We start from the raw sequence: 461,373 nt of genomic DNA on the forward strand, positions 1-461,373 counted from the left end.
GGCGGCCGACCGCGCGGCTGACGGTGGGGCTCGCCGCGCTGCTGCTGACCGCCGCGCTCACCCTCGACGCCGCGGGCGGGGCGAAGGCCGGGACGGTGGGGGAGGAGGCGGCGCCACTGGAGTGGACCACCCGCTCCCACGTCTGGGCCTTCGGCTGCGGTCACCGCTACCTGGTGGACGCCGAGCCGCAGGACGTCCCGGCACCGCCGGTCGCCCAGGACGCCGAGCGCTGGTCGGCCGCCCGGCGGGCCGTGCACGCGGAGGCGGCCATCGTCGAGATCACCCTGACCGCCGAACCGGGCACCGGCGCCCCGGTCGTCGTGGAGGCGGCCCACATCCGGATCGCCGAGCGCCGCGCACCGCTGCCCTGGCCGGTGTACCGCATGGACAACGGCTGCGGTGGCTCCCTGGCCCCCGCCGCCTTCGGCGTCGACCTGGACGCCGACCGCCCGCTGGCCCACCCGGTCGCCGGCGGCGACGCCGCCACCGGCGAAGAGTTCCCCGCCCCCCGCCTCCCCTTCGCCCTCGGCGCGGACGAGCCGCTGCTGCTGCGCTTCGAGGCCAGGGCCGCCACCGGCGACGTCGACTGGTACATCGAACTCGACTGGAACAGCGGCGGGCGCTCCGGCACCACCCGCATCGACGACGACGGCCGTCCCTTCCGTACCAGCGGCACCACGGGACCCGTTCTCGTCCACGACCTCCCCACCGGCCGCTGGCTGCCGGAGTGAGGCAGGATCGGGTCATGAGCAACCTCGACCAGCGCCCCGCCCCCACCCCCTGCGGTGCCGAGCCCAGGACCGGCCCCGTGCACGAACTCCTCGCGGGCCGTGAGGTCCCGCTCGGCGAGAGCACCGTGGTACGCCGGCTGCTTCCCAGCCTCGGCCGCCGCATGGTGGGCGCCTGGGTGTTCGTCGACCACTACGGCCCCGACGACATCGCCGACGAGCCCGGCATGCAGGTGCCCCCGCACCCGCACATCGGCCTGCAGACCGTCAGCTGGCTGCACGCCGGGGAGGTACTGCACCGCGACAGTCTCGGCAGCCTGCAGACCGTCCGCCCGCGCGAACTCGGCCTGATGACCTCGGGGCGCGCCATCGCCCACTCCGAGGAGTCGCCGAGCCCGCACCGCAACGCCCCGATCCTGCACGGCGCCCAGCTGTGGGTGGCGCTGCCGGGGGAACACCGCCACACCGCGCCCTCCTTCGAGCACCACACCACCCTGCCGGTGCTGCGCGGTGGCGGCGGGCTCTCCGCCACCGTCATCCTGGGCGAACTCGACGGGGCCGCCTCGCCCGGCACCACCTTCAGCCCGCTGGTGGGGGCCGACCTCGCGCTGGCCGCCGGCACCGACACCGCGCTGCCGCTGACCGAGGACTTCGAGTACGCGGTGCTGTCGATGTCCGGCGCACCCGAGATCGACGGTGTGCCGCTGCCCCCCGGTTCCCTGCTCTACCTGGGCGAGGGCCGCCGCCACCTGCCGCTGCGCTCCGACCACGACGCGGCGGTGATGCTGCTGGGCGGTGTCCCCTTCGAGGAGGAGATCGTCATGTGGTGGAACTTCATCGGCAGGTCGGCGGAGGACATCGTCCAGGCGCGCGCCGACTGGGAGGAGGGCAGCCGTTTCGGCGAGGTGAAGGGCTACGCGGGCGACCGCCTGTCCGCCCCCGCCCTCCCCCCGGTCCCCCTCAAACCCCGGGGCCGCACGCGCTGACCCCGGTCTTTTCCCGGCCCAAGGGTCGTTCCTCCGTTCTTCCGCGGGGATGCCCGCAGGTCCTCCGGGGTCGCTTCGGATCAGCTCGGCCGCGGCTCCCGATGTCCCCGGCCGGGGCCGCCCCGGGCCGGGGACTTCAGCGGAATGGGCACGTCCGTACCGCGAAGTGTGGTTCAGCAGGTGGAGTTGGTCTGGGGGAGCAGGCCCATCCGCCGCGGCAGGAGACGTATTCACCGCCGGCGCCCGGGTCCATGCCCTGATGGAGGAACTGAAGCCGGCACGGGTTGATGGTCAGCGTCCGGGTGCTGGAGGGTCGGCTGATCCTGTGTTCACGGGAACATCCGTATCTTCACCTGTGTGATGTCGCGCGTGCCGCTCGGCCGACCCGGCCGTGCGGAGGTGCGGCATGGCGTCGTCGGCCCCGGCGGCACCAGCCACATGTGCTGGGCGGTGCGGGTGGGGCACCGGCACGCTGCCCCACCCCCACCGGCGGACCGGCGCGGGCCGCGAACGTCGTGAACCCGTCCCACGCCGGCGCCCTGTGCCCTATGTCCTGTGTCAGCCCACGCGCGCGAGTTGCCATTGCTGGTTGGTGCCGCCCCAGTCGCTGTACTGGACGATGTTGGCTCCGTCGGCGGTGGAGGCTCCCTGGACTTCGAGGGCTTTGCCGCTGTTGCGGTTGATGAGCCGGATGTTTCCGCTGCCGGAGTCGGCCGCTCGCCATTGCTGGTTGGCGGCGTTGGTGTCGCTCCACTGGACGATGGCGCCGCCGTCGGCGGTGGACCAGTTGTGGACGTCGAGGACCTTGTTCGAGTGCCGTGAGCGGATGCGGTAGTAGCCTCCGCCGGAGTCGACGAACTGCCACTGTTGCTGGGCCTGGTCGTTGCGTGACCACTGGGTGATCCGGGCACCGTCGTTCGTGGCCAGGTTGTACACGTCCAGTGCCTTGCCGCTGTTGCGGTTGACCAGCACGTACCACGCACTCGTGTCGATCTGGCCGGGAGGCTGTGTGCCGCCGTTGTTGAGAGTGTTGAGCACGGCGGTGTAGGCCGCCTTCTTGTTCCCCGCCGCATCGAACAGCAGCGGATTCTGGCCCGTGCGCCACGAGTCGCTGTCCCGCACACCCCACACGGTGATGCCCGTGCAGCGGCTCACGGCCAGGCAGGCACGCGTGACGGCGGCATAGGCGTTCGCCTGATCGGCACCCGAGATGTCCAGTTCGGTGATCTGCACCTCGACCCCGAGGTCGGCGAACCTCTGAAGGTTCGCCTGGTAGTCACCGGGTGCGGAGTTCGTCAGATGGGACTGGAACCCCACGCAGTCGATCGGCACTCCGCGGGCGACGAAGTCGCGCACCATGTTGTAGATACCGGTGCTCTTGGCGTTGATACCGTCGGTGTTGTAGTCGTTGTAGCAGAGCTTGGCCCCGGGATCCGCGGCACGTGCCGTGCGGAACGCGACCTCGATCCAGTCGTTGCCGGTGCGCTGGAGGTTGGAGTCGCGCCGTCCCCCGCTGCCGCCGTCGGCGAACGCCTCGTTCACCACGTCCCAGGAGTGAATCTGGCCCCGGTAGTGGCCGGCCACCTGGTTGATGTGGTTGATCATCGCGGAGCGGAGGGTGCTGCCTTCCAGACCCTGCGCCCACCCCGGCTGCTGCGCGTGCCACACCAGGGCGTGGCCCCTGACGGACATGCCCTGCTGGCGGGCGTGGTTGACGATGCGGTCACCGGCGGAGAAGTTGAAGGAGCCGCGGGAGGGTTCCGTGGCGTCCCACTTCATCTCGTTCTCGGCGGTGAGGCTGTTGAACTCCCTGTTCACGATCGTGGTGTAGGCGCTCTCGTTGAGCTTGTGCCCGGCGACCGCGGCGCCGAAATAGCGTCCGCGTTCGGCGGCCGATGTTCCCAGCGTGGTGCCCGCCGCAGCGGTGCCCGCCGATGCCACGACGGTGCCGCTGGCGATGAGTACGGCCGCCAGGAGCATGACGAGCAGTCTGAAGCGGCGTAACAGGGCGCTGTGTGGAGCCGGTTGTGCGGTGAGGATCATCTGGTGTCCTTCGGATCGGGTGGAGCGGGCGGAAATCTGGGGGACCGGACTCAGGAGGCCGTGACGTGGAAGGACTCCGCTGATCCGATCGTCGTGGCGGCGGCGACCAACGGCTGGGCCCCCGCCGTGACATAGCGGTCGTTGGCGTGCGCGCGCAGGCTGATGGAACCGTCGCCGTTGCTGATCCGGGTGAAGGTCTCCCACGGGCCGACGGCGGAACGGTTGGCGATGAGAGGACTGGCTCCGGCGTTCTCCGCGCACACGTACTGGCCGTTGACCAGCGCGCGCAGGGCCACCGAACCACCGCCGGCGTCGACCAGCTCAAAGCGCTCCCACGGGCCCACCGTGGGCCGGTTGGCGATGAGGGCTTCGGCTCCGGCGTTCTCCGCGCACACGTACTGGCCATTGGCCGCGGACCGCAGCGCGACCGCCGGGCCGGATTCGGCCGGGGTGAGGACGGACTCCCAGCGGGTGCGGCTCCCGGCCGCGCCGGCGGGCAGTCGGTCGCGGGCCGCCGTGTCCCCGTACAGGCTCCAGCGCATCCAGTCCACATACGTGTTCACGGTCTGGGTGTGGTTGACGCCGCTCCAGATGTACTCGTCGTGGCCGGTGCCCAGATGGGTGAGGAACGCCTTGGGCGCCGGCAGCTCGGTGTACGCCTGCCGGGCTGAGGAGTACTGGCAGATGGGGTCCTGGTCGCCGTGGACGAACAGGACCTTCGCTGCCGGGCGTCCGGAGGGGTTGCCCATGTCCACGGTGGCGAACGGTACGGCGGCCACGACGCGCTCGTCGGGCCACGCGGTGAGCAGGCCGTGCGTGGTCATCCCACCGAGGGAATGCCCCGCGATGCCGACGCCGGTGGCGGTGTCCAGGCGCCCGGCGAAAGGGGAGCCGGCGGTGGTGTTGAGGGCCAGCGTGCGGGTGATGACTTCGGAGACGTCCTGGGACTGGTTGCCGTTGTAGACATCCCCGATATTGCCCGGGGTGCCGGTCGAAGTGGTGGGGAAGACCGGGGCCGGTACCACGAAGCCGGCCTCCGCCAGCGGGCGGATCAGCGGTGCGTAGCTCTCCGGGTTGCCGCCGAGACCGTGGCTGAACTCGACCACCGGGAAGACCCCGTTGGCGATGGCGGCGTCGCGCACCGGGTTGCCGCCCGGGTTCCCGGTCGCCGGGTAGAAGATCCGGGTGACCAGGCGGCGGCCTCCGCGGTTCCAGTCGAACTCGCGTACGCCGATGGCGAAGCGCTGGGTCGGTGCGTCGAGCGGTCCGGCGGCCGCCGCCGGACCGGCGCCGAGCAGGGGCGCGCCCAATAATGCCGTGCCCATGCCAAGCGCTCGGCTCAGGACGGTGCGGCGTCGTAGTGACATCGGTGACTCCTTGATCAAGATGCGGGATTGCGGAAACCGCCGCCCCTGGTCGGAGCGGAAGGTGTGCGCGGGCACGGCCGCGCCGGACTGGCGGGCGAGCAGGGTGCTGAAAGTACGGCGTGCGCGTTCCGTCGGAGCGAGGTGCGGGCCCCGGGGCGCGAAGAGTGATCTCGTTCCCGGGAGGTGTGGCCTCCGGGGCGGGGAAAACTCTCCGGCCCGGAGGAAGCGCTGAGAAGAACGATCAAGAGTGCGGTGTGCCGGGGGAGCGGAGGTCATCCCCGCGGTAGCCGCATTCGATATACCGGACGCCGACCGGCTTGCCAAACAGCAAGGATGATGGAGCATGGCGCGAGCCGCGTCAATGACCCGGGTTCGGATTCGTTGACAGTCCCGGGCAGCGCGGCCCCGGCCGGACATCGTCCCTGGTGACGGGCCTGTCGTCCGGCGGCTCTCCGGGGCCGGCCCGGCCCCGGGGGCACCCGCGCGGTGTGTGGGTACGCACAGGGTTGACGGGGTGGCCCGGTACTTCTACCGTTCCGCATCGATGGATCCGTCGGCCTTGTCGGTCGCTCAGGAGGGGTGGCCGCCACCGCGCCGGCGTTCCTCACGCGCTTTCGTGGGAGCGCTCCCGCCCGTGCACGCCGAACGCGGGCTGCGGCGCTCTCACGCGCCAGAGCCGTTCCGGCAAGCTTCGTGACAGTGGAGAAGGGAGACGTCGGCGGCCGTGGCCGCCGCCGCTGAGGGGGCACCCGAGCGGCGCCCCCGTGCAACGGCTGGACGGAAGGCGGGTACGAGGTCGCGGTGTCCCGCGTGCGGGCCGCGCGCGCCGACCGAACGCCCGGTGTCCCGGAACGCGCGTGGGACCCGGGCCGCCCGCTCGGACGCGTCGGCCCGGGTCAGTAGGCTGTCCGAATGGGTGAAACGCTGGATCCCGGGCCGTTCTACCACGGCACGAAGGCTGATCTTCGGGCCGGAGACCTGCTGACCGCGGGCTTCCGTTCCAACTACCGGCCAGAAGTCGTCATGCGTCACATCTACTTCACGGCGCTTCGCGACGGTGCCGGCCTCGCGGCCGAGCTCGCCGCCGGGGACGGTGAGCCGCGGGTCTACCTGGTCGAGCCGACCGGTGACTTCCAGGACGACCCGAACGTGACCGACAAGAAGTTTCCCGGCAACCCGACCCGCTCCTATCGCAGCGAGGAACCGCTCCGGATCCTCGGTGAGGTGGACGACTGGACGCGACTGACCCCGGACGCGCTGCGGGACTGGCGGGATCGCCTCGCCTCGGTCCGGGGAGAGATCATCAACTGACCCTCTTCGCGTCGCACTCCATCGGGCACCACTGCTGCGGGCCGGGCGGCGGACCGGTGTCTCCGGCCACACGCGCGGGCCGCACGGCCGCCGAGTGGCGGCCGCTGCTCACGGTGCCAGGAAACCGGTGATCCGTTCGCGCAGGGTGCGCGGGTCCAGGCCGTGCCCGGTCAGGTGCTCGTCGAGTTGTCCGTAGCGGCGCAGCTCCCGGCGGCCGACGCCGAGGCCGAGCACGCGGTGGGGTACGTCGGCCAGCGCGTCGTTCACCTGCCGGGTCGAGGTTCCCTCGTGGTACGGCTCCACGACCACCACGTCCGCAGCCTCGGTGGCAGCCGCGGCCGTGCGGAGCGTGGCCGTGTCGAAGGGGCGCACGGTCGTCGCGTACAGCACCGTCACATCCAGGCCGGCGACGGCGTCGAGCACGTTCTCCAGCATCGGGCCGACCGCCACGACCACGCCGCCGCGGCCCTCTCGCAGGGTCAGGAAGCGGGCGCCGTCGACCGCGCGCGGCTCCTGGTTGGTCTGTTCGGACAGCCGCAGGTAGACCTTGTCGTCACCGGCGGCCGCGGCGTGCCGCAGCAGTGTCTCGGCCTCGTCCGGGTGGCCGGGGACATGGACGGTCCAGCCGTCCAGGCTGTCCAGCAGGGCCACGTCGCCCGGTGACATGTGCGTGAAGCCGCCGGCGGGCCAGTCGTAGGAGCCGGCCGCGCTCACCAGCACCCCGCCGACGCCCTGGTGGCCGAGGTCCAGCTTCAGCTGCTCGAAGGGGCGTTCCACCAGGAAGCTTGCGAAGGTGTGCATGATCGGGCGCAGGCCGGTGAGGGCCAGCCCGCCGCCCACGCCGACGAGCAGCTGTTCCCTGATGCCGACGTTCACCACCCGGTCCGGGTGCCGGTCCTGTGCCTGGGTGAAGCCGTCCCTGCCGATCTCGGCGAGTACGACGGCGAGGCGCGGGTCCTCGTCCAGCAGTCGGGAGGTGACAGCGGCGAAGCGCTCACGCATGGTGTCCATGGGGGAATGCCCTCTCGTGATAGATCGTGGAACGTCGTGGAGCGGGGGCGGGGACGGGGGTCCCTCACGCGGCCTTGGGTTCGCCCGTGTCCTTGGGCTCCACCTGGGCGACCACCGCGTGCGGGCGTCCCGGGTGCGGGGCGGTGAACGCCCGGTACAGCGCCTCGTGATCGCGCCCGTCCACGGTCACCGCCGACCATCCGGCGGCCTGGAACTGCGCGGCGATCCCGCCGTGCCAGCCGTGCGTGGCCGAGGAGTTGTCGATGACCAGCGTGTGCAGCCGGGCGAGCCCGGTGGCGCCGGCGTACGCGATGGCCTCGTGATTGCTGCCCTCGTCCAGTTCGGCGTCGCCGACCAGTACCCACACCGCCGGGTCGCCGAGCCCCTGGGCCCGCAGTCCCAGCGCCGTGCCGACGGCCAGCGGCAGGCCGTGCCCCAGCGACCCGCTGCCGATCTCCGCGCCCGGGACCAGCGTCCGGTCCGGGTGGTGCCCGAGAGGGGAGTCGTACGTGCCGAAGTCCGGCAGCCAGGTCCTCGGGAAGAAGCCCTTGGCGGCGAGGACCGCGTAGTAGGCCATCGGGCCGTGCCCCTTGGAGAGCAGGAACCGGTCCCGCCCCGGGTCCTTGACGGTCTCGGGGGAGACCCGCAGTACCCGGTCGTAGAGGACCCACAGCGCGTCCAGCGTGGATGTCGCGGCCGGGCCGTGCTTCTCGGCCCCGGTCATCAGCCCCATCAGGGAAGCCAACTCACCGAACCCGGCGACACCGTTCTCCGTCTGCGTCCTGATCGCGTTCGTCATGATCAGCACGTTAGAACTTCAAGTGCTGTTGAAGTCAACAGGGTCCGCACCGGCCCCGGCGTTGCGCCGAGCGGGTGAGGGACGGGGGAGTGGTCGGGGCGATTTGAGTGTGCCGCATCGGGTACCCGGCCCGTCCGCGTGTCCGCCGTGCGCCCCTGCGGCCGGACGGCGCGGGCCGGGGCCGCGCAGCTACGGGCGGGCCGCGACGTGAGCGAGGAATGGGAGCGCGCGCATGGGTGAGAAGGTGGCGGATTTCCTGCTGCGGCGGCTGCGGGAGTGGGATGTGGAACACGTCTTCGGGTACGCCGGTGACGGGATCAACGGGCTCCTCGCCGCATGGGGGAGGGCCGCGGACGACCCCATGTTCGTGCAGGCGCGGCACGAGGAGATGGCGGCCTTCGAGGCCGTCGGCTACGCCAAGTACTCCGGCCGGCTGGGCGTCTGCGTGGCGACCTCCGGGCCCGGAGCCATCCATCTGCTCAACGGCCTGTACGACGCGAAGCTCGATCATGTGCCGGTGGTGGCGGTCATCGGCCAGACCAACCGCAGCGCCATGGGCGGCTCCTACCAGCAGGAGGTGGACCTGGCGAACCTGTTCAAGGACGTCGCCTCCGACTTCCTGGAGACCGTCACCGTTCCCGAGCAGTTGCCCAACGTGCTCGACCGCGCCATCCGCACCGCGTACGGCCGGCGCACGGTCACCGCGGTGATCGTCCCCGCCGACGTGCAGGAGCTGGAGTACGAGGCGCCGTCGCACGCGTTCAAGATGGTGCCCTCCTCGCTGGGTCTTGGCCGCTCGGCCCCGGTCCCGGCCCGGGAGGACCTGGAACGGGCCGCCGCCGTGCTGAACGCCGGCGAACGGGTGGCCGTGCTGGTGGGCCAGGGCGCCGCCGGGGCCCGCGCGGAGGTGGAGCAGGCGGCCGAGGTGCTGTCCGCCGGGGTGGCCAAGGCACTGCTGGGCAAGGACGTGCTCTCCGACGAACTGCCGTACGTCACCGGGGCCATCGGACTGCTGGGCACCCGGCCCTCGTACGAGCTGATGCAGGGGTGCGACACCCTGCTGACGATCGGCTCCAGCTTTCCGTACGCCCAGTTCCTGCCGGAGTTCGGTCAGGCCAGGGCGGTGCAGATCGAGATCGACCCGCACATGGCGGGCATGCGCTACCCCTACGAGGTCAACCTCATCGGGGACGCCGCGACCGCGCTGCGGGAGCTGCTGCCGCTGCTGGAGCCGAAGAAGCACGGAAAGTGGCGCAAGGACCTGGAGCGCGACGTCGCCCGCTGGTGGGAGGTGATGGACCGGCGGGCCGCCACCGAGGCCGACCCCGTCAACCCCGAGTATGTGGCCGCAGCCCTGTCCCCGCTGCTGCCCGACGACGTCATGCTCGCGGCGGACTCCGGCTCGGCGGCCAACTGGTACGCCCGTCATCTGCGGCTGCGACCGGGGATGCGCGGCTCCCTGTCGGGCACGCTGGCCACCATGGGCCCCGGCGTTCCGTACCTCATCGGCGCCAAATTCGCCCACCCGGAACGGCCGGCGATCGCGCTCGTCGGCGACGGCGCGATGCAGATGAACGGGATGGCGGAGCTGATCACCGCCGCCCGCTACTGGCGGCGCTGGAGCGACCCGCGGCTGATCGTGGGCGTCTTCAACAACCAGGACCTCAACCAGGTCACCTGGGAGATGCGGTCGATGTCCGGCGCCCCGCAGTTCGAACCCTCCCAGCACCTGCCCGACGTCCCGTACGCGGAGTTCGCCCGCTCCATCGGTCTGCACGGCATCCGGGTCGACGAGCCAGGCGGTGTCGAGTCCGCCTGGCGGCAGGCGCTCGCGGCCGACCGGCCCTGCCTGCTGGAATTCGTCACCGATCCCGCGGTGCCGCCGATTCCCCCGCACGCCACCTGGGAGCAGGCCCAGGCCACCGCCGAAGCGCTGTTGCGCGGTGACAGCGACCGGACGAATGTGGTGAAGAGAGGCATCAAGCAGAAGGTTCAGGAGTTCCTTCCGGACCTGAAGGGCCTCAATCGCGGCTGACCGTCACCGTCGACGCATGCCACGCCCCACGGAACCGGACCCCCGGACGCACCGCCCGGTGCGGGGAGGCGACAGGAGCGCGCATGACGACCACCTCACCACCGGCCCTCGGCAGAGTCCTCACGGTTCCGGGTGTCTACCCGCCGCAGTACGACAGCCGGCTCATGGCCGGTGCGCTGGCCCGCGAGCGGACCGGCCCGGGCACCGCCGTGCTGGACCTGTGCACCGGCAGCGGGGTGCTCGCCGTGCGCGCCGCCCTCACGGGCGCCGATGTGACCGCCGTGGACATCGCCCGCCGCGCGGTACTCACGGCCCGGCTGAACGCCCTGCTGGCCCGCGTGACCATCGACGTGCGCCGGGGGGACCTGGCCGCCAGCCTGCGGGGCCTGACCTTCGACCTGGTGGTCAGCAACCCGCCGTACGTACCGGCCCCGCCCCGCCGGCCGGCCCGTCACGGGGCCTGCGTGGCCTGGGACGCGGGTACCGACGGCAGGACCCTGCTGAACCGTATCTGCGCCACCGCCCCCGGGCTGCTGCGCCCGCGCGGCGTGCTGCTCCTGGTCCACTCCACCCTGTGCGGAACGGAAGAGACCCTGCTGCGGCTGCAGCGGTCGGGACTGCACGCCACCGTCGGCGACCGCGCCCGGATACCGCTGGGCCCCGTCCTGCGGCAGCGCGCACCCTGGCTGCGCGCCCAGGGGCTGCTGGAGCACGGCCAGGACGAGGAGGAACTGGTGGTCATCCGTGCCGAAAGACTCTGAACGGCCCTGCCGGATACGGCTCGACGCGGACGGACCCATCCTGGTGGAAGGGCCCGTGGAGGTCGTCCTCCCGGACGGCACCGTCGTGTCCTCCCAGCGGTTCCAGGTCGCCCTGTGCGCGTGCCGGCGCAGCCGCAGCTATCCGTGGTGCGACACCAGCCACCGCCGCCGGTCCCGCGGGAACGACCGGCGGAACTCACCCGAACGGCGGCCCGGGCCCGGATCGCCGCCCCCCGCCGGGACGGAGGAAGCCCCGTGACCACGCTGCCGCTGCGCGTCACCGCGTCCCCGCCGCTGCCCCCGGCCAGGGGCGACCTGTCGGGTGCGGTGATCGCCGCCCTGCGCGGGTCGGCGAGTCCGCTGCCACGGGCCGCCGCGGTCTCGGGCGCCGATCCCTACGGGGCGGATCTGCAACTGGCCCTGTACCTCCTGTACGAACTGCACTACCGGGGCTTCGCCGGCATCGACGACGCATACGAGTGGGACCCCGCGCTGCTGCGGCTGCGCGCCGACGCGGAGGACCGTTTCCTGACGGCCCTGCGGCGCGACGCCGCCACCGGTGAGAACGCCGAGCAGGCCCTGGGCGAGCTGCTCGTGGAACCGGTGGGCGACAGCGGGCACAGCGTGAGCCACCACCTCGCCGGGGAAGGCACCCTGTGGCAGGTGCGGGAGTACGCGGCGCTGCGTTCCCTCTACCACCTGAAGGAGGCGGACCCGCACCTGTGGGTCGTGCCCCGGCTGCGGGGGCGGGCGAAGGCGGCGATGGTCGCCATCGAGTACGACGAGTTCGGGGCGGGGCGCGCCGACCGGGTGCACGCCGAGCTGTTCGCGGCGCTGATGAGGGATCTCGGGCTGGACCCGGCCTACGGCCGTTACCTCGACGCGGCCCCCGCGTCTGCCCTGGCCACGGTCAACCTCATGTCGCTGTTCGGCCTGCACCGGTCGCTGCGCGGGGCGCTGGTGGGCCACTTCGCCGCGGTGGAGGTGACCTCCCCGCCGGCATCCCGCCGGCTGGCCGCCGCGATGCGCGGGGTGGGCGCGGGCCCGGCCGCCGCGCGGTTCTACGACGAACACGTGGAGGCGGACGCCGTGCACGAACAAGTGGTCCGGCACGAGGTCGTGGGTGGCCTGCTGGCGGACGAGCCCGCGCTGGCGGCCGATGTGGCCTTCGGCATCGGAGCGACCGCTCATCTGGAGGACCGGCTGGCGAGGGAGGTGCTGACCGCCTGGCGCTCGGGTGAATCAGCGGTGCGCTCCCCCCTGGCAGGGCCCGGCGCCTGACGGGCGGTGCTGCCCGCGCGGCGCGGCGGGAGCGGCGTTGGCCCCGGGCGCGCCGTGCACGCCGCCGCTCGGGTAGGCGGAGGCCACATGCGCCGTCCCGGCCGCCGTGCGCAGGCCCGCCACCCGTCCGCCCCGCACCACGACTCGGTGACCCGCTCCCCGCACCGTACGGTGGCACCGCAGCGGCTCAGTCCGCGGACGGGCGCCGCCGTCAGCTCCCCGGTCACCCGGAGCCCGGCCGGTGCCCGGACGGCAGCGGCGCCCGCTCGTCCACCAGCCGTTCCAGCCGGGCGAGCATGCCGCGGTGCCGCACCTGCTGCACCGCGTCCAGGACGGCGTTGTGCACCGTGCCTCCGAAGCCGCGCAGCGGGTGCTCGTCCATGATGACCAGGGTCTCCTCGCCCCACGGGCGGATGTCCAGGGAGATGCGCGCGGTGCCGAGCCGCCCGCTGTCGACCTCCAGCTCCAGGGCGCGCGGCGGCTCGCAGCGCCGCACCCAGGTGCGGCCGCGCAGATCCTTGCGGCCGAGTCGCACGGTGTAGGCCAGCGCGGAGCCGACTTCGGGCCACTCGCCCTCCGCCGGTGCGGAATCCTTGGTGCCGACCACCCAGGCGGCGTACCGGGAGGGGTCGGCAAGCACGTCCCACACCGTCTCGGGGGGATGGGCGATCAGTCGGTGCCGTACGGCCATGGATGCCTCCAGACGCCTGGGCGAGCGGTACGGAGCCTGCCCTCACGGGTGTCGCGCTGTGCCTGTTCAGGGGGAGGTCGCCGCGTTCTTCCTGTATGGATGGAAGCACTTTCCGGACCGCGCGGCAGCTCGGAGGGGCGGTCGGACGGCCCCGCCGCGCACGTTTGCCGCCGGTTTCGCGGGGCAGCCGAGGTGGCTGTGAGGAGGCGTGTGCGGAAGGACGGAACCGGACCGGTCCACGCGGTGACGGTTCGGGTGGCGGTGCTGCGGGACCGGGCCCGGCAGGCCGTGCGCACACCCGGCTGGGAGCGGGAGGACCTGCTGCTCCAGCTGAAGACGGTGGCCGCGGCGGTGGCCGCCTGGTCCCTGGCCTCCTGGTTGCTGGCGCCCGGCGTCGCCACCTTCGCCCCGTTCACCACACTGCTGGCCATCCAGGGAACAGTGCACCGCTCGATCCAGCAGTCCTGGCGCTATCTGGCGGCCGTCACGCTCGGGGTGGTGCTGGCCGCCGTCTTCGGCTCGGCCGTGGGACGCACCGCGTGGACCCTGGCCGTGCTGCTCCTGGTGGCGTTGGCCCTCTCCCGGGCGCAGCCGTTGGGCGCGCAGCGGCTCCAGGTGCCGGTCACCGCACTGTTCGCCTTCTCCACCGGCAACGGGGAGTGGGACTACGGCGCCGGGCTGGCGGCCGCGGTGCTGATCGGGATCGGCTGCGGTCTGGTGGCCGTCGTGGTGCTGGCGCCGGCGGTGCACCACCGGGACGCCGACCGGTCCGTCGCGTATCTGGCCGGGCGGGTCGGCGATCTGGCGGCCGGGGTCGCGCGCGATCTGCGCGAGGGCGGACCGGGAGAGGCGGAGACCCGTGCCTGGTGGGACGAGGCGCAGGCACTGCGGACCATGGCCCGTCAGGCCCGGGCGACGGTGGAGCTGGGCGAGGAGAACGTCCGGCTCAATCCGCGGCGGCTGGTGAGCGGCGGCCTGCTGAGCCTGCCGGATCACCACGCCCGGGTGACCGCCCTGGAGCGGGCCGCATACCAGTTGGAGTCCGTCGTCCGGGGGCTCGACTACGCGGCCGGGCGCGACAACCGGGCGGAGCTGGCCGGCGACTTCCTCCTTCCCTTCGCCGGGTTGCTGGAGGACATCGGCCGGGCGGCGCATCAGCTGGGTGAGAGCGGTTCCGCGGCGCCCGCCGGAGAGGGTGGCCCGGAGCCGGACGGCGGTCCGGTGGCCACCGGCCGGCGCCGGGCCGCCGAACTGGCGGGCAGCAGCCGCCGGGCGGACCTGCGGGCACCGGGCGAATGGCCGCTGTACGGGGCGCTGCTCACCGATGCCCGGCGGGCCCTGGACGACCTGGCGCGCGCTCCCGGCCCGCCCTGGACCTGACGGGCGCGGCGCGCCTGACCCACCCGGTCCGCCCCGGGCCCCCGGTCCGCCCCGGACCGACGGCGGGGCCCGTCAGGCGGGCGGCGGGCCCGTCCGCACGCCGGCCCGGCTACGCGGCGCGTTCGGCTGCCGCCCCGGCCAGCTGGTCGAAGGTACGGACCAGCACCGCGCGGCGTTCTTCCTTGTACTCCCTCGAGGGTTCCAGCTCGTCGATGGTCCGCTCCCAGACGGCCATGAAATGCTTCTTCCACGTCTCCACCACCTCCGGGCGCAGCGGCGTGTCGGAGGTGTGGCCGGCCCGGACCAGGACGTGCAGCAGCTCCAGCTGACACGGCACGGTCACACCCCAGTACTCGTCGGGCTCGATGGCGACCGGATCTCCGTCCATGACCTCGGCCACCTCCGCGACGAGCCGATCCATGAAGGAGGACAGATAGTCCCTGGCCGTGTCGCTGTCGAAGTTTCCACTGCCCCAAGTGCCCACGGTCTTCCCTCCGCATGGTGGTGTCACATCACGACGGGGCCATCGAAGCAGGGAGCACTGACAACGCGGGACGGGGAGGCTCCTCGCCGGGGCCGGGCCGGAAAAGCTCGGACGGTGATGTCGAGAATCCGTGTCCGGCTCCGTCCCCGGGATGAACGCGACCACAATGGGCCGCACGCGCACCGAGGAGAACCACGATGGCCAAGTACCTGCTGCTGAAGCACTACCGCGGCGCCCCGGCCGCCGTCAACGACGTGCCGATGGACCGGTGGAGCCCCGAGGAGATCTCGGCCCACATCCAGTACATGAACGACTTCGCCGCCCGCCTGGAGAGCAGCGGCGAGTTCGTCGACGGTCAGGCACTCGCCCCCGAGGGAGCGTGGGTCCGGTACGACGGTGAAGGGCGCCCGCCGGTCACCGACGGGCCGTTCGCGGAGACCAAGGACCTCATCGCCGGCTGGATGATCATCGACGTGGACAGCTACGAGCGTGCCGTCGAGCTGGCCGGAGAACTGTCGGCCGCCCCGGGGGCCGGCGGCAGGCCGATCCACGAGTGGCTGGAGGTCCGCCCGTTCCTGACCGCGCCGCCCACCGTCACCGAATGACCTCACCGATGGACGAGGCCCTGCTCAGGAGCCTCATCCCGGGCGTCATCACCGTCCTCGTCCGCCGCGGAGCCGACTTCGCGGCGGCCGAGGACGCCGTGCAGGAGGCGCTGATCGAGGCGCTCCGGCACTGGCCGGCGGACCCCTCCCCGGGATCCGCAGGGCCGGCGGGGCCCCTCCGGGACGCCAAGGGCTGGCTGATCACGGTGGCCTGGCGCAGGTTCCTCGACGCGACCCGCGCGGACACCGCGCGACGCCGGCGCGAGGATCTCGCCGACGAGGAACCGGCCCCCGGGCCCGCGCCCGCCGTGGACGACACGCTCCAGCTCTACTTCCTGTGCGCCCACCCGTCGCTCACCCCCGCGTCGGCGGTCGCCCTCACCCTGCGCGCCGTCGGCGGCCTCACCACCCGCCAGATCGCCCGGGCCTATCTGGTGCCCGAGGCCACCATGGCGCAGCGCATCAGCCGCGCCAAGCGCACCGTCTCCGGCGTCCGGTTCGACCGGCCCGGCGATGTCTCCACCGTGCTGCGCGTCCTCTACCTCGTCTTCAACGAGGGCTACTCCGGCGACATCGACCTCGCCGCCGAGGCCATCCGCCTCACCCGGCAGCTCGCGGCCCGCGTCGACCACCCCGAGGTCGCCGGGCTGCTCGCCCTCATGCTGCTGCACCACGCCCGGCGCGCCGCCAGGACCGCGGCCGACGGCAGCCTGGTGCCGCTCGCCGAGCAGGACCGCGGCCGCTGGGACACGGCGCTGATCGCCGAGGGGGTGCGGATCCTGCAGGCGGCTCTCGCCCGCGACCGGCTCGGCGAGTTCCAGGCCCAGGCCGCCGTCGCGGCGCTCCACGCCGACGCACCCACGGCCCGGGAGACCGACTGGGCGCAGATCGTCGAGTGGTACGACGAGCTGACGCGCCTCACCGACAGCCCGGTCGTCCGGCTCAACCGCGCGGTCGCCGTCGGGGAGGCCGAAGGGCCGGACGCCGGACTTGCGGCGCTCTCGGAGCTGGACGCCGCACTGCCCCGGTACACGGCGGTGGCGGCCTACCTCCATGAGCGCCGGGGCGACCTGGCGACGGCGGCACGGCTGTACTCCGAGGCGGCCCACCTGGCCCCCCATCTCGCCGAGCGGGACCACCTCACACGCCAGGCCGCCCGGCTCAACGCCCGCCGGCAGCGCTGAGTGTCTGTCTGGCATCCCAGATCGCCGCCGTGGATCTCTTGGCAGGACGAACGAGGGCCCTGGGCGGCTGAGATGAGGTTCCGTGCAGGTCAGCGCACCGACGGGAGTTCGTGGGTGGCCCAGTGATCGGCGGCGGTGATGCCCAGGAGCACCACGTCGTGGTAGGCGCCGGCGAAGAACGCGTGCTGGCGCAGCCGCCCCTCTTCAACGAAGCCCAGACGGTGGTAGAGAGCGAGGGAAGCCTCGTTGAACGCGTGGACCTCCACTTCGCACTTGTTGTATCGCCGCTCCGCGAACATGTACGTGAGGATCAGCTCAGTGGCTTCAGCCGCGTACCCCTTGCGGCGGTGATCACGGGTGATCTCGATGCCGGTCATGAACCGTCCCGCACGGCCGTCGGTTTCACCGACGGTCACGGAGCCTGCGAACGCGCGATCGGCCAGCGTCTCGATGACCAGCCGGAAGGCTTCTCCTCCTGGTGGGCGCCCAGCACGCTCAGCAGTCCAGGCACGAAAGCTCTCTTCGGAGCGAGGAGGGTCGACCAGGTCAGCGTTGCGGACATCGACCGTGTGCCCGGCCAGATCGCGGAACCCCTCCCAGTCTTCCGGCTCGACACCTCGCAGACGTATCTTCTCGCCGGTCCACATGTCACTCATGGTGTCCACCCCTCGTCAGCAGGTGCTGTCTGCCGTACGCACCGAACGGCAGATGATATCGGCCGCGTTCACAACCGCCGGAGCCGACGCTCGTGCCTTCTTCGTCCACCCGGCCCGGGGCTTCTGCGGGTGGAGCCGCGCGTGCCCGTTTCCGTTACGCGCCCGGCTCCGCCGCGCAGGCGAGGTCCCCGGACGGGCGTTCCCCGGAGGTGAGGAACGCGGTCGCCGCGTCCTTCGCGCACGTGTTGCCGCCGAACGGGTAGACACCGTGCCCGCCCTGGTCGGCGGTCACCAGCGTGGCCCGGTCCCCGAACGCCCGCCGCAGCTCCACGGCGCCGGCCAGCGGTGTTCCGGGGTCGCGCTCGTTCTGCACGATGAGGACGTTCGAGGGCCCCCGGTCATCGATGCGCACCGGCGGCTCGACCCGCTCGGACGGCCAGAACGCGCACGGACCGATGCTCGCGGTGGACCCGCCCAGCATCGGGTACCTGATCCGGTCGGCCGCGACGTTGCGCCGGTACTCCCGCACGGTCCCGGGCCAGCGGGAATCACCGCAGATCACGTGGAGCCGGGACGCCATGAGGTTCTCCAGGTCCCCCGACGGCGGCGGCAGGCTGGGCGGCAGCGGGCTGCCCGTGTCGAGCGCCTGCCACATCCCGGCCAGCAGGGGCATCAGTGCGTCGCTGTAGAGGTATTCGAAGGTGAGGGCGCGGAACAGGGTCCCGCCGACGCCCTCGACCGGCGCCGCCTCCAGCCGTTCCGCCAGCTCGAAGAACGTCGCGCGCACCTGTTCCGGGGTGCTGCCCAGGCCGTACTCGGGGCGGGCCGCGGCGAACGCCGCGAAGTCCGGGAAGCGGTCCTCCAGCCCACGGGCGAACATCCGCATGGCGGTGACGTCGTATCCGCCGGGCCCCAGGCTGCTGTCGAGCACGATCCGGTCGCCGCGGTGCGGGAACATCGTCGCGTACACCGCGCCGAGGTAGGTGCCGTAAGAGGCGCCCAGGTACGAGATCGTCGGCTCGCCGAGCGCTGTGCGGATCGCGTCCATGTCGCGCGCGGTGTTCGCGGTGGTGGTGTGCGGCAGCATCCACGCGGTCTCCGAGGCGGCGCAGCTCTCGGCGACGGTCCGCGCGTATCGCGCCTCGCGCGTGACGTCGGCGGCGGTGTGCGCGTACGGGGCGAAGGCGCCGCGCTGCTGCTGCTCCTCCGTCAGGTCGCAGGTCACCGGGGTGCTGTGGCCGACGCCGCGGGGGTCGAAGCCGATCAGGTCGTAGGAGTCCAGCACCTCCTGCGGCAGCCCCGAGGCTGCGAGTACGGCGGGGTAGCCGAGGCCGGGGCCGCCGGGGCCGCCCGGGTTGGTCAGCAGCACGCCGCGGCGCTGTGCCGGTTCCTCGCTCGCCAGCCGGGAGAGGGAGATCTCGATCCGCCGTCCGTCCGGATCGCCGTAGTCCAGCGGGACGTCGAGTGTCGAGCACTCCAGACGGGGCGCGGCGACCTCCTCGGGGCACGGGCCCCACCGCACGGTGTCCGGTGTCGCGGCCACCGCCGCCCCGGGAAGCGCGGTCGCCACCACGAGGGCGGCGAGCGCGAGGGACAGGCTTCTGGGCATCGGATGTCCTCCTCGGAGCGCAGGGGGCGCCGGAACGGGCCCGCTCGGCACGACAGCCGCAGGCCGTCCGCCCGGGCCGGCCACGTTTTCCACGGCACGGCTCAGTGTTCTCGCCGCGCCACCGCGCCAGTAGTGACAAACGTCAGCGCCCCGGCAGCCGGGGAAACGGACGCGAGGCCCCGCCGAAGCCCGGGAGCACGAGGGCGACTTCGGATGCACCGTCGATCGCGCCGACGGCCCTCCGCCGGGAGCCGGCCGGAGGAACAGGCGGCGGCCCCGATAACCCGTTGCCCGGGGGCGGGGGTTCTCCTAGCCTCCGGGGGTGGTCGAGTCCGGATACGAGGAGTTGGTCGCCGCCGCGATGGCGGCACCCGTCGAGGGCTGGGACTTCGGCGCGCTGGCCGGACGGGTGCGGGGCTCGGATCCGACCTGGTCCTACCGGCGGGCGGCCCGCGCCAGCCTCGCAGGAGCGGAACGCCTGCTGGACATCGACACCGGCGGCGGTGAACTGCTGTCCGGGCTCGGGCCGCTGCCCCGGCACACCTGGGCCACCGAGGGATGGCCCCCCAATCTCCCCGTCGCCCGCGCGCGGCTCGAACCGCTGGGGGTCACCGTCCTCCCGGCCCCCGACCCCGGAATCCTGCCGCTGCCCGACGCGACGGTCGATGTCGTGCTCAACCGCCACGGGCGACTCGCGGCCCGGGAGATCCGGCGGGTGCTGCGCCCCGGGGGCACCCTGCTGACCCAGCAGGTGGGCAGCGAGGACTGCGCCGGGCTGAACGACCTGCTCGGCGCCCCGCCCGCACATCCCCCGGGCAGCTGGACCCTGGACACCGCGCGCGCGGCGCTCGCCGACGCGGGTCTGGAGCCGGTGCGGGCGCAGGAGGAGTACCCGGTGCTCTCCTTCCACGACATCGGCGCCGTCGTCCATCACCTGCGCCTGGTGGCGTGGCAGATCCCCGACTTGGGCCCCGCGCGCTACGACGCGGCGCTGCGCCGCCTGGATCGCAGGATCCGTGCGGAGGGACGCCTGGAGGTACGGGCCCACCGGTTCCTGATCGCCGCCGACCGGCCCCGGAGCCCGTCCGCGCCCCGGGGCACCTGACCGGCCGCACCGCACGGCGCCGTCCGTACCGCGGGCCCCGGCCCGTCTCACACCGTGTAGTCGCCCGTCAGCATCGCCGAGGCCAACTCGACGCGGGAACGGTAGCCGGCGCGCTTGAACAGTCGCGTCATGCGGCTCTCCACGCTCTTCTCGCTGCACCCGAGCGCGACCGCCATCTCCCGGTTCGTCAGGCCCTCGGTCACCAGCACCGCCAGCAGCCGCTCGTTCTCCGCCGTCGTCGCGCTGCGGCCCGGCACCGGCACCCCCTGATCCCGCATCAGATTCCGCAACTGGGCCTTGCGCAGCAGCGCGTCGAGATCGCCGTACACCGCGTACGCCTCCCGGAGCAGCCCCGGGTCGGCCTGCCCGTGACGGACCACGGTGACCAGTGTGTCCGCCAGTTCCAGCGGCTGGCCGCGGTGCCGGGCCAGGGCCACCGCCTCCGCCGCGGCCGCCGGGTTGCGGTGCGCCATGGAGGTGGCGATCAGATGGCACAGCCGGCTGTGCTCGGTGCCGGTCAGCTCCGCGACCCGGGCAACCTCCCGCGCGCAGCGCCTGGCCGCCGCCGGGTCGCCCGCGTTCAGTTCCATCTCGGTCCTGCGCAGCCACAGTTCGTCGGTGCCGACGACCAGGCCCAGCCGCTCGGCCAGGGCGAGCGCGTCGGTGATCACCCGGTGGGCGCGCTCGGTCGCCCCCAGGGACTGTTCCTGCTCCGCCTCCGGCCCGGCCAGCAGATGCAGCAGCAGGGAGTGCACGGTACGGGCGTTCTCGATCACCGACCTGGCCTGGTTGAGCCGGCCGCGCGCGCCCAGGATGACGCTCATCTCCCGGGACGCCATGGTGTGGCTGGTCAGGTCACCGACCCACCCCCCGGTGGCCAGGGCGCGCCGGGCGAGGTCCAGCGCCCGGTCCCAGTGCCCGGACTGACTGGCCGCCACCACCTGGTCGGGGACGGGCCGGTACCCCGAGGGCAGGCCGTACGTCTCCAGCAGCCGCTGCGCGGGGGCCAGTTCGCCGAAGGTCATCAGGGTCCTGGTGAGCCAGGACAGCCGCTGGAAACGGTGCCGGGGCCCCCGTTCCCACAGCGGCCACCGGGTCGGATCGGCGACGGCGCGTTCGAAGTCGCGGGGCCGGCCCAGGAAGGCGTGCGAGATCTCGTCCAGGATCTGGCCCACCCCGGCGACGAAGTCGTTGTCCGCGCTCCACTCCTGCCGGGTCGCCGCCAGATGGTCGGCGGCCTCCTGCCACCGCTCCAGGTGGCACAGGGCGTTGTACCTGCTGATGATGCGGTGCCCCGGGCCGCCGGGGAGCGTGCGCCAGCCCTCGTCCGCGAGCGCGGTGAGCGCCGCCTGGTCGGACATCCCGGCCAGCGAGACGATGTACACCATCTCCATCTCGAGCAGGTTCTCGGCGGTCACCAGGTCCGCGTACCGTGACAGCACCGCCCACGCGCTCTCCCGGGCCTCCGCGTGGCGCAGGTGGATGGTGCAGGTGGAGGCGTGCACGAGCAGGACCCTGGCGCGCTGTTCCGGGTCGGTCATCAGCTCCAGGGCGGCCCGCAGCCAGCGTGCCGCGGAGTGGCCGTCCTCCAGCATCGCGGCGCTGCCGTGCCTGAACAGTTCCTCGGCGGCCCGCGCCGGGTCCACGAACCGGCCCGCGGTGACGAGGTGTTCGGCGAAATAGCAGCCCTGGGCGGTGGCCGTCCCCGACCACACGGCGGTGACGGCCAGCTGGGAGAGCCTGCGCCGTTCGTACTGCCCCAGGCAGGCGGCCAGCGAGGACGCGTGCAGCGGCAGCCGGAACCGCCAGTGCCCGGGCTCGGGCCCGTGACACACCAGCCCTTCGGCGCGCAGTGACTCCAGCGTCGCCCGCACCTCGTCCTCGCCGGTGTCCAGCGCCTCGGCGATCAGCCCGGTGGCGGCGGAGCCCAGCGGGTGCAGCACCGCCAGGGCCTTGACCACCGGCCACACGGGCGCGCCGAGGCCGCGCAGATGCTCGACGAAGGGCAGCCCGGGCGGCATCTCGGGCGGGCGGTCCGGCGAGGCGAGATAGGCGTGCCGGTCGACCACGCGCAGCGATCCGGCGCGCCGGTACTCCGCCACGGCCCCGAGTGCGGCGGAGGGTACGCCGCGGCAGTCCCGGCGCAGCCGTTCGGAGAGCGAGGCGGACGGGGTGGCCTGCAACGCGTGGGCGACGAGGGTGTTGATCTCCCGGGTGTGCAGCGGGCGCAGCGGGACCACGTGCACGAGTCCGGCGGTCCGCAGCCGTTCCAGCGCGACCCGGTCGTGCTCGGTGACGGCGGGCAGGGTACGGAAACTGCACACGAAGGTGACCGGACTCCCCGCCAGCGAGCGGAGTTTGGGCAGCAGCACCCCGCGTGAGGCGGGATCGGCCCAGTGCAGATCGTCGATCAGCACGAACAGGGGCTCTCCGGCCGTGACGGCGGCCCGCAGCACGGCGGTCAGGTGCCGTCCGGCCTCCGGATGCGTCACCGGGGCAGCGGTGTGGGGGGCCCGGCGGGTATCGGTTCCCCGGTGCAGGGCGCCGAGTTCGGCGGACAGCCGGGCAGCCAGGGAGTAGGGACGGTCACGCTCGTTGCGTGCCACCCGCAGCGCCAGGACGTGGTGGCCGCGCTCGGCGAGTCCGTCCCCGACGGCGGCGAGCACCGCGCTGCGGCCGATGCCCAGGGGTCCCGTGACCAGGACCAGCGGCCCGTTGCCGGGCGCGGTGGCGGTGTCGATGACGCGTGTGACGGTGCTGGTGCGGCCCGGCAGCCCGTGCGGGGGCCGAACCGTGGTGACCTGATCGGGCAGGCTGTCGATCACCCGGGCAGCATGCCCACAGCTTCGCCGCGCATTCGCACATCTTCGACCTGTAAAGCCTTCTGCACAATGAGAGTTCGGCCCAGTGGCGCCCCCGGGCCGAGGCGTGACATCCCCCACAAGGAGGCGGCCGTGGCCCGAGACCGTAGCGCGCTCGTGGGAAGGGAACGGGAACTGACGCTGCTGTGCGGGCTGCTGGCGGCGGACGCCGGCTCCCTGGTCGTCCTGCGCGGTCCGTCCGGCATCGGCAGATCGGCGCTGCTGGAGGAGGTGGGCCGTGCCCTGCGCGGGCGGGGGGTTCGGGTGCTGCCGGTGCGTTTCGGCGCCGGGCGGGGGGAGCGGGGTGCCGGGGACACCTACGGGATCGGACCGCTGGTGCGCAGCGTGCGCGAGCGTTTCGAGGAGTTCGCGGACGCGCAGCTCGCCGACGCGCTGCAGCCGGTGGCCCGGCTGAGCCAGAGCCCGGGCGGGGACGCGCGGGGGTGGGCGCCCTCCATGGTGGGTGAACTGGGCGCGCTCTTCGAGCGGATCGGTCTGCGGGGGCGTACCGCGCTGCTCGCCGACGACGCGCACCTGGTGGCCGAGCCCGCGCCGTTGCTCGCCGCCGCCCGCCGCTGCGGCTGGCCGGTGCTGGTCACCTGCGAGCAGGGCACCGAACACAGCCCGGGGGCGGCCGAGTTGTTCACCGCGGCCGACCGGGTCATCACCCTCGGGCCGCTGGCCGACGCCGATGCCGAAGCGCTGGTGCGCCGGACGGTGGGCGCCCGGCTGGACGAGGCCGTGCCGGACGCGCTGCGCACGGCGCTCGGACCGCTGTTCACGCACCCGGGCACGTTGCTGAGTACCCTCGCCGACCTGCGGGAAAGGGGCCGGCTGACCGCCTTCCGCGGTCGGCTGTGCCTGCGCGCACCGGCCGAGCCCATCGCGTTGCCCGACAGCCACCCGCTCTTGCGCCGGGCCGCCTCCCACGGCCCGCTCGCGCCCTGGCTGGTGTCCTCGGTCGCCGTGTGGGACGGCATCAGCGTGGACGATCTGCCGCTGCTGGCCGAGACGATCGGCGCGGACCTCGCGGCCTGCGGCCGTACGCTCGACCGGTTGATCGAGGCCGGTGTCCTGGTCGCCGACCCGGCGGGCCGGGTGAACTGCCGCTGCCCCGCCCTGGCGGCCGCGGCCGTCCGGCGCACGAAGGTCTTCTGGGGCGCCGGGCTGCACGCCTCGATCGCCGAACGGCTGCTGGCCCGGCAGCGCGGCGGCGGCGGGGTGGATCCGGTGGCCCTGGCCGACCACATCGCGCGCGGCGGGGCGGCGGTGGACCTCGGCGAGGACATGACCGGCCGGCTGCTGGACCTGGCGGCGGCCACCGCCGGGGAGGAACCGGAGCGGGCCGCCCTGCTGTGCGCCGCCGCGCTGCACCGCCTGCCGCCCACCGCGCCCGAACACGCCACGGCGCTGACCACCTTGCTCACCCTCGTCGTGCGCACCGGGCAGTACGCCCTGCTGGGCGATGTGCTGAGCGGCTACCCCGATCCGGACGGGCCCCAGGTGCCCGACGGGCCGCAGGTGCCGGCCGCCGTACCCGCACCGCTGGCCGAACTCCGGCTGGCCGCCACCCTCGTCGCCGTGCACACCGGCGAGCCGCCCGCCGAGCCGGCCCTGCGGTCGCTGCTGGACGCGGAGTTACCCGGCGGTGGCCGGATCGGCTTCGCGCAGTGGTGGTTCGGCCGCCAACTGTCGGCCGGCGGGCCGCCGGAAGGCCGGGCGCCGATCCACTGGCCGGGCGTCCCGGGCCTCATCTCGTCCGACGAGATGGAGCTGCTGAGCGCCGCGCTGTACGGGGACGCCGAGGTCTGCGAAGGCGCCTGGCGCCGCGCGGGCCGCCCCGCCCCCTCCCCGGAACTGGACGCGCTGCACGACGCCGCGGCCGTGCTGGACATCGCGACGGTGACCCGGATCGTCCTCGGCGACCGCTACCGGGTGCCGGAGACCGGTCCGCTGGGCGTCTACCAGCGGGTGGTGCGCAGTCACCGCGACGCCGACTGGTCCCAGGCCATGTCCGCGGTCCGCGAGCTGGAACTCTCGGGCCACACCGACACCCTGGTGCACCACGCGGCCCGGCTGTTCGCCGCCGACATCTGCGCCGCCCGCGGCGAGTTCCGGCAGGCGGCGGAGTGGCTGGCCGCCGCCGCGCCCGCCCCCCGGCTCGCGGCGCTGCGCGCCTGGGCGCGGATCGGCCTGTTCAGCCGGATGGGCCAGGACCGGCGGGCGGTGCGGCAGGCCAGGAAGTTCTGCCGGCATCTGCACCGGGCCGGGCTGCGGGTGGGGATGGACCCGCTGCTCATGCGGGCGGTGGGGATCGCCGTCTACATCAAGGACCACGACAGCGCCGCGTATCTGCTGGAGCAGACCGAGCAGTTGCACCGCGTGGGCGGCCGCACCCTGATGACGGAGAGCGTCCATCTGGCGCGCGGCCTGGTACGTCCCGACATCGTCCATGCCCGGGTAGCCACCGGCCTGGCGCGTGACCGTGGCGACAAGGCGGCGCTGATGGACTCCTGCCTGGTCGTCGCCCGGTTCGCCGAGGACCCCCGGCCGTGGCTGCGGGAGGCGCACGAGGTGGCCACGCAGTGCGGCGCGTCCGTGCTGCTGGAGCGGATCCGCGCGGTCACCAGGGAGCGCGGGGTGCCCGCCCCGCGCGCCCGCGGCCGGCGCGGGCCGGCGGCCGGGACGGAGGCGGCCATCGTCGAGCTGATCGGCGCCGGGATGACGAACCGTCAGATCGCGCAGCGGCTGGGGATCAGCGAGAAGACCGTGGAGCACTATCTGACCCGGCTGTTCGCCCGCACCGGCTGCCGCTCCCGGGTCGAACTCGCCGCCGCCAGCCTGGGCGGACGGCTGCCCGCCCCCTGACCCGGGCACCGGGCCCGCACCGGCCGCCGGTGGGCCCCGCGGCACGCCGGACCAAAGATGCCAACCCGTGGTCCCTCTCGGGACCAGCTCGGCGCACCGTACGGACACTCCCCGGACCCCCTCCCTACCGTCGATGCCATGACCGACATCGATGTGCCCCAGGTCGCCGATCCCGAGGTGGCCGCCATGGTGCGAGCCGAGGTGGAGGGCCGCTGGCCGCTCGGCGTTTCGGGCCTCGACGAAGTGGTGCGGTACGGACTGGTCCCCTTCGGCAAGATGATGGGCCCCTGGCTGCTCATCCGCTCCGCCCTGGCGGTCGGGGGTGACATCGCCACCGCCCTGCCCGCCGCCGTCGCCCTGGAGTGCGTCCAGGTCGGCGCCATGATGCACGACGACATCATCGACTGCGACGCCCAGCGCCGCAGCAAGCCGGCCGCGCACACCGTCTTCGGTGAGCCGACCGCGATCGTGGGCGGCGACGGCCTGTTCTTCCACGGCTTCGCCGCCCTGTCCGAGTGCCAGGAGGCCGGCGCCCCCGCCGAGCGGGTCGCCCAGGCGTTCACCGTGCTCTCCCGGGCCGGGCTGCGGATCGGCAGCGCGGCCCTGCGGGAGATCCGGATGAGCCGCGAGATCTGCTCCGTCCAGGACTACCTCGACATGATCGCGGACAAGAGCGGCGCCCTGCTGTGGATGGCCTGCGGCGTCGGCGGCACGCTCGGCGGCGCGGACGAGGCCGCCCTGAAGGCGCTCAGCCAGTACAGCGACCAGCTGGGCATCGCCTACCAGATCCGTGACGACCTCATGGCGTACGACGGGACGCGGGCCGGCAAGCCGAACATCTCCGACGTCCGCAACGGCCGGCCCACGCTGCCCGTGCTGCTCGCCCACGAACGCGCCCCCAGGGAACAGCAGCTGCGCATCGAGCGGCTGCTCGCCGACACCGCCGCGCCGGCCGCCGAGCGCTACAGGGCCATGGCCGATCTGGTCGGCGCCTACGACGGGGCGCAGGCCGCCCGGGAGGTGTCGCACCGCCACGTACAGCTGGCCACCCGGGCGCTGCAGACCCTCCCGCCCAGCCCGCACCGCGACGCGCTGGAGGACCTCACCGTGCCGGGCCGCCTGGTGTAACGCGCACTCACCCCGAGGAGCTGGCCCCATGACCTGCCCGACCTACGCGACGTATCTGCGCCTGGACGAACTGCTCTCGCTGCAACAGCCCCTCACCCCCGTGGAACAGCGGGACGTGAGCGACAGCGAGCGGCTGTTCATCGTCGTCCACCAGGCCTCGGAGACCCTGCTCAGCCAGGTCCTCGTCGACCTGCGGCACATCGACGCCGGCCAGTGCGAACCCGCCTGCTACGCCCACCGTTCGGACCGGGCGACCCGGCTCATCGACGCGCTGGAAGGGCAGTTGACGCTGCTGCGGGGCACTCTGCGGCGGGAGGAGTTCCTGGCGTTCCGCGACCGGTTCGGCACGGCCAGCGGGCTCCAGTCCGAGCAGTTCCGCGAACTGTTCACGCTGACGCGGCGGCTGGCCGCCGACGGCACCGGCCCCTACGAACGGCTCGGCGGCGCGGTGCGGCGCTGGCGGCACACCCATCTGGAGCTGGTCGGCCACATGCTCGGCGACGCGCCGGGCAGCGGTGACACCTCGGGTGCCGCGTTCCTGGCCGCACGCCTGGAGGACACCCCGCCCCGGCCGGGAACGGCCGACGCCGACGCCGACGCCCACGGCGCCAATGCCCGCGCCCACGGCGCCGACGCCCACGCCCACGGCGCCGTGGCGGACGGCGCGGAGCAGCCGCGCCCCCAGCACGTGCGGACCGGGCGGCAGCCCTCGCTCGGCGAGGTGGTCGTGCTCGGCGGCAGCGTCGCCGGCCTGCTGACCGCGCACGTCCTCGCCCGGTACGCGGACCGGGTGACGATCCTCGAACGCGACCGGATCGGCGACACCCCGGCGCCCCGGCCCGGCGTGCCGCAGTCCCGCCACACCCATGTGCTGCTCACCAGCGGCATCAACGCCCTGGGGGCGCTGCTGCCCGACCTCGTCCCCGAACTGACGGCGGCCGGCGCCCCGCGCCTCGCGGTCCCCGGGGACCTCGGGGTGTGGCTGGGCGGGCAGTGGATCTCCCGCCGCAACCCCTCCAGGCCGATCCTCACCCCCTCCCGCCCCCTGCTGGAACACCACGTGCGGCGCCTGGTGCTGGCCCACCCCCGCGTCCACCTGCGCACCGGCGCCGAGGTCACCGGGCTGCTGGGCCGGCCCGACCGCGTCACCGGCGTGACCCTGCGCGGGCGCGGCACCGACCGGCCGGGCCCCCGGGAACTGCGGGCCGACCTCGTCGTGGACGCCACCGGCCGCTCCAGCCGTACCCCCCGCTGGCTCGCCGACCTCGGCGGCACACCGCCCGCCGAGGAGGTGGTGGAGACCGGCCGGGGGTACGCCACCTGTGTCTTCGAGGCCGACGAACCACCGGGCGATCTGCGGGGGTTCTACATCGTGCCCGACGCGGGGGCGCCGCTCGGCGCGATCATCATGCCGCTGGAGGACGGCCGCTGGTCGGTCACCCTCTCCGGCCTGCGCGACCAGGCGCCGCCCAACGACGCGGACGGCTTCGTCGAGTTCGCCCACCGGCTGCCGCACCCGGCGCCGTACAAGTGGCTCAGCACCGCGGAACCGGCCGGCCGGCCCGTGGGCTACCGGCACACCGCCAACCGGCGCCGCCGCTATGACCGGCTGGACCGCGCCCGCACCGGACTGCTCGTCGTCGGGGACGCCGCCTGCGCGCTCAACCCCGTCTACGGACAAGGGCTCTCGGTCGCCGCCCTGAGCGCGCTGGCACTGGCCGAAACGCTGGCCGGCGCCGGGCGCACCCCGTCCGTCCACACGCTCCAGCGGGCGGTCCTGCACGCCTCCCGTACGGCCTGGGAGGTCGCGACCGGCGCGGACAGCCCCATGCCGGGCGCCACCGGCAACGCGGCCCGCACCGGCCCCGCCGCCCGCGTCCTCACCCGCTACCTCGACCGGGTGCGCGACCACGTGCCGGGCGACCCGGTGGTGTGCACCGCCAACCGGGACGTCCTGTTCCTGCTGGCGCCGCCCCACACCCTGCTCACCTCGCCCCGGGTCCTGCGCCGGACCCTGCTGACCCCCGCGGTGCCGACCCCGCGCGATCTGCCCACGCCGTGACCACCACCAGCCGACAGCGAAGGTGCACCATGCCACTGCCCAGCGCGTCACCCCTCCGCCCGCCGGCGGTCCCGAACGTGCCCGTGCCCGGTGCGGGCGGAGGGCGGACCGCATGACGACGACCCCGATCAGAACGCTCTCCGCGAGCCTGGACACCGGCCGCTCCCTGCTCGAACCCGCCCTGCGGGACACCGTGGGAAGCCGGCTGAACCCCGAGATGCGGCGCATCGCCCAGTACCACCTCGGCTGGGCCGACGCCGACGGCCGGCCCACCGGCAGCTGGGGCGGCAAGCTGGTGCGCCCCACCCTGTCCCTGCTCTCGGCGCGGGCGGCGGGCGGCACCGCGGCCGACGGCATCGCGGCGGCGGTGGCCATCGAACTGGTCCACAACTTCTCGCTGCTGCACGACGACATCATGGACGGCGACGCGACCCGGCGCGGACGGGCCACCGCCTGGACGGTCTTCGGGGTGCCGCACGCCATCCTGGCCGGCGACGCCATGGTCACCGCCGCCACCAGCGCGCTGCTCGACGCCCCGCACCCGGGGGCGCGCGCGGCCACCGCCTCGCTGATGACCGCCACCCAGCGGATGATCAGCGGCCAGGCGTCCGATGTGGCCTTCGAACAGCGCGAGGACGTCCTGCTCGCCGAGTGCGTCCGGATGGCCGGGGACAAGACCGGAGCCCTGCTGGGCTGCGCCTGCTCGCTGGGCGCCGAACTCGTGGGCGCCGAACCCGTCCTGGTGGACCGGCTCGCCGCCTTCGGCGAACACATCGGGCTGGCCTTCCAGCTCATCGACGACCTGCTGGGCATCTGGGGCGACCCGGAGCGCACCGGCAAGCAGGTGGGCGCCGATCTGCGGGTGCGCAAGAAGTCCCTGCCCGTGGTGGCCGCGCTCAACGCGGACCGCACCGAGGAACTGCGCGCCCTGTACCTGCGCGCCGAGCCCCTGACCGAGGCCGAGCTCCATCGCGTCGCCGACCTCGTGGAACGCGCCGGGGGCCGGGACTGGGCGCGGCAGGAGGCGGACCGTCAGCTGGCGGCGGCCGAACGCTGCCTGGCGGAGGCCGGGCTCGCGGACGCGCCGCACGCCGAGTTCCTGGAGATCGGCGGATTCATCGTCGGCAGGCGCTTCTGACCCCGCGCCACTCCCGTACCCCCCGCACCACGGCCCCCGCGCCCGCACTCCCATCCAGAGAGGCACTTCCGCCATGCCCGATCCCAAGGTGCTCCCGTTCGCGGCCCGCGCCGCCGGCTGCCCCTTCACCCCCGCGCCCGAGCTGTACGCCATGCAGAAGGACGAGGAACTGCCCCGCATCGGCGTACCCAGCCCCATCCTCGACGAGTTCGAGGCCGTCGCCATCACCCGCTACGAGGACGCCCGCGCCCTGCTGAGCGACGAACGCCTGCGCATGGGCTTCGTCTTCGACCCGGACGCCCCGCGCAGCATGCTCAACCAGCCCGGCAACCTGCTCAACTACAACGGCGCCGACCACACCCGGCTGCGCCGCATGCTCACCGGCGCCTTCACCGTCAAGCGCGTGCGTGCCCTCCAGCCCACCATCGAGAAGATCGTCGCCTCGCGGCTGGACGCCCTGGAGGCCGCCGGCCCCGGCGCCGACCTGATCTCCACCTTCTGCACCCCCATCCCGACGCTGGTCATCTGCGAACTCCTGGGCGTCCCCTACGAGCACCGCGAGGACTTCCAGCGCCGCGCCCAGGTGGGCCTGGACGTCAACGCCACCCGTGAGGAGCACATCCGCAACCTCATGGAGATGGACGCCTACATGGGCGAGCTGGTCGCCGCCCACCGGCGCAGCCCCGGCGACAACCTGCTGGGCGCCGTGGTGCGCGAGCACGGCGACCAGCTGAACGAGGACGAACTGGTCGGCATCGGCAACATGCTGCTGGTCGCCGGGCACGAGACCACCGCCAGCATGCTCTCGGCCGGCAGCACCCTGCTGCTCCAGCACCCCGACCAGCTCGCCGTCGTGCGCGACGAACCCGAGGCCGTGGACGGCGCCATCGAGGAACTGCTGCGCTACATCTCGCCCGCCATCACCATGCCGCGCGAGGCCGCCGAGGACATCGAGGTCCGCGGGCGGACGATCAAGCGGGGCGAACGCGTCGTGCTGTCGGTGCTGGCCGCCAACCGCGACCACACCCTGGCGGACGGGGACCTGGACACCCTCGACGTCCGCCGCACTCCGCCCCCGCACGTCGTCTTCGGCTACGGCGCCCACCAGTGCCTGGGGCAGCAACTGGCCCGCGCGGAACTGCGGACGGCGCTGCCCGCCCTCTTCCGCCGGTTCCCCACGCTGCGCCTGGCCGCCCCGCAGGAGGAGATCGACTACCGCACCACCACCCTCGTCTTCAGCGTCAACGCGCTGCCGGTCACGTGGTGACGCCGTGAGAAAAACCGGAGACACCATGGTCCTGCGGGTCGAGATCGACGAGCCGCGCTGCGTCGCCGCCGGGCACTGCGTGACAGCCGCCCCCGAGGTGTTCGACCAGCGCGACTCCGACGGCGTGGTGGTGCTGCTCGACGCGGCGCCGCCGGCCGGTGAGCGCGAACGGGTCAGGGAGGCGGCGCTGCTGTGCCCGGCCGCCGCCATCCTGCTGCACGAGCGCGACGGTGCGTGATGTCCGCGCGCAGTGATGTCCTGATCGTGGGCGCCTCGGCGGCCGGTCTGGCCACCGCCGAGTCGCTGCGCCGGCGTGGCTTCACCGGCACCGTCCGCCTGGTGGGGGAGGAGCCGCACCCGCCGTACGACCGGCCGCCGCTGTCCAAGCAGGTCCTGCTGGGCACCTGGGACGCCGGCCGTACGGTGCTGCGCCCGCCCGCCGACCTGGCCGGCCAGGGCATCGAGGTGCTGACGGGCCGCCGGGCCGTGGCCGTGGACACCGGTCGGCGCGAGGTGACGCTCGCCGACGGGACCCGGCTCGGCTACGGCGACCTGGTGCTCGCCACCGGGCTGACGCCCCGCCGGCTGCCGGCGTTCGAGGGTGTGGCCGGGGTGCACACGCTGCGCACCCTGGACGATGTGCGGCGGCTGCGCGCCGACCTGGCCGCCGCCCGCCGCCTCGCCGTGATCGGCGCCGGGGTGCTCGGCTGCGAGATCGCCGCCACGGGCCGGGCGCTGGGCCTGGAGGTGACCGTGATCGACCCGGCGCCGGTGCCGATGGCCGACCGGCTCGGCACCGGCACCGGCCTGCGGCTCGCCGCCCTGCACCGTGAGCACGGCGTGCGGCTGCTGACCGGCACCAAGGCGGAGGCCCCGGTCACCGCGGGCGGGCGGGTCACCGCGGTGGTCACCTCCCAGGGGCCGGTGCCCGCGGACGCCGTGGTGATCGCGGTCGGCTCGCTGCCCGCCACCGACTGGCTGCGCGGGAGCGGACTGCCGCTGGACGACGGGATCGTGTGCGACGCCCGGTGCCGGGCGGCCGACCACGTGTACGCCGCCGGTGACGTGGCCCGCTGGTGGCACCCGGGCCAGGGCCGCACGGTGCGGCTGGAGAACCGCTCCAACGCGGCGGAACAGGCCCTCGCCGTCGCCGACAACATCCTCGGGGCCGACCGGGCCTACACCCCGGTCCCGTACTTCTGGACCGACCAGCACGGCGTACGGGTGCAGATCTTCGGCGACCCGGCCGCCGGCGACCACCTGCGGGTGACCGAAGGGGACTTGGACAGCGGCCCGTTCACCGCGGTCGCCGAGGCCGGCGGACGCCCCGTCGGCGTCATCGGCTGGAACAGCCCGCGCGGCGCGCGCCGGGCACGCCACCTGCTCACCGACGCCTGAGCGGCGCCCGCCCCACCCCGGGGCCCGCCGCGCCCCGAGAGAACAAGGACCCCGACATGTCACAGCACACGGCCCCTTCCGGAGAGCGAACGATGATCGACGAAGACGTACCGGTACTCATCGTCGGCGGTGGCGGCTGCGGGCTCACCGCCTCGCTGTTCCTGTCCGACCTGGGCATCCGCCATCTGCTCGTCGAACGGCGCGAGTCCACCTCGGTGCTGCCCAGAGCGCACTACCTCAACCAGCGCACCATGGAGATCTTCCGCCAGCACGGCGTCGCCGACGACGTCTACGCGCTCAGCGCCCCGCTGGCCAACATGAGCGAGGTGGCCTGGCGCACCTCCCTGGCGGGCGACGGCCCCCTGGACGCACGGGACCTGCACCGGATGGACTCCTTCGGCGGCGGCAGCACGGAAGTCCCGTACGCGGCCGACAGCCCCTGCCCCTCCACCAACCTGCCGCAGCACCGGCTCGAACCGCTGCTGCGCCGGCACGCCGAGGAACGGGCCCCCGGCATGGTGCGCTTCCACCACATGATGGAGGAGTTCACCCAGGACGAGGACGGGGTGACGGCCAGGATCACCGACCGCGCCACCGGCACCACCCGCACCGTACGGGCCCGCTATCTGCTGGGCGCCGACGGCGGACGGAGCATCGGCGACACCCTCGGCGTCACCATGGAGGGCCAGGGCGGCGCGTGGAACGTCATCTCCGTGCACTTCAGCGCCGACCTGTCGCGGTGGTGGAGCGGCGACAAGGTGCTCATCACCAACTTCGTCAGCCCCGACGGCGGGCTCATCTCCCGCTACGGCATGGTCGCCATGGGCCCGCGCTGGGGCCTGGCCTCCGAGGAGTGGGCGCTCCACTTCCACCTGCCGGCCGGCGTCGACCTGGACCTCGGTGAGGAAGCCACCATCGCCCGGGTGCGGGAACTGCTCAAGCTGCCCGACCTGGACGTCACCGTGCACCAGGTGAGCCGGTACACGCCGGAGGCGGTCATCGCCGACACCTTCCGGGTGGGCCGGGTCCTGCTGGCCGGGGACGCCGCGCACCGCCAGCCGCCGGCCACCGGCCTGGGGCTGAACACGGCGGTCCAGGACGCGCACAACGCCGCCTGGAAGCTGGCCGCCGTCCTGGGCGGCACCGCCGACGAGGCGTTGCTGGACACCTACGAGGCCGAACGGCTGCCGGTGGCGCGCCGCTCCATGGAGTGGGCGTTCTTCGCCTTCCGCAACCACGGCGTGCTGCACGCCGGTCTGGGCCTGATGCCCGGCGCGCCGCCCGAGGTCACCCAGGCCAACTTCCGCGCCCTGTTCGCCGACACCCCGATGGGCGACACGCTGCGCGCCAGGACGGCCGAGGTGTTCGCGACCCAGCGCGTGGAGTACCAGGCGCACGACATCGAGATCGGCTTCCACTACGAGCAGGGCGCCCTCGTCCCGGACGGCACCGAGCGCCCGCCGCTGGACCCGATGGGCAGCGTCCACCACCCCGTCACCCGGCCGGGCCACCGGCTGCCGCACGCCTGGCTCTCCCGGGGCGCCGAACGCCTCAGCACCCAGGACCTGGTGGGCCGCGCGGGCGGCTTCGTGCTGATCACCGGGCCGGCGGCGGACGGCTGGCGGCTCGCGGCCAAGCGGGTGGCGCAGGCGTACGGCGTGCCGCTGGACGTGGTGTCCATCGGCGCCGACGACGAGACGGCACGCTACCGGGACGCCGAGGGCGCCTGGTCCGCCGTGCGCGGAGTGGGCGACGACGGCGCCGTCCTGGTCCGTCCCGACCAGCACATCGCCTGGCGCGGGGCGTCGGCGAGCCCGCACGCCGAACGGGAACTGGACGAGGCCCTGGCCCGCGCCCTGGGCCGGCCGGCGGGCGCGACCACGGGGCGGCCGTGATGACGGACCTCGACGGCGAACACCTCGTCCGCGCGTTCCTGTCCGCGATGGGGCCCACCCCGGCCGCCGTCCGCTCGGCCGTGGACCGCTACCTGACCGACGACTGCGTGTGGGAGAACCCCGGTTCCCCGGTGTGCGTGGGCAAGGGGCAGATCCTCGGCCTCATGCCGGCCGACTTCGCCCAGCTGGAGTACCGCTTCCGGCACGTCGCCACCGCGGGCGACACCGTCCTGGTGGAGCGGGTGGAGAACATGCTGCGCACCGACGGCACTCCCATCGCCCGCAACCTCAAGGTGATGGCCGCCTTCGAGGTGCGCGACGGCCGCATCGCCGCGTGGCGGGACTACTTCGACATCACCCGCCTCATCTCCGACGCCGAGGAAGAGTGAGGGACGGACATGACGACCACACGAACCGACAGCAAGGGCCTGTGCGCGGAACTGGTGGAACGCGTCCACGCCATCGGGCCCGTCCTCGCGGACGGGGTCGCCGAGGGCGACCGTGAACGGCGGCTGCCCGACGCCTCGGTGCGGGCCATCGACAGCTCCCAGGTGGGCATGGTGTGGACCGCGAAGGAGTACGGCGGCCTGGAGGGCGACGTACGCACCCTGAGCGAGGTCACCAAGGCCCTGGCGCACTACTGCCCGTCCACCTCCTGGGTGGTCAACAACATCAACGGCTCGAACCTGCTCGCCACCCGCTTCCCGCGCCGGGCCCGGGAGGAGGTGTTCGGTGACCACCCGGGCGCGAAGCTGGCCTCGGTGTTCGTGGCGCCCGGCCGGGCGGAGCCGGCCGACGGCGGCCATGTGCTGACCGGGCAGTGGCCGTACGCCTCGGGGATCCTGCACGACGACTGGGCGATCCTGAGCGCGAAGGAGACGAGCCCCGACGGGGAGACCGTACGCCCCCTGTCGGTGCTGGTCCCGGTGGCCGAACTGACCGTCGAGGACACCTGGTCCACGGTGGGCATGCGCGCCACCGGCAGCCACACCGCCGTCGCCCACGAGGTCTTCGTCCCCGCACACCGCGTGCTGCCCCTGCCCACCCAGCTGGGGCGGGCGCACGTCACCGATGTCTCGCTGCCCCCGCTGCTGCGCTCCCCGGCGGTGGCGGCGATGGCCGTCATCTGCGCCTCGGTGGTGCTGGGTGCCGGCCAGGCCGCGCTCGCCTTCGTCCAACAGCGGGCACCGCGGCGCGGCGTCACCCCGACCGTCTACAAACGCCAGCCGGACTCGGGGGCGTTCGTGGCCTCGCTGGGCCGCACCGCGCTCACCGTCGACGCCGCCGAGATGCATGTGCGCCGGGCGGCGGAGAGCATCGACGCGGCCGCGGCGGCGGCGGTCGCCCTGTCCGAGAGCGAGCTGCGCCGCATCCGCGGGGACGTCTCCCAGGCGGCCCAGCTGGTGACCGGTGCCCTCGATGACCTCATGTGGGCCCACGGGGCGGCGTCCTTCGCCGAGGCCAACCCGCTCCAGCAGTACTGGCGGGACGCCAACACCGCGGCCCGGCACGCGATGCTCAACGTCCAGGTCGGCCACGAACTGTACGGCGGCTCCTTCTTCGGCCTCGACTCCATCGTCCCCAGCCTCTGACACCCCTGCCCCCCGCCCCGAAGGAACCCCATGGACTGGCTGCCCCCCTTCCTCATCCCGATGTCGCAGGTCGCACCGGTCACGGTGGGGGCGGCCGACGTTCCCGGCTGGCTGTTCTGGTCCGTGGCCGGACCCACGGCGCTGGGCTGGATCGCCACCTATGTGCTGGCGATCCGGCTCGCGCTGCGGGAGGGCTGGAGCGCCATCCCCGCCCCGCTGGTGGCGGTGAACTTCGCCTGGGAGTTCAGCCTGACGTTCGTGCTGGAACAGACGGAGACACAACGGCAGATCAATGTCCTGTGGTGCGTCTTCAACGTCGTCCTGCTGTATCTGGCGTTCCGGTACGGGCCGCGCGACTATCCGGCGCTCACCCTGCGGGCCTTCCGGTGGATGATGACCGGGGTGCTGTTGTGGGCGGCGGTGATCGTGGTGGTGGGCGCCAACGAGTTCCACGACCGGGACGGCATGTACACCGGCATGATCATTCAGGTGCCGCTGAGCGCCTCGTTCCTGCTGCTGCTCAAGCGGCGCGGTTCCAGCGCGGGTCAGTCGATGCACATCGCGGTCACCAAGTTCGCCGGCTCGCTGTTCGCGGGGATGACCGCCCTCGTCGTCTATCCCTCGCACCATCTGCTGCAGGTCCTGGTGGTGACGTATGTCGCCCTGGACATCACCTACATCGTGCTGCTGCGCCGCACGATGCTCCGCGAGGGCCGGCCGCTGTGGGCCCTGCGTGCCCCCGCGCCCGGCACCGGTCCGCTGCCGGAGCCCGGCGCCGCGCCGCCGCCGGCGTCCCTCCGGCGTACGGCTGCGGGCGCGCGGTCAGATGACGCCGCTGCGTAGCGCGTAGGCGACCGCGTGCGGCCGGTTGCGCAGGTTCAGCCGCCGGGTGACCCCGAAGATGACGCGCTTGACGGCCCGTTCGGACAGGCACATCTTGACGGCGATCTCGGCGGTGTCCAGGCCCTCCGACATGAGCCGCAGCACACCGATCTCGCGCGGGGTCAGCCCGGAGGTGTGCAGGCCGGACGGGGAGAGCACCTCGCGCTGGATCCGTTCGATCTGCCGCAGTAACTCGCCCAGCATCTTCGGCGGGAGCACCCCGCCGCCGGCCGCCGCGGTCAGCACCGCTTCCTCGATGCGGCCGGTGGTGGCCGCGGCGCGCGGCAGCACGGCCACCACGTTGCACTCCACCGCGGCGAACAGCTCGGCCCGGTCGATCTCGGACGGGATGAGCACCACCGGTACGCCCAGGGAGTCCTTGAGCCTGCGCAGCGCCGACATGACCTCCACGGTCATCCGCTCGGCGACGAAGACGGCGACGTCGACCGGGCCCCGGTATTCACCGGTGGCGACCTCGATGTTCGCCGTCGAGCCCAGATGATTGCGCACGGCCGTATAGGTGAGCGGATCGGGTGCGCGCACGATCGCTTTCACGGTGCGTGTCGTGGTGTCGGTCGTCACTGGAGGACCTCCAAGAATTCACAGGACGTTCGCCGGGGCATACAGCAAGAGCCGTGGCGGGCGCCGGTCGCCATGGTTTCAGGAAGAAAGTTCTCCCCCCGTTTCCCCTGTGTTGCGACCATGAGACCGGGAAATTTACGCGTGGAGGTCGGGCGACACCGAAGATTCGGCACGGAAGTACGGCTTGGGGCCGCATGGTCATCTTCTCGTGCATTTCCTCGTCACCACGTCAAAACTCCCCGAGAGTGGCCTCATACGGTCATTGGCAGTCGGAAAGACAACTGCAAAGACCATACTGTGGCCGACTTCGGGGAGTCGACGAGATCGGGCTGTTCTCGTTCCCGCCAGGGGAATCCCTCATTCAGCCCACGACGACGGTGGGAGAGCCTTCGTCCGCGGGCTCCATCTCCTCGGCGATGCGCAGCGCTTCCTCGATGAGGGTCTCCACGATCTTGGACTCCGGGACGGTCTTGACCACCTCACCCTTCACGAAGATCTGCCCCTTGCCGTTGCCGGAGGCCACCCCCAGGTCCGCCTCGCGCGCCTCGCCGGGGCCGTTCACCACACACCCCATCACCGCGACCCGCAGCGGCACTTCCATGCCCTCCAGGCCGGCGGTGACCTCGTCCGCCAGCTTGTAGACGTCCACCTGGGCCCGCCCGCAGGACGGGCAGGAGACGATCTCCAGCTTGCGCGGCCGCAGATTGAGCGACTGGAGGATCTGCCCGCCGACCTTGGCCTCCTCGACTGGCGGTGCCGACAGCGACACCCGGATGGTGTCGCCGATGCCCCGGCGCAGCAGCGCCCCGAACGCGACGGCCGACTTGATGGTGCCCTGGAACGCGGGCCCGGCCTCGGTGACGCCCAGGTGCAGCGGATAGTCGCAGCTCTCCGCGAGGAGCTCGTACGCCCGGATCATGATCACCGGATCGTTGTGCTTGACCGAGATCTTCAGGTCGTGGAAGCCGTGTTCGGCGAAGAGCGAGGCCTCCCACAGCGCGGACTCGGCCAGCGCCTCCGGGGTCGCCCGGCCGTACTTCGCCATCAGCCGCCGGTCCAGCGAGCCCGCGTTCACCCCGATCCGGATCGGGGTGCCGTGCTCGGTCGCCGCCTGCGCGATCTCCCCGACGCGGTCATCGAACTTCTTGATGTTGCCGGGGTTCACCCGCACCGCCGCGCAGCCCGCCTCGATGGCCGCGAACACGTACTTGGGCTGGAAGTGGATGTCGGCGATCACCGGGATCTTGGACTTCCTGGCGATCTGCGGCAGCGCCGCCGCGTCGTCGGCGCTGGGGCAGGCCACCCGCACGATGTCACAGCCGGCCGCGGTCAGCTCCGCGATCTGCTGGAGCGTGGCGTTGACGTCCGCCGTGACGGTCGTCGTCATCGACTGCACGGAGATCGGGTGTTCACTGCCCACCCCCACCGAGCCCACCCGCAACTGCCGCGTCTTGCGGCGGTCGGCGAGCGTGAGCGGCGGCGGAGCGGGCATACCGAGCGCGACCTGGGTCACCGCGGTGTCCTTTCCAAGTGGGGTACGGGAGGTGCCGGAACGGCACGGTGCAGCGACAGGACGGTCTCGGCGACGGACTCCGCGCTCAGACCGTGTTCGGCGAGGATGGCGGACCGCTCCCCGTGGGTGAGGAACGCCCGGGGCAGCCCCAGCGTGTGCACCGGCGTCCCGATCCGGGCGTCCGCGCACGCCTGGGTCAGTGCCGCGCCCACACCACCGGACCGCAGCCCGTCCTCCAGCGTGAGCACCAGCCGGTGCCGGGACACCAGATGGACGAGCGTGGGGTTGACCGGCAGCAGCCAGCGCGGATCGACGACGGTGACCCCGATGCCCCGCCGGGCCAGCGACTCCGCCGCGCGCACCGCGGGTCCCGCCAGCGCACCGGCGGAGACCAGCAGGACATCCAGCGGACGCGAGCGGGTGCGGTGCAGCACGTCGAGCCCTTCGAGCCGGGTCAGGGCGGGGATGTCGGGCCCCGGCGATCCCTTGGGGAACCGCAGCGCCGTCGGAGCGTCCCGGGTGGCCACCGCCTCGCCCAGCAGCTCACCGAGCTGACGGGCATCGCGCGGGGCCGCGACCCGCATGCCGGGCACCGCGCCCAGCAGCGCCATGTCCCACATGCCGTGGTGGCTGGCGCCGTCCGGGCCGGTGATGCCCGCCCGGTCCAGCACGAACGTCACCGGCAGCCGGTGCAGCGCCACATCCATCATGATCTGGTCCAGCGCCCGGTTCAGGAACGTGGCGTACAGACACACCACCGGGTGCAGACCGCCCATGGCCAGCCCGGCGGCGCTGGTGGCCGCGTGCTGCTCGGCGATGCCCACGTCGAAGACCCGCTCCGGGAAGCGCCGCGAGAACGCGCGCAGGCCCACCGGCTCCAGCATCGCGGCCGTCAGCGCCACGACCTCGGGCCGCTCGGCGGCCACCCGCTCCAGCTCCGTGCCGAACGTCTTCGTCCAGCTGACCGGCGAGCCGCCCGGCCGCGGCCGGCCCGTCGCCGCGTCGAGGACGCCGATCCCGTGCATCCGGTCGGCCTCGTGGTTCTCGGCCGGCGCGTAACCGCGGCCCTTCTCGGTGACGCAGTGCACCACGACCGGGCAGCCCAGCTCCACCGCCCGCCGGTACGCCTCCTCCAGCGCGGTGAGGTCATGGCCGTCCACCGGGCCGAGGTAGGCGAAGCCGAGGTTCTCGAACAGGTTCGGGCCCTCGTGCCGGCCGCGCCGCAGCACCGCCAGATGCTCGGCCAGGCCGCCGACCGTCGGATCGTAGGAGCGCCCGTTGTCGTTGAGGACGATCACCACCGGGCGGGAGGAGCGTCCCAGGTTGTTCATCGCCTCCCAGGCCAGGCCGCCGGTCAGCGCACCGTCGCCGATCACCGCGACCACCCGCCGGTGCTCCTCGCCCAGCAGCCGCTGCGCGCGGGCCAGACCGTCCGCGTAGGACAGCGCCGTGGAGGCGTGCGAGTTCTCCACGTGGTCGTGCTCCGACTCCTGGCGCATCGGGTAGCCCGACAGACCGCCGGGCGCGCGCAGCGTGCCGAAGGCGTCCCGCCGGCCGGTGAGCATCTTGTGCACATAGGCCTGGTGGCCGGTGTCGAACACGATGCGGTCGATGGGCGAGTCGAACACCCGGTGCAGCGCGATGGTCAGTTCGACCACCCCCAGGTTGGGGCCCAGATGCCCGCCGGCCGCGGTCACCCGCGCGACGAGCAGGTCCCTGATCTCCCGCGCGAGCGCGGGCAACTGGTCCCGGTGCAGCTCCTTGAGGGACCGGGGCCCCGATACACGGTCGAGCACACTTGTCGACATGTCTCACCCACTCAGCTGGAAAGGCCGTCCGCCGGCCGGGGCGCGTCGCCGCGCACGGCCGACGGAAGATCGAAGTACACGGTCTCGCGGGCGATCTCGCGTTCCTCGACGGTGACGGGACCGTAGGCGGACAGCGCGCTGACCACCCCCTCGACGAGGGCGGGCGGGGCCGAGGCGCCGCCGGTCAGCCCGATGGTGCGCACGCCCTCCAGCCACTCGGGCCGGATGTCCTCGGCGGTGTCGATCAGTTCGGCGGGGGTGCCCGCGTACCGCGACAGCTCCACCAGACGCACCGAGTTGGAAGAGTTCGCCGAGCCGACCACGAGCACCAGATCGGCCTCGGGGATGATCGCCTTGAGCGCGTTCTGCCGGTTCGTGGTGGCGTAGCAGATGTCCTCGGACGGCGGCTCGTACAGCAGCGGGAACCGCTCCCGCAGGGCGTCGACCACCTCGGCCGTCTCGTCGACGCCCAGCGTGGTCTGGGTCAGATAGGAGATCTGCGGGGCGTCCTCGGCCGACAGCTGCCGCACCTCCTCGGCCGTCTGGACCAGCACCATCGACTCCGGCGCCTCCCCGAGGGTGCCCTCCACCTCCTCGTGCCCGGCGTGCCCGATCAGCACCACCGTGTCGCCGCGCGCCGCGTACCGCCGCGCCTTGGCGTGCACCTTGGCGACCAGCGGGCAGGTCCCGTCGATGACGTCGAGCCCGCGCTTGTCCGCCTCCTCGCGCACGGCGGGGGAGACCCCGTGCGCCGAGAACACCACCGTCGAACCGTCCGGCACCTCCTCCAGCTCCTCGACGAAGACCGCCCCGCGCCCGGCGAGGTCATCCACGACGGAGACGTTGTGCACGATCTGCTTGCGGACATACACCGGTGCGCCCCGGGACTCCAGAGCCCGTTCGACGATCTCGATGGCCCTCTCGACACCCGCGCAGAAGGACCGTGGTCCGGCCAGCAGAATGCGACGGGTGACTCCGTTCTGCACATACTCGTCCGAGCTCACATCAGCCATGCCGGGCAGCGTAGGAACGCCGCGCCGGTGCGCTCAACGACGCTTTCCACTTTCCAGAACGGGCCCGCTGCGGGCCCGGGGAACGCTGTCACAAAGGGACCGGTCGCACGGTCCCACGGGCCACGGCACTCTCCCGATCTTGAGCGCGGCCTTCCGGTTCCGGTAGCCATGAGCGTGTTGGACGCGCTGCTGCGACGGGAGCATCACGGTGGACGGTGGACGCGAACCCCGGGGGGCCTGCGCTGGGCCGGCCGCCGGCGAGGCGGCGGACCCGGGCGCGGGCGGGCTCGCGGGCGGCCCGCTGCGCAAGTCGATGGCCGTACTGGAGGCCCTGGCGGAGGCCCCCGGGCCGCTGACCCTCTCCGAACTCTCCCGCCTGGTCAACCAGCCCAAGTCGACACTCCACCGCCACATGCGGGTGCTGACCGACCTCGGCCTCGCCGTCCGCATGGAGTCCAAGTCCTACGAACTGGGCACCTATCTCTTCCAGCTGGCCTCCACCAGCGGCCCGGCCCGGCTGCACAGCCTGGGCCACACGGTCACCCCGTACCTGATCGAGCTGTTCCAGCTCACCCACAAGATCGTGAGCCTCGGGATGCTCTCCGGCACCCGGATCCAGCACGTGGGCACCCTGTACGGACAGGAGCACGTCCGGCTCGCCACCGCGCTGCGCCGCCCCTTCCCGGCGCACTGGTCGGCGGCGGGCAAGCTGCTGCTGGCCAAGGCCATGCGCAATCCGGCGGACTTCAGCGACGGGGCACCGGCGGGCACCCGGCGCGGCGCGGCCGGCGCCGACTCGATGCGCCGCGAGTTCGAGCGGATCCGGCGCACCGGACTGTCGTACGCCAGAAGCCGCTGCGTTCCCGAACTGGTCGAACTGGCCGCCCCCGTCAGCCTGGGGCGTTCGGGGCAGATGGCCGCGGTGGTGGTCGGGGACACGGTCCACAACCGGGACCTGCGCAGCGTGGGCCGCGCCCTGCTCGACACCGTGGGCGCCATCGAGGAGAGCCTGTCCGCCGGAACCCGCTGACACCCCGCACGGGTTCGTTATGCTTCCGTGATAACCGGAGGCGGCGGTACGGAGTCTATGGGGCGTGGACAGGGAAGCTGAGGAGTTCTTCACCGACTTCTACCCGCGGCTCGCCGGCTGGTGCCGGGGGCTGGTGGATGACGACGGCGTCGCCCATGACATCGCGTCAGAGGCGTTCACCCGCCTGTGGGCGCGGTGGCGCACCGTGGACCGGCGCGAGTCGTACCTCTTCAGCATCGCCGCCAACCTGGTCAAGGACCACTGGCGCGCACGCGAGAACGAGCGCGGCGCCGTCCGCCGGCTGCTGGCCGGGCGACGCGAGCACGCGCCGGCCGCCGACCAGGGATTCGATCTGCGCAGCCTCGTGGAGGCGCTGCCCGCACGGCTGCGGGTGCCGGTCCTGCTGTATTACTACGCCGGCCTGCCGATCGCCGAGATCGCGGCCGTGCTGCACCGGCGCCCGGGCACTGTGAAGGGCGATCTGCACCAGGCACGCGAGCGGCTGCGCACCGCCTTGAGGGGACTTCATGAGATCAGCACGTGATTCCGAGCAGCCGCACGAGCCCTCGGAGATCGCCGAGGCGTTCACCACGGCCGAGCTGCGGCTGGACCCGCCGCCGGGCGCGTACGAGGAGCTGCGGCACCGCGCCGCCGCCCGGCGCAGACGCCGGCTGGTCGCGGTGACGGCGGCCGTCGTGCTGTCGGCCGGCGGGACGACGGTGGTGGCCGCGATGGCACGCTCCGACGGGGAGCAGGGCCAGGCACCGGTGGCCGCCGAGCCTCCGCCCCGGGACGAGCAGCGCGCCGAGCCCCCGCCCGAGCCGTCCTCCGAACCCTCCGACGAGCCGGCCGCGCCGCCCACCGGGCAGGCCGAACCGGACGCCGGCGACACACCGCCCGTGGAGGAGGGGAACGAGACGGCCGGTGGGAGCACGCCCTCGGTGTGTGCCACCGAGGCGCTCGCGCTCGGCGTGGAGAACCCGAACGCCGGGGCGGGTTCGCTCATGTACACGCTGGCCTTCACCAATACCGGTGACACCGCCTGCACGCTGACCGGCTTCCCCGGGGTGTCGCTGCTGACCGCCGAGGGCGGCGAGCAGATCGGTGCCCCGGCGGTGCGCGGGCCCGAGGGCGGCGAGGCGCTCCGGGTGGAGCTGCAGCCCGGGGGCACGGCCCGCGCCGATCTGCGGCTGGCCCGGGCGGAGAACTACCCCGCCGAGGAGTGCTCGCCCGTCCCGGCCGCCGGGCTGCTGGTCTACCCGCCGGACGAGACGGACGCGCTGTTCCTGCCGCGTGAGGGTGTCACCGGCTGCACCGACGAGGCGGTCGGCCTGCTGTCGGTGACGGTGGTGTACTGACCGTGGCCGCCGGGTCAGCCCAGGGCCGCCGCCACCTCGGTACGCAGCTGGGGCAGCATGTCGTGCAGCACCCCGGGGCACAGGGTGGCGTTGAAGTCCTTGTGCCCGTACAGCTGGGTGGGCGCGATGCCGTACCGCTGGCAGGTGTAGGCGCACAGGCTGACCAGGACCTCCCACTGGGCCTGCGGCGGGGTGGCCCCGTCGTGGTAGGCGCCCTCGGTGCAGATCCCGATGCCGTCGTAGTTCTGCCCGGAGGTGTGGGCACCGAGCACCAGGCCCTGTCCGGCGCGCAGGGTGCGCAGGCTCTCGTGGCGGCCCTCGGTGATCCAGCCGCCCCGGCTGACCACGAAGTGGTAGCCGGTGTCGGACCAGTTGTTGTCGTCCATGTGGATGTTCTGGACCCACTTGGCGTGCGCGTGGGCCTGGGCGCGGGAGTAGTCCGTGCTGTTGGGGCCGGCCGCGTGGTGGACGATGATCTTGTTCGGCCGGTTGTCCAGCACCGTGATGGTGCCGGACGCCGGCCGGGCCCCCCACACGGCCGTGCTGTCGATGTCCGGCTCCACGACGGGGGCCGACCGGGGGGCGGCGCTTGCGGTTCCGGACAGGGCGAGGGCGGTTCCACCGGCCACCAGGCCGGCCGAACCGGCCAGCAGCAGACGACGCCGCGTCAGATCGGCACCGGACATGGGATCTCCTTCGTGCTGAGCGTGCGGGGGGTGGGACACGGATGGCCCGGGGAGCCGGCCGCGCGGGCCGGCTCCCCGGAGCGGGCGCTACGGGGTGTTGTTGGCCAGCGCGAGCAGCCGGTCGCGGGAGCCGTTGAACTGGTCGCGGTCCACGTTGCCGGAGATGCCGCTCACCGAGCCGGAGTCGGTGTACTGCCACACGGTGTGCACGCTGAAGCCGCCGGGCAGGGTCGGGCTGTTGGCGGTGGTCCAGTGGGCCACCCACAGCGGGCTCTGGCTCGCCATGCCGCTCCAGCTGCCGGTGCAGGTGTTCCACCAGCTCGGGGAGGTGTAGATGACCACGTCACGGCCGGTCCTGGCCTTGTACGTGTTGTAGAAGTCCTGGATCCAGGTGCGCATCTGGGTGGTGGACAGGCCGTAGCACTGGGCGCCGTACGGGTTGGACTCGATGTCCAGCACGCCGGGCAGCGTCAGGTTGTCCGCCGACCAGGCTCCGCCGTTGGAGGCGAAGAAGTTGGCCTGGGTCGCGCCGCTGGAGGAGTTCGGCAGCGCGAAGTGGTAGGTGCCCCGGATGACGCCCGCGGCGTGGGCGGCGGGGTAGTTGGTGTTGAAGCTGGGGTCGCGGTACGAGGTCCCCTCGGTGGCCTTCATCCAGGCGAACTGGATTCCGGAGTTGCGCACCGAGGTCCAGTTGATGGAGCCCTGCCAGTGCGAGACGTCGATGCCCTGGACGCCGTCGGTCGGCGCGTACGGGGTGAACTGCGGCGCGTCGTCCGGGGTGGCGTCGCCGTGCGCCAGCTCCCCGGCGCCCATGAAGGCGGTTCCGGGGGCCAGCTCGCCCACCTCCAGGGTGGTGGGCTCGCCGGCCGGGGCGTCGCCCCCGGCGTCGGCGGCGGTCGCGGCGGTGGCGCTCAGCGGCGCGACCAGCAGGGTGAGGGAAGCGGCGAGGACACCGGCGAGGGTCAGCCGTCGCCGGCGGGATCCGGCGGTGCGGGCACGTCGGATGGACATGTACTACCTCCTGGCACAGAGATGTGGGGTGAGTGCCACAGAGCGAGTCAAACAGCCCGACGGTCATAGGACAGGGCAGGCCGGGCCGCCGCGTCGTCGTGTGGGGGGACGTGGGGGTGTACGTTCGGCGTGTCTTGAAGTGTGCGCGCCAATAGTCACGCACACCAACCGGCGCCGCGTAAAGGGAGTTCGGCGTCCCCCCGTGGACCAGTCCAGTGAAAAGGACGCTGACCTGGTGCAACGGGCGTAGACTCCGGGAACTTTCGGACTCGGAAAGTTGCTTGGTCATCGCACACACGGTCGGACGGGCCCGGGCGGACGCACGGGAAGGCCCCGGTGACATGCCGTCACCGGGGCCGGATGCGGACACTGCTGGACGGGGCGTCAGCAGCCGCCGCAGTTGTAGTAGGTCACATCCCAGTGGTTGCCCTCGCGGGCGTAGATGTTGCCCGAGCCCGACCGGTACTGGGCCGCGCCGTCCGCCCGGTTGCCGATGAAGGTGAAGTTGCCGGTGACGTAGTTGTTGATGCAGGTGTTCAGTCCGTAGTCGAGCTTGTAGCCGTTCCAGTGGCTGTAGGTGCCGCTGGCGTGCCCGGTCTCGGTGCCCCCGGTGATGTTGAGCGCGCAGCCGCTGGCCCGCTTGAGGGTCTGGGCGCCCTGGGCCGACTCCAGATTGAGCTGGTCGAAGGACGTACAGGTGGACACGTTGCGGTTGGAGCAGCCGCCGGAGGACGACCAGGTGATGCCGACCGCCTGGAACATCGAGGTGGCCTGGGCGTGGGTGATCTTGGTGGCGTACGGCGTGACGTCCGTGACCGCGGACACCGGCGCGGACACGGACGGGGACGCCGCGCCGGCGGCCGGGGCGGCGGCCAGCGCGGCACCGGTGAGGGCGAGAGCGGTGAGGACCGAACGGATTCTCATGGGTGGGGGGAACCCTCCTGCTGGGCGCCCGGATTGCGGGCGCATTTCATCAGATGACCGTGCAGGTGGTGCCCCGACATGCTGCCCCAGGTCTACGCGCGTTGGCCATGGCGTCCGGAAGACTCGGCAGGAAACTGACACGGCCGCCGGCGCCGCCCTCCGAAACCGGGGGATCTTGCCGGTTTCCGGCGCCGCGTGACAGCCTGACCGGGCACCGGCACCACTCGAACGTCCCTGCGAGAGGACCTCATGACCAGCAGGAAGGAGCAGCCGCTCAGCGATATCCGCCGCTGGCGCGCCGGGCTCTTCGTCCTTTTCGTGATCGTCGGCGTCTCCATGTCGTCCTGGATCACCCGCACCCCCGACATCCGTGACGCCATCGGCGCCTCCACCGCCGGAATGGGCCTGGTCATCTTCGGTCTCTCGGTCGGCGCCATGACCGGAGTGCTCAGTTCGGGGCAGCTCGTCGCCCGGTTCGGCGGCCGGCCCGTCACCGCTGCCGGCATCGGCGTTCTGCTGCTCGGCCCCCTGCTGGTGGGGACCGGCGCGGCCACCGGCTCCGCCTGGCTGGTGTTCGCCGCCCTGGTGATCTTCGGCGCCGGCAGCGGCCTGATGGAGATCGCCGTCAACATCGAGGGCGCCGCCGTGGAACGGGCCCTGTCCCGCTCCGTGCTGCCCGCCCTGCACGGCTGCTTCAGCGCCGGCACCGTCGTCGGCGCCGCCACCGGCATCGCGCTGACCGCCGTCGACTTCTCCGTCGCCTGGCATCTGTGGCTGGTGACCGCCCTGTGCGCCCCGGCCGCCGCCTGGGCGGTACGGCAACTGCCGGCCGGCACCGGCCGCGAGGGCGCGGCCTCCACCGACGAGCCGCGCCTGACCAGGGCGGAACGGCTCGCCGTGTGGCGCGAGCCGCGCACCCTGATGCTGGGCGCGATCGTGCTCGGCATGGCCCTGGCCGAGGGCGCCGCCAACGACTGGCTGCCGCTGATCATGGTCGACGGCTACGAGCTGAACGCCACCACCGGCTCGCTCGTCTACACCCTGTTCGCTGCCGCCATGGCGACCGGCCGGTTCGGCGGGGAGTTCGTCCTCGCCCGGCTCGGCCGGGTCACCGTGGTCCGCGGCAGCGCCGTCCTGGCCGCCATCGGCATCCTCGTCGTCGTCTTCGCCCCGCACCCCGCGCTGGCCGCCGCCGCCGTGGTGCTGTGGGGCCTGGGCGCCTCCCTCGGCTTCCCGGTCACCCTCTCCGCCGCCGGCGACAGCCCGCACCACGCCGCCGCCCGGGTGAGCGCCGTGGCCACCATCGCCTACCTGGCCTTCCTCGCCGGGCCACCGCTGCTGGGGCTGCTCGGCGAACACACCGGACTGCGCCATGCCATGCTCGCCGTCGCCGCCGTGGCGCTGCTCGTCAGCACCCTGGCCTCCGCCGCCCGCAGGCCGAAGACCCCGGCCGGCCCCGTACCGGCGGCTCCGGCTACGGCTGCGGAGCCCGCAGCCGCTCCCGTGCCGCCATCAGCGCGAAACCCAGCAGATTGAGTCCACGCCAGTGGGCCGGGTCCTGTGCGAGGGCATCGTCGGCCGCCAGCCCGATGCCCCACACCGGGTCCACCGGGCTGGCCTCCACCAGCACCCGCTCCCCGGTGCCCAGCAGATAGGCCCCCAGCGCCGGGTGCTGCCCGAATTTGTGCACGCTGCCCTCCACCACGACGGCGAACCGCTCCGCGCGCCAGCGCTCCTCGTCGAAGCCGCGCACCGTGCGGCCCGCGGCCTTGGCGTCGCGGGGATGACCCGCGGCCAGCACCTCCGCCCGCGCCTCCTCGTCCCCGAACAGCCGCGCCTTCCCCGCCATCATCCAGTGCTCGGCGGTGGCGTAGGTCTCCCCGGCCACGGTGAACGGCGCGGGCCACCACTGGCTCAGGCAGCCCGCCCCCACGCTGCCGTCCCGCTGCGGCCGGTGCCCCCAGAAGTACAGGTACTTCAGCCGTTCACCGCGCGCGGCCCCGGCCGCCAGTTCCGCCGCGAGAGTCTCGCCCGGCAGTCCCGTGTTCCTCACCATGTCCCTCACCCTACGAACGGCCACTGACACCCCGTCGGCTCCTACAGATACAACCCCGCCTCCGCGCGCGAGGGCAGCGGCGCCACCGCCGTGGGCGCGGTGCCGCGGCGCAGCGCGTACAGCTCCGCCAGCGTGGCCCCCTCGTGCGGCACCCCCTCCTCGGTGCCCAGCCACGCCACCGCCTCCGGGCGGGTCAGCGGCCCCACCTCGATCCGCGCCAGACAGCGCCCGGGCCGTACCACCGCCGGATGCAGCCGCTCCAGGTCCTCGTTGGTGGTGATGCCCACCAGCACCCGGCGGCCCTGCCCCAGCAGCCCGTCGGTGAGGTTCAGCAGCCGGGACAGCGCCTGGCCCGCCGCGTCCTTCGCGCCGCCCCTGATCAGTTCGTCGCAGTCCTCCAGGATCAGCAGCCGCCAGCGGTCCCGCCGCGTCGGCTGCCCCTCCCCGGCCGGCTCCTCCTCGTACCGCAGCGCGTCCTCGCCGCCGTCCTCGTCCTCCTCGTCGTCCCCGATGACCACGTCCATCAGATAGCCGACCTCGGAGAACAGCCGCTCGGGGTCCAGCACGCAGTCCACCTGGCACCAATCCCGCCAGGAGCGGGCCAGGGTGCGCAGCGCCGAGGTCTTGCCGGTGCCCGGCGGCCCGTGGAGCAGCAGCAGCCGGCCGGCCACATCGGCGGCCGTGACGCCCATCAGGTCGTCCATGGCCCGCGCCACCGGCGCCGAGTACCCGGGGCGCACGGTCTCCCAGCTCTCCGCGGCGATCCGCCGGGTGGTGCGCACCGCGCCGCGGCCACCGGGGGAGAAGTGCCAGAAACCCATGGTCACGTTCCCCGGATCGGGGTCCGGCGGCGCTTCGGCGCCGGTGACCGTCTGCTTGAGGACCTGCTGCGCGAGTTCATCACTTTCGGCGATCACGGTCACCTGGGCGCCGTACGTCCAGCGCCGCGAACGCAGCATCCAGCCAGGCCCGCTCGCCAGCACGGCATAGGTGTCGTCGCCGCGCACCGTGCGGTGCACCTCGGCGCCGTCGGGGACCAGCAGGTGGTGCCTGCGCACCTTTTCCAGCCGACGGCTGCGCGCGTACGGGAGCCGTCCCGAGGCGAATTCGCTGACCAGCAGCATGTCGACGATGTCGGCGGGCGCGGTGCTGTCGGTGATGGTGACGGGCAGGGCGGGCTCCTCTCCGGGGCGGGCGGGCGGGGGAACGGGAGTCATGCCCGCCATGATTGCCCGCGCCGGCCCGGTGCGCACCCGGATTTCTGACGCAAAAGCGCGCACGGGCGATGTTCGTCAACACCCTTGTGGGGAAAGGTGAAAGCTGGGACCGGGATACCCGCGCGCACTCGGGGGGCGTTAGGGTTACTCTGCCCGGACCGGGTGCCCTCGTACGGGTGGGAGAGTCATGGAGCAGATAACACGCGGCAGGCCCCGAGTGCCTGCGATCGATTGCGGGAGCGGCGCAAGCTCTACGCGCCTGGAACGCCATCTGAGCGTGCTGTCCGGACCTGCCGTGCCGGCGCGCGAGACCGAAGAGGCCACCACGCTGATGCGCGAGCTGACGACGCGGGATCGGCAGTCCACCAGGAACACCACCACGCGTGGTGCCCGGGTGCGGCTGTTCACCCCGCTGCGGAGGCTGCGGCGTACGCTCTTCGGCAGTCACGGCTGATACGGAACGTCACTTCCGTACCAGCCGCCTGGTCTCTCACGCGTCACTCGGGGGAGGAGTCCACCGATACGGCAAAGGAGAAGCGGTCGCCCCGGTAGTGGATGCGCGCGACATCCACGGTGCGTCCGTTCTCGTCGTACACCACCCCCGTGATGTGCAGGATCGGGCTCAGCAGCGGCACCGCGAGCAGCTGCGAGGTGGTCGGGTCAGCCAGCCGTGCCTGAACCGTGTTGGCGATCCGACCCACCGTCACTCCCGCGACGTCCCGCAGCACCCTGGTCATCGGCCAGCGTTCCAGATCCTCGGGCCGAATGCGCGCGGCGACCTCCGGGTGGAGCAAATTCTCCGCCCAGTTGGCGGCTTCTCCGCTCTCCCGGTCATACCGCAGCCGCCGGAAGGCGACGACTTCGGCGAGGCCGGGGAAGTGCGGCGCCACCTCCACCGGCACCGGCACCGGGCCGTGTTCGAGCAAGGTCGTGGTCTCGCCCGACTGCTGGGCCACGATGGCGTCCACCGAGCCGAGCAGCCGTACCGGTGAACCGGGCCTGGCCGCCGGTTCGATGAAGGTGCCGCGCCGCCGGTGCCGGCTGATCAGCCCTTCCAGCTCCAGCTCCTTGAGCGCCTGCCGCATGGTGAGGACGGACACCCCGTAGTGCTCGGCGAGCTGTTCCTCGGTGGGCAGCCGCAGTGGTGCCTGCGGCGGGCGGCCGAGTATGGACGCCCGCAGCGACTGCGAGACCTGGTACCACAAGGGCAGCTTGCGGTTCAGTTCGAGGGAGTCGGGGGCGAAGACGGTCACGGCGCGCTCCGGGAACTGGGGGGCTCAGGCGGTGAAGTGCCGTTGAAGACCCTCCCACACATTGTCGTATCCATGTTGCGGACGGTGCTCGCCGACCGCCGCCGCGCTCAGCGTCACCGGCCAGCGGGTCTCGAACATGAAGGCCAGGCCGTCCGCCACCTTCGCCGGTACGAGCTCGGCGGCGCTGGCCCGTTCGAAGGTCTCGCGGTCGGGACCGTGCGCCGACATCATGTTGTGCAGTGAGCCGCCGCCCGGGACGAAGCCCTCGGCCTTGGCGTCGTAGGCGCCCTCGATCAGGCCCATGTACTCGCTCATCACATTGCGGTGGAAGTACGGCGGGCGGAAGGTGTCCTCACCCACCAGCCAGCGCGGCGCGAACACCACGAAGTCGGCGTTGGCCAGGCCCGGGGTGTCCGAGGGCGAGGTCAGCACGGTGAAGATGGACGGGTCGGGGTGGTCGTAGCTGATCGAGCCGATGACGTTGAAGCGGCGCAGATCGTAGCGGTAGGGCACGTGGCTGCCGTGCCAGGCCACCACGTCCAGCGGCGAGTGGTCGTGGACGGCGGCCCACAGATGGCCGCAGAACTTGGTGATCACCTCGACCGGGCGTTCGACGTCCTCGTAGGCGGCCACCGGTGCCTCGAAGTCCCGGGCGGCGGCCAGGCCGTTGGCTCCGATGGGGCCGAGCTCCGGGAGGACGAAGGGGCGGCCGTAGTTCTCGCAGACGTACCCGCGCGCCGCGCCGTCCGGCAGCTCCACCCGGAAGCGCACCCCGCGCGGGATGAGCGCGATGTGCCCGGGGCCGGCCTCCAGCACGCCGAACTCGGTGCGCAGCAGCACGGTGCCGCGCTCCGGGACGATCAGCAGTTCGCCGTCGGCGTTGCCGAACACCCGGTCCCGCATGGAGGTGTTGGCGTGGTACAGGTGCACCGCCATTCCGGAGCGCTGCCGGATGTCCCCGTTGCCGCCCAGGGTCCACAGCCCGGCGACGAAGTCGGTGCCGGCGGGCGGCTCGGGCAGCGGGTCCCAGCGCAGCCGGTTCGGGTCGGGCACCGTCTCGTCGAACGGCGTCCCGCGCAGGGCGCCCTGGCTGATCCGGGTGTACGGGGGGTGCGCCGCCGAGGGCCTGATGCGGTACAGCCAGGAGCGGCGCGAGGTGTCGCGCGGCTCGGTGAAGGCGCTGCCGCTCAGCTGCTCGGCGTACAGGCCCAGCGGGGCGCGCTGCGGGGAGTTGCGGCCGATGGGCAGTGCGCCGGGGACGGCCTCACTGGAGTGCTCGTTGCCGAATCCCGTGGAGTAGCGGATTCCGTCGCCGGCCGCCACCGTCGTTCGCTGTCCGCTGCCCATGGCGTGCTCCCGCCCATCGGTCCCGACGATCATTCCTGTGAGAGACCGTAGGAATCGAAGGGTGGCAAGTCAACTACCCGGACCGGTTCCGGTGGTGAATCCTTTGTTCAGAATCCGCCCTCCCCGGCCGGCCGCCCGGACCGCGCCAGCAGCCTGGCCACCCGTGGCCGGCCCCGGTACGGGCGCAGCACCTGCCGCATCGCGCGCAGCGCCAGCTCCACATCGCCCGAGCGCAGCCGCTCCCGGCCGGTCACGAACGCCTCCCAGGCCGCGCACGCCTCCTCCAGATGTCCCGCGCGCAGCAGGAGCCGACCGCTTTTCGCCTGGGTGAGCGCGTGGCCGCGGACATCGGCGGCGGGCCGCTCGACCGCCCCGCGGCGCAGCGCCGCCATCGCGCCCGGCAGATCGCCGAGCGCCTCCAGGGTCAGCGCGGTCTGGTACAGCAGGCACCAGCGCGGATAACGGTCGAACGGACCCCAGCCCCCCGGCCCCTGCTCCTCCGCCCGCTGCCCCGCGTGCTCGGCCCGCACCAGCGCCCGGAGGGCGCCGCGCCGGTCCCCGCAGTGCGCCAGCACGACGCCCAGCTGCGCCTGGATGTACGACTGCTGGGCGGGCGGCGCCCAGCGGGCGGTACGGGCGGCGGCCTCGGCCAGCCGCAGCGCGGAGGGCAGCTGGCCCAGCCGCTGCGCCTGCCCGCTCATCGCCCGCAGCACCACGCTCCAGGTGGCCCGGTCCCCGGCCTCACCCGCCAGCTGGTGGGCGCTGGTGAAGTACCGCTGCGCGAGCCCGTGCCGCTGGCCGTCCTCGTACATCCGGGCCAGGATGAAGGCCAGCCGGGCGGCGCCGGTGAGCAGTTCGGCGCGGGTGGCCGGGGGCCGCCCCGGCACGACCAGCAACGGGGCGACGTCCTCGGCGAGATGCAGGGCGAGCGCGCCGCGGGCGTGCCGCCCGCCGTGGGTGCGCATGGCGGTGGCGAAGAACACCGTCGCCTCGTGCAGGGCGCGGGTGGCCTCGGCGGGCGGCCCTTCCGGCACCGGCGGCCGGGGCCCGGGCACCGGCTGCGGTACCGCGGCGTCCGCCACCCGGTAGGGACGCTGCCGCAGCAGGGAGGCACGCCGTCCGCCGTCCGCGTCCGTGCGGCACAGCTGGGTGAAGCGGGGTACGGGGCCGGTCCGCCGGTCCGCCTGCGGGCCGGTGGCGGGGGGTGTCGGCCCGCCGGGGAAGCCGGCCTCGCGCACGGTGAGCGGCCGTCCGGTGCGCCGCGACAGCGCCTCGGTGATCAGCTGGGGGACGGGGTGCCGTGGCTGGGTGCCGGAGAGCCAGTGCGCGACGGCCGTGCGGTCGTAGCGCAGCGCGGTGCCGGCTTCGGCGCCGAGGGCGTTGACCGCGCGGGCCAGGTCCGCCTGTGTCCAGCCGGCCTCCCGCAGCAGTGCTCGCAGCTGGTCATTGGGGCCGCGCCGTTCCGTCATGCCTTCTTGGTCTCACAACCCGGGGCACGGGTGGCAGGGCGCATCGGCGCACAGGCTCGCCCGATTCTGACCCAATATCACACCATTGGGTAAGAATTTCAGTGCGATGTCACCCTTGGGGAGGAGCGTGCGACCGCGCACGGACCGCGGTCGCGGCCCGGTGTCAGAGGAAGTACCGGGTGACCGTCTCCGCCACGCACACCGGCTTGTGCCCGCCCTCGCGCTCCACCGTCACCGTGAGGGTGAGCTGCACCCCGTCCCCGGGCACCTGCACCACCTCATGGATCCCCGCCGTGCCGCGCAGCCGCGAGCCGACCGGCACCGGGGCGGGGAACCGCACCCGGTTCACCCCGTAGTTGACGGCCAGCCCGGCCCCCTCCACCCGGATCAGCCGGCGCACGAACTCGGGCAGCAGGGCCAGCGTGAGATAGCCGTGCGCGACCGTCGAGCCGAACGGGCCACCGGCCGCCCGCTCCGGATCCACATGGATCCACTGGTGATCGCCCGTCGCCTCGGCGAACAGGTCGATCCGCCGCTGGTCGACCTCCAGCCAGTCGCTGGTCCCCAGGTGGGCGCCGGACGCGCCCCGCAGTTCATCGACCGACGCAAAGATCCGCGGCTCCGCCATCCGCCCAGCATGCTGACGGCCCGCACCACTGTCAACGCCCCGGAGCCGCCGGGAGCGCCCCCCCCATTGACGGTGTGCGCGGCCGATGATCTGATCGGGAGCGCCGTGGGGGCTGGTTCGAACTGCCGTACTCACCAGGGACATGGGAGATGCCATGCGCGCCCACCGGGCCAGAACAACCGTTGTCACCGCCGTCGCCGCCCTCACCGTCTCACTGCTGACCGCCGGCGGTGCCTGCGCCACCGAGACCCGGGACGAGACCCCCGACGAGACCCCCACCACCAGCGCCCCGGCCACCGGCCCCGGTCGGGCCACCCCGCCCGGCGCGTTCAGCGAGCCCGCCGGCATCGAGGAACTCTCCGCGGGCTGGTCGATGCCCTGGGGCGCCGACTGGCTGCCGGACGGCTCCGCCCTGTACACCGAACGCGACACCCACCGCGTCGTGCAGCTCGCCCCGGACGGCACCCGCACGGTCATCGGCACCGTCCCCGACGTCGTGCACGGCGGCGAGGGCGGACTGCTGGGCCTCGCCGTGTCCCCCGGCTTCGCCACCGACCGGACGCTGTACGTCTTCCACACCGCCGCGAGCGACAACCGCATCGCCCGCCTGACCTGGGACGGCGACACCCTCGGCGGCTACGAGACCATCCTCACCGGCATCGCCAAGGCCGGCATCCACAACGGCGGCCGGCTCGCCTTCGGGCCCGACGGCCACCTCTACGCCACCACCGGCGACGCCGCCGACCCGCAACTCGCCCAGGACCCCGCCGCCCTGGAGGGCAAGATCCTGCGCATCACCACCGACGGCGACCCCGCCCCCGGCAACCCCTTCGGCACCCCCGTCTACAGCCTGGGCCACCGCAACGCCCAGGGCCTGGCCTGGGACGACGAAGGGCGCCTGTGGTCCTCCGAACTGGGCCAGAACACCTGGGACGAACTCAACCTCATCGAGCCCGGCGCCAACTACGGCTGGCCCGAGTGCGAAGGCGTGTGCGGCCGGGAGGGGTTCACCGACCCCAAGGAGACCTGGTCCACCGCGGAGGCGTCCCCCAGCGGCCTCGCCTACGCGGACGGCTCCCTCTACATGGCCGCGCTGCGCGGACAGCGGCTGTGGCGCATCCCGGTGGAGGGCACCGACACCGGCACCCCCCAGGCGTACTACCAGGGCGAAGTCGGCCGGCAGCGCACCGTCCTCAGCACCCCCTCGGGCGACGCCCTGTGGCTGTCCACCTCCAACGGCCCCGGCGGCGACGCCGTGCACCGGGTCACCCTTCAGTAGCGGCACGCACCGGAGGTTGACGGCGGCCCGCCGGGCACCCAAGATCTGAAGCCAGTCCGGGGCCGAGGCGATGGGGCGGGGCAGGCATGGCGTACGACGCCGACGTGATCGTGATCGGAGCCGGCCTCGCCGGGCTGGTCGCCACCGCCGAACTGGCCTCGGCCGGCCGCACGGTGATCCTGCTCGACCAGGAACCCGAGGCGTCCCTGGGCGGCCAGGCCCACTGGTCCTTCGGCGGCCTGTTCCTTATCAACTCACCCGAGCAGCGCCGGCTGCGCATCCGCGACAGCCGCGAACTCGCCTGGCAGGACTGGCAGGGCACGGCGGGCTTCGACCGCGAGGAGGACACCTGGCCGCGCCGCTGGGCCCGCGCCTACACCGAGTTCGCCGCGGGGGAGAAGCGCGCCTGGCTGCACGGCCAGGGGGTGCGCTTCTTCCCCGTCGTCGGCTGGGCCGAGCGCGGCGGCGGCGACGCCGGCGGGCACGGCAACTCCGTACCCCGCTTCCACATCACCTGGGGCACAGGGCCCGGCCTGCTCGCCCCCTTCGAACGCCGGGTCAGGGAGGCCGCGGCCACCGGTCTGGTGGACCTGCGCTTCCGGCACCGGGTCACCGCACTGGCCACCACCGACGGCACCGTGGACACCGTCACCGGCGAGGTGCTCACCCCCGACTTGGTGCCGCGCGGAGTGGCCAGCAGCCGCGAGGTGGCCGGCGCCTTCGAACTGCGCGCCCAGGCAGTCGTCATCACCACCGGCGGCATCGGCGGCAACCCCGAACTGGTGCGCGCCCACTGGCCCCGGCGGCTGGGCACCGCCCCGCGCCGGATGCTCACCGGGGTGCCCGCGCACGTCGACGGCCTGATGCTGGGCATCGCCGAACGGGCCGGCGCGCGCCTGGTCAACCGGGACCGGATGTGGCACTACACCGAGGGCATCCACAACTGGAATCCGGTGTGGGCCCGGCACGGCATCCGCATCCTGCCCGGACCGTCCTCGCTGTGGCTGGACGCCACCGGCAAACGGCTGCCCGTGCCGCTCTTCCCCGGCTTCGACACCCTCGGCACCCTCGAACACATCATGCGCACCGGACACGAATACACCTGGTTCGTGCTCACCCGGCGCATCATCGAGAAGGAGTTCGCCCTCTCCGGCTCCGAACAGAACCCGGACCTGACCGGCAAGAGCGTGCGCCAGGTCCTGGGACGGGCACGATCGGGCGCCCCCGCCCCGGTACGCGCGTTCCTGGAGCACGGCGCGGACTTCGTCGTCGCGGGCGACCCGGCCGCGCTGGCCCGCGGCATGAACGGCGTCACCGGTGACGGACTGATCGACGAGGCCCTGCTGCGCCGCGAGATCGAGGCGCGCGACCGGGAGATCGGCAACCCGTTCTCCAAGGATCTCCAGCTGACCGCCGTGCACGGGGCCCGGCGCTACCTCGGCGACAAGCTCATCCGGGTGGCCGCCCCGCACCGGCTGCTCGACCCCAAGGCCGGCCCGCTGATCGCCGTCCGGCTGAACCTGCTCACCCGCAAGACGCTCGGCGGCCTGCTCACCGACCTCGGCGGCCGGGTCCTGGGCGAGGACGGCCAACCGCTGCCCGGCCTGTACGCGGCCGGCGAGGCGGCCGGCTTCGGCGGGGGTGGCATGCACGGATACCGTTCCCTGGAAGGGACGTTCCTGGGCGGCTGCCTGTTCTCCGGCCGTGCGGCCGGCCGTGCCGCCGCCCGCGCGCTGTAGGCACCACCGAGGGGGAGACATGCGTACACCCGCCCGTGCACCGGTCCCGGGCACGGCCCGCAGGTCGGTTCTGCTCGTCCTGCTGCTGCTGGCCACCCAACTGGTGGCCGTCGCCTGGCCCGCGTACGCGTGCGGCTGCGGCGGCATGGTCACCGGCCCCGGGCAGCGGCTCACGGTCGAGGAGGAGACCTCGGCGGTGCGCTGGGACGGCGAGACCGAACAGATCGTCATGAGCCTGACGGTGGGCGGGGACGCGGCCGAGGCCGCCTGGATCATGCCGGTGCCCAGCCGCGCCGAGGTCTCCCTCGGCGACCCCGGCCTGTTCGACGAACTGTGGTCGGCCGCCGCCCCCGAGTACCGCGACCGCTTCTACTTCTGGCCGCGCCCGGGTGACTGGCCGCGCGGCGAGGAGGGCGACGGCGCGATGGCGGGCGCGGCGCCCGACACGGGCGCGCCCCCCCGTGGGGGTGATCAGCCGGGACCGCCTGGGCCCCTTCGACGTGGCCCGGCTGACCGCCACCGACCCCACCGCGCTGGAGGAGTGGCTGCGGGACAACGGCTTCACCCTCCCCGCGGACATGGCCGCCGAACTCACTCCCTACGTCGAGCAGGAGTGGGAGTACGTGGCGCTGCGGCTGGCCCCGGACGCGGCCGGCGAGCAGGACGCGGTCCTGGGCGGCACCCTGGACCCCATCAGCCTCACCTTCGCCTCCGACGAACTCGTCTACCCCATGCGGCTGTCCCGGCTGGCCGAGACCGAGCAACTGCTGACGCTCTACGTCCTGTCCGCCCACCGCATGGAGCCCGCCTCCACCCTCGGCGGCGATCAGCCCGAGGTCACCTTCGCCGGCCGCCTCGCCCCCTCGCCCGGCCCCCTGCGCGACCTGGCGGGCGAGGACGCCTTCCTCACCGTGATCCGCCAGGAGTTCGCCCGGCCGGGACTGATCGAGGGCGACCACGTGCTGCGCCGCACGGCCGAGGACACCGAGTTCCGCAGGGTGTACTACGACGACCGGCTGCTGCACTGGTTCGGCGTCCCCGCCTGGCAGCTCACCACCGGGGCCGTGGCCGTCCTGGCCCTGGTGCCCGCGGCGTGGGCCGTGCGGCAGTGGCGGCGACGGAAGGATCCGGCGTGGAGCTGATTGTTCTCATGACCCTGCCGGGGTTGGTCATCGCGCTGACGGTGGTGGCCTTCGCCGACCAGCTGCTGCTGCGCGCCGGCCGCGCGGGGCTGCTGCCCTGGCGCAGCGGCGAACGCTCTGGCCGGGTCTCGGCCACGGGCTTCGAGATGCTGCACGTGTCCCTGCTGCCGGGCAAGGAGCACGAGCTGTCCCAGCGGCAGACCATGGCGCTGCTCCGTGACGAGGCGGGCGACGCCGCCCCGCCCGGCACCGAGATCGACCTGACGGCGGGCACCGCCCGCGTCCGTCTCCCCGGCTGACCGCACCGCCCTGCCCGGCCCGTCACCGGTCGGCGGCCCCGGGGCAGGCGGCCCGCGCTCAGGTACCGGCCGGGAGCCTGGGGGCGGAGGAGTCCCCGACCTCTTCGAGACGGGTGATCAGGCGGGCCAGCAGGGCGCTGAGCAGTTCCTCGTCCGCGCCACCGCCCGGCAGTTCGGGGCCGTCCGCGCGTACCAGGCCGTCCAGCCGCCGCCAGTGCTCGGTGCCGCGCGGGGTCAGCGCGGCCAGCACCCGCCGCCGGTCCAAGGGGTCCACCCGGCGGTGCACCAGACCGTCGTCCACCAGCTGATCCACCAGCCGGGTCAGGGTGGGCGGCGGCAGCAGCACCCGCTCGGCGATGGCCGTCATGCCGTGCCCCTCGCCGTCCGCGAGCAGCGACAGCACCCGCCAGGCGTCCACCGTGCAGCCCGTGCCCTCCAGCACGGCACGCAGCCGGCGGACCGCGAGCCGTTCGGCTCGGGTGAGCAGCGTGGCCAGATCGTCAGCGGGCATCTCGCTCCTCGGGCCGCGGGAACGACCATCCTACAAACCGCGCCATGATGGCCGGGTGACGTACCGGGAACAGCTCGCCCCCGCCGCCACCGGCACCCTCGGCGTCGCCCTGGTCGTGCCGCGGCAGGGCCCGGCCGGGATCTTCGGGCCGGGCTGCGAACTGTGCGCCCAGCTCGCCGCCGAGGAGGTCAACGCGGCCGGCGGCGTCATGGGACGCGCGCTGCGGCTGGTCACCGTGGACGGCGGCGCGCCCCCGCACCGGGTGGCCGCCGAGGTGTGCGCCCTCATCGAGGCGGGCGCCGTGCAGGGCGTCACCGGCTGGCACATCTCCTCGGTGCGCCGGGCCCTGGCCCCGCTGATCGCCCACCGGGTCCCGTACGTCTACACCGCCCTGTACGAGGGCGGCGAGAACACCACCGGCGTCTACCTCACCAGCGAGACCCCCGGCGGCCAGCTGCGGCCCGCCATGCGGCTGCTGGCCGCCGAACGCCGGGTGCGCCGCTGGTACGTGGTCGGCAACGACTACGTCTGGCCCCGGCACACCGCCCGGGCCGCCCACCGCTACGCCCGCGAGTCGGGGACGGTGATCTGCGGCGAGAGCTATCTTCCGCTGGGCACCGACGACTTCGCGGCTCCCCTGCGCGCGATCGAGCGCAGCGAGGCGGACGCCGTGCTGATGCTGCTGGTGGGCAGTGACGCGGTGCGGTTCAACCGGGCCTTCGGAGCCGCGGCCCTGGATCAGCGGGCGCTGCGGCTGTCCACCCTGATGGACGAGAACATGCTGGTCGCCTCGGGGGTGGCCGGCACCCGGAACCTGTCCGCGACGGCCGGTTTCTTCGGGGCACTGGCCACCGCCGACACCCTGGACTTCCACGGCAGGTACGCGGGGCGCTTCGGCCCGGCGGCCCCGGCGCCCAGCAGCCTGGGGGAGTCCTGCTACGAGGGTGTGCTGCTGCTGGCGGCGCTGATCGCGCGGGCCGGTTCCTGGGCGGTCCCGGCGATCGAGGGCACGGCGCAGGAGGTCAGTTACGAGGGTGCCCGGGGCGTCCTGCGGCTGACCGGCCGTCATGTACGGCAGCGCATCTATCTCGCGGAGGCGGACGGCCTGGATTTCCGGGTGACCGCCGACCTGGACGCGTGGACCGGCTGACGGCCCATTAATACTTCCGGACGGAAGTATTAATGAACGTGACATTCCCCGGAAACGGCTCCCTCCAAAGCTGTGGCATGCCCTCGCCGGGCGGCGCTGCCCGGCGGCAACTTCCGATCGTGCAGGCCCTTCCGCAAGGGCCGAGGAGGAACCGCGATGCCCACAGCCCGGGGATACCGTCTGGCCTCATGCGTTCTCGCCCTGGCCACCGCCGCCGCTCTCAGCGGCTGCGGCGCCCGTACCGGGGACGAGGACACGGCCCCCGGGGCCGCCACCATCGACACCTCGGGCGACACCATCAAGGTGGGCCTGCTCAACTCGCTCTCCGGCACCATGGCCATCAGCGAGGTGACCGTGCGCGACGCCATCCTCCTGGCCATCGAGGAGATCAACGCGGACGGCGGCGTCCTCGGCAAACAGATCGAGCCCATCGGCGAGGACGGCGCCTCCGATTGGCCCACCTTCGCCGAGAAGGCCGGCAAGCTCATCCAGCAGGACCAGGTCGCCGCCGTCTTCGGCTGCTGGACCTCGGCCAGCCGCAAGGCCGTGCTCCCCGTCTTCGAACAGCACGGCGCGCTGCTCTTCTACCCCGTGCAGTACGAGGGCCTCGAACAGTCGCCCAACATCTTCTACACCGGGGCCACCACCAACCAGCAGATCGTGCCCGCCCTGGACTACCTGCGCGAACAGGGCGTCGCCTCGCTCTACCTCGTCGGCAGCGACTACGTCTTCCCCCGCACCGCCAACAAGATCATCGAGGCGTACGCCGAGGCCCACGGCATCGAGATCCTCGGCGAGGACTACGCCCCCCTGGGCTCCACCGAGTTCGCCACCATCGCCAACAAGGTCGAGGCGTCCGGCGCCGACGCCGTCTTCAACACCCTCAACGGCGACAGCAACGTCTCCTTCTTCAAGGAGTACGACGCGGCCGGCCTCACCGCCGACACCATGCCCGTGCTGTCCGTCTCCATCGCCGAGGAAGAGGTCAAGGGGATCGGCACCCAGTACCTCACCGGCCAGCTGACCTCCTGGAACTACTACCAGACCACCGAGTCCCCGGCGAATGAGACGTTCGTCGCCGCCTACCAGGCGAAGTACGGCGCCGACCGGCCCACCTCCGACCCGATGGAGGCCGCCTACACCTCCGTCCACCTGTGGAAGGAGATGGTCGAGGAGGCCGGCTCCTTCGAGGTCGCCGATGTGCGCGCCGCCGCCGACGGGATCACCTTCGACGCCCCCGAGGGCACCGTCACCGTCGACGGCGAGACCCAGCACCTCCACAAGACCAACCGCATCGGCCGCATCGAGGCCGACGGCACCATCGCCGAGATCTGGTCCTCCGAGCAGCCCATCAAGCCCGACCCCTACCTCAAGGAGTACGACTGGGCCGAGGGCCTGGCCCGATGACCGTCATCCTCAGCCAGTCCTTCACCGGCATCAGCATCGGCGCCGTCCTGCTGCTGATCGCCCTCGGACTCTCCCTCACCTTCGGGCAGATGGGGGTCATCAACATGGCCCACGGGGAGTTCATCATGGCCGGGGCGTACACCACCTACGTCCTGCAACAGCATCTGACGGACGCCGGAACCTCGCTGCTGCTCGCCCTCCCGGCCGCCTTCGCGGTGGCCGGGGCCCTGGGCGTCCTCCTCGAATGGGCCCTCATCCGGCGGCTGTACACCCGCCCGCTGGACACCCTGCTGGTCACCTGGGGCGTCTCCCTGCTGCTCCAGCAGCTCGCCCGCGACATCTTCGGCGCCCCCAACGTGCAGACCAGGGCACCCGAATGGCTCACCGGACGCATCACCCTGTTCGGCGGCGAGCACCCGCTCACCCTCTCCCACGCCCGGCTGTTCATCCTCACCCTGGCCCTGACCGCCGTCGTCGCCCTCACCCTCACCCTGCGCCGCACCCCGCTCGGCCGCCGGATCCGCGCCGTCGTCCAGCACCGCGAACTCGCCGAGGCATCCGGCATCGCCACCGCCCGCGTCGACCGGCTCACCTTCTTCATCGGATCGGGACTGGCCGGCGTCGCGGGCGTCGCCCTCACCCTCATCGGCCCGATCGGCCCCACCATGGGCACCAACATCATCATCGACGCCTTCCTGGTGGTCGTCGTCGGCGGCATCGGCCGGCTGCGCGGCGCCGTCATCGCCGCCTTCGCCCTGGGCGTGCTGCAAGCGATCGTCGAGTACTCCACCACCGTCTCGCTCGCCAAGGTCACGGTGCTCATCGCCATCGTGGCCTTCCTCCAGTGGCGGCCCCAGGGCATCTCCACCGTACGCACCCGGAGCCTGGCATGACCGACACCCGATCCCGCGTCCTCACCCTGGCCGGCTTCGCGCTCACCGCCGCGCTGCTGTTCGCCGTCGCCCCGGCCGTCCTCTCCGACTTCCGGCTCTCCCTGCTCGCCCGCTACCTCTGCTTCGCCATCGTCGCCGTGGGCATCGCCCTCGCCTGGGGACGCGGCGGCATGCTCACCCTGGGCCAGGGCCTGTTCTTCGGCCTGGGCGGCTACGCCATGGCCATGCACCTCAAGCTCGCCGACGCCGGGCCCGGCGCCGTGCCCGACTTCATGCTGCTGTACGGCAGCGGCGGCGAACTCCCCTGGTGGTGGGAGCCGTTCCGCAACCCGCTGTTCGCGCTCGCCGCCGTGCTGGTGCTCCCGATGGCCACCGCGGCCCTCATCGGCTTCCTCGTCTTCCGACGCCGGGTGCGCGGCGCCTACTTCGCGATCCTCAGCCAGGCCCTGGCCGCCGCCTTCGCCATCCTGCTCATCGGCCAGCAGGCCACCACCGGCGGCACCAACGGACTCACCAACTTCCAGGGCTTCTTCGGCTTCGCCCTCGCCGACCCGCTCAACAAGCGGATGGTGTACTTCGTCATCGCCGGAACGCTGCTGGCCGTGCTGCTCCTCACCCGCCAGCTGTTCCGCTCCCGCTACGGAGAACTGCTGGTCGCCGTACGGGACTCCGAGGAACGCGTCCGGTTCCTCGGCTACGACCCGGCCCGGGTCAAACTCGCCGCCTACACCCTGTCCGCCGGCATGGCCGGGCTGGCCGGCGCGCTGTTCGTCCCGGCGGTCGGCATCATCTCGCCGGCGCTGATCGGCATCGTGCCCTCCATCCAGTTCGTCATCGGTGCCGCCATCGGCGGGCGCGCCTCGCTCGCCGGGGCCGCGCTCGGCGCCATCGCCGTCGCCTGGGCCCAGACCACCCTGTCCGAGGAATTCCCCGCCGCCTGGACGTACTTCCAGGCGGGCCTGTTCATCGTCGTCATCGCCTTCCTGCCCGGCGGCCTGGCCTCGCTGCGGCACCTGCTCACCCGCCGCCGCACCCGTACGGAGGGAACCCCCGCGTGAACGCACCGCTGACCATCCGCGACCTGCGGGTCACCTTCGACGGCTTCACCGCCGTCGACGGCGTCGACCTCGACATCCGCCCCGGGGACCTGCGCTTCCTCATCGGCCCCAACGGAGCCGGCAAGACCACCCTGGTGGACGCCGTCACCGGACTCGCCCCCGCCACCGGCTCGGTCCGCTTCGGCGACCACGAACTGCTCGGCCGCCCCGTCCACCGCATCGCCCGGCTCGGCATCGGCCGCACCTTCCAGACCGCCACCGTCTTCGAACAGCTCACCGTGCTGCAGAACCTGGACATCGCCGCCGGCGCCGGCCGGCCCGTCCGCACCCTGCTGCGGCAGCGCCGGAACATCCCCGACGAGGTGGCCGCCGCCCTGGAGACCACCGGGCTCACCGCCCACCGCGACCGGCCCGCCGGAGAACTCGCCCACGGCCAGAAACAGTGGCTGGAGATCGGCATGCTGCTGGTGCAGAACGTGCGGCTGCTGCTCCTGGACGAGCCGGTCGCCGGCATGAGCCACGCCGAACGCGAGGCCACCGGCGCCCTCCTGCGGCGTATCGCGGCCGACCGCACCGTCGTCGTCATCGAACACGACATGGACTTCCTGCGGGCCGTCGCCCGCAGCGTCACGGTGCTGCACGCGGGCCGGGTGCTCAGCGAGGGCACCGTGGCCGAGGTCCGGGCCGACCCCCGGGTCCAGGAGGTCTATCTCGGCGAGCCGGTGGTCACCGCACCGGCGGGAAGCGAGGCGTGATGCTGCGCATCGAGGAACTGGCGGCCGGCTACGACCGCAGCCGCGTCCTGCACGGCGTGTCTCTGGAGGTCCCCGGGGACGGGGTGGCCGCCGTCCTCGGCCACAACGGGGCCGGCAAGTCCACCCTGCTGCGCGCGGCCCTCGGGCTGCTGCGGCCCATGGCCGGGCGGGTGTGGTTCGAGGGCGAGGACATCACCCGGCTCCCCGCCCACCGGCGGGTACGGCGCGGCATGGCGTACGTCCCGCAGGGTCAGCAGAGCTTCCCGCAGCTGACCGCGATGGAGAACCTGCGGCTGGTCGCCGACGGCCGCGCCGACGGCCGGGCGGCGCTGGACGAGGCGCTGGACCTCTTCCCCGCGCTGCGGACGCTGGGCACCCGCCGCGCCGGACTGCTCTCCGGCGGCCAGCGCCAGCAACTGGCCATCGCCCGCGCCCTGATCACCCGCCCCCGGCTGCTGCTGCTGGACGAGCCGACCGAGGGCATCCAGCCCTCGGTCGTCGCCGACATCCAGCGCACCGTCATCGAGCTGAGCGGCCGCGGCGGTCTGTCCGTCCTGCTGGTGGAGCAGCACGTGGGCTTCGCCCTGCGCGCCGCCCAGCGCTACTACGTCCTGGAGGCCGGCCGGATCACGTCCTCGGGCTCCGGGGAGGACGGCGCGGAGGAGAGGGTGCGGGAGGCACTGCGGGTGTGAGGACCGCGGACCGGGGCCCCGGGCCCCGGTGGGGCGGTTCAGTCCTCGCAGACCACCTCGTCGCGCGGGACGTACGTCGTGTTGTACGTCTCGCGCCCGGCCTCCGCACCGCCGTTGACGAAGATCCGGGTCACCTCCACGTCGAAGCCCTCCAGCGGCGGCTGCGGGACGCACTCGTCGCCCTGGGCCCCCTCCCGGCTGCCCGGCTCCTTCACGTTGGTGCGCGGACCGGTCTCCGAGCGGACCTCGTCGTAGCGCTTGGTGCCGAGGAAGGTGATGGTCACCGAGGTGTCGGTGGAGGAGGCGAGGATGTAGATGGTGTTGCCCGAGTCGTTGAGGAAGCGCAGATCCAGGCTGCCCCAGGCGACGGTGGCCTCCCGGCCCTCCGGATAGCGCTCGATGTAGAACGAGTGCGCGCCGTACTCCACCGGCTTGACCCCGGCGAAGAACATCGCGTTGAACATGGTGGTGGCCACCGCCGAGACCCCGCCGCCCTGCGCGGTGGTGTACTGGTCGTCGAGGATGATGATCCCCTCGACGAAGCCGTTCTCCTCGGTGCGCTCGCCGACCGTGCGGTTGAAGCTCCACTCGTCGCCCGGCGCCACCACCGAGCCGTTGATCAGCTCGGCGGCCCGCCCGATGTTGGTGATCCGGTACGGAGCGGCGTCGAAGTTCACGGTGAAGGAGGACATCTCCTCCACGATGCCCAGGTCCTTGTAGTTCGCCGGGCTGATGGTGGGCTCCACCTCCTCGGTGGCCACCGGCGCGGTACGGGCGGCCTCACCGGTCGCGAACAGCAGCGGCTCGACGGCCGGGCCGATGGCCTCCCGGCTGACCGTGGAGCCCACGCTGCCGGGGCTCGCCGCCACCACCTCGCTGCCCTCCAGCCGCAGCGTGGCCTCCACCGGTTCGGTCTCCACCGCCGCGACCGCCGCGTCGAGACGCTCGTCGGAGCCCAGCGCCGCGCCGTCGAACTCCGGCAGCAGGGCGCCGGAGCCGTCGGCGGACAGGGTGAGGTGGTCGCCGATGAGCTCGGGGGAGATGGTCAGGGTCCGCTCGCCCGCGGTGAGCAGGACCGGGCCCGACACGGCCGGTTCGGCGAACTCCTCCAGGGCCCGCTCGATCTCCGCCGGCCCGGTGAGCGGCTCGGCGCGGGTCACCGGCAGCGGCACCGGCTGTGCGGCGTCGCCGGTGGCGGCCGGGAAGCCCTCGCGCAGCCGGCCCAGTGAGCCCTCCACGTCCAGCGCCACCCCGGCGCGGGGCTGGGTGACCTCGGGCTCCCCCTCGGCGAAGGTGATGGCGCCCTCGCGGACCGTGCTGTCGGAGTCCTCCGCCAGCTCGGTGAGCGCGGCCCGGCCCCGTTCCTCGTCCTGGTGCACCAGCAGCTCGATCTCGCCGCCGCCGCGCCCCAGGAGGCGGTCCAGCAGGGAGGGGTCGGCGGCCTGGGCGACGGTCGCCTCGAAGTCGAGCGAGAGCCCGGCCTCGGCGGGCACCAGCTCATGGACATCGGCCTCCGGGGAGTCCGCGTCGGCGCCCTCGTCCGCTCCCTCGCCGATGACGACGGTCAGCGGCGTCCCGCCCAGCGCGCCCAGCTCACGTTCCAGCTTCTCGCGCGCCTCCTGCGCGGAGAGCCCGCCGATGTCCACCCCCTGCACGGTGGTGCCCTCGGCGATGCCGTCGCCCATCAGCAGATACCCGGTGACCCCGGCGGACACCAGCGCGAGGAACGCCACGCCGCTGATCAGCACCGGCCGGGGAACGGCCGCGAGCCGACGCCCGACGCCCCGCCGGTGCACCGTGGGTGGCTGGGCCGGCGGCGGGGGTATGGAGTACGACACGGATCTCCCCGATGGCTGCTGCGGACGGGGCCCCGGGTGAGGCCACTGACGCCAGGGACACTAGCAAAACGTCCCGGCTGCGAATCAGGGGGCGATTTCCGCCCAGACCGTACATCCGGCGCCCTGGTCGGGAGAGATCACACCCCACCGGGTGGCCATCGCGTCCAGCAGCAGCAGTCCGCGCCCGCCCTCGGCGTCCGGATCCGCCGGGCAGCAGCGCGGCGCGTAGGGGTCGATGCCGGGCCCCTGGTCGGCGACCTCGATCCGCACCTGGAATCCGCGGCGCTCGATCCGGCACACGATGCGCTCGCTGTCCGTGTGCAGCAGGGCGTTGGTGACCAGCTCGGAGATCACCAGGCGCGCGGTGTCGACCAGGTCGCGCGGCACCCCCCAGCCGCTCAGCCGGTGCCGTACGACCTCCCGCGCGGCGGCGACCGAGGCCGGTCGGGACGGCAGCTCGAATCTCTCTCCCGGGGGGTCCGCCAGGGGCGTGGCGGGGAGCGGGAGGGATACCGGGAGCGGCGTCGTGCGGGGGGATGAGAACACGAGCGGGTGCGCCTTCCATGGAACCGGGGCCAGCGTGAGCCGGGTCACGTGTTCACTATGAGCGCTGATGTGCGCAGAGCGCAAGGGGAGTTCTGCGATTCGCATAACGCGAAGCGATCTCTGTCGATGCCATTACCGCTGTGGCACACTTACGCCCTGAGGGCCGGGACCGGTCGCATCGCGTACAACAACAAGGCCCGGCTGACAGGGCGCTGGAGGAGACACCGTGGCGGAAGCGCGCTCGGGGCCGACCGTGGGACAGATCGTCCTCGGTCTGCGCCTCCGGGATCTGCGTGAGCGGGCCGACTGCACCTTCGCCGACGCCGCCAAGGCACTGAGCGTCAACACCACCACCGTGCGGCGCATGGAGAAGGCCGAGGTCGGCCTCAAACCGCTGTACGTGAAGGCGCTGCTGGAGCGGTACGGGGTCGGCGGCGCGGAGGCGGACGCCTTTCTCACCCTGGTCGAGGAGGCCAACCAGCCCGGCTGGTGGCACAACTTCCGCGACGTGCTGCCCGACTGGTTCAGCCTCTACGTCTCCCTGGAGGGCGAGGCCCGCCTCATCAGGTCCTACGAACCGCACTGCGTTCCCGGACTGCTGCAGACCCCCGCCTACGCCCGCGAGCTGCTGCGGACAGGCTTCCCGCACGGCAGCGAGGAGGAACTGGACCGCCGGGTCGCGCTGCGCATGGAGCGCGCGGATCTGCTCACCCGCGCCAGGCCGCCGCTGGTGTGGGCGGTCATGGAGGAACACGTACTGCGCAGACGGCTGCCGGATCCGGCCGTCATGCGGGAGCAGATCGACCATCTGCTCAAGATCACGTCCCTGCCGAACGTGACGCTACAGATCATGCCGTTCAGTGCCGGGCCCCACCCCGGCATGTTCGGGCCCTTCCAGCTGTTCCGGTTCGAGATCCCGGAGCTGCCGGACATCATCTACACCGAGAGCCTCACCGGCGCGGTGTACCACGATGAACGCCCCGACACCATCGCCTATCTGGAGGTGCTGGACCGCATGGGCGCGCAGGCCGCGTCTGTACAGGACACCGTGGCCATCCTCGGTGAGATTCGCAAGGAGCTGTGACTCATGGGTATATCGCCCTCTCCTCCCCCCCACATCTACAACGGGATGCCCGCCAAGGAACTTGGCAACGCGGGCTGGCGCAAGCCCTGGAGCGGTACCAATGGCGGCAACTGCGTGGAAGCCATGAAACTGGCCGACGGCCGGGTGGCCCTGCGCCAGTCCACCGACCCCGAGGGCCCGGCGCTGATCTACACCCCGCACGAGATCGAGACCTTCATCCGTGGCGCCAAGCACGGCGAGGCGGACTTCCTGCTGACCTGAGCACCGGCCCGGGGGCGCGGGCTCCGGCCACGTCCCGCCGGTGCGCCCCGGTCCGGCCCTCGCGGGGCCGGACCGGACGGCGGGCGCGGTGCCGCGGCCGCGCGGCCCCGCCGTGTTCCCGCGGGCGGCACCTGTCACCGCATGACGCTGCCGCCCGCGATCACCAGCGACTCGCCGGTCACGTAGCCGCCGTGCACCAGCGCCCACACCCAGTCCGCGATCTCCTCGGGACGGGCCACCCGCCGCAGCGGGATGCCCTCCGCCACGTCCGCCATCCGTCCGGTCGCCGCGTTGCCCGGGGTGTCCACCCAGCCCGGAGCGACGGCGTTCACCGTGATGTTGTCCGGTGCCAGCTCGATGGCGAGGGACTTGGTGAGCGAGACCACCGCCGCCTTCGACGCGCTGTACAGCAACTGCCCGGGGGAGACCGCGAAGGCGTCCACCGAGGCGAAGTTCACCACCGCGCCGCCGCCGGCCGCCGCGAGCAGCGGGGTGGTCACGGCCGTCACATTCAGCGTGCCGAGCACGTTCACGTCGAAGATCCGCCGGTACAGCGCCTCGGTGAAGTCATCGAGCCGGGTGGGCGGGTAGACGCCGGCGGCGTTGACCACGGCCCGCAGCGAGGCGGTGCCCAGGGCGCCGATCAGGCCCTGCTGGAGCCCGGCCCGGTCGGTGACGTCGGCGGCCAGCGGGATGAACGACTCGCCGACCTCGCGCGCACCCTCGGCCAGCGCGGCGGCGTCCCGGTCCACGGCCAGCACCTGCCAGCCCCCGGCGGCGAACCGCCGTGCCACCGACTGCCCCATGCCGCTGGCGGCGCCGGTCACCAGTGCGGTCTTGTCCACGGTGCTCTCCCTCGTGTTCGCGTGCGTGTTCGTGGTCGTGTGGGTTGTCGCTGTCGTGCGTCTCGTGTCGTGGTTCACCGGATCCCCCGCGCGTGCGCGTCGCGCTCCAGGTCGTCCAGGAAGCGGTTGACCCGCCGCATCTGCTCGCTCCACACCGGCCGCAGGATGTCGATCCGGTCATCGGCGCCGAACCGGCGCTCCAGGACGTCCGGCAGCGGCCGGGCGAGCCGGTCCGAGAACCGGTCGGTCAGCGTGATCAGCCGGGCGACCAGCCGCGACTGCGCGGAGAACACCGGGAACTGCGGCCCGCGCGGGCTCGCGAGACCGACGAAGTACAGCCCCGGCACTCCCGTCGGCACGGTCAGTCCCGCCGTGCGCAACGGTGCTCCGCCCTGCCAGGTCAGCAGCCCGGGCGGCAGGAACGGCAGGCTCACCCGGAAGCCGGTGGCCCACAGCACCGTGTCGTACTCACGCCGGGTGCCGTCCGTGAAGCGCACCGTGCGGCCCTCGATGGCCTCGATGCCGGGCCGGACCGCGATCCGGCCGTGCTGGATCCAGTACAGCAGCAGCTCGTTGACCACCGGCAACTGCTCATTGAGGTTCTCGGTGGCCGGGGTGGGCAGCCCCGGATAGCGCTCGGCCGTGCCCACCGAGATCTTCACCAGGGTCCTGGTCACCCGCTCGGCGAGGCGGCCCGGCAGCCGGGGCACCAGCGGCAGTTCGTTGCGCGGGCGCCCGAAGAACGTCTTGGGCTGGAAGACATGGCCGTTGCGCACCGAGATGTCGGTGCGCAGGCGGGCGTTGGCGGCGTCCACCGCCAGATCGCAGCCCGAGTTGCCCGAGCCGACGACCAGGACCCGCTCGCCGTCGATGTCCCCGGTGTTGCGGTACTCGCCCGAGTGCAGCGAACGGCCCGCGAAGTCGGCGGCGGCCTTGGGCAGTTTGGGGTCCCAGTGATGGCCGTTGGCGACCACCACGGCGTCGTACGCCCGCCGCGTCCCGTCCGCCGTGCGCACCAGCCAGCCCGGGCCCTGCGTCTCGCGTTCCACCGCGGTGATCTCGGTGTCGAGGGTGATGTGCGGGCGCAGCCCTTCCCGGTCGGCGAAGTCCTCCAGGTAGTCCCGTACCTGGTCCCGGCTGGGGAAGAGCGGATAGTCGGCGGGCATCGGCGCGCCCTCGAAGCCCGAACTGCCGCGCGGTGTGATCAGGTGCAGCGCCTCGTAGTCGGTGTGCCAGTGGCCGCCCACACGCCCGGTGCGCTCGAAGCAGTCCACCTCCAGGCCCTCGGCCCGCAGCACCCGCAGCGCTTCGAGCCCGGCGGCCCCGGCGCCGATGACGCACACCCGCTGTCGGTGATTGGTTCCCATGTGCGGAGTATCACGACAGCGGCCATCTCCGGTAAATGCTTGATTTACAGCACCATCGATAGCCTCAGCCTTGGGCCAGGCCACGCTTCGCGCGCCGCTGGAGGGCCGCGATGTGCTTGTGCGCGATCTTCATGAACATCCGGGTGGCCGGGGAGAGCGCTCCGCCGGAGCGGGTGATGAAGGCGAAGTGCTCCTCCACGGGCGGGTCCAGCTGGGCCCAGTGCAGGCGCCGCGTGTACCCCTGGGAGCGGGCCACCAGATAGGACACCAGCGAGTCGCCGACCCCGTGCGCGGCCAGCTCCACCGCGTGCGTCTGGAACTCCACCTCGGCGTACGGGCGCAGCGTCACCCCGGCCCGCTGGGCGCGTTCGGTCAGCGCCCGGCGCAGCGGGTCCTCGTCCTCCCAGCGGGCCTCGGAGAGCACCAGCGGGGCGGCGGCCAGCGCCTCGATGCCCACCGGCGTCCGGGCCCGCTCCGGGTCGGCGCTGACGTACACCACGGTGTCGGTGAGGACCGGCGCTCCCACCGAGAGGCCGTGGTCCTTGATCGGCAGCTGGACCAGTCCCGCCTCCAGCTCGCCGCCGCGCACCGCGTCGGCGACCTCGGCGGAGTTCAGCCCGACCACCCGCACCAGCACCTGCGGGTACTGCTCGTGGAAGTCGCGGATGAGCGGGGTGAGCAGATACAGGTGCGCGCTGTTGAAGGCACCGAAGGAGACGGTGCCGCCGGACAGCGTGCGCACCTCGCGCACCGCCTGTCCCAGCTCGCGGACATCGGCCAGGGTGCGCTCGGCGTGCGGCAGCAGCGTGCGGCCGGCGTCGGTGAGTTGCAGGCGGCGGTTGGTGCGGGTGAACAGCACCACACCCAGCGTGTGCTCCAGGCGTCTGATCTGCTCGGACAGGCTCGGCTGGGCGATGTGCAGGGCATCGGCCGCCGCGGAGAAGGAGCCATGGCTGACCGCCGCCAGAAAGTAGCTCAACTGCATCAGGGTCGGCTGTGCCATAGGTGATCCCTTGAGGAAGCGCTGTGGATTGAGACTGTGCCGGGGGCCAGGCTGCCCGTAGCGTACCGGTCTATCAAAGACACCCCACCCGTTAATTTATTGGTAACGCGTCCCTGGGTGCGGAAAACGAAAGTGGTGCCTCTCATGAGTACGCAGACCTCCGGGGAACCGGCGACGGCGGCCACCGCGAAGGAGCCGGGATTCGCCTATGCCGCCGGTTCCGTCCTTATCGTTGTCGCCATACTTCTCGTCGGATCCCTGGGATTCGACGCGGATATCCAGCTGCTGCTGTTCATTTCCATGGTCGCGCTGGTCCCCCTGGTGATGCGTCTGGGGTACAGCTTCGAGGACGCCGAGAATTTCGCATTCCGAGCGATACGCAGCGTGCTCGGTCTCATCATGATTCTGATGGCGGTGGGCGCGCTCATCGGCTCCTGGGCGGAATCCGGCACCATCCCCGCCCTCGTGCACCTGGGCCTGTCGGTGCTCTCCCCGCAGCTTTTCCTGCCCACCACGCTGCTGCTGTGCATTCTCGCGTCGATGGCCACCGGGACCTCCTGGGGCACCATCGGCACGGTCGGCGTCGCCATGATGGGAGTGGGGGAGGGGATGGGATACCCGGTGGCGATGACCGCCGGCGCCATCGTCTGCGGCGCCTACTTCGGCGACAAGATGTCCCCGTTCTCCGACTCGACCAACCTCAACGCCGCCCTGGTGGGCACCGACCTCACCCGCCACATCCGGCATCTGACCTGGACCACCGTCCCCACCATCCTGCTGTGCGGCGCCATCTTCACGGTGCTGGGGTTCACCACCTCGCACGGCCGGGGCTCCGTGGCCGAGGCCGAAGCCATCAACGCGGCCCTGTCGGAGAACTTCTCCCTGGGCCTGCCGGCGTTCCTGCCGATCGTCGTGGTCCTGGTGCTGCTGCTGATGCGCAAACCGGCCTGGCCCTCCATCTTCGTCGGCGCACTCGCCGGGGCCCTGGTGGCGGTGCTGTACCAGGGTGCCTCCGTCAGCGACACCCTGTCGGTCCTCTACAACGGCTTCGTCCTGGAGACCGGCACCGCCACCGTCGACTCCCTGGTCTCCGGCGGCGGCGTCATGTCCATGATGGGCATGGTGGCCCTGTTCCTGTTCGCCATCGGGATGGCCGGACTGCTCACCGGCTCCGGGATGCTGCTGGCGCTGATCACCCCGACGCTGCGCTGGATCACCACACCGCGCCGGCTGATGGTGACCAGCATCTTCCTGGTGCCCGCGCTGGTGGCGCTGGGCGGCTCGTTCAGCTTCGCCGCCGTGATGTCCGGCTCGCTGCTGCTGCCGCTGTACCACAAGTTCGGCCTCGACCCGAAGAATCTCTCCCGGATCCTGGAGGACTCCGGCACCGCGAACGACCCGGTCTTCCCGTGGTCCAGCGGCGGGGTCTTCGTCGCCGGGGTGCTCGGTGTGTCCACCCTGACGTATCTGCCGTTCTACTTCTTCGTCTTCCTGTCGATGGCGTTCTCCCTGCTGTACGCGATCACCGGCTGGAAGGTGCCCCGCGCCGAGCGGTCCGGGGAGCGGGAGCCGGACGGGGAGGCGGGGGAGGGGCCGGCGTCCGCGCCCCACGCGCCCGCCGCCTCCACCCGCTGATCCAGGGGCCCGCACCCGCCACCGGACCGCCTCCTCCCGGCGCCACCACCGCTCAGGAGGAGGCGGTCCGACCGGCCTGCGGCGCCTGCTGGCTGCCGCGCAGCGCGACCTCCTTGATGAACAGCGTGATTACGAAGGCCAGCACCGCCGCCGGGGCGCCGAAGAGGAACACGTCCCCGACCCCGTGCCCGTACGCCGTCTCCAGCACCCCCCGCAGCGGATCGGGGAGCTGGCTCAGGTCCGGGATGCCACCGCCGGCGACCACCCCGTCACCGGGTTCCATGCCCAGCTGCGCCAGGCCGTCCCGGGTGTACTGACCCACCCGATTGGCGAGCACCGCGCCCAGCGCCGCGACACCCAGGGCGCCGCCGAAGGAGCGGAAGAAGTTGACCACCGAGCTGGCCGCGCCCAGGTCGGAGGCCTGCACCTGGTTCTGCGAGGCCAGCACCAGGTTCTGCATCATCATGCCGATGCCCAGACCCAGCAGCGTCATGAAGACGGCGACCTGCCAGTACGCGGTGTCGAACCGGATGGTGCCCAGCAGCAGCATCCCGGAGCTGATCAGCAGACCGCCCGCGACCAGCCAGTTCTTCCACTGCCCGGTGCGCGAGATCATCCGCCCCGAGATGGTGGAGGAGAGCGACAGGCCCAGGATCATCGGGATCGTCATGACGCCGGACATGGTCGCGGACTCGCCGCGCGCCAGCTGGAAGTACTGGCTGAAGAAGACCGTGCCGCTGAACATCGCGATACCCACGAACAGGGACGCCAGCGAGGAGAGCGTGATCGTACGGTCCCGGAACAGCCGCAGCGGCATGATCGGGTCACTGGCCCGCGACTCGGCCAGCACGAACAGCAGGCCCAGCAGTACCGAGCCGCCGGTCATCACGGCCGTCTGCCACGAGGCCCAGGCGTACGAGTCGCCGGCCAGCGTGATCCAGATCAGCAGCAGGGAGACGGCGCCGGACAGCAGCAGCGCGCCCAGCCAGTCGATGCGCACCTTGCGCCGGACCACCGGCAGCTTCAGGGTGCGCTGGAGCACCACCAGGGCGACCGCGGCTATCGGCACCCCGATGTAGAAGCACCAGCGCCAGCCGAGCCCCGGGGTGTCGGTGATGACCCCGCCGATCAGCGGCCCGGAGACGGTCGCGGCGGCGAAGGTGGCGCCGAAGTAACCGCCGTACCGGCCGCGCTCGCGCGGGGTGGTCATGGCGGCCATGATGATCTGCGCCAGCGCGGCGAGTCCGCCCACGCCGATGCCCTGCACCACCCGCACGCCGATCAGCGTCGCGGAGTTCTGCGAGAGCCCGGCGATCACCGAGCCGGTGATGTAGATGATCAGCGCCAGCTGGATCAGCAGCTTCTTGTTGAAGAGGTCGGCCAGCTTGCCCCACACCGGCATGGAGGCCGTCATGGCCAGCAGGGTCGCGGTGATGACCCAGGTGTACGCGCTCTGGCCCCCGCCGAGGTCCGCGATGATGTGCGGCAGCGCGTTGGTGACGATGGTGGAGGAGAGGATGGCGGCGAACATGCCGAGCAGCAGCCCGGACAGCGCCCGCAGGATCTCCCGGTGCGTCATCGCGGCGCCCTCCGGCGCGGCCTCGGGCGGGGCGGCGGCGGGGGCGGCGTCGTGACGCGCGGGAGCAGGACGAGGTGAGGACATACGCTTCGGGTGCTTCTTCCCTGGTTGGTTACTCCGCCGGCTTGGCGCGGCAGCTGTCGAAGCTCGTCCGCAGGCGGATCAGCAGTTCAATGAGGTGTCTGACGTCGGTGTCCGACCAGTCGGCGAGATAGCGGGAGAGCGCCTCGGCGTAGCGCTCGGACAGCTCGGCCAGCAGCTCCTCGCCGCTGTCGGTCACCCGCAGCAGCCGGGACCGTTTGTCGTCCGGGTCCGGCGTGCGCTCCACCCAGCCGCGCTCCACCGCGTGGGTCGCGTAGCGGCTGGCGACCGAGATGTCGACGCCGATCAGGTCGGCGAGCCCGCCCATGCGCAGTTCCCCCTTCCGCGCCAGGATCGAGATCAACGCCAGCGTCGCCGGGGGACAGTCGTGCGGCAGGGATCGCCCCATCTCCCGGTTGATCGCTCCCACGGCCCACAGATGGCGGCCCAGCTCCGCGTAGGAGCTCGTTGCATGCTCGGTCACGGATTCGACCGTACGACAAGTTGCTTGCTACATGTAAATGCTTTGGTGAAAGCTTGACCGGCGCTTCGTCAGCGCTTGGTACCCAGCGGGGCCCGCACCAGGGTCTCGTCGATGAAGCACCAGCGCCAGTCCTCACCCGGCTGCGCCGACTGGATGATCGGATGGCGCGCCCGGGCCGCGTGGGTGCTGGCGTGCCGGTGCGGGGAGTCGTCGCAGCACCCCACGTAACCGCAGGTCATGCACAGCCGCAGCGCCACCCAGTCGCTCCCGGTGGCCACGCACTCCGGGCACTCCTCGGCATCCGTCTCGGTGACCCGGATCTGATCCAGATGCGTGCAGGAGGTGCTGATCGTCTCCTCACGCACATACGTCCAGTCACGGCGCAGCAGCCAGTCCGGCATCACCCGCGCCAGATAGCGCGAACGCGCCGCGAACAGGGGACTGAGCACCGCCAGCACCAGGACGTACAGTGCCACGAACGGGCCGATCCGCGAGTCCAGGCCGGCCGCCAGCGCGAGCGTGGCCAGGATCAGCGAGAACTCGCCGCGCCCCAGCACCGTCAGCCCGATGTTGGCCGCGCCGCGCTGGTTGAAGCCGAACAGCCGCGCCGTGACGATGCCCGCGCTCAGATTCGCGACCACGGTCACCACGACGGCCAGCGCCACCGGCACCGCCACCGCGCCCAGGTGTCCGGTGTCGATGCTCAGCCCGAACGCCACGAAGAACACCGCCGCGAACACGTCCCGCAGCGGTGTCACCAGCCGCTCCACCCGCTCCCGCAGCCGGGTGCGGGAAACCACCAGACCCGTCAGCAGCGCCCCGACCGCGTCCGAGACCCCCGCCTCCTGCGAGGTCCCGGCCACCAGCACCACCAGACCGATGGTGACCACCGCCAGCACCTCGTCCTCCCGGGAATCCAGCACCCGCCCCACCGCCCGGGCCCCGAACCGCGCCACCAGCAGCAGCCCGGCCAGCATCCCGAAGCTGATGGCGACGTCCCGGGCGATCCGGCCCGGGGTGTCACCGGCCGACAGCACGGGGGCGAGCAGCGCCAGATAGAAGGCGAGGAACAGGTCCTCCAGCACGATGATCCCCAGGATCACCGGGGTCTCCGCGTTGGTCAGCCGGTGCAGCTCGATCAGCAGTTTCGTGACGATCGCGGACGAGGAGATGCCCAGCGCCCCGGCGATCACCAGCGCCGAGGACGCGCCCCAGCCCAGCGCGAAGCCGAAGAGCAGCCCGGCCGTCATGTTCAGCCCGATGTAGCAGCCCGCCGCCACCACCAGGCGGCGCCCGCCGCCCAGCACCTCGTCCACCGGGAACTCCACGCCCAGGTGGAACAGCAGCAGCACCAGCCCGAGCGCGGCGATCAGCGCCAGATCGTCGGGGTGGGAGATCAGTACCGGGCCCGGTGTACCGGGGCCCAGCGCGATACCCACCAGCATGTAGCAGGGCACGGACGGCAGCCCGTAGCGGCGGGCCAGCCGCGCCAGCAGCCCCGCGACCAGTACGGCGGCACCCAGGCCGAGCAGATCAGCTTCCGGCACCCGCCCGCCGCCTCCTCACGACTCGAAGAAGGTCGCCGACAGCACCGCCCCGACCTTACGGGCCTGCTCCTCCGTCAGCTCCAGCACCGCCGTCGGGTCGGCGGAGCGGGAGGTGAAGACGTACAGATCACGCATCCCGCCGGACCTGATCACCACCGAGACCCGCTCGTCCTCGCGCTCCAGATCGATGTCGTACCGCTTCCCGACCCCCGGCAGATCCGTGACGTGCACACCCTGACCCATGCCCGGCCTCCCGGAATAGCCCGTGATGATCCGTAATGTCCCCCGAGTATCACCCAGCGAATCAACCAGCAGGGGGCGGGCGGGGTCCCTCCGGGTGATCGGTTAGGTTGGTGATCCGCCCGTGGAAGGAACCCCGTGCCCATGACCCCTCCTAGGCCATGGCGGCGCGGGCGGCTGCTCGCGGGTGCCGCAGCCCTGGCCGCCGTCCTCGTCGGAGCCGGCACCTGGACCGTCGCCGCAGGGGACAGCGGGCCCCAGGTGCACCGCCAGGACCGGATGGCCCAGATGCCGGACGCGGACGGTGACTCCATAGGGATCGACACCTCCTACTTCACCTCCGGTGACCCGGGCACCCCCCGCCCCGCCGTCCTGCTGGCCCACGGCTTCGGCGGCAGCAAGCACGACCTGCGCGGCCAGGCCGAGGCACTCGCCCGCGACGGCTACGCGGTCCTCACCTGGTCCGCGCGCGGCTTCGGCGACTCCGGCGGGCAGATCGGCCTGAACGACCCCGAGGCCGAGGTCGCCGACGTCAGCCGCCTCATCGACTGGCTCGCCCAGCAGCCCGAGGTCCAGCTCGACGCCGAGGGCGACCCCCGGGTCGGCATCAGCGGCGACTCGTACGGCGGCGCCATCTCGCTGCTGGCCGCCGGGTACGACGACCGCGTCGACGCCATCGCACCCCGCATCACCTACTGGAACCTCGCCGACGCGCTCTTCCCCGACGGCGTCTTCAAGAAGCTGTGGGCCGGGATCTTCTTCGCCACCGGCGCGAGCGAGAACGGCGCCCCCGGTTGCGGGAACTTCGCCGCCGAACTGTGCGCGATGTACGAACGCGTCGCCGTCGCCGGCGCCCCCGACGACGAGGCCACCGCGCTGCTCACCGAGCGCAGCCCGTCCGCCGTCGCCGACCGCATCGACGTCCCCGCCCTCATCGTGCAGGGCCAGCACGACTCACTCTTCCCCCTGGACCACGCCGACGCCATGGCCGAGGCCATCGAGGCCAACGGCGCCCCGGTCGCCGTCGACTGGACCTGGGCGGGACACGACGGCGGCGTCTCCGAGAGCGGCCGGGTCCAGGACCGCGTCACCGCCTGGTTCGACCACTACCTCAAGGGCGAGGAGGGCACCGACACCGGACCGGCCTTCCGGGTCACCCGCATCTCCGGCATCGACACCACCAACGGCGACACCAACCTGCGCGGCGCCGAGGCCGACACCTACCCCGGCCTGCACGGCGACCCGCGCCAGGTGGAGCTGAGCGGCGAGCCCCAGACCTTCACCAACCCGGCCGGCGGCACCCCGCCCTCCATCTCCGCCGTCCCCGGCCTCGGCTCGCTCAGCGGACTGTCCACCCTCGGCCTGGGCCTGGCCCTGGACTTCCCCGGCCAGACCGCGACCTTCGACTCCGCGCCGCTGACCGACACCGTCCGGGTCACCGGCTCGCCCGGCGTCCGCCTGCACATCGCCTCGGACGCCCCCGAGGCGGTGCTCTTCCTCAAGGTGTACGACGTCTCCCCGGACGGCAGCACCCAGTCGCTGCCCGCCCAGCTCGTCACCCCCGTGCGGGTGAGCGGCACCGACGGGGAGGGCACCACCGTCGATCTGCCGCTCCCCGCCATCGACTACCCCTTCGAGGCGGGCCACCGCATGCGGCTGGTGGTCTCCACCACCGACCTCGGCTACGCCTCCCCGGCCGACCCGGCCGTCCACACCGTAGCCCTGGCCGGGGACCAGGCCCTGACCGTCCCCACCGCGCCGCAGGCCACCCTGCTGCCGGCCACCCTCACCTGGTGGACCTGGGGCCTGCCCCTGATCGCCGCGGCGATCGCCGCCGCCCTGCTGCTCACCGGCCGCCGCCGCACGACCACACCGCCCCCCGCCGGCGCGGCCCCGGCCACCGCGGCGAGCGGCACGCCGGACGGCGACGCCAGGGACGGCGACGCGACGGCGGACGCCGCGACCGGCACGCCCGCCGCACCGGTGCCCGCCCCGGCCACCGCCGCCCACGACGCCGCGACCGGTACGCCCGGCGGCAACGAACCCGCACCGCTGCGCATCACCGGCCTCACCAAGCGCTACGCGGGCGCCAGCGACCGCTACGCCGTGCGCGACCTCGGCTTCTCGGTCGAACGCGGACAGGTCCTCGGCCTGCTCGGCCCCAACGGGGCGGGCAAGACCACCACCCTGCGCATGCTGATGGGCCTGATCACTCCCGACGCCGGGGAGATCCGGGTCTTCGGACAGCGCATCACCCCCGGCGCCCCGGTCCTCTCCCGGGTCGGCGCCTTCGTCGAGGGCGCCGGCTTCCTGCCCCACCTCTCCGGCCGCGCCAACCTCGACCTGTACTGGCGCGCCACCGGCCGCCCCACCGCCGACGCCCACGTGGAAGAGGCGCTGGAGATCGCCGGCCTCGGCGATGCCCTGGAACGGGCGGTGCGCACCTACTCGCAGGGCATGCGGCAACGGCTCGCCATCGCCCAGGCCATGCTCGGGCTGCCGGACCTGCTGATCCTCGACGAGCCCACCAACGGCCTGGACCCGCCGCAGATCCGCGAGATGCGCGAGGTGATGATCCGCTACGCGGAGGCCGGCCGCACCGTGATCGTCTCCAGCCACCTGCTGGCCGAGGTGGAACAGACCTGTACCCATCTGGTCGTCATGGACCGGGGACAGCTCGTCCAGGCGGGCCCCGTCGCCGACATCACCGGCACCGGGAACACCGTGCTGGCCACCCTCGCCCGCCCGGTGCCCGACGCGCTGACCGACAAGATCGCCGACCTGCCCGGCGTGGCCGACGTCCGGCCCACCGACGACGGTCTGCTCATCCGGCTGGACGGCATGACCTCCACCGAACTCCTTCCCGAACTCGTCCGGCTGGAGGTCCCGGTGTCGGCCATCGGCCCGCACCGCCGTCTCGAGGACGCCTTCCTCACCCTGATCGGAGGCGCGGCGTGAACGCCTCGACCGACACCGTTGTCGCCCCCGGCTACAGCCCCCGCCGCACCCTCCCGCTGCGGGTCGAGGCCGCCCGGCAACTGCGCCGCCGCCGTACCCAGGTGGTGGCGGGCATCCTGATCGCGCTGCCGTTCGTGGTGGCCATCGCCTTCGCCATCGGCGGCGGCCGGGAGGACCGTTCCGCGCCCAGCATCATGGACGTGGCGACCGTCTCCGGCCCCAACTTCGCCATCACCTGCCTCTTCCTGTCCGCCGGCTTCCTGCTGGTGCTGCCGGTGGCGCTGTTCTGCGGCGACACCGTCGCCTCGGAGGCCGGCTGGTCCTCACTGCGCTATCTGCTGGCCGCGCCGGTGCCGCGTTCACGGCTGCTGGCCAGCAAGCTCACCGTGGCACTGCTGTTCAGCGCCGCCGCGATGGTGCTCCTGCCCCTGGTGGCGCTCGGCGTGGGAACGGCGGCGTACGGCTGGGGCCCGCTCCAACTGCCCACCGGCGGCAGCATCGCGGCGGGCGAATCGGTGGGCCGGATCGCGCTGATCACCGGCTATGTGTTCGTGAGCCAACTGGTCACCGCCGCTCTCGCGTTCTGGCTGTCCACGGTCACAGACGCCCCCCTGGGCGCGGTCGGCGGCGCCATCGGCCTCACCATCGTGGGCAACATCCTGGACGCCATCACGGCGCTCGGCGACTGGCGTGAATTCCTGCCCGCCCACTGGGCCTTCGCCTGGCTGGACGCCCTCCAGCCACAACTGGAGTGGACCGGCATGCTCAAGGGCGCCTCGGTGTCGGTGTCCTTCGCGCTGGTGCTGTTCGCCCTCGCCTTCCGGGGCTTCCGCACCAAGGACATCGTCTCCTGAACCGGACGTCGCCTCCGGAGCCGGCACCGGGCCGGGAGCGTGCGCGCTCCCGGCCCGGTGGCCTACTCAGCGCGCGGAACGCCCCGTGATGACCCGTTCCCACAACCGGCCGAGCGCCGTCCGCGGGCGCCGGTGCCGTCCGCGCCGGTACCGTACGGGCCCCGGCCACGGTGTCTCATCGGCCGCCAGGTACAGGGGGACCCGTATCCCCGACCCATCCACCGGCGCGTCCGTCATGGCCTCGCCGTAGTCGATGATCGTGTGGTGCAGCCGGTCCACGCACTCCTCGCAGGCGTACAGCGGGGCGTGGTGGCCGGTGGTCCTCGCCTGTCCCAGCCACAGCACCCAGGTGTGCCGGTTCCCGCACCACAGCCAGCAGCGCCCGAGCACCCACTCCGAGCGGTCCCCCAGCCGTGGTGGGACGGGCCGGGTCCCGGCCGCCGTGATCACCGGCGTCCCCGGCCGCTCGTGCGGGTCGCGTTCAGCCGCGACCGGGAGTGCAGCGTCAGCGCCTCCCCGGTGGCGAACTCCAGCCGCCGCCCGCCCCGGGTCGTCAGCACCAGATCGACCACCACCAGCGGCCGGCCGCCGACCGAGATCACATCCCCGACCAGTACGGTCTCGGCGGTGATCTCCACCGCCTCGGGCCACCCGCTCACCGCACACCCCCACCGAGCGCCCGGCCGCCGCTCTTGATGCCGAGCCCGGTCTCACTGGACGCGTTGATGTGCCGGACCTTCTCCCGCAGTTCGGCGTGGTCGTCATCCTCCGGCGGCAGCTCTTCGGCTTCGTCCGGCTCCTCGCCGTCCTGTACTCGCTCCGGATTCACGGTGTGCACCAGGGTTCACCTGCCATGGATCAGCCCGGCGCAGCCGGGCACGTGCCGGCCGACGCGGAGCAGTGCGGCACCGATGGCGCGTCAAAGTGACGCGAAGTCACGGCACTTGTACACCGAGCGACGGCATCGCCAGAGTGCCGGTGCGACCATGCACGGTGCAAGACTTCGTGACGATTCATCGCGGTAATAGTCTCGAACTGATGATTCGTCTTGTATGGCGGGTACGTGACTGCTTGCATCGTGAGTGGCGGGAATCTCTCATGGCGAGTCAGTGAAGGGGCGAAGGATGGTCGCAGGGCCCACTGGATCGACGGTGCCACGACGCCAACTCGGCCGGAATCTCAGAGAACTGCGGAGTCGGGCGCGGCTCACGGTGCGTGCGGCCGCTCGCAAGCTGGAGTGGTCCGAGGCCAAGATGTGGCGCATCGAGACCGGGCAAACCCCACTGCGCAGTCTCGATGTTCAGGCCATGTGCTTCGTCTACGGCGCTCCATCGGATCTCACCGAGGCGCTGATGGGGCTGGCGAAGGAGACCAAGGCGCGGGGATGGTGGCATGCCTACGGTGATGTGATCCCGGAGGGGTTCGACGTGTACGTCGGACTCGAAGAGGCGGCGACGCGTCTCGCTACCTACGAGAACGAGGTCGTGCCGGGGCTGCTCCAGACCGAGCGTTACGCGCGCGAGATCATCCGCGTTCACCTTCGCGGGATAAGCGAGGAGGAGCTTGAAGGCCGGGTGCGCCTGCGCGTCGAGCGACAGTCGTTGCTTACCCGGGTCACCGACCCACCGGAGCTGCGTGTCGCTCTCAGTGAGGCGGTACTCCGCCGGCCCATCGGCGGGGACGGTGTGATGGTCGAGCAACTGGCCCATCTCATCTACATGTCCGGACTCCCACACATCACGGTGCGCGTGGTCCCCTTCCTGGCGGGGGCCCATGCGGGACTCGTCACGGGACCTTTCGTGATTCTGCGCTTCCCCCTCAACGGTGACGGGAACGACTCGGAGCCGCCGACCGTGTACGCGGATGGCTATACGGGAGGCTTGTATCTGGACAAGCCGAGGGAAGTACAGCAGTACGAGCAGGCGTTCGAGGGAACGTGGGAGGCGGCGCTCGATGAGCGGGCGTCGAGAGTGCTGATCGCTGAGGTGGCAGGGAGCTATGGACAGGGTTGATGTGCGACACGCGCAGTGGAGGAAGTCCAGCTACAGCAACGGAAACGGGAACTGCTTGGAAGCGGCGTTCCTTGGTGGCCAGGTGATGGCGCGGGACAGCAAGCACGAAGGAAGCGGCCCGGTTCTGATCGTCCGTGCCGGTACCTGGTCGGCTTTCGTGTCCGGGGTCGCCGACCGCGTGGTCTGAGCGTTCTCCGGCTGCCGGTGGCGCGCGCCGTGGAGGAGCCGGGCCGATGCGTCCGGCTTCCCCACGCGTGCATTGGGGGAGGCTCAACACGCCCAGCTTGCCCGGTAATTCAATGGCGCCAGCCGTGCGGTGCCACCACGCTGGGCGCTGTGACAACACCCACGTACGAGATCCGCGCCCGGCACACCGCCACCACGGTCACCGTCTACCAAGCGTACGCACCGGCCATCGGCCTGCCCGCCGCCCGGGACGGACGATTCCCCGCGACCTGGAAACGGGACCGGATGACGTGGATCAAACCGTCCTTCCTGTGGATGATGTACCGCTGCGGCTGGGGCACCAAGAACGATCAGGAGACCGTCCTGGCCGTCGAGATCACCCGCGAGGGCTTCGAGTGGGCGCTGGAGCACGCCTGCCTGTCCCACTACGCCTCCGGGATCCACCCCGACCACGCCACCTGGAAACGGCAGTTGCGCGAGACTCCGGCCCGGGTGCAGTGGGACCCCGAACGCGACCTGTGGCTGAAACCGTTGCCCCACCGTTCTCTGCAACTCGGCCTCACCGGCGAGGCCGCGCACCGCTACGCCGACGCGTGGACGGTCTCCATCACGGACGTCACCGACCTCGCGCACACCGTCCACGCCCACGTACGGGCCGGAGAACTGGACGCGGCCCGCGCTCTGCTGCCCGAAGAACGTCCCTATCCCGTACCCGATGGTTTCCTGCGCCACCTCCGCCCCGAACTGCCTGCCTTCCCCGCCCCCACCCCGGGCCCGGCCCCGGTACCGGCACCGAGCGCCTGAACGGCTCGGACCGTCGGATCCGGAGGCCGTCAGGCCGCGACTGGTTCGTCCGCGAGGAACTCCTCCACGAACTTCCGTGCCCGAAGGTCGAAATCGGTGTACTGCGCCTCCCGCTCGGCCCCGGACACCGCTTCGCCGACCAGCAGATTGCCCTCGGCGTCGATGCGCTGCGGTCGCTCCTCCGCGCCAAGGAGCAAACCCACGGTGGAGCGGGAGAAGCCGCAGTAATAGGCGATGCTGTCGTTCAGGTTGATGTCGAGGACGGACTGCATCGACTCCGCGCTGGGGTCGTCGGCGGTGGCGCCGGCCAGGCCCAGCCACAGCACGCGCTTGCCCGCCAGGCGGGGCTTGCTGCGACCGTAGGCGAACCCGTAGTTCCATACGCGGTCGATCCACCCCTTGAGGACGGCGGGCACGCTCTGCCAGTACACCGGGAAGACGGCGACGACGACATCGGCGTCGAGGATCCGCCGCATGTGGGCGTGCGTCTCGTCCGAGTACGGCTTCTCCCGGTTGCCCCATTCCGGCTGGTCCTCCACGTTCATCCGCGGGTCGAACCCCTCGGCGTGCAGGTTGAGGAGGTCGATGCGGTACCCGGCGGCCTCCAGCTGGGCAGCCGCGCGGCGGGCGGTGTGGGCGGTGAGGGAATCGCTGCGGTGGTGCGCGACGACCACGAGGGCCGTCCTGGTGTCACTGCTGTGCTGCGGCACGGTCTCTCCTGAGGGCTCAATCTGTGCGGTGAATCCAGTACAGCCGTGGCCCCGTGGATGATCCATGGGAGAAACTCTCCAGGACATAGGAGATCGTCTATGATCACGCTGTGGATCCCCTGAGTTCACTGCTGAGCGGCATCCGGGCCGAGGGCTCGGTCGTCAGCAATGCCGTCCTGACGGAGCCCTGGAGCATCACCTTCGCCGACGCCGCTCCGCTCACCATGGTCAGCATGCTGCGCGGTGGCGGCACGCTGCTGCTGACCGACGGCACCGAGCGGGAGATCGGCGCGGGCGACACTGCCATCGTCCGGGGCCCCGCGCGGTTCCGCCTCGCGGACAAGCCTGCCACTGTCCACCACCCCCACACGGCGTACGAGGTCAACTGCTTCACCGCGGACGCCGCGTGCACCGCCCAGGAACTCGACGGCATCCACTGGGGCGCCGGACGGGAGGGAGCGACCGCGCTGATCGTGGGCGCCTACCGCGCCTCGGGGCACCGCCACGAACGGCTCCTGCGCGCCCTGCCGCCCGTCCTGGTCATCGCCGAGGACACCGAGGTCTGCGCCTGGCTGGAGAACTCCGCCGCCGACGCCGCCCGGCTCTCCGCCGGTTCGCAGGCGCTGATGGACCGGCTCCTCGACTGGGCGCTGGTCTGCACGCTGCGCACCTGGTTCGACCGTGCGGGCGCCGACGCGCCCGGCTGGTACCGCGGCCTCGCCGACCCGGTCCTCGCCCCCGCCCTGCACGCCTTCCACGGGCGGCGCGCCGAGAGCTGGACGGTCGCCTCACTGGCCGCTCAAGCCGGCGTCTCCCGGGCACTGTTCGCCCGGCGCTTCACCGAGCTGATGGGCCGTCCGCCCCTCACCTACCTCACCGAGTGCCGCATGGACGACGCCGAGGCACTCCTGGCCGACACCGACCTCAGCATCGCCCAGATCGCCAAGACGGTCGGCTACGCCGACGCCTTTGGCTTCAGCGCCGCCTTCAAACGCCACAAGGGCCTCAGCCCCAGCGCATTCCGCACCACGGCGGCATGAGTCACGGTCCGCGGCCGCAAGGACGCGGGCCGCACGCTCCGGACCGCAGCACGACACCGAGACGTCGTGCCGGAGCCCGGGCGTCGACGATCCGGTGCGGCAGGGCAGCCGACGGTCGAGGCAGGTGAGACGGCTGTCGCCAGATGGAACGGTCAACGGAGTCCGCACCCGGGGCGTCCGATGCCTTGACGGGGAGGCGGAGCACCCTGACGATGCGATGGGAGCGCTCCCATCCATGGGGGCCGCTCTCCCCACCCCCCACCGATCCGTGGAAGGACAAGAGCCGTGTCCTCAGCACCTTCCGGACGCCATCGCAGACGCCGGCTGCCGCTGGCGGCCGTCACCGTCACCGCCCTGCTGGCCGGGGCCCTCACCGCCGTCACCACCAGCGCCGGCGCCGAGGAGCCGCCCGAACTCATCGTCAACGGCGACTTCTCGAACGGCACCGCCCCCTGGTGGTGGACCCCGGGAAGCCCCGCCGCCGTCGTCGACGGTCAACTGTGCGCCGACGTGCCCGGCGGCACCCTGAACGCCTGGGACGCCATCATCGGGCAGGACGATCTTCCGCTCACCGAGGGCGAGACGTACGCCCTCACCTACACCGCGACCGCCTCCGCCCCGGTCGCCATCCGCAGCCTCGTCCAACTGGCCGAGGAGCCCTGGACCACCGAGCTGGCCGCCGTGGATCCCATCGGGTCCGAACCCGAGCCGGTCACCCACGTCTTCACGGCCAAGAGCGACAACACCGCCGCCCAGCTGGCCTTCCAACTCGGCGGTCACCAGCAGCCGTACACCTTCTGTCTGGACGACGTCTCGCTGCGCGGTGGCGCCGAACCCCCCGTGTACGAGCCGGACACCGGATCGCCGGTGCGCGTCAACCAGGTCGGCTACCTCACCGAAGGGCCCAAGCGGGGCACCCTGGTCAGTGACGCCACCTCGCCCCTGAGCTGGTCACTGCGCGACGCGGACGGCACGGAGCGGGCCACCGGCAGCACCACCCCCGTCGGCGTCGACCCCACCTCAGAGCAGCACGTCCACACCTTCGACCTGGGGGCGTTCGCCGAACCGGGGGAGGGGTACACGGTCGCGGTCGACGGGGAGGTGAGCGAGCCGTTCGCCATCGGCGACGACCTCTACTCGACGCTGCGCACCGACGCGCTGGCGTACTTCTACCACAACCGCAGTGGCATCGAGATCGAGGCGCAGTACGTCGGGGAGCAGTACGCCCGCCCCGCCGGGCACCTGAACGAGGGCGCCAACCAGGGTGACTTCGAGGTGCCCTGCCGCCCGGGCCAGTGCGACTACACCCTGGACGCGCACGGCGGCTGGTACGACGCGGGCGACCACGGCAAGTACGTCGTCAACGGCGGTATCTCGGTTGCTCAGCTGATGTCCTCCTACGAGCGCACCCTGACCGCCGAAGGCGCCGACGGCGACGCGCTGGGGGACGGCAGCCTCGCCATCCCCGAGCAGGGCAACGGTGTCCCGGACATTCTGGACGAGGCGCGCTGGCAGCTGGAGTTCCTGCTGCGGATGCAGGTCCCGGCCGGTGAGCCGCTGGCCGGCATGGCGCACCACAAGCTGCACGACCGCGAGTGGACCGGTCTTCCGCTGCGCCCGGACCAGGACCCGCAGCCGCGCGAGCTGGCCCCGCCGTCCACCGCCGCCACGCTCAACCTGGCGGCAGCGGCGGCGCAGTGTGCCCGGCTGTACGCGCCCTACGACGCGGAGTTCGCCGACCGCTGCGCGAGCACGGCCACCACGGCCTGGCAGGCGGCGCTGGCGAACCCGGAGCGGTACGCCCCCCCGACCGACGGGCAGGGCGGTGGCGCGTACGAGGACTCCGACGTCCGGGACGAGTTCTACTGGGCGGCGGCCGAACTCTTCGTCACCACGGGCGAGGACAGCTACCGCCAGGCGCTGCTCGGCTCGGAGCTGCACGGTGACGTCGACGCGGTCTTCCCGCGCAACGGGCTCTCCTGGCAGTCCACGGCCGGCCTGGGCGCGCTGAGCCTGGCCACCGTGGACAGCGAGCTGCCGGCAGCCGAACTGGCGGCCGTGCGTGCCCTGCTGATCGAGGCGGCGGACGGGTTCGCGGCCGACTCGGCGGGCTCGGCGTACGGGGTGCCCTACGACTCGCCGGACGGCGGGGGTTACTTCTGGGGCTCCAACAGCCAGGTCCTCAACAACATGGTGGTGCTCGGCACCGCTTACGATCTGGCCGGCGATCCCGCCCACCGGGACGCGCTGCTGCGCGGCTTCGACTACCTGCTGGGCGCCAACCCGCTGAACCTGTCGTACGTCACCGGGTACGGCGAGCGGTACGCGCAGAACCAGCACCACCGGTTCTGGGCGAACCAGCTGAACCCCGCGCTCCCGAACCCGCCGCCCGGCAGCGTGGCCGGCGGCCCCAACCAGGAGCTCCAGGATCCGGTCGCGGAGGAGCGGCTGGCCGGCTGCGCCCCGGCGATGTGTTACATCGACCACATCGAGTCGTACGCGACCAATGAGGTCACCATCAACTGGAATGCTCCGCTGGCCTGGGTGGCGTCCTTCGCGGACGACCTGACCGGCTGATGGGCTGACCGGCCGGCCGGCCAACCGGCCGGCCGGGGTGGGGGGCACGGAGCGGTTCGCGCCGCCGCGTGCCCCCACACGCCCGGCCCGCTTACTCCTCGTCGCCGCCGAAGTCCTCTTCGGCGGCTTCGACGTCTCCGCCGTCGTCGCCGTCCATCATCTCGCCGATGGCGTAGGCGCCGAGGGCGCCGACCGCGACACCTGCCGCCGCACCCGCGACGACCCCGCCCATCCCGGGCCCGGAGCGCTGGGGCTGCTGCCCCGGGTAACCGCCCTGCGGGTAGCCCTGCTGGTAGCCACCCTGCGGGTAACCCCCTTGCTGGAAGCCGCCCTGCTGGCCGCCGTACCCCATCGCGCCGCGCTGCTGCTGGCGGGTGGCCAGCTGCTCGATCCAGGACGCCACCTCGGCCGTCCAGTCACGCTGCTCGGCGTCCGCGTGCGAGGCGCCGAAACGCAGCAGGGTGTCGTGCCCGCCCTGTCCGAAGAAGCCGCCGCGCTTGTCGGCCTCCAGGACGACCTCGACGCCGGCCGGGGTGGTGAGGAATGTCACCTCGATCTCGCGCATCACGTGCGCGTACTGGGGCGACGGGTTGAGTTCGATCTCCTGGTAGAAGGGCAGGCTCTGACTGGTGCCGGGAATGTGTCCCAGCTCCAGGTCAGCGGTGCGGAAGCCGAAGCCGAGGGTGCCGAAGGCCTCCAGGATCTTCTCCTGGAGGGGCAGCGGGGCGACCCGCATCGGGTCGAGGTCGCCCTTGTCCTTGGCGCCGGACACGGACAGTTCGGTACGGACGCCGAGGACGACACCCAGCGGCTGCCCGTACAGCTCGGTGATGGGGGTCTCCCACGGGAGATGGACGGTGAAGGGGATGGAGCGCTGTTCTTCCTGGCCCAGACGGAATCCGCCGCCGACCGTGATCTGGTCGAAGGCGACGAAGCCCTCGGCGTCGCGGCCCCCGGCGCCCTGGCCGTCGGCCTCGACGCGGGCGACGAGGTGCAGGGTGATGTGGTTGATGTCCGTCTCGGCGGAGCCGCCGCGCAGTTCGACCCGTCCGGTCAGGGCGCCGCCCGGCAGCACGGCGAGGCCCTGCGGCCCGCCGTCCAGGACCGTGTCCACCGTGGGGCCACCCACTCCGAGGGCTCCGAGCAGCTTCTTGAACACCATGTCGGCGTTCTCTCCTTCGTGTTGTTCATGAGGGATGGGCGTCCGTCCCCGGGGGGACTGCACATCCGGGCACGAACACAACTAACCTGCACCGCGTCGCCGTTCCCGTCGCACGGGCGCGCGGAAGTTTTCGGCCATGGTGTGTGTTCCCCTGTGTACGCGGGCCTCGGGCCGCCCACATCGGGGCATCCCGTGCACATGGGGTGCGATCGCGGGGCGCGGTTCGGGCGCGCGTCTCTCCTGGTGAGCGTCCGATGACCCGTGACGCAGGTCACGGGAAGAAAACCAGACCAAAAAATGGTTTGGTAAGCTAACTATTAACGCTTTCTTGACGCTCACTTGACCGAGACGTCCGGACGCCCAGGAGGAGACATCCACTTGACGACGCCCGCCCGCATCGGCTTCCCGTTGCTCCCGACCGTCACACCCCCCAGGTGACCGCCATGGGACATGCTGACACTCTGCTCGCCATGGGTGGCGCCTTCGTCGCCGCCGCGGTCCTGGCTCGCCTTGGCAGCCGCATCGGATTGCCGACCATCCCGCTGTTCATCCTCGCCGGAATACTTCTCGGATCCAATACCCCCGGCTTCGTCCTGCTCGACGACCCGCACGACCTGGAGATGCTCTCCGCCCTCGGGCTGGTTCTCCTGCTGTTCTACCTCGGCCTTGAGTTCCACATGGACGACCTCAAGACCGGTGGCAAGAAGATGGCCATCGCGGGTGGGATGTATCTCGCCCTGAACGTGGGCGCGGGTCTCGCCTTCGGTTTCATGATGGGCTGGGGCACCTCGGAGGCGTTCGTCTTCGCCGGTGTCCTCGGAATTTCCTCATCCGCGATCGTCACCAAGATCCTGGTGGACCTCGGGCGCATCGGTAACCCCGAGACCAAGCCGATCCTGGGCATCATCGTGGTGGAGGACATCTTCCTCGCCCTCTACCTGGCCGCCCTGCAGCCGATCATCTCCGGGGCCGACGGCTTCGGTGAGACCGCCCTGCAGATCGGCAAGGCCTTCGCCTTCCTGCTGCTGCTCGCCCTGGCCGCCCGGTTCGGCACCAAGGTCATCGGCAAGCTGTTCGCGATCAAGGACAACGAGCTGCTCGTCATCTCGTTCCTCGGTGCGGCAGTCCTGGTGGCCGGCATCTCCGAGAAGTTCGGGGTGGCCGACGCCATCGGTGCCTTCATGGTCGGTCTGATTCTCGGCAGCACCGCTTCGGGCAGCCGGATCCGCGATCTGGTGCATCCGCTGCGGGACGCCTTCGCCGCGATCTTCTTCTTCGCCTTCGGTCTGTCCATCGACCCGGGCGACATGGGATCCGTCATCGTCCCGGTGCTGATCGCCGTCGTGATCACCGTCGCGATGAACCTGACCGCCGGTATCGTCGCGGCCCGGATCTACGGGTTCGGACCGCAACCCACGGCCAATGTGGGCACCACCTTGCTCGCCAGAGGAGAGTTCGCCCTCATCCTCGCCACCATGGCCGCCACGGCCGGGCTCGACCCCCGGCTGTCGCCGTTCATCGCCAGCTATGTGCTCATCCTGGCGGTGGTCGCCCCCCTGGTGGCCGGCCGCTCCCACTGGGTGGCCCGGATCCTCCCCGGCGGCCGCGCGGCCAAGGAAGAGGCCGAGCGGCAACCCGAGGAAGAGCACGCCTCAGCGGGTCGCTGATCCGCAGGCGCGACGCTCAGCGTCTCGCATGGCGCCCCCGGCCATCGGCCGGGGGCGCGGTGCTTTCCGCGCCGTCGTCATCGGCACCGGCGAGCGCGGCCCCGCCCGTACGCCTGCTCGCCCTGCGGGCCCGCCACAGCTCGATCACGATCGGCAGCACCGACAGGGCCACGATGCCGATCAGCATGAACTCGATGTTGGCCCGGACGAACTCGATCTGCCCCAGCGCCGCCCCCAGCAGCGTCACACCGGCGCCCCACAGGACGCCGCCGATGACGTTGAAGAGCACGAAGACGCGGTACTCCATGCGCGCCACCCCGGCGATGATCGGGGTAAAGGTGCGGACGATCGGCACGAAGCGGGCCAGGATGAGGGACTTGGGGCCGTGCTTGGCGAAGAACTCGCTCGCCTTGGCCACGTTCTCCTGCTTGAACAGCCGGGAGTCGGGCCGGTTGAACAGCGCGGGCCCGACCTTTCTGCCGAAGAGATAGCCGACCTGGTCGCCGGCCACGGCGGCGATCACGATCAAGGTGCACACCAGCCACAGCGGGTAGTGCAGGTACTGGCCGGTGGCGACCAGCAGTCCCGTGGTGAACAACAGGGAGTCACCGGGGAGAAAGAATCCGATGAGCAGACCCGACTCGGCGAAGACGATCACCAGGATGCCGATGAGGCCGAAGGTCGGGATGAGCCAGTCCGGGTCCAGCCACTGCGGCCCGAGAGCAAGAGAAACCATAAGAAGGAAACCCCTGAGGAGAAGCCCGGACACGACAGTCCTGGGCACTCGCCCCAGGCTACCAACGCATTTCCCGTCCGGCCCGATTAAGACCGAGCCGGAAGGGGAAGGATGGCGGGTCGGACGTTCATCCGCCGCGCCGCTTGTGGCGATCCGCATAGATCTGTACGGCCTCCCACAGGTGCCGCCGTTCGAAATCCGGCCACAGAACCTCCATGAACACCAGCTCGGCGTGCGCGAGCTGCCAGGGCAGAAAGTTGGAGGTCCGCCGCTCGCCCGAGGGCCGCAGGAACAGCTCCACGTCGCCGCTGTCACCCTGGTACAGGTGCCGCGCGACCACCGCCTCGTCGACGGCTTCCGGACGCAGCGTCCCGGCCCCGACCTGCCGCGCGATCGCCGCCACCGCGTCGACCAGCTCCGCCTGACCGCCGTAGTTCACACACAGGTCCAGGGTCAGCCGCTGATTGTCCCGGGTCAGCTCCTCGGTGGCCCGCAGTTCCCCGATGACGCCCTTCCACAGCCGCCCCGGCCGTCCCGACCAGCGCACCCGTACGCCCATGGCGTGCAGCTCGGCGCGCTGAGCCCCCAGCGCCTGCCCGGCGAGCCGCATCAATCCGGACACCTCCTGCGGAGAGCGGCGCCAGTTCTCGGTGGAGAACCCGTACACCAGCACCTGCTCCACCCCGACCTCCAGCGCCGCCCTCGCCAGCTCGGGCAGCCGCCCGGCCCCCGCCCGGTGCCCCTCGCTGCGGGAGAGGCCGCGCTCGCGGGCCCAGCGCCCGTTGCCGTCCATGGCGACCGCCACCCGGCGGGGCAGTAACCCGGCGGGGATGCGGGGCGGCGAGTCGGGGTGCGGTGCGGTGGCGTTCGTGGCCGGGAGCGTACCGCCGGCCACGCGGCCGGGGTGCGGTTCCGGCTACCCGGCGGTCCGCCGTGCGCGGTCGCGGCGCAGGGTGTCCGCCGCTTCGTGGAAGAGGGTCTCCGCCGCCGCCTCGGCCGGGGTGGGACGGCGGTCGGCCAGCCGGGCCAGCAGGATGCGGCGGGTGGGTGCCGAGGGCTCCAGGGCGATCACCTTGATCCCCGAGCGCAGGTTCGTCAGCGCCAGACCGGGCGCCAGCGCGACACCGAGCCCGATCGAGACCATCGCCTGCGCCTCCTGGTAGTCGTGGGCGAAGAACGCGATCGACGGCTGGAAACCGGCCGCGCGGCAGCTGCGCGCCAGCACATCGGCGACCGGGTGCTCGTCGGCCCGGGTGATCCACTCCTCCGCGCTCAGCTCCGCCATGGTCACCGACGCGCGGTGCGCCAGCGGGTGCCGGTCCGAGACGATCAGCGCGGTCGCGTCCTCCAGCAGTGGGGTGAGCGCCAGCGCCGGATCGTCCACCCGGCTCCAGTCGTAGTCCCACAGCAGGGCCAGCTGGATCTCGCGGCTCTCCAGCATCGCCCGCAGCCCGTCGAGGACGGCGCTGCGCACCACCAGCCGGATGCCCGGATGGGCCTGCGCGAAGCGCCGGACCACCAGCGGCAGCAGCGAGGATCCGGCGGTCGGGAAGGACCCGATGCGCAGTTCGCCTGAGCGAAGTCCGGCGATCTCGTCGAGCTCGGCCGCCGCCGCGCCCAGCTGCCGCCCGATCCGCTGGGCATGCCGCACCAGGGCTTCTCCCGCCGGGGTGAGGGCGACGCCCCTCGCATGGCGTTCGAGCAGCGGCTGACCGGCCTCCGACTCCAGCTTTGCGATTTGCTGCGACACCGCGGACGGGGTGAACGCCATGGCCTGCGCCGCCGCTGTCAGCGAGCCGTGCGCAGCGACTTCGGCGAGCAGCAGCATCCGCCGTACATCGAGTCTCATCGGGGCCAGCCTTAAGTTTTGCTGAAGGGGCATCCACTTTTCCGAGATTGTACTGAACCTCCGCGGCGTCCATGCTCGACATCGCTCGGACCAGGTACGGAAGGACGTCGGGTGTTGCGACTGCCAGGAACCCTCATGCGCGGCGGGACCAGCAAATGCTGGATCTTCGACGCCCGCGATCTGCCCCCCGGCGCCACGGAGGCCGGCGGGCGGCTGGAGGAGGTGCTCGCCTCGGCGTTCGGCGCCCGTGACCCGCGCCAGATCGACGGCGTCGGCGGCGCCACCTCCACGACCTCCAAGGCCGCGATCGTGCGCCCCTCCACCGAGGACGGCGTCGATGTCGAGTACCTGTTCGCCCAGGTCGGCATCGGCACCCCCGGTGTCGAGTGGGGCAGCAACTGCGGCAACTGCGCCACGGCGGTCGGCCTCTACGCCCTGCTCAACGGGCTCGCCCCCGCCACCGCGCCGCACAGCACCGTCGTGATGCGCAACCGCAACACCGGTGTCCGGCTCTCCGCCACCGTCCCCACCCCGCACGGCACCGTCCCCGAACTCGGCGCCGCGACCGTGCCCGGCTCGCTGGCCACCGGCGTCCCCGTCGGGCTCGGCTTCCGGCACCCCTCGGGGGCCAGCACCGGAGCCCTGCTGCCCACCGGCGCCCCCGTGGAGACCCTCGACGGTGGAATTCCGGCCACCCTGGTCGACGCCGGTGCCCCCGCCGTCCTCGCCGACGCCGCCGCGCTCGGCGCCACGGGGCTGGAGCACCCCGAGGCGTTCGCCGCCCTCGTGCCGGCCCTCGCCACCCTGCGCCGGGCGGCGGCACTGCGCATGGGCCTGGCCACCGACCGTGACCCCGTCAGCCACGCCATCCCCAAAGTGGGGGTCGTGGCGCCACCCGGCGACTACCTCACCACGCTGGGTGACCAGGTGAAGGGGTCTGATTACGATGTGGCCGTTCGCATGGTGTCCATGCACGCGCCGCACCCGGCCATCGGGCTGACCTCCGCAGTGGCCGTCGCGGCGGCGGTGCTGACGCCCGGCACGATCCCGGCGCAGCTGGCCGAAAACCGGCCGTCCGCCTCCGTCATCCGGCTGGGAACCCCGGCCGGAGTAGTGACCGCCGAAGCGGAGACCGACTCCGCCGGCACCGTCCGGCTCATCACCCTGCACCGGGCAGCCCGCCGTATCGCCACCGCTCAACTTCTCGTCCCCGCACTACTCCAGGAAAGCGTGTGAGCGGCACCGCACACGTTGTCTGGGCAGCAAAGGAGCTGTCGTGAAAGTCCAGTTGGAGAACATCACCCTCGCCTACGGCGAAGCCACCGCCATCGACGGGCTCAGCGTCACGGTCGAGGACGGCGAGTCACTGGTGCTGCTGGGGAAGTCGGGCTGCGGCAAGACCTCCACCATGCGCTGCGTGGCCGGCCTGGAGACCCCCACCCGCGGCCGGATCACCATCGGCGACACCGTCGTCTTCGACAGCGAGCGCGGCATCCGGATGGCGCCCAACAAACGCAATGTGGGCATGGTCTTCCAGTCGTACGCGGTGTGGCCGCACCGCACGATCTTCCAGAACGTCGCCTTCCCCCTCCAGCAGCAGCGGCTGCCCAGGGCCGAGATCCGCGAGCGGGTCGCCGAGGTCCTCGAACTGGTCGGTCTGACCGACTACGCCGAGCGCGGCGCCAGCCTCCTCAGCGGCGGCCAGATGCAGCGCGTCGCCCTCGCCCGCAGCCTCGTCATGCGTCCCAGCGTGCTGCTGCTCGACGAACCGCTGTCCAACCTGGACGCCCGGCTGCGCGACCGGCTGCGCGTCGAACTGCGCGACATCCAGCAGCGCCTGGGCCTCACCTGCGTCTACGTCACCCACGACCAGTCCGAGGCGCTGGCCCTGGCCGACCGCATCGCGCTGATGCAGGGCGGCCGCATCGTCCAGATCGACCGCCCCGAGCGGATCTACGACGCCCCGTCCTCGGCGGCCATCGCCGACTTCCTCGGCGTCTCCAACATCTTCCCCTGCGACCCGGGGACCGCCGCCCCGACCGGCACCACCGCGACCGGCACCACCACCTTCCGCCTCACCGGCCACGCCACCGAGGTCACCAGCACCGCCCCCACCCCCGCCGGCGACCTCACCGCCCCCCGGGCCTGCATCCGCCCCGAGGACATCCAGCTCACCCCCGAGCCCCTGACCGGCGCCAACACCTGGCCCGGCCGCGTCGACGTGGTCAGCTTCCAGGGCTCCTACGTCCGCTACCGCGTCGCCCTCAAGGACGGCCCCGACCTGGACGCCATCGTCCCGCGCCGCGGCACCTCCCTGCTGGGCGTCGGAGAGCCCGTGTGGGCCACCGCCGACCCCGCCGCCATCCAGGTGCTCCCCGCGGAGGTGACCGCATGAGCGCCCTCATCGGCAGACTCCGCCGCGGCCTGCCCACCTCCGTCCTGCTGCTGGTCCTGGGCGTGCTGGTCATCGTCCCCATGCTGTTCATCGCGCTCGCCGCGTTCAGCTCCGAGATACCCAGGCCCGGCTCCATCGGCCTCAGCGGCCTGTCCTTCGACAACTTCGCGATCTTCGGCTCCAGCCAGGCACTCGGCGCCGTCGGCAACTCCCTGCTGATCGCCGGTTCCGCCTCCGTACTGGCCCTCGCCATCGGCTGCGGCCTGGCCTTCCTCGCCGCCCGCACCGACGCCCCGGGACGCCGTTTCATCTACTTCGCCGGCATCGCCCCGATGTTCCTGCCCTCCCTGGTGGGGGCGCTGGCCTGGTCCCTGCTCGGCAGCCCCGCCACCGGGTTCCTGAACCTGCTGCTGCACGGCGCCGGACTCGACCTCACCCTCAACATCTACAGCACGCCCGGCCTGGTGATGGTCCTGGCGCTGTACTACGCCCCGTACGCCTTCCTCCTGGTGCACGGCGCGCTCTCCCTCATGAACCCCGACCTGGAGGAAGCCGCCTTCGTGCACGGCGGCACCCGCCGACGCACCCTGCGCCGGGTCACCTTCCCCCTCGCCCTCCCCGCGATCCTCGGCTCCGGCATCCTCATCTTCGCCCTCACCATGGAGAACTTCCCCGTCGCCCAGGTGATCGGCAACCCCGCCCAGATCGACACCCTGCCCAGCTTCATCTACCGGCTGATGAACGCCTCGCCCTCCCGGGGCAACGAGGCCGCCGCCGTCGCCATCGTGCTCACCGGCGTCCTGCTCATCGTCACCGCGATCCAGCAGCGCGCCGTCCTGCGCCGCAAGTTCACCACCGTCACCGGCAAGGGCGTCAAGCCCAAGAAGGTCCCGCTGGGCCGCTGGCGGCTGCCCGCCCTCGCCGCCGCCGTCGCCTACTTCGTGCTCGCCGTGGTCCTGCCGCTGGGCGCGCTGCTCATCGCCTCGCTGCAGAACTCCCCGTACGTGGCCTCGCTCGGCCAGCTCACCGAGCCCGGCGCGCTGTCCTTCTACGCGCTCGGCGAGATGATCACCTCGCCCGATTTCCTCCAGGCCGCCCGCAACAGCGTGCTCACCGCCGTGCTGGCCGGACTGATCGGCACCGCCCTCAGCTTCGCCCTCGCCTACACGGTCTACCGCACCGGCGCCGCCGGCCGCCGTGTCCTGGAGTTCGCCGCCATGGCACCGCTCGCCGTGCCCGCCATCGTGCTGGGCCTGGGTCTGCTGTGGACCTGGCTGGTCATGCCGCTGCCGGTGTACGGCACGGTCATCGTGCTGATCGTCGCCTTCCTCGCCGTCTTCCTGCCCCAGGGCTACCGGGGCGTGAGCGCCTCCATCCTCCAGGTGGACCGCGATCTGGAGGACAGCGCCGTGCTGCTCGGCGCCCACCGCGTCAAGGCCGTCACCAAGGTCACCCTGCCGCTGATGCGGGTCGGCATGGTCTCCACCCTGCTGCTCCTGCTGATGCTGTGCATGCGCGAACTGTCCGCCGCGCTCTTCCTGTTCACCTCCGACACCCGGCTGCTGTCCATCCTCATCTTCGACAACTACGACAACGGCGCCATGCAGGGCGCCGCCTCGGTGAGCCTGCTGTACTGCGGCGTCATCGGGATCATCGCCCTGCTGGCCAAAACCCTGGGAGCACGGACCGTGGACGGTGCCCGATGAGAACGACCCCCCGGTACGCCCTGGCCGCGCTCGCCCTGCCCATCGCCCTGGCCGCCGCCTCGTGCGCGGCGCCCCCGTCCGTGAACGTGGTGGACGCCGAGTCCGCCACCGTGGACACCACCGACGGCCTGGTGGTGGACGGCGAACACATCGCGGACGCCGAGCTGTTCGAGGCGGCCCGCGCCGAGGGCTCGCTCTCCCTGTACAGCGGCTACGTCGAGAACTCCGAGAAGCAGGTCATCGCGGCCTTCGAACGGGACACCGGCATCGAGGTCAACCTGGTGCGGCTGGTACCCAACCGGCTGTCCGAACGCGTCCTGAGCGAACAGGGCGCGGGCCGGCTCGGCGCCGACGTGGTGCGCACCTCCGACTACGACATCGCCATGCGCATGTACGACGCCGGGGTGTTCACCAGCCACGAGGTGCCCGGCTACGACACCCTGGACGACACCGTCAACTACCAGGACGGCGCGTTCTACCGGGTCTTCAACCCGCTGTACACCTTCGCCTACAACACCGTGCTGGTCGACCCGGAGGAGGCCCCCACCTCCTGGGACGAGCTGACCCAGGACACCTGGAAGGGCCGCCTCGGCATCACCCAGGTCGGCGCGGGCGGCTCCTCGCTCACCCTCACCCGGTTCCAGGAGGAGCGGCTGGGCCCGGACTTCCTGCCCGCCCTGGCCGACCAGCAGCCGCGCATCTTCGACTCCTCCAGCGCCGCGCTGGAATCCCTGGCCAGGGGCGAGGTCGCGGTGGCCACCGCCGTGGTGAGCAGCGTCAACATCGCCGCGGCCAAGAACGCCCCGGTCGACTTCGTGGTCCCCGAGGAAGGCATGGCCGCCTACGACTACTTCGTCGGCAAGACCTCATCGGCCCGCCACGAGGCCGCCGCCGAGCTGTTCCTCGACTGGAACCTGTCCCAGCGCGGCCAGGACGTGTTCCGCCAGATCGGCGAGTTCCCCGCGCGCACCGACGTCAGCCCCCCGGAGATCCTGGGCCACCAACTGCCCGAGGCGGACTCCGGGCTGATCGTCCGGATCCCGCCGCTGGAACTGCTCGCCGCCGCCGAGGGCGATCAGCGGCGCTGGCTCTCCCTGTTCGGCTATCTGTGACAGCGCCGGCCGGGGGCGACGGGTACGCCCCCGGCCGGCCCCGCCGGGGATCACCCCGCCGGGGCGTTCACCTCGATCGACAGGTCGTTGTCCACCGTGTAGTAGGGAAACACCCGCTGCCCGGCCACCCGGGTGTGCGGATAGACGAAGACCCGCTTGCGCTCGGCCACATCGTCCAGCAGCCGGGAGATCCGGATCCTGGGCGCGGTGGGGGAGGGGAGCCAGAACAGGTCCCAGTAGGCGGCGCGCGGCGGCTCCTCCTCCAGCAGCTCGGTGAGCTCCACCGTGAACACGACGCCGCCGTCGGCATCCGTGCGCGGCTCCACCTCATGCCGCGGTCCGCCCTTGCCGCGGCGCCGCAGCAGCACCCGCGCACCCGGCTCCGGCGCCACCCCCCACCAGCCGGGCCCGCACCGTCAGCGCCCCGTCGGCCAGCCGCAACGCGCCGGCCTCCACATGCCCCTCGCGCCGCCACACCCGCAGCATCAGCCGGCCCTCCTGGCCGGCGTACGGCACCCGTACCGCCAGCGGCCCGGCGCTCTCGGGCGGGGTGCGGTCCACCAGGGCGCGCAGATCCCGTATCCCGGCCGCCACCGGCAGTGCCGGGCCGCCACCGCCGAGACGGACCTCCCAGTGCCCCTCGGCCAGCACCGGCTCGACCGGCAGCAGGGCCCGTACCCGGCCGGGCCGTCCGGGCACCGGGGTCGTCTCCAGGGTCACGTCCGTGGCCTGTTCGCCCGCGCGGGGGCGCGACCGCAGCAGCACCCGCGCCGTGCCGTCCGCGATCCCGCCGGGCAGGTCCAGTTCCACGGTGAAGACCCCGGCCGCGTCCACCGCGCAGTCGGCCACCGGAGTGCCGGTCTCCGAAGCCCCGGCCACGGCCGCAGTGGCCTCCTCGTTCGTCCCGTTCACGCCCATCACCGACCCCTCCGCACCGTCTTCAGGGTGGCGGCGCCCGCCGCCAGTGTCAGATCCCGCACCGCGTGGCCGTGGCTGACCAGCGCCGCGCCGATGCCGCGCCGTGCGCCGCGCGCCCGGCGCGGCGCACCGCCGCGCCGGGCCGCGACCAGGTCCTCGAACATCGCCTCGGCCCGGTCCACCACCGGCACCGGATCGAACCGGGCGGCGTTATCCAGGGCCTGCCGCCCCATGTGCTGCCGCAGGGCCTCGTCCGCCATCAGCCGCTCCAGGCCCGCCGCCAGTGCGTGCGGATCGCCGACCGGTACCAGCAGGCCGTCCACCCCGTCCTCGATGATCTCGCGCGGGCCGTTGGGGCAGTCGGTGGAGACCACCGGGAGCCCGCAGCGCATGGCCTCCACGATGGTCATGCCGAACGACTCGAACTCCGAGGTCATCACGGCGATGGAGCCCTTGACCCACTCCGCCTCCAGCGGGGTGGCCGGCCCCATCAGGAACACCTGGTCATTCAGCGCCAGCTCGTCGATCCGCTGCCGCAGCCGGTCCCGCTCCGGGCCGTGCCCGTAGATCCGCAGCTGCCAGTCGGGGAACCGCTCGGCGAGCAGCGCCCAGGACTCGATCAGCCGGTCGTAGCGCTTGACCCTGTGCAGCCGCCCGGCGGCGATCACCACCCGGGCGCGGCCGTCGGCCGGCGGCAGCACCGGCCGGGGCACGGAGTTCGGCAGCGCCTCGACGCGGACCCGGGGCAGCCGCATCTTGCGGCGGTAGGAGGCGGCGTCGGCCTCGGTGACCGTGGTGATCCCGTCCAGCCGGTGGTAGACACGGCGCATGGCGGTACGCATCCGGGAGGGGTGACTGTCGAGCGTCAGATGCTCCTGGGCCACCTTCACCACCCGGTCCGGGGCCTGCCGCGCCAGGTGGACGTTGAGCCCGGCCCGGGTGCCGATGACCACATCGGCGTCGACGGTGCCGAGCGCGGCGGCGATCCGTTCGTCGGTCAGCTCGCTGTACTGCGCGCGCCGCGTGTCCCCGGAGGGGAAGACGCGGGAGGGCCGGCCGTGCCGGGGGTCCTCCTGCTCGGTGAGCAGATCGACGAGGGCGCGCATCCGCACCCGGGGGTCGAGGGTGAGGTGCGGCCGCTCCCGGTGCCGCAACACCGAGACGATCTCGACGTCGTGCCGTCCGGCCAGCGCCCCCGCGAGGTTGAACGTGGTTCTGATGGTTCCTCCGATTCCATAGCCGTTATGGAGGAGGAAAGAGATCTTCATATCTTCAAAGACAGCCCGGGAATCCGGGAGCGTTGCAGACTTGACCAAAACATGGTGCAAATGGAGCGAATGAACCGCCCGGTCAGGCGATATCGCTCACCGTGACGGACACCGCGACCCGTCCCGTCGCGGCGCCGCCGGCCCCGGCACCGCCCGGCGGCGCCAGCACCTCGGCGACCGCCCCGGTCACCGCCGCCCGTACCGCCCGCGTCACCTCCACCGCCCGGTGGCCGCGCTCCGCCGCCAGCTCGACCCGGATCTCCCAGCTCCCCGCGGTCCGGCCCGGCCGCACCCGGACCCCGGCCGGCCCGCGCCGCGCCCCCGACCCCGCGGGGCGCAGCAGATCCGCCAGGCCAGGCCGCAGGAACGCCACCCCCTCCACGCCGCGTGCCGCCGCGAAGGCCGCCCGTCGCACCCGCTCGGCGATTTCACCGTTCACCATGCGCCACGCCCCCGCTCCCCGTCCGCTTCCTGAAGATCGACGACCACCACGTCCACCGCGTGCACCCGCAGCCCCAGCCGCTCGTCCGCCGCCCGGGCCACCTCGTCCCGCACCGTCGCCGCGAGCGCCGGAATCGTCCAGGACAGGTCCGCCACCACCTCCAGCCGCACCCGCACCGGGCCGCGCGCCACCGAGCCCCGGCCGCCCGCGCCCAGCGGCGCGATCCGGCAGCTCCCGGCCGTGACCCCCGTCAGCGCGTCCACCGCCCTGCGGAACACCTTGGCGGCGGCCGCCTCCACGATCCACGCGTCCTCGTCCGGCTCGCCCAGCGGCAGCGTCCGTCCGGGCCGCAGCTCCATCCGCACGATGTCCATCACCCGGGTCACCGACAGCTCGCGGTGCGGTGCCGCCTCCTGTTCGGCGCGCGAACGCGAGACGACGCCCTCCAGCGCGCGCAGCTCCTCCAGCGCCCGGGCACAGTGCGGACAGTCGCCGGGATGCCCCGCCACCGTCGCGGACCCGCTCTCGGCGTCCTCCCACAGCTCCATCAGGGACCGCCCGCAGGGCAGCAGCTCGTCCTCGGTCTCCTCCGGGGGCCCGTCGTTCAGCGCCATGCCGCCATCGCCTCCGTCAGAGCGCGCCTGGCCCGGAATATCCGGCCGCGCACCGCCTGCTGACTGATCCCGACCGCCTTCGCGATGTCCTCGTACGACAGATCGTGGAACTCCCGCAACACCCAGCATGCCCGCTGTTCGGGGGAGAGGCCCGACAGCGCCTCGCGCAGCGCGTGCACCGCCGCCCCCGTCACGGCCGCCCGCTCGGGCGAGGCGGTGCTCTCCGGCGCGGCCGGTTCCGCCACCGCCTCCAGCGGAGTGAGGGGACGCCGGGCCCGCAGCACGTTCAGGCAGCGATTGGTGACGATGCGGTACATCCAGCTGCCGAACGCCGCCTCCCGCCGGAACTCGGGCAGCCGGCGCCAGGCGCTCACCAGCGCCTCCTGCACCGCGTCCTCCGCCTCGGCGGCACTGCCGAGCAGTTGTTCCGCGAGCCGCAGGAGGACCGGTCCGTGCCGCCGTACCAGCACCTCAAAGGCATCCTCGTCACCTTCTCCCGCCCGCACCGCGAGCAGCGCGTCGTCGTGACCGTCCGACCCGTTCCCTGACACGCACCGCCCCCTTCCGAAAAAAATCCGCCGTGACCGCGTGACGATCCGCCGTGCGCCGTGTCCAACCCGATGTCAGCACGACAACACCGCATGACGGGAAGGTACGCCATGGCAGCCAAGACAGTTTCCCCCACCGCTGTTCCGGCCCCCGCGACCGAGCAGCAGGCGGCGGAGCCCTCGGACGGCACCACCAGCCTCAGCGAGGGCCGCAGCGGGACGCAGGAACCGGCCGCCGAGCGGGGGCAGACCTCCATCGCCGGTGGCGTGGTGGAGAAGATCGCCGGCCTCGCCGCCCGTGAGGTGCCCGGGGTGGCCGCGCTGGGCGGCTCGCTCAGCCGCACGCTCGGCGCCGTACGCGATCGGGTGCCCGGCGGGCGCTCCGGGGTCACCCGCGGGGTGAAGGTGGAGGTCGGGCAGAAGCAGACCGCCGTCGACCTCGACGTGGTCGTCGAGTACGGGGTGCCGATCACCGATGTCGCGCACGAGGTGCGGGAGAACGTCATCGCGGCGGTCGAGCGGATGACCGGCCTCGAGGTCGTCGAGGTGAACCTCTCCATCGTCGATGTGCGGCTGCCCGACGAGGAGGACCCGGACGACGAGGCACGGGTGCGGTGAGCCACGCCAAAAGCCACTGGACGCAACGGACTTCACCGGCCGTGGGCGTCATCGTGGCCGGGCTCGTCGTCTGGATCCTGCACATGGTCCAGGCGGCGGCTCGCCCGGCGCTGCCGGCAGAACACTCAAGCGGAGGGGTAACCGGCAGCGGCAGTACCGCTGAGCTGGTCCTATCCTGCGTACAGTGGGCGTTCGGCGCCCTGATCGAGGCCGTACGACAGGCAGGGTGAACGCGATGCGGGGAGCACGGATCAGGCGGCTCATCCACCGGCGTCCGCCCACATACTGGCGCAAGGCGCTGCGGCGCACGCCGGTGTCGCTGTGGCGCGACGACATCGACCACTGGGCGGCGGCCCTCACGTACTACACGGTGCTCGCGCTCTTTCCCGGGCTGCTGGTCGCGCTGTCGGTGATGAGCCTCACCTGGCCCGGCGCCGCGCCCGAACTGATCGGCCACGTCACGGCGCTGGTGCCGGCCAACTCGCGGGCGGACGTGCACGACGCGCTGCGCGACCTGGCCGACCAGCGCGGCGCGGCCTCCGTACTGATCGTGGTGGCCACGGTCAGCGCCGTCGTCTCGGCGTACAACTATCTGAGCGTCTTCCGGCGGGTGCAGCACGCCATGCACGGCGTGCAGGACAACCGGCCCGCCTGGCGGCACATCCACCGCACGCTGCTCACCGCGCTCGGCCTGCTGGGACTGCTGGTGGTCTCCGCCACCGCGCTGATCCTCACCGGCGGGGCGGTGCGCACCATAGGGCGGGCGCTGGGCACCGGCGAGGCGGTCGCGGCCGGCTGGAGCGCCCTGAAGTGGCCGCTGCTGATGCTGCTGGTGGCCGGCCTCGTGATGATCCTCTTCCACACCGGGCCACCGGCCGGGCGCGCGCCGGGGCGCGGCGTGGCGGGCGGGGTGCTGGCGATGCTGCTGTGGCTGGTGGCCTCGGCCGGCTTCGCGCTGTACGCCTCGCACGTGAGCACCTACAACCGGCTGTACGGACCGCTGGCCGGGGTGATCGTCTTCCTCGTGTGGCTGTGGCTGACCAATCTGTCGCTGCTGGCGGGAGCCCAGTTCAACGCCGAACTGGCCCGGCTGCGCCTACCGCCGGACGGCGAGCCCGGGCTGCCCGCGGCGCCCGCGCGGCAGCCGGGGGACCCGGTGACGGGCTCGCCGCCGCCCACCGCGCACCGGGGCGCACAGCCGTCCTCGGAGATCACCATGGAACTGCCCAGGCCCCCGGTGAACGGCGCGGCCGGGCGCGAGGGCGACGTGCCCGCGCCGCCCCGGGGACCGGCGGCGGGCCCGCCGCCCCCGGCCGGCCACCCGGTGAGGCCCACTCCGGGGCCCCGGTCCGGCGGCACCGCGCGCAGCGACCCCCGGGACGGCACCCCGATACCCCACGGCCGGCCGCCCGCCCGCTGACCCGTGGGGGCCGCGCCGTTCGCGGTGCGGACTACAGGGCGCCCAGCAGCACCGGCAGGGCCCGGCGCAGTTCGCCCGGCCCGTAGCCGCCGGTGTGGGTGCCGGGGTGGAAGTGCGCTTCGACCTGGACGCCCACCGAGATGAGCCGGTCGGTCAGGGCGCGGGCCTCCCTGCTGATGATGGCCTCGGTCACGGACACCACGTTGTCCGGGAGGCGTTCGATCCACTCCTCGGTGCCGGGGATGAAGATCTCGTCCTCCCAGTCCGGGCCCTCCCGTTCGCCCCGGGTACCGTCGCCCGCCGACAGATACACCGGCGTCCCCAGCAGCCCCCGCACGTGGTAGTACGGGTCGCGCGCGATCCAGTTGCGGCGCTGGGCGACGGGGTCGCCCCAGATCGCGAGCGGGTCCACGCCCACCAGCCGGGCTCCCGCCAGCCACACCTCCGGGTGGGCCAGCGGATGGACGGGGCCGCTGAACGCCGCCACCGCGCCGAACATCCCGGGGTTGCGGGACGCGTACGACAGCGCGCCGTACCCGCCCTGCGACTCGCCGGCCACCGCGCGGACCGGGCCCGCCCCGTACTCCCGCTCCATCAGCGGGATCACCTCGCGCAGATGGAAGGTCTCGACGGCCGGCGGGCCGCCGGCGCCGTGGTTCCACCAGTCGGTGCAGAAGCCGAACAGCGGCATCGCGGGCATCACCACCAGCACATCGGCCAGCTCGGGGATGTCCTGGATCGCGAACTCCCCGGTCCACACGTGGTGGTCCCCGTCTCCGCCCGGCAGCAGATAGAGGGTCGGCCAGCGGTCGCCGGGGCGGCGCCGGTCCCAGCCGCGCGGGGTGAGCAGCGCGATCTCGCCCGGACCACCCAGGGCGGGGGAGTCGACGCTCACCTCCACCACCCGGCCGCCCCGGCGCCTCCCCCCGGTGGCCTCGGCGCGGGGTGCTCCGGCGGCGCCCAGCAGGGCGGGGGCGGCGGCGACCGCCGCCGTGCCGGCCAGCAGACCGCGGCGGCTCACAGCAGGGGACATGACGGGCTCCTCGGAGATCGGTGAGACGGGGCGTCCTCAGGGTTATCGGCCGTGCGTGGTGTGCGCCTGAGCGCACGCGCTCCCCGGTCCGCCACCCTTCCGCCCGACAGCGCATCAGGGGGCTTACGGCGTACGCCAGTTGCGCGGGTGAATCCTTCGGTGCCTGCGGACGCTGCCCACCTGGGCCATGCCCGCCCCGGCGATGCCCGATCGGGCAATGGTGGAGATCGGCTCCGCGCCGCACAATGGTGCGGCGATCGCACCGTGGCCGGACAAAGCGGGCGGTCGTGCCGCACAACCGGTTGCCCGAAAGGGAAAAGGCCTTTCCCGTGACATGCCGGCCGCGCCCCACGCGTCCGGCCCCACATCACACCGAGAAAGGTGTTCTCCGTGAGAAAGCGTTTCATGGCCGCTGCCGCGGCCGCCGCGATCGTCACCGGTGGCATCGGCGTTGCCTCCGCCTCCGCGACCCCGTCCCCCACCCCCCTGGTGGCCGTCGCGCAGGACGCCGCCACCGATGGTCAGGACCTGTTCACCGGCCTGTTCTTCGGGATCGGCCCGGTGGCGGACGATCTCGTGGCCGGCGGCCTGTTCGCCGGTGACGACACCGGCGAGTTCGCCCACAACGCGACCGCTGAGGGCCGTGCCGCGATCGCGGAGATCGTCGCCCTGGTCGAGGAGGCGTCCCCGGAGTTCTTCGCGGGCTTCGCCTCCGATGTCCGCAGCGGTGACCCGCGCCTGGTGGAACAGGCGGTCGCCGACGCCGCCGAGGAACTGACCGCGGTCGTCGAGGTCGAGCGGAGCGAGGACTTCGGCTCCGGCGCGCTGTGCATCGTGAACGTCGCCGCCGCCGCGAACGTCGCCGTGGCCCTGAACGTGGCCAGCGTCGCCAACGTCCTCACTCAGGTCAACTTCTGGATCGAGGCCCCGCCGGCCGACGGCGCCGGCCTCTCCCAGGAGGAGGCCGTCGCGCTGCTCACCGCGCAGCTCGCGGCCTGACCTCAGCAGACCGGGCGGGGCACCCCCGGCAGCCACCCGGGGGTGCCCCGCATCTTCCGATCCTCCCCCCACCGGCTTCCCCAGGATGAGAGTTGGCGATGCGACGCACCCCGAACGCGTGGAAGCGGCGGCTGCCTCTCGGCGTCGACGGGCCGCTGACCACCCCCGTTCCCCGGCAGCGGCTGTGGGCGGTGGCCACCGCGTGGGCGCTGGCCGTCCTGTACGTGACGCAGGCCCACCTCCCCGGCAACGTCATCACCCTGCCGGGCCAGCACACCGTGACCCCTGCCGTCCGCTCGATCGCACCCCAGGGCTGGGGTTTCTTCACCAAGTCGCCGCGCGAGATCGAGCTCCAGCCGTACGTCCTGCGCGACGGCGCGTGGGTCAACGCCTCCCTGGCCCCGCACGGCGAGCCACGCCACTGGCTCGGCTTCGACCGGCGCTCCCGCTCCCAGGGCATCGAGATGGCCCTGCTCATCAACGAGGCGCCGGGCCTGACCTGGACCGACTGCGAGCGTGGCGCCCTGGCCGCGTGCCTGGCCTCGGCGCCCCCGCCCGGCCCCGCCGTCAACCGCACCCCCGGCCCCACCCTGTGCGGCACGGTCGCCGTCATCCAGCACAAGCCCGTCCCGTTCGCCTGGCGGGATCTCCTCGCGGGGTCCCACACCCCGGACCGACTCACCGTCCTGGACGTCACATGCTGAGCCGCGTACCCGTTCCCTGGACCAATCTGTACGGTCTCGCCCGTACCCTCATCGCCGCCGGGACGGCGGGCACCCTGCTCTTCTCCGGCACCGACACCCTGTTCCGGCCGGTGGTCGGCACCGGCGACCACCCCGTGTGCCAAGGGGTCTCCGCGGCGGGGGCGTTCTGCCTGGTGCCGCGCGAGCAACTCGGCTGGATCCAGTGGGCCGCCGTGGCCGTCCTGCTGGTGGTGGCCTCCGGCTGGCGGCCCCGGTTCACCGGAGTGCCGCACGCCTACGTCGCCTTCAGCGTGTACACCGGCATCGCGATCGGCGACGGCGGGGACCAGATCGCCGCCGTCCTGGCGCTGCTGCTGGTGCTGCCCACCCTGGGCGACCGCCGCCGCTGGCACTGGCAGCCGCCGGTGGAGGGGGACACGGAGCGCACCGGCTGGGTACTGGCCGGGGCCGGCGCCCTGGTGATGGTCCGCCTCCAGATGTCCTTCCTCTACTTCCAGGCGGCGGTGGCCAAACTCCCGCACGCCGAGTGGGCCGACGGGTCCGCGATGTACTACTGGGGCCACAGCCTCAACTTCGGCGCCCCCGGCTGGCTCCAGCCGCTCGTGCACCCGCTGGTCTCCGCCCCGCTGGGAACGGCGCTGCTCACCTGGGTGCCGCTGGCGATCGAGATCACGCTCGCGGTGACGCTGCTGCTCCCGCAGCGGGTGCGCTGGGGACTGCTGGCCGCCGGCCTCGGCTTCCACGCCTCCATCGCCGTGCTGATGGGCCTGTGGAGCTTCGCCCTGGCGATGTGGGGCGGGGTGCTGCTGCTGTGCGCCCCGCTCGGGGCGCGGCTGTACCGCCGTCAGGCAGGCCCGGTGGAGGAGGAGCCGGTGGAGGAGGGCGGAGGAGGCACCGCCGGTGCCAGGCACTCGCGCACCAGCTCCAGCGTCTCCTCGTCCGACATCCCCGACTCGCGGGCCAGCGCGACCAGGTGATGCCCCGCCTCCAGCAGCCGGGCCCGGGACCGGGGGGCGGCGACGGTCACCACCGCGCCGCGTCCCGGCCGCAGATCGATCAGCCCCTCGGCCTTCAGGTCCTGGTAGCCCTTGAGCACCGTGTGCATGTTGATGCCCAGCGAGCGGGCCACGTCCCGGGCCGCCGGGAGCCGGTCGCCGGTGCGCAGTTCACCGGCGGTCAGAGCCCGCCGAACCGAGGCCGCGATCTGCGCGGACAGCGGCCGGGAGGACGCCGGATCGATGCGGATCAACATGGTCAGCCCTTGCGTCCGGCGCGTTGGGCGAGCAGATCGCCGAGCAGTGCCGCGGCGGTGTGCGCGTCGTCCACCACCACGACGAACCACTTGTCGTTGGCCTGCCGCACCCACAGCGCCTCGCCGGAGCGCACCGCGAAGCCGCGGCGGCCGGCCGAGATCCGGTAACCCCAGCCGCCCAGGTCCTTGAGCGGGCTGGTGTGCCGTACTTCCACGGACCGGATGCGCTCCAGCGGAACGCCCAGCCGGGGGACGCCGAGCAGCGCGGGCCGGATGAAGAGGCCGGCCGCGCCGGCGCTCACCCGTACCCGGGTCATCAGGGACAGGAGCACCGCGGTGGCCAGCAGGGCGCCCCACGCCCCGGGGCCGGAGCCGCTGGCCGCGGTGAACACGGCGGAGACCACCAGTGCCGCCTGCAGGCCGGTCAGCGGCCACGAGTGCACGGTGCGCTGCCACACCACGCGCTCGCCGGGACGCAGTCCCAGGGTGCTGGTACGCGGCGAGGTGTCGGAACCGGGACCGCCGGGGGCCGGCTCCCGGCTGGGGAGCACCGGTCCCAGCGCGGCGGCCAGGAGCGCGCCGCCCGCCGCGACGGCCAGGTGCCACAGCGGGAACCGTACGTCGGCGGCCCGGTCGGCTGCGGCGTTGGCCAGCAGCAGCGCGGTGAACAGATAGCCGAGCGCGACGGTGGAGGACAACGAGGCCGCGTACAGGGCACGGGCGGAGAAGGTGGCGGTGCGGGCGAGCCAGGCGCTGACCCCTGCCCAGATGGCCGGCACCGCTATGGCCACGCCGACCAGGACGGCGGGGTGGGCGAAGCCGTCCGGCTCGCCGCCGCTGAGGCGGGTCGCGACCCGTTCCGGCAGCCGGGACCACACGGCGGCGGACACGGCGGCGATCACCACGGCCGCGAGGAACGGCGGTCCGGCGGCGAGCAGCGGGTAGCCGCGTCGGCCGTGGCCGGGAGGGGCCGCGGATGTCATCGCGCTCATGGTGCCTCCAGTGCGGAACAGGGGCGAACAATTTGTTCGCATCATGCTAGAACAAGTCCGCCCGGGCGGGGAAGGGACGTGATGTGCGTCACGGGGAGAGACGGCCTGGAACAGGGGAGATGAACAGGTGTTTGGATACGGTGCACCGCACCGGCCCATGAATTCCAAGAGGAGAGCCACGTGTACCCACCATCCGCGGGGGACCTTCGGGAGAGCGGCAGCCGACAACCCGACTTCGCCTTACTGACGAAGCGTGAGGCCGAAGTCATGGCCCTGCTCGCCAGCGGTCAGCCCAACCGCGCCCTGGCCAGAGAACTCGGCATCTCGGAACGCACCGTACGGGCGCACATCACCAGCCTCACCCGGAAACTCGGCATCCCGACCCGGATCGAGGCCGCGCTGCTCGCCTTCCAGTACCAGGACACCCTGACCGCCCACTGACCCGGGCGGCCGGGACGCTTCACGCCGGCGCAGACGGCCGTCGTCCCCGGTGGCGGCCGTCTCCCGGCTCCAGCGGCGGCGAGGTGATCGCGCAGTGCATGGTGCACTCGGGGCGGCGCACCGGAGCGCCGCCGGGCAGCGCCTCAAGCGTGGCCGGCATCAGCAGCCAGGACACCACGCCACCCACCGCCATCAGCCCCGCGCAGATCCACGCCGCCCTGCCGAAGGCGCTGTTCACATCGGTGGCCGACCGGTACTCATCGGTGGACAGACCGATCGCCAGCGGCAGCGCCGCCACCGCCAGCAACTGCGCCACCCGCGCCGCCGCGTTGTTCACCCCGCTGGCGATGCCCGCCCGCCGCACCTCCAGCGAGGCCAGCACGGTCGCGGTCAGCGGCGCCACGAACAGGCTCATCCCCAGACCCTGCACCAGCACGGCCGGAAACACGGCGTGCCAGTAGCCGCTGCCCGGCTCCACCCGGTGCAGCAACAGCAGCCCCACCGCCGCCACCAGCGGCCCCACCGTCAGCGGCAGGCGCGGCCCGATCCGCTGCGCCAGCGCCCCGGCCGGCCCCGACAGCGCCGTCATCAGCAGCGTGATGGGCAAGGTGGCGATCCCCGCCGCGAACGCGTCGTAGCCGAGCCCGTTCTGCAACTGCACCGGCAACAGGAAGAACACCCCGCCGATCGCCCCGTACAGACACAGCGTCACCCCGTTGGTGCCGGTGAACAGCCGGGAGCGGAAGATCCCCAGCGGCAGCATCGGACGCGCCGCGCGCCGCTCCCGCACCACGAACGCCACCCCCACCAGCACCCCGCCGGCAGCCACCGCCAGCGCCGTGGCCGCCCCCGCCGACGGCGCGGCGATCAGCGCGTAGGTCACCGCCCCCAGCGCCACCGCGGCCAGCCCCGCGCCGAGCACGTCGAAGCGCCCCGCCGCCTCCCAGTCCCGGCTCTCCGGGACGCCCCTGGCGAGCACCAGGACCACCAGCGCGAGCGGCAGATTGATCAGGAAGATCCACCGCCACCCCGGGCCGTCCACCAGCCAGCCGCCCAGGAACGGACCGAACGCGATCGCCACCCCGCCCAGACCCGACCACAGCCCCACCGCCTTCGCCCGCTCCTCGGGCCGGAAGGAGGACTGGATCAGCGCCAGCGAACCCGGCGTCAGCAGCGCCCCGCCCACCCCCTGCAACGCCCGCGCCAGCACCAGCGAGCCACCGTTGGGCGCGATCCCGCACAGCAGCGAGGCCACCGTGAACCACACCACCCCCCACACGAACACCCGGCGCCGCCCGTAGCGGTCCCCGAGCCCGCCGCCCAGCAGGATCAGCCCGGCCAGGGTGAGCATGTACGCGTTCAGCGTCCACTGGAGCGTGGCCAGCGGGGCGCCGAGCCCTTCACCGATCCGGGGCAGCGCCACCGCGACGATGGTGCCGTCCAGCATCGCCATCCCGGACCCGAGCACAGCGGCGGCCAGCACCCGGCGCCCGCCCGGGCTCGACGTGCTCAGGCCCTCCGCAGGTGCGTTCATGGCGGAAGGCTCGCACGGCCGGCACCGGTACGGGCGCAGGCGCGGGTGGTGCGCTCAGTGTCCCCGGGCGATCCACTCCGCCAGTTGGGGGGCCTCGGCGCCGATGGTGGTCCCGTCCCCGTGACCGGTGCGCACCGCCGTCCCGGCCGGCAGGGTCAGCAGCCGGTCCCGGATCGAGTCGATGATCGTCGGGAAGTGCGAGAACGACCGTCCGGTGGCGCCGGGACCGCCCGCGAAGAGCGTGTCACCGGTGAAGACGGTGCCCAGCCCCGGCGCGTACAGACACACCGCGCCGGGCGCGTGCCCCGGCGTGTGCAGCACCGTCAGCTCCGTGCCGGCCACCGCGATCCGCTCGCCGTCCGCCAGCTCGCCGTCCGGCAGCCGGTCGGGGTGGGTCTGCTTCCACAGCGGCAGATCCTCCGGATGCAGCAGTATCGGCGCTCCGGTGGCGGCTGCCAGGGCCGGTGCCGCGTCGATGTGGTCGTTGTGCGCGTGGGTGCACACGATGGCGCGCAGCGTACGGTCGCCGAGCGCCGCCCGGATCGCGTCCGCGTCGTGGGCGGCGTCGATGACGACCGCCTCGTGGTCGTCGCCCACGATCCACACGTTGTTGTCGACGTCCCAGGTGCCGCCGTCCAGCGAGAACGTGCCCGAGGTGACGAGGTGGTCGATCCGCGCCATCACAGCACCACCACGGAACGCAGCACGTCGCCCGCGTGCATCCGGTCGAACGCCGCCTCGACCTGGTCCAGCGCGATGGTCTCGGTGACGAACGCGTCCAGCGGCAGCCGGCCCTGCAGATGCAGATCGATGAGCATCGGGAAGTCCCGCGAGGGCAGACAGTCGCCGTACCAGGAGGACTTCAGCGCGCCCCCGCGCCCGAAGACGTCCAGCAGCGGCAGCTCCAGCTTCATCTCCGGAGTGGGCACCCCGACCAGCACCACCGTGCCGGCCAGGTCGCGGGCGTAGAACGCCTGCCGGTACGTCTCGGGGCGGCCCACCGCCTCGATCACCACATCGGCGCCGTGCCCGCCGGTCAGCTCGCGGATGGCCTCCACGGGGTCGGTCTCGCGGGAGTTCACGGTGTGGGTGGCGCCCAGCGTGCGGGCGGTCTCCAGCTTGCGGTCGTCGATGTCCACCGCGATGATCTTCGCCGCGCCGGCCAGCAGGGAACCGGCGACGGCCGCGTCCCCCACCCCGCCGCAGCCGATGACGGCCACGCTGTCGCCCCGGCCCACCTGGCCGGTGTTGATGGCGGCGCCGATGCCGGCCATCACCCCGCAACCCAGCAGCCCGGCCACGGCGGGGGAGACGGCCGGATCCACCTTGGTGCACTGCCCGGCGGCCACCAGCGTCTTCTCGGCGAACGCCCCGATGCCCAGCGCCGGCGACAGCTCGGTGCCGTCGGTCAGGGTCATCTTCTGCTTGGCGTTGTGGGTGTTGAAGCAGTACCAGGGCCGGCCGCGCTCACACGCCCGGCACTGGCCGCACACCGCACGCCAGTTCAGGACGACGAAGTCACCGGGGGCGACCTCGCTCACCCCCTCGCCGACCGATTCCACGACACCCGCCGCCTCGTGCCCCAGCAGGAAGGGGAACTCGTCGTTGATGCCGCCCTGCTTGTAGTGCAGGTCGGTGTGACACACCCCGCACGCCTGCACCCGCACCACGGCCTCACCCGGGCCGGGGTCGGGGATCACGATGGTCTCGACCCGCACCGGCTGGTCCTTGCCCGGTGCGATGACACCGCGTACTTCCTGCGCCATGAATGCAGACCTCTCGTCGGCGGGCTCGTTGATGATGATGCGGGTGCAGCGTAGGCCAAACCGGGCGGCTTCGTGTCGTTGCCCGGCGCCCACCGGGGGCCGGTCCGCGCGCTCACGGCGGTGGCAGCGGCAGGGCCCCTCGTCAGCACGTCGTGGACGGCGCCGGCCCGGTGGCACGGCAGCCGTCCCGGCCCCCGGCGGGCGTCGGCCGGGACCTCGCGGTCACCCCCGCGGATCACGCCCTGTACGGGGGCGGTACTCAGGACAGCTGTTCCTCACCGTTCGCCGCCCGCAGCCGTCCGACCACGCGCGTGCCCCCGTACACCGGCGCCTCGGCGAACGGTTCCAGCACCGCGGAATCGATTCCGCAGCGCAGCAGGGCGGCGGCCGTCGCCGGCATCCTGGCCCGGTCCGTACCGGCGGCGATCTTCACGGCCACCGCGTGGCCGTCGGGCAGCGCCGCGATCTGCACGCCCTCGAACCCGTCCTTGGCCAGCAGCCCCGGGACCGCCTCCATCAGCGCCGTGACATCGCGTCCGGCCCCGGCGACCATCCCCGGATGCGCGCGCATCGCGTCCGCCACCCGCCGCCCGGGCGTGCCCGGCGCCGCGGTGACCAGCGCGGCGGCGGCCCGGGCCAGACCGCGCAGCGAGGTGGCGAACAGCGGCGCGCCGCAGCCGTCCGCCGTCACCGCCGCCACCGGCACCCCGGTGAGCCGCTCCACCTCCGCGGCCAGCGCCCGCTGCAGGGGATGCTCCGGATCCGGATAGTCATCGGTGGACCAGCCGCGCCCGCGGGCGGTCAGCAGCATGGCGGCGTGCTTGCCCGAGCAGTTCTGGGCGATCCGGGACGGCCCGTGGCCCTCGCGCAGCAGGCGCTCCCGCGCGTCCTGCCCGTACGGCAGATCGGGCACGTTGCGCAGCGCGTCCTCGCCGAACCCGCCCCGCTCCAGGATCCGGCGCGCCCCGGCCAGATGCCGCGGTTCACCGGAATGGCTGGCGGCGGCGAGCGCCAGCAACTCGCCCTCCAGCGGCAGCCCGGCCCGCACCATGCCCGCCGCCTGTACCGGCTTGAGCGCGGAGCGCGGATATATCGCCGCGTCGATGTCCCCGGCGGCGTGCACGACATCCCCGGCCGGGTCGAGTACCACCACCGAGCCGTGGTGGACACCCTCGATGATCCCGGCCCGCTCCAGCAGCACCAGCGGCACATGCGCCGGGAGCCGGACCGGGGGAGTGGTGGTGTGCCCTGTCCTCATGCCTGACCTTCCTGTCCCGCGGTGTCCGGCACCGCGCCCATCCGTACGCCGGTGACCCGGCCCCGTACCGCGTACCAGCCCGCCACCAGCGCCGCGGCGATCAGCGGCAGGCACAGCACGGTGGTCCGCCCGGGCCCCTCGCCGTCGGCGGCCATCAGCACCGGCACCGCGGCCAGGAAGGCGAGCGTGACCAGCTGGGTGAACGGGGCGCCGGGCAGCCGGTAGCCGGGCCGGGTCAGTTCGCCGCGCCGTGTCTTCCGCCAGAACAGCAGATGACAGACCATGATCAGCCCCCAGGTGGCCAGGATGCCGATGGCGGCGAAGTTCAGCACGATCTCGAAGGCGTCCTCGGGCACGACCGCGTTCAGCCCCACCCCGAGCACGCACACGCCCGAGGTCAGCAGGATGCCGCCGTAGGGCACCTGGTTGCGGTTCATCACCCCGGTGAAGCGGGGTGCCGAGGCGGACTTCGCCATCGAGCGCAGGATGCGGCCGGTGGAGTAGAGACCGGAGTTCAGCGAGGACAGGGCGGCGGTGAGCACCACGAGGTTCATCACGCCGCCCGCCGCCGGGATGCCGACGTTGGACAGCACCGTGACGAAGGGACTCTCCCCGGCCGTGTACGCGTCCCAGGGCAGCAGCATGGCCAGCAGCAGCACCGAGCCGACGTAGAACAGCGCGATCCGCCACATGATGGAGTTGATCGCGCGCGGCACGACCTTGTGCGGGTCCTTGGTCTCCCCGGCGGTGATGCCGACCATCTCCACCGAGGCGTACGCGAAGACCACGCCCTGGACGATCAGCAGCATCGGCAGCAGACCGGCCGGAAGGACCCCGCCGTTGTCCGTGATGAGCCCGGGCCCGCCGGTGTGGCCGTCCACCGCGTGCCGGGTGGTCAGCAAGAAGACGCCGATCGCCATGAAGGCGACCAGGGCACCGACCTTGACGATCGCGAACCAGAACTCCAGCTCGCCGAAGATCCGCACCGAGATGAGATTGACGGACAGCACCACCAGCAGCGCGACCAGCGCCAGCGCCCACTGCGGGACATCGGTGAACATGCCCCAGTAGTGCGTGTACAGGGCGACCGCCGTGATGTCGACGACGCCGGTGGTGGCCCAGTTCAGGAAGTACATCCAGCCCGCGACGAAGGCGCCCTTCTCGCCGAGGAACTCCCGCGCGTAGGACACGAAGGCCCCGGAGGAGGGCCGGTACAGCACCAGTTCGCCCAGCGCCCGCACCACCATGAACGCGAACATGCCGCACACCGCGTAGACGAGGGCCAGCGAGGGCCCGGCATCGGCGAGCCGGCCCCCCGCGCCCAGGAACAGGCCGGTGCCGATCGCGCCGCCGATGGCGATCATGTTCACGTGCCGGGGGGCCAGCGCCTTGCTGTACCCCTCGTCGCCCGCGTCGGTGACCTGACCGGCGGCGGGCTCCGTACGGACGCCCGCCTCGGGGTTCTCGCTCACGGCCGGCGCTCGCCTTCGGGGGGCCCGGGGCGCACGAGGGAAGCCAGGGAGGCCTCGACCCGGTCGAGATGGTGCGCCATGGCGGCGACGGCGTCGTCGTGGGAACCGTCGATCAAGGCCCGGACGATCGCCCGGTGTTCCCGGTTGGAATGCTCGCGGCGGCCGGCCGGCTCGGTGAGGAACGCGGACTGCCCGGCCAGGGCCTCCCGGATCTCCTCGATCACCTTCCGGAACACCGGATTGCGCGCGGCCCGGGCCACCCCGAGATGGAACAGGGTGTCCATCGCCACCCAGGCGGTGGTGTCCGACTCCCGCTCCATGCGCTCCAGCAGCCGGCTCAGGTGATCGAGATCCTCGGCGGTCCGCCGCTGGGCGGCGTACCCGGCCATCGGCAACTCGACGTGCCGCCGAACCTCCAGCAGATCGGCGGCCGTGCAGTCCCCGAAGGTGGCGTCCACCGGCCCCCGGGAGATCACGAAGGTCCCCTTGCCGGTACGGGAAGCGGTCAGCCCCATCACCTGGAGCGCCCGCAACGCCTCCCGCAGCACCGGCCGGCTGACCTCCAGCCGCCGGCACAGCTCGGCCTCCGAGGGCAGCTTGTCGCCGACCGCGTACGCGCCCCCCTCTATGGCGCCCCGGAGATGGGTGAGCACGGCTTCCATGGCCCCGACCCGGCGCGGCACGGCGGCGCCCGCCGGGCTGTCTGACAGGTTCACGTGAAGGATCCTGTCAGACAGCCGGACAGCACTGTCAAGCGGCAGCGCCCGGTCATATGCCCATAACCCGGCAAAGAAGCCCCCTCGCCGTCGCCCCCCGTCCCGCGCTGATCTCCCAGCGGCCCACGGTCGCCGCGTGGTCGCCGCGCTGCAGCTCACCCGCGCCGAACCGACGACCCCGGCCCAGGGCACATAATGCAGCGGTGAGGAATGACGGTCCGATACCGCTGTCGGCGGGGGACATACCCGAGGGAACGCGGGATTGGCGTACGCGGGACGCGGAACGCTGGCTCGCCGTCCGGGCCGCGCGGTGGGCATGGCCGGTGTGGGCGGTCCTGGCGCTGGTCGCCACCGCGGTGTGGGCCACCGCCTCCGTGCCGGAACCGGCCTGCACCGACGCCGTGCCCTGCGGGCCCGAGTGGTGGGGCTTCGGGCTCTTCGGGGCGGGACTGCTGACGCTCTACGCCCTGTGCCTGCATCCCGCCCTCGCCCTCGTCGCACTGGGCCCCGTGCTCGCCCTGGTCCTGCTGGAGCCGGCGGCGCTCGGCGATGCCGGGGACCTGCCGCGCCTGGCGGTGGCGGCAGCCGGTCTGTTCGGGTACGCCGGGCTGCACCACCGCCGCGACGTACGGCGGCGGCAGGGTGCGGTGGCCGCCGAGGCGTCGGCCGGGATACGGCACCGGGCGCCGCTGGGACCCGTACCGCTGGGCGGCGGCCGGATCGCCCTGGTCGTGGGCGTTCTGCTGCTCACCCTCGCCGCGGGCGCGCTGTGGCAGGCACTGCGCGGCATCGACCGGGACGCGAACCGGGCCGCCGCAGCCACCACCGTGTCGGCCGAGGTGACCGACCGGGGTGCGGACACCATCACCGTCACCCTGCCCGGCGGTGACAGCCGTACCCTGGCCGTCACCTATCCCGAGGACTACGCCGAGGGCGCCACCATCGGCGTGCTCGTCGACGGTGACTGGGCGCGCACCGTCGCCGAACCGTACGACCCCTTCGGCTGGCAACTGCTCCTGCTCGGCGCCGCCCTGCCCGGCAGCATCGCGCTGCTGCACCGCGCCGCCGCCCGCCGCCGTACCGCCGCCCTGATGAGCGGACCGCAGCCGGTGCTGCGGGTGCTCGCCGCCGAGGGCAAGGACGACAGCCGCACCTACGTCCACGCGGCCGACGACCACGCCGGTTCACAGCCGCTGTTCAGCTTCTACGGCTGGCCCGAGCCGGCCCCGGAGGACACCGACCCGCAGGTCATCGCCGAGGAGGTGAAGGGCGCCCTGCGCGGCAGCGAGGCGGGCGTGCTGCGCGAGGCCGTGCTGTACGGGACGCCGCACGCGGGCGCCGGGGTGGCCGTGGTCATGGCGGGCGAGCACAGCGTCACCGTCGAACGCTCCGTCACCGGCGCCCGCCCCGAAACAGCCCCGGCCACGGCGGGCCCGCGCTCCACCGCGCGCCGCCCCGCGCCGCGCCGCCCGGTGCGGCGCACCCCCTCGGCGGCCGAGACGGCCGCCGGCATGACCCCCGGCGGCGCACCGCTCGCCTGGCGGGCCGGCGCCGTCTCCCGCGCGGTCGGACTGTTCCTGCTGCTGTTCAACGGCGGCTGCCTGTGGCTGGTGCTGCACGACGGCATCGGGTGGAACTGGCTGCTGCTGTTCGGCCTGCCCAGCTCCGTCAACATGACGGTGTGCGCCCTCAACTGGCGCATCACCGCCGACCGCGACGGCCTGTGGGTCACTGGCCCCTGGCGCGTGCACCGGATCCCCTGGGAGCAGTTGGCGTCGGTGCGCTCCGAAGGGGACGGCCTGCGCTTCCGGGTCGGCGGCCGCCGCGAGATCTCCCTACCCGTCACCGGCCTGCGTCCCCTGGAACACCGGCTGCACGGCACCTCCCGCGCCGAGACCGCCAGGAACGAGATCAGGGCCCTGGACACCCATCCCGCCCTGCGCCCGGACCGGGAGGCCACCGCGAAAGAACAGGGCTTCCCCCTCGGCCCGGTGATCGCCGTCCTGATCGCCGCCTGGTCGGCGCTGGTCTATCTGCTCTGAACCACGACGGATTCCGCGCGTCGCGATGAGTTCCGGGTCCGGGGGTGGTCAACCCTGTGAGGGTTCACCACCGGACCGGCAAGGAAGGCGTGAGTCATGGCGGAGCAGAAGATCACCGCGTGTCTGTGGTTCGAGCGCGACGCGGAGGAGGCCGTACAGCACTACCTCGCCGTCTTCGGCGGCGACGCCCGCGTGGTGGCGGAGCAGCGGTACACCGAGGCCGGGCCGGGCGAGCCGGGGTCCATGCTGACCCAGACGTTCGAGCTGGCCGGGCAGCGGTTCATGGCGCTCAACGGCGGGCCGCACGACACCTTCAACGACGCGATCTCGCTGTCCGTGGAGTGCGCCGACCAGGCGGAGGTCGACCGGCTGTGGGCCGCGCTGTCCGAGGGCGGGGAGGAACGGGACTGCGGCTGGGTCAGGGACCGCTACGGGGTCTCCTGGCAGATCGTGCCCCGGGACCTGCCCGAGCTGATCGCCGACCCCGACCCCGTCAAGGCCGACCGGGTGATGCGGGCGATGTTCACCATGAAGAAGCTCGACATCCAGGCGCTGCGCGACGCCCACGCCGGGGCCTGAGCGGGTAGCGGCATCCTCGACCCCGGCCGGGCGATCCGCGCGTCAGCGGGACGCGAGCCGGTCGTACTCGGCCCGGGTGAGCGGCAGTACGGTTCCGTGACGCGGCGAGGCGGGCAACTGGTAGCCGGTGGACGGGACCCACTGCCCCGAGGCGAGATCGGTGGTCTCGAACGGCACATAGCCGCGGCCACCGAACTCGTCGATGAACAGGTACCACTTCTCCTCGGTGTTGGACTTGAACACGGTGGGCCCCTCGCCCCGGGCGATCGACCGGCTGCCGATGCACTCGGCGATGAACTCCCACGAGGTGGAACGCAGTTCGCGGGTGCGCTCGGCCACGATGAACTTGCCGCACGGGTTGGCGGCGCTGGTGTCCCGCTCGTCCTTCGTGAAGCGGTAGTAGTGGCCGTCGTGCGCGATGACGGTGGAGTCGATCACCGAGTGCCCCGGATCGCTCCACACCCGCGGCTCGCCGAAGGTGACGAAGTCCCGGGTCGTGGCGTACATCATGCGGTGGTGGGTGTTCCCGGTGTGGTCCGGGTCGTCCCGCGCGTACAGCTTCGACGCCCAGAACACCACGAACTCGCCGCGCTGCTCGTCCCAGTACGCCTCCGGCGCCCAGGTGTTGCCCGCGGTGTCCGGGGCCACCCGCGCCGCGCGCTGCGCCGACCAGTTCACCAGGTCGGTGGACTCCCACACCATGATGTCCAGGCTGCCGTGCCGCTGCGCGCGGTCCCAGTCGCCGTTGCCGTGGATGCGCAGGTCGGTGGCGATCAGATAGAAGCGGTCGCCCTCCGGCGCCCGGATGATGAACGGATCGCGGACCCCGCGCTCGCCGAGCGACGACGTGAGAACGGGGCGCCCGCCGTTCAGCTCCCGCCAGTGCAGCGGGTCGTTGCCCTGGCTGAGCGCCATCCGCACCTGCTCGCCGTCGGCGCTGTCCTCGCCCGTGAAGTAGACGAACAGATAGCCCGCGTACTCCAGCTGTGCCCGCTCCCGCTCGCCGTCCCGCGCCCGTTCCGTGCTTCCGGCCGGTCCCGTGAACACCCCTGCCAGCAACGCCATCACTCCGATCAGTACGCCCGCCGTCCGTCGCATGCGCCCACCTCTCCGTTGAGATGTTTACGTAAACGCCAGCCGCTGAGCAGTATGACGCCCCCGGCCGTGCGGTCAATCCCGTCCGTACGCCGCAGACCGATGACCACGTGCCGCGACCGGGCCGGGGCGACCGGGCCCGTGCGCGGGCCGCCCAGGGTCGGAAACGGGCATGGACGGTCGGGGCCCCGGACCCGTGGCGGGGCGACGGCGGGCCCCGTACGCCTGTGATGTGCCACGCGTCACACGCGAGACCCGGAACTCCGCGCCACCGGCGCCCGACTCGTTGATCGTCCGCCCCGCACCGAGGAGTCCTGGATGTCCGCAGAACCCGAGACCGTGGCCGCGCCCCCGCCGCCCGCCGGCCCCCGCCGCGGCTGGCCGGCCCTGCGCCCGCTGCTGCTGCGACTGCACTTCTACGCCGGGGTGTTCGTCGCCCCCTTCCTCTTGGTGGCCGCGTTCTCCGGGCTGTTGTACGCCGGTTCGTTCCAGGCGGAGCGGATCGTCTACGCCGAGCAGCTGCGCGTTCCGGCGGGGGAGGCCGAACTCCCCCTCACCGAGCAGATAGCCGCCGCCCGCGCCGCCCACCCGGAGGGCGAACTGAACGCGGTACGCCCCTCCCCGGAGTCCGGCGCCACCACCCGGGTGCTGCTGTCCGGGGTGGACGGCATCGCCGCCGACCACACCCTGGCGGTGTTCGTCGACCCGTACACCGGGGAGGTGCGCGGCGCGCTCGAACAGTACGGCTCCACCGGGGCGTTGCCGCTGCGCACCTGGATCGACAAGTTCCACCGCGATCTGCACCTGGGGGAGACCGGCCGGCTGTACGGCGAACTCGCCGCCAGCTGGCTGGGGGTGATCGCGGTCGCCGGCCTGGCGCTGTGGTTCACCCGCCGCCGCTCCGCGCGCACGGTGCGCGGCACCACCGGCCGGCGCCGGGTGCTGGGGGTGCACGGCACGGTCGGCGCGTGGTGCGCGGTCGGCCTGATCTTCCTGTCCGCGACCGGCCTGACCTGGTCGACCTACGCCGGACAGAACATCACCGAACTGCGCACCTCGCTGGGTCAGGAGACCCCGGTGGTCGATGCCGGGGCGGCCGGCGGCGGTGGCGAGCACGCGGAGCACGGGCAGGGGGACGGCGGACACCAGCACGACCATGGCGCGGACGGGGCGACGCCCGGCGGCGTGAACCTGGACATCGTGCTCGCCGCCGCCCGGTCCCAGGGGCTGACGAACCCGGTGGAGATCCTCCCGCCGGCCGACGCCGAATCCGCCTATGTGGTCCGGCAGATCCAGCGCAGCTGGCCGGAGAAACAGGACGCGGTCGCCGTCGACCCCTCCACCGGCGCCGTCACCGACGTGGTGCGGTTCGCCGACTTCCCGGTGCTGGCCAAGCTGTCGCGCTGGGGCATCGATCTGCACACCGGCGTCCTGTTCGGCCTGCCCAACCAGATCCTGCTGGCCGCGCTCGCCCTGTCGGTCATCGTCCTGATCGTGTGGGGCTACCGGATGTGGTGGCTGCGCGGCCGTGGCACCGCGTTCGGCCGTCCGCTGCCGCGCGGCGCCTGGCGTCAGGTGCCGCCCGCCATCGGCGTTCCGCTGATCGCGGTGACCGTCCTCGTGGGCTGGTTCGTCCCGCTGCTGGGCATCTCGCTGCTGGTGTTCCTGGTCATCGACATCGCGCTCGGTGCCCTCCGGCGCCACCGTGCCGGGCGCCGCGCGACGGTGGGCGCGGACCCCGGCTGAGGGCCGGTCGGGCCGTTACGCGGCGGCCTCCGGTAGCCACCCGCGGCGCCGCTCTGACATCGTTTCGACCGGTCGCGGCCGTCCACGGGCGGAGGCCGCGCGGAACCCGAGGAGCGATGTGCCACTCGACCCCTTCCTCGCCGCGAAGCGACGGTCTGCGCCGGTACGACCCGGCGGACCCCGAGGCCGGGCGGCAGTTCGAGGCGTTCTTCCGCGACCCGGCGCCCTGGCCGGAACCCGAGGCCGACACCGAGGAGCACACGGTGTCCGGGCCGCACGGGCCGATCCCGGTACGCGTCTACCGGCCGCGCGGCCGGCGGCCGGGCCGCGCGCTGCTGTGGCTGCACGGCGGCGGGTTCCGGGCCGGTGATCTGGACATGCCCGAGGCCCACCTGGTCTCCGCCGAACTCGCCGCCCGCGCGGGCGCGCTGGTGGTCTCCGTGGGCTACCGGCTCGCCGTGGACGGCGTCCGCTACCCGGTCCCGGTCGACGACGTCCGCGCCGCCTGGCGTTGGCTGACCGGGCCCGAAGCGCCCACGTACACGGGGCGGCCATCCCTCGGCGGCGCCAGCGCGGGCGCCGCCCTCGCGCTGTCGGCCGCGATCGGGCTGCGCGACGACGGGTCGGCACCGCCCGCCGCGCTGCTGCTCGCGTACCCCTTCGCGCACTTCCCGGTCCCCGTGCTGGACGACGACACGGCGGCGCTGATGCGCGAACTGCCCCCGATCCTGCGGTTCGGCACCGAGTCGATCGAGGACATGGTGCGGAACTACGTGGGCCGGATCACCGAACTGCCTCCGGCCGCGATGCCCGGCGCGGCCCGCCTGACCGGCCTGCCGCCCACGGGCATCGTCCTGTCCGAACTGGATGACCTGCGGCCCTCGGGCGAACTGCTCGCCCGTCAGCTGACCGAGTCCGGCGTTCCCACCCGCACCTGTCTGGCGGCCGGCATGCTGCACGGCCATCTCAACCGCACCCCGTCGCTGGACGAGGTCGACCGTTCCCTCACCTTCTTCGCGACCCTTCTGGCCGGCTGACCCGTCCGGTGTGTGCCGCGCCCGGCCCGCTTGCGTAAGCTGCCCTCCACCGGCCCGGCCGACCGGGAGCGGACGGCGCGAGGCGTACGGGGACCGGCCTTCGCGGCACGGCGGGCGCGCGGTCCCGGGCGGTGATGAGGATGGCGGGCGGAACGCGACGGGCCGAACAGGTCAGCGCGACCCGGGACGCGCTGCTGACCGCGGCGGAACGGCTGTTCGCCGAACGCGGGGTGCACGCGGTCGCGCACCGGCAGATCAGCGAGGCCGCCGGGCAGGGCAACAACGCGGCCGTCAGCTACCACTTCGGCACCAAGGACGAGCTGATCCGCGCGCTCGCGCGCCGGCACGCGGAGCGGATGGAACGCATCCGGGTCCGGCTGATGGCCGGCCTGGACGATTCCGCCGGGCTGCGGGAGTGGGTCACCTGCTTCGTGCGCACGCTCACCGACCACCTGGAGTCGATGGGCGGCGGCCCCACCTGGTACGCCCGCTTCATCGCCCAGGTCACCGCGGATCCCGCGCTGTACGCGCTGGTGGCGGAGGAGACCCTGGCCGTCTCGCCCTCGCTGACCCGCCTGCACGCGGGCATGAACGGCGCGCTGCCCGAACTGGCCGCCGGGGTGCGCGCCGAACGCGCCGCCATGACCCGCCATCTGATCGTCCAGATGGCCGTGGAGCGAGAACGCGCCCTCGCCACGAACGCCCCCACGGCGCACGCCTCCTGGCGGGACATGGCAACGGGTCTGATCGACGTGATCGTCGCGCTGTGGCAGGCGCCCGTCACCCGGATGGATGAAATTAAAGCGAACGCTTGATGAGTGGTCCTGGCGGGTGTTTCGCTGGGGGAGCGGGCACAGCGACGCACCGGCTCACAGGCTCACAGGAGAGCGATATGACCCCAGCAGGCCACGCGACCCAGCCACCGCTCATCGAGGACCACCACAGCCCCGAGGACTTTCCGATGGCCAGGGCGGCCCGCTGCCCCTTCGACCCGCCCCCGGCCCTGGCCGCCATGCAGCGGCGCGCCCGGTTCGAGCGGGTCAGGCTGTGGGACGGCAGCACCCCGTGGCTCGTCACCCGCTACGCGGACCAGCGCGCCCTGCTGCTCGACCGGCGGGTCAGCGCCAACCCGTTCACCCCCGGCTATCCGCTGCCGACACCGATGACCGGCCGGTCCTCCTTCAGCTTCATCCTGCGGGATGACCCCGAACACGCCCGGCTGCGACGGATGGTGCAGGCCCCCTTCACCATCAAACGTGTCGAGGCGATGCGGCCCGCCGTCCAGCGGATCGTCGACGACCGGATCGACGCGCTGCTCGCCGGCCCCCGCCCCGTCGATCTGGTCCGGGCCTTCGCGCTGCCGGTGCCCTCCCTGGTGATCTGCGAACTGCTCGGCGTGCCGTACACGGACCACGCGTTCTTCCAGGAGCACAGCGCCGTCCTCCTCAGGAGGGACGTGGACCCGGCGCTGCGCTCGGCCGCCCACGAGGAACTGACCCGCTACCTGGACGATCTGATGGGCCGCAAGGCGGCGGCCCCGGCCGATGACCTGCTGTCCGGCCTGGTCTCCCGGGTGGAATCGGGTGAACTGACCCGCCAGGAGGCCGCCCAGATGGGCGTGCTGCTGCTGGTGGCCGGCCACGAGACGACCGCCAACATGATCGCGCTCGGCACCGCCGCGCTGCTCGAACACCCGGAGCAGCTGGCCCTGTTGCGCGAGAGCGACGATCCGGTCCTGATCACCTCCGCGGTGGAGGAGCTGCTGCGCTATCTCAACATCACCCACACCGGGCGGCGCCGGGCGGTGCTGGAGGACATCGAGATCGCCGGCGTGACCCTGCGCGCCGGTGAGGGCATCATCTGCTCCAACGACATCGCCAACCGCGACCCGGACGCCTTCACCGACCCCGACGACCTGGACCTGGCCCGCGGCGACGCGCGCCGGCACGTCGCCTTCGGCTTCGGGGTGCACCAGTGCCTGGGCCAGCCCCTGGCCCGCCTGGAACTCCAGGTCGTCTGCGGCACGCTGTACCGCAGGATCCCCACCCTCCGGCTCGCCGGGGACGGCGGCGTCGGCGATCTCCCCTTCAAGCACGACGGTGCCGTGTACGGCGTGTACGAGCTGCCCGTGACCTGGTGACCGTCCCGGCGGCGACCGGTCAGCCGCAGCTAGCCGGCCGCCGCCGTGATGCGGGCGATCGCCTCGACGGTCAGGGCGCGGCCGTGCGGCTCCCTGGCCAGCGCCCGGTGCAGGGTCAGCCCTTCGATCAGCGCGTCGAGCTGCCGGGCCGTCGCCGGGTCGAAGTGCCTCTCCAGATGGACCCGGCTGCGCCGCATCCACTCATGGGTGAGTTCCCGGTAGGCGGGCCGGCGGGTGGCGAGGGTGTACAGCTCCTGGGTGAGGACGAGATCGCGGGGCCCGTCCTCCGACATGGTGTGCACCAGGTCGGCGATCGCCGCCCGCGCCGCGTCCCGGTCGGCGCAGCCGCCGAGATGGGCGTCGAAGAGCGCGACCATCCGGTCGGTGAACCGTCCGAACGCCTCCCGCAGCAGCTGGTCGATGCCGGTGAAGTGGTATGTCATCGACCCCAGCGGGACTCCGGCGCGGGCGGCGATCCTGCGGTGCGAGACGCCCGCGACGCCGTCCTCGGCGATGAGATCGAGCGTCGCCGCGATGATCCGCTCGCGCCGCAGCGGGTCCGTGTGTCCGGTGGCCATGGTGGTGATCGGCCGGCTCAGAGATTCCGGACCGGGCGGGCCGGGTTGCCGACCGCGACGACGTTCGCCGGCACGTCCTTCGTGACGACCGCGCCGGCGCCGATGACCGCGTTGTCCCCGATGGTCACCCCGGGCAGGACGATCGCGCCGCCGCCCAGCCACACGTTGTCGCCGATGGTGATCGGGCGGGCGGCCTCCAGCTTGTCGCGCCGGGGCTGGGGTTCCAGCGGGTGGGTGGGGGTGAGCAGTTGGACGTTCGGCCCGATCTGGCAGTCCGCCCCGATGGTGATCGCCGCGACGTCCAGGGCGGTGAGATTGAAGTTGGCGAACGTGCGCGGGCCGATGGTGATGTTGCTGCCGTAGTCGACGTACAGCGGCGGTGTCAGGTGGGCCTCCTCGCCCAGGGAGCCCAGCAGTTCCTCCAGGATCGGCCGGGCGGCGACCACGTCCTCGACGTAGGCGGCCTGGTAGCGGGCGGCCAGCCGTACGGCCCGCTGGTGCCGGCGGGCGATCTCCGGGTCGTCGGCGATGTAGAGGTCACCCGCCTCCATGCGTTCGAGGTTGCTGCGGGGGTCCTGGGCGAAGTGGTCCGTGGCCATGCGGACGATCGTACGCTCCCGAGCGTACGGCCGTACACTCCCGCCGTGTGAGAACGTGGCCCCGACGGGATACCCGCCCACCCCGGAGGACGGCTGTGTCAGGAGCGGTGCCGCGAACGGCGGCCTCCTCAGGGGGCTATGCCAAGGGCCGGGCCCGCCGCGAGCAGATCGTGGCGGCCGCCGCGCAGGCGTACACCGAGACCGGCTACCACGGCGCCTCGCTGCGCGAGATCGCCAAACGGGCCGGCATCAGCCACGCCGGACTGCTCTACCACTTCCCCCGGCGCGAGGCCCTGCTGGCGGCGGTGCTGGAACGGCGCGACGCACAGGACGCACAGCGGGTCGGAACGCCCGTGCCCTCCCCGATGGACATGGTGCGGCATCTCCTCGACCTGGCTCATCACAACGCACGCCACCCGCCGATCGTCGAGCTCTATGTCCGCCTGGCGGCCGAGGCGTTCGCCCCCGACCACCCGGCGCACGACTACTTCACGCGGCACTACGCCCAGGTACGCGCGTTCGCCAGGACCGCGCTGGAGGAACTGGACGCCGCCGGGCGGTTGCGGGAAGGCGTCGACCCCGCCACCGCGGCGGTCGGCCTGGTGGCCCTCATGGACGGCCTCCAGGTGCAGTGGCTGACCAGCCCCGGCGAGATCGACATGGCCGGCACCCTGCGCTTCTTCATCGAGCGGCTGCTGCGGGCACCCGAGGGATCGCTCGGGCCGCCGGACGCGAGCGGAGCAGCACCGCCAGCGCCGCCGCCGCGGTGATCACCTCACCGGCCGCCAGCGCGATCCACACCCCCAGGGTGCCGGTGCCCCCGAGAACCACCACCAGCGGCACCTTGACCAGCACCAGGGCGCCGACGGACAGCAGATAGGCGGGTCGTGGCCGGCCCAGCGCCTGGAAGTACCCGGCGGCCAGCGGAGCGACCCCGGCCACGGCCTGGCCGATGCCGATGACGCGCAGCCCGTCCCGCGCGACCGCCGCGGTCGCCGGATCGTTCAGGAACAGCCCCACCAGCGGTTCCGCCGCGACCACCAGCACCGTCGCGGTGACCACGCCGTACAGCAGCGAGCCGCGCAGCGCCAAAGTACGGGCCCGGGCCACCCGTTCCGCCAGGCCGCGCCCCGCGTTGTAGCCGACGATGGGCTGCAGGCCCTGGCTGATGCCGGTGTGCGGCATCATCGCGAACGTCTGGAGGCGGGCGCACACGGCGTACGCGGCCAGCGCGGTGACCGCCCCCGCCGCGGCCAGCGTGGTGTTGACCAGCACCGCCAGCAGCGTCACCCCGGCACCCGCGAGGAAGGACGGCAGCCCCAGGCCCAGCAGCCCGCGCAGGGTGCCGGCGTGCGGGCGCAGCTCCGAAACCCCCACCCGGTAGGGGCGGTCGCGGCGGCCGAAGAAGAACCACAGGCTCATCGCGGCGGACACCGCCTGGCCGCCGACGGTGCCCAGCGCCGCGCCCCGCACCCCCATGCCCAGGCCGAAGATCAGCAGCGGGTCGAGGGTGATCTGCACGGCCACCGGCACCACCCACAGCAGCGTCGAGAAGCCGATCCGGCCCTCGGCGCGCACCAGTCCGGAGAAGCCGGTGGAGACCACCGCCCCGCACAGCAGGATCACCGCGTACGCGTGGGCGTCCTCGCGCAGCGGCCCCCGCGCGCCGAGCAGGGTCAGCAGCGGGTCCAGGAAGACCAGTCCGAGGACGGTGGTGGCCAGGGCCACGGCCCAGAAGAGGGTGAAGGCGTTGCCGGCGGCCCGGGCGGCGGCCCGGGGGTCGCCCGCGCCCAGCGCGCGGGAGATGAGGGAGGCGCCGCCGGCCCCGACGGTGGTGGACACGGCGCCCAGCAGGAGCAGCAGCGGCGCGACCAGGTTCACCGCTGCCATCGCCTGATCGCCCACCCCGCGGCCCACGAACCAGGCGTTGGTCAGGGCGTAGACCCCGTAGACGCCGACCGAGGCGGTGGTCTGGGTGCAGGTGTGCCACAGCAGCCGGCCCACCGGCCGCTCGGCCAGCCGGGCCGCCGCGTCGCTCTGTCCCTTCACGGTCCGGTGCGGCCGAACAGGGCCATGGCCTCGGTCAGTCGCTCGCGCGCCCAGTCGTACTGGCGGGTGTCGGTGTGGCCGCGGTAGTCGGTCTCGATCACCATGACGAGCACCAGGTACAGGCAGTACAGCCAGCGCCGCCAGGTCTCGTTCTCCGTGAGCGGGCCGTGTCCGTAGCCGCGCAGGAAGGCCGTGGAGTCGCCGAAGGCGGGCAGTTGCGTACCGGTGAAGCCGGCCTCGATCAACGGGTCGCCCCAGAAGGCCCGTTCGTGGTCGATGACGCACACGATCCGGCCCTCGCGCACCATGACGTTGCCGCCCCACAGGTCCCACTCCACCAGGCGCGGCTCGACCACCGCGTCCAGGGCCGGGGCGTACTCGGTGAGCACCGCGCGCACGGTCGCGTACGGCCGTCCGAGGTCCACCGCCCGCCGCTCCCCGTCGGCGAGGACGTCCTCGAACATGCCGGTGAACACCCGTCGCCAGCTGGCGTCGCCGGGGCCGGCCAGCGGGCCGAAGGCGGTGCCCCGTACGGAGTTCAGCTCGCGGTTGGCGGCGCCCAGCCGCTCGTGGTAGGCGTCGCGTTCGGCGGCGGGCAGGCGGTCCTCGATGACGCCGAGGTTGTCGGCGTCGATGAACGGCATGAAGAAGTAGTCCGCGTCGCACAGTTGGTGGCCGCGGTCGGCGAAGTCCACGGCGGGGACCGGGACCCCGGTGTGCTTGCGGATGAGTTCCAGCGCGGCGAGTTCGGTGCCCATCGCGCCGCGCTCGTAGGTCAGTACCTCCACCCCGGGCGGTGGGGCGATCTTCAGGACGACCTCGGCGCCGTCCCGCAGGCGGATCCGGTAGGCGACGTTGAACCAGCCGTGTCCCAGCTCCCGGGCCCATCCCTCGCCGTGCGGGACGCGCTCGGGGCCGTAGGCGCGCTCGATCATGGCCCGCAGGACGGCGGGCGGCTGGCGGTTCTTCGTGATGCTCTCCACGGCGAGATTTCTACCAGGTGGTTGGAATTGCCACCAGGTCCCGTACGGGCGCGATCTCCCGCCCCGCTCAGCGATGTTGCGGCAGCCGGGCCGCCCCCCGGGCGCGCCGCGCGCCGACCCTTGACCCGGACCACGGCCCTCCCTACTCTCCGCCTTCATGGGTGAACAGCGTCCACGTATGGAGACAACCGTCTGATGAGCAGGCTCACCATCACCGCCGTACGGCTGACCCCGATCCTCGTGTCCGACCCCCCGCTGCTCAACACCCAGGGCGTCCACCAGCCGTACACCCCCCGCCTGGTCGTCGAGGTGGAGACCGCGGACGGGGTCACCGGCCTCGGCGAGACCTACGGGGACACCACCTACCTCCGGCTCGCCCGCCCGCTCGCCGACGCCCTGCCGGGGCACCGCGTCAGCGACCTCAACGCCCTCTTCGCCCTCGCCGACCGCGTCTGCGGCGACGCGCCGCCCGCCACCGGCGCCGCCACCCTGGACGTCGGCGGCCAGCGTGGCGTGCTGACCGCCGACAAGTTGCGGCTCTCCGTCGTCTCCGCCTTCGAAGTGGCCTGCCTGGACGCCCTCGGCCGCACCCTCGGGCTCCCCGTGCACGCCCTGCTGGGCGGCAAGGTCCGCGACAGCGTCGACTACAGCGCCTACCTCTTCCACCGCTGGGCCCGCCACCCCGACGGCGTCCCCGGCGAACCCGACGACTGGGGCGCCGCGCTCGACCCCGCGGGCATCGTCACCCAGGCCCGCCGCTTCGCCCGCGAGCACGGCTTCACCTCCTTCAAGCTCAAGGGCGGGGTCTTCGAACCCGACCGGGAGATCGCCGCCGTGCTCGCCCTCGCCGAGGCGTTCCCCGGCATGCCGCTGCGCCTGGACCCCAACGGCGCCTGGTCCGTGGAGACCTCCCTGTACGTCGCCGGCCGGCTGCGCGGCGTCCTGCAGTACCTGGAGGACCCGGCCACCGGCACCGACGCGATGGCCCGTGTCTCCGCCGGCACCGACATCCCGCTCGCCACCAACATGTGCGTCACCACCGTCCCGGAGATCCGTGAGGCGTTCACCCGGGACGCCGTCCAGATCGTGCTCTCCGACCACCACTACTGGGGCGGACTCCAGCGCACCAGAGAACTGGCCGCCGTCTGCCGTGCCTTCGGCGTCGGGGTGTCCATGCACTCCAACACCCACCTGGGCATCAGCCTCGCCGCGATGACCCAGGTCGCCGCCACCGTCCCCCACCTCGACTACGCCTGCGACAGCCACTACCCCTGGCAGCGCGAGGATGTGATCACCACCCGGACGCGCTTCCGCGACGGCCGCGTCACCGTCTCCGACACCCCGGGCCTGGGCGTCGAACTCGACCGCGAGCGGCTGGCCGCACTGCACCGCCGCTGGCTGGACGAGAGCACGTACGGCCGCTACCGGGACCGGGACGACGCCGCCGCGATGCGGGTCGCCGACCCCGGTTGGCGGCCCCCCTCCGTACCGCGCTGGTGAGCGGCCACGCCGCACACCGGCACGGCCCCCGTCAGCCGTGCGGCGCGCCGGTGACCGGCACCGCGATCCGCCGATCCTCCCCGAACCCCGACGCGCCGGCCCACTCCATCCGGCACCAGGGGAGGGCGAGTTCGGCCGCGGTGGTGACCCTCCGGGGGGCGAGGCGCTCCAGCGGGGCGGCCTCGCGGTGCCGGCCGAAGACCGTGTCGACGTACCGGTGGCCGGTGTCCGCGGCGATGAAGACCACGGTGCGTTCCGGATTGTGGCGGTGCTCCCAGCGGGCGGCCAGATACGCGGCGCCGGAGGACAGGCCGGCGAAGACCGCGTGCCGGCGCAGCAGATCGACGCTCCCGGCCAGGGCGGCGTCGAAGGCGGTCCAGTGCACGGTGTCGTAGCTGGTGTGGGAGACATTGCCCATCGGGATGGAGGAGCCGATCCCGGCGATGATGATCTCCGGGTCGGTCACCCGCTCGCTGCCGAAGGTGACACTGCCGAACGGCTGCACGCCGACCAGGCAGAGGTCGGTGCCGCGTTCCCTGAGATACCGGGCCAGCGCCCCGGTGGAGGCGCCGGACCCGACGCCGCCGACCAGGGTGAGCGCCTGCCCCGGTGTCTCCTCGGCCACCGACGCGGCGACGGCCCGGTACCCGAGGTAGTGGATGTCGTCGTGGTACTGGCGCATCCAGTGATAGGCGGGGTGTTCGGCGAGGATCTCGCGGACGCGCCGCACCCGCCGCCTCTGGTCGAGTTTGAGGTCGTCGCTGGGCGGCATCTGCTCCAGATGGGCGCCGAGGACGGCGAGTTGGGTGCGCAGCGCCTCGTCGATGGTGGTGGAGCCCACGATGTGACAGCGCAGGCCGTGGCGGTGGCAGGCGAGGGCGAGCGCGTAGGCGTAGATGCCGCTGGAGCTGTCCAGCAGGGTGTCGCCGGGCCGTACGGTGCCGCGCTCCAGCAGCTGCCGCACGGCGGCGAGGGCGGAGACGACCTTCATGGTCTCAAAGCGCAGGCAGATCAGTCCGGGTTCGAGGCGTATCAGGTCGGGTGCGCCGATCGCGTCGGCGACGTGCTCGTGCATGCGTGCTCACCTTCTCGTTCTCCGGGTCCGGCGTGCTCGCGGACGTCGTGAAGATCCGGGTGGGGGTCAGGCCCGTGCGCTCCAGCCGGTGGAGGCAGCGGCGTATCCGTGGTCGCAGGCGGGGGAGAGCGGGGTCGAAGAGCACTCCGGCGACATTGCCGCTGTGCGCGATCTGTACGCCCGCCGCGCCGGTCTCGGCCGCGATGGCCTCCAGCAGCGGGAGTTCCTCCTTGGTGAGCAGTCGCTGGTGGAGGCGGGCGCTCGCGGTGCAGACCCGGCCGAGCAGCGTGGTGTCGGCGGTGGTGACGGCGCGACGCAGCAGGCCGCGCAGTCTCTCGTACGTGGTCACGTCCTCGTGGAGGTAGGCGTCGGTGGGCAGGGCCAGGGTGTCGACCGGTGCGCCGCCGCCGGTGGCGCAGCCGACGACCACGGCCGGCGGCAGCGCCGTGCCGAGCACTTCGAGGACGCGTCCCTCGCGCTGGGCGAACAGGACGGGGGCCCGCCCGTCGTCGAGCATGAGGGGGTCGCAGGCGTGCTCGGCGGCCACCGCCAGCCGGGCCACCTCGGGCGCGGTCAGCGCGACGCGGTAGCCGGCGGCCACCGCCCGGATGGTGGCGATGATGTCGCTGGTGGACGAGCCCATCCCCAGGCCCACCGGGACGGCGCCGCGCAGCAGCAGCCGGCCGCCGCACGGGCTCCGTCCGGTCCGGCGGGCGCACTCGGCGATGGCCGAGGCCGCCGCGCGCAGCGCCTTGACCCGGTCCGGGGGGTGGACGGTGAGCCGGCCGGCGGGGTCCTCGGGGCACGGGGTGAACTCCGCGCGGCTGCCCAGCGCGTCCGTGGCGGGCAGCGAGAGGGTGACCAGGCCCAGCGAGGTCCGGCCGGTCCGGTCGCGGAAGGCGCCCTGGAGGATCTCGCCGTGGTGGCAGGGGGCCTTCCCGGTGCCGGCGGAGGGGATCACGCGGTGGCCCGGTACCGGTACAGCACCGTGGGCTCGGCGCTGAACTGGGAGAAGGGGAAGGGCTCCGCGGACAGCGCGGTCACCCCGTTGCCGAGGAAGGCGCGGGCGACGGCGCTGCCGCTCTGCGCGTAGACCACCAGCGGGACGCCGCGTTCCCGGCAGCGGCCGAGGATGGTGTCGAAGGAGCCGTTGCCCAGGGTCATCCCGGTGGCGACCACCGCGTCGGCGCAGCCCAGGACCTCGTCCATGGAGTCGGTGACGGGCTCCTGCCACTGGGTGGTGCGCAGGTTGAAGTCACAGGGCAGGCAGACTCCGCCCCGGTCGCGGATGGCGGTCACCAGCGGGTTGACGACGCCGATCAGGGCGACCTTGGCGCCCTCGGGGATGTCCAGCAGTCCGGCGATGGCCGTGTCCCGGGCGCGGGCGCGTTCCTCCGGCGTTCCCCGGGGGAGGGCGACCGGCTCGGCTGCCGGGTCCTCGCGGTGCGGTGACGCCTCGGCGAGGAGGGCGTCGAGGGCCGCCAGCCGCAACGGGCGCGGGACGTCCTCGCCGAGCAGGGCGCGGAGCGGGGCGCCGGTGTACCGACGGCACAGCGCCGGGTCGGTCTCGCCGTCCTCGACGGCGCAGGCGCCGAACGACCCGCCGCTGCGGACGAGCAGATACTGGTTGAGGTAGGTGGTGTCCCCGCCGGAGAGCCGGGTGCCGTGGTGCAGCCAGAAGACGGCGGTCGCGGTGGGGGCGGCCGGGCCGGCGCCGGTCGTGCCCGCCAGCACGGCGCGGCGCAATTCCTCGACGGTGGCGGGCGGCGCGGTGGGCCGGGTCATGCGGCGGGCTCCTGGCGGTCGGCGGCCGGGAGGGTGAGCCGGAAGAGATAGGTCAGTACCCCGTCCCGCCAGTCGTGGCGCAGGGTCACCTCCGGGCGGAAGCCGAGGGATTGGGCCTGCCCGATGATGGCGCGCAGGTCGGCGGTGTTGGAGGCGATGAGGTGGATCTCGCCCCCGGCCGCGAGCAGGTCGCCCTCGGCGAGCCGGCCGAAGAAGGCGGCCAGCAGCGGGGCGCCGACGCACACGTTGCGCACCACATCGGGGTCCTCGCTCACCCGCCTGCTGACGGCGGGCGGGTTGAAGGTGATGACATCCAGTCGGGTGCCGGGGGGCAGCGCGTCGAACAGGTCGGAGACGAGCGGGTGGAAGGTGGTCCCCGGACGGTCCCCGACGAGCCGCTCGTAGTGCCGCCGTGTGGTGGCGACCGACTCCGGGTGGATGTCGAGCGCGTAGATCTCGCGGGCGCCGCGCTGCCCGGCCGCCACGGCCTCGACGCCGAGGCCCACGCCCATGGCGGCGTAGCGGCGGCCGGCCACCTCGATACGGCCGTCCAGGATCCGCTCGTGGATCATGCGGCTGGTTTCCCCCGGCTGGAAGACGCCGGGCGGCAGGTCGAACGTCCAGCCGTTCCAGGTGTGCCGGCGGGTGGTGTGGAGGTCGGCCCTGGGCTGGTTGAGGGCGATGATCCGGTCCGCCGGCAGGGGCGGGGGAAGCTGATCGGCGAACGCCGGTCCTGGTGCCGGGTGATCCACGAGGTCTCCCTTGGTAGCGGAGTGGTCGCACTCCGATGACCGTGCGAGTATTACAAACGATTTTCATTTCTGTCTAGAGTTGCCCCTGGCCCCAACCGCCCCCCGTGGCACGGGAGTAGACCTCAGGGCGGGTGCCGGTGTCGCTGCCTGCCGACCGGCGGTCGCGGACGCACGGTGGGGCCGTACTCCCGGAGAGCGGAACCGTTCCGTCGGCCGTGGCCCGTCACCGGGCGGCGGTGGACGAACGGCTCATCCTCCGACCCGCACGACTGACCGCACATCAGGCCGCTCCGACCCTCAAGGAGGCACCACCGTGGCCGGTCCCCCCGCGTCCATCCTGGAACCCGTCACCGCCGACCGCCCGCGGTCCGTGCTGCGCGAGGTCTCCTTCCTGCGGCTGTGGGCGGGCTCGACCGCCTCCGGCCTGGCCACCTGGGCGATGCCCTTCATCCTCGGCCTCGCGGTGCTGCACAGCGCCATCACGCCCACCGCGCTCGGCCTCGTACTGGCCGTACGCACCGTCGGCTTCCTGATCGCGGTACCCGTCGGTGGTGTCCTCGCCGACCGCTGGTCGCGCCGCTCCGTCGTGCTGTGGTCCTCGCTCGCCGCCGCCGTCGCCACCCCCGTACTGGCGATGTCCCTGGGGCGTTCGGTCGCCCTGATGGCGGTGGCCGGCGCGGTGATCGGCGCCGGGCAGGGCGCCTGCCGGCCGGCCTTCCAGGCCCTGACCGCCGAAGTCGTGCGGCCCGGGCGGCGCCAGCAGGCCAACGCCGCGATGACCCTGGCCGTCCGCGTCACCACGCTGGCGGGGCCCGCGCTGGCCGCACTGCTCGCCACCGTGCTCGATGTACCCACGCTGCTGCTGGGCAGTGGCGTGCTGTGGCTGGCCGCCGCCCTCCTGCCGCCCGGGGGGAAACCCGCCCCCGCCCCCGCCCCGGAGGGGGCCGAGCGGCCCGGATTCGCCGCCGAGTTCGCCGACGGCGTGCGGGAAGCGCGCCGCCACCCCTGGTTCCTGGGCGGTCTCGTGGCGCTCGCCGCCGTCATCGCCACCGGATACTCGGCCACCGGAGTCGTTCTGCCGATGGTCAGCCGGGACCGCTACGGCACCGAGGCCGTCCTCGCCACCGCCGTCACCGCCTACACCGCCGGGGCCCTGCTCGGCGCGCTGCTCATCGCCCGCTGGCGCCCCCGCTCCCGGGGCTGGGCCGCGCTGGCGGCCCTGGCCTGCTACGGGTTCGCCCCGCTGAGCCTGTGGCTGCCGGGGCCGGTGGCCCTGGTGGTGCTCGCCTATGCGGTGGCGGGCGTCGGCATCGAACTGTTCAACGTCCCCTGGTTCACCGCCATCCAGCGCGAGGTGGAACCGCGACGGCTGGCCAGGGTCTCCTCGCTCGACTTCATGGTCTCCTACGGCCTGGCCCCCGTGGGCCTGGCCCTGATCGCCCCCGCCGTCGACGCCTTCGGGCCAGGACCGGTGCTGGGCCTGTGCACCCTGGTGTGCTTCCTGGTCCCGGCGGGCGCGGCACTGGTGCCCACCGCGCGCCACTTCTCGCGCGGCGGGGCACGGTCCACTCCGGAAGCGGCTGCCTGAGGGGGCGTGCGCCGCGCGGGCCCCCGCTCCACGGCTGCCGTGAAGGTCCCCTCGACCGCGACCGTTTGACGAAACGGGCGCAGCGCACAACACTGATACGACAATGATTTCCATTATCGACAGATTGCGTGAGCCCCAGGGGGACCTCACCGTCCGCCCGGACCCCGGGCCCACCGGCCGGCGCCTCGTCCTCCCCGTCCTCGCCCTGCTCGCCGTGCTGATCGTCTCGGTGGTCGTGGCCATCGGTCTCGGTCCCGCCGCCATCTCACCCGCGGACACGACCCGTTACCTGTGGGCCGCGCTCACCGGCGGCACCGTCCCCGCCGAGAACCTGACCGGCTACCAGATCATCTGGGAGGTCCGCACCCCCCGCGTGCTGCTGGCCGTCGTCGTCGGCGCCGGCCTCAGCGTGGTCGGCGTCGCCGTACAGGCCCTGGTACGCAACGCGCTGGCCGACCCGTTCGTCCTGGGCGTCTCCTCCGGCGCCTCGGTCGGCGCGGTCGCCGTCATCGTCCTCGGCGGTTTCGGCGCCTTCGGCGTCCACGCCCTGTCGGCCGGCGCCTTCGCGGGTGCGCTGGCCGCCTCCGCCCTCGTCTACCTGGCCTCCTACAGCCGCACCGGACTCACCCCGCTGCGCCTGGTCCTGACGGGGATCGCCCTCGCCTACGGCTTCCAGGCCGTCATGAGCGTCATGGTCTACCTCGCCCCCGACGGCGAGGCCACCCACACCGTCCTGTTCTGGACGCTGGGCGGGCTCGGCGCCGCCACCTGGGGCTCGCTGCCCACCGTCGCGGTGATCGTCCTCGCCGGGGCCTTCGTCCTGCACCGCCACTCCCGGGCCCTGGACGCCATGGCACTGGGCGACGAGACGGCCGGCAGCCTCGGCGTGGACACCACCGCCCTGCGGCGCGGCCTGTTCGTCATCACCTCCCTGATGACCGGCGCGATGGTCGCGGTCAGCGGGGCGATCGGCTTCGTCGGCCTCGTCATGCCGCACCTGGTCCGCATCCTCGTCGGCGCCCGCCACGCCCGGGTGCTCGTCCTCGCACCGCTCGTCGGCGCCGTCTTCATGGTCTGGGCCGACCTCGTCGCCCGCACCCTCGCCGCTCCGCGCGAACTTCCCCTCGGCGTCATCACGGCCCTGGTCGGCGTCCCGGTGTTCATCACCCTGATGCGCCGCAAGGGCTACGTCTTCGGAGGCCGCTGATGACGCTGCGACTCGACGCGCTGGGGGTCGACAGAGATGGCCGCGCCCTGGTCCGCGACCTGTCCCTGGATGTGGGGAGCGGCCAGATCGTGGGCCTGGTCGGACCCAACGGCAGCGGCAAGTCCACCGCCCTGCGCTGCGTCTACCGGGCGCTCGCCCCCACCACCGGCGCCGTATGGCTCCACGACCGCGAGCTGACCACCTACACCCGCCGCGAGAGCGCCCGGCACATCGCCGCGCTCACCCAGGAGAGCGGATCCGAACTCGACTTCACCGTCACGGAGATCGTCGCCCTCGGCCGCTCCCCCCATCTGCGCGGCAACCAGGCACTCGGCCCGCGCGACAGGGAGCTGTGCCACCGCGCCATGGCACAGCTCGATGTCCTCCACCTCGCCGACCGGGGCGTCCTCACCCTCTCCGGCGGCGAACGCCAACGCGTGCTCGCCGCACGCGCCCTGGTCCAGGAACCCGACGTCCTGGTGCTCGACGAACCCACCAACCACCTCGACATCCGGCACCAGATCGACCTGCTCACACTGCTGCGCCGCTCCGCCCTCACGGTCGTGATCGTGCTCCACGACCTCAACCTCGCCGCCGCCGTGTGCGACCGCGTCGGCGTGCTGGCCGACGGCGCCCTGGTCGCGGCCGGCACACCGGGCGAGGTGCTCACCCGCGCACTGGTGCGCACCGTCTTCGGCGTCGAGGCCACCGTCGTCCCCCACCCCCTGACCGGCCACCCGCAACTCCTCTACTCCCTGGGAGCCCCCGCATGACCCGACGCCTGCGCGCCGCCGCCCTCGCCGCGGCCGCCCTGCCCCTGGCCGCCTGCGGCGCCGATGTCGCGACGGACGACGGCTCCGGCGCCACGGCGGTGACCGTCCCACGCTGCGGCGAGGACGTGACGTACCAGCGCCCCGAGCGCGCCGTCGTCTACGAGGCGGGCAGCGCGGACAAGATGTTCGTCCTGGGCCTGACCGACCACGTGCGCGGCTACGTCATGCCGCCCGCCAACCCGCCCGTGGAGGAGTCCCCGTGGGCCTCCGAGTACGCGAAGGTGGAGATGCTCAGCGACGACCTGCTCAACCGGGAGCTGGTGGTGGACGCCGGAGCGGACTTCGTCGTCGCCGGCTGGCGCTCGGGCTTCAGCGACGAGCGCGGCATCACGCCCGAACTCCTGGACACCCTGGGCATCCAGAGCTTCATGCACAGCGAGACCTGCTACAACTACCCCCAGTACCCGGTGGACTTCACCCCGATCGAGGGGCTGTACCGGGACCTGGAACTGCTGGGGCGGATCTTCGGCGCCGAAGACCGCGCCGAGGAGGTCGTCGCCGGGATGCGCGAACGCGTCGCGGCCGTCGAGGAGGCGGCCCCGGCCGGCCGCGCGCCCCGCGTCTTCGTCTACGACTCCGGCACCGACCAGCCGTTCACCTCCGGCAACCAGGCCCCGCCCCACGAGATCATCGAGACGGCCGGCGGCGAGAACGTCTTCGCCGATCTGACCGACCGGTGGACCACGGTGGGCTGGGAGGCGGTCGTCGACGCCGACCCCGAGGTCATCGTCATCCTCGACTACCAGGACAGCCCGGCCGAGGAGAAGATCGACTTCCTGCGCTCCTCCCCGGTGACCCGCAACCTCCCGGCCGTGCTGGCCGGCAACTTCTACATCCTCGACTACAACGAGGCCATCAGCGGCCCCCGGATCATCGACGGGGCCGAGGGCTTCGGCGCCTACCTCCGCGACCTGTACCCGACCGGCGCCGACAGCTGACCCACCCGCACGGACCGGCCCGGGGCACCAAAGCCCCGGGCCGGTGGGCACGACGACAACACCGCCGGTCCGGCGCGTCCCTTCCGTGGCCGTCGCGACACCGCCGCGGCGCAGGCCGGGATCAGGCGCCGGCCGTGCCGCCGGTGGGTGGCAGCCCGGCCAGCAGGGCGCGGCGCGAGGCGCGGACGTGCTCACGCATGACGTGCTCCGCGCTGTCGCCGTCCTTCTCCAGGATCAGTTCGAGGACGTGGTGGTGCTCGCGGTCGGACTGGCGGGCCCGGCCCGGCCGGCTGAGGGAGGTGGTCACCAGCCGGGAGTACGCCAACTGGTTCATCAGCGTGCGGTAATGGGCCTCCAGTTTGCTGTTGTCCGCCCCGGCGATCAGCAGATCGTGGAACTCCTGGACGAGTTCGGCGTACCGTTCCCGGTTGTCCCGCTCCACCGCGTTGTCCGCCTCGCGCAGGTTGCGCTCCAGCAACTCGATCTCCGCGACCCGGCCGCGCTGGGCGAGCAGGCGGGCGGCGGCGCCCTCCAGCAGTTCCTTCATCTCGAAGAGTTCGGTGATCTCACGGCGGGACGGGGCGGTGACGAACGTGCCGACCCGGGGCCTGATCTCGACCAGGCCCTCGGTCTGAAGCTGTTTCAGGGCCTCGCGCACCGGTGTGCGGCTGACACCGAACTCCTCCGCGAGGGCCAGTTCGGCGAGCGGTGACCCGGGTCCGATGTCGCCCCTGATGATGCGATGGCGCATCTCGGCGACCACCCGGGCCTGTACCGACCCGTTCTTCGGTCCGCTCTGTCCGCGATTCACCGATCTCATCCCTGTCGTCTCCCGAGCCGGCCGCCGGTCATCGGTCCATCGGTCACCGGTCATCCCAGCGGGGCGAGCGCGCCCCCGTCGAAGAACTTACCCGCGCTGTACACCATGGGCGGCCACTCGGCGACATCGGCGTGCACCACCCGGCAGATGAAGATGGTGTGGGTACTGGCCTGGAGCCGTTCGCGGATCTCGGCCTCGACCCTGGCGCTGCTCGCGGCGAGCAGCGGGCTGCCGAACGGACCGCCCTCCCAGTTCACCTGGCGGAACTTGTCGTCGGACTTGCCGGCGAAGACACCGACGACGTCCAGCTGCTCCGTGGAGAGGATGTTGATGGCGAGATGACCGGCACGGAAAAGGCAGTCGTGGGTGGAGGAGGTCCGCTGAACGCACACCATCACGGTGGCCGGGTCGAGGGAGATGCTGGAGAACGCGTTGACCGCCAGACCCCGGGGAGTCTCGCCGTCCATGGTGGTCACGACCGTGACCCCGGTGACGAACTGCCGGTTGACCTGCTTCATCACATCGATGCCGGGGGCGGCGGCGAGTGCGGTCATGGCGGTGCTCCTTGTCGTGGTCCGTGCCGTGGTGGCTGTGGTGGTGGTCGTCGCGCGTGCGGGGGCAGAAGTCGTCATCGGGCGCGTCAGTCCTGCCCCACCGGGAAGACGCCGAGCGCCGTCAGCAGTGCGCGCGGGTCCCAGGTGACGTACTCCTCGGCGATCCGGTCGCCCTCGAAGCGGGCGAAGGTGGCGCCGGCGACACGGACGCGCCGCCCGGTGGCGGGGACGCCGAGGAAGGGGTTCTCGTGGCAGCCGGTGCTGTGCCAGCGGATCGCCGCCCGGTCCCCGTCCAGCAGGATGTCGTCGATGGTGGTGGTCAGATCGGGGAACGCGGCCCGGGTGCCGAGGATCGCCGACTTGAGGGCGTCCAGGTGCTGCGGCTGCGGGTCGCTGCCGTAACGGAGGTAGTCCGGCGCGAGGAGCGCGCCGAGGGCGTCCACTTCGCCACGGCCCCAGGCGGCGGCCCACGTCGTCTCGATCAGGTCGCGGCGGGCGTTACTGTCCGGCATCAGCCTTCTCCTTCTCTTCTTTCTTCAGGTCCGCGCTCGGCCGGGCGCCTAGGTCCCCGCTCAGTTCCTTCCAGAAGGACACCGTCAGTGCGGCGATGACCACGAGGAACGGCAGGGACGTGACGATGACGGTGTTCTGGAGGCCGTTCAGTCCGCCGGCGAGCAGCAGGGCGACGGCGGTGACCCCGGTGATGGCGCCCCACAGGATGAGGACGGAACGGCGCGGGGTGAGCGATCCGTCGGAGGTCATCATGCTCAGCACATAGGTGTTGGAGTCCGCACTGGTGACGAAGAAGATCACCACCAGCAGGATGGCCACGGCCGAGGTGAGGCCGGCCAGCGGAAAGTGGTCGAGGGTGGCGAAGAACGCCGTATTGAGGTCGGCGGCGGTCTGCCGCGCGATGTCGCCGCCCCGGTACAGGTCGACGTGGATGGCCGTGCCGCCGAAGACCGTGAACCAGGTGAAGAACGCGGCGCTCGGGACGACCAGGACACCCGAGATGAAACCCCGGATGGTGCGGCCCCGGGAGATGCGGGCGAGGAAGATCCCCACGAAGGCTCCCCAGGAGACCCACCAGGCCAGCATGAAGTAGGTCCACAGCTGCATCCACTCCAGCCCGCCGAACGCGCTTCCCTGGAGGCTCATCCGGAAGAAGTCGCTGGCCCACAGGCCCAGGGACTCGGTGTAGAGGTTGGCGATGAAGGCGGCGGGTCCCACGATCAGCATGAAGGCGACGAACGCGATCGCGAGTACCGTGCTGATCTGGCTCAGGTACTTGATGCCCTTGCTGATCCCCGTCACCGCCGAGATGGTGAACAGGGAGGTCAGGGCGGCCACGATGAGTACCTGGCTCACCGAGTTGACCGGGACGCCGAACAGGCTGCCGAGGCCGTTGTTGAGCTGGAGGGCCCCCAGACCCAGGGAGGTCGTGGTGCCGAACAGGGTGGAGAAGACCGCCAGGATGTCGATCGTCTTGCCGATCGGGCCGTTCACCCGGTCGCCGAGCAGCGGCACGAACAACTGGCTGACCAGGGCGCGGCGGCCCTTGCGGTGCGTGGCGTAGGCGATGGCGAGGCCGAAGACGGCGAAGACCGCCCAGGCGTGCAGGCCCCAGTCGAAGTAGGAGTACTGGAGGGCGCGGGCCGCCGCGGCCGGGGAGTTCGGCTCGGCGAGGCCGTGCGGCGGGTCGGCGAAGTGCGAAATGGGTTCGGCGACTCCGTAGGAGATCAGTCCGATGCCCATGACGGCGGCCAGCAGCATGGCCAGCCAGGTGGCCGTCGAGAACTCCGGGCGGTCACTGTCCTCGCCGAGCCGGATCGAGCCGGCCCGGCTGAAGGCCAGGAACACCAGGAAGATCAGGATACCGAGCGTGACCACCAGATAGGCCCAGCCGAAGGTCTCCGTGACCCAGCCCAGCGAGGTCGAGGTGACCTTGTTCAGGTTCTCGGTGAACAGTGCCGCCCAGGCGACGAACACCACCGAGATGCCGATGGAGGTCCAGAAGACGGACCCGAGCCGGGCGCGGCCACCGCGCTCCGGGCCGGCTCCGGCGTCGCTTCCCGGCGGTTCCACGGGTGTCATCTCCGCACCCGTTCGAAGGTGACTGGACATGAGGCTCCTTGAGTCCGCAGGGTCACCAGCTTCGCCGCTGGCATGCAAGCAGCAGTAATGCATGTCACCCATCACGGGTCAAGGGGTACGGCGAAATGAATCGGAAACAGTCCACCTGACCGGAGAAACCCCTGCTAAAGCCCGCAGGTGCGCTGAACGGGGAGAGCGAGCCCTTCAGTGGAATGCTCTCTTTGGCACGGCTCTTGACCGGGAGAAGACGTATGCCTATCGTCCTGTGGCATGCAAGAGCGCATCCCGGATCGCCCGGACCACTCCATCGGTCTCCGCAAGCTCGTGCTCTACCGCGACGTGGTCGTCACGGAGGCCGGCCACACCCCGGACCGGCCCGCCCGGCGGGCCAGCGTCGCCGCCGTCATCACCAACCCGTGGCTGCACGGCGGCCCCCGGACCGACCTGTCGAAGGAACAGGCCCGCATCGCCCCGGTCCTCGCCACCCTGCTCACCGACCGGCTCGTCGCCGCGCTGGGCCCGGTGGAGGAGATCGAGGCGTTCGGCAAGGCCGCCGTGGTCGGTACCGGTGGCGAGATCGAGCACGCCGGCGCGCTCATCCACACGCCCTACTTCGGCAACCTGGTACGGGAGTTCCTGGCCGGTGAATCGATCATCTGCTTCGCCGACACCCGCGCCGAGGCGGGGGAGACCCTGACCGTCCCCCTGTGGCACAAGACCCACGCGGCGACCCGCAGCCACTACCAGACCATCAGCGCCCGGGTGCCCGACGCCCCGCGCGCCGACGAGATCGTCGTCATCGCCGCCGCGTCCACCGGACCCCGGCCGCACCCCCGCATCGGGGACCGCACCACCGACCGCACCGTCACCGCCGCAAGCCTGGAGGCCACACCGTCATGAACGTCCGCAAGATCGTGACCGTCGTCGAGGAGATCCGCACCGAGGGCGGCCGGGAGGTCGCCACCCCGGCCAAGGTCGCCGTGGTCGCCGCCGTCATCGCGAACCCGTGGGCTGGCCGGGGCTTCGTCGAGGACCTGGCCCCCGGCATCGACGCCCACGCCTCCGACCTCGGGGCCCTGCTGGCCCCGGCGGTGCTCGAAGCCCTCGACGCGCCCGCCGAGGCATACGGCAAGGCCGCCATCGTCGGCCTCGACGGCGAGATCGAACACGGCTCCGCCCTCATCCACACCCTCAAGTTCGGCGACCACTTCCGCAAGGCCGCCGACGCCACCACCCTGCTGCCGGCCGTCGAGAAGCGCGGACCCGCCGGCGTCCTCTTCGACATCCCGCTCAAGCACATCACCGACGCCACGATCCGCTCCCACCACCAAAGCGTCGAGGTCCGGATCTCCGACGCCCCCCACCCCGGCGAGATCGTCGTCGCCCTCGCCGCGGCCGCCCAGGGGCGCCCGCAGCAGCGGCTGGCACCGCTGGCGACCGAACGATAGAGGCGACATGAGCAAGCCGACGCTGGTGCTGCTGCACGGCGTCGGGCTCGACCACACCATGTGGGAGCCCGCCGCCGTGCTCCTGAACGACCGCTTCACCGTCCTCGCCCCCGACCTGCCCGGCCACGGCACCCGCCCGCCGGTCCGGGACGGGATCACCCTCGCCGAACTGGCCGACGACATCGCCGCCACCGTCCCCCCGGGCGCGCACCTCGTGGGATTCTCGCTCGGCGCGCTCGTCGCCCAGCACCTGGCGCTCCACCACCCCGGCCGGGCCGCCACCCTCACCTCGGTCAGCTCGGTGTGCCGACGCACCCCGCAGGAACGGGCCGCCGTACTCGCCCGGCTGCGCACCGCCGAGACCGACGGGGCGGCGAGCGCCGCCGCCTCCCTGGAGCGCTGGTACGCGGGCACCGGCGTCGGCCCCGAAGCGGTGGCCCGCACCGAGGCCGTGCTGCGGGCCAACGACCACGGGTCCTTCCTCGCCTGCTACCGGGTCTTCGCCACCGCCGACGCCGAACTCGCCCCGCGCCTGGGCGAGATCACCGTCCCGGCGCTGGCCGTCACCGGCGAGGACGACCCGGGGTCCACCCCCGCCATGACCCACCGGCTCGCCGCCGCGCTGCCCGACTGCCGCGCGGTCATCGTCCCCCGCGCCCGGCACATGCTGCCCGTCCAGCGTCCGCGGGCGTTCGCCGACGCCCTGACCCACTTCATCGGAGAGCGCGCCCATGTCTGAACTCACCACGCTCCAGCACCTCATCGGCGGGGAACGCGTCCAACCCGCCTCGGGGGAGACCTTCGAGAGCACCAACCCGGCCACCCGCCAACCCCTGTACCGGGCGGCGCGCGGCAACGCCACGGACATCGACCGCGCCGTGGCCTCCGCGACCGCCGCCTTCGAGGACCCGCGCTGGCGCGACCTCAGCCAGACCCGGCGCGGACATCTGCTGCGACGGCTCGGCGACCTGATCGCCGAGCACGCCGAGGAACTGGCCCGGATGGAGACCCTGGACAACGGCAAGCTGCTGCGCGAGATGCGCGGCCAGCTGGCCACCCTCCCGGAGTACTACCACTACTACGCCGGACTCGCCGACAAGATCCACGGCGACGTCATCCCCACCTCGGACCGGCGGGTGCTCAACTACACCACCCGCGAACCGCTGGGCGTCGTCGGGGCCATCACCCCGTGGAACTCGCCGCTCACCCTGACCAGCAGCAAGCTGGCCCCGGCCCTGTGCGCCGGCAACACGGTGGTCATCAAGCCCTCCGAGTACACCTCCGCCACCGTCCTGCGGCTCGCCGAACTCGCCCTCGAAGCCGGATTCCCGCCGGGCGCGGTCAACGTGGTCACCGGCTTCGGCGCCGAGGCCGGAGCACCCCTGGTGGACCACCCGGGCCTGGCGAAGATCTCCTTCACGGGCAGCACCGCCACCGGATCGCGGATCGCCTCCGCAGCCGCCGGCCGGTTCATCGGCTCCACCCTCGAACTCGGCGGCAAATCCCCGAACATCGTCTTCGAGGACGCGAACATCCCCAACGCCGCCATGGGCGTGGTGGCCGGCATCTTCGCCGCCGCCGGACAGACCTGCATCGCCGGCAGCCGCGTCCTCGTCCACCGCGCGGTCCACGACGAACTGCTGGAACGCGTCACCGAACGCGCCCGGGCCATCCGCATCGGCGACCCGCTGGAGGAGACCACGGAACTGGGCCCCCTGGCCTTCGCCGAACAACGGGACAAGGTGGCCGGCTACGTGGAGCTGGGCCGCGAGGAAGGCGCCCGGGTGCTCACCGGCGGACGCGCCACCGACGGCGGCCTCGGCGGCTACTTCTACGAACCCACCATCCTCGTGGACGTCGACAACAGCATGCGGGTGGTGCGCGAGGAGATCTTCGGCCCCGTGCTCGCGGTCCTGCCCTTCGACACCGAGGAGGAGGCCGTCCGGATCGCCAACGACACCGAGTACGGGCTGGCCGCCGGAGTCTGGACCACCAGCCTCTCCCGCGCCCACCGGATGGCCGACCGCCTGGAGGCCGGCACGGTGTGGGTCAACACCTACCGGGCCATGTCGCCCATGTCCCCCCGGCAGGGCTTCAAGACCAGCGGCGTCGGTGTCGAGCACGGCACCGAGACCATCAAGGAGTACACCCGGCTCAAGAGCGTGTGGATCAACACCGGCGAAGAGCCGGTGGCCGACCCCTTCACCCTGCGGAGCTGACCGTGCCCCAGGTCACCGTCACCCTCGCCGAGGGCCGCACCCCCGAGCAACTCCGCGCCCTGATGCACGAGGTGCACGGCGCGGTCCTGCGCACCACCGGCACCCGACCCGAGTACGTCCGGGTCGTCGTGCACGAAGTCCCCCGTACGCACTGGGCCACCGGTGACGTCACCCTCACCGAGCTGGACGCCGCCGGACGGGACCCGGCCGACCCAGCGGAAAAGGAGCAGTGATGAGGTTCTCGTTGTTCGTCCACATGGAACGCCAGGACGAGGAGGTCAGCCACCGGCAGCAGTTCGAAAGCCTCGCGGAGCTGGCGCTGATGGCGGAGGCCGGCGGCTTCGGCACCGTGTGGATCGGGGAACACCACGCGATGGAGTACACCATCTCCCCGAGCCCGATGCCGCTCCTGGCCTACCTCGCGGCCAGGACCTCCACCATCCGACTGGGTGCCGGCACCCTCATCGCGCCCTTCTGGAACCCCATCCGGGCCGCCGGCGAGTGCGCGCTGCTCGATGTCATCAGCGACGGCCGCATGGAGGTCGGACTCGCCCGGGGCGCCTATCAGTTCGAGTTCGACCGGATGGCCGGCGGGCTCTCCGCCCGGGACGGGGGCAAGCACCTGCGCGAACTGGTGCCCGCCGTACGAGCCCTGTGGCGCGGCGACTACGCGCACGACGGCGAGATCTGGCAGTTCCCCACGGCGACGAGTGTGCCGAAGCCGGTGCAGCGGCCCAACCCGCCCATGTGGATCGCCGCCCGCGACCCCGACTCGCACGACTTCGCGGTGGCGCAGGGCTGCAACGTCATGGTCACCCCACTGATGAAGGGCGATGAGGAAGTCGCGGCTCTCAAGGGGAAGTTCGACACAGCCGTGGCCAACCACCCCGAAGTGCCCCGCCCCGAACTGATGGTGCTGCGGCACACCCACGTGCACGCCGCCGAGGACACGGACGGCTGGCGCCCGGCGGCCGAGGCGATCAATCGCTTCTACCGGACCTTCGACGCCTGGTTCGGCAACAGCACCACCCCCGACAACGGCTTCCTGGCACCCAGCCCCGAGGCCAAGTTCGCGGAGCGGCCCGAGTTCGCCCCCGAGGCGCTGCGCCGGACGGCGATGATCGGCACCCCGGCCGAGGTCATCGAGCGGCTGCGGAGCTACGAGGAGCTGGGGGTCGACGAGTACAGCTTCTGGATCGACACCGGGCTGTCCCACGAGGAGAAGCGCGCCTCACTGGAACTGTTCATCAAGGAGGTCGTCCCGGCCTTCCGGTGAGCCGGCACGGGACCGGGGCCGGATCCGTGGCCCCGGTCCCCGGGCGTCCCTCGCCATGGCCGGCGCCGGGCGCGCGGATGCTTGACGGCGGCGCACCGGGTCATTACCTTCACCGGCGGTTCGGTGCCGCGCACCTTGTCCTGCGCACCGAACGTCCGGTGCGGGCCGGCGCGCCCGCGCGCATCACTTCCGTCGCTCGGAACGGTGGAGCCCGCACAGTTTTGGGAGCGCTCCCAAAACTGACCGGTCCGGACGGCCGTACGCCGCACCGGTCCACGCCGACGCCGAGGAGAGAGAAACATGGCGTTACGTCCGAACGAGCCGGGAAACACAGGCCAGGGGTCACCGAGCAGGAGGGCCGTGCTGGCCGCGCTCGGGGCCTCCCTGCCGCTCGCCGCCGCCACACCAGCCGTCGCGGCGGCCAGGGACACGGGTCCGGTGTCCGCCGCCGATGCCGTGGTCTCGCCCGCGGCGGAGCGGCAGATCATCAAGGGCTTCGGCGGCATGAACCACACCGTGTGGATCAGTGATCTGACGCCCGAGCAGCGGAACACCGCCTTCGGCAACGGGGAGGGACAGCTGGGCTTCTCCGTGCTGCGCATCCCCGTGCACGAGGACCGGGCGAACTGGAGCCGCGAGGTGGCCACCGCCCGGCGCGCGATCGAACACGGGGCGACCGTCATCGCCTCCCCGTGGAATCCGCCGCTCCACATGACGGAGACGTTCGTGCGCGGCGGCCAGACCAACGCCCGGCGGCTGCGGTACGACATGTACGGCTCCTACGCCCAGCACCTGAACGACTTCCACCAGTTCATGAGAGGCAACGGCGTCGAGCTGTACGCCATCTCGGTGCAGAACGAACCCGACTACGCGCACGACTGGACGTGGTGGACCGCCGCCGAGCTGGTCCGCTTCCTGCGGGAGAACGCCGGCTCGATCGGCACACGGATCATCGCGCCGGAGTCCTTCCAGTACGTGAAGAGCATCTCGGACCCGATTCTCAACGACCCGCAGGCCCTGTCCAACCTGGACATCCTCGGGGCACACCTCTACGGCACGCAGTCCCAGAACTTCCCCTACCCCCTCTTCAAGCAGCGGGGCGCGGGCAAGGAACTGTGGATGACGGAGGTGTACCACCCCAACAGCAGTGATTCGGCGGACCTGTGGCCGCAGGCGCTGGATGTCGGCGAGCACATGCACCGGGCGCTGGTGGACGCGGAGTTCCAGGCGTACGTGTGGTGGTACATCCGGCGGGGCTACGGGCCCATGCGGGAGAACGGGACGATCAGCAAGCGCGGCGCGAGCATGGCCCACTTCTCGAAGTGGATCCGCCCCGGCCACCGGCGGATCGAGGCGACCTCCCAGCCCGCGCCGAACGTCTACGTCTCGGCCTACAAGGCGCCCGACTCCCGGATCACCGTCGTCGCCGTCAACAAGGGCGGCGCGCCGGTGAGCCAGCGGTTCGTGCTGGAGAACACCACCCGCTCCAGCGTGCTGTCCTGGGTGACGGACGCGGGTCGCACCCTCGCCGCCCAGGGTGGTACGGGCCTGTCGAACGGCTCCTTCACGGCCACGCTCCCGGCCGCGAGCATCACGACGTATGTGACCCAGTAGCGGCCCCGGCGCGAGACCCCTCCCCCTCCCGGCGTGACACCGCGGCGCCCCACGACCCTCGGCCGGGTCGTGGGGCGGTCGGAGAACACGGCCCGGGGGCCGGTCACAGCCCGCTCGCCGGCGTTCCTGGGCATCGGCATCGCCGTGGGCAGCGAACCGGGCGCTGAACGGCGGCCCGGCTTCCACCGGGCTCCGATCCCCGGGAGAATGATCGGGCTGATCATCACGGGGGAGGCGGATCGGATGGAGTCGGTGCTGGTCAACATCGCGATCGGGCTGGTCACCAGCCTGCTCGGCGGCGGTTTCGTCTGGCTGTGGGAGCGGGCCAGACGGATGCGCGCCGTGAACCGGCGGGCGGCCTTCTTCGGCGTGCGCCCCGGCCAGGAATGCCTCATCGTGCTGGGCAGCAAGTACAACGCACCCGGCACCGCCCACTTCCGGGACGTCCGGACCGCCGTAGAACTGGCCCTGTTGGCAGGCGAGTTGGACTGCCGGCTCGACGTACAGCCCGGCGATTTCCGGGGAAGCAACGGCGACCGCACCGAGTTCTGCGTCGGCGGCCCGGCAGGGGACTCCAACATCCGTACGGGGGGCCACCTCGCCGCGTACCTGCCCGGCGTGGTGATCCACCCCTACGACGAGACCCGCCCGGACTCCCTGGCCTTCGAAGTCGGCGGCGAGACCTACCTGTTCGACAAGGGACGCCAGGAATTCGCCCTGGTCGCGAAATTCACCCCGTCCGAATCCAGCCGCCCGGTGGTGGTGATATGCGGTCAGAGCCCCATGACCAACCTGGCGGCCATCCACTTCCTGCGCCGGCGATACGCCGAGCTGGCCGGAGAACTGCCCTCGACCGAGCGCTTCTGCCTGCTGATCAGGATCTCCGACATCGCCACCTATGAATTCCACCGGGCGGAACTGGAACGGGAGGTCTCGGCCACGGCCTTCGCACCCTAGATGAGCGAGTCCGAGGTCTGGGCCGGCCGTGACCACGGCGAAGGGCGTCCGCCGGCTTGGCCAAGGCGTTGTGCTCCGAATCGGGAGAACCGCCACTCGGGCCAGGCGAGGAAGGAGTGCGGAGTCCGGTTCGGCGGGACGGAAGCTCAGGCGGACCGGCCAGGCCGGTTCCGTTGCCGCAGGGCAGTCGAGAGCCCCCTTGAAATCGGAAAGACCCCAGCTCAGCTGGGGTCTTTGTGGAGGAGGGCGCGGACGACTTCGGTTCCGTGTCCACGGCCCCAGGTGTCGGGGTGGAGGGCGAATCCGATCTGCGCCGCCTGCTGGCCTTCAGCGGCGAGGCGGGCGTACCCGATCAGCTGGCCGGTGTCGGTCGTGCAGGCCGCCAGGGCGTACTCGGTGCGCGGTTGCGCGGTCGCGGACACCACGGACCGGGCGACGATCTGGCCGACCTGGGCGCGGCTGCGGGGTTCGAACGACAGATGTTCGGTCGCTCGCTCGTTGCCACAGATGGCATGGATGGCGTCCACGTCATCGATGGTGATCTCGCGCAGGTTCGTGCGCCCGGTGGTCTGGCTGATCGGGTACATGCCGGGGACGCTACGACATCAGCTCGGGAGCGCTGGCGGGCGGGCGCGGCGGTCCGGTGGTCAGGGCCCGGTGCACGCGGCGGGGGCTGATGGTGACGCCGACCGGTCGCTGGTCCACAGGGAGGTCGAGCACCGGCCCGATGGTGCCGGCCTGGGTGGCGGTCCCGATGCGTCCGGCGGTGATCAGATTCCGCATTGTGCCCCCTGTATGCGCAACGGCTCCCGTCCAATTGGACGGGAGCCGTTTTCTGTTCCCCGATTCTACTCGGGGGGTACGGTCCTAGGTGCGACCGAAGGACCGGAGAACGTCATGCCCGAGATGAAGCACGGGGAACACCTAGGCCCCATGATCAGGCGCCTCCGAGAAGGCGCTGGTCTTTCTCAGGACGAACTCGCTGAGCGCGTGGAATTTTTGAGCGGGCGCGGTGCCGGATCGTTGGGGCGGGGGGACATTTCCCGCTGGGAGCGGGAGGCACGCCTCACCGGACCTTTCTGGATCGGAGCCCTCGCTTCCGCCCTGGATGTACCCGTCTCCGAGATGCAGGCGGCGCGGGGTCGTTCACGGGCAGCGCGGGCCGCCCGAACGAAGAAGGTTGCCGAACCGGTGTCCGCTCAGGGGATACTGGAGTCGCTGGCGTTGGACGAGTCGATGGCACCGATTGTGACCACGGGCGGCTATCGAGTAGGCGCTGGTGACGCCGAGCGGATCCTCCGGCGCACCCATACGTTGAGGCTGGCCGACGATGTCATCGCGGGCGGAGACCTAGTGGGCCCGGTGACGCGGGAACTGGCCGGAGCGCGCGAGCTGTACAGGACCTCTGCGCACACGGCTGATGTTGGGCGAGCGTTGCTGGTCAGTGTCGCTGAACTGGCCCAGCTGGCGGGGTGGGTGGGGAGTGATTCCGGCGGCGCGGTGGACGCGGCCCGTCTGTACCGGCTGGGCGTCGCGGCGGCTCGGGAAGCTGGTGACGGGCCACTGACTGGTCAGCTGCTCGGTTCTCTGGCGTACTTCGAGAGCAACCGCGGTGCGTCCGAGCTGGGTCTTCAGCTGGCTCATGCTGCGGTCGCCGCTACGGGAGTTGGGGCCCCCCCCCGGGCGCGGTCGCTGGCGCTCGATCGCCTGTCGTGGTGTGCGACGGTCGCCGGGGATACGCAGGTGGCGCTTCGCGCCGTTGCCGAGTCGCAGGAGGTCTTGGCGGAGTATCAGCCCGGCGAAGACGATCACCTTCGATGGCTGTACTGGGTATCGGAGGCGGAGCGCCGGGTCATGGAGGCTCGCGTGTATACGGAGACGCGCAAGCCACTTCGGGCGGTGCCGCTCCTGCGGGAGGTGCTGGAGTCGTACCCGGTGACGCACACCCGCGAGTTGGCGCTGTATCTGTCCTGGCTGGCGGTGGCGCTCGTGGAAGCGAACGAGCCGGAGGAGGCCGCCGCTGCTGCCCGGCGGATGTTGGAGATGACGGCAACGGTGCCTTCGTCCCGAGCGGGAGGCCGGCGCACGGTTGTGCTGGCTGCGCTGCGCCCGTACGGGGACGTTCCGGAGGTTGCCGAGGTGTTGAACTGTTGGCCGGCGGCCTGATCGTCCTGGCTCACATTTTGGCCCACGCTCTGGATCTGTAACCGCAAGAACGCGGTGCGTAAATTCTGGCGTATGAGTCAGACAGCCGATCTCCCCAGCTGGATTCCGTCCGCCGGGTACGGGGTGTCGCGGGTTCCGTGCGCGGGCCGGTTCGCCGCCGTGGTGCTGCCGCGCCCGGTCGGTGAGCTGCTGCTGAAAGCCGTACCGGCGCGCGGTGTGCTCACGGATGTCGCCGCTGATGTCCTGGTGTGGCTGGTCCCGCCCGGGTCGCTCACGACCGACGCCGTTCCAGGCGCTTCGCTGTTGGGCCCCGGGGACGCAGTCCACGTGCCACCGGCGGACTGGCGGCGGTGGGAGCCGGTGCGGTGGGTGGTGCCACCTCGGGGCGACTGCCTTGCCGAACCTGGCGTGCTGTCGTCCGCCCTGCGCCGCCTGAGTGAGCGAGTCTGTGTGTGCTGCTGGGCGTTCCCGGAGCGGCCGGCGGTGATCACGGGCGCGGCGGCTGACGGACAGAGCGTGTCGCTGACCGTGTGCCAGCTGCACGCGGACGAGGTCACGGCAGCGCTGAAGTACGCGGCTGAGGTCGCGCGGGTGTTGGCATGAGCAGCGCGATGTGTGCGTTCGGCTCGGAGGCGTGCGGCTCGGTGCCCGAGCGGCTGCTGGAGACGGTGGCCGTCACCCCGGCTGGTCGGGTGGTGGCGTGCCCGCGGTGCGTGGAGCGGTTCGAGTTGATGCCTGTGGCGGAGCAGCCGCCGGGCATGGCGGACCTGATGCGGCGCGCGGCGGGCGGTGGCCGCTGATGGAGGAGCTGGACATGGTCACGGCGATGTGCCGCGCGGCCGACGACGGGGGACTGCCGGCCTGGGCGCACTGGGCGTGCCTGGACGCCCCGGCGCCCGACACACCTGACTGGCTGCGCACGGACTGCGGGTGTCACTGCCACACGGAGCTGGGCGAGGCGGTGCTGCCGCCCGTGCCGGAGGAGTACCTGGTGCAGGTGCCCCAGCACCGGCGGGGCGCCGTGGCGCGCCGGGCACGGCGATCGGCGGTGGCGTGATGGCGCTCTCCCTGCGCAAGGCACCCGTGACCCCGCCCCCGAGTCCGGACCTGCGGCGGTTGTCGGACCGGCAGTTGAAAGGGCTGGCCTGCGCGGTGTGTGGGGCTGTGCTGCGGTCCACGGACCGGCCACGCACCATCGGCGAACCGACCCGGGACCGGTACGGCTACGTCTTCACGTTGTGGGCGTGCGCGCCTGTGTGCCGCCGCCGCGCCCCGGCCACTGCCCCGCTGGCGTCGCCGGGTGGCCCTTGATCACCTGTCCTGCCTCGGTGGCTGGTCTCCCGAGGCCGGGCAGGTCCCCCGGCCCGTCCCGTCCCCCTCCCACCCCGGTACGGGACGGGCCACCCCTCACCCCCTTCACCGGAGAACCCTCTTGAACTCCCGCACCCCAACTCCCCGCCCCGCGAACCGCTGGTGGCATCTCGGGCTGTGTGGCCGGTGCCGAACGGCCGCGCGGGTCACCTGGGCCGGCGCCCCGGACCACGGCGGCCCATACGTGCCGGTGCTGCTGTGCGGTTCGTGCCTGCCGCCCGCCCGCCGGCACATCCACACGGCCGCCCGGCGCCGGGCCTGCGGCCCCACCACGCACGGCACCGCGCTGATGGCACGGTCCATCGATCCGGGCCCGCAGGGCGGGGGCTATCTGCTGCCGCTGCGTACGGCGCTCGGCAGCGGGGTCGTCGTGCTCCTGGTGCTCACCACCCTCACCACGGCCGCTGTGTGGCGCCTCGCCACATGACCATCTGACCAGGAATGCCAGCCATGACGAAGACGTCCACCACGCGCGCCCTGACCAACGCTCTGGAGACCGGAGCCGACATCGGCCGCTACCTACTGGGCATGGAACTGCTGCGGCTGCGGCACACAGCCGGTTTACGGCAGGCGGACGCCGCGCGGGCCGGGGTATCTCCCGGACGGCTCAGCCAGGCCGAGCAGGGCCTGACCGCGCTGCCGTCCGCTCGGGTCTCGGCCCTGCTGAACCAGTACCGGGCAACGCCGCCGGAGCGTGCGGACCTGTGGGCGGTGCTCGACGCGATCCCACCCGCGCCGGCCGGGGACGAGGGGCGGTCCGAGGAGTTCCAGGACTGCGCTTCGGGCCGGTGGGGGTGCCTGGCCGGCATGACCGGCCGCGCGGGGCAGTCGTCGAATTCGGCACCGGGTTTCTGCCGTCCCGGGTGCAGACCGCCGAGTGCGCGGCGGCGCTGGCGGCAGCGGGCGCAGCAGGCGGGCCCCGATGTGGTGATGGCGCCGACGGGGCGCTGCGGCCCGGTTCGGGGTGAGGTCGTCATCATGCAGCCGGTGCTGTTCAGCACCGTTGGCGGGCCGGGGGTCATGGCCGGCCAGCTGGAGTACCTCGCGCGCCTGGCGTCCGGTTCCGGGATGGTGGCGGTACGGGTGATCCCGCTGGGTGTGGTGCCCGCTATGCAGGGGGCGCTGCGGCTGCTCACGCCGACCCCCGAGCACCCCGGAGTCGTGGCGCGTCTTCACCCCGCCCACATCACCTACCAGGCCGGGGCGTTGGCCCGTACCACAGTCCGGCACCTCCTGGAGCACACCGCCGATGCGGCGTGGAGCGGCGATGATCCGCGCTGCCATGCGCCACCACGGCGGCATTCCGCAAGCGAGAACACGACAGCCCGGATACGCCAAGGGCACGGCGGGCGCGCTAAAAACGCGCCGGTTGCCGGTTCGAATCCGGCTCCGGGCACGCCGGAACACCGGCTTCACCCTTCGAGGAACAGCGCAACGAATTGACGACATCTAACCGGAAAGAGCAAGCATGAGCCTCACGTACACACCCGTGCCCGTCGATGAGGGTGCGGCACGGCTTCGCCCGTTCGGCCTGCGTACGGCGCGGCCGGTCACCCCCGAGAACGTGGCGGTCCTCCCGCACACCACGTACTGCCCCGATCGGCAGCTGGCCCTGACGGACGAAGGCGTACCGCTCATCACAGCAGCCTCCACCGGCACCACGCAGGGCACGGGCAGGGACACCCGGCACGACATGCAGTGGATGGATGACTCAGTGGACGACAACGACACCGACGCTCCGGAAGAGGACTAAGCGATGACGGTCCTGGTGCTGACCCGCCAACTGGTCGAAAGCCCGGCCGACCTTGTCGTCCACGAGCTGAACCAACGAGGGGTCCCCGTGCATCGGATCGACCCGGGGGACTTCCCACGGCAGGTGACGCTCTCGGCCCGCATCGGCCCCGGACACCACGACTGGCAAGGTGGCTGGCGGGGTCAGCATCGGGACCTGGCCCTCGATGACGTGACGGCGGTGTACTACCGCCGGCCCAGCCCGCACGAAGTAAATCCCGGCCTGTCGCAGGACGACGCAACGTGGGCTCGCTCGGAAGCTCGGGCCGCGTTCACCGGCATCGTGCAGTCCCTTCGCTGCCGGTGGGTCAACCACCCACGGCACAACATCATCGCGGACTCAAAGCCGCGGGCCCTGGCCACCGCCGCACGGTGCGGGCTCCGCGTCCCCGCCACCCTCGTCACGAACGACCCCCGAGAGGCCAGGGCCTTCGTCGCCTCACTGCCGGACAAGAAGGCCGTGTACAAGCCGATCGCTCCCCAGGGGCAGAGAGTGTTCGACGGGCAGAGGGCCGCCGTGTGGACGAGCCCGCCGCTGGGGCCGGACGATCTCACCGACGAAGTCAAAGTCACTGCCCACACCATCCAGGAATGGATCCCCAAGAAGCACGAGGTCCGGCTCACTGTCGCCGGGAAACGGCTCTTCGCTGGTGAAATCCATGCCCACTCCGATGAGGCGCGCATCGATTTCCGCCGGGACTACGACGCGCTGACGTACACGGTGGGCACCGTGCCGGACACCATCAGGGAAGGTGTTCACCGCCTGATGGACGCCTTCGATCTGCGATACGCCGCGATGGACTTCCTCGTTGACCACGACGACACCTGGCATCTGGTCGACGTGAACCCCAATGGCCAGTTCGGCTTCATACCCGAGTTGGCCCAGCCCATCGCCCACGCGATCGCCGATCTCCTGGAAGGAAGAACGTCATGACCGATACAGCCACGACCCACGACGCGTCCGAGGCCGCCCGACACAGGCTCGTGGAAGAACTCATCTCCTCCGGCGCTCTCCACAGCGCCGAGTGGATCGCCGCCTTCAAGGAGACGCCAAGGGAGGTATTCGCCTCCCGGTTCTTCCGCGACGTACAGGGGGAGCGCACGTTCTACGCCCGAGGGGACGACGATTTCCTGGACGCCGTTTACACCGATGACTCCCTCGTGACCCGCTGGGACGCAACGGGCACCGGCACCAGCTCCTCCACCATGCCCTCTCTGATGGCTCTGATGCTGGAGGCGTTCCCGGTAGGCGAGGGCGACCGCGTACTGGAGATCGGCACAGGTACCGGGTACAACGCCGCGCTGCTGTGCCACCGGCTCGGCGACGACAACGTCACCAGCGTCGACATCGACCCCGAACTCACAGCAGCGGCCCGCGAGCGCCTGGCCGGCCTCGGGTACGAGCCCACCATCGTGACGGGTGACGGCCGAGAGGCACATCCCGCTCCGGCCCGGTACAACGGGATCCTCGCCACCTGCGCGGTGCGCAGGATCCCGGCGGAATGGCTGCGCGCCGCAACCCCGGGGGCCCCGATCGTGGTGAACATCGGGACGGGCATCGCCTGCCTGCGGAAGGCAGAAGACGGTGCCGCCAGCGGGACCTTCCTGGAAGACCCGTACGGGTTCATGATGGCCAGGTCCACGCCGGACGAGCCCGCAGAAGGCACGGCGGACCACGTCAACTTGGTCAGTTCCGGGACCGGGGAGAGGTCCTTCATCGCCCTTCCCGACGTGGCGGGGGAACCGCACGACTTCATGAGGGAAGCCGTGCATTGCCGAGCACATGAGGTCGCCCTGAACGAGCCTGATGTGGTAGCCATGCGACTCACCAGCCAGGCAGGCGAGCGCACCTACTGTCTCGTCCACCCCGGCACCCGCTCGTGGGCTCGTATCTCCGTGATGGGAAGCCAGCTGGAAGTATGGCAGGGCGGACCGCTGAACAACCTCGCCACCGAACGGATTCAGCGGCTCGCGGAGTGGATCCGAGCCGGCCGCCCGAACCCCGGCGCCTACCAGCTCCATGTCGACAGCCGGGGGCAGCACACGTTGTCGCGCGGCCAAGGTGACTCCCGAACAACCTGGGCTCTCCCGCTCTGACGTGATAGCAAGACGAAAAGCCCTCCGGTGCACATCTGTGCACCGGGGAGCCGGCTGCACATCAAGCCGCACATCGGCAAGCTCAAACTGCGGAAACGGGAAGTGCGATGGCGGCTTTTTGCACCACTGCACGCGGGACGCCCCCTATGGACGTTCATAGCTGCAACCGGGGTCCGACGCAGTGAGGCCCTGGGGCTCATGTGGAAGAACATCCACTGGGACAAGGGCTATACCGAGTTGGAGTGGGTCGTCGTAGAGGTGGGCAACTCTTAGCAACTGCGACGCCTGACGAAGGACGGAGAAGCGAACGCCCGGATCTACGTGGACCAGGCGGTCATGCAGGTCCTCAAGCGCCAGTGGGAACGCCGGCAAGCCGAGAAGACCTCTGCCGGTGTTGCGTGGAACGACCACGACTTGGTCTTCGCCCGGGACTCCTTCAAACTCCAAGACCCGGCCAGGCTCGGCGGGCCACAAGACCCGGAAAAGGTGTCGGTTCGCTGGCGAACTTGTCGCACACGGCTGGGTCTGCCTGAGGGCTTCCGTATCCACGACTGGCGGGTTCCCAGGTCACCAACGATCTCGACAACGGCGAGAACCCCGTAGAGGTCTCCGCCAAGGTCTGGCACCACTCTCTGCTACACGATGTCTCGGTACGGGAAGCCGAGGGACGAGGGCGCCCGGAAGCTTGGCCGCATCCAGCGCCGGCCGGATCGGACTGGGCAAGGTCGCCAGACGACCAAGATCGTTTACGGGCTGGTCATGGCGCTGGTCACGACTTGGCCCCGACAACACAAAAACCCCAGGTGAACTGGGGTTCCTGTTGGTGTCCGAGGGGGGACTTGAACCCCCACGCCCATAAGAGGGCACTAGCACCTCAAGCTAGCGCGTCTGCCATTCCGCCACCCGGACCGGGTGTGTCGCTGTGACTGAGGGAAACCATAGCAAAGTCCCGGCCTTGGTGATCTCCGGGGGGCGGGGGAGGATGGGCACCCCATCGTGTGAGGAGCACAGCGTGAGCGCATCGGACGCCGGAGGGCAGCGGGCGGAGCAGGAGGTCGTGGACCTGTGCCGGGACCTGATCCGCATCGACACCAGCAACTACGGGGATCACTCCGGGCCCGGTGAACGGGTCGCCGCCGAATTCGTGGCCGGTCAGCTGGCCGAGGTCGGGCTCGACCCGCAGATCATCGAGTCGCACCCGGGGCGGGCCTCCGTGGTGGCGCGGATCGAGGGGGAGGACACCTCCCGGCCCGCGCTGCTCATCCACGGGCACACGGATGTGGTGCCGGCCAACGCCGAGGACTGGACGCACCATCCGTTCTCCGGGGAGATCGCCGACGGCTGCGTGTGGGGGCGCGGCGCGGTCGACATGAAGGACATGGACGCCATGACCCTCGCGGTGGTCAGGGAGCGGATGCGCAGCGGGCGCAAGCCGCCGCGGGACATCGTGCTGGCCTTCCTCGCCGACGAGGAGGCCGGTGGTGTGTACGGGGCCCGGCATCTGGTGGACAACCACCGCGACCTCTTCGACGGGGTGACCGAGGCGATCGGTGAGGTCGGCGGGTTCTCCTTCACCGTGAACGAGAAGCTGCGGCTGTATCTGGTGGAGACCGCCCAGAAGGGCATCCACTGGATGCGGCTCACCGTGGACGGCACCGCCGGGCACGGGTCGATGACCAACGACGACAACGCCATCACCGAACTGTGCGAGGCCGTGGGGCGGCTGGGCCGGCACAAGTTCCCGGTGCGGGTCACCAAGACGGTGCGTTCCTTCCTGGACGAACTGTCGGACGCGCTGGGCACCGAGCTCGACCCGGAGAACATGGACGAGACGCTGGCCAAGCTGGGGGGCATCGCCAAGATCATCGGGGCGACGCTCCAGAACACCGCCGCCCCGACCCAGTTGGGGGCCGGCTACAAGGTCAACGTGATCCCCGGGCAGGCGACCGCGCACGTCGACGGGCGTTTTCTGCCGGGCTACGAGGAGGAGTTCCTCGCCGACCTGGACCGCATCCTGGGCCCGAGGGTCAGGCGCGAGGACGTGCACGCCGACAAGGCCGTGGAAACCTCCTTCGACGGTGCGCTGGTGGACGCCATGCAGAGCGCGCTGCAGGCCCACGACCCGATCGCGCGGGCCGTGCCGTACATGCTCTCGGGCGGTACCGACGCCAAGTCCTTCGACGATCTGGGCATCCGCTGCTTCGGGTTCGCGCCGCTGAAGCTGCCGCCGGAGCTGGACTTCGCCGGGATGTTCCATGGGGTGGACGAGCGGGTTCCGGTGGAGGGACTGCAGTTCGGGGTCCGGGTGCTCGACCGTTTCCTGGACGAATGCTGATCGCTCCGGTGTGCGATGTTAGTCGGGATGGGTGAATATCCCTTAACCCTCGTAGCCTTGTTCTCTCCTCCTCGTTACTCGGGGTGCGGCCCTGCTGGGTCCGCATTGTCTACGAGGAGGAAGCATGATCAAGAAGGTCGTCGCCACCGCGGCTGCCACCGGCAGCCTGGTGCTCGCGGGTGCGGGCATGGCCGTCGCCAGCTCCGGCGCCCAGGGTGCGGCCGTGGGCTCCCCCGGTGTCATCTCCGGCAACGTTGTTCAGGTGCCGATCCACATCCCGGTCAACGTCTGCGGCAACACCGTCGACATCATCGGGCTGCTGAACCCCACCTTCGGCAACACCTGCATCGCCAAGTGACATTCGGCCCCACTCCATGAGGGCCTGACACCAGGCGGTCCCGGAGCGCGCACGCCGCGCTCCGGGACCGCTGGGGTCGTTACGCAGGGCGCGGGATGCCCTCAGCCCCCACCCCGCGCCTCCATGAAGGAACAAGGCAGGGGAAACACCATGCGACAGGTCACCAGGAAGGGCCTGCTCTCCGTAGCCGCCGCGGGCGGGATGCTGGCCATGGCGGGCGGTACGGCGCACGCCGACGCCGACGCCCATGGCGGTGCCGCCAATTCACCCGGCGTGGCTTCGGGCAACACCGTTCAGGTGCCGATCAATGTGCCGATCAACGTCTGCGGCAACACGATCAATGTGATCGGCGTACTGAACCCCGCTTTCGGGAACACCTGCCAGAGTGGCACCCCCGGCGGCGGCAAGCACGAACCCGGCCACGAGGCCGGTCAGGGCGGGGCCCAGGCGGAGGGCGGCGCCGTCGACTCTCCCGGCGTCGGCTCCGGCAACAACGTCCAGGTGCCCATCGATGTCCCCGTCAACGCCTGCGGCAACGGCATCGACGTGGTGGGCGTACTGAACCCGGTCTTCGGCAACGAGTGCTACATCGAGGCGCCCCCGGTCGAGCACCCGGAGCACCCGGGTGAGCCCGGCGAGCCCGAGCAGCCGGAGGAGCCGGGCGGTTCCGGTGGCTCCGGTGGTCCGGGTGGTCCCGGCGGTTCCGGTGGTTCGGGCGGCGGGGACTCCGAGGAGCCCGGCGGTCCCGGCGGCTCCGGTGGTTCGGGCGGCGGTGGCGACGTCGGCGGTTCCGGTGGCGGCGGCTCCGAGGCCCCCGACGAGGAGCAGCCCGGCAACGAGCCGAGTGAGCAGCTGGGCGGCGGCGAGCTGGCCGAGACCGGCAGCAGCGGCCCGGGCCTGGGCGTGATGCTTCCCCTCGGCGTCGGCCTGATGGTCGGTGGCGTGGTGCTGTACCGGCGTGGCCGGGCGGCGCGTCAGTCCTGACGAGTCGCATCCAGGTGGGCCCCGCGTTCGCGCGGGGCCCACCTGTCGTGTCGGAGGGTTACCAGGTCGGGCGCAGCTGGCGGATGATCCGTCGTCTCAGCCGTACCCTCCGGCTGCCGTCCGGATACAGCCGCAGCCGGGCCAGCTCCCACTGCCCGTACTCGGCCTGCTCGGTCAGCAGCCGCGTGGTAGCGGCACGCGAGACCGTGCGGGGGACATACACATCACGAAACTCATATTCCGGCATCGAATCCATTGTGCGTCCAGGGCCCCGATGCCGATACCGTCTGCACCATGTCTGATGCTGTGCAGCCGACGGCTGCCGAAGTCCGCGCCGCCGCCGACGCGCTCAAGAACGCGATCGACCGGCACCTGGAAGCCATTGAACGGCGGGCCACCGGACAGGCCGCCGAAGCCGACGCGGAGGCCGATGTCTACACCGCGTTCAACGAGATGGCGGCCGCCGGTGAGGTGTACGACGAGCTGCTGTACGACGTCTACGACGAGGTGACGCCCTTCGAGGTCCCCGCGACCGAGGGCCCCACCGGCTACGCGGGTCCGGAACGGCCGGAGTATCTGAGTGTCTTCATGCGGCGCGACTACGTCGTCGTCGACCCCCGGCGGCTGCGCGGCCAGGCGCAGCGCGTCACCGAACTCGACCCGGAGACCACCGGGGCGGAGGCCGCCGATGTGCGCGAGGCCGCCGGGGGCAGCCTGCACGCGGCGCTCGGGGTGATCTTCGGGGAGTTCGACCCGGACGAGATCGCCACCCGGCACAAGGAGTTCGGCCTGGAGGAGGGCGACGCGACCCTGTGGGTGGCCGCCGGGGACGAGCCGGTGGAGCCGGGGGAGTGGCTGGCGGCCCCCTTCGAGGCGGTCGACCCCGAGCGGGTGATCTGCCGCTTCGACATCAGTGACGCCTTCGACGAGGAGGACCTGGGCTCCCTGCGGTAGCAGGAGCCCGGCCCCGTGCCGCCCGCCCTCAGCCGCCCGCCACCGGCTGGGGGCGCAGCAGCGCGGCCAGCCGGGTGCCACGGCCGGCCGCCGGGGGCGCCGCGACCGCCTGGGCCAGTGCGGGTCCGATTCCCTGGACCACCGAGAGATGGCGCTCGGCCCGGCTGAAGGCGGTGTAGATCCAGGACCGGTCGAGCGCCGCCACCGCGTCGCCCGGCAGCACCACGACCACGGCCGGCCAGCGGGCCCCCGCGGCCTGGTGCCCGGTGATCGCCCAGCCGTGCCGTACGGTCCCCGCCACCCGGTCCCGGGGGACGGTGAGGGGCCCCTCCTGGGCGGTGAGGTGCAGCCCGTCCGCGTCGGCCCCGGTGACGGTGGCGGGCCGGCTCCGGCCGGGTGCGGGGGAGTAGGTGACCTGGTCGCCCGGGTCGAAGCCGCCGAACCGGCCGGGGCCCGGGTTCAGCCGCTCCTTCAGGGCCGCGTTCAGCACCCGGGTGCCCGCCGCGCCGCCGTGCCCCACTGTGATCACCCGCACCTCGGCGGCCGGGATCCCCACGGCGCGCGGGATGGAGTCGGTGACCAGCTGGACCGTACGGTGCACCGCCTCGCCGGCGTCGCCCGCCGGCACGATCACCACTTCCTTGCCGGGCGCCTCGACCTGGTACAGCTCACCGATGGCGATCCCGGAGACCAGTTCGCCCACCGGGCCCTCGTCCGGCGTCCGCGAGGTGACATGCGGTACGCCCCCGCAGGCCGCCACGTCCGCCAGGACCTGACCGGGGCCCGCGGCCCCCAACACCGCCGGATCGCCGCTGAGCACGAGCCGGGCGCCGTCCGGCAGCGACTCCACCAAGGTGGCCGCGGTCTCCACCGTGAGCTGGGGCGCGTCCAGCACGGCCAGCACGTCCAGGGCCAGCGCCCCGTCCGCGTCCCGCTCGGGGCCCTCGGTGCCGCCGAGCAGCCCGCTCACCGTGACGGCCGCGTCCGCGTCCTGCGGCGGCAGCGCCCGCGCCAGCCGCTGCCGTCCGTCCGGGCCGTGGGCTGCCGCGAAGGCCCGCAGCCCGAGCCGGCGGGCCGCCGCCACCAGCGCGGCCGGCTCCGCCCGCGCCGCCTCGCCGCCGCTGTGCGCCACCACCGGGTGTGCGGCCACGGCCTTGATCAGCTCGGCGGCCGACGGGTTCGGAGCCCCGGCGGCCGCCTCCTCCCAGCCCCGGGCGCTGTCCGTGTCCCCGGCGGGGGCCGAGCCGCGCAGCCGGGCCAGGCCGTCGGCCAGGCTCTCCTCCGCGAGCGCGTAACGGTCGAGTCCGAACAACACCCGGACGGGTGTCTCTTCGCCGGCGCCCGCCGCCACCACGGTGTCCTGGAAGACCAGCACCGCGCCCTCCTCGACGGCCGCGCGCAGGGTCTCCTCCGGGTCCGCCACCCGCTGCCCCGCCAGCGCTTCGGCCAGCGCCGCGGCCTCCAGCGCGGTGTGCCCGGCCAGTGCCGCCCGTTCCAGCAGCCACACCGTCAGCGCCACACCCCGGCGCGGGTCCTGCGGATCGCACTCGGTGCCCAGCAGCGCCCGCGCGAAGCCGTCCACCTGCCCGGGCAGCATGCCGGGCACCGCCAGCAGCCGCCAGGGGTCGCCGGCCAGCTCGGCCGCCGCGCTCTCGCCCAGCGCCGCGGCCACCCGGCCGCCCAGCTCCCCGGGCGCCCCGCCGCGCTCCAGCAGCTCCACCAGCTCCGCCGGCACGGCCACCGGCGCCCCGCCGCCGGCCGGCTCCGCCCCGGTACGGGGCACGGCCCGTGCGGCGGCCGGCCGCGGCGCCGGCTCCGGCCGGGTGAAGAAGGACGTGGCGGGCCGCTCCCCGCTCTCCACCGCCCGTACCGCGGCCCGCAGTTCGTCCGCCAGGCCCCCCGCGGGGGTGCCCTCGGCCGGCTGCGGCGACTGGTTCTCGGCGGTCACAGCGAACTCCACTCGTGGTCCGGGTACTGGTGCACCGGCGCCGAGATGTCATCCAGCGCGCGGCAGATCTCGTCAGGAAGCCTAAGGTCCTCCACTGACAACGCCTCGTGCAGTTGGTGTGCCGTGCGCGCACCGACGATGGGCGCGGCCACCCCGGGCCGGTCCCGTATCCAGGCGAGCGCGACCTGCGCCGGGGTGACGGCGAGGCCGTCCGCCGCGGTGGCCACCGCGTCCACCACGCGTCGCCCCGCCCCGTCCAGGTACGGGGCGACGAACCCCGCCAGCGTCGTGGAGGCCCCGCGCGAACCCGGCGGGGTGCCGTGCCGGTACTTGCCCGTCAGTACCCCGCGTCCCAGCGGGGAGGACGGCAGCAGCCCCACCCCCAGGTCCAGGGCGGCCGGCAGTACCTCGCGCTCCACGCCGCGCTGGAGCAGGGAGTACTCCATCTGGGTGCTCGCCAGCCGGGTGCGGGCCCCCGGCACCCCCAGCTGCCAGGTCGCCGCCTTCGCCAGCTGCCAGCCGCAGAAGTTGGAGACTCCGGCGTACCGCACCCGCCCGCTGCTCACCGCGATGTCCAGGGCCTGGAGCGTCTCCTCCAGCGGGGTCATGGGATCGAAGGCATGCACCTGCCACAGATCGACGTAATCGGTGCCCAGCCGCTCCAGCGAGGCGTCCAGCGCCGCCAGCAGATGGCCGCGCGAGGCGTCGAAGCGCCGGTCGGGATCGGGCACGCTGCCCGCCTTGGTGGCGATCACCAGCTCGGACCGCGGGACCAGGGAGTCCAGCAGCCGGCCCAGCAGGTACTCGGCCCCGCCGTCCGCGTACACGTCCGCCGTGTCGAGCAGCGTGCCGCCCGCCTCCCAGAACATCTTCAGCAGCTCCGCCGCGTCCTGCTCCTCCGTGTCCCTCGCCCACCTCAACGTGCCGAGCCCGAGCCGGGATACGCGCAGGCCGGTGTGGCCCAGATGCCGAAGATCCATGGCCGTTGAGCGTACTGGCGCCGGGAGGTAGAGTCCGTCGCAAGGGCAGGTTACCGACGAGTAGAGGCGGTCGTATGCGGCTCGGAATCAACCTCGGCTACTGGGGCGCCGGAATGGACGCCGACAACCTCGAGGTGGCCAAGGAGGCCGACCGGCTCGGCTACGCCGTCTGCTGGGCGGCGGAGGCGTACGGCTCCGACGCGCCCACGGTGCTGTCCTGGGTCGCCGCTCACACCGAGCGGATCGACGTCGGCTCCGCCATCCTCCAGATCCCCGCCCGCGCCCCGGCCATGACCGCCATGACCGCCGCCACCCTCGACTCCCTGTCCGGCGGGCGTTTCCGGCTGGGCCTCGGCGTCTCCGGGCCGCAGGTCTCCGAGGGCTGGTACGGCGTCACGTTCGACAAACCGCTGGCCCGCACCCGCGAGTACGTGCAGATCGTCCGCACCGCCATGTCCCGGCAGCGGCTGACCCACGAGGGCGAACACTGGACCCTCCCGCTGCCCGGCGGACCCGGCAAGCCCCTCAAGCTCACCGTGCACCCGGTGCGCGAGCACATCCCGCTCTACATCGCCGCCATCGGCCCCAAGAACCTCCGCCAGACGGGCGAGATCGCCGACGGCGCGCTGCTGATCTTCTTCTCGCCGGAACACGCCGAGGCCACCACACTCGGCGCCCTGCGCGAGGGCCGGGCGGCCGTCGGCGCCGATCTGACCGGCTTCGACATCGCCCCCACCGTCCCGATCGCCGTGGGCGAGGACCTGGACACCCTCGCCGACCACTTCCGCCCGTACACCGCCCTGTACGTCGGCGGCATGGGCAGCCGCGAACAGAACTTCTACAACCGGCTCGCCCGGCGCATGGGGTACGAGAAGGAGGCCGCCGAGATCCAGGACCACTACCTGGCGGGCGACAAGGCCGCCGCGGCCGCCGCCGTACCCCGCTCGCTCATCGACTCCACCACCCTCATCGGGCCGGTGGAGCGCATCGCCGACCGGATGCGCGCCTACGCCGAGGCCGGCGTCACCACCCTGTCCCTCGCCCCGGCCGGGCTCACCCTCCAGGAGCGCCTCGGCGCCCTGCGGACCGGCGCCGAGGCCCTGGAACGGGCCGGCCTGGGCTGAGACCCGCGCGAGCGGCGGGACCCGGCCCGGCCCGGGTCCCCAACAGCGGTGACCCGTACGGGATCACTCCCCGATCCGGGGCCCGCCGTCCTACGCTGGCCCCATGCCCACCATGCTGCTGCTGCGCCACGGCAGGACCACCGCCAACTCCGCCGGACTGCTCGCCGGGCGAGCCCCCGGCACCGCCCTCGACGACTTCGGCCACGAGCAGGCCGCCGCGCTCCCCGGGCGGCTGGCGGGGGTGCCGCTGGCCGCCGCCGTGCACAGCCCGCTCCAGCGCTGCGTGGAGACCCTGGCGCCGCTGCGCGCGGCCCGCCCCGGCCTGCCGGTGTACGAGGAGGAGCGGGTCATCGAGTGCGACTACGGCGAGTGGACCGGCCGCGCGCTGCGCGAACTCGCCGAGCAGCCCCTGATGGCGACCGTCCGCACCCGGCCCTCCGCCGTACGCTTCCCCGGCGGTGAGGCCCTGCGCGGGATGGCCGAGCGGGTGGTAGCCGCCGCTCAGGAGTGGGACGCCCGCCTCGCCCGCGAGCACGGCGAGGACGCGGTGTGGCTGCTGTGCACCCACGGCGACAACATCAAGGCGCTGGTCGCCGACGCCCTCGGCCTCCACCTCGACCACTTCCAGCGCATCGCCCCGCACCCGGCCTCCGTCACCGCCATCCGCTACGGCGACCACCCCCTGCTGCTGCGCTTCGGCGACACGGGCGATCTGCGCGAGTTCGTGCCGCACACCCCGGCGGGTGAACGCGACCGCACCGCCGAGACCGAGGCGCCGGTCGGGGGCGGTGCCTAGGCACCGTGATCGTGTCGCGCAGTAGGGTGCCAGTGTCGCCAGACAACAGTCCGCCATCGACCCAACGGAGCAGTACGTGTCCCGTCAGGTGTTCCTCTATGACCCTCCGGAACGATTCGTCGCCGGGACGGTCGGACTGCCTGGCCGGCGCAGCTTCTTCCTGCAGGCCACGGCCGGCCCCCGCACCACCAGCGTCGCCCTGGAGAAGGCCCAGGTCGAGGCGCTCGCCCAGCGCATCGACGAACTGCTGGACGAAGTGGTGCGCCGCTCCGGCGGGTCCACCTCCGTCCCGGCCGTCGCCCCCACCGAGATCGCCGACACCGGGCCGCTCCAGGTGCCCGTCGAGGAGGAGTTCCGGGTCGGCACCATGGCCCTGGCCTGGGACGGCGACAACGAGCGGATGATCGTGGAGGCCCAGGCCCTGGTGGAGCTGGAGGCCGACTCCGAGGAGGAGTTCGCCGAGGCCGAGGAGCGGCTGCTGCGGGACGACGAGAACGGCCCGCCCATGCTGCGGGTGCGGCTGTCCGGCACCATGGCCCGTGCCTTCGCCAAGCGCGCCCTGGAGGTGGTGGGGGCGGGCCGCCCGCCGTGCCCGCTGTGCAGCCTGCCGCTCGACCCGGAGGGACATGTATGCCCGCGCCAGAACGGGTACCGGCGCAGCCGGACATGACACCCGGCCCCCACGAGGACGCCGCCAAGATCCTCGCGCACGGCACGCTCACCGTGCTCGGCCGGATCCCGGAAGCCTCCAACGCGGTCCTGTACGCCACCGCCGAACTCGGTGGCCGGCAACTGCCCTGCGTGTGCAAGCCGGTGGCCGGCGAGCGCCCGCTGTGGGACTTCCCCGAGGGCAATCTGGCCCGCCGTGAGGTCGCCGCGTACGAGGTGTGCCGCGCGCTGGGCTGGGACCTGGTGCCGCCGACCGTGCTGCGCGAGGGGCCGCACGGCGAGACCATGTGCCAGCTGTGGGTGGGCCCCGACCCGCGCGACGCCCCGGAGCCGGAGGCGGGGGAGGAGCAGGACACGGACGGTGCCGAGCCCGGCCCGCCCTCCGAACTGCTGGCCCTGACCGAGGGCACCGAGCCAGGGCCCGGCTGGCGGGCGATCGGCCAGGTGGAGACCGGCGACGGCACCCCGGCCCTGCTGGTGCACGCGGACGACGAACGGCTGCGCCGCGTTGCCGTCCTGGACGCGGTGATCAACAACGGCGACCGCAAGGGCGGCCATCTGCTGCCCCAGCCCGACGGCCGGCTGTACGGCATCGATCACGGGGTGACCTTCCACACCGAGAACAAGCTGCGCACACTGCTGTGGGGCTGGGCGGGCGAGCCGCTGCCGGACGGCGTGCCCCAGGCGCTGCGCAGGCTGTCGGACGCGCTGGCCGATCCGGACAGCGAACCGGCCACCCGGATCGCCGAGCTGATCAGCCCCGCCGAGTACGCCGCGCTGCGCGAGCGCGTCGCGGAACTGCTGCGCACCGGCCGTCATCCGCTCCCCGGCGGCGAGTGGCCCGCCATCCCCTGGCCGCTGATCTGATCACCGGCCGGGGAACCGTGCCACGCCCCCGGCGCGCGCCCCTGACCGGGCCCGCCGTGTAAGCCGGTGCGTGGGCGGATAGGCTCGTGGCATGTATGCCTGGCCCGCCTCCGAGGTCCCCGCGCTGCCTGGTCAGGGCCGCGACCTCAGGATTCATGACACCGCCACCGGGAGCCGGGTGACCCTCACCCCCGGGCCCGTGGCCCGGCTCTACGTCTGCGGAATCACTCCCTACGACGCCACTCACCTGGGCCACGCGGCCACCTACACCGCGTTCGACCTCGTGCAGCGGGTCTGGCTGGACACGGGGCGGCAGGTGCACTACGTACAGAACGTCACCGACATCGACGACCCTTTGCTGGAGCGGGCGGTGGCCACCGGCGAGGACTGGACGGCGCTCGCGCTGCGCGAGACCGAGCTGTTCCGCGAGGACATGACCGCGCTGCGGATGCTGCCGCCCGCCCACTACGTCGGGGCGGTGGAGGCCATACCGGGCATCGTGCCGCTGGTGGAGCGGCTGCGTGAGCAGGGCGCCGCCTACGAACTCGACGGTGACATCTACTACTCGGTGGCCGCCGACGAGCACTTCGGGAAGGTCTCGGGGCTCGACGTGGCGACCATGCGCGCGCTGTCCGCCGAACGCGGCGGCGACCCGGACCGCCCCGGCAAGAAGAACCCGCTCGATCCGCTGCTGTGGCTGGCCGCCCGCCCCGGCGAGCCCTCCTGGGACGGCGGCAGCCTGGGCCCGGGGCGTCCCGGCTGGCACATCGAGTGCGTGGCGATCGCCCTGGAGCACCTGGGCATGGGCTTCGACGTGCAGGGCGGCGGCTCCGACCTGGCCTTCCCGCACCACGAGATGGGCGCCTCGCACGCCCAGACGCTCACCGGTGAGTACCCGTTCGCCGCCAGCTATGTGCACGCGGGCATGGTCGGGTACCAGGGCGAGAAGATGTCCAAGTCGCGGGGCAATCTGGTCTTCGTCTCCCAGCTGCGGCGCGACGGCGTCGACCCGGCCGCCGTCCGGCTGGCACTGCTGTCGCGGCACTACCGCGCCGACTGGGAGTGGACGCCCGCGGTGCTGGAGGAGGCCGAGCAGCGGCTGGCCCGCTGGCGGGCGGCGGTCTCCCGCCCCGACGGGCCGCCCGCGCTCGACCTGGTCGAGGAGATCAGACAGGCGCTGGCCGACGATCTGGACGCACCGGCCGCGCTCGCGGCCGTTGACCGCTGGGCCGCGGCCCAGCTGGCGGACGGCGGCGAGGACACCGGCGCCCCCGGCGTCGTCTCGCGGGCCGTGGACGCCCTGCTCGGCGTCGCCCTGTGACCGGCACGCGCACCCGCCGCGGCCGGCGCTGACGGCGGACCGGGCCCGTACGCACCGCGTACGGGCCCGGATCGATGCGCGTAAACCGGACGGACGTTACTCGCCCGGCTCGGCCGGACCCCCGCCGCCCTCCGCCGTCGGCGGCGGCCCGGCGTCGCTCTCCGGCTTGCGGCGCCGGCGCGGCCGGGCCCGCCCGCTGCTCGGATCCTTCAGGAACGGCCCGGCGCCGCCCGGCTCCCCGGGGCCCGGCTCCTGCGGCCCGCCCCGGCGCCGCAGATAGCGCTCGAACTCCTTGGCGATCGCCTCGCCCGACGCCTCCGGCAGCTCCGCCGTGTCGCGCGCCTGCTCCAGGGACTGGACGTACTCCGCCACCTCGCTGTCCTCGGCGGCCAGTTGGTCCACTCCCAGCTGCCAGGCGCGGGCGTCCTCGGGCAGATCGCCCAGCGGGATGCCCACCCCCAGCAGATCCTCCAGCGCGTTCAGCAGGGCGAGGGAAGCCTTCGGGTTGGGCGGCTGCGAGACGTAGTGCGGTACCGAGGCCCACAGGCTGACCGCGGGGAACCCGGCATGGGCGCACGCTTCCTGGAAGATGCCCACGATGCCGGTCGGCCCCTCGTACCGGGACTCCTCCAGATCCAGCGAGCGGGCCAGCTCCTCGTCCGAGGTGACACTGGTGACCGGTACCGGCCGGGTGTGCGGGGTGTCGCCCAGCAGCGCGCCGAGCACCACCACCATCTCCACGCCCAGCTCGTGGGCGAAGCCCAGCAGCTCGTTGCAGAACGACCGCCAGCGCATGCTCGGCTCGATGCCGCGTACCAGCACCAGGTCACGCCGTCTGCCGGAGCCCCCGGTCGCGCCGCCGCGGATCACGGAAAGCCGCGTGGTCGGCCAGGTGATCCGGCGCACGCCGTCGTCCAGCCAGATGAGCGGGCGGTTGACCTGGAAGTCGTAGTAGTCCTCGGCGTCCAGCGCCGCGAACACCTCGCCCTTCCACTCCCGCTCCAGATGCGCGACCGCGGCGGAGGCGGCGTCGCCGGCATCATTCCAGCCTTCGAACGCGGCCACCATGACCGGGTCGACCAGCTCGGGAACTCCCTCGAGCTCGATCACCCAGCGCCTCCTTCCGGCCGGGTCGGGGTGGTATGCCCGGCCCGGCTGCCGTTTGTCTTCCGTGCGGCCCAGCCTACGGCGTCACCGTTCCCAGGCCACGGCCTTTGTACGCATCGGATCGGCGGGCCGGGACGCGGCACGGGAGCGCGGCCCCACGCTCTCAGCCCTCCCGGCGGGCCAGCACGGCGGCCACCTTCTCCCGCACCTCCTCGGTGTCAAGGCCCCGGATGGTGACCGTGGTGCGGCGGCGCAGCACGTCGTCCACCGTCTGGGCCCACTCCTGGTCGCGGGCGTAGACGACCTGGGCCCAGATCTCCGGGCCCGCCGGGTGGATGCGCTCGCCGAGCGCCGGGTCCCGGCGCACCAGGTCCGCGATCTCCAGGGCGAGCGAGCCGTAGTGGGTGGCCAGATGGCGCGCGGTCAGCGGATCCATCCGGCCGCCCGGCTCGCTGTCCACCAGCAGCCGGTGCGCGACCGCGTTGGGGTTGGCGACCCCGGGCAGCGGGGCGCGGCGCACCAGCTCCCGTACCGGCTCCATGTCCTCGGCGATGCCGAGCCCTGGCAGCTTGGCGAGTTTGGCCAGCACCGTACGGCCGATGTGCCGGTAGGTGGTCCACTTGCCGCCGGCCACCGACAGCATCCCGCCGCGCCCCTCGGTGACGACGGTCTCGCGCTTGGCGGACTCCACCCCGCCCGGCCCGCCGGGCAGGACGCGCAGTCCGGCGAAGGCGTAGGTGAGCAGGTCGCGGTCGAGCTGGGTGTCGCGCACCGACAGCGCGGCCTCGGCCAGGATCTGCTGGATGTCGGCCTCGGTGGCGCGCACCTCGCCCGGGTCGCCCTCGTACGGCTCGTCGGTGGTGCCCAGCAGCAGCTGGTCCTCCCAGGGGAGGGCGAAGGTGATGCGGTACTTGTCGACCGGGGTGGCGAGCGCGGCGCGCCAGGGGGCGATGCGGCGCAGCACGATGTGGGCGCCCTTGGAGAGCCGGACGCTGGGGGCGGCGCCGGGGTGCTCCAGGCGGCGCAGGTGGTCCACCCAGGGGCCGGTGGCGTTGAGCACCAGGCGGGCACTGATGCCGAACTCGGTGCCGTCGACGCGGTCGCGGACCTCGGCGCCGGTGACCCGGCCGTGGGTGAAGCGCAGCCCGGTGACCTCGGCGTGGTTGAGGACGGCGGCGCCGGCGGCGACGGTGGCGCGCACCGTGAGGACGGCGACGCGGGCGTCGTTCATCTGGTGGTCGCCGTAGACCGCCACGGCCTTGAGGTTGTCGGTGCGCAGCGCCGGGTTGGCGGCGGCGGCCTTGGCGGGGGAGATGATCCGGCCGACCCCGTCGCCGAAGGCGGACAGCGCCGAGTAGGCGAACACCCCGGCGCCGAGCTTGGCGGCGCCGTGCGGGCCGTCCTTGTAGACGGGGAGGTGGAAGGTGAGCGGGTTGACCAGGTGCGGGGCCACGTCCTTGGCGAGCACCCGGCGCTCGTGGTGGTTCTCGGCCACCAGCCTGACCGCGCCGGTCTGGAGGTAGCGCAGTCCGCCGTGCACCAGCTTGGAGGAGGCGGAGGAGGTGGCGCCGGCGAAGTCGCCGGCGTCCACCATCGCCACCCGCAGCCCCGACTGCGCGGCGTGCCAGGCCACCGAGGTGCCCAGGATGCCGCCGCCGATCACCAGCAGATCGTAGGCGGAGCCGGCCAGCCGCTCCCGGGTCTCGGTGCGGCCGGCGGCCGGGGTCGCGGATATCGCGGCCCCGGAGGCGTCCGTGGTGTGCTGCGGGGTGTTCATCGGTTCTCAGTCCTCCTCTTCGAGCCAGCCCATGGTCCGCTGCACGGCCTTGAGCCAGAGCTTGTACTCACGGTCGCGGTCGGCCGCGTCCATCTCGGGGGTCCATTCGGCCGCCCGGCGCCAGTTGGCGCGCAGTTCGCTGACGTCCGACCAGAAGCCGACGGCGAGTCCGGCCGCGTAGGCGGCCCCCAGACAGGTGGTCTCGGAGACCATGGGCCGCACCACCGGCGCGTCCAGGAAGTCCGAGATGTTCTGCATCAGCAGGTTGTTGGAGGTCATGCCTCCGTCGACCCGCAGCGAGGTGAGCTCGACGCCGGAGTCCTTCCTCATGGCGTCGACGATCTCGCGGGTCTGCCAGGCGGTGGCCTCCAGCACGGCTCGGGCGATGTGCGCCTTGGTGACATAGCGGGTCAGCCCGGCGATGACGCCGCGCGCGTCCGAGCGCCAGTAGGGGGCGAACAGGCCGGAGAACGCCGGTACGAAGTACGCGCCACCGTTGTCCTCCACCGTCCTGGCCAGGGTCTCGATCTCGGCCGCCGAGTGGATGATGCCCATCTGGTCGCGCATCCACTGCACCAGGGCGCCGGTGATCGCGATGGACCCCTCCAGCGCGTACACCGTGGGCTGGTCACCGATGCGGTAGCCGACGGTGGTCAGCAGCCCGGCATACGAGTTGACGGCCTCGGTGCCGGTGTTCATCAGCAGGAACGTGCCGGTGCCGTACGTGGACTTGGCCTCGCCGACGTCGTAGCAGGTCTGCCCGAACAGCGCCGCCTGCTGGTCGCCGAGCGCGGAGGCCACCGGCACGCCGTCCAGCGGGCCGCCCTTGGCGTGGCCGTAGACCTCGGCCGAGGAGCGGATCTCGGGCAGCACGGCGGCGGGCACCTGCATCGAGGACAGGATGCGCTCGTCCCAGTCCATGGTGCGCAGGTTCATCAGCATGGTGCGCGAGGCGTTGGTGACGTCGGTGACGTGCCGCCCGCCGTCGACGCCGCCGGTGAGGTTCCAGATCACCCAGGAGTCCATGGTGCCGAACAGCAGGTCGCCGCGTTCGGCGCGCTCGCGCAGCCCTTCGACGTTGTCCAGCAGCCAGCGGATCTTGGGCCCGGCGAAGTAGGCGGACAGCGGCAGGCCGGTCTCGCGGCGGAAGCGGTCCTGGCCCACGTTGCGGCCCAGCTCGCGGCAGAGCGCGTCGGTGCGGGTGTCCTGCCAGACGATGGCGTTGTGCACCGGCTCGCCGGTGCGGCGGTCCCACAGCAGGGTGGTCTCGCGCTGGTTGGTGATGCCGATGGCCTTGACGTGGTCCTTGGTGATCTTGGCCTTCTCCAGGGCCCCGGCGACCACTTCCTGGACGTTGGCCCAGATCTCCGCGGCGTTGTGCTCCACCCAGCCGGGCTTGGGGAAGATCTGTTCGTGCTCCTTCTGGTCGACCGAGACGATGCGTCCGTCGTGGTCGAAGACGATGCACCGGGAGGAGGTGGTGCCCTGGTCGATGGCGGCGATGTACTGGCGCTGCTCGGAGGAGAAGTCGGGGTCGTGCGTCTCGCTCATGCGGTCGGCTCCTGATCTTTCGGTACGGGGGCGGGACGGGCGGCCTGCGGGTCAGAACACCAGCTGGTGGATACCGGCCGCGGCGGCTCCGCCGAGCATCGGGCCGACCACCGGGACCCAGGAGTAGGACCAGTCGGAGCCGCCCTTGTTGGGCAGCGGCAGCAGCGCGTGGACGATGCGCGGGCCCAGGTCACGGGCCGGGTTGATGGCGTATCCGGTCGGACCGCCCAGGGACAGGCCGATGCCGAGCACGGTGAGGGCCACCAGCAGGCCGCCGATGGCGGTGACCTGGAGGGCGTCGTTGACGCCGGTGGCCAGTACGACGGAGACCAGCACGAAGGTGCCCAGGATCTCGGTGGCCACGTTCTGCCAGTAGACGCGGATCTCGGGGGCGGTGGAGAAGATGCCGAGCACCGGTCCTGGCTCGCCGCGCGTCGCGGCGCGCCGCTCACGCGTCGGGCGCGGTTCGTCGTACGCCCGTACGCCGGGGGTGCGGGAGCCGCCCTCCTCCTCGCGGTCGGTCAGATGGGCGTGGAAGTGGCCGTAGTAGCCGATCCACACGCCGATGGCGCCCAGCATCGCGCCGGTGAACTGCCCCAGGATGTAGACCCAGAACTGGCTCCATCCGCCGTGCACGATCATGATCCCGAGGGTGACGGCCGGGTTCAGGTGCGCCCCGGAGATCTCGGTGGAGACGTACACGCCGGCGAGCACGGCGATGCCCCACCCGAAGGTGATCGCGACCCAGCCGGCGCCGAACGCCTTGGATTTCTTCAGCACGACACCGGCGACGACACCGGCGCCGAGCAGGATCAGTACGGCGGTGCCGAGCACCTCGCCGTAGAAGATTTCGGAGTTGGACACCCGTGACTCCTTTGTCCTTTGTCCAGCGGACCAGGTAGAGCTCCGTCCAGTGTTCGACAATGTCGACCACTGAACGCGAGTTTTCTCTTCAGTGAGGCTGCCGTCAAGGGATGTGATGCAAGAAACGACAGGGAGCTGACGAATGTCCGTATTGTTCTAGAATCGACCGGATCCGAGGTCGCGCGACACGGATCGCGCGCAGTCCCGCACCGCCGCGATCAGCCGGGGGCGCAGCTCGCCGTCCTCCTGCATGCGCTCCACGGCGCCGGTGATGCCCACCGCGCCCACCGGCATCCGCCGCCGGTCCAGGATCGGGGCCGCCACCGAGGCCACCCCGTCCCACGTCTCGCCGACATCGCCGGCCCAGCCGCGGGCCCTGACGGTGTCCAGATCCCGGTCGAAGGCCGCCTGATCCACCACGGTGCGATCCGTGATCGCGGCGAAGCCCGCCTCGACGGCCTCGTTGTGCGCCACCGGGTCGTAGGCCGCGAGCACCTTGCCCAGCGCCGTGCTGTGCAGCGGCTGCATCGCCCCGACCTCCAATACCTGCCGGGAGTCGTCGGGCCGGAAGACGTGGTGGACGATCAGCACCCCCCGCTGGTGCAGCACCCCCACATAGGCGCTCTCGCCGCTGGAGCGGGCCAGGTCGTCCGTCCACACCAGCGCCCTGGCCCGCAGCTCGTGCACGTCCAGGTAGCTGTTGCCCAGCCGCAGCAACTCGGCGCCCAGCTGGTACTTGCCCGAGGACGCGTCCTGCTCGACGAAGCCCTCCTGCTGGAGGGTGCGCAGCAGCCCGTGCGTGGTGGCCTTGGCCAGACCGATGGACGAGGCGATGTCGGACAGGCCCAGCCGCCGCTCGCCGCCGGCCAGCAGCCGCAGCACCGCGGCGGCCCGTTCCAGTGACTGAATGGTCCGCGCCATGAGACGCCTCCTGCCGTTCACGCCCTCAGCGGGCCCTGCCGCCCGCTCGCACCATTCGACAATGCCGAACATCATCCGGTGATGTCGATAGCACCGGGGATGTCATGAGTCTACGACCGTCCCACTCCCCGGAAGGCCTCCGGGAATCCGCCACCACTGCGGATACGCTGAGCGAGTGCCTCCCCCCGCGGGAGCGCATAGCCGACAGCCGTCGCACACCAGGAGCACCTTCATGGCCTCGCCCATCCTGTCCCCGCACACCCAGGCCGACCGCGCCGCCGCACTGCGCCGGGCCTTCGCCTCCCGCGTCGTCGTCGCCGACGGCGGCATGGGCACCATGCTCCAGGCCGCCGAGCCCTCCCTGGACGACTTCGAGCAGCTGGAAGGGTGCAACGAGGTCCTGAACGTCACCCGCCCGGACATCGTGCGCTCCGTCCACCAGGAGTACTTCGACGCCGGCGTGGACTGCGTGGAGACCAACACCTTCGGCGCCAACCTCGCCGCACTCGGCGAGTACGACATCCCCGAACGCATCGCCGAGCTCTCCGAGGCCGGTGCCCGCATCGCCCGCGAGACCGCCGACGACTGCGCCGCGCGCGACGGACGGCAGCGCTGGGTACTGGGCTCCATCGGCCCCGGCACCAAGCTGCCCACCCTCGGCCACATCCGCTACGCCGACCTGCGCGACGCGTACCAGCAGAACGCGGAGGGCCTGATCGCCGGCGGCGCCGACGCCCTGCTGGTGGAGACCGCCCAGGACCTGCTCCAGACCAAGGCCGCCGTGCTCGGCGCCCGCCGCGCCGCGGCCGCCACCGGCGTCGACCTGCCGCTCGTCGTCCAGGTCACCGTCGAGACCACCGGCACCATGCTGCTGGGCTCCGAGATCGGCGCCGCCCTCACCGCCCTGGAACCGCTGGGCATCGACATGATCGGCCTGAACTGCGCCACCGGGCCGGCCGAGATGAGCGAGCACCTGCGCTATCTCTCCCAGCACGCCACCATCCCCATCTCCTGCATGCCCAACGCCGGGCTGCCCGTCCTCGGCAAGGACGGCGCCCACTACCCGCTGGGCCCCGCCGAGCTCGCCGACGCCCACCAGACCTTCATCGGCGAATTCGGCCTCTCCCTGATCGGCGGCTGCTGCGGCACCACCCCCGAGCACCTGCGGCAGGTCGTGGAGCGGGTGCGCGGGCTGACCCCCGGCGCGCGCGACCCGCGCCCCGAGCCCGGCGCCGCCTCCCTCTACCAGACCGTGCCGTTCCGGCAGGACGCCTCCTACCTCGCCATCGGCGAGCGCACCAACGCGAACGGCTCCAAGAAGTTCCGCGAGGCCATGCTGGAGGGCCGCTGGGAGGACTGCGTCGAGCTGGCCCGCGAACAGATCCGCGAGGGCGCCCACCTGCTCGACCTGTGCGTGGACTACGTCGGCCGCGACGGCGCCGCCGACATGTCCGAACTGGCCGGCCGGCTCGCCACCGCCTCCACCCTGCCCATCGTGCTGGACTCCACCGAGCCCGCCGTCCTGGAGGCCGGCCTGGAGCGGCTCGGCGGCCGGGCCGTCATCAACTCCGTGAACTACGAGGACGGCGACGGCCCCGACTCGCGGTTCGCCAAGGTCACCCGGATGGCGGTGGAGCACGGCGCGGCACTGATGGCCCTCACCATCGACGAACGCGGCCAGGCCCGCACCCCCGAGGACAAGGTCGCCATCGCCGAGCGCATCATCGCCGACCTCACCGGCAACTGGGGCGTGGCCGAGAGCGACATCATCATCGACTGCCTCACCTTCACCATCTGCACCGGCCAGGAGGAGTCCCGCCGCGACGGGGTGCACACCATCGAGGCCATCAGGGAGCTGAAGCGGCGCCACCCCCAGGTGCAGACCACCCTGGGCCTGTCCAACATCTCCTTCGGCCTCAACCCGGCGGCCCGGCTCGTCCTCAACTCGGTCTTCCTCGACGAATGCGTCAAGGCCGGCCTGGACTCCGCCATCGTGCACGCCGCCAAGATCCTGCCCATCGCCCGGATCGAGGACGAACAGGTCCAGGTCGCCCTCGACCTCATCCACGACCGGCGCCGAGAGGGCTACGACCCGCTCCAGCGCTTCCTCGAACTCTTCGAGGGCGTGGACGCCAAGTCCATGCGGGCCGGCAAGACCGAGGAACTGCTCGCCCTGCCCCTGGAGGAGCGGCTGCGCCGGCGCATCGTCGACGGCGAGCGCAAGGGACTGGAGGCCGACCTCGACGAGGCGCTCACCACCCGCCCCGCCCTGGAGATCGTCAACGAGACCCTGCTGGAGGGCATGAAGACGGTCGGCGAGCTGTTCGGTTCGGGACAGATGCAGCTGCCCTTCGTGCTCCAGTCCGCCGAGGTCATGAAGACCGCCGTCGCCCACCTCGAACCGCACATGGAGAAGTCCGACGACGAGGGCAAGGGCACCATCGTGCTCGCCACCGTGCGCGGCGACGTCCACGACATCGGCAAGAACCTGGTCGACATCATCCTGTCCAACAACGGCTACAACGTCGTCAACCTCGGCATCAAGCAGCCGGTGACCGCCATCCTGGACGCCGCCGAGGAACACCGCGCCGATGTCATCGGGATGTCCGGGCTGCTGGTGAAGTCCACGGTGATCATGAAGGAGAACCTGGAGGAGCTCAACCAGCGCGGCATGGCCGCCGACTACCCGGTCATCCTCGGCGGCGCCGCCCTCACCCGCGCCTATGTCGAGCAGGACCTGCACGAGGTCTACCAGGGCGAGGTCCGCTACGCCCGCGACGCCTTCGAGGGCCTGCGGCTGATGGACGCCCTGATCGCCGTCAAGCGCGGCGTGCCCGGCGCCACCCTCCCCGAGCTGAAGAAGCGCCGGGTCGCCGCCCGCCCCGCCGCCCTGCCGCAGGAGGACACCGAGGAGCCGGTGGGCCGCTCGGCCACCGCCACCGACGTACCGCTGCCCACCGCCCCGTTCCTCGGCACCCGCGTCATCAAGGGCATCCCGCTCAAGGACTACGCCGCCTGGCTGGACGAGGACGCCCTCTTCAAGGGCCAGTGGGGGCTCAAGGGCAGCCGCAGCGGCGAGGGCCCCGACTACGAGGAACTGCTGGAGACCGAGGGACGCCCCCGGCTGCGCGGCTGGCTGGACCGGCTGCACACCGACAACCTCCTGGAGGCGGCCGTCGTCTACGGCTACTTCCCCTGCCACGCCGAGGGCCAGGACCTGGTGATCCTCGACGAGGACGGCAAGGAACGCACCCGCTTCACCTTCCCCCGCCAGCGCCGCGGCCGGCGGCTGTGCCTGGCCGACTTCTTCCGCCCGGCGGACAGCGGCGAGACGGACGTGGTCGCCCTGCAGGCCGTCACCGTCGGCTCCCGGGTCTCCGGCGCCACCGCTGAACTGTTCGCCGCCGACGCCTACCGCGACTATCTGGAGCTGCACGGGCTGTCCGTCCAGCTCGCCGAGGCGCTCGCCGAGTTCTGGCACGCCCGGGTCCGCGCCGAACTGGGCATCGGCGGCTCCGACCCGGCCGCCCTGGCCGGAATGTTCCGCACCGAGTACCAGGGCTGCCGGTACTCCCTGGGCTACCCCGCCTGCCCCGACCTGGAGGACCGCGCCAAGATCGCCGAGCTGCTCCAGCCCGAGCGGATCGGGGTCACCCTGTCCGAGGAGTTCCAGCTGCACCCCGAGCAGTCCACCGACGCGATCGTCCTGCACCACCCCGAGGCCAACTACTTCAACGCCCGCTGATCCCCGGGAACCGGCCGAACAGGTGTCTGCCCGGGCGAACCACCCCACAGCACCGTAGAATGATCTGTCCGGTAAGCGGCCGGTCGTTCCTCTCCCGATCCGGAGGGGTGACGACCGGCCGTCCTGCTCCCCGAAGGGACCACGGATGACCAGTTCCCCGTCCGTCATCGACCCCGCCGCCGTCGCGGGCCCGCTGCCGCAGGCCGTGCTGCTGGACATGGACGGCACCCTCGTGGACACCGAGGGATTCTGGTGGGACGCCGAGGTCGAGGTCTTCGCGGGCCTGGGTCACACCCTGTCCGAGGAGTACCGGGCCGTCGTGGTGGGCGGGCCGATGACCCGCAGCGCCGGCTTCCTCATCGAGGCCACCGGCGCCGACATCACCCTGGACGAGGCGCGGGACGCCCTGAACGCCGCCTTTCTGCGCCGCCTGGACCAGGGGATCGCGCTCATGCCCGGCGCCCACCGGCTGCTGACCGAGCTGGCCGCGCACCGGGTGCCCACCGCCCTGGTCTCCGCCTCGCACCGCACCGTCATCGACCGGATGCTGGGCTCCATCGGCGCCCACCACTTCGCGCTGACCGTCGCCGGCGACGAGCTGACCCGCACCAAGCCGCACCCGGACCCGTACCTCACCGCCGCCGCCGGGCTCGGTGCCGACCCGGCGCGCTGCGTGGCCGTGGAGGACACCCTCACCGGCGTCGCCTCCGCCGAGGCCGCCGGGTGCCAGGTCATCGCGGTGCCCTCGGTGGCGCCCGTACCCCCCGCCCCGGGGCGAACCGTGGTCACCTCACTGGAGGAGATCAGCGTCGCGTTCCTGCGCGCCCTGCACCACCGCGCCCCGGCCCGGGGCCCCGCCCGCGCGGCCGACCCGGTCTGACGGCGCCGGCCGCGCCCGTGCCCCGCGCGCCGTGCCCGCGGGGCGGGTGTCAGTTGCCGGGCCGCACCAGGCCGCTCTCGTAGGCGTACACCGCGGCCTGCACCCGGTCGCGCAGCTGGAGCTTGGTCAGCACATGGCCCACATGCGTCTTGACCGTGGTCTCGCTCACGAACAGATCCGCCGCGATCTCCGCGTTGGAAAGCCCGCGCGCCACCAGCTTCAGCACCTCCACCTCGCGCTCGGTCAGCGTGCCCAGCGCGTGCGGCACGGCCTCCTCCCCCGAGGGCAGCTTCCCCGCGTACTTGTCCAGCAGCCGCCGCGTCACGCTCGGCGCCAGCATCGCCTCGCCCGCCGCCACCACCCGGATCGCCTGCACCAGCTCGGCGGCCGGCGCGTCCTTGAGCAGAAAACCGGCGGCCCCCGCCCGCAGCGCCTCGATCACGTACTCGTCCAGATCGAAGGTGGTCAGTACCAGCACCCTGGCCGGGCCGTTCCGCTGCGGCCCGGTGATCCGCCGCGTGGCCTCCACCCCGTCCATCCGGGGCATCCGGATGTCCATCAGCACCACATCGGGCTGCAGGGCCCGCACCTGGTCCAGGGCCTGGAGCCCGTCGCCGGCCTCGCCGACCACGGCCACATCCCCCTCGGCCTCCAGGATCATCCGGAAACCGGTACGCAGCAGCGGCTGATCGTCGACCAGCAGAACGCGGATGGGCATGGACCAACCCCTCGATCAAACGGCAGGCGGCACCATTCTCGCCCACGCCCCCGTGGCTCAGCCCTCCGGGAGGTCACCCTCGCGCTCCTCGCCCGCCCGGGGGCCCGGCACCTCCAGCGGCAGCGACGGCTGGATGGTCAGCGGGTACGGCGGGGGAGTGCCGCCGAACTCCGGGCAGCGCGACTGGTGGTCGCACCAGCCGCACAGCCGGCCCGGCTTCGGCCGCCAGTCCCCGCTCTCGGTGGCCCGCCGGATCGCCTCCCACAGCGCCAGCAGCTTGCGCTCCACCGCCGCCAGATCGCTCTCCTGCGGATCCAGGGTCAGCACATCGCCGCTGCCCAGATACACCAGCTGGAGCCGCTTGGGCACCTCACCGCGCAGCCGCCACAGCACCAGCGCGTAGAACTTCATCTGGAACAGCGCGTCCGCCGCGTACTCCGGGCGCGGCGCCTTGCCCGTCTTGTAGTCGACGATGCGCACCTCGCCGGTCGGCGCGATGTCCACCCGGTCGATCACCCCGCGCAGCCGCAGCCCCGACTCCAGCTTCGTCTCCACCCACAGCTCACGCTCGGCCGGCTGCAACCGGGTGGGGTCCTCCAGCGAGAACCAGCGCTCCACCAGACCCTCGGCCTCCGTCAGCCAGCCCGCCAGCCGCTCCTGGTCCAGCGCCCCCGGCTCCGCGTCCTGCGACTCGTCCGCGAAGAGCTGCGCCAGCTCCGGACGCTTCTTCAGCAGCCGCTGCCACTCCCGCATCACCATCGCCTTGGCCCGGGGCACGCTGCGCTGCCCGGCCGGCGCGTCGAACACCCGCTCCAGCACGGCGTGGACAACCGTTCCCCTGGTGGCCGCCGCGCTCGGCGCCTCGGGCAGTTTGTCGATCACCCGGAAGCGGTAGAGCAGGGGGCACTGCATGAAGTCGGCGGCCCGGGAGGGCGAGAGGGACGAAGTACGTGCGGTGGCTGACGCTTCCATGTCCGGAACCCTACGGGGCGTCACTGACAGCGGGGCGCTTACCATCGACTCCACAGCCGACCCGCCTCTCCCGCGAGGTCACACCCAGCAAGGGGAATTGGTGCCAGACTCCGACAGCGACCGGACATCGGGGCCCGACAGCCCGGCCCGCCCGCAGGGCTCCGGCGAGAAGCCCGGCGGTTCCAAGGGGGCCGGCGGCGGCCTGCTGATGGGGCGCGTCTTCGGCGTGCCGATCTACGTCGCGCCCAGCTGGTTCCTCGTCGCGGCCCTGATCACCTGGTTCTTCGGCAACCAGCTGGACCGGGTGCTGCCCGACCTCGGCGCGGGCCGCTACCTCGTCTCCCTGTTCTTCGCGGTCGCCTTCTACGCCTCGGTGCTGGTGCACGAACTCGCGCACACCTACGCCGCCATCCGCTTCGACCTCCCGGTGCGCCGCATCCAGCTCCAGTTCTTCGGCGGCGTCTCCGAGATCGAGAAGGAGTCCCAGACCCCGGGCCGCGAGTTCGTGCTGGCCGGCGTCGGCCCGCTGCTCTCCCTCGTACTGGGCGGCGTCTTCTGGGCCGGCATGCTCACCGTCGAACGCGACACCGTCCCCGGCGTCCTCCTCGCCGGCCTGATGATCTCCAACGTCATCGTCGCCGCCTTCAACCTGCTGCCCGGCCTCCCGCTGGACGGCGGACGGATGCTGCGCGCCGTGGTGTGGCGGCTCAGCGGCAGCCCCATGACCGGCACCGTGGTCGCCGCCTGGACCGGCCGGGTGCTCGCCGTGGTGGTGCTGATCGGCTTCCCGCTGACCACCCACCTCACCGGCGTCACCGACCGCGACTCCTACACCGGCGTGGACTCGCTCACCGACGCCCTGCTGGCCGCCATCCTCGCCGCCATCATCTGGACCGGCGCCGGCAACAGCCTGAAGATGGCCCGGCTGCGCGAACGGCTGCCCGCCCTCAACGCCCGCGTCCTCACCCGGCGGGCCGTCCCGGTCAGCGCGCAGACCCCGCTGTCCGAGGCGCTGCGCCGCGCCAACGACGCCGGCGCCCGCGCCCTGGTGGTGGTCGACGGCCAGGGAGCCCCCGTCGCGCTGGTCCGCGAGGCCGGCATCGCCTCCGTCCCCGAACGGCGCCGCCCCTGGGTCGCGGTCTCCGCCCTCGCCCAGGACCTGGAGGACGGGATGCGGGTGCCCGCCGACCTCACCGGCGAGGCACTCCTGGACCACCTGCGGGCCACCCCGGCCACCGAGTACCTGGTGGTCGAGGAGAACGACGAGATCTACGGCGTGCTGTCCACCACCGACGTGGAACGCGCCTTCATGGACGCCATGACGGGGCCCGCCGCCCGCCGCTGACCACCGTCGTCCGCCTCCCCGCGCACGGCGGCCCTCCCGCCCTGCACTAGGCTGACCCCCATGTCCGAACCGACCGGTGCCGCCCGCCGACGCGGGCCCTTCCAGGTCGGGGACCAGGTACAGCTCACCGATCCCAAGGGCCGCCACTACACCTTCACGCTCGAAGCCGGGAAGAGCTTCCACACCCACAAGGGTGCCTTCCCGCACGACGAGCTGATCGGTGCCCCCGAAGGAACCGTTGTCCGCACCACGGGGAACGTCGCCTATCTCGCGCTGCGCCCCCTGCTCCCCGACTACGTCCTGTCCATGCCCCGCGGTGCCGCCGTGGTCTACCCCAAGGACGCGGGGCAGATCCTGGCCATGGCCGACATCTTCCCGGGCGCCCGGGTCGTCGAGGCCGGCGTGGGCTCCGGCTCGCTCAGCACCTTCTTGCTGCGGGCGATCGGCGACCAGGGCATGCTGCACTCCTACGAGCGCCGCGCCGACTTCGCCAAGATCGCCCAGGAGAACGTGGAGCGCTACTTCGGCTCCCCGCATCCCGCCTGGCAGCTGACGGTCGGTGACCTCCAGGACAACCTGTCCGACACCGAGGTGGACCGGGTCATCCTGGACATGCTCGCCCCCTGGGAGTGCGTGGACGCCGTCGCCAAGGCGCTGGTCCCCGGCGGGATCGTGTGCGCGTACGTGGCCACCACCACCCAGCTGGCACGCACCGTGGAGACGCTCCGCGAGCACGGCAACTTCAACGAGCCGACCGCCTGGGAGACCATGCTGCGCACCTGGCACGTGGAGGGCCTGGCGGTCCGCCCGGACCACCGGATGATCGGGCACACCGGCTTCCTGGTCACCGCCCGCCGGCTGGCCGACGGGGTGGAGCCGCCGCGCCGCCGCCGCCGCCCGGCCCCCGGCGCGTACGGCTCCGACTACACCGGCCCGGGTTCGGCAAGTGCCGCCGGGACGGCCGCCACCGGAACCGAGGCCGCCACCGGTGGCCCCGCGGAGGAAACGGACGCGTAAACCCCCCGCCTTATCCCGGTGATGTGAGGTGTGGCACGATGCCGGGACCTGCCAACGCGCAGGTCCCGGCATCGAGTTGTCTCCACCTCCCCGCCCCAGGAGTCTTCCGCGTGCAGTCACCGGCAGGCGCAGCACTTCCTTCCCCCAGTGGCCGACCCGTGCACTGGCTCACCACCGCCGCCGCGGTCGCCGCCCTCACCGCGACCGCCGCCTGGATCGGCCCCGGCGGTGCCGCCGCGAAAGCGCCGGCGGACGCCCGGGGAGGCCCGGATCCCGCCGCCGCCGACTACCCGGTGGACTGCGGGCCGTACGGCATCACCGTCACCGACCACGCCGTGAGCGACCTGGACGGCGACGGCGTCCCGGAGACCATCGCCGCCGTGCACTGCGACGCGGGGGCCGGCAGCCCGCCGCACGGTCTGTACGTCCTGACCGACCCCGCCCGCGGCGCGAGCGGGCCCCGGGTCGCGCTGACCCTGGTGGACCCGGCCGAGGGCATGATGCTGGAGAACCTGACGGTCAGCGGTGGCACCGTGTCGGTGCGGCTGCTCGGTTACTCCTCGGTGGATGTCCCGCGTTCCGCCCCCGACCAGCGCCGCGACGTCGCGTGGGAGTGGACGGCCGGCACCCTGGCGCTGCGCGCGGCCCCGCCGCCCGGCAGCTACTGAACGCTCCCGCCGGCCCCGCCGTCCGGCCGGGCGCGGGAGTACGCTCGGCCGTGACCGGCACCGGTGACGCGGCTACGGGGCGTTCACCGCGTCCACGACGGCGTCCGGGCCGTACACCTCGGTCCGGTCCGCCGTCCTGCGCACGTGGATGCACTCACCCGGGCATTCCCTGGCCGAGTCGATCACTTCCCGCAGCAGCGTCAGCGGCACCGGCGCGGTGGCACCGGGAGCGGTGAGCAGATCGGCCTCCTGGCCGGCCGGCGCCGGCGGCTTCACGTAGGCGAGCCCGTCGATGTCCAGCTCGAAGACCTCCGGGGCGTACTGCGCGCAGATGCCGTCGCCCGTGCACAGATCCTGGTCGATCCAGACTTCCAGGTCTCCGGATTCATTCCGCGCGGTCATGTGGCCTGCCAATCCTTGAGGGTGTGAAACAAAGAGAGCCATCCCTGCCGGGTGTTGACCGCTTACGACCATACAACCGTCCGCTTTCCACTCGCCCGGGGTGGGTATTCCCTGCCATGAGGGAGTGCGCAAGGGTGAAGATCGGATCCACCTCGACCGTCTTTGTGATCTAGGGGTTTCGAACCGCACCGGTCCAGGTAGGGTCTGGAAGCGTCCAGCTCCCTTTGGAGGAGGTGAGGACCGTGGCATCCCACGATGACGACAGCAACCGCGGCATCCGGCCCGGTCGGGCATCCGACGACCCGTCCCGGCAGCTTGCCGATCTTGAGCAGGAGATCACCGTCCTGCGCCGAAAGCTGGCCGACTCTCCGCGGCACACTCGGGTTCTCGAGGAGCGGATCGTCGAGCTGCAGACCAATCTGGCCGGCGTGTCCGCGCAGAACGAGCGGCTCGCCACTACGCTCCGCGAGGCCCGTGACCAGATCGTCGCCCTCAAGGAAGAGGTCGACCGGCTGGCACAGCCCCCGGCCGGTTTCGGCGTCTTCCTGCACGCCAACGAGGACGACACCGCGGACATCTTCACCGGGGGCCGCAAGCTCCGGGTGAATGTCAGCCCCACTATCGAACTGGACAAGCTGCGGCGCGGCCAGGAGGTCATGCTCAACGAGGCGCTCAACGTGGTCGCGGCCATGGAGTTCGAGAGCGTCGGCGAGATCGTCACCCTCAAGGAGGTCCTCGAGGACGGCGAGCGCGCCCTGGTCGTCGGGCACACCGACGAGGAACGCGTCGTACGGCTGGCCGAGCCGCTGCTGGCCTCCGGAATCGTGCTGCGCTCCGGCGACGCCCTGCTGCTGGAGCCCCGCTCCGGTTACGTGTTCGAGGTCGTGCCCAAGAGTGAGGTCGAGGAGCTCATCCTCGAAGAGGTCCCCGACATCGACTACAACAAGATCGGTGGTCTGGGCGGCCAGATCGAGCTGATCAGGGACGCGGTGGAGCTGCCGTACCTGCACCCGGACCTGTTCCGGGAGCACGAGCTGCGGCCGCCCAAGGGTGTCCTGCTGTACGGCCCGCCCGGCTGCGGCAAGACGCTGATCGCCAAGGCGGTGGCCAACTCGCTGGCCAAGAAGGTCGCCGAGGTCACCGGACAGCCCGCGGGGAAGAGCTTCTTCCTCAACATCAAGGGCCCCGAACTGCTCAACAAGTACGTCGGCGAGACCGAGCGGCACATCCGGCTGGTCTTCCAGCGGGCCCGTGAGAAGGCCAGCGAGGGAACGCCGGTCATCGTCTTCTTCGACGAGATGGACTCCCTCTTCCGCACCCGCGGCTCCGGGGTCAGCTCGGACGTGGAGAACACCATCGTCCCGCAGCTGCTCTCCGAGATCGACGGTGTGGAGGGCCTGGAGAACGTCATCGTGATCGGCGCCTCCAACCGCGAGGACATGATCGACCCGGCCATCCTGCGCCCCGGCCGGCTCGACGTGAAGATCAAGATCGAGCGTCCGGACGCCGAGGCGGCCCAGGACATCTTCTCCAAGTACCTCACCCCGCGGCTTCCGCTGCACTCCGAGGACCTGGAGGAGCACCACGGCAACGCCGAGGCCGCGGTCGCCGGAATGATCCAGACCGTGGTCGAGCAGATGTACGCGGAGACCGAGGAGAACCGCTTCCTGGAAGTCACCTACGCCAATGGTGACAAGGAAGTGCTGTACTTCAAGGACTTCAACTCCGGAGCCATGATCCAGAACATCGTGGACCGGGCCAAGAAGATGGCCATCAAGGCATTCCTGGACCAGAATCAGAAGGGCCTGCGCGTCTCCCACCTGCTCGCCGCCTGCGTGGACGAGTTCAAGGAGAACGAGGACCTGCCCAACACCACCAACCCCGACGACTGGGCCCGGATCTCCGGAAAGAAGGGCGAGCGGATCGTCTTCATCCGCACCCTGGTCACCGGAAAGAAGGGCGCCGACACCGGCCGTTCCATCGACACGGTGGCGAACACGGGTCAATACCTGTAGTAGCGAAACATCCGGCTGCGGGACATGCGACGGCATGACCCGCAGCCGGACGTTTCTCCCAAGGAGGGCCGCATGACTGTACGGCGAGTGATGGGCATCGAAACGGAGTACGGCGTCTCCGTCCCCGGCCACCCGAACGCCAACGCCATGCTCAGCTCCTCCCAGGTCGTGAACGCCTACGCGGCGGCCATGCACCGGGCCCGGCGGGCACGCTGGGACTTCGAGGAGGAGAATCCGCTGCGCGACGCCCGCGGGTTCGATCTGGCACGCGACAACGCCGACGCCAGCCAGCTCACGGACGAGGACATCGGCCTCGCCAATGTCATCCTCACCAATGGCGCCCGGCTCTACGTCGACCACGCCCATCCGGAGTACAGCGCCCCCGAGACCACCAGCCCGATGGACGCCCTGCTGTGGGACAAGGCGGGCGAACGCATCATGGCCGAGGCCGCCCGCCGCGCCGCCGAGGTGCCCGGATCCCAGCCCATCCAGCTCTACAAGAACAACACCGACAACAAGGGCGCCTCCTACGGCACCCACGAGAACTACCTGATGAAGCGGGAGACGCCGTTCTCCGACATCGTGCGCCATCTGACGCCGTTCTTCGTCTCCCGGCAGGTGATCTGCGGCGCCGGCCGGGTCGGGATCGGCCAGGACGGCAGCGAGCACGGCTTCCAGCTCTCCCAGCGCGCCGACTACTTCGAGGTCGAGGTGGGTCTGGAGACCACCCTCAAGCGGCCCATCATCAACACCCGGGACGAGCCGCACGCGGACGCCGAGAAGTACCGGCGGCTGCACGTGATCATCGGCGACGCCAATCTGGCCGAGGTCTCCACCTATCTGAAGCTGGGCACCACCGCCCTGGTGCTCTCCATGATCGAGGACGGCTTCATCGCGGTGGACCTCGCCGTGGACCAGCCGGTGCGCACCCTGCACCGGGTCAGCCACGACCCCTCACTGCGCAAACTGGTCACCCTGCGCAGCGGGCGCAAGCTCACCGCCGTACAGCTCCAGATGGAGTACTACGAGCTGGCCCGCAAATACGTGGAGGAGCGCTGGGGTGCGGACGCCGATCCGCAGACCACGGATGTGCTCAGCCGCTGGGAGGACGTGCTCGGCAAGCTGGAGACCGATCCGATGAGCCTGGCCGGGCAGCTCGACTGGGTGGCCAAGCGGGAGCTGATGGAGGGCTACCGGCGCCGCGACTCGCTGGGCTGGGACGCGGCCCGGCTGCACCTGGTGGATCTCCAGTACGCGGACGTGCGTCCCGACAAGGGCCTGTACAACCGGCTGGCCGCCCGCGGCCGGATCACCCGGCTGCTGGACGAGGAGGATGTGCTGCGGGCCCAGGGCAGCCCGCCCGAGGACACCCGCGCCTACTTCCGCGGCCGCTGTCTCGAACAGTACGCCGATGACGTGGCCGCCGCCTCCTGGGACTCGGTGATCTTCGATCTGCCGGGCCGGGATTCCTTGCAGCGCGTGCCCACCATGGACCCGTTGCGGGGTACCCGGGAACATGTGAAGGACCTGCTGGACGCCAGTGCCAGCGCACAGGACCTGCTCCGGGCGCTGTCCGGGGGCTGATTTCCTCCGGATCCGGGAATCATGCGGAGGACCCCCGGACGTTGTAGCAATGAAGGAGCCGATGTCAGCACCGGCTAGTAGGGTCTGATCTTGTTACGTCGAAGCTGAGCAGGGGTGAGGGAGATGGCGACCAAAGACACCGGCGGCGGCCAGCAGAAGGCGTCGCGCACCAGCGAGGAAACCGAGGAAACGACCGCGGAGGTCTCCGAGGAGCTCAAGGAGCGCCAGGAGGAACTGACCGACGACGTGGACTCCGTCCTGGACGAGATCGACGAGGTCCTGGAGTCCAACGCCGAGGACTTCGTGCGCTCCTTCGTCCAGAAGGGCGGCCAGTAATCCACCCCCGGGTGACGCGCGGCGGGCACGGCTGTTCGCGCGTCACCCGATGTGGATCACCACCAGGTGCCGGGTAGGGTCCCTGGCGTACTCTGCGCCGGCGCCGTGCACCGCCGGACCGTTTCCATGACCTGGAAGGACTTCTGTGGTAGGCAACTCCCATGACCAGGGGCGACTTCCGGCAGCCTTCCTGAGGCCCGGGTCGTCCTCCTTCTTCGATTTCCTCGCCGACATCGCCCCGGAGCAGCTGCCGGGCAACCGGGTGCTGCCGCCGGTGGAGGGCCCCGTCCAGATCCCGCACGGGACGACGATCGTCGCCGCCACCTTCACCGGCGGGGTGATCCTCGCCGGTGACCGGCGCGCCACCATGGGCAGCCAGATCGCTCAGCGGGACGTCGAGAAGGTCTTCCCGGCCGACGAGTTCTCGGCCGTGGGCATCGCCGGCACCATGGGCTTCGCCATCGAGATGGTGAAGCTCTTCCAGCTGGAGCTGGAGCACTTCGAGAAGGTCGAGGGCCAGGTGCTCTCCCTGGAGGGCAAGGCCAACCGGCTGTCCGCCATGATCCGCGGCAACCTGGGCATGGCCATGCAGGGCCTGGCCGTGGTGCCGCTGTTCGCCGGATACGACCTGGAGCGCGCGAAGGGCCGGATCTTCTCCTACGACGTGACCGGTGGCCGCTCGGAGGAGCTGGGCTTCGCCGCCGTCGGCTCCGGTTCGGTCTTCGCGCGGGGTTCGCTGAAGAAACTGCACCGCGAGGGACTGACGGAGCAGCAGACCGTCACCGCCGTGGTGCAGTCGCTCTACGACGCGGCCGACGACGACTCGGCCACCGGCGGTCCCGACCTGACCCGGCGGATCTACCCCATCGTCACCGTGATCACCGAGGAGGGTTTCCGCCGGCTCACCGAGGCGGAGATCTCCGAGATCGCCCGGACGGTGCACGAGGGCCGTCTTCAGCTGCCCAACGGGCCGCAGGCCCCGGTTCTGTAGATTTCCCAAGGATCAGGAAGGGACGAATAGCCGGTGTCGACGCCGTTCTATGTCTCACCCCAGCAGGTCATGGCGGACCGCGCCGAGTACGCCCGCAAGGGCGTGGCACGCGGGCGCGCCCTGGTCGTGCTGCAGTACGCCGACGGCATGGTGTTCGTCGCGGAGAACCCCTCGCGGGCGCTGCACAAGGTCAGCGAGATCTATGACCGGATCGCCTTCGCCGCCACGGGCAAGTACAACGAGTACGAGAACCTGCGCATCGGCGGTACCCGGTACGCCGATCTGCGCGGCTACACGTACGACCGCGAGGACGTGACCGCCCAGGGCCTCGCCAATCTCTACGCCCAGACGCTGGGCACGATCTTCTCCAGCCAGGGCGAGAAGCCCTACGAGGTGGAGCTGCTGGTCGCCGAGGTCGGCGAGAGCAGCGCGGAGGACGAGATCTACCGGCTGCCGCACGACGGCTCCATCATCGACGAGCACGGCTCGGTCGCGGTGGGCGGCAACTCGGAGCAGATCGGCAGCTACCTCAAGCAGCGCCACCGGGACGACATGCCCCTGGACGAGGCGCTGCGGCTGGCCGTCGCGGCGCTGGGCCGGGACGGCAACGGCGGTGAGGTGCGCGAACTGACCGCCGATCAGCTGGAGGTCGCGGTGCTGGACCGTACGCGTCCGCAACAGCGGAAGTTCAAGCGGGTGCTGGGCCGTCAGCTGGCCCGCCTGCTCGGCGAGAGCGGCGCGGCGGAGTCGGAGACGACGGACGGCTCCGGCGAGGAGAACGACTGAGCCACGCCCCGGTGGGCCCTGTGCTCCCGGCCGCCGGCCGGGAGCACAGGGCCCACCGGCGTTCACGGGGGAGCACCCGGGCGGACCGGTGCGGCGCTCGGCGGAGCGGCGCCGCCGCCAGGTGGTCACCGGCGGGCGCTACCGCCCCGCCTACGCGGCCGGGGGCGGGCCCGTGGAGGCCCGGGGGATCAGGGCGACCGGCAGGACGGCGCCCGGCGCCCTCTCGCCGCGCAGCGCGGCCAGCAGGGCGCGCATGCCCTCCTCACCCATCGCGGTCGCGGGGAGGCGGACGGTGGTCAGCTCCGGTTCGACCGCGGTGGCCAGTTCCGTGTCGTCGAAACCGGTCACCGAGACGTCCCCGGGCACCCGCAGTCCCAGGCGTCGGGCGGCCTTGCAGGCGCCCACCGCCAGCACGTCGTCGTCGCACACCAGCACCGTGGGGCGGGGGTCCGCCGTCAGGGCGCGTTCGGCCGCGGCCAGGCCGCCGCGTACCGACAGCGGCGCCCGTTCGGTGCGCACGATCGCGGCGCCCGGCACCCGGGCAGTCTCCCGGGCCAGCGCGTCCGCGCGTTCCCTGAACGTCCACGATTCCACGTCGGCCGCCAGATGCGCCAGCCGCCGGTGCCCCAGGTCCAGGACGTGGGCCGCCGTCCGCCGCATGCCGTCGGCGATGTCCGGGTTCACGGTGGCGGCCGCTCCCGGGTCCTGCGGCTCGCTGTCCAGCATCACCAGCGGCAGCCCGCCCCCGCTCAGCGCCCGCAGCGCTGGGGCCGCCATCGAAGCGGCCAGCACGCCGTCCAGGGTGGCGCTGGAGTGCGCGAACGGGTCGGGGGCCGGGCCGATGCCCTCGGGGGAGGGGTACAGCACCACACCGAAACCGTGCTCGGCGGCCACCCGGGCCGCTCCCGCGTACACCTTGGCGAAGAACTCCGAGGACAGCGCGGGCACCACCACCAGGGCCGTCCTGGTGCGCCCCAGCCGCAGGCTGCGGGCGGCGAGATTGGGGCGGTAGCCCAGCGCCCGGGCAGCCTCGCGCACCGTCTCCGCGCGGGCGGGGGAGACCCGGCCCTGCCAGCGCTCCCGCAGCACCAGGGAGACGGTGGCCTGGGAGACCCCGGCGCGTTCGGCGACGTCCCGGCTGGTGGGGCGGGCGGGGACACCCCCGGGTTGGGCGCTGCTGTTCACAGTCGGCCATGGTACGTACAATCGGGCGACGTTATACGTAACACTTCAGCCGCGGGAGCCTGCATGGCAACGGGATATCTGGATCTGATGCGCGCGCCGCACGCGATGCGGCTGCTGGGCGGCACACTGCTCGGCCGGCTGCCGAACGGCGTCGCCGCCCTCGCCGTCGTCCTCTTCGTCCGCGCCGAGGGCGGCGGCTACGGCCTGGCCGGCGCGCTGGCGGCCGGGTACGGGGTGGCCACCGCCGTCGGCCAGCCGCTGCTGGGGCGGCTGGTGGATCTGTACGGCCAGCCCCGGATCCTGCTGCCCGCCGCGCTGTGTTCGACCACCGCGATGGGCTCGCTGGCCGTCGTCGGCATCGGCAGCCCCGCCCTGGCCATCGCCCTCATGGTGGTGGCCGGGGTGACGACCCCGCCGCTGGAGGGGGCGCTGCGGGCCCTCTGGCCCAGCGTGCTGGACCACCGCCCGGAGCGGGTGCACCGCGCGTACGCCCTGGAGGCGGTGGCCCAGGAGGTGATCTTCGCGGGCGGCCCGCTGATCGTGATGCTCTGCGTCGCCCAGTGGTCCGAGGGCGCCGCCCTGGTGATCGTCAACGCGGTCGGGTTGCTGGGCGCCCTCTCGGTGGCGGTCTCCGGACCCTCCCGGCACTGGCGCAGCGCGCCGCGGCAGGCGCACTGGCTGGGCGCGCTGCGCTCGAAGGGGCTGCTGGCGCTGCTGGGCGGCTTCTTCTTCGTGGGCACCGCGCTGGGGGCGATCGCCGTCGCGGCAGTGGCGTACGCGGACACGCACGGTGATGAACTCGTCGCCACCTACCTGCACTCGGGACTCGGCGTGGGCGCGCTGCTGGGGGGTCTGGTGTACGGCGCCAGGCAGTGGCCGGGAGAGCCGGAACGGCGGCTGCGGCTGCTGGTGGCGGCGCTGGCGCTGGGGTACCTCCCGCTGGCGCTCGCCCCCTCGGACGTGGTGGTGATGACGGCGCTCTCGGTGGTGGCCGGAATCTTCCTGGCACCGGCCCTGGCCTGTGCGTTCGTCGTGATCGACCGGCACGCGCCGATCGGTACGGTGACCGAGGCGTTCTCCTGGCTGGTGACCAGCTTCGGGGTCGGCGCGGCCATGGGCAGCGGGGCGGTGGGCCCGGTCATCGAGTGGGGTTCTGAGCAGGCCGGATACGTGCTGAGCGGGATCGGCGGGCTGCTCGCCCTGCTGGTACTGACGGTTACCCGCGGTGTGCTGACCTCGCCGCTCCCGGTGACGGTGCCGGTGGCCGGGTCGGAAAATGATCGAAACGCCGCCCCCGAACCCCGTTTCAGAACTGAGGATCGGGCGTAATGTTCAGACATGGATCGCCGAATCTTCGGGCTGGAGAACGAGTACGGCGTCACCTGCACGTTCCGTGGACAGCGGCGGCTGTCTCCGGACGAAGTGGCGCGGTACCTCTTCCGCCGAGTCGTGTCCTGGGGCCGCAGCAGCAATGTCTTCCTGCGCAACGGCGCCCGGCTGTATCTGGATGTCGGTTCACACCCCGAATACGCGACGCCGGAGTGTGACAACGTCACCGAGCTCATCACCCACGACAAGGCGGGTGAGCGCATTCTGGAAGGGCTCCTCGTCGACGCCGAGCGCCGGCTGCACGAAGAGGGGATCGCCGGCGATGTCTATCTGTTCAAGAACAACACCGATTCCGCCGGAAATTCCTACGGCTGTCACGAGAACTATCTGGTGGCCCGGCATGGGGAGTTCTCCCGGCTGGCCGATGTCCTCATTCCGTTCCTGGTCACCCGGCAGCTGATCTGCGGAGCGGGAAAGGTGCTCCAGACGCCGCGCGGTGCGGTGTTCTGCGTCAGCCAGCGTGCCGAGCACATCTGGGAAGGCGTCTCCTCCGCGACCACCAGGTCCCGGCCGATCATCAACACCCGGGACGAACCGCACGCGGATGCCGAGCGCTACCGCAGGCTCCACGTCATCGTCGGCGACTCCAACATGTCCGAGACCACCATGCTGCTGAAGGTCGGTGCCACCGATCTGGTGCTGCGGATGATCGAGGCGGGGACGGTGATGCGGGATCTCACCCTGGAGAACCCGATCCGTGCCATCCGTGAGGTCAGCCACGACACCACGGGCCAGCGCAAGGTGCGGCTGGCCACCGGACGGGAGGCCTCCGCGCTGGAGGTGCAGCAGGAGTACTACGAGAAGGCACTGGACTTCTGCGAGCGCCGCGGCATGCGCACCGGCATCACCGAGCAGGTTCTGGAGCTGTGGGGCCGCACCCTGGAAGCGATCCGCGCCCAGGAGCTCGACAAGATCAACACCGAGATCGACTGGGTCATGAAGTACCAGCTGATCGAGCGGTACCGGGCCAAGCACAACCTCACCATGTCCCACCCGCGGGTGGCCCAGATAGACCTCGCCTACCACGACATCCACCGTCGCCGCGGCCTGTACTACCTATTGGAGCGCAAGGGCCAGGCCCAGCGGATCTGCAACGACCTGAAAATCTTCCAGGGCAAGTCCGTGCCGCCCCAGACCACCCGGGCCAGGCTGCGCGGCGACTTCATCCGGCGGGCCCAGGAGCAGCGCCGGGACTTCACGGTCGACTGGGTGCATCTGAAGCTGAATGACCAGGCGCAGCGCACGGTGCTGTGCAAGGACCCGTTCCGCTCGGTGGACGAGCGGGTGGAGAAGCTCATCGCCGGAATGTAAACCGGGAATAGCGGGACGGAGGTCGTAGGCTGGGCGGGACCAGCGGGTCCCCCCCCGTCCGTCCCTAGCTGAGTTGGACTGATGATCCCTACGCAACGAGTGCGCCGTGTTGTGACGGCGCTGGCAGTCCCGGCCATTCTGCTGACCGCAGCCGCGTGCGGCTCCGAAGACTCCTCGTCGTCGGGGCCGCTCGCCACGGTCTCGGGCAAGGCCGGTGAGCAGCCCACCATCGAACTCGACGAGGACGCCGGGGTGACCGAAACCTCGGTGGAAGTGCTCAGCGAGGGCGACGGCGCGCAGGTCAAGCAGGGCGACATGCTCGGCATGGACGTGATCGGCAAGACCCCGGGCGGCGAGAGCGACCTGGTCAACACCTGGATGACCCAGGACGGCCAGTCCACCACCTCGGACGACCCGGGCGCCCCGCCCCGGCCGCAGCTGGTGACCCAGGCGGGCGTGGAGTCGGCGCTCCCCGAGGCCATCACCGAGCCGCTGATCGGCACCCCGGTCGGCAGCCGCGTCAAGATCGAGGGCACCGCGGGCGACCTGCTCGGCGACACCGCGGACGCGGTCGGCCTGGACAAGAGCCAGGCCCTGGTGTGGGTCTTCGACATCAATGTCGCCATCGACCCGACCACCACCGCCGAGGGCGAGCAGGCGCCGGTCGAGGAGGGCCTGCCCGAGGTCGTGGCGGAGGGCCAGGAGCCCGCCACCATCACCATCCCCGAGGGTGACGCGCCGACCGAGCTGCGCGAGCAGACCCTCATCGAGGGCGACGGCGCCGAGGTGCTCGCCGGTCACACGCTGTTCGTGCAGTACACGGGGGTGAACTGGGACGGCGGTGAGAAGTTCGACTCGTCCTGGGACCGCGACGGCGGGGCCTCGTTCCAGATCGGCGGCGGTCAGGTCATCTCCGGCTGGGACGAGACCCTGGTGGGCAAGCACGTCGGCGACCGTGTGCTGATGGTGCTGCCGCCGGACAAGGCGTACGGCGAGGCGGGGAACGCCAGCATCCCGGGCAACTCGACCCTGGTGTTCGTCGTGGACATCATCGGTGTCGCCTGAGCCCGTAGGCTTTCGTACGCACCATCGACATGATCGTTCCTAGGAGTGAATTCGTGAGCATCGACAAGCCCGAGGTCGATTTCCCCATCGGCGACCCGCCCGCCGACCTGGAGATCAAGGACCTCTGGGAGGGTGACGGACCGGTCGCCGAGGCCGGCGCCACCGTCGCCGTGCACTATGTCGGCGTCTCCTTCAGCACCGGCGAGGAGTTCGACGCCAGCTGGAACCGCGGCACCCCGCTGAGCTTCCAGCTCGGCGCCGGCCAGGTCATCCCCGGCTGGGACCGCGGCGTGCAGGGCATGAAGGTCGGCGGCCGCCGGCAGCTGACCATCCCGCCGCACCTCGCGTACGGCGACCAGGGCGCCGGTGGCGGGCGGATCGCCCCGGGCGAGACGCTGATCTTCGTCTGCGACCTGGTCTCGGTCTGATCCCGGCAAGCGGTACCGTGGGCCCATCCCTCTGGGGGGATGGGCCCATTGCTGTGCTGTGGGGCAAGGACGAGGAAGGGGCGGCCCGTCGATGGCGATCGCCAAGGCCGAGCGGCTGATGAACCTGGCGCTGTGCCTGCTGGGCACCGGCCGCCCGCTGACCAAGCGGGAGCTGCGCACCTCCATCGAGGCCTATATCGAGGCCGGTACGGAGGACGCGTTCTCCCGCATGTTCGAGCGGGACAAGGACGATCTGCGCGAGCTGGGCATGGTCATCGACACCGTGGAGTCCCTGGACGGCGAGATCGGCTATCTCGCCCGCCGGGACCGCAACCGGCTGCCACCGCTGACCCTGGACGCCGAGGAGGCCGCCGCCCTCGGCCTGGCCGCCAAGGTGTGGCAGCAGGCCAGGCTGGCCGGCGCCGCCAGCGGCGCGCTCCAGAAGCTGCGTGCCGCCGGGATGCCGCTGGCCGGCGCCGAGCAGGAGACCTTCAGCGCCCTGGAGCCCCGCATCCCCGCGGGCGAGGCCGCCTTCGAGCCCCTGATGATCGCCTGCCGCGACCGGCGCCCGGTCACCTTCGGCTACCGCAAGTCCAACGCGGCCCATCCCGAGCAGCGGCAGGTGGAGCCCTGGGCGCTGGAGTGCTGGCGCGGACACTGGTACCTGGCCGGCTTCGACCGGGACCGCGGCGCCGAGCGTGTCTTCCGGCTGTCCCGGATCAGCGGTCGGGTGCGCTCACGCAACGGCGCGTTCACCGCCGAGGTGCCCGGCGTGGTCGCGGTACGGGAGTCGGTCGCCGAATGGGCGGGGGAGAGCGCCACCGGGCAGGCCAGAATCCGGCTGCGGGCCGGGGCCGGCTACCCGCTGCGGGCCCGCGCGACCTGGACCGGGGAGCGCACGGACGGCTGGGACGAGCTGGAGATCCCCCACGGCCACGGCCTGGGTGCCTGGCTGGTGGAATTCGGCCCCGATGTGATCGTGCTGGAACCCGCCGAACTGCGGGCCGACGTGGTGGACCGGCTGCGCGCCGTCGCCAAGGGATGAGGGGACGCGCACACCATGGCGACCAATGCCATCGACCGGACCCGGCGGATGCTGTCCCTGGTCACCTATCTGCGTGAGCGCCCCGGCGCCCGGGTGGACGAGGTGGCCCGGGCCTTCGGCATCTCACAGGACGAGCTGATCTCGGACCTGAGCGTGCTGCCGATGTGCGGCACCAGCTTCCGGGGCGGTGATCTGCTGGACATCGACACCGACGGCGAGCACATCTGGTGGTACAACGCGGAGGCCACCGGCTCCTCGGCCGGCGAGCCGCTGCGGCTGGCCGCCGACGAGGCCACCGCGCTGCTGGTCGCCGCCCGCGCGGTGGCCACCCTGCCGGGTCTGCGCGACGGCGACCGCGAGGCGCTGCTGCGGGCCACCGCCAAGCTGGAGGCGGCGGCCGGGGAGAGCGCGGGCGCCTCCTCGCGGCTGTCGGTGACCTTCGAATCCGAGGGCGAGGTCTTCGCCGTGGCCGACCGCGCGCTCACCGAGCGCCGCCGGCTGCGGATCCGCTACTACTCGCCGGGCCGCGACGAGCTGACCGACCGGGAGATCGACCCGGTACGGCTGTTCGCCGTGGGCCACACCTATCTGGAGGCGTGGTGCCGGCGCAGTGAGGCCCGGCGCACCTTCCGGCTGGACCGGGTCGCCAGCGTCGAACTCCTGGACACCCCGGCCGACCCGCCGCCGGTGGAGCCCCGGGACCTGAGCGAGGGGCTGGTGCAGCCGGCCGCCTCCGACCCCGAGGTGATCATCGAGGTGGGGCCCGGCGGGCGCTGGGTCGCCGAGTACTACCCGCACGACACCGCCGAGGAGCTGGCGGACGGCGGGCTGCGGATCACCCTGCGCACCCCCGACCCGGCCACGCTGCGGCGCCTCGCGCTGCGCCTGGGCGGCGACGGGCGGATCGTGGCCCCGGTGGAGCTGGCGGACAGCGCCCGGGAGGCCGCCCGCGCGGCACTGGAGGCGTACGACACGCTGGTCTGAGGCCGCGCCGGCGCGACCCGGGCGGGCGGCGGACCCGCCCGCGCGGGGTGCGCGGTGCGGTGGCGTAGGCTCCGCACCATGTTCTGGGCGATGCTCCATCTCACCCTGGCCGCCACCGGAGTCCTGGTGCTCGGCGTACTGGCCGTGCGGGTCGGTATCGAGGCCGCGCGATTCGGGCGGGCGGTGGGGGAGAGTACGGAGCGGATCGGCCGGGCCTCCGAGGAACTGGAGCGTTCGGCCGTACGGCTCGCCCAGGAAGTGCCCCGCCGTTAGGCCTACGCCCGGGCATTGCTTTGTGTTCACTCTTCAGCGTTACTATTACTCAGCTCGTGCGGGACGTTCACCGAAGCCCCGTCCGGCACGGCTGGCAAAATCACCCGCCTTCCCGGATGAGAGACTGGACGAAAATTATGGGCCAGATCAGTCTGTGGCAGATCCTTCTCGTCGCGGCCATCGTCGTACTTGTCTTCGGGTCGAAGCGGCTGCCGGACACCGCCCGCTCGCTCGGCAAGTCGCTGCGGATCCTCAAGAGCGAGACCGCCGCGCTGCGCAGCGACGGCAACGACACCGCGCAGAACGGCTCCGCCGGCGACAGCACCGCCCACAACACCGCCGAGCCGCAGCCGCAGCCGGCCCCCCGCACCATCCAGGCCGCTCCCGGCGACGTCAGCAGCGCCCGCCCGGTGGACGAGCCCCGGAACAACAGCCAGGGCTGACCGTCGCGCCGCACCAGCACTGACAGCCGGTGGCCGGAGCGGTTCCGGCTGCCTCGACGGATGAGGACGCAGGGGTGCCCAAGGCCGCCCAGAAGAAGGTGAAGGACCCGGAGGGGCGGATGCCCCTCACGGAGCATCTGCGTGAGCTGCGCAACCGGCTCGCGATCTCGGTGCTGGCCGTCTTGGTGATCACGATCGTGGCGCTCTTCTTCGCGAAGAGCATCATGAACTTCATCACCGAGCCCCTGCCGAAGTGCCTGGAGGCCGACACTCCGGACGCCACCGGCAGCCGCTGCGCCACCTTGATGCAGAGCGGCCTCACCTCGCCGTTCGCCACCTACATCAAGATCTCGCTGATGGTGGGCTTCGTGCTGGCGTCCCCGGTCTGGCTCTACCAGGCGTGGGGCTTCATGGCCCCGGGCCTGCACAAGAACGAGAAGAAGTACACCCGCGCCGTGGTGGCGGTGGGTGTGCCGCTGTTCCTGTTCGGCGCCTACTTCGCCTACTGGCTGCTGCCCCGCGCCATCCCGGTGCTGCTGAGCTTCTCCGCCGACGGCGCGGAGAACCTCGTCTCGGTGGACGACATCCTCGACATCACGGTACGGATGGCGGTGGCCTTCGGCTTCGCCTTCGAGCTGCCGCTGCTGCTGGTGATGCTCAATCTCGGCGGGGTGGTCAGCGGCAAGCGGATGCTCGGCTGGTGGCGCGGCATGGTGGTGGGCATCGCGATCTTCGCGGCCGCCATCACCCCCACCGACCTGATGTCGATGATCGCCCTCCAGGTGCCGGTCACCGGCCTGTACTTCCTGGCCACCGGCATCTCGCTGCTCAACGACTGGCGCCGGCGCCGCAAGGACCCCGAGGCGGAGCTGAGCGACGACGAGGCGTCCGACCTGGACCTGACGCCCTCCAGCATCGACCGCCCCGACGACATTCCGCCGCCCGGCCGCACCGGCTACGACGACGCGACCTGATCCCGCCGAGCGCGCGACGGTCTCCCCGCTGCCCCCGGCACCCACACGGTGCCGGGGGCAGCGGCACGATAAAGATCACCCCACTGTCGGCGGTGGCCGGTAGGCTCGACAGCACAATGACCGAGGACATGTCCCCCGCGCAGCGCTACTCCGCCGCCCGCAGGCGCGCCGTCGAGCAGGCCACCGCGTTCGCCCCCTTCCGTCAGATGTACGACTTCGATCTCGACGACTTCCAGATCGAGGCATGCCGGGCCCTGGAGGGCGGCAGCGGCGTCCTGGTCGCCGCGCCGACCGGTTCGGGGAAGACGATCGTCGGAGAATTCGCCGTTCATCTGGCCCTCACCCAGGGCCGTAAATGCTTTTACACCACGCCCATCAAAGCCCTCTCGAACCAGAAATTCACCGATCTGGCGAAGCGGTACGGAGCGGACCGGGTCGGCCTGCTGACGGGTGACAACAGTGTGAACGCCGACGCGCCCGTGGTCGTGATGACCACCGAGGTGCTGCGGAACATGCTGTACGCCGGATCCCAGGCGCTGGACGGCCTCGGCTACGTGGTGATGGACGAGGTGCACTACCTCTCCGACCGCTTCCGTGGCGCCGTGTGGGAGGAGGTCATCATCCACCTCCCGGAGTCGGTGACCCTGGTCTCCCTGTCGGCGACCGTCTCCAACGCGGAGGAGTTCGGCGACTGGCTGGACACCGTGCGCGGCGACACCCGCGTGATCGTCGCCGAGCACCGCCCCGTCCCGCTGTGGCAGCACGTGCTGGCCGGGCGGCGGATGTACGACCTGTTCGAGGAGTCCGGCGCCAAGCGGGAGGTCAACCCCGATCTGCTGCGGATGGCGCGCACCGAGGGCGCCAGGAGCTGGAACCGGGAGCGCGGCGCCGGCCGGGACCGGCGGCGGGCCGCCGACCGCGAGCGTGAGCGCCGGGCCCGCAACCGGGTGTGGACACCGAGCCGCGCCGAGGTCATCGACCGGCTCGACGCCGAGGGTCTGCTGCCGGCCATCACCTTCATCTTCAGCCGGGCCGGCTGCGAGGCCGCCGTGCAGCAGTGCCTGTACGCCGGGCTGCGGCTGAACGACGCGGCGGCGCGGCTGCGGGTGCGGGAGGTCGTCGAGCGGCGCACCGCCGCCATCCCGGACGAGGATCTGCGGGTCCTGGGCTACTTCGAATGGCTGGAGGGCCTGGAGCGCGGCATCGCCGCCCACCACGCGGGGATGCTGCCGGCTTTCAAGGAGATCGTCGAGGAGCTGTTCGTCCGCGGCCTGGTGAAGGCCGTCTTCGCCACCGAGACGCTGGCGCTGGGCATCAACATGCCGGCCAGGTCGGTGGTGCTGGAGAAGCTCGTCAAGTGGAACGGGGAGCAGCACGCCGACATCACGCCCGGCGAGTACACCCAGCTGACCGGCCGGGCCGGGCGGCGCGGGATCGATGTCGAGGGCCACGCGGTGGTGCTGTGGCAGCGCGGCATGGACCCGACCGCGCTGGCGGGGCTGGCCGGGGCGCGGACGTATCCGCTGCGCTCCTCCTTCAAGCCGTCCTACAACATGGCCGTCAACCTGGTGGGCCAGTTCGGCCGGCACCGTTCGCGGGAACTGCTGGAGACCTCGTTCGCCCAGTTCCAGGCGGACCGTTCGGTGGTCGGGATCTCGCGGCAGGTGCACAAGAACGAGACGGGTCTGGCCGGGTACAAGGAGGCGATGACCTGCCACCTGGGGGACTTCGAGGAGTACTCGCGGCTGCGCAGGGAGCTGAAGGACCGGGAGACGGAGCTGGCGCGCGAGGGCGTGACGCAGCGGCGGGCGGCCGCCGCCGCGGCCCTGGAGAAGCTGCGGCCGGGGGACATCATCCATGTGCCGACCGGCAAGTTCGCCGGTCTGGCGCTGGTGCTCGACCCCGGGGTGCCCGGCAGCGGGCGGGGCCCGTCCCGGCACCGGGGGATGGACGGGTACGAGGGGCCGCGGCCCCTGGTGCTGACCGTGCAGCGGCAGGTCAAGCGGCTGGCCTCGATCGACTTCCCGGTGCCGGTGGAGCCGCTGGACCGGATGCGGATCCCGAAGTCCTTCAACGCCCGCAGCCCGCAGTCACGGCGGGATCTGGCGTCGGCGCTGCGCACCAAGGCGGGGCACCACGAGCCGGGACGCAGCCGCAAGCAGCGGGCGGCGGCGGCCGACGACGCGCAGCTGGCGCAGCTGCGGCAGGCGATCCGGGCGCATCCGTGTCACGGCTGCGACGAGCGTGAGGACCACGCCCGGTGGGCGGAGCGCTATCACCGGCTCAAGCGGGACAACCGCCAGCTGGAGCGGCGCATCGAGGGCCGCACCAACACCATCGCCAGGACCTTCGACCAGGTGTACGCGCTGCTGTCGGAGCTGGAGTACCTGGACGGGGACCAGGTCACCGACGACGGGCGGCGGCTGGCGCGGCTGTACGGCGAGCTGGACCTGCTGGCGAGCGAGTGCCTGCGGGACGGGGTCTGGGAGGGCCTGGACCCGGCCGAACTGGCGGCCTGCGTCTCCGCGCTGGTCTTCGAGACCCGCTCGGCCGACGACGCGCCCGCGCCGGAGCTGCCGGGCGGGCGCGCCAGGGCGGCGCTGGGCGAGATGGTGCGGATCTGGGGGCGGCTGGACGCCCTGGAGGAGCAGCACCGCATCAACCAGGCCACCGGGGTCGGCCAGCGGGAGCCGGATCTGGGCTTCGCCTGGCCGGCCTACCGCTGGGCGCAGGGGCACTCGCTGGACGAGGTGCTGAGCGACGCCGACATGACGGCCGGTGACTTCGTGCGCTGGTGCAAGCAGATCATCGATGTGCTGGGCCAGATCGCGCAGGCCGCGCCGCCCGGTGGCACGGTGACCAGGACCGCCCACCAGGCGGTGGACAAGATACTGCGCGGGGTCGTCGCGTACAGCTCGGTCGGGTAGGCCCGCTCTCCCGGACCTTCGCCGGACCGTGCCCTGTCCTCCCCGGCCGGGGCGGCGCAGTGCCTCGGGTTGCCGTCCTCCCGGGCTCCCGGCACGGCGGCGGAGCGGCGTGACCCGGGCTCCCGGCACCGTGGACGCGGAAGGGACGGCCCGGAGCCGGCCGGCTACTCCGGCCGGTTCGCCAGGGTGGTGAGGAGCCGGTCCAGGGCGCTGCCCAGGCCCCAGCGTTCGGCGAGCGCGTCGAGCGTGCCGGGGTCGCGGGGGGTGCGGGGCAGCGTCGCGTCGTGGGCCGGCAGCCGGATGTCGGTGGCGACCCGTACCACCGTGGGGGCGACGGCCAGGTAGGGCAGGGCTCCCTCCAGCTTGGCGCGCTGGGAGCGGGTGAGCTTGGCCATCGGGTTGTCCAGCGCGGCGAGGACGCCGGTGAGGTCACCGAAGCGCTCCAGAAGGGTCGCTGCGGTCTTCTCGCCGATGCCGGGCACCCCGGGCAGCCCGTCGCTCGGGTCACCGCGCAGCACCGCCATCTCGGCGTAACCGGGGCCGTCCACGCCGTACTTCTCGCGCAGCGCGCTCTCGTCGAAGGCGGCGAGGTCGCCCATGCCCTTGACCGGGTACAGCACCCGCACCGGGCGCCGGTCGTCGATGAGCTGGAACAGGTCCCGGTCGCCGGTGACGATGTCCACCGGGACGGTGGCCCGGGTGGCGAGGGTGCCGATGACGTCGTCCGCCTCGAAGCCCGGGGCGCCGAGCCGGGTGATGCCGATGGCGTCCAGCACCTGCTCGATGACGGGAACCTGGGGGGTGAGGGTGTCCGGCACCTCCTCCACGTCCGGGTCGCCGCCCGGGGTGGTCTCGGCGACCCGGTGCGCCTTGTAGCTGGGGATCAGCTCCACCCGCCAGTGCGGCCGCCAGTCGGCGTCCATGCAGGCCACCAGGGAGTGCGGCCGGTGGTCGCGGACCAGCCGGCCGATGAAGTCCAGCAGCCCGCGTACCGCGTTGACCGGTGTCCCGTCGGGGGCCCGGACGGAGTCGGGCACCCCGTAGTAGGCGCGGAAGTAGAGCGAGGCGGTGTCCAGCAGCATGAGAGAGCGGGTCATGCTCGGATCATCCCCGATGGCACTGACAGGGCGGACCGCCACCCGCCGGTCGGGTACGGGGTCAGCCGGTGGCCGCGCGGACCAGCGCGGTCATCAGCCGGACGTCGTCGGCGGCCTCCGGGTGCCACTGCACGGCCAGTGTGAGGGCGGGCGCGGCGGGGTCCTCGACGGCCTCCACGGTGCCGTCGGCGGCGTGGGCGCCCGCGATCAGCCCGGCGCCGAGCCGCTGGACCGCCTGGTGGTGGTACGTGGGCACGGCGACGGGCCCGGGGAGGATGCCGGCCAGCAGGGTGCCGGGGACCGGGGTGACCTTGTGTTCGCCGAACGAGCCGGGCACCGGTCCGCCGTGCTCGTCCAGATGCTGGAGCAGCGTGCCGCCCCTGGCGACGTTCAGCAACTGCATGCCCCGGCAGATGCCGAGCAGCGGCACCCGGCGGGCGCCTGCCGCCTCGATCAGGGCCAGCTCCCACGCGTCCCGTTCGGCGGCCGGCGGACCGGTGCGCGGATCGCGCGCCGCCCCGTACCGCTCCGGAGCCACATCGGGGCCGCCGGAGATCACCAGGCCGTCCAGCCGGGCCACCGCCGCCCCTGCCGCCCCCGGCGCGGGGTCGGGGGGCAGCAGGACGGCCAGCCCGCCGGACCGTTGCACCTGCTGGTGGTAGCCGGCCGGGGCAAGTGCCGCGGGCTGCCGCCACTCCCGGTAGCGGGTGTCCGCCTCCAGATAGCTGCTGATGCCGATCAGCGGGGGTGTGCTCAAGGGGTGCTCCGTGCCGTGGAAGGGGGTCAGTCGCGGTCGGGGTCGCGGCGCAGTTCCGCCTCGGCCGCGGCGAGGGCCGCGAACTCCTCCTCCGGGGCCGCCGCGACCAGCCGGTGCCGAGAGTAGAAGGCGAAGTAGCCGATCGCCACTCCGTACACGCCCAGCGCGATCAGCGCCGCGTCCCGGTCCACCAGGAAGGTCGCCACCAGCGCGGCCAGTGCCAGGACGAACGCGGTGCCGGAGGTGAGCGTCCCGCCCGGGGTGCGGTAGGGCCGGGGGAGTTCCGGCTCCCGGCGGCGCAGCACGATGTGCGACAGACTCATCAGCGCGTACGAGAGGGCCGCGCCGAAGACCGCGACGTTCAGCATGGTGTCGCCGTTGCCGGTGGCGGCGGCCAGTGCGAAGCCGATCGCGCCGGGGATCAGCAGCCCCAGATACGGGGCCTTGCGGCGGCTGGTCAGGGACAGGAAGCGGGGCAGGTAGCCGGCCCGGGAGAGGGCGAAGAGCTGCCGGGAGCCCGCGTACACCAGGGAGAAGAAGGACGCCACCAGGCCGGCGAGACCCGCGTAGTTGATGAACCGGCTCAGGGCGGTCGGCTCGCCGTTGTCCTGGGCGGCCGTCACCAGCGGGTTGCCGGCGTCCGTCAGGGCGGCCGAGCCGCCGGCCCCGGCGGCGGCCAGGAACGTGAGCAGGGCGAGCACCGCGAGGATGCCGATCGCCCAGGCCATGGCGCGCGGCAGCGTACGCGCCGGGTCGCGGGCCTCCTCGGCGGCCAGCGGCACCCCCTCCACCCCCAGGAAGAACCACATGCCGAAGGGGAAGGCCGCCCAGATCCCGAGGAGTCCGAACGGCAGCCAGGAGTTGGCGCCGAAGGCATCGGGGTCGACGGGGATGTCGTTGAGGGAGCCCACCTGGAAGTCGCTGAGGGCGCCCAGGACGAAGATCAGCAGGGCGGCGACCGCGACGGCGGTGACCACCAGGGAGAACCGCAGCGCCTCGCCCACGCCCCACAGGTGGATGCCGATGAACACGACGAAGCAGCCCAGGTAGACGGGCCAGGACGAGGTGAGGCCGAAGAGGTTCAGGGATTCGACGTAGTCGCCGATGAAGATGGAGATGGCGGCCGGGGCCAGCACGAACTCGATGAGGATCGCGGTACCGGTGAGAAAGCCGCCCCAGGGGCCCAGCGCCCGGCGGGCGAACCCGTAACCGCCGCCCGCGGTCGGCAGGATGGCGGCCAGTTCGGCGGTGGCGAAGACCAGGCAGCCGTACATCAGGCCCATCAGCAGCGCGGCGATGGCCAGGCCGCCGAAGCCGCCCTCGGCGAGGCCGAAGTTCCAGCCCGCGTAGTCGCCGGAGACGACGTACGCCACGCCGAGGCCGGTCAGCAGCAGCGGCCCCGCGCTGCCGCCGCGCAGGGCGCGCTTGCGCAGATACGCCTCGCCCGTCCCGGAGCCAGGCGGTGCGGCCGGCGGTGCGGTGGGGGGTGCCTGGGCTTCGTCCGACATGGGGCCGCTCCTGCCTCGCGCACAATGGTTTGGCGGCATACCTTTGCCCCCGGAAGGCGAGCGGCGCAAGCCCCGTGCGTAAAACAGCGGTAAACAAGCGCGACGGCGGTGGCAGCGGTGGAAGCGGTGACGGCCAGGGGTCGGCGGCGGTCCGGGGGTCAGGTGAGAAAGCCGCGCAGCAGCGCGGCGGTGCCCGCGCAGTGCTCGCGGGCGATCTCCCGGGCCGCGTCCGCCTCGCCCGCCAGCACCGCCGCCACCAGCGCGGCGTGCTGCTCCTGGGAGTGCGCCAGGTTGCGCACCAGCAGCGGGATGCAGTCCAGCAGCGCGTTGAGTTCGGCCCGGACCGCCGCGTACTGGACGGCGAGCGTCGGTGAGCCGCTGAGTTCGGCCAGCGCCAGGTGGAGCGCGGTGTCGGCGCGCCGGTAGTCGGCGAGCGGTGCCTCCTGGGTGGCGGTCAGCGCGGCGCGCAGCCGCTCGGTGCGGGCCGCGTCGGGCGGATCGGCCGCGCACAGCCCGGCGGCCCCCGACTCCAGGACCTCGCGCAGCCGCAGCACGTCCTCCACGTCCACCCCGGCCAGCCGGCGGCGCAGTTCGCCGCGGGCGGCGTCCCTGGCGGGCTCGGGCCGCTCCCGCACGAAGGTCCCGCCGTACCGGCCGCGCCGGCTCACCACCAGACCCTCGTCCTGAAGGACCTTCAGCACCTCGCGCAGCGTGACCCGGCTGACGCCCAGCCGCTCGGCCAGCTCGCGTTCGGCCGGCAGCCGGCCGCCGCGCGGCACCAGGCCAAGCCGCAGCACCCGCAGTATCTGTTCGAGCGCCTCCTCGAAGCCGTTGCCGGCCCGTACGGGGCGCAGCGCGCCCGGCGGCAGGCCGTCGGGCGCCGCGGACCCGGCCCCGCTGCTGAAGTCGTCCATCGACCTACTTCCCAATCAATGGTCTGCACGGCTACCTTATGGCCTCCGGCTGTAGCGACAGGAGGCCGTCCCGTGGCAGCACCCACACCCCCGCTGACGCTCGAGGAACTGCGGGGCCTGGTCGACCTCGGAGAGCTCGACACCGTGGTCCTCGCCTTCACCGACATGCAGGGCAGACTCCAGGGCAAGCGGTTCGCCGCCCGGTTCTTCCTCGACGAAGTGCTCCACCACGGTACCGAGGGCTGCAACTACCTGCTGGCCGTGGACACCGACATGAACACCGTCGACGGCTACGCCATGTCCTCCTGGGAACGCGGCTACGGCGACTTCGCCCTGCACGGCGATCACGCCACCTTGCGCCGGCTGCCCTGGCACCCCGGCAGCGCCCTGATGATCGCCGACCTGGCCTGGCACGACGGCAGCCCCGTCACCGCCTCCCCCCGGCAGATACTGCGCCGCCAGCTGGACCGGCTCGCCGAGCGGGACTGGCACGGATACGCCGGCACCGAGCTGGAGTTCATGGTCTTCAACAACACCTACGAACAGGCCTGGGAGGCCGGCTACCGCGGCCTCACCCCCGCCAACCAGTACAACGTCGACTACTCCGTCCTCGGCACCGGCCGCGTCGAACCCCTGCTGCGCCGCATCCGCAACGAGATGGGCGCTGCCGGCCTCACCGTCGAATCCGCCAAGGGCGAGTGCAACCTCGGCCAGCACGAGATCGCCTTCCGCTACGACGACGCCCTCACCACCTGCGATCAGCACACCGTCTACAAGACCGGCGCCAAGGAGATCGCCGCCCAGCAGGGCAGCGCGCTCACCTTCATGGCCAAGTACGACGAACGCGAGGGCAACTCCTGCCACATCCACTTCTCGCTGCGCGACGGTGAGGGGCGGCCGGTCCTCGCCGACCCGGACGGCCCGTACGGCATGTCCGCCACCATGCGGCACTTCCTGGCCGGACAGCTCGCCGCCCTGCGCGAACTCACCCTGCTGTACGCGCCGAACATCAACTCCTACAAGCGGTTCCGGCCCGGCTCCTTCGCCCCCACCGCCGTCGCCTGGGGCCCCGACAACCGCACCTGCGCGCTGCGCGTCATCGGCCACGGCCCCTCCCACCGGCTGGAGAACCGGCTCCCCGGCGGCGACGTCAACCCCTACCTGGCCGTCGCCGGCATGATCGCCGCCGGCCTGTACGGGGTGGAGCACGAGCTGGAACTCCCCGACGCCTGCACCGGCAACGCCTACACCGCCGGCGCCGAGACCGTCCCCGCCACCCTGCGCGAGGCCGCCGACCTGTGGGAGAACAGCGCGCTCGCCCGTCACGCCTTCGGCGACGACGTCGTCGAGCACTACCTGCACATGGCCCGCGTCGAACAGAACGCCTACGACACGGCCGTCACCGACTGGGAGCGGTTCCGCTCCTTCGAACGCCTGTGAGGGAAGGGAGCACACCGCACGTGCAGGACGAGCACGAGGTGATCAACCCGGCGACCGAGGAAACCATCGCCACGGTCCCCGCCACCGGGCCGCGCGCGGTGGACGCCGCCGTCGCCCGCGCCGCGCGGGCCCAGGAGCGCTGGGCCGCGCTCGCCCCCGCCGACCGCGCCCGGCTGCTGCGCCGCTTCGCCGACGCCGTGGACGGCGCCGTCGCGGAACTGGCCGACATCGAGGTCCGCGAGGCCGGCCACCCCGTCACCAACGCCCGCTGGGAGGCGGGCAACGTCCGCGACGTCCTGGAGTACGCCGCCGGGGGAGTGGAACGGCTCTCCGGCCGGCAGATCCCGGTGGCCGGCGGCATCGACCTCACCTTCCACGAACCGCTCGGCGTCGTCGGCGTCATCGCCCCGTGGAACTTCCCGCTGCCCGTCGCCGGCTGGGGCGCCGCGCCCGCTCTCGCCGCGGGCAACGCCGTCCTGCTCAAGCCGGCCGAGACCACCCCGCTCACCGCCCTGCGGCTGGCCGGCCTCGCCACCGAGGCCGGGCTGCCCGAAGACCTCTTCCAGGTCCTGCCCGGGGACGGCCCCACCACCGGCGGTGCCCTGGTGGACCACCCCGGCGTCGCCAAGATCGTCTTCACCGGGTCGACCGCGGTCGGCAAACAGATCATGGCCCGCTGCGCGGCCGAGGTGAAGCCCGTCACCCTCGAACTCGGCGGCAAGAGCCCCAACATCGTCTTCGCCGACGCCGACCTGGAACGCGCCGCGGCCGCCGCCCCCGGCTCCTTCCTCGACAACACGGGTCAGGACTGCTGCGCCCGCAGCCGCATCCTGGTGCAGCGCCAGGTGTACGACCGGTTCCTGGAACTCCTGGAGCCCGCGGTGCACGCCTTCACCGCGGGGGACCCGGCCGACCCCGACACCGCGATGGGCCCGCTCATCTCGGCCGCCCAGCGCGAACGCGTACGGTCCTACGTCCCCGAGTCCGCCCCCGCCGCCATCCGCGGCACCGTCCCCGACGGCAAGGGCTACTGGTACCCCGCCACCGTCCTGGAATCCCGTACCGCGGACGAACGCGCCGCCACCGAGGAGGTCTTCGGCCCGGTCGCCGTCATCACCCCCTTCGAGGACGAGGCGGAGGCGGTACGGCTGGCCAACGCCACGCCGTACGGGCTCTCGGGATCGCTGTGGACCCGCGACACGGGGCGCGCCATCCGGATGGCCCGCGCCGTCGCGGCCGGCAACCTGTCCGTCAACTCCCACAGCAGTGTCCGGTACAGCACCCCCTTCGGCGGCTACAAGCAGTCGGGTCTGGGACGCGAGCTGGGCCCCGACGCGCTGGTGGCCTTCACCGAGACCAAGAACGTCTTCATCAGCACCGAGGAGAACTGACCATGTCCGACGAGACCGCCGTGTGCCGCCGCCTGGTCGGCCGCACCGCCGTCGTCACCGGAGCGGGCTCCGGCATCGGCCTGGCCACCGCGCGCCGGCTCGCCTCCGAGGGCGCCCACGTGGTGTGCGCCGACGTGGACGCCGCCCGGGGCGAGGCCGCCGCGCGGGAGACCGGCGGACTGTACGTGGCCACCGATGTGACGGATCCCGACCAGGTCGAGGCGCTCTTCCGGACGGCCGACGAGACGTACGGCTCCGTGGACATCGCCTTCAACAACGCCGGGATCTCACCGCCCGACGACGACTCGATCCTCACCACCGAGCTCGACGCGTGGCGCCGGGTGCAGGAGGTCAACCTCACCTCCGTGTACCTGTGCTGCAAGGCCGCGCTCCCGTACATGCGGCGGCAGGGCAAGGGCTCCATCATCAACACCGCCTCGTTCGTGGCGGTGATGGGCGCCGCGACCTCGCAGATCAGCTACACCGCCTCCAAGGGCGGCGTGCTGGCCATGTCCAGGGAACTGGGCGTCCAGTTCGCCCGGGAGGGCATCCGCGTCAACGCGCTGTGCCCGGGGCCGGTCAACACCCCGCTGCTGAAGGAACTGTTCGCCAAGGACCCGGAGCGGGCGGCGCGGCGGCTGGTGCACATCCCGGTGGGCCGGTTCGCGGAGGCCGAGGAGATCGCGGCGGCCGTGGCGTTTCTCGCCAGCGACGACGCGTCGTTCGTCAACGCCGCCGAATTCCTGGTGGACGGCGGCATCGCGGGTGCGTACGTCACCCCGCTGTAGGACGGCGGCGGTGGTGGGAGACGGCATGCTGTGAGAGGTTTCGGGCGTGAGTGCGAACTCTTCTCCCGGCTGGTACCCCGACCCGGGGCACGCCGGCAACGGACCGGCGCCCGAGCGCTGGTGGGACGGCGCCGCCTGGACCGGCCGCACCCGTGCCCCGGCGGAGCCGGGGCCCACCGCCCCCGATCCGGCGGACACCGGGCGGCGCCCGGAGCCGCGGGGCGCACCGGCGGGCAAAGGCGAACCGGGGCGGCGGCCCGTGGTGTTCATGGCCGTGGGCAGCGCGCTGATGCTGGCCGCCCTGGTGACCGGCGGGGTGCTGGTGCTCGGCGACCGGGGGGAAAGCGGGAGCGCCGGCCCCGACCCGACCGCGCCCGCCACCGATACGGACCCGGAGGGCGAGACGGATGACCGGGGCGAACCCGACGACGCCGCCACGCCCACGCCCCTGCCCCTGAGCGGGCCGGGCCCCGGCGGGCTGGCGCTGCCGGTGCTGCCCGGCTGGGAGGAGAAACCCGGCGGGGGCGGCCTGCTGGTCACCACGGGCGACTACCCCTGCCCCGCCGACCCCGCCCGCTCCTGCGTGACGGCCGGTGCCTTCCTCGGCACGGCCGACCCCGCCGCCGGTACGGACCCGAGGCTGGTGGCGGAGGCGGACATCACGGCCCACATCGAGGAGTCCTTCGGCGACGCCACGTACGCGGGGGTCACCGCCCGCGAGCGCGTGCTCGCCGCCGGCACGACCGTCGCGGGCGAGAGCGGCTACCGGATCCGGGAGTTGCTGACCACCGGCGCGGGCATCTCGGCGTACGCCGAGACCGTGGTCTTCCCGGCACCGGACGGGTCGGGTGAACTGCTGGTGCTGCGCCTGGGTTTCGACGTGGGAGCGGACGCCCCGCCGGCTGACGACATGGACCGGATCGCCGCGGGCGTCCGGCGTCCGGCCGGGGACGGATCACCGGCCTGATGGGGCAGGGCAGTTGGTACGCTCCCTCATCCGGCGCCCGTTACCACTGGATGAACCGGTGCACGTAGAGTGACCAACACCGTCGTGAGCAGCGACGGGACAGGTTTGGCGGGAGGGGCGGGAACGGATGGACACCCAGCCGGGACAACCACGGCCCGCCATGCCCCTGACACCCCCGCGCCCACCCCACCCGCCCGTGGCGACGTCCGCCGGCGACAACGGTGAGGACGACGGCGCGGGCGCCGACGGCGGGGGCGGGGGCGGGCAGAACCCGACCGGACACCGGATACCCGTCCCGGCCCCCGGAGCCGGTACGACGCGGCAGCCGACGGCGGCAGCCCGCCCCGTACCCCCGGAACGGCCGGGCCCGCCCACGCCGCCCCAGAACCTCCGGCCCGCGCCGGGGCGTTCGGCCGCCGGCCCGCACGAAGGAACCGCCCCCGGACGGCCCGGGGGGCCGGCCTCCGCCGCCGGGCGTCGTCCGGACTCCGGAGCGTCCCCGCCGGGGCTCCTGCCGCGCAGCGCCGCACCGGCGAAGCCGGCGGCGCAGGCCGCAGGGGCGATGAGCACGCCGGGGCCGCCGGGCGGCACCGGCGCGACGGCCGGACCGTCCGGAGTCCGGGCGTCCGGGCGACCGGACGCCGGGGCGCCGTCGCCGGGTGGGCCGAGGTCCGGGGCAGCGCCGGAGCGTCAGCCGTCCCCCGGTTCGGCTCCGTCCGTCGGCCCGGCGCGGGGCGGTCCGGGCATCGGGTCGTCCGCCGGCCCGGCGGCGACGGGCAGGCCGGAGCCGCCTGCGGCGCGTGCCCCATCGGCCGGCGCGCCGCGCGCTGCGGTTGGGACCGGCGGAGCGACGGGTGCGCCCGCCGGTCGGGCAGACGCGGTGGGCGGCTCGGCGCCGCCCCGCCGGGCGTCCGTTCCCCACCTGCCCGATCACGCGCCGTCCGGTGCGCGCGTCAACCCTTCCCGTCCGGCCGGTCCGGCTCCGGGGCAGCGCCCCACGGTTCCGCCCGTCCCAGCCCCGGCGTCGTCCGGTGGCGGGATGTCCGCCCGCACGCCCGCCGGCTCCACACCGCCCCCAAGGACGGGGGGTTCGGCCTCGGCGGGTCGCTCTCCGTCCGGTGCCCTGGGTGGGTCCGGGAGTTCCTCCGCTTCAGGCGGTTCCGCTGCGGGGCACCGTCCCTCGGTCCCGCCCTTGCCGGGTACATCGGGGGGTTCGGCGTCGGCGGGTCGCTCCGGGGTCCCGGCGCCCGGTCGCTCTCCGTCCGGTGTGCCGGGTGAATCTGCGGGTTCCTCCGCTGTGGCCGGTGCCGCTGCGGGCCGCCGTCCCTCGGTCCCGCCCTTGCCGGGTACGTCCGCCGGGTCCTCGGCCGCGCGCGGTTCCGCGTCGGCCGGACGTCCGCCGGCCCCGCCCGTGCGGGACGGTTCGCCCCCGGGCGGCGGTGCGGCTGGTGGCGCGCCGCCCCGGCGGCCGTCCGTGCCGCCGGTGCCCGGCCGTGCGCCGTCCGGTGCCCCCGGCACGTCCGCCGGCCCTTCCCCTTCGGGCGCGTCCGCTCCTGGCCGCCGCTCCTCCGTCGCACCGGCGCCCGGTGCGTCCGCCCCGGGCGGCTCCGCCCCGACCGGCCGTTCGCCCTCCGTCACGGGCGGCTTCGCGCCGTCCCGGCGGCCCCACGTTCCGCCCGTCCCCGGCCCGGCGTCGTCCGGTGGCGGAACCTCCGTACGCAGGCCCGCCGGCTCCACGCCGCCCCCCGGCCCGGCACGTGACCGGGGAACCGGCGGCGTTCCGCCCGGGTCCCGCCCCGCCCCGCCCGGGGACCGGACCGGCGCGGGGCCCGGTACCTCCGCCGGTTTCTCGCCCGCCCCCGCCCCCGGCGCGCGCACGGCGCCGCCCCGGCCCGCAGGCGAGCCGGCCGGGCCCGAGGACGACCCGCACCCGACCCTCCTGCTGCGCGTGGTCGCTTCCCGGCCGCACCCCTTGCGGGTGGCCGCCGTGGTCATCGCGCTCGTGCTGGGCACCGGACTGCTCGGCGGCGCCGCCGCCGGAGCCTGGCTCACCGGGGACAGCGCCGCCTCCGCAGCCCGGGCGGCCTTCGACGACAGCCGCTCGCTGTGGCGGGACCTCCCCGTCGACGAGCTGTTCCCGCCGGAGCTGACCAGCGAGGGCGCCGGACCCGGCGGGGCCGAGCGCCGCTGGCTGCGGGTCGCCGTCGCGCCCGACGAGGACTGCCTCACCGCCATCGGCCCCGCCCTCGCCGAGGTCCTGCTGCCCACGGCCGGCTGCGAGCGGGCCGTGCGGGCCAGCTACGTGGACGACACCGTGAGCAGTGTGACCACCGTCGGCATGGTGTTCACCGAGGCCGACGCACCGGCCATGGAAGCCCTGCGCGCCTCCTTCGGCACCGGGGAGGGTGCCCCGCTGCCCCTCACCCTCGCCGCCCCCGGCACCGCCGCTGAGGGCTTCGGCGCGGAACAGCGCGCCACCTGGACCGTGCGCGTCCTGACCGACGCGCCCGTCATCGTGTACACCGTCAGCGGTTTCGCCGACGCCCGGGTGGTGGACAGCCCGCAGCCCGCCACCGAGGCCGTCGCGGAGGGCCAGGACACCGCCGTCGCGCTGTCCGGCCTGGGGCACGAGGCCATGGGCCTCGCCGACCAGGTCGAGCGGAGCATCCGCCAGGCAGCCGCCCGACTCACCGAGGACCACGGATGACCCGCCGCCCCCTCACCGTCGTCCTGCTGCTCTGCGCGCTGCTCGCCGCCGGCACGCCCGGGGCCCTCGCCGACTCGATACGGGATCAGCAGCGGTGGGCTCTGGATGCCATCAACGTGTCGGGCGCCTGGGAGACCACCCGCGGGGCCGGCATCACCGTCGCGGTCCTGGACACCGGCGTGGACGCCGGCCACCCCGATCTCGCCGGCGCCGTGCGCGAGGGCAGGGACCTCATCGGCATGGGCGCCGAGCCGGGGGACGAGACCTGGGCCTCCCACGGCACCGCCATGGCCGGGATCATCGCCGGCCGCGGTCACGGCCCCGGGCGGGACAGCGGCGTCATCGGCGTCGCGCCCGAGGCCGAGATCCTGCCGGTGCGGGTGCTGCTGGAGGACGACGACCCGGAGCGCGACGCCGCCCGGGACGCCCGGCGCGGCGCGCTGGCCGAGGGCATCAGGTGGGCCGCCGACCAGGGCGCCGACGTCATCAATCTCTCGCTCGGCGACGACAGCGAGTCCGCGCACCCCGACCCGGAGGAGGACGCGGCGGTGCGCTACGCGCTCAGCATGGGCGCCGTCGTCGTCGCCTCGGCGGGCAACGGCGGCGAGAAGGGCGACCCGGTCTCCTACCCGGCCGGCTATCCGGGCGTGATCGCCGTGGCCGCGGTGGACCGCACCGGCAGCCGCGCCGAGTTCTCCACCCGCCGCTGGTACGCCACCCTCAGCGCCCCCGGCAAGGACGTCATCGTCGCCGACCCCGACGGCCTGTACTACGCGGGCTGGGGCACCTCGGCCGCCGCCGCCTTCGTCTCCGGCTCCGCCGCCCTGCTGCTGGCGGCACGGCCCGACCTGACCCCCTCCCAGGTCCGTACGCTGCTCACCGGCACCGCCCAGGATCCGCCGGACGGGGGCCGCAGCGACGCGCTGGGGGCCGGCCTCGTCGATCCCGCCGCCGCCATCGCGGCCGCCGCCGAACTGCCGCCGGACAGCCCTTCCCCGGCCGCCGAGGCGTACGCCGACGCCTACTTCGGGCCGGGGCCCCGTCCCGAGGAGAGCGGGAGCGGCGGCACGAGCTGGCTGGCGCCCGTCTCCGGGGTGCTCGGGGTCGCCCTGCTGGGGGTGTCCTGGTGGCAGTTCCGCGAGCTCAGGCGCCCTGGCCGCCCGGGCCGGCGCTGAGCGCGGTCACCGCGTCCCGGGCCGCGCTCTCCACGGCCGCGATCCCGCTCTCGTAGTCGGCGTGGCCGTCCGAGACCACCGCGATCAGATAGGACTGCCCGCCCACCGTCACCCGGCCGATGCTGTTGACGTCCCACAGCCCCGTCGAGCTGCGCGGCAGCCAGCCGTTCTTCAGCTCGGTGGCCCCCGCCCCGGTGCTGTCCGCCGCCGATATGCCCCACTGCTGGTCGGGCACCACCGAGCCCATCAGCTCCCGCAGATAGCCGCGGGAGGCCGCGTTCAGCACGGGGTCCGGGCCCGGGCTGAAGATCTGCCGCAGCAGCGTCAGCTGATCCGCGCCGGTGGTCTGGGTCAGCCCCCAGTGATTGTCGGCCCCACCGCTGGTCGCGGTGAGTCCGAGCCGCGCGTTGGCCGCGTCAAGCCCCGCCTGGCGGCCGATCACCCGCCACAGCACATCCGTGGCGTCGTTGTCGCTCTGCTGGATCATCGCCGCCGCCAGCGTCTGCTCCCGCTCGGTGAGGGAGCGCCCCGCGTCCTGGGTCTGGAGCAGCAGGGCTGCCAGCACATCGACCTTCACGATGCTGGCCGTGTCGAAGGTCCCGGTCCCGTACGCCGCGCTCGCGCCGCTGTGCAGGCCGAGGACGCACACCGATATCCGCAGCTGCGGCTGCTGGGCGAGGAGCGGCTCCAGCGAACGGGCCAGGGCCGCGTCGGCGGGGGTCGCCGGCAGCCGGCCGAGCGCCTGGAGGTCGGCCGCGCCGCCGTCCCCCGTCCCGAGCCCGCCACCGTGGTCACTGCCGGGCGCCGGCTCCACCGCCGCGGGCTGTGCGCTCACCTCGGGTCCCCCTCCGCGGGGCACGTCACCGGCCACCCCCATCGCCAGTACGGCGGTCGCCGCGACCACCGGAACCGCCCACCGCCGGGCGCGGCCCGGCAGGGGCCGGCTCGGGGATATCGGTTCGTCCATGCTGGGCACGTTAACCCGCACACCTGCCCGAGTCACCCGTCTCCTGGAGAAATCGCGGTAACAGGCGATGACAAAAGCCCCGGAATCGGCGCGCACCGCCCGCCGGGACGCCCCCCGTACAGCCCCCGCCCATCCGGCCCTATGCCCGCCCCCGATACCCTCGGCGGGTGGCGCTCAAGAACATTCCGCAGCCGGCGTTCGCCGGCGACGACGGTGCTCAGGACCCCGAGCTGGGCCGGGCCCTGGCCGACTGGGCGCGTGACCGGACCACCGAGCCCCGGCTGCTGGAGATCCTGGCCGGTGCCAGGCTGCTGGTACCGGTGGTGGCCGTCCTCGGCGAGGCCGAGACGGGCCCGGACGGGCTGCGCCGGGAGAAGAGCAGCGACATGGCCGTGCTCACCCTCACCGTGCCCGACGGCCGCCGCGCCCTGCCCGTCTTCACCTCCACCGAGGCCCTCATCCGATGGCGCCCCGACGCCCGCCCGGTGGCGGTCACCGTGCCGCAGGCGCTGAGCGCCGCGGTCCAGGAGGGAGCCGGCACGCTGGTGCTCGACCTGGGCGGCCCGGTGGTGTACGAACTGGCCGGACCCGCGCTGCGCGCGCTGGCGGCGGGCGGCGGCGAGGTGGCCCGTACCCCCGCCGTACGCGAGGCGGTGCGCGCCGTGCTCACCGCGGAACCGGCCGTACGGTCCGCGCAGTTGGTGCCCGCCGCGAACGCCGCCGCCGACAGCGACGGCACCCTGGCCCTGCTGCTCGACGAGGCGGCCGACCCGGCCCAGGTGGTGGGACGTGTCGCCCGCGCGCTCGCCGCCGATCAGATGCTCCGTGCCCACCTGGTGCGCGGCCTCCAGCTGGCGGTCCTGCCGGCCGGTACCGCGCTGCCCGGGGAACCCCTGCTGCGCCGCTGACACCCGGACGGCGCAATCGATGTGCGACGCGCCCGGCCCCTCGTTCAGACTCGCACAAAGATTCACCCAGGCACTGGAGGCGCCATGTCCGCGGAGACCGTGGAGACCGAATCCGAGCAGGCCGGGACGGAGGACGAGGCACAGCTGTTCTCGGCGGAGCTGATAGGGACCCTGATCCTGGTCTTCTTCGGCGTGGGTTCGGCGGTGCTGGCCGGCGAGTTCATCGGCTCCTTCGGCATCGCGCTGGCCTTCGGCTTCACGCTGGTGCTGCTGGCGTTCATCATCGGGCCGGTGTCCGGCAGCCATCTGAACCCGGTCGTCTCGCTCGCGATGTTCCTGTCCGGCCGGATGACCCTCAGAAGGACCGCCGTCTACTGGCTCGCCCAGTTCATCGGGGCGATCGCGGGCGCGGCGCTGCTGTTCCTGGTGGCGCGGCAGGTGCCGGGGCTGCGCACCAGCCAGGCGTTCGGCACCAACGGCTACGGCTACCGCTCGGCGGTCGGAGTATCCACCTTCGGCGCGCTGGTGGCCGAGGTGATCCTGACGTTCCTGGTGGTCTTCGTCTACCTCTCGGTGACCCACCGGATCGCCCTGTCGCCGCTGGCCGCCGTCCCGGTGGGGCTGACGCTGGCGGCCGTGCACCTGGTCGGCATCCCGCTGACCGGCACCTCGGTGAACCCGGCGCGCAGCTTCGCCCCGGCGATCTTCGCGGGCGGGCAGCCCTGGGCGCAGATGTGGCTGTTCTTCGTGGCGCCGATCGCGGGCGCGCTGCTGGCCGTGCTGGTGCGGTATCTCATCCACCCGCACGGCGAGCGGCTGTTCCCGGGGCTCGCCGCCCTCTCCGGCTCGCGCACCGCGCGGACGAAGGGAGAGGGCGACCAGGACCGGGGCCCCGGCGACTCCCCGGACAGGCCCTAGCCGAAGACGGGCCCCGTGTACTTCTCGCCGGGCCCCTGGCCCGGCTCGTCCGGCACGCTGGAGGCCTCGCGGAAGGCCAGCTGGAGCGACTTCAGCCCGTCCCGCAGCGGCCCCGCGTGGTAGGAACCGATCTCGGTGGCACCGGCGGTCACCAGGCCGGCCAGCGCGGTGATCAGCTTGCGCGCCTCGTCCAGGTCCTTGTGGTCCTCGCCGCCCTCGGCCAGGCCCAGGTTGACGGCCGCGGAACTCATCAGGTGGACGGCCACGGTGGTGATCACCTCGACCGCCGGGACATCGGCGATGTCGCGGGTGGCGCCCTCAAGCTCGGGGGAGGGGTCGGCGGAGGCGGGGGTCTGGACGGCGTCGCTCATGCCCACCAGCGTAGGCGGCGCCGTCCGGCCGGCCGCCCCCGGGATGCCCCCGGTCCCGGGTTGTGTACGATGGACAGTGACCGGCCGGACACCTGTGTGCCCGGCCCGCAAGTGGAGGCTCCGAACTCCCACCTGATCGATCCCCGGATCGGCAGGTCACCGGTCAGGCTGCGCCCCGCGGTGATCGCGGCGGTGCTCCGGTCTGTCAAGGAGCCCCGCCTGTGTGCCGTCCGGGGCGTTTTTTGCGTCCCCGTGGGGCGGTGGTCACCCGCATAATCCGTGCGCGGCTGTCCGCCAGACAACCGTGCGGCGCAACCCGAGGAGGCCCCATCAGCGCCGAGCCCCGCATCAACGACCGGATTCGCGTCCCCGAGGTGCGACTCGTCGGTCCCAGTGGTGAGCAGGTCGGCATCGTGCCGCTTGCCAAGGCACTGGAGCTTGCCCAGGAGTACGACCTGGACCTGGTCGAGGTCGCGGCGAACGCCCGACCCCCGGTCTGCAAGCTCATGGACTACGGGAAGTTCAAGTACGAGTCGGCCATGAAGGCCCGTGAGGCGCGCAAGAACCAGGCGCACACGGTGATCAAGGAGATGAAGCTCCGGCCGAAGATCGACCCGCACGACTATGACACCAAGAAGGGTCATGTCGTCCGGTTCCTCAAGCAGGGGGACAAGGTCAAGATCACGATCATGTTCCGCGGTCGTGAGCAGTCCCGCCCGGAACTGGGCTACCGGCTGCTGACGCGGCTCGCGGAGGACGTTCAGGACCTGGGCTTCGTGGAGTCCAGCCCCAAGCAGGACGGCCGGAACATGATCATGGTCCTGGGCCCGCACAAGAAGAAGACCGAGGCCATGGCCGAGGCCCGGGAGGCACAGGCCGCCCGCAAGGCCGAGCGCCTGGAACAGCAGGGACGCACCGCGTCCTAGGTACCCCGCCACCGCGCGCTGCTCGCGCGGTGCGAGGAACGGAAGCAACTGACGCCCCGGCCGGGCCCCACCGGGCTCCCGGGGGCGTCACCGACGAGGAAAGAGCGGCGACATGCCGAAGAACAAGACGCACAGCGGTGTCAGCAAGCGATTCAAGCTCACTGGCTCCGGCAAGGTGATGCGCCAGCGCGCCGGTCGCCGTCACTACCTGGAGCACAAGCCCTCGACGCTGACCCGTCGCCTCGCCGGCACGACGGAGACCGCTCCGGCCGACGCCAAGAGGATCAAGAAGCTTCTCGGCAAGTGAGCCGGCGCCGTCCGCCCCCGTGGCGGCGGCGACACGGCTCGACGACCGGGACCCATCCGTTTCCGGGTCGCGTGAGAACAGCACCGCGGCCCCCCGACAAGGAGTTCATACGTGGCACGCGTCAAGCGGGCAGTCAACGCCCACAAGAAGCGCCGGGCGATCCTCGAGCAGGCCAGCGGCTACCGCGGTCAGCGTTCCCGCCTGTACCGCAAGGCGAAGGAGCAGGTCACCCACTCCCTCGTCTACAACTACAACGACCGCAAGAAGCGCAAGGGCGACTTCCGGCAGCTGTGGATCCAGCGGATCAACGCCGCCGCCCGCGCCAACGGCATCACCTACAACCGCTTCATCCAGGGCCTGAAGGCCGCTGAGATCGAGGTGGACCGCAAGATCCTCGCGGACCTCGCGGTGAACGACCCCAACGCGTTCGCCGTTCTGGTGGAGACCGCCCAGAAGGCGCTCCCCAGCGACGTGAACGCCCCCAAGGCCGCCTGAAGCACCCCTGACGTACCGCACAGCGTACGAAGGCCGGCCGTCCCTGATGAGGGCGACAGTTGATGGACCCGCAGGCGGCACCGCCTGCGGGTCCGGTGTTTTCCGGCCACCCGCGCCGCCTCGCGCACCGTGCCCTCCCGCGTCCCGCGCCGTCCCGCGCCACGGCCCGGCCGGCCGGCGCCGTCCGCATCCGCCCCACCAGAAGTGAGCCGCCGCCCATGGCACCCGCCGCCGAGCCGATCTCCCCGCGATCCCCCCGCGTCACCGCCGCCCGCCGGCTGGCGCGCCGCAGCTTCCGGGGCAAGGAGCGCCGCTTCCTGGCCGAGGGCCCGCAGGCGGTACGCGAGGCCATCGCCCACCGCGCGGACGGCGAGAACACCCTGATCGAGCTGTTCACCACGGCCGAGGCCGCCGAGCGGCACGCGGAGGTGGTGCACGCCGCCCGGGCCGCGGGGGTACGCGTGCACCAGGCCGAGGAGGACGTGGTCGCCGCGATCTCCGACACCGTCACCCCCCAGGGCCTGGTCGGAGTGTGCCGCTTCCTGGACCGGCCGCTGCACACCGTGCTGGCCGCCCGCCCCCGCCTGGTCGCCGTGCTCGCCAACGTCCGCGACCCCGGCAACGCCGGCACCGTGCTGCGCTGCGCCGACGCCGCCGGGGCGGACGCCGTCGTCCTCACCGACGCCTCGGTGGACGTGTACAACCCCAAGGCGGTCCGCGCCTCGGTCGGCTCCCTCTTCCACCTGCCGGTGGTGGTCGGGGTGTCGGTGGAAGAGGCGGTGGGCGCGCTCGACGAGGCCGGGGTACGGGTGCTGGCCGCCGACGGCGCGGGCGAACACGACCTGGACGCCGAACTGGACGCCGGGAGGATGGGCGTTCCCACCGCCTGGATCTTCGGCAACGAGGCGTGGGGGCTGCCGCCGGAGACCAGGGCGCTGGCGCACGCCGCCGTCCGGGTACCCATCCACGGCCGGGCCGAGAGCCTCAACCTCGCCACCGCAGCCGCCGTCTGCCTGTACGCCTCGGCGCGGGCGCAGCGCGCGCCCGGCGGCTGCGTCGCCGGCTGACCTGGCCCCCGGCGACGGCGCGGCACACCCCCTTCGGCGCCCTGGCCGGCGTCCGTCGCGGGAGGCGATTATTGACGCCGGTCCTAGTAAGGTGACGCGCAGGTGGGAGAGGGGCGATTCGGGGATGGACAGCGCAGCCGGGGCCGGGGAAGAGGACGTGCGGCCCGACGATCTTCCCGATGGCCTGGTGGTCGCCGACCGGCGTGGTCTCATCAGCTGCTTCAACGCCGAGGCCGGACGGCTGACGGGCGCCGTACCCACCCGGATGCTGGGCCTGCCCATCCAGGACGCGCTGCCCCTGGAGCACACCGACGGCCGCCGCTGGTGGCGGCTGACCGACCCGTACGACGGGCCCGCCACCCGCTCGGGGGAGCCCGAGCACCATCTGCTGCTGCCCGGCGGCCGTGAGGTGCTGGTGACCACGCGCTATCTGCGTGCCGCTCCCGGCGGGCCGCTGCACCGCCTGGTGCTGAGCCTGCGGGACGCCGGGGCCCGGCACCGCGACGAGCGCTCGGACGCCGAGCTGATCGCCACCGTCGCCCACGAACTGCGCTCACCGCTGACCTCGGTCAAGGGCTTCACCGCCACCATGCTCGACAAGTGGGAGCGGTTCACCGACGACCAGAAACGGCTCATGCTGCAGACCGTCGACAGCGACGCCGACCGGGTCACCCGGCTGATCACCGAACTGCTCGACGTCTCCCGCATCGACTCCGGCCGCCTGGAGATCCGCCGGCTGCCCATCCAGCTCGCCGAGGCCGCCCGCCGCCACGTGGAGACCCTGGTCAACGGCGGCCAACCGGCCGAGCGCTTCACGGTGCGGGCCGCCGACGATCTGCCCGGGCTGTGGGCCGACCCCGACAAGATCGACCAGGTGCTGGGCAACCTGCTGGAAAACGCGGTGCGCCACGGCGCCGGAACCATCACCATTGAACTGCACCGCGTACCGCCGAGTGACCACCACCAGGAAGGCACGGCCGTGACCGTGAGCGACGAAGGGCCCGGCATCCCCGAAGAGGCGATGCACCGGGTCTTCACGCGCTTCTGGCGGGGCAGCGACCGCAGCGGCACCGGCCTTGGCCTGTACATCGTCAAGGGCATCGTGGAGGCCCACGGCGGCACCGTCACGGTGGGCCGCGGCGACCGGGGCGGCGCCCGGTTCCGATTTACCCTGCCCGCGGGCACCCCGGCCTTCATGGTCTGACGGCCCCCGCGGGCCCCTCACACGTCCAGGCGTTTCTCGCTCGCCGCACGCACACCCTTAGACTCGACCCCTGGCAGGCACTACGCCGTGGGGCATCGCAGCAGGTACCGGCGGACCGATCCGGTCCGCGCCGGCCCGGGCCCGGCGCGCAGCGCAGTGAAGCGCACAGCCATACGGAAAACATGGGAAGAGATGTCGGCACCCAATAAGTCCTACGACCCTGTCGAGGTCGAGGCACTGAAACCGGAAGAGATCGACCGGGCGCGCGAGGCCGCGCTCGGGGCGATCGCCGCCGCGGGCGACCTCGACGCGCTGCGCGAGGTCAGGACCGCCCACGCCGGGGACCGCTCGCCGCTGGCGCTGGCCAACCGCGAGATCGGTGCCCTGCCCCCGCAGGCCAAGGCCGAGGCCGGCAAGCGGGTCGGCCAGGCCAGGGGCGCCGTGAACAAGGCGCTCAAGGCCCGGCAGGAGGAACTGGAGGCCGAGCGCGACGAGCGGGTCCTGGTGGAGGAGGCGGTGGACGTCACCCTGCCCCACGACCGGGTACCGGCCGGCGCGCGCCACCCGCTGACCACGCTCTCCGAGCGCATCGAGGACATCTTCACGGCCATGGGCTACGAGGTGGCCGAGGGGCCCGAGGTCGAGGCGGAGTGGCTCAACTTCGACGCCCTCAACATCGCCCCCGACCACCCGGCGCGCACCACCCACGACACCTTCTTCGTCGCGGACCCGGCCGGGACCGGCAAGAACGCCGGAGCGGACTCCGGCGTCGTGCTGCGCACCCACACCTCCCCGGTGCAGATCCGCTCGATGCTGGACCGCGAGCCGCCCATCTATGTGATCTGCCCCGGGCGGGTCTACCGCACCGACGAGCTGGACGCCACCCACACCCCCGTCTTCACCCAGGTCGAGCTGCTGGCCATCGACGAGGGTCTGACCATGGCGGACCTCAAGGGCACCCTGGACCACATGGTGTCCTCGCTGTTCGGGGAGGGGATGCACACCCGGCTGCGGCCCAACTACTTCCCCTTCACCGAGCCGTCCGCCGAGATGGACATGGTCTGCTACGTGTGCCGCGGCGAGTCCGTGGGCAACCCGGACCGGCCGTGCCGCACCTGCTCCAGCGAGGGCTGGATCGAACTGGGCGGCTGCGGCGTGGTCAACCCCCGGGTGCTGGTGGCCGCCGGCATCGACCCGGAGAAGTACAGCGGTTTCGCGTTCGGCTTCGGCATCGAGCGGCTGCTGATGTTCCGGCACAACGTCGAGGACATGCGCGACATGATCGAGGGTGACGTGCGGTTCACCCGGGCGTTCGGGATGGAGATCTGATGCGGGCCCCGCTTTCCTGGTTGCGGGAATACGTCGACCTGCCGGCCGAGGTCACCGGGCGTGACCTCGCGACGAAGCTGATCTCGGCGGGTCTGGAGGTCGAGACCGTCGAACGGCTCGGCGCCGACCTCACCGGGCCGCTGGTCGTGGGCCAGGTGCTGGCCATCGAGGAGCTGACCGAGTTCAAGAAGCCCATCCGCTACTGCCAGGTGGATGTCGGCGACGCGAACGGCACCGGCGAGCCGCAGAACATCGTGTGCGGCGCGCGGAACTTCGCCGTCGGCGACAAGGTCGTGGTCGTCCTGCCGGGCGCCGTCCTGCCCGGCGGCTTCAAGATCTCCTCGCGCAAGACGTACGGCCGGCTCTCCGAGGGCATGATCTGCTCCGCCGCCGAACTCGGCATGGGCGAGGACCACTCCGGCATCATCGTGCTGCCGCCGGGCCACGAGCCGGGCACCGACGCGATCGAGCTGCTGGAGCTGGTCGACGAGGTGCTGGACATCGCCGTCACCACCGACCGCGGCTACTGCCTGTCGCTGCGCGGCATCGCCCGCGAGACCGCCACCGCGTACGGGCTGCCGCTGCGCGACCCGGCGCTGCTGGATGTGCCCGCGCCCAACGGCGAGGGCTACCCCGTGACGGTCGGCGACCGCGGCGCCTGCGACCACTTCGTGGCCCGCACCGTGTCCGGCGTCCAGCCGCACGCGGTCAGCCCGATCTGGATGCAGCGCCGGCTCCAGAAGGCCGGCATGCGCCCGATCTCGCTCGCCGTGGACATCACCAACTACGTGATGCTCGAGATCGGCCAGCCGCTGCACGCCTACGACCGCTCCCGGCTGCACGGCGCGATCGGCGTACGGCGGGCCGCGGCCGGCGAGAAGCTGGCCACCCTGGACGGCGCCGAGCGCACCCTGGACGCCGAGGACCTGGTCATCACCGACGAGCAGGGCCCGATCGGCCTGGCCGGGGTGATGGGCGGTGCCCACACCGAGATCGCGGACGCGCCGGAAGCCGGCACCGACCCGCTGCTCGGGGACACCGGAACCTCGGAGATCGTGGTCGAGGCCGCGCACTTCGCCCCGGTCACCGTGGCCCGTACCTCGCGGCGGCACAAGCTGTCCTCCGAGGCGTCCCGGCGCTTCGAACGCGGCGTGGACCCGCAGGCCGCGGCCGCCGCCGCGCAGCGCGCCGTCGATCTGCTGGTCCTGCTGGCCGGCGGCACCGCCGATCCCGGCGTCACCCACGTCTCGGTGCCGCTCACCCCGCGCACCATCAAGGTCGCCGCCGACCACGCCGACAAGGTGGCGGGCGTGGCCTACGGGCGCGAGACGGTGGTACGGCGGCTCCAGCAGGTCGGCTGCGACGTCTACGGCTCCGACGAGCTGACCGTCACGGTCCCCAGCTGGCGGCCCGACCTCACCGACCCCAACGACCTCGCCGAAGAGGTCATCCGCCTGGAGGGGTACGAGAACCTCCCCGCCACCCTGCCCCGCCCGCCCGCCGGGCGGGGCCTGACCCCGCGGCAGCGGCTGCACCGCCGGGTGGGCCGGGCGCTGGCCGGCGCCGGGTACGTGGAGGCGCTCAACTACCCCTTCATCGGCACCCCGGTGCTCGACGGGCTCGGTATCCCGGCGGACGACGCCCGGCGCCGCACCGTCACCCTCGTCAACCCGCTCTCCGACGAGGAGCCGGCGCTGCGCACCACGCTGCTGCCGGGTCTGCTGACGGCGCTGCGCCGCAACGACGGGCGCGGCAGCCACGATCTGGCGCTGTTCGAGACGGGCCTGGTGTTCCTGCCCACGGGCACGGAGACCACGCCGGTGCGGCTGCCGGTGACCCGCCGTCCCTCGGACGAGGAGATCGCGCAGCTGGACGCGGCGCTGCCCGATCAGCCCCGGCACGCCGCCGTGGTGCTGGCCGGGGCCCGCGAGCGGTCCGGCTGGTGGGGCGGCGGACGCCCGGCGGGCTGGGCCGACGCGATCGAGGCGGCCCGCACGGTGGCCCGTGAGGCCGGTGCCGAACCGGAGGTGGAGAGCGCGCAGTACGCGCCCTGGCACCCCGGGCGCTGCGCGGCGCTGTACGTGAGCGTCGACGGTGAGCGGGTGCTCGCCGGGCACGCCGGCGAACTGCACCCCCGGGTGATCAAGGCGCTGGGGCTGCCGGAGCGCACCAGCGCGGCCGAGGTCGATCTGGATCTGCTGCAGCGGGCGGGTGCCGAGGCGCTGAGCGCGCCGCGCATCTCCACGTTCCCGGTGGCCACCCAGGATGTCGCCCTCGTGGTCGACACCTCGGTGCCGGCCGGTGAGGTGGAGGCCGCGCTGCGCGCTGGCGCCGGAGAACTGCTGGAGTCGCTGCGGCTGTTCGACGTCTTCACGGGTGAGCAGCTGGGTGCGGGCCGCAAGTCCCTGGCGTACGCGCTGCGGTTCCGCGCCCCGGACCGCACGCTGACGGCGGAGGAGGCGACGGCCGCCCGCGAGGCGGCGGTCGCGAGCGCCGTCGAGCGCACCGGGGCGGTGCTGCGCGGGGCGTGACGCCCCGCAGCACCGGCCCGCGGCGGGCCCGGCCGTCTCCGTGACGGCCGGGCCCGCCGTGCTGTGCGGGGTCAGTGCCCCTGCGGCACCGGCTCCAGGACGAAGACCGGGATCTCCCGGTCCGTCTTCCGCTGGTAGTCGGCGTAGTCCGGATACGCCTCGACGGCCCGGGCCCACCACACGGCCTTCTCCTCGCCGGTCACCTCCCGGGCCACCATGTCCTGGCGCACCGGGCCGTCCTGGAGCTCCACCCGGGGGTCGGCCACCACGTTGTGGTACCAGACCGGGTGCTTGGGGGCGCCGCCCAGCGAGGCGACCACGGCGTAGCGCCCGTCGTGCTCCACCCGCATGAGCGGGGATTTGCGGATCCTGCCGCTTTTCGCGCCGAGGGTGGTCAGGATGATGACCGGCAGGTCCCGGCGCCGCTCGTCATCGGAACCGACCAGCTCAGCCAGGGTCGTTCCCCGGGTGCCTCCCGAACTCTCGTACAGCTCCACCTGGTCCCGTACCAGCTTCGAGGTGCTCGGCTCGTACTCGCCGGTGAGTGGCATGGTGCCCCTTCCCTTCACACGGTTGAAGAGTGTCCGTGCGGCACAACGTACGCGGCGGGCACCGTCATTCCGCAGGGGCGCGCGGCGCTCAGGCCAGCCGGACGGCCAGGGCGGGATCGGGGGCCTCGGCCGCCTCCGGGTGGAAGATCCCGGCCAGCGCCTCGACGCCGTCCACCAGCCGTGGCCCCGGGCGGGCGAAGGAGGCGTTGGCGTCCACCGCCCACAGCGGCACGCCCGGCGGGAGCCGGTCCGCGACCTGTTCGGCAAGCCGGGCCGACTCGCCCAGGCCGAAGCCGCACGGGGCGCACACCACGACCTCGGCACCGGCGGCCCGCACCGTCTCCCAGCCGGTACGGAAGGAGCGTTCCCCCGAGCGGCCCAGGACGCAGTGCCCGCCGCCCGCCGCCACCATGTCGGGCACCCAGTGGCCGGGGGCGAACGGCGGCTCGGTCCACTCCAGTACCAGCGCCGGCACCGGCCGGCGGGCCGCCACCCGCGCCCGTACCGCCGCCAGCCGCCGGTCCAGCGCGGCGATCAGGTGGCCGGCGGCCTCCCGGGTGCCGGTGGCCTCGCCGATCGTGCGCACCGAGTCCAGGACCTGCCGCAGCGTGTGCGGGTCGACGGTCAGCACCTCGGCCCGGCAGGAGAGGTAGTCGAGGGCGTCGTGCACCGTGGAGACGTCGACCGCGCAGACCGCGCACAGATCCTGGGTGACCACCAGATCGGCCGCCAGGGTGGCCAGCGCCCCGCGGTCCAGGTGGTACAGGTCCTCCCCGGCCGCCATCCGTGCGCTGACCACCCGGTCGATCTCTGCGGGCGGCAGCCCCTCGGGCAGCGCGCTGGTGGACACGATCCGGCGTTCGCGGGCCTGCGGCGGGTGGTCGCACTCGAAGGTCACGCCGACGACATCGTCGCCGGCGCCGAGCGCGAAGAGGATTTCCGTGGCCGACGGGAGAAGGGAGACGATCCGCACGACCCCACCGTAGAGCCTGCGCGGGCTCAGGGAAGGGGGCGGGCGGCACGGGGGTTGAGCAGCGGGGTCATCAGGTCGCCGTGCGCGGCCAGCCGGTGCGGGAGGTCGTGCAGGGTGAAGACGAGTTGCTCCGGCTCCGCGCACCCGGCGACCTCCTCCCAGGTGACGGGGGTGGAGACCGCAGGGATGGCCCGGGCGCGCAGCGTGTAGGGGGCGGCCGTCGTCTTGCGGGCCGCGTTCTGGCTGTGGTCGATGAACACCTTGCCCGGCCGCAGCCGCTTGGCCATGGTGGCGATCGCGAGACCCGGCAGCGCGGCGGCGGCCTCACCGGCCACCGCCTTGGCGTACTCCGAGGCACGCCGCGAGTCCACCGGCCGCAGCGGGCTCAGCAGATGCAGCCCCTTGGAGCCCGAGGTCTTCGGGTACGCGGCCAGGCCGTCCCGGGCCAGGCGCTCGCGCAGCCACAGCGCGACCTCGCAGCACTCGGCGACCGTGGCCGGCTCGCCCGGGTCCAGATCGAAGACCAGCCGGTCCGCGACGCCCGGCTCCTCGTACCGCCACTGCGGGGTGTGGAACTCCACCACCAGGTTCGCCGCCCACACCACGCTCGCCAGATCCTGGAGGACGACCTGCCGCATGGTCCCGCCGCCCGAGCGCGGCACCTCGCAGATCTTCACCCACTCGGGGGTGCCCTGGGGAACGTGTTTGGTGAAGAAGCGCTCGCCGTCCGGGCCGTCCGGGTAGCGCAGCAGACTCAGCGGCCGATCCCGCAGATGGGGCAGGATCGCGCTGCCGTGGGCGGCGTAGTAGTGCAGCACCTCGCCCTTGGTCGTCCCGTCCGGATAGATCACCTTTTCCAGCCGGGACAGCGACAGACGACGTCCCTCCACCGCGACGACAGGCATAGCCTGAGGATGGCATGAAAGCGGGCGGAAGGGGCGAACGATGCGATCGCTGTGGAAGGGCACCATCTCCTTCGGCCTGGTCAGCATCCCGGTGAAGGTCGTCAGCGCCACCGAGAACCACTCGGTGTCCTTCCGGCAGATCCACACCGCCGATGACGGCCGGATCCGCTACCGCAAGGTGTGCGAGCTGGACGGGGAGGAGGTGGGCGGCGACGAGATCGGCAAGGCGTACGAGGCGGCCGACGGCTCCATCGTCCAGCTCACCGACGACGACCTGGCCGCGCTGCCGCTGCCCACCGCCAGGACCGTCGACATCCTCGGCTTCGTCCCGGTCAGCAGCATCGACCCCTACCAGCTGGACCGCTCCTACTACCTGGCCCCGGACACCGGCGCGATCAAGCCCTACGCGCTGCTGCGGGAGGCCCTGCGGCGCAGCGGCAAGGGCGCCATCGCCAAGCTCGCCATGCGCGGGCGCGAGACACTGGCCCTGCTGCGCGCCCTGGAGGGGGACGGCGAGGCGGTCCTGGGGATGCACACCCTGCTGTGGCCCGACGAGATCCGCCCGGCCACCGGGGTGGTGCCCGGCGAGCGGGTCACCGTCCGGGACGCCGAACTGGACCTCGCCGACACCCTGATGGACACCCTCGGCTCGGTGGACATGGCCGAACTCCACGACGAGTACCGCGCGGCCGTCGAGGCGCTGGTCACCGCCAAGCTGGAGGGCCGGGTGCCGGAGGAGATCACCGAACGGCCGGCCACCGGCGGCCGGGTGATCGACTTGATGTCGGCCCTGGAGGACAGCGTGCGCAGCGCCCGCCAGGCCCGCGGCGAGGGGGAACCGCAGGAGGAGGCGACCGTCACGCCGATCAAGAAGAAGGCCGCCGCCAAGAAGTCCCCGGCGAAGAAGAAGGCCACGGCCGGCAAGAGCACCGCAAAGAAGAGCACCGCTAAGAAAAGCACGTCGAAGAAGACCGCCGCCAAGAAGACCACGACCCGCAAACGGGCCTCCTGACGTCCGGCGGCGGCCCCTTACTCACCCGTACGAGTAGAAGCCCGCGCCGCTCTTGCGGCCCAGCTGGCCTGCCGACACCATCCGGCGCAGCAGCGGCGGCGGGGCGTACAACTGCTCCTTGAACTCCTCGTACATGCTGTCCGCGATCGCGGCCACCGTGTCCAGGCCGATCAGATCGGTCAGCCGCAGCGGGCCCATCGGATGGGCGCAGCCCTGCTCCATGCCGGTGTCGATGTCCTCGCGGGTCGCCGCGCCCGACTCGAACATCCGGATGGCGGCCAGCAGATACGGCACGAGCAGCGCGTTCACCACGAAACCGGAACGGTCCTGGGCCCGGATCGCGTGCTTGCCCAGCACCTCGGCCACCAGCGCCTCGGCGCGGCGCACCGTCTCCTCCCCGGTGGTGAGCGCCGGAATCAGCTCCACCAGGGTCTGCACCTGCGGCGGATTGAAGAAGTGGATGCCGATCACCTGCTGCGGGCGGCCGGTGGCCACCGCCAGCTTCACCAGCGGGATGGAGGAGGTGTTCGAGGCCAGGATGGCGTCGGGGCGGGTCACCACCTGGTCGAGCACCTGGAAGATCTCGGTCTTGACCGGCTCGCTCTCCACCACCGCCTCGATGACCAGATCACGGTCGGCGAACTCGCCGAGATCGGTGGTGAAGGTCAGCCGCTCCAGAGTCGCCTCGTGCTCCTCCGCGCTGATCTTGCCGCGCTCGGCCGCCTTGTCCAGGGAGTTCACCAGCCGGGTGCGGCCCAGCTCCAGCGCCTCCCCGGTGGTCTCGGCGACCCGCACCGAAAGCCCTGCCCGCGCGCACACCTCCGCGATGCCCGCGCCCATCTGGCCGCAGCCCACCACTCCGACGCGTTCGATGTCCTTCACACCGTGCCCCTTCGCTGGTCCGGTCCTGTCCACGGTTCGGTCGGTCGGCCCCGACGTTACCCGGCGCGGACGGGCGCGGCGGGACCGGCCGGTGAAGGGTACGGCCGGTCCCTGTGGGGTGACGGTGCGCGGTGATGCGCAGCGCCGCCCATCCGTCACGCGCTGTCGCCGTAGATCACCCCGCGGCCGTTGGTCGAGAGGTAGACGCGGCCGTGGATCCGCGGGTCGCCGGTGATGGCGTCACCGGTCCACGCCCACTGGTGGTCGTCGTCGTTGATCCGGGTCCAGCTGGCCCCGGTGTCGGTGGAGCGGTAGACGCCGCGCACGCCGTCGACCACGCCGCTGCTGTACAGCGCCTGGTACGACTGGCCCGGGGCCGGCGCCCCGAAGCCGATGTTGTCGGCGTCGATGCCGGTGTTCCGGGTGAAGGTGGCGCCCCCGTCGGTGGAACGCCACAGCCCGCCGCCGGCCAGCCAGATGTCCCCGGTGCGCCCGGGAACGGCGCCGAACCGTACCTCGCCGGTGGCGGGCAGGCCCTGCGCGGCGGAGGCGGTGAAGGTCGCCCCGCCGTTCGTGGAGATGTAGAAGGTGCCCTGGTGGAAGCCGTAGAAGCGGTTCGGGTCCACCCGGTCCGCCTCCACCCGCGCGCCCTGCGGGATGCCCTGGGACGCGCTCCAGGAGTTGCCGAAGCCCACCGAGTGGTGCACGCCCGTGTTCTCCGGGCTCCACACGAAGCGGCTGCCGTCGGCGGCGGCCGCCACCGTACCGCCACCCGCACCGCCCGGGCTCGAGCCCGACCACCAGTGGGCGCCGTTGTCCGTGGAGAAGCCGATCAGCGGATCGGTGCCGTCGCCGACGTGGGTGCCGACCCGCACCACGATGTTCGGCGCCAGCTCGGCGTAGTCCAGGCTGCTGGTGGTGCCGAAGCTGGGCTGGCGGAACATCATCGCCGGCACCTGGTCCACATCGGTGTGCCGGAAGCCGCCGATGTCCCCCAGGCCGCTGAGCAGCGGGGCACCGGAGGGCGGGGAGATCAGGTCACGGACCGAGGTCTCCTCCAGGCCCTTGACGAACGGGCGGACGGTGAAGGTCTGGTCCCGGTCCCAGTTCGTGAGCTGGGTGGTGCCGTACACGGTGGCGCCGGTGCCGTACAGCAGCCGGTCCGGGTCGAACGGGTCGATCTCCATGCCCTCGGTCATCCACCCCAGCTTCGGGGTCTCCTCCGGGGGCTGCGGGTTCTCGCCGAAGGTGAGCCACGGCACCGCGGACACATCCATCGTGTACCGCTTGTCGCGCTGCGGATAGCTGCCCCACTGCCAGGCCGCCGTCCAGCTGTCGCCGCCGTTCGTGGAGCGGAAGATCTGGGTGTCCGGCCACCAGGAGCTGTAGCCGGTGACCATCACGGTGCCCGGGTTCTGGCGGTCCACGGTCAGCCCGGAGAAGCCGAACCACCGGTCGCCGCCGGCCGGGACGGGGGAGATGTCCGTCCACTGGCCGGTGCCCGTGCCGTACCGCCACACCTCGCCGTCCTCGGCGGCGTACGGGCCCGGGTTGTCGGCGGTGGCGACGTAGAGGTCGCCGGTCTCCTCGTCGAGTACCCCCTTGTGCGGGAGATAGCCGGTGGGCTGGCCCGGCACCGGGGACCAGGTCCGGCCGCCGTCGGTGGAGCGGTAGACGCTCTCGTCGAGGTCGGCGACGCCCGCGTACAGCGTCTGGGTGGTGGAGCCGGGGGAGCCGGTGGAGGGGTCGAAGGTCACCCACACGACGCCGATGATGTCGCTCTCGTAGCCCCCCGGATCATCCGGATTGAGGACGTAGTCACCGGGGTTGGGGAAGGCGGTGACCTTATGCCAGGTCACGCCGGCGTCCGTGCTGCGCCACAGTCCCTGGCCGCTGGGGGCGCCCAGGTAGAGGACGTTGTTGTTGTGGGGGTCCACGACGAGCCGCTCGCCCATGCCGCGCCCGGGCATGTTGCCGCCGAGCTTGAAGGGGAGCTCGGTGCGCTGCCACGTCCGGCCCCGGTCCGAGGAGCGCAGGATGGCGCCGTTCTCGGGGTCCCAGTCATTGGTGTACGTGCCCACGGCCGCGTAGACGCGGTCGGGGTCGACGGGGTCGGTGGCGAGGGAGGCCACACCCGTGTAGCCCCAGTCGTCCCAGCCGATGGAGTCCAGCAGCGGGATCCACTCCTGGCCCTGCTCGTTCCAGCGGTAGGCGCCGCCGATGTCGGTGCGGGCGTAGACCAGGTCGGGCTCGGAGCGGTTGAAGACGAAGCTCGGGACGAAGCCGCCGCCGCCGATCCGGACGTTCTTCCAGGTGTACGCCTGGGCGCCGACATCCTCGGCGGAGGCCGCGGGGGCGGCCGTGGTGAGGAGTCCCGCGGCCACTGCGAGGCCGGCCATGATCGCCGTCACCGGTTTCCATCTGCGCACGTGAGCGCTCCTTGTGTGACAAGACCGCCGGGCGGGCGGTATGGGGGGTGGAGAGACGTGATCAAGCGATGGGAGCGCTCCCAGCTGTGCGTGTCGCAGATGTTAACCGTCGAATGGTGTTCGCATAAGGGGTGTGTCACGGGCGGATCACGGCAAGGCTTTTGGACGAGGCGGGTCCGGCGGTGATACGCATAACGGCGGGCAGCTCAGTACGCAGGAACGACACCCCAGGGGGAGTCCAGTGGGACGAGTCAGCCGCAGGGTCTTCGGCACCGCGACGGTCGGGGTACTGGCCTCGGTGCTGACGTTCTCCCAGGCATCGGCGAGCGGCGGGCCCCGCGGTGCCCGCCGCGAGGACGGCGCGGCGGGCGCGGCCGGGCCGGGCAACGCGGCCGACGGGCTGCGCGGCATGTGGATCGCCACCGTCGCCAACATCGACTGGCCCCGGCAGGGCGCGCCGGCCGCCGACGCCAAGGAGCAGCTGACCGACCTGCTGGACGCGGCGCAGCGGTGGAATCTGAACACCGTCTTCTTCCAGGTCCGGCCCACCGCCGACGCGCTGTGGCCCTCGCCGTACGAGCCGTGGTCGCACTGGCTGACCGGCACCCAGGGCAAGGACCCCGGATGGGACCCGCTGGAGTTCGCGGTCGAGGAGGCACACGCGCGCGGCCTCGAACTGCACGCGTGGTTCAACCCGTACCGGGTGGCCATGCACGCCGACCCCTCCGCGCTGGCCAAGGACCACCCGGCCCGTACCCACCCGGAGTGGGTGGTGACGTACGGCGGGCGGATGTACTACAACCCCGGTCTGCCCGAGGTGCGGACCTTCGTGCAGGACGCGATGTGCCACGCGGTGGAGCACTACGCCATCGACGGCGTGCACTGGGACGACTACTTCTACCCGTACCCGGTGGCGGGCGAGACCTTCGACGACGCGGCGGCCTTCGCCGAGCACGGCGGGGACTTCACGGACCTGGGCGACTGGCGGCGGCACAACATCGACCTGCTGGTGCGGGAGATGCGCGAGCGGGTCGCGGACCTCAAGCCGGGAGTGCCGTTCGGCGTCAGCCCGTTCGGGGTGTGGCGCAACAAGTCCACCGACCCGCTCGGCTCCGACACCCGCGGCGGGGTGCAGACCTACGACGATCTGTACGCGGACGTACGGACGTGGGTCAAGGAGGGCCGCGTCGACTACGTGCTGCCGCAGCTCTACTGGAACATCGGCTACGACGCGGCGGACTACGAGACGCTGGTGCGCTGGTGGGCCGATGTCGCCGAGGGCACCGGGGTCGCGCTGTACATCGGCGAGGCCCTGTACAAGTGCGGTGACGCCGCGCAGCCCGACGCCTGGCAGGACCCCGCGGAACTCTCCCGCCACATCACGCTGTGCGAGGACTTCCCGGCGGTGGGGGGCAACGCCTTCTACTCGGCCGCGCACGTGGTGCGCAATCCCATCGGCGCGATGACCCGGGTCTTCGAGGACCACTACCGCGCCTGAGGTGCCGCGCCGGGGCGGCCACCCTCAGGTCCGGCCCGGCCACCAGTGGCGCCGGCCGCCCTTGCCCCGGCCGCCGGTCCGCCCGCGCGCCGTGTGCTCCACCACCGTGTCCGGCCCCGGCGACAGCACGGTCTCGTGGCCGTCCCCGGAGCGGACGCGGTAGGGCGGCGCGCCGTCGGCGCCCAGTACCTCCACGACCTCGCTGATCCGGTCCTCCTGGCCCACGGTTCTGCCGTGGGTCACCATCCGGTCGCCCGCTCTCGCCTGCATCGCCTTCCCTCCCGTCGCTGATCGCGTCTCGGGTGTGCTTCTCCGGTGTGATGCTTTCGCCTCTTTTCAGTCTATTACCGGGGATCTGTCCTGGCGTGTTCGGGGCGGGACGGGGCCAGCTGGGTGACCGCGATGCACGCCAGGACGGCCAGCGCGGTGACGGGGGCGGCCCAGGTCATGTGCTCGTCCAGGAGCAGCACCGCCCACGCGAGCGTGAGCAGCGGCTGGGCCAGCTGAAGCTGACTGGCGCGGGCGACCCCGGCGCGCGCCAGACCCCGGTACCACAGGACCAGGCCGAAGAACTGGGAGACCAGCGCCACCCACACCAGTCCGGCGAGGGAGCGGGCGGTCGGTTCGAACGGCTCGGCGGCCAGGGCCAGTGCGGCGGCGGGCACGGCGAACGGCAGCGAGAGCAGCAGGGCCCAGGAGATCACCTGCCAGCCGGGCAGTTCGCGGGCCAGCCGGCCGCCCTCGCCGTACGCGGCGGCGGTGATCAGCAGCGCCGCCGCGAGATAGAGGTCGCCGCGGGTGAGGGAGCCGCCCCCGGTGCCGAGGGTGAAGGTGACCACGGCGGCGGCACCGGCCAGGGCGGCCGCCCAGAAGGCGGGGGAGGGGCGGCTGCCGGTGCGCAGGGTCCCGTAGACGGCGGTGGTCAGCGGGAGGAGACCGATCACCACGGCGGAGTGGGAGGTGGAGGAGGTCTGCAGGGCGAGCGCGGTGAGCAGCGGAAAACCGATGACGGTGCCGCAGGCGACCACGGCCAGCCCCGCCCAGTGGCGGCGCTCGGGGCGCGGGGTGCGGGTGAGACGCAGGGCGACGGCGGCGATCAGGGCGGCGAGCACGATGCGCAGCGAGGTGGTGGTCCACGGGCCGAGGCCGTCCATGGCCCAGGCGGTGCCCGGCAGGGTGAAGGAGAACGCGAGGACGCCGGCGGCGGCGAGCGCGATACCGCCCCGGTCGGTGGCCGGTATCGGTGCGGGGGCCGGGGCGGCGACCGCTATCGGCGCCGCTGCGATAGCGCTACTGTTGACTCTCATGCAACACAGTAGCAGTGAGAGCGAACTGGCTCGCGTTCTGCGTGAAGAGCTGAACCGCTACTCGCCCGGTGAGAAGCTGCCGTCCAGTCGGGCCCTGGTCGAGCGGCACCGGGTCAGCCCGGTCACCGTCTCCAGGGCGCTGGCCGCGCTCGCCGCCGAGGGCCTGGTCGTCACCCGCCCCGGGGCCGGAGCCTTCCGGGCCGTCCCCCGGGCCGCCGTTCCCGCCCCGGGGGACACCTCCTGGCAGGAGGTCGCGCTCAGCGCGGACGCGCTGGCGGAGGGCGGCGGGCCGCGCGGCGCCGACGCGAGCGGTGTCTTGGCCACCCTGGCGGTGCCGCCGCCCGGCGTCATCGAGTTCAACGGTGGCTATCTGCCGCCAGGACTGCGCCCCGAGCGCGCGCTGTCGGCGGCGCTCGCCCGCGCCGGGCGGCGGCCCGGGGCCTGGGACCGGCCGCCGATGGAGGGGATCGAGGAACTGCGGGTCTGGTTCGCGCGGGAGATCGGCGGCCCCGGCGGCGGGCTCTCCCCCTCCGGCGTACTGATCACCGCGGGTGGACAGAGCGCACTCACCACCGCGCTGCGGGCGCTCGCTCCGCAGGGCTCCGCCGTCCTGCTGGAATCCCCCACCTACCCCGGTCTGCTCGCCGCCGCCCGCGCCTCCGGGCTGCGCCCCGTCCCCGTGCCGGTGGACCATGACGGGGTGCGGCCCGAACTGCTGGAGCGCGCCTTCGCGGCCAGCGGGGCCCGGGTACTGGTGTGCCAGCCGCTGTTCCAGAACCCCACCGGCGCCGTGCTCCACCCCGAGCGCCGGGCCCGGGTGCTGGCGGCGGCCCGGGCGGCCGGGGCCTTCGTCATCGAGGACGACTTCGCCCGCTGGCTGGCCCATGACGACGCCGGAGCCCTGCCGCCCGCCCTGGCCGCCGACGACCCGGACGGGGTGGTGGTGCATGTCCGTTCCCTCACCAAGATCACCTCGCCCAGCCTGCGGGTCGGCGCCCTGGCCGCCCGGGGCCCGGCCTTCGAACGCCTGCGGGCGATCCAGGTGGTCGACAGCTTCTTCGTACCGCGCCCGCTCCAGGAGACCGCGCTGGAACTCATCAGCTCCCCGGCCTGGGCCCGCCATCTGCGCACGGTCGCCGCGGAGTTGCGGCTGCGGCGGGCGGCGATGGCCACCGCGCTCGCGGCCGAGTTGCCGGGCGTCCCGCTGCCGCACATCCCGCACGGCGGCTACCACCTGTGGCTGCGGCTGCCGGAGGGCTTCGACCCAACGGCGGTGGCGGAGGCCGCGCTGCGCGCGGGGGTGGCGCTGGCCCCGGGCGGCCCGTACTTCGCGGCCGAGCCGCCGTCCCCGTATCTGCGGCTGAGTTTCGCGCCGGCGGCGGGGGTGGGAGAGATCGGCGAGGGCGTCCGGAGACTGCGCACCGCCTGGCCCGCGTAACACCTCAGGAGATTTACGTCGCCGTAGTGGTGCGGTACACAGGTGGCTCGTACCATCGCGCCATGCTGGTCACGCTGATCGCCGCTGCCCGCACCTCACCGCTCCTGGAAACCCGCTTCGGCGACGACCGCCCGCTGGACGCCGCCGGGTGGCAGGCGCTGGAACGGGCCGTGCCGGCCCTGGCGCCGCTGGCCGCCGCCGAACTGCGGTACTGCTCGCCGACCGCGGGCAGCCGGCAGACCGGCGAGGTCCTCGGATACGCTCCGCTCGCCCAGCCGGCGCTGCGGGACTGCGACATGGGCCGGTGGAGCGGGCTGACCCTCCCCGAAGTGACCGCCCGTGAACCGGCGGCGGTCGACGCGTGGCTGACCGACCCGCGTGCGGCACCGCACGGCGGGGAGGCCCTGCTGTCGTTCATCTCCCGGGTAGGCGGCTGGCTGGATACCCGCCCGCTGGGGGACGACGGCCGGATCGTGGCGGTGACCGAGGCCTCGGTGATCCGGGCGGCGATGCTGTACGCGCTGAAGGCCCCGCCGCACGCCTACTGGCGCACCGAGATCTACCCCCTGTCGGTGGTCAGCCTGCACGGCGCCCGCGGGCAGTGGAATCTGCGGCTCGGCTGACCGGGTCGCGGGACGGACGAACGGCCGGTCCACCGCGGCGCGTTCGGGCGCGGGCGGAGGTCCGGGGCCCGTCGCCGATCCGTGACGTGGTGACGCCCCCCGGCGGCGGGGTGAACGTCCCCGGCGGGACCCGGCGTTGGCTCTCGCCCCCGGGTGGGCGGGCATCACGGTCACCCGGTTGCCCGGGAGCGCGCGGGGAGTTCCGCCAGCCGGGCCCGTACCGGTCTCATGCCGCGCCGCTGGATGCCGTTGATGATCAGCGTGATCGGGACCAGCGGCTGTGTCGGGTCGAACCGGGTGAAGGTCGCCTTCCAGTCCGGGTCGAAGGTGATCACGCCCTTGAGCCCGTAGTCCCACGAGCGGCGCCCGGGATGGCGCAACGCGGGGTAATCCGGCAGGCGGGGCGGTGCGGGCCACGGTCCCGGCTCCGTACGGGCACGCCGCTCGTACTCCCCGGCCACCATGTGGCGGAACCGCTCGTACGGTTCGGGGCGATGGCACACCAGAAGCACCAGCCGCCCGGGTTCCGTCGTGCGCAGCGCCTCGGTGAACTCCCAGACGGTGCCCGGCTTCGGGCCGACGGCGAGCAGCACCACGTGGGCCCGCGCGATCAGTGCGCCGACGACCTCCTTCCACTCGCCGTCACCGAGGTAACCGCGCCGCGCGCCGGTCAACGGCAGCGGCTCACCCGGCCGGCCGACCGCGATGCTCGGCCCCAGACCGGCGAACCAGCGCATCATCTGCTCCTCGTGGGTCTTCCGCGAGAGATGGAAGTCCGAGGCCCACCACCGGCTGGGAGGTTCCGTCGGCAGCTCGGCCGTCTGCGCGTCCAGGTCGAACGGCCGCAGGTAGAGGACGTAGCGCTGCCGGGCGAGCGTCTCGAAGGAGTCGATCGTCGCCGAGCCGAGCCGGTCGCCGTGCACCCGCGCCCGGCGCCCCCGGTGGAACAGCGGGACACCGAGCGCCCCGCACACGACGGCCGACAGCAGCGCGATCCACAGGCCGGGCCGGGCCGGGTCGCCCTGCGACACGTTGCCGGCGGCGCTGCCGATGCCGACACCGGCCAGCATCAGGGTGGAACCGGCGAAGGTCTGCAGCCGGCCGCTCAGGGCCAGCCGGCCGCCCCTGCGGCGGCGCACGTTCGCGTCGTCGCTCGGGCCGTGTGCCGTGGGAGTGCGGTCCTCGGGGCTCATCCACCGATGGTGGAACGGAATCGGCACCGCCGTGGGCCATACGGCGAAATTCAGGGCCGGGCCGGCGTTCCGAGGACGGACAGCAGTCGCAGTTTCTCGTGGCTCTCGCTACCGGGGATCGCGGTGTACACGAGCAGTGAGTGGCCCTGGTCCGGGTCGACCAGCCTCTGACAGGTCAGTTCGAGGGCGCCGAGTTCGGGGTGGACGAAGTTCTTGACCTCGTGGGGACGGATGCCGACCTCGTGCGCGTTCCACACCGTCCGGAACTCCTCGCTGCGGGCGAGCAGCAGGTCGGCGAAGTGCGCCGCGCGGGAGCCGGGGCCGCGCAGGGTGGCCAGCTCGCGCAGGCCCGAGGCGAACATCCGGGTGAGGAACGGGTGCTCCCGGGGGTCGTAGAGCGCCCGTGTCGCGGGATCGGTGAACCAGCGGTAGCCGATGCTGCGGGCCGGGCCGCTGAAGCGGGTGGTGTCGCCGGTGAGCGCCACGCCGAGCGGCGACTGCCGCAGGGTCTCGCCGAGTTCGGTGACGATCTCGGCGGGCGTGTCGTCCAGCCGGTCGAGGATACGCAGCAGGCCGGGGCTGATGTGTTCACTGATGGCGCCCCTGGCGGGCGGGTTGTGCCCGGCCAGCCGGAACAGGTGGTCGCGCTCGTCGAGCGAGAGGTGGAGTCCCTGGGCGATGGAGGCGATCATCTGCTCGGACGGCTGGGGCCCGCGGGCCCGCTCCAGGCGCGCGTAGTAGTCGGTCGACATGTGGCAGAGCGCCGCCGTCTCCTCCCGCCGCAGTCCTTCGGTGCGGCGGCGCCGTCCGCGCGGCAGGCCGACGTCCTCGGGTTGCAGCGCCGCCCGGCGGCGCCGCAGGAACTCCGCCAGTCCGGTCCGGTCGATCACCATGGGCTTCCCTTCTCGGTACGGGGTCATTCCTACCGCCCGCGGGCCCGGACAGCCACGGCCCGCCGATCCCCCCTTCCGGACGCCGGGACGCGTGCGCGGCGCGCCGGGCGGCTGCGGGAGCCGCCCGCGAACCCCTCGGGACGCCGGTCCCGCCGGCCGGCCCCGCCCCGCCCCGCGAATCAGTGGATCGAGCGGTCCTGGATGACGGCGCGGTCTTTGCCCATCGTGGGAGCGAGAACCACATCCACGAGGAGCGCACCCATGTCACGCAAACCCATCGACCTCCCTCTCCCCGATCTCGCCGGGAAGCGCGCCGTGGTGACCGGCGCCAGTGACGGCATCGGTCTCGGCATCGCCACGAGGCTCGCGGCGGCCGGGGCCGAGGTACTGCTGCCCGTCCGGAACCCGCGCAAAGGGGAGGCGGCCGTCACCGCCATCGGGCAGCGGGTCCCCCACGCGAAGGTGTCCCTGCGCACCCTCGACCTGTCCTCACTCGACTCCGTCGCGGCCCTCGGCAGGACTCTGCGGGAGGAGGGGCACCCCCTCCACCTCCTCATCAACAACGCCGGGGTCATGACACCGCCCGACCGACAGACGACGGCCGACGGCTTCGAGCTGCAGTTCGGCACCAACCACCTCGGCCACTTCGCCCTGGTGGCACACCTGCTGCCGTTGCTGCGCGCCGGACGGGCCCGGGTGACCTCCCAGATCAGCGTCGCGGCCAACCGGGGCGCCATCAACTGGAAGGACCTCAACTGGGAACGCTCGTACGAGGGCATGAGCGCCTACAGCCAGTCGAAGATCGCGTTCGGCCTCTTCGGGCTCGAACTCGGCCGGCGCGGGCGCGCCCACGGCTGGGGCATCACGAGCAATCTCTGCCATCCGGGGGTCTCTCCGACCAGCCTCCTCGACGCCCGCCCCGAGGTCGGACGGGACCGGGAGACCGGGGGCCGCAGGCTCATCGGCGCCATGGCGGCCCGCGGCCTGCTCGTCGGGACCGTCGAGAGCGCCGGGCTCCCGGCCCTCCGGGCCGCGACGGTGGCCGACGGCGAGGGGGCTCCGTTCTACGGCCCGAGCGGTCTCGGACACCTGGGCGGCGGCCCGGCGGAACAGAAGCTCTACTCCCGGCTGCGCGGCACGGAGGACGCCCAGCGGATCTGGCGCGTCTCCGAGGAACTGACGGGGGCGGTGTTCCCGCCCGGCTGAGGCGGCGCGCCCCTTCGTGTGACGAAGACCGATAGGTGGCCCGGCGACCTCCGAGAGAGTTCCGGGTCGGTAGGTTGCAAGGGGAGCCGATGACCTTTCCGGTCGCCACATCCAGAGCGGCGAACAGCGTCGTGGTGCCGGCCCGGACGTAGCCGTGACTGCGGCGCTCAGGAACCCCGGGAACCATCGGCAACACCGGCTGGGACCGCTCCAGAGCCTGGATCTGTGATGTCTCGTCCACGCACAGAACCAACGCCGCCCTGTGCTGCTACCGGCCCCGACGCCACCACAAGCACCGTGGCACGGGACGCAACAGCTTCGCCCGGACCGGCTACCGCGACCTCATCGTCCGCGCCCACATCCAGCTCAAGGCCCCCATTGTCCTCATCCGGGACAATCTCAACACCCACCGGGCCGCCGGAATGCGCCAGTACGCGGCCGGCCACGACTGGCTCACCATCGTGCAACTGCCTTCCTGCGCACCGGATCTGAACCCGGTGGAAGGCGTGTGGTCACTGCTGCGGCGCGGCCCACTGGCCAGCATCGCCTTCACCGACGACGGCCACCTCGAACGCACCCTCCGCCGCGGCCTGCGGCACATCCGACACCGCCCACACCTGACCGACGGCTGCCTCACCGGCACCGGACCACAGCTGACCCAGTAATCCCTGCTTGCGAGCACTGCTGAGAGCTGACCAGCCCGAAGGCTCACGCAGTGTTCGGGCTCCCCGCGAACGCGAGTGAGCCAAGAAATCGCGTCTGTTCGTGTTCCACCGTGGCATCCAGCTCGCCCATGGCCTCCAGGGCGCGGGGATCGCTGAGCGTCAAGGCTCCGAGTGCGCGCTCCAGGTGGCCCTGTTCCTCGATCTCCCACAGGTTGAACGCTTCGTACAGCGGTCCGACCCGCGTCACCGTGCCCGCAACCAGCGAGATGCCCTGCGATTCGAAGAATTCACGGATGGTCACCATGGCGGCTTCATAGCGCGCCAGATTCGCGAAACCGTACTTCAGCTGGAGCTGCGCCAGCATGTAGTTGCTCATCTGCCTGCCTTTCCCGGGGCCCTGTCGGGGCCTTCACCAGGAAGGTAGATGTTCACACTGGCGTGAAGGGCAAGTCAGCTGCTGCCGGTCACCGCGTTCAGTACGGCTTCCAGGCCCGTCAGCTTGGAACGGAGTTCTTCCGCTTCTCGTGAGAGTTCGGCGTGCCGCGTACGCAGTAGAGCCTCGATCCGGGGCGCGGAGTCGGGGAGTTTCCACTCCTGGACCACCGTACGGATCAGGTCGCTCGGCAGGCCCGCGCCGTACAGACACTGGATGAACCCGACACAGTCGGCGTCTTTCGCCTGGTACCTGCGGTGCCCCACGGCGTTGCGCGACGGGAACAGGAGACCTTGCTCCTCGTAGTACCGCAGTGACCGCGTGCTCACTTGGCACCGGTGAGCGAGTTCACTGATCGACAGCGACACCGGGGCCGAACCGTGGCACCGCCCGGGGCCAGACGCGGAGGTCGATTCGAGACTCTGCGCCGGCCTGCCCTCGCACGGCGGGAGGGCCTTTGGAGACGCCGCGGCGTCATCAGTGGATGGGGCGGTCGAGGCATGGGAACGCATAGGGAACTCTAGCCTCCTGTGGGCCAGTTCCGTCGGGGTCATGGGCGGCAACACCAACGACAGCCCCCGGTTCACCACGGTGAAGCGATCCGGAGACCCCGGACCGGACCGGGATTCCCCCGCACCCGGCCCGGAATGGCCCTTCTGCCTGGCTTCCCGCGACTCGGTGACGGTGCGAGACACCTGGCACGCGACCGGGATGCGGGGCACCGACACCGATACCGTGGCCGCCCGAACGTACCGGTGACCGCCGACAGGACCGCACGAGCCACGTGACTTCATCGCCGTCGATGGACCCAGCAGTCGTCCATGAACGTGCCCACCCCTCGCGCAGCGCGAGTCGGGAACGTACGGGCTTGGTGATCGCGTGGGCCGTGATCATCTGCTCCAGCCTGCGCTGCTCCGAGGAGACAGTCGCACCATCATGGGGGTAGATGTCGCCAGAAAAACAGTTGCTCAGTGGTGAGGGGGATGAGCCTCGCCATGTGACTGAAAGGTGGCAGCCTCGGAGTGAGGTGAGGCCGGCAAACGATCGGAGGGGCCGGCTATCGATCGTCGTCACAGGAGGCGGGGATCCCCCATCCGTGTGATTGCATAAAACTGCTGGTCTACGTATAGTCATGCCATAGCTGATGAGGAGGCGATGGTGGCGATGCGTGCTGCGGTGGCAGGGGCGAGTGGGTATGCCGGCGGGGAGATCCTGCGGCTGCTGCTGGGGCATCCGGAGATCGAGATAGGGGCCCTGACCGGCCACTCCAACGCCGGTCAGCGGCTGGGGGCGCTCCAGCCCCAGCTGTACCCGCTGGCGGACCGGGTGCTGGAGCCGACCTCCGCCGAGGTGCTGGCCGGGCACGACGTCGTCTTTCTCGCGCTGCCGCACGGCCAGTCCGCCGCGGTCGCCGAGGAACTGGGGGAGAGCACCCTCATCGTCGACTGCGGGGCCGACTTCCGGCTCGCCGACGCCGCCGACTGGGAGCGGTACTACGGCAGCCCGCACGCCGGGACCTGGCCGTACGGGCTGCCCGAGCTGCCCGGCGCCCGGCAGGCGCTGCGCGGCGCGCGGCGGATCGCGGTGCCCGGGTGCTACCCCACGGCCGTGTCCCTGGCGCTCTTCCCGGCGTACGCGGCCCAGATCGCCGAGCCGGAGGCCGTGATCGTGGCCGCCACGGGCACCTCGGGGGCGGGCAAGGCGGCCAAGCCGCATCTGCTGGGCAGCGAGGTCATGGGCTCCATGAGCCCCTACGGCGTGGGCGGCGTGCACCGGCACACTCCCGAGATGATCCAGAACCTGTCGGCCGTGGCCGGCACCCGGATATCCGTCTCCTTCACCCCCACCCTGGCCCCCATGTCGCGCGGCATCCTCGCCACCTGCTCCGCGAAGGCCAAGCCCGGGGTGACCGCCACCGCGCTGCGCGAGGCCTACGAGAAGGCCGTGGCCGGTGAGCCCTTCCTGCGGCTGCTCCCGGAGGGCCAGTGGCCCGCCACCTCCGCCGTGTATGGGGCCAACAGCGCCCTGCTCCAGGTCGCCCTCGACGAGGACGCCGGCCGCGTCATCGCCATCAGCGCCATCGACAACCTCACCAAGGGCACCGCCGGCGGCGCGGTGCAGAGCATGAACATCGCCCTCGGCCTGCCCGAGGAGCTGGGACTTTCGACGATCGGAGTCGCGCCATGAGTGTGACGGCAGCGCAGGGATTCCAGGCGGCGGGCATCGCCGCCGGGATCAAGGAGAACGGCAACCCGGATCTGGCGCTCGTCGTCAACCAGGGGCCGCGCCGTGCGGCGGCCGGTGTCTTCACCTCCAACCGCGTCAAGGCCGCCCCTGTGCTGTGGTCCGAGCAGGTCCTCAAGGGCGGCCGGGTCTCGGCCGTCATCCTCAACTCCGGCGGCGCCAACGCCTGCACCGGGCCCCTGGGCTTCCAGGACACCCACGCCACCGCAGAGAAGACCGCCGAGGCCCTGGGCGAGGGGCACAGTGCCGGGGAGATCGCCGTCGCCTCCACCGGGCTGATCGGCACCCGGCTGCCCATGGACGCCCTGCTGCCCGGGATCGACACCGCCGTCACGGCGCTGTCCCGGCACGGCGGGGAGAAGGCCGCCATCGCCATCAAGACCACCGACAGCGTGCACAAGACCGCCGTCGCCGAGGGTGAGGGCTTCACCGTGGGCGGCATGGCCAAGGGCGCGGGCATGCTCGCGCCCGGGCTGGCCACCATGCTCGTGGTGCTCACCACCGACGCCGACGTGGAGGCGCGGGACCTGGACCGGGCGCTGCGCGCGGCGACCCGCACCACCTTCGACCGGGTGGACTCGGACGGCTGCATGTCCACCAACGACACCGTGCTGCTGCTGGCCTCCGGTGCCTCCGGCGTCACCCCGGAGTCCGGGGCGTTCGCCGAAGCCGTCCGCGAGGTCTGCGCCGATCTGGCCCGGCAGCTCATCGGGGACGCCGAAGGCGCCTCCAAGGACATCAGGATCGAGGTCGTCGGCGCCGCGAGCGAGGACGACGCCGTCGAGGTCGGCCGCTCCATCGCCCGCAACAACCTGCTCAAATGCGCCATCCACGGCGAGGACCCCAACTGGGGGCGGGTGCTGTCCGCGATCGGGACCACCTCCGCCGTCTTCGAGCCCGACCGGCTCAACGTCGCCATCAACGACGTGTGGGTCTGCAAGGACGGCTCCGTCGGCGAGGACCGCGACCTGGTGGACATGCGCTTCCGTGAGGTGCGCATCACCGCCGACCTGGCCGCCGGGGACGCCTCCGCCGTCATCTGGACCAACGACCTCACCGCCGACTACGTCCACGAGAACAGCGCGTACTCGTCGTGACCCAGCAGCCGGAGACCCCCATCGGTACCGCACGCAAGCACACCGCCCAGCCCAAGGCCCGCACACTCATCGAGGCGCTGCCCTGGCTCACCCGCCACCACGGCAAGATCGTCGTCATCAAGTTCGGCGGCAACGCCATGATCGACGAGGAGCTGAAGGCCGCCTTCGCCCAGGATGTCGTCTTCCTGCGGCATGCCGGACTGCGACCCGTCGTGGTGCACGGCGGCGGCCCCCAGATCACCGCCCAGCTCGACCGCCTCGGCCTGGAGTCCGAGTTCAGGGCCGGTTTGAGGGTCACCACCCCCGAGGCCATGGACGTGGTCCGGATGGTGCTCGCCGGGCAGGTGCAGCGCGAACTCGTCGGGCTGCTCAACCGGCACGGGCCGCTCGCCGTCGGGCTCACCGGTGAGGACGCCCACACCATGACCGCCACCAAGCGCTACGCCCATGTCGACGGCGAGCGGGTGGACATAGGCCGGGTCGGCGAGATCGCCGCCGTGGACACCGGCGCGATCGAGGCGCTGCTGGCGGACGGCCGGATCCCCGTCGTCTCCTCCATCGCCCGCAGCGCCGACGACGACCACATCTACAACGTCAACGCGGACACGGCGGCCGCGGCCCTGGCCGCCGCCCTGGGCGCCGAGACACTCATGGTCCTCACCGACGTCGAGGGCCTGTACGCGGACTGGCCCGCCAGCGACGAGGTCATCAGCCGGCTGACCGTCAGCGAACTGGAACGGCTGCTGCCCGACCTGGCCAGCGGCATGGTGCCCAAGATGGAAGGGTGCCTGCACGCCGTACGCAGCGGGGTGCGTACCGCCCGCGTCATCGACGGGCGCGTCCAGCACTCCATCCTGCTGGAGATCTTCACCGACGAGGGCATCGGCACCATGGTCGTGCCGGACCAAGGAGAGCCGACATGAGCAGCAACCAGGACCTGATCGGCCGGTGGCAGGGCGCCCTGATGGACAACTACGGCACCCCGCGTATCCCGCTCACCCACGGTGAGGGCGCCCGGCTGTTCGACGCCGACGGCAAGGAGTACCTGGACTTCGTCGGCGGCATCGCCGTGAACTCCCTGGGCACCGGGCACCCGGCCGTGGTGCGCGCGGTCTCCGACCAGATCGCGCTGTTGGGCCATGTCTCCAATCTCTTCATCGCCGAGCCGCCCGTCGCGCTCGCCGAGCGGCTGCTGGCCCTGGCGGGGCGTCCCGGCCGCGTCTACTTCTCCAACTCCGGCGCCGAGGCCGTCGAAGCCGCCTTCAAACTCGGCCGGCTCACCGGCCGCACCCACATGGTGGCCACCACCGGTGGCTTCCACGGCCGGACGATGGGTGCCCTGGCGCTGACCGGTCAGCCGGCGAAGCAGCGCGGTTTCCAGCCCGTGCCGGGCGATGTCACCCATGTGCCCTACGGGGACGCGGAGGCGCTGCGCGCCGCCGTCACCCGGGACACCGCGCTGGTCATCCTCGAGCCCGTGCAGGGCGAGAACGGGGTGATCGTGCCGCCGGCCGGCTATCTGGCGGCCGCCAGGGAGATCACGCGTGCCACCGGCACCCTGCTGGTGCTGGACGAGGTGCAGACCGGAATCGGCCGCACCGGCCAGTGGTTCGAAGGGCTGGCCCAGGGGGTGGAGGCCGACATCGTCACCCTCGCCAAGGGTCTGGGCGGCGGGCTGCCCATCGGCGCCACGCTCGCCTTCGGCCCGGCCGCCGAACTGTTCGCCCCCGGACAGCACGGCTCCACCTTCGGCGGCAACCCGGTCTCCTGCGCCGCCGCTCTCGCCGTGCTCGACACCATCGAGACCGAGGGACTGCTCGCGCACGTCCGGCGCATGGGTGAGCGACTGCGGGAAGGCATCTGGCAGTTGGGCCACCCGCTGGTCGACCGGGTCAGGGGAGCGGGGCTGCTGCTGGGTATCGTGCTCACCGAGCCGCTCGCGGCGCAGGTGCAGCAGGCAGCCCAGGCGGCGGGCATTCTGGTGAACGCCGTGGCGGCCGACGTGGTGCGGCTGGCGCCACCGCTGATCATCGATGAGGCGGAGGTGTCGGCGTTCGTCGGCGCCCTGCCCGGGGTGCTGGATGTGGCGGACGCCCGGGCGAAGGCGGCACCCGCCCGCCGCTGAACAGTGACCGACCGAACCGGAGAGGGAGCATGACCGATGACCGGCTGGGCAACGGCCCGTCCGTACCGCAGACCCGTACGGCCCGGCACCGCCGGATTGTCGACATCCTCAACCGGCAGCCGGTGCGCTCACAGAGCCAGCTGGCGAAGCTCCTCGCCGACGACGGCCTGAGCGTCACCCAGGCGACGCTCAGCCGGGACCTGGACGAGCTGGGCGCGGTGAAGATCCGCAACACCGGAGGTGAGCTGATCTACGCCGTGCCCAGCGAAGGCGGATTCCGCACGCCACGGGCCCCGCTGGGGGAGTCGGCCAAGGAAGAGCGCATGGCCCGGCTGGCGGGAGAACTGCTGATCTCCGCCGAGGCGTCGGCCAACCTCGTGGTGCTCCGTACCCCGCCGGGCGCGGCGCAGTTCCTGGCCTCCGCCATCGACCAGGCGGAGGTGCACGACATCCTGGGCACCATCGCGGGAGACGACACGCTGCTGCTCATCAGCCGCGATCCGACCGGCGGCCAGTCCCTGGCGGAGCATCTGCTGCGGGTGGCGCAGAAGCAGCAGGACTGAGGCTCGTCCGACGGATCCCGCCCGGCCCGCGAACCCGGCGGCCGTCCCTCTTCGGCGGGCTCGGGAGTCCCTACCAGCGGTGGTGGATATCCGCTCGGGCCCAGCGGTCGTAGAGCGCGCCGACGGCTTTGAGCGTCTCGTCCGGCAGGGGGTCGAGTGAGGCGGCCTGTGCGTTCAGGCGCGCCTGCTGGGGGCTGCGCGCACCCGGGATGACGGAGGTCACGCCCGGCTGCTGGATGATCCATCGCAGTGCCGTCTGGGCCGGTGTCGCTCCTTCGGCGGCCAGGGCCGAGAACTCCGCCGCGGCCTCGACACCCTTGGCGTACTCGATCCCCGAGAACGTCTCGCCCTGGTCGAACGCCTCACCGTGGCGGTTGAACGTGCGGTGGTCGTCGTCGGAGAAGACCGTGTCCCGGGTGTACTTCCCGGACAGCAGACCGCTGGCCAGCGGCACGCGCGCGATGACACCCACACCCGCCGCGGTGGCGGCGGGCAGCACGTCCTCGAGCGGCTTGAGCCGCAGCGGGTTGAAGATGATCTGCACACTCGCCGTACCCGGCCGGGCGATGGCCGTGAGCGCATCCGCGCAGGTCTCGACACTCACCCCGTACGCCGAGATCCGCCCCTCCTCGACCAGGGTGTCCAGCGCGTCGAAGACCGCGTCCGAGGAGTAGACGGGGGTGGGCGGGCAGTGCAGCTGGATCAGATCCAGCCGTTCCACTCCCAGATTCCGGCGGGAGCGGTCGGTCCAGGCCCGGAAGTTGCCCAGGGTGTAGAGATCAGGGTCCAGCGCGACCCGGCGTCCCATCTTCGTGGCGACCACCACCCCGGCGTCGGGGCGTTCGCGCAGGAACCGTCCGATCACCCGCTCGCTGCGCCCGTCCCCGTACACATCCGCCGTGTCGAAGAACGTCACCCCGGCCTCCACCGCTGCTTCCAGCACCGAGAGAGCGGCCTTCTCCTCCACCTGTCCCCAGTCGGCCCCCAGTTGCCAGGTGCCCAGCCCGACAGCCGATACCCGCTGCTCGCTTCTGCCGAGGACTCGCTGCTCCACCTGCGTCAACTCCCACTCCACCGCTTCGGTCACCTGGTCGGGCCATCGATGTCGCCCGGGACGATCCCGTACCGAGCCGCAGCGGTCCCCTGAACAGCGGAACCCCTCCTGCATCGAGTACCCCTCGGCACACTCCAGCACATCGGCGGCCACAGCGTCCAAGCCGGACCCTTCGTACGCCGGCGTCACGACCCGCCGACACCAGCCGCCGCCTGTGACCGACCGACGATGGCACCGGCTTCGGACCGGGCGGCTGATGCCCGATCACCGCGAGGCCGCGCTCCCCGGCCTCCGACCGGGCGGGCTCACAGATGAACGGAGGGTAGACCCGCAGTCGCGGCCGGACCGTTCCGGGGACGGTCCGGCCGCGTGCACCGGGGGCCGCCGTCAGCGGTCGCGTTGGGTGGCGAGTTCGGCCAGCGCGGTGAGCCGCTCGGCCGCCTCCGGCGCCGGACGCGCCGAGCGCAGCGCCGCCAGGGCCCTGGCCAGCTCCTCGCGTGCGGTGCGCTCCGCCCAGGCCCGGCCCCCCGCCTCCTCCACCAGACGGCTCAGCTCGGCGACCTCGCTCGGCTCGGCCTCCGGATCGGTGTACAGGGCGGCCAGCCGCTGTCCCGCCGGGGTGCCGGAATCGAGTGCGGCGACCACCGGCAGCGACTTCTTGCGGCTGATCAGGTCGGCGCCGGCCGGCTTGCCGGTGACGGCCGGGTCGCCCCAGATGCCCAGCAGATCGTCCGTCAGCTGGAAGGCCATCCCCAGATGAGTGCCGAACCGGTGCAGCAGGTCGGCCTGTTCGAGGCTGCCACCGCCCCACAGCGCGCCCAGCGCACAGGAGACGGCCAGCAGCGCAGCGGTCTTCTGCTCGGTCATGTCCAGGCACTCGGCGAGGGTCACGTGCGAGCGTTCCTCGAACCCGATGTCGGTCTGCTCGCCCTCGATCAGCCGGGTGGTGGCCTCGCTCAGCCAGCGGATGCCGGTCACGGTGTGCGGCTGCGGTGGCCCGTCGCACAGCACCCGGCCGGCGTGGATCAGCAGGGCGTCGCCCGCCAGCAGTGCGGCGGAGGACCCGAACACCGTCCAGGCGGTGGCCCGGTGTCTGCGCGTGGTGTCTCCGTCGAGGATGTCGTCGTGGAGCAGCGAGAAGTTGTGCACCAGCTCCACCGCGACGGCGGGCAGCAGGGCGGAGTCGGCGGTGCCGCCGACCGCTTCGGCGCAGGTCAGCACCAGGGCCGGGCGCAGTGCCTTGCCCTGGGGGGCGTTCTCCGGCCGGCCGGCGCTGTCCACCCAGCCGAAGTGATAGGACGCGACCCGGGCCACGGGTGCGGGCAGCCGCTGTGTCCAGGACCGCAGCGCCGGGTCCAGGAGTTCGCGGGTACGGATGAGGGTGTCCTTGGCGGTGTGCTGCCCTGACGCCAGATCGGGGACGGGGGTCATGGACGGAGTCTCCAATTCCTCGGCTGACGGATGACCGGGGACGGCGCCGCCGGTCGGCGGGCAGCCGTACGGCGATAACGCGTGGCGTTGTCAGCTTGACCGCTTTTCGGACAGGGCGGAACGGCGCGTTCCGGATCACCTTCACGCCGGGCGCGCTCCAGTGCGCCGGCTTGGACCATCGCCGCGCCGCTGACCTGGGTGCTCCGTGCTCGCGGTCCGGCCGTTCCGCCTGCCGTCGGTACCCTGATCTCCGGATTCTGTCGCGCGCCCCTCATTTCGAACACGCTGCGCCTGCTTCCCCCGTGGGGATTGCCGCCGCGCGGGCCTCGCAGTCCCCGCCCGGCGGGGCCCGGATTCAGTCCGTCGCGCGGTCGCCCCGGGGCGGCGTGGGCGGCAGGGGGAGGGGCAGGCCCGGGAGCCCGTCGATGCTCCGGGCGATGTGGTCCTTCTTGTGGAAGTAGGCGTCCAGGCTTTCGTCCGTCTCCCGGGCGAAGCGGGAGGCGTGCAGCGGCCGCTCGCTGTCGTAGCTCATGAACGGCACCGCGTAGCCGCAGGAGTCGCGGATGCGTTCGGCGGTCACCACGATGATCGCCCGGTGGCCGTGCGCGTCCGGGTCGATGGTGGTGAAATGGGTCATCAGCTCCGGCCAGCGCGGGTCGTCCCGGAAGACCGGCTCCCCCCGGCCGTGCACGCGGACGATGGTGGGCGGCCCCTGGAAGGCACACCACATCAGGGTGATGCGGCCGTTCTCGCGGAGGTGGGCCACCGTCTCCGCGTTGCTGCCGGCGAAGTCGAGATAGGCGAGGGTGCGCTCGTCGATGACGGCGAGGGAGCCGCGCAGACCCTTGGGCGAGAGGTTGACGGTTCCGGCGCCGGAGAGCGGGGCGCTGGCGGTGAAAAAGATCGGCTGTTCCTCGATGAAGGTCCGCAGCCGTCCGGCTATCCGGTCGTATGTCTTTCCCATGGGCTCAGTCTGCTCCACCGCCCCGGGAAGCCCGAGGGGAGTTTTTTGACGGGCCATGCGCCAGGATGCATACTTATTCGGAACAGCGTATGTATGCATCCTGGGGAGGGACCCGTGACCGAGCGCGTCGTGGTCACCGGCCGCAGGTCCACCCCATCGCTGGACGACTTCGACCTGGCCACCTGCGACACCGGCGACATGCCCCACCCGTCGATGTCCCAGGGATTCACCGAGATCTTCGGCACGTCCGGAATGATCGCCGCACGACGGGACCTGACACCGTGACCCACACCGCACCGAACGACGTCAAGCTCTGGGGCGGCCGGTTCGCCGACGGCCCCGCCGCCGCGCTGGAGAAGCTCAGCGCCTCCGTGCACTTCGACTGGCGGCTCGCGCCCTACGACATCGCCGGATCCCGCGCCCACGCCCGCGTCCTGCACCGTGCCGGGCTGCTCACCGACGACGAGCTGGAGCGCATGCTGGCCGGGCTCGACCGGCTGGCCGCCGACGTCGCCGACGGCTCCTTCACCGGGACCATCGCCGACGAGGACGTGCACACCGCCCTGGAGCGCGGCCTGCTGGAGCGGCTCGGCCCCGACCTCGGGGGCAAGCTGCGGGCCGGCCGGTCCCGCAACGACCAGGTCGCCACCCTCTTCCGGATGTACCTGCGCGACCACGCCCGGATCATCGGCGCGCTGATCGCCGACCTCCAGGAGGCTCTGGTGGGCCTCGCCGAGGCCCACCCCGGGGTCGCCATGCCCGGGCGGACCCACCTCCAGCACGCCCAGCCGGTGCTCTTCGCACACCACGTGCTCGCCCACTTCCAGGCCCTGTCGCGGGACGCGCAGCGGCTGCGCCAGTGGGACGAGCGCACCGCGGTCTCGCCGTACGGCTCGGGCGCGCTGGCGGGTTCCTCGCTGGGGCTCGACCCGCAGGCGGTGGCCGCCGACCTCGGCTTCGAGGGCGGCTCCGTCGCCAACTCGATCGACGGCACCGCCTCCCGGGACTTCGTCGCCGAGTTCGCGTTCATCACCGCGATGATCGGCGTCGACCTGTCGCGGATCGCCGAGGAGATCATCATCTGGAACACGAAGGAGTTCTCCTTCGTCACGCTCCACGACGCGTTCTCCACCGGCTCCTCGATCATGCCGCAGAAGAAGAACCCGGACATCGCCGAGCTGGCGCGCGGCAAGTCCGGCCGGCTGATCGGCAATCTCACCGGGCTGTTGGCGACGCTCAAGGCGCTGCCGCTCGCGTACAACCGGGACCTCCAGGAGGACAAGGAGCCGGTCTTCGACTCCTGCGACCAGCTGGAGATCCTGCTGCCGGCCTTCACCGGCATGCTGGCCACCCTCACCGTCCACCGCGAGCGGATGGAGGAGCTGGCCCCGGCCGGGTTCTCCCTAGCCACCGACATCGCCGAGTGGCTGGTCAAGCAGGGGGTGCCGTTCCGGGAGGCCCACGAGAGCGCGGGCGAGTGCGTCAAGGTCTGCGAGGCGGCCGGCATCGAGCTCGACGAGCTGACCGACGAACAGTTCGCGAAGATCTCACCGCGGCTGACACCGCAGGTGCGCACCGTTCTGAACGTGCCGGGCGCGCTCGCCGCGCGCGACGCGCGGGGCGGCACGGCGCCGTCCGCCGTCGCCGTACAACTGGCCGAGGCCAAGGCGGATCTGACGGTGCAGCGGGAGTGGAGCGGTCCCGCCGTCGACTGATGTTCCGGGAGCCGGCCGGCCGGGACGGGGTGCATCCCCGCCCCGGCCCGCCGTGCCCGGTCACTCGCCGGGGAAGCGCAGCCCGATGCGCTCGCGCGCCGCGTCCAGGGTCCGCATCACCGCCAGGGTGCCCTCCAGCGGCACCAGCGGGGACTCGCTCTCGCCCGCCCGCAGCGCCCGCATCACCTCGGCCGCCTGGTGCGCGTACGTCTGGTGCGGGCCCAGGTCCGTGAACTCCTGCGGCTCCGCACCCTCGCGGTGCAGCGTGAACCGGTCGGGGAAGAAGAACCCGCCGGGCAGGTCGATGCGACCGGCCGAGCCGGTGACCGACGCCCGGTTCGCGGTGCCCGCGACCAGCGAACAGGTCAGCGCCGCCACCGCCCCGCTCTCATAGCCGAGCAGCAGCCCGGTGTTCTCGTCCACTCCGCCGCTCAGGTGCGCCCACGCCGTGACATGCTCCGGCTCACCCAGCAACAGCTGGGCGAAGGACACCGGATACACCCCCAGATCCAGCAGCGCCCCGCCGCCGAGCGCCGGGTCGCGCAGCCGGTGCTCCGGCGGTATCGGCCCGGCCAGCCCGAACTCGGCGTTCACGGAACGGATCTCACCGATCGCGCCGTCCCGCACCAGCTCGGTGATCCGGCGGATCGCCGGGTTGCAGTACATCCACATGGCTTCCATCAGGAAAACCCCGCGTTCCCTGGCCAGCGCCACCAACTCGCCCGCCTCGGCCGCGTTCAGCGTGAACGGCTTCTCGCACAGCACCGGCTTCCCGGCCAGCAGGGCGGTACGCACCGCCGCGTGGTGCGCGCTGTGCGGAGTCGCCACGTACACGACATCCACCTGCGGATCCTCCGCCAGTTCCCGCCAACTGCCGTACGCGCGCGGCAGGGAGAAACGCTCCGCGAATCTTCGCGCCGACTCCTCGCTGCGCGAACCGACCGCCACCACCTCGGCGTCCGGCATCGCCATGATGTCCGCCGTGACCGCGGCGGCGATCGAACCGGTCGCCACAATCCCCCACCGGATGGGGGGCTTCGGACCCTGCGTGACCTCGTTCATCTGGCCCTCCTCCGTGCTGCCCGCCGGCCCGGCCGGCGATGTCAGTGGCTCCCCCTACAGTTCGATCATCGTAGGCACGGCGCGGCCGTGCCGGGAGATCCGGGCCCGATCCGGGCGGCCGGACGCTGCCCTCGGGCAACCACAGGGGAGATGGTGATGGGGTGGATCAGCGCGGGCGCCTATGAGGTGGCGCTCGACGACGGCGGCAAGGTCATCTGCCGCAACGCGAAGGGACGGCAGCTGAAGACCGTCCCCGCGAAGATCGCGGACGATCCGGCGGTGATCGGGCTGCGGCAGCTCACGGAGTGGCTGGAACGCCACCAGCGCGAGTGCGTGGCCACGGTCGAGCGCTGGATGATCCGCTCCCTGCCCGTGCCCACCGCCGCCCTCGTGGAGCTGTGGCCGGACACGGCCTGGCGGGCGGCGCTGCGCGACCTCGTCATCACCGACAGCGGCGGCGTGGTGGCCGGTTACCTCAGGGACGCCGACCCCGTACGCGGCCTGGGCCTGGTCGACCTGGACGGCGACAGCGTCCGCATCACCCCCGAACAGATCCGTGTCCCGCACCCGGTCCTCCTGGAGGACCTCGGCGAACTGCGGGACTTCGCCACCGAACTCGACCTGCGGCAGGGCGTGGGACAGCTGCACCGCGAAGTGTTCCGGCGGACCGTCGAGGACCCGACGGCACACTCCGTGGACACCTACGCCGGCGGCGTCTACCAGCGCTTCCGCTTCCTGGCCGGCCGCGCCGTGTCGCACGGCTACCGGGTGCGCGGCGGCCAGGCGGTCTGCCCCGTCTTCGAGGACGGGCGGACCGTCGAGGCCCGGGTGTGGCTGGGCGACGCCGGTTACGACGAGGCGGAGACCGGCCCGCTGAGCTGGACCACCGCCGAGGGGTCCGCGCTGACCCTGGGCGAGGTCGGGCCGGTCGCCTGGTCGGAAGGCATGCGCATGGCCGCGGATCTCTACGCCGGCCGGGACATCAAGAGCAGCGAGGAGCGGGCATGAGCGGCACCGGCACGACCACCACGAACGGGCCACGGCCCGCGGCCCTGCTGGAGGCGGGCGCCGTCCTGCCCCCCGGCAGCCTGAACGGCGACGACACCGACACCCTGACCGCCCGCACCTACCGGCACCCGCTGCTGCCCGGCCGTACCGTCGTCCGGCTCGTCCCCGGCACCCTCGGTGAGGCGGAGGACCTGGCGCTCGACTTCCTCGGCCTCACCCGCGAGGGGGAGCCCCGCACCATCGGCCAGGTGCGCCGGGAGACGCTGGGCTTCCCCGCCTGGGCCCTGGTCAATGACCCCGCCAACGGCCACCACGCACTGGCCCTGGTCCAGGACATCGAACGGCTCGCCGCCATGGCGGCCACCCGCGCGGGCGCCGCCAAGGAGGGCTTCGACGAACTCGGCACCCGGCTGGACCGCTCCGCGCCGCACTTCCTGCCCACTTTCTACGAGCAGGCCGCCCGGGTCTTCCTCGCCCAGGACAACACCCAGTACGCCGCCGCCTTCTTCGGCAAGGCCCGCGCCGCCGAACGGGTGCACTCCCTGGAGGTCGACGAAGCCCGGCAGCGCGCCGTCTTCCTGGAGTTCGCCTTCGCCGGCGCGCTCACCGTCAAGGCACTCAAGGAACATCTGAAGGACCTCACCGCCCGGCTGTCCCCCGAAGCCGCCTGGGCCCAGTTCCGGCAGCTCACGGTCGAGCGCTGCGCCGCGGGACTGCCCCCGTACGCCTCGCTCCCGCAGGACGCCCGCTCTCTCGTCCGCGCCGCCGGACTCGACGCGCGGCAGGAGGAACGGGCCCTGCTCACCGAGCTGCTGGCCTCCCCGGCCGTGGTCCGCGCCCCCCTGTCCTTCTGGCAGGCCTACCGGGAGGCGATCGCCTCGCTCGCCCAGGACGAGCCGGCGATCCGGCGCCGGCTGCTGGAGTTCATCCCCGCCACGGCGAACGACGAGGCCGCCGACACCCTGTGGCTGAGCCTGCTCGCCGAAGCCGGCGCCCAGGACCTGCTGACCACGGTCGACGAGGACGGCGCCGGGCCCGGCGTGGACGCCGCCGACTGGCTCTCGCGCTGGGCCACGCACCTGCACGCCGGCTGGCAGCGCACCGGGCGGTCGGCCGCCACCTACGAGCTGGTCCCGCGGATGGCGGGGCGGCTGCGCTCGGCGGGCCGGCCGGTGACGATCGCCGGGGCCGGCCGCTACGGGCGGACCGACCTGGAACTGCTGGACACCGCCCTGGAATGCGGCATCCCGGTCGCGGGCCCCGACGCCGGCTCCGGTTGGGGCCGCGACCTGGAGCAGTGGCTCGCACTCCCGGACGACATCCGCCGCGACCTGGCCGCCGTCGCCGCCGACGCGCGCTTCGCCCCGCTGCTGTCCCAGGCGGTCGGCGGCATCGGCCACGGCCGCGGGGCGGACCGGCGGCTGGCCACCGTCGCCGCCCATCCCGTCCTGCGCGGGGTGCTCCACGACTGGCTGGCCTCCCGCGCCGAGGACTTCACCCGCGCCCCGGGACTGCCCGCCGCCGAGTCGGTGCTGAGCGAGCTGCTCCCCTTCCGCCCGGTCGCCGCCGAGGTGAATCCGCGGGCGGTGGCCCGGGTCGCGGCCCACCCGCTGCCGCCCGTGCTCGCCCACACCCTGCGCGCCGGCATCATCGACGAACTCGGCTGGCCCGCCCTGGAGGAGGCGATGAGCCGCCTGGAGGCCACCGGCCGCTCCACCGGCAAGAACGGCTGGTTCGTGATGGACGAGTCCTCCTGGCCGGCGCTGATCCTGGCCAACCCCGAGCGGGCCCTGGTGGTGGGCCCCGACGAGATCCTGCTCGACCACGAACTGCGCATCCCCGACCGCCTCGACACCTGGTACAAGCCGCAATTCCGCTACGTCGACGGCGAACTGCTCGTCCAGTGGCGGCACGACGGCAGGCCCCGCGCCTACTGGTCCGCCCGCCCCGCCGAGATCTTCACCCCCACCGGCACCCCGGGCGGCGGCTGGCGGAGTGCCCCGTCCCCCACCTCACTGCCGCTGCCCGGCGGCGGCACCGCCACCGGGTCCGGCACCCTGCGCGCCGGTGACACCCGGCTGCCGGCCGAACGCTTCGTGATGAGCGACGGCACCGGCCACTGGCGCCTGTCCTTCCGCAGCCGTGCGGTGTGGACCGAGTACGACCCGGTCAGCGGTGAGGCCGGGCGCAGCTCCCTGCCCGCCTTCCTGGCGGACGCCGCCGAGGGGCCGGGCGAGCTGGACCAGCAGCACTCCACCCTGCTGCCCATGGCGCCGGGCCTGGAGAACACCCCGCTGGGCACCGACGGCACGCTGCTCGGCTGGTGGAGCCGGTACGACGCCGCCACCGGCCGGGCGCAGGCCGGCGGCACCGACGGCCGTACCGCCTCCCTGACCGGCGTCACCGGCGGCTCCGGGGAGCTGCCCGTCGGATCACTGCTGCTGCCCGGCGGCGCCCGGCCGGTCATCGCCGCCCACGGCGACACCGTCACCCTGTACGACGAAGGCGCCGACCGCAGCACCGGGGCGCTCAGCAGGGCGCAGAAGGGCCGCCGGAACGACGACTTCGCCGGAGGCACCCCGCTGCTGCCGCCCCTCGCCCACTGGCACGCGCTGCGGGCCCGCGACGAGCACGGCTCGCACGGACTGCGGAAGCTGACCGACGAACTCGCGGCACGCCTGGTCACCGACCTCTCCGCGACGCTGGAGGAGCGCGACCTGGCCGAACGCGCCGCCCGCGCGGGCACCACCACACTCACCCCCGCCCAGCAGGAAGAACTGCGCCGGGAGCGGACCGGGGCCCTCAGCTCCGTGGTCGCCCGGGCCCTGCCCCAGGTCACCGATCCCGCGCTGCGCCGCGGCATAGCCGGGCTCGTGGCCTGCGCCGTACGTCTGGGCCGGTCGGTGGAGCGCTTCATCCAGCCTCCGCAGCCCGCCGAGACCCGCCGCGATCTGGCCATGTTCGAGGACTACCGTCCGCGGCACGGGGAGGAGCACGTCCTCGTGCGGGCCGTCGCCGGACTCGGCCCCGGCTTCGGCGGCGGCTACCACCCGCAGGGATCCTGGCTGACGCTCCAGCAGGCCCGCGCCGTCCAGCAGGTCATCGCCGGCCGCCCCGCCGACGGCAAGCCGCTGCCCAAGCGGCACCGTGAGGAGTCCCTGACCGGCGGCTGGACCACCGACGCGTGCATCGTCCCCGTCGGAGCGGGCAACTGGCCCCAGCTGCTGCCCGCTCTGCCGGCCCTCGCCTACCGCGCCACCGCCGCGGCCACCGGGGATGCCGAACGCGAAGCGCTGCTGCTGCTGTTGTCCGCTTTCGCCGAGGGCCCGCTCACCGGTGGTCCCGGCACCGTGCGCACCGTCGTGCTGCGGGCGGACGAGCGTGACCAGCAGCGCGGCGGACAGGTGCTGCGCCACGGCGGGCGCACCGTCGTCGTCCTCGGCCGCCGGCCGGGCTGCCACGAGCGGGACCACGCCTGCTGGAGCGCGCTGGACCACGACCCCCGGGGCGCCTTCGAGGCCGTCCCCGGCTTCGCCCACAGCGAGGAACGGCCGCTGAACCCGGGGCTCACCTCGGAGCGGGCCGCCGAACTCGTCCGGCTGGTGCGCGAACACGGCCCCGCGCCGTGGCAGCCGGAGGCCGTCACCGCGTTCGCCGCCGACACCGGGATCGGCCCGACCCGGGCCGCGCTGCTGCTGGCCGCCCTGCCGGCCGAGCCGGACGCCGCCACCGCCGCGTCCATCGGCCTCAAGGCGGGCACCGCCAAGATCGCCGGCGAACTGCTGACCGCTCTGGGCACCCACGGCGATCTCCCCGCGGTGGTCGGCGCGCTGCTCCCCGAGCAGCTCGCGGAGCTGTGGAAGACCGGCCCCGACACGGCGGCCGCCGCACGGCGCTGGCACGGTGCCCTCGGCACCCTGCTGCTGCCCTCCGAGGACGCCATGACCCGGCTCGGCGCCGACGAGGCGCGCTCCGCCCTGGCCGTGCTCAACCCCCGGAACACCCCCTGGATCAGCAGGACGACCACCCAGCGCCTGGTCACCCACCAACGGCACCACAGCACGTACGCCGAGCTGACGGCCGAGGACCCCGCCGCCGTCCCCGCCCTGGGCGATCTCGTCCGCGCGGCCCGGACGCTGCTGCACCTCGCCTACGCCCTGCCCTACGGCGACCCGCTGCGCACCGCGCTGCCCATCGCCCTGACCGCGCTGCGGCAGCGCCTCACCGATCCGGAGCTGCTGCTCTCGGCCGGATACAGCTGGCTGCCGGACGGCAAGCAGCTGTCCGCGGCGCTGCGCCAGGCGTACGGGCTGCCCAAGGAGGGCGGCGCGGGGGCCGACGGGCTCACCCCGGTCGGCGAGGTCTTCGTCCTCGCCCCCTCCTACGGCTCCACCGAGACCGTGCTGGTGCGCCCGGCCGCGCTCAAGGGAGCGGATGACCCGGCCCTCGACCTGCTGACCGGGCTCAGTGGCTCCGCCGCGTACAGCCCGCTGTGGGCCGTGCAGACCCTCCTGGGCGACGGGGTGGCCGCGGCCGTCGCCGCCGGTCACGGGGCGGGACAGGCACCCGGGTACGCCCAGGACCCCGAGTTCAGCGTCCCCGACCTGGTCACCGAGGTGGCCGCCGCCCACGCACTGAGCCGGGACGCCGCCGCGCTCTACCTCCAGCTGCTGGCCCTGCCCGACCCCACCGACCGTCACCTCACCCGCTGGAGTGGCTGGAAGCCCGCGCGGAACAAGCGGGCTCGCACCGAACTGGCCGCCACCGCACTCGTGGTCGAGGCCAAGCGGGCGCGCGCCGGACGCACCCTGTTCCTGCCCGGCGGCTGGCAGCCGCACGACGCTCCCCAACTTCCCATGGAGATCTGGAAGCAGAGCCTGTACACGGGCTCCGCCCGGGACCTGCCGCTGCCGATGGGCCCGGTGCCCGCGCTGTTCCGCAGCGCCTGGGCCCGTGCCACCGGGGGCGACGCGCCCGCCTTCGAGGAACTCACCACCCGTGCCACCCGGAAGGGCCGCCGATGACCAGCGCCACCACCGCCACCCCCACGGGTCCCGCCGCCGAACAGCGGCAGATCGTCCCGCCGGAGGACCGGTACGCCACCGAACTCGCCTTCCTGGCCGCGCACGACACCGGCCCGCGCCCGCCCGGCTGGCGGCTCACCCCGCACGCCGCGGTCACCTTCGTGATGGGCAGCGCCGGGCAGTCGCTCACCCTGCCGGCCGACGCCGCCGATGTCCCGGAAGGGCTGCCGCGCCGGCTGGTCATCGAGCAGAAGTTCGTCGGGGAGCGCGCCCTCGTCGAACGCTGCGTCATCACCCTCGCGGGCGAACGCGGGCTGCTGCTGGTCGGCGAACCGGGTACCGCCAAGTCCCTGCTCTCCGAGCTGCTGGCCGCCGCCGTCTGCGGCACCAGCGCGCTGACCGTCCAGGGCACGGCGGGCACCACCGAGGACCAGCTCAAGTACGGCTGGAACTACGCCCTGCTGCTGGCCCAGGGCCCCAGCCGCTCCGCCCTGGTGCCCTCACCGGTCCTCAGCGCCATGACCACCGGCGCGGTGGCCCGCGTCGAAGAGATCACCCGCTGCCTGCCCGAGGTGCAGGACGCCCTGGTCTCCCTGCTGTCCGAACGGCGCGTCGCCGTACCCGAACTCGCCGGCGGACCGGACGCCCAACTCCACGCCGCCCCCGGCTTCACCCTCATCGCCACCGCCAACCTGCGCGACAAGGGCGTCTCGGAGATGTCCGCCGCCCTCAAACGGCGCTTCAACTTCGAGACCATCGGCCCCATCTCCGACCTCGACACCGAGACCGAACTGGTCCGCCGCCAGTCCCGGGCGGCCGTCGAACGCACCGGCGCCCGCTACGGCGTCGACGACGCGGTCCTCGAAGTCCTGGTCACCGCCTTCCGCGAACTGCGCGGCGGCCGCACGGCCGAGGGCTGGGAGGTGGAACGCCCGTCCACCGTGATGAGCACCGCCGAAGCCGTGTCCGTGGCCACCGCCCTGGGCCTGGCCGCCGCCTACTTCCCCGCCGACCGCGACCCGCTGCGGCTGCTCCCCGGCCATCTGCTGGGCGTCGTCCGCAAGGACGACCCCGCCGACGCCGCCCGGCTGCTCGGCTACTGGGACGGCGCGGTGCGGCGGCGCGCCGAGGCGGGCGCCACCACCTGGCGCACCCTGTGGGACCTGCGCGCCGTACTGGAGGACTGAGCATGACCCGCACGACGGACGCCGGCCCGGACGCCGCCCGGGCCCGGGACGTCCTCGCCGAGCTGACCGACCCGGCCGGTGCCCTGCTGGTCGGCGTACGGCACCACGCGCCGTCGCTGGCGACGGCGCTGCCCGCCCTGCTGGACGCGGCCGAACCCGACATCCTGCACGTCGAACTCCCGGCCGACCTCCAGGACTGGCTGCCCTGGCTCGCCGACCCGCGGACCCGCGCCCCGGTGGCCCTGGCCGCCGTGCCCCCGCACCCCGCGGACGGCACCGGCATCACCGGTCCCGCGTTCTACCCCTTCGCGGATTTCTCGCCCGAGCTGGTGGCCCTGCGCTGGGCCGCCCGCCGGGGCGTCCCCGCCGTCGCCGCCGACCTGCCGCTGAGCGACCCGGCCTGGCGGCACCCGCGCCGCACCGGCACCGGGCGCCCCGGACTCGAACACGCCATGCGGGCCTGGCTCACCGGGCGCGACAGCGACGACCTGTGGGATCGGCTGGTCGAGGTCGGCGCCCCCGGATCGAGCCCCGAAGCGGTGCGCCGCGCTGCGCTGCTGGCCGGCTGGGCGCTGCGCCGGGACGCCGAGGACGGCGCCGGGGTCGACCCGCTCGACCTGCGCAGGGAGCGGTGGATGCGGTCCGGGCTTGCCGGGGCCGCGGACGCGGGGCAGCGGGTGGCGGCCGTGATCGGCGCATTCCACGCGCCCGTCCTCACCGCCACCGCCGTACGGGCCCCCGAGCCGGAGCCCGATCCGGGCCCGTCGCCGACAGCCTCCGCCGCACCGCCGTGGACCGTCTCCCTCATCCCGTACACCTACGCCCTGCTGGACGAACGCTCCGGCTACCCCGCGGGTATCCGCGACCCCGAATGGCAGCACCAGGTGCTGGCGGCGGGCGGCGACCCGCAGGAGCTGGCCGAGGCCCTCACCCGCACCGCCGTGCGGATCTGCGCCCGGCTGCGCGCCCAGGACCATCCCAGCGGGCCGGCGGACGCCACGGAGATCATCCGGCTGGCCACCGACCTCGCCCGGCTGCGCGGACTGCCGGCGGCGGGGCGCGGCGAGCTCGTCGAGGCCGTCCAGAGCACCCTCGCCCAGGGCGAACCCCTGGGGCGCGGCCGGGCGGTCTCCCGCGCACTGGAACACGTCCTGGTCGGTGAGCGCACGGGACAGCCCACCCCGGACGCCCCACGCGGTGGCCTCGGCCCGGCCGTGGAACGCGAGCTCGCCGACCTCGGACTGCCGGGGCCCGACGGCGCCGCCGGCCGGGCCGAGCGCGAACTGCGCCTGGACCCTCGCCGCTCGGCGCGCGACCGGCGCCGCGAACTGCTGCTGCGCCGGCTCACCGTGTGCGGCATCCCGTACGCGACCGAGCGCGAGGTCAGCGGGGCGGGCGGCGCCGAGGCCGTCACCACCCGCTGGCACGTGGCCTGGACCCCGGCCACCGCGGCGATGCTGGTCGCCGCCGGGATGCGCGGGGTCACCCCCGCCCAGGCCGCCGAGGGCACCCTGCGGGCCCGGCACCGTACCGAGCGGGCGGCGGGCGGCCCGACCGCCGCCCAGGTGATCGCCGGTCTCCAGGAGGCCGCCGCGTGCGACCTGACCGCCCTGACGGCGGAACGCCTCGCCGAGACCGCCGGGATCGTCCCCGCCTCCGGCACGCTGCCCGAACTGCTGGCCGCGCTCACCCTGCTGGACCGGCTGGCCGGTCCGGAAGAGGGGACCGTGGCCACCGGAGCGACCGTGGAACTGCTGACCGGGGCGGCGGTGCGCCAACTGGACGGCCTGACCGGCTCCGAGGACCCGGCCGACGCCCGCGCCCTGCTGGAACTGGCCCACCGCGCCGACGCGTCCGGCGGACTGCGGCTCACCGACGCGCTCGCCCGGCTGGCCCGGGACGGCTCACCGCTGATGTCCGGGGCGGCGCACGCGGTGCGGGTCCTCCTGGGGCAGCAGCGGCCGGGTGACCTGGGGGAGCGGGTGGCGTCCTGGGTGGACACCGCGACGACCCCGCAGGGCCGGGCGGCCCTCACCGCACGGCTGACGGGCCTGCTGACGGCGGCGGGCCCGCTGCTGGAGACCGCGCCGCAGGCACTCACGCCGCTGCTGGAGCGGGTGGTCGAACTGCCCGACCAGCCCTTCCTGGAGCGCCTCCCGGCCCTGCGCGGCGGCTTCGACACCCTCAGCCCGGCCGCCCGGGAGCGGCTGCTGGCGGCAGTGGAGGACGAACTCGGCGGCCCGCTCGCCACACTGCCCGACACCGACCCCACCGCCCTGGCCCGCTGGACGACCGCCGACCTGGCCGCCCGTGCGGCACTGGCCGTCCTGGACCTGCTGCCACCCGCGACCGGCGCCACGCCGACCGCGCTCCCCGCCCCGCGAGCCGCCGGGCAGCGGGCCGCCACGGCCGGTGCCCGCGGCGGCACGGCGACGGGAGTCACGACCGGCACCGGTGCACCGGCGGGAGTGAGGGAGCGGGGCACCGGCCCCGACCGCCCCGCTGTCCACGGCGCGACCGTGGCCGGTGCCGCGACCACCACCGGCGACCACTCCGAGGCGTCCGCGGGCCCGTCCCCGCTCACGGGGAACGGCGACACGGCCCCCCGTGACGCCGGTGGCCCGGGTGGGGGCCCGATCGCGGTCGCCGGAAGCGGAGCATCCGAGCCCGGCGCGGGCACGGACGGGACAGCAGCCGTCCCCGACACGAGCGCCGCCGGCAGCCCTTCGGGCGAGCGGGCGATCCTTCCGCACGACCGCTGGCGCCTCGTGCTGGGGCGGGGCACCGAACGCCTGCCCGCGAGGGCACGGGCGGCGGCCACCGCACTGGACGAGCTGTACGGGGCGGGCCGCGGCGAAGGCGCGGGCGGCGATCTGGTCGGCGGTCACGGCAGCGGCGGCGGGCGCGAGGCCGCCTACCCGGGGGTGCGCGAGTGGGCCGGTGAACTCGCCGCCCTGTTCGGCCCCGGCGTCCGCGAGGAGGTCCTGGCCGCCGCCGTCGCGGCCGGGCGTACGGACGCCGTGTTCGCGCTCGACCCCGACCGGGCCCGGCCCTCCGTGGACCTGCTGCGCACCGTACTGCGGCACGCGGGCGGCCTCCCCGAGGCCCGGCTGGCCGCCTTGCGGCCCCTGGTCCGGAGGCTGGTCGAGGAGCTGACCCGGCAACTGGCCACCCGGCTGCGTCCGGCCCTCACCGGGACCGCCCTGCCCCGGCCGAGCCGGCGCCCCGGCGGCGGGCTCGACCTGGCCAGGACCGTACGTGCCAACCTCGGCACCGCGCACCGCGGCCCCGGTGGCCGGGTCCAGCTCGTGCCGGAGCGCCCGGTCTTCCGCAGCCGCGCCCGGCGCTCCGCCGACTGGCGGCTGATCCTGGTCACCGATGTCTCCGGCTCCATGGAGGCGTCCACCGTCTGGTCCGCGCTCACCGCGTCCGTCCTGGCCGGGGTACCCGCGCTGAGCACCCACTTCCTGGCGTTCTCCACCGAGGTCATCGACTTCACCGACCAGGTGCACGACCCGCTCGGCCTGCTCCTCGAAGTGCGGATCGGCGGCGGCACCCACATCGCCGCGGGACTGCGGCACGCCAGGAGTCTGGTCACCGTGCCGTCCCGCACCCTGGTCGTGGTGGTCAGCGACTTCGAGGAGGGCTACCCCCTGGGCGGGCTGCTCGCCGAGGTGCGCGCGCTGGTGGACTCCGGCTGCCATCTGCTGGGCTGCGCCAGCCTGGACGACACCGGGCGCCCCCGCTACAGCACGGGCACCGCGGGGCAGCTGGTCGCGGCCGGGATGCCCATCGCCGCCGTCAGTCCGCTGGAACTCGCCCGCTGGGTGGGGGAGAAGATCCGGTGACCCGGACCACCGCCCGCCCGGCCCCCGGCCACCCCGCCGCCGTCCCCCGCCCCCGCTCCCTTCCCGTCCTCGCCGGAGACCCGTGATGACCGATCCCGCCCCCGCCGACATCGCGCTGCCACCCGTCGCCCCCGAGGTCACCGCCCAGCTGGCGCACACCCTCAGCCCACGGCTGCGCAAGCGGCTCGATGCCGCCGCCGCGAAGCTCGCCGCCCGTCCCAGAACACGGGAGGGGGACACCGTGCGCATCGCCGTCGACGACGACACCGCACTCGAACTCCACGCCCCCACCGGCACCGTCGCCGCCACCGACGCCATCCGCTGCGGCTGTCTGCTGGCCCCCGACTGTGTGCACCGGGCCGCCGTCGCCGCCGCCGCTCCGGTGGCCGAGCCGGTCCCCCCGGGAGCCGCCCCGGAGACCCCCGCCGCTCGCGCCGCACAGCCCGACCCGGCCGGGCCGGCCCCGGGCGACGCGGAGCCGGCGGCCCCCGAACCGGACCAGCGCGCCGCCGCCACCGCCCTGTGGCGGGCCGGGGCCGCCGCGCTGGAGGCCGGGATCGAGGGGGCCGGAGCGCTCGTCCAGGCCGAACTGCTGCACGCCGCGCACACCGCCCGCCTCACCGGCCTGCACCGCCCCGCCACCCTCGCGATCGCCACCGTCAACGGCCTGCGCGCCGCCCGCGCCGCCGACCCCGGCCACCGGCTCGCCGAGCTGACCGCCACCGTCCGCGAGCTGCTGATGGTCTGTCATGCCCTGCGCCGCCCGGCCGCGCCCTCCGGCGCCTCCCTCGCCGCCCTGCGCGGTACCGCCCGCCGCCCCTACACGCCCGGCGGTTCCCTGCGGCTGTACGGCCTGTGCTGCGAGCCGGTGCTCGCCCGCAGCGGCCACGCCGGGGTGGTCACCTGGGTCCTGGGAACGGACGGGCAGCTGTTCGCCCTCACCGACGTGGCCCCCGGCGGCGCCCGCCGCGCGGCGGACGCGGCCGGCTACACCGTGCGGCTCGGTGACGCCTCCTGCACCCACCGCGAGCTGGCCCGGGGCGGACTCGTCGTCTCCGGCGCCACCGTCTCCCCGGACGGCAGGCTGGGCGCCGGCCGGGGCGTACGCGCCGTGCGGGCCGAAGGCACGCCCTGGCACGCCGAACCCGTCGCCGCCCTGTGGGAGGTGCCGCTCCCCGACCAGATCACCCGCGCCCTCGATGACCCCGACCCCGCCTCCGCCGCCGGTCTCGTCTTCACCGACCTCACCGTGCTCGGCCCGGTGCGCGAGATGGGCGCCCCCGATGTCCTGGCGGCCGACTGCGCCGGGCTGACCGTCCGCATCGCCCCCGGGGACGAACACCCCGGCCTGGCCCACCGGGACAACCTGCGGCTGCTGGCGGCCGCCCCAGGGATGCGCCTGCGCGTCATCGCCCGGCTGGTCCCCGCCGACCACCCCCGGCTGCGGCTGCTCGCGGCCGGCCCCGTCCCCGGGGCCGCCGCGGGGGCGGGCCCGCGCCAACCGGTCGATCTCGGCTACGACCGGCTGCGCCGCGCCGACCTGCCCGGTGCCGGCGCTACCCCCGCCCCGCCCGCCGACCTGCGAGAGGCGGCCCCCGCGCCCCTGCATCTGCTGCACCGCCGCGTCCAGGCCGCGCTCGCCGCCGGCCGGTCCGCCGTAGCCCTGCCCGGCAGCACCGAGACGGACCGTCAGCGCCTGCGGCACGCCGGTCTGTCCACCGCCGCCGAACTCCTCACCGCACTGCACCGGGCGGCCGCCGACCGCACCCGTGACGTCTTCGGCCGGCTGCGGCCCGCGGACGCCGAACGGTTCGCCCTCGCCTGGCTGGCCGCCGCCCACTACGGGGACCGCGCCGCGCACGCGCTGTGCGCCGCCGCCTGGGCCGCCCCGCAAGGCGCACCGGTAGCGTGAGACCCATGGCGTTCTCCCGTTTCAGCCCCGACGCGACCCCGGCCGCACGGATCGGCCTGGGCCTGGCCGCCGTCGGCCGCCCCGGCTACATCAACCTGGGGCGGGCCGGTGATCTGCCCGCCGAACGCACCGTCGGCGCGCTGCGCGAGCGCAGCCATCAACTGCTCGACGCCGCCCACGCCGCCGGGGTGCGCTACCTGGACGCGGCACGCTCCTACGGCCGGGCCGAGGAGTTCCTCGCCGGCTGGCTGGCCGACCGCCCCGGCGTGCGCGATGTCGTCGTCGGCAGCAAGTGGGGCTACACGTATACGGCCGAGTGGCGCACCGACGCCGCCACCCACGAGGTGAAGGACCACAGCGCCGCCACCTTCGACCGGCAGTACGCGGAGAGCACCGCGCTGCTCGGCGACCGGCTGGACCTGTACCAGATCCACTCCGTGACCCCGGACAGCCCGGCACTGCGCGACCCGGCCGTCCTGGAGCGGCTGGCCGCACTGCGCGCCGCCGGGCTCGATGTCGGCCTGTCCACCAGTGGCCCGGCCCAGGCGGAGGCGATCCGCGCGGCGCTGGAACTGCGGTACGCGGACGGGCCGCTGTTCCGCACCGTGCAGTCCACGTTCAATGTGCTGGAGCCCTCGGCGGGCGAGGCGCTGGCCGAGGCGCACACGGCCGGACTGACCGTCATCGTCAAGGAGGCCATGGCCAACGGCCGGCTCGCCGGTGAGGCGGCCCCGCCCGCTCTGCGGGAGCTGGCCCGCGAGCACGGCACCGGGCCGGACGCCGTGGCGATCGCCGCCGTACTGCACCGGCCGTGGGTGGGGATCGTGCTCTCCGGGGCGGCCACCGTGCCCCAGCTGACGGGGAATCTGGCCGCCGCCCGGCTGCGGCTGGACCCGCGGGAGCTGGCCCGGCTCACGGAACTGGGCGAGCCCGCCGCGCGGTACTGGGCGAAGCGCTCCGCGCTGCCCTGGAGCTGAGGGGGCAGGAGGTCAGGCGGCCCGCGCCTTGGTGGCGTACATGTCCACGTACTCCTGCCCGGACAGCCGCATGACCTCGGTCATCACCTCGTCGGTGACGGCCCGCAGCACGTAGCGGTCGCGGTCCATGCCCTCGTACCGGGAGAAGTCCAGCGGCTCACCGAACCGTACGGTGATCCGCCGCCCGCGCCCGACGCGCGGCAGGCCCTTGCCGCCCGGCTGCACCCGGTCGGTGCCGATCATCGCGAACGGCACCACGGGCGCGCCGGACATCAGCGTCAGCCGGGCGATGCCGGTGCGCCCCCGGTACAGCCGGCCGTCGGGGGAGCGGGTGCCCTCGGGGTAGATCCCGAAGACCTTGCCCTGCTCCAGCACCCGCAGGCCGGTCATCAGGGCCGCGACCCCGCCGTGACCGCCGTCCCTGGACACCGGGATCATGCCGACCCCGGTGAAGAACCACGCCATGATCCGCCCCTTGAGGGAACGGCCGGTGACGTACTCGTCCTTGCCGATGAAGTGCACCTGCCGCTTGGAGATGAGCGGCAGGATCACCGAGTCGATGAACGTCAGATGATTGCCCGCGAGCACGACCGGGCCCTCGCCGGGGATGTTCTCCAGGCCCTCGACCCTGGGTCGGAAGAAGAGCTTCAGCAGGGGGCCGAACAGCGCCCTCAGCAGAGTGAAACGGGACAAGGTTCCCTCCGGTCGGTGGTTGCCAGCGCGCGGGAAGCACACAGCTCAAGGACGATACTCGCGTGTGCGGGCTCGCGGCGCACGGGGTTCACGCAGCGGACACGCATTTTTGATGTGCCTTTGTCATGTCTGCACCCGAAGATCCCCGTCCGGGCGCTTCCCGCTCCCTACCATCGCCGTGACGCGTGGACCACGGAGGCAGCATGGCGGCAGACCAGGAAGCAGGTCCCGGGCACGACGGCAGGCGGCTGACCCGGCGCACCCTGCTGGGCGCGACGGTGGCCGGTGCCGGGGCCACCGCCCTGCTGGGCGCCGTCGGCGCCCGCGCCGCCCGGTCACCCGCGGCGGGCTCCGGAGATCCGCCCACGCCCACCGTCATCGCCCATCGCGGCGCCAGCGGCTACCGGCCGGAACACACCCTCGGCTCCTACCAGCTGGCCCTCGACCTCGGTGCCGACGTCATCGAGATCGATCTGGTGCCCACCCGCGACCACCAGCTGGTGTGCCGCCACGAGAACGAGATCTCCAGCACCACCGACGTCGCGGCCCGGCCCGAATTCGCCGACCGGGAAACCACGAGAACGGTGGACGGCGAACGGCTGACGGGCTGGTTCACCGAGGACTTCACGGCTGCCGAGCTCACCACCCTCGGCTCGGTCGAACGGCTCCCCGCCCGCCGCCCGAACAACACCCTCTACAACGGCCGCTGGAGCGTCCCCACCCTCCAGGAGGTCCTGGAGTGGGCCGCGGCCCGGGGCCGGGAGCGCGGCCGGCCCGTCTGGCTGTGCCTGGAACTGAAACACCCCACCCACTTCCGCTCCCTGGGTCTTGACCTGGAGGAGCCGCTCACCCGGCTGCTGCACCGCCACCAACTGCACCGGGCCGGATCCCCCGTCCTGCTCCAGAGCTTCGAGGCCGACAGCCTGCGCCGGATGGCCGAGCGGACCGAGACCCGCCGCACCCTGCTGCTCGCCGGACCCACCGAGCGCCCCCACGACCTCCAGCGGGCCGGCGACCCGCGCACCGTCGCCGACCTGATCACCCCGGACGGGCTGCGGGAGATCGCCGGCTACGCCCATGTCATCGGCCCCACCCTCGACCTGGTCATCCCGCGCCGTGACGACGACACGCTGGCCGCCCCCACCACCCTCATCGGCGACGCCCACGACCGGGGCCTGAGTGTGCACGGCTACACCCTGCGCAACGAGAACGTCTTCCTGCCCGCCGAGTTCCGCACCGGGGAGCGCCAGAACCGCTACGGCGACGTCTTCGGCGCCATCCGCGCCTACCTCGACCAGGGCATCGACGGTATCCACACCGACCACCCCGACACCATGCTGCTGGTCACCGCCGACCGGCGCTGACCCCGGCGCGTCCCCTTCTCCCCCCGGGCGCCGGCTCATGCGCCGGGGCCCAGTCGTACATCTCACAAGTCGGTTGTCGCGTGCACCCTCCCCAGGCGCGCCGGTTGCCCGCACAATGCAGGGGGCGCCCGGTCCGGTCAACCGGCGGGTGCCGTCAGGGCATTCACCGGCCGGCGGCGCACACCCTCCTTCACGTGCCCCGGCCTATCACCTCGTTGGGGAGACGTGAGCACATGGGCATGAGCGTCACGATCGACAAGGCGGCCGAGCAGGACGCCGAACAGATCCTCAAACTCCAGTACCTGTGCTATCAGGCGGAAGCCGAGCTGGCCGGGGACTACCAGATCGACGCGCTGACCCAGACGGCGGGCGAACTGCGCGCCGAGATGCTGGCCGGCCTGGTCCTGGTCGCCCGGCTGGGCACCGAGGTCGTCGGCTCGGTACGCGGCACCGTCGACGCGGACGGCACCGCCTCCATCGGCCGGCTGATCGTGCACCCCCGGATGCAGCGCCACGGGCTCGGCGGCCGGCTGCTCGACCGGATCGAACACCGGCTGGCCGCCGAGGCCGACGCCGCCCGCTACCGGCTGCACTCGGGCCAGCGCGGCGAGGGCAACCTGCGGCTGTACCGCCGGCTCGGCTACGCGCCGGTGGCCACCGAGCACGTCTCGCCGAAGCTGAACGTGATCACCCTGGAGAAGATCCGGGCGCAGCAGCCGCTGCCGCGGACCCTGGCCGCCAGCGCCTGATCCCGGCGGCCGTCAGCGCTCGCGCTGCCGGGACCGGCGCAGCCACAGCAGCCCGGTCACCGGCAGCACGAGCGGCAGGAAGAGATAGCCGCGGCCGTAGTCCGACCACACGGTCGCGTCCGGGAAGGCGGAGGGGTCCACCAGCGTCCAGGTGCCCACCACGAGGACCCCGGCCAGCTCGGCGGCGCAGCACACCAGGGCGAGGCGCCGGGCACCTTCCCCGCCGCGCACCAGCGCCACCGTGATGAAGGCGTAGACGAGCGCGGCGACGGCGGACAGCGTGTACGCCAGCGGGGCCTCGTCGAAGCGGGTGGACAGCTGGTAGACGGAGCGCGAGGCCGCGCCCACGGTGAAGATCCCGTACAGCGTGACCAGTAGCCGGCCCGGCCCGTGCCGCAGACCGCGCGGCGCTGCCTCCGGTGCCCGGCCGGCGTCCTGCGGTCCGTCCGGCTCCGGGGCCCGGGGCGGTACGGCGGCGGCGGGGATCTCGCGCTCAGCCAACGCTCACACCTCCCGCCCACACGTCGTCCAGGCGCAGCTGGAGTACGGCCAGCACCAGGGCGCCCGCCGCCACCGTCGCCGAGCCCCACCGGGTCCGTTCGCCCAGCGAGACCATGGCGACCACCGGCAGACACAGGGGCACCGCGACCAGGTACGAGGCGAAGACCACCGTGCTGTCGCCCGAGGGGCGTTCGCCGCCGGACAGCTGGAGGACCCCTATCGCCAGCTGCACGATCGTGAGCAGCAGCACCACGCCCATGCCCAGGTAGTGCCAGTCCTTGACGGGCTGGTCCCGCAGCGCGGCGTACCCGCACCAGGCGGCCAGCAGCAGCGCGGCCACGGCGACCGCGACCGTCAGGGGGGTGAGCATGGGCCGACTCTACTGCGCGGTCCCGACCCGCCCCGAACCACCCCTGACCCTCCCGGGCCCGGGCCCGCAGGCCGTGGCGTTGACCACAGTGGTCCCTTGTGCACGTCCTGACCCGCCCTCGGCAGGCGCCCGGTCCGGCTCGGTATTCGCGCAGGTCAAGGGGGGTTCGGGCGTGCACGGGACAGGTGCCCGCCAGCCGGACGCACTGTCCAGCATGCGGACAGGGGCGTCCAGGGGAAGGAACGCGCCACAGCCGTTCTGTTTTACTGGTCGGCATGACCGCGACGAGCATGCGTGCCGTGACGACCGAGGCAGCCCCCCTGCCCGGTGCTCGTTGTCGGGGCCGAATGTGTGACCGCTGAGGGCCCCCGCACGAGCCGTCTCGCGCCCCGAAGCGACACCTGACAGCCGCCGGCCGGCACGACCTGCCCGGCCCTCCGGCCCCGCGCTCATCCTCTCTCGTTGTCCCCGCGGACCCCGCGCGCGGACATGCCCCGTGCCCGGCGCGCCGAGCCGCGCGCCCGGACACTCGACTGTGACGGGAACCCAGTGATCACCACCACGGACCTCACGAAGGTCTACCACTCACGCGGCCGGGAGGTCACCGCGCTGGACGGCGTGAACCTCCACGTCCGGCCCGGAGAGGTCTTCGGCGTCATCGGACAGAGCGGCGCCGGGAAATCCACCCTGATCCGCTGCGTCAACCTGCTGGAGCGCCCCACCTCCGGCACGGTCACCGTCGACGGCGTCGACCTCACCGCCCTGGCCGGCCGCGGCAAGCGCGCCGGCCGCCCGCTGCGCGAGGCCCGCACCCGCATCGGCATGATCTTCCAGCACTTCAACCTGCTCTCCGCCCGCACCGTGCAGGGCAACATCGAGCTGCCGCTGGAGATTCTCGGCCTCACCCGCCGCGAACGCGCCCGCAAGGCCCTGGACCTGCTCGACCTCGTCGGCCTCGCCGACAAGGCCCGCGCCTACCCCACCCAGCTCTCCGGCGGCCAGAAGCAGCGCGTCGGCATCGCCCGCGCGCTGGCAGGTGACCCCAAGGTGCTGCTCTCGGACGAGGCGACCTCCGCGCTCGACCCCGAGACCACCCGCTCCGTACTCCAGCTGCTGCGCGACCTCAACCAGCAGCTCGGCCTCACCGTCCTGCTCATCACCCACGAGATGGACGTCGTCAAGGCCGTCTGCGACTCCGCCGCCCTGATGCGGGACGGCCGCGTCGTGGAGTCCGGCGTCGTCTCCGACCTGCTGGCCACCCCCGGTTCCACCCTCGCCCATGAGCTGTTCCCGCTCACCGGCGCGGCGGGCGAGGGCCGCACCCTGGTCGACATCACCTTCCACGGCGGCAGCGCCGGGCAGCCCGTCATCTCCCAGCTCGCCCGCGACCACGCCGTCGACGTGTCGATCCTCGGCGCCGCCATGGACACCGTCGGCGACGCCCAGGTCGGCCGGATGCGCATCGAGCTGCCCGGCGGCCCCGGCGACAACGACCGTGCCCTGGCCTTCCTGCGCGCCCAGGGCCTGACCGTCGAGATACCCGGCACGGCCGCCCCGGCCGCCGTCGCGCTCAGCAAGGAAGGTGCCTGATGGGCTGGGATCAGATGCGGCCCCTGCTGGAGCAGGGCACCATCGACACCCTCTACATGGTCGGCTGGTCCACCCTGATCGCCGCCCTCGGCGGACTGCCCATCGGCGTCCTGCTGGTGCTCACCGACCGCGGCGGCATGCTCGCCAACGCCGTGGTCAACAAGATCCTCGGCGCCATCGTCAACGTCGGCCGCTCGCTGCCGTTCATCATCATGATGGTCGCCCTGATCCCCTTCACCCGCTGGGTGGTGGGCACCGCCTTCGGCCCCACCGCCGCCATCGTGCCGCTGGCCATCGGCGCCATCCCCTTCTTCGCCCGGCTGGTGGAGACCTCCGTGCGCGAGGTCGACCACGGACTCGTCGAGGCCGCCCAGGCGATGGGCGGCGGCACCTGGACCGTCGTCCTCAAGGTGCTGCTGCCGCAGTCCCTGGCCTCCCTGGTCGCCGGACTCACCACCACCGTGATCGCCCTCATCGGCTACTCCGCGATGGCGGGCGCCGTCGGCGGCGGCGGCCTGGGCACCCTGGCCCTCACCTACGGCCACCAGCGCTTCGAGACCGATTTCATGTACGTCATCCTCGCGGTCATCGTCGTCATCGTGACCATCGTGCAGCTCCTGGGCGACGGGGTCGTCCGGCTCCTCACCCGCCGCGGGCGCACCGGATGACCTGAGCCCTTCGAGCAGGGGACACCCCCACGGCCGTACCGGCCGCCCCGCACCCCACAGACCCCCGGCACCCCCGGGACCACAGGAAACACCGCACCCGCGTAACCGAAAGGCACTTTTCGTGCGTACTCACCTCCGTACCGCCGCCGTCGCGGCGTCCGCAGCCGCTCTCACCCTGGGCCTCGCCGCCTGCGGCACCGACTCCGACCCCTCGTCGAACGACGACGCCGGGTCCTCCGCCGGGGACACCCGGAAGATCACCGTCGCCGCCAGCCCCAACCCGCACGCGCAGATCCTCGACTTCGTCCGGGACAACCTCGCCGAGGACGCCGGACTCGACCTGACCGTCCAGGAGTTCAGCGACTACGTGCTGCCCAACACCGCCGTCGACAGCGGCGAGGCGGACGCCAACTACTTCCAGCACCAGCCCTACCTGGACGACTTCAACGCCAACCACGGCACCGACATCGTCCCGGTCGTCAACGTGCACCTGGAGCCGCTCGGCCTGTACTCCAAGTCCCTGGACAGCGTCGAAGAGCTCACCGAGGGCTCCACCATCGCCATCCCGGACGACGCCAGCAACGGCGGCCGCGCCCTTCAGCTGCTCGCCCAGAACGGCGTCATCGAACTCAAGGACGGCGTCGGCGCCAACGCCGTCCTCGGCGACATCACCGACGACAAGGGCATCACGTTCACCGAGCTGGAGGCCGCCAGCCTCCCGCGCGCCCTGGACGACTTCGACGCCGCCATCGTCAACGGCAACTACGCCCTGGAGGTCGACCTCTCCCCGGCCGACGACGCCATCGCGCTGGAAGAGGCCGAGGGCAACCCCTACGCCAACTTCCTCGCCGTCAAGGCCGGCCACGAGAACGACCCCGCCGTCCAGACCCTCGCCGAGCTGCTGAACTCCGACGAGGTCGCGCAGTTCATCGAGGACACCTACCCGGGCTCCGTCATCCCGGCGTTCGGCACCCCCGGCTCCTGACCGGCACGCGGTCACCAGCCCCTCCAGCACCGGGCCCCGGCACCCCTGCCGGGGCCCGGCGCTGCGCAGAAGGGCTGGATACTGCATGCTGTCCCCTCGGACCCCAGGTATGGAGCGGCGCATGACATCCCTCTTCCCCGACATCTCCATCAGCACCGAACGCCTGGTGCTGCGCCCCTTCGAGGAAGCCGACATCCCTCCGCTCGCCGACATGATGAACGACGAGCTGACCGCCGCCTGGACCAGCGCCCCCACCCCGTACACCCGTCGCGACGCCCACGAGTGGGTCGTCAGACGAGCCCCGGCCGAACGCCGTTCCGGCCGCGGCATCGTCTTCGCCGTCACCGACCACCTCACCCAGCGGCTGGTCGGCAGCGCCCACCTGATGAACACCAACTGGCGCAACCGCAGAACCGAGATCGGCTACGTCATCGGTCCCTGGGGCCGCGGCGAGGGGTACGCCGTGGAGACCGTGCTCGCCGTCGCCCAGTGGCTCTTCCACGACCAGCACTTCGAACGCCTCGAACTGCGCACCGCCGCCGGCAACACCGCCTCCCAGCGGGTCGCCCAGAAGGCCGGCTGCGTCAGCGAGGGTGTCCTGCGCAACGCCCGGATAGTACGCTCGCGCACCGAGGACGGCGGCTGGACCGACATCCGCACCGACACCATCGTGTGGAGCCTGCTCCCCGAGGACCTCGAGGACCGCTGAGCCCCTGATCACGCGGGGTAGGCTCAGCGGGACATCCCACCCGTGACGAGTCCAGGAGCTCCCCGTACATGGCCGACCGCGTCACCGTGATCGGATGGGACGGCAGCCCGCTCACCCCGGGCGCACAGGCCGCCCTGGGCGCCGCCACGCTGGTCGCGGGCGCCCCCCGGCACCTGGTGCTGCCCGAGGTCCCCGCCCGGGCCGAACGCGTCCAGCTCGGCAGCCTCAGCCTGGCCGCCGGCCGGATCGCCGCGCACCGCGGCACAGCGGTGGTCCTCGCCGACGGTGACCCCGGCTTCTTCGGCGTCGTGCGCACCCTGCGCGACCTCGAACACGGCCTGGAGGTCGAGGTGATGCCGGCCGTCTCGGCCGTCGCGGCGGGGTTCGCCCGCGTCGGCATGCCCTGGGACGACGCCCGCGTCGTCACCGCGCAGCAGCGCACCCTGCGCCGCGCCGTCAACGTGTGCCGCGCCCACCCCAAGGTCGCCGTCCTCACCTCACCCGGCGCCGGACCCGCCGAGATCGCCCTGCTGCTGGGCGACGTGCACCGCACCTTCGTCATCTGCGAGTCGCTGGGCACCGACCGGGAACGGGTGTCCGTGCTCACCTCGGACAAGGTCGCGCGGCACCGCTGGACCGACCCCAACCTGGTCATCGTCGTCGGCGGAACCAGCGGCGCGGGGGAGAGCTGGCTGGCCGGCCAGGACCCGGCCGCGGCCGTCGAACCGCGCGGCTGGGGCCTCGAACCGGCCGAGTACCAGCAGACCGCCCTGCCCGCCCCCGGCCGCACCCCTCACCTGCGGGCGCTGGAACTGGCCGTGCTCGGCCCGCGCATGGGCGACCTGGTGTGGGACATCGGCGCAGGCAGCGGCCTGGCCGCCCTGGAGGCCGCGCGGCACGGCGCCGCCGTCATCGCGGTGGACCGGGACGCCGACGCCTGCGCCCTGGCCGGCGCCACCGCCCGGCGGTTCGGCGTGCAACTGCACGTGGTGCACGGGGTCGCACCCCAGGTGCTCCAGTCACTGCCGGAGCCCGACGTGGTACGTGTCGGGGGAGGCGGCCACCGCACCCTCGTCGCCTGCGCGGACCGCAGGCCGCAGCGGATCGTCACCCATGCCATGACCCGCGATCAGGCGGAGGCCGCGGGACGGGTGCTCAGCGGCGCCGGCTACACCGTGCGCTGCACGCTCCTGCAATCGGTGGAACTGGAGACCCAGGAGTGGTCCGAACGGGGCCGCTCCGTGGTGTTCCTGTTGGCCGGAAGCCGTCTGTGACCAGCGCGAAGACAAACCGGGAGCATCCCGGGCCACTCGTACGACCCACGACCCCGGGCGGGTACGGGCAGCGGTAGGCTGGTGGATCGTTGTGCCGACGGCCGGACTTGATGATTCATCCGCCAATGTCCGGATGAGACCGGCGCAACCCGGCAGAGCACTACCGATGGGCGAGGGGTACGCATGACGGACACCGGCCGGATCCCGGAGGGGGGAGAGCCGGAACAGGGCTTTCCCTTCCCGGTCCAGGCGGACGATGTCGTCGAGGGCGAAGAGGAAGATCTGCTGATGCCGGGGGCGCATGTCGCCTGGGGCGACGCGGCGCCCACCCCGCAGCCGATCACTCCGGCGGCCCCGAGACCGGCCCAACTGGCTCCCCTGTTCCCCGCCCCCCGTCCCGGGGGCGCCGCATCCGCGTGGCCGCAGCCGGCGACGCCGGCACCGGCGGCGGGCGCCGCGCAGGCACCCGTGAACGCCGAGCACCCGGACACACCACCGGCCTCGGCGCCCCCCGTTGGCGGCGGCGTGGCCACGGCGGTGGTGCCCGGCGTGTCGACGCCCGGTGCTGCCCCCGTGCCGCCCGCCGTTGGCCCCGTCCCGGCCCCCGGTGCCGGCACCGACAGCGGCCCGTTGGCCTCGGTGGCGGGCCCGGCCGAGGCCGACGTGACGGCACCCGCGAGCGATGACAGGGCCGCGGCTCCGGGGGCCCCCGTCCCCGACATGGCGCCCGCCCCCGTTCCAGGACAGGACACGCCCGTTCCCGGCCCGGCGGCCGATGCCGCACCCGCGGTCGGTGACGGCCCCGTGTCCGCAGGACCCGAAGCCGCGGCTTCCGCCTCCGGCGGTGCGGCCGTTCCGGGTGCCCCGCAGACCGCGACACCGGCCGAGGGCGTTCCCGGGGCCGGGGCCGTCGCACCCTCCGTTCCCGGCAGCGGGCAAGCGCCCCCGCCGGCCGACGCCGCCGCACCGGCCGTACCCGGTGAAACGCCCACCGACGCCGAGGAGCCGGGCACGGTGCCCGCCCCCGGCGCCCCCGAAGCCGGAGTGGCCGGGCAGGACCAGGCGCCCGCCGAGGAGCCGGCCGCAACCGGTGAGCCCGGCGACGTGGTCGCCACCGCTCCAGAAACGACGGACGGAACCGTGACAGCCCCCGAAGGCTCTCCCGCCGCACCGTCCGAGGCGGCAGCCGCCCCGGGCGGGCAGGCACCTGTCCCCGCCGGGGCTCCGGCCGTTCCCGCGCCGGCGCCTTCCCCTGACGGCGCCGTCGCCGCCGCTCCGGGCAGCCCGGTCGCCGCAGGAACGGCCCCCGGCGTGCCCGTCCCGGGTGGGACCGAGGGCGCTCCGGCGCCCGCCGCCGTGCCGGCGGAGCCGGTCGGCCCTCCGGCGGACGGCGGCACCACCACAGCCACGCCCGTGGGCGGCCCCGCCCCGGCGCCCGCCGCCGCGCCGGGTGCGCCCCAGGCCCCCGCCGCAGCAGGCCCGGGCGTGCCCACGCCCCCTCCCGCGCCCCCGGCCGAGGGCAACGCCCCGGCGCCCGCCGCCCCCGGCACCCACGACGGCCCCGTGACCGAAGGGGTGGCGCCCGAAGCCGCCGCTCCCACCGCTCCCGGCCCGCCCGACGGAACCGAGGCTCCCGCGCCCGCCGCCGACCCGGCGGGCAGCGACACCGACGCCGTCGCGCAACCCCCGGCCGCCGCAGGCGCCCCTGCCGAGGCCGTGGTGGCCCCGCAGGGCGACTCTCCTGCCGAGCCGGAGGCACCCGCCCCGGGTGCACCGGCCGAGCCCCCGGCCGCCACCGAGCCCCAGGGCACGGCGCCGCCCGCTTCCGCGACGGCGACCGATTCCCCGGCTGAGCCCGCCGCCGCCGCGGTCACCCCGCTGCTGGCCGGCGATGCCGAGGCCGGTCCCGGTGCCGTCACCGTGACCGCACCGGCCACCACGGCGGCCGAAGCCGGGGGAGCCCACCCGGCTCCCGCCGTCCCCGACGGAACACCGGCCCCGGGCACCGTCACCGCGCCCGCCCCGGCGGCCGACGCCGGAGCACCTCCCGCCGCCGGTGCTGCGGCGCCCGAGCCCGGCGGAGCCGCCGAGGCCGTTCCTGCCGTTCCCGACGGGACATCGCAGACGCCCGTACCGGCCGCCCCCGCTCCGGAGGCCGTCCCACCCACCGCCCCGGCCAACGGCCCCGCCGCACCCCCGGCAACCGCCGCGGCCCCGGGCGCCGTCTCCATCACGCACCACGTCGCCGCGCCGTCCGGTCGCCCGGCCACCTCCGCCGCCCCCCCGGCGGCGGACCCCGCCGCCCTGCACCGGCTCATGCGTGAGCCGCGCGACGTCCGGCACGGCTTCCTGCCCGACCCCATCCCGCACGAAGTCCTGCTGCGCGTCCTGGAGTCCGCGCACACCGCGCCCACCTCCGGGCACGCCCAGCCCTGGGACTTCGTCATCATCCGGTCCGCCGAGACCCGCACCCAGGTGCACGAGCTGGCCGTCCGCCAGCACGAGGCGTACGCCAAGTCGCTCCCCAAGGGCCGCGCCAAGCAGTTCAAAGAGCTCAAGACCGACGCGATCGTCCAGACCCCCGTCAACATCGTGGTGACCGCCGACCCCACCCGGGGCGGCCGGCACACCCCGCTGCCGCACCAGCAGCCCCAGCTCGCGCCGTACTCCTCCGCGCTCGCCGTCGAGAACCTCTGGCTCGCCGCCCGCGCCGAGGGACTCGGCGTCGGATGGGTCAGCTTCTACGACGACCGCGAGCTGGTGCGTACCCTCGAACTCCCCGAGCACCTGGAGATCGTGGCCTACCTCTGCATCGGCTACGTCGACGCCTTCGCGGACGAGACCGGGACCGCGCCCCCCGGGCCCGCCCGGCAGCGGCCCCTGTCCTGGGTCGTGCACGACGAGTCCTACGGCCGCCGCGCGCTGCCCGGGGCCGAGCCGCACGATCTGCTCAGCGAGACGCTGGAGGACATCCGTCCGCTGGACGCCCAGGCCCTGGCCGAGGCGTGGGAGCGGCAGAAGCGGATGACCAAGCCCTCCGGCGCGCTCGGCGCCCTGGAGGTCATCTCCGCCCAGCTGTGCGGTCTGTCCCGCCACTGCCCGCCGCCACTGCCCGAGCCGGCCGCCGTCGCGATCTTCGCCGGCGACCACGGGGTGCACGCCCAGGGCGTCACCCCCTGGCCGCAGGAGGTCACCGGCCAGATGGTCGCCAACTTCCTCGGCGGGGGAGCGGTGTGCAACGCCTTCGCCCAGCAGGTCGGCGCCGAGGTGTGCGTGATCGACGTCGGCGTGCGCGGCGAACTGCCCGGCCAGCCGGGGCTGATGCCCCGCAAGGTACGGCCGGGCACCGCCGACATCACCGCGGGCCCCGCCATGAGCCGCGAAGAGGCGCAGCGCGCCATCGAGGTCGGGATCGAAACGGCCCGCGATCTGGTGGCGGCCGGCAACCGCGCGCTGCTCACCGGTGAGATGGGCATCGCCAACACCACGGTCGCCGCCGTGCTGATCGCCGTGTTCACCGGCAGCGAGCCCTCCGAGGTCACCGGCCGGGGCACCGGCGTCGACGACGAGACCCACGCCCGCAAGATCGATGTCGTACGCCGCGCCCTGCACCTGCACCAGCCCGACGCCGCCGACCCCATCGGCGTGCTCGCGGCGGTCGGCGGCCTCGAACACGCCGCACTCACCGGATTCATCCTCGGCGGCGCCTCGCTGCGCGTCCCGGTGATCCTGGACGGGGTCAGCGCCGGGGCCGCCGCCCTCACCGCCCGCGCCATCGCCCCCGAGGCGGTGTCCGTGTGCGTGGCCGGCCACCGCAGCGCCGAGCCCGGCCACATGGCCGCGCTCACCGCGCTCGGCCTGCGCCCGCTGGTCGATCTCGACCTGCGGCTCGGCGAGGGCACCGGGGCGCTGCTGGCGCTGCCGGTGGTGCAGAGCGCGGCCCGCGCCATGCGGGAGGTCGCCACCTTCGACGCGGCAGGCGTCAGCGACAAGAACTGAGGACCGTACTGTGTGGGTGGCGGCCGGGGCGCTCTGCCCCGGCCGCCACCCAGCACATCGCAGCCGCTCCAGCGTCGCAGCGGCGATCCCGCTCGCTCACCAGGAGCCGCGTCACCCATGCCACAGCCACACCCCGACCACCCCGCGTACCCCGTCGGACTGCGGCTGACCGGTCGCCTGGTCCTGGTGCTCGGCGGCGGCACCGTCGCCCAGCGCCGACTGCCCGCCCTGCTGGCCGCGGGAGCCGACATCCGGCTGATCGCCCCCGCCGTCACCCCCTCCGTCCAGGCCATGGCCGAGGCCGGCGAACTGCGCTGGGAGCGGCGCGGATACCGGCCCGGTGACCTGGCCGACGCCTGGTACGCGCTGGTCGCCACCGACGACCCCGAGGTGAACGCCGCCGCCTCCGCCGAGGCCGAGCGCGCCCGGGTGTGGTGCGTCCGCAGCGACGACGCCGGCGCCGCCACCGCCTGGACCCCGGCCATCGGCCGCAGCGAGGGCGTCACCGTCGCCGTGCTCACCGGCCGTGACCCGCGCCGTTCCGCCGCCGTACGGGACGCCGTCGTCGAAGGGCTGCGCGAGGGCACCCTGGCCGCGCCCAGGCACCGGAACCGCACGCCCGGGGTGGCACTGGTCGGCGGTGGCCCAGGTGACCCCGACCTGATCACCGTGCGCGGCCGCCGCCTGCTGGCCGAGGCCGACGTGGTGGTCGCCGACCGGCTCGGGCCGCGTGACCTGCTGGACGAACTGCCCGCCCACGTCGAGGTCATCGACGCTGCCAAGATCCCCTACGGCCGGGCCATGGCCCAGGAGGCCATCAACGGGACGCTCATCGAGCACGCCAGGGCCGGGAAGTCCGTGGTGCGGCTCAAGGGCGGAGACCCGTACGTCTTCGGCCGGGGCATGGAGGAGGCCACGGCACTGGCGGAGGCCGGCATCCCGGTCACCGTGGTCCCCGGGGTCACCAGCGCCATCAGCGTGCCCGGCGCGGCCGGCATCCCGGTCACCCACCGCGGTGTCGCACACGAGTTCACGGTGGTCAGCGGCCACCTGGCACCGGACCACCCCAAGTCGCTGGTGGACTGGGCGGGCCTCGCCCGGCTGCGCGGCACCCTCGTGCTGCTGATGGCGGTCGAACGGATGCCCGCGATCGCCGCCACCCTGATCGGGCACGGCCGGGACCCGCGTACCCCGGTGGCGGTGATCCAGGACGGCACCACCACCGCCCAGCGGCGCGTCGACGCCACCCTGGAGACGGCCGCCGACCGCATCGCCGCCACCGGCGTCCGGCCGCCCGCCGTGATCGTCGTCGGCGATGTGGTGACCGTCGCGGACCACCCGGAGGAGACCCTGTGACCGTGCCGCTGATCCCCGTCACCGACCCCGCCGACCCCCGGCTCACCGACTACACGGCACTGACCGACGTCGCCCTGCGCCGCCGCCGGGAACCCGCCGAAGGGCTGTTCATGGCGGAGGGCGAGAAGGTCATCCGCCGCGCCCTGGCGGCCGGCTACCCGATGCGCTCGATGCTGCTCACCGACAAGTGGGCCGAGGCGCTCGGTGATGTCATCACCTCCTGCGGCGCCCCCGTGTACGTCGTCACGCCCGAACTGGCCGAGCAGGTCACCGGCTACCACGTCCACCGCGGCGCCCTGGCCTCCCTGCACCGGCTGCCGCTGCCGGACCCCGCGGACCTGCTGGCCCGCTCCCGCCGCGTCGCGGTGGTGGAGGCCGTCAACGACCACACCAACATCGGCGCGATCTTCCGGGGCGCGGCGGCCCTGGGCATGGACGCCGTCCTGCTGTCACCGGACAGCGCCGACCCGCTCTACCGGCGTTCGGTCAAGGTGTCGATGGGTGCGGTGTTCTCCCTGCCGTACGCGCGGCTCGCCCAGTGGCCGCACAGCCTCACCGGGGTGCGCGAGGCGGGGTTCCGGCTGCTGGCGCTCACCCCCGACGCGCGGGCGGTGGAGCTGGCCGACGCCCTCCGCCGGGAGGAGACGGCGGAGCGGGTCGCGCTCCTGCTCGGCGCGGAGGGCGACGGGCTCACCCCGCGCGCCCTGGCCGCTGCCGATACCTGGGTACGCATCCCGATGGCGCACGGGGTGGACTCGCTGAACGTGGCCGCTGCCGCCGCCGTGGCCTTCTACGCCGTCGCCACCGCGCGGCCGCCTCAGACCGGGCCCTGACAGCCCTGGGCCGCCGCGATGCCCAGCGCCACCAGCAGCGTCACCACCACGAACACGATCAGCCGCTGCCGCAGCAGCCCGCGGTCCACCCCGCGCCGTACCGGTCCCGGCGCGGGCCGCCGGGCGGCGGGCCTCGGGGCGGGGGAGGGGCGCGGCCCCGGGGCGGCCGGCTCCGGGCGGGCGGTACGGGCCTGCTGCGGCGCTGCGGCGGGCGCGGGCACCGTGGGGCGGGGCCTGGGGCGCGGGGCAAGGGCCGTGCCGCGAGCCTCGCGGGCGGCGATCTCCTTCAGCCGGCTCGCGAGCTGGAGCGTGCTGGGCCGTTCCTGCGGGGCCTTGGCCAGGCAGGCGCGCAGCAGCGGGGCCAGCGCCGAGGGGGTGCCGCGCAGGATCGGCTCCTCGTGCACCACCCGGTAGAGCATCACCTCCGAACTGCCCTGCCCGAACGGCGAGTCGCCCAGCGTGGCGTACGCCAGGGTGGCGCCCAGCGAGAACACGTCGGTCCCCGGGGTGACGGCCGCCCCCCGTACCTGCTCGGGCGCCAGGAAGCCGGGCGAGCCCACGGCGGTGCCCACATGGGTGAGGGTGGAGGCGCCGGTGGCCCAGGCGATGCCGAAGTCGATGATGCGCGGACCCTTGGGCGACAGCAGGATGTTGGACGGCTTCAGGTCCCGGTGCACCACCCCCGCCTCGTGCACGGCGACCAGACCCTCGGCGAGCGAGGCACCGATCGCGGCCGTCTCGGCGGCCGACAGCGGGCCCTGTTCGGCGACCTTGTCGTGCAGCGAGGGCCCCGGCACGTACTGGGTCGCGAACCAGGGACGCGAGGCGTCCAGATCGGCGGCCACCAGACGGGCCGTACACCCCCCTCTGATGCGGCGCACCGCCGACACCTCGCGGGCGAACCGGGCCCGGAACTCGTGGTCCTCGGCGAGATCGGGCCGGATCACCTTGAGCGCCACCCGCTGCCCGCGCCGGTCCGAGCCGAGGTACACCACCCCCATGCCCCCCGCGCCCAGCCGGCGGTGGAGCCGGAACGCCCCCATGACCCGCGGGTCCTCGCGCCGGAGCCGCATCATCGCCATCTCTACCTCGCAGCCCGGTTCTTGTGCTGTTCAACAGCCGTCGCACAGCTTACGGACTGGGCGGCCACAACGCCGAGAAGGGCGTGCGGCGCGCGGGTCCCCTGGGGGAAACCCCTGGTGAATCCCGTCTCTCGTCCACCCTGGGGAGTAGCCCTTGGGGCCTCGCGTCATCCCCTGGGAGGCCCCGGGTTCAATACGCCGGGCTGACGCCGGGACGGGGGCCGCCGCCTAGTGTTGAGGTCAAGCGGCGGGCGCAGCACTCGTCCCCCGAGGTCACCCGCCCGCCGCTTGCCAACAACTCGACGGGAGTGGACAGATGACGCAGCTGACCGGCGGTTCGCCCAGGGCGGCACGGCGTCATCCGCTGGTCGCGGTGGCCATGGTGCTGCCGCTGGCCATCACACTCGCGGTCGTGATCGGCGGCGTCGATGCCGTCGTGACACAGGCGTCGTCCGTGGCCGGACTTCTGGGGCGCTGAACAGCGCTCCGGACCCGGGAGAGCGGCCCGGGTCGGGGACACCGGCCAACACCCCGTGGGGACGGGGGTCAGGCGGACGGCATGTGTGCCCGGGCAGCTGGGGAGCTGCCCGGGCACCGCGTACGTACACAGCCCAAGGGGCACAGACGAAGGGCCGGGAAGCCGTGCGGCTTCCCGGCCCTTGCCGGTGGTGGACGATACTGGGATTGAACCAGTGACCTCTTCCGTGTCAGGGAAGCGCTCTCCCGCTGAGCTAATCGTCCGTGTGACGCTGATCTCGCGTGCGCGATACTGGGATTGAACCAGTGACCTCTTCCGTGTCAGGGAAGCGCTCTCCCGCTGAGCTAATCGCGCGGGAAGGTCCATCAAGGACCCAGTGGACGATACTGGGATTGAACCAGTGACCTCTTCCGTGTCAGGGAAGCGCTCTCCCGCTGAGCTAATCGTCCGAGGTGGAGACGGGATTTGAACCCGTGTAGACGGCTTTGCAGGCCGTTGCCTCGCCTCTCGGCCACTCCACCGGAGGGGGCCAGGCCCCCTTCGAGCGGACGACGAGACTCGAACTCGCGACATCCACCTTGGCAAGGTGGTGCTCTACCAACTGAGCTACGTCCGCAGTGTGTATGCCCCCCGGGACGCTTGCGCTCCCTGGTGACGTCATGAACTCTAGCGGATCCGCGGGCCAGCTCAAACTCGGTGGGGCCCGTATCCGCGGCCTAGACTCGCACATGTGCACGACTTCGCTCCGCTTGCCCGCCTCGGCGGGTATCTGGCCACCGACCTGCGGGACGTCACCCGCGACCCCGCCGCCCTGGACTCCACCGGCTGGTGGGCGGTGGTCGCCGACTACGAGGGCGGCCCGCTGTGCGCCCGTTTCGGACAGGTGCGCCGCGCCCCCGCCCTCCCGGTCAGGACCGGCCGCTGGCGCGGCCCGGACCCCAGGAGCTGGCACACCTCCCTGGACCGCGCCGCCTACACCGCCGCCGTCCGCCGCATCCGCGAGCACATCGCGGCCGGCGAGGTCTATCAGGCCAACCTCTGCCGGGTCCTGACCGCCCCGCTGCCCGACCCGTCCGCCGCCGACATCGACGCCCTCACCGCGCTGCTGGCCCGCGGCAACCCCGCCCCGTACGCCGGCACCGTACGGCTGCCCGGACACGGCGTGGAGATCGCCACCGCCTCCCCGGAGCTGTATCTGCGCCGCCGCGGCCACACCGTGGAATCCGGCCCGATCAAGGGCACCGGCCGCACGGCCGCCGACCTGCTGCCCAAGGACCACGCCGAGAACGTGATGATCGTGGACCTCGTCCGCAACGACCTGGGCCGGGTCTGCGCCACCGGCAGCGTCACCGTTCCCGAACTGTGTGTCACCGAGCCCCATCCCGGACTCGTCCACCTCGTCTCCACCGTCCGCGGCGAACTCGCCCCCGGCACCGGCTGGGCCCACCTGCTCGCCGCGACCTTCCCGCCCGGCTCGGTCACCGGCGCGCCCAAGCCCAGCGCCCTGAAGATCATCGAGACACTGGAACGGGCCCCCCGCGGCCCGTACTGCGGCGGCATCGGATGGGTCGACGCCGATCGCGGCACGGGCGAGCTGGCGGTGGGCATCCGCACCTTCTGGACCGACCGCACCGGCGGCCGTCCGGTGCTGCGCTTCGGCACCGGCGCGGGTATCACCTGGGGGTCGGACCCCGAGCGGGAATGGGCGGAGACCGAACTCAAGGCCGAACGACTGCTCACGGTAGCGTCGGGCACCACGCACGAGACAGGAGAACGACACCATGGCGCTGATCTGGCTGGACGGTGAGCTGCGGGACGCCGACAGCGCGAAGGTCTCCGTCTTCGACCACGGACTCACGGTCGGCGACGGAGTCTTCGAGACGCTGAAGACCGAGCACGGCCGTCCCTTCGCGATGAGCCGCCACCTGGACCGGCTCGCGGCCTCCGCCGCCGGACTCGGCCTGCCCGAGCCCGACCGTGACGAGGTGCGCCGCGCCTGCCGGGCGGTGCTGGACAACAGCGAGCCGGTGCCCTTCGGCCGGCTGCGCATCACCTACACCGGCGGCACCTCCCCGCTGGGCTCCGACCGCGGCGACGCACCGCCCACCCTGCTGATCGCGCACGCCGAGACGGCCCGCCGGCCCGCCAGCACCGCCGTCATCACCGTGCCCTGGACCCGCAACGAGCGCGGTGCGCTGGCCGGGCTCAAGTCCACCTCCTACGCCGAGAACGTCATCGCCCTGGCCCGCGCCCACCAGCAGGCCGCCTCCGAGGCGCTGTTCGCCAACACCACCGGCGCCCTGTGCGAGGGCACCGGCACCAACGTCTTCGTCGTCCTCGACGGCGAACTGCACACCCCGCCGCTGGCCTCCGGCTGTCTGGCCGGCATCACCCGGGCCCTGGTGGTCGAATGGGCCGGCGCCAAGGAGACCGAACTGCCGATGGACGTGCTCCAGCGGGCCGACGAGGTCTTCCTCACCTCCTCCACCCGCGACGTGCAGGCCGTGCGCCGCGTCGACGACCGCGAACTGCCCGGCGCCCCTGGCCCGGTGACCGCCGAGGCGCTGCGCGTCTTCCAGGCCCGCTCCGCGGCCGACATCGACCCCTGAAAGGCGAGATGACCACCACCGTGCGGCCCAACGGGCCCGAGGAGCGCTCCGCCCACGGCGGCCGGACCCGTGGCTACGACATACGCGTCAACTCCCGCCCGGTGGGCGGCCTGCGGCTGACCCGTGTCCCCGGATACGGGCCGGCCGCGGGCCGCATCGAGGAGCTGGGCATCGCGGCGCCGCAGGACCGCCGCCGGGGGCGGGCCACGGTGGCCGCCCTGGCCGCGGAGGAGATCCTGCGCGGCTGGGGCTGCGTACGGGCCGAGGTGGACATCCCGGCCGAAGCCGCCCCGGCGCTCGGGCTGTTCACGGCGCTGGGCTACACCGAACGCAACCGCTGGCTGGCCAAGAGACCGGCCGACCAGCCGCCGCTCCCGGCGGGCAGCGCGGTCCGGCCGATGGGGGAGCGGGAGTACGCGTCCTGGCATGCGGCGGAGCGGGAGCGGCTCGCCGCCGCGCGGCGCGCGCAGGGCGCCGGGCCCGAGGACGCGGCCGCGCACGCCGACACCCTGCTCGCGGCACAACTGCCACAGGGCCACCACACCGAGGGTGCCGTGCTGCGCGTGCTCAGCCACCACGGCACCGACGTGGGCACCCTGTGGCTGACGACGGGCCCCGGACGGCTGCCGTACGGGGCGGACGGCTACGTGTACGCGGTGGAGGTCGCCGAGGCGCACCGGGGGCAGGGGCATGGCCGCGCGCTGCTGCGGGAGGCCGAGCACCTCACCACCGCCGCCGGCGGCGAACTGCTGGGCCTGAGTGTCCTCACCGACAACACCCCGGCCCGCCGGCTGTACGACTCCCTCGGCTACCGCCCGGTGGCCCTGCGGCTGCACAAGCCGCTGCTCTGACCGCGCGCGGGGTGCCGGGACGGGCGCCCCGGGCGCTCAGGCCCGGTCGAGTTCCTCCTGGGCGATCCCGCCGATCCGCTCCAGCAGTCCGTCCTGGCTCGCGCCGCCGTCCAGCCGCTGCCCGGCGATCACGTAGCTGGGAGTGCCGCGCACCCCCAGCGCCTGGCCCTCGGCCTGGTCGGCGTCCACGGCCAGCAGGTGGCGGCCGTCGATCAGTGCCGTCTCTATCTCCTCGGCGTCCACCCCGGTGGCCCGCGCCACCTCGCTCAGCACCGGCTCCCCGCGTTCGCGCAGCTCGGCCGTGCGCTCCAGCAGCGCCGTCCAGTACGCGTCGCCCCGGCCCTGCGCGTACGCCTCCTCGGCGGCCTGGGCGGCGGCCTGCGCGTGCCGGTGGCCCGGCAGCGGGAAGTGCCGCCGCCTGATCTCCAGCCGGTCGCCGAACCGCTCGCGCAGGGCCCGCAGGTCGCTCTCGGCGCGGTGGCAGTCGGGGCACTGGAGGTCGCACCACACGTCGAGCACGACGGTGCGGCCGGTTGCTTCGCTCATGCCCCCAGTCTTCCAGCCGGGCCGCCGTGGCCCGCCGCTACCCCGAATTGTCCCTGATCCCCCCGCTGCGGCCATGGCCTCCGGGAGCGACGCCAGGCAGGATGGAAGGATGCTGATCGGAACATTCTGCACCCTGCTGACCGCCGCCGGCCTCGGTGTGGCCTTTCTGGTGGCCAAGCGCCGCCGCTACGCCACCGCGCTGCGGGTGGCTGCCTTCTCGCTGCTGCCCCTGGGGCTCGCCATGACGGGTGTGGTGCGGTTCGTGCTCAACATGACCTTCAACCCGGTCGCCTGGGCGGGCCTGGGCGTCATCGGTCTCGCCGTGCTGATCTTCTTCGTCGCCGGGTTCGCGGACCGCCGCGGGGGCGGCGGTGCGGGACAGGCCGCGGCCGAGCCGGCCGCGCAGGCCCCCGCGCTGCCCGCCAAGCGTGGCCGTGCCGCCGCCGCGGCGGCGCCCGCCGATGACTTCTCGGACATCGAGGCCATCCTGAAGAAGCACGGCATATGACCAGACCCTCGAAATAGCGAATCCCCGCTCATATGAGGTGTGTTGATCGCGGAGGGGGCGGCCGCTGCGTCATGATCACCGCGACATGGCGCACTTCACCGGGGAGCAGCACGCTCCCGATCCCCCGATCCGGCCCGACACGGCCGACCGTCCCGCCCCTGACCCCGGTGATCCGGAGGCCAGGGGCTGTCTGTTCGCGCTCTCGCAGCCGCCGCTGATCCTCTTCCTCACGGTGATCGGCGTGCTGCTGCTTCTCTCGGGGGTCTATGACCGGTTCTGGTTGTGACGGCGGGGGCCTCGGCCGCGCGGCGGCCCGCCCTCCGGCCGGGGGAGGGTCAGCCGCCGCTGTGCGCGGCCGAGCGCCGCTGCCGGGCCCGGTAGGCGGCCACGTGCAGCCGGTTCCCGCAGGTCCTGCTGTCGCAGTAACGGCGCGAACGGTTGCGGGACAGGTCCACGAAGGCCCGGCGGCAATCCGGCGCGTCACAGCGCCGCAGCCGCTCCCGTTCCCCGGCGACCAGGAAGAAACTCAGCGCCATGCCGCAGTCCGCGGAGAGATGGTCGGCGACCGAGGCACCCGGCGCGAAGTAGTGCACGTGCCAGTCGTGGCCGTCGTGGTCGGTCAGCTGGGGGGTGGTGCCGGCCTTCGCGACCATCGCGTTGATCAGCTCGGCGGCCTCCCGGTCCGTCCCCGCCGCGAACACCGCCGCGAACAGCTCCCGCACCCGGCGCACTCCCGCCAGGTCCGCCTCGCTCAGGGCTCCCACCTGGACGCCGCTCAGATCGTGGGACTCGACGTAGGAGCGCAGCTGCTCCACGGTGCTCAGCGCGTCCGGCGAGCCGTCGCCGAGGGCGGTGTTCAGCAGATCCACGGTATGGGTGAGCGCACACCGGGTGTCGTGGTTGATCAGCAAGGCCGTCTCCCGGTGGGGTCAGGGGCGGGGACCCGCCCTCCCTGGCGTTCCTGCCCCCGGACTTTAGCCGCTCGGTGACACGACAGCGCCGCCGCGTGGTCCGCGACGGCGCTGTGCGCTGTGTGCGACGCCGGCCCCGCGCCGTCGCCCCGAGTCGGACGGCGCGGAGAACCGGCGGGTCTCTAGCTCTCCGCGAGAATGTGCGAGAGCTCGGTGTCGAGGTCGAAGTGCCGGTGTTCGGTGCCCGGCGGGACGGCGGCGTCGGTGCGCTTGAGGAAGGATTCCAGGGCCCGGGCGGGGGCCTCCAGCAGTGCTTCGCCCTCCGGGGAGCTGAGTGCGATGCACACGACCCCCTGGCCATGACTGCGGGAGGGCCACACCCTGACGTCTCCCGTCCCGGTGGGCCGGTGCAGCCCCTCGGCCAGGAGATCGCGGGCGAAAACCCACTCGACGGTTTCTTCGGCTCCGGTGTGAAATGTGGCGTGTACGGCGTAGGGGTCCGCCGTGTCATACCGCAGCCCCGCGGGTACAGGCAGTGAGGACTCGCTCGATACAACGAGGCGCAGGTGCAGCTCGCAGCTGACCGTGGTGTTCATAAGCGCCAGGGCCTTTCGCTCAGTGTGCGCTCGGGGATTCGCACGTCGGCGAATTCGACATGCCACGTACGCGCCGGTTGTAAACCCCTCTGTCCTATTTGCGATGCTTGACATCATTCGAATGGGTGAGTGCCATTTTGTGCACAGTCGGCTACAGAGAGCGGCGCCCCTGTCAACGAGTGATGCGCCATCCGGTGACGCCCGCCGCGCTCCGCCCCGCACTCCGGCCGGCGACGAGGGGCCGGTCGCCCGCCGGGAGTTCATTTGGTTCTGGGGCGCTGAGCTGTGTATTGTTCTTCTCGTGCCGAGGGGAACAGCCCGAAAGCACCAGCCCAGGGCGATTAGCTCAGCGGGAGAGCGCTTCGTTCACACCGAAGAGGTCACTGGTTCGATCCCAGTATCGCCCACGCCCTGGGAAGGCCGGTCCGTCAAGGACCGGCCTTCTTGCGTTGGTTGGCCGGGCTGCGCGCTCGGCCCCGCAACCGTTTCGCGGCCGGGCCAGCCCGCTCGGTACCATGCGAAATCGCAGCGAGCGCTGCGCATCGAGCAGCCGCCAACGTCAGGAGAGACCGGTGTCAGACGTCCGTGTGATCATCCAACGCGATTCCGAGCGGGAAGAGCGCGTGGTGACCACGGGCACCACGGCCGCCGCCCTCTTCGAGGGGCAGCGCTCCGTCGTCGCCGCCCGCGTCGGCGGCGAGCTGCGCGACCTCACGCACCCGCTCGCCGACGGCGACGAGGTCGAGCCGGTCGAGCTGAGCTCGAACGACGGCCTGAACATCCTGCGGCACTCCACCGCCCACGTGCTGGCCCAGGCCGTGCAGGACCTCTTCCCCGAGGCCAAGCTGGGCATCGGCCCGCCCATCAAGGACGGCTTCTACTACGACTTCGACGTCGAGCAGCCCTTCCACCCCGAGGACCTGGGCCGCATCGAGAAGCGCATGCAGCAGATCCAGAAGCAGGGTCAGCGCTTCGCCCGCCGGGTCGTCACCGATGACGAGGCGCGCGCCGAACTCGCCGCCGAGCCCTACAAGATCGAGCTGATCGGTCTCAAGGGCTCCGCCGCCGACGCGGCCGAGGGCGCCTCCGCCGAGGTCGGCGCGGGCGAGCTCACCATCTACGACAACGTGGACGCCAAGACCGGCGAACTGTGCTGGAAGGACCTGTGCCGCGGTCCGCACCTGCCCAGCACCCGGCTGATCCCGGCCTTCAAGCTCATGCGGTCCGCCGCCGCCTACTGGCGCGGCAGTGAGCGCAACCCGCAGCTCCAGCGCATCTACGGCACCGCCTGGCCCACCAAGGACGAACTCAAGGCCCACCTGGAGTTCCTGGCCGAGGCCGAGAAGCGCGACCACCGCCGCCTCGGCTCCGAGCTCGACCTGTTCTCCATCCCCGAGGAGCTCGGCTCCGGCCTCGCGGTCTTCCACCCCAAGGGCGGTGTCATCCGCAAGGTGATGGAGGACTACTCGCGCCGCAGGCACGAGGAGTCGGGGTACGAATTCGTCAATACCCCCCACATCTCCAAGGCCAAGCTGTTCGAGACCTCCGGGCATCTGCCGAACTACGCCGAGTCGATGTTCCCGCCCATGGAGTTCGAGGGCCAGGACTATTTCCTCAAGGCCATGAACTGCCCGATGCACAATCTCATCTTCCGGGCGCGCGGGCGGTCCTACCGGGAACTGCCGATGCGGCTGTTCGAGTTCGGCACGGTCTACCGCTTCGAGAAGTCCGGAGTCGTCCACGGCCTCACCCGGGCCCGGGGATTCACCCAGGACGATTCCCACATCTACTGCACCACCGAGCAGATGCCGGACGAACTCGACAGCCTGCTGACCTTCGTCCTGAACCTGCTGCGCGACTACGGCCTCAACGACTTCTACCTCGAACTCTCCACCCGGGACGACTCCGACAAGTTCATCGGTGAGCCCGAGGAGTGGGAGGAGGCCACCGAGACGCTGCGCCAGGCCGCCGGCAAGCAGGGCCTCGAACTCGTCATGGACCCGGGCGGCGCCGCCTACTACGGCCCGAAGATCTCCGTCCAGGCCAAGGACGCCATCGGCCGTACCTGGCAGATGTCCACCATCCAGGTCGACTTCCAGCAGCCCAAGCGCTTCAACCTCGAATACACCGCCGCCGACGGCTCCCGGCAGCGGCCCGTCATGATCCACCGGGCCCTGTTCGGCTCCATCGAGCGGTTCTTCGCGGTCCTGCTGGAGCACTACGCGGGTGTCTTCCCGCCGTGGCTGGCCCCCGTCCAGGCGGTCGGCATCCCGGTCGGCGACTCCCACGTGCCCTACCTGGAGGAGTTCGCCGCCGAGGCCAAGGCCGCCGGGCTCCGGTTCGACGTCGATACCTCCTCGGACCGGATGCAGAAGAAGATCCGCAACGCCCAGAAGGCCAAGATCCCCTTCATGGTGATCGCCGGTGACGACGACGTGGCCAACGGCGCGGTCAGCTTCCGCTACCGCGACGGCTCCCAGAAGAACGGCATCCCGCGCGCGGAGGCGCTGCGCGAGATCGCCGAGGCCGTCGAGGCCCGCGTCCAGGTCTGATCGCCCGCCGGCCGGCGGTCCGGGATTGCCCCGGACCGCCCGGCGGAGCCTATGCTGACCGCCTTGGCCTCCTCCCCCTCGTGGAAGAACGAAGGGAATCCCAGCCCTCGCGGACCGGACCTTTCTGCTGCACAGCCCGTTGCCGCCTGGGGTTGCCGGCGAAGGGACGGTGTGCCGCCCACGGTCTTACACAAGCTCCACAGACCTGACTTCCCACCAGCCCGGCGGTAAGCTCGGCTGACACGCTTCGTGGTCGGCCAAGCTCTTTGAGTATGCAAGCCGCGTGTCCGCTTCTTCCCTCGCCCGAAAGCGGGGGAGCCCACGAAGGAACTCAGATGAACAGCGAGCTGGAGCAGCAGATCGGGGTGGGGACGCCGGACGCGTTCCAGCGACTGTGGACCCCCCACCGGATGGCCTACATCCAGGGCGAGGGCAAGCCGCGCGGGGACGGCGCCGGTGACGGCTGCCCCTTCTGCGTCATCCCCACCAAGAGCGACGAGGACGGGCTCGTCATCGCCCGCGGCCAGCAGGTGTACGCCGTGCTCAACCTCTATCCGTACAACGGCGGTCATCTGCTGGTGGTGCCCTACCGGCACGTCGCCGACTACACCGAGCTGACCGAGGACGAGACCGCCGAACTCGCGCTGCTGACCAAGCGCGCGATGACCGCGATCCGTACCGCCTCCGGCGCGCACGGCTTCAACATCGGGATGAACCAGGGCAGTGCGGCCGGCGCCGGCATCGCCCCGCATCTGCACCAGCACGTCGTACCCCGCTGGGGCGGCGACGCCAACTTCATGCCGGTGGTCGGGCACACCAAGGTGCTGCCCCAACTGCTCGCCGACACCAGACGGCTGCTCGCCGCCGCCTGGCCCGCCGGCTGACCCGGTGCGGCCCGTCACGGGCCGTACCTCACATGTTGTACTCGTCGGCCTTACGGGGCTCGGCGGCCTGCACCGCGCCGCCCAGCGCCTGCGAACGGCCCTCGAAGCGGCTGATGTCCACGCCGTTCTCCTCCAGCACCCGGAACGCCGCCGCGTGCGCCACCCGCAGCACCGGGGTGGCCGCGCGCAGCGCGTCGTCCGCCATGAAGCGGTGCCGCCACGGCTTGCCCGCCCAGGTGTGCCGCAGACCGAACGGCTCCGGCAGTGAGATGGTGCCGCCGTAGGCGTCCAGCTTGGCCGGGAACCAGGTCAGCGGGGCGCGGGCGGCCAGCCGGACCACTTCCTTGGCGTCCACCAGCGGCAGCGGCACCTTCTTCTTCTTCCAGAACTTGACCGGATCGCGGATCTCCTTGGACTTGCCGTCCGGCCCCTTGCGGAAGAACCCGTGGATCGGCCCCAGCGCGTGCCCGGTGACCTCGATTCGCAGCGTGTGGTGCAGCACCGTGACGGTGATCATCATGGTGAGCACCAGCTCGCCGTCCCACAGCACGAACTGCACACCCAGATAGTGCCGGTCCCCGCTGTCGAACTGCTGCTCGTTGCAGATCCGCTGGACCTCGAGGTTGTCGATGCCGAACGAGTCGGCGGTGTCCCCCATGGGCCGGCTGATCGCGCCGGCGCCCTCCCCTATGTGACGGACCACCCAGTGCTTGATCGACGGGGTGGGGAAGCCACCGGTGTGCAGCGGGCCGCGCTCCAGCATCCGCAACTGGTCGTGGATGGCACGGGCGACGTCCCAGGCCCGGAACGGGTCGATCTCGCGCCCCGGGTCCTTGGGCACCAGCTCCTCGGCCAGCTGCCAGCTGCCCCAGCGCACCCCCATGCCCAGAATGCCCTGCGGGCCCGCGTAGTGGACGATGTTGCTGTTCTGCTCGGCGGCCAGCTTGGCCAGGCCCACCCGCAGCCGCTCCGCCTCCTTGTCGTTGGGGTTCTGCGGAACGGCCTCGGGGATCATCGCGCCCGAGCCGCCGCCACCCGCCAGGTCCGCCCAGTGCGCGCGCAGATTCTGCGCGGTGCGCTCGGAGATCTGCTTCGCCCAGTACCAGCCGATGATGGGCGCCGGCAGCATGCTCCACACGTACAGCCGGATCGGCCCGCCCAGCGGCACCCTGATCACCAGCAGCGCGATCAGCGCGGCGATCGCCACCAGGGTGAGGGTGCCCAGGAAGCCGGCCTGCCGGCCCTGGGAGCCGGCGAACGTGCGGCGCAGCTGGAACAGCCCGAGCCAGATCAGCACGCCCGGCAGGAACAGCACCCCGAAGATGCCCATGATGAGGGTCAGCCTGCGGTCCCGCTGCTTGCGGATCCGCTTGGCGGACAGCGCGTGCTCCACCACCGTCTGCGGATCGGCGCCGAAGGACTGCACCAGCGGCTTGCGGTCGTCCGCGATCATCCGGGTCTCCACGGCGCGGGTGAACGCCTCGCCCAGATTGGGCTCCAGCAGGGTGAACTTGCCCTTCTTCACCCCGGCGGCGTCGTTCGGCTCCTTGATGTCCTCGGGAGGCACGTCCCGGTAGGCGACCGAGGCCAGCGCCTGGCTCATCCCCGAGTGCCCGGTGCCCGCCCCGGACAGCGGCACCTGCGCGCCCGGCGCGAAGTCGAAATCAATGCCCGCCGCGTTGCGCAGATCGTCCAGCGCCGACATCGCAAACCCCCAGTCCTCACACTTCAGCCGCCCGGGTGGCCCGTTCCCCTCCGGGAGGACCGGCACACCTGCACGCCGGGGTCAGCCTAGCGGCGCGGGCCCCCGCGCCGGGCCCACAACGGCGATTTGCGGCCCGGACGACCTCGGCGCCCTTGACAGCCCGCGGCGTGACTACGATGGGGCGGCCGGTGGCCGTTCGACCATCCGGCCCGTCACCGACCCCTGGGAAGGTCATGCTCAACAAGTACGCGCGGGCTTTCTTCACGCGTGTCCTCACGCCGTTCGCCGCGCTGCTGCTGCGGCTGCGGGTCAGCCCGGACGCCGTGACCTGCGTCGGAACCGCCGGAGTGATGGCGGGAGCACTGGCCTTCTACCCGCGCGGCGAGTTCTTCTGGGGCACGGTCGTCATCACGCTGTTCGTCTTCTCCGACCTGGTGGACGGCAACATGGCCCGCCAGCTGGGCACCTCCAGCCGGTGGGGCGCGTTCCTGGACTCCACGCTGGACCGGGTCGCCGACGCGGCGATCTTCTCCGCGCTCGCGCTGTGGTTCGCCGGCAACGGCGACGACCTGCTGCTGTGCGCGGTGACCCTGGTCTGCCTGGCCAGCGGCCAGGTGGTCTCCTACACCAAGGCCAGGGGCGAGAGCATCGGGCTGCCGGTCAAGGTCAACGGGCTGGTGGAACGCGCCGAACGGCTCACCATCACGCTGGTGCTGACGGGCCTCGCCGGTTTCGAACGCACCTTCTCCGTCCCGCACATCGATGTACTGCTGCCGATCGCCCTGTGGGTGGTCGCCATCGGCTCGCTGGTCACCATCGTGCAGCGGGTGGTCACCGTACGCCGGGAGTCCGCCGAGGCGGACGCCGCGGACGCGGCCGAGGCGGCGCGGAACGGAGGGGCATGAAGCAGCGGTTGAGCGACGCGCTCTACGGCCTGGGCTGGGCCACCGTCAAACGGATGCCGGAACCGGCGGCCATGGCCCTGGGCCGGCGCGTCGCCGACACCGTGTGGCGCCGCCGCGGGCCCGCGGTGCAGCGCCTGGAGGCCAACTACGCCCGGGTGGTCCCCGACGCCTCCCCCCAGCGGCTGCGCGAGCTGTCGCGCGAGGGGATGCGCTCCTACCTGCGGTACTGGATCGAGTCCTTCCGGCTGCCGGTGTGGGGCGAGCAGCGCATCAAGGACTGCTTCTACGTGGCCGATTTCGACCTCGTCACCGACACCCTCAAGGAGGGGCGCGGCGTGGTACTCGCGCTGCCCCACTGCGGGAACTGGGACGTGGCCGGCGCCTGGCTGGTCACCGAACTGCGCATCCCGCTGACCACGGTCGCCGAGCGGCTCAAGCCGGAGACGCTGTACGACCGTTTCGTCGCCTTCCGCGAGGGCCTGGGCATGGAGGTGGTGCCGCACACCGGCGGCTCCGCCTTCGGGATACTGTCCCGCCGGCTGCGCAAGGGCGGGGTGGTCGCGCTGGTGGCCGACCGTGACCTGTCCGCCTCCGGGGTGGAGGTCGAGTTCTTCAGCGAGCCGACCCGGATGCCGGCCGGGCCCGCACTGCTCGCCCAGCAGACCGGGGCCGCGCTGTTCCCGGTCGAGCTGTGGTACGACGAGACCAAGGTGATAAAGGGTCGGGTCCACCCCGCCGTCGACGTCCCGGAGCAGGGCACCCGCGCCGAGCGGACCGCCGTCATGACCCAGGCGCTGGCCGACTCCTTCGCCGCCGGCATCGCCCGGCGCCCGCACGACTGGCACATGCTCCAGCGGCTGTGGCTGGCCGATCTCGAACCGCGCCCCGGCGAGGCGGGCGCCGCACAGCGGGAGGACCGCGCGGCATGAGAATCGGCATCGTCTGCCCCTACTCCTGGGATGTCCCGGGCGGGGTGCAGTTCCACATCCGCGACCTGGCCGAGCACCTGATCCGGCAGGGCCACCAGGTGTCCGTGCTGGCTCCGGCCGACGAGGACACCGTGCTGCCGCCGTACGCGGTGGCCGCCGGGCGGGCCATCCCGGTGCCGTACAACGGCTCCGTGGCCCGGCTCAACTTCGGTTTCCTGTCCGCCGCCCGGGTACGCCGCTGGGTGCACGACGGGGACTTCGACGTGCTGCACGTGCACGAGCCGGCCGCGCCCTCGCTGGCCCTGCTGACCTGCTGGGCCGCCAAGGGCCCGATCGTGGCGACCTTCCACACCTCCAACCCGCGCTCGCGGGCGATGGCCACCGCCTATCCGATCCTCCAGCCCGCGCTGGAGAAGATCAGCGCCCGGATCGCGGTCAGCGAGTACGCGCGCCGCACGCTGGTCGAGCATCTGGGCGGCGACGCCGTGCTGATCCCCAACGGGGTGGACGTCGGCTTCTTCGCCGACGCCGAGCCCAAGGCGCAGTGGCAGGGCGGGACGATCGGCTTCATCGGCCGGATCGACGAGCCCCGCAAGGGCCTGCCGGTGCTGATGCGGGCGCTGCCCAAGATCCTCGCCGAACGCCCGGAGACCCGGTTGCTGGTGGCCGGGCGGGGCGACGAGAAGGAGGCCGTGGCCTCGCTGCCCGCCGAGATGCGCTCCCGGGTGGAGTTCCTGGGCATGGTCAGCGACGAGGACAAGGCCCGGCTGCTGCGCAGCGTCGATGTGTACATCGCGCCCAACACCGGCGGCGAGTCCTTCGGGATCATCCTGGTGGAGGCGCTGTCCGCGGGGGCACCGGTGCTGGCCAGCGATCTGGACGCGTTCGCCCAGGTGCTGGACGGCGGCGCGGCGGGGGAGCTGTTCCCCAACGAGGACGCGGACGCCCTCGCCGCCGCGACGCTGGCGCTGCTGGGCGACCCCGAGCGCCGGGAGGCGCTGCGCGCGTACGGCAGCCGCCATGTCCGGCGTTTCGACTGGTCCACGGTCGGCAACGACATCCTGGCGGTCTACGAGACGGTCACCGCGGGCGCCGGTGCGGTCGCCCCCGACGACCGGGTCGGGCTCCTGGGGCGGCTGGGCCTGTCCCGGGAGAGCAGGGAGCCCAAGGAGGCGAAGGACAGCAGGGAATCCGGGGACTCCAAGGAGTAGTCGCGTCCGGCGCCGCGCCGGGTGCCCGATAGGGTGACCGGCCGTGACTCTTCTCAGTTGGCCCCTGTGGATCGCCCTCGCGCTGGTGCTGGCCGGCGTGTACCTCAGCTGGACGGCCGGACGGCTGGACCGGCTGCACGCCCGGATCGACGCGGCCCGCGCCGCGCTCGACGCGCAGTTGCTGCGCCGCGCCTCCGTCGCCCAGGAGGTGGCGACCTCGGGCATCTTCGATCCGGCCGCCTCCATGGTGCTCAACCAGGCCGCGCACGCCGCGCGGCAGGCCGAGGACGAGCAGCGCGAGGTCGCCGAGAGCGAGCTGAGCCAGGCGCTGCGCGCGGTCCTGGGGGAGAACGACCAGGTCGAGGCGGTGCGCGAGGCCCCGGGCGGTGAGGACACGGTGCGCGAGCTGGAGGCCGCGGTGCGCCGGGTGCCCATGGCGCGGCGGTTCCACAACGACGCGGTGCGGGCGGCCCGTGCGCTGCGCCGTCACCGTACGGTGCGCTGGTTCCGGCTGGCCGGGCACGCGCCCTTCCCGCTCGCCTTCGAGATGGACGACGAGCCGCCGGCCGCGCTGACCGCCGCAGGCCACTGACCACGGATTGGCCCTTGCCGCACGACCGGCCACCGGGTGTCATCGCATCCGGTGGCCCCGGTCACCGCCCGGGAACCGGGCCGTTCGTGGCTCCCGCCCGCCCGGGCCTACGATGGTCATGTCGCATTATTAACTGCCGAGTGAGGTCAATTCGTGTCCAGCACGTCCCCCAGCACCCCTCAGACCCCCGAGACCGGCACCGCCCGCGTCAAGCGCGGCATGGCCGAGCAGCTCAAGGGCGGCGTGATCATGGACGTCGTCACCCCCGAGCAGGCGAAGATCGCCGAGGACGCCGGAGCGGTCGCGGTCATGGCCCTGGAGCGGGTGCCGGCCGACATCCGCAAGGACGGCGGGGTCGCCCGGATGTCCGACCCCGACATGATCGACGGCATCATCGAGGCCGTCTCCATCCCCGTGATGGCCAAGTCCCGCATCGGCCACCTCGTGGAGGCCCAGGTACTGCAGGCGCTGGGCGTGGACTACATCGACGAGTCGGAGGTGCTGACCCCGGCCGACGAGGTCAACCACACCGACAAGTGGTCCTTCACCACCCCCTTCGTCTGCGGTGCCACCAACCTCGGCGAGGCCCTGCGCCGGATCTCCGAGGGCGCCGCCATGATCCGCTCCAAGGGCGAGGCCGGCACCGGCAACGTCGTCGAGGCGGTCCGGCACATGCGGCAGATCAAGGGCGACATCGGCCGGCTGCGCTCCCTGGACAACCACGAGCTGTTCGCCGCGGCCAAGGAGCTGCGCGCCCCGTACGAGCTGGTCCGCGAGGTCGCCGAGCTGGGCAAGCTGCCCGTCGTGCTGTTCTCCGCCGGTGGTGTCGCCACCCCCGCCGACGCCGCGCTGATGCGCCAGCTCGGCGCCGAGGGCGTCTTCGTCGGCTCCGGCATCTTCAAGTCCGGCGACCCGGCCCAGCGCGCCGCCGCCATCGTCAAGGCCACCACCTTCTACGACGACCCCAAGGTCATCGCCGAGGTCTCCCGCGGCCTGGGCGAGGCCATGGTCGGCATCAACATCGACACCCTGCCCGAGACCGAGCGCTACGCAGGGCGCGGCTGGTAAGCGCGATGACTGCGACACCCTCCACGAGCACGCCCACCGCCCCGGTGGTGGGCGTGCTCGCCCTCCAGGGCGACGTGCGCGAACACCTCGCCGCGCTCACCGCCGTGGGCGCCGAGGCCAGGGCCGTCCGCCGCCCCGCCGAACTCGACGCGGTGCAGGGCCTGGTGCTCCCCGGCGGGGAGTCCACCACGATCTCCAAGCTGGCCACCGCCTTCGGCCTGCTGGAGCCGCTGCGCGAGCGGGTACGGGACGGACTGCCCGTCTACGGCTCCTGCGCCGGCATGATCCTGCTCGCCGACAAGATCCTCGACCCGCGCTCGGGCCAGGAGACCATCGGCGGCATCGACATGATCGTGCGCCGCAACGCCTTCGGCCGGCAGAACGAGTCCTTCGAGGCCGCCGTCGACCTCGAAGGGGTGAGCGGCGGCCCCGTGCACGGCGTGTTCATCCGCGCACCGTGGGTGGAGTCGCTGGGCGCCGGCGCCACGGCGCTGGCCCGCCACGAGGGCCATCCGGTCGCGGTACGGCAGGGAAACCTGCTGGCCACGGCCTTCCACCCGGAGCTGACCGGCGACCACCGGGTCCACGCGCTGTTCACCGAGATGGTGCGGCGGGCGGATTGACCGGCTGGCGGTAGGATCTCCGGCACTGGTTTCTGTTGGTGACATCTGAAGGAGCAAGGCTGTGTCCGGCCACTCTAAGTGGGCTACCACGAAGCACAAGAAGGCCGTGATCGATGCCAAGCGCGGCAAGCTCTTCGCCAAGCTGATCAAGAACATCGAGGTCGCGGCCCGGACCGGCGGTGCCGATCTGGACGGCAACCCCACGCTGTACGACGCCGTGCAGAAGGCGAAGAAGAACTCCGTCCCCAACACCAACATCGACCGCGCCGTCAAGCGCGGAGCCGGTCTTGAGGCGGGCGGCGCCGACTATCAGACGATCATGTACGAGGGTTACGGTCCCAACGGCGTCGCGGTGCTCATCGAGTGCCTGACCGACAACCGCAACCGGGCCGCCTCGGACGTGCGCGTCGCCATGACCCGCAACGGCGGCTCGATGGCCGACCCGGGCTCCGTGTCGTACCTGTTCAACCGCAAGGGCGTCATCATCGTCCCCAAGGCCGACCGCGCCGAGGACGACGTGCTGGACGCCGTGCTGGAGGCCGGGGCCGAGGAGGTCAACGACCTCGGCGAGTCCTTCGAGGTGGTCAGCGAGGCCACCGACCTGGTCGCGGTGCGTACCGCCCTCCAGGACGCCGGCATCGACTACGACTCGGCCGACGCCAGCTTCCTGCCCACCATGCAGGTGGAGCTGGACGAGGACGGCGCGCGCAAGATCTTCAAGCTGATCGACGCGCTGGAGGACAGCGACGACGTGCAGAACGTCTTCGCCAACTTCGACGTCGCCGACGACATCATGGCGAAGGTCGACGCCTGACGCCCGCTCACCCTCCTTGTCAGTGCCGCCCGATAGCCTTCGGCCCAGTGCCGCTCACGGCACGGGGAGCGAGGGAGTGCGGTGCGGGTATTGGGCGTGGACCCGGGGCTGACCCGCTGCGGGGTCGGCGTGGTGGACGGCGTCGCCGGGCGTCCGCTGCGGATGGTGGCGGTCGGCGTGGTCCGTACCCCCGCCGAGCGCGACACCCCCGAGCGGCTGGTGCTCATCGAGCGCGGTATCGAGGAATGGCTCGATGAGCACCGACCCGAGGCGGTCGCGGTGGAACGGGTCTTCAGCCAGCACAATGTGCGCACCGTGATGGGCACCGCCCAGGCCAGCGCCGTGGCCATGCTGTGCGCCGCCCGGCGCGGCCTGCCGGTGGCCCTGCACACCCCCAGCGAGGTCAAGGCCGCCGTCACCGGCAGCGGCCGGGCCGACAAGGACCAGGTCGGCGCCATGGTCACCCGGCTGCTGCGGCTGTCGGCACCACCCAAGCCGGCCGACGCCGCCGACGCGCTCGCCCTGGCCATCTGTCACATCTGGCGCGGCGCCGCCCAGCAGCGGCTGGCGCGGGCCACCGCGGCCGCCCCCGGCGCGCGGCGCACCCCGCCCGTACGAGTTGCGAAGGGCACCATCGAACCGTGATCGCCTTTGTCCAAGGACCCGTCGCCGCCCTCGCCCCCGACACCGCCGTGCTGGAGGTCGGCGGAGTCGGCATGGCCGTGCAGTGCACCCCGGGCACCCTCGCCGCGCTGCGGGTGGGGGAGAACGCCCGCCTGGCCACCTCGCTGGTGGTCCGCGAGGACTCCCTGACCCTGTACGGATTCGCCGACGACGACGAGCGGCAGGTCTTCGAGCTGCTCCAGACCGCCTCCGGCGTCGGGCCCCGCCTGGCCCAGGCGATGCTCGCGGTGCACAGCCCGGACGGACTGCGCCGGGCGGTCGCCGCCGGGGACGAGAAGGCGCTGACCGCCGTCCCCGGTATCGGGAAGAAAGGGGCGCAGAAGCTCCTCCTCGAACTCAAGGACCGGCTCGGCGAGCCGGTCGGCGGCCCCCGCACTCCTGCCGCCACCGCCCCCTCGGGTCCGCCCGACTGGCGCGAGCAGCTGATGACCGCGCTCACCGGCCTGGGGTACGCCCCCCGGGAGGCCGAGGAGGCGATCGCGACGATCGCCCCGCAGGCCGAGTCGGTCGCCGCCGACGGCACCCCGGTCCCGGTCCCGCGCCTGCTCCGCGCCGCCCTGCAGACCCTCAACCGCGCCCGCTGAGCACGGGGCAATCCGGAAGAAGACGAGGACAGCCCCGATGAACTGGGACGAAGAGCCACCGCAGGACACCGGCCGGCTGGTGGGCGCCACCGCCGAGGGGGAGGAGCTGGCGGCCGAGGCCGCGCTGCGGCCCAAGGACCTGACGGAATTCGTCGGCCAGCCCAAGGTCCGCGAGCAGCTGGACCTGGTGCTGCGCGCCGCCCGTGCTCGCGGCGGCACCGCCGACCACGTGCTGCTCTCCGGTGCCCCCGGGCTCGGCAAGACCACGCTGTCCCTGATCATCGCCGCCGAGATGGGCGCCCCCATCCGCATCACCTCGGGGCCCGCCATCCAGCACGCCGGTGATCTCGCCGCGATCCTGTCCTCGCTCACCGAGGGTGAGGTGCTGTTCCTCGACGAGATCCACCGGATGTCCCGGCCGGCCGAGGAAATGCTCTACATGGCCATGGAGGATTTCCGGGTCGACGTCATCGTCGGCAAGGGCCCCGGTGCCACCGCCATCCCGCTGGAGCTGCCGCCCTTCACCCTGGTCGGGGCCACCACCCGGGCCGGACTGCTGCCGCCGCCGCTGCGCGACCGCTTCGGCTTCACCGGCCACATGGAGTTCTACGCCCCCGCCGAACTGGAGCGGGTGATCCAGCGCTCCGCGCGGCTGCTGGAGGTGGAGACCACCGACGGCGGAGCGGCGGAGATCGCCGGCCGCTCCCGGGGCACCCCCCGCATCGCGAACCGGCTGCTGCGCCGGGTGCGGGACTACGCCCAGGTCAAGGGGGACGGGGTGGTCACGCGGGAGGCGGCGTCCCGGGCCCTTGCGGTCTTCGAGGTGGACGGCCGGGGCCTTGACCGGCTGGACCGCTCCGTCCTGGAAGCGCTGCTGAAGCTGTTCGGCGGGGGCCCGGTGGGCCTGTCCACGCTGGCCGTGGCGGTGGGGGAGGAGCGGGAGACCGTGGAGGAGGTCGCCGAGCCGTTCCTGGTGCGCGAGGGACTGCTGGCCCGTACCCCCCGGGGCCGGGTGGCCACCCCCGCCGCCTGGGAGCACCTCGGACTGCGGCCTCCGCAGGGCACGGCGGCGGCCGGCGGGCCACCAGAAGGCTTGTTCGAGTCCTGATCGCACGGGCTTACGCTGGAACGGAACTCCGATAGCATCCGAGACGTTGTTCCCCAGGCGCAGCCTCGTTAGACTCCGCCGACGTCATCCGACCCGGACGGCGCCCCCGCCCCCCGAATACACGGCCGCGTCAGCGGTTATACGAAGGAAATTCCTCCACCGTGGATATCGCTTTTCTCTTCCCCTTCATTCTTCTCATCGGCGTCATGTTCCTGATGTCGCGGTCGGCCAAGAACCGGCAGCGGCAGGCCATGGAAATGCGTGACTCGATGGAGCCCGGCACCGGTGTGCGGACCATCGGCGGGATGTATGCCGAGGTCAAGGAGGTGCGGGAGGACACCGTCCTCCTGGAGCTCTCCTCCGGTGTGCAGGCCCTGTTCGCCAAGAACGCGATCGGGGCGGTGCTCGACGACGACGAGTACCAGCGCATCCTGAGCGGTGAGTCGGCGTACGACGACGAGGACGCCCCCGTCGTGCCGGACGACGCCTCCTCCCTGACCGAGGGCACCGACGCGGATGACGCGGACCGGGTCGAGCTGGGGAAGAAGGACGGCGCCGAGGCCGCCGCCGACGGCGACGCCAAGACCGATGACTCCACGCGCGACGGGGAGAACGGGTCCACCAAGTCCTGAGCCGCCGGTGCCGCCCGCCCCGCCGGGGCACGGGCGTACCGGTCCGCCCGTCCATCACCCCGCCCGTCCGCGTGGCCGGCACCGGGCGCGGGTCGTAGGCAGAGAGAGACGAGAAGGTGGCGACACCGAAGAACGACTTCCGGTCCCCCAGGAAGCGGGACCTGTCCGGAGGTCAGGGGAAGCCGTGGCGCCCCCTGGTGCTGATCGTGCTGATCGTGGCGGGGCTCACGGCGGGGATGTTCGCCTCCGGGCACACCACCCCGCGGCTGGGCATCGACCTGGCCGGGGGCACCAGCATCACGCTCTCGGCGACGACGGACGAGAAGAACCAGTCCGCGATCAACCCGACCAATCTGAACACCGCCGTCTCGATCATCGAGCGCCGGGTCAACGGTCTGGGTGTCCAGGAAGCCGAGGTCCAGACCCAGGGCGACCGGAACATCATCGTCAACATCCCCAAGGGCACCGACAGCGAGCAGGCGAGGCAGCAGGTCGGCACCACCGCCGAACTGGGCTTCCGGCCGGTGCTCTCGGTGGGCTCGGCGCTCCCGCTGCCCGACGACGGCGGTGAAGGCACCGATCAGGGTGATGGCACCGACCCCGGCACGGACGAGGAATCCGCCGACACCGGGGACAGCGCGGACACCGGCGACACCGGGGACGAGGGCGCGAACGGCGACCAGGGCGAGGGCACCACGGACCAGAGCCTGGCCCCGGCCGGCAGCGCCGCCGCCACCGCCACCAACGCCTCCTTCCGTACGGATGACGCCGCCACGGACGACTCCGGCGACACCGCCGAGGACCCCGCCACCGACCCGGCCCAGCAGGAGGCCGCGGATCTCCAGGCCCGCCTCGAGGCGCTCGACTGCTCCACCGACGACGCCCGGAACGCCGCCCGCGAGGCGGCCGCCCAGACGGACACCGACCAGCCGATCGTCTCCTGTGACACGGACGGCGTGTACAAGTACGCCCTGGGCCCGGTCGCCGTGCCCGGCACCGGTGTGAGCAGCGCCAACGCGATCTACGAGACCCAGCGCGGTCAGGGCTGGATCGTCCAGATGGAGTTCACCAACTCCGGCGCCGACCAGTTCGCGGACGTCACCGGCGAGCTGGCCGCCCTGCCCTCGCCGCAGAACCAGTTCGCCATCGTGCTGGACGGCGAGACGGTCTCCGCGCCCAGCGTCAACCAGCGGCTGTCCGGCGGCAACGCCGAGATCTCCGGCACCTTCGACCAGGAGAGCGCCGAGAACCTGGCGAACGTCCTGAAGTTCGGCGCGCTGCCGCTGACCTTCGAGGAGTCCAGCGTCACCACCGTCTCGCCCATGCTGGGCGGCGAGCAGCTGAAGGCCGGTCTGATCGCGGGTGGGATCGGTCTCGTCCTGGTGGTGCTCTACATGCTCGTCTACTACCGGGGTCTGTCGCTGATCGCGCTCGCCTCGCTGGTGGTCTCCGGCATCCTCACCTACTCGATCATGGCCCTGCTCGGCCCGGCCATCGGCTTCGCGCTGAACCTGCCGGCCGTCTGCGGCGCGATCGTCGCCATCGGTATCACCGCCGACTCCTTCATCGTCTACTTCGAACGCATAAGGGACGAGATCCGCGAGGGCCGTACGCTGCGCACCGCCGTGGAGCGGGGCTGGCCACGCGCCCGGCGCACCATCCTGGTCTCCGACTTCGTCTCGTTCCTGGCGGCGGCCGTGCTCTTCGTGGTCTCGGTCGGCAAGGTGCAGGGCTTCGCCTTCACCCTGGGTCTGACCACGGCCCTGGATGTCGTGGTGGTCTTCCTGTTCACCAAGCCGGTCATGACGATCCTGGCCAAGAAGAAGTTCTTCTCCGGCGGCCACCCCTGGTCCGGGCTCGACCCCAAGCGTCTGGGCATCCAGCCCCCGATCCGCCGCAGCTACAAGCCGGTCACCGTTCCCAGCGACCCGAAGGAGGCGTGAGATGTCACGGCTCGGTGATATCGGAGCCAAGCTCCACCGCGGTGAGATCGGCTACGACTTCGTCGGCAAGCGCCGGCTGTGGTACGGCGTCTCCATCCTCATCACGATCCTCGCCTTCGCCGGCCTCGGGGTCCGGGGCCTGCACATGGGCGTGGAGTTCGAGGGCGGGGCGGTCTTCACCACGGAGGCCACCGATGTCAGCGTGGAGCGGGCCAGGGAGGTCGCCGAGGAGGCGTCCGGCAGCCAGGCCCTGGTGCAGTCCCTGGGCAACGACGGGTCGCTGCGGATCCAGGTCTCCGGTCTGGACACCGATCAGTCCAACATCACCCGTGAGGCACTCGCCGAAGAGCTGGGCATCCCCACCCAGGAGCTGAACGCGGAACTGGTCGGCCCCAGCTGGGGCTCCCAGATCGCCAACAAGGCGTGGCAGGGGCTCGCCATCTTCATGGTGCTGGTGGTGATCTACCTCGCCATCGCCTTCGAGTGGCGCATGGCCATGGCGGCGCTGATCGCGCTCATCCACGACCTCACCATCACGGTCGGGGTGTACGCGCTGGTGGGCTTCGAGGTCACCCCGGGCACGGTGATCGGTCTGCTGACCATCCTCGGCTACTCGCTGTACGACACGGTGGTCGTCTTCGACGGTCTGAAGGAGACCACGAAGAACTTCACCAAGCAGACCAACTACACCTACGGCGAACTGGCCAACCGCTCCCTCAACGGCACCCTGGTGCGGTCGATCAACACCTCGGTCGTCGCGCTGCTGCCGGTGGCCGCGCTGCTGTTCATCGGCGGCGGGGTGCTGGGCGGCGGGATGCTCAACGACATCGCGCTGTCGCTGTTCGTGGGTCTGACGGCCGGTGCCTACTCCTCCATCGTGATCGCCACCCCGATGGTCGCCGACTTCAAGATGCACGAGCCCTCGATCAAGGCGCACGACAAGAAGGTGCTGGCCAAGCGGGCGAAGCGCGATGCGGAGGAGAACACCGGCACGGTGTCCGGGGCCGAGGCGGAGGACCCGCCCCAGGACGCGGGCGACGACGAGGGCCGGGACGAGAGCGCGGCCGGCGCCGTGGTCGGTCCGCGGCGCCAGCCGGTCTCCCGTTCCCGGGGCCGCAACCGCCCGTCCGGAAAGCGGCGGTGAACCGGTGACCTCGGTGACCCCCGACGCGGCCGGGCTGCGGGAACTGCTGCTCGACCGCATCCGTGACGTGCCGGACTACCCCGAGCCGGGCGTGGTCTTCAAGGACATCACCCCACTGCTCGCCGATCCGGTGGCCTTCGGCGCTCTCACCGACGCCCTGGCGGAGATCGCCCTGACCAGCGGCGCCACCAAGGTGGTCGCCCTGGAGGCCCGCGGCTTCATCCTGGCCGCCCCGGTGGCCGTACGCGCCGGGACCGGCTTCATCCCCGCCCGCAAGGCGGGCAAGCTCCCCGGCGCCACCCTCGGGCAGCGCTACGAGCTGGAGTACGGCACGGCGGAGATCGAGATCCACGCCGAGGACCTCAGCGCCCACGACCGGGTGCTGGTGATCGACGACGTGCTGGCCACCGGCGGGACCGCCGAGGCGGCACTGCGGCTGATCCGCCGGACCGGTGCCCAGGTGGCGGGGCTCGCGGTGCTGCTGGAGCTGTCCTTCCTCGTTGGCCGCGACCGGGTGCTGTCCGAGCTGGACGGCGCCCCGCTGCACTCCCTCATCACGCTCTGAGAGCGGGCCTGAGCGCCCCGGAACCGTGCCGGGCACGGATCCGGGGCGCTTGCGCGTCCGGGGCCCCGCACCGTCCGCCCGCACGGCGCCCGGCGGGAAGGGTTGGCCTAGGCTCGTTACCATGGCAGTCCGATCGTTTCCCGGCCGGACTCTCCTTGGGCCCCCCGTGGCCCGGAGTACCGCTCCCTGTCCCGACCGCCCCCGGTCGGGACAGGGCCCGAGAAGGAGTGCCCTTGCCCGACGAGGCCCAGCCGCTCACCTCCACCCAGCGGAAGAACGCCGCACCGTCCCCGGCCACCACCCGGCGTGACGGTCCGGACAACCGCGCCCCGGCGCCCCCGGCCGCCGTCTCCGGGGTCTCGGGACGCTCGGGCTCCTCCAACCGGGTACGGGCCCGGCTCGCTCGGCTCGGTGTCCAGCGCTCCACCCCGTACAACCCGGTTCTCGAGCCCCTGCTGCGGGTGGTCCGCGCGAACGACCCCAAGGCCGACACCGCCGTGCTGCGCCAGATCGAGCGCGCCTATCAGGTCGCCGAGCGCTGGCACCGCGGCCAGAAGCGCAAGAGCGGCGACCCGTACATCACCCACCCGCTGGCGGTGACCACCATCCTCGCCGAGCTGGGCATGGACCCGGCCACCTTGATGGCGGGACTGCTGCACGACACGGTGGAGGACACCGAGTACGGCCTGGACACCCTGCGCCGCGACTTCGGCGACCAGGTGGCGCTGCTGGTGGACGGCGTCACCAAGCTGGACAAGGTCAAGTTCGGCGAGGCCGCCCAGGCCGAGACCGTGCGCAAGATGGTGGTGGCCATGGCCAAGGACCCCCGGGTCCTGGTCATCAAGCTCGCCGACCGGCTGCACAACATGCGCACCATGCGGTTCCTCAAGCGGGAGAAGCAGGAGCAGAAGGCCCGCGAGACCCTGGAGATCTACGCCCCGCTGGCCCACCGGCTGGGCATGAACACCATCAAGTGGGAGCTGGAGGACCTGGCCTTCGCCATCCTCTACCCCAAGATGTACGACGAGATCGTCCGGCTGGTCGCCGAGCGCGCCCCCAAGCGCGACGAGTATCTGGCGACCGTCATCGACGAGGTCCTCGCCGATCTGCGCGGCGCCCGCATCAAGGCCACCGTCACCGGGCGGCCCAAGCACTACTACAGCGTCTACCAGAAGATGATCGTGCGCGGCCGGGACTTCGCCGAGATCTACGACCTGGTGGGCATCCGGGTCCTGGTGGACACGGTCCGCGACTGCTACGCGGCGCTCGGCACGGTCCACGCCCGCTGGAACCCGGTTCCGGGGCGGTTCAAGGACTACATCGCCATGCCGAAGTTCAACATGTACCAGTCGCTGCACACGACGGTGATAGGTCCTGGCGGCAAGCCCGTCGAGCTCCAGATCCGCACCTTCGACATGCACCGGCGCGCCGAGTACGGCATCGCCGCGCACTGGAAGTACAAGCAGCAGGCCCAGGCCGGCGCCTCCAAGGTCCGCTCGGATGCTCCCAAGAAGGGCGACAAGGGCGAGGGCGTCAACGACATGGCCTGGCTGCGGCAGCTGCTGGACTGGCAGAAGGAGACCGAGGACCCCGGAGAGTTCCTGGAGTCGCTGCGCTTCGACCTGTCCCGGCACGAGGTGTTCGTCTTCACGCCCAAGGGCGATGTGATCGCGCTGCCGGCCGGCTCCACCTCCGTGGACTTCGCCTACGCGGTGCACACCGAGGTCGGGCACCGCACCATAGGGGCCAAGGTCAACGGCCGGCTGGTGCCGCTGGAGTCCACCCTGGACAACGGCGACACCGTGGAGATCTTCACCTCCAAGGCGGAGGGCGCCGGCCCCTCCCGGGACTGGCTGGGCTTCGTCAAGTCCCCGCGGGCCCGCAACAAGATCCGTGGCTGGTTCTCCAAGGAGCGCCGCGACGAGGCCATCGAGCAGGGCAAGGACCTGCTCACCCGCGCGGTGCGCAAGCAGAACCTGCCGATCCAGCACGTGCTCACCGGCGACTCGCTGGTCACGCTCGCCCACGAGATGCGCTACCCGGACATCTCCTCGCTGTACGCGGCGATCGGCGAGGGCCATGTGTCCGCGCCGAGCGTGGTGCAGAAGCTGGTGCAGGCCGTGGGCGGCGAGGAGGCCGCCAGCGAGGACATCGCCGAGACCGCCCCGCCGATGCCCACCCGTGGCCGGCGCCGTTCCAGCGCCGACCCCGGCGTGGTGGTCAAGGGCACCGACGACGTGTGGGTGAAGCTGGCCCGCTGCTGCACGCCGGTGCCCGGCGACCCGATCATCGGCTTCGTCACCCGGGGCAACGGCGTCTCGGTGCACCGCACCGACTGCGTGAACGTGGACGCGCTCTCCCGCGAGCCGGAGCGGATGCTCGCCGTGGAGTGGGCGCCCACCCAGTCCTCGGTCTTCCTGGTGGCCATCCAGGTCGAGGCGCTGGACCGCTCCCGGCTGCTGTCGGACGTCACCCGGGTGCTCTCCGACCAGCACGTCAACATCCTGTCCGCGGCGGTGCAGACCTCCAGGGACCGGGTCGCCACTTCCCGGTTCACCTTCGAGATGGGCGACCCCAAGCATCTGGGGCACGTCCTGAAGGCGGTACGCGGCGTCGAGGGCGTCTACGACGTCTACCGGGTGACCTCGGCCCGGCGGCCCTGACGGCGAACGGCGGTGGCCCCCGTACGGAAGAACTCCGTACGGGGGCCACCGCCGTTCACACGCTGCCCGCTCAGCCGCCGAACTCGGCCAGGCCCTTCAACGCCTGGTCCAGCAGCGCCTGCCGGCCCGCCAGCTCCCGCTCCAGCTTGTCCGCCTTGGCGGTGTTGCCCGCCGCGCGCGCCTGGTCGGCCTGCCGGCGCAGCTTGTCCACCGCGTCCTGCAACTGGCCGGTCAGCCCGGCCGCGCGCGCCCGCGCCTCCGGGTTGGTGCGCCGCCACTCGGACTCCTCGGCCTCCGCCACGGCCCGCTCCACCGCGTGCCAGCGGCCCTCGATGGCGTTCTTGGCGTCCCGTGGCACGTGGCCGATGGCCTCCCAGCGCTCCCCGATGGAGCGCAGCGCCGCCCGGGCAGCCTTCACGCTGGTGATCGGCAGGAGCTTCTCCGCCTCGGTGGCGAGCTCCTCCTTGCGGGTCAGGTTCTCCCGCTGCTCACCGTCGCGCTCGGCGAAGACTGTGCTCCTGGCCTGGAAGAAGACATCCTGCGCGGCCCGGAAGCGGGTCCACAGATCCTCCTCGGCATCCCGGTGCGCGCGGCCCGCGGCCTTCCACTCGGTCATCAGCTCCCGGTAGCGGGCCGCCGTCGCACCCCAGTCGGTGGACGTGGACAGCGCCTCCGCCTCGCCGATCAGCTTCTCCTTGCGGCGCCGGGTCTCCTCGCGCTGCGCGTCCAGCGAGGCGAAGTGCGCCTTGCGGCGCTTGGAGAACGCCGAACGGGCCTGCGAGAAGCGGTGCCACAGCTCGTCGTCCGCCTTGCGGTCCAGCCGCGGCAGGCCCTTCCAGGTGTCGACCAGGGCCCGCAGCCGTTCGCCGGCCGACCGCCACTGCTCGCTGCCCGCCAGCTCCTCGGCCTCGGCGACCAGCGCCTCCTTGGCGGCCCTGGCCTCCTCGCCCTGCTTGGCGCGGGCCGCCCGCCGCTCGCGACGGCGCTCCTCGACCACCGTGCCCAGCTGGTCAAGACGGCGCCCCAGGGCCGCCAGATCGCCCACGACGTTGGCCGCGTCCACCTGCTCGCGCAGATGACCGATGGCCGTCTGCGCGTCCTTGGACGCCAGGTCGGTGGTGCGCACCCGGCGCTCCAGGAGATCGATCTCCACGACCAGGCCCTCGTACTTGCGCTCGAAGTACGCGAGGGCCTCGGCCGGCGAACCGGCCTGCCAGGAGCCGACGGTCTTCTCCCCGTCGGCCGTGCGGACGTACACGGTGCCCGTCTCGTCGACCCGGCCCCATGCCTCGCCGTCGCCGGCCGTCCCGCTCGCCGCGCCCGCCGCCGGGGTGCCCGCGTCACCCGCGGCCACCGCCTTCGCCTCCGGCCCCGACGGGCCGGGCACCGGTACGGTGTCCGGCCGCGCTCCGGCATCCTGCCGTGCGTCGCGCGCCGCTGCCTCGTTCGCTTCGCCGCCCGGCAGGCCGAGTGTCGACTCGGTGTCTGTCTGCGGCCCGGCAGCCTGTCGTGCGTCGCTCACGGCGCCTCCCTCACACGATGCCGCGGTGCGTTGTGCCACGGCATCTTCCACGAATTTCATCCGGTCTCATCCGGCTTTCGGGCCCACCTGACCGGCGAGGGGCCCTGTCCCCGCCAAACATAGGCGACGCTCCGCCCGGCTGTCCGCCCCTGACGGAACGGAAATTACCGCCGGGCACGCGTCAGCCGGCCTCCACCGTCGCCGAGTCGATCACCACGGTGGCGTTCGGCGGGGTGTTCCCGGTCTCCGGGTCGGTCGTGCTGCCCGCGGCCACGATGGTCTCCAGCACGTCGAGACCGCCGGTGACCGTACCGAACGGGGTGTAGTCGGGCGGCAGCGGGCTGTCCTCGTACACCAGGAAGAACTGGCTGCCGCCGGAGTCCCGGCCGCTGTCCTCCTGCGGGTTGTACTGGTTGGCCATCGCCACCGTGCCCGCCGGGTAGATCCCGTCCGCCACCTCGGGGGCGTCCAGGTTCTCGTCCGGGATGTTGTAGCCGGGGCCGCCCGCACCGGTACCGGTCGGGTCGCCGCACTGCAGCACGTGGATGCCCTCGGTCACCAGCCGGTGGCACGGGCTGTGGTCGAAATAGCCCTCCCCGGCCAGGAACGCGAAGGAGTTGACCGTGCGCGGGGCCGCCTCGGCGTCCAGCGCGATCTCGATGTCACCGCAGGTCGTCGCCAGCCGCATGGTGTGGGCCGCCGACGTGTCCACCGTCAGCTCCGGCTCCGCGTCCCACTGCTGCTGCGAGGGCTCACCCTCGGCGGGGGCCGCACAGGGGTCCTCCGCCGGCGGGGCCTCGGTCTCCTGGTCCAGCGGATCCTGGGCCGCCGCGTCCGTGGTGTCGTCGTCGCCGGAGAACACCCCCATGGCCACCGCCGTACCGCCACCCGCCACCAGAACCACCAGCACGGCGGCGAGGACGGCCTTGCGCCGCCGCGTCCTGCGCCACCGATCCCCGCGGCGCTGCTGCTGGCGTTCCCACTTCGCCCGGGCGAGCTGCTTGCGCCGCTGCTCTTTGCTGACCACCGCGCTCCTCCTGACGTTCCCGGTAAGCCTTGCGCCACCGTATACGGGTTCGCCCGCCCCGTACCGTCGCCGGTAGGCTTTCGATCACAGCCGAAGCCGAGAACCACATAAGGACGCCTGTGCTCATCGCTGGCTTCCCCGCCGGGGCCTGGGGGACCAACTGCTATCTGGTCGCCCCCGCCGCCGGCGAGGAGTGCGTGATCATCGACCCCGGGCACCAGGCCGCCGAGGGAGTCGCCGCCACCATCGAGCGGCACCGGCTCAAGCCGGTCGCCGTGCTCCTCACCCACGGCCACATCGACCATGTCGCCTCGGTGGTGCCGGTGTGCGGCGCCCACGACGTGCCCGCCTGGATCCACCCCCGGGACCGCTACATGCTCGCGGACCCGGAGAAGGCCATCGGCAGCGCCATCGGGCAGCGGCTGCTGGGCGAGCTGACCGTGGGGGAACCCGGCGATCTGCGCGAGCTGACCGACGGCACGTCCATGGAGCTGGCCGGTCTGGAGTTCGGCGTCGCGCACGCCCCGGGCCATACCCAGGGGTCGGTGACCTTCGGGATGCCGGAGACGGGGGACGTCCCCCCGGTGTTCTTCTCCGGTGACCTGCTGTTCGCCGGCTCCATCGGACGCACCGATCTGCCCGGCGGCGACCACGCCGAGATCCTGCGCTCGCTGGCACGTGTGTGCCTGCCGCTGCCGGACTCCACGGTCGTCCTGTCCGGGCACGGCCCCCAGACCACCATCGGCACCGAGCGCGCCACCAACCCGTACCTGCGGGAGGTCGCCGCCGGCCAGGGCACCGGGGACACCCCGGCGCCGCGACGAGGAATGTGAAGACGTCTTTCCGTGAGCACCTTCTCCGCCCCCAAGGGCACCTACGACCTGCTGCCCCCCGACTCCGCCGGCTACCTCGCGGTCCGCGAGGCGATGGCCGCGCCGCTGCGCCGGGCCGGCTACGGCTACGTCGAGACCCCCGGATTCGAGAACGTCGAGCTGTTCTCCCGCGGGGTCGGTGAGTCCACCGACATCGTCACCAAGGAGATGTACACCCTCACCACCAAGGGCGGCGACCACCTGGCGCTGCGCCCCGAGGGCACCGCGTCCGTGCTGCGCGCCGCGCTCCAGGCCAATCTGCACCGGGCCGGCAATCTGCCGGTCAAGCTCTGGTACTCCGGCTCCTTCTACCGCTACGAGCGCCCGCAGGCCGGCCGGTACCGGCACTTCTCCCAGGTCGGCGCCGAGGCGGTCGGCGCCGAGGACCCGGCGCTGGACGCCGAGCTGATCATCATGGCGGCGGACGCCTACCGGTCGCTCGGGCTGACCCAGGTGCGGCTGCTGCTGAACTCGCTGGGCGACGCCGAGTGCCGTCCCGCCTACCGGGCCGCTCTCCAGGAGTTCCTGCGCGCCCTGGACCTGGACGAGGACACCCGGGCCCGGATCGAGATCAACCCGCTGCGGGTACTGGACGACAAGCGGGAGTCCGTGCAGCGGCAGCTGACCGGGGCCCCGATGATGCGCGACCACCTCTGCACGGCGTGCGAGGAGTACCACGAGCGGGTCCGTGAGCTGCTGACCGCGGCGGACATCGTCTTCGAGGACGACCCCAAGCTGGTGCGCGGTCTCGACTACTACACCCGTACCACCTTCGAGTTCGTTCACGGCGGCCTGGGATCCCAGTCCGCGCTGGGCGGCGGCGGGCGCTACGACGGGCTCTCGGAGATGATCGGCGGCCCCGCGCTGCCCTCGGTCGGCTGGGGCCTGGGCGTGGACCGCACGGTGCTGGCCCTGCGCGCGGAGGGCGTGGAGCTGGACCTGCCCGCCGGCACCGACGTCTTCGCGGTGCCGCTGGGCGAGGAAGCGGCCCGCACGCTGTTCTCCCTGGTCACCACGGTGCGCCGGGCCGGGATCGCGGCGGACCTGGCATACGGCGGCAAGGGGCTCAAGGCGGCCATGAAGGCGGCCAACCGCAGCGGCGCCAGGTACGCGCTGGTGGCGGGCGAGCGCGATCTGGCCGAGGGCGTGATCCAGCTGAAGGACCTCGCGAGCGGGGAGCAGCGGCCGGTACCCGCGGACGCGCTGGTCAGCGAGCTGACGCGACTGCTCGGCTGACCGGGGTACGCCGAACGGGTGATACGGGACCCTTGGCAGGGGCTCCCGCTGGTGCAGAATTGGGGCCGTATCCGACGACGAGCGGGAATGGCGAGATGACGGCATCGGCGGTAGACGTGGAACGGACCCAGGAGCCTGCTCCGGACGCGCCCGGGGAGGTGGGGGCGGGTCGCGGTTTCGCGCTGCTGCTGGTGATCACCGGCTTCATGGGCCTGCTGGCCGCCTGGGTGATCACCTTGGACAAGTTCCACCTGCTGGAGGACCCGGACTTCACACCGGCCTGCAGCCTCAACCCGATCGTCTCCTGCGGCTCCATCATGGAGAGCGAGCAGGCCAAGGTCTTCGGATTCCCCAATCCGATGCTCGGCCTGGTCACCTACGGCGCGGTGATCGCGATCGGCATGGGGCTGCTGGCCGGGGCCCGCTACCGGCGCTGGTTCTGGCTGGGGCTGCAGGGCGGCACGCTCTTCGGCGTCGCCTTCTGCACCTGGCTCCAGTACCAGTCGCTGTACGAGATCAGCGCGCTGTGCCTGTGGTGCTGCCTGGCGTGGGTCGCGACCATCTTCATGTTCTGGTACACCACGGCGCACAACATCCGGCACGGGATCATCCCGGCGCCCGCCGGTGTCAAGCGCACCTTCGAGGAGTTCCACTGGCTGTTCCCGGTGGTGCACGTCGCGATCATCGGCATGCTGATCCTCACCCGCTGGTGGGACTTCTGGACCGGCTGAGCCGCCGGGGGCGCTCCCGCCCCGCTGTCAGTGGGGTGACTTAGGGTTTCCGGTGTGGAGCCCGATCTGTTCACCGCCGCCGCGGAAGACCGTCAGGAGCGCGACCCGTCCGCCAGCCCGCTGGCCGTACGGATGCGTCCGCGCACGCTGGAGGAGGTCCTGGGGCAGCGGCATCTGCTGCGCCCGGGGTCGCCGCTGCGCCGGCTGGTGGGGGAGAGCGGCGGCGGTCCCGCCGGCCCCTCCTCGGTGATCCTGTGGGGGCCGCCGGGCACCGGCAAGACCACGCTCGCCCATGTGGTCAGCAAGGCCACCGACAAGCGCTTCGTGGAGTTGTCGGCGATCACCGCGGGGGTCAAGGAGGTGCGCTCGGTCATCGAGGGCGCCCGCCGTTCCTCCGGCGCCTACGCCCGGGACACCGTGCTCTTCCTCGACGAGATCCACCGCTTCAGCAAGGCCCAGCAGGACTCGCTGCTGCCGGCGGTGGAGAACCGCTGGGTGACGCTGATCGCCGCCACCACGGAGAATCCTTACTTCTCGGTGATCTCACCGCTGCTGTCCCGGTCGCTGCTGCTGACCCTGGAGCCGCTGACGGAGGATGACCTGCGCGGGCTGCTGCACCGCGCGGTGGCCGCCGAGCGCGGGCTGAACGGGGCGGTGGGGCTCCCGGAGGACAGCGAGGCCCATCTGCTGCGGATCGCCGGGGGTGACGCCCGACGGGCGCTCACGGCGCTGGAGGCCGGAGCGGGAGCGGCGCTGGCCAAGGGGGAGCCGGAGATCACCCTGGCCTCCCTGGAGGAGGCCGTGGACCGGGCCGCCGTCACCTACGACCGGGACGGCGACCAGCACTACGACGTCGCCAGTGCGCTGATCAAGTCGATCCGCGGCTCGGACGTGGACGCGGCGCTGCACTACCTGGCGCGGATGATCGAGGCGGGGGAGGACCCGCGGTTCATCGCCAGACGGCTGATGATCTCGGCGAGCGAGGACATCGGGATGGCCGATCCGACCGCGCTGACCACGGCGGTGGCGGCGGCGCAGGCGGTGGCGATGATCGGGTTCCCCGAGGCGTCGCTGACCCTGAGCCAGGCCGTGATCGCGCTGGCCCTGGCACCCAAGTCCAACGCGGCCACGGTGGCGATCGGCGCCGCACTGGCGGACGTCAGGGCGGGGCTGGCGGGCCCGGTGCCCGAGCACCTGCGGGACGCCCACTACAAGGGCGCGCAGAAGCTGGGGCACGGGGCGGGCTATCAGTACCCGCACGATCTGCCGGACGGTATCGCCGCCCAGCAGTACGCGCCGGACGCGGTCCGCGACAAGCGTTACTACCAGCCGTCCCGGCGGGGCGCCGAGGCCCGGTACGCGGATGTCGCCGAGCGGGTACGGGAGCGGCTGGCGGGCGGCCGGGACCCCCGCCCGTAACACCGGCGCCCCGCACCCCGGTGCCGGCGGTTCACTCCTGGACGGCCGCCGCCTCGAACAGCTGCCGCATGGCCCGCCGCAGCTCGGTCACGTCGCGCACCGGCTCGGGGAAATCGAAGCGGGCGTCGAAGCAGTGCTCGCCGGCGCAGAACCGCACCCGCAGCCCGAACCGGTCCAGCCCCAGCGGCACCACCTGACGCCAGGTGCCGCAGCTGTTGCCCCGGTCACCCAGCAGGACGCACAGCGAGCGCAGCTGCGTCTCGTGGGAGGCCGCCAGGTGCTGGAGCAGTTCGGCCTCGTGCCGGGCCAGTGGGTCGGGCGAGGCGGCGCTGAACTCGTCGGGCTCCACCTGGGCGGCGCCCCACAGATCGTCGGTGTACGCCTCGCCGACCTCCAGGCGCAGCAGGGTCCACTCGGGGCCCGGTACGGGCCCGGCCGGATGCCGTTGCGCGAGCAGCCGGGCGGCCGCCGCGCGCTCGCTCCCCGCGACCGCGGTCAGCCACCCGGCGACCCATCCGCGACCCCGGATACGATGGGGTACGGAGACGGGGGCGACGTCGGTGATCTCCATCACCGCAGTAAGATCGTCACTTTGGGCGTGAACGGCGGCCCTGGCCGCCGGGGCACGGGCCGGGATCAGCAGCATCACATCTCCCGAGGCCGCGACGGCGCGGGATTCGGGTGTGCTGAGCCCTGGTTCGTCCAGTTCGGTGCCCGGAATGGTCAGACTCGCTGACGCGTTCGACTCCACGAGGGTGCGCACCCGCTCGGCTGCGGTGGGCTGTTGGGCGCTGATGGCGCTCCCAGGTCGAAGCATGCGTTCTCCTCCGCTAAGGTAAGCCTCACCTAACTTACACGGAGGTTTGTTCCACGTGAACCAGTCACGCCCCAAGGTCAAGAAGTCGCGGGCGCTCGGCATCGCACTGACCCCCAAGGCCGTCAAGTACTTCGAGAAGCGCCCCTACCCTCCCGGCCAGCATGGGCGTGGCCGGAAGCAGACCAGTGACTACAAGGTCCGGCTGTTGGAGAAGCAGCGGTTGCGCGCCCAGTACGACATCAGCGAGCGGCAGATGGTCCGCGCCTACGACCGTGCGCGCAAGGTCGAAGGCAAGACCGGTGAGGCTCTGATCATCGAGCTGGAGCGGCGACTTGACGCGCTGGTGCTCCGCTCCGGTCTGGCTCGTACCATCTACCAGGCCCGCCAGATGGTCGTACACGGTCACATCGCGGTCAACGACCGCAAGGTGGACAAGCCGTCCTTCCGGGTCCGCCCGGACGACGTGGTCACCGTCCGCGAGCGCAGCCGGGAGAAGCACCCCTTCCTGGTCGCCCGCGAGGGTGGCTACGCGCTGGACGGGGAGACCCCGCGCTACCTCCAGGTCAACCTCCAGGCGCTCGCGTTCCGGCTCGACCGGGACCCGCAGCGCAAGGAGATCCCGGTGGTCTGCGACGAGCAGCTGGTCGTGGAGTTCTACGCCCGCTGATCCCCGTCAGGCAGGCAGGCTAGCTCGCGATCCCCCGCCCGTACCCCGCATCCCCCTCGCCGGGGAAGGGATACGGATGGGGGGTCGCGGCGGGCTCCACCGGCAGCGGCAGCAGCCCACCGGCCGGTGCCGGGCCTCCGTCTCCGGGTCGCAGGGCCCGCTCCACCGCGACCTCCGGCGTCAGCGCCGCGCCCTCCCGCACCGCCTCCAGATAGCTGCCCTCACCCAGCGCCGCGCGCGCCCGTCGCTCGCACTCGCTGTGCGGCGCGTTGAAATACTGCGAGCCGAACAGCGGCATCCCCACCGAGGGCCACAGCCGCCCGGCCGCCCCCTGGAGCACCGCGGCCTCCCGCGCCCGGTCCTCGCTCACCGCGACCAGCGCCAGCATCTCCAGCATCAGCACGGTCGCCACCAGGTCCCGGAAGCCCGCGCTGATCGCCAGCCCCTCCCGCAGCAGCGCCCCGGCCCGTGCCGGCTCCCCCTGTGTCCAGGCGGCGAACCCCAGGCCGAACAGGGCGTAGGCGCGCGCCCACAGCTCACCGTGCTCCGCGCACTCCCGGCGCACCTCCTCGCACAGCGCGACAGCGCGCTGCAGATCACCGCCGAAGGCGAGCGTGAGCGCCAGCTCCACCCGCCCCAGCAGCACTTGGCTGTTGAGCTCACCGAGCTCCGCGTAGCGTTCCAGCGCGCCGCTCAGCAACTCCTCGGCCCGCCGCACGTCGTCACTGATCAGTGCCAGGGCACCCATCCGCAGCAGGCTGTAGGCGATGGCCCGTTCGTCCCCGGTGCGCTCCGCCTCCTCCAGACACTCGTGCAGCGCCGCCAGTGCCGTGACCGTGTCGCCCCTGAGCACCGCCAGATAGCCCGCCAGGCCCAGCGCGCGCAGCCGTACCGCGCTGTCACCCGTGCCGTCCGCGCCAGGGCTCACCGGGTCGTACCGCTCGCGCTCCAGCGCCCGTTCCAGCCAGTGGCGGCCCTCCTGGATCCGGCCGCAGCCCACCCAGCAGAACCACAGCGTGCCCGCCAGATACAGCCCGTGCCGGGGGTCGTCGTCCTCGTCCACGGCGAACTCCAGTGCCGCCCGCAGATTGGCGAACTCGTCGGTGATCCGCAGCGCCACCTCCTCCTGGCGCGGTGAGAACCACTCCAGCTCGCACCAGCTGACCAGGCCCGTGTACCAGTCGCGGTGCCGCTCCCGCAGCCGCCGGGTCTGACCGGTGGCCGCCAGCCAGTACGCGCCGTACGCCCGCAGGGTGTCCAGCATCCGGTAGCGCACCCCGGACGGCGCGTCCTCGCGGGTCACCAGCGACTGCGCGACCAGCTGGGCCAGCACGTCCAGCACCTGTTCCGCCGGGAGGTCGGGGCCCGAGCACACGTACTCGGCCGCCTCCAGGTCGAAGGCCCCGGCGAACACCGACAGCCGGGCCCACAGCAGCCGTTCCCGGGGCGAGCACAGCTCATGGCTCCAGCCCACGGCCGTGCGCAGCGTCTGGTGGTGCGGCGGCGCGTCCCGGGTGCCGCCGGTGAGGAGTGCGAAACGGTCGTCGAGCCGCTCCAGCATCTGCGGCAGGGACAGGGTGCGCAGCCGGCCAGCCGCCAGCTCCAGGGCCAGCGGGATGCCGTCCAGGCGGTGGCACAGGTCCGCCACCTGCTCGTGGTTGTCCGGGCCGAGCGTGAAGCCGGGCCGTACGGCGGCGGCCCGGTCCGTGAACAGCCGGGCGGCGTCCGGGGCGGCCAGTGGGGACAGGGGGAACAGCTGCTCCCCGGCGATCCCCAGCGGGCGGCGCCCGGTGGCGAGCACCCGCAGCCCGGGCAGTCGGCGCAGCAGCTCCCGTACCAGGCGGGCGGATTCCTCCACCAGATGCTCGAAGCCGTCCAGCACCAGCAGCAGCCGGCGGTGGGCCAGGTGCTCCAGCAAGGTGGTGAGGGGAGCACGGCCGGAGTGGTCGTTCAGCCGCAGCGCGGCGACCACGCTGTGCTCCAGCAGTTGGGGATCGTGCGAGGCGCTGGCCTCGACCAGCCAGACACCGTCGGAGAACCGTTCCTTCAGCTGCTCCGCGGCCCGGGCCGCCACCCGGGACTTGCCCACCCCGCCGGTGCCCGTCACGGTCACCAGCCGGGCCCGGATCACCTCGTGCCGTAACCGGTCGAGCTCGCTCTCCCGGCCGTGGAACGTGGTCAGCTCCACAGGGAGATTGCCCGGCGTACGCCGGGGGCGGGAAGAGTCTCCGGCCGGTGATCCGGCGTCCTGGATGCCTCGCATGGGAAACGCAGCGTACTCGGAGGTAAGCAGAACGTACAAACCTGAACGTTTATCTTCGCCCCGCTCTTGGCAGCACGCGCGGATATGCGGTACAGGGGCGCCCCGCGGGCGCGATAAGGTCGGGACGCCGCGGCAGCCGCCCGGCCGTCTGTCATGGTCAGCGGCGCGCGGCCCCAACTGTCGGAGAAACCCGAGGGAAGCGGTGCACGTGACCGGTGGAGAAGTGGCCGGCCTGCTGGTGGCTGTCTTCTGGGCGATCCTGGTCTCCTTCCTGGCCGTGGTGCTGGTGAGGCTGGCCCAGACGCTCAAGGCGGCCACCCGCCTGGTGACGGCGGTGACCGAACAGGCCGTTCCGCTGCTCGGCGAGGCGTCGGCGACCGTACGCACCGCCCAGACCCAGCTGGAGAAGGTGGAGACCATCACCACCGACGTCCAGGAGGTCACCTCCAACGCCTCCGCGCTCTCCGCCACCGTGGCCACCACCTTCGGCGGCCCGCTCGTGAAGGTCGCGGCCTTCGGCTACGGCGTGCGCAGGGCGCTCACCCGGCGCCCCGCGGACTCCGGGCGCGCCCCCCGACGCACCGTCACCGGCCGCCGGCTGCCGGGCCAGCGCCCCTGGTCCCGCCGCGGCGGGAAGGACTGAGGAGCCCCATCATGTTCCGCCGCGCCTTCTGGTTCACCACCGGCGCCGCCGCCGGCGTGTGGGCCACCACCCGGATCCAGCGCAAGCTGCGCACGCTCGCCCCCGAGAGTCTCGCCGTCAGGGCCGCCGACCAGGCGGCCGCCGCCGGGCACCGGGTGCGTGACTTCGCCCTCGACGTACGCTCCGGCATGGCACAGCGCGAGCACGAACTCACCGAGGCCCTCGGTCTCACCGCCGACCCCGACGGCCCCGACGGAGCCGCCGCCGAGCACCCGAACCCGACCACCACCTTCCGGGCCGTGCCGCGCCCGGCCGAACCCCGGGCCGTGATCCCCGGCCCGCACCGACCCGAAAAGAGGACCCACTGATGGAGTCGGCTGAAATCCGCCGCCGCTGGCTGAGCTTCTTCGAGAAGCGCGGGCACACCGTGGTGCCCTCGGCGTCGCTGATCGCGGACGACCCCACGCTGCTGCTGGTCCCCGCGGGCATGGTGCCCTTCAAGCCGTACTTCCTGGGTGAGGTCACCCCGCCCTACCCGCGCGCCGTCAGCGTGCAGAAGTGCGTACGCACCCCGGACATCGAAGAGGTCGGCAAGACCACCCGGCACGGCACGTTCTTCCAGATGTGCGGCAACTTCTCCTTCGGCGACTACTTCAAGGAAGGTGCCATCACCCTCGGCTGGGAACTGCTCACCAGCTCCCAGGAGTCCGGCGGCTACGGCCTGGACCCCGAGAAGCTGTGGATCACCGTCTACGAGGGCGACGACGAGGCCGAGCGGATCTGGCGCGACATCGTCGGAGTGCCCGCCGAGCGCGTGCAGCGCCTGGGCAAGGAGACCAACTACTGGGACATGGGCGTCCCCGGCCCGTGCGGACCCTGCTCCGAGATCAACTACGACCGCGGCCCCGAGTTCGGCCCCGAGGGCGGCCCGGCCGTCAACGACGAGCGCTACGTGGAGATCTGGAACCTGGTCTTCATGCAGTACGAGCGCGGCCCCGGCGAGGGCAAGGACTACCCGATCCTCGGGGACCTGCCCGCCCAGAACATCGACACCGGGCTCGGCCTGGAACGCCTGGCGATGATCCTCCAGGACGTCCACAACATGTACGAGACGGACACCCTGCGGGTCGTCATGGACAAGGCGAGCGAGCTGACCGGGGTGCGCTACGGCGCCGCCGACCACTCCGACGTCGCGCTGCGCGTGGTCGCCGACCACATGCGCACCTCCGTGATGCTCATCGGCGACGGCGTCACCCCCGGCAACGAGGGCCGTGGCTACGTGCTGCGCCGCATCATGCGCCGCGCCGTGCGCAACATGCGGCTGCTGGGCGCCGACGGTGCCGTCGTCGGCGAGCTGGTCGACGTGGTCCTCACGAGCATGGGCCAGCAGTACCCGGAGCTGCTGACCGACCGCAAGCGCATCGAGACCGTCGCGCTCGCCGAGGAGGCCGCCTTCCTGAAGACCCTGAAGGCCGGCACCAACATCCTCGACACCGCCGTCACCGACACCAAGGCCGCCGGCTCCACCGTCCTCGCCGGCGACAAGGCGTTCCTGCTCCACGACACCTGGGGCTTCCCGATCGACCTCACCCTGGAGATGGCCGCCGAACAGGGCCTGTCCGTGGACGAGACGGGCTTCCGGCGGCTGATGAAGGAGCAGCGCGAGCGCGCCAAGGCGGACGCCCGCGCCAAGAAGCAGGGCCACGCCGACCTGTCCGCCTACCGCGAGGTCGCCGACTCCTCCGGCGCCACCGAGTTCATCGGCTACCAGGACACCTCGGGCGAGGCCACCGTGGTCGGACTCCTGGTCGACGGTGTGAGCGCCCCCGCCGCCCAGGAGGGCGACGAGGTCGAGGTCGTGCTGGACCGCACCCCGTTCTACGCCGAGGGCGGCGGCCAGCTCGCCGACACCGGCCGGATCACCTTCTCCTCGGGCGCCGTGGTCGAGGTCCGCGACGTCCAGCGGCCGGTTCCCGGGGTCATCGTGCACAAGGGCGTGGTCCAGGTCGGCGAGGTGACCCTCGGCGCGGCCGCCGACTGCCGTATCGACGTCACCCGGCGCCGCTCCATCGCCCGCGCCCACAGCGCCACCCACCTCACGCACCAGGCGCTGCGCGACGCCCTGGGTCCCACCGCCGCCCAGGCCGGCTCGGAGAACGCCCCCGGGCGCTTCCGGTTCGACTTCGGCTCCCCGGCCGCGGTGCCCGGCTCCGTGCTCCAGGACGTGGAGCAGAAGATCAACGAGGTGCTGGCCCGCGACCTGGACGTCACCGCCGAGGTGATGTCGATGGCCGACGCCAAGAAGCAGGGCGCCATCGCCGAGTTCGGCGAGAAGTACGGCGACCGGGTGCGGGTGGTGACCATCGGCGACTTCTCCAAGGAGCTGTGCGGCGGCACCCACGTGCACAACACCGCCCAGCTGGGCCTGGTGAAGCTGCTGGGCGAGTCCTCGATCGGCTCCGGCGTACGCCGGGTGGAGGCCCTGGTGGGTACCGACGCCTACCGGTTCCTGGCCAGGGAGCACACCGTGGTCGCCCAGCTGACCGAACTGGTCAAGGGCCGCCCCGAGGAGCTCCCCGAGCGCGTCTCCGGGATGCTGGGACGGCTGCGGGAGGCCGAGAAGGAGATCGAGCGCTTCCGCGCCGAGAAGGTCCTCCAGGCCGCCGCCGGGCTCGCCTCCGGGGCCCGCGACATCCACGGCGTGGCGCTGGCCGCCGGCCGGGTGCCGGACGGCACCGGCGCGGACGACCTGCGCAAGCTGGTGCTGGACGTGCGCGGCCGGATCCCGGGCGACCGTCCCGCCGTGGTGGCGCTGTTCACCGTGGTCAAGGACCGTCCGCTGACCGTCATCGCCACCAACGAGGCCGCCCGCGAGCGCGGTTTGAAGGCCGGCGACCTGGTGCGTACCGCCGCCAAGGCGCTGGGCGGCGGCGGGGGCGGCAAGCCCGACGTGGCCCAGGGCGGTGGCCAGAACCCGGCCGCCATCGACGACGCGCTGGCCGCCGTCGAGCGTCAGGTCGCCGAGAGCGTCTGACGGATGAGACGCGGAAGACGACTCGCCATCGACGTCGGCGAGGCCCGGATCGGGGTCGCGAGCAGCGACCCCGACGGGCTGCTGGCGACCCCCGTGGAGACCGTCCCGGGGCGCGATGCGCCCGCCGCTCAGCGGCGGCTGGAACAACTGGTGGCGGAGTACGAGCCGCTGGAAGTCGTCATGGGCCTGCCCCGGTCCCTCGCCGGGGGTGAGGGACCGGCGGCGGCCCGGGTGCGGGCCTTCGCGCAGGAGACGGCCCGGCGCATCGCGCCGGTGCCGGTGCGGCTGGTGGACGAGCGGATGAGCACGGTCACCGCCGCCCAGTCCATGCGGGCCTCCGGGGTGAACGCCAAGAAGGGCCGCTCACGCATCGATCAGGCGGCGGCCGTGGTGATTCTGCAGAGCGCGCTGGAGACGGAGAGGGTGTCGGGCAGCCCGCCCGGGCAGTGCGTCGAAGTGGTTGTCTGATCGCGATACGGTAACGTTCCGCGCGACATGGCATGTCGTTCCACCAGGTCCCGCCGCGGCGGGACTACCGGGGATCTCACCCCCGCGGACGAATGGCTGCCGCCTGCGTCACAAGGGGATCGATGACTGAGTATGGCCGGGGGCCCGGCGCCCAAGGGTGGCAGCCCGAAGACCCGCTCTACGGAGACCAGGGCTGGGCCGAGGGGCAGGGCGCCCAGGGCGCCTCCCAGGGCCAGGGCGACCCTTATGGATCCTGGGACCAGTACGGCCAGCAGCAGTACCCGGAACAGCAGGCGTACGGGCAGCAGCAGGGCTACGGCCAGCAGCAGAACGACCCGTACCAGCAGCAGTACCCACAGCAGCAGCAACCTTACCCTCAGCAACAGCAGTTTCACCAGCAGCAGGGGCAACAGGACTGCTACCAGCAGCCCGGCCAGAACCAGGGGTGGGACAGCCAGGGCCAGTACTACGGCGATCCGTACGCCCAGCAGCAGGGCGGCGGTTACGACACCGGCGGCTACCAGGACCCGTACGGCGCGCAGCAGCAGGGCTACCCGGCCGCTGACGCGTACCAGCAGCAGCAACCCCACCAGCAGCCCGGCCAGCAGCCGCAGCCGTACCAGCAGCCGCGGCAGCCGGAGCCCGCGACCCGGCAGCGCCGCCCCGAGCCGGAACCGGCCGGCGCCCCGGGACCCGACCCGGACACCGGCTGGGATCCGGGCCCCGACCAGGGCGAGGCCGACTTCTTCTCCCGGGCTGACGACGATGTCGACTGGGCCGACGAGGACGAGCCGCGCGGGCGGGAGCGGCGCGGCGGCAAGAGCAAGAAGAAGGCCAAGGACAAGGGGCGCAACGGCGCCGCCTGTCTGGTGGTCGCCGTGGTGCTCGTCGGCGGCCTGGGCGGCGCGGTGTACTTCGGTTACGACTTCTATCAGAGCCGCTTCGGACCGGCCCCCGACTACGCGGGGGAGGGCACCGGCGAGGTCCAGGTGACCATTCCCTCGGGCGCCTCGGTCTCCCAGATGGGCAACATCCTGAAGGAGGCCGGCGTCGTCAAGAGTCATGACGCCTTCGTCTCCGCCGCGACCAAGGACGGGGTCGCCCCGATCCAGGCCGGTGTCTACACCCTGCGCCAGGAGATGTCGGCGGACGCCGCGGTGGCCCTGCTCACCGACCCGGCGCAGCTCAACACCCTCATCATCGCCGAGGGCATGCGGGCCTCCCAGATCTACACCGCCATCGACCTCAAGCTCGACCTGGAGGAGGGCAGCACCGAGGAGGCGGCCGAGAACGGTGATCTCGGTCTCCCCGACTGGGCCGAGGACGATGTCGAGGGTTTCCTCTTCCCCGCCCGCTACGACGTGGGGGACAGCACCACCCCGGAGTCCCTGCTGAGCGAGATGGTGGACCGGGCCGAGGCCGAGTTCATCGAGATCGACCTGGAGGGACAGGCCGAGGCCCTGGGCTTCACGCCGCGCGAGGTCATCATCATCGCCTCGCTGGTGCAGGCGGAGGCGCAGCTGCCCGAGGAGTTCGGCAAGGTCTCCCGGGTCATCTACAACCGGCTGGAGATCGACCAGAAACTGGAATTCGACTCCACCATCAACTACGTGCGTGACGACCCGTCCCTGGACGTCTCCTTCGAGGACGTCAAGATGGATTCGCCGTACAACACGTACCAGGTGAAGGGCCTGCCGCCCGGCCCCATCAACAACCCGGGGCACCAGGCGTTCGAAGCCGCCTCCAACCCGACGGAGGGCACCTGGCTGTACTTCGTCACGGTCAAGCCCGGGGACACCCGCTTCGAGACGGACTTCGACAAACACGAGGAACACGTCAAGGACTTCAACGCGGAACAGGCCAGGAACCGCGAGAACAACGACTGATGACCACCGCACCGCACCACCGCAGGGCCGCCGTACTCGGCTCGCCCATCGCCCACTCGCTCTCCCCGGCACTGCACCGCGCCGCCTACGCGGCGCTCGGCCTGCCCGGCTGGAGCTACGACCGCTTCGAGCTGACCGAGGACGGCCTGCCCGGCTTTCTCGACGGCCTCGGCCCGGAGTGGGCCGGGCTCTCGCTGACCATGCCGCTCAAGCGAGCCGTCATCCCGCTGCTGGACGGGATCGGGGAGACCGCGGCCGCCGTGGAGGCGGTCAACACGGTCATCCTCGGCCCCGACGGGCACCGGCGCGGTGAGAACACCGATGTGCCGGGGCTGGTCGCCGCGCTGCGCGAACAGGGCGTCACCCGGGTGCCCCGGGCCGCCGTGCTCGGCGCCGGGGCCACCGCCTCCTCGGCCCTCGCCGCGCTGGCGCAGCTGTGCGACGGTGAGGTCACGGCCTACGTACGCGGCCCCGAGCGCGCCGCCGAGATGCGCGGCTGGGGTGAGCGCCTGGGTGTCCCCGTCACCACCGCCGCCTGGGAGGACGCCGCGCGGGCGCTCGACGCCCCGCTGGTGATCGCCACCACCCCGGCCGGGGCCACGGACGCGCTCGCCGCCGCGGTGCCGGCCGCGCCCGGCATCCTCTTCGACGTGCTGTACGAACCCTGGCCCACCGCCCTGGCCGCCGCCTGGTCGGCCCGCGGCGGGCGGCTGCTGGGCGGGCTCGACCTGCTGGTGCATCAGGCGGTCCTCCAGGTCGAGGCGATGACGGGCGTGGCCCCGGCCCCGATCGAGGAGATGCGCGCGGCCGGCGAGGCCGCGCTCTCCTCGCGCGGGAACTGACCCCACCCCCGGCCCGCTCCGGCCCACCTGTCGGACGGGGCGGCGGCCCGTGCTGCCGGGCGTGGGAGGATCGGGGCAGCAGTTCAGCACGGGTCGAGCACCGAAGGAGCACCGTTGAGCAGGTTGCGCTGGCTGACCGCGGGGGAGTCGCATGGCCCCGCCCTGGTCGCGACGTTGGAGGGGCTGCCGGCCGGGGTGCCGATCACCACGGAGATGGTGGCGGACGCGCTGGCGCGGCGGCGGCTCGGCTACGGGCGTGGCGCCCGGATGAAGTTCGAGCGCGACGAGGTCACCTTCCTCGGCGGGGTACGGCACGGCCTGACCCTCGGTTCCCCGGTGGCGATCATGGTCGGCAACACCGAGTGGCCCAAGTGGGAGAAGGTCATGGCGGCCGACCCGGTGGACCCGGCGGAGCTGGCCGATCTGGGCCGCGCCGCCCCGCTCACCCGCCCCCGCCCCGGCCACGCGGATCTGGCCGGCATGCAGAAGTACGGCTTCGACGAGGCCCGCCCGGTGCTGGAGCGCGCCTCCGCCCGGGAGACCGCGGCCCGCGTGGCGCTGGGCACCGTCGCCCGCTCCTACCTCAAGGAGACCGCCGGGATCGAGATCGTCTCGCACGTGGTGGGGCTCGGTGCCGCCGTCGCCCCCGCCGGTCCGGTTCCGGCCCCCGGCGACGTGGAGCGGCTGGACGCCGACCCGGTGCGCTGTCTGGACCCGCAGGCCAGTGCGGCGATGGTCGCCGAGATCGACCAGGCCCACAAGGACGGCGACACCCTGGGCGGCGTCGTCGAGGTGGTCGCCCACGGCGTCCCCGTGGGGCTCGGCTCCCACGTGCACTGGGACCGCCGCCTGGACGCCCGGCTCGCCGCCGCCCTGATGGGCATCCAGGCCATCAAGGGTGTCGAGGTCGGCGACGGCTTCGAGCTCGCCCGGGTGCCCGGTTCGAAGGCCCACGACGAGATCGTGCCCACCCCCGAGGGCGTGCGCCGCTCCTCCGGCCGCTCCGGCGGCACCGAGGGCGGCCTGAGCACCGGTGAACTGCTGCGGGTCCGCGCCGCGATGAAGCCGATCGCCACGGTGCCGCGCGCCCTGGCCACCATCGACGTGACCACCGGCGAGGTGGCCGCCGCGCACCACCAGCGCTCGGACGTGTGCGCCGTGCCGGCCGCCGGCATCGTCGCCGAGGCCATGGTGGCGCTGGTGCTGGCGGACGCCGTCGCCGAGAAGTTCGGCGGCGACTCGGTCCCCGAGACCCGCCGCAACGTCACCGGCTACCTCGACCACCTGGGGATCCGGTGACCGCTCCCCGCGTGGTGCTGGTCGGTCCGCCCGGCAGCGGCAAGAGCACGGTGGGCGCGGTGCTCGCCGAACGGCTCGGCACCACCTTGCGGGACACCGACACCGACATCGAACAGGGCGCCGGGCGCGCCATCCCCGACATCTTCGTCGAGGACGGCGAGGCGCACTTCCGCACCCTGGAGGCCGCCGCCGTACGGGCCGCGCTCAGCGGGCACGACGGCGTGGTGTCCCTGGGCGGCGGCGCCGTCCTGGACGCCGGCACCCGGGCGCTGCTGGCCCCGCTGCCGGTGGTCTTCCTCCAGGTCGCGCTGCCCGACGCGATCCGCCGCGTGGGCCTGGACGCGGCCCGCCCCCTGCTGGCTGTCAACCCCCGCCAGCAGTGGCGCGCCCTGATGGAGGCGCGCCTGCCGCTGTACGAGGAGGTGGCCTCCACGGTCATCGACACCGAGGGCCTGACACCGGAAGAGGTCGCCCAGGCGATCGTCGACGCGATGGAGCTGACCGCCGCATGACCATCCCCGAACCGACGCCGCCGACCCGGATCTCCGTCGCCGGCAGCGAGGGCACCGCCCCGTATGACGTGCTGGTGGGCCGGGCGCTGCTGGGTGAACTGCCCGCGCTGATCGGCCCGGCCGCCAAGCGGGTGGCCGTGCTGCACCCCGAGGCGCTGGCCTCCACCGGCGAGGTGCTGCGCGACGACCTGGCCGACCAGGGGTACGAGGCGATCGCCGTCCAACTGCCGAACGGTGAGGAGGCCAAGACGGCCGAGGTCGCCGCCTACTGCTGGAAGGCCCTGGGTCAGACCGGCTTCACCCGTACCGATGTGATCGTCGGCGTGGGTGGCGGCGCCACCACCGATGTCGCCGGGTTCGTCGCCGCCAGCTGGCTGCGCGGGGTGCGCTGGGTCGCGGTGCCCACCACGGTGCTGGGCATGGTGGACGCCGCCGTGGGCGGCAAGACCGGCATCAACACCGCCGAGGGCAAGAACCTGGTCGGCGCCTTCCATCCGCCCGCCGGGGTGCTGTGCGACCTGGCGGCGCTGGAGTCGCTGCCGGTGCACGACTACGTCTCCGGGCTCGCCGAGATCATCAAGGCGGGGTTCATCGCCGACCCGGTCATCCTGGACCTGATCGAGGCCGACCCCGAGGCCGCCCGCAGCGCGGTCGGCCCGGCCACCGCCGAGCTGATCGAGCGGGCCATCCGGGTGAAGGCCGAGGTGGTCTCCGGCGATCTGAAGGAGTCGGGGCGCCGCGAGATCCTCAACTACGGGCACACCCTGGCGCACGCCATCGAGAAGAACGAGCGCTACAACTGGCGGCACGGCGCGGCCGTCGCCGTGGGCATGGTGTTCGCCGCAGAGCTGGGCCGGATCGCGGGCCGCCTGGACGACGCCACCGCGGACCGGCACCGCGCCATCCTGGAAGCGGTCGGACTGCCCGTGACCTACCGTGGCGACCAGTGGCCCAAGCTGGTGCAGACCATGCGGGTGGACAAGAAGACCCGGGGCGATCTGCTGCGCTTCATCGTGCTGGAGGGGCTGGCCAGGCCGGCCGTCCTGGAGGGCCCCGACCCGGCGATGCTGCTCGCCGCGCACGCGGAGATCGCCGCCTGACCACCCGGGGCGGCGGCTGTGGTACCCGCCACATCCGCCGCCCCGGAAACCGGGACAGACCCGGACCGTCCCCCGCGTACCGGCGATCGGTCCGGTACCTCCCGGCACTCCACGGCCCCATCGCGCGTTCCCCGGGCGTCACCCTGGCCGGGTACGGTGTGTCACCGACCGGCAAAGCCGCGCGGAACTGACTGCCGTGCCCTCAGACATCGGAGTGGAAGCCGGATGCATCAACCCGGGATGCCCCCGCCGCCGCCCGCCCCGTTCGACGGCGGAACGAGTGGCGGGATCCAACTGCCGGCGGGCACCGCGGTGCCCGCCCCGCCGCCCGCCACCGCCCCCCTCCACCCGGATGTCTCGCACACCGGGGTGGCCGTACTGCTGATCGGTCCGGCCGGCGCGGGCAAGACCACCGTCGCCCGGTACTGGGCCGACCGCCGCCCGGTGCCCACCGCCAGCATCAGCCTGGACGACGTGCGCGAGTGGGTGCGCGCCGGGTTCGCCGACCCGCGCGCCGGGTGGGATGACCGTTCCGAGGCCCAGTACCGGCTGGCCCGCCGCACCTGCGGCTTCGCCGCCCGCAACTATCTGGCCAATGGCATCTCCTGCATCCTGGACGACGCGGTCTTCCCGGACCGCCCCGCCGTCGGCCTCGGCGGCTGGAAGCGGCACGTGGGCCCGGGGCTGATCCCCATCGTGCTGCTGCCGGGCCTGGATGTCGTGCTGGAGCGCAACGCGGCCCGCAGCGGCACCCGGCGACTGTCCGACGAGGAGGTCGCCACCATCCACGGACGGATGGCCGGCTGGTACGGCTCGGGGCTGCCGATCATCGACAACTCCCGGCACGACGTGGCCACCACCGCCCGGATGCTGGACGAGGCGGTGGCCCGCAGCCTGTCCAGCCCGCCCGCCTGGTGAGGGCCTCGCCCGGCGCCGCGTGACGCACCGGCGCCACGTTAGGACGTGTTGAAGGCGCCTGGCGGCGCCGGGCTGCGTAGGCTCGGTCCATGTCCGAGGTACATGCCGCCCGGCGCTCCCGGCTGCGGGCCCGCTGCTCGGCTGCCGGCAGCACCGCCCTGGTCGTCTCCCGCCCCGCCAATGTCCGTTATCTGGTCGGCGCCGCCCCCGCCGACGCGGTCCTGCTGGTGGGCCGTTCGGGGGACGATGTGCTGCTCAGCCACTGGGAGGCGGCCGACGCCATCGCCGACCCACGCCCCGCCGACGCGGAGGGGATGCGCACCGAGGTGCTGCACGGGGAGAGCGATCCGGCGACCGCCGCCGTCGCGATGGCGATGAAGGCCGGTGCCGATGCCGTGGCCGTCGAGGAACATCATCTGACCGTCTCCCGCCACCGGGCGCTGGCCGCCGGCGCCCCCGGGGTGCGGCTGACCGATCTGGGCCGGGCCGTGGAGGACCAGCGGCTGGTCAAGGACGAGGACGAGATCTCGTCCCTGCGGATCGCCGCCGAGATCACCGACCGGGCGCTGGGGGAGCTGCTGGAGTCGATCCTGGTGGGCCGCACCGAGCGGCACCTGGCGCTGGAGCTGGAGCGGCGGCTGGTGGACCACGGCGCGGACGGCCCGGCCTTCCCCACGTCGGTGGCCACCGGCACCCACTCCGGGGTGGCCGGGCACCGGCCCACCGACCGGCGGGTGGAGGAGGGCGATTTCCTGTCGGTGTGCCTGGGGGCCAGGTTCCGCGGCTACCGCTGCCGGATCGGCCGTACCTTCGTGATCGGCTCCAGCCCGGCCGACTGGCAGATCGAGCTGTACGACCTGGTGTTCTCCGCGCAGCGGGCGGCCCGGGAGTCCCTGGAACCGGGCACCGAGTACCGCGCGGTGGACCGGGCGGCGCGTACGGTGCTGGAGGCGGCGGGCCACGGTTCGGCGCTGGGACCGGCCACCGGGCACGGGGTGGGACTGGAAATCGGGGAGGACCCACGGCTGTCCCCGGCCGCCATGGGTAGACTGGGCCCTTGTGTGCCGGTCACCGTCGAGCCGGGAGTACACCTCCCGGGCCGGGGCGGAGTCCGGATCGATGACACGCTCGTCGTTCGCTCCCCGGCGGACGGCGGTCCTGAGCTACTTACCATCACGACCAAGGAACTCCTCGCTCTGTGACCGGCTTCGCCCGGCGCACGGGGGTTCCTCCGGTCCCCCCAGCAGCAGTCTGTAGGAGATTCCGCGACCGTGGCCACCACGAACGACCTCAAGAACGGCCTCGTGCTCAAGCTCGACGGCGGACAGTTGTGGTCCGTAGTCGAGTTCCAGCACGTCAAGCCCGGCAAGGGCGGCGCCTTTGTGCGCACCAAGCTGAAGAACGTGCTCTCCGGCAAGGTCGTCGACAAGACCTTCAACGCCGGCACCAAGGTCGAGACCGCCACCGTCGACCGTCGGGGGATGCAGTTCTCCTACAAGGACGGCACCGACTTCGTCTTCATGGACACCGAGACCTTCGAGCAGCTGCCGATCGACCCCAAGACCGTGGGCGAGGCGGCCAACTTCCTGCTGGAGGGCTTCGAGGCCACCGTGGCCATCTACGAGGGCACTCCGCTGTTCGTGGAGCTGCCGGCCTCGGTCGAGCTGACCATCGAGTACACCGAGCCCGGTGTCCAGGGCGACCGCTCCACCGGCGGCACCAAGCCCGCCAAGCTGGAGACCGGCTACGAGATCGGCGTCCCGCTGTTCATCACCACGGGCGAGAAGATCAAGGTCGACACCCGCTCCGGTGAATACCTCGGCCGGGTGAACAGCTGACGTGTCCGCGCGCAGCAAGGCACGGCAGCGGGCGCTCCAGATCCTCTTCGAGGCGGATCAGCGCGCTGCCGACCCCACCGATGTCCTGGCCGAGTGGACGCGCAAGGCCCTGAGCGATCAGGCGAATCCGCAGGTCAATCCGTACACCAGGGAGCTGGTGGAGGGGTTTTCGGAGCGGGCGGAGCGGATCGACGAACTGCTGGCGCAGTACACGATCGGCTGGCCGCTGGACCGGATGCCGGCCGTGGACCGCAACATTCTGCGGCTGAGCGCCTTCGAGCTCATCTGGCGGGACGATGTGCCCGATCCTGTGGTGCTCGACGAGGCCGTGCAGCTGGCCCGGGAGTTCTCCACCGATGATTCGCCGGCCTTCGTGAACGGCCTGCTGGGACGGCTCAAGGAGCTGAAGCCCTCTTTGCGGCGCTGAGGCGCCACGGCAGGGGCGGGCGGCGGGCCATGTGTGGCCGGCCGCCCGCCCCTGTGCCGTACACCGCTCCGGGCGGTGCACTGCCGATGCGACGCGCGTTGCGTACGCCCCGGGTCAGCTCTCCTCGGCCTGCACCGCACGGCGGGCGTCGGCGCCCAGCACACCCCAGCTGATCAGCTGTTCGGTCAGCACCGAGGGGGACTGGTCGTAGATCACCGCGAGGGTGCGCAGGTCGTCCTGGCGGATCGAGAGCACCTTGCCGTTGTAGTCACCGCGCTGGCTCTGGATGGTGGCGGTGTAGCGCTGCAGCGGACCGGCCTTCTCGCTGGGCAGCGTGGCGAGCCGCTCCAGGTCGAGGACCAGCTTCGGCGGCGGCTCGGCGGCCCCGCCGGGCGTGGTGCCGGGCAGCAGCTCCTGGACCGGCACGCCGTAGAAGTCCGCCAGCTCCGCGAGGCGCTGCACGGTCACCGCGCGGTCACCGCGCTCGTACGAGCCGACCACGACCGCCTTCCAGCGGCCCTGGGACTTCTCCTCGACCCCATGGAGCGACAGACCCTGCTGGGTACGGATGGCGCGGAGCTTGGCTCCGAGCTGTTTGGCGTATTCGCTGGACATGTGTCTCCCCGGACGGCGGTTTTGTTACTCAGTGTGAGGTTACGCAGCGTGATATCTCTCGTCAAGCCGGACCGGCTTCCTCCTCTCTGACCTGGGGCGATGCGGAGCGTATCGAGTGCCCTGCTATGGTTCATTCGAACACCAGACGTCCTTTAAGGCCCGTCCCGTGAGGCGGGGAAGGAGGTCCTTTCGTATGGACACCCAAGAACCACCGCCGGCCCGCTCCGTCCTGGAAGCGCCGGACATCGCGCGGGCACTGACCCGCATCGCCCACGAGATCGTCGAACGCGCCAAGGGCGCCGACGACGTGGTGCTGCTGGGCATCCCCACCCGAGGGGTCTATCTGGCCCACCGGCTGACCGCCCGGCTCGCCGAGATCACCGGACACCCGGTGCCCGTGGGCTCCCTGGACATCACCATGTACCGCGACGACCTGCGGCTGCGCCCGGCCCGCGCCCTGGCGCGCACCGAGATCCCCGGCGCCGGCATCGACGGCGCGCTGGTCGTCCTGGTCGACGACGTGCTCTTCTCCGGCCGCACCATCCGGGCCGCCCTCGACGCCCTGGGCGACATCGGCCGCCCGCGCGCCGTCCAACTGGCGGTCCTGGTCGACCGGGGGCACCGCGAGCTGCCGATCCGCGCCGACTACGTCGGCAAGAACATCCCCACCTCCCTGCGGGAGACGGTCAAGGTCCAGCTCACCGAGGAGGACGGCCGCGACGGCGTGCTCCTGGGCGTACGCGAGGACGCCTCCGCCGCCGAGCGGTAGCGCGCCCCGTACGGCCCGGCCCCCCACCCGGCCCGGCCGTGCCCGCGCCTGCCCGCACGCCCTCAGCTCCCCTTCACCTCTGGGAAGGCAATGATGAAGCGCCATCTCATCTCGGCCACCGACCTCAGCCGTGACGACGCCGTCCTCGTCCTCGACACCGCCGAGGAAATGGCCAGGATCGCCGACCGGCCGATCAAGAAACTGCCCACCCTGCGCGGCCGTACGGTCGTCAACCTCTTCTTCGAGGACTCCACCCGGACCCGGATCTCCTTCGAAGCGGCCGCCAAGCGGCTCTCCGCCGATGTGATCAACTTCTCGGCGAAGGGCTCCTCGGTCTCCAAGGGCGAATCCCTCAAGGACACCGCCCTCACCCTCCAGGCGATGGGCGCCGACGCCGTCGTCATCCGGCACCACGACTCCGGCGCCCCGCACCGGCTCGCCACCTCGGGCTGGATCGGCGGCTCGGTGGTCAACGCGGGCGACGGCACCCACGAACACCCCACCCAGGCGCTGCTGGACGCCTTCACCATCCGGCGCCGGCTGGCCGCCGACGGGCAGGGCCTGGGCAGCGACCTGGCCGGCCGCCGGGTCACCGTCGTCGGCGACATCCTGCACTCCCGGGTGGCCCGCTCCAACGTCCAGCTGCTGCACACCCTCGGCGCCGAGGTGACCGTCGTCGCCCCGCCCACCCTGGTGCCCATCGGCGTCGAACACTGGCCCTGCGCCGTCTCCTACGACCTGGACGCGGTCCTGCCCAAGTCCGACGCCGTCATGATGCTGCGCGTCCAGCGCGAACGGATGAACGCCGCCTACTTCCCGACCGAGCGCGAGTACGCCCGCCGCTACGGCCTGAACGGCGACCGCATGTCCCGGATGCCGGGCCACGCCATCGTCATGCACCCCGGACCGATGAACCGGGGCATGGAGATCACCGCCGAGGTCGCCGACTCCCCCCGCTGCACCGCCGTCGAGCAGGTCACCAACGGCGTCAGCATCCGCATGGCCGTCCTGTACCTGCTGCTCGGCGGTGCCGAGCCCGCCGCCACCAAGGAAACCCATGAGTGAGACGACAACCCACCGGCGCACCCTGATCAAGGGCGCCAGGATCCTCGGCGGACGGCCGCAGGACCTGCTGATCGACAACGGCGTCATCGCCGAGATCGGCACCGGCGTCCCCGCCGCGGGCGCCAGCGTGATCGACGCGGACGGCAGCATCGCGCTGCCCGGCCTCGTCGACCTCCACACCCACCTGCGCGAGCCCGGCCGTGAGGACTCCGAGACCGTCCTCACCGGCACCCGGGCCGCCGCCGCCGGCGGCTACACCGCCGTGCACGCCATGGCCAACACCTTCCCCGTCGCCGACACCGCCGGCGTCGTGGAGCAGGTGTGGCGCCTGGGCCGCGAGTCCGGCTACTGCGACGTCCAGCCCATCGGGGCCGTCACCGTCGGCCTGGGCGGCAAGCAGCTCGCCGAGCTGGGCGCCATGCACGACAGCGCGGCCGGCGTCACCGTCTTCTCCGACGACGGCAAGTGCGTGGACGACGCCGTGATCATGCGCCGTGCCCTGGAGTACGTGAAGGCGTTCGACGGCGTGATCGCCCAGCACGCCCAGGAGCCCCGGCTCACCGAGGGCGCCCAGATGAACGAGGGCGTCGTCTCCGCCGAGCTGGGCCTGACCGGCTGGCCGGCCGTCGCCGAGGAATCGATCATCGCCCGCGACATCCTGCTCGCCGCGCACGTCGGCTCCCGGCTGCACATCTGCCACCTGTCCACCGCCGGCTCCGTGGAGCTGGTGCGCTGGGCCAAGTCCAAGGGCTGGCGCGTCACCGCCGAGGTCACCCCGCACCACCTGCTGCTCACCGACGAGCTGGTGCGCTCCTACGACCCGGTCTACAAGGTCAACCCGCCGCTGCGCACCGAGACCGACGTGCTGGCGCTGCGCGAGGCACTCGCGGACGGCACCATCGACATTGTGGCCACCGATCACGCCCCGCACCCCCACGAGGACAAGGACTGCGAGTGGGGGGCCGCCGCCATGGGGATGATCGGCCTGGAGACGGCGCTCTCCGTGGTCCAGCAGACCATGGTCGACACCGGACTCATGGACTGGGCCAAGGTCGCCGACCGGATGTCGTACGCGCCCGCCGCCATCGGCCGCCTCGCCGGACACGGCCGCCCGCTCGCCGTGGGGGAGCCCGCCAACCTGACCCTGCTCGACCCGGCATACCGTTCGGTGGTGGACCCCGCGGGATTCGTCTCCCGCAGCCGGAACACCCCCTACCGGGGGCGTGAGCTGCCGGGCCGGGTGACGCACACCTTCCTGCGGGGCCGGGCAACGGTCACGGACGGGAATCTCACATGAGTCACAACTTCACGGCGCACCTGATCGCACTCGCCGACGACGGTGTCGAACGCAAGTCGGCCGAGGTCACCGACTGGGCCGCGCGCATCGGCTGGGTCGTGGGCCTGCTGCTGCTCGTCGCCCTCGTCTATTGGCTGATGCGCGAGGGCTGGAAGTGGCGCGGCAGCCTCCAGGGCGACCTGCCCGCGCTGCCCGCACTGCCCACCGCCCCCGGCGAGCCCCGGCTGCGGATGGCCGGCCGCTACCACGGCTCCACCACCGCAGGACAGTGGCTGGACCGCATCGTCGCGCACGGCCTGGGCGCCCGCAGCCGCGCCGAGCTGACCCTCACCGACGAGGGCATCGCCGTGGTGCGCCCCGGAGCCCCCGATTTCCTGATCCCGACCGGGCGCGTCCGCGAGGCCCGGCTCGACAAGGGCATCGCCGGCAAGGTCCTCACCGAGGGCGGACTGCTGGTGATCACCTGGGAGCACGGCGACCGCCTGCTGGACTCCGGCTTCCGGTCCGACCGCGCCGAGGAGCACGCCGCCTGGATCCAGGCCCTGGGCCCCGCCGCCACCACGGCCGCCGCCCCGCACACCCCCGAAGAAGGTGCCGCATGACCACCGCCACCACCCGCACCCACCCCGCCGTACTCGTCCTGGAGGACGGCCGCACCTTCCGCGGCCGCAGCTACGGGGCGGTCGGCCAGACCCTCGGCGAGGCCGTCTTCTCCACCGGCATGACCGGCTACCAGGAGACCCTCACCGACCCCTCGTACCACCGCCAGGTGGTCGTCATGACCGCCCCGCACATCGGCAACACCGGCGTCAATGACGAGGACCCCGAATCGGGCCGGATCTGGGTCGCCGGCTATGTGGTCCGCGACCCCGCCCGGGTCCCCTCCAACTGGCGCTCCGCCCGCACTCTGGACGACGAACTCACCGCCCAGGGCGTGGTCGGCATCAGCGGCATCGACACCCGCGCCCTCACCCGCCACCTGCGGGAACGCGGCGCCATGCGGGTCGGCATCTTCTCCGGCGACGCGCTCGCCGCCGAGGACGAACTCCTCGCCCGGGTCCAGGCCGCCCCCCAGATGAGCGGCGCCGACCTGGCCGCCGAGGTCGCCACCACCGAGCCGTACACCGTGCCGGCCCAGGGCGCGCGCCGCTTCACCGTGGCCGCCGTGGACCTCGGCATCAAGGGCATGACCCCCCACCGGATGGCCGAGCGCGGCATCGAGGTGCACGTGCTGCCCGCCACCGCCACCGTCGAGGAGATCTACGCCACCGCACCGGACGGCGTCTTCTTCTCCAACGGACCCGGCGACCCGGCCACCGCCGACCACGCCGTGGCCCTCATGCGCGGCGTCCTGGAACGCGGCACCCCGCTGTTCGGCATCTGCTTCGGCAACCAGATCCTGGGCCGCGCCCTGGGCTTCGGCACCTACAAGCTCAAGTACGGCCACCGGGGCATCAACCAGCCGGTCAAGGACCGTGCCACCGGCAAGGTCGAGGTCACCGCCCACAACCACGGGTTCGCCGTCGACGCCCCGCTCGACACCGTCTCCGACACCCCCTTCGGCCGCGCCGAGGTCTCCCACGTATGCCTCAACGACAACGTCGTCGAGGGGCTGCGACTGCTCGACCGGCCGGCCTTCAGCGTCCAGTACCACCCCGAAGCGGCAGCCGGCCCGCACGACGCCGCCTACCTGTTCGACCGCTTCGTCTCCCTGATGGAGGACCAGCGTGCCTAAGCGCACCGACATCCAGTCCGTCCTGGTCATCGGATCCGGTCCGATCGTCATCGGACAGGCCGCCGAGTTCGACTACTCGGGCACCCAGGCATGCCGCGTGCTGAAGTCCGAGGGACTGCGCGTCATCCTCGTCAACTCCAACCCGGCCACGATCATGACCGACCCGGAGATCGCCGACGCCACCTACGTCGAGCCGATCACCCCGGAGTACGTCGAGAAGATCATCGACAAGGAGCGGCCCGACGCGCTGCTCCCCACCCTCGGCGGCCAGACCGCCCTCAACACCGCCATCTCCCTGCACGACGCCGGCACCCTGGACCGGTACGGCGTGGAGCTGATCGGCGCCAACGTCGACGCCATCAACAAGGGCGAGGACCGCGAGCTGTTCAAGGGCGTGGTCGAGGCGGTACGGGAGAAGATCGGCCACGGCGAATCCGCCCGTTCCGTCATCTGCCACTCGATGGCCGAGGTGCTCGCCGGCGTCCCCGCCCTCGGCGGCTACCCCGTTGTGGTCCGCCCCTCCTTCACCATGGGCGGCGCCGGCTCCGGCTTCGCGCACGACGAGGAGGAACTGCGCCGCATCGCCGGCCAGGGCCTGGCCCTGTCGCCCACCACCGAGGTGCTCCTGGAGGAGTCCATCCTGGGGTGGAAGGAGTACGAGCTGGAGCTGATGCGCGACCGCGCCGACAACGTGGTCGTGGTGTGCTCCATCGAGAACCTCGACCCGATGGGCGTGCACACCGGCGACTCCATCACCGTCGCCCCCGCCATGACCCTCACCGACCGCGAGTACCAGGTCCTGCGGGACATCGGTATCGCCGTCATCCGCGAGGTCGGCGTCGACACCGGCGGCTGCAACATCCAGTTCGCCGTCAACCCCGAGGACGGCCGTGTCGTCGTCATCGAGATGAACCCCCGGGTCTCGCGCTCCTCCGCCCTCGCCTCCAAGGCCACCGGCTTCCCGATCGCCAAGATCGCCGCCCGGCTCGCCATCGGCTACACGCTGGACGAGATCCCCAACGACATCACCGAGCAGACCCCGGCCTCCTTCGAACCCACCCTCGACTACGTGGTGGTCAAGGTCCCGCGGTTCGCCTTCGAGAAGTTCCCGGCCGCCGACTCCTCCCTCACCACCACCATGAAGTCGGTGGGCGAGGCCATGGCCATCGGCCGCAACTTCACCGAGGCGCTCAACAAGGCGCTGCGCTCCCTGGAGAAGAAGGACTCGCAGTTCGACTTCAGCGGTGAGCCGGGCGACAAGGCGGAGCTGCTGGTGCGCGCCCAGGTGCCCACCGACGGCCGGCTGAACACCGTGATGGCCGCCATCCGGGCCGGCGCCACCCCCGAAGAGGTCTTCGACGCCACCAGGATCGACCCCTGGTTCGTCGACCAGCTGTTCCTGGTCGCGGAGATCGCCGCGGAGATCGCCGCCGCCGAACTCCTGGACGCCGACCTGCTGGCCCACGCCAAGCGGCACGGCTTCTCCGACGCCCAGATCGCCGGCATCCGCGGCCTGCGCGAGGACGTGGTGCGCGAGGTGCGGCACGCCCTGGGGGTACGCCCCGTCTACAAGACCGTGGACACCTGCGCCGCCGAGTTCGCCGCCCGCACCCCGTACCTCTACTCCTCCTACGACGAGGAGAGCGAGGTCGGCCCGCGCACCAAGCCCGCCGTGATCATCCTGGGCTCCGGGCCCAACCGCATCGGCCAGGGCATCGAGTTCGACTACTCCTGTGTGCACGCCTCCTTCGCGCTCAGCGAGGCCGGCTACGAGACCGTCATGGTCAACTGCAACCCCGAGACCGTCTCCACCGACTACGACACCTCCGACCGGCTCTACTTCGAGCCGCTCACCCTGGAGGACGTCCTGGAGATCGTGCACGCCGAACAGCAGGCGGGCCCGCTGGCCGGAGTCATCGTCCAGCTCGGCGGCCAGACCCCGCTCGGCCTGGCCCAGGCCCTGAAGGACAACGGCGTCCCGATCGTCGGCACCTCGCCCGAGGCCATCAACCTCGCCGAGGAACGCGGCCACTTCGGCCGCGTCCTGGAGGCCGCCGGACTGCCCGCGCCCAAGTACGGCACCGCCCACTCCTTCGAAGAGGCCCGCACCATCGCCGCCGGCATCGGCTACCCCGTGATGGTCCGCCCCAGCTACGTGCTCGGCGGACGCGGCATGCAGATCGTCTACGACGAGCCCTCGCTCGCCGACTACCTGCAGCGGCACGCCGGGCTGATCTCCGAACACCCGGTGCTCATCGACCGCTTCCTCGACGACGCCATCGAGATCGACGTCGACGCCCTCTACGACGGCCAGGAGCTCTACCTGGGCGGCGTCATGGAGCACATCGAGGAGGCCGGTATCCACTCCGGCGACTCCGCCTGCGCCCTGCCGCCCATCACCCTGGGCGGCCACGACATCAAGCGGCTGCGCGCCTCCACCGAGGCCATCGCCGCCGGGGTCGGGGTCCGCGGTCTGATCAACATCCAGTTCGCGCTCTCCGGCGACATCCTCTACGTGCTGGAGGCCAACCCCCGCGCCTCCCGCACCGTTCCCTTCACCTCCAAGGCCACCGCCGTCCCGCTGGCCAAGGCCGCCGCCCGCATCTCGCTCGGCGCCACCGTCGCCGAACTGCGCGCCGAGGGCCTGCTGCCCGCCCACGGCGACGGCGGCACCCTGCCGATGGACGCGCCCATCTCGGTCAAGGAAGCCGTGATGCCCTGGTCGCGCTTCCGCGACGTGCACGGCCGCGGCGTGGACACCGTGCTCGGGCCCGAGATGCGCTCCACCGGCGAGGTCATGGGCATCGACTCGGTGTTCGGCACCGCCTACGCCAAGTCCCAGGCCGGCGCCTACGGAGCGCTGCCCACCAAGGGCCGGGCGTTCATCTCCATCGCCAACCGCGACAAGCGGGCCATGATCTTCCCGGCCCGCGCCCTGGTCGAGCACGGCTTCGAACTGCTCGCCACCTCGGGCACCGCGGAGGTGCTGCGCCGCAACGGCATCGAGGCCACCGTGGTGCGCAAGCAGAGCGAGGGCGAGGGCCCGAACGGTGAGCGGACCATCGTCCAGCTCATCCACGACGGACACGTCGACCTGATCGTCAACACCCCCTACGGCACCGGCGGCCGGCTGGACGGCTACGACATCCGTACGGCGGCCGTGGCGCGCGCCGTGCCCTGCCTCACCACCGTGCAGGCGCTGGCCGCCGCCGTCCAGGGCATCGACGCCCTGCGCCACGGCGATGTCGGCGTCCGCTCGCTCCAGGACCACGCCCGGCACCTGATCAGTGCCAGGGAAGCCGCCGGCGAGGGGGCGGGCGCCTGACATGGGACGCGCCTACTCCCTGCTGTTCCGTACGGTCCTCACCCGGATCGACCCCGAACGCGCCCACCACCTCGCGTTCGGGGCGATCCGGGCGGCCGCCTCCGTCCCCGTGCTGCGCGACGCGGTACGGGCCGGGTTCGCGCCCCGCTTCCCGCAGCTGCGGGTGCGGGCGCTGGGCCGCACCATGCCGGGGCCCTTCGGGCTCGCCGCCGGCTTCGACAAGAACGCCGTGGGCATCGACGGCCTGGCCATGCTCGGCTTCGACCACATCGAGATCGGCACCGTCACCGGACAGCCGCAGCCCGGCAATCCGCGCCGCCGGCTCTTCCGGCTGGTGGCCGACCGCGCCGTGATCAACCGGATGGGCTTCAACAACGACGGCTCGGCCGCCGTCGCCGCCCGGCTGGCCCGCCGCACACCCCGCCCCGGCGGCACCGTGGTGGGCGTCAACATCGGCAAGACCAAGGCCGTCCCCGAGGCGGAGGCCGTCGCCGACTACGTCACCTCCACCGAACGGCTGGCCGAGCACGCCGACTACCTGGTGGTCAACGTCTCCTCGCCCAACACCCCGGGACTGCGCGCCCTGCAGGCCGTGGACCAGCTGCGCCCGCTGCTGAGCGCGGTGCGCGAGGCGGCCGACCGCGCGGTCACCGCGCGCCGGGTGCCGCTGCTGGTGAAGATCGCCCCCGATCTCGCCGACGAGGACATCGACGCCGTCGCCGATCTCGCCCTGGAACTGGGCCTGGACGGCATCATCGCCACCAACACCACCATCGGCCGGGAGGGGCTCGCCACCCCCGCCGATGAGGTGGCCGCCATCGGCGCGGGCGGACTGTCCGGCGCCCCGCTCACCGAGCGCTCGCTGGAGGTACTGCGGCGGCTGTACGCGCGCACCGGTGGCCGGCTCACCCTGATCGGGGTCGGCGGCATCACCACCGCCGAGGACGCCTGGGCCCGGATCCGGGCCGGCGCCACCCTGATCCAGGGCTACAGCGGCTTCATCTACCAGGGCCCGGCCTGGGCCCGGCACATCCACCGCGGACTGGCCGGGCAGCTGGCGGCCAGCCCGTACGCCACGCTGGCCGAGGCGGTCGGCACCGAGGTCACCGAGGCGACCGGGGCCACCGCGAGCACCCGGGGCGACAGCGGCCCCGTGGGCACCGAGGCCGAGGAGGGCCGGGCATGAGCGCACCGGAGCCGTTCGGCGCCCGGCTGCGCCGGGCCATGGACGAGCGCGGGCCGTTGTGCGTGGGGATCGACCCGCACGCACAACTGCTCGCCGACTGGGGGCTCGGCGACGACATCGCGGGCCTCGAGCGCTTCACCCGCACCGTGGTGGAGGCGCTCGCCGACCGCGTCGCCGTCCTCAAACCGCAGTCCGCGTTCTTCGAGCGCTTCGGCTCGCGGGGCGTGGCCGTCCTGGAACGGGCCATCGCCGACAGCCGTGACGCCGGGGCGCTGGTGCTCACCGACGTCAAGCGCGGGGACATCGGCTCCACCATGGCCGCCTACGCCTCCGCCTACCTGGAGCCCGGCGCCCCGCTGTTCTCGGACGCGATCACCGTCTCCCCGTACCTCGGCTTCGAGTCGCTGCGGCCCGCGCTGGACCTGGCGCGGGCCAACGGGGGAGGGATCTTCGTCCTGGGCCTCACCTCCAACCCGGAGGGTGCCCAGGTGCAGCGGGCCACCGCCGCCGACGGCCGTCCGCTGGCCCAGCTGATGCTGGACGCCATCGCGCGCGAGAACGCGGGCGCCACCCCGCTGGGCTCGGTCGGCGCGGTGATCGGCGCCACCCTGGGCACGGCGGGGGTCGACCTGGCGGTCAACGGCCCGCTGCTGGCTCCCGGAATCGGCGCGCAGGGCGCCACCGCGGCCGATCTGCCCAGGCTGTTCGGCGCCCAGAGTGGTCATGTGGTGCCCAGTGTCAGCCGGTCCGTGCTGCGTCGCGGGCCCTCGGTCGAGGGGCTGCGCACGGCGGCGGCGGAGGAGGTCCGGGCGCTGTCCGCAGTGGTCTCTGACCACCGTTGAGCCCTCTGCCGTAGAGAAATGTCCGAAAAGTTCGTACTGATTGAACGCTGACCTGGACTTTTTGACGATTCTCGCTGACTCGAGCCGCATCGGCCGCTAGTCTCCGACGAGAGCGGAGCAGCCAGGCACCCAGCCGACTGCCCGCCGGTGCGGGGCCAGATGGCCGCGTGCTGTCCGTATCCAACAGATTCGACACCCGAGGTGACGTAGGCGTGGCTCTTCCGCCCCTAACCCCTGAACAGCGCGCAGCCGCGCTTAAGAAGGCCGCCGCGGCTCGCCGGGAGCGCGCCGAGGTCAAGAATCGGCTCAAGCACTCCGGCGCCTCCCTGCACGAGGTCATCCAGCAGGGACAGAAGAATGATGTCATCGGAAAGATGAAGGTCAGCGCGCTGCTGGAGTCGCTGCCCGGCGTCGGCAAGGTCCGCGCCCGGCAGATCATGGAGCGTCTTGGCATCTCCGAGAGCCGCCGGGTCCGCGGTCTCGGCTCCAACCAGATCGCCTCGCTGGAGCGTGAGTTCGGCGACAAGGCAGCCTGAGATTTTCCCGCTCCGCATGGAGACGGGATAATCGGCACATGAACGATCGTCCGCGGCTGACCGTGCTCTCCGGCCCCTCAGGGGTCGGCAAGAGCACGGTCGTCGCCCATATGCGCCAAGCTCATCCGGAGGTGTGGCTGTCCGTCTCGGCCACCACCCGTCGCCCCCGCCCCGGGGAGCGCCACGGTGTGCACTACTTCTTCGTGGAGGACGAGGAGTTCGACAAACTCGTCGCCAACGGAGAGCTCCTGGAGTGGGCCGAGTTCGCCGGCAACCGGTACGGCACTCCGCGCCGTGCCGTCCTGGACCGGCTGGAGGCGGGGGAGCCCGTCCTCCTGGAGATCGACCTCCAGGGCGCCCGGCTGGTGCGCTCCTCGATGCCCGAGGCACGGCTGGTCTTTCTCGCGCCGCCCAGCTGGGAGGAACTGGTGCGCCGGCTGACCGGCCGGGGCACCGAACCGCCCGATGTCATCGAGCGCCGGCTGACCGAGGCCAGGAAGGAACTGGCGGCCGAGTCGGAGTTCGACGTCACCCTGGTCAATACGTCGGTCGAGGACGTCGCGGGTGAGCTGCTAGCCTTGCTGTGTTAACCAGGGGGCAGTCTTTGTTTCCCCCGCCCCCGACCCCCTGCGGAAGGTAGAGCGTGTCCTCTTCCATCACCACGCCCGAGGGCATCATCAACCCGCCGATCGATGAGCTGCTCGAGGCCACCGACTCGAAGTACAGCCTGGTGATCTACGCCGCCAAGCGCGCGCGTCAGATCAACGCGTACTACTCCCAGCTCGGCGAGGGCCTGCTGGAGTACGTCGGCCCGCTCGTGGACACCCATGTGCACGAGAAGCCGCTGTCGATCGCGCTCCGCGAGATCAACGCCGGCCTGCTGACCTCCGAGGCCATCGATGGCCCGGCGGACCCGAGCCCGCGCCAGAGCCGCTGAGTCGCCGTACGCGCACCACAGCATCGATCCGCCCACGGGCCCGGCAGCACGCTGCCGGGCCCGTGCTCGCGCCGGGAGAAGGGCAGCGATGGACAAGCCGAAGATCGTTCTGGGAGTCAGCGGCGGGATCGCCGCCTACAAGGCGTGCGAGCTGCTGCGCCGGCTGACCGAATCCGGTCACGATGTGCGGGTGCTGCCCACCTCCAACGCGCTGCGCTTCGTCGGCGCGGCCACCTGGGCGGCGCTGTCCGGGCATCCGGTGGACACCGAGGTCTTCGAGAGCGTCCACGAGGTGCCGCACGTACGGATCGGTCAGCAGGCCGATCTGCTGGTGATCGCCCCGGCCACCGCCGATCTGCTGGCCAAGGCGGCGCACGGGCGGGCGGACGATCTGCTCACCAACACGCTGCTGACCGTACGGGCCCCGGTGATCTTCGCGCCCGCGATGCACACCGAGATGTGGGAGCACCCCGCCACCCAGGAGAACGTCGCCACTTTGCGCCGCCGCGGCGCCGTGGTCATCGAGCCCGCCAGCGGGCGGCTGACCGGCGCCGACACCGGCAAGGGCCGGCTGCCGGACCCCGCGGAGATCTTCGAGGTCTGCCGCCGGGTGCTGGCGCGCGGCACCACGGGGGCCGCCCCCGATCTGGCCGGACGGCATGTGGTGATCTCGGCCGGCGGCACCCGCGAACCGCTGGACCCGGTGCGCTACCTGGGGAACCGCTCCTCGGGCAAGCAGGGCTACGCGCTGGCCCGCACCGCCGTGGCCCGGGGCGCCCGGGTGACGCTGGTGGCGGCGAACGCGGCGCTGCCGGACCCGGCCGGGGCCGAGGTCATCCCGGTGGGCACGGCGCGCGAACTGCGCGAGGCCGTCCTGAAGGCCGCCGCGGACGCCGACGCGGTGGTGATGGCGGCGGCGGTCGCCGACTTCCGGCCTTCGCACGAGGTGGACAGCAAGATCAAGAAGCGGGACGGGGTGGAGCCGGAGCCGATCGCCCTGGTGCGCAACCCCGACATCCTGGCGGAGCTGTCCGCCCACCGCCCCGCACCCGCCCAGATCGTGGTGGGGTTCGCCGCCGAGACGGACGACGTCCTGGCCAACGGCCGGGCCAAGCTCGCCCGCAAGGGCTGCGACCTGCTGGTCGTCAACCAGGTGGGCGGCGGGCGCGCCTTCGGCACCGAGGAGAACGAGGCGGTGATCCTGGAGTCCGGCGGCCCGGAGACCCCGGTGCCGCACGGCCCCAAAGAGGCTCTGGCGGACCGTATCTGGGACGTCGTGGCCGGGCGTCTGAGCACGGCCTGATTCCGTACGACCCCCTTGCGCCGTCTCGCACTGCGATCCACCTCTCCCCAGCCGGGGGCAGGACCGTTACTGTAAGACAGGGCCGCGGCAGCCGTGGTTGGACCGCTGTCCGGCGACCCTTGAGCCGATAGACTCACACCGACGCCCGCCGGGAGGCCCCGGAGCGTGTCGGACCAGTTCAGTCAGCAGCCGCTGCAACCCCAGGGAGCGATGTGTCCCGCCGCCTGTTCACCTCGGAATCTGTGACCGAGGGTCACCCCGACAAGATCGCCGATCAGATCAGCGATGCCATCCTCGACGCCCTGCTCCAGGAGGACCCGACCTCCCGCGTGGCCGTCGAGACGATGATCACCACGGGCCTGGTGCACGTGGCCGGTGAGGTCACCACCAAGGCTTACGCGGACATCGCGTCCCTGGTGCGCAACAAGATCCTCGAAATCGGGTACGACTCCTCCAAGAAGGGGTTCGACGGCGCGTCCTGCGGGGTGTCGGTGTCGATCGGGTCGCAGTCCCCGGACATCGCCCAAGGGGTGGACACCGCCTACGAGTCGCGGGTCGAGGGCGAACTGGACGAACTGGACCGGCAGGGCGCGGGCGACCAGGGCCTGATGTTCGGCTACGCGTGCGACGAGACGCCCGAGCTGATGCCGCTGCCGATCCGGCTGGCGCACCGGCTGTCCTCCCGGCTCTCCGAGGTGCGGCGCAACGGGACCATCCCCTACCTGCGCCCGGACGGCAAGACCCAGGTGACCATCGAGTACGACGGTGACAAGGCCGTGCGCCTGGACACCGTGGTGGTCTCCAGCCAGCACGCCTCGGACATCGACCTGGAGTCGCTGCTCGCCCCCGACATCCAGGAGTTCGTGGTCGAGCCCGAGCTGAAGGCGCTGGTCGCCGACGGCATCAAGCTGGACAGCGAGGGCTACCGGCTCCTGGTGAACCCCACCGGGCGCTTCGAGATCGGCGGCCCGATGGGTGACGCCGGGCTGACCGGACGCAAGATCATCATCGACACCTACGGCGGGATGGCCCGGCACGGTGGCGGCGCCTTCTCCGGCAAGGACCCGTCCAAGGTCGACCGGTCGGCGGCCTACGCCATGCGCTGGGTGGCCAAGAACGTGGTGGCCGCAGGGCTCGCCTCGCGCTGCGAGGTGCAGGTCGCGTACGCGATCGGCAAGGCCGAGCCGGTGGGTCTGTTCGTGGAGACCTTCGGCACCGCCACGATCGAGCCCGAGCGGATCGAGAAGGCCATCTCCGAGGTCTTCGACCTGCGGCCGGCCGCCATCATCCGCGACCTCCACCTGCTGCGTCCCATCTACGCGCAGACCGCCGCGTACGGGCACTTCGGCCGTGAGCTCCCCGACTTCACCTGGGAGCGCACCGACCGCGTCGACGCGCTGCGCGCCACCGTCGGTCTCTGAGGTTCCCGGCCCGGCGATGTCCGAGCCATCTGCTGTACTGCTCGGGTGAGCGGCGAGCAAGAACACCGGGCGGCGGGCGCGGAGCAGCTGGCGCTGATCCGCGCGAGCGTGCGGGCGGGCCGGAAGGAACCTCCGGCCCGGCCCCGCACCTGGCGCGGCGCCGCGCTCGCCGAGGAGCTGCCGGTCGCCCGGGTGCTGGTCGACAAGGGTCTGGTGCACCTCGACCGCTACTTCGACTACGCGGTACCCGCCGCCATGGACGCGGACGCCCAGCCGGGGGTCCGCGTCCGGGTGCGGTTCGGCGCGGGGGAGCGGGGCGGGCGCCGCGAGGGCGGCGGTCTGATCAACGGCTTCATCGTCGAGCGGTGCGCCGAGAGCGACTTCCCCGGCACCCTGGCGCCGATCGCCCAGGTGCTCTCCACCGAACCCGTCCTCACCCCCGCCCTGCTGGCGCTGTGCCGGGCGGTCGCCGACCGGTACGCCGGGGCGCTCGCCGACGTCGTGCAGCTCGCGGTGCCCCCTCGCCGGGCCCGCCCCGAGAAGCAGCCCTCACCCCCCGCACCGCCTCCGCCCGCCGCGCCCGAGCCGGGGGGCTGGGCCCGCTATCCGCGCGGCGCCGGCTTCCTGGCGGCGCTGGCGCGCGGCGAGGCGCCGCGCGCGGTGTGGACGGCGCTGCCGGGTCCCACCTGGCCCGGCGAACTGGCGCGCGCCCTGGCCACCACGCTCGCCGCCGGGCGCGGCGCGCTGGCCGTCCTCCCGGACGGGCGGGCCGCCGCCCGGGTGGACGCCGAGCTCACCGCACTGCTGGGGCCGGGCCACCATGTCCTGCTCACCGCGGACGCCGGGCCCGAGGAGCGGTACCGCAAGTGGCTCGCGGTCAGCCGCGGCGCGGTGCGCGGGGTCGTCGGCACCCGGGCGGCGATGTTCGCGCCGGTGCGTGATCTGGGTCTCGCCGCGATCTGGGACGACGGCGACCACGCGCACGCGGACGACCACGCGCCCCAGCCGCACGCCCGCGATGTCCTGCTGCTGCGCGCCGCCCACGAGCGGGCCGGCCTGCTGCTGGGCGGCCACGCCCACACCGTGGAGGCGGCCCAGCTGGTGGCGACGGGCTTCGCCGCGCCGCTGGCGGCGGACCGGGAGACGGTGCGCGAGGCCGCACCGCAGGTGCGCACGATCGGCGAGGCGGACGAGGCACGGGACGCGGCGGCCCGCACCGCGCGGCTTCCGACGCTCGCCTGGCAGACCCTGCGCGAGGCACTGGGCCGCGGCCCAGTGCTCGTCCAGGTGCCCCGCCGCGGGTACGTTCCCCGGCTGGCCTGCGAGCGCTGCCGGGAACCGGCCCGCTGCCGGCACTGCCACGGGCCGCTGACCGTGCCGGACGGCGGCGAGCTGTGCTGCGGCTGGTGCGGGCGCGAGGAGCCGGCCTGGCACTGCCCCGAGTGCGGAGGCGGACGGCTGCGCGCCGTGGTGGTGGGCGCGCGGCGCACGGCGGAGGAACTGGGCCGGGCGTTCCCGGCGGTACCGGTGCGCACCTCCGGGCGCGATCACATCCTGGACACGGTGCCCGACCGGCCCGCGCTGGTGGTCGCCACACCGGGCGCCGAGCCGGTGGCCGAGGGGCCCGGGTACGCGGCGGCGCTGCTGCTGGACGGCTGGGCGCTGCTCGGCCGCCCCGATCTGCGGGCCGGCGAGGAGGCCCTGCGCCGCTGGCTGTCGGCGGCGGCGCTGGTGCGGGCACGGGGGGAGGGCGGCACCGTGGTGGTGCTGGCCGAGGCCACGCTGCGGCCGGTGCAGGCACTGGTGCGCTGGGACCCGGCGGGGCACGCGGAGCGGGAGCTGGCCGACCGGGCGGCGCTCGGCCAGCCGCCGGTGTCCCGGATGGCGGCGGTGAGCGGGTTGCCGGAGGCGGTGGACGGGCTGCTGGAGACGGCCGGACTGCCGCCGGACGCGGAGATCCTGGGCCCGGTGCCGCTGCCCGTACGCGCGCCGGGCCAGCCCCGCAGGCCGGGCGATCCGCCGCCGGGGGAGGTGTGGGTGCGGGCCCTGGTGCGGGTGCCGCCGGGCAGCGGTGGCGCACTGGCCGCCGCGCTGAAGGCGGCGCAGGCCGCCCGGGCGACCCGCCGGGAGGGCCCGCCGGTCCGGATCCGGATCGACCCGCCGGACATCGGCTGAGCCGGCCCGGCGGGTGGCCTCGTACCCTGGGGCGTTCCCGCTCCGGGTGCGTGCGTCGACGGGAGTGCGCCGACGGGCGGGCGCCGTACGGGTGACCGCGCGTCGCCTGCCCGGCGTACGCGGCGACACGGTGATCGCACCGGTGGTGGCCCCGGCACTCGGGGACGACGCGCGGCACGGTCCTGAACAGCTGCGGACCGCGCCGAGTGGCGGAACGACTCCTCGGCGGCGGCCGGACCACCCGTGATCGCGGGGGACCCGGGCATCGGGACGGACACTGCCACGGGGCGGGTGTCACGCCCGTCCGGCCCACCCCGTGATGGCGGCTCAGCCGCGCCTGCTCACACCGGCGGACGCGGCCGGCGGCGCCGCGCGGGGATCACCGCGACAGCCGCTCCAGCCTCAGGGTGTTGTCCCTGTGGTGGAGCTCCTCGCCGTTGGGGAGGACGCGGGTGCGCTCGTACTCCTCCGCGGTGCGGACCTCCCAGGCACCCTCCGCGAGTTCGAGTGAGGCGATGACCTCCGCCGGGGTGGGGAAGTGCACCTCGGGGTGATCCTCCGGTTCGTGGCCCCGGGGCCAGCCGGCGTGGCCCACGATGAGCAGCGTGCCACCGGGGGCCACCGCCGTCGCCGCCCGGCGCAGGATCCGCTCCCGGGGGAGATCGACGGTGGAGTGCAGAAAGTGCGCGGAGACCAGGTCGAAGGTGCCCTCGGGGAAGGACTCCCCGAGGTCGTGCCGCTGCCAGTCGATCCGGTCGGCCACCCCGCGCCCGGCCGCGTGCGCCGCCGCGCGCTCCAGGGCGACGCCCGAGATGTCGGTGGCGGTCACCCGCCAGCCGCGGTCCGCCAGCCACACCGCGTCGCCGCCCTCGCCGCAGCCCAGATCCAAGGCGGTGCCCGGGGTCAGTCCTGAGACCTCGCGGACCAGTGCGACGTTGGGCTCGCCGCTCCAGATCCGTTCGTTCTCCCGGTACCGGTCGTCCCAGTGCTCCTGTGCCGAACGCTCGTCCTTCGTCATGGATGACCTCCGTGTCGGTTACCGGAGATGGTCCGCCCCCGCACGGTCCATGGCAAAGACTGTTGCCGGATCGGCAACTCAGCCGGTGCGCGGCCCGGGGAAGGGCGCGGCCACCGGTTGCTGCTGCGGCGCCGTGCCCAGCGGCTCGCGCCCCAGGGATTCCCTGCCGACCGGTTCCCGGCCCAGGGCGTCGCGGCCCAGCGACTCGCGGCCGAGGGACTCGCGGCCGAGGGACTCCCGTACGGCACTGGTGCGCTCCGCCGTGCGCCGGGTGCCGTAACGGCGGTGCACCGCCTGCTTGGTGACGCCGAGCGCCGAGCCCACCGCGTCCCAGGAGAAGCCGAGCGAACGGTCGAAGTCCACGGCCGCCGTCACCAGTGTCTCCACGCTGTCCCGCAGCTCCTGGGCCAGCCGGACGGTCGGCGCCGGGGCGCGCCCGTACACGACGAACCCGGCCGCGGAGCCGGTGCGTCGCGGGCGGTACACATTGCCCAGCTGTGCGGTGAGCGTGCGCAGCGCGTCCACCTGGCGGCGGACCCGCTCGATGTCCCGCACCAGCAGATGCAGGCTCGCTCGTGCCTGGGCGTCAGGGGTGGCGTGGTCGGCCATGAGGACCCTCTCGAACCGGCGTCAGGGATTGTCGGAATGGTCAATCTGCCTTGACCAACGCCTTACACGTGGCCTGGGTCACGCTGCTGGACCGGATCGTCCACGCCAAGGGGCGCGTTCCGCTCCGCACGCCCCGGGGGTCCACGCCGGTACGGACCGTAGACTGACGCACCGTTTCGGGTTGTTCCCGTAGCTCCCGTACCCCGCACTCACCCGAGAAGGTGACACCCGCACCATGAGGCTCGTCTTCGCCGGCACCCCCGAGGTGGCCGTACCGGCCCTGGACGCCCTGCTCGCATCGGACCGGCACGAGGTCGCCGCCGTGGTCACCCGGCCCGACGCGCCCGCCGGGCGGGGGCGACGGCTGGTCGCCAGCCCCGTCGCCCAGCGTGCCGAGGAGGCCGGGATCGAGATCCTGCGGCCCGAGCGCCCGCGCGACCCCGACTTCCAGGAGCGGTTGCGGGCCATCGCCCCCGACTGCGCCCCGGTCGTCGCCTACGGCGCGCTGCTGCCCGAGTCCGTCCTGGACATCCCCCGGCACGGCTGGGTCAATCTGCACTTCTCGCTGCTCCCCGCCTGGCGCGGCGCCGCCCCGGTCCAGCACGCCGTCATCGCGGGCGACGAGGTCACCGGCGCCTCCACCTTCCAGATCGAGAAGGGTCTTGACTCCGGCCCGGTCTACGGGGTGCTCACCGAGGAGGTGCGCCCCGAGGACACCAGCGGCGACCTGCTCACCCGGCTCGCCTTCGCGGGCGCCGGACTGCTGGCGGCCACCATGGACGGCATCGAGGACGGCAGTCTGCGCGCCGTGCCGCAGCCCGCCGAGGGCGTCACCCTGGCCCCCAAACTCTCCGTCAACGACGCCAGGATCGACTGGGACCACCCCGCGCTCGGCGTGCACCGCCTGGTGCGCGGCTGCACCCCGGCACCCGGCGCCTGGACGGTCTTCCGCGGCGAACGCCTCAAGGTGCGCCAGGTCGCCCTCGCCCCCGAGCAGTCGGCCCTCGCCCCGGGCGAACTGGCCACCGGCAAGCACAGCGTTCACGCCGGTACCGGCTCGCACGCCGTCGAACTCGTCTGGGTACAGCCCCAGGGCAAGAAGCCGATGGCCGCCGCCGACTGGGCCCGCGGCGTGCGGGTGCGCCCGGGGGAGCGGCTGGGCTGACCCCGGGGGGCCACGGGCCCGGGCCGTGCCGGACACGGCCCGGGGGTGCCGTCAAAGTCCCGCCTGCCCCGCCACGTCCGGCACGGCACCTCGCTGCCTTGTCGCGTCGCCCGAATACCCGCTACGAGGGCGACCCTGCGCCTCGCGGTGCACCGCACCCGGGGGCACCTCCCGGCCGAAGGCCGGGGGAGCCGCGGGGCCCGCCCTTCGGGCGGACGGCCCTCCTTCGACGACACCCCCTAGGCTTGACCCCCCGCACCACCTCTCACCAGCAGCAGTCGGAGTCATCGTCCCCGTGAGCAATCGGCCCGCCCGTCGTCCCGCCAGGCCCTACCGCCGTCCCCGCAAGGACCCGGTGCGTTTCCTCGCCTTCGAGGCGCTGCGCGCCGTCGACGAACGCGACGCCTACGCCAACCTCGTGCTGCCCCCGCTGCTGCGCAAGGCGCGCGCCGCCGGGGACTTCGACGACCGGGACGCCGCGCTGGCCACCGAGCTGGTGTACGGCACGCTGCGCCGCCAGGGCACCTACGACGCGGTGCTGGCGGCCTGTGTGGACCGGCCGCTGCGCGAGGTCGACCCGCCGGTGCTCGACGTGCTGTCGCTGGGCGCGCACCAGTTGCTGGGCACCCGCATCCCCACCCACGCGGCGGTCAGCGCCAGCGTCGAACTGGCCCGCGTGGTGCTGGGCGACGGCCGCGCCAAGTTCGTCAACGCCGTGCTGCGCAAGGTCGCCGCCCACGACCTGGACGGCTGGCTGGAACGGGTCGCCCCGCCCTACGACGAGGACCCCGAGGAACACCTGGCCGTCGTGCACGCCCATCCGCGCTGGGTGGTCTCCGCCCTGTGGGACGCGCTGGGCGGTGGCCGCGGCGAGATCGAGGCGCTGCTCGCGGCCGACAACGAACGCCCCCGGGTCACCCTGGCCGCCCGCCCCGGACGGATCGGCCCCGCGGAGCTGCTGGAGCAGGCCGGCCCCGAGCGGGCCACCCCCGGCGACTGGTCCCCGTACGCCGTACGGCTGGCCGAGGGCGGGGAGCCCGGCGCCATCGAGGCGGTCGCGGACGGCAGCGCCGGGGTCCAGGACGAGGGCAGCCAGCTGGTCGCCCTCGCGCTGGCGAACGCCCCGCTGGCCGGTGACGGCGGCGACACGCGCTGGCTGGACGCCTGCGCGGGGCCCGGCGGCAAGGCCGCCCTGCTGGCCGCCCTCGCGGCCGGACGCGGCGCGGCGCTGCTGGCCGCCGAGAAGCAGCCGCACCGCGCCGCCCTGGTGGCCCGCGCGCTGGCCGGCAACCCCGGTCCGTACCAAGTCGTGGTCGCCGACGGCACCCGCCCCGCCTGGCCGGCCGGCGGCTTCGACCGGGTGCTGGTCGATGTGCCCTGCACCGGTCTCGGCGCGCTGCGCCGCCGCCCCGAGGCCCGCTGGCGCCGCCGCCCCGAGGACCTGGACGGCTTCGCCGGGCTCCAGCGCGGGCTGCTGCGCGAGGCGCTCACCGCGGTACGTCCGGGCGGAGTGGTCGGGTACGCCACCTGCTCGCCGCATCTGGCCGAAACCCGCGCCGTGGTCCACGACGTGCTGAAGAATCCGGGCAGCCCCGCCGCCGAATGGCTGGACGCCAGGCCCCTGCTGCCCCGCGTCCCCGCCCTGGGCGACGGCCCCGACATCCAGCTGTGGCCGCACCGGCACGGCACCGACGCGATGTACCTCGCGCTGCTGCGCCGCACCGCGTGACCGGCGTCACCCCACCCCCTGACCATGCTGAATACTGAGGACATGGCACAGATCAACCCCAGCATCCTGTCCGCGGACTTCGCCCGCCTCGCCGAGGAGGCCCAGGCCGTCGAGGGGGCGGACTGGCTGCACATCGACGTCATGGACAACCATTTCGTGCCGAATCTGACGCTGGGCCTCCCGGTGGTGGAGTCGCTGCGCAAGGCCACCGACACCCCCCTGGACTGTCATCTGATGATCGAGGACCCCGACCGCTGGGCCCCGGCCTACGCGGAGGCGGGCGCCGGCTCGGTCACCTTTCACGCCGAGGCGGCGACCGCGCCGATACGGCTGGCACGGGAGATCAGGGCGCAGGGCGCGCGGGCGTCGATGGCGCTGCGCCCGGCCACCCCGATCGAGCCGTTCGAGGATCTGCTGCCCGAGCTGGACATGATCCTGGTGATGACGGTGGAGCCCGGGTTCGGCGGACAGGCGTTCCTGGACGTGACGCTGCCCAAGATCCGCCGCACCCGGGAGCTGATCGCGCGGCACGGGCTGCCGCTGTGGCTCCAGGTGGACGGGGGTGTCTCGGCGGCGACGATCGAGCGGTGCGCCGAGGCGGGCGCGGACGTGTTCGTGGCGGGCTCGGCCGTCTATGGCGCCGAGGACCCGGCGGCCGCGGTGCGCGGGCTGCGCGAGCAGGCGGAGCGCGCGGCGGCCGCGGCCCGGGGAGCCGGCACGGCCGGGTGAACGGGAACGGCGTCCCCGCTCCGGCGGGCCGGGCGCGAGCGACATCAAGGACCTTACGGATCTGCGAGGATGGCCGAGCGGACCGTGAGCGGGACAAGCCGGAGGACTGAGAGGTGAGTGCCGTGTCGACCGGGAGGTCAGCCGCACGGATGGGACCCGCCGAGCTGATGCAGGCGGCGGCGATGGCCCGCCGTTTCTATCTGGAGGGCAAGTCGAAGATCCAGATCGCGGACGAGTTCGGGGTGAGCCGCTTCAAGGTCGCCCGGGTGCTGGAGTCCGCAGTGGAGCACGACCTGGTGCGGATCGAGATCCGGGTGCCGGCGGAGCTGGACGCGGACCGCTCGGACGCGTTGCGGGCGCGGTACGGGCTGCGGCACGTGGTGGTCGCCGAATCGCCCACGGACACCGCCGACGACACCCCCGACCCGGAGCACCTGGGTGAGGTGGGCGCCGAACTGCTGGGTGAGCTGGTCGCCGAGGGCGATGTGCTGGGCCTGGCCTGGGGCCGTTCCACGATCCACATGGCGGCGGCGCTGCGCGAGCTGCCGCCGTGCACCGTGGTCCAGCTGACCGGGGTGTACGACGCGGGGACCGCCGAGCGCGGTTCGGTGGAGGCGGTACGGCGGGCCGCCGCCGTCTCCGGCGGGGAGGCGCATCCGATCTACGCGCCGATGCTGCTGCCGGATTCCGCGACGGCGGACGCGCTGCGTGCCCAGCGCGGGATCGCGGCGGCGTTCGAGTTCTTCGACAAGGTGACGATCGCGGCGGTGTCGATCGGCTCCTGGGAGCCGGGCATCTCCACGGTCCACGACATGCTGAACAAGGACGAGCGCGAGCACTACGCCTCCCTCGGGGTGGCCGCCGAGATGTCGGCGCATCTCTTCGACGCCGAGGGGCGCCGGGTGGGCCGCGATCTGGGTGAGCGGTGCATCACCGTGGAGGCCGAGCGGCTGCGCCGGATCCCCGAGGTCGTGGCGATCGCGGGCGGGCGGCGCAAGGCGGAGGCGATCGGCGCGGTGCTGCGTTCGGGCCTGGTGACCAGCCTGGTCACCGACACGGCGGCGGCCGATCTGCTGCTGACCCAGTCGCCGGGTGTGCGTCCGGCGCTGGAGCGGGCCGACCCGGACAGCGTCCCCCGGTGAGGGGGCCGCGCCCGGGTGCGGTCCGTCACCCCTTCGGCCATCTGTTCGCCCGCTTCGGGGTGGATCGGGGATAATGCGGTAGGAGCCGCGTGCGAACGCTGCCGCTCCCACCCTCCCCCGACCCCGGCCGGGAGGTGCCCCCAGGGCAATGCGAGAACGCAGGTGAGAGAGCAGGCATGAAGTTCCTCAATGACTCCCGACCGTCGTACGACCTGACCTATGACGATGTGTTCATGGTCCCGGGTCGCTCGGCGGTGGCATCCCGACAGGACGTCGATCTCGCCACTCCGGACGGCAGCGGCACCACCATTCCGCTGGTGGTGGCCAACATGACGGCCGTCGCGGGGCGGCGGATGGCCGAGACGGTGGCCCGCAGGGGCGGTCTCGCCGTCATCCCGCAGGACATCCCGCTGGACGTGGTGACCGAGGTCACCAGCTGGGTCAAGCAGCGCCACCTGGTGCTGGACACCCCCATCACCCTCGCCCCCTCCCAGACCGTGGCCGATGCCCTGGCGCTGCTGCCCAAGCGGGCGCACAACGCGGGCGTGGTCGTGGCCGAGGGGCGCCCCGTGGGCATCGTGACCGAGGCCGACCTGTTGGGCGTGGACCGCTTCACCCAGCTCAGCGAGGTCATGTCGAAGGACCTGCTGGTGCTGGCGGCGGACATCGATCCGCGCGAGGCCTTCGCCACCCTGGACAGCGCCCACCGCAAGATCGCCCCGGCCGTGGACACGCAGGGCCGGCTGGCCGGCATCCTCAGCCGCAAGGGCGCGCTGCGCGCCACCCTGTACCGCCCGGCCACCGACGCCGCGGGGCGGCTGCGGGTGGCGGCGGCCATCGGCATCAACGGCGGCAGCGTGGCGCGCGCCGAGGCGCTGCTGGCCGCCGGGGTGGACACCCTGGTGGTGGACACCGCGCACGGCCACCAGGAGTCGATGCTGGCCACCCTGCGCGCGGTGCGGGCGCTTGACCCGCGGGTTCCGGTGGTGGCGGGGAACGTCGTCTCGGCCGCCGGGGTACGCGATCTGATCGAGGCGGGCGCGGACATCGTCAAGGTCGGGGTCGGCCCCGGCGCGATGTGCACCACCCGGATGATGACCGGCGTGGGCCGTCCGCAGTTCTCCGCGGTGCTGGAGTGCGCTGCCGAGGCGAAGAAGTTCGGCAAGCACGTCTGGGCGGACGGCGGGGTGCGGCACCCGCGCGACGTGGCGATGGCGCTGGCCGCCGGCGCCTCCAACGTGATGATCGGATCGTGGTTCGCCGGGACGCACGAGTCACCGGGCGACCTCCAGCAGAGCGCCGACGGCCGGCTGTACAAGGAGAGCTTCGGCATGGCCTCGGCGCGCGCGGTGCGCAGCCGCACCAGCGAGGAGTCGGCGTACGACCGGGCCCGCAAGGGGCTGTTCGAGGAGGGCATCTCCACCTCGCGGATGTACATCGACGGCGCGCGCCCCGGCGTGGAGGACCTGATCGACTCCATCGTGGCCGGTGTGCGCTCCTCGTGCACCTACGCGGGCGCCGGCACCCTGGCGGAGTTCGCGGACAAGGCCGTGGTCGGCATCCAGAGCGCGGCCGGCTACGCGGAGGGCAAGCCGCTGCACGCCAGCTGGTAGCGACGTCCGCTCCAAGGGCCCGGAACTCACGAGGAGTTCCGGGCCCTTGTGCTGTGATGGACGGCATGACGCAGAGGGCGCGCGAGGGGTATCAGGGCACCGGGTCCGGTGCGATCACCCTGGGGGCACCTCCCGGCCGAAGGCTGGGGGAGGTTGTGCGGTGGAGCACTGGCTGCGGCTGCCGCCGGGCCCCGAACCGGGGATTGTCGCGCACGCCGTGCCGGGCGGTGGCACGCTGCTCGAACTGGGCTGCGGCGTCGGCCGCCTGACCGGGCCGCTGACCGCGGGCGGCTTCCGCGTCACCGCCGTCGACGAGTCGGCGGCGATGCTGGAGCACGTACGGGGGGCGCGTACGGTGTGCTCACCGATCGAGTCGCTCGACCTGGGGGAGGAGCGCTTCGACGCTGTGCTGCTCGCCTCCTTCCTCGTCCACAACGGCGATCCCCGGGTGCGGGAGGGCCTGTTGCGCACGCGCCGCCGCTACGTCGCGGAGAGTGGCTGGGTGCTGATCCAGCGGGAGCGGGGCAGCTGGCGCGATCAGGAGGTGGGGGAGGCGTCGCTGCCCGGCGGTGGGCTGGTCCGGGTTGCCGCCATCGAGCCGGCCGGCTCCGGCCTCACCTCCGTTCTGGTGGAGTACGCGTACCCGGACGCCTGGTGGACGCAGCGGTTCCTGTCCTACGGCTACCCCGGTGACACCTTCGAGGAGGCGCTGGCGGGGGCCGGACTGGCCATCGACGCGTATCTCACCGAGGACCGCACCTGGTTGCGGTCGCGTCCGGTGTGAGAGGTGGCAACTACTGGACGGGGCGCCGTCAGGAAGTTGCCGTTGAATCCAACTGATGTTCTTCAACAAGGTGTTGAGCTTTCGTCAGGCGCTCCGTAGCTTCTGAATCCGGAACCCCCACCGGCCCGCGATCCGGGCCGCCGACTCCGGAGGACGCGTCATGCGCCTGCGTCAACGTCTCGCCACCGTCATCACCACGCTCGCTCTCGCCCTCGGCGCCGTGGCCGTCTCGGCCGCCCCGGCCACCGCCGCGCCCGCCGACAAGCCGCAGGTGCTCTCCAGCTGGACCCAGACCAGCGCCGCCAGCTACAACTCCTGGCTCTCGGCGCGCAACAACCAGGGCGCCTGGTCCGCGTACGCCTTCGACTGGTCGACCGACTTCTGCTCCTGGTCGCCGGACAACCCCTTCGGTTTCCCCTTTGAGATGTCATGTGCGCGGCATGACTTCGGGTACCGGAACTACAAGGCCCAGGGCACCTTCGACGCCAACAAGACCCGGCTGGACAACGCCTTCTACGAGGACCTGAAGCGCGTCTGCAACCGCTACTCGGGCGCCACCAAGACGGCCTGCGACGGCACCGCCTGGACCTACTACCAGGCGGTCAGGGCCTTCGGCTGACCCACCGGCCACCCGGCCCGCGCTGTGAGGCGCCCCACAGGCGCGCATACGGCGCGGGCCGACGTGGCAGACTGGTGGACGTACAACACGACACAAGCGCACTCCGGGGTCGGTGAAAGTCCGAGCCGGCGGTTACAGTCCGCGACCCGTCCGCCCACCAGCGGCCGGTTGACCAGGTGGAACTCCTGGACCGACGGTTAAAGTCCGGATGGGAGGCAGTGCGCGGCGGAGCGGGACCGGCATGTCCGGCCGCGGGCCGTCCCGTGACCCGGGACACCCGTGTGACCTGGGCGTTCCCCCTGCTTTCCGTTGGTCCCGTGATGCCCCGGAGTCCGTGCCCGAAGAGGCAGGAGGACCCGGTGGCCGCCCCACCCGAAGCGCCCGAGGCCGAGGCGATGCGTCATGCCGTCGCACTCGCCGCCCGGGGCCTGGGCCGCACCAGCCCCAACCCCGTCGTCGGCTGCGTGATCCTGGACGCCGCCGGCCGCCCCGCCGGCGAGGGCTGGCACCAGCGGGCGGGTGGCCCGCACGCCGAGATCCACGCCCTGGAGCAGGCCGGTGAGCGCGCCCGCGGCGGCACCGCCGTCGTCACGCTCGAACCCTGCAACCACACCGGCCGCACCGGTCCCTGCGCCCAGGCCCTCATTGCCGCCGGCGTGCGCCGCGTCCGCTACGCCGTCCCCGACCCCACCTCCGCGGCGGGCGGGGGCGCCGCCACCCTGCGCGCCGCCGGGATCACCGCCGAGCCGGGCCCGTGCACCGAGGAGGCCACCGCCGGCAACATCGCCTGGCTCACCTCCGTACGGCACGGCCGCCCCCACGTGCACTGGAAGTACGCCGCCACCCTGGACGGCCGGATCGCCGCCGCCGACGGCAGCAGCCGCTGGATCACCTCGCCGCAGGCCCGCGCCGACGTGCACCGGCTGCGCGCCGAAGCGGACGCCGTCGTGGTCGGCTCCGGCACCGCCCGCGCGGATGACCCCCACCTGGCCGTACGCGGCGTCCCCGGCGCCCGGCAGCCGCTGCGGGTGGTCGTCGACACCGAGGGCACCGCCGTCGCCCCCGGCGCCCGGATCCTGGACGACGCCGCGCCCACCCTGATCGCCGTCGCCGACGACCGCACCCCCGCGCTCCCCGGGGCCGAGCTCGTGCGCCTGCCGCGCGCCGCCACCGGCCGCGGCCTGGACATCCCCGCGCTGCTGGCCGCCCTGCACCGGCGGGGCATCCGGTCCGTGCTGCTGGAGGGCGGGCCCACCCTCGCCGGGGCGTTCGCCGCCGCCGGCGCCGTCGACCGGGTCACCGGCTATCTCGCCCCCGCCCTGCTGGGCGCGGGACCGGCCGCCCTCGGCGACGCCGGAATCAGCACCATCGCGCAGGCGTTGCGCCTGCGGGTCACCGACTGGGACCGGGTGGGGCCCGACCTGCGCGTCACCGCCGTTCCCGTCCCCGCCACCGTCACCGCTCCCGTCCCCACCGGCAAGGAGTCCTGAATGTTCACCGGAATCGTCGAAGAACTGGGCGAGGTCGCCGCCATCGAGACGCGGGGCGACTCCGCCCGGCTGCGCCTGCGCGGACCGCTGGTCAGCGACGGCGCCGCGCACGGTGACTCCATCGCCGTCAACGGGGTGTGTCTGACCGTCACGGACACCGGTGACGGCACCTTCAGCGCCGATGTGATGGCCGAGACCCTCAAGCGCTCCTCGCTCGGCGCGCTCACCACCGGCTCCCGGGTCAACCTCGAACGCCCCATGGCGCTCGGCGGCCGGCTCGGCGGACACCTCGTCCAGGGCCACGTGGACGGCACCGGCACCGTACTCGCCCGCGAACCCGCCGAGCACTGGGAGCTGGTCACCGTCTCGCTCCCCGCCGAGCTGTCCCGCTACGTCGTCGACAAGGGCTCCATCACCGTGGACGGCGTCAGCCTGACCGTGGTGGAGGCCGGCGAGGACCGCTTCACCATCAGCCTCATCCCCACCACGCTGGAGCTGACCACGCTCGGCGTCAAACAGCCCGGCGACCCCGTCAACCTCGAGGTCGACGTCATCGCGAAGTACGTCGAGCGGATGGTGACCCGATGAGCTCCGTCTTCGACCCCCTGCACGAGGTCGCCTTCACCGCCTTCGGGCAGGACGTCATCTGGTCGGACATGACCGGCAACCTGATCGGGCTCGCCGCCCTCGCGCTGGGCTGGCGGCGTTCCATCTGGACCTGGCCCGCCCAACTGCTCTCCGGCCTCGTGCTGATCGCCGCCTACGCCTCCGCCCAGCTCGGCGGCGGCGTCGGCAAGCAGCTGCTGGTCATCATCGTGGCCCTGTGGGGCTGGCGGCAGTGGCGCGGCGGCCGGCAGCAGGCCGCCGACGGCCAGATCGCCGTACGGTTCGCCACCGGCCGCGAACGCCTCGCGCTGGCCTCGGGCGCCGTCGTGGGCACCGTGGCGGTCGGCTGGCTGTTCGCCGCCTTCCCCTCGCTGTCCTGGAACCCGTGGCCCGACGCGTACATCTTCATCGGCACCCTGGTCGCCATGATCGCCCAGGCCAGGGGCCTGGTGGAGTTCTGGTTCGCCTGGCTGCTGGTCGACGTCGTCGGCGTGCCGCTGGCGTTCAGCAGCGGGCTGGCCTTCTCCGGACTCGTCTACGTCTTCTACCTCGTCCTCGTCCTGTGGGGGCTCCGGGACTGGTGGCGGCGCTCCGGCGCACCCGCCTCCCGCCCCGTTCTGGAAGGAGCAACCGCATGACCATCGCCGTGCCGGACCGCGACCTCGCCCTGGACCCCGTGGAGCGTGCCGTCGCCGACATCGCGCTGGGCCGGCCGGTGGTCGTCGTCGACAACCCCGACCGGGAGAACGAGGGCGACCTGATCGTCGCCGCCGAGAAGATCACCCCCGATCTCGTGGCGTTCATGATGAGCGAATGCCGCGGTCTGATCTGCGCGCCGATGGAAGCCGCCGACCTCGACCGGCTCGACCTGCCGCAGATGGTCACCGCCAACACCGAGCCGATGGCCACCGCCTTCACCGTCAGCGTGGACGCCGGCCCCGCCCACGGCGTCACCACCGGCATCTCCGCCGCCGACCGCGCCGCCACCATCGCGCTGCTGGCCGACCCGGAGGCCACCGCCCAGGACTTCGTCCGCCCCGGCCACGTCTTCCCGCTGCGCGCCCGGCCCGGCGGCGTCCTGGCCAGGGCCGGCCACACCGAGGCCGGCGTCGACCTGGCCCGGCTCGCCGGACTGCGCCCCGCCGCCGTGATCGTGGAGATCGCGGGAGAGGACGGCGCCATGCTGCGCCTGCCCGAACTGGTGCCCTTCGCCCGCAAGCACGGCCTGTCGATCATCTCCATCGAGGATCTGATCGCCCACCGCGCCGCGGCCGAGCCCGACGCCGCCGCGCCCGACGACGAGCCGGCCGTACGCCGCGAGGCCCGCACCACCCTGCCCACCCCGCACGGCGACTTCCAGGCCCACGGCTACCGCTCGGCGCCCGATGGCACCGAGCATCTCGCCCTGGTGGCCGGCGACATCGGCGACGGCGAGGACGTCCTGGTCCGCCTGCACTCCGAGTGCCTCACGGGCGACATCTTCGGCTCCCAGCGCTGCGACTGCGGGCCGCAGCTGGCCGCCTCCCTGGAACGGGTGCGCGCCGAGGGCCGCGGCGTGGTGCTGTACCTGCGCGGCCACGAGGGCCGCGGCATCGGGCTGCTGTCCAAACTGCGCGCCTACGAACTCCAGGAACACGGCCGGGACACCCTGGACGCCAATCTCGAACTCGGCCTGCCGGTCGACGCCCGCGACTACGGGGCGGGCGCCCGCATCCTCACCGACCTCGGGGTGCGCTCCGTACGCCTGCTCACCAACAACCCGGCCAAGACCGCCGCGCTGACCGAGCACGGGCTGCGGGTCACCGGACGCGAGCCCATGCCGGCCCCCGCCGGGCGTCACAACCTGCGCTATCTGCGCACCAAGCGCGACCGGATGGGCCACGATCTGCCCTGGCTGGACGGCGCCGAACTGCCGGCCTGCGCCGGACAGTGACCGCCGCACCCTGACCACCCGCACCCTCTCCTCCCACCACCCCTCCCCGAAAGGCAGGACCCAGACATGAGCGGAACCGGCGCCCCCGAGGTGACCGTGGAGCACGGCGGCGACCTGCGGGTCGCGGTCATCGCCGCCCAGTGGCACCGCACCGTGATGGACGGCCTGCTCGACGGAGCACAGCGCGCCCTGAAAGACCTGGGCGTCACGCACTCCACCGTGGTGCGCGTGCCCGGCAGCTTCGAGCTGCCGGTGGCCGCCCGCGCCCTGGCCGGCCAGGGCTACGACGCCGTCGTAGCCCTCGGCGTCGTCATCCGCGGCGGCACCCCGCACTTCGACTACGTGTGCCAGGGCGTCACCACCGGCCTCACCCAGGTCAGCGTGGAGACCGGAGTACCGGTCGGCTTCGGCGTCCTGACCTGCGACACCGAGGCACAGGCCCTGGACCGGGCCGGACTGCCCGGCTCCGCCGAGGACAAGGGCCACGAGGCGGTGACCGCCGCCGTCGCCACCGCCGCCGCCCTGCGCTCGGTGACCGCACCCGCGCGGTGACCCGCGCCGCGCACGCCGTAGGCTGAGCGTCACCATGGCCAACAAGACATTCGAGCAGCTCTTCACAGAGCTCCAGCACAAGGCCCTCCACGGCGACCCCGCTACCTCGCGCACCGCCGAGCTGGTCGCCTCGGGCGTGCACTCCATCGGCAAGAAGGTCGTCGAGGAAGCCGCCGAGGTATGGATGGCCGCCGAGCACGAGGGCGCCGACCGTACCGCCGAGGAGATCTCCCAGCTGCTGTACCACCTGCAGGTGATGATGGTCGCCCGGGGCATCTCCCTGGACGATGTATACGCTCATCTGTAAGGCGCAGGCCCGCCGTCCGCCCCTCTTCCCGTCCCCGCACTCCCGAAGGAATCACGCCCCATGCTGCGCATCGCCGTCCCCAACAAGGGTTCCCTGTCCGAGCCTGCGTCGGCGATGCTCCATGAGGCCGGCTACCGGCAGCGCAAGGACAGCCGCGAGCTGGTCCTGATCGACGCCGACAACCAGGTCGAGTTCTTCTTCCTGCGCCCCCGCGACATCGCGGTCTACGTCGGGTCAGGCAAGCTCGACATCGGCATCACGGGACGCGATCTGCTGCTCGACTCCGGGGCCGACGCCGAGGAGATCAAGCAACTGGGCTTCGCCGCCTCCACGTTGCGCTACGCGGCCCGGCCCGGCGGGGTCACCGACGTCACCCAGTTCGACGGGCTGACGATCGCCACCTCCTTCCCCGGCGTGGTGCGCGCGCACCTCACCGAGAACGGCGTGAAGGCCTCGGTGGTCCGGCTGGACGGGGCCGTGGAGACCGCCATCCAGCTCGGGGTCGCCGAGGTCATCGCCGACGTGGTGGAGACCGGCACCACCCTGCGCAACGCGGGCCTGGAGATCATCAGCCGGCCGATCCTGGAATCCGAGGCGGTGGTCATCCGCCGCCGCGGCGACGAACGCGCCGAACCCAAGGTGGAGCAGTTCCTGCGCCGCCTCCAGGGCGTCCTGGTGGCCCGCCGCTACGTGATGATGGACTACGACATCCGCGCCGAACTGGTCGAGAAGGCCGTGGCCCTCACCCCCGGCCTGGAATCCCCCACCGTCTCCCCGCTGCACGACCAGGGATGGGTCGCGGTACGGTCCATGGTCCCCGTCCAGGACGCCCAGCGCGTGATGGACGACCTGTACGACATGGGCGCCCGCGCGATCCTCACCACCGGCATCCACGCCGCCCGGCTGTGAGCGGCACCATGCCCCGTACCGACAAGGACATCACGGTGACCGGCGACCGGCCCACCCCGCCCGACCTGCCCGAACTCCCGGTGACCTTCCAGCCGCGGCTCACCAGGATCATCCTGATGAGCACCGGCGCGGTGGTCTTCACCGTGCTGCTGATCATCGCCGTCATCGTGCCGGTCAGCGCCAGCACCTGGGGGCTGGGCGACCGGTTCACCGTGGCCGGCACCGGCATCGCCGCCTGGGCCGTGCTGGCGGTGCTCAGCCGCCCCAAGGTGCTCGCCGACCGCGACGGGGTGACCGTCGTCAACCTCACCACCAAGCGGCGGCTCGCCTGGGCTGAGATCGTCCGGGTCGGGCTGCGGCCCGGCGACCCGTGGGTGACCCTCGACCTCGCCGACGGCTCCACCCTGGCCGCCATGGGCATCCAGCCCGGGCTCGCCAAGGAACAGGCCCTGGCCGACGCCCGCGCGCTGCGCGCCCTCGTCGAGACACACAGCAGCGCCGCCGCCGGGCGCGGCTGAGCGGCGGGAACCCGTCACGGCAGCGGCGGGCGCCGGCCCTGATCGGGGCGGCCCCGCCCGCGGGACGCCAGTACCTCCCCGTACGCCTGCATCAGATCCGGCAGCCGCAGCGTCGCCAGATCCTGCCGGCCCGGGTCGGTGGCCGACTCCGCCAGCCGCACGTCCCGGAACGCGCAGCTCGTCTCGTACAGGGTGCGCACGAAGCGGCCGTTGCCCAGCTCGTCGATCCAGCCCTCGGCCACCACGTGCTCGCTGATGCTGCGCAGTTCCTCCAGCGCCTCGGGATCCCACACATCGCCGTGATCGGCCGCCAGCAGCTCCCCGATCGCCGTCAGCTCCACCGGACGGTAGCTGGGGAACTCCACCCGGGCCGAAAAGCGCGAGCCCAGACCGGGGTTGGCGTTCAGCAGCCGGTCCATGCCCTGCGGATACCCGGCCAGGATCACCACCAGATGCTCCCGGCTGTCCTCGGCCCGCTTCAGCAACACCTGGAGCGCCTCGTCCCCGTACGCGTCGCCCTTGCTGTAGCCGGAGTGCACCAGCGAGTACGCCTCGTCGATGAACAGCACCCCGCCCAGTGCCGAATCGATCAGCCGGTTGGCCTTCACCGCCGTCTGGCCCAGGAACTCGCCCACCAGATCGGCGCGCTGCGCCTCCACCAGCCGGTCGTGGCTCAGCAGCCCCAGCGCGTGGAAGACCCGGCCCAGGATGCGGGCCACCGTGGTCTTGCCGGTGCCCGAGGGGCCGGAGAAGACGAAGTGCCGTTTGGGCGGCTGCACCGGCAGCCCCTGGCCCGAGCGCAGCCGTGCCATCCGCAGCTGCGCGGACATCGCCCGCACCTGCTCCTTGACCGGTTCGAGCCCGACCATCCGGTCCAGTTCGGCCAGGGTGTGGGCGAGCAGCGCCGGATCGGGCGCCGGCGGCAGCGCGGGCCCGGCCGCGGGCCGCGGGCCGTGCCCGGCCACCGGGCCCGGTCGGCCGGGCGTCCCGGGCGCCCGCCCCTCACCGGCGGCGGCCGGCAGCCGCTCCCCGCCCAGCTGCCCCGGCACCGGCAGCGGGGCCGGGGCGGGGGCCGGGCCGTACGGGGCCAGCGCCAGCTGGGCGGTGTCCGCGTCCTCCACCGCGAGCGCGGTCAGCCGCTCCGCGGTGTCCATGAACTCCGCGTCCACCTGGTGCACCGCCCGGTACAGCGGGATCGCCGCCGCGCTGCGCCCGCTGCCCTCGCGGGCCCGCGCCAGCCAGTACCGCAGCTCCTTGCGCTGGGGCTGTTCGCTGCGGCAGCGCATCAAGGCGGCCGCCAGCATCGGTTCCGCCTGGTCGTACATCTCCATCCGCACCCGTGCCATCCCGGCGAAAAGACCTGCCTCCACACCCAGTTGCGGATCGGACTGCAAGGTGGAGGTGAGCCGGAACAGCCCTTCCCAGTCCCGGGTGAGGTAGCAGCGGCACGCGTGCAGGAAACGGGCGAAGGGGTCGGTGTCCGGCGGCGGGCACTGGGCCAGCGCCCGGTCCAGCTCCGGCAGCCGGTGACCGTCCAGCAGCTGCGAGGCGTGCGCCAGCAGCAGATCGCGGTCGGTCTCCAGCACCGGCTGCACCCACCAGCCCAGCCAGTACCAGGAGCTGAGCGCCCGTCCGTGCCGGGCCCGCTGCTCCCCGAACCGCGCCCGGTGCCGGTACATCTGGAGCAGCGCCGGTGCCACCTCGGTGCGCAGCGCGTGCAGCCCGAGCCAGGCGTCGGCCATGCCCGGGTCCTCCCGCACCGCCGCCCGGAACTCCTCCTCGGCCTCCGGGTAGGCGGCCGCCGCGTAGGCGTCCACACCGCGCAGCCAGGCCAGATCGGCTCCGGTGTGCGGACCGTGAACGTCTTGCGTGCCAGACATCATGACGACCCCCATGCGCGGATACCGCTCAGCTGTCGCACCTCGGTGAGATCAGGATATCCGCCGACGGTTCCGAGGGATCATCGGCGAAGTGCCGCCGTTCCGCGGCCTCCCAGCCGCGCCAGAAGGCCGCCTGGGCGGGGCCGTCCCGGTGGCGCCCGGCGGCCCAGGCACGCTGCCGGGGCACCGCCAGCCAGATGAGGTGCGCCAGCCGGCCGCGCAGCGCCCGCCGGCCGGCCCCCACCCCCTCCAACAGCACCACGGGGGCGGGCGGTAGGCGGGCGGTACGGGTGTAGGCGCGGCGCTCCCAGTCGTACACCTCGTAGTGGGCGGTGCCGCCCCGCGCCAGCGGGTCCAGGACCTGCTCGGTGAGCCGGTCCATCCAGCCGAACAGCGCGTCGTGGCTGGCGAGGTCGTCCAGGTGCACCACGGGGGCACCGTCAAGCTCCGTGGACAGCCGCGCCGCCAGCGTGGACTTGCCGGAGCCGGCGTACCCGTCGACACCGATCAGCCGCACCGGGCCCACCGAGGGCGGCAGGGCGCGCAGCCGGGCGGCGAGTTCACGCAGGTCCGGCGGTCCTGGGGCGGGGGAGAGGGACACGCTGCCAGCGTAGTGCCACAGGTGGGACCAATAATGAAGCGCACCGTTGCCCCGGGGTTACTGGCCGTCAGCAGGCGCAGCCGCGATAGTGGGAGCCCGCATCCTGCGACCTCACCGGGAGGCCCCACCGTGACCCAGACGCCACGCCGTACCGTGCTGACCGCCGCCGCGTTCGCCGCCGTCACGGCGGCCACCGCCGCCACCGCGGCCGCCGCCGTGCCGGGCCGTCGCGACGCCGCGGAACCCGACCCGGCCCAGGCCCCCACCGACGCGCTCACGGTCGCGTCCTCGACCATCGCCTACCACGCCTGGACCTCGGCGTCCGACTGGCGCTCGGGCACCGGCCGGGGCACCGCCCTGGTCTCGGGGGACCGCTCGGGCGTGCTGCTGCGCCGCTCCCAGGGCACCGTGGACTACACCGACCCGCACACCGGGAACACCTCCGCGTGGGAGCACGCCACCTGGCTCTCGCCCGAGCACCGGGTGCGCACCCCCGGCAGCGAGCTGATCGCCTCGTGGAACGCCGACACCCCCGCGGGCACCTTCGTACGGATCGAGGTGCGGGCCACGTACACGGACGGCACCGAGAGCCCCTGGTACACGCTGGGCGTGTGGGCCTCCGGCGACGAGGACCTGCGGCGCACCTCGCTGAACGGCCAGCGGGACGGCAAGTCCAGCGTGTGGACCGACACCGTGGCCGTCGACGACACCGACGGGCCGCTGCGGATCGCCGGCTACCGGCTGCGGCTGACGCTGCACCGCAAGCCGGGGCTGACGGTCTCCCCGGTGGTGTGGCGGGTCGGCGCGATGGTCTCGGACGTGCCCGACCGCTTCGAGGTCCCGGCCAGCACGCCGGGGGTGGCGGCGGGCACGGAGCTGCCGGTGCCGCCGCACTCGCAGAACATCCACATCGGCCGCTACCCCGAGTACAACGGCGGCGGCCAGGCCTGGTGCAGCCCGACGTCCGCCACCATGATCCTCGAATACTGGGGCAAGGGCCCCGGCGCCGATGACCTGGCATGGGTGAACCCGGCCTACGACGACCCCCAGGTGTGCCACGCCGCCCGCTTCACCTTCGACTACGAGTACGAGGGCTGCGGCAACTGGCCCTTCAACACCGCCTACGCAGCCTCCTACCCCGACATGCAGGGAGTGGTCACCCGGATCGCCTCGCTGGCGGACGCCGAGACGCTGATCGCCGCCGGCATCCCGCTGATCACCTCGCAGTCCTTCTACGAGGCGGAACTGGACGGCTCCGGCTACGGCACGGCGGGCCATCTGATGACGGTCATCGGCTTCACCGCGGACGGCGACGTGATCGCGAACGACCCGGCCAGCCCCAGCAACGCGGCGGTGCGGCGGGTCTACAAGCGGCGGCAGTTCGAGAACATCCTCTTGCGCACCAGACGGCTGGACGCGGGAGGGGTGGAACGCGGTGGCAGTGGCGGCGTCGTCTATCTGTTCTTCCCGGCCCGGCCGACCGCTGCCCAGCGCCGGGCCCTGGCGGCCGTCGGGGTCCGCTGAGCGGCCCGGCCCGCTCAGTTTTCCCCCAGCAGCGCCGCCCGCCACAGTTCCTCGCGTTCCTCCGTGTACGCGGCGTCGGCCGACCAGACCCCGCCGTGGCCCTCGCGCCACAAGGTGGCCCACGGCTGGTCGCCGGCCGCGTGCCGGGCCCGCAGGAAGTCGTGCATGGAGCGGGCGCGGCGGGCCAGCAGCGGCACCAGCGCCAGCCGCTGGGTCTCGTCGAGACCGTAGGCGTCCGCCAGGGTGCGCAGCCGGGCGCCGGCGTCCTGGTCGGTGCGCCGCCAGTGCGGGTGGGCCATCAGTGGCAGGAATCCGTGGGCGGCGTAGGCGAGGTCCCACAGCCGGGTCCCGGGGGCGGCGTTGTCCCAGTCGATGATGGTCCACCGGCCCGCGTCGCCGTCCTCGGCCACCAGATTCCACGGGGCCAGGTCGTGGTGGACGATGATCTCGTCGCCGATGTCCGGGATCAGGGTGTTCCAGCGGGCGCCCGGTGGCGGGGTGAAGCCGGCGAGTGCGTCGTGCAGCTCGCGGATCAGCCGGCCCACCCGGGCGAGGCGGGCGGTGGGCTCCACGACGGCGAAGCGGTGCGGCCACACGGCCTCGCCGGGGGCGAATTCCAGCACCTCGCGGCCCCGCTCGTCGATGCCCAGCGGGCGCGGGGCGGCGGTGAAGCCGCAGGCGCGCAGATGGGACAGCAGGGCGTGCACGGCCGGGGTCCAGAATCCGGCGGGGCGCCGTACGGTGCCGCCCACCCGTACCACCGAGGCGCTGACGTTGCCTCCGGACAGCGGCTGTTCTTCTTCACGGGACACGGTGTCAAGGTGTCATCCGGCACCGGTGACGTGCGAACGGGTTTCGGGCATACTCCCAACCGCCGGACCGTGGTGATCATCCACGGCCGGCCGACCGATGACCCCGAGGCAGCGCCGCCCGCGACCGCGTCACGTGCTGCCCGGTGCCACCACATGGGAGGAAAGCGCGTGACGATCTCCGCCGAGGGGCTCCAGCCGGTACGGCGAACCCTGCCCACCCCCGAAGCCCGCGATCTGCTGGATCTGGTCAGGGAGCTGATCCAGCGGGAGATCGCGCCGGGCGCGGACGCGGAGGAGGCGGCCGGCGTCTTTCCGCGCGCGCTCTTCCGCCGGCTGTCCGCCACCGGGCTGCTGGGCCTGCCCTACGCGCAGGAGTACGGGGGCGGGGAGCAGCCGTACGAGGTGTACCTGCAGGTCCTGGAGGAACTGGCCGCGGCCCGGCTCACGGTGGGGCTCGGGGCCAGCGTCCACACGCTCGCCTGTCACGGCCTGGCCGGGTTCGGCACCAAGGAGCAGCGGGCCGAGTGGCTGCCGGCGATGCTGGGGGAGGGGCTGCTGGGCGCGTACGCGCTCTCCGAGCCGGCCGCCGGATCGGACGCGGCGAGTCTGCGCACCCGGGCCGTGCGGGACGGCGACGCGTGGATACTGAACGGCACCAAGGCGTGGATCACGCACGGTGGCATCGCGGACTTCTACACCGTGATGGCCCGTACCGGAGGGGACGGGCCCGACGGGATCACCGCGTTCCTGGTGCCGGGGGACGCCGCCGGGCTCAGCGCCGCCGCGCCCGAGCGCAAGATGGGCATGAACGGTTCTCCCACCGCTCAGCTGCACTTCGACGGTGTACGGGTGCCGGACACCCGGCGGCTGGGGGAGGAGGGCGCGGGGCTGCGGCTGGCGCTGGCCGCGCTGGATTCGGGGCGCCTGGGCATCGCCGCGTGCTCGATCGGGGTGGCCCAGGCGGCGTTCACGACGGCGCTGGCCTTCACCCTGGAGCGCAAGCAGTTCGGCAAGCCGGTCGCCGACTTCCAGGGGCTGCGGTTCATGCTCGCCGACCTGGCCACCCAGATCGAGGCGGGGCGGGCGCTGTACCTGGCTGCCGCCCGGCTGCGGGACGCCGGGGAGCCGTTCGGGCGGCAGGCCGCGATGGCCAAGCTGTTCTGCTCGGACACCGCGATGCGCGGGGCCACCGACGCCGTGCAGTTGATGGGCGGGTACGGCTACACCGCCGACTTCCCGGCGGAGCGCTACATGCGGGAGGCGAAGGTGCTCCAGATAGTGGAGGGCACCAATCAGATCCAGCGCGCCGTCATCGCCAGCCGGCTGACCGGGAGCGGCGACGGCGGCGGCAAGGCTCGCTCCGGCGGGCGTGGTTAGCGCGGTTCAGGCCGCCTGGCGCAGGCCGGTCGTCCGGCCCGCCCGGGCGGCCGTGTCCGTCGCGTGCGAGAACGGCTGCAGGCGCCAGTCCAGGCCCTCGGGCAGCCCGGCCGGGGCGGGGTCGCCGATCAGCGGCTCCACCGGCAGGAAGACCACGGCGCCGTCCCCGGTCACCCGGCGCCCGGAACCGGTGCACACGGTGAGGCCGAATGGCTGCCACAACGTGGGGCACCAGGCGTGCTCGGGCAGTGCCTGGGCCTGCTCGGCCAGCGCGACCGGCCGGGCGCAGTCCGGGCAGGACACCCGTACCGCCCAGATGTCGGCCGGCTCCGCCGGATCGGCGAGGCCGGCCGCCCCGTCCGGCTCGGTGTCATCCGGAAGATCGGGATCCTCGTCGATGCGGTGGACAGTGGTCGGTACGGAGCGCATGGCATCCCCCTCGGACGGCGCGGTGGCCTGGGCCACAGCAAGCACTTCCCGCCGGTCAGCGCGGTTAATCGCAGCGATGATCAGGACTCGGACGGGAGTTTGTGGCGTTCATCACACCGGATGGCGGCGCCTGGGGACACCGCCGATCTGCTGGCATCCTCACGCCCACCCGCACCCCAACCACCCCCGCCGGGAGCCGTCATGACCACCGAGACCCACGCCCTCGTCCCCGAACCGCTGTGGCGCCCGGACCCGGAGCGGATCGCGGCGGCCCACCTCACGCGCTTTCACGCCTTCGCCGCCCAGCGGTACGTAGCGCCGGCGCCCCCATCCGTACCCGATGACCCCGCGGCCGCGTACGCGGCGCTGCACCACTGGTCGGTCACCGCCCTGGACGCCTTCTGGCGGGCCATCGCCGACTGGTTCGCGGTCGATTTCCGCACCCCGGGGGAACCGGCGCTGGCCGATCCCACGATGCCGGGCGCCCGCTGGTTCCCCGGTGCCACCCTCAACTACGCCGAACACGCCCTGCGGGCGGGCCTGGAACCGGGCCGTGCCGACACGCCCGCGCTGCTGTGCCTGGACGAGCGCCAGCGTCCGGAGCCGGTCAGCTGGACGGAGTTGCGCCACCAGGTCGGCTCGCTGGCCGCCGCACTGCGCCGTCTCGGGGTACGGCCGGGGGACCGGGTCAGCGGCTATCTGCCCAACATTCCCCAGGCCGTGGTGGCGCTGCTGGCCAGCGCCGCCGTCGGCGCCGTGTGGACCTCCTGCGCCCCGGACTTCGGGGCGCGCAGTGTGCTGGACCGGTTCGCCCAGGTGGAGCCGGTGGTGCTGATCACCGTCGACGGCTACCGATACGGGGGCAAGGAGCACGACCGCCGGGAGACGGTGGCCGAACTGCGCCGCGAACTCCCCACTCTGCGCGCGGTGATCCACGTACCGCTGTTGGGCACCCGGGCGCCCGAGGGCGCGCTGGAGTGGGCTGAGCTGACCGGCGGGGCGATCGAGCCGGAGTTCACGGCCGTGCCGTTCGACCACCCGCTGTGGGTGCTGTACTCCTCCGGCACCACAGGGCTGCCCAAGGCGATCGTCCAGTCCCAGGGCGGCATCCTGCTCGAACACCTCAAACAGCTCGGACTGCACTGCGATCTGGGCCCGGGCGACCGGCTGTTCTGGTACACCTCCACCGGCTGGATGATGTGGAACTTCTTGGTCTCCGGGTTGCTGACCGGCACCACCGTGGTCCTGTACGACGGCAGCCCGGGGTACCCGGCCATCGACGCGCAGTGGCGGATCGCCGAGCTGACCCGGGCCACGGTCTTCGGCACCTCGGCCGCCTATGTGATGGCGTGTGCCAAGGCCGGGGTCCGGCCGGGGCGGGACCTGGACCTGAGCGCCACCCGCTGCGTCGCCACCACCGGATCCCCGCTGCCCCCGGACGGTTTCCGCTGGCTGCACGAGGAGGTGGACCCGGGGCTGTGGATCGCCTCGGTCAGCGGCGGCACCGATGTGTGCAGCTGCTTCGCGGGGGCGGTGCCGACGCTCCCGGTCTACCTGGGCGAGCTCCAGGCGCCGTGCCTGGGAACCGATCTGCGGTCCTGGGACCCGGCCGGGGAACCGCTGGTGGACGAGGTGGGGGAACTGGTGGTGACCACCCCCATGCCGTCGATGCCCCTGCGGTTCTGGAACGACCCGGACGGCACCCGGTACCGGGAGAGCTACTTCGACACCTACCCCGGGGTGTGGCGGCACGGCGACTGGATCACCCTCACCTCCCGCGGCACCGTCGTCATTCACGGCCGGTCCGACTCGACCCTCAACCGGCAGGGCGTGCGGATGGGGTCAGCCGACATCTACGAGGTGGTGGAACGGCTCCCGCAGATCGGCGAGTCGCTGGTACTCGGCGTCGAGCAGCCGGACGGGGGGTACTGGATGCCGCTGTTCGTCCGGCTCGCGGAGGGGGTGGTGCTGGACGACGCACTGCGGACGGTGATCCGCACCGCCCTCCGCGAGCAGCTGAGCCCGCGTCATGTGCCGGACGAGATCCTCGCGATCGACGCGGTCCCGCACACGCTGACCGGCAAGCGTCTGGAAGTGCCGGTCAAGCGGCTGTTGCAGGGGACACCGCTGGAGAAGGCGGTCAACGCGGGCTCGGTGGACGACATCGGCGCCCTGCGGTTCTTCGAGCGCCTCGCCCGCGAGCGCGCCATTGTCAGTGACCCCGATTACGGTGAGTGACCACAAGGTTCTGATCCGTCGAAGGGGGAATCATGGCACGGCACGGGGAGCAGCGGCCGGTGTGCCGCAAGGAGAGCAGCGGGACGGTCGGGGTGATCGCCGACCCGGTGGGCTTCGCCCGGATGCGCCGCTATCCGAGCTTCGGCTTCACCGACCACCGCGGCTATCTGCGGCACACCGAGCGACTGCTGCGCACGCTGGCCGGGGAGTCGGGGCATGTGCGGGTCGCGCTCTTCGACCCGGAGGGGTTCGCGCTGTGGTGCGCGCGGCAGCGGCTGGATCCGGACAGCGCGGCCAGCCGGGCCCGCTACACGGCGGTGGACGCGGCGCGCGGGGCCACGCTGCCCTTCACCGGACGGCGCTCGCTGCGCCGGCTGCTGCCCGAACTGCTCGTCGAACGGGAGCGGTTGCGTTCCTGGGAGCGGGCCACGGAGCTGCTGGGCGAGGCCGGCGGGTGCGTACGGTGCGGGGAGCCGCTGGCGCGCTGCGCGTTCCGCCGGGCGGCGGCGGTGCTGCCGCTGCTGCTGGAGGACGCCGGCGGCGGCCGCCGGCATCTGGTGTGCACGGTGCTGGTACGGGGCGTGCCCCTGTCGGCGGCACTGGACACGCCCCCGGAGCCGACCGAGGCGGCGACGCTGGCCCTGTGCGCGGTCCTGGGGGTGGCGCTGGCCACCGGAGCCCCCGGCGGTCTGGTTCTGCGGAGGGCGGTGGACGGCGGCCGGACGGAAGCGGTGGGCTGGCGCCTGGAGGCGGGTGAGGTGGTGCCGCTGACCGAACCTGAGGTCTTCAGCGCCTACTGCACCGACCCCATGACCGGCGATCCGATCCCACCCGAACACGGCGTCGACTACCGCGACGCCCCGCCGCTGCCGACGATCCTCTGCGAGGGCCCCTGACCGGGCCACCCCGCCCACCGGTCACGAGCCGATCCCCGGGTACGCGGAGCCCGTCCTGTTCCGGGCCGGGCGATCGGAAGGTTCGGCGACGGCTCGGTGCGGCGGTCGTCGGATGTGTCGGTGGAGGAGGGGGACGGCTCGTTCCCGTGTGCCCGCTCCGAGGGGCGCCCTGTTCCGGGTGGGCGGTCCGGTGAGCCCGTGCGGGTGAGGGCGGCGGCCGTCGGGGGCCGCCGGTGGGCCGGGACGGCCCGGCCTTCCTGCCCGGCTCCCCGGGGGTAGGTGCGTCCACGGGGAGCCGTCCCGGCCCCGCCCGTTCGGGGGCGGGGCCGGGAAAGACTCCGGGGTCACTCGCCGGAGAGGACCGCCTCGGCCGCCGCGCGGGCCTCTTCGGCGGACTCGGCGGCCCGGGCGGCCGCGGCCGCCCGTTCGCACTGAGCCAGCGTGTGGCGCGACAGCGCCGCCCGGACGTACGGGATCGCGGACGCGCTCATCGACAGGCTGGTCACGCCGAGGCCGGTCAGCACACAGGCCAGCAGCGGGTCCGCCGCCGCCTCGCCGCACACGCCACAGCTCTTGCCCTCGGCCTTGGCCGCCTCGGCGGACAGCGACACCAGGTCCAGCAGCGCCGGCTGCCACGGGTCCTGGAGCCGGGACACGGCCCCGACCTGGCGGTCGGCCGCGAAGGTGTACTGCGCCAGGTCATTGGTGCCCAGCGACAGGAACTCCACCTCCTGGAGCACCGACCTGGCCCGCAGGGCCGCCGAGGGGATCTCCACCATCGCGCCGAACTTCGCCCGCAGGCCCGCCGCGCGGCAGGCGTCCGCGAACGCCTTCGCGTCCGCCCGGTCCGCCACCATCGGGGCCATGACCTCGAGGTAGACCGGCAGGCCCTCGGCCGCGGCCGCCAGCGCCTTCAGCTGGGTGTCCAGGACCTCCGGGTGGTCCAGCAGGGTCCGCAGCCCGCGCACGCCGAGGGCCGGGTTCGGCTCCTCGCCCGGGCTGAGGAAGGCCAGCGGCTTGTCCGCGCCGGCGTCCAGCACCCGCACCACCACCCGGCCCTCCGGGAACGCCTCCAGCACCTGGCGGTAGGTGGCCGTCTGGGTCTCCAGCGACGGCGCGCGCTCGCTGTCGTCGAGGAAGAGGAACTCGGTGCGGAACAGGCCCACGCCCTCCGCGCCGGCATCCAGCGCGCCCGCCACGTCGGCGGGACCGCCGATGTTCGCCAGCAGCGGCACCTTGTGGCCGTCCGAGGTGGCCCCCGGGCCGGTCGACGCCGCCAGCGCCGCCCTGCGCTCCTCGGCGGCCCGCGCCAGCGCGGCGCGCTGCTCACCGCTGGGGTTCACGGTGACCTCGCCGGTGCTGCCGTCCACCGCCACCACGGTGCCCTCGGCCAGCTCGCCGACGCCCGGCAGCGCCACCACGGCGGGCACCCCCAGCGCCCGCGCCAGGATCGCGCTGTGGCTGGTCGGACCGCCCTCCTCGGTGATGAAGCCGAGCACCAGCGCCGGATCCAGCAGCGCGGTGTCCGCGGGCGCCAGATCCCGGGCCACCAGGACGAAGGGCTCGTCACTGTCCGGCACCCCGGGCATCGGCACGCCCAGCAGCCGCGCCACGATGCGGTTGCGTACGTCGTCGAGGTCGGCCACCCGGCCGGCCAGATACGCGCCGGCCGCCGCCAGCAGCTCCCGGTACGCGCCGAACGCGTCGTACACGGCCCGTTCGGCGGTGCTGCCGCCGGCCACCCGGCGGGCGACGTCCGCCGCCAGCTCCGGGTCCTGCGCCATCAGCGCCTGCGCCTCCAGGACCGCCTGGGCCTCACCGCCGGCGAGGTTGCCGCGTGCCACGAGGTCCGCCGCCACGGCGTCCACCGCCTGCTTCGCCCGCGCGTTCTCGCGCTCGGTGTCCTGGCCTGGCACCTGGTCGGCCGGCGGTTCCAGCACCGCGGTGCCCATGTGCCGCACCTCGCCGATGGCCACGCCATGACTGACGCCGACTCCCTGCAGCATTGTCTCCATCACACCTGTCTCCGTCAGTTCCAGCCGAAAAGCGGGTCACCGGCCAGGACCTCGATGTCCGCGGCGACCTCGGACAGGGCGTCGGCGGTCGCCTGGAGCGCCACCACCGGGCACACCGGGGACTTCCCCGCCGCGGCCACGGCAGCCGGGTTCCACCGCACCACCGGGTCGCCCCGGCGCACCGTGTCGCCCTTGTTGGCCAGCGGTTCGAAACCCTGTCCGTCCAGTTGAACCGTATCGAGACCCAGATGGGTGAGAACGCCCCGTCCCCCGGCGTCGACCACCACATAGGCGTTCGGGCGCAGCGAGACGATGATGCCGTCGACGGGGGCCACGGCCGTACAGGGGGCGAGGAGCGGCTCGACGGCCGCGCCCGACCCGATCACCGCCTCGGCGAACGCCGGATCGGGGACGTCGGCGAGGGGGATGGCCCGCCCGGCCACCGGAGATGTGACAGTGGTCATGAAGGGCCTCTCAAAGGGCGAAAACAATCAGGGTCCATCACTTTTCGGACGGCACACCATATAAAAGCGTAAGTCATGGGATCCGGAGCACCCCGATCACCGGTCGACCCGAGCGGTGAGGCGGCCGCCGCTCCCGGTAAGGTCAAGGCGCACAAAGGCGCACACCGGCCGGAACAGGCATGAACAACGGGAGGCTTCCGGGTGGACGTCCAGGATCCGGACACGCAGACCAGCAGGGTCTTCACCATCCCGAACATCCTGAGCATGGCCAGGCTGCTGGGCGTGCCCGTGTTCCTGTGGCTGGTGCTGTCCCCGGTCTTCGACGGCCCCAACCGGGACGGCTGGGCCCTGCTGGTGCTCGTCCTCAGCGGAGTGAGCGACTACCTCGACGGCAAGCTCGCCCGCCGCTGGAACCAGGTCTCCGACCTGGGCCGCATCCTGGACCCCGCGGCCGACCGGCTCTACATCCTGTCCACCCTCGTCGGCCTCACCTGGCGCGAGATCCTCCCGTGGTGGGTCACGGCGCTGCTGCTGGCCCGCGAGGCCATGATGGCCGTCACCGTCTTCGTCCTGGACCGCCGAGGCTACGCCCCGCTCCAGGTCAACTACGTGGGCAAGGCGGCCACCCTCAATCTGATGTACGGCTTCCCGCTGCTGCTCCTCAGCGACGGCGACGGACTCCTCGCCTCCCTCGCCGCCATTTTCGGATGGGCGTTCGTCGGCTGGGGTACAGCGCTCTACTGGTGGGCAGGAGTCCTGTACGTGGTCCAGGTCCGCCGAATCCTCAAGGCGGATGCCACGGCCGACTGAGCCCGCCCTGGCAGTGTCGCAGGGGCCTGGCGCCCGCACGTGCCGCAGTTTTCCGGGGAGCCACCCCGGGCCCGGGCCCCTCCAGACGGGTGCGGTCGGCATGACTGCCGTCTCCCCAAGGAGGACACTTCCGATATGAAGGCCGTCGTAATGGCTGGTGGCGAAGGCACCCGGCTTCGCCCCATGACCGCGAGCATGCCCAAGCCACTGCTGCCCGTGGCGAACCGTCCGATCATGGAACACGTGCTCCGGCTGCTGAAGCGGCACGGTCTGACCGAGACCGTGGTCACCGTGCAATTTCTCGCTTCTCTGGTGAAGAACTACTTCGGCGACGGTGAGGAACTGGGGATGGACCTCACCTACGCCAACGAGGAGAAGCCCCTGGGTACGGCCGGAAGTGTGAAGAACGCCGAGGAAGCCCTGAAGGACGACTCCTTCCTGGTGATCTCCGGCGATGCCCTCACCGACTTCGACCTCACCGACCTCATCGCGTTCCACCGTGAACGCGGCGCCCTGGTCACCGTCTGTCTCACGCGGGTGCCCAACCCCCTGGAGTTCGGCATCACGATCCTCAAGGAGGACGGCCGGGTCGAACGCTTCCTGGAGAAGCCCACCTGGGGCCAGGTGTTCTCGGACACCGTGAACACCGGCATCTACGTGATGGAGCCCGAGGTCTTCGACTACGTCGACCCGGACGTGCCCGTCGACTGGTCGGGCGACGTCTTCCCCCGGCTGATGAAGGAGGGCCGGCCCATCTACGGCTACGTCGCCGAGGGCTACTGGGAGGACGTGGGCACCCACGAGAGCTACGTCAAGGCCCAGGCCGACGTCCTGGAGGGCAAGGTCGACGTCGACATCGACGGCTTCGAGATCTCCCCCGGGGTCTGGGTCGCCGAGGGCGCCGAGGTGCACCCCGACGCCAAACTGCGCGGCCCCCTCTACATCGGCGACTACGCCAAGATCGAGGCCGGCGCCGAGGTGCGCGAGCACACCGTCATCGGCTCGAACGTCGTCGTCAAGGCCGACGCCTTCCTGCACAAGGCCGTGGTCCACGACAACGTCTATCTCGGCCCGCAGACCAATCTGCGCGGCTGCGTCATCGGCAAGAACACCGACATCATGCGCGCCGCCCGGATCGAGGACGGCGCCGTCATCGGCGACGAGTGTCTGGTCGGCGAGGAATCCATCGTCCAGGGCAACGTCCGCGTCTACCCGTTCAAGACGATCGAGGCGGGCGCGTTCGTCAACACCTCGGTCATCTGGGAATCCCGCGGCCAGGCCCACCTCTTCGGCGCCCGCGGCGTCTCCGGCATTCTCAACGTGGAGATCACCCCGGAGCTCGCCGTCCGGCTCGCCAGCGCCTACGCCACCACCCTCAAGAAGGGCTCCACCGTCACCACGGCGCGCGACCACTCCCGGGGCGCCCGCGCCCTCAAACGCGCCGTCATCTCCGCCCTCCAGGCCAGCGCCATCGACGTCCGCGACCTGGAGAACGTCCCCCTGCCCGTCGCCCGCCAGCAGACCGCCCGCGGGAGCGCGGGCGGGGTCATGATCCGTACCACCCCGGGCGTTCCCGACTCCGTCGACATCATGTTCTTCGACGAACGCGGAGCCGACCTCTCCCAGGCGGGACAGCGCAAGCTCGACCGCGTGTACGCCCGCCAGGAGTACCGCCGCGCCTTCCCCGGGGAGATCGGCGACCTGCGCTTCCCCGCCAGCGTCTTCGACGCCTACACCGGCGCCGTCATCCGGGCCGTCGACACCACCGGCGTCCCCGAGTCCGGGCTCAAGATCGTCGTCGACGCGGCCAACGGCAGCGCCGGGCTCGTGCTGCCCAGCCTGCTCGGCCGGCTCGGCGTCGACTCGCTGGTCATCAACCCCGGCCAGGACGAGGCCCGTCCCACCGAGACGGCCGAGACCCGCCGGGCCGGCCTCGTACGCCTGGGGGAGATGGTCTCCTCCTCCCGCGCCGCCTTCGGCGTCCGCTTCGACCCGGTCGGCGAACGGCTCGCCCTGGTCGACGAACGCGGCCGCATCATCGAGGACCAGCGCGCCCTGCTGGTGATGCTCGACCTGGTGGCCGCAGAACGCCGCAGCGGCCGGGTCGCGCTGCCCGTCACCACCACCCGCATCGCCGAACAGGTCGCCGCCTACCACGGCACCCAGGTGGAGTGGACCACCACCTCGCCCGACGACCTCACCCGCGCCGCCGGCAAGGACGCCGTCTTCGGCGGGGACGGCCAGGGCGGTTTCATCGTCCCCGAGTTCTCCAGTGTCTTCGACGCCACCGCCGCCTTCGCCCGGCTCACCGGTCTGGTGGCCCGCACCCAGCTCTCCCTCAGCCAGATCGACGCCCGCATCCCCCGGGCGCACGTCCTGCGCCGTTCCGTCGCCACCCCCTGGGCCGTCAAGGGCCTGGTGATGCGGCGCGTCGTGGAGGCGGCGGGCGATCGCTCCATCGACACCACCGACGGGGTACGGGTGGTGGAGGCCGACGGCCGCTGGGTGCTGGTGCTGCCCGACCCGGCCGAGGCCCTCACCCACCTGTGGGCCGAGGGTCCCGACGACGCCACCGCGCAGGAACTCCTGGAGCACTGGTCGGCGGTGGTCGAGGGCGCCGACCACTGACCGACCCGGCTGAACCACCGGCCGCGGGCACCGCCCGGCGGCCGGACCGCACGCCTCCCCAGGGGCCCGTTTCGAAATCCCCCGGGGTGGCGTGCGACCATGTGCGCCATGTCATCGCAGCCCAACGGGCCACGCCCGCCGGCGCGCCCCGACGCCTCCATGTCGCTGCTGACCACCGTCATGAACCACACCCTCGACGAGGGGTACGCCCAGGCGGCGGCACGCAGGCACAGCGAGGGCCGGTCCGGGCTGCCGCGCACCCTGCGCGCCAAGCTCTGGCTGGCCACCGGGCTCGTCCTGGCCGGCCTGGTGGTCACCCTGGGCGCCGCCCAGGCGCGGGAGGCGGCACCCACCGTCGCCCGGGAGCGCCAGGAACTCCTGGAGCGGGTCGAGTCCGGCACCGAGGCGATGGACGCGCTCCAGCAGGAGGTGGATGCCCTGCGCACCGAGGTCGCCGCCCGGCAGCGCGACCTGCTCAGCGACAGCGGCGGCGACCCGGGCGAGCTGACCGCGCTGCTCGCCGGCGCCGACGCCGTCCAGGGGCCCGGGCTGGAACTCGTCATCAACGACGCCAAGGGTGTCGCCGAGGGCGGCGGGGACGCCAGGGAGGGTTCCGGTTTCGACACCGGCCGGGTCCGCGACCGCGACCTCCAGCGGGTGGTCAACGGACTGTGGACCTCGGGCGCCGAGGCCATCGCCGTCAACGGGCAGCGGCTCACCGCCCTGTCGGCCATTCGCGCGGCGGGCGACGCGATCCTCGTCGACAACCGTCCGCTGGTCCCCCCGTACACCGTCCAGGCCATCGGTGACCCGCAGGACCTGCGTACCCGCTTCGATTCCACGGTGGACGGCCAGTACCTCAACGTGTTGCGCGACAACTACGGCATCCGGGCCGCCACCTCAGACCAGCAAGAGATCCGCATACCCGCCGCCACCAGCCTCACGGTCCGGACGGCGCGACCCGCGGACACGGGAGAAGGAAACACACAGTGATCGCCGTACTGGGGCTCGTGCTGGGCGTCGTGGCCGGAATCCTCACCCGGCCCGTGGTGCCCATGGGACTTGAGCCATACCTGCCGATCGCCGTGGTAGCGGCGCTCGACGCGGTCTTCGGCGGGCTGCGCGCCATGCTGGACGGGATGTTCGACGACAAGGTCTTCGTCGTCTCCTTCCTGTCCAACGTCGTGGTCGCCGCGCTGATCGTCTTCCTCGGCGACAAGCTCGGCGTGGGGGCCCAGCTGTCCACCGGCGTGGTCGTGGTCCTGGGCATCCGGATCTTCTCCAACGCCGCGTCCATCCGCCGACACCTCTTCCGGGCGTGAGTGCCATGAGCGACCCCGAGCAGGACCGCGACCGCCGACCGGGGCCCGATCCCCGGGACGCACCGCAGGGGGCGCCCGAGGCGCCCCGCGCGCCGGAACCGGATACGGAGCGCAAGGCCCTCCCGCCCGCCCCGCCCGCGCGCCTGACCGGCCGCGATGTGCTGTGGGCCGGCCTGTGGCCGCCCCGCGTCACCCGCAGCCAGCTGATCGTGGCCGCGCTGCTGTTCGTCCTGGGCCTCGGCCTGGCCATCCAGGTACGGGCCGCCAGCGCCGAGGACAGCGCGCTGCGCGGCGCCCGCCCCGAGGACCTGGTGCGCATCCTCAGCGATCTGGAGGACCGCAGCGGCCGTCTGGAGGACGAGCGCAACGACCTGGAGGAGCAGCGCACCGACCTGGAGACCAGCTCCGACCAGGCCGAGGAGGCCCGGCGGCAGACCGCCGAACGCGAGCGGCAACTGGGCATCCTGGCCGGTACGGTGGCCGCCGAGGGCCCGGGGATCGAGCTGCGGGTCACCGACCCGGCCGGCGGGGTGCGCGCCGACATGCTGCTGGACGCCGTGCAGGAGCTGCGGGCGGCCGGCGCCGAAGCGATCCAGATCAACGACGTACGGGTGGTGGCCGGTACCTTCTTCACGGACGAGAACGGCCAGGTGCGCGTCGACGGCCGGGCGGTGAACGCCCCGTACGTGATCGACGCCATCGGGCGGCCGCAGGACCTGGAACCGGCGCTGAACATCCCCGGGGGCGTCGTGCAGTCCCTGGAGAAGGAGCAGGCCGGGGTCACGGTGGAGCGGCCGGAGACCGTCCTCGTGGACGCCTTGCGATCGGCGGACCGGCCTGACTACGCTCAGTCGTCGTCGTGACGGGGAGCCATCGCCGGGGGCTGCCCGATGTGGTGGCTCTCGGTAAGGGAAACTGAATACGGGCCGCGTACGTTGGCAGAGTGTCCGGCGCGGCGGATGAGAGACAATGGACCGCCCGTCCACCGACGGGGCGGGCTAGGTGCGAGGGGATCGCTGGTGAGTTTTTTCGCTAGGTTGTTCGGCAGGCGTCAGGGTGGCTCGCACAGTGCCGCACGGCCTCATGCCCGCCGTGGCGAGCAGCCTGCGGGGGCGCCCGCGACGGAGGCGGGGCGCCCGCTGTTCCGTGACGAGGTGGACGGCCAGGCCGGCGGCATAGGCTCCCAGGCTCCCGCGGCGCAGGCCGCCGGCACGCCCTGCGGGCGCTGCGGCTCGCGCAACGCCCCGTCGAGCCGCTACTGCTCGCAGTGCGGCAACCCGCTGCGGCCGGGCGTGGAGGGCTCCTCGGAGACGACCTCCACCATCTCGATCTCCGGTCTGGAGGCGTACGACTCCGAGATCACGGGTCAGCACGCGGTGATGCCCGCGCTCTCCCCGGAGGCCCAGGCCGCCGTGGACGCGCTGCCGCCGGGCTCGGCCCTGCTGGTGGTGCGGCGCGGGCCGAACTCCGGCAGCCGTTTCCTGCTGGACGGTGACCTCACCACCGCGGGCCGCCACCCGCAGAGCGACATCTTCCTGGACGATGTGACGGTCTCCCGCCGCCATGTGGAGTTCCGCCGCCGTCCGGAAGGCGGTTTCTCGTGTTTCGACGTGGGCAGCCTCAATGGCACCTATGTCAACCGGGAGCCCATCGACTCGGCGGTGCTCGCGCACGGTGACGAGGTGCAGATCGGTAAATACCGTCTGGTCTTCTTCACCGGCCAGTACGGTGGGTGACGGCTCACGGAGAGCACACGGCGCCGCGCGGCGGTTCTCGACTATCCAAATGCCCCGGTCACGACCTAGGGTTGATGTGTGAACCAGCTCGACGTCGTGGGTGTCAGGGTCGAATTGCCCAACAACCAGCCCATCGTGCTCCTCCGTGAAGTGGACGGCGATCGCTACCTCCCCATCTGGATCGGCCCCGGGGAGGCCACCGCGATCGCCTTCGCCCAGCAGGGGCTGGCCCCTGCCCGGCCGCTGACGCACGACCTGCTGAAGAACGTGCTCGAGGCGATCGGGCAGGAACTCACCGCCGTGCGGATCACCGATCTGCGCGACGGTGTCTTCTACGCCGAGCTCGTGTTCGCCAGCGGCGTCGAGGTCAGCGCCCGGCCCTCCGACGCCATAGCGCTCGCGCTGCGCGTGGGTACCCCCATCTACAGCAGTGACGGGGTGCTGGACGACGCGGGGATCATCATCCCCGACGAGCAGGAGGACGAGGTGGAACGGTTCCGGGAGTTCCTGGACCAGATCTCTCCCGAGGACTTTGGCTCCAGCAATCAGTAGCCGGTGTGGCGATCGTTGACGCGCTGAGTGTGCATGCTTAGCGTCTGTGGGGCATGTCTTGGGAGGAGCGCTGTGCGCGTGCTCATCGTCACACGCGGTGAGTGGCGAGGGCACGGTCGGGGCGTGCGGAACGGAGGCCGGCGTGACAGGTAACGGCGAGGGTACGGCGGTGGGCGGGATCTCCTCGCTGCCGGGCGTACCGCCGCGGCAACCCCTGCGGGCGCCGGCCACCCCCCAGGGGCAGGGCACAGGGCGCGAGCGCCTGGGCTACCGGGGCCCCAGCGCCTGCGCCGCCGCGGGGATCACCTACCGCCAGCTCGACTACTGGGCCCGCACCCAGCTGGTGCAGCCCAGCATCCGCCCGGCCCACGGTTCGGGCACCCAGCGGCTGTACAGCTTCCAGGACATCCTGGTGCTCAAGATCGTCAAGCGGCTGCTGGACGCCGGGGTCTCCCTGCAGAGCATCCGTACGGCGGTGCGCGCCCTGCGCTCCGCCGACCTGGCGGAGCTGGCCGGGCTGACCCTGATGAGCGACGGGGCCACCGTCTACCGCTGCGAGTCCCCCGAGGAACTGGCCGAGCTGCTGCGCGGTGGCCGGGGGGTCTTCGGGATCGCGGTCGGCGCGGTGTGGGGCGATGTCGAGGCGGCCCTCGCCCGGCTCCAGGCCGAGCGGGTGGACACCGGGGAGGCCGTCGGCGGCGCGGGCCATCCCTCCGACGAACTGGCCAGGCGCCGACAGCGCGGAGCCCGCTGATCCCGTCCGCTCCCGGGGATTGTCAGACCCGTGGGGCACCATCGGGAGGGTGAGAGGCCAGCCGACGATCCTGCACCTCGACATGGACGCCTTCTACGCCTCGGTGGAGCAGGCGGCCAAGCCGTCGCTGCGCGGCAAGCCGGTGATCGTCGGCGGGCTGGGTCCGCGCGGCGTGGTGGCCACCGCCTCCTACGAGGCCAGGCGGTTCGGGGTGCACTCGGCCATGCCGATGGGCCAGGCCAGACGGCGCTGCCCGAACGCCGCCTATCTGTATCCGCGCTTCGATGTCTACCGCTCGGTCAGCGAGACCGTGATGGGTCTGCTGCGGGAACTGTCCCCGCTGGTGGAGCCGCTGAGCCTGGACGAGGCGTTCGTCGATCTGGTGGCCGGCGGCACGGCGCACACCGCCGCCGAGGCCGAGGCCGTGGGGCACGCACTGCGCGCCCGGATCCGGGCGGCCACCACACTGAGCGGTTCGGTGGGCCTGGCCGGTTCCAAGATGCTCGCCAAGATCGCCTCGGAGCGGGCCAAGCCGGACGGGCTGGAGCTGATCGTGCCCGGCACCGAGCGTGACCTGCTGGCCCCGCTGCCGGTCCGTACCCTGCCCGGGGTCGGCCCGGCCACCGACGGCGTGCTGCGCCGGGCCGGGATCAGCACCGTGGGCGACGTGGTGCGGGCCGGTGAGACGGAGCTGCTGCGCCTGCTGGGCACCGCGCACGGCGGCGGGGTGCACGCGATGGCCCTGGGGATCGACGACCGTCCGGTGGTCGCCGAGCGCGACGCCAAATCGGTCTCGGTGGAGGACACCTTCGACGTGGACCTCACCGACCGGGCCCGGGTGCGCCACGAGGTGGACCGGCTGGCCGAGCGGTGCGTACGGCGGCTGCGCGAGCACGGCCGCTCCGGGCGCACCGTGGTGCTGAAGGTGCGCAGCCACGACTTCTCCACCCTGACCCGCTCGGACACGCTGCGCGGGCCCACCGACGATCCGGCGGTGGTGCGGGAGCTGGCCGCGCGGCTGCTGGAGGGGGTGGACACCACCAACGGTGTCCGGCTGCTGGGGGTGGGCGTCACCGGACTGGCGGACTTCACCCAGGAGGATCTGTTCGCGCAGGCGGGCGCGAGGGTCGAGGGCGAGGAGGACGGCGGTGACAGCGCGCCCGAGGGGCCGGCGGACCCCGCCGGGGCCGCCCCGGATGCCGAGCCGGCCCCCGACCGCCGGTGGCTTCCCGGCCTGGACGTGGAGCACACCGGGCACGGCCCCGGCTGGGTGCAGGGCAGCGGCGTCGGGCGGGTCACCGTGCGGTTCGAGACACCGGGCTCCGCGCCGGGCCGGGTGCGGACCTTCGCGGTGGACGATCCCGAGCTCAGCCGCTCCGGCCGCCCGCTGCCGCTGACCGGCGGCCCTCAGCGCTCCTCGTCCGGCGGCGAGGCCAGCCGGCCGAAGTCCTGATCGGGCGGCGTGGCGTCGTCCTCGGGCGCCGCCATCGGCACGTCGAGACCGTAGTGGTGATACAGCTGCAACTCCTGCTCGGGGGAGAGGTGCCGCCCCACCCCGAAGTCCGGCGCGTCCTTGATCAGCGCCCGGTCGAAGGGCACCCGCAGGGACTCCTCGACCAGTTCGCTGGGCTCCAGGGGCACGAACGCGTCCCGGCTGAAGAGTCCGGTGCGCACAGCCGCCCATTCGGGTGCACCGGTCGCGTCATCCAGATAGACCTCGTCCACCGTGCCGATCTTTGCTCCGTTCCGGTCGAACGCCTTGCGCCCGATCAGGCTGCGGGGATCGATATCGGTCTGCACGGTTCCTCCCACGGTTCATCACTGCCGGGCCGCACGCCCCTTCGCCTTCACGTAACGGCACATACCCGGAGTCGGCCAGTCGAGTCCACCGGCACCGGGAGCGGGGCTCCCTCTCCATGTTCGCAGCCCGAAGGCCGCTGGTAGGCTCGAAAACGGTTGACGACCTCGTGCGGGAGAGTCCACCGGTCCTGTGGCCGGCGGCGCCGAAGGAGCAAATCCTCCCCGGAATCTCTCAGGCCCCCGTACCGCACGGGCGAAACCACTCTGGAAAGCAGGGTGACGGCCGGACATCCGTCCCGGCCCCGCCCTCACCGACGGTGAAAGCCGTGCCATCGCCCGACGGGGCGGCGGCGCGGTGAAGCTCTCAGGTCGACATGACAGAGGGGGAGGCCGCAGCAGGCACCGCCCGGTGGTTGCGGGTCCCAGCGACCAGGAGGCCCCCAGATGTCCGAACGCCCACTCCCGCTCAGCGCACTGGAGCACGGCTCGCCGTTCGCGGCCCGCCACATCGGCCCCGACGCCACCGACCGGGCGAAGATGCTCGCCCAGGTCGGCTTCGGCTCCCTCGACGAGCTGACCTCGGCCGCCGTGCCCGCCTCCATCGCCGGCTCCGGACCGCTGCGGCTGCCGCAGGCGCGTTCGGAGGCTGCCGTGCTGGCCGAACTGCGCGCGCTGGCCGACCGCAACCAGGTCCTGACCTCCATGATCGGCCTGGGCTACTACGGCACGTTCACCCCGCCGGTCATCCTGCGCAACGTCATGGAGAACCCCGCCTGGTACACGGCGTACACGCCCTACCAGCCGGAGATCTCCCAGGGCCGCCTGGAGGCCCTGCTGAACTTCCAGACCGTGGTCTCCGAGCTCACCGGGCTGCCCACCGCCGGCGCCTCGCTGCTGGACGAGGGCACCGCCGCCGCCGAGGCCATGGCGCTGTCGCGGCGGGTGGGCAAGGTCAAGCAGGGCGTCTTCCTGGTCGACGCCGACACCCTGCCGCAGACCGTCGCCGTGCTGCGCACCCGCGCCGAGCCCACCGGGGTCGAGGTGGTGGTCGCCGACCTGACCGAGGGCATCCCGCGGGAGGCCGCCGAGCGCGGGATCTTCGGCGTCCTGCTCCAGTACCCGGGGACCGGCGGCGCGGTGCGCGACCCGCGCCCGGTCATCGAGCGCGCCCACGAGCTGGGGGCGGTCGTCACCGTCGCCGCGGATCTGCTCGCCCTCACCCTGCTCGCCTCGCCGGGCGAGCTGGGCGCGGACATCGCGGTGGGCACCAGCCAGCGGTTCGGTGTGCCCATGGGCTTCGGCGGCCCGCACGCCGGCTACATGGCGGTCCGCGAGGCGTACGCCCGCAGCCTGCCGGGACGCCTGGTGGGCGTCTCCCGGGACGCGGACGGCAAGCGCGCCTACCGGCTGGCGCTGCAGACCCGCGAGCAGCACATCCGCCGGGAGAAGGCCACCAGCAACATCTGTACGGCGCAGGTGCTCCTGGCCGTGATGGCCGGCATGTACGCCGTGTACCACGGCCCCCAGGGGCTGGCGGACATCGCGCGCCGCACCCACCGCTACGCCGCGCTGCTGGCCGCCGGGCTGCGCGCGGGCGGCGTCGAGGTGGTGCACGGGGCGTTCTTCGACACCGTCACCGCCCGGGTTCCGGGCCGCGCCGAGCAGGTCGTGGCCGCCGCCCGCGAGGCGGGCGTCAATCTGCGCCAGGACGGGTCCGACCTGGTCGGCATCGCCTGCGACGAGACCACCAGCCGCGCCGAACTGGCCGCCGTGTGGGCCGCCTTCGGCGTGGACGCCGCGCACACCGACATCGACGAGCTGGACGCCGCGACGCCGGACGCGCTGCCCGGCGCGCTGCTGCGCACCGACGAGTACCTCAGCCACCCGGTGTTCCACCAGCACCGTTCCGAGACCGCGATGCTGCGCTATCTGCGGCGTCTGGCCGACCGGGACTACGCGCTGGACCGCGGCATGATCCCGCTGGGCTCGTGCACCATGAAGCTCAACGCCACCGTCGAGATGGAGCCGGTCACCTGGCCGCAGTTCGCCGCGCTGCACCCGTTCGCGCCGATCGAGCAGGCCGAGGGCTACCGCACCCTGATCCGCGAACTGGAGGACGGGCTCGCCGAGATCACCGGCTACGACAAGGTCTCGCTGCAGCCCAACGCCGGGTCGCAGGGCGAGCTGGCCGGGCTGCTCGCGGTGCGCGCCTACCACCGCGCGAACGGTGACCCGCAGCGCACCGTGTGCCTGATCCCCTCCTCGGCGCACGGCACCAACGCCGCCAGCGCCGTGATGGCCGGGATGAAGGTGGTCGTGGTGGCCACCGGCGAGAACGGCGATGTGAACGTCGAGGATCTGCGCGCCAAGATCGAGCGGCACCGGGACGAGCTGGCGGTCCTGATGGTCACCTACCCCTCCACGCACGGGGTGTTCGAGGAGGGCATCCAGGAGATCTGCGCGGCGGTGCACGACGCGGGCGGCCAGGTGTACGTGGACGGCGCCAACCTCAACGCGCTGGTGGGGCTGGCCCGTCCGGGACGGTTCGGGGCGGACGTCTCGCACCTGAACCTGCACAAGACCTTCTGTATCCCGCACGGCGGCGGTGGCCCCGGGGTCGGTCCGGTGGCGGTGCGCGAGCACCTCGCCCCGTACCTGCCCGGTCATCCGCTCCAGCCCACCGCGGGACCCGTGGACGGCCCGGTGGGCCCGGTCTCCGCGGCGCCGTGGGGCTCGGCCGGCATCCTGCCGATCTCCTGGGCCTATCTGCGGCTCATGGGCCCCGAGGGGCTGCGCGAGGCGACCCAGACGGCGGTCCTGGGCGCCAACTACATCGCCAAGCGCCTGGAGCCGCACTACCCGGTGCTCTACACCGGGCCCGGCGGTCTGGTGGCGCACGAGTGCATCATCGACGTCCGGCCGCTCACCAAGGCCACCGGTGTCAGCATCGACGATGTGGCCAAGCGGCTGATCGACTACGGGTTCCACGCGCCGACGATGTCCTTCCCCGTCGCCGGGACGCTCATGATCGAACCGACCGAGAGCGAAAATCTGGCCGAACTCGACCGTTTCTGCGATGCGATGATCGCGATTCGGGCGGAGATTGACCGAGTTGGTGCGGGGGAGTGGCCCAAGGACGACAACCCGCTGGCCGGCGCCCCGCACACCGCGGCGCAGCTCACCGAGGAGTGGACGCACCCGTACAGCCGTCAGGACGCCGTCTTCCCGGGCGACGCGGGCCGCGAGGACAAGTACTGGCCGCCGGTGCGCCGCATCGACGGCGCGTTCGGCGACCGCAACCTGGTGTGCTCCTGCCCGCCGGTGGACTCCTACGAGGACTGAGCACCGAGAACCCGGGGCTGAGCGCCCAGGACCGAGGCCGACGCCCTCCGGGCCGGCTCCCCGCAGCGGGGAACCGGCCCGGACACGTACCGCCTGCGTGTGGTGCGCCGCCGGTCAGCCGGTCGGCGCCGTGATGGTCAGGCGGCCGGCGAGCACCGGCAGCAGGGTGTCCGCGCGCACCGGGAGATCCCCGGCGATCCCCGGCGGCGCCGGAGCGAGCGGCACCAGGATGTCCTGCGGCAGCGGCGAGCCGGCGCCCGGCTCCGCCGTGGGATCCGAGTGCAGCCACAGGGTGAGCATGTACAGCTCCGGAATCGACAGCAACCGGGGCTGATAGGTGCCGGGAAGCTCCTCGGCGCGCCGTACGGCCCGCTCCGTGGAGGCGATATAGGGGCCTTCCCCGAAATGCGAGAAAGCCCAGCCGTCCGGGGTCAGCATGGTTTCCGCGGCTCCGACGGCGCGGCCACCACTCTCCAGCAGAAAACGCCATCCGGTCAGCCGGGAACGGGCCGCTCCGGTGGGATCGGGGACCGGCGTCAACCGGTGCACGGGCAGGGGAAGCACGGGGCGCAGAGCCCCTCGATTCAGATAGATCGGGTGCGGGGAACGCACCGTGGTGGACTGGAGTGCGGCACTCAGGCTGCGCTCGGCGGCAGCAGGAGCGGGCGGGATGTTCAGGGGCATGTCGGGTCGCCTCTCGCTTCGGAGTAGGTCGCCTCTTCCAGGGGAGACATGGCGCTTCAGGATGTTATACGACGCGTGTTCTCGTTATGTTTCCACTAGCCCACCGAAAAAGTTTCGGCAAGAGGTAATCAGGCCGCCCTGTGCGCGAAGTATCCCTCTGGGATATGCCCATGTGTGGGCCGCGCCACGCACGGTCCGGTGTTATCGGCCGATGGTGGTGGGCATGATCGGTGCACCGACGGACGAGGAGGTGTGCCGCATGGGTGTGAAGGTCGCGGCCGACCGGTTCGATCTTGCTGACCGGGAACTTTTCCGGGCCAGACTGCATGCGTGCGTGGAGAGCCTGCGCCGGCTGCTCGCGGAGCGGCGCTTCGACGGGCCACGGGAGTCCATCGGCCTGGAGGTGGAACTCAGCCTCGCCGACCGCGACGGCGCCCCGCGCATGGTCAATGGCGAGGTGCTGGCGAGAATGGCCACCCGGGATTTCCAGACCGAGCTCGGTCAGTTCACCCTTGAATTCAATATGACCCCGCGCACCCTGGCGGGCCGGGTGTTCGACGACCTGGCGGAGGAACTGCGCATCGCCTTTGGTTATGCGGACACCGTGGCCGGGGAATTCGACGCCAACATCGTGATGATCGGAGTTCTGCCCACTGTCACAGGAGACGAGCTGGCTCCCACCAGCCTCTCCCAGGTCGACCGCTATATGATGCTGAACGACCAGATACTCGCGGCACGCGGCGAAAGAATCAAGGTCGAACTGGCCGGAGCCGAAACGCTGGAACGCTCCTTCGACTCCATCGCCCCGGAATCCATCTGCACCTCCGTGCAATTCCACCTCCAGGTCACTCCGGACCGGTTCGCCGACACCTGGAACGCCGCCCAGTGCGTCACCGCGGCACAGATAGCGGTGGGCGCCAATTCCCCGTTCGTCTTCGGTACCCAGCTGTGGCCGGAGACCCGGCCGCCGTTCTTCCTCCAGGCCACCGACAGTCGCCCCCCGGAGCTGGCAGCCCAGGGCGTACGCCCGCGCACATGGTTCGGCGAACGCTGGATCGACTCCGTCACCGATCTCTTCGAGGAGAACCTGCGCTACTTCCCCGCGCTCATCCCGCTGCGCGACGAGGAGGACCCGCTCGCCGTTCTGGCCGCCGGCGGCATCCCCCAGCTGTCCGAACTCGGCCTGCACAACGGCACCGTCTACCGCTGGAACCGTCCGGTGTACGCGGTGGCCGACGGCGTACCGCATCTGCGGGTGGAGAACCGGGTACTGCCCACCGGCCCCACGGCCACCGACACCGTCGCCAACGCGGCCTTCTACTACGGACTGGTGCGCGCCCTGGCCGACCAGGAGCAGCCCGTGTGGCACCGGCTGCCGTTCGCCACCGCCGAGGAGAACTTCCACACCGCCTGCCGGGAGGGCATCGACGCCGAGCTGACCTGGCCCGATCCCGACGGCGGCGGGCTGATCACCCGCCCCGCCGCGCGGCTCATCGAGGAGACCCTGCTGCCGCTGGCCGCCTCGGGCCTGGACGCGTACGGCATTCCGGCCACCGACCGCGACCACTACCTGTCCGTCATCGCCGAACGATGCCGCCGCGGGATCACCGGGGCCGGCTGGCAGACTCGGGTCTACCACCAGGAGGTGGCGAACGGAGCCGACCGCCGTACGGCCCTGTCCCGGCTCGTGACCCGCTACTGCGAACTGGCGCGCACCGACGCGCCGGTGCACAGCTGGCCGATCGGGAGCTGACCGCGCCGCGCGCCCGCGCCGCTCCGTCCAGCCGCCCCCGCGGTGGCGGAGCGTCGGCGCGGCGAACGGAGTGAAGGTGCGGCTGTTGAACCCGGAGAGTCCGGTCTGGGCGGGCGGCGGGCGGGTGCCCGCGCTGCCCGGGGAGAACGACCGGCGGACGCTGAGCCGGGAACTGCTGCTGGTGCTGGCCCTGTCCCTGGGGGCTAGCGGCGTCGCCGCGGTGATCCGCTTCGTCGGGGCGCTCACCCGCCCCGGCGGACTCGCCGACCAGGCCGCCACCCTCAACGGCTCGCGTGCCCCCGGCCGCCCCTGGCTCGACCTGGTGTGGCAGGTGTTCGCGATCAGCACCGCCCTGGTGCCGGTCCTGCTGGTGGCCCATCTGCTGCTGCGCGAACCGGGCCCGGGCGGCACCGGGATGCGCGTGATCGGCTTCGACCTGAGCCGGCCGCGCTTCGACCTGGCCTGGGGCGCGGTCGTCGCCGCCGGCATCGGCGGCAGCGGCATCCTGCTCTACCTCGGCGCGCACGCGGCCGGTGCCAACCTCACCGTGGTGCCCGAGTCACTGCCCGAGGTGTGGTGGAAGTTCCCGGTGCTGATCGCCTCCGCGCTCCAGAACTCCATCGTGGAGGAGGTGATCGTGGTCGGCTATCTGCTGCGCCGCCTGGACCAACTGGGGTGGAGTGCACCGGCCGCGCTGCTCACCTCCTCGCTGCTGCGCGGCTCCTACCACCTCTACCAGGGCATCGGCGGGTTCATCGGCAATGTCGCCATGGGCGTCATCTTCGTGTGGCTGTACCGCCGCTGGGGGCGGGTGATGCCGCTGGTGGTGGCGCACGCCCTGATCGACATCGTGGCCTTCATCGGGTACGCGCTGCTGGCCGGTCATGTGAGCTGGCTGCCCACCGCCTGACCCGGGCCCGCCAGCAACGCGCCGTCCATGACGGTGACGGCCGTGCCCGTCAGGAGCGTGCGGTCACCGGCCATCTCCATGCGCACGGTGCCGCCGCGGGCCGAGAGCTGGCGGCCGGTCAGCCGGGTACGGCCGGTGCGCCGCGCCCAGAACGGGCCGATCGCGGTGTGCGCGCTGCCGGTCACCGGGTCCTCGGGGATGCCGACCGCCGGGAAGAAACAGCGGGAGGCGATGTCGTAACCGGATCCCGGGTCATCGGCGGGGGCGGTCACGATGACCTGGCCGAGCCGGCCGATGTCCGGGGTGAGGCCGGCCACCGCGCGCTCGTCCGCCAGTTCCACCAGGAACTCGGCGATCGCGGGGCCGGGGGAGTGGACCGACACCGGCCGCGCCCCCAGCGCCTCGGCGAGCCCCGGCGGGATGTCCAGCGGCGTCAGCGGCGCGGTGGGGAAGTCCAGCGTGATCGCCCCCTCCGTGTCCGGGCGGGTGGTGACGATGCCGGAGCGGGTGGCGAACCGCAACAGGCCCGGGGCGACGCCGTCCCCGTACAGCACATGGGCGGTGGCGAGGGTGGCGTGCCCGCACAGATCCACCTCGGCGGTCGGGGTCAGCCAGCGCAGGGCGTAGTCGGCGTCGTCCCGGCCCGGGGTGGGCACCGCGAACGCGGTCTCGGACAGGTTGACCTCGGCGGCCACGGCGCGCAGCCAGTCCTCCTGCGGCCAGCTGTCGAGGAGGACCACCCCGGCCGGGTTGCCGGAGAAGGCGCGGTCGGTGAACGCGTCGACGATGCGGATTCTCATGGCCGGCACGCTAGGCGGCGCGGCGCGCGGCCTGCCACGGCCAATCAGGCGTTCGTGGACCGCTGTGCGCTCAGATAGGGCGGGACGGTGACCCCGGCGGCCAGATCCGGGGCCGCCACCGGCGCGCCGGTCGTGACGGAGACCGGCAGCACGCCACTCCAGTAGGGCAGTTCCCGGTCCTCGGGTTCGTCGTTGGGACCGCCGGTGCGGAACTTGGCGGACACCTCGGTCAGCTCGATGGCCAGGACGGCGGTGGCGGCCGCCTCCTTGCCGTTGGCGGGGCGGCAGTCGGCGGAGCGGCCCGGGATCGCCTGATCGACGATGGCGTCCAGCGCGGCGGCCTTCTCGGCCGGATCCGTGACCTGCCGCGCGGTGCCGTGCACCACCACCGAGCGGTAGTTCAAGGAGTGGTGGAAGGCCGAGCGGGCCAGCACCAGGCCGTCGACATGGGTGACGGTCACACACACCGGCAGCCCCTGCGGCGCGCCGCTCGCCGTGCGCAGCGGGTACGAACCGGTGGAGCCATGGACGTACAGCCGCTCGCCGACCCTCGCGTACAGGGTGGGCAGCACCACGGCCGCACCGTCGCGGACGAAGCCGAGATGGCACAGATAGCCGTCGTCGAGGATGCCGTGCACCCGCTCCCGGTCCCAGGAGGCACGCTGGGCGGCGCGGGTGGGGGTGGTGCGCGCGGTGCGCGGGTAGCTGCCGGTGGTGTGGTCGGCGGTCGGCACGCGTTTCTCCTTGCCCTCGATATTGCATTAGTGCATAATCTCGTTTGTGCTAGGAGATTATCGCATTACGGGACGGGGTGCGGCCGATATCGCCGCGAGCGTGGAACGGGGCATCGGCTCCGGAGACCTCGCGCCCGGCCACCTCCTCCCGCCCCAGCGGGAACTGGCCGCATCCCTCGGGGTCAACCCGAACACCGTCGCCGCCGCCTACCGCACGCTGCGCGAGCGCGGACTGATCGAGACCGCGGGACGGCGCGGCAGCCGGGTGCGGCACCGCCCCGCCAGCACCTCGCGCGACGACACGGTCCGCGTCCACGTACCGCCCGGCGCCCGCGACATCTCCGACGGAAACCCCGACCCCGCCCTGCTGCCCCCGCTGGGCCCGGCACTGGCCGCGGCCGGCGAACGCTTCGCCACGGCCCCGCCGATGTACGGCGCGCCCCCGGTCAGCGAACGGCTGGCCGCCGCCGCCCGCGCCGAACTCGCCGCCGACGGCGTCCAGGACGCCCCGCTCACCGTCGCCTCCGGCTCCCTGGACGCCATCGAACGCGTCCTCGCGGCCCATCTGCGCCCCGGCGACGCCGTCGCCGTCGAGGACCCGGGCTGGGGCAGCCTCCTGGACCTCGTCCCCGCGCTCGGGCTGCGCACCCTGCCCATGATGGTCGACGACGAGGGCCCGCTGCCCGGCGACGCCGAACACGCCCTGGCTCGCGGTGCCCGCGCCCTGGTGGTCACCGCCCGCGCCCAGAACCCCACCGGGGCCGCCGTCACCGCACCGCGCGCCGCCGCACTGCGGGCCGTCCTCGCGGCCCACCCGCAGACCCTGCTCATCGAGGACGACCACGCCCACCACATCGTCGATCTGCCGCTGCACACCCTGACCGGTGTCACCCGGCACTGGGCGTTCGTCCGCTCGGCCGCCAAGGCGTACGGGCCGGACCTGCGGGTCGCCGTGCTGACCGGCGACGATCTGACGGTCGACCGGGTGGGAGGGCGGCACCGGCTCGGACCCGGCTGGGTCAGCCATCTCCTCCAGGAGACGGTCGCCGGGCTCTGGCTGGGCGGGGCCGTCGATCCGGTCGCCGTGGCCGCCTCCTACGGACGGCGGCGCGAGGCACTGTTGGCCGCCCTCGCCGACCGCGGCGTCCCCGCTCGGGGACGCAGCGGTATGAACGTCTGGGTGCCGGCCCCGGAGGAGACCGGCGCCGTGGCCAGGCTGCTCACCGCCGGCTGGGCGGTGGGCCCGGGCGCCCGCTTCCGGCTGGCCTCACCACCCGGTATCCGGCTCACCGTCTCCCCCCTGGCCCCGGCCGACATCGCCCCCCTTGCGGACGCCGTGGCGACGGCCCTCACCCCGGGCGCCGTGCGCCGGTACGACTAGCCGGCCGCCCGCCGCTCCGTGGCCGCCAGGTACTGGCGCAGTGTCCGACGGGACTGGAGGAGCATGTCGATCCGCTCGTCCAGTCCGGCTATGCGCGCCCGAAGCAGTTCCAGTGTTTCCGGGCAGGGCTTCAGATCGGGGTCCCCGCCCGTGACGCACGGTTGGAGGTGGCCGATCTCCTGAGTCGACAGCCCGGCCGCCAGCAGTTTCCGGATCTGGGACACGGTCAGCACGGCGTCCTCGCCGTACTCGCGGTAGCCGTTGCCGCCACGGACGGGCATCAGCAGGCCCTGAGCCTCGTAGTACCGCAGTTGGTGCGCATGGACCCCGGTCCGCCGACTCAGCTCCCCGATCAGCACGCACATTCCCCCTTGACCTTCATACCGGTGTGAACGTTGACGATTGTGCCAGCGAACGGAGAAGGAGCACCTGATGCACAACGGCACACCTGTCACGGTTCTGGGCCTTGGACTGATGGGCGGCGCCCTCGCCGAGGCGTTCCTGCGTGCGGGACACCCGACGACCGTGTGGAACCGCACGCCGGCCAAGGCCGACGGTCTCGTGGCTCGGGGCGCGATGCTCGCACCGTCCCCGGGGGCCGCGATCGCGGCATCCCCGCTCGTGGTGGTCTGCGTATCCGACGACGACGCCGTGGCGGATGTCCTCCACGGACCGCTCGACGGTCGCGTCGTGGTGAACCTGACCTCGGGCACGCCCTCGGGCGCCAGAGAGCTCGCCGCTGAGGTGGTGCGCCGCGGCGGTGGTTACCTCGACGGCGGGGTCATGGCCGTCCCGGAGGCAGTCGGCACGGCTGACGCCGTGCTCGCCTACAGCGGGCCGCGACCGCTGTACGACGCCCACGCGTCGACCCTCGGCAGTCTCGGCACGGGCCTCCACCTCGGAGAGGACCCCGGCCTCGCAGCCACACACGAGATGGCCACCCTCGTCCTGATGTGGAGCATGCTCGACGGCTTCCTCAACGGCGTCGCGATCCTCGGCCCGGCCGGTGTGTCCGCCACGGCGTACCTCCCCGTCGCGCAGACCGCGATCGACATGGTGGCAGGCTGGCTCCCGGGCTACGCGCGACAGGCCGACGACGGCGTCCACCCGGCCGACGACGGCACCGTGGACACCCACCTGACGGCAATGACGCAAGTGGTCCAGGAGAGCGAGCTGCTCGGCGTCAACTCCGAGCTTCCGAGGCTCATCAGGGCACTGGCGGAGCGAGCGGCGACCGCCGGCCACGGCGGTAGCGGCTACACAGCCCTGGTGGAACAGTTCCGCAAACGGTGATTCGCTCGCGCGGCGGCCGGGCCCGGACTCGGGCCGGCCCGGCACTGCCGGCCGACCGCCGGTACCGGACCGTGATCGGAGGGCTCGACGAACACTCCGCCCGGCGGTTCTTCTATCCCCAGCGCGCCCTGAGAGCGTGCATCGATCGAGCCCCGGGCGTACTGCTTGGTGCCGGAAGCCGATCGGCGGCATGATCGTGGCCATGTCTGAGCTGCCTTCCCGCCTTTCTGTGGTGACCCTCGGCACCCGTGACCTGCCGAGGTTGCGCCGGTTCTACCGTGCTCTGGGATGGGAGGAGATCCCCTCCAGCGACGATGAGTGGGCGGGTTTCCTGCTCGGTGGCGTGCTGCTGGCGTTGTACCCGGTGGATGAGCTGGCAGCCGAGGCGGCGACCGCGATCCCGTCTCCCGCTGTGTGGTCGGGCATCACGCTCGCCTGCAATGTGGACAGCCCTCAACAGGTGGATGCTGCCTTCACGAGCGCGGTGGCGGCGGGTGCCGTCGCAGTGGCTGATCCGGTGGACCGCCCGTGGGGTGGCCGGTCGGCGTACATCGCCGACCCGGAAGGCAATCGCTGGGAGATCGCCTGGGCATCCCGTGCGAGGTTTGACGACCGTGGCGCGCTGACCGGTTTCGGAAGCTGAGGATCCGTGCTCGTCACAGCCACTCGTTGGTGGCCGCGACGGGAACGGTTGCCTCGTGGCGGACCACGAGCTCGTCGTACCTCGTTGCCACGGCCCGGTATCTCCCGGCTCGGTCGACGCCGCACTCGAACAACACGGCGCCAGAACCCCAGCCGGGGTCTTCGCCTTCGATCGATCAACCCCTGACCACTGTCGACAACGCCCGTGATCAATACACCTGGCCCTCGGCCCACATGCGCAGCAGCGCTTCGCGCTCCTCCGGGGGCGGGGTCGTGTCGTCCGCCTGCTCGCGGCGCCAGGCGAGCAGGTCACCGACCCGGGCTCCGCCGCCGGCGATCCGGTCCAGGAGAGTCCGGGAGAGCGCGAACTCCGCCGGCGAGTAGATCCCGCCGACGGCGGAGGCGTAGAAGCTCAGTTCCGCGGTGCGGTCTGCCGTCTCCACCCGCAGAGTGCAGGAGGGGGGTTCGTCGGCGTCGCCGGTCACCGCCGCGTACAGCGCCCCGAGGGTCAGGGCCACCCGGCGGCGTGCGACGGAGCGCACCTTCACGTCGCGGATCTCGACCCGCCGCACCTCGTCCCAGCTCCAGGACGGGTCGGGGGCGTTCCCCAGGCCCTGGACTCCGTCCTCCGTCAGCCGCACCCCGGATGTCGGGCCGATCGGCTCGGCCCCCAGATGGACCGACTCCTCGGTGATCCAGAACAGGCCGACCATGGCCACGGGTGCCTCCAGCGAGAGCGTACGAGGGGCGTACGGCCATGCGTCCGCCGGTGTGCGTGTCGGCAGAGGGGACGACCGGGGCCGCCGCGCAGTTCCCCGCGCGGTCACCCCGGGGCCAGGTCAGCGGCGCGGCTCCCAGCGGAAGAGGCGCGAGGCGAGCGCCACGGAGGCGATGACCCAGCCGAAAGTGGGCGCGAGCAGGATCAGCGAGTCCGTGACCGCGACCCCGCCGTTCCAGGAGTCGATCAGGAGTTCGGTGGCCGAGCCGCCCGGCAGCAGCCGCTTGAGCGTGGCGAGTTCCTCGGTGCCGCTGATGCCCACCCAGCTGGCGACGGCGATGACGCCGAGGCTGACCGGCAGCGTGGTCACCTGGGCGTGCTCGGGCGAGTTCGTCAGCCCGGCGGTGGCCAGCGCCAGGGCGAGCATCATCGCCACCACGGCGAGGACCCCCACCGCCAGCAGCGCGACGTTGGCAGGACTGCCGCTCACCCCGGCCAGTGCGGCGAGGATCGCGACCACCTGGACCAGCGCGATGACGGTGGCCGGGAACACCAGGCCGGACAGAATGCTGGTGTCGCCCGCGGCGGTGGAGCGCAGCCGCTTGAGGAAGAGGTTCTGGCGGCGGGAGGCCAGGGTGGTGACCGTGGTGGTGTAGAGGCCGAAGGCCCCCACGGTGAACACCACCACCGCCGCGATGTAGCCGAGGCTCCCCAGGTCGGCGAAGACCTCGTGCTGGTAGATGAAGTAGGCGCTGACCGCCACGGGCATGATGAAACTGGTGACCAGGATCAGCCGGTTGCGGAAGATCTGGATCAGCTCGCTGAGCGCGATGGAGAGCATGGTGAAGGCGTCTTTCCGGGAAGGGTGCCGGGTGGGGGCTGGTGGTCAGTTGCTGCCGATGGCGCGGAAGACGTCGTCCAGCCGCGTCGGTCCTGCCTGGAGGTCGCGCAGTTCCACCGCGTTGTCCTCGGCCCAGCCGAGCAGGGCGTGCAGGTCCTTCTGGAGCCCGAAGGTCTCGATGACGTACCCGCCCTCGCGCTCCCCGTCGGGCCTGGCGTGGAGCGGGAGCGCCGACGCCTGTGCCGGGAGGGTGAAGCGGATGACGGCGGGCAGGGTCCGGGTCAGCTCGGCGACGGTTCCCTCCCGGTGGAAGGTGCCCTGGTGCATGAGTCCGATCCGGTCGGCCCGCTGCTGGGCTTCCTCCAGGTAGTGCGTGGTGAGCACGATGGTGGAGCCGTCCTCGCGCAGCTTGTCCACGGAGTCCCACAGATCGTCCCGGGACTGGATGTCCAGACCGGTGGTGGGCTCGTCCAGGAAGATCAGCTCGGGTGATCCGTAGATGGCGGTCGCGAAGTCCAGCCTGCGCTTCTCGCCCCCGGACAGCTGGGAGACCTTGGTGCCGGCCTTGTGCGTGAGGTCCACGATGCCCAGCACGCGTTCGGCCTTGTCGGTGCGGCGGGTGAGGTCCCCGATCAGCCGGACCGATTCGCGCACCGTCAGGTCCGGGGAGAATCCGCTCTCCTGGAGCATGATGCCCATCCGGGGCCGCACCGTGCTCCGGTCGCGCGGGCTGTGGCCGAAGACCCGTACGGTCCCCGACGTGGCGGTGCGGTGGCCCTCGATGATCTCCAGGGTGGAGGTCTTGCCGGCTCCGTTGGTGCCGAGCAGCGCGTAGAACTCTCCGCGCCCCACCTGGAAGGACAGGTCCTTCACGGCGTGGAAGTCGCCGTAGACGAGGTTCAGACGGTCGACGTCGATGACGGGTGTGGTGGTCATGCACCGATTCCATCCGGCGCGGGCCGTCCCCGGCAGTGGCGTGGTGTCATCGGCGGCGATGACGTTCCTCAGCCGAAACCCATGACACGGTGTCACTGGTGTGCCGTCCGGTCCGGCCGGAATACTGCGGACAGTGACCCCGCCGTTCGATCCCGGGAGAGCCGCACATGGGCGCCAGATCCCCGCGCATGCCGCTGATGGCCGGTATGACCGTCCTCGTCGTGGTGTGCGCGGTCTGCCTTTGACCTTGGCCAGTGTTCCGCCGTTTACGGCGGGGGTGAAGGTCATCTCAGAGCTGCTCTGACCCGCGCTGGTGCAGGGGTCCGGGGTGTCGTCCTCAGCCGGCGGGGCGCTGCTGGTTCTCGATGTACTGCTTGACGGCGGTCAGCGGTGCCCCGCCGCAGGACCCGGCGAAGTAGGAGCCGGACCAGAAGTGTCCGCCCCACAGGTACCGGCGGACGTGCGCGTCGTATTCCTGGCGGAGCCTGCGGGAGGAGACGCCCTTGAGGCTGTTGACCAGCTTGGAGAGCTGGACCTTGGGCGGGTAGTGGACGAGGAGGTGGACGTGGTCCTGTTCGCCGTTGAACTGCTTCAGCTCGGCCGCGAAGTCCGTGCAGACCTCGCGCATGATCTCCTCGCAACGGTCAGCATGACGTCGGTGAACGCCTTCCGCCGGTACTTCGTCACAAAAACCGAGTGGACATGGAGGTTGTGGACAACGTGACGTCCGGTGTGTACGTCGGGGTTTGAGTTCCAGCGTGTTGACATAAACCAATATAGTATGGTGTCGTCCATGAGTGATCATGGTGTGGAGGTGCGGCAGTTCGGGTACCGCGCCCGGCTTGCACTGTCCCCTGCCATGGCGCTCAAGGCTGACGGCCAGGCGCACGCGGCCCGCACGATGTGGAACTGCCTGCACGCGTGGTGGCAGATGATGCCGAAGGAGAAGCGCACGCTCGGATGCGCGGACGCCGCGATCCGCCAGGCCCGCCAGGAGATCGATTTCCTCGCCCTCCTTCCCGCTCAGGCCGCGCAGGCGGTGCTGAAAACGTATTTCCAGGCGTGGAAGAACTGCTGGGACGGCCGGGCGGACGCCCCGAACTTCAAGGCCCGTTTCCGCACCGCCCTGACCGTGGACGTGCCGCAGGGCCGGGATCTGAACATCGTCCGTGTCCACCGCCGGTGGGGCATGGCCAACCTGCCGAAGATCGGCCGTGTCCGCTTCCGCTGGACCAAGGACCTCCCCGTCGGCAAGCGCGCCGACAAGGACAACCGGATCACCGGTGCCCGGCTGGTCAAAGACCCGCTCGGCTGGCATATCGCCTTCCGTGTCCAGACCCTCGAACCCGTCCCCGAACCCCACCAGGGGCCGGAAACCGGCATCGACGTGGGCATCACCGTGCCCCTCGCCCTGTCCGACGGCGAGACGTACGGGCACGGTGAATGGCTGACCGTCAGGGAACAGGCCAGGCTCCTGGGCCTGGAGCAGCACGCCGCCCGCCGCAAGAAGCACCGCAAGCCCGGCGAACGCACCTCCCGTCGCCTGCACCACACCTACGACCAGATCGCAGGGCTCCGCGCGAAAGCCAAGCGCCGGGCCTCGGACTGGCAGCACAAGACCACCACCAAGATCGCCGACACGTACGGCACCGTTGTGGTGGAAGCACTCCAGATCACGAACATGGTCAAGTCCGCCAAGGGAACCGTGGACCAGCCAGGCAGGAACGTCGCCCAGAAATCCGGGCTGAACCGCTCGGTCAGCGAGGAGGCGTGGGGCCGCACGGTCACCATGCTGACGTACAAGCTCGCCCGACGGGGCGGCACCCTGGCCAAGGTCCCCGCCCCGAACACCTCCCGACGCTGCTCCGCGTGCGGCTTCACCACGCCCGGCAGCCGGGAGACCCAGGCCCTGTTCGTGTGCAGGAACCCCGACTGCGGATGGAGGGGCAACGCCGACCACAACGCAGCGCGGAACATCTTGCACCTGTACCGGACGGGCCACGCGCTCGTCCCGGCTGCCGGGAGGGCAGTCGCCAGGCGCGCTCGCCGCGTCAAGCCCGCCACCGCAAGGTAGGCAGGAATCTCCCTGCTTTGGCTGGGAGAGCACTTCAATTTCTCCACGCCCTCGACCTCGGCCTCTACCCTGACGGCATGGAGTCCCGGCTGGAGAACAACCGGTGGCCGCTGTGGACGGCGGCCGCCCTCACCGTGCCGGCCGCGCTGGCGTTCCCCCTGCTGGGGCAGATCACCCCGCGGCCCGGGGAGGACCGGTGAGCACCTTCTACCTGGCCCCGCACTCCACGATCGATCACCACGAGACGATCTCCGGGCGGCTGCGTACGCTCAACCGCGCCACCGTGCTGCCCCCGCTTACCCTCGTGGGTGTGATGCTGGTGGTCGTCGACTCCAGCACCTGGTGGGACGCCACCGTGCTGACCGTGAGCCTGGTCGTGGCCCTGGTGTTCATCGAACGCTGGGCCCGGGGCGACACCTCCCGCATCGCCCTGCCCTGTCTGGCCATCACGGCGGGGGTGTGGGCGTACGGGGCGCTGTTCGCCGGCCTCCAGACCGCGTCCTACGGCCTCACGATCGTGGGTCCCACCCTCATTCCGCAGCTGCGGCGGCACCGGGCCCTGGCGGCCGTGGTCCTGGTCGCCTTCGTCGGCGCCGTGGGCGCGGGGCGGCTGATCGTGGCCCCGCACGCCTTCTCCGAGGACCTGCTCCCGTACTTCGTCGTCCCCACCGGCGTCACGGCGATGGCCACCGGTCTCACCTTCGCCAACGAGATGTTCTACAAGCTCATGAAGGAGTCACGCGAACGCGAGGCGGAGCTGGCCGTCTTCCGGGAACGCGTGCGGTTCGCCGGCGATCTGCACGACATCCAGGGCCACACCCTGCACGTGGTGAAGCTGAAGATCGCGCTGGCCGAGAAGCTGCTGCACAGCGATGTCGGGCGCGCCGAGGAGGAGCTGCGGGAGGTACGCGCCCTGGTCGGCGACACCATCACCCAGACCAAGGAACTCGCGCACGCCGAACGGCGGCTCAACCTCTCCGTCGAGCTGGAGAACGCGAAGAACCTCTTCGAGGCCGCCGGCATCCGGGTGCGCGTGGACCGGGACCCCGGGATGGACGAGCGGACGGCGAACGAACTGCTCGGTCAGGTCCTGCGCGAGACGACCACCAACATCCTGCGGCACGCGCAGGCCACCCACGTACGGATCACCCTCGACGGATCGGGCATCACCATCGTCAACGACGGAGCGGGGACGGCTGCGCTCACCCGGCTCAGCGGACTGTCCGTCCTGCGCGAGCGGGTGGGGGACGGCGGAGGCGAGCTGACGGTCGAGCAGAAGGACGGACGCTTCCGTACGTCCGTGGCGTTCCCGGCCGTGGCGGGGGAGGAGGTCCGATGACCACCGTGGTGCTCGCCGACGACGAGGCGCTGCTGCGCAAGGCACTGGCCGCGCTGCTGGCGCTGGAGGACCGGATCACGGTGCTCGCCGAGGCGGAGGACGGCGCCTCGGCGGTACGGGCCACGCTGGAGCACCGCCCGGACGTGCTGGTCATCGATCTGGAGATGCCCGGGGTGGACGGGCTCGGCGCCGTGGAACAGATCCGCCGGGTCCGGCCGCAGCAGGTGATCCTCATGCTGACCCGGCACGCCAGGCCCGGCGTGCTGCGCAAGGCGCTGCGGCTGGGGGTGCGGGGCTTCGCCAGCAAGTCCGCCGAACCCGCTCACCTCACGGAGATCATTCACGCCCTGCACGAGGGCCGGCGGTGGATCGACCCGGACGTCTCCGCCCTCGCCGTCGTCGACGACTGCCCGCTCACCGAACGGGAGATCGACGTGCTGCGGGCGACCGGCGAGGGGTACTCGGTCGTCGACATCGCCGCCCGGCTGCACCTCGCGCAGGGCACCGTGCGCAACTACCTCTCGCACGCGATGCAGAAGACCCAGACCAGGACCCGGCACGAGGCGGCCCGGTACGCGCGCGAACACGACTGGCTGTGACCGGGCGGTGCGCCGGGGTCCTTCGGGCGCACGGTGGCGCCCGAAGGACCCGGGAGCGTCCGCCCGGCCCCGCGTGTCAGCGCGGCGGCACGCGCGGGAAGGTGTAGGTGAACCGGTCGCGGGACGCCGCCGGCTGCCGTCGATTCGGGGGGTGATTCCGGCACGCGCGGGTCCTCGCCGGTCGGGCCGGCCGGTTCAGCGGGCCCCGAAGGAGTACACGGTGGTGGAGCGGTAGGTGCCACCGGGGCGCAGCACGGTGCTGGGGAAGCCCGGTTGGTTGGGGGAGTCCGGGAAGTGCTGGGTCTCCAGGCACAGGCCGTCGCCCTGCCGGTAGAAGCGGTCGCTGGTGCCGCTCAGCGTGCCGTCCAGGAAGTTCCCGCTGTAGAACTGCACGCCGGGCTCGGTGGTGTGGACGGACATCGAGCGGCCGGAGGCGGGGTCGTCCAGGGTGGCGGCGGGGCCGGGGCGGGAGGTGATGCCCTTGTCGAGCACGAAGTTGTGGTCGTAGCCCTGTCCGTACCGCAGTTGCTGGTGGGCGGTGCGGATGTCCCGGCCCACCGGCTTGCGCCGGCGGAAGTCGAAGGGGGTCCCGGCGACGCGGGCGAGTTCGCCGGTGGGGATGAGCGTGGCGCCGACCGGGGTGTAGCGGGAGGCGGCGAGCTCCAGCCGGTGGTCGAGGACGGATCCGCTGCCCTCGCCGCTGAGGTTGAAGTAGGTGTGCTGGGTCAGGTTGACGACGGTGGGTGCGTCGGTCGTGGCGTGGTAGTCGATCCGGAAGTCCCCGTCGTCGGTGAGGGTGTAGGTGACGGTTACGTCCAGGGCGCCGGGGTACCCCATCTCGCCGTCCGGGCTCACCCGGCGCAGGGTGAGGGCGGCCGGCCCGGTGGCGGTGATGTTCCACACCCGCTTGTCGAATCCGGCGTCACCACCGTGCAGGCTGTTGGGGCCGTCATTGCGCGGGAGTTGGTGGGTACGCCCGTCGAGGGTGAAACGGCCCTCGGCGATGCGGTTGCCGTAGCGGCCGATCAGCGCGCCGAAGTAGGTGGTGGCGCTCAGGTACGGCTCCAGGGTGGCGAAGCCGAGGGAGACGTTGGCGCCGTGCCCGTGCCGGTCGGGTATGTCGAGGGTCTGCACGATGCCGCCGTAGCTGAGCACGCCGAGCCGGGTGCCGCCGCGGGCGAGGGTCCAGCGGTCGATCCGGGTGCCGTCGGGCAGCCGCCCGAAGGTCTCCCGGCGCGGGGTGGCGTCGCCCGGCCGGTGCCGACCGGCGGCCCGTGCGGTGCCGGCCTGGGCGACCCCGGCGGCGGTGGCGGCGACGCCGGCGGCGGCCGAGGTGAGAACGGTGCGTCTGTCGGGACTCATGTCGGGTGCGGCTCCTTGGAGGTGACGAGGTGTTCGCTGGAACGGCGCGCACCTCGCCGCGAACTCGGGAGCGGCTGTCACGCCGTGCCTGTCCAGAATCTCGTACGCAGTTCGAAATCCGGGGCGAACGTAGTGACGTGACGATGACCCGTCAAGAGGGTGGGGCCGGGCGAGGCGTCAGAGGGCCCGGGCAGGCGTATCGCCTCCGGAGCGTCGGGTCGTCGAGGATCACGTCGATCACCTCCGTGGGCCCCGTGACCTCGGTGACCCACAGGTCGTGGTCGGCGCACAGCACCCGCAGCCAGCCGGCCGTACCGGCCGACGCGGGAGACCAGCGGGCCGGCAGTGCGTCCGCGCCGTCGTCCCTGCGTGCGTTCTCCGGCGCCGAACCCGGACGCCCGGGTGGCCGGGGCCGGGGCGACGGCGGTCGGTGTTCGCCGCGGCATCGCGCCCGGTGACGTCGGTGACCCCTCCGGCCTGCCCGGACGGCGGGGGACGGCCCCGGTCCGGCCCCGCCCGGTCGGGTAGGCTGACGATCACCGATCAGAACCACCTCTGCCTGACGCAGAGCTGGCGCGACCGTATGGCGGCCGGATGCTCCCTTCGACGAGCTCCGGTATCTACCGCAGTTCAGCGCAAGAGGACAGCTCTCGGCGCCGCCACGGGCGCGCTACCAGGCCGCAGAAAGGCAAGGGCCGTGGTAGCCACGGTCGCACCGACGTCGACCTCCCCCCGCCCCGGATACGGACAACTGCTGCGCACGCGCGGCGCGTGGACGTTCCTGCTCCCGGGTTTCGCGGCACGCCAGCCGTTCGGCATGCTCACCCTGTCCATCGTGCTGCTCGTGCAGCACACCACCGGCTCCTACGGCGCCGCGGGCGCCGTCGCGGCCACCACCGGGGTGGCCATGGCGGTGTGCGCGCCCCTCGCGGGCCGGCTGACCGACCGGTACGGCCAGGGCGCGGTCCTGGTCCCCAGCGTCCTGCTCCACGCGCTGTCGGGACTGACCCTGACCTGGCTCGCCCTGTCCCACGCACCCCTGTGGGCGCTGTTCGCGGTGGCCGTACCGACCGGGGCCAGCGTCCCCCAGATCGGCCCCATGGTGCGGGCCCGCTGGAGTGTCCGGCTCAGGAACTCGCCGCTGGCGCCCACCGCGGCGGCCTTCGAATCCGTCACCGACGAGTTCACGTTCGTCATCGGCCCCCTGCTCGCCACCGCGCTGTGCACCGGTGTGACACCCGCCGCCGGGCTCGTCGCGGAAGCCTCGCTGACCCTGGTCGGCGGACTGCTGTTCGCGGCGCAGCGGCGCACCCAGCCACCGGTGGTCCGTGCGCGGCGGGCGCGGGCGGCACGGGGGAGCGCCATCCGGGTGCCGGGGGTGCAGGTCCTGGTCGTCGCGTTCCTCGGCATCGGATCGGTCTTCGGCGGCATGCAGGTGTCCCTCGCCGCGTTCACCGAGTCCATCGGCCGGCCCGGGCTCAACGGTGTCCTCTACGGCGTCTTCGCCGGGGGGAACATGATCGCGGGCATCGTGTGCGGCGCGATCATCTGGAAGACCGCCCCCCGGCACCGGCTGCTCGGCGCCTACGCGGCGCTCGCGCTCGCGGCGTCCTGCCTGTGGACGACGGACTCCGTCCTCGTGCTGGCCGGCCTCGGTCTCCTGGTGGGCGTGTGCATCGCCCCCGCCCTCATCACCGGCTACACCCTGGTCGGCGACATGGTGGCCGGCGGGGCGCGTACGGAGGCCTTCACCTGGCTGACGGGAGCGGTCGCACTCGGACAGGCCATCGCCGTCACCGCGGCCGGTCAGCTGGAGGACCGGCTGGGGGACGGTGCCGGATTCCTGGTCCCGATGGCGGGCACGCTGTTCGCGCTGCTCACCCTCACCGCTCTGCGGGACCGGCTCACGGTGCACGGTTCCGCTCCGGATCCTGACTGAGGGCGAAGAGACCGCTCGGGGCGCGTACGGAGGACGGCCTCCCCGCGACAGCCGTCGTTGTGCCCGATCCGTCCGCCTTTCAGTCTTCGGTAAATCCGGTTGTAGGATGACTGGGCAAGAAGCCGATAGGTCTGAAGGAGGGGCGCTCATGGCACTGCACGCCGCAGGACGGCAGTCGCTGGTGGACACGGTCGTCGAACAGCTGCGGGCGCAGCTGACCTCCGGCGAGTGGGCGGTCGGTGACCGGCTGCCCACGGAGCACGCGCTCGCCGAAACCCTCCAGGTCGGCCGGAACACGGTCCGCGAGGCCGTCCGCGTCCTGGTCCACTCGGGGATGCTCCGCTCCCGCCAGGGAGAGGGGACGTTCGTGGTCTCCGTCACGGATCCCGCGTCCGCGCTGCGCGCCGTCCAGCGATCCTCGATCCGTGACGTCCTGGAGCTGCGCACCGCGCTGGAGGCCGAAGCCGCCCGGCTCGCCGCACTGCGCCGCGAACCGGCCGACCTGGAGCGGATGCAGTCCTCCCTGGACGCACAACTGCTCCTGCGGCAGGAGAACGGCCCCGGCGCGGGGGACACCGAGCTGTACGCCGACCACGACGTGGCGTTCCACCGCGCCATCGTCGACGCGGCCCGGAACACCGCCCTGACCGCGCTGTACGACTGGTTCGCCGCGAGCGTGCGCGAGGCCCTGGTGGCCTCCCTCGCGGACCGGGAGATGGCACGGGTGAACCACGCCGATCACCGGGCGCTGCTGGACGCCATCGCCTGCGGAGACCCCGCGGCGGCGGAAGCGGCGTCCCGGGCACTGCTAGAGCGACCGCTCCGGCAGGTCGAGGAATTGCTGGCCGACGACTGACCGGCCCGGTGGCCCCCGACCGGGGCAGCACCGACAGCAACCCGCAGAACGGAAAGGTGACGCACGTTGTCACAAGCACGGCCCGGCATACCCCTGATCGATGCCGGACAGGACCTCCCCACCCCGCCACCGGCCATCCGGCCCACGCGGCGGCCGGCGCTTCCGCACCGCGGACTGGTGCTGCTGGGCATCGTCCTCGCGGCGCTCAACATGCGGGTCGCCGTGGCCGGTGTCTCCCCGCTGCTCACCGACATCGGGGACCACTTCGGGCTGTCGGCCACGGCCGGCGGGCTGGTCACCACCGTGCCGCTGGTCTTCATGGGGCTGGGGTCACTCGTGGCCCCGAGGCTGGCCGCCCGTCGCGGGACGGAGGCGGTGCTGTTCGGGGCGCTGGTGCTGCTGTGCGGGGGAATCCTGGTACGCGTCGCGCCCCCCGTGATCGCGCTGTTCGCCGGCGGGATCCTGGTCGGCGCGGCGATCGCGCTGCTCAACGTGCTGATGCCGGGGCTGATCAAGCGCGACTTCCCCGACCACGTCGCGCCCATGACGGCGCTGTACTCCACGACCATGATCCTGGGCGCGACCGTGTCCTCGGCCACCGCCGTACCGCTGGAGCGGGCGCTCGGCGGCTGGCAGGGGCCGTTTGTCTCCTGGTCGCTGCTCGCCGCGCTCTCCGCCCTGCTGTGGCTGCCCCATGTCGTCCTCGCCCGCAAGAACAGGACCCCCGCCGCGGCGGCCGGGCGGCGCCCGGCGCCGCGCCCCGGGCCGCGCCTGACCTCCCTGCCGCTGGCCTGGCAGATCACGCTGTTCATGGGGGGCCAGTCCCTGGTCGCCTATGTGGTGATCGCGTGGCTGCCCACGGTGCTGAGCGACCACGGCATGGACAAGGGGGAGGCCGGCCTGGTTTTCGCCTTCAGCACCCTGGTGCAGATGAGCGGTTCGCTCCTGGTGCCGGTGCTGGCCGGGCGCATGCGGCGCCAGCGGGCGCTGGGCGCTGTCACGGCGGGCCTGATGGCCGCGGGCGTGGCGGGTCTGCTGATCAACCCGGTGGGAGGCGCCTGGCTGTGGGCCGTACTGCTGGGCGTCGGCCAGGGCGGCACGCTGGGGCTCGCGCTCACGCTGATCGTGCTGCGCACCCGGGACGCGCACACCGCCGCCCGTCTCTCGGGGATGTCCCAGACGTGGGGCTACCTGCTGGCCTCGCTCGGCCCCTTCGTCCTGGGCGCCCTGCACCAGGCGACCGGCGGCTGGACCGTGCCGCTGACCGCCCTGTTGCTGGTGTGCTGCGGTCTGATGCTGCTGGCCCTGGGCGCGGGCCGCGACCGCCGGATCTGACCCCGCCCGGTCGACCGGGCGGGCGGTGGGCCGGCCCGCCCACCGTCACCGACAGTGGTGCTCGCACGGTGAACGCATATGCAGGTCACCGCGGTCAGTGGTGATCATTTTCTGCCTTTGACAGGCCAACTGCCCCCCGCCGCCGCGCATGGCTGTAGACATGAGCCGACAGGGCCCGGTGCCGGGCCGCGCCGCTGTGCTGCCGGACGCGGGGGAGAGGTCGAGCGGTTGCTGAACATCAACGTCGCCGTGCTGCTCGCGGTCGTCGTCCTCCTGCGGTTGCGGCGGCGGACCGAGGCCCGCAGCCGCGCCGACGAGAAGCTCACCGTGTTCCTCGTGCTGGTCCTGGGCGTGCTGCTCGCACCCACCCAGGTGGGCCAGATCCTCTTCGGCGCCGTGGAGGACCTCACGAACGGCTTCAACGCGTCAGGTCCGTGAACCTTCTCATGTGCGGAAGAGGGACTCGGTGGCCACCATCGGCCGGCGCTGGTGGGCCTGGGCGATGGTGCTGATCGGCATGGAGTCCTCGGTCTCCGAACAGGCGGCGCTGAGCACCAGGGGGCCGGGGTCGGCGGTGTGTTCGGTGAAGCTCCGGCGCAGTTCGGTCGACGGATTGCGCCGGAAAGTCACTCGAGCGCTGTCAATCGCGGGCCGGGCCCCCTTTTTTGTCACCAGCCCTGCGTGGAGCTGCCATGGCGAAATCGCCGAGCACAGCGGCGGTTTCGCGACGATTCGACGTGATGTTGGGCGGTCGCGAAGCGGAACACGTTATCGAGGTCGGCTCAATGCGTCGGAAAGCGGGCGGTGTCGGCCTTCGCGCGTCCGCCCGTGACGGTATTCCACCGCTGCGAGCTGTGGTCTTCGTTCACCGGCGCAGGTATCCGGAAAATGATGTCGGACCTGCACCGGGAATTGATGAGGGTCCGAACCGGACGTCGGGTGGATACGCGACAGGAAACAAGAAGGGTTCCCCCTTCAACCGAATCCCGGCCAGGTAAATCGTTGATTGCGGCCCCGCACACCCCTATCGCGCCGCCTCCCGATTCGGGGCCGGACACGGCAGGGACGTAGGTCGGCAGGGGCCGGGCAGAGCTCTCACCGCTGGGTGAGCAGTTCCTCGGTGACAACGGCCAGCCGGGCGGCGTTGCCCTTGTCGAACATCTTCAGACCCAGGTCCACCGGCTTGCCGCGGTCGTCCACGGTCAGCCGTGTGGCGGGCGGGTTCTCGATCCACTCGACCATCGGCGCCGCTGAGTCGGTGACCGATTTGGCGCCCACCTTGGCGTACAGCTTCACGATCGAGCGCAGCGGCTGGTTGAACTGGTTGATCGCGTCGGTCTGGGTGAATCCCGGGTGGTAGAGCACGTACTTGGCCTTGCTGGAGGGGTCCTCCGCGAAGGCGACAGCCAGCAGGTCGTTGGCCCGCCCGGCCTGGAGTTGCGCCCGCATGGTGTTGTACTTGCCGTTGAGGTGGAGGTCGTCCCAGAGCACCGCGCCGGCCTTGGTGCCGGGGCCGGCGACATTGATGATCACCGGGTCGGGCGCGGCGTCGAACTGCGGCGCCAGACCGTGCCCGAGCAGGTAACGGGCCACGTAGTACAGCGAGAACGTGGACTCAAGTCCCTCGGGGGACTCCTGACGCTTCATGTTCTGCCTGTTCGCCGTCAGCACCAGGGCGTCCACCACCGGGTACGCCTCGGCGATGCGGGCGATCACCTTGCGCACCTCGGCGATGGATCCCAGGTCGGCCTTGATGAATGCGAAGCGATCGGCCGCGCCGAGCCGTTCCGCCTGCCCCGCGAGTCCGGCGGCCTTCTCTGCGCTCCGTCCGATCACCACGACCGTATCGCCGCGCTCGAGACGGGCCAAGGCGGTGGCCCGACCCATCCCATCGGTTCCGCCCGCCACCACGATGGTTCGGGCAGAAGTGTTCCGCTGCATTGATGGACTCCCAACAAGCCAGGAACGAACATGGAGGTCGGTGAAAACCCTAGCGTCCGCCGGGCGAAACGAAAGGCCGCTTTTCATAAACCTCCTGGCCCCCCGATGGCCATCGAATGCGTAGGGGTCCTGCCAAGAAAACATAGGGATTGACCGAGGATGGACGGGAAAGTGCATCGAGGACAAGGACGTCCGTGAATCGCCGCGATTCGGCGACACCCCCATGCCCGAACCGGCCCCGGACGAAGCGCTGGTCGCGGTGACCGCGAGCCCCGTCCACCACAACACCGCCGGGCCGGCACCTTCTAACCGGCACCGAAGGTCGCCTTTCTGCGCTCCTTCGGCCAACAGCGTCGCCATGATCAAGATCATCGGCATGGGCCTGCTGGTCGGCATCGCCGTGGAAGCCCTCCGCGTCCGCCCTGAGCCGGGCACCGGCCACCCTGCACCTGACGGGCCGCGGCACCTGGTGGCCGGACCGTGGGAGCGGTGCGGCGCCGCCGGACCCCGGCTGCGCCGCACCCGTCAACCGGGCCGATGGCTCACCGGGGCCCGGTCCCGTCACGGCGACGGCGCCCGACGCCCCCGCCCGGGGGAGGGGCGGCTACAGGTCGGTGCCCAGACCCAGCTCGCCGACCGGGACCGGCTGCCCGGTGCGCATGGCCTCGTTGGCCGCGATGCCGACGGCGACCGCGCGCACCCCGTCCAGGTAGCCGGCCGGGCGGCGCAGCGGGTCCGGGGCGAGCCGCAGGTCGCCGCGGAAGACGTCCATGAGCAGGATCGCGTCGCCGCCGCCGTGCCCACCGATGCCGGCCGGGATGGGGACCTCCTCGGCCCGCTCCCAGTGGCGCTGGACGATCAGGCGTTCCCCGTCCGGCCGCAGCGCCTCGCCGGCGGAGGGGACAGGGGTCGCCGACGGGTCGAGGACGGCCTCCCCGTCCTCGGGCAGGTCCACGAAGCCGCGCTCGACCACTTCGAGTTCGGCGCGCCCGGCGGTGCCGTTCACGGTGACGCGGTAACCCTCCCAGGGGCTGTGCGCGTTGAGGGAGTAGGTGAGGAGGGCGCCACCGCGGTAGTCGACGAGCACGGCCATGTTGTCCTCGATGGTGATCCCCGGCGCGAACGGGTCGAGGTCGCGGCGGTAGCCGTCGTGGTGCTCGGCGTCCAGGTAGAGCCCTTCCAGCCGGGGGTCCGAGCGCAGATCGAGCGAGAAGGGGTCGCCCGGGGCGTCGGTGCCGCGCTCGGGCCGCTCGCCCACGCCGCGCTCGCGGGCGTTGACGTCCCCGTAGAACCGCAGTCCGCCGGATGCGAAGACGCGGCGGGGGACATCGTTCAGCCACCAGTTCACGAGATCGAAGTGGTGGCTCGACTTGTGCACCAGCAGGCCGCCGGAGTTCTCCTTCTCCCGGTGCCAGCGGCGGAAGTAGTCCGCTCCGTGCACGGTGTCCAGCGCCCACTCGAAGTGGACGCCGGTGACGGTCCCGATGCGGCCCGAGGCGATCACCTCGCGCAGCGTGGAGTTCCTGGGTGCGTAGCGGTAGTTGAACGTCATCACGACATCGCGGCCGGTCTCGGCGACGGCTTGGGTGATGCGCCGGCAGCCCTCGGCGTCCGTCGTGAGCGGCTTCTCCACCACGACGTCCGCCCCGGCCCGCAGCGCGCGCTCCACCAGCGCGGCGTGGGTGTGGTCGGGGCTGGTGACGATGACGACATCGACCTTCTGCTCGGCCACCATCCGTTCGAGCTCGTCGGGCGTGTAACGGGGGAGGGCCGGGGGCCGCGCGTCGGAGGTCCCCGCGTCGCGCACCTGCGCGTCGTACCAGTCGATGCGGCCGGGGTTCGGGTCGAGCCAGGCGACGATCTGGCCGACGTCCGCGTGGTCCCCGGTCAGGGCGGAGACGTACATGCCCGCCCGGTGACCGGTGCCGGCCACGGCGTAGCGCTTGCGCGGACGGTCCGCCGGCGGGGGCGCGAACTCGGGCACCACACCGGCTGCCGGGGTCGCGCTGCGGCTCGACGCCGGCAGGGGCGCCGTGGGGTTCTGGTCGACGGGGCTGTGGATGCTCATGGGTCCGTTCTCGTCCTTCGGTCTCGGTCGGCACAGGGGGCGCGGCTGGCCGCGCGGGGACCCTCGCCGTACCGGTCGGGGATCGGATGCGATGACGAAGTGAACGTTCACCTGCTCGCCGGTCCGAGGAGTTGTTTCCTTGGAGCGATGAGTGAGACAGCCTGTTCAGAAGCGTTTTCCGGGACGGTCCCGAGGTGGTTCGGCACGGAGTGAACGGTCACTCAACCGTAGGTTTGCGTTCTTCCGTGTGTCAAGATGTTCCTCCGTGACCGCTCGGAAGGGAACGCCATGAGCAGTGAGCCCCCGGGGGGCGGACACGCGGCGCCGCGGCGTCCGACCATGCGGGAGGTCGCGCGGCTGGCCGGGGTCTCCCACCAGACGGTCTCCCGCTACTTCAAGGCGGACGGCACCGTCCACGCGGACCTGCGTGCGCGCATCGGCCTGGCCGTCGAACAACTCGACTACCGGCCCAACCTCGTCGCCCGGGCCATGCGCAACCGGCACACCGGGCGGCTGGCGTTCCTGCTTCCCCACGGGACGGCGGTCAGCTCGCTGGAGATGCTCGCCGGCGCCCAGGACGAGGCGCACCGGGCCGGATACGGGGTGGAGGTCTTCACCCTGGACGGGACCTCCCGGGCCCGGGCCGAACGCGCCCTCGAACTGGCCGACTCGGGCTTCTACGAGGGCCTGCTCGCGCTCACCGCCCTGCCGCTGGACACCCGCCGGGCCTCCAGCGGCACCCCGATCGTGGTCACCCCGCATTACGACGCGCACATGCGCAGCATCGGTGAACTGGCCGACGCGCAGGCCATGGCCGAGATCGTCACCGGGCTCGCCCGGCAGGGGCACCGCCGTTTCCTGCACCTGGCCGGCGGCTACGAGCACCTGTCCGCGCGGCGCCGCCGCGACGTGTACCTGGAGACGATCGAGCGCCTGGGCCTGACCTCGCACGCCGTCATCGACTGCCACTGGCTCGCCCAGCGGGCCCGCGAGGCCGTCGTCGCGCTGCCGGCCGACAGCGGAGTGACCGCCGTGATCGCCGCCAACGACCTGCTGGCGGCGGGGGCCATCAGCGGGGCCGTCGCCCGTGGCTGGCGGGTGCCGCAGGACCTGAGCGTGACGGGCTGGGACAACAGCCCGGTGGGGGCGGCCATGCCCCCCGCGCTCACCACCGTCTTCGTGGACCACGACATCATCGGCCGCCGCGTCGCCCGCCAACTGCTGGCGACGCTGAAGGGGGAGACGGCCCCCGAGGAGAACGCGCCGTTCACCGAGGTCATCTGGCGCGCCTCCACCGGTCCGGCCCGCTGACCCGTACGGCCCCGCCTTCGACCCGAACCCCCGACACGTCCCTGGCCCGAGGCATCCGTTGCCGCCCTGCCCCCTGACGGGGCATGCGGGCGGGGCGCGCGGCCCGGTCGTGCGCCTGGTGGGGCGGGCGGCGTGCGGCGGGGGCGCTCCCGCCCGGCCCGGGCCTCGGATCCACCTCTCCCGGCGGTTTGCCCCGGGCAGCGCTTTGCGGCCCGGCATCGGTGGGGAGGTCATCGCGGGCCGCGCTCGGCCGGGCGGCCCGTACATTCCCCATGTTCGGCCGGGAACGGAGGTGAGCTGTATGGAGGATGCGGAGTCCTACGAGCCGCCGCGGGTGACCGAGGCCGGTGACTTCACCGAGGTCACCCTCGGGGGGTTCGGCACCCGCGCCGATGGGGGCGCGCCGCCGTTCCAGACGTGGGGCTGAGAGCGATCGTCGCGATGACGGGGGCGGGACAACCGGAGATTCGTCCCGCCCCCGTTGGCCCGTCCGCCCGGCGGGCGCGGAACGGACCGCGTGCGGTTCCCGGGTGGCGTAGGCGTGGAGGACGGTGGGGCTGATGAACGGTTCGTGGGTGGTGCTGCCGGACACGGAAGCCGCCGCCGCCCTGGCGCACCGCCTGGCAGAGCCGGGCGCGCGGAGCCTGCGGCACGCCTCGGGGCGCCCCTGGCTGGTGGGCGCCCGGCACGGCAGCGCGGCGGTGACGGCGCGGGTGGGACACGTCCGCGTGGCGGTGCTGGGGCGCAGCGCGCTGACCCCCGAGGAACTGAGAGCGCGGATCGCCCGGGTCCGTGATCTCCCCGGCGTCGAGGCGGCGGTCGCCGGTACGGCGGGAAGCTACCACCTGCTGGCGACCGTGGACGGCAGGGTATGGGTACGGGGCGCCGCCTCGGCCACCTGCCGGGTGTTCACCGCCCGCGTCGACGGTGTGCCGGTCGCCGCCCCGGACGCGGGCACGCTCGCCGCCCTGCTCGGCGCGGCACCGGACGCGGAGATGCTGGCCGCCCGGCTGCTGGACCCTCCGATGCCCTGGGCGGCGCTCGGCGGCCGCACCCTGTGGCCGGGAGTGACGGCGGTCCGCCCCGACGACGCCCTGACCTGGGACCGGGACGGCTCCGAGTGCAGGGTCCGGTGGTGGAGCCCGCCCGAGCCCGAACGCTCCCTGCGCGAGGCCGCCGGTGAGGTGCGGCAGGCGCTGACCCGCGCGGTGGCCACCTGCACCGCCGGCGGCGGCACCATCAGCGCCGACCTGTCCGGCGGCCTGGACTCCACCAGCCTGTGCTTCACCGCCGACTCCCTGGGCGGGGCCCGGCTGGTGACGGTGCGCTGGGAGAGCGCCGACCCCCGCAACGACGACGCGCTCTGGGCGCGGCGGGCCGCCGGCGCCCTGCCGGACGCCCGCCATCTGGTGATCGGGGCGCCGCGGACCCCCGACTGGTACGCCGGGATCGACACGCTGCGCCTGAGGACGGAGGAGCCGGTGCCCTGGGTCCGGGACGTCGCCAAGCAGAGCGATGTCCTGCGGCGCGCGGAAGCCGCCGGGTCCCGGCTCCATCTCATGGGCGGCGGCGGGGACGAACTGTTCACCGCCGCGCCGCCCTACCTGGCCGATCTGGCGCTGAGCCGCCCCGGGCACGTGCTGCGCCACCTGCGGCGCCGCTGTCTCGACCACCGCGTCCGTACCCTCTCGGGACTGCGCGCCGTCGCCGCGCCTCCCGGATACCCGCGGTGGCTGCGCCACCTCCTGCGGGACCTGGACGGGCCACCCGCCCACGAACTGCTGGGCCGGCTCGGGTGGCAGCCGCCGCCCCGGATGCCGCCCTGGGCCACCCCCGAGGCGGTGCACGCCGCCCGCGCGGTGCTGCGCGGCGTCCTGGAAGGCCGGGCCGAGCCGCTGGCGGCACACCGCTGGCAGCACTTCGTGCTGTGCCTGATCAGGGAAGGGGGCAACGCCGTACGGCAACTGAGCTCCACCCTGGCCGGGCCCCCGTACGCCTCCCCCTACCACGACGATCACGTCGTCACCGCCGCCCTGTCGGCGCGGCCCACCGAGACGGACCTGCCCGGGCGCTTCAAGCCGCTGCTGATTGCCGCCATGGACGGCGTCGTCCCGCCCGGGAACCTGAGCCGGACGACCAAGGGCCGGTACGACGCGGATCTCCACCGCGCGCTGCGCCGACAGCGACGCCCCCTGCGGTCCCTCCTGGACACCTCGCTGCTCGCCGCCGGGGGCCTCATCGACCCGGAGCGGGCACGCGGCGCGCTGCACTCGCACGCCACCGTCGCCGACATCAACGGTCTGCTGCCCACGGTGGCGTGCGAGGTCTGGCTCCGCTCACCCGCCCGCTGACGGGCGCGGCCGGCCACCCGCCCGCGGGCCACCGGTCGCGGACGGCGGACAGTGCGGGACGGTGCGTGCCGACTGCCCCCGGGGGCAGTCGGCGGGGTCTCCGGGTGCACCCGGCGTCAGGGCGCGTTCCCGCCGGGGCGCGGGACCTGATAAACAGATCTCGCGAAGGCGGCCCGCTGACGCGTCGCCGACGGAACCTGTCGGTCGGGGAAGCCGCGCGAGCACGTCCTCTCCTGCGGCGACGGGGAACAAGGGGAGCGGCGGAACATGGCGACATGCAAGAAGTGCGGTGGGCGAAAGCGCCGTTGGCCCCGTTCGTGCCCCACCTGCCGCGCCGGGTCGTACCGCGCGGACGCGGCAGTGCTGGGGGCCGATGTGTCCGTGGCGGCGGGGCTGTTCGGGGGGATCAGACGGACCGTCACGGGCCTGGTCCGGCGGATCATCGACTGGACCTGACCGGCGCACACCACCGGCCGGCCCCGCGCCCGCGGCCTTGTCCTCACGAGAGCCCGTCCGCGGACGGTGCGCGAGGCGTCGGGCGCCCGGCGCGGGGCCGGGAGACGACGGCCTTGTTGCGCATGAGGAAGTCGCCCACGTAGTCCTCGTGCGGCAGATCACCGTCGCTGTGCACCGTCGGTGTGTCGCGGTACACGTTCGTGATGCTCGGCTCCCGCAGCAGCGCGTCGATCAGCTCCCCGTCCCCGCCGATGACGTTCACCACCAGCGAGTCGCGCAGCGGACCCGTGCCGTCCGCAGGCGTCCAGGGGGCGACCCACACGCACGGGAAGGGCAGTTCGGCGCCGAACACCCCGCCGCCACCGGAGCCGGAGGCGGTGAACACCGCCGGCCCCAGCACCACACCCCCCTGCGGATGCGGTGTCGCCACCTCCTCCAGGGGGATCTCCGCGCGCGCCCCGCGCGTACCGCCCCGTACGTACGCGATCAGGGACCGCGCGGTCTCCTCCGCGACCCGGGGCCCCAGGTGCCGCTCCGTGGTCTGCCGCCCGGCGGCCCGTTCGCGCAGGACGCCGGCGAGCTCCCGGGCGAACCGGACGTGGTCGCCTTCGACGAGCACCGTCGTGGTGTTCACGCAGGCCGTCCCGGAGAGGTCGGCCACGGAATCCGCCACCGCCTCCAGGGCCTCTGGTGACGGCCGGCCCCCGGTGACCAGCGTCTTGGACCGGCCGGGCCCGGCGACCTTGACGGCCGGTGAGGCACCGTACGCGGCCTCGATGTCGGCGCCGCCGTAGGCCAGGCCCAGATCGGCGCGGCGCAGCAGGACGGGCACCCCCGCGTGCGCCGAGGGCAGGTACAGCGCGTCGGAGTCCCGGAACCCGGCCGCGCGCAGTGCCGCGATGACCCGGTGGGCGGTGAAGGGCTCCCGGCGCGAGGGCCGGACCGCGACGCGGTACCCCAGGGCCAGTGCCTGCAGCCAGCCGTTCTGGATGGTGGGGGTGTTCCCTGACAGCACCGCGGCCAGCGTCTCACCGCGCCGGGTCCACACGCCGCTTCCGGCCCCCGGCTCCCGGGCGGCCTCCCGCCAGGAGCGCACCGACCCGAGAGGCCGGGCCCGGTCGGCGCGGGACGGAGCCCGCGCGATGCCCTCGGCCACGGCGCGGCTCAGCGCCGCCGTCAGCGGCGCGTTGTGCCCCGACACCGCCTGGACACGGGCGCAGTGCTCGGCGAAGGACAGCCCGCCCAGCACATCGCCGAGGAACCGGTCCGCCGCCTCGCCCAGCCGCCGCTCCCGCTCCGGGGCGGGCAGCGGATCGGCGCGTCGCTGGGCGGCCAGGGCCTGGGAGACGAGCAGCTCCGGAGCGAGGGACAGGGTGGCGAGCCGGCGGCCGTCCACCCCGTGCACCGTCTCCCGGGCCCGGGTGCGCAGGGTGCCCTGATGTGTCAGCAGCGGCAGGTCCACCACGGTCTCCCGCACGGCGGTGGCCGGCCCGGCGCCGGGGGCCATCAGTAGACCCCCTGGACAACAGGCTCGCCGTCGAACGCGGCCAGCGGCCGGGGCGCGCCCAGGGAGTCGCCCACCGCCCCGGGCGGCGGCAGCACCCGGACGGCCGAGTCCCGTTCCAGGTTGTTGGGGATGAACACCCCGCTGCTGAGGTGGCTCATCCGGACCTGGCCGCGCTGCCCGTACGCCACCGGCCGGTGGGTGTCCGGGTCGACGACGGAGAAGGTGACGAAGGGCGGATAGCCGTCGTACACGGCGGCCGGTGGCGGCGCGGCGGCGTCGCGCAGCTTCGCGGTGGTGAGCACCATCGTGCTGCCGTAGATGTTCTGGACGACGGTGCCGGGCAGGGCCGCGGCGATGAGGTCGTAGGTGTCCTCGTCCAGGTGCGCGCCGGCGAGGGCCAGGTAGGACAGGCCGCGGCGCAGCCGGTCGGCCAGTTCCTCGTGCAGCAGGAGTTCCGACAGGATCGGCGGCGTCGTGGTGAGCGCGGCGATGCGCTGGGTGCGGATGACGTGCCCGAGCTGATCGACGAGATGCGCCAGGTACGGCTCCGGGCCGGCACCGGAGGAGATCAGCTTCTTCACCCAGCGGGGGTCGAGGTCGACGGTGTGCAGCACGGACCCCAGCGCCTTCGCCTGTGCCCGGGTGGTGTGCCCGAAGGCGTGCGGCCCCGACGGCATCGCGACCAGCCACGGCTCACCGGCGGGGAATCCGGCCTCGCGCAGCTCGGCCGTCTTCCACCGCAGGGCCCGCCGCGTCCAGCGTTCGGTGTAGAGAAGGCGTTTGGGGGAGCCGGTGGTGCCGCCGGTCTCGAAGACGGAGGGCGGCGGGTCCTTCGCCAGCCCCGCCGGGAGGAGGTCGCCGACGGGTCGCTCCCGCAGCGGCCCGGCGATGTCCGGGAAGCGGGCGAGATCCTCGAAGGAGGTGATGTCGCGCAGGGGATCGAAGTCGAGTCCGCGCGCCAGCTCCAGCCACAGCGGGGAGCCGGTGTCCGCCGAGAAGTGCCAGCGCAGCGCGGCGCGCAGATACTCCTCGGGGTCGATGTCCTCGATGTCCTCGGTGTCTTCCAGGTCGGGCAGGGAACGCGTCATGAGGTCTTCTCCTGTGGCCGGTACGCGGGGGTGCGGGAGGCGGTGCGCGGGTTGCGTGGGCTCATGCGCGCCAGGCACCCAGGACGCGGGCGGTCTGCTCCGGGTTGAGCCGGGGATCCAGCAGCGAGCGGTAGCGGGTCGCGTCGCGCGGCTCGCGGGAGTTCTCGGCGCACTCGTACACGTCCTCCGGGGTGGCCTCCAGGTGCAGCCCGGCGGGGCGGCGGCCGGCGGCCGTGACGACGGCCTGGAAACCGGTCAGTTCGGCGATGACGTGCTCGACGTGCCGGGTCTTGAAGCCGGTTGCGGCCTGGACGGTGTTGCCGTGCATCGGATCGCTGATCCACAGCACCTGTTCGCGGTGCCGGTGGACCGCGCGCACGATGGGCTCCAGCGCCTCGATGTTCCGGTGGCCCATGCGGGCGATGAAGGTCAGCCGGCCGGGTTCGTCGCGGGGGTTCAGGGTGAGGGCCAGTTCGGCCGCCTCCCGCGGGGAGGTGTCCGGTCCGATCTTCACGCTGACCGGGTTGCTCAGGGTGGCGGCGACGGCGATGTGCGCGCCACCGGGGTGCCGGGTGCGGGCCCCGATCCACGGCCAGTGCGTGGTGGCGAGATGATTGCCCTCCTCCGTGCCCCGCAGAAAACGCAGTTCGTAGTCGAGCAGGAGCATCTCGTGGCTCGTCCAGATCGGATCCAGGTAGGCCGTCGCCCGGTGGTAGTCGGCGATCGCCGCGTACGCGGACCGGGCGGCGGTGTGCGCCTGGGCGACGCGGGCCGGTGAGGGGCGGCGCGCGGACCGGTTCGGGGCGGGGGAGTTGATGATGGGTCCGCGGTAACTGGGCAGCATCACACCGTCGATGACCTCGTACTCCTGGGAGCGCGGTTTGGCGTACTGCCCGGCCAGGCGTCCCACGGCGACGATGTCCCGGCCGGTGCGGGTGCGCAGATGGGACCGGAAGTGGGTCAGGAAAGCGATCTTGTTGCAGGTGGCGGAGGTGACGTCGGTGTCGATGTCCTCGACGCAGTCGCCCAGTTGCAGGATGAGCCCACCGCCCGCGTCCAGGTTGCCCAGCTCGTGCCGCAGCCCGTCCACCGCCCGGCGGCTCACCAGATCATCCTGCGGGAGCGCCCCTAAGACCGCCTCCAGGGACGCCCGGTCGGGCCACTCCGGCTGCTGGTGGGCGGGCAGCGCGGCGAAGCCGGCCCGGTGTGCGGCCGCGGGCGCGTTCAGCTCGGGCCCGGTGTGTCCCGTCATGGCTGGTGTCCTTCGGAAGCGGGGCGGTGTCCGGTACCGGACGGGGGGAGGTCACGTGCGGCGGTCCACACACATCCGTTGCCGTCACGGCCCGCGGTGAGTTCGTGCCCGGCGTTGAGCCCTTTCGCGGTGATCATGGCCGTCGTGGCGGGCACGCAGTACTCGCACGGCGAGGCCAGCGTGATCGTCACCCCGCGCGCGCGGGCCAGTTCGCGGTAGTCCCAGATGGCGCAGTGCCCGACGCGCAGCACGGCACGGTCCGCCCCGCGCTCCTGCCACTCGGTGGCGGAGCCGTACAGGTCCGCCTGGTGATCGAGCCGTTCCAGCGGAACGGCGGCGTCGTGTTTGGGAGCGGAGTCGACTGCGGCGTAGACGGCGCTGTTCGACGCCGCCCAGGCCGCCAGCTGGCCGTGCCCGAAGTGGGCCACGACGAACTGCTCCATGAGCGCCTGGCCCCGGAAGAACGCGGCCTTCCACTCCTGCTCCCCGTTGCCCGGCGGGAGCGACTCGAAGATGGCGTGCTTGACCTTCAGCAGGTTCTGTAACTGGGCCCCGCCCCGTGTCTCGACGACGAACCGGGTCAGGCCCGCCTCCGCCTCGAAGAGGCGGCGTTTCCACAAGGCGGTACGGGAGCCGGCGCCGCTCGGCACCGCCCCCGTCTCCGTGATCACGCCGCGGGCCGGCGTCTTCTCGTTCTCGGTCATGCGTGGTTCCCTGTCCTGCTCGATGGGACGGCGGGCGGTGGCGCATTTCCTGTGGGCGATGGACGGGCGGGATCGAGATCACAGAACGGCGCCGTTGCCGATCAGCCGGGGGACGACGCGCTCGCACAGCGCGTCGAAGTCGTTGCCGAGGATGGTCTGGAAACCGTCGACGCCGCCCTCCTCGTACCAGCGGCGCATGTCCTCCCCGACCCGTTCGGGGGTGCCGGAGAACTGCGCGTGCTCGCTCAGCGCGAGGACCTCGGCCGCGTACTCCCCGACGCTGCGGCCTGGCCTGCGGGCCAGATCCCACAGCGGCAGATAGCGTGAGCCGAACTCCGCGAACACCTCGTCCGGATCGGGCGACAGCGCCCCGGGCGGGAGGGGATCCGCCGGGCTCGCCCCGTCGAGCCGCAGCCCGGGGAACCGGTTCCGCAGCGTGTCCACGGCCGCCTGGCCGACGGGGCCGTGGGCGGCGCGCCGCTGCGCCGCGAGCCGGCCGGCCTCCTCATGGCCACCGTGAAGATGCAGATAGCTGCCCGGGAGCAGGGCCACGCTGTCCGCCGGCCGTCCGGCCGCGACCACCTCCCGCCGCAGGATGCGCCGCAGCGCCTTCGCCGCGCCCAGGGTGGGCGTGCCCGCGAAGACGGCGTCGGCGGTCGCGGCGGCCAGCCGCAGACCGGCGAGCGAGGAGGTGGCCTGGAGGGTGAAGGGGAACGCCGCCGAGTACGGGCCCATGTCCAGCGGCCCCGACTGCGTGTAGAAGGCGCCCTGGTGCTCGACCTCCGTGATCAGATCCTCGCGGACGAAGCGGTCGCCCGCCGGGTCCGGGACGTTCGCGGCGGGCGGCCAGCTCGACCACAGCCGCCGGGCGAGTCCCACGAACTCCTCGGTCTGCGCGTGCCGTTGCCCGGAGGAAACCTCACGCCGCATGCCGATCGCCGTGCCCGGCCGGAAGGATGACACGACGTTCACCCACGCCCGCCCCCGCGATATCCGGTCCAGGCTGGCCAGGCTGCGCGCGAAGCCGAACGGGTGGGTGTGCAGGGTGGAGACGGTCGGCATGACCGCGATGCGGGTGGTCGCGGTGGCGATGAGGGCGGCGAGCTGGAACGGCTCGAAGACGGTCAGCGGAGGCCCCGCGCGCAGCCCGGCGCGGTTCACCCCGGAGAAGTCGGCCTGGAAGACCGCGTGGAACCCGGCGGCCTCGGCCTGCTGCGCCGCCCGCACGAAGGTCTCCGCCCGGAACGGGGAATCGGCGCGGCCCCGCGCGGTGCGCCAGTCGTGGCTGGACGGCAGGTACTGCGCGTTCAGCAGGACCGTCGGCGTGCCGGGCGCCGGGCGGCCGGCGCCGTCCGGAGCCGGGGCGGGAGGGGACGGGGTGGTCATGGTGTCCTTCCATGGATGAGCGCGTCACTGCTGTCGCTGTCGCTGTCGCTGCCGCAGGCCGGGCGCGGGACACGGGATCCTCCGGTGCGCCCCGCGCCCCGTGGCACGGCCGGGAAGGTCAGCCCTTGCCGACCCGGTACAGGAGCGGCTCCCACGCGTTGACGGGGAAGGTCAGTCCCCGCACGTCCGTGCGCGCCAGCAGCACCTGCGAGGAGTCGAACAACGGGATCCCGTAGCCCTGCCCGATGATCTCCGTCACCGCTTCGTCGACGAGGCGCTGACGCTCGGTCTCGTCCACGGTCGCCGCCTGCTCCGCGAGCAGCCCGTCCACCTCGGGCCGGGGCGCCTGCCCCTGCCAGGCCGTGAACTCCGTGGAGTAGAACGCGGCGATCCCGTCGGCGTCCCCCCCGGCTCGCGCCCTGATAGACGGCCAGCTGCCAGTCGGTGGACGTCCGCAGATCCGCCTGCTCGGCCTGCGACACCTGGTGCAGGCGCACCGCGACGCCGATCTCGGCCAGCTGCGTCCGCAGATACTCCCAGCCGGAGGACACCGTCCCGATGTCCGACCCGACGAACGTCAGCGACACCTCCAGCCGCCGCCCCTCCCTGACCCGGATGCCGTCCGCGCCGGCCTCCCACCCGGCCTCGTCGAGCAGCGAGCGGGCGGCATCCGCGTCGTGGCGCAGCAGTTCCGTGCGGTCGGTGTAGAAGCGATGGCCGCGCGAGACCACGTCGGTCGCCGGCTCCACGCCCTCCCCGTAGAACGTCTCCACCAGCTCCACCCGGTCGATGCCGCGCTGGATCGCCTGCCGCACCGCCGGATCGGCCAGCACCGGATCACCGGTGTTCACCACCAGGGTGTTGACCACACTGCGGTCCGGCGCGAGCACCGCCTCCACGTCCTCGCGGCCCCGCGCCTGCGCCAGCCCGGCGTCGGTGATCGAGTACGCGAGGTCGTACTCGCCCGCCACGACCCCGGCCGCGCGCACGCTCTCCTCGGGCACGATCTGGATCGTCACCCGCTCCAGCGCCGCCTCGCCGCCGCCACCGAACCCGGCGGGCGCCCAGTCGTAGCCGTCGCGCCGGACATACTCCACCCGCTCGTCCTGGACCGCCTCCGCCAGGACGAAGGGACCCGAGCCCACCGTGCCCCCCGCGCACCGCTGCTCGGGGGTCCGCGCCAGCGACTCGGGGGCGAGGATCCCGAACTGGCCCTCGGTGTTCGCCTGGAGGAACCCCGCGTTGGGCTCGGTGAACTCCACCCGCACCGTGCGCGCGTCCAGGGCCCGGGCCTGTTCGTAACCGCTCAGATAGGCCCCCGCCGTGGAGGACACCCCCTGACCGGCCAGCTCCCACAGTGTCTCGAAGTTGTCCGCGACCACCTGCGCCGTCAACTCCTCGCCGTTGCTGAAGGTCACCCCTTCACGGATCGTGAACTCGTAGGCCCGGCCGTCCTCCAGCGTTTGCCAGGACTCGGCCAGATACGGCTCCAGCTCCCCGGTCGCGGGGTCCTCGCTCAGCAGCGTGTCCAGCACCTGCCGGCCGAACAGGGCGAAGGGGTTGGACTGCGCGTAGTCGAAGCACGTCGGGTACCAGCCGTACGCGACCCGCAGATGCTCCGGGGCTGCGCCGCCGCCCGTGGTGGCACCGGCGGCGCAGCCGGTCAGCGCGAGTATCGCGGCCGCGGAGGCGGCGGCCGGGCCTGTCCGGAGTGCGCGGGTCATGATGACGACATCCCATCGTGAGGTGAGGTGGCAAGAGGAAGACGGACGGTGGGCACCGCGTCCAGCAGGGCACGGGTGTACGCACTGGCCGGGGTGGAGAACACCGTCCGCGCCGGCCCGCGTTCCTCGACCCGGCCGCGGCGCAGGACGAGGACCTCGTCGGCCACCGCCCGCACCACCCCCAGATCGTGCGAGACCAGCAGGTAGGCGATGCCCCACCGCTCCTGGAGGGAGCCCAGCAGTTCCAGCAGGGCGAGCTGCACGGCCTGGTCCAGCGCCGAGACCGGTTCGTCCAGGACCACGACGTCCGGCTCCGGGGCCAGCGCCCGGGCGATCGCCACCCGCTGCGCCTGCCCACCGGACAGTTCCGACGGCCGGCGCTCGGCGAAGGCCGGCGGCAGGCCGACCTGTTCCAGCAGTTCGCGGGCCCGCTGCGCACGCCACCGCGCCCCGCCGACGCGGTGCGCCTCCAGGGGCTCGGCGATGACCCGACCGACCGGCAGGGAAGGGTTCAGGCTGCGCGCCGGGTTCTGGTACACGAGCTGGACCCGGCGGGCGAAGTCCTTGCGGGCGGTACGGTCCCGGCCCACCGGCGCGCCGTCCAGCAGGACGGCACCGCCGTCGGGCCGGTCGAGGCCGGTGAGCAGTCGCAGCAGGGTGGACTTTCCCGCCCCGGACTCGCCGACCACGGCCAGGGTCTCGCCCCGGCGCAGGGTCAGGCTCACCTCCCGCACGGCCTCGACGCGTTCCACGCCCCGGCCCCCGCCGAAGGACTTGCGCAGGCCGCGCGCCTCCAGGACGACCGGCGCCGCCGGCCCGGCCGGCGGGTGGAGGGCCGCTCCCCGGATCCGTGCCCGGCCCGGCACGGATGTCAGCAGCCGGCGCGTGTACGGGTCGTCGGGATCCCCGATGACCTTGTCCACCGGCCCGGACTCCACCACCCGGCCCGCCCGCATCACGATCAGCTCGTCCGCGCGCCGCGACGCCACCGCGATGTCATGGGTGACCATCAGCAGCGACAGGTCCCGCCGCACCCGTACCTCGTCGAACAGGTCGAGAACCCGCCGCTGCACCGTCACATCCAGATCGGAGGTCGGCTCGTCGGCCAGCAGCAGCCGGGGCCCGCCCACCAGGGCCAGCGCGATGAGGACGCGCTGTGACAGGCCGCCGGACAGCTCGTGCGGGTACTGGCGCAGCCGCTCCGCGGGCCGGTCCACTCCCACCGCTTCCAGCGCGGCGACCGCGCGCCGCCGGCTCTCCCGCCGGTCCCGCAGCCCCAGGAAGTGCCGGTGCAGTTCGGCGAAGTGGGACCCGATCCGTACCAGTGGGTCAAGCGAGCGGGCCGGATCCTGCGGCACCAGGCCCACCGACCGGCCGCGCAGGCGCCGCGGATCGTGGATCCGGCGCGCCGGGCCTTCGCCGTCGCGGAATTCCAGCAGCCGGTAACCGGCCCGCGCGGTGCGTGGCGTCAGGCCCAGCAGCGCGTGCAGCGTCGTGGACTTGCCCGAGCCGGACTCTCCCACGATGGCCACCGTCCGGCCGGCCGGCACCGTCAGCGAGAGGTCCTCGACCGCCGCCGTCCCGGGCCCGACCTTGCCGGGATACCTGACGGTGAGTCCCTCCAGCCGCAGCACCGGATCCCGGTCCGCCGCCGTGTTCCGTACGTCGCTCATGCCGGTCCTCCTTCGCGGGCGCCCAGGGACCGCCCCAGCCGGTGCAGGGCCAGCACCACGGCGGCGAGAACCGCCCCGGGCAGCGCGGTCAGCCACCAGGACGTCACGAAATAGGTCCGTCCCGCGGCGATGAGGTTGCCCCACTCCGGATCGGGTGGCTGCGCGCCGTAGCCCAGGAAACTGAGGGCCGACACGGAAAGGATCATGGTCGCCAGCTCCAGCGCGCCCAGCGCGACGATGGGGCCCCGCGCGTGGGGCAGGACGTGCCGCAGCAGAATGCGCCGCCGGGACAGGCCGTAGCCCGCCGCCGCCTCCACGAAGGTCTGCGAGCTGACCCGCAGGACCTCGGCGCGGGTGACGCGGGCCAGCGCGGGGACCGACGCGATGCCCACGGCCACCGCGAGGTTCAGCTGGCCGGTGCCCAGCCCGGAGACGATCAGCAGCGAGATCAGCAGGGACGGCAGGGCCAGCAGGACATCGATCACGGCCATCAGCACCCGGTCCACCGCACCGCCCAGATAGCCGGCCGACAGGCCGATCAGCACGCCGAGGCCGGCCGCGAAGGCCAGCGCCCCCAGCGCGGTGGACAGGCTGGCCCGCGCGCCGTGGACGACCCGGCTGAGCAGGTCACGGCCGAGTTCGTCCGTTCCGAACGGATGACCGGCCGACGGTGGAGCCAGCCGTTGGGCGATGTTCTCCGCCAACGGGTCCTGGGGCGCCAGGACCCCGGGCAGCAGCACGGCGGTCAGGGCGAGGACGAGGACGGCGAGTGCCACCCACGGAACGGCGGCCCTGCGCCGCGCGCGTGACGGGGCGACGGTCGGCACGGTCATGTGCGCGCTCCGGTGACTCGGCGCACCCTCGGATCGAGGAGCGGGTAGAGCAGGTCGATGACGAGATTGAGCGCGGCGAACACCAGGGCGGCCAGCACCGCGATCGCCAGGACGACCGGCGCGTCCTGTGTCTGGACGGAGGAGGCCAGCAGCCGTCCCAGCCCGGCCCGCGCGAAGACGGTCTCCGTGATCACCGTGCCGATCAGCACCCCGCCCACCGTCAGGCCCGCCAGTGTGAGGAAGGGCAGCAGCGCGTTGCGCGCCACGTGGGCGAGGTACACCCGCCGCCAGGGAAGCCCCCGGGCCTCCAGCAGCCGCACGAACCCGGCCTGCTGCACATCGTCCAGACTCCGCACCAGGACCGCCGTCAGCGAGGCCGACACCGGCAGGGCCAGCGCGACGGCGGGCAGCACCAGGGCCGACAGACCGCTCCCGCCCGCCGAGGGCACCCAGCCCAGGGTGAAGGAGAAGACTTGCAACAGCAGCAGCCCGAGCCAGAACGCCGGAATCGCCGCGATCAGCGCCGGAACGTTCACCAGGAACCGGTGCACCGCGCTGCCGCGCCGCCACGAGGTCACCAGTGCGAGGCCGAGGGAGAAGGGCAGGGCGAGGGCGAGGGCCCCGGCGGCGAGCCCGATCGTGTTCGGCGCCACGGCGGCGAGAATTTCCGGCACCGGTCTCCCGGACTGGAAGGAGGTGCCCAGGTCACCGCCGAGGAACTGCCCCAGGGTGCCGAGGTACCGGGTCAGCAGCGGTTCGTCCAGCCCGTGCTGTTCGCGCAGCGCGGCGATCTGCTCCGGGGTGCCGCCTCCGGCGCCCGAGGAACGGCGGTCGAGCATCAGGGCGACCGGATCGCTGGGCAGGGCGTACAGGAGAAAGAAGGCCAGCGTGTACACGGACAGCACCACGACGGCGAAGTAGCCGCAGCGGCGCAGCACATGGACGGCCACCCGCCGGGGGGTGGAACCCACCGCGGGGCCCGTCACGGCGTTCGTCCCGGCGTGCGGTGACCGGGCGGCGGCGCGGGGCTGCCGGCCGGATGGCCGGTCGGGGCGGGTGCCGTACGGCCGCGGGGGCACGGACGGCGGTGATCACAGGCGTGGTGCCGGGTACGAGGGGCGGACACGTGACGCTCCGGAAGTGATGCGGGGCAGGGCGGAGGGCAGGACGGCGCCGAGGGGGCCGGGGCCCCGCCGGTGTCGGTCACAGGGCCAGATGCGGGGTGTACTGCCGCAGCCAGGAGGCGAAGTTGAGGATGACCTCGTTCTCGAAGTTGCTGACGAGTCCGTGGGCGCGCGCCGCGTCGCCGCGGCGGCGGGCGTCGAGCACCTGCGGGGCGAAGATGTCGCGCAGCCCGTCGGGCGGGTCGGCGAGCACGGCGGTGAGGTGCTCCTGGAGCAGGCGCGCGTACGCGGGGTCCGGCGAGGTCGGGTAGGGGGACTTCGTGCGGTCCACCACGCTCGCGGGCAACAGGTCACGGACCGCGTCCCGCAGCACGCCCTTCTCGCGGCCACCGGCGTTGTGGATGTGCCGCGAGAGCGTGACGACGTGCTCGACGATCCGGTGGTCGCAGAACGGAACCCGGACCTCCAGGCCGGCGGCCATGCTCAGCCGGTCCTTGCGGTCCAGCAGGGTGGGCAGGAAGTGGGTGACCGCGAGGGAGATGATCTCGCGGTGCCGCCGCTCCGCCGCGCTCAGCGCGGGGTCGTGGGTCAGCCCGCCGAGCGCGGTGGTGTACGCGTCGCGCAGCTGGCCGGTGATGTCCAGCTGTTCCACGAGAGCGGGGTCGATCGTGCTGAGCATGCGCTGCTGGAGGTAGCCGTGGGCAGGGCTGTCGGCGATCCAGGGAAACGTTTCTGCCCAGACGGCGGTGGGGTCCTGGAACCACAGGTAGCCGCCGAGGATCTCGTCGGCGGCCTCTCCCGACAGGGCGACGGTGGCATGCTCGCGCACCGCGCGGCACAGCAGCAGCAGGCTCATGTCCAGATCGCCGAAGCCGTTGGGCAGGTCCCGGGCGCGGACGGTGGCGTCGCGGACGGAACGATCGGCGAGCAGCGCGCTGTCCAGCACGATGCTGGAGTGGTCGGAGCCGATGAAGTCCGCCGCCTCCCGCGCGTACCTCCGGTCCAGTGCGGAACGCGAGTCACCGGTGCCCGCGGCGTCGGTGAAGTCCACGGAGAACGAGCGGATGCCGTCCCGCTGCGGCAGCGCACCGGTGATCGCGGTGATGGCGGAGGAGTCGAGGCCCCCCGACAGGAACGTGCCCAGCGGCACGTCGGCGACGGTCTGCCGGGCGACCGTGTCGTGCAGCAGCGACCGTAACTCCTCCACGGCGTCATCCAGGTCCTCCGTCCCGGCCCGCCGGCTGAGGACATCCCTGACGTCCCAGTACCGCGTCGTGCGCACCCCCCGCCGGGAGAACTCCAGGACCTGACCGGGCAGCACCTCCGAGACGCCGCGATAAGGGCTGGTGCCGGGGAACTTCAGCAGTGGCACGAGCAACTGCCGCAGCCCGTCCTCGTCGACGGCGGTGTCCACGTCCGGATGCGCGAGGACCGACTTGGCCTCCGAACCGAAGATCAGGCGCTCGCCCCGGTGGTGGTAGTGCAGCGGCTTCACCCCGAGGTGATCGCGCACGAGCCACAGGGTCTGCGCCGTCTCGTCCCACACCGCGAACGCGAAGATCCCGTTGAACCGTTCGACGGCGCCCACGCCCCACTCGGCCCAGGCCCTCAGGACCACCTCGGTGTCGCTCGACGTCCGGAAGCGGTGGCCGCGCACGGCCAACTCACGGCGTAGCTCGGCGTAGTTGTACAGCTCACCGTTGTAGGAGAGCACCAGCCGCACCCCGGACGCGGACGGGGAATCCGCCGCGGTGGGCAACACCATCGGCTGCGCGCCGTTCTCGATGTCGATGACGGATAATCTGCGGTGCGCGATCACCGCGTATCGGGAAAGCCACGTTCCCGACCCGTCGGGGCCGCGGTGAACGTGCTCGTTGTTCATTTTCTCCGCGACCGCCGGGGCATCGGGGCCGAGCCCCGCATAATCAATCCAACCGGTAATTCCGCACACGGCAAACCCTCCGCATTTCTCGTACTGGCCTCGAAATGGTGGATCCCGAGCCGCCGGATCAATGAGGCGGCGTCATCACGTGCTGCTCAGCGGGGACATCGCCCGGCGTACGCCAAGACGCCCGCGGGTGCGATCACGCGGACAGTGGCGAGGGCGGAGCGGGAAACTGCGGTCATCGTGACTCCGGACGCGACGGTCACCGGCGTACGGGCACGGTGGACCGGCAGGGTCGAGGGCTGAACCGGACGGGGGGGTTCAGGCCTGACAACAACAGCAGGAGGCCACGCCACGGGGGACGCCGGGGAGGGCGACGAGGGTGCGGGCCGAAGGAGTCACACGGGTCATCCTGCCGGACCGCGCGCGCCCACCGCAAGAAGTCCCGGCGATCCTCTCAGCATCCGAGACGGCCACGGCAGGCCGGCTCACACGGGCAGTTCGTCCAGCACCCGGTCCCGGGTGAACGCCTCCCGCAGGAGCCCGGAGAGCGCGGCCAGTTGGGGCGTGGCGCGGTCCGTCCGCCAGATCAGGCCCATCTGAGACCGCTCCCGCAGACCGTCGATCCCGAGGTAGCGCACGTCCCGGCGGGTGGCCCGCTCGGCCAGCGGCCGGCAGACCAGCATGGCGTGCTCCCCGGCGGACACCAGGGCCAGACCCTCCTGCACGGTGCTGATCCCGGTGGAGGAACGCACGGGCCTGCCCCGGGGGGTGTGGCGCGGCACCCGCGCCACCCTCCAGTAGTCGGGTGCGTCCCCGAAGGGGTGCAGGATGTCCAGCCCCGCGAGGTCCTCCACATGGACCCGGCCGGCGTCGGCGAGCGGATGCGAGGAGGCGAGCGCCAGCAGCCGCTCCTGCGGAGGAAACCGGAAGCCGACCGTCAGTGCCTCCTCGCGCACGGGGAGTTCGACCACCGCGGCGTCCAGCCGCCCGTCCAGCACGGCGGAGAAGGGCGACCCCAGCGGAATCTCGCTCAGCACCATGGCGACCTCCTCGCGTGCCCGCAGCTGCCGGAACGCCTCGGTCACCTCCTCGTAGACGCTGCCGTGGAAGCCGACGCGCAACTGGCGCAGCGCGCCGCGCCGGGCCCGCTGCTGTGCGTGCACGACCACGGTGGCCAGGGCCGCGTACGCCGGGCGTACCTCCTCGACGAACTGTGCCCCGAAACGGCTCAGCTGCACGCGCCGGCTGGTACGGTCCACCAGCCGCACCCCGACCCGCCGTTCGAGGGAGGCGATCAGCTGGCTGACCCGGCTCTGCGAACAGCCGAGACGCTCGGCGGTCCGGCCGAAGTGCAGCTCCTCGGCGAGAGCGAGCAGGCACTCGATCTCCTGCACATGGACCTGATGCATCCCGTTCCGCCTCTCCACGGCCGATCGATCAGCGTAGCTGATCGATCGTTGAGAACTTCGCCGTTGTTCCCGCCACCCCGCGCTGCTTGGCTCAGGTGCATGGGTTCGTATGCGCCGGTCACCGACTCCGGCACCGATCTTCGCCGCACCACGCCGAGACAGTGGGCGGCGATCGCCGTGCTCTCGCTGAGCACCTTCGTGGTCGTGACCTCCGAGATGCTCCCCGTCGGCGTGCTGACCCCGATGGCCGACGGCCTGGGCATCAGCACCGGCAGCACGGGGCTGAGCCTGACGATCACCGGTCTGGTCACCGCCGTCACCGCCCCCGCCGTGCCGCGCCTGCTCGGAACGCTCGACCGGCGTGCGGTCCTGGCCGTCGCCATGCTCATCCTGGCGGCGGGCAACGCCCTGACCGCGGTGGCGAACGGCTTCGGCCCGCTCCTCGTGTCGCGGATCATCCTCGGCATCGGGATGGGCACCGTATGGGGCCTGGCGGCGGCCGTCGCACCGCGCCTGGTCGCGCCCCGCGACGCCGCGCTCGCGGTGTCCTTCGCCGTCAGCGGTGTCGCCGCCGCCTCCGTGGCCGGGGTGCCGCTGGGCACGTTCATCGGCAACGCCTTCGGCTGGCGCGCCGCGTTCACCGCCCTGTCCGTCGCCGCGGTGGTCCTCGCCGCGGTGCTGCTGCCGGTCCTGCCCCGGCTGCCCCGTGTCACGGCACCCGCGGGCAGCGACCCGCGCGCCGACCGCCGGCCGCTGCTGCGCATCCCCGCGGTGGCCGTCGGCCTGGCGCTGATCACCGTCCTGGTCACCGCGCACTTCGCCGCCTACACGTACGTGCGTCCCGTCCTGGAGGACCGTACCGGCCTGACTCCCGGAGCCATCGCCGGACTCCTGCTGCTCTACGGCGTCTTCGGGCTGATCGGCAACTTCGTCACCGGAGCCCTCGCGGCGCGCCGGGCCCGCCTCACGGTGACAGCACTGGCCACCGGCATCGGTGCCTCGCTCGTGCTGCTGGCGCTCTTCGGCGCCCTGGCCGGCGTCACCGCGCTGAGCATCGCGCTGTGGGGCCTGACCTACGGCGGGCTGTCCGTGGCCGGGCAGATCTGGATGACCCAGCTGGCCCCGCACCGCGCCGAGCACATCACCGGGCTCTACGTCGGAGTCTTCACCGCGGCCATCGCACTGGGCGCCTTCATCGGCGGCACCCTGGTGGAGGCCGGCGGGGTCACGCTCGTGCTGTGGTCCGCGGCGATCCTGTCCCTGCTGGCCGTCGTGATCGGCCTGAGCGGGCGCACTCCGGGCGGCGACGGGCCCGGCGGGCGGCAGGAGGGCGCGGCACCCCAAGCCGAGGCCGTGCGCAGCTGACCCCTGACGGTCACCTGCCGCGCCGTCATCCGGCCCCCGTCACCGGGCGGATGCCGCAGGTCCCACAGGACGGGGGCGGGACACCTCCGCGCCCCGCCCCGTCCTGTGCCTCAGCGGCGCGTGACACCCTCCGCCGCGTTCGCCGCGAGCCGGGGCCCGGTGACGGGCGCGCTGCCCAGCGCCTCGTCCACGGCGGCCAGGATGTCCTCGGACAGAAAGACGCCGGAGGCGGCTGCGTTGGCGTGCACCTGGCCGGGACGGGACGCCCCCGTGATGGCGGAGGCGACCTCCCCGCGGCGCAGCACCCAGGCCAGTGCCAGGGTGGCCACGTCGATGCCGAGCCCTTCCGCGATGGGCAGCAGCCGCTGGACCGCCCGGAGGTTGGCCTCGTTGTAGACCAGGTCCCGGGCGTCGGACATGGTGTCGCTGGCGAAGCGGCTGCCTTCGGGGACGGCCTGCCCCGGCTCGTACTTGCCCGTCAGGACACCCTGGGCGAGGGGCGACCACACGGCGTGCGAGATGCCGTTGGCGGCGCACAGCTCGAAGAGTTCGGCCTCGGGGGCCTGCCAGAGCATGGAGTACTGGGGCTGGGAGGCGACGAACAGGTCAGGCCCCGCGATGTCGAGGGCCGCCCTGATCTGCTCGGTGGTCCACTCGCTGAAACCGAGGTACCGGGCCTTCCCCTGCTCGACGACCTTCTGGAGCCCTTCGATGGTGTCCTCCAGGGGAACGGAGGTGTCGAACCGGTGCGCGTAGTAGACGTCCACGTGATCGGTCCGCAGCCGGCGCAGGGAGGCGTCGATCTGCCGGGCGATCTGGGCCGCCGAGAGCCCCTGGTCGGCGGGGTCCTCCGACATCCGGCCCCAGACCTTGGTGGCCAGGACGTAGGAGTCGCGCGGGTGGGCGGAGAGGATGTCGCCCCACGCGGATTCGGCGGCGCCGCGGCCGTAGACGTTGGCGGTGTCGAAGAAGGTGATGCCCGCGTCGAATGCCGCCTCCGTGCAGGCGCGGGTGGCATCCGCCTCGATTCCCCCGGAATAGGTCAGCCAGGATCCCAGTGCGATCTCCGACACTTCCAGGTGGGAACTGCCGAGTGTGCGGTATCGCATGATGTCGCGTCCTCTCTGAACACGGGAATTCCCGCCGGGGCGGGGCAAGACCATTCAGCGCGTGAGGTGTTCGGGTTTCGGAGCCCTCTATATCTGGCCGCCCGCCGTGGAGACAAACGCCCCGTCATCATGTTCATACAGATGTCATGGGCGGGCGCATGCGGCGCGGCGGCCGGGCCACGCGTGAGTGACCTCTGTGCCCGCAGGACATGCACCGGGAAATGGCCCGCCCCGGTCAGCTGCGCGCGTACGGTCCCGCCGCCGCCGTGAGCATCCCGTGGGCGACGGTGTCGGCCTGCCGGAAGAGCGCGGCGTTGCCCCCGGCGCGGGCGCCGATCGCGGTGTTCCACTCGATGCCCTCCAGCGGAATGCCGCAGGCGAACAGATCGGGCTGCGGCACCCCGGCGGCGTCCCGCACCCGCAGCGTGACCGGATCCACGTCCAGCGCCCCGGTCGGTACCGCCGCGTCCCCCGCACCGGCCCGGTGCGGGCGGCCCAGCCCGCCCGGGGCGAGTGAGGCCAGCAGCGCACTGCCGGTGGTGGCCAGATCCGCCCCCGGCAGCCACGCGTCCAGCAGCGCGCCGGCCCGTACCTTCTCCCCGCCCACCGTCGGGGACTCGCCGGTGAACAGCCCGGCGGCGCCGTCGGTGCCCACCGTCAGCCCCGCGCCCGCGAACTCCACCACCCCCGCCTCGTGCAGCGCCAGCAACTCGGCGATCCGGGACGCCGGCGGGCCACTGGCCGTATGGGCGCCGAACCCCCGGAACCAACGCAGCTCGCGCGGCCCCGCCGCGTTCAGCACCCCGGCCACCGCCAGCCGGCGCACCTGCGCCTTGGTCGCGGCGATCGCCGCCGCCGCGGCCTTCAGCGGGCTCTGCTCCGGGTCCCGGGCGGCGGCGAGGTCGGCGCGCAGGAACCGGCGCATCCAGGAACCCAGCGCCTCCCGGTCGGGGAAGACCCGGCCGGCCAGCGGACGGTCCAGCGCGGCCGGGTCGAAGCGGTCGGCCGGGTCGGGAAACGCCTCGGCCAGCAACGCCGCCCACCGCGGCGAACCGTGCTCCACCGCGCCGTACCGCTCCAGGAACTCCGCGCGCGGCAGCCGCGACATCTCCGGCCGCAGCCGCAGCGCCACCTCGTACCAGGCCGCCCCCGCCTCCCGCGCGATCAGCGGCCACACCTCCGTGCGGAAGTCCACCCGGCCGGGACCGCGCGCCGCCAACTGCCGCGCCCGCTCCGCGTCGAAGTACCGCGGCCGGTGCCCGCGCGGCATCGCCCCGGGCGCCTGGCCCCGGGCGAGGTACGGCACGCCCCGCCCGGATCCCGCGATCAGCCGGGGTTCACGCCCGGACGGCAGATACCGGGCACCGCCGTCCGGGTTCTGCGTGAAGCGCCCACCACGTCCCGCTGTCAGCAGGGTGAGCTGGTCGAAGAAGTTCAGGGCCAGACCGCGCACCAGGACCGTCGCCCCGGGCTCCAGCCGGTCCAGGGCGGCCTCGTGCGGATACCCGGGCCGCAGGTGCACCAGGCCGTGGTGTTCGGCGAAGCGGCTCAGCTCCCGCTCCCGCGCCCCCGGGAGCTGATCGGTGTGCCCGGTCGCCAGCACCACCGCGTCGGCGGTCACCGCCGGTGCCCCGTTCTCCAGTCGGACCCGTATCCCGCCGGGCACCCGCTCCAGCGCGGTGGCCCGGGTCCGGTGCGGCACCACGCGGACACCGTCCGGCGCCCGGTGCGACAGATCCTCGTACGCCCAGGCCAGGTACCGGCCCATCAGCGCCCGGCCGGGGTGCTCCCAGGGGGCCAGGGCCGGCCCTCGCTCCCGCGACCACTCCAGCAGACCGGGCCCGGTGAGCGCGGGACCCGCCATGCGGACCGAGTCGTCGGGGTAGGCGGTGGCGTGCCCCGCCAGGGTGTTCATCAGCAGCGCCTCGGGCTGGTCCGGTGACCACACCCGGCCCGCGCCCGGCACCTGTGGCTCGACGACGTGCAGGTCGGCGCCGGTGCCCGCCCAGGACCCGCCGGGACCGAGGTGGGCGAGGAGCCGGCCGAGGACGGCCAGGCCACGCGGGCCCGCCCCGATCACCGCGACCACCGGCCGGCTCCGGCTCACCGCCGCGTGTCCCAGATGTCGCTCAGGACCCGGCGCAGATTGCCGCCCAGCACCGCCGTGATGTCCTCCGCGCCGTAGCCGCGCCGCGCCAGCACCTCGGTGATGCGCGGGAGATCGGCGGGGGTGCCCATGCCCTCGGGGTGGATGATGTCCAGGTTCAGGTCGTCCCCGATGATCGGGATCTCCGGGTACAGCCGCCGCACCCGCGCCATGCCCGCCTTGGAGTACTTGCGCTCGTCCCCGACATCGGTGCCCAGGATGACGTGGTCGATCCCGACCAGGTCCACCAGGTGGTCGATGTTGTCGGCGAACACCTCCGGGTCGGCACCCCGGGTGAGGCCGCTGGGGGAGAGGAAGCCGGACTTGGCGGCCAGCCCGAACACCCCGCCCCGGGCGGCCAGTTCCCGCACCACCTGGTCGCTCTTGTTGCGCGGGCTGTCCACGAACCGGGTCAGCCCGGCATGCGTGACCAGCACCGGCTTCTCGGACAGTTCGATGGTCTCCAGCGTGGAGCGCTCACCGGTGTGCGACAGGTCCAGGGCGACCCCCAGGTCGTTGCACTCCTTGATCAGCGCACGCCCGAACCGGCTCAGCCCGCCGTTGGCACTCTCCCCGCTGCCGTCGGCCGCGTAGTTGCGGTTCTGGTACGTCAGGCCCATGAAGCGCAGGCCCATCTGGTACAACGCGTGCAGCCGCCACAGGTCCTCACCGACGGGCTTGCTGTCCTCGAAGCCGGCGAACCAGGCCACCGTCCCCTCGGCGTGCGCCCGGTCCACGTCGGCCAGACCGTAGCCCTGGAAGACCCGCCCGCCGGTCTCCGCCAGCCGCCGCTGCCAGCCCGCGATGCCGGCCGCCGCCGCGTCGTAGTCCTGCGAGATGGACACCGCGTGGTTGACGGCGGTGACCCCGGACGCGGCGAGCTTGCCGAGGTAGATCTCGTCCGCCCAGTTCAGCGGGGTGCAGTCCAGGGCGTTGAAGACGACGCTGTCACGGTGCAGCGCGGCCGGGTCGAAGGCCGGGGCGGCGGGTGCGGTGGACACGGGGAACTCCAGGGGTGGGGTGGGGATTACGAACGCAGGCTCTGGCGCAGCCCGAGGCCGCGCTCCACGAGGACGACGGCCACGACGGACAGCAGCACCAGGCACACCGACAGCGCCGCGATGGACGGATCGCTGCGGTACTCGACGTACTGCAGGACGGCGACCGGCAGCGGTCGCACGTTGTGGCCCGAGACGAACAGCGAGATCACCGTCTCGTCGAAGGACAGCAGGAAGGCGATGATCCCGCCGGAGAACAGACCGGGCCGGATGGCCGGCAGGGTGATCCGGCGGAAGACCGTGAACGGACCGGCGCCCAGCGTCCGGGCGGCCTCCTCGGCCCGGGGGTCGGCACCGGCCAGCGCCGCCGAGATGGTGCGCACCACGTACGGGATGGTGACGCCCAGGTGGGCCAGGATCAGGCCCCAGTAGGTGTCGGTCAGCGGAATCGGCGCGAACAGGATCAGCAGGGCCAGGCCCAGCACGATGTTCGGCACCAGCAGCGGCGACAGGAACGCCGCCTCCACCGCGCCGCGCCCGCGGAACCGCAGCCGCGACAGCGCGAGCGCCGCCGGGATGCCGCAGGCCAGGGCCAGCGCGGTCGTGGTCGCCGCGGTGATCGCGCTGACCTTGATGCCCTCCTGGAAGTCCGGGTTGGCGAACACCTGCCGGTAGGGCTCCAGGCTGAACCCCTCGGGCGGGAACCGCAGGAAGGTGCTGGTGTCGAAGGACACGATGAGGACGATGATCACGGGAGCGAGCAGGAACAGGTACAGCACGGTCAGCAGGACCGCCCAGCCGGTCCGGGCCGCGAGTCCGGCTTTCATGACGCTTTCCTCTCCCGCCCGGTGATGCGGGCCTCCAGCACGCGCTGCGCCCACAGATGGAGGGCGACGACCAGGCCGAACAGCATGAGCAGCAGCACGGACAGCACGGCGGCGACCGGCCAGTTGAGCGAGTTCATCGCCTCGTCGTAGATCTCGGTGGCCAGCACGAAGACCCGTCCGCCGCCGATGAGGCGCGGGGTGACGTAGCCGCTGAGGCTGAGCACGAAGACCAGCAGCGACGCGGTGATCACCCCGGGCGCGGTCAGCGGCAGCACCACCCGGCGCAGCACCGACAGCCGGTTCGCGCCCAGTGAGGCGGCGGCCCGCTCCAGTTCGGGGTCCAGGCGGCCGAATCCGGCGAGCATCGCCAGGATCGCGAACGGCATGTAGATCTCGGTGGAGGCGATCACCACCCCGGTCATGTTGTTGGCCAGCCGCACCGGGTCATCGATCACCCCGATGGCCAGCAGCGTCTTGTTGATGACGCCCTGGTTGCCGAGGATGGCCATCCAGCCGAAGGTGCGGGCCACCGAGGAGATCAGCAGCGGTGCGACGGCCAGCGCGAACAGCAGGCTGCGCCACCGGCTGGTGGTGCGGGCCAGGAAGAGCGCCACCGGGTAGGCGAGCAGCAGGGTGAACACCGTGGTGAGCAGCCCCAGCTGGAGGGTCTGCCCGATGACGTTCCAGTAGTGCGCGCTGGTGAGGACATCGGTGAAGGTGGACAGCGTGAGCGTCTGGAGGATGGCGCCGCCGGGCAGCGGCTGGTTGAGCGCCATGCGCACCACCCACACCAGCGGCAGGGCGTAGGTGAGGAGCAGCGCGAGCGCGCCGGGTGCCAGCAGCCACAGCGCCGGGCGGCGGTGCCACCGGCGCCCGGCGGGGGCCGGTGGTGCGTCGCTGGTGGGGGTCTCGGCGGGGGGCGCGGCGGGGGTGGCGGTCACGCGGCGTCCTGGTTGTCGGCCACCAGGCGGGGCGCGGCGGCGTCCCAGCCGAGGGCGACCTCGGTGCCGGGCCCGAAGGTCCCGCCCGCGCCGGCCGGCTGCTCGACCTCCAGCTCCGGGCCGCCGTCCGCCGTCCGGACCCGGTAGGAGATGACCTCTCCGCTGTAGCCGGCGGAGAGGACCGTGCCGTGCGGGTCTCCGGCGCGGCCGTCCGTACCGGGGGGGCGCAGGGTGACGCGGTGCGGGCGGAGCATGACGGTGGCCCGGCCGTCGGGCGTCACCGCGCTGCCTGCGGCCCGGACGGTGCCGAGGCCCGGGACGGAGACGTCGGCGCCGTCGCTGTCCTGGCTGGTGACCGTACCGGCCACCAGGTTGGCGCGGCCGACGAATTCGGCGGTGAACCGTCCCGAGGGCCGCTCGTACACGTCCTCCGGGGTGCCCAGCTGCTCGATGCGGCCGGCGTTCATGACGGCGACCCGGTCCGCCATCGACAGCGCCTCGCGCTGGTCGTGGGTGACGAACACGGTGGTGATGCGGGTCTCCTGGTGGATGCGGCGGATCTCGTCGCGCATCGCGCCGCGCAGTTGGGCGTCGAGGTTGGACAGCGGCTCGTCGAGCAGCAGCACGTCCGGCTCGATGACCAGGGCCCGGGCCAGCGCGACACGCTGCTGCTGGCCGCCGGAGAGCTGGGAGGCGCGGCGCCCGCCGAGGTGGCCCAGGCGGACCAGGTCCAGCGCGCGGGCGACCCGTTCGCGTACCTCGCTCTTGGCGACCTTGCGCATCTCCAGGCCGAACGCCACATTGCGCGCGACGTCCAGATGCGGGAAGAGCGCGTAGGACTGGAAGACCACGCCCATGTCACGGCGGTGGGCGGGCAGCCGGGTGATGTCGCGTCCGCCCACCTCGACGGTTCCGCCGCTCGGCTCGATCAGGCCGGCGATCATGCGCAGGGTGGTGGACTTGCCGCAGCCGGAGGGCCCGAGCACGGCGAGCATCTCGCCGTGCGCCACCGTCAGGTCGATGCCCGCGACCGCGGCCCCGGCCGGGGTGGACCGGCCGGGGAAGACCTTGGTGAGGGCGCGGAGCCGGAGGTAGTCCGTCCGGCCGGCGGCGGGCGGGGCCGTGTCCGCCGTCTGCTCCGTCACGGCCGGCTGCTGGTCAGCCACCGATGACCTCCTGCTTGATGCGGTCGACCCAGTCGGTGTAGCGGGAGGTGATCCAGCTCCAGTCGACGGGGATCTGGTGGGCCTGCTGCTCTTCGGACGCGGTGGTGCGCTCCCGCACCTCGGGGGAGAGTTCGACGTCCTGGTTGACGGGCGCGTAGTAGGCGGCCTCGTCGAACGCCTTCTGGGCCTCGGCCCCGATCGCGTAGTCGATGAACTTCTGCGCGGCCTCGGCGCGGGGGGTGTTGTTGACCAGGTTGATCGTGTTGATCTGGGTCACCGTGCCCTCCTGCGGGAGCACCGGCTCGACCACGCCGCCCGAGGTGTCCTTGTAGTACTGGCCACGGGCGTTCCAGCCCACCGCGATTCCGGCCTCGCCGGACTGCACGGCGGTGTACACGTCGGGGGCGGGCTGCCAGGTCTCCACGCCGGGCGCCAGCTCCTGGAGCCGTTCGATGGCGGGGTCGATGTCCTGCTGGTAGTCGGTGCCGAGGATGTCGGAGAGCGCGATGATCAGCGCCACCCCGCGGGTGTCGGCGATCGGCATGGCGAGCTTGCCCCGGTACTCGTCCTTCCACAGGTCGTTCCAGCTGGTGGGCGCCGTGTCGATCTTCTCGGTGTTGTAGAGGATGGACAGGCTGTCGAGGGTGAGGCCGGGGCCGAAGCCGTCCTTGCTTCGGGCCTCGTCGACGAGCTGGTCGAGGTGGGGCACCAGCTCCGGGTCGAGCCGGGCGAACAGGCCCTCCTCGTTGGCGGTGGGGGCCACCGAGGAGTCCATCAGCGCGACGTCGGCCGCCGGGCGCGCGGTGCTGGCCCGCAGTTTGGCCAGCACCTCGGCCGAGTTCTGGATCGGTACGTAGGTGACCTTGATGTCGGGGTTGGCGTCCTCGAAGGGCTTGATGACGTGCTCGGTGAACTCGTCCTGGAAGGTGCCGTAGAAGCCCATGAAGGTGATGGTGGTGGTGTCACCGTCCTGGGCGGCGGTGTCCGGCGAGGCGCAGGAGGCGGCCAGGACGGCGGTGAGGGCGGCGGTGGTGGTGAGGACCAGTGGGCGGCGTGAGCGCGAAGGCATGGCGGTGCTCCGGGGGTGATGACGGGCGGGGAACGGACGCCCGGCGGGCGCCCCGGGGACGACGTCCGGCCGTCAGCGGGCGGGTGCCGCTGTGCTCAGGGGGGAGCGGGGACCGGACGTCCGGCTACAGGAACCGGAGAAACAGGGCGGGCCGCTGACCATGTCCGCCCTCCTTCCGTGAACATCCGTCCGCATGGTGGCCGGTGTCATGAGACGCCACGGGGCGAGAGGCGCCCCGCTCGTGCGTCACTGTGTGCCGCCTCAGCAAAGTAGCTGGCCTTGTCCCTCACCGTAAAGCCGTGACCGGCGCAAACAGCCCTTCCAGCGAGCACCGGTGGGAGGCCGCGAGGCCCTTGCGGCACACTGATCCTGATGCATCAAGTGGCCGGGAGTGGGGTGTGCGGCGCCGGAAAAGGGCGCTTTCGGTGGCACCTGATGCATCAGGTTGCTCAGTGTGCCCTGCTGTCGCGTCCGATAGTCTCCGTGGCACCATCGATTTTGCCCCGTGCGACGTCTCGAATAGCGAGACGATGTCCAGAAAGTGAGACGCGCGATGCAGGTGCCGGCCTACCGCAGGGTGGCGGACCAGCTGCGGCAGCGCATCGCGGCCGGTGAATTCCCCGCCGGCCGCCGACTGCCCTCGCGGAGCGAACTCTCCCGCCAGTACGGCGTCGGCTCGAACGTCGCCGCCGCGGCCGTCCGCCTGCTCACCGCCGAGGGCGTCGTCCGGGGCCGCCCCGGTCAGGGCGTCTACGTCCGCGAACAGCCCTCCACCGGAACCATGGCCCGCTCCTGGACCAGGGAACGGCTGCTGGGCACCCTCGCCGTGTCCGGCGGCGCCGACGAGGACGAGGGCCGCACCGTCCGCAGCACCCCCGTCTCCACCACCGAGCCAGCCGGCCCCGCCATCGCCGCCCGGCTGGGCCTGGATCCCGGACAGCAGGTGGTCCGCAGCCTCTACCGGCTCAGCCGCAACGACCTTCCCGCAATGCTCTGCGTCAGCTGGGAGCCCCTGGGCATCACCGGCGGCACCCCCGTCACCCTGCCCGGAGCGGGCCCCATGGCGGGCGAGAGCGTGGTGGCCCGCATGGGATACATCGGCATCCGGGTCACCCACTCAACCGAGACCGTCACCGCCCGCGCCTGCACCCGTGACGAGGCGGCCGCCCTCGACCTCGCCCCCGGCGCCCCCGTGGCCGCCATCGAACGCACCTACTACGCGGACCGCCTGGCGCTGGAGACGGCCGACCTGGTCGTCCCGGGCGAACGGTTCCGGCTCGCCTACGAGATCCCCGCCGACAGAACAGGCCCCACCAGATGACCGATCCGATACCCACCGACCCCCAGCACCCGGCCGACGCAGTCGGCCGGTGGCGGTTGCCGCCCGGCGGGACGAACACCGAACTCCTGCTGGCCATCGCCGAGTTCGACACCCCCTTCCTGCTCACCGCCTCGCTCTCCCACGGTCTGGGCTCCAGCGCCCTCACCCTCGACCGCGGCAAGGCCGGCCCCGACCTCCTCGCCACGTTCCGGCGCGCGGGCGACCGCGTCCTGCTCCTCGTCCACAACAAGCACCACCGCGCGGCCGGCGACACCGCCGCGACCCGGGCCGGGACGGAAGGCTTCGCCGGCTCGGTCCTGTGGAGCGGCCCGATCGTGCGCGAGGACGGCCCGGCGGCCGTCGTGGACGTCACCACGCTCGCCCTCACCGACCTCCACGGCATCGCCGACCACCTGCGCGAACGCGACCAGGGCGACTACACCGTCGACCCCGCCACCAGCCTCGCCCACCCCGCGGACGCCTCGGGCGGCCCGCACGGCATCCGGCTGCCCGCCCTGCTCACCCTGCGCGGCCGGGCCACCGGCGCGGCCGTACGCTCCCTCGCACCGCTGCCCGACACCCTCACCCTCGTCCAGCGGATGGAACTCCTGCCGCTGCCCGCCGACCCGCTCCCGCCGCGCCCCTACCACCCGGCATCCGGCGGCTACGGCGTCGGCCACCGCGACCACGGCGGCCCCGTCCCCGGAGCCGAGGTCCGCTTCCAGCCCCGCTTCCGCCTCACCGAACCGGTGGTCTTCCTCGTCGACCCCGCCGTCCCCGAACCGATCCGCTCCGCCGTCCTCGAAGGCGGCAACTGGTGGCAGGAGGCCTTCGACGCAGCCGGCCTCCCCGGCGCCTTCCGCGTCGAGACCGCGCCCGAGGACCTCGACCTGAGCGACCCCGCCCACCACACCGTCTGGTGGGTCCACCGGGACGGCCGCGGCTGGTCCCACGGACAGACCCTCTCCGACCCGCGCACCGGCGAGATCCTGCACGGCCGGGTCAGGCTCGGGTCCCAGCGCGTCGCCCAGCTCACCGCCCTCGCCGAAGCCCTGCTCGCCCCCTACGGACAGCCCGACGAAGCGGCCCGCCTCGCCGCCGTCCAGGACCTCGTCCTGCGCCGCATCCGGCACCTGGCCGCCCACGAGATCGGCCACGCCCTCGGCTTCATGCACAACTTCGCCAGCCACCACCACCCGCGCCCGTCCGTCATGGACTACCCCCACCCCCACCTCACCGTCACCCCCGACGGCGAGCTGGACACCACCCACGCCTACAGCCAGGGCCTGGGCCCCTGGGACCACTTCCTGGTCGCCCACGCCTACGGGCAGACCCCGGGCGAGGAACTGCGCCGCGCCGCCGCGGCCCAGGGACTCCTCTACCTGGCCGACGAGGACGCCGGCGGTCCCGACGCCGCCCACGCCGACGCGGTGCCCTGGACGGTGCCCGTCGCCGACCCCTTCGCCGCGCTCGACCAGGCACTGGAGGTACGCCGCACCGCCCTCGCCCGCTTCTCCCGCTCCGTCCTCCCCCCGGACCGGCAGACCGGGGAACTGGAGGACCGCGCACTCCTCCTCCACCTCTACCACCGCCACCAACTGACCGCCGTCGCCCGCCTGGTGGCGGGCGTACGGTACGGCTACGCCCAGGCCGGGGACCCCGGCGCGGCCGGCACGACCCCCGTCGCCGCCGCCGACCAGTGGCGCGCCCTGCGCCGCACCGCGGACCTGCTGCACCCCGCCGTGCTCACCCTGCCCCCCGCGGTCCTGCACACCCTGACACCGCCGGCCATCCGGTACCGGCGGGACCCCGACGCCCTGCGCGGACAGACCGGACGGACCTTCGACCCGCTCACCGCGGCGGCCGCCGCCACCGCCCTGGTCACCACCGAACTCCTCACCCCCGCCCGCCTGAACCGCCTGGCCTGGCAGCACGCCACGGACCCGGCCGTGCCCGCGCCCGCCGACGTGGCCGGGACCCTGCTGGGCGCGCTCGCACCGGACCCGGAAACCGACGACGGCGTCGCCCGGCTGGTCCGCACGACGGCGACCGCCGTCGTGCAGCGCCACCTCCACGCCCTGCTGGCGGACGAGCGCACCCATACGGTCGTCCGCGAGGCCCTGCGCCCCCACCTGGACGCGTCACCCGCCCACCCGGACCCCGACCCGGCCCCCCTGCCGTGGATCCCCCCGGGCGCACCGCTGTGACGGGCGTGCTCCGGTAGCCCCGGAACCGGCTTCTGAGGGTGCGGCACCACGGGCCGGCCACGGACGAGTGATCTGTGGCCGGCCCGCACAGCCGCGTCATCGGGGCCGTGGAACAGGTCATCTGTGCTGAGCGCACCGTGTCCCAGCTGCTGCCCGTGGCCACCTTGGTGCAGCCTGGTCCCAGGAACGCACGGCCCGCCCGCCGGCACGCGCCGAGGCGCGAGTGCGGACAGCCAGGGGCGCGTTCGGCGGCACGCCCTCTCCCACCGCCACCGAGGGAGCGACTCATGAGCGACTACGGCCACGCACTGTGGTTCGGCAGCTTCATCACCCCCGTCGCCGGCCGGCCTCAGGCGCCGGTCGAGCTGGCACTGACGTCCGAGCGGGCCGGCCTCGACCTGGTCAGTTTCCAGGACCATCCCTATCAGTCGCAGTTCCAGGACACCTGGACCCTGATGTCCTACGTCGCCGCCCGCACCGAACGGATCCGGATCAGCGGCAACGTGCTGAACCTTCCCCTGCGGCCCCCCGCCGTGCTGGCCCGCGCCGCCGCGAGCCTGGACCGGCTCAGCGGCGGGCGGGTCGAACTGGGCCTCGGCGCGGGCGCGTTCTGGGACGGCATCGTCGCGATGGGAGGCCGCCGGCTCGAACCGGCCCAGGCCGTACAGGCGTTGGAGGAAGCCGTCGACGTGATCCGGGGGCTGTGGGCCACCGACGAGACCGGTCCCCTCCGTGTCACGGGGGAGTTCTACACCGTGACCAGCGCGAAGCGCGGGCCGGCACCCGCCCATCGCATCCCGATCCACCTCGGTGCCTACAAGCCGCGCATGCTCCGGCTGACCGGCCGGATCGCCGACGGCTGGCTGCCCTCCCTCGGCTTCCTGCCCCAGGGCCCCGCGTCGCTGGCCGCGATGAACGAGCGGATCGACGAGGCCGCCTCCGCTGCCGGACGCCCACCCGCGGCGGTCAGCCGCCTGCTCAACATCAGCGGCCGATTCACCAGCGGCAGCGGCGGCGGGCTGCTGGAGGGCGGGAGCGATGACTGGGCCGAACAGATCGCCGACATCGCCCTGCAGTACGGCGTATCCGGGTTCATCCTCGCCTCGGACAAGCCTGCCGACCTGAACCTCTTCGGCCACGAGGTCGCGCCCCGAGCCCGCGAACTCGTCCACTCCGAACGCGGGGCATGACGCGGAGCGCCACCGCGAACGAGGGGCGCCGCAACCGACCGCGCACCAGGTGCTGAACGCAAAAGCGGCATGACATCGGCAAGTTCGGCAAGGTGATCCCCAGAGGAGTGTTCTGTGCCGCAGCGGTACCCGAGCGGGGCACAGGGCCCCGGGTTTCACCACGTCCGGAGCCCGGGCCGCCCTCGTTATGGCTGATCAACAGCACTGTGCCTGAAGAAAGGTGGGAAGACTGGCCCGCTTGTGAGGTAAGGACCCGCCCGGTGAGGATCGCCATGGCGGAGCACAGAAACGTCCCCCCGTAGCACCACACTGTGAAGGACAGCATGAAGATAGGTTTCGCCCTCCCGCAGTTCAACAACCAGGCGTACGGCATCGCCCACACCGCCACGTTCGCCTCCGCGATCGAGGAGGCGGGTGGTGCCAGCCTGTGGGTGGGCGACCGGAACCTGGCGGCGGTGCGGCCCGCCGTCGGCTACGGCGGGCAGGGCAACACCATCCCGCCGGAACTCAACGCCTCCGCCGACCCCTTCGTCCTGCTCGGTGTCGCCGCCTCCGCGACACGTCGCGTACTGCTGGGCTCCCACATCCTGATCGCCCCGCTCTACGCTCCCGTCCAGCTCGCCCGGTCACTGACGACGATCGACGTGATCAGCGGCGGACGGCTGCTGCCCGGCTTCGGGATCGGCTGGTCCCCCGAGGAATACCAGGCGGCCGGAGTGGACTTCACCCGCCGCGGAGCCCGCATGGAGGAACTGCTCGACGCGCTCGACGCCATCTGGACGACCGACCCGGCCCAGTACGAGGGCGCGCAGCTCTCCGTGCCCGAGCACCACTCGCCGCTGAAGCCGGCGCGTGCACCCCGGCCGCCCTTCTACCTGGGCGCCATGTCCGAGCGCGCCCTGCGCCGCGTCGCCCGGCGCGGCGACGGCTGGCTGCCGCTGGTCGTCGTCCCCAGCTACGTCGACATCGACGGCCTCGTCCAGCAGCGCGCGTTCCTGAACGAACTGGGCCGGCAGAACGGCCGGGACCCCCAGGCGATCGACACCGTGCTGCGGGTGAACATCGACGCGGGCACGAGCACGGCGCTGGTGGCCGACACCATCAAGGAGATCCACGAGCGAACGGGCATCGACCACTTCATGGTCGACTCGATGTACGACGTGGACACCGTCGACGGCTCCGTCGAGCACGCACGGGAGGTTCTCCACCTGGTGGACAAGGGCTGAGCCCACGCCGCCCCGGCGGACCGCGGAAGACGCTCGGGCAGACGGGGGACTCCACCCTGACGTCCCAGCCCCGGCACCGTGCGTGGCAGGCCGGAGCGAGAACCGGGAGGTCGAACGCCGCACCCGCGAGGTCGGCACGGTCGCCGACCTGGTGGTGATCACGGTGCGCTTCGAGGGCATCGGCCAGAGCGAGGCTGAAGCTCCCCTCGTACCCGTCCACCAACGGGGGCAGCAGCACGGCCGGCCGGTGAAAGGAACCCCCGGTCCTTGGCCTTCTCGGCCTCCCGCGCCGCACGCTGAGCCGCCTGACCGGAATCCACCCCCGTCAGGCAGGCGTGCGGGACCGCCGACGAGCGGTGTGGGCGGATCCGTCCGCGTCGGCGCATCCGGGGCCGGTCTCGACGAGGGGAGACCGGGGCGCGGAAACCGTTGAGTGTCGCGGTTGCGCGGGTGGCTGGTGTACCCGCACGGCCGTGAGGCCGTCCCTTTCGGCCGGGGGAGCCCGCCGTCACCGACGTGGACGGAAGGCGGCTGGGGCTCGCCGGCTGCCGGGACACGGGGCCCCGAGCATGCCGCGAGGAAGGCGGCGTCGGGCATCGATGGTGAGGTGGGGGGGTTGTCCACGCCGATCACGAGGCCGAGGTGCACGGCGAGCGTGCCCGCAGGGTCGCGGCCGACCACGGGGCATGCGTCGCCACGGCCGCCTTCGCGAGTCCGACCGGCGGCGGGTTCATCCGCACCCCGGCAACTCGGGCATCTGGCCGGCCGACGGGGAACCGGTCGCCGAGGCGGGCTCCCTCCCCGTTGAGATCGTGCGGGCCGTCTTCTCCCTCTGAGGCCGGGCCATCCCGAACCAGGTCTCACGGGCCTGTGTGGAGTCGGCCGGGGAACGACGCACGGGCCTTGATCACGTGTGGCTAACGTGGGGCCATGACTCATGACTGGCGCACGGATCGTATCGGGGCCGCTCTTCGGGGTGAGAATCCGACCGTGCTGCGGCGGCTCGTGTCGGGGTTCGCGGTGATCGGCGACGTGCAGTTCCTGCCGGGATACTCGGTTCTCCTCGTGGACGAACCCGGTGTTCAGCGGCTGTCCGATCTGCCGAAGGCCAGACGCCTGTCGTTTCTCTCCGACATGGACCGGCTCGGGGAAGCCGTTGAGCGTGCCTGCCGACGTCTGGACCCCGGCTTCCGCCGGGTCAACCTGGAGATTCTGGGCAACACCGATCCGTTCTTGCATGCCCACATCTGGCCCCGGTTCGCGTGGGAGCCGGCCGAGCTGGTGAGCAGGCCCGTGTGGCTGTATCCGGCCGACCGGTGGAGCGACGAGAGGTTCCGGCTGGGGCCGCAGCACGACGTGCTGCGGGAAGCGATCGCGAGCGAACTGGACCGGCCGGGTCCGACGGGCTGACCCCCGAGCCCGTACTCGCAACAGACAGCCGTGACCTGCTCCCCCTCGCCGTGAACCCAAGAAGCCCTGGACGCCGCGGATATGAGTCCGAGAGTCGGGTCGCACCGGCCCGCTCCGGATCCCGCCACGGGGCGCGCCCGGCGTGCTCATGTGGCCTTCGCGCCGATCGCCACGCCCGGCACCGGGCCGCCGCGGTCGTGGTCGTGGTCGTGCTGAAGGGGACCGCTTGCCTCCCAGCCCGGGAACGGATCGTCGTAGCCGGTCCATCGCACCGCTCCGGTCACGGAGCCGGCCCCCGCGCCGGCGGCCCGGCGACGGGCACGCGGCGCGCGGGTGCGGGGGAGTCCTCCACGGCGATGGGAGGACGACCGTCGGGGTGATGGACGGTGCCGGGCCGGCCGGTGCCAGGCGGAAGGTCCGGGGGCGACGCGGTCACGGCGCCGTCCCCGGGGAGCGGTGCCCGCGTCCTGTTCCTATGGTGGTGATCACCGGTGGCGGGTGCTGAGGCGGGCTGGCATGACAGACACAGGGATCGACATCGACTACACGGCGGTGTTCCGGAGGCTGCCCAGCATGGTGGCGCTGCTGACCCCCGAACTGGTCTACGCGGACGTGAACGACGAGTACCTGCGGATCTCCGGACGCACCCGCGAGCAACTGGTGGGCCGCTATGTCTTCGACGTGTTCCCCGACAGCCCGGACAACGCCGACGCCCAGGGCGCCCGGAACCTGCACCTCTCGCTCCAGCGGGTGCTGGCCACCGGGGAACGGGACAGCATGGCGCTCCAGCGCTACGACGTCCAGCGCGCGGACCGGCCCGGTGAGTGGGAGCAGCGGTACTGGAGCCCGGTCAACACCCCGGTGCTCGGGCCCGGCGGCCGGGTGATCCTGCTGGTGCACCGGGTGGAGGAGGTGACCGAGCTGATCAAACTGGGCCCGCTTCCCGACGGCGGCAGGACACGGGTGCTGGAGGCCGAGCTGTACACCCGGGCCCGCGAGCTCCAGGAGGTCAACGAGCGTCTGCGCCGCGCCCACGCCCGCGAACGGGAGGTGGCCCTCGCGCTCCAGGAAGCGATGCTGCCCGACCCCGGCGACATCGGGCACCACCGTGCCGCCGTGCGGTACCAGCCCGCCGTCAGCGCCCTGAACGTGTGCGGCGACTGGTACGACCTGGTGAACCTGCCGGGCGACCGCATCGGAGCGGCCGTCGGCGATGTCGTGGGTCACGGGCTGCGCGCCGCCGGTGTCATGGGGCTGCTGCGCAGCGCCCTGAGCGCGACCTCCCGGGTCGCCGAGGGCCCCGCCCAGGCCCTGGACGTGCTGGGGCTGTACGCGCGCTCGGTCGAGGGCGCTGAGAACACCACCGTCGTTCAGGTCACCGTCGACTGGGCCAGCCATGTCCTCACGTACAGCTGCGCCGGTCACCCACCGCCCGCCCTGCTGCGCGCCGACGGGGCCGTGGAATTCCTCGACGGGGCCACGGACCCCCCGCTCGGCGCCCGCCTCGAACATCTGCCCAGGCCGCAGGAGCGGGCGGGCTTCACCGAAGGGGACACCCTCGTCCTCTACACGGACGGTCTGATCGAGCGCCGCCGCGAGGACATCGACGTGGGGTTCGCCCGTCTCTCCGAAGCCCTCACCCGCCACCGCGACGCCCACCCCGAGCGCCTCGCCGACGCGATCCTGCGTGACCTGCTCCCACCGGACGGAGCCACCGACGACACGGTCCTCGTGGTCATCCGGCTCTGACCCACGGGCCCCGTGGCACCGCCGCGACCGTTTTCCGTGCCGGACCGCGGTTTTCCTCCGGGCTCCCGTTCGCCGCCCCGGTCGTTCAGGGCAGCGGAGCGCCGCCTGTGGCGTTGACGATCTCGCCCGTGATGAACGACGCGTCCTGCGAGGCGAGGAAGACGTACGCCGGTGCCAGCTCGGCGGGCTGCGCGGGCCGTCCGAACGCGGATTTGGCGCCGAACTCGCTGGTGTCCGGCAGCGTGGCGGGGATCAGCGGCGTCCACACCGGCCCGGGGGCGACGGCGTTGACCCGGATGCCGCGCTCCGCGACATGGCTCGCCAGCCCGTGGGTGAAGGTGACGATGGCCCCCTTGGTCATGGCGTAGTCCAGCAGGTGCGGCCCGGGGTGGTACCCCTGCACCGAGGTGGTGTTGATGACGCTGCCGCCCTCGCTCAGGTGCGGCAGGCACATCTTGGTCAGCCAGAACATGCCGTACAGATTCGTGCGCACCACCCGGTCGAACTGTTCGGTGGTGATGCCCTCGATGCTGTCGGGCTGCGCCATCTGATGGGCGGCGTTGTTGACCAGGACGTCCAGGCCGCCGAACTCGGTGACCATACGGTCGGTCAGCGCACGGCACTGCTCCTCGTACCGGATGTCGCACTCCACGGCGACGGCCCGGCGGCCCGCCTCGGTCACCAGCCGGGCGGTCTCCCGGGCGTCGTCCGCCTCGTCCGGCAGGTGGGTGAAGAGCACGTCCGCGCCCTCCCGGGCGAAGGCCAGGGCCACGGCGCGGCCGATGCCCGAGTCGCCGCCGGTGATCAGAGCGCGCCGCTCCCGCAACCGGCCGCAACCCCGGTAGCTGTCCTCGCCGTGGTCGGGCCGCGGGGTCATCTCCCCGGTGGTGCCGGGCGGCTGCTGGGACTGCTGCGGGAACTCCGGGCTCGGGTGACGCTCGGCGGGGTGCTCACTCATCGCGGTCGCCTCTCCTTTTCGGGGTTGGGGGATGCGTGCCGCTTCGGGTACCTCGCACGGGAAGAAAAACTCCTGTTTGATTGAGTTTCGTCCGGGTACCTAGGGCGGCCATCGACGCGGCGGCCGAACCGGTGCCGGCCGAGCGCGCGACGCATCGCCGTGTGGGTGGGCGTGGCCATGTCCCCTGGCTTCGGTCCGGTCCACCGGGTCGGGGCGGCCGAGATCGGCAGGCCGCCCCGGGTCGGCTGCGCCGGTGGTCCCGGCGGCCCGCACGTGTGCCGCATCCGGTCCCTCGTGTGCGTCGTCGGCCATGGGCTGACCGCCCGCGTCGCCGAACGCTGTCAAGCCTCGCCGGGGCACCCCGGGCCAACGAGCCGTCGCGGCGCCCCGGCCCTCCAATGGCCGATCCGGCTCAGCATCACCCAGCCGACAAATGCCCCTTGCAGTGCTAATAAGGACCTAAATGAATAATTTCTGAATGGGGCTGTGGCATGAGGGAGAAGGTCGCCGACCATCTGCTGCGCCGTTCGCGTGCAGGGGACGTCGAATGTGCCCCCGCCCACGCGGGAGACGGCATCGACGGGCTGCCGGCGGCCCGGGGGAGAGCGGATGACCAGCCGCGGTGCGTGCGGGCGCGGCTCCCGTACCGCCGCACGCCACCTGGGCCCAGGCCACCGCCCACCGCCCTGATCGAGGCGACCCCGACCGGGCCAACGTGGACAAGGAGGGCGGGAAGCACAAGCTCCAGGACTTCCGGCCCGGCCGTCCCGGCCGAACACCCCGACACAGGGAGAAGACCATGACCACGGAACGGCAGACCGTACGGGACCCTCGGCCCGCGGATTTCAACGGACTCGACCTGCGGCGACTGGAAGCGGACCTGAGGGAACGCGTCGACGGGGAGGTGCGCTTCGACCCCGGCAGCCGCGGGGCCTACGCCACCGACGCCTCCAACTACCGGCAGGTGCCGATCGCGGTCGTCGTTCCCCGCACGGTGGACGCGGGGGCCGAGGCGGTCGCGGTGTGCGCCGCGCACGGCGCGCCGGTGCTCTCCCGGGGCGGTGGCACGAGCCTGGCCGGGCAGTGCACCAACGTCGCCGTCGTGCTCGACTGGACCAAGTACTGCCACCGCCTGGTCTCCGTCGACCCCGAGGCCAGGACCTGTGTCGTGGAACCGGGCATCGTCCTCGACGAGCTCAACCGGCAACTCGCCCCGCACAAACTGAAATTCGGCCCCAAGCCGGCCACCCACACGCACTGCACCCTCGGCGGCATGATCGGCAACAACTCCTGCGGCGCCTCCGCGCAGAAATACGGCAAGACCGTCGACAACGTCCGCCGCCTGGAGGTCGTCACCTACGGCGGCTGCCGACTGTGGGCCGGGCCGACCGACGACCAGCGGTACGCGGACATCCTGACCGCCGGTGGCGAAGCCGCCAGGCTCTACCGGGGAGCCCGTGAGCTCGCCGACACCTACGCCGACGACATCCGGGCCGGCTACCCCGCCATCCCGCGCCGCGTCTCCGGCTACAACCTCGACTCACTCCTCCCCGAGCAGGGCTTCGACCTGGCCCGTGCCCTGGTCGGCAGCGAATCCACCCTGGTCACCGTCCTGCACGCCGAACTCGACCTGGTGCCCGTCGAGGCGGCCGACGCCCTGGTCGTCCTCGGCTACCCGGACATCTGCTCTGCCGCCGACGACGTACCGAGGCTGCTGGACCACTGCGACCCGCTGCAACTGGAAGCACTCGATGACCGCATGGCTCAGCTGATGCGCGAGGAGCACGTGCACAGCGAGTCACTGGCCCTGCTGCCCGCCGGGCAGAGCTGGCTGTTCGTCCAACTGGGCGGCGAGAGCCGGCAGGACGCCGACAGCAAGGCCCGGGCCCTGCTCGACGCGCTGGGCCTTGCCGAGGACGACGCACGGGTCGCGATCTCCGACGACCCGGCACGCGAACAGCGATTCCTCCAGGCGCGGGAGGCGGGCCTGGGGGTGACCGCCCGCCCGCCGGACGGCCGCGAGACGTGGGAGGGCTGGGAGGACTCCGCCGTGGCGCCCGAGCGGCTCGGCGACTATCTGCGGGACCTCAAGAGCCTGTTCGCCGAGTTCGGCTACGACCACCCCTCGCTCTACGGGCACTTCGGCCACGGCTGCGTCCACACCCGCATCCCGTTCGGCCTGAAGAACGAGCCCGGGGTCGCCGCCTTCCGCGAGTTCATGGTCCGCGCCGCGGACCTGGTGCACTCCTACGGCGGCTCGCTCTCCGGCGAACACGGGGACGGCCAGGCCCGCGGCGAACTGCTGACCCGGATGTTCGGCGAGCGGCTCGTCGGCGCCTTCACCGAGTTCAAAGCCCTGTTCGACCCGGACAACCGCATGAACCCCGGAAAAATCGTCTCCCCCCAGCCGGCCGGCGGCCCGCACCCCATCGACGGCCAACTGCGCCTGGGGCCCCTGTGGCAGCCCCACGAGACCCCCGAGCAGCACTTCGACTACCCCGACGACGAGCACAGCTTCCGGCGCTCGGTCATGCGCTGCGTCGGCATCGGCAACTGCCGTTCCCACGAGGGCGGCGTCATGTGCCCCTCCTACCGGGCCACCGGTGAGGAGGAACACTCCACCCGGGGCCGCTCCCGGCTCCTGTTCGAAATGCTCAACGGACACGCCGACTCCGCCATCACCGACGGCTGGCG

The 461,373-nt window shown here is 72.7% G+C and carries 419 protein-coding genes, 8 tRNA genes, 8 pseudogenes and 2 riboswitches (2 of these 437 only partly in view); of the genes and pseudogenes, 271 read left to right on the top strand and 164 right to left on the bottom strand.

Going from position 1 to position 461,373, the window contains the following annotated elements; all coding sequences use genetic code 11:
* Both H7827_RS25455 and H7827_RS25460 read left to right on the top strand, forming a co-directional pair.
* Positions 1–731: the 3' portion of a helix-turn-helix domain-containing protein gene (locus H7827_RS25455; protein ID WP_432747480.1), read on the top strand. Its footprint begins 391 nt before the window's first position; the window shows 731 of its 1,122 coding nt (coding positions 392–1,122); its start codon lies beyond the left edge, outside the window; it ends in the stop codon at positions 729–731.
* Between the two features lie 14 nt (positions 732–745).
* A complete protein-coding gene (locus H7827_RS25460; protein ID WP_046722890.1) occupies positions 746–1,714 on the top strand; it encodes a pirin family protein in 969 nt (322 codons plus the stop codon).
* A 558-nt stretch (positions 1,715–2,272) separates the two neighbouring features.
* On the opposite strand, the gene H7827_RS25465 is transcribed toward H7827_RS25460, so the two are convergent.
* Entirely contained in the window at positions 2,273–3,694 is a 1,422-nt protein-coding gene (locus H7827_RS25465) for an endo-1,4-beta-xylanase (RefSeq protein WP_432747481.1), read from the bottom strand.
* Between the two features lie 113 nt (positions 3,695–3,807).
* The gene (locus H7827_RS25470; protein ID WP_432747482.1) at positions 3,808–5,124 is read right to left on the bottom strand and encodes an alpha/beta hydrolase; all 1,317 of its coding nucleotides are present in this window, start codon (positions 5,122–5,124) and stop codon (positions 3,808–3,810) included.
* Positions 5,125–6,036: 912 nt separating this feature from the next.
* On the opposite strand from H7827_RS25470, the gene arr reads away from it, so the two are divergent.
* Complete coding sequence (gene arr / locus H7827_RS25475) at positions 6,037–6,435, top strand: NAD(+)--rifampin ADP-ribosyltransferase (protein ID WP_386532459.1); 399 nt, start codon at positions 6,037–6,039, stop codon at positions 6,433–6,435.
* A gap of 108 nt (positions 6,436–6,543) precedes the next feature.
* On the opposite strand, the gene H7827_RS25480 is transcribed toward arr, so the two are convergent.
* Both H7827_RS25480 and H7827_RS25485 read right to left on the bottom strand, forming a co-directional pair.
* Positions 6,544–7,446 (bottom strand): transketolase family protein, encoded by a 903-nt coding sequence (locus H7827_RS25480; RefSeq protein WP_432747483.1) that lies wholly within the window; start codon positions 7,444–7,446, stop codon positions 6,544–6,546.
* 64 nt (positions 7,447–7,510) lie between these two features.
* On the bottom strand, positions 7,511–8,245 hold the full coding sequence (locus tag H7827_RS25485; RefSeq protein ID WP_432747484.1) for a transketolase: 735 nt from the start codon (positions 8,243–8,245) through the stop codon (positions 7,511–7,513).
* 232 nt (positions 8,246–8,477) lie between these two features.
* Here H7827_RS25485 and H7827_RS25490 point away from each other — a divergent pair, with 232 nt between their 5' ends.
* From H7827_RS25490 to H7827_RS25505, 4 genes are all read left to right on the top strand, one after another.
* On the top strand, positions 8,478–10,280 hold the full coding sequence (locus H7827_RS25490; protein ID WP_432747485.1) for a thiamine pyrophosphate-requiring protein: 1,803 nt from the start codon (positions 8,478–8,480) through the stop codon (positions 10,278–10,280).
* An 83-nt stretch (positions 10,281–10,363) separates the two neighbouring features.
* The gene (locus H7827_RS25495) at positions 10,364–11,041 is read left to right on the top strand and encodes a HemK2/MTQ2 family protein methyltransferase (protein ID WP_432747486.1); all 678 of its coding nucleotides are present in this window, start codon (positions 10,364–10,366) and stop codon (positions 11,039–11,041) included.
* Positions 11,025–11,300 (top strand): CDGSH iron-sulfur domain-containing protein, encoded by a 276-nt coding sequence (locus H7827_RS25500; protein WP_432747487.1) that lies wholly within the window; start codon positions 11,025–11,027, stop codon positions 11,298–11,300. Before H7827_RS25495 ends, H7827_RS25500 begins: the two co-directional genes overlap by 17 nt.
* Positions 11,297–12,322 (top strand): iron-containing redox enzyme family protein, encoded by a 1,026-nt coding sequence (locus H7827_RS25505; RefSeq protein ID WP_432747488.1) that lies wholly within the window; start codon positions 11,297–11,299, stop codon positions 12,320–12,322. Before H7827_RS25500 ends, H7827_RS25505 begins: the two co-directional genes overlap by 4 nt.
* Before the next feature lie 223 nt (positions 12,323–12,545).
* Here the strand turns inward: H7827_RS25505 and H7827_RS25510 are convergent, their stop codons facing one another.
* Positions 12,546–13,013: an SRPBCC family protein gene (locus H7827_RS25510; protein ID WP_432747489.1), complete on the bottom strand. Its 468-nt coding sequence runs from the start codon at positions 13,011–13,013 to the stop codon at positions 12,546–12,548.
* A gap of 210 nt (positions 13,014–13,223) precedes the next feature.
* On the opposite strand from H7827_RS25510, the gene H7827_RS25515 reads away from it, so the two are divergent.
* Positions 13,224–14,393 carry an aromatic acid exporter family protein gene (locus H7827_RS25515; protein WP_432747490.1) on the top strand — a complete coding sequence of 390 codons (1,170 nt, stop codon included), beginning with the start codon at positions 13,224–13,226 and terminating at the stop codon, positions 14,391–14,393.
* A 109-nt stretch (positions 14,394–14,502) separates the two neighbouring features.
* On the opposite strand, the gene H7827_RS25520 is transcribed toward H7827_RS25515, so the two are convergent.
* A complete protein-coding gene (locus H7827_RS25520) occupies positions 14,503–14,877 on the bottom strand; it encodes a DUF4259 domain-containing protein (RefSeq protein ID WP_432747491.1) in 375 nt (124 codons plus the stop codon).
* A 197-nt stretch (positions 14,878–15,074) separates the two neighbouring features.
* On the opposite strand from H7827_RS25520, the gene H7827_RS25525 reads away from it, so the two are divergent.
* Together H7827_RS25525 and H7827_RS25530 are read left to right on the top strand one after the other, a co-directional pair.
* Positions 15,075–15,482 carry a YciI family protein gene (locus H7827_RS25525; protein WP_030727870.1) on the top strand — a complete coding sequence of 136 codons (408 nt, stop codon included), beginning with the start codon at positions 15,075–15,077 and terminating at the stop codon, positions 15,480–15,482.
* A gap of 8 nt (positions 15,483–15,490) precedes the next feature.
* Entirely contained in the window at positions 15,491–16,666 is a 1,176-nt protein-coding gene (locus tag H7827_RS25530) for an RNA polymerase sigma factor (protein ID WP_432748057.1), read from the top strand.
* An 89-nt stretch (positions 16,667–16,755) separates the two neighbouring features.
* Here H7827_RS25530 and H7827_RS25535 read toward each other — a convergent pair whose 3' ends face one another.
* Both H7827_RS25535 and H7827_RS25540 read right to left on the bottom strand, forming a co-directional pair.
* Positions 16,756–17,322, bottom strand: coding sequence for a GNAT family N-acetyltransferase (locus tag H7827_RS25535; protein WP_432747492.1), 567 nt, complete (start codon positions 17,320–17,322; stop codon positions 16,756–16,758).
* A gap of 154 nt (positions 17,323–17,476) precedes the next feature.
* Positions 17,477–18,931: an alpha/beta hydrolase gene (locus tag H7827_RS25540; protein ID WP_432747493.1), complete on the bottom strand. Its 1,455-nt coding sequence runs from the start codon at positions 18,929–18,931 to the stop codon at positions 17,477–17,479.
* 322 nt (positions 18,932–19,253) lie between these two features.
* Here H7827_RS25540 and H7827_RS25545 point away from each other — a divergent pair, with 322 nt between their 5' ends.
* A complete protein-coding gene (locus H7827_RS25545) occupies positions 19,254–20,036 on the top strand; it encodes a methyltransferase domain-containing protein (RefSeq protein ID WP_432747494.1) in 783 nt (260 codons plus the stop codon).
* 47 nt (positions 20,037–20,083) lie between these two features.
* Here the strand turns inward: H7827_RS25545 and H7827_RS25550 are convergent, their stop codons facing one another.
* Positions 20,084–22,861, bottom strand: coding sequence for an AAA family ATPase (locus tag H7827_RS25550; RefSeq protein WP_432747495.1), 2,778 nt, complete (start codon positions 22,859–22,861; stop codon positions 20,084–20,086).
* A gap of 129 nt (positions 22,862–22,990) precedes the next feature.
* Between H7827_RS25550 and H7827_RS25555 the strand changes: the two genes are divergently transcribed.
* The 11 genes from H7827_RS25555 (at position 22,991) to H7827_RS25605 (ending at position 37,088) form a co-directional block, all read left to right on the top strand.
* On the top strand, positions 22,991–25,765 hold the full coding sequence (locus H7827_RS25555) for a LuxR C-terminal-related transcriptional regulator (RefSeq protein WP_432747496.1): 2,775 nt from the start codon (positions 22,991–22,993) through the stop codon (positions 25,763–25,765).
* Positions 25,766–25,903: 138 nt separating this feature from the next.
* A complete protein-coding gene (locus H7827_RS25560; RefSeq protein WP_386532500.1) occupies positions 25,904–26,893 on the top strand; it encodes a polyprenyl synthetase family protein in 990 nt (329 codons plus the stop codon).
* Positions 26,894–26,921: 28 nt separating this feature from the next.
* The gene (locus H7827_RS25565) at positions 26,922–28,955 is read left to right on the top strand and encodes a tryptophan 2,3-dioxygenase family protein (protein ID WP_432747497.1); all 2,034 of its coding nucleotides are present in this window, start codon (positions 26,922–26,924) and stop codon (positions 28,953–28,955) included.
* A 112-nt stretch (positions 28,956–29,067) separates the two neighbouring features.
* Entirely contained in the window at positions 29,068–30,093 is a 1,026-nt protein-coding gene (locus H7827_RS25570) for a polyprenyl synthetase family protein (RefSeq protein ID WP_432747498.1), read from the top strand.
* A 73-nt stretch (positions 30,094–30,166) separates the two neighbouring features.
* Positions 30,167–31,360: a cytochrome P450 gene (locus H7827_RS25575; protein ID WP_386532508.1), complete on the top strand. Its 1,194-nt coding sequence runs from the start codon at positions 30,167–30,169 to the stop codon at positions 31,358–31,360.
* 25 nt (positions 31,361–31,385) lie between these two features.
* On the top strand, positions 31,386–31,598 hold the full coding sequence (locus H7827_RS25580; protein ID WP_174864352.1) for a ferredoxin: 213 nt from the start codon (positions 31,386–31,388) through the stop codon (positions 31,596–31,598).
* Entirely contained in the window at positions 31,598–32,758 is a 1,161-nt protein-coding gene (locus H7827_RS25585) for an NAD(P)/FAD-dependent oxidoreductase (protein ID WP_432747499.1), read from the top strand. Before H7827_RS25580 ends, H7827_RS25585 begins: the two co-directional genes overlap by 1 nt.
* 92 nt (positions 32,759–32,850) lie before the next feature.
* Positions 32,851–34,653, top strand: coding sequence for an FAD-dependent monooxygenase (locus H7827_RS25590; RefSeq protein WP_386532514.1), 1,803 nt, complete (start codon positions 32,851–32,853; stop codon positions 34,651–34,653).
* Entirely contained in the window at positions 34,653–35,042 is a 390-nt protein-coding gene (locus tag H7827_RS25595; RefSeq protein ID WP_386532517.1) for a limonene-1,2-epoxide hydrolase family protein, read from the top strand. The genes H7827_RS25590 and H7827_RS25595 overlap by 1 nt, the downstream gene beginning before the upstream one ends.
* Positions 35,043–35,051: 9 nt before the next feature.
* Complete coding sequence (locus H7827_RS25600) at positions 35,052–36,245, top strand: hypothetical protein (protein ID WP_432747500.1); 1,194 nt, start codon at positions 35,052–35,054, stop codon at positions 36,243–36,245.
* A gap of 30 nt (positions 36,246–36,275) precedes the next feature.
* Positions 36,276–37,088, top strand: coding sequence for a hypothetical protein (locus H7827_RS25605; protein WP_432747501.1), 813 nt, complete (start codon positions 36,276–36,278; stop codon positions 37,086–37,088).
* Here H7827_RS25605 and H7827_RS25610 read toward each other — a convergent pair.
* From H7827_RS25610 to H7827_RS25625, 4 genes are all read right to left on the bottom strand, one after another.
* A complete protein-coding gene (locus H7827_RS25610) occupies positions 37,068–37,709 on the bottom strand; it encodes a helix-turn-helix transcriptional regulator (protein WP_234390055.1) in 642 nt (213 codons plus the stop codon). The two genes, H7827_RS25605 and H7827_RS25610, sit on opposite strands and share 21 nt — an antisense overlap.
* Before the next feature lie 361 nt (positions 37,710–38,070).
* Complete coding sequence (gene ispG / locus H7827_RS25615) at positions 38,071–39,222, bottom strand: flavodoxin-dependent (E)-4-hydroxy-3-methylbut-2-enyl-diphosphate synthase (RefSeq protein ID WP_199811763.1); 1,152 nt, start codon at positions 39,220–39,222, stop codon at positions 38,071–38,073.
* Positions 39,219–41,030, bottom strand: a complete 1,812-nt coding sequence (locus H7827_RS25620; RefSeq protein WP_432747502.1) for a 1-deoxy-D-xylulose-5-phosphate synthase — start codon at positions 41,028–41,030, stop codon at positions 39,219–39,221. Before H7827_RS25620 ends, ispG begins: the two co-directional genes overlap by 4 nt.
* Before the next feature lie 11 nt (positions 41,031–41,041).
* Entirely contained in the window at positions 41,042–42,043 is a 1,002-nt protein-coding gene (locus H7827_RS25625) for a 4-hydroxy-3-methylbut-2-enyl diphosphate reductase (RefSeq protein ID WP_386532527.1), read from the bottom strand.
* A 208-nt stretch (positions 42,044–42,251) separates the two neighbouring features.
* On the opposite strand from H7827_RS25625, the gene H7827_RS25630 reads away from it, so the two are divergent.
* From H7827_RS25630 to H7827_RS25640, 3 genes are all read left to right on the top strand, one after another.
* Positions 42,252–43,073 carry an IclR family transcriptional regulator gene (locus H7827_RS25630; RefSeq protein ID WP_432747503.1) on the top strand — a complete coding sequence of 274 codons (822 nt, stop codon included), beginning with the start codon at positions 42,252–42,254 and terminating at the stop codon, positions 43,071–43,073.
* Positions 43,074–43,137: 64 nt separating this feature from the next.
* Positions 43,138–43,617 (top strand): RNA polymerase sigma factor, encoded by a 480-nt coding sequence (locus tag H7827_RS25635; RefSeq protein WP_030727821.1) that lies wholly within the window; start codon positions 43,138–43,140, stop codon positions 43,615–43,617.
* Positions 43,601–44,431, top strand: coding sequence for a DUF4232 domain-containing protein (locus tag H7827_RS25640; RefSeq protein WP_432747504.1), 831 nt, complete (start codon positions 43,601–43,603; stop codon positions 44,429–44,431). Before H7827_RS25635 ends, H7827_RS25640 begins: the two co-directional genes overlap by 17 nt.
* A gap of 14 nt (positions 44,432–44,445) precedes the next feature.
* Here H7827_RS25640 and H7827_RS25645 read toward each other — a convergent pair whose 3' ends face one another.
* The 3 genes from H7827_RS25645 to H7827_RS25655 all read right to left on the bottom strand — a co-directional run bounded on the left by H7827_RS25645 (position 44,446) and on the right by H7827_RS25655 (position 47,052).
* Positions 44,446–45,117: a peptidoglycan recognition protein family protein gene (locus H7827_RS25645; RefSeq protein ID WP_386532534.1), complete on the bottom strand. Its 672-nt coding sequence runs from the start codon at positions 45,115–45,117 to the stop codon at positions 44,446–44,448.
* A gap of 87 nt (positions 45,118–45,204) precedes the next feature.
* The gene (locus H7827_RS25650) at positions 45,205–46,128 is read right to left on the bottom strand and encodes a lysozyme (RefSeq protein WP_432747505.1); all 924 of its coding nucleotides are present in this window, start codon (positions 46,126–46,128) and stop codon (positions 45,205–45,207) included.
* Positions 46,129–46,512: 384 nt separating this feature from the next.
* A complete protein-coding gene (locus H7827_RS25655) occupies positions 46,513–47,052 on the bottom strand; it encodes a hypothetical protein (protein WP_386532539.1) in 540 nt (179 codons plus the stop codon).
* Positions 47,053–47,301: 249 nt separating this feature from the next.
* On the opposite strand from H7827_RS25655, the gene H7827_RS25660 reads away from it, so the two are divergent.
* A complete protein-coding gene (locus H7827_RS25660) occupies positions 47,302–48,588 on the top strand; it encodes an MFS transporter (protein WP_432747506.1) in 1,287 nt (428 codons plus the stop codon).
* On the opposite strand, the gene H7827_RS25665 is transcribed toward H7827_RS25660, so the two are convergent.
* Both H7827_RS25665 and H7827_RS25670 read right to left on the bottom strand, forming a co-directional pair.
* On the bottom strand, positions 48,527–49,108 hold the full coding sequence (locus H7827_RS25665; protein WP_432747507.1) for an NADAR family protein: 582 nt from the start codon (positions 49,106–49,108) through the stop codon (positions 48,527–48,529). The two genes, H7827_RS25660 and H7827_RS25665, sit on opposite strands and share 62 nt — an antisense overlap.
* A gap of 41 nt (positions 49,109–49,149) precedes the next feature.
* Positions 49,150–50,334 carry a DUF5925 domain-containing protein gene (locus tag H7827_RS25670; RefSeq protein WP_432747508.1) on the bottom strand — a complete coding sequence of 395 codons (1,185 nt, stop codon included), beginning with the start codon at positions 50,332–50,334 and terminating at the stop codon, positions 49,150–49,152.
* A gap of 178 nt (positions 50,335–50,512) precedes the next feature.
* Here H7827_RS25670 and H7827_RS25675 point away from each other — a divergent pair, with 178 nt between their 5' ends.
* Positions 50,513–50,779: a hypothetical protein gene (locus tag H7827_RS25675; RefSeq protein ID WP_043176938.1), complete on the top strand. Its 267-nt coding sequence runs from the start codon at positions 50,513–50,515 to the stop codon at positions 50,777–50,779.
* 43 nt (positions 50,780–50,822) lie between these two features.
* On the opposite strand, the gene H7827_RS25680 is transcribed toward H7827_RS25675, so the two are convergent.
* The 4 genes from H7827_RS25680 to H7827_RS25695 form a co-directional block, all read right to left on the bottom strand.
* Positions 50,823–51,578 carry a GntR family transcriptional regulator gene (locus tag H7827_RS25680; protein ID WP_200368208.1) on the bottom strand — a complete coding sequence of 252 codons (756 nt, stop codon included), beginning with the start codon at positions 51,576–51,578 and terminating at the stop codon, positions 50,823–50,825.
* 24 nt (positions 51,579–51,602) lie between these two features.
* Positions 51,603–52,925 carry a homogentisate 1,2-dioxygenase gene (hmgA, locus tag H7827_RS25685; RefSeq protein WP_386532635.1) on the bottom strand — a complete coding sequence of 441 codons (1,323 nt, stop codon included), beginning with the start codon at positions 52,923–52,925 and terminating at the stop codon, positions 51,603–51,605.
* A gap of 107 nt (positions 52,926–53,032) precedes the next feature.
* Positions 53,033–54,394, bottom strand: a complete 1,362-nt coding sequence (locus H7827_RS25690; protein ID WP_432747509.1) for a hypothetical protein — start codon at positions 54,392–54,394, stop codon at positions 53,033–53,035.
* A 163-nt stretch (positions 54,395–54,557) separates the two neighbouring features.
* A complete protein-coding gene (locus H7827_RS25695; protein ID WP_386532555.1) occupies positions 54,558–55,022 on the bottom strand; it encodes a MaoC family dehydratase in 465 nt (154 codons plus the stop codon).
* A gap of 142 nt (positions 55,023–55,164) precedes the next feature.
* Between H7827_RS25695 and H7827_RS25700 the strand changes: the two genes are divergently transcribed.
* The 5 genes and pseudogenes from H7827_RS25700 (at position 55,165) to H7827_RS25720 (ending at position 59,481) form a co-directional block, all read left to right on the top strand.
* Complete coding sequence (locus H7827_RS25700; RefSeq protein WP_432747510.1) at positions 55,165–56,301, top strand: PQQ-dependent sugar dehydrogenase; 1,137 nt, start codon at positions 55,165–55,167, stop codon at positions 56,299–56,301.
* 86 nt (positions 56,302–56,387) lie between these two features.
* On the top strand, positions 56,388–58,040 hold the full coding sequence (locus H7827_RS25705) for an FAD-binding dehydrogenase (RefSeq protein WP_432747511.1): 1,653 nt from the start codon (positions 56,388–56,390) through the stop codon (positions 58,038–58,040).
* A gap of 145 nt (positions 58,041–58,185) precedes the next feature.
* Positions 58,186–58,416 (top strand): annotated as a pseudogene (locus tag H7827_RS25710) (DUF2330 domain-containing protein); the annotation flags it as partial.
* Between the two features lie 85 nt (positions 58,417–58,501).
* Entirely contained in the window at positions 58,502–59,182 is a 681-nt protein-coding gene (locus H7827_RS25715) for a DUF2330 domain-containing protein (protein WP_432747512.1), read from the top strand.
* Complete coding sequence (locus H7827_RS25720) at positions 59,173–59,481, top strand: DUF6191 domain-containing protein (protein WP_386532567.1); 309 nt, start codon at positions 59,173–59,175, stop codon at positions 59,479–59,481. Before H7827_RS25715 ends, H7827_RS25720 begins: the two co-directional genes overlap by 10 nt.
* Positions 59,482–59,539: 58 nt before the next feature.
* On the opposite strand, the gene H7827_RS25725 is transcribed toward H7827_RS25720, so the two are convergent.
* Entirely contained in the window at positions 59,540–59,992 is a 453-nt protein-coding gene (locus H7827_RS25725) for a MarR family winged helix-turn-helix transcriptional regulator (protein WP_386532570.1), read from the bottom strand.
* 55 nt (positions 59,993–60,047) lie between these two features.
* On the opposite strand from H7827_RS25725, the gene H7827_RS25730 reads away from it, so the two are divergent.
* From H7827_RS25730 to urtE, 6 genes are all read left to right on the top strand, one after another.
* Entirely contained in the window at positions 60,048–61,142 is a 1,095-nt protein-coding gene (locus tag H7827_RS25730; protein ID WP_386532573.1) for a substrate-binding domain-containing protein, read from the top strand.
* A gap of 156 nt (positions 61,143–61,298) precedes the next feature.
* A complete protein-coding gene (gene urtA, locus H7827_RS25735; RefSeq protein ID WP_386532576.1) occupies positions 61,299–62,549 on the top strand; it encodes an urea ABC transporter substrate-binding protein in 1,251 nt (416 codons plus the stop codon).
* On the top strand, positions 62,546–63,442 hold the full coding sequence (gene urtB / locus H7827_RS25740) for an urea ABC transporter permease subunit UrtB (protein WP_386532579.1): 897 nt from the start codon (positions 62,546–62,548) through the stop codon (positions 63,440–63,442). Before urtA ends, urtB begins: the two co-directional genes overlap by 4 nt.
* On the top strand, positions 63,439–64,500 hold the full coding sequence (gene urtC, locus H7827_RS25745; RefSeq protein WP_432747513.1) for an urea ABC transporter permease subunit UrtC: 1,062 nt from the start codon (positions 63,439–63,441) through the stop codon (positions 64,498–64,500). The genes urtB and urtC overlap by 4 nt, the downstream gene beginning before the upstream one ends.
* Entirely contained in the window at positions 64,497–65,255 is a 759-nt protein-coding gene (urtD, locus tag H7827_RS25750) for an urea ABC transporter ATP-binding protein UrtD (protein ID WP_200368219.1), read from the top strand. Before urtC ends, urtD begins: the two co-directional genes overlap by 4 nt.
* Complete coding sequence (gene urtE, locus H7827_RS25755; RefSeq protein ID WP_386532637.1) at positions 65,255–65,947, top strand: urea ABC transporter ATP-binding subunit UrtE; 693 nt, start codon at positions 65,255–65,257, stop codon at positions 65,945–65,947. Before urtD ends, urtE begins: the two co-directional genes overlap by 1 nt.
* Before the next feature lie 38 nt (positions 65,948–65,985).
* On the opposite strand, the gene H7827_RS25760 is transcribed toward urtE, so the two are convergent.
* A complete protein-coding gene (locus H7827_RS25760) occupies positions 65,986–67,785 on the bottom strand; it encodes a VanW family protein (RefSeq protein ID WP_432747514.1) in 1,800 nt (599 codons plus the stop codon).
* 84 nt (positions 67,786–67,869) lie between these two features.
* Positions 67,870–68,331 carry an ATP-binding protein gene (locus H7827_RS25765; protein WP_432747515.1) on the bottom strand — a complete coding sequence of 154 codons (462 nt, stop codon included), beginning with the start codon at positions 68,329–68,331 and terminating at the stop codon, positions 67,870–67,872.
* A gap of 226 nt (positions 68,332–68,557) precedes the next feature.
* Here H7827_RS25765 and H7827_RS25770 point away from each other — a divergent pair, with 226 nt between their 5' ends.
* Positions 68,558–69,415 (top strand): helix-turn-helix domain-containing protein, encoded by an 858-nt coding sequence (locus tag H7827_RS25770; RefSeq protein ID WP_432747516.1) that lies wholly within the window; start codon positions 68,558–68,560, stop codon positions 69,413–69,415.
* Positions 69,416–69,418: 3 nt separating this feature from the next.
* A complete protein-coding gene (locus tag H7827_RS25775) occupies positions 69,419–69,676 on the top strand; it encodes a DUF397 domain-containing protein (protein WP_030727752.1) in 258 nt (85 codons plus the stop codon).
* Between the two features lie 134 nt (positions 69,677–69,810).
* Here the strand turns inward: H7827_RS25775 and H7827_RS25780 are convergent, their stop codons facing one another.
* The 3 genes from H7827_RS25780 to H7827_RS25790 all read right to left on the bottom strand — a co-directional run bounded on the left by H7827_RS25780 (position 69,811) and on the right by H7827_RS25790 (position 72,891).
* Positions 69,811–70,521, bottom strand: coding sequence for an SDR family NAD(P)-dependent oxidoreductase (locus tag H7827_RS25780; RefSeq protein WP_432747517.1), 711 nt, complete (start codon positions 70,519–70,521; stop codon positions 69,811–69,813).
* Positions 70,522–70,595: 74 nt separating this feature from the next.
* Positions 70,596–71,888, bottom strand: coding sequence for a flavin-containing monooxygenase (locus H7827_RS25785; protein WP_432747518.1), 1,293 nt, complete (start codon positions 71,886–71,888; stop codon positions 70,596–70,598).
* A 64-nt stretch (positions 71,889–71,952) separates the two neighbouring features.
* The gene (locus H7827_RS25790; protein WP_386532602.1) at positions 71,953–72,891 is read right to left on the bottom strand and encodes a LysR family transcriptional regulator; all 939 of its coding nucleotides are present in this window, start codon (positions 72,889–72,891) and stop codon (positions 71,953–71,955) included.
* Positions 72,892–73,035: 144 nt separating this feature from the next.
* Between H7827_RS25790 and nhaC the strand changes: the two genes are divergently transcribed.
* Positions 73,036–74,526 carry a Na+/H+ antiporter NhaC gene (gene nhaC / locus H7827_RS25795; protein WP_432747519.1) on the top strand — a complete coding sequence of 497 codons (1,491 nt, stop codon included), beginning with the start codon at positions 73,036–73,038 and terminating at the stop codon, positions 74,524–74,526.
* A 52-nt stretch (positions 74,527–74,578) separates the two neighbouring features.
* Here the strand turns inward: nhaC and H7827_RS25800 are convergent, their stop codons facing one another.
* From H7827_RS25800 to H7827_RS25815, 4 genes are all read right to left on the bottom strand, one after another.
* Positions 74,579–76,105 carry an MDR family MFS transporter gene (locus H7827_RS25800; RefSeq protein ID WP_386532640.1) on the bottom strand — a complete coding sequence of 509 codons (1,527 nt, stop codon included), beginning with the start codon at positions 76,103–76,105 and terminating at the stop codon, positions 74,579–74,581.
* 112 nt (positions 76,106–76,217) lie between these two features.
* A complete protein-coding gene (locus H7827_RS25805; RefSeq protein WP_030727739.1) occupies positions 76,218–76,670 on the bottom strand; it encodes a MarR family winged helix-turn-helix transcriptional regulator in 453 nt (150 codons plus the stop codon).
* Between the two features lie 68 nt (positions 76,671–76,738).
* Positions 76,739–78,217 (bottom strand): cation:proton antiporter, encoded by a 1,479-nt coding sequence (locus H7827_RS25810; RefSeq protein WP_030727738.1) that lies wholly within the window; start codon positions 78,215–78,217, stop codon positions 76,739–76,741.
* Between the two features lie 15 nt (positions 78,218–78,232).
* Positions 78,233–78,460 carry a hypothetical protein gene (locus H7827_RS25815; RefSeq protein ID WP_030727736.1) on the bottom strand — a complete coding sequence of 76 codons (228 nt, stop codon included), beginning with the start codon at positions 78,458–78,460 and terminating at the stop codon, positions 78,233–78,235.
* A gap of 141 nt (positions 78,461–78,601) precedes the next feature.
* Here H7827_RS25815 and H7827_RS25820 point away from each other — a divergent pair, with 141 nt between their 5' ends.
* Entirely contained in the window at positions 78,602–81,415 is a 2,814-nt protein-coding gene (locus tag H7827_RS25820) for an alpha/beta fold hydrolase (protein ID WP_432747520.1), read from the top strand.
* A complete protein-coding gene (locus H7827_RS25825) occupies positions 81,412–82,269 on the top strand; it encodes an ABC transporter permease (RefSeq protein WP_386532613.1) in 858 nt (285 codons plus the stop codon). The genes H7827_RS25820 and H7827_RS25825 overlap by 4 nt, the downstream gene beginning before the upstream one ends.
* A 66-nt stretch (positions 82,270–82,335) precedes the next feature.
* Here H7827_RS25825 and H7827_RS25830 read toward each other — a convergent pair whose 3' ends face one another.
* Genes H7827_RS25830 through H7827_RS25840 form a run of 3 tightly spaced genes read right to left on the bottom strand, consistent with a single transcriptional unit; the run spans position 82,336 to position 83,107 of the window.
* Positions 82,336–82,719 (bottom strand): hypothetical protein, encoded by a 384-nt coding sequence (locus H7827_RS25830; protein WP_046722863.1) that lies wholly within the window; start codon positions 82,717–82,719, stop codon positions 82,336–82,338.
* Positions 82,716–82,928 carry a hypothetical protein gene (locus H7827_RS25835; protein ID WP_046722862.1) on the bottom strand — a complete coding sequence of 71 codons (213 nt, stop codon included), beginning with the start codon at positions 82,926–82,928 and terminating at the stop codon, positions 82,716–82,718. The genes H7827_RS25830 and H7827_RS25835 overlap by 4 nt, the downstream gene beginning before the upstream one ends.
* The gene (locus H7827_RS25840) at positions 82,925–83,107 is read right to left on the bottom strand and encodes a hypothetical protein (protein WP_386532616.1); all 183 of its coding nucleotides are present in this window, start codon (positions 83,105–83,107) and stop codon (positions 82,925–82,927) included. Before H7827_RS25840 ends, H7827_RS25835 begins: the two co-directional genes overlap by 4 nt.
* Positions 83,108–83,393: 286 nt before the next feature.
* On the opposite strand from H7827_RS25840, the gene H7827_RS25845 reads away from it, so the two are divergent.
* The 3 genes from H7827_RS25845 to H7827_RS25855 all read left to right on the top strand — a co-directional run bounded on the left by H7827_RS25845 (position 83,394) and on the right by H7827_RS25855 (position 85,271).
* Positions 83,394–84,281, top strand: coding sequence for a helix-turn-helix domain-containing protein (locus H7827_RS25845; RefSeq protein WP_432747521.1), 888 nt, complete (start codon positions 83,394–83,396; stop codon positions 84,279–84,281).
* Positions 84,268–84,468 carry a DUF397 domain-containing protein gene (locus H7827_RS25850; protein ID WP_386532621.1) on the top strand — a complete coding sequence of 67 codons (201 nt, stop codon included), beginning with the start codon at positions 84,268–84,270 and terminating at the stop codon, positions 84,466–84,468. The genes H7827_RS25845 and H7827_RS25850 overlap by 14 nt, the downstream gene beginning before the upstream one ends.
* A gap of 149 nt (positions 84,469–84,617) precedes the next feature.
* On the top strand, positions 84,618–85,271 hold the full coding sequence (locus H7827_RS25855; RefSeq protein WP_432747522.1) for a DUF4291 domain-containing protein: 654 nt from the start codon (positions 84,618–84,620) through the stop codon (positions 85,269–85,271).
* 29 nt (positions 85,272–85,300) lie between these two features.
* Here the strand turns inward: H7827_RS25855 and H7827_RS25860 are convergent, their stop codons facing one another.
* Positions 85,301–85,981, bottom strand: a complete 681-nt coding sequence (locus tag H7827_RS25860; protein WP_432747523.1) for an NAD(P)H oxidoreductase — start codon at positions 85,979–85,981, stop codon at positions 85,301–85,303.
* A 110-nt stretch (positions 85,982–86,091) separates the two neighbouring features.
* Between H7827_RS25860 and H7827_RS25865 the strand changes: the two genes are divergently transcribed.
* Positions 86,092–87,021 (top strand): AraC family transcriptional regulator, encoded by a 930-nt coding sequence (locus H7827_RS25865; RefSeq protein ID WP_432747524.1) that lies wholly within the window; start codon positions 86,092–86,094, stop codon positions 87,019–87,021.
* 285 nt (positions 87,022–87,306) lie between these two features.
* Entirely contained in the window at positions 87,307–89,598 is a 2,292-nt protein-coding gene (locus H7827_RS25870) for a glycoside hydrolase family 9 protein (protein WP_432747525.1), read from the top strand.
* 91 nt (positions 89,599–89,689) lie between these two features.
* Here H7827_RS25870 and H7827_RS25875 read toward each other — a convergent pair whose 3' ends face one another.
* On the bottom strand, positions 89,690–90,760 hold the full coding sequence (locus H7827_RS25875) for a sporulation protein (RefSeq protein ID WP_432747526.1): 1,071 nt from the start codon (positions 90,758–90,760) through the stop codon (positions 89,690–89,692).
* A gap of 470 nt (positions 90,761–91,230) precedes the next feature.
* Between H7827_RS25875 and H7827_RS25880 the strand changes: the two genes are divergently transcribed.
* On the top strand, positions 91,231–92,427 hold the full coding sequence (locus H7827_RS25880; protein ID WP_200368824.1) for a cation:proton antiporter: 1,197 nt from the start codon (positions 91,231–91,233) through the stop codon (positions 92,425–92,427).
* Between the two features lie 16 nt (positions 92,428–92,443).
* On the opposite strand, the gene H7827_RS25885 is transcribed toward H7827_RS25880, so the two are convergent.
* The 3 genes from H7827_RS25885 to H7827_RS25895 form a co-directional block, all read right to left on the bottom strand.
* Positions 92,444–93,163: a DedA family protein gene (locus H7827_RS25885; RefSeq protein WP_386541508.1), complete on the bottom strand. Its 720-nt coding sequence runs from the start codon at positions 93,161–93,163 to the stop codon at positions 92,444–92,446.
* A 127-nt stretch (positions 93,164–93,290) separates the two neighbouring features.
* Positions 93,291–94,058 carry a polyprenyl diphosphate synthase gene (gene uppS, locus H7827_RS25890; protein WP_432747527.1) on the bottom strand — a complete coding sequence of 256 codons (768 nt, stop codon included), beginning with the start codon at positions 94,056–94,058 and terminating at the stop codon, positions 93,291–93,293.
* A gap of 21 nt (positions 94,059–94,079) precedes the next feature.
* Positions 94,080–95,012: a LysR family transcriptional regulator gene (locus tag H7827_RS25895; RefSeq protein ID WP_432747528.1), complete on the bottom strand. Its 933-nt coding sequence runs from the start codon at positions 95,010–95,012 to the stop codon at positions 94,080–94,082.
* A gap of 111 nt (positions 95,013–95,123) precedes the next feature.
* On the opposite strand from H7827_RS25895, the gene H7827_RS25900 reads away from it, so the two are divergent.
* The 4 genes from H7827_RS25900 to H7827_RS25915 are packed head-to-tail and all read left to right on the top strand — an operon-like array spanning position 95,124 to position 100,225.
* Positions 95,124–96,248: a PrpF domain-containing protein gene (locus tag H7827_RS25900; protein WP_432747529.1), complete on the top strand. Its 1,125-nt coding sequence runs from the start codon at positions 95,124–95,126 to the stop codon at positions 96,246–96,248.
* A gap of 40 nt (positions 96,249–96,288) precedes the next feature.
* Positions 96,289–97,407, top strand: coding sequence for an ABC transporter ATP-binding protein (locus H7827_RS25905; protein WP_432747530.1), 1,119 nt, complete (start codon positions 96,289–96,291; stop codon positions 97,405–97,407).
* Positions 97,404–99,113 (top strand): ABC transporter permease, encoded by a 1,710-nt coding sequence (locus H7827_RS25910; protein WP_200368236.1) that lies wholly within the window; start codon positions 97,404–97,406, stop codon positions 99,111–99,113. The genes H7827_RS25905 and H7827_RS25910 overlap by 4 nt, the downstream gene beginning before the upstream one ends.
* Positions 99,110–100,225 carry an ABC transporter substrate-binding protein gene (locus H7827_RS25915; RefSeq protein ID WP_432747531.1) on the top strand — a complete coding sequence of 372 codons (1,116 nt, stop codon included), beginning with the start codon at positions 99,110–99,112 and terminating at the stop codon, positions 100,223–100,225. The genes H7827_RS25910 and H7827_RS25915 overlap by 4 nt, the downstream gene beginning before the upstream one ends.
* Positions 100,226–100,275: 50 nt before the next feature.
* Here H7827_RS25915 and H7827_RS25920 read toward each other — a convergent pair whose 3' ends face one another.
* From H7827_RS25920 to H7827_RS25945, 6 genes are all read right to left on the bottom strand, one after another.
* Positions 100,276–100,593, bottom strand: coding sequence for a hypothetical protein (locus tag H7827_RS25920; RefSeq protein ID WP_432747532.1), 318 nt, complete (start codon positions 100,591–100,593; stop codon positions 100,276–100,278).
* On the bottom strand, positions 100,553–101,143 hold the full coding sequence (locus tag H7827_RS25925) for a hypothetical protein (RefSeq protein ID WP_432747533.1): 591 nt from the start codon (positions 101,141–101,143) through the stop codon (positions 100,553–100,555). Before H7827_RS25925 ends, H7827_RS25920 begins: the two co-directional genes overlap by 41 nt.
* Positions 101,143–102,411, bottom strand: a complete 1,269-nt coding sequence (locus H7827_RS25930; RefSeq protein ID WP_432747534.1) for a glycosyltransferase family 4 protein — start codon at positions 102,409–102,411, stop codon at positions 101,143–101,145. The genes H7827_RS25925 and H7827_RS25930 overlap by 1 nt, the downstream gene beginning before the upstream one ends.
* 82 nt (positions 102,412–102,493) lie before the next feature.
* Positions 102,494–102,853, bottom strand: coding sequence for an Asp23/Gls24 family envelope stress response protein (locus tag H7827_RS25935; protein WP_432747535.1), 360 nt, complete (start codon positions 102,851–102,853; stop codon positions 102,494–102,496).
* A complete protein-coding gene (locus H7827_RS25940; protein WP_432747536.1) occupies positions 102,847–103,467 on the bottom strand; it encodes a hypothetical protein in 621 nt (206 codons plus the stop codon). Before H7827_RS25940 ends, H7827_RS25935 begins: the two co-directional genes overlap by 7 nt.
* Entirely contained in the window at positions 103,458–104,018 is a 561-nt protein-coding gene (locus tag H7827_RS25945) for an RNA polymerase sigma factor (RefSeq protein WP_432747537.1), read from the bottom strand. Before H7827_RS25945 ends, H7827_RS25940 begins: the two co-directional genes overlap by 10 nt.
* A gap of 108 nt (positions 104,019–104,126) precedes the next feature.
* Between H7827_RS25945 and H7827_RS25950 the strand changes: the two genes are divergently transcribed.
* Together H7827_RS25950 and H7827_RS25955 are read left to right on the top strand one after the other, a co-directional pair.
* The gene (locus H7827_RS25950) at positions 104,127–104,633 is read left to right on the top strand and encodes an Asp23/Gls24 family envelope stress response protein (protein WP_046722851.1); all 507 of its coding nucleotides are present in this window, start codon (positions 104,127–104,129) and stop codon (positions 104,631–104,633) included.
* Between the two features lie 235 nt (positions 104,634–104,868).
* Entirely contained in the window at positions 104,869–106,053 is a 1,185-nt protein-coding gene (locus tag H7827_RS25955) for a YihY/virulence factor BrkB family protein (RefSeq protein WP_432747538.1), read from the top strand.
* Between the two features lie 31 nt (positions 106,054–106,084).
* Here the strand turns inward: H7827_RS25955 and H7827_RS25960 are convergent, their stop codons facing one another.
* Positions 106,085–107,086, bottom strand: a complete 1,002-nt coding sequence (locus H7827_RS25960; protein ID WP_432747539.1) for an alpha/beta hydrolase — start codon at positions 107,084–107,086, stop codon at positions 106,085–106,087.
* Between the two features lie 390 nt (positions 107,087–107,476).
* Here H7827_RS25960 and H7827_RS25965 point away from each other — a divergent pair, with 390 nt between their 5' ends.
* From H7827_RS25965 to H7827_RS25975, 3 genes and pseudogenes are all read left to right on the top strand, one after another.
* Positions 107,477–108,085 (top strand): hypothetical protein, encoded by a 609-nt coding sequence (locus tag H7827_RS25965; protein WP_432747540.1) that lies wholly within the window; start codon positions 107,477–107,479, stop codon positions 108,083–108,085.
* A gap of 98 nt (positions 108,086–108,183) precedes the next feature.
* Positions 108,184–108,789 (top strand): SdpA family antimicrobial peptide system protein, encoded by a 606-nt coding sequence (locus H7827_RS25970; protein ID WP_432747541.1) that lies wholly within the window; start codon positions 108,184–108,186, stop codon positions 108,787–108,789.
* Positions 108,783–109,553: pseudogene (locus H7827_RS25975) on the top strand (sporulation-delaying protein SdpB family protein); the annotation flags it as partial. The gene H7827_RS25970 and the pseudogene H7827_RS25975, both read left to right, overlap by 7 nt.
* 80 nt (positions 109,554–109,633) lie before the next feature.
* Here H7827_RS25975 and H7827_RS25980 read toward each other — a convergent pair.
* Positions 109,634–110,041, bottom strand: a complete 408-nt coding sequence (locus H7827_RS25980; RefSeq protein ID WP_432747542.1) for a GntR family transcriptional regulator — start codon at positions 110,039–110,041, stop codon at positions 109,634–109,636.
* Positions 110,042–110,043: 2 nt separating this feature from the next.
* Complete coding sequence (locus H7827_RS25985; protein ID WP_432747543.1) at positions 110,044–111,024, bottom strand: DUF1648 domain-containing protein; 981 nt, start codon at positions 111,022–111,024, stop codon at positions 110,044–110,046.
* A 189-nt stretch (positions 111,025–111,213) separates the two neighbouring features.
* Here H7827_RS25985 and H7827_RS25990 point away from each other — a divergent pair, with 189 nt between their 5' ends.
* Positions 111,214–111,474 (top strand): response regulator transcription factor, encoded by a 261-nt coding sequence (locus H7827_RS25990; protein WP_386541832.1) that lies wholly within the window; start codon positions 111,214–111,216, stop codon positions 111,472–111,474.
* A 19-nt stretch (positions 111,475–111,493) separates the two neighbouring features.
* Here H7827_RS25990 and H7827_RS25995 read toward each other — a convergent pair whose 3' ends face one another.
* From H7827_RS25995 to H7827_RS26020, 6 genes are all read right to left on the bottom strand, one after another.
* A complete protein-coding gene (locus H7827_RS25995) occupies positions 111,494–113,008 on the bottom strand; it encodes an MFS transporter (RefSeq protein ID WP_432747544.1) in 1,515 nt (504 codons plus the stop codon).
* 54 nt (positions 113,009–113,062) lie between these two features.
* A complete protein-coding gene (locus H7827_RS26000) occupies positions 113,063–113,692 on the bottom strand; it encodes an MBL fold metallo-hydrolase (RefSeq protein WP_432747545.1) in 630 nt (209 codons plus the stop codon).
* Positions 113,689–114,774 (bottom strand): S-(hydroxymethyl)mycothiol dehydrogenase, encoded by a 1,086-nt coding sequence (locus H7827_RS26005; protein ID WP_432747546.1) that lies wholly within the window; start codon positions 114,772–114,774, stop codon positions 113,689–113,691. The genes H7827_RS26000 and H7827_RS26005 overlap by 4 nt, the downstream gene beginning before the upstream one ends.
* A gap of 259 nt (positions 114,775–115,033) precedes the next feature.
* Positions 115,034–116,032 carry an asparaginase gene (locus H7827_RS26010; RefSeq protein WP_432747547.1) on the bottom strand — a complete coding sequence of 333 codons (999 nt, stop codon included), beginning with the start codon at positions 116,030–116,032 and terminating at the stop codon, positions 115,034–115,036.
* Entirely contained in the window at positions 116,029–117,504 is a 1,476-nt protein-coding gene (locus H7827_RS26015; protein ID WP_432747548.1) for an amino acid permease, read from the bottom strand. The genes H7827_RS26010 and H7827_RS26015 overlap by 4 nt, the downstream gene beginning before the upstream one ends.
* Positions 117,501–118,220 (bottom strand): FadR/GntR family transcriptional regulator, encoded by a 720-nt coding sequence (locus tag H7827_RS26020; RefSeq protein ID WP_432747549.1) that lies wholly within the window; start codon positions 118,218–118,220, stop codon positions 117,501–117,503. Before H7827_RS26020 ends, H7827_RS26015 begins: the two co-directional genes overlap by 4 nt.
* A gap of 203 nt (positions 118,221–118,423) precedes the next feature.
* Between H7827_RS26020 and H7827_RS26025 the strand changes: the two genes are divergently transcribed.
* Entirely contained in the window at positions 118,424–120,262 is a 1,839-nt protein-coding gene (locus H7827_RS26025; protein ID WP_432747550.1) for a hypothetical protein, read from the top strand.
* 96 nt (positions 120,263–120,358) lie between these two features.
* A complete protein-coding gene (locus tag H7827_RS26030; RefSeq protein WP_432747551.1) occupies positions 120,359–120,841 on the top strand; it encodes a VOC family protein in 483 nt (160 codons plus the stop codon).
* A gap of 54 nt (positions 120,842–120,895) precedes the next feature.
* Here the strand turns inward: H7827_RS26030 and H7827_RS26035 are convergent.
* Positions 120,896–121,939, bottom strand: a pseudogene (locus tag H7827_RS26035) (glycoside hydrolase family 43 protein); the annotation flags it as partial.
* A gap of 315 nt (positions 121,940–122,254) precedes the next feature.
* On the opposite strand from H7827_RS26035, the gene H7827_RS26040 reads away from it, so the two are divergent.
* From H7827_RS26040 to H7827_RS26055, 4 genes are all read left to right on the top strand, one after another.
* Positions 122,255–123,682 (top strand): PepSY-associated TM helix domain-containing protein, encoded by a 1,428-nt coding sequence (locus H7827_RS26040; RefSeq protein WP_432747553.1) that lies wholly within the window; start codon positions 122,255–122,257, stop codon positions 123,680–123,682.
* Between the two features lie 116 nt (positions 123,683–123,798).
* A complete protein-coding gene (locus H7827_RS26045; RefSeq protein WP_432747554.1) occupies positions 123,799–124,719 on the top strand; it encodes an alpha/beta hydrolase fold domain-containing protein in 921 nt (306 codons plus the stop codon).
* A gap of 140 nt (positions 124,720–124,859) precedes the next feature.
* Positions 124,860–125,534 (top strand): TetR family transcriptional regulator, encoded by a 675-nt coding sequence (locus H7827_RS26050; RefSeq protein ID WP_432747555.1) that lies wholly within the window; start codon positions 124,860–124,862, stop codon positions 125,532–125,534.
* Positions 125,535–125,611: 77 nt separating this feature from the next.
* Entirely contained in the window at positions 125,612–126,859 is a 1,248-nt protein-coding gene (locus H7827_RS26055) for a cytochrome P450 (RefSeq protein WP_386541632.1), read from the top strand.
* 29 nt (positions 126,860–126,888) lie between these two features.
* Here the strand turns inward: H7827_RS26055 and H7827_RS26060 are convergent, their stop codons facing one another.
* Positions 126,889–127,437, bottom strand: coding sequence for a TetR/AcrR family transcriptional regulator (locus tag H7827_RS26060; RefSeq protein WP_432747556.1), 549 nt, complete (start codon positions 127,435–127,437; stop codon positions 126,889–126,891).
* A gap of 17 nt (positions 127,438–127,454) precedes the next feature.
* Complete coding sequence (locus H7827_RS26065) at positions 127,455–128,036, bottom strand: sugar O-acetyltransferase (protein WP_432747557.1); 582 nt, start codon at positions 128,034–128,036, stop codon at positions 127,455–127,457.
* A 107-nt stretch (positions 128,037–128,143) separates the two neighbouring features.
* Here H7827_RS26065 and H7827_RS26070 point away from each other — a divergent pair, with 107 nt between their 5' ends.
* Positions 128,144–128,806 carry a TetR family transcriptional regulator gene (locus tag H7827_RS26070; RefSeq protein WP_432747558.1) on the top strand — a complete coding sequence of 221 codons (663 nt, stop codon included), beginning with the start codon at positions 128,144–128,146 and terminating at the stop codon, positions 128,804–128,806.
* Here H7827_RS26070 and H7827_RS26075 read toward each other — a convergent pair.
* Both H7827_RS26075 and H7827_RS26080 read right to left on the bottom strand, forming a co-directional pair.
* Positions 128,718–130,085: an MATE family efflux transporter gene (locus tag H7827_RS26075; RefSeq protein ID WP_432747559.1), complete on the bottom strand. Its 1,368-nt coding sequence runs from the start codon at positions 130,083–130,085 to the stop codon at positions 128,718–128,720. The two genes, H7827_RS26070 and H7827_RS26075, sit on opposite strands and share 89 nt — an antisense overlap.
* Positions 130,082–131,068: a phosphotransferase family protein gene (locus H7827_RS26080; RefSeq protein WP_432747560.1), complete on the bottom strand. Its 987-nt coding sequence runs from the start codon at positions 131,066–131,068 to the stop codon at positions 130,082–130,084. Before H7827_RS26080 ends, H7827_RS26075 begins: the two co-directional genes overlap by 4 nt.
* Before the next feature lie 195 nt (positions 131,069–131,263).
* Here H7827_RS26080 and H7827_RS26085 point away from each other — a divergent pair, with 195 nt between their 5' ends.
* The gene (locus tag H7827_RS26085; protein WP_432747561.1) at positions 131,264–132,568 is read left to right on the top strand and encodes a glucarate dehydratase family protein; all 1,305 of its coding nucleotides are present in this window, start codon (positions 131,264–131,266) and stop codon (positions 132,566–132,568) included.
* 31 nt (positions 132,569–132,599) lie between these two features.
* Here H7827_RS26085 and H7827_RS26090 read toward each other — a convergent pair whose 3' ends face one another.
* From H7827_RS26090 to H7827_RS26105, 4 genes are read right to left on the bottom strand one after another with little or no spacing between them, the layout of a single operon-like run.
* Positions 132,600–133,643: a pyridoxal-phosphate dependent enzyme gene (locus H7827_RS26090; protein ID WP_432747562.1), complete on the bottom strand. Its 1,044-nt coding sequence runs from the start codon at positions 133,641–133,643 to the stop codon at positions 132,600–132,602.
* Positions 133,564–134,604 (bottom strand): GHMP kinase, encoded by a 1,041-nt coding sequence (locus H7827_RS26095; RefSeq protein ID WP_432747563.1) that lies wholly within the window; start codon positions 134,602–134,604, stop codon positions 133,564–133,566. The genes H7827_RS26090 and H7827_RS26095 overlap by 80 nt, the downstream gene beginning before the upstream one ends.
* Entirely contained in the window at positions 134,601–135,428 is an 828-nt protein-coding gene (locus tag H7827_RS26100; RefSeq protein ID WP_432747564.1) for a Rossmann-like domain-containing protein, read from the bottom strand. The genes H7827_RS26095 and H7827_RS26100 overlap by 4 nt, the downstream gene beginning before the upstream one ends.
* Entirely contained in the window at positions 135,425–136,180 is a 756-nt protein-coding gene (locus tag H7827_RS26105; RefSeq protein ID WP_432747565.1) for a methyltransferase, read from the bottom strand. The genes H7827_RS26100 and H7827_RS26105 overlap by 4 nt, the downstream gene beginning before the upstream one ends.
* 313 nt (positions 136,181–136,493) lie before the next feature.
* On the opposite strand from H7827_RS26105, the gene H7827_RS26110 reads away from it, so the two are divergent.
* The 4 genes from H7827_RS26110 to H7827_RS26125 all read left to right on the top strand — a co-directional run bounded on the left by H7827_RS26110 (position 136,494) and on the right by H7827_RS26125 (position 140,746).
* Positions 136,494–137,768, top strand: a complete 1,275-nt coding sequence (locus H7827_RS26110; RefSeq protein ID WP_432747566.1) for an MFS transporter — start codon at positions 136,494–136,496, stop codon at positions 137,766–137,768.
* A 103-nt stretch (positions 137,769–137,871) separates the two neighbouring features.
* Positions 137,872–138,975, top strand: coding sequence for a FecCD family ABC transporter permease (locus H7827_RS26115; protein WP_432747567.1), 1,104 nt, complete (start codon positions 137,872–137,874; stop codon positions 138,973–138,975).
* On the top strand, positions 138,975–139,748 hold the full coding sequence (locus H7827_RS26120) for an ABC transporter ATP-binding protein (protein WP_432747568.1): 774 nt from the start codon (positions 138,975–138,977) through the stop codon (positions 139,746–139,748). Before H7827_RS26115 ends, H7827_RS26120 begins: the two co-directional genes overlap by 1 nt.
* Positions 139,745–140,746, top strand: a complete 1,002-nt coding sequence (locus H7827_RS26125) for an ABC transporter substrate-binding protein (protein WP_432747569.1) — start codon at positions 139,745–139,747, stop codon at positions 140,744–140,746. Before H7827_RS26120 ends, H7827_RS26125 begins: the two co-directional genes overlap by 4 nt.
* 121 nt (positions 140,747–140,867) lie before the next feature.
* On the opposite strand, the gene H7827_RS26130 is transcribed toward H7827_RS26125, so the two are convergent.
* The 4 genes from H7827_RS26130 to H7827_RS26145 form a co-directional block, all read right to left on the bottom strand.
* On the bottom strand, positions 140,868–141,557 hold the full coding sequence (locus H7827_RS26130; protein WP_432747570.1) for a GntR family transcriptional regulator: 690 nt from the start codon (positions 141,555–141,557) through the stop codon (positions 140,868–140,870).
* 59 nt (positions 141,558–141,616) lie between these two features.
* Entirely contained in the window at positions 141,617–142,120 is a 504-nt protein-coding gene (locus H7827_RS26135) for a flavin reductase family protein (protein WP_432747571.1), read from the bottom strand.
* 86 nt (positions 142,121–142,206) lie between these two features.
* On the bottom strand, positions 142,207–142,632 hold the full coding sequence (locus H7827_RS26140; protein ID WP_432747572.1) for an ester cyclase: 426 nt from the start codon (positions 142,630–142,632) through the stop codon (positions 142,207–142,209).
* Positions 142,619–144,214 carry a BCCT family transporter gene (locus tag H7827_RS26145; RefSeq protein ID WP_432747573.1) on the bottom strand — a complete coding sequence of 532 codons (1,596 nt, stop codon included), beginning with the start codon at positions 144,212–144,214 and terminating at the stop codon, positions 142,619–142,621. Before H7827_RS26145 ends, H7827_RS26140 begins: the two co-directional genes overlap by 14 nt.
* Positions 144,215–144,484: 270 nt before the next feature.
* On the opposite strand from H7827_RS26145, the gene H7827_RS26150 reads away from it, so the two are divergent.
* From H7827_RS26150 to H7827_RS26185, 8 genes are all read left to right on the top strand, one after another.
* Entirely contained in the window at positions 144,485–145,114 is a 630-nt protein-coding gene (locus H7827_RS26150) for an amino acid synthesis family protein (RefSeq protein ID WP_386540858.1), read from the top strand.
* A complete protein-coding gene (locus tag H7827_RS26155; protein ID WP_200368276.1) occupies positions 145,111–145,662 on the top strand; it encodes an amino acid synthesis family protein in 552 nt (183 codons plus the stop codon). The genes H7827_RS26150 and H7827_RS26155 overlap by 4 nt, the downstream gene beginning before the upstream one ends.
* 7 nt (positions 145,663–145,669) lie before the next feature.
* Positions 145,670–146,401 (top strand): alpha/beta fold hydrolase, encoded by a 732-nt coding sequence (locus H7827_RS26160; RefSeq protein WP_386540860.1) that lies wholly within the window; start codon positions 145,670–145,672, stop codon positions 146,399–146,401.
* A complete protein-coding gene (locus H7827_RS26165; RefSeq protein ID WP_432747575.1) occupies positions 146,394–147,881 on the top strand; it encodes an aldehyde dehydrogenase in 1,488 nt (495 codons plus the stop codon). The genes H7827_RS26160 and H7827_RS26165 overlap by 8 nt, the downstream gene beginning before the upstream one ends.
* A 2-nt stretch (positions 147,882–147,883) precedes the next feature.
* The gene (locus H7827_RS26170) at positions 147,884–148,114 is read left to right on the top strand and encodes a tautomerase family protein (protein ID WP_030727537.1); all 231 of its coding nucleotides are present in this window, start codon (positions 147,884–147,886) and stop codon (positions 148,112–148,114) included.
* Positions 148,114–149,157 carry an LLM class flavin-dependent oxidoreductase gene (locus H7827_RS26175; protein WP_432747577.1) on the top strand — a complete coding sequence of 348 codons (1,044 nt, stop codon included), beginning with the start codon at positions 148,114–148,116 and terminating at the stop codon, positions 149,155–149,157. Before H7827_RS26170 ends, H7827_RS26175 begins: the two co-directional genes overlap by 1 nt.
* A 300-nt stretch (positions 149,158–149,457) precedes the next feature.
* Positions 149,458–150,771: a glycoside hydrolase family 30 beta sandwich domain-containing protein gene (locus tag H7827_RS26180; protein ID WP_432747578.1), complete on the top strand. Its 1,314-nt coding sequence runs from the start codon at positions 149,458–149,460 to the stop codon at positions 150,769–150,771.
* A gap of 33 nt (positions 150,772–150,804) precedes the next feature.
* A complete protein-coding gene (locus tag H7827_RS26185) occupies positions 150,805–151,728 on the top strand; it encodes a hypothetical protein (protein WP_432747579.1) in 924 nt (307 codons plus the stop codon).
* Positions 151,729–151,949: 221 nt separating this feature from the next.
* Here the strand turns inward: H7827_RS26185 and H7827_RS26190 are convergent, their stop codons facing one another.
* Positions 151,950–152,315, bottom strand: a complete 366-nt coding sequence (locus H7827_RS26190; RefSeq protein ID WP_432747580.1) for a GNAT family N-acetyltransferase — start codon at positions 152,313–152,315, stop codon at positions 151,950–151,952.
* 10 nt (positions 152,316–152,325) lie between these two features.
* Positions 152,326–152,511 (bottom strand): hypothetical protein, encoded by a 186-nt coding sequence (locus H7827_RS26195; protein ID WP_432747581.1) that lies wholly within the window; start codon positions 152,509–152,511, stop codon positions 152,326–152,328.
* 114 nt (positions 152,512–152,625) lie between these two features.
* On the opposite strand from H7827_RS26195, the gene H7827_RS26200 reads away from it, so the two are divergent.
* From H7827_RS26200 to H7827_RS26245, 10 genes and pseudogenes are all read left to right on the top strand, one after another.
* On the top strand, positions 152,626–153,894 hold the full coding sequence (locus tag H7827_RS26200; RefSeq protein WP_432747582.1) for a helix-turn-helix domain-containing protein: 1,269 nt from the start codon (positions 152,626–152,628) through the stop codon (positions 153,892–153,894).
* A 72-nt stretch (positions 153,895–153,966) separates the two neighbouring features.
* On the top strand, positions 153,967–154,497 hold the full coding sequence (locus tag H7827_RS26205; protein ID WP_432747583.1) for a hypothetical protein: 531 nt from the start codon (positions 153,967–153,969) through the stop codon (positions 154,495–154,497).
* A complete protein-coding gene (locus tag H7827_RS26210) occupies positions 154,494–154,694 on the top strand; it encodes a hypothetical protein (protein ID WP_432747584.1) in 201 nt (66 codons plus the stop codon). Before H7827_RS26205 ends, H7827_RS26210 begins: the two co-directional genes overlap by 4 nt.
* Positions 154,694–154,951, top strand: coding sequence for a hypothetical protein (locus H7827_RS26215; RefSeq protein WP_432747585.1), 258 nt, complete (start codon positions 154,694–154,696; stop codon positions 154,949–154,951). The genes H7827_RS26210 and H7827_RS26215 overlap by 1 nt, the downstream gene beginning before the upstream one ends.
* A gap of 498 nt (positions 154,952–155,449) precedes the next feature.
* The gene (locus H7827_RS26220; protein WP_432747586.1) at positions 155,450–155,692 is read left to right on the top strand and encodes a hypothetical protein; all 243 of its coding nucleotides are present in this window, start codon (positions 155,450–155,452) and stop codon (positions 155,690–155,692) included.
* Positions 155,693–155,793: 101 nt separating this feature from the next.
* Positions 155,794–156,525, top strand: a pseudogene (locus tag H7827_RS26225) (Scr1 family TA system antitoxin-like transcriptional regulator); the annotation flags it as partial.
* 63 nt (positions 156,526–156,588) lie between these two features.
* A tRNA-Phe gene (locus H7827_RS26230) sits at positions 156,589–156,661 on the top strand.
* Positions 156,662–156,733: 72 nt separating this feature from the next.
* Positions 156,734–157,018 (top strand): putative ATP-grasp-modified RiPP, encoded by a 285-nt coding sequence (gene tgmA / locus H7827_RS26235; RefSeq protein ID WP_432747587.1) that lies wholly within the window; start codon positions 156,734–156,736, stop codon positions 157,016–157,018.
* A gap of 3 nt (positions 157,019–157,021) precedes the next feature.
* A complete protein-coding gene (gene tgmB, locus H7827_RS26240) occupies positions 157,022–157,990 on the top strand; it encodes an ATP-grasp ribosomal peptide maturase (RefSeq protein ID WP_432747588.1) in 969 nt (322 codons plus the stop codon).
* A complete protein-coding gene (locus tag H7827_RS26245; protein WP_432747589.1) occupies positions 157,987–159,153 on the top strand; it encodes a methyltransferase domain-containing protein in 1,167 nt (388 codons plus the stop codon). The genes tgmB and H7827_RS26245 overlap by 4 nt, the downstream gene beginning before the upstream one ends.
* 821 nt (positions 159,154–159,974) lie before the next feature.
* Here H7827_RS26245 and H7827_RS26250 read toward each other — a convergent pair.
* Positions 159,975–160,062 (bottom strand) — tRNA-Leu (locus tag H7827_RS26250).
* Between the two features lie 73 nt (positions 160,063–160,135).
* Between H7827_RS26250 and H7827_RS26255 the strand changes: the two genes are divergently transcribed.
* From H7827_RS26255 to H7827_RS26265, 3 genes are all read left to right on the top strand, one after another.
* Positions 160,136–161,488 carry a M20/M25/M40 family metallo-hydrolase gene (locus tag H7827_RS26255; protein ID WP_432747591.1) on the top strand — a complete coding sequence of 451 codons (1,353 nt, stop codon included), beginning with the start codon at positions 160,136–160,138 and terminating at the stop codon, positions 161,486–161,488.
* Positions 161,489–161,612: 124 nt separating this feature from the next.
* The gene (locus H7827_RS26260; RefSeq protein ID WP_030727506.1) at positions 161,613–161,846 is read left to right on the top strand and encodes a chaplin; all 234 of its coding nucleotides are present in this window, start codon (positions 161,613–161,615) and stop codon (positions 161,844–161,846) included.
* A gap of 150 nt (positions 161,847–161,996) precedes the next feature.
* On the top strand, positions 161,997–162,830 hold the full coding sequence (locus H7827_RS26265) for a chaplin (RefSeq protein ID WP_432747592.1): 834 nt from the start codon (positions 161,997–161,999) through the stop codon (positions 162,828–162,830).
* A 58-nt stretch (positions 162,831–162,888) separates the two neighbouring features.
* Here the strand turns inward: H7827_RS26265 and H7827_RS26270 are convergent, their stop codons facing one another.
* Positions 162,889–163,077: a DUF5703 family protein gene (locus H7827_RS26270; RefSeq protein ID WP_386542163.1), complete on the bottom strand. Its 189-nt coding sequence runs from the start codon at positions 163,075–163,077 to the stop codon at positions 162,889–162,891.
* Between the two features lie 47 nt (positions 163,078–163,124).
* On the opposite strand from H7827_RS26270, the gene H7827_RS26275 reads away from it, so the two are divergent.
* Positions 163,125–163,784: a hypothetical protein gene (locus tag H7827_RS26275; RefSeq protein WP_046722808.1), complete on the top strand. Its 660-nt coding sequence runs from the start codon at positions 163,125–163,127 to the stop codon at positions 163,782–163,784.
* Positions 163,785–163,812: 28 nt separating this feature from the next.
* Here H7827_RS26275 and H7827_RS26280 read toward each other — a convergent pair whose 3' ends face one another.
* Positions 163,813–165,732, bottom strand: a complete 1,920-nt coding sequence (locus H7827_RS26280) for an ATP-binding domain-containing protein (protein ID WP_432747593.1) — start codon at positions 165,730–165,732, stop codon at positions 163,813–163,815.
* Positions 165,729–166,712, bottom strand: coding sequence for an aldo/keto reductase (locus H7827_RS26285; protein ID WP_386541989.1), 984 nt, complete (start codon positions 166,710–166,712; stop codon positions 165,729–165,731). The genes H7827_RS26280 and H7827_RS26285 overlap by 4 nt, the downstream gene beginning before the upstream one ends.
* A gap of 74 nt (positions 166,713–166,786) precedes the next feature.
* Between H7827_RS26285 and H7827_RS26290 the strand changes: the two genes are divergently transcribed.
* The 5 genes from H7827_RS26290 (at position 166,787) to mshC (ending at position 171,489) form a co-directional block, all read left to right on the top strand.
* Entirely contained in the window at positions 166,787–167,836 is a 1,050-nt protein-coding gene (locus H7827_RS26290) for an LLM class F420-dependent oxidoreductase (protein WP_386541990.1), read from the top strand.
* 103 nt (positions 167,837–167,939) lie between these two features.
* Complete coding sequence (locus H7827_RS26295) at positions 167,940–168,632, top strand: MSMEG_4193 family putative phosphomutase (RefSeq protein WP_432747594.1); 693 nt, start codon at positions 167,940–167,942, stop codon at positions 168,630–168,632.
* 76 nt (positions 168,633–168,708) lie between these two features.
* Positions 168,709–169,302, top strand: coding sequence for a DUF3090 domain-containing protein (locus H7827_RS26300; protein WP_200368288.1), 594 nt, complete (start codon positions 168,709–168,711; stop codon positions 169,300–169,302).
* A complete protein-coding gene (locus H7827_RS26305; RefSeq protein ID WP_432747595.1) occupies positions 169,263–170,168 on the top strand; it encodes an SCO1664 family protein in 906 nt (301 codons plus the stop codon). The genes H7827_RS26300 and H7827_RS26305 overlap by 40 nt, the downstream gene beginning before the upstream one ends.
* A 91-nt stretch (positions 170,169–170,259) precedes the next feature.
* Complete coding sequence (gene mshC, locus H7827_RS26310; protein ID WP_432747596.1) at positions 170,260–171,489, top strand: cysteine--1-D-myo-inosityl 2-amino-2-deoxy-alpha-D-glucopyranoside ligase; 1,230 nt, start codon at positions 170,260–170,262, stop codon at positions 171,487–171,489.
* Positions 171,490–171,585: 96 nt separating this feature from the next.
* Here mshC and H7827_RS26315 read toward each other — a convergent pair whose 3' ends face one another.
* The 5 genes from H7827_RS26315 to H7827_RS26335 all read right to left on the bottom strand — a co-directional run bounded on the left by H7827_RS26315 (position 171,586) and on the right by H7827_RS26335 (position 177,709).
* Positions 171,586–172,599, bottom strand: coding sequence for a PAC2 family protein (locus H7827_RS26315; protein ID WP_030727479.1), 1,014 nt, complete (start codon positions 172,597–172,599; stop codon positions 171,586–171,588).
* A 160-nt stretch (positions 172,600–172,759) separates the two neighbouring features.
* Positions 172,760–174,373 carry an FAD-dependent oxidoreductase gene (locus H7827_RS26320; RefSeq protein WP_432747597.1) on the bottom strand — a complete coding sequence of 538 codons (1,614 nt, stop codon included), beginning with the start codon at positions 174,371–174,373 and terminating at the stop codon, positions 172,760–172,762.
* A gap of 6 nt (positions 174,374–174,379) precedes the next feature.
* The gene (glpK, locus tag H7827_RS26325) at positions 174,380–175,924 is read right to left on the bottom strand and encodes a glycerol kinase GlpK (RefSeq protein ID WP_386540756.1); all 1,545 of its coding nucleotides are present in this window, start codon (positions 175,922–175,924) and stop codon (positions 174,380–174,382) included.
* A 51-nt stretch (positions 175,925–175,975) separates the two neighbouring features.
* A complete protein-coding gene (locus tag H7827_RS26330; RefSeq protein ID WP_030727465.1) occupies positions 175,976–176,788 on the bottom strand; it encodes an MIP/aquaporin family protein in 813 nt (270 codons plus the stop codon).
* A 156-nt stretch (positions 176,789–176,944) separates the two neighbouring features.
* Entirely contained in the window at positions 176,945–177,709 is a 765-nt protein-coding gene (locus H7827_RS26335) for an IclR family transcriptional regulator (RefSeq protein ID WP_386540760.1), read from the bottom strand.
* Positions 177,710–177,941: 232 nt separating this feature from the next.
* Here H7827_RS26335 and metH point away from each other — a divergent pair, with 232 nt between their 5' ends.
* Entirely contained in the window at positions 177,942–181,454 is a 3,513-nt protein-coding gene (metH, locus tag H7827_RS26340; protein WP_432747598.1) for a methionine synthase, read from the top strand.
* A 145-nt stretch (positions 181,455–181,599) separates the two neighbouring features.
* Positions 181,600–182,334, top strand: coding sequence for an HAD family hydrolase (locus tag H7827_RS26345; protein WP_432747599.1), 735 nt, complete (start codon positions 181,600–181,602; stop codon positions 182,332–182,334).
* A gap of 49 nt (positions 182,335–182,383) precedes the next feature.
* Here H7827_RS26345 and H7827_RS26350 read toward each other — a convergent pair whose 3' ends face one another.
* Entirely contained in the window at positions 182,384–183,052 is a 669-nt protein-coding gene (locus H7827_RS26350) for a response regulator (RefSeq protein WP_030727452.1), read from the bottom strand.
* Positions 183,053–183,109: 57 nt separating this feature from the next.
* Positions 183,110–184,024, bottom strand: a complete 915-nt coding sequence (locus H7827_RS26355; RefSeq protein ID WP_046722801.1) for a RecB family exonuclease — start codon at positions 184,022–184,024, stop codon at positions 183,110–183,112.
* Between the two features lie 100 nt (positions 184,025–184,124).
* Between H7827_RS26355 and H7827_RS26360 the strand changes: the two genes are divergently transcribed.
* The 3 genes from H7827_RS26360 (at position 184,125) to H7827_RS26370 (ending at position 187,054) form a co-directional block, all read left to right on the top strand.
* Complete coding sequence (locus tag H7827_RS26360) at positions 184,125–185,369, top strand: site-2 protease family protein (protein ID WP_386540763.1); 1,245 nt, start codon at positions 184,125–184,127, stop codon at positions 185,367–185,369.
* Positions 185,370–185,429: 60 nt separating this feature from the next.
* Positions 185,430–186,386, top strand: a complete 957-nt coding sequence (locus tag H7827_RS26365) for a tRNA (adenine-N1)-methyltransferase (protein ID WP_386540764.1) — start codon at positions 185,430–185,432, stop codon at positions 186,384–186,386.
* Between the two features lie 158 nt (positions 186,387–186,544).
* Complete coding sequence (locus tag H7827_RS26370) at positions 186,545–187,054, top strand: hypothetical protein (RefSeq protein ID WP_432747601.1); 510 nt, start codon at positions 186,545–186,547, stop codon at positions 187,052–187,054.
* Positions 187,055–187,126: 72 nt separating this feature from the next.
* Here the strand turns inward: H7827_RS26370 and H7827_RS26375 are convergent, their stop codons facing one another.
* A complete protein-coding gene (locus H7827_RS26375; RefSeq protein ID WP_386540766.1) occupies positions 187,127–187,456 on the bottom strand; it encodes a ferredoxin in 330 nt (109 codons plus the stop codon).
* Positions 187,457–187,698: 242 nt separating this feature from the next.
* On the opposite strand from H7827_RS26375, the gene arc reads away from it, so the two are divergent.
* The 5 genes from arc (at position 187,699) to prcA (ending at position 193,168) form a co-directional block, all read left to right on the top strand.
* Positions 187,699–189,471, top strand: coding sequence for a proteasome ATPase (arc, locus tag H7827_RS26380; RefSeq protein WP_200368303.1), 1,773 nt, complete (start codon positions 187,699–187,701; stop codon positions 189,469–189,471).
* A gap of 72 nt (positions 189,472–189,543) precedes the next feature.
* Positions 189,544–191,055, top strand: coding sequence for a depupylase/deamidase Dop (gene dop / locus H7827_RS26385; RefSeq protein WP_030727431.1), 1,512 nt, complete (start codon positions 189,544–189,546; stop codon positions 191,053–191,055).
* 123 nt (positions 191,056–191,178) lie between these two features.
* Positions 191,179–191,391 (top strand): ubiquitin-like protein Pup, encoded by a 213-nt coding sequence (locus tag H7827_RS26390; protein ID WP_019434989.1) that lies wholly within the window; start codon positions 191,179–191,181, stop codon positions 191,389–191,391.
* A 145-nt stretch (positions 191,392–191,536) separates the two neighbouring features.
* Positions 191,537–192,382, top strand: a complete 846-nt coding sequence (gene prcB / locus H7827_RS26395) for a proteasome subunit beta (RefSeq protein WP_030727428.1) — start codon at positions 191,537–191,539, stop codon at positions 192,380–192,382.
* 33 nt (positions 192,383–192,415) lie between these two features.
* Positions 192,416–193,168 carry a proteasome subunit alpha gene (gene prcA, locus H7827_RS26400; RefSeq protein WP_030727425.1) on the top strand — a complete coding sequence of 251 codons (753 nt, stop codon included), beginning with the start codon at positions 192,416–192,418 and terminating at the stop codon, positions 193,166–193,168.
* Between the two features lie 150 nt (positions 193,169–193,318).
* Here prcA and H7827_RS26405 read toward each other — a convergent pair whose 3' ends face one another.
* Entirely contained in the window at positions 193,319–194,353 is a 1,035-nt protein-coding gene (locus H7827_RS26405) for a LacI family DNA-binding transcriptional regulator (protein ID WP_432747602.1), read from the bottom strand.
* Between the two features lie 63 nt (positions 194,354–194,416).
* Between H7827_RS26405 and H7827_RS26410 the strand changes: the two genes are divergently transcribed.
* The 10 genes from H7827_RS26410 (at position 194,417) to H7827_RS26455 (ending at position 205,192) form a co-directional block, all read left to right on the top strand.
* Positions 194,417–195,682, top strand: coding sequence for an MFS transporter (locus H7827_RS26410; RefSeq protein ID WP_432747603.1), 1,266 nt, complete (start codon positions 194,417–194,419; stop codon positions 195,680–195,682).
* Positions 195,683–195,691: 9 nt separating this feature from the next.
* The gene (pafA, locus tag H7827_RS26415; RefSeq protein ID WP_386540773.1) at positions 195,692–197,053 is read left to right on the top strand and encodes a Pup--protein ligase; all 1,362 of its coding nucleotides are present in this window, start codon (positions 195,692–195,694) and stop codon (positions 197,051–197,053) included.
* Between the two features lie 111 nt (positions 197,054–197,164).
* Positions 197,165–198,118 carry an FKBP-type peptidyl-prolyl cis-trans isomerase gene (locus H7827_RS26420; protein WP_386540775.1) on the top strand — a complete coding sequence of 318 codons (954 nt, stop codon included), beginning with the start codon at positions 197,165–197,167 and terminating at the stop codon, positions 198,116–198,118.
* Between the two features lie 53 nt (positions 198,119–198,171).
* Positions 198,172–198,546 (top strand): FKBP-type peptidyl-prolyl cis-trans isomerase, encoded by a 375-nt coding sequence (locus H7827_RS26425; protein WP_386540776.1) that lies wholly within the window; start codon positions 198,172–198,174, stop codon positions 198,544–198,546.
* A gap of 91 nt (positions 198,547–198,637) precedes the next feature.
* The gene (locus tag H7827_RS26430; protein ID WP_200368310.1) at positions 198,638–199,591 is read left to right on the top strand and encodes a helix-turn-helix transcriptional regulator; all 954 of its coding nucleotides are present in this window, start codon (positions 198,638–198,640) and stop codon (positions 199,589–199,591) included.
* 15 nt (positions 199,592–199,606) lie between these two features.
* The gene (locus tag H7827_RS26435; RefSeq protein ID WP_030727405.1) at positions 199,607–200,575 is read left to right on the top strand and encodes a helix-turn-helix transcriptional regulator; all 969 of its coding nucleotides are present in this window, start codon (positions 199,607–199,609) and stop codon (positions 200,573–200,575) included.
* A gap of 78 nt (positions 200,576–200,653) precedes the next feature.
* Positions 200,654–200,848 (top strand): hypothetical protein, encoded by a 195-nt coding sequence (locus H7827_RS26440; protein ID WP_030727402.1) that lies wholly within the window; start codon positions 200,654–200,656, stop codon positions 200,846–200,848.
* A gap of 137 nt (positions 200,849–200,985) precedes the next feature.
* Positions 200,986–201,291, top strand: coding sequence for a Sec-independent protein translocase subunit TatA (gene tatA / locus H7827_RS26445; RefSeq protein ID WP_030727398.1), 306 nt, complete (start codon positions 200,986–200,988; stop codon positions 201,289–201,291).
* 74 nt (positions 201,292–201,365) lie between these two features.
* A complete protein-coding gene (gene tatC / locus H7827_RS26450; RefSeq protein ID WP_386540778.1) occupies positions 201,366–202,265 on the top strand; it encodes a twin-arginine translocase subunit TatC in 900 nt (299 codons plus the stop codon).
* 116 nt (positions 202,266–202,381) lie between these two features.
* Positions 202,382–205,192: a DEAD/DEAH box helicase gene (locus H7827_RS26455; RefSeq protein WP_386540780.1), complete on the top strand. Its 2,811-nt coding sequence runs from the start codon at positions 202,382–202,384 to the stop codon at positions 205,190–205,192.
* 164 nt (positions 205,193–205,356) lie between these two features.
* Here H7827_RS26455 and H7827_RS26460 read toward each other — a convergent pair whose 3' ends face one another.
* The 4 genes from H7827_RS26460 to H7827_RS26475 form a co-directional block, all read right to left on the bottom strand.
* The gene (locus tag H7827_RS26460; protein WP_432747604.1) at positions 205,357–206,289 is read right to left on the bottom strand and encodes a 5'-3' exonuclease; all 933 of its coding nucleotides are present in this window, start codon (positions 206,287–206,289) and stop codon (positions 205,357–205,359) included.
* Between the two features lie 61 nt (positions 206,290–206,350).
* On the bottom strand, positions 206,351–207,046 hold the full coding sequence (locus H7827_RS26465) for a gamma-glutamyl-gamma-aminobutyrate hydrolase family protein (RefSeq protein ID WP_432747605.1): 696 nt from the start codon (positions 207,044–207,046) through the stop codon (positions 206,351–206,353).
* 26 nt (positions 207,047–207,072) lie between these two features.
* A complete protein-coding gene (eat, locus tag H7827_RS26470; RefSeq protein ID WP_432747606.1) occupies positions 207,073–208,554 on the bottom strand; it encodes an ethanolamine permease in 1,482 nt (493 codons plus the stop codon).
* A 158-nt stretch (positions 208,555–208,712) separates the two neighbouring features.
* A complete protein-coding gene (locus H7827_RS26475) occupies positions 208,713–209,468 on the bottom strand; it encodes a FadR/GntR family transcriptional regulator (RefSeq protein ID WP_432747607.1) in 756 nt (251 codons plus the stop codon).
* Between the two features lie 72 nt (positions 209,469–209,540).
* Between H7827_RS26475 and H7827_RS26480 the strand changes: the two genes are divergently transcribed.
* The 6 genes from H7827_RS26480 to mycP all read left to right on the top strand — a co-directional run bounded on the left by H7827_RS26480 (position 209,541) and on the right by mycP (position 217,936).
* Positions 209,541–210,908, top strand: a complete 1,368-nt coding sequence (locus H7827_RS26480) for a glutamine synthetase family protein (RefSeq protein WP_030727373.1) — start codon at positions 209,541–209,543, stop codon at positions 210,906–210,908.
* A gap of 20 nt (positions 210,909–210,928) precedes the next feature.
* Entirely contained in the window at positions 210,929–212,299 is a 1,371-nt protein-coding gene (locus tag H7827_RS26485; RefSeq protein WP_432747608.1) for an aldehyde dehydrogenase family protein, read from the top strand.
* A 2-nt stretch (positions 212,300–212,301) separates the two neighbouring features.
* Positions 212,302–213,087: a 3-oxoacyl-ACP reductase gene (locus tag H7827_RS26490; protein WP_200368318.1), complete on the top strand. Its 786-nt coding sequence runs from the start codon at positions 212,302–212,304 to the stop codon at positions 213,085–213,087.
* A gap of 46 nt (positions 213,088–213,133) precedes the next feature.
* Positions 213,134–214,054 (top strand): DUF2510 domain-containing protein, encoded by a 921-nt coding sequence (locus tag H7827_RS26495; RefSeq protein WP_432747609.1) that lies wholly within the window; start codon positions 213,134–213,136, stop codon positions 214,052–214,054.
* 1,948 nt (positions 214,055–216,002) lie between these two features.
* A complete protein-coding gene (locus H7827_RS26500; RefSeq protein ID WP_432747610.1) occupies positions 216,003–216,761 on the top strand; it encodes a hypothetical protein in 759 nt (252 codons plus the stop codon).
* The gene (gene mycP, locus H7827_RS26505; protein ID WP_432747611.1) at positions 216,758–217,936 is read left to right on the top strand and encodes a type VII secretion-associated serine protease mycosin; all 1,179 of its coding nucleotides are present in this window, start codon (positions 216,758–216,760) and stop codon (positions 217,934–217,936) included. The genes H7827_RS26500 and mycP overlap by 4 nt, the downstream gene beginning before the upstream one ends.
* Here the strand turns inward: mycP and H7827_RS26510 are convergent.
* On the bottom strand, positions 217,905–218,903 hold the full coding sequence (locus H7827_RS26510) for a serine hydrolase (RefSeq protein ID WP_432747612.1): 999 nt from the start codon (positions 218,901–218,903) through the stop codon (positions 217,905–217,907). The two genes, mycP and H7827_RS26510, sit on opposite strands and share 32 nt — an antisense overlap.
* Positions 218,904–219,070: 167 nt before the next feature.
* Here H7827_RS26510 and H7827_RS26515 point away from each other — a divergent pair, with 167 nt between their 5' ends.
* On the top strand, positions 219,071–219,811 hold the full coding sequence (locus H7827_RS26515; protein WP_432747613.1) for an SseB family protein: 741 nt from the start codon (positions 219,071–219,073) through the stop codon (positions 219,809–219,811).
* 84 nt (positions 219,812–219,895) lie between these two features.
* On the top strand, positions 219,896–220,729 hold the full coding sequence (locus H7827_RS26520) for an MIP/aquaporin family protein (protein WP_432747614.1): 834 nt from the start codon (positions 219,896–219,898) through the stop codon (positions 220,727–220,729).
* Here H7827_RS26520 and H7827_RS26525 read toward each other — a convergent pair.
* A complete protein-coding gene (locus H7827_RS26525; RefSeq protein ID WP_030727351.1) occupies positions 220,726–221,100 on the bottom strand; it encodes a DUF1844 domain-containing protein in 375 nt (124 codons plus the stop codon). The genes H7827_RS26520 and H7827_RS26525 overlap by 4 nt on opposite strands.
* 287 nt (positions 221,101–221,387) lie before the next feature.
* Here H7827_RS26525 and infC point away from each other — a divergent pair, with 287 nt between their 5' ends.
* From infC to pheT, 7 genes are all read left to right on the top strand, one after another.
* Positions 221,388–222,026, top strand: a complete 639-nt coding sequence (gene infC / locus H7827_RS26530) for a translation initiation factor IF-3 (RefSeq protein ID WP_078635206.1) — start codon at positions 221,388–221,390, stop codon at positions 222,024–222,026.
* 112 nt (positions 222,027–222,138) lie between these two features.
* A complete protein-coding gene (rpmI, locus tag H7827_RS26535; RefSeq protein ID WP_019435018.1) occupies positions 222,139–222,333 on the top strand; it encodes a 50S ribosomal protein L35 in 195 nt (64 codons plus the stop codon).
* Between the two features lie 111 nt (positions 222,334–222,444).
* Positions 222,445–222,828: a 50S ribosomal protein L20 gene (gene rplT, locus H7827_RS26540; RefSeq protein ID WP_019435019.1), complete on the top strand. Its 384-nt coding sequence runs from the start codon at positions 222,445–222,447 to the stop codon at positions 222,826–222,828.
* 218 nt (positions 222,829–223,046) lie between these two features.
* Positions 223,047–223,895, top strand: a complete 849-nt coding sequence (locus H7827_RS26545; RefSeq protein ID WP_386541619.1) for a TrmH family RNA methyltransferase — start codon at positions 223,047–223,049, stop codon at positions 223,893–223,895.
* 124 nt (positions 223,896–224,019) lie between these two features.
* Positions 224,020–225,099: a sensor histidine kinase gene (locus H7827_RS26550; protein WP_386541621.1), complete on the top strand. Its 1,080-nt coding sequence runs from the start codon at positions 224,020–224,022 to the stop codon at positions 225,097–225,099.
* Positions 225,100–225,291: 192 nt separating this feature from the next.
* Positions 225,292–226,428: a phenylalanine--tRNA ligase subunit alpha gene (gene pheS / locus H7827_RS26555; protein ID WP_030727342.1), complete on the top strand. Its 1,137-nt coding sequence runs from the start codon at positions 225,292–225,294 to the stop codon at positions 226,426–226,428.
* Positions 226,428–228,959 carry a phenylalanine--tRNA ligase subunit beta gene (gene pheT / locus H7827_RS26560; protein ID WP_432747615.1) on the top strand — a complete coding sequence of 844 codons (2,532 nt, stop codon included), beginning with the start codon at positions 226,428–226,430 and terminating at the stop codon, positions 228,957–228,959. Before pheS ends, pheT begins: the two co-directional genes overlap by 1 nt.
* Before the next feature lie 71 nt (positions 228,960–229,030).
* Here pheT and H7827_RS26565 read toward each other — a convergent pair whose 3' ends face one another.
* The 3 genes from H7827_RS26565 to ligD all read right to left on the bottom strand — a co-directional run bounded on the left by H7827_RS26565 (position 229,031) and on the right by ligD (position 231,388).
* A complete protein-coding gene (locus H7827_RS26565) occupies positions 229,031–229,510 on the bottom strand; it encodes a nitroreductase family deazaflavin-dependent oxidoreductase (protein WP_386540518.1) in 480 nt (159 codons plus the stop codon).
* Positions 229,511–229,598: 88 nt separating this feature from the next.
* Positions 229,599–230,483, bottom strand: a complete 885-nt coding sequence (locus H7827_RS26570) for an ABC transporter substrate-binding protein (protein WP_432747616.1) — start codon at positions 230,481–230,483, stop codon at positions 229,599–229,601.
* 26 nt (positions 230,484–230,509) lie between these two features.
* Positions 230,510–231,388, bottom strand: a complete 879-nt coding sequence (ligD, locus tag H7827_RS26575) for a non-homologous end-joining DNA ligase (RefSeq protein WP_046722779.1) — start codon at positions 231,386–231,388, stop codon at positions 230,510–230,512.
* A gap of 40 nt (positions 231,389–231,428) precedes the next feature.
* On the opposite strand from ligD, the gene H7827_RS26580 reads away from it, so the two are divergent.
* Positions 231,429–232,400: a Ku protein gene (locus tag H7827_RS26580; protein ID WP_262833829.1), complete on the top strand. Its 972-nt coding sequence runs from the start codon at positions 231,429–231,431 to the stop codon at positions 232,398–232,400.
* Between the two features lie 21 nt (positions 232,401–232,421).
* Here H7827_RS26580 and H7827_RS26585 read toward each other — a convergent pair whose 3' ends face one another.
* Positions 232,422–233,282 carry a 3-hydroxybutyryl-CoA dehydrogenase gene (locus H7827_RS26585; protein WP_386540512.1) on the bottom strand — a complete coding sequence of 287 codons (861 nt, stop codon included), beginning with the start codon at positions 233,280–233,282 and terminating at the stop codon, positions 232,422–232,424.
* Between the two features lie 155 nt (positions 233,283–233,437).
* On the bottom strand, positions 233,438–235,681 hold the full coding sequence (locus tag H7827_RS26590; RefSeq protein ID WP_432748058.1) for a xyloglucanase: 2,244 nt from the start codon (positions 235,679–235,681) through the stop codon (positions 233,438–233,440).
* Positions 235,682–235,952: 271 nt separating this feature from the next.
* Between H7827_RS26590 and H7827_RS26595 the strand changes: the two genes are divergently transcribed.
* Positions 235,953–237,209 (top strand): glycoside hydrolase family 10 protein, encoded by a 1,257-nt coding sequence (locus tag H7827_RS26595; RefSeq protein ID WP_432747617.1) that lies wholly within the window; start codon positions 235,953–235,955, stop codon positions 237,207–237,209.
* Positions 237,210–237,233: 24 nt separating this feature from the next.
* On the opposite strand, the gene H7827_RS26600 is transcribed toward H7827_RS26595, so the two are convergent.
* Both H7827_RS26600 and H7827_RS26605 read right to left on the bottom strand, forming a co-directional pair.
* The gene (locus H7827_RS26600) at positions 237,234–237,479 is read right to left on the bottom strand and encodes a DUF1918 domain-containing protein (protein ID WP_432747618.1); all 246 of its coding nucleotides are present in this window, start codon (positions 237,477–237,479) and stop codon (positions 237,234–237,236) included.
* Positions 237,480–237,553: 74 nt separating this feature from the next.
* Complete coding sequence (locus H7827_RS26605; protein WP_432747619.1) at positions 237,554–238,516, bottom strand: DMT family transporter; 963 nt, start codon at positions 238,514–238,516, stop codon at positions 237,554–237,556.
* Here H7827_RS26605 and H7827_RS26610 point away from each other — a divergent pair.
* Positions 238,515–239,954, top strand: a complete 1,440-nt coding sequence (locus H7827_RS26610) for a PLP-dependent aminotransferase family protein (RefSeq protein WP_432747620.1) — start codon at positions 238,515–238,517, stop codon at positions 239,952–239,954. The two genes, H7827_RS26605 and H7827_RS26610, sit on opposite strands and share 2 nt — an antisense overlap.
* A 62-nt stretch (positions 239,955–240,016) precedes the next feature.
* A complete protein-coding gene (locus tag H7827_RS26615) occupies positions 240,017–240,577 on the top strand; it encodes a histidine phosphatase family protein (protein WP_386540501.1) in 561 nt (186 codons plus the stop codon).
* A gap of 170 nt (positions 240,578–240,747) precedes the next feature.
* On the opposite strand, the gene H7827_RS26620 is transcribed toward H7827_RS26615, so the two are convergent.
* Positions 240,748–241,770 carry a hypothetical protein gene (locus tag H7827_RS26620; protein ID WP_432747621.1) on the bottom strand — a complete coding sequence of 341 codons (1,023 nt, stop codon included), beginning with the start codon at positions 241,768–241,770 and terminating at the stop codon, positions 240,748–240,750.
* 50 nt (positions 241,771–241,820) lie between these two features.
* On the bottom strand, positions 241,821–242,663 hold the full coding sequence (locus H7827_RS26625; RefSeq protein ID WP_432747622.1) for a helix-turn-helix transcriptional regulator: 843 nt from the start codon (positions 242,661–242,663) through the stop codon (positions 241,821–241,823).
* A gap of 261 nt (positions 242,664–242,924) precedes the next feature.
* Between H7827_RS26625 and H7827_RS26630 the strand changes: the two genes are divergently transcribed.
* Positions 242,925–243,869, top strand: coding sequence for an SDR family oxidoreductase (locus tag H7827_RS26630; protein ID WP_432747623.1), 945 nt, complete (start codon positions 242,925–242,927; stop codon positions 243,867–243,869).
* An 85-nt stretch (positions 243,870–243,954) separates the two neighbouring features.
* Here H7827_RS26630 and H7827_RS26635 read toward each other — a convergent pair.
* Positions 243,955–244,125 (bottom strand): annotated as a pseudogene (locus tag H7827_RS26635) (IS630 family transposase); the annotation flags it as partial.
* Between H7827_RS26635 and H7827_RS26640 the strand changes: the two are divergent.
* Positions 244,124–244,534, top strand: a pseudogene (locus H7827_RS26640) (transposase); the annotation flags it as partial. The pseudogenes H7827_RS26635 and H7827_RS26640 sit on opposite strands and share 2 nt — an antisense overlap.
* Before the next feature lie 43 nt (positions 244,535–244,577).
* Here H7827_RS26640 and H7827_RS26645 read toward each other — a convergent pair.
* Complete coding sequence (locus H7827_RS26645; RefSeq protein ID WP_432747624.1) at positions 244,578–244,910, bottom strand: hypothetical protein; 333 nt, start codon at positions 244,908–244,910, stop codon at positions 244,578–244,580.
* Between the two features lie 74 nt (positions 244,911–244,984).
* The gene (locus tag H7827_RS26650; RefSeq protein ID WP_432747625.1) at positions 244,985–245,761 is read right to left on the bottom strand and encodes a MerR family transcriptional regulator; all 777 of its coding nucleotides are present in this window, start codon (positions 245,759–245,761) and stop codon (positions 244,985–244,987) included.
* A 364-nt stretch (positions 245,762–246,125) separates the two neighbouring features.
* On the opposite strand from H7827_RS26650, the gene argC reads away from it, so the two are divergent.
* The 5 genes from argC to H7827_RS26675 are packed head-to-tail and all read left to right on the top strand — an operon-like array spanning position 246,126 to position 250,996.
* The gene (gene argC, locus H7827_RS26655; RefSeq protein ID WP_432747626.1) at positions 246,126–247,154 is read left to right on the top strand and encodes an N-acetyl-gamma-glutamyl-phosphate reductase; all 1,029 of its coding nucleotides are present in this window, start codon (positions 246,126–246,128) and stop codon (positions 247,152–247,154) included.
* Positions 247,151–248,308: a bifunctional glutamate N-acetyltransferase/amino-acid acetyltransferase ArgJ gene (gene argJ, locus H7827_RS26660; protein ID WP_432747628.1), complete on the top strand. Its 1,158-nt coding sequence runs from the start codon at positions 247,151–247,153 to the stop codon at positions 248,306–248,308. Before argC ends, argJ begins: the two co-directional genes overlap by 4 nt.
* Positions 248,305–249,231, top strand: a complete 927-nt coding sequence (gene argB / locus H7827_RS26665; protein ID WP_432747629.1) for an acetylglutamate kinase — start codon at positions 248,305–248,307, stop codon at positions 249,229–249,231. The genes argJ and argB overlap by 4 nt, the downstream gene beginning before the upstream one ends.
* Positions 249,228–250,433, top strand: coding sequence for an acetylornithine transaminase (locus H7827_RS26670; RefSeq protein ID WP_386540487.1), 1,206 nt, complete (start codon positions 249,228–249,230; stop codon positions 250,431–250,433). Before argB ends, H7827_RS26670 begins: the two co-directional genes overlap by 4 nt.
* Before the next feature lie 29 nt (positions 250,434–250,462).
* A complete protein-coding gene (locus tag H7827_RS26675; protein ID WP_432747630.1) occupies positions 250,463–250,996 on the top strand; it encodes an arginine repressor in 534 nt (177 codons plus the stop codon).
* Positions 250,997–251,066: 70 nt separating this feature from the next.
* On the opposite strand, the gene H7827_RS26680 is transcribed toward H7827_RS26675, so the two are convergent.
* The 3 genes from H7827_RS26680 to H7827_RS26690 all read right to left on the bottom strand — a co-directional run bounded on the left by H7827_RS26680 (position 251,067) and on the right by H7827_RS26690 (position 254,445).
* Positions 251,067–252,059 (bottom strand): aldo/keto reductase, encoded by a 993-nt coding sequence (locus H7827_RS26680; RefSeq protein WP_386540520.1) that lies wholly within the window; start codon positions 252,057–252,059, stop codon positions 251,067–251,069.
* Between the two features lie 378 nt (positions 252,060–252,437).
* A complete protein-coding gene (locus H7827_RS26685; RefSeq protein WP_376048410.1) occupies positions 252,438–253,481 on the bottom strand; it encodes a polyprenyl synthetase family protein in 1,044 nt (347 codons plus the stop codon).
* 355 nt (positions 253,482–253,836) lie between these two features.
* Positions 253,837–254,445 carry a pyridoxamine 5'-phosphate oxidase family protein gene (locus tag H7827_RS26690; RefSeq protein WP_432747631.1) on the bottom strand — a complete coding sequence of 203 codons (609 nt, stop codon included), beginning with the start codon at positions 254,443–254,445 and terminating at the stop codon, positions 253,837–253,839.
* A 123-nt stretch (positions 254,446–254,568) separates the two neighbouring features.
* Here H7827_RS26690 and H7827_RS26695 point away from each other — a divergent pair.
* Positions 254,569–254,730: pseudogene (locus tag H7827_RS26695) on the top strand (argininosuccinate synthase); the annotation flags it as partial.
* On the top strand, positions 254,727–256,160 hold the full coding sequence (gene argH, locus H7827_RS26700) for an argininosuccinate lyase (protein WP_432747632.1): 1,434 nt from the start codon (positions 254,727–254,729) through the stop codon (positions 256,158–256,160). The pseudogene H7827_RS26695 and the gene argH, both read left to right, overlap by 4 nt.
* Before the next feature lie 60 nt (positions 256,161–256,220).
* Here the strand turns inward: argH and H7827_RS26705 are convergent, their stop codons facing one another.
* Positions 256,221–257,222, bottom strand: a complete 1,002-nt coding sequence (locus H7827_RS26705; RefSeq protein ID WP_432747633.1) for a Gfo/Idh/MocA family protein — start codon at positions 257,220–257,222, stop codon at positions 256,221–256,223.
* A gap of 156 nt (positions 257,223–257,378) precedes the next feature.
* Between H7827_RS26705 and H7827_RS26710 the strand changes: the two genes are divergently transcribed.
* From H7827_RS26710 to H7827_RS26735, 6 genes are all read left to right on the top strand, one after another.
* On the top strand, positions 257,379–258,230 hold the full coding sequence (locus H7827_RS26710; RefSeq protein ID WP_432747635.1) for a DUF4132 domain-containing protein: 852 nt from the start codon (positions 257,379–257,381) through the stop codon (positions 258,228–258,230).
* Positions 258,227–263,254 carry a hypothetical protein gene (locus H7827_RS26715; RefSeq protein WP_432747636.1) on the top strand — a complete coding sequence of 1,676 codons (5,028 nt, stop codon included), beginning with the start codon at positions 258,227–258,229 and terminating at the stop codon, positions 263,252–263,254. The genes H7827_RS26710 and H7827_RS26715 overlap by 4 nt, the downstream gene beginning before the upstream one ends.
* A complete protein-coding gene (locus H7827_RS26720; RefSeq protein ID WP_432747637.1) occupies positions 263,251–264,441 on the top strand; it encodes an ATP-binding protein in 1,191 nt (396 codons plus the stop codon). Before H7827_RS26715 ends, H7827_RS26720 begins: the two co-directional genes overlap by 4 nt.
* Positions 264,442–264,443: 2 nt before the next feature.
* A complete protein-coding gene (locus H7827_RS26725; RefSeq protein WP_432747638.1) occupies positions 264,444–268,289 on the top strand; it encodes a DUF5682 family protein in 3,846 nt (1,281 codons plus the stop codon).
* 85 nt (positions 268,290–268,374) lie between these two features.
* Entirely contained in the window at positions 268,375–270,201 is a 1,827-nt protein-coding gene (locus H7827_RS26730; RefSeq protein WP_432747639.1) for a hypothetical protein, read from the top strand.
* Positions 270,202–270,206: 5 nt separating this feature from the next.
* Positions 270,207–271,178 carry an aldo/keto reductase gene (locus H7827_RS26735; protein WP_432747640.1) on the top strand — a complete coding sequence of 324 codons (972 nt, stop codon included), beginning with the start codon at positions 270,207–270,209 and terminating at the stop codon, positions 271,176–271,178.
* 12 nt (positions 271,179–271,190) lie between these two features.
* On the opposite strand, the gene H7827_RS26740 is transcribed toward H7827_RS26735, so the two are convergent.
* The gene (locus H7827_RS26740; protein WP_386540255.1) at positions 271,191–271,871 is read right to left on the bottom strand and encodes a lysophospholipid acyltransferase family protein; all 681 of its coding nucleotides are present in this window, start codon (positions 271,869–271,871) and stop codon (positions 271,191–271,193) included.
* Between the two features lie 203 nt (positions 271,872–272,074).
* Between H7827_RS26740 and H7827_RS26745 the strand changes: the two genes are divergently transcribed.
* On the top strand, positions 272,075–273,235 hold the full coding sequence (locus H7827_RS26745; RefSeq protein WP_432747641.1) for a glycerophosphodiester phosphodiesterase family protein: 1,161 nt from the start codon (positions 272,075–272,077) through the stop codon (positions 273,233–273,235).
* Between the two features lie 233 nt (positions 273,236–273,468).
* Positions 273,469–273,984 carry a GNAT family N-acetyltransferase gene (locus tag H7827_RS26750; protein ID WP_030727253.1) on the top strand — a complete coding sequence of 172 codons (516 nt, stop codon included), beginning with the start codon at positions 273,469–273,471 and terminating at the stop codon, positions 273,982–273,984.
* A 12-nt stretch (positions 273,985–273,996) separates the two neighbouring features.
* On the opposite strand, the gene H7827_RS26755 is transcribed toward H7827_RS26750, so the two are convergent.
* Complete coding sequence (locus H7827_RS26755) at positions 273,997–274,383, bottom strand: hypothetical protein (protein WP_107046949.1); 387 nt, start codon at positions 274,381–274,383, stop codon at positions 273,997–273,999.
* 94 nt (positions 274,384–274,477) lie between these two features.
* Positions 274,478–274,855 carry a hypothetical protein gene (locus tag H7827_RS26760; RefSeq protein WP_030727247.1) on the bottom strand — a complete coding sequence of 126 codons (378 nt, stop codon included), beginning with the start codon at positions 274,853–274,855 and terminating at the stop codon, positions 274,478–274,480.
* Between the two features lie 549 nt (positions 274,856–275,404).
* On the opposite strand from H7827_RS26760, the gene H7827_RS26765 reads away from it, so the two are divergent.
* The 8 genes from H7827_RS26765 to H7827_RS26800 all read left to right on the top strand — a co-directional run bounded on the left by H7827_RS26765 (position 275,405) and on the right by H7827_RS26800 (position 286,269).
* The gene (locus H7827_RS26765) at positions 275,405–276,445 is read left to right on the top strand and encodes a methionine ABC transporter ATP-binding protein (protein ID WP_432747643.1); all 1,041 of its coding nucleotides are present in this window, start codon (positions 275,405–275,407) and stop codon (positions 276,443–276,445) included.
* Entirely contained in the window at positions 276,445–277,113 is a 669-nt protein-coding gene (locus H7827_RS26770; protein ID WP_030727242.1) for a methionine ABC transporter permease, read from the top strand. Before H7827_RS26765 ends, H7827_RS26770 begins: the two co-directional genes overlap by 1 nt.
* Before the next feature lie 121 nt (positions 277,114–277,234).
* Entirely contained in the window at positions 277,235–278,098 is an 864-nt protein-coding gene (locus H7827_RS26775) for a MetQ/NlpA family ABC transporter substrate-binding protein (protein ID WP_432747645.1), read from the top strand.
* Between the two features lie 121 nt (positions 278,099–278,219).
* On the top strand, positions 278,220–278,807 hold the full coding sequence (locus tag H7827_RS26780) for a GNAT family N-acetyltransferase (protein ID WP_200368371.1): 588 nt from the start codon (positions 278,220–278,222) through the stop codon (positions 278,805–278,807).
* 68 nt (positions 278,808–278,875) lie between these two features.
* The gene (cbiE, locus tag H7827_RS26785) at positions 278,876–280,081 is read left to right on the top strand and encodes a precorrin-6y C5,15-methyltransferase (decarboxylating) subunit CbiE (RefSeq protein ID WP_386540248.1); all 1,206 of its coding nucleotides are present in this window, start codon (positions 278,876–278,878) and stop codon (positions 280,079–280,081) included.
* 183 nt (positions 280,082–280,264) lie between these two features.
* Entirely contained in the window at positions 280,265–284,080 is a 3,816-nt protein-coding gene (cobT, locus tag H7827_RS26790) for a nicotinate-nucleotide--dimethylbenzimidazole phosphoribosyltransferase (RefSeq protein ID WP_432747646.1), read from the top strand.
* A 117-nt stretch (positions 284,081–284,197) separates the two neighbouring features.
* Positions 284,198–285,436, top strand: a complete 1,239-nt coding sequence (gene cobA, locus H7827_RS26795; RefSeq protein ID WP_432747647.1) for a uroporphyrinogen-III C-methyltransferase — start codon at positions 284,198–284,200, stop codon at positions 285,434–285,436.
* Complete coding sequence (locus H7827_RS26800; protein WP_432747648.1) at positions 285,433–286,269, top strand: TrmH family RNA methyltransferase; 837 nt, start codon at positions 285,433–285,435, stop codon at positions 286,267–286,269. Before cobA ends, H7827_RS26800 begins: the two co-directional genes overlap by 4 nt.
* On the opposite strand, the gene H7827_RS26805 is transcribed toward H7827_RS26800, so the two are convergent.
* Entirely contained in the window at positions 286,254–287,351 is a 1,098-nt protein-coding gene (locus H7827_RS26805) for a serine/threonine-protein kinase (RefSeq protein WP_390125173.1), read from the bottom strand. The two genes, H7827_RS26800 and H7827_RS26805, sit on opposite strands and share 16 nt — an antisense overlap.
* A gap of 316 nt (positions 287,352–287,667) precedes the next feature.
* Here H7827_RS26805 and H7827_RS26810 point away from each other — a divergent pair, with 316 nt between their 5' ends.
* Positions 287,668–287,829: a hypothetical protein gene (locus H7827_RS26810; protein WP_200368377.1), complete on the top strand. Its 162-nt coding sequence runs from the start codon at positions 287,668–287,670 to the stop codon at positions 287,827–287,829.
* A 188-nt stretch (positions 287,830–288,017) separates the two neighbouring features.
* Here the strand turns inward: H7827_RS26810 and H7827_RS26815 are convergent.
* From H7827_RS26815 to H7827_RS26835, 5 genes are all read right to left on the bottom strand, one after another.
* Positions 288,018–288,092: transfer RNA gene (locus tag H7827_RS26815), tRNA-Val, on the bottom strand.
* 19 nt (positions 288,093–288,111) lie between these two features.
* A tRNA-Val gene (locus H7827_RS26820) sits at positions 288,112–288,183 on the bottom strand.
* A gap of 23 nt (positions 288,184–288,206) precedes the next feature.
* Positions 288,207–288,278 (bottom strand) — tRNA-Val (locus H7827_RS26825).
* 1 nt (position 288,279) lies between these two features.
* Positions 288,280–288,350, bottom strand: a tRNA-Cys gene (locus tag H7827_RS26830).
* Positions 288,351–288,372: 22 nt separating this feature from the next.
* Positions 288,373–288,445 (bottom strand) — tRNA-Gly (locus H7827_RS26835).
* Between the two features lie 114 nt (positions 288,446–288,559).
* Here H7827_RS26835 and H7827_RS26840 point away from each other — a divergent pair.
* The 3 genes from H7827_RS26840 to H7827_RS26850 are packed head-to-tail and all read left to right on the top strand — an operon-like array spanning position 288,560 to position 291,289.
* Positions 288,560–289,636: a chorismate-binding protein gene (locus tag H7827_RS26840; protein WP_386541442.1), complete on the top strand. Its 1,077-nt coding sequence runs from the start codon at positions 288,560–288,562 to the stop codon at positions 289,634–289,636.
* Positions 289,611–290,438 (top strand): aminotransferase class IV, encoded by an 828-nt coding sequence (locus H7827_RS26845; protein ID WP_432747649.1) that lies wholly within the window; start codon positions 289,611–289,613, stop codon positions 290,436–290,438. The genes H7827_RS26840 and H7827_RS26845 overlap by 26 nt, the downstream gene beginning before the upstream one ends.
* Positions 290,439–290,446: 8 nt before the next feature.
* Positions 290,447–291,289, top strand: coding sequence for a GNAT family N-acetyltransferase (locus H7827_RS26850; protein WP_432747650.1), 843 nt, complete (start codon positions 290,447–290,449; stop codon positions 291,287–291,289).
* Between the two features lie 36 nt (positions 291,290–291,325).
* Here H7827_RS26850 and H7827_RS26855 read toward each other — a convergent pair whose 3' ends face one another.
* Positions 291,326–291,835: a DsbA family protein gene (locus H7827_RS26855; protein WP_364243844.1), complete on the bottom strand. Its 510-nt coding sequence runs from the start codon at positions 291,833–291,835 to the stop codon at positions 291,326–291,328.
* A gap of 109 nt (positions 291,836–291,944) precedes the next feature.
* On the opposite strand from H7827_RS26855, the gene H7827_RS26860 reads away from it, so the two are divergent.
* Positions 291,945–292,343, top strand: coding sequence for a hypothetical protein (locus tag H7827_RS26860; protein WP_386541448.1), 399 nt, complete (start codon positions 291,945–291,947; stop codon positions 292,341–292,343).
* Positions 292,344–292,428: 85 nt separating this feature from the next.
* A complete protein-coding gene (locus tag H7827_RS26865; protein WP_386541463.1) occupies positions 292,429–292,629 on the top strand; it encodes a hypothetical protein in 201 nt (66 codons plus the stop codon).
* Positions 292,630–292,678: 49 nt separating this feature from the next.
* On the opposite strand, the gene H7827_RS26870 is transcribed toward H7827_RS26865, so the two are convergent.
* Both H7827_RS26870 and H7827_RS26875 read right to left on the bottom strand, forming a co-directional pair.
* Positions 292,679–293,254 carry a CGNR zinc finger domain-containing protein gene (locus H7827_RS26870; protein WP_200368383.1) on the bottom strand — a complete coding sequence of 192 codons (576 nt, stop codon included), beginning with the start codon at positions 293,252–293,254 and terminating at the stop codon, positions 292,679–292,681.
* Between the two features lie 182 nt (positions 293,255–293,436).
* Positions 293,437–293,850, bottom strand: a complete 414-nt coding sequence (locus tag H7827_RS26875) for an SsgA family sporulation/cell division regulator (RefSeq protein ID WP_003959770.1) — start codon at positions 293,848–293,850, stop codon at positions 293,437–293,439.
* Between the two features lie 335 nt (positions 293,851–294,185).
* On the opposite strand from H7827_RS26875, the gene H7827_RS26880 reads away from it, so the two are divergent.
* The 3 genes from H7827_RS26880 (at position 294,186) to H7827_RS26890 (ending at position 297,286) form a co-directional block, all read left to right on the top strand.
* Positions 294,186–294,257: transfer RNA gene (locus H7827_RS26880), tRNA-Val, on the top strand.
* A gap of 165 nt (positions 294,258–294,422) precedes the next feature.
* Positions 294,423–296,402 (top strand): threonine--tRNA ligase, encoded by a 1,980-nt coding sequence (gene thrS, locus H7827_RS26885; RefSeq protein ID WP_386541451.1) that lies wholly within the window; start codon positions 294,423–294,425, stop codon positions 296,400–296,402.
* A gap of 335 nt (positions 296,403–296,737) precedes the next feature.
* Positions 296,738–297,286, top strand: a complete 549-nt coding sequence (locus tag H7827_RS26890) for an HIT family protein (RefSeq protein WP_432747651.1) — start codon at positions 296,738–296,740, stop codon at positions 297,284–297,286.
* A 28-nt stretch (positions 297,287–297,314) separates the two neighbouring features.
* Here H7827_RS26890 and H7827_RS26895 read toward each other — a convergent pair whose 3' ends face one another.
* Positions 297,315–298,991, bottom strand: a complete 1,677-nt coding sequence (locus H7827_RS26895) for a hypothetical protein (RefSeq protein ID WP_386541455.1) — start codon at positions 298,989–298,991, stop codon at positions 297,315–297,317.
* 233 nt (positions 298,992–299,224) lie between these two features.
* On the opposite strand from H7827_RS26895, the gene pgsA reads away from it, so the two are divergent.
* From pgsA to H7827_RS26970, 15 genes are all read left to right on the top strand, one after another.
* Positions 299,225–299,896 (top strand): phosphatidylinositol phosphate synthase, encoded by a 672-nt coding sequence (gene pgsA, locus H7827_RS26900; protein ID WP_386541457.1) that lies wholly within the window; start codon positions 299,225–299,227, stop codon positions 299,894–299,896.
* Positions 299,893–300,825 (top strand): phosphatidylinositol mannoside acyltransferase, encoded by a 933-nt coding sequence (locus tag H7827_RS26905; RefSeq protein ID WP_432747652.1) that lies wholly within the window; start codon positions 299,893–299,895, stop codon positions 300,823–300,825. The genes pgsA and H7827_RS26905 overlap by 4 nt, the downstream gene beginning before the upstream one ends.
* Entirely contained in the window at positions 300,822–302,036 is a 1,215-nt protein-coding gene (locus H7827_RS26910; RefSeq protein WP_432747654.1) for a glycosyltransferase family 4 protein, read from the top strand. Before H7827_RS26905 ends, H7827_RS26910 begins: the two co-directional genes overlap by 4 nt.
* Positions 302,037–302,079: 43 nt before the next feature.
* Positions 302,080–302,628 carry a hypothetical protein gene (locus H7827_RS26915; protein ID WP_386541462.1) on the top strand — a complete coding sequence of 183 codons (549 nt, stop codon included), beginning with the start codon at positions 302,080–302,082 and terminating at the stop codon, positions 302,626–302,628.
* 153 nt (positions 302,629–302,781) lie between these two features.
* On the top strand, positions 302,782–303,696 hold the full coding sequence (pdxS, locus tag H7827_RS26920) for a pyridoxal 5'-phosphate synthase lyase subunit PdxS (protein ID WP_030727176.1): 915 nt from the start codon (positions 302,782–302,784) through the stop codon (positions 303,694–303,696).
* Positions 303,697–303,701: 5 nt separating this feature from the next.
* Entirely contained in the window at positions 303,702–304,319 is a 618-nt protein-coding gene (gene pdxT / locus H7827_RS26925) for a pyridoxal 5'-phosphate synthase glutaminase subunit PdxT (RefSeq protein ID WP_386541639.1), read from the top strand.
* A 61-nt stretch (positions 304,320–304,380) separates the two neighbouring features.
* The gene (locus H7827_RS26930; protein WP_030727170.1) at positions 304,381–305,133 is read left to right on the top strand and encodes a YebC/PmpR family DNA-binding transcriptional regulator; all 753 of its coding nucleotides are present in this window, start codon (positions 304,381–304,383) and stop codon (positions 305,131–305,133) included.
* Positions 305,134–305,214: 81 nt separating this feature from the next.
* A complete protein-coding gene (gene ruvC / locus H7827_RS26935; protein WP_030727167.1) occupies positions 305,215–305,778 on the top strand; it encodes a crossover junction endodeoxyribonuclease RuvC in 564 nt (187 codons plus the stop codon).
* On the top strand, positions 305,775–306,401 hold the full coding sequence (ruvA, locus tag H7827_RS26940) for a Holliday junction branch migration protein RuvA (RefSeq protein WP_432747656.1): 627 nt from the start codon (positions 305,775–305,777) through the stop codon (positions 306,399–306,401). Before ruvC ends, ruvA begins: the two co-directional genes overlap by 4 nt.
* Before the next feature lie 37 nt (positions 306,402–306,438).
* Positions 306,439–307,509: a Holliday junction branch migration DNA helicase RuvB gene (gene ruvB / locus H7827_RS26945; protein WP_030727161.1), complete on the top strand. Its 1,071-nt coding sequence runs from the start codon at positions 306,439–306,441 to the stop codon at positions 307,507–307,509.
* A 161-nt stretch (positions 307,510–307,670) separates the two neighbouring features.
* Positions 307,671–308,141, top strand: coding sequence for a preprotein translocase subunit YajC (gene yajC, locus H7827_RS26950; protein ID WP_386541646.1), 471 nt, complete (start codon positions 307,671–307,673; stop codon positions 308,139–308,141).
* Positions 308,142–308,257: 116 nt separating this feature from the next.
* On the top strand, positions 308,258–310,084 hold the full coding sequence (secD, locus tag H7827_RS26955; RefSeq protein ID WP_432747657.1) for a protein translocase subunit SecD: 1,827 nt from the start codon (positions 308,258–308,260) through the stop codon (positions 310,082–310,084).
* 1 nt (position 310,085) lies between these two features.
* The gene (gene secF, locus H7827_RS26960) at positions 310,086–311,228 is read left to right on the top strand and encodes a protein translocase subunit SecF (protein ID WP_432747658.1); all 1,143 of its coding nucleotides are present in this window, start codon (positions 310,086–310,088) and stop codon (positions 311,226–311,228) included.
* 13 nt (positions 311,229–311,241) lie between these two features.
* Positions 311,242–311,793 carry an adenine phosphoribosyltransferase gene (locus H7827_RS26965; RefSeq protein WP_432748059.1) on the top strand — a complete coding sequence of 184 codons (552 nt, stop codon included), beginning with the start codon at positions 311,242–311,244 and terminating at the stop codon, positions 311,791–311,793.
* A gap of 233 nt (positions 311,794–312,026) precedes the next feature.
* Positions 312,027–314,456, top strand: a complete 2,430-nt coding sequence (locus tag H7827_RS26970) for a RelA/SpoT family protein (RefSeq protein ID WP_432747659.1) — start codon at positions 312,027–312,029, stop codon at positions 314,454–314,456.
* 70 nt (positions 314,457–314,526) lie between these two features.
* Here the strand turns inward: H7827_RS26970 and H7827_RS26975 are convergent, their stop codons facing one another.
* Together H7827_RS26975 and H7827_RS26980 are read right to left on the bottom strand one after the other, a co-directional pair.
* Positions 314,527–315,714 carry a DUF349 domain-containing protein gene (locus H7827_RS26975; protein ID WP_432748060.1) on the bottom strand — a complete coding sequence of 396 codons (1,188 nt, stop codon included), beginning with the start codon at positions 315,712–315,714 and terminating at the stop codon, positions 314,527–314,529.
* Positions 315,715–316,159: 445 nt separating this feature from the next.
* A complete protein-coding gene (locus tag H7827_RS26980; RefSeq protein ID WP_432747660.1) occupies positions 316,160–317,005 on the bottom strand; it encodes a peptidylprolyl isomerase in 846 nt (281 codons plus the stop codon).
* Positions 317,006–317,124: 119 nt separating this feature from the next.
* Here H7827_RS26980 and H7827_RS26985 point away from each other — a divergent pair, with 119 nt between their 5' ends.
* The 4 genes from H7827_RS26985 (at position 317,125) to H7827_RS27000 (ending at position 321,263) form a co-directional block, all read left to right on the top strand.
* Complete coding sequence (locus H7827_RS26985; protein ID WP_432747661.1) at positions 317,125–317,838, top strand: MBL fold metallo-hydrolase; 714 nt, start codon at positions 317,125–317,127, stop codon at positions 317,836–317,838.
* A gap of 12 nt (positions 317,839–317,850) precedes the next feature.
* A complete protein-coding gene (gene hisS, locus H7827_RS26990) occupies positions 317,851–319,113 on the top strand; it encodes a histidine--tRNA ligase (RefSeq protein WP_432747662.1) in 1,263 nt (420 codons plus the stop codon).
* Positions 319,114–319,208: 95 nt separating this feature from the next.
* Positions 319,209–319,844 carry a vitamin K epoxide reductase family protein gene (locus H7827_RS26995; RefSeq protein ID WP_386540547.1) on the top strand — a complete coding sequence of 212 codons (636 nt, stop codon included), beginning with the start codon at positions 319,209–319,211 and terminating at the stop codon, positions 319,842–319,844.
* 54 nt (positions 319,845–319,898) lie between these two features.
* Positions 319,899–321,263 (top strand): replication-associated recombination protein A, encoded by a 1,365-nt coding sequence (locus H7827_RS27000; protein ID WP_432747663.1) that lies wholly within the window; start codon positions 319,899–319,901, stop codon positions 321,261–321,263.
* Positions 321,264–321,294: 31 nt separating this feature from the next.
* Here H7827_RS27000 and H7827_RS27005 read toward each other — a convergent pair whose 3' ends face one another.
* Entirely contained in the window at positions 321,295–322,080 is a 786-nt protein-coding gene (locus H7827_RS27005; protein WP_432747664.1) for a DUF2470 domain-containing protein, read from the bottom strand.
* A 55-nt stretch (positions 322,081–322,135) separates the two neighbouring features.
* On the opposite strand from H7827_RS27005, the gene rpsD reads away from it, so the two are divergent.
* A complete protein-coding gene (rpsD, locus tag H7827_RS27010; protein ID WP_043176910.1) occupies positions 322,136–322,747 on the top strand; it encodes a 30S ribosomal protein S4 in 612 nt (203 codons plus the stop codon).
* A 19-nt stretch (positions 322,748–322,766) separates the two neighbouring features.
* On the opposite strand, the gene H7827_RS27015 is transcribed toward rpsD, so the two are convergent.
* Positions 322,767–325,010: an ATP-binding protein gene (locus H7827_RS27015; RefSeq protein ID WP_432747666.1), complete on the bottom strand. Its 2,244-nt coding sequence runs from the start codon at positions 325,008–325,010 to the stop codon at positions 322,767–322,769.
* Positions 325,011–325,218: 208 nt separating this feature from the next.
* Between H7827_RS27015 and H7827_RS27020 the strand changes: the two genes are divergently transcribed.
* The 13 genes from H7827_RS27020 to nusB all read left to right on the top strand — a co-directional run bounded on the left by H7827_RS27020 (position 325,219) and on the right by nusB (position 337,977).
* Entirely contained in the window at positions 325,219–325,653 is a 435-nt protein-coding gene (locus H7827_RS27020) for a DUF948 domain-containing protein (protein ID WP_432747667.1), read from the top strand.
* Between the two features lie 11 nt (positions 325,654–325,664).
* Positions 325,665–326,021, top strand: coding sequence for a DUF6167 family protein (locus H7827_RS27025; RefSeq protein WP_432747668.1), 357 nt, complete (start codon positions 325,665–325,667; stop codon positions 326,019–326,021).
* Entirely contained in the window at positions 326,021–328,687 is a 2,667-nt protein-coding gene (gene alaS / locus H7827_RS27030) for an alanine--tRNA ligase (RefSeq protein ID WP_432747669.1), read from the top strand. The genes H7827_RS27025 and alaS overlap by 1 nt, the downstream gene beginning before the upstream one ends.
* Before the next feature lie 3 nt (positions 328,688–328,690).
* Positions 328,691–329,155, top strand: a complete 465-nt coding sequence (gene ruvX, locus H7827_RS27035) for a Holliday junction resolvase RuvX (RefSeq protein ID WP_386540536.1) — start codon at positions 328,691–328,693, stop codon at positions 329,153–329,155.
* 122 nt (positions 329,156–329,277) lie between these two features.
* On the top strand, positions 329,278–331,041 hold the full coding sequence (gene mltG, locus H7827_RS27040; protein WP_432747670.1) for an endolytic transglycosylase MltG: 1,764 nt from the start codon (positions 329,278–329,280) through the stop codon (positions 331,039–331,041).
* Complete coding sequence (locus tag H7827_RS27045; RefSeq protein WP_432747671.1) at positions 331,041–331,883, top strand: shikimate dehydrogenase; 843 nt, start codon at positions 331,041–331,043, stop codon at positions 331,881–331,883. Before mltG ends, H7827_RS27045 begins: the two co-directional genes overlap by 1 nt.
* A 114-nt stretch (positions 331,884–331,997) precedes the next feature.
* On the top strand, positions 331,998–333,182 hold the full coding sequence (gene aroC / locus H7827_RS27050; protein WP_030727091.1) for a chorismate synthase: 1,185 nt from the start codon (positions 331,998–332,000) through the stop codon (positions 333,180–333,182).
* A complete protein-coding gene (locus H7827_RS27055) occupies positions 333,179–333,694 on the top strand; it encodes a shikimate kinase (RefSeq protein WP_386540530.1) in 516 nt (171 codons plus the stop codon). The genes aroC and H7827_RS27055 overlap by 4 nt, the downstream gene beginning before the upstream one ends.
* Positions 333,691–334,794, top strand: coding sequence for a 3-dehydroquinate synthase (gene aroB, locus H7827_RS27060; RefSeq protein WP_432747672.1), 1,104 nt, complete (start codon positions 333,691–333,693; stop codon positions 334,792–334,794). Before H7827_RS27055 ends, aroB begins: the two co-directional genes overlap by 4 nt.
* Positions 334,795–335,019: 225 nt before the next feature.
* The gene (locus H7827_RS27065) at positions 335,020–335,712 is read left to right on the top strand and encodes an AAA family ATPase (RefSeq protein ID WP_386540527.1); all 693 of its coding nucleotides are present in this window, start codon (positions 335,020–335,022) and stop codon (positions 335,710–335,712) included.
* An 89-nt stretch (positions 335,713–335,801) separates the two neighbouring features.
* Positions 335,802–336,914 (top strand): aminopeptidase P family protein, encoded by a 1,113-nt coding sequence (locus H7827_RS27070; RefSeq protein ID WP_030727079.1) that lies wholly within the window; start codon positions 335,802–335,804, stop codon positions 336,912–336,914.
* 69 nt (positions 336,915–336,983) lie between these two features.
* Positions 336,984–337,550, top strand: coding sequence for an elongation factor P (gene efp / locus H7827_RS27075; protein ID WP_030727075.1), 567 nt, complete (start codon positions 336,984–336,986; stop codon positions 337,548–337,550).
* Between the two features lies 1 nt (position 337,551).
* Positions 337,552–337,977 (top strand): transcription antitermination factor NusB, encoded by a 426-nt coding sequence (gene nusB / locus H7827_RS27080; protein ID WP_030727072.1) that lies wholly within the window; start codon positions 337,552–337,554, stop codon positions 337,975–337,977.
* A gap of 114 nt (positions 337,978–338,091) precedes the next feature.
* Here nusB and bldD read toward each other — a convergent pair whose 3' ends face one another.
* A complete protein-coding gene (gene bldD, locus H7827_RS27085; RefSeq protein WP_019434753.1) occupies positions 338,092–338,592 on the bottom strand; it encodes a transcriptional regulator BldD in 501 nt (166 codons plus the stop codon).
* A gap of 193 nt (positions 338,593–338,785) precedes the next feature.
* On the opposite strand from bldD, the gene pyrR reads away from it, so the two are divergent.
* The 14 genes from pyrR to H7827_RS27155 all read left to right on the top strand — a co-directional run bounded on the left by pyrR (position 338,786) and on the right by H7827_RS27155 (position 355,183).
* Positions 338,786–339,361 carry a bifunctional pyr operon transcriptional regulator/uracil phosphoribosyltransferase PyrR gene (gene pyrR / locus H7827_RS27090; RefSeq protein WP_030727069.1) on the top strand — a complete coding sequence of 192 codons (576 nt, stop codon included), beginning with the start codon at positions 338,786–338,788 and terminating at the stop codon, positions 339,359–339,361.
* A 93-nt stretch (positions 339,362–339,454) separates the two neighbouring features.
* Positions 339,455–340,426, top strand: a complete 972-nt coding sequence (locus H7827_RS27095; protein ID WP_432747673.1) for an aspartate carbamoyltransferase catalytic subunit — start codon at positions 339,455–339,457, stop codon at positions 340,424–340,426.
* The gene (locus tag H7827_RS27100) at positions 340,419–341,723 is read left to right on the top strand and encodes a dihydroorotase (RefSeq protein ID WP_432747674.1); all 1,305 of its coding nucleotides are present in this window, start codon (positions 340,419–340,421) and stop codon (positions 341,721–341,723) included. The genes H7827_RS27095 and H7827_RS27100 overlap by 8 nt, the downstream gene beginning before the upstream one ends.
* Positions 341,720–342,325 (top strand): hypothetical protein, encoded by a 606-nt coding sequence (locus tag H7827_RS27105; protein WP_432747675.1) that lies wholly within the window; start codon positions 341,720–341,722, stop codon positions 342,323–342,325. The genes H7827_RS27100 and H7827_RS27105 overlap by 4 nt, the downstream gene beginning before the upstream one ends.
* Complete coding sequence (carA, locus tag H7827_RS27110) at positions 342,322–343,458, top strand: glutamine-hydrolyzing carbamoyl-phosphate synthase small subunit (RefSeq protein ID WP_432747676.1); 1,137 nt, start codon at positions 342,322–342,324, stop codon at positions 343,456–343,458. The genes H7827_RS27105 and carA overlap by 4 nt, the downstream gene beginning before the upstream one ends.
* Entirely contained in the window at positions 343,451–346,783 is a 3,333-nt protein-coding gene (gene carB, locus H7827_RS27115; protein WP_432747677.1) for a carbamoyl-phosphate synthase large subunit, read from the top strand. Before carA ends, carB begins: the two co-directional genes overlap by 8 nt.
* Before the next feature lies 1 nt (position 346,784).
* Positions 346,785–347,969 (top strand): quinone-dependent dihydroorotate dehydrogenase, encoded by a 1,185-nt coding sequence (locus H7827_RS27120; protein WP_432747678.1) that lies wholly within the window; start codon positions 346,785–346,787, stop codon positions 347,967–347,969.
* Entirely contained in the window at positions 347,966–348,811 is an 846-nt protein-coding gene (gene pyrF / locus H7827_RS27125; RefSeq protein WP_432747679.1) for an orotidine-5'-phosphate decarboxylase, read from the top strand. The genes H7827_RS27120 and pyrF overlap by 4 nt, the downstream gene beginning before the upstream one ends.
* 212 nt (positions 348,812–349,023) lie before the next feature.
* Complete coding sequence (locus tag H7827_RS27130; protein WP_030727047.1) at positions 349,024–349,347, top strand: integration host factor; 324 nt, start codon at positions 349,024–349,026, stop codon at positions 349,345–349,347.
* Between the two features lie 38 nt (positions 349,348–349,385).
* Positions 349,386–349,937: a guanylate kinase gene (gene gmk / locus H7827_RS27135; protein WP_386538417.1), complete on the top strand. Its 552-nt coding sequence runs from the start codon at positions 349,386–349,388 to the stop codon at positions 349,935–349,937.
* Between the two features lie 53 nt (positions 349,938–349,990).
* Entirely contained in the window at positions 349,991–350,284 is a 294-nt protein-coding gene (rpoZ, locus tag H7827_RS27140; RefSeq protein WP_030727041.1) for a DNA-directed RNA polymerase subunit omega, read from the top strand.
* Between the two features lie 88 nt (positions 350,285–350,372).
* Positions 350,373–351,587 carry a bifunctional phosphopantothenoylcysteine decarboxylase/phosphopantothenate--cysteine ligase CoaBC gene (gene coaBC, locus H7827_RS27145; protein ID WP_432747680.1) on the top strand — a complete coding sequence of 405 codons (1,215 nt, stop codon included), beginning with the start codon at positions 350,373–350,375 and terminating at the stop codon, positions 351,585–351,587.
* Positions 351,588–351,799: 212 nt separating this feature from the next.
* Positions 351,800–353,008 (top strand): methionine adenosyltransferase, encoded by a 1,209-nt coding sequence (gene metK / locus H7827_RS27150; RefSeq protein WP_030727036.1) that lies wholly within the window; start codon positions 351,800–351,802, stop codon positions 353,006–353,008.
* Positions 353,009–353,053: 45 nt separating this feature from the next.
* Positions 353,054–355,183, top strand: a complete 2,130-nt coding sequence (locus H7827_RS27155; RefSeq protein ID WP_432747681.1) for a primosomal protein N' — start codon at positions 353,054–353,056, stop codon at positions 355,181–355,183.
* 379 nt (positions 355,184–355,562) lie between these two features.
* On the opposite strand, the gene H7827_RS27160 is transcribed toward H7827_RS27155, so the two are convergent.
* Together H7827_RS27160 and H7827_RS27165 are read right to left on the bottom strand one after the other, a co-directional pair.
* Positions 355,563–356,201: a class I SAM-dependent methyltransferase gene (locus H7827_RS27160; RefSeq protein WP_432747682.1), complete on the bottom strand. Its 639-nt coding sequence runs from the start codon at positions 356,199–356,201 to the stop codon at positions 355,563–355,565.
* Between the two features lie 78 nt (positions 356,202–356,279).
* Positions 356,280–356,810: a hypothetical protein gene (locus H7827_RS27165; protein ID WP_432747683.1), complete on the bottom strand. Its 531-nt coding sequence runs from the start codon at positions 356,808–356,810 to the stop codon at positions 356,280–356,282.
* Between the two features lie 235 nt (positions 356,811–357,045).
* Here H7827_RS27165 and fmt point away from each other — a divergent pair, with 235 nt between their 5' ends.
* The 15 genes from fmt to H7827_RS27240 all read left to right on the top strand — a co-directional run bounded on the left by fmt (position 357,046) and on the right by H7827_RS27240 (position 370,906).
* Entirely contained in the window at positions 357,046–357,975 is a 930-nt protein-coding gene (fmt, locus tag H7827_RS27170; RefSeq protein WP_386538425.1) for a methionyl-tRNA formyltransferase, read from the top strand.
* A 295-nt stretch (positions 357,976–358,270) separates the two neighbouring features.
* Positions 358,271–359,704: an RsmB/NOP family class I SAM-dependent RNA methyltransferase gene (locus H7827_RS27175; RefSeq protein ID WP_262834115.1), complete on the top strand. Its 1,434-nt coding sequence runs from the start codon at positions 358,271–358,273 to the stop codon at positions 359,702–359,704.
* 42 nt (positions 359,705–359,746) lie between these two features.
* Complete coding sequence (gene rpe, locus H7827_RS27180; RefSeq protein WP_030727018.1) at positions 359,747–360,433, top strand: ribulose-phosphate 3-epimerase; 687 nt, start codon at positions 359,747–359,749, stop codon at positions 360,431–360,433.
* A gap of 149 nt (positions 360,434–360,582) precedes the next feature.
* Positions 360,583–361,575: a sugar-binding transcriptional regulator gene (locus H7827_RS27185; protein ID WP_432747684.1), complete on the top strand. Its 993-nt coding sequence runs from the start codon at positions 360,583–360,585 to the stop codon at positions 361,573–361,575.
* A 176-nt stretch (positions 361,576–361,751) separates the two neighbouring features.
* Positions 361,752–363,188, top strand: a complete 1,437-nt coding sequence (locus H7827_RS27190; RefSeq protein WP_386538429.1) for a GuaB1 family IMP dehydrogenase-related protein — start codon at positions 361,752–361,754, stop codon at positions 363,186–363,188.
* 160 nt (positions 363,189–363,348) lie between these two features.
* Complete coding sequence (locus tag H7827_RS27195; protein ID WP_432747685.1) at positions 363,349–363,972, top strand: class I SAM-dependent methyltransferase; 624 nt, start codon at positions 363,349–363,351, stop codon at positions 363,970–363,972.
* A 160-nt stretch (positions 363,973–364,132) separates the two neighbouring features.
* Positions 364,133–364,591, top strand: a complete 459-nt coding sequence (locus H7827_RS27200; RefSeq protein WP_174864304.1) for a phospholipase — start codon at positions 364,133–364,135, stop codon at positions 364,589–364,591.
* Positions 364,592–364,685: 94 nt separating this feature from the next.
* Positions 364,686–364,817: riboswitch (FMN riboswitch) on the top strand.
* Positions 364,818–364,986: 169 nt separating this feature from the next.
* A complete protein-coding gene (gene ribD / locus H7827_RS27205; RefSeq protein ID WP_432748061.1) occupies positions 364,987–366,081 on the top strand; it encodes a bifunctional diaminohydroxyphosphoribosylaminopyrimidine deaminase/5-amino-6-(5-phosphoribosylamino)uracil reductase RibD in 1,095 nt (364 codons plus the stop codon).
* The gene (locus H7827_RS27210; protein ID WP_262834112.1) at positions 366,082–366,669 is read left to right on the top strand and encodes a riboflavin synthase; all 588 of its coding nucleotides are present in this window, start codon (positions 366,082–366,084) and stop codon (positions 366,667–366,669) included.
* Complete coding sequence (locus tag H7827_RS27215; RefSeq protein WP_386538434.1) at positions 366,666–367,325, top strand: nicotinamide mononucleotide transporter family protein; 660 nt, start codon at positions 366,666–366,668, stop codon at positions 367,323–367,325. The genes H7827_RS27210 and H7827_RS27215 overlap by 4 nt, the downstream gene beginning before the upstream one ends.
* Positions 367,322–368,620, top strand: a complete 1,299-nt coding sequence (locus H7827_RS27220) for a bifunctional 3,4-dihydroxy-2-butanone-4-phosphate synthase/GTP cyclohydrolase II (RefSeq protein ID WP_386538436.1) — start codon at positions 367,322–367,324, stop codon at positions 368,618–368,620. Before H7827_RS27215 ends, H7827_RS27220 begins: the two co-directional genes overlap by 4 nt.
* A 66-nt stretch (positions 368,621–368,686) precedes the next feature.
* Complete coding sequence (gene ribH / locus H7827_RS27225) at positions 368,687–369,172, top strand: 6,7-dimethyl-8-ribityllumazine synthase (RefSeq protein WP_030726993.1); 486 nt, start codon at positions 368,687–368,689, stop codon at positions 369,170–369,172.
* 34 nt (positions 369,173–369,206) lie between these two features.
* The gene (locus H7827_RS27230) at positions 369,207–369,479 is read left to right on the top strand and encodes a phosphoribosyl-ATP diphosphatase (RefSeq protein WP_386538438.1); all 273 of its coding nucleotides are present in this window, start codon (positions 369,207–369,209) and stop codon (positions 369,477–369,479) included.
* A 60-nt stretch (positions 369,480–369,539) separates the two neighbouring features.
* The gene (gene hisG / locus H7827_RS27235; protein ID WP_030726986.1) at positions 369,540–370,388 is read left to right on the top strand and encodes an ATP phosphoribosyltransferase; all 849 of its coding nucleotides are present in this window, start codon (positions 369,540–369,542) and stop codon (positions 370,386–370,388) included.
* 8 nt (positions 370,389–370,396) lie between these two features.
* Positions 370,397–370,906: a PH domain-containing protein gene (locus H7827_RS27240; protein WP_432747686.1), complete on the top strand. Its 510-nt coding sequence runs from the start codon at positions 370,397–370,399 to the stop codon at positions 370,904–370,906.
* Between the two features lie 14 nt (positions 370,907–370,920).
* Here the strand turns inward: H7827_RS27240 and H7827_RS27245 are convergent, their stop codons facing one another.
* Positions 370,921–372,801 carry an AAA family ATPase gene (locus tag H7827_RS27245; protein WP_432747687.1) on the bottom strand — a complete coding sequence of 627 codons (1,881 nt, stop codon included), beginning with the start codon at positions 372,799–372,801 and terminating at the stop codon, positions 370,921–370,923.
* Between the two features lie 13 nt (positions 372,802–372,814).
* A complete protein-coding gene (locus H7827_RS27250; RefSeq protein ID WP_386538442.1) occupies positions 372,815–373,387 on the bottom strand; it encodes a uridine kinase family protein in 573 nt (190 codons plus the stop codon).
* A gap of 153 nt (positions 373,388–373,540) precedes the next feature.
* Here H7827_RS27250 and H7827_RS27255 point away from each other — a divergent pair, with 153 nt between their 5' ends.
* Entirely contained in the window at positions 373,541–374,911 is a 1,371-nt protein-coding gene (locus H7827_RS27255; RefSeq protein ID WP_432748062.1) for a peptidase C39 family protein, read from the top strand.
* A 14-nt stretch (positions 374,912–374,925) separates the two neighbouring features.
* On the opposite strand, the gene H7827_RS27260 is transcribed toward H7827_RS27255, so the two are convergent.
* Positions 374,926–375,723, bottom strand: a complete 798-nt coding sequence (locus tag H7827_RS27260; RefSeq protein ID WP_432747688.1) for a phosphotransferase enzyme family protein — start codon at positions 375,721–375,723, stop codon at positions 374,926–374,928.
* Between the two features lie 153 nt (positions 375,724–375,876).
* On the opposite strand from H7827_RS27260, the gene H7827_RS27265 reads away from it, so the two are divergent.
* Positions 375,877–377,100 carry an acyl-CoA dehydrogenase family protein gene (locus tag H7827_RS27265; protein ID WP_432747689.1) on the top strand — a complete coding sequence of 408 codons (1,224 nt, stop codon included), beginning with the start codon at positions 375,877–375,879 and terminating at the stop codon, positions 377,098–377,100.
* Positions 377,101–377,106: 6 nt separating this feature from the next.
* Here the strand turns inward: H7827_RS27265 and H7827_RS27270 are convergent, their stop codons facing one another.
* The gene (locus H7827_RS27270) at positions 377,107–377,529 is read right to left on the bottom strand and encodes a hypothetical protein (protein ID WP_432747690.1); all 423 of its coding nucleotides are present in this window, start codon (positions 377,527–377,529) and stop codon (positions 377,107–377,109) included.
* Between the two features lie 201 nt (positions 377,530–377,730).
* On the opposite strand from H7827_RS27270, the gene H7827_RS27275 reads away from it, so the two are divergent.
* Both H7827_RS27275 and H7827_RS27280 read left to right on the top strand, forming a co-directional pair.
* Entirely contained in the window at positions 377,731–379,767 is a 2,037-nt protein-coding gene (locus H7827_RS27275; RefSeq protein WP_432747691.1) for an acetoacetate--CoA ligase, read from the top strand.
* A 32-nt stretch (positions 379,768–379,799) separates the two neighbouring features.
* Entirely contained in the window at positions 379,800–380,663 is an 864-nt protein-coding gene (locus tag H7827_RS27280) for a hypothetical protein (RefSeq protein ID WP_432747692.1), read from the top strand.
* A gap of 344 nt (positions 380,664–381,007) precedes the next feature.
* Here H7827_RS27280 and ptsP read toward each other — a convergent pair whose 3' ends face one another.
* Positions 381,008–382,678 carry a phosphoenolpyruvate--protein phosphotransferase gene (gene ptsP, locus H7827_RS27285; RefSeq protein ID WP_432747693.1) on the bottom strand — a complete coding sequence of 557 codons (1,671 nt, stop codon included), beginning with the start codon at positions 382,676–382,678 and terminating at the stop codon, positions 381,008–381,010.
* Between the two features lie 14 nt (positions 382,679–382,692).
* Positions 382,693–383,142 carry a PTS sugar transporter subunit IIA gene (locus H7827_RS27290; protein ID WP_432747694.1) on the bottom strand — a complete coding sequence of 150 codons (450 nt, stop codon included), beginning with the start codon at positions 383,140–383,142 and terminating at the stop codon, positions 382,693–382,695.
* A 201-nt stretch (positions 383,143–383,343) separates the two neighbouring features.
* Here H7827_RS27290 and H7827_RS27295 point away from each other — a divergent pair, with 201 nt between their 5' ends.
* The 9 genes from H7827_RS27295 (at position 383,344) to H7827_RS27335 (ending at position 392,397) form a co-directional block, all read left to right on the top strand.
* The gene (locus tag H7827_RS27295; RefSeq protein WP_386533499.1) at positions 383,344–383,952 is read left to right on the top strand and encodes a CDP-alcohol phosphatidyltransferase family protein; all 609 of its coding nucleotides are present in this window, start codon (positions 383,344–383,346) and stop codon (positions 383,950–383,952) included.
* A 135-nt stretch (positions 383,953–384,087) separates the two neighbouring features.
* The gene (locus H7827_RS27300; protein ID WP_432747695.1) at positions 384,088–386,580 is read left to right on the top strand and encodes a sugar phosphate nucleotidyltransferase; all 2,493 of its coding nucleotides are present in this window, start codon (positions 384,088–384,090) and stop codon (positions 386,578–386,580) included.
* A 99-nt stretch (positions 386,581–386,679) separates the two neighbouring features.
* Complete coding sequence (locus H7827_RS27305; RefSeq protein ID WP_107046938.1) at positions 386,680–387,573, top strand: DUF881 domain-containing protein; 894 nt, start codon at positions 386,680–386,682, stop codon at positions 387,571–387,573.
* Positions 387,570–387,902 (top strand): small basic family protein, encoded by a 333-nt coding sequence (locus H7827_RS27310; protein ID WP_019434707.1) that lies wholly within the window; start codon positions 387,570–387,572, stop codon positions 387,900–387,902. Before H7827_RS27305 ends, H7827_RS27310 begins: the two co-directional genes overlap by 4 nt.
* A 5-nt stretch (positions 387,903–387,907) precedes the next feature.
* Positions 387,908–388,765 (top strand): DUF881 domain-containing protein, encoded by an 858-nt coding sequence (locus H7827_RS27315; RefSeq protein ID WP_432747696.1) that lies wholly within the window; start codon positions 387,908–387,910, stop codon positions 388,763–388,765.
* A 291-nt stretch (positions 388,766–389,056) separates the two neighbouring features.
* Positions 389,057–389,638 (top strand): FHA domain-containing protein, encoded by a 582-nt coding sequence (locus H7827_RS27320; RefSeq protein ID WP_386533493.1) that lies wholly within the window; start codon positions 389,057–389,059, stop codon positions 389,636–389,638.
* 78 nt (positions 389,639–389,716) lie between these two features.
* Complete coding sequence (locus tag H7827_RS27325; RefSeq protein WP_030726939.1) at positions 389,717–390,190, top strand: bifunctional nuclease family protein; 474 nt, start codon at positions 389,717–389,719, stop codon at positions 390,188–390,190.
* Positions 390,191–390,332: 142 nt separating this feature from the next.
* Positions 390,333–390,944 (top strand): MerR family transcriptional regulator, encoded by a 612-nt coding sequence (locus H7827_RS27330; protein ID WP_386533488.1) that lies wholly within the window; start codon positions 390,333–390,335, stop codon positions 390,942–390,944.
* A gap of 49 nt (positions 390,945–390,993) precedes the next feature.
* Complete coding sequence (locus H7827_RS27335; RefSeq protein ID WP_432747697.1) at positions 390,994–392,397, top strand: DNA polymerase IV; 1,404 nt, start codon at positions 390,994–390,996, stop codon at positions 392,395–392,397.
* On the opposite strand, the gene H7827_RS27340 is transcribed toward H7827_RS27335, so the two are convergent.
* Positions 392,352–392,756: a PRC-barrel domain-containing protein gene (locus H7827_RS27340; RefSeq protein WP_078635146.1), complete on the bottom strand. Its 405-nt coding sequence runs from the start codon at positions 392,754–392,756 to the stop codon at positions 392,352–392,354. The genes H7827_RS27335 and H7827_RS27340 overlap by 46 nt on opposite strands.
* A gap of 148 nt (positions 392,757–392,904) precedes the next feature.
* Positions 392,905–393,002: riboswitch (glycine riboswitch) on the top strand.
* 186 nt (positions 393,003–393,188) lie between these two features.
* Here H7827_RS27340 and gcvP point away from each other — a divergent pair.
* Positions 393,189–396,086, top strand: a complete 2,898-nt coding sequence (gcvP, locus tag H7827_RS27345; protein ID WP_432747698.1) for an aminomethyl-transferring glycine dehydrogenase — start codon at positions 393,189–393,191, stop codon at positions 396,084–396,086.
* 114 nt (positions 396,087–396,200) lie between these two features.
* Here gcvP and H7827_RS27350 read toward each other — a convergent pair whose 3' ends face one another.
* Positions 396,201–396,770 carry a hypothetical protein gene (locus tag H7827_RS27350; protein WP_262834092.1) on the bottom strand — a complete coding sequence of 190 codons (570 nt, stop codon included), beginning with the start codon at positions 396,768–396,770 and terminating at the stop codon, positions 396,201–396,203.
* Between the two features lie 259 nt (positions 396,771–397,029).
* Here H7827_RS27350 and H7827_RS27355 point away from each other — a divergent pair, with 259 nt between their 5' ends.
* Positions 397,030–398,523: a glutamate--cysteine ligase gene (locus H7827_RS27355; RefSeq protein WP_432748063.1), complete on the top strand. Its 1,494-nt coding sequence runs from the start codon at positions 397,030–397,032 to the stop codon at positions 398,521–398,523.
* A 124-nt stretch (positions 398,524–398,647) separates the two neighbouring features.
* Complete coding sequence (locus H7827_RS27360; RefSeq protein ID WP_432748064.1) at positions 398,648–399,433, top strand: CPBP family intramembrane glutamic endopeptidase; 786 nt, start codon at positions 398,648–398,650, stop codon at positions 399,431–399,433.
* Here H7827_RS27360 and H7827_RS27365 read toward each other — a convergent pair.
* Complete coding sequence (locus H7827_RS27365; RefSeq protein ID WP_432747699.1) at positions 399,406–400,233, bottom strand: PhzF family phenazine biosynthesis protein; 828 nt, start codon at positions 400,231–400,233, stop codon at positions 399,406–399,408. The genes H7827_RS27360 and H7827_RS27365 overlap by 28 nt on opposite strands.
* Positions 400,234–400,277: 44 nt before the next feature.
* Positions 400,278–400,967, bottom strand: coding sequence for a pyridoxamine 5'-phosphate oxidase family protein (locus tag H7827_RS27370; RefSeq protein WP_432747700.1), 690 nt, complete (start codon positions 400,965–400,967; stop codon positions 400,278–400,280).
* A gap of 46 nt (positions 400,968–401,013) precedes the next feature.
* On the opposite strand from H7827_RS27370, the gene H7827_RS27375 reads away from it, so the two are divergent.
* On the top strand, positions 401,014–402,348 hold the full coding sequence (locus H7827_RS27375; protein WP_432747701.1) for an aminotransferase class I/II-fold pyridoxal phosphate-dependent enzyme: 1,335 nt from the start codon (positions 401,014–401,016) through the stop codon (positions 402,346–402,348).
* Here the strand turns inward: H7827_RS27375 and H7827_RS27380 are convergent.
* A complete protein-coding gene (locus tag H7827_RS27380; RefSeq protein WP_432748065.1) occupies positions 402,345–402,707 on the bottom strand; it encodes a MerR family transcriptional regulator in 363 nt (120 codons plus the stop codon). The two genes, H7827_RS27375 and H7827_RS27380, sit on opposite strands and share 4 nt — an antisense overlap.
* Before the next feature lie 73 nt (positions 402,708–402,780).
* Between H7827_RS27380 and H7827_RS27385 the strand changes: the two genes are divergently transcribed.
* Both H7827_RS27385 and H7827_RS27390 read left to right on the top strand, forming a co-directional pair.
* On the top strand, positions 402,781–403,641 hold the full coding sequence (locus tag H7827_RS27385) for an NAD(P)-dependent oxidoreductase (RefSeq protein WP_432747702.1): 861 nt from the start codon (positions 402,781–402,783) through the stop codon (positions 403,639–403,641).
* Between the two features lie 202 nt (positions 403,642–403,843).
* Positions 403,844–404,284, top strand: a complete 441-nt coding sequence (locus H7827_RS27390) for a VOC family protein (protein ID WP_432747703.1) — start codon at positions 403,844–403,846, stop codon at positions 404,282–404,284.
* 208 nt (positions 404,285–404,492) lie between these two features.
* Here the strand turns inward: H7827_RS27390 and H7827_RS27395 are convergent, their stop codons facing one another.
* The 4 genes and pseudogenes from H7827_RS27395 to tnpA form a co-directional block, all read right to left on the bottom strand.
* The gene (locus H7827_RS27395) at positions 404,493–404,996 is read right to left on the bottom strand and encodes a hypothetical protein (RefSeq protein WP_432748066.1); all 504 of its coding nucleotides are present in this window, start codon (positions 404,994–404,996) and stop codon (positions 404,493–404,495) included.
* Positions 404,997–405,122: 126 nt separating this feature from the next.
* Positions 405,123–405,842: an ABC transporter permease gene (locus H7827_RS27400; protein ID WP_432747704.1), complete on the bottom strand. Its 720-nt coding sequence runs from the start codon at positions 405,840–405,842 to the stop codon at positions 405,123–405,125.
* Positions 405,843–405,887: 45 nt separating this feature from the next.
* Positions 405,888–406,778, bottom strand: coding sequence for an ABC transporter ATP-binding protein (locus H7827_RS27405; RefSeq protein WP_432747705.1), 891 nt, complete (start codon positions 406,776–406,778; stop codon positions 405,888–405,890).
* 337 nt (positions 406,779–407,115) lie between these two features.
* Positions 407,116–407,546 (bottom strand): annotated as a pseudogene (gene tnpA / locus H7827_RS27410) (IS200/IS605 family transposase).
* A gap of 91 nt (positions 407,547–407,637) precedes the next feature.
* Here tnpA and H7827_RS27415 point away from each other — a divergent pair.
* The 4 genes from H7827_RS27415 (at position 407,638) to H7827_RS27430 (ending at position 410,790) form a co-directional block, all read left to right on the top strand.
* Positions 407,638–408,852 (top strand): RNA-guided endonuclease InsQ/TnpB family protein, encoded by a 1,215-nt coding sequence (locus H7827_RS27415; RefSeq protein ID WP_432748067.1) that lies wholly within the window; start codon positions 407,638–407,640, stop codon positions 408,850–408,852.
* A 77-nt stretch (positions 408,853–408,929) separates the two neighbouring features.
* Positions 408,930–409,052, top strand: a complete 123-nt coding sequence (locus H7827_RS27420; RefSeq protein ID WP_432747706.1) for a hypothetical protein — start codon at positions 408,930–408,932, stop codon at positions 409,050–409,052.
* Positions 409,049–410,191 carry a sensor histidine kinase gene (locus H7827_RS27425; protein ID WP_432747707.1) on the top strand — a complete coding sequence of 381 codons (1,143 nt, stop codon included), beginning with the start codon at positions 409,049–409,051 and terminating at the stop codon, positions 410,189–410,191. The genes H7827_RS27420 and H7827_RS27425 overlap by 4 nt, the downstream gene beginning before the upstream one ends.
* Entirely contained in the window at positions 410,188–410,790 is a 603-nt protein-coding gene (locus tag H7827_RS27430) for a response regulator transcription factor (protein WP_030726883.1), read from the top strand. Before H7827_RS27425 ends, H7827_RS27430 begins: the two co-directional genes overlap by 4 nt.
* 195 nt (positions 410,791–410,985) lie before the next feature.
* On the opposite strand, the gene H7827_RS27435 is transcribed toward H7827_RS27430, so the two are convergent.
* The gene (locus H7827_RS27435; protein WP_432747708.1) at positions 410,986–412,152 is read right to left on the bottom strand and encodes an aldose epimerase family protein; all 1,167 of its coding nucleotides are present in this window, start codon (positions 412,150–412,152) and stop codon (positions 410,986–410,988) included.
* Positions 412,153–412,849: 697 nt separating this feature from the next.
* Here H7827_RS27435 and H7827_RS27440 point away from each other — a divergent pair.
* From H7827_RS27440 to H7827_RS27455, 4 genes are all read left to right on the top strand, one after another.
* Entirely contained in the window at positions 412,850–414,091 is a 1,242-nt protein-coding gene (locus H7827_RS27440; RefSeq protein WP_432747709.1) for an MFS transporter, read from the top strand.
* A 148-nt stretch (positions 414,092–414,239) separates the two neighbouring features.
* A complete protein-coding gene (locus tag H7827_RS27445; protein WP_432747710.1) occupies positions 414,240–414,947 on the top strand; it encodes a FadR/GntR family transcriptional regulator in 708 nt (235 codons plus the stop codon).
* Between the two features lie 66 nt (positions 414,948–415,013).
* Positions 415,014–416,282 carry a CynX/NimT family MFS transporter gene (locus H7827_RS27450; protein ID WP_432747711.1) on the top strand — a complete coding sequence of 423 codons (1,269 nt, stop codon included), beginning with the start codon at positions 415,014–415,016 and terminating at the stop codon, positions 416,280–416,282.
* 228 nt (positions 416,283–416,510) lie between these two features.
* A complete protein-coding gene (locus H7827_RS27455; RefSeq protein ID WP_432747713.1) occupies positions 416,511–416,720 on the top strand; it encodes a hypothetical protein in 210 nt (69 codons plus the stop codon).
* 6 nt (positions 416,721–416,726) lie between these two features.
* Here H7827_RS27455 and H7827_RS27460 read toward each other — a convergent pair whose 3' ends face one another.
* From H7827_RS27460 to H7827_RS27470, 3 genes are all read right to left on the bottom strand, one after another.
* Positions 416,727–416,912 carry a hypothetical protein gene (locus tag H7827_RS27460; protein WP_432747714.1) on the bottom strand — a complete coding sequence of 62 codons (186 nt, stop codon included), beginning with the start codon at positions 416,910–416,912 and terminating at the stop codon, positions 416,727–416,729.
* Between the two features lie 465 nt (positions 416,913–417,377).
* Positions 417,378–418,223 carry an SDR family NAD(P)-dependent oxidoreductase gene (locus H7827_RS27465; protein WP_432747715.1) on the bottom strand — a complete coding sequence of 282 codons (846 nt, stop codon included), beginning with the start codon at positions 418,221–418,223 and terminating at the stop codon, positions 417,378–417,380.
* Between the two features lie 604 nt (positions 418,224–418,827).
* Positions 418,828–420,291, bottom strand: coding sequence for a Gfo/Idh/MocA family protein (locus H7827_RS27470; protein WP_432747716.1), 1,464 nt, complete (start codon positions 420,289–420,291; stop codon positions 418,828–418,830).
* 288 nt (positions 420,292–420,579) lie between these two features.
* Here H7827_RS27470 and H7827_RS27475 point away from each other — a divergent pair, with 288 nt between their 5' ends.
* The 3 genes from H7827_RS27475 (at position 420,580) to H7827_RS27485 (ending at position 423,953) form a co-directional block, all read left to right on the top strand.
* Positions 420,580–421,602 (top strand): LacI family DNA-binding transcriptional regulator, encoded by a 1,023-nt coding sequence (locus tag H7827_RS27475; protein ID WP_386533439.1) that lies wholly within the window; start codon positions 420,580–420,582, stop codon positions 421,600–421,602.
* Positions 421,603–421,903: 301 nt separating this feature from the next.
* On the top strand, positions 421,904–422,029 hold the full coding sequence (locus H7827_RS27480; protein WP_107046937.1) for a lasso RiPP family leader peptide-containing protein: 126 nt from the start codon (positions 421,904–421,906) through the stop codon (positions 422,027–422,029).
* A gap of 133 nt (positions 422,030–422,162) precedes the next feature.
* The gene (locus H7827_RS27485; protein ID WP_432747717.1) at positions 422,163–423,953 is read left to right on the top strand and encodes an asparagine synthase-related protein; all 1,791 of its coding nucleotides are present in this window, start codon (positions 422,163–422,165) and stop codon (positions 423,951–423,953) included.
* Between the two features lie 499 nt (positions 423,954–424,452).
* On the opposite strand, the gene H7827_RS27490 is transcribed toward H7827_RS27485, so the two are convergent.
* The 11 genes from H7827_RS27490 to H7827_RS27540 all read right to left on the bottom strand — a co-directional run bounded on the left by H7827_RS27490 (position 424,453) and on the right by H7827_RS27540 (position 438,997).
* A complete protein-coding gene (locus H7827_RS27490) occupies positions 424,453–425,916 on the bottom strand; it encodes an aldehyde dehydrogenase family protein (RefSeq protein ID WP_432747718.1) in 1,464 nt (487 codons plus the stop codon).
* Positions 425,916–427,004: an AMP-binding protein gene (locus tag H7827_RS27495; protein ID WP_386533431.1), complete on the bottom strand. Its 1,089-nt coding sequence runs from the start codon at positions 427,002–427,004 to the stop codon at positions 425,916–425,918. Before H7827_RS27495 ends, H7827_RS27490 begins: the two co-directional genes overlap by 1 nt.
* A gap of 61 nt (positions 427,005–427,065) precedes the next feature.
* Positions 427,066–428,256 (bottom strand): 3-deoxy-7-phosphoheptulonate synthase, encoded by a 1,191-nt coding sequence (locus H7827_RS27500; protein ID WP_432747719.1) that lies wholly within the window; start codon positions 428,254–428,256, stop codon positions 427,066–427,068.
* Positions 428,253–428,960: a hypothetical protein gene (locus H7827_RS27505; protein WP_432747721.1), complete on the bottom strand. Its 708-nt coding sequence runs from the start codon at positions 428,958–428,960 to the stop codon at positions 428,253–428,255. The genes H7827_RS27500 and H7827_RS27505 overlap by 4 nt, the downstream gene beginning before the upstream one ends.
* Positions 428,961–429,038: 78 nt before the next feature.
* Positions 429,039–430,346: an LLM class flavin-dependent oxidoreductase gene (locus H7827_RS27510; protein ID WP_432747723.1), complete on the bottom strand. Its 1,308-nt coding sequence runs from the start codon at positions 430,344–430,346 to the stop codon at positions 429,039–429,041.
* Positions 430,343–432,070 carry an ABC transporter substrate-binding protein gene (locus H7827_RS27515; RefSeq protein ID WP_432747724.1) on the bottom strand — a complete coding sequence of 576 codons (1,728 nt, stop codon included), beginning with the start codon at positions 432,068–432,070 and terminating at the stop codon, positions 430,343–430,345. The genes H7827_RS27510 and H7827_RS27515 overlap by 4 nt, the downstream gene beginning before the upstream one ends.
* Positions 432,067–433,743: an ABC transporter ATP-binding protein gene (locus H7827_RS27520; protein WP_432747725.1), complete on the bottom strand. Its 1,677-nt coding sequence runs from the start codon at positions 433,741–433,743 to the stop codon at positions 432,067–432,069. Before H7827_RS27520 ends, H7827_RS27515 begins: the two co-directional genes overlap by 4 nt.
* On the bottom strand, positions 433,740–434,576 hold the full coding sequence (locus H7827_RS27525; RefSeq protein ID WP_432747726.1) for an ABC transporter permease: 837 nt from the start codon (positions 434,574–434,576) through the stop codon (positions 433,740–433,742). The genes H7827_RS27520 and H7827_RS27525 overlap by 4 nt, the downstream gene beginning before the upstream one ends.
* Positions 434,573–435,562, bottom strand: coding sequence for an ABC transporter permease (locus tag H7827_RS27530; RefSeq protein WP_432747727.1), 990 nt, complete (start codon positions 435,560–435,562; stop codon positions 434,573–434,575). Before H7827_RS27530 ends, H7827_RS27525 begins: the two co-directional genes overlap by 4 nt.
* Before the next feature lie 217 nt (positions 435,563–435,779).
* On the bottom strand, positions 435,780–437,651 hold the full coding sequence (asnB, locus tag H7827_RS27535; protein ID WP_432747728.1) for an asparagine synthase (glutamine-hydrolyzing): 1,872 nt from the start codon (positions 437,649–437,651) through the stop codon (positions 435,780–435,782).
* 422 nt (positions 437,652–438,073) lie between these two features.
* Entirely contained in the window at positions 438,074–438,997 is a 924-nt protein-coding gene (locus H7827_RS27540; protein WP_432747729.1) for a LysR family transcriptional regulator, read from the bottom strand.
* 99 nt (positions 438,998–439,096) lie between these two features.
* On the opposite strand from H7827_RS27540, the gene H7827_RS27545 reads away from it, so the two are divergent.
* Positions 439,097–440,362: an MFS transporter gene (locus H7827_RS27545; protein ID WP_432747730.1), complete on the top strand. Its 1,266-nt coding sequence runs from the start codon at positions 439,097–439,099 to the stop codon at positions 440,360–440,362.
* Between the two features lie 110 nt (positions 440,363–440,472).
* Here H7827_RS27545 and H7827_RS27550 read toward each other — a convergent pair whose 3' ends face one another.
* The 7 genes from H7827_RS27550 to H7827_RS27580 all read right to left on the bottom strand — a co-directional run bounded on the left by H7827_RS27550 (position 440,473) and on the right by H7827_RS27580 (position 448,618).
* Complete coding sequence (locus H7827_RS27550) at positions 440,473–441,471, bottom strand: aldo/keto reductase (protein WP_432747731.1); 999 nt, start codon at positions 441,469–441,471, stop codon at positions 440,473–440,475.
* Positions 441,472–441,706: 235 nt separating this feature from the next.
* Positions 441,707–443,578 carry an FAD/NAD(P)-binding protein gene (locus H7827_RS27555; protein WP_432747732.1) on the bottom strand — a complete coding sequence of 624 codons (1,872 nt, stop codon included), beginning with the start codon at positions 443,576–443,578 and terminating at the stop codon, positions 441,707–441,709.
* On the bottom strand, positions 443,575–444,618 hold the full coding sequence (locus H7827_RS27560) for a dipeptidase (protein WP_432747733.1): 1,044 nt from the start codon (positions 444,616–444,618) through the stop codon (positions 443,575–443,577). The genes H7827_RS27555 and H7827_RS27560 overlap by 4 nt, the downstream gene beginning before the upstream one ends.
* Before the next feature lie 26 nt (positions 444,619–444,644).
* A complete protein-coding gene (locus H7827_RS27565) occupies positions 444,645–445,442 on the bottom strand; it encodes an ABC transporter permease (protein WP_030726851.1) in 798 nt (265 codons plus the stop codon).
* Positions 445,439–446,383, bottom strand: a complete 945-nt coding sequence (locus tag H7827_RS27570; RefSeq protein ID WP_432747734.1) for an ABC transporter permease — start codon at positions 446,381–446,383, stop codon at positions 445,439–445,441. The genes H7827_RS27565 and H7827_RS27570 overlap by 4 nt, the downstream gene beginning before the upstream one ends.
* Entirely contained in the window at positions 446,380–447,549 is a 1,170-nt protein-coding gene (locus H7827_RS27575; RefSeq protein ID WP_432747735.1) for an ABC transporter ATP-binding protein, read from the bottom strand. Before H7827_RS27575 ends, H7827_RS27570 begins: the two co-directional genes overlap by 4 nt.
* Positions 447,542–448,618: an ABC transporter substrate-binding protein gene (locus H7827_RS27580; RefSeq protein WP_386533383.1), complete on the bottom strand. Its 1,077-nt coding sequence runs from the start codon at positions 448,616–448,618 to the stop codon at positions 447,542–447,544. The genes H7827_RS27575 and H7827_RS27580 overlap by 8 nt, the downstream gene beginning before the upstream one ends.
* 541 nt (positions 448,619–449,159) lie before the next feature.
* Here H7827_RS27580 and H7827_RS27585 point away from each other — a divergent pair.
* From H7827_RS27585 to H7827_RS27600, 4 genes are all read left to right on the top strand, one after another.
* Positions 449,160–449,939, top strand: coding sequence for a GntR family transcriptional regulator (locus tag H7827_RS27585; protein WP_364247518.1), 780 nt, complete (start codon positions 449,160–449,162; stop codon positions 449,937–449,939).
* Entirely contained in the window at positions 449,936–452,146 is a 2,211-nt protein-coding gene (locus H7827_RS27590) for a zinc-dependent metalloprotease (protein ID WP_432747736.1), read from the top strand. The genes H7827_RS27585 and H7827_RS27590 overlap by 4 nt, the downstream gene beginning before the upstream one ends.
* Positions 452,147–452,433: 287 nt before the next feature.
* Positions 452,434–453,336 (top strand): LLM class flavin-dependent oxidoreductase, encoded by a 903-nt coding sequence (locus H7827_RS27595; RefSeq protein WP_432747737.1) that lies wholly within the window; start codon positions 452,434–452,436, stop codon positions 453,334–453,336.
* A gap of 323 nt (positions 453,337–453,659) precedes the next feature.
* Positions 453,660–454,562, top strand: coding sequence for a TIGR03619 family F420-dependent LLM class oxidoreductase (locus tag H7827_RS27600; RefSeq protein ID WP_432747738.1), 903 nt, complete (start codon positions 453,660–453,662; stop codon positions 454,560–454,562).
* Here the strand turns inward: H7827_RS27600 and H7827_RS27605 are convergent.
* On the bottom strand, positions 454,474–454,857 hold the full coding sequence (locus tag H7827_RS27605; RefSeq protein ID WP_432747739.1) for an Imm49 family immunity protein: 384 nt from the start codon (positions 454,855–454,857) through the stop codon (positions 454,474–454,476). The two genes, H7827_RS27600 and H7827_RS27605, sit on opposite strands and share 89 nt — an antisense overlap.
* Before the next feature lie 635 nt (positions 454,858–455,492).
* Here H7827_RS27605 and H7827_RS27610 point away from each other — a divergent pair.
* Positions 455,493–455,972: a diadenosine tetraphosphate hydrolase gene (locus tag H7827_RS27610; RefSeq protein WP_432747740.1), complete on the top strand. Its 480-nt coding sequence runs from the start codon at positions 455,493–455,495 to the stop codon at positions 455,970–455,972.
* Positions 455,973–456,488: 516 nt separating this feature from the next.
* Positions 456,489–457,721, top strand: a complete 1,233-nt coding sequence (locus H7827_RS27615; protein WP_386533364.1) for a PP2C family protein-serine/threonine phosphatase — start codon at positions 456,489–456,491, stop codon at positions 457,719–457,721.
* 85 nt (positions 457,722–457,806) lie between these two features.
* Here the strand turns inward: H7827_RS27615 and H7827_RS27620 are convergent, their stop codons facing one another.
* On the bottom strand, positions 457,807–458,679 hold the full coding sequence (locus H7827_RS27620; protein WP_432747741.1) for an SDR family oxidoreductase: 873 nt from the start codon (positions 458,677–458,679) through the stop codon (positions 457,807–457,809).
* Positions 458,680–459,478: 799 nt separating this feature from the next.
* Here H7827_RS27620 and H7827_RS27625 point away from each other — a divergent pair.
* Positions 459,479–461,373: the 5' portion of an FAD-linked oxidase C-terminal domain-containing protein gene (locus H7827_RS27625; protein ID WP_432747742.1), read on the top strand. The gene runs 1,222 nt beyond the window's last position; only the first 1,895 of its 3,117 coding nucleotides appear in the window; the start codon lies at positions 459,479–459,481; its stop codon lies beyond the right edge, outside the window.

Source organism: Streptomyces sp. JH002 (assembly GCF_050916115.1).
In the GTDB taxonomy this organism is placed as follows: Bacteria; Actinomycetota; Actinomycetes; order Streptomycetales; family Streptomycetaceae; genus Streptomyces; species Streptomyces xiamenensis.

Coding starts and splice junctions, on each gene's coding strand:
- H7827_RS26440 (WP_030727402.1), top strand. CDS start 200,654: ATGTTCTGGGCGATGCTCCATCTCACCCTGGCCGCCACCGGAGTCCTG.
- glpK (WP_386540756.1), bottom strand. CDS start 175,924: ATGAGCGAGACGCACGACCCCGACTTCTCCTCCGAGCAGCGCCAGTAC.
- H7827_RS27190 (WP_386538429.1), top strand. CDS start 361,752: ATGAAGTTCCTCAATGACTCCCGACCGTCGTACGACCTGACCTATGAC.
- H7827_RS26600 (WP_432747618.1), bottom strand. CDS start 237,479: ATGCAGGCGAGAGCGGGCGACCGGATGGTGACCCACGGCAGAACCGTG.
- H7827_RS25605 (WP_432747501.1), top strand. CDS start 36,276: ATGGACTGGCTGCCCCCCTTCCTCATCCCGATGTCGCAGGTCGCACCG.
- H7827_RS26460 (WP_432747604.1), bottom strand. CDS start 206,289: ATGACCCGCTCTCTCATGCTGCTGGACACCGCCTCGCTCTACTTCCGC.
- H7827_RS27445 (WP_432747710.1), top strand. CDS start 414,240: ATGGCACTGCACGCCGCAGGACGGCAGTCGCTGGTGGACACGGTCGTC.
- H7827_RS26645 (WP_432747624.1), bottom strand. CDS start 244,910: ATGAGCAACTACATGCTGGCGCAGCTCCAGCTGAAGTACGGTTTCGCG.
- secF (WP_432747658.1), top strand. CDS start 310,086: ATGTCACGGCTCGGTGATATCGGAGCCAAGCTCCACCGCGGTGAGATC.
- H7827_RS26690 (WP_432747631.1), bottom strand. CDS start 254,445: ATGGGAAAGACATACGACCGGATAGCCGGACGGCTGCGGACCTTCATC.
- H7827_RS27270 (WP_432747690.1), bottom strand. CDS start 377,529: ATGCGCTCCGTACCGACCACTGTCCACCGCATCGACGAGGATCCCGAT.
- tatA (WP_030727398.1), top strand. CDS start 200,986: ATGGGCCAGATCAGTCTGTGGCAGATCCTTCTCGTCGCGGCCATCGTC.
- H7827_RS25575 (WP_386532508.1), top strand. CDS start 30,167: ATGCCCGATCCCAAGGTGCTCCCGTTCGCGGCCCGCGCCGCCGGCTGC.
- H7827_RS27545 (WP_432747730.1), top strand. CDS start 439,097: ATGGGTTCGTATGCGCCGGTCACCGACTCCGGCACCGATCTTCGCCGC.
- gcvP (WP_432747698.1), top strand. CDS start 393,189: ATGTCCGAACGCCCACTCCCGCTCAGCGCACTGGAGCACGGCTCGCCG.
- H7827_RS26435 (WP_030727405.1), top strand. CDS start 199,607: ATGGCGACCAATGCCATCGACCGGACCCGGCGGATGCTGTCCCTGGTC.
- H7827_RS25995 (WP_432747544.1), bottom strand. CDS start 113,008: ATGAACGCACCTGCGGAGGGCCTGAGCACGTCGAGCCCGGGCGGGCGC.
- H7827_RS25525 (WP_030727870.1), top strand. CDS start 15,075: ATGGCCAAGTACCTGCTGCTGAAGCACTACCGCGGCGCCCCGGCCGCC.
- urtA (WP_386532576.1), top strand. CDS start 61,299: ATGCCCACAGCCCGGGGATACCGTCTGGCCTCATGCGTTCTCGCCCTG.
- H7827_RS26125 (WP_432747569.1), top strand. CDS start 139,745: ATGACCCGACGCCTGCGCGCCGCCGCCCTCGCCGCGGCCGCCCTGCCC.
- H7827_RS25955 (WP_432747538.1), top strand. CDS start 104,869: ATGCGGGGAGCACGGATCAGGCGGCTCATCCACCGGCGTCCGCCCACA.
- H7827_RS25910 (WP_200368236.1), top strand. CDS start 97,404: ATGAGCGCCCTCATCGGCAGACTCCGCCGCGGCCTGCCCACCTCCGTC.
- H7827_RS26580 (WP_262833829.1), top strand. CDS start 231,429: ATGCGATCGCTGTGGAAGGGCACCATCTCCTTCGGCCTGGTCAGCATC.
- H7827_RS26305 (WP_432747595.1), top strand. CDS start 169,263: ATGCCCGCGCCAGAACGGGTACCGGCGCAGCCGGACATGACACCCGGC.
- ptsP (WP_432747693.1), bottom strand. CDS start 382,678: ATGGAGACAATGCTGCAGGGAGTCGGCGTCAGTCATGGCGTGGCCATC.
- hmgA (WP_386532635.1), bottom strand. CDS start 52,925: ATGGGCAGCGGACAGCGAACGACGGTGGCGGCCGGCGACGGAATCCGC.
- H7827_RS25695 (WP_386532555.1), bottom strand. CDS start 55,022: ATGGCGGAGCCGCGGATCTTTGCGTCGGTCGATGAACTGCGGGGCGCG.
- H7827_RS26455 (WP_386540780.1), top strand. CDS start 202,382: ATGACCGAGGACATGTCCCCCGCGCAGCGCTACTCCGCCGCCCGCAGG.
- H7827_RS25590 (WP_386532514.1), top strand. CDS start 32,851: ATGATCGACGAAGACGTACCGGTACTCATCGTCGGCGGTGGCGGCTGC.
- pyrF (WP_432747679.1), top strand. CDS start 347,966: ATGAGCGCACCGGAGCCGTTCGGCGCCCGGCTGCGCCGGGCCATGGAC.
- H7827_RS27470 (WP_432747716.1), bottom strand. CDS start 420,291: ATGAGCATCCACAGCCCCGTCGACCAGAACCCCACGGCGCCCCTGCCG.
- H7827_RS27095 (WP_432747673.1), top strand. CDS start 339,455: ATGAAGCGCCATCTCATCTCGGCCACCGACCTCAGCCGTGACGACGCC.
- H7827_RS26860 (WP_386541448.1), top strand. CDS start 291,945: ATGCTGATCGGAACATTCTGCACCCTGCTGACCGCCGCCGGCCTCGGT.
- H7827_RS26855 (WP_364243844.1), bottom strand. CDS start 291,835: ATGAGCGAAGCAACCGGCCGCACCGTCGTGCTCGACGTGTGGTGCGAC.
- H7827_RS26160 (WP_386540860.1), top strand. CDS start 145,670: ATGAGCAAGCCGACGCTGGTGCTGCTGCACGGCGTCGGGCTCGACCAC.
- H7827_RS26200 (WP_432747582.1), top strand. CDS start 152,626: ATGCCCGAGATGAAGCACGGGGAACACCTAGGCCCCATGATCAGGCGC.
- H7827_RS26725 (WP_432747638.1), top strand. CDS start 264,444: ATGACCCGCACGACGGACGCCGGCCCGGACGCCGCCCGGGCCCGGGAC.
- H7827_RS26085 (WP_432747561.1), top strand. CDS start 131,264: ATGAGCAGGCTCACCATCACCGCCGTACGGCTGACCCCGATCCTCGTG.
- H7827_RS27405 (WP_432747705.1), bottom strand. CDS start 406,778: ATGACCACCACACCCGTCATCGACGTCGACCGTCTGAACCTCGTCTAC.
- H7827_RS25935 (WP_432747535.1), bottom strand. CDS start 102,853: ATGGTGAACGGTGAAATCGCCGAGCGGGTGCGACGGGCGGCCTTCGCG.
- H7827_RS26145 (WP_432747573.1), bottom strand. CDS start 144,214: ATGACACCCGTGGAACCGCCGGGAAGCGACGCCGGAGCCGGCCCGGAG.
- H7827_RS25925 (WP_432747533.1), bottom strand. CDS start 101,143: ATGGGCGTGAACGGGACGAACGAGGAGGCCACTGCGGCCGTGGCCGGG.
- H7827_RS26760 (WP_030727247.1), bottom strand. CDS start 274,855: ATGCTCACCCCCCTGACGGTCGCGGTCGCCGTGGCCGCGCTGCTGCTG.
- H7827_RS26750 (WP_030727253.1), top strand. CDS start 273,469: ATGGGCATGAGCGTCACGATCGACAAGGCGGCCGAGCAGGACGCCGAA.
- H7827_RS27165 (WP_432747683.1), bottom strand. CDS start 356,810: ATGGCCGACCACGCCACCCCTGACGCCCAGGCACGAGCGAGCCTGCAT.
- H7827_RS26615 (WP_386540501.1), top strand. CDS start 240,017: ATGCTGGTCACGCTGATCGCCGCTGCCCGCACCTCACCGCTCCTGGAA.
- H7827_RS26895 (WP_386541455.1), bottom strand. CDS start 298,991: ATGTCGGCGCTGGACGATCTGCGCAACGCGGCGGGCATTGATTTCGAC.
- H7827_RS27120 (WP_432747678.1), top strand. CDS start 346,785: ATGGGACGCGCCTACTCCCTGCTGTTCCGTACGGTCCTCACCCGGATC.
- H7827_RS26685 (WP_376048410.1), bottom strand. CDS start 253,481: ATGACCCCCGTCCCCGATCTGGCGTCAGGGCAGCACACCGCCAAGGAC.
- H7827_RS26670 (WP_386540487.1), top strand. CDS start 249,228: ATGAGCAGCAACCAGGACCTGATCGGCCGGTGGCAGGGCGCCCTGATG.
- H7827_RS26320 (WP_432747597.1), bottom strand. CDS start 174,373: ATGAACACCCCGCAGCACACCACGGACGCCTCCGGGGCCGCGATATCC.
- H7827_RS27480 (WP_107046937.1), top strand. CDS start 421,904: ATGGAGGATGCGGAGTCCTACGAGCCGCCGCGGGTGACCGAGGCCGGT.
- H7827_RS26845 (WP_432747649.1), top strand. CDS start 289,611: ATGGCGCTGATCTGGCTGGACGGTGAGCTGCGGGACGCCGACAGCGCG.
- H7827_RS25565 (WP_432747497.1), top strand. CDS start 26,922: ATGACCTGCCCGACCTACGCGACGTATCTGCGCCTGGACGAACTGCTC.
- H7827_RS26260 (WP_030727506.1), top strand. CDS start 161,613: ATGATCAAGAAGGTCGTCGCCACCGCGGCTGCCACCGGCAGCCTGGTG.
- H7827_RS27540 (WP_432747729.1), bottom strand. CDS start 438,997: ATGCATCAGGTCCATGTGCAGGAGATCGAGTGCCTGCTCGCTCTCGCC.
- hisG (WP_030726986.1), top strand. CDS start 369,540: ATGCTGCGCATCGCCGTCCCCAACAAGGGTTCCCTGTCCGAGCCTGCG.
- H7827_RS25490 (WP_432747485.1), top strand. CDS start 8,478: ATGGGTGAGAAGGTGGCGGATTTCCTGCTGCGGCGGCTGCGGGAGTGG.
- H7827_RS26285 (WP_386541989.1), bottom strand. CDS start 166,712: ATGGATCTTCGGCATCTGGGCCACACCGGCCTGCGCGTATCCCGGCTC.
- rpmI (WP_019435018.1), top strand. CDS start 222,139: ATGCCGAAGAACAAGACGCACAGCGGTGTCAGCAAGCGATTCAAGCTC.
- H7827_RS25585 (WP_432747499.1), top strand. CDS start 31,598: ATGTCCGCGCGCAGTGATGTCCTGATCGTGGGCGCCTCGGCGGCCGGT.
- H7827_RS26195 (WP_432747581.1), bottom strand. CDS start 152,511: ATGCGGAATCTGATCACCGCCGGACGCATCGGGACCGCCACCCAGGCC.
- metH (WP_432747598.1), top strand. CDS start 177,942: ATGGCCTCGCCCATCCTGTCCCCGCACACCCAGGCCGACCGCGCCGCC.
- H7827_RS26150 (WP_386540858.1), top strand. CDS start 144,485: ATGCAAGAGCGCATCCCGGATCGCCCGGACCACTCCATCGGTCTCCGC.
- H7827_RS27300 (WP_432747695.1), top strand. CDS start 384,088: ATGAAGGCCGTCGTAATGGCTGGTGGCGAAGGCACCCGGCTTCGCCCC.
- H7827_RS27385 (WP_432747702.1), top strand. CDS start 402,781: ATGCACAACGGCACACCTGTCACGGTTCTGGGCCTTGGACTGATGGGC.
- H7827_RS26675 (WP_432747630.1), top strand. CDS start 250,463: ATGACCGATGACCGGCTGGGCAACGGCCCGTCCGTACCGCAGACCCGT.
- H7827_RS27025 (WP_432747668.1), top strand. CDS start 325,665: ATGTTCCGCCGCGCCTTCTGGTTCACCACCGGCGCCGCCGCCGGCGTG.
- H7827_RS26165 (WP_432747575.1), top strand. CDS start 146,394: ATGTCTGAACTCACCACGCTCCAGCACCTCATCGGCGGGGAACGCGTC.
- H7827_RS26715 (WP_432747636.1), top strand. CDS start 258,227: ATGAGCGGCACCGGCACGACCACCACGAACGGGCCACGGCCCGCGGCC.
- H7827_RS25580 (WP_174864352.1), top strand. CDS start 31,386: ATGGTCCTGCGGGTCGAGATCGACGAGCCGCGCTGCGTCGCCGCCGGG.
- H7827_RS27420 (WP_432747706.1), top strand. CDS start 408,930: ATGGAGTCCCGGCTGGAGAACAACCGGTGGCCGCTGTGGACGGCGGCC.
- H7827_RS27510 (WP_432747723.1), bottom strand. CDS start 430,346: ATGACCACCCCGTCCCCTCCCGCCCCGGCTCCGGACGGCGCCGGCCGC.
- H7827_RS26770 (WP_030727242.1), top strand. CDS start 276,445: ATGGGCTGGGATCAGATGCGGCCCCTGCTGGAGCAGGGCACCATCGAC.
- H7827_RS27045 (WP_432747671.1), top strand. CDS start 331,041: ATGACCACCGCACCGCACCACCGCAGGGCCGCCGTACTCGGCTCGCCC.
- H7827_RS25645 (WP_386532534.1), bottom strand. CDS start 45,117: ATGTCCGGTGCCGATCTGACGCGGCGTCGTCTGCTGCTGGCCGGTTCG.
- H7827_RS26205 (WP_432747583.1), top strand. CDS start 153,967: ATGAGTCAGACAGCCGATCTCCCCAGCTGGATTCCGTCCGCCGGGTAC.
- coaBC (WP_432747680.1), top strand. CDS start 350,373: ATGGACAAGCCGAAGATCGTTCTGGGAGTCAGCGGCGGGATCGCCGCC.
- H7827_RS25940 (WP_432747536.1), bottom strand. CDS start 103,467: ATGGCGCTGAACGACGGGCCCCCGGAGGAGACCGAGGACGAGCTGCTG.
- H7827_RS27565 (WP_030726851.1), bottom strand. CDS start 445,442: ATGAAAGCCGGACTCGCGGCCCGGACCGGCTGGGCGGTCCTGCTGACC.
- tgmA (WP_432747587.1), top strand. CDS start 156,734: ATGAGCCTCACGTACACACCCGTGCCCGTCGATGAGGGTGCGGCACGG.
- H7827_RS25915 (WP_432747531.1), top strand. CDS start 99,110: ATGAGAACGACCCCCCGGTACGCCCTGGCCGCGCTCGCCCTGCCCATC.
- H7827_RS25960 (WP_432747539.1), bottom strand. CDS start 107,086: ATGTCCCCTGCTGTGAGCCGCCGCGGTCTGCTGGCCGGCACGGCGGCG.
- H7827_RS25625 (WP_386532527.1), bottom strand. CDS start 42,043: ATGGCTGATGTGAGCTCGGACGAGTATGTGCAGAACGGAGTCACCCGT.
- pheT (WP_432747615.1), top strand. CDS start 226,428: ATGCGGGCCCCGCTTTCCTGGTTGCGGGAATACGTCGACCTGCCGGCC.
- H7827_RS26005 (WP_432747546.1), bottom strand. CDS start 114,774: ATGGCGCAGGAAGTACGCGGTGTCATCGCACCGGGCAAGGACCAGCCG.
- urtC (WP_432747513.1), top strand. CDS start 63,439: ATGACCGACACCCGATCCCGCGTCCTCACCCTGGCCGGCTTCGCGCTC.
- H7827_RS26625 (WP_432747622.1), bottom strand. CDS start 242,663: ATGGTGATCGACCGGACCGGACTGGCGGAGTTCCTGCGGCGCCGCCGG.
- H7827_RS26350 (WP_030727452.1), bottom strand. CDS start 183,052: ATGCCCATCCGCGTTCTGCTGGTCGACGATCAGCCGCTGCTGCGTACC.
- H7827_RS26065 (WP_432747557.1), bottom strand. CDS start 128,036: ATGGCCACGGACCACTTCGCCCAGGACCCCCGCAGCAACCTCGAACGC.
- H7827_RS25725 (WP_386532570.1), bottom strand. CDS start 59,992: ATGCCCGCTGACGATCTGGCCACGCTGCTCACCCGAGCCGAACGGCTC.
- H7827_RS26525 (WP_030727351.1), bottom strand. CDS start 221,100: ATGAGCGACGCCGTCCAGACCCCCGCCTCCGCCGACCCCTCCCCCGAG.
- H7827_RS25785 (WP_432747518.1), bottom strand. CDS start 71,888: ATGGGAACCAATCACCGACAGCGGGTGTGCGTCATCGGCGCCGGGGCC.
- H7827_RS26390 (WP_019434989.1), top strand. CDS start 191,179: ATGGCGACCAAAGACACCGGCGGCGGCCAGCAGAAGGCGTCGCGCACC.
- H7827_RS25595 (WP_386532517.1), top strand. CDS start 34,653: ATGACGGACCTCGACGGCGAACACCTCGTCCGCGCGTTCCTGTCCGCG.
- H7827_RS26875 (WP_003959770.1), bottom strand. CDS start 293,850: ATGAACACCACGGTCAGCTGCGAGCTGCACCTGCGCCTCGTTGTATCG.
- H7827_RS27520 (WP_432747725.1), bottom strand. CDS start 433,743: ATGAGCGACGTACGGAACACGGCGGCGGACCGGGATCCGGTGCTGCGG.
- H7827_RS27100 (WP_432747674.1), top strand. CDS start 340,419: ATGAGTGAGACGACAACCCACCGGCGCACCCTGATCAAGGGCGCCAGG.
- H7827_RS26735 (WP_432747640.1), top strand. CDS start 270,207: ATGGCGTTCTCCCGTTTCAGCCCCGACGCGACCCCGGCCGCACGGATC.
- H7827_RS25470 (WP_432747482.1), bottom strand. CDS start 5,124: ATGTCACTACGACGCCGCACCGTCCTGAGCCGAGCGCTTGGCATGGGC.
- H7827_RS25895 (WP_432747528.1), bottom strand. CDS start 95,012: ATGAGACTCGATGTACGGCGGATGCTGCTGCTCGCCGAAGTCGCTGCG.
- fmt (WP_386538425.1), top strand. CDS start 357,046: ATGAGGCTCGTCTTCGCCGGCACCCCCGAGGTGGCCGTACCGGCCCTG.
- H7827_RS27595 (WP_432747737.1), top strand. CDS start 452,434: ATGAGCGACTACGGCCACGCACTGTGGTTCGGCAGCTTCATCACCCCC.
- H7827_RS27355 (WP_432748063.1), top strand. CDS start 397,030: ATGGGTGTGAAGGTCGCGGCCGACCGGTTCGATCTTGCTGACCGGGAA.
- H7827_RS27600 (WP_432747738.1), top strand. CDS start 453,660: ATGAAGATAGGTTTCGCCCTCCCGCAGTTCAACAACCAGGCGTACGGC.
- H7827_RS27230 (WP_386538438.1), top strand. CDS start 369,207: ATGGCCAACAAGACATTCGAGCAGCTCTTCACAGAGCTCCAGCACAAG.
- H7827_RS25675 (WP_043176938.1), top strand. CDS start 50,513: ATGGAGCAGATAACACGCGGCAGGCCCCGAGTGCCTGCGATCGATTGC.
- H7827_RS27245 (WP_432747687.1), bottom strand. CDS start 372,801: ATGGGGGTCGTCATGATGTCTGGCACGCAAGACGTTCACGGTCCGCAC.
- H7827_RS27275 (WP_432747691.1), top strand. CDS start 377,731: ATGACCACCGAGACCCACGCCCTCGTCCCCGAACCGCTGTGGCGCCCG.
- bldD (WP_019434753.1), bottom strand. CDS start 338,592: ATGTCCAGCGAATACGCCAAACAGCTCGGAGCCAAGCTCCGCGCCATC.
- H7827_RS26550 (WP_386541621.1), top strand. CDS start 224,020: ATGGACAGCGCAGCCGGGGCCGGGGAAGAGGACGTGCGGCCCGACGAT.
- H7827_RS26090 (WP_432747562.1), bottom strand. CDS start 133,643: ATGCACGAGCACGTCGCCGACGCGATCGGCGCACCCGACCTGATACGC.
- carA (WP_432747676.1), top strand. CDS start 342,322: ATGACCACCGCCACCACCCGCACCCACCCCGCCGTACTCGTCCTGGAG.
- H7827_RS26060 (WP_432747556.1), bottom strand. CDS start 127,437: ATGGCCACCGGACACACGGACCCGCTGCGGCGCGAGCGGATCATCGCG.
- H7827_RS26040 (WP_432747553.1), top strand. CDS start 122,255: ATGTCCGCAGAACCCGAGACCGTGGCCGCGCCCCCGCCGCCCGCCGGC.
- H7827_RS26520 (WP_432747614.1), top strand. CDS start 219,896: ATGTCCGCGGAGACCGTGGAGACCGAATCCGAGCAGGCCGGGACGGAG.
- dop (WP_030727431.1), top strand. CDS start 189,544: ATGACTGTACGGCGAGTGATGGGCATCGAAACGGAGTACGGCGTCTCC.
- H7827_RS26720 (WP_432747637.1), top strand. CDS start 263,251: ATGACCAGCGCCACCACCGCCACCCCCACGGGTCCCGCCGCCGAACAG.
- H7827_RS26910 (WP_432747654.1), top strand. CDS start 300,822: ATGAGAATCGGCATCGTCTGCCCCTACTCCTGGGATGTCCCGGGCGGG.
- H7827_RS26255 (WP_432747591.1), top strand. CDS start 160,136: ATGGGCACCCCATCGTGTGAGGAGCACAGCGTGAGCGCATCGGACGCC.
- H7827_RS25540 (WP_432747493.1), bottom strand. CDS start 18,931: ATGCCCAGAAGCCTGTCCCTCGCGCTCGCCGCCCTCGTGGTGGCGACC.
- H7827_RS27315 (WP_432747696.1), top strand. CDS start 387,908: ATGAGCGACCCCGAGCAGGACCGCGACCGCCGACCGGGGCCCGATCCC.
- H7827_RS25690 (WP_432747509.1), bottom strand. CDS start 54,394: ATGACGGAACGGCGCGGCCCCAATGACCAGCTGCGAGCACTGCTGCGG.
- H7827_RS25850 (WP_386532621.1), top strand. CDS start 84,268: ATGGACAGGGTTGATGTGCGACACGCGCAGTGGAGGAAGTCCAGCTAC.
- cobT (WP_432747646.1), top strand. CDS start 280,265: ATGACGGACACCGGCCGGATCCCGGAGGGGGGAGAGCCGGAACAGGGC.
- H7827_RS26245 (WP_432747589.1), top strand. CDS start 157,987: ATGACCGATACAGCCACGACCCACGACGCGTCCGAGGCCGCCCGACAC.
- H7827_RS26270 (WP_386542163.1), bottom strand. CDS start 163,077: ATGCCGGAATATGAGTTTCGTGATGTGTATGTCCCCCGCACGGTCTCG.
- H7827_RS26295 (WP_432747594.1), top strand. CDS start 167,940: ATGCCCACCATGCTGCTGCTGCGCCACGGCAGGACCACCGCCAACTCC.
- H7827_RS25535 (WP_432747492.1), bottom strand. CDS start 17,322: ATGAGTGACATGTGGACCGGCGAGAAGATACGTCTGCGAGGTGTCGAG.
- H7827_RS27105 (WP_432747675.1), top strand. CDS start 341,720: ATGAGTCACAACTTCACGGCGCACCTGATCGCACTCGCCGACGACGGT.
- H7827_RS26375 (WP_386540766.1), bottom strand. CDS start 187,456: ATGACCGCGCGGAATGAATCCGGAGACCTGGAAGTCTGGATCGACCAG.
- H7827_RS26030 (WP_432747551.1), top strand. CDS start 120,359: ATGGCGGAGCAGAAGATCACCGCGTGTCTGTGGTTCGAGCGCGACGCG.
- mycP (WP_432747611.1), top strand. CDS start 216,758: ATGACCCGCCGCCCCCTCACCGTCGTCCTGCTGCTCTGCGCGCTGCTC.
- urtB (WP_386532579.1), top strand. CDS start 62,546: ATGACCGTCATCCTCAGCCAGTCCTTCACCGGCATCAGCATCGGCGCC.
- H7827_RS27490 (WP_432747718.1), bottom strand. CDS start 425,916: ATGGCCCCCGGCGCCGGGCCGGCCACCGCCGTGCGGGAGACCGTGGTG.
- H7827_RS27495 (WP_386533431.1), bottom strand. CDS start 427,004: ATGACGCGTTCCCTGCCCGACCTGGAAGACACCGAGGACATCGAGGAC.
- H7827_RS25880 (WP_200368824.1), top strand. CDS start 91,231: ATGGGTGGCGCCTTCGTCGCCGCCGCGGTCCTGGCTCGCCTTGGCAGC.
- H7827_RS25560 (WP_386532500.1), top strand. CDS start 25,904: ATGACCGACATCGATGTGCCCCAGGTCGCCGATCCCGAGGTGGCCGCC.
- H7827_RS26630 (WP_432747623.1), top strand. CDS start 242,925: ATGTCACGCAAACCCATCGACCTCCCTCTCCCCGATCTCGCCGGGAAG.
- H7827_RS25465 (WP_432747481.1), bottom strand. CDS start 3,694: ATGCTCCTGGCGGCCGTACTCATCGCCAGCGGCACCGTCGTGGCATCG.
- H7827_RS25790 (WP_386532602.1), bottom strand. CDS start 72,891: ATGGCACAGCCGACCCTGATGCAGTTGAGCTACTTTCTGGCGGCGGTC.
- H7827_RS27290 (WP_432747694.1), bottom strand. CDS start 383,142: ATGACCACTGTCACATCTCCGGTGGCCGGGCGGGCCATCCCCCTCGCC.
- H7827_RS26355 (WP_046722801.1), bottom strand. CDS start 184,024: ATGGAAGCGTCAGCCACCGCACGTACTTCGTCCCTCTCGCCCTCCCGG.
- H7827_RS26905 (WP_432747652.1), top strand. CDS start 299,893: ATGAAGCAGCGGTTGAGCGACGCGCTCTACGGCCTGGGCTGGGCCACC.
- H7827_RS25705 (WP_432747511.1), top strand. CDS start 56,388: ATGGCGTACGACGCCGACGTGATCGTGATCGGAGCCGGCCTCGCCGGG.
- H7827_RS25670 (WP_432747508.1), bottom strand. CDS start 50,334: ATGGCGGGCATGACTCCCGTTCCCCCGCCCGCCCGCCCCGGAGAGGAG.
- H7827_RS27280 (WP_432747692.1), top strand. CDS start 379,800: ATGGCACGGCACGGGGAGCAGCGGCCGGTGTGCCGCAAGGAGAGCAGC.
- H7827_RS26610 (WP_432747620.1), top strand. CDS start 238,515: ATGCAACACAGTAGCAGTGAGAGCGAACTGGCTCGCGTTCTGCGTGAA.
- H7827_RS27430 (WP_030726883.1), top strand. CDS start 410,188: ATGACCACCGTGGTGCTCGCCGACGACGAGGCGCTGCTGCGCAAGGCA.
- arr (WP_386532459.1), top strand. CDS start 6,037: ATGGGTGAAACGCTGGATCCCGGGCCGTTCTACCACGGCACGAAGGCT.
- H7827_RS25655 (WP_386532539.1), bottom strand. CDS start 47,052: ATGAGAATCCGTTCGGTCCTCACCGCTCTCGCCCTCACCGGTGCCGCG.
- H7827_RS26140 (WP_432747572.1), bottom strand. CDS start 142,632: ATGCCGGACAGTAACGCCCGCCGCGACCTGATCGAGACGACGTGGGCC.
- H7827_RS26590 (WP_432748058.1), bottom strand. CDS start 235,681: ATGGCCGGCCTCGCAGTGGCCGCGGGACTCCTCACCACGGCCGCCCCC.
- H7827_RS25815 (WP_030727736.1), bottom strand. CDS start 78,460: ATGGGTCAGGGTGTGCACGTCACGGATCTGCCGGGGGTCGGGAAGCGG.
- H7827_RS27525 (WP_432747726.1), bottom strand. CDS start 434,576: ATGACCGTGCCGACCGTCGCCCCGTCACGCGCGCGGCGCAGGGCCGCC.
- H7827_RS27610 (WP_432747740.1), top strand. CDS start 455,493: ATGACTCATGACTGGCGCACGGATCGTATCGGGGCCGCTCTTCGGGGT.
- H7827_RS27505 (WP_432747721.1), bottom strand. CDS start 428,960: ATGACCGAGAACGAGAAGACGCCGGCCCGCGGCGTGATCACGGAGACG.
- H7827_RS26865 (WP_386541463.1), top strand. CDS start 292,429: ATGGCGCACTTCACCGGGGAGCAGCACGCTCCCGATCCCCCGATCCGG.
- H7827_RS26475 (WP_432747607.1), bottom strand. CDS start 209,468: ATGGACGACTTCAGCAGCGGGGCCGGGTCCGCGGCGCCCGACGGCCTG.
- H7827_RS26265 (WP_432747592.1), top strand. CDS start 161,997: ATGCGACAGGTCACCAGGAAGGGCCTGCTCTCCGTAGCCGCCGCGGGC.
- H7827_RS26620 (WP_432747621.1), bottom strand. CDS start 241,770: ATGAGCCCCGAGGACCGCACTCCCACGGCACACGGCCCGAGCGACGAC.
- H7827_RS27475 (WP_386533439.1), top strand. CDS start 420,580: ATGAGCAGTGAGCCCCCGGGGGGCGGACACGCGGCGCCGCGGCGTCCG.
- H7827_RS27400 (WP_432747704.1), bottom strand. CDS start 405,842: ATGCTCTCCATCGCGCTCAGCGAGCTGATCCAGATCTTCCGCAACCGG.
- H7827_RS27210 (WP_262834112.1), top strand. CDS start 366,082: ATGTTCACCGGAATCGTCGAAGAACTGGGCGAGGTCGCCGCCATCGAG.
- H7827_RS27390 (WP_432747703.1), top strand. CDS start 403,844: ATGTCTGAGCTGCCTTCCCGCCTTTCTGTGGTGACCCTCGGCACCCGT.
- tgmB (WP_432747588.1), top strand. CDS start 157,022: ATGACGGTCCTGGTGCTGACCCGCCAACTGGTCGAAAGCCCGGCCGAC.
- H7827_RS26545 (WP_386541619.1), top strand. CDS start 223,047: ATGGCACCCGCCGCCGAGCCGATCTCCCCGCGATCCCCCCGCGTCACC.
- H7827_RS26010 (WP_432747547.1), bottom strand. CDS start 116,032: ATGAGGACAGGGCACACCACCACTCCCCCGGTCCGGCTCCCGGCGCAT.
- H7827_RS27240 (WP_432747686.1), top strand. CDS start 370,397: ATGCCCCGTACCGACAAGGACATCACGGTGACCGGCGACCGGCCCACC.
- H7827_RS25970 (WP_432747541.1), top strand. CDS start 108,184: ATGCGACGCACCCCGAACGCGTGGAAGCGGCGGCTGCCTCTCGGCGTC.
- ruvX (WP_386540536.1), top strand. CDS start 328,691: ATGAGACGCGGAAGACGACTCGCCATCGACGTCGGCGAGGCCCGGATC.
- pheS (WP_030727342.1), top strand. CDS start 225,292: ATGTCGGCACCCAATAAGTCCTACGACCCTGTCGAGGTCGAGGCACTG.
- ligD (WP_046722779.1), bottom strand. CDS start 231,388: ATGCCTGTCGTCGCGGTGGAGGGACGTCGTCTGTCGCTGTCCCGGCTG.
- H7827_RS27070 (WP_030727079.1), top strand. CDS start 335,802: ATGTCCGAGGTACATGCCGCCCGGCGCTCCCGGCTGCGGGCCCGCTGC.
- ribH (WP_030726993.1), top strand. CDS start 368,687: ATGAGCGGAACCGGCGCCCCCGAGGTGACCGTGGAGCACGGCGGCGAC.
- H7827_RS25950 (WP_046722851.1), top strand. CDS start 104,127: ATGGCAGCCAAGACAGTTTCCCCCACCGCTGTTCCGGCCCCCGCGACC.
- urtE (WP_386532637.1), top strand. CDS start 65,255: ATGCTGCGCATCGAGGAACTGGCGGCCGGCTACGACCGCAGCCGCGTC.
- H7827_RS25930 (WP_432747534.1), bottom strand. CDS start 102,411: ATGAAGATCTCTTTCCTCCTCCATAACGGCTATGGAATCGGAGGAACC.
- H7827_RS25640 (WP_432747504.1), top strand. CDS start 43,601: ATGAGATCAGCACGTGATTCCGAGCAGCCGCACGAGCCCTCGGAGATC.
- H7827_RS25495 (WP_432747486.1), top strand. CDS start 10,364: ATGACGACCACCTCACCACCGGCCCTCGGCAGAGTCCTCACGGTTCCG.
- H7827_RS26605 (WP_432747619.1), bottom strand. CDS start 238,516: ATGAGAGTCAACAGTAGCGCTATCGCAGCGGCGCCGATAGCGGTCGCC.
- H7827_RS26810 (WP_200368377.1), top strand. CDS start 287,668: ATGACGCAGCTGACCGGCGGTTCGCCCAGGGCGGCACGGCGTCATCCG.
- H7827_RS26275 (WP_046722808.1), top strand. CDS start 163,125: ATGTCTGATGCTGTGCAGCCGACGGCTGCCGAAGTCCGCGCCGCCGCC.
- H7827_RS27200 (WP_174864304.1), top strand. CDS start 364,133: ATGCGCCTGCGTCAACGTCTCGCCACCGTCATCACCACGCTCGCTCTC.
- H7827_RS25885 (WP_386541508.1), bottom strand. CDS start 93,163: ATGGTTTCTCTTGCTCTCGGGCCGCAGTGGCTGGACCCGGACTGGCTC.
- H7827_RS26115 (WP_432747567.1), top strand. CDS start 137,872: ATGATTTCCATTATCGACAGATTGCGTGAGCCCCAGGGGGACCTCACC.
- H7827_RS27185 (WP_432747684.1), top strand. CDS start 360,583: ATGGGACCCGCCGAGCTGATGCAGGCGGCGGCGATGGCCCGCCGTTTC.
- H7827_RS25775 (WP_030727752.1), top strand. CDS start 69,419: ATGGGTATATCGCCCTCTCCTCCCCCCCACATCTACAACGGGATGCCC.
- cbiE (WP_386540248.1), top strand. CDS start 278,876: ATGGCCGACCGCGTCACCGTGATCGGATGGGACGGCAGCCCGCTCACC.
- H7827_RS27065 (WP_386540527.1), top strand. CDS start 335,020: ATGCATCAACCCGGGATGCCCCCGCCGCCGCCCGCCCCGTTCGACGGC.
- H7827_RS25700 (WP_432747510.1), top strand. CDS start 55,165: ATGGGAGATGCCATGCGCGCCCACCGGGCCAGAACAACCGTTGTCACC.
- H7827_RS26100 (WP_432747564.1), bottom strand. CDS start 135,428: ATGACCCGGCCCACCGCGCCGCCCGCCACCGTCGAGGAATTGCGCCGC.
- H7827_RS26210 (WP_432747584.1), top strand. CDS start 154,494: ATGAGCAGCGCGATGTGTGCGTTCGGCTCGGAGGCGTGCGGCTCGGTG.
- H7827_RS26050 (WP_432747555.1), top strand. CDS start 124,860: ATGGCGGGCGGAACGCGACGGGCCGAACAGGTCAGCGCGACCCGGGAC.
- H7827_RS25980 (WP_432747542.1), bottom strand. CDS start 110,041: ATGTTGATCCGCATCGATCCGGCGTCCTCCCGGCCGCTGTCCGCGCAG.
- H7827_RS27615 (WP_386533364.1), top strand. CDS start 456,489: ATGACAGACACAGGGATCGACATCGACTACACGGCGGTGTTCCGGAGG.
- H7827_RS26410 (WP_432747603.1), top strand. CDS start 194,417: ATGGCAACGGGATATCTGGATCTGATGCGCGCGCCGCACGCGATGCGG.
- H7827_RS26120 (WP_432747568.1), top strand. CDS start 138,975: ATGACGCTGCGACTCGACGCGCTGGGGGTCGACAGAGATGGCCGCGCC.
- H7827_RS25650 (WP_432747505.1), bottom strand. CDS start 46,128: ATGTCCATCCGACGTGCCCGCACCGCCGGATCCCGCCGGCGACGGCTG.
- H7827_RS26335 (WP_386540760.1), bottom strand. CDS start 177,709: ATGGCGCGGACCATTCAGTCACTGGAACGGGCCGCCGCGGTGCTGCGG.
- H7827_RS25620 (WP_432747502.1), bottom strand. CDS start 41,030: ATGTCGACAAGTGTGCTCGACCGTGTATCGGGGCCCCGGTCCCTCAAG.
- H7827_RS25510 (WP_432747489.1), bottom strand. CDS start 13,013: ATGGCCGTACGGCACCGACTGATCGCCCATCCCCCCGAGACGGTGTGG.
- pgsA (WP_386541457.1), top strand. CDS start 299,225: ATGCTCAACAAGTACGCGCGGGCTTTCTTCACGCGTGTCCTCACGCCG.
- pafA (WP_386540773.1), top strand. CDS start 195,692: ATGGATCGCCGAATCTTCGGGCTGGAGAACGAGTACGGCGTCACCTGC.
- rpe (WP_030727018.1), top strand. CDS start 359,747: ATGGCACAGATCAACCCCAGCATCCTGTCCGCGGACTTCGCCCGCCTC.
- H7827_RS25845 (WP_432747521.1), top strand. CDS start 83,394: ATGGTCGCAGGGCCCACTGGATCGACGGTGCCACGACGCCAACTCGGC.
- H7827_RS26805 (WP_390125173.1), bottom strand. CDS start 287,351: ATGGCGATGATGCGGCTCCGGCGCGAGGACCCGCGGGTCATGGGGGCG.
- H7827_RS27550 (WP_432747731.1), bottom strand. CDS start 441,471: ATGCGATACCGCACACTCGGCAGTTCCCACCTGGAAGTGTCGGAGATC.
- H7827_RS26290 (WP_386541990.1), top strand. CDS start 166,787: ATGCGGCTCGGAATCAACCTCGGCTACTGGGGCGCCGGAATGGACGCC.
- H7827_RS26730 (WP_432747639.1), top strand. CDS start 268,375: ATGACCGATCCCGCCCCCGCCGACATCGCGCTGCCACCCGTCGCCCCC.
- alaS (WP_432747669.1), top strand. CDS start 326,021: ATGGAGTCGGCTGAAATCCGCCGCCGCTGGCTGAGCTTCTTCGAGAAG.
- H7827_RS26510 (WP_432747612.1), bottom strand. CDS start 218,903: ATGGACGAACCGATATCCCCGAGCCGGCCCCTGCCGGGCCGCGCCCGG.
- H7827_RS25485 (WP_432747484.1), bottom strand. CDS start 8,245: ATGACGAACGCGATCAGGACGCAGACGGAGAACGGTGTCGCCGGGTTC.
- H7827_RS26215 (WP_432747585.1), top strand. CDS start 154,694: ATGGAGGAGCTGGACATGGTCACGGCGATGTGCCGCGCGGCCGACGAC.
- H7827_RS27215 (WP_386538434.1), top strand. CDS start 366,666: ATGAGCTCCGTCTTCGACCCCCTGCACGAGGTCGCCTTCACCGCCTTC.
- H7827_RS26365 (WP_386540764.1), top strand. CDS start 185,430: ATGTCCGAACCGACCGGTGCCGCCCGCCGACGCGGGCCCTTCCAGGTC.
- H7827_RS26135 (WP_432747571.1), bottom strand. CDS start 142,120: ATGACCGCACTCGCCGCCGCCCCCGGCATCGATGTGATGAAGCAGGTC.
- H7827_RS27015 (WP_432747666.1), bottom strand. CDS start 325,010: ATGCGAGGCATCCAGGACGCCGGATCACCGGCCGGAGACTCTTCCCGC.
- H7827_RS25480 (WP_432747483.1), bottom strand. CDS start 7,446: ATGGACACCATGCGTGAGCGCTTCGCCGCTGTCACCTCCCGACTGCTG.
- cobA (WP_432747647.1), top strand. CDS start 284,198: ATGCCACAGCCACACCCCGACCACCCCGCGTACCCCGTCGGACTGCGG.
- H7827_RS25875 (WP_432747526.1), bottom strand. CDS start 90,760: ATGGTGTTCAAGAAGCTGCTCGGAGCCCTCGGAGTGGGTGGCCCCACG.
- mshC (WP_432747596.1), top strand. CDS start 170,260: ATGTATGCCTGGCCCGCCTCCGAGGTCCCCGCGCTGCCTGGTCAGGGC.
- H7827_RS26650 (WP_432747625.1), bottom strand. CDS start 245,761: ATGAAGTCACGTGGCTCGTGCGGTCCTGTCGGCGGTCACCGGTACGTT.
- H7827_RS27435 (WP_432747708.1), bottom strand. CDS start 412,152: ATGAGTCCCGACAGACGCACCGTTCTCACCTCGGCCGCCGCCGGCGTC.
- H7827_RS27395 (WP_432748066.1), bottom strand. CDS start 404,996: ATGGTCGGCCTGTTCTGGATCACCGAGGAGTCGGTCCATCTGGGGGCC.
- H7827_RS25660 (WP_432747506.1), top strand. CDS start 47,302: ATGACCAGCAGGAAGGAGCAGCCGCTCAGCGATATCCGCCGCTGGCGC.
- H7827_RS27620 (WP_432747741.1), bottom strand. CDS start 458,679: ATGAGTGAGCACCCCGCCGAGCGTCACCCGAGCCCGGAGTTCCCGCAG.
- H7827_RS27305 (WP_107046938.1), top strand. CDS start 386,680: ATGTGCGCCATGTCATCGCAGCCCAACGGGCCACGCCCGCCGGCGCGC.
- gmk (WP_386538417.1), top strand. CDS start 349,386: ATGAACGATCGTCCGCGGCTGACCGTGCTCTCCGGCCCCTCAGGGGTC.
- H7827_RS25800 (WP_386532640.1), bottom strand. CDS start 76,105: ATGACGCACCGGGAGATCCTGCGGGCGCTGTCCGGGCTGCTGCTCGGC.
- argJ (WP_432747628.1), top strand. CDS start 247,151: ATGAGTGTGACGGCAGCGCAGGGATTCCAGGCGGCGGGCATCGCCGCC.
- H7827_RS27265 (WP_432747689.1), top strand. CDS start 375,877: ATGGGAGGAAAGCGCGTGACGATCTCCGCCGAGGGGCTCCAGCCGGTA.
- H7827_RS26430 (WP_200368310.1), top strand. CDS start 198,638: ATGGCGATCGCCAAGGCCGAGCGGCTGATGAACCTGGCGCTGTGCCTG.
- H7827_RS26490 (WP_200368318.1), top strand. CDS start 212,302: ATGTCCGACGAGACCGCCGTGTGCCGCCGCCTGGTCGGCCGCACCGCC.
- H7827_RS25985 (WP_432747543.1), bottom strand. CDS start 111,024: ATGACATCCGCGGCCCCTCCCGGCCACGGCCGACGCGGCTACCCGCTG.
- H7827_RS26565 (WP_386540518.1), bottom strand. CDS start 229,510: ATGCCACTCACCGGCGAGTACGAGCCGAGCACCTCGAAGCTGGTACGG.
- H7827_RS26045 (WP_432747554.1), top strand. CDS start 123,799: ATGTGCCACTCGACCCCTTCCTCGCCGCGAAGCGACGGTCTGCGCCGG.
- pyrR (WP_030727069.1), top strand. CDS start 338,786: ATGGACACCCAAGAACCACCGCCGGCCCGCTCCGTCCTGGAAGCGCCG.
- aroB (WP_432747672.1), top strand. CDS start 333,691: ATGACCATCCCCGAACCGACGCCGCCGACCCGGATCTCCGTCGCCGGC.
- H7827_RS25665 (WP_432747507.1), bottom strand. CDS start 49,108: ATGGTGAGGAACACGGGACTGCCGGGCGAGACTCTCGCGGCGGAACTG.
- ribD (WP_432748061.1), top strand. CDS start 364,987: ATGCGTCATGCCGTCGCACTCGCCGCCCGGGGCCTGGGCCGCACCAGC.
- nhaC (WP_432747519.1), top strand. CDS start 73,036: ATGAGTACGCAGACCTCCGGGGAACCGGCGACGGCGGCCACCGCGAAG.
- H7827_RS26780 (WP_200368371.1), top strand. CDS start 278,220: ATGACATCCCTCTTCCCCGACATCTCCATCAGCACCGAACGCCTGGTG.
- H7827_RS26890 (WP_432747651.1), top strand. CDS start 296,738: ATGAACAGCGAGCTGGAGCAGCAGATCGGGGTGGGGACGCCGGACGCG.
- H7827_RS25530 (WP_432748057.1), top strand. CDS start 15,491: ATGGACGAGGCCCTGCTCAGGAGCCTCATCCCGGGCGTCATCACCGTC.
- H7827_RS27580 (WP_386533383.1), bottom strand. CDS start 448,618: ATGCCTTCGCGCTCACGCCGCCCACTGGTCCTCACCACCACCGCCGCC.
- H7827_RS27515 (WP_432747724.1), bottom strand. CDS start 432,070: ATGACCCGCGCACTCCGGACAGGCCCGGCCGCCGCCTCCGCGGCCGCG.
- H7827_RS26710 (WP_432747635.1), top strand. CDS start 257,379: ATGGGGTGGATCAGCGCGGGCGCCTATGAGGTGGCGCTCGACGACGGC.
- ruvB (WP_030727161.1), top strand. CDS start 306,439: ATGAACTGGGACGAAGAGCCACCGCAGGACACCGGCCGGCTGGTGGGC.
- H7827_RS25460 (WP_046722890.1), top strand. CDS start 746: ATGAGCAACCTCGACCAGCGCCCCGCCCCCACCCCCTGCGGTGCCGAG.
- H7827_RS26705 (WP_432747633.1), bottom strand. CDS start 257,222: ATGAACGAGGTCACGCAGGGTCCGAAGCCCCCCATCCGGTGGGGGATT.
- H7827_RS26180 (WP_432747578.1), top strand. CDS start 149,458: ATGGCGTTACGTCCGAACGAGCCGGGAAACACAGGCCAGGGGTCACCG.
- H7827_RS26850 (WP_432747650.1), top strand. CDS start 290,447: ATGACCACCACCGTGCGGCCCAACGGGCCCGAGGAGCGCTCCGCCCAC.
- H7827_RS27005 (WP_432747664.1), bottom strand. CDS start 322,080: ATGCTTCGACCTGGGAGCGCCATCAGCGCCCAACAGCCCACCGCAGCC.
- H7827_RS26155 (WP_200368276.1), top strand. CDS start 145,111: ATGAACGTCCGCAAGATCGTGACCGTCGTCGAGGAGATCCGCACCGAG.
- H7827_RS27465 (WP_432747715.1), bottom strand. CDS start 418,223: ATGCAGCGGAACACTTCTGCCCGAACCATCGTGGTGGCGGGCGGAACC.
- pdxT (WP_386541639.1), top strand. CDS start 303,702: ATGACTGCGACACCCTCCACGAGCACGCCCACCGCCCCGGTGGTGGGC.
- H7827_RS25600 (WP_432747500.1), top strand. CDS start 35,052: ATGACGACCACACGAACCGACAGCAAGGGCCTGTGCGCGGAACTGGTG.
- H7827_RS27500 (WP_432747719.1), bottom strand. CDS start 428,256: ATGACGGGACACACCGGGCCCGAGCTGAACGCGCCCGCGGCCGCACAC.
- H7827_RS25820 (WP_432747520.1), top strand. CDS start 78,602: ATGACCCCTCCTAGGCCATGGCGGCGCGGGCGGCTGCTCGCGGGTGCC.
- H7827_RS26345 (WP_432747599.1), top strand. CDS start 181,600: ATGACCAGTTCCCCGTCCGTCATCGACCCCGCCGCCGTCGCGGGCCCG.
- H7827_RS26745 (WP_432747641.1), top strand. CDS start 272,075: ATGGCGGCAGACCAGGAAGCAGGTCCCGGGCACGACGGCAGGCGGCTG.
- H7827_RS27220 (WP_386538436.1), top strand. CDS start 367,322: ATGACCATCGCCGTGCCGGACCGCGACCTCGCCCTGGACCCCGTGGAG.
- H7827_RS25570 (WP_432747498.1), top strand. CDS start 29,068: ATGACGACGACCCCGATCAGAACGCTCTCCGCGAGCCTGGACACCGGC.
- H7827_RS26190 (WP_432747580.1), bottom strand. CDS start 152,315: ATGTACCCGATCAGCCAGACCACCGGGCGCACGAACCTGCGCGAGATC.
- H7827_RS26055 (WP_386541632.1), top strand. CDS start 125,612: ATGACCCCAGCAGGCCACGCGACCCAGCCACCGCTCATCGAGGACCAC.
- H7827_RS27590 (WP_432747736.1), top strand. CDS start 449,936: ATGACCGATCCGATACCCACCGACCCCCAGCACCCGGCCGACGCAGTC.
- H7827_RS27365 (WP_432747699.1), bottom strand. CDS start 400,233: ATGAGAATCCGCATCGTCGACGCGTTCACCGACCGCGCCTTCTCCGGC.
- mltG (WP_432747670.1), top strand. CDS start 329,278: ATGACTGAGTATGGCCGGGGGCCCGGCGCCCAAGGGTGGCAGCCCGAA.
- H7827_RS26175 (WP_432747577.1), top strand. CDS start 148,114: ATGAGGTTCTCGTTGTTCGTCCACATGGAACGCCAGGACGAGGAGGTC.
- H7827_RS27160 (WP_432747682.1), bottom strand. CDS start 356,201: ATGACGAAGGACGAGCGTTCGGCACAGGAGCACTGGGACGACCGGTAC.
- H7827_RS26995 (WP_386540547.1), top strand. CDS start 319,209: ATGACGGCATCGGCGGTAGACGTGGAACGGACCCAGGAGCCTGCTCCG.
- H7827_RS27485 (WP_432747717.1), top strand. CDS start 422,163: ATGAACGGTTCGTGGGTGGTGCTGCCGGACACGGAAGCCGCCGCCGCC.
- H7827_RS27415 (WP_432748067.1), top strand. CDS start 407,638: ATGGCGCTCAAGGCTGACGGCCAGGCGCACGCGGCCCGCACGATGTGG.
- H7827_RS27350 (WP_262834092.1), bottom strand. CDS start 396,770: ATGCCCCTGAACATCCCGCCCGCTCCTGCTGCCGCCGAGCGCAGCCTG.
- eat (WP_432747606.1), bottom strand. CDS start 208,554: ATGTCGGACGAAGCCCAGGCACCCCCCACCGCACCGCCGGCCGCACCG.